At 68.2% G+C, this 461,373-nt stretch carries 389 protein-coding genes, 14 pseudogenes and 1 other annotated feature (1 of these 404 only partly in view); of the genes and pseudogenes, 153 read left to right on the top strand and 250 right to left on the bottom strand.

Annotated elements, in window-relative coordinates:
- Both ADBZ6K_RS02015 and ADBZ6K_RS02010 read right to left on the bottom strand, forming a co-directional pair.
- On the bottom strand, positions 1-971 hold the 5' portion of the coding sequence (locus ADBZ6K_RS02015) for a hypothetical protein (protein WP_526344138.1). The gene continues 172 nt to the left of window position 1, outside the view; only the first 971 of its 1,143 coding nucleotides appear in the window; the start codon lies at positions 969-971; the stop codon falls past the left edge of the window.
- Positions 968-1,306 (bottom strand): annotated as a pseudogene (locus tag ADBZ6K_RS02010) (amidohydrolase family protein); the annotation flags it as partial. The gene ADBZ6K_RS02015 and the pseudogene ADBZ6K_RS02010, both read right to left, overlap by 4 nt.
- Before the next feature lie 328 nt (positions 1,307-1,634).
- Here ADBZ6K_RS02010 and dop point away from each other — a divergent pair.
- The 8 genes from dop to ADBZ6K_RS01970 all read left to right on the top strand — a co-directional run bounded on the left by dop (position 1,635) and on the right by ADBZ6K_RS01970 (position 10,124).
- Entirely contained in the window at positions 1,635-3,131 is a 1,497-nt protein-coding gene (gene dop, locus ADBZ6K_RS02005; protein ID WP_526344137.1) for a depupylase/deamidase Dop, read from the top strand.
- A 126-nt stretch (positions 3,132-3,257) separates the two neighbouring features.
- Complete coding sequence (locus tag ADBZ6K_RS02000; protein WP_068146463.1) at positions 3,258-3,452, top strand: ubiquitin-like protein Pup; 195 nt, start codon at positions 3,258-3,260, stop codon at positions 3,450-3,452.
- Entirely contained in the window at positions 3,449-4,363 is a 915-nt protein-coding gene (prcB, locus tag ADBZ6K_RS01995; RefSeq protein ID WP_526344136.1) for a proteasome subunit beta, read from the top strand. Before ADBZ6K_RS02000 ends, prcB begins: the two co-directional genes overlap by 4 nt.
- On the top strand, positions 4,360-5,094 hold the full coding sequence (gene prcA / locus ADBZ6K_RS01990; RefSeq protein ID WP_526344135.1) for a proteasome subunit alpha: 735 nt from the start codon (positions 4,360-4,362) through the stop codon (positions 5,092-5,094). Before prcB ends, prcA begins: the two co-directional genes overlap by 4 nt.
- A gap of 74 nt (positions 5,095-5,168) precedes the next feature.
- Complete coding sequence (locus ADBZ6K_RS01985; RefSeq protein WP_526344134.1) at positions 5,169-5,936, top strand: succinate dehydrogenase cytochrome b subunit; 768 nt, start codon at positions 5,169-5,171, stop codon at positions 5,934-5,936.
- Complete coding sequence (locus ADBZ6K_RS01980; protein WP_526344133.1) at positions 5,933-7,897, top strand: fumarate reductase/succinate dehydrogenase flavoprotein subunit; 1,965 nt, start codon at positions 5,933-5,935, stop codon at positions 7,895-7,897. The genes ADBZ6K_RS01985 and ADBZ6K_RS01980 overlap by 4 nt, the downstream gene beginning before the upstream one ends.
- Before the next feature lie 10 nt (positions 7,898-7,907).
- Entirely contained in the window at positions 7,908-8,657 is a 750-nt protein-coding gene (locus ADBZ6K_RS01975) for a succinate dehydrogenase/fumarate reductase iron-sulfur subunit (RefSeq protein WP_526344132.1), read from the top strand.
- Positions 8,658-8,675: 18 nt separating this feature from the next.
- A complete protein-coding gene (locus ADBZ6K_RS01970; RefSeq protein WP_526344131.1) occupies positions 8,676-10,124 on the top strand; it encodes a DASS family sodium-coupled anion symporter in 1,449 nt (482 codons plus the stop codon).
- A gap of 12 nt (positions 10,125-10,136) precedes the next feature.
- Here the strand turns inward: ADBZ6K_RS01970 and ADBZ6K_RS01965 are convergent, their stop codons facing one another.
- From ADBZ6K_RS01965 to speB, 4 genes are all read right to left on the bottom strand, one after another.
- On the bottom strand, positions 10,137-11,261 hold the full coding sequence (locus tag ADBZ6K_RS01965; protein WP_526344130.1) for a baeRF11 domain-containing protein: 1,125 nt from the start codon (positions 11,259-11,261) through the stop codon (positions 10,137-10,139).
- Between the two features lie 140 nt (positions 11,262-11,401).
- The gene (locus tag ADBZ6K_RS01960) at positions 11,402-12,868 is read right to left on the bottom strand and encodes a sodium:solute symporter family protein (protein WP_526344129.1); all 1,467 of its coding nucleotides are present in this window, start codon (positions 12,866-12,868) and stop codon (positions 11,402-11,404) included.
- Positions 12,869-12,905: 37 nt separating this feature from the next.
- Positions 12,906-14,504: a thiamine pyrophosphate-binding protein gene (locus ADBZ6K_RS01955; RefSeq protein WP_526344128.1), complete on the bottom strand. Its 1,599-nt coding sequence runs from the start codon at positions 14,502-14,504 to the stop codon at positions 12,906-12,908.
- Positions 14,501-15,454 carry an agmatinase gene (gene speB, locus ADBZ6K_RS01950; RefSeq protein WP_526344127.1) on the bottom strand — a complete coding sequence of 318 codons (954 nt, stop codon included), beginning with the start codon at positions 15,452-15,454 and terminating at the stop codon, positions 14,501-14,503. The genes ADBZ6K_RS01955 and speB overlap by 4 nt, the downstream gene beginning before the upstream one ends.
- Before the next feature lie 105 nt (positions 15,455-15,559).
- Between speB and ADBZ6K_RS01945 the strand changes: the two genes are divergently transcribed.
- Both ADBZ6K_RS01945 and ADBZ6K_RS01940 read left to right on the top strand, forming a co-directional pair.
- On the top strand, positions 15,560-17,104 hold the full coding sequence (locus tag ADBZ6K_RS01945; RefSeq protein ID WP_526344126.1) for a PucR family transcriptional regulator: 1,545 nt from the start codon (positions 15,560-15,562) through the stop codon (positions 17,102-17,104).
- Between the two features lie 117 nt (positions 17,105-17,221).
- A complete protein-coding gene (locus tag ADBZ6K_RS01940) occupies positions 17,222-18,508 on the top strand; it encodes an adenylate/guanylate cyclase domain-containing protein (protein WP_526344125.1) in 1,287 nt (428 codons plus the stop codon).
- Here ADBZ6K_RS01940 and ADBZ6K_RS01935 read toward each other — a convergent pair whose 3' ends face one another.
- From ADBZ6K_RS01935 to ADBZ6K_RS01910, 6 genes are read right to left on the bottom strand one after another with little or no spacing between them, the layout of a single operon-like run.
- Positions 18,509-20,329 (bottom strand): DUF2339 domain-containing protein, encoded by a 1,821-nt coding sequence (locus tag ADBZ6K_RS01935; RefSeq protein WP_526344124.1) that lies wholly within the window; start codon positions 20,327-20,329, stop codon positions 18,509-18,511.
- Positions 20,330-20,386: 57 nt separating this feature from the next.
- Positions 20,387-21,043, bottom strand: coding sequence for a response regulator transcription factor (locus ADBZ6K_RS01930; RefSeq protein WP_526344123.1), 657 nt, complete (start codon positions 21,041-21,043; stop codon positions 20,387-20,389).
- Positions 21,036-22,193 (bottom strand): MacS family sensor histidine kinase, encoded by a 1,158-nt coding sequence (gene macS / locus ADBZ6K_RS01925; RefSeq protein ID WP_526344122.1) that lies wholly within the window; start codon positions 22,191-22,193, stop codon positions 21,036-21,038. Before macS ends, ADBZ6K_RS01930 begins: the two co-directional genes overlap by 8 nt.
- The gene (locus ADBZ6K_RS01920; protein ID WP_526344351.1) at positions 22,194-22,946 is read right to left on the bottom strand and encodes an amino acid ABC transporter ATP-binding protein; all 753 of its coding nucleotides are present in this window, start codon (positions 22,944-22,946) and stop codon (positions 22,194-22,196) included.
- 44 nt (positions 22,947-22,990) lie between these two features.
- Entirely contained in the window at positions 22,991-23,911 is a 921-nt protein-coding gene (locus ADBZ6K_RS01915; RefSeq protein WP_526344121.1) for an amino acid ABC transporter permease, read from the bottom strand.
- Between the two features lie 10 nt (positions 23,912-23,921).
- Positions 23,922-24,860, bottom strand: a complete 939-nt coding sequence (locus tag ADBZ6K_RS01910; RefSeq protein WP_526344120.1) for an ABC transporter substrate-binding protein — start codon at positions 24,858-24,860, stop codon at positions 23,922-23,924.
- A 150-nt stretch (positions 24,861-25,010) separates the two neighbouring features.
- Between ADBZ6K_RS01910 and ADBZ6K_RS01905 the strand changes: the two genes are divergently transcribed.
- From ADBZ6K_RS01905 to ADBZ6K_RS01880, 6 genes are all read left to right on the top strand, one after another.
- Complete coding sequence (locus ADBZ6K_RS01905) at positions 25,011-25,589, top strand: HdeD family acid-resistance protein (RefSeq protein ID WP_526344119.1); 579 nt, start codon at positions 25,011-25,013, stop codon at positions 25,587-25,589.
- A gap of 76 nt (positions 25,590-25,665) precedes the next feature.
- Entirely contained in the window at positions 25,666-27,126 is a 1,461-nt protein-coding gene (locus tag ADBZ6K_RS01900; protein ID WP_526344118.1) for a cytochrome ubiquinol oxidase subunit I, read from the top strand.
- A gap of 53 nt (positions 27,127-27,179) precedes the next feature.
- On the top strand, positions 27,180-28,220 hold the full coding sequence (cydB, locus tag ADBZ6K_RS01895; RefSeq protein WP_526344117.1) for a cytochrome d ubiquinol oxidase subunit II: 1,041 nt from the start codon (positions 27,180-27,182) through the stop codon (positions 28,218-28,220).
- 32 nt (positions 28,221-28,252) lie between these two features.
- Positions 28,253-29,818, top strand: a complete 1,566-nt coding sequence (gene cydD / locus ADBZ6K_RS01890; protein WP_526344116.1) for a thiol reductant ABC exporter subunit CydD — start codon at positions 28,253-28,255, stop codon at positions 29,816-29,818.
- Positions 29,805-31,313 carry an ATP-binding cassette domain-containing protein gene (locus ADBZ6K_RS01885; protein ID WP_526344115.1) on the top strand — a complete coding sequence of 503 codons (1,509 nt, stop codon included), beginning with the start codon at positions 29,805-29,807 and terminating at the stop codon, positions 31,311-31,313. Before cydD ends, ADBZ6K_RS01885 begins: the two co-directional genes overlap by 14 nt.
- A 19-nt stretch (positions 31,314-31,332) precedes the next feature.
- Entirely contained in the window at positions 31,333-31,860 is a 528-nt protein-coding gene (locus ADBZ6K_RS01880) for a DUF4190 domain-containing protein (RefSeq protein ID WP_526344114.1), read from the top strand.
- Here ADBZ6K_RS01880 and ADBZ6K_RS01875 read toward each other — a convergent pair.
- From ADBZ6K_RS01875 to ADBZ6K_RS01815, 13 genes and pseudogenes are all read right to left on the bottom strand, one after another.
- Positions 31,857-32,629: pseudogene (locus ADBZ6K_RS01875) on the bottom strand (acyl-CoA thioesterase domain-containing protein). The gene ADBZ6K_RS01880 and the pseudogene ADBZ6K_RS01875 overlap by 4 nt on opposite strands.
- A gap of 28 nt (positions 32,630-32,657) precedes the next feature.
- Positions 32,658-34,076 (bottom strand): pyruvate kinase, encoded by a 1,419-nt coding sequence (pyk, locus tag ADBZ6K_RS01870; protein ID WP_526344113.1) that lies wholly within the window; start codon positions 34,074-34,076, stop codon positions 32,658-32,660.
- Between the two features lie 40 nt (positions 34,077-34,116).
- Complete coding sequence (gene gltD / locus ADBZ6K_RS01865; RefSeq protein WP_526344112.1) at positions 34,117-35,619, bottom strand: glutamate synthase small subunit; 1,503 nt, start codon at positions 35,617-35,619, stop codon at positions 34,117-34,119.
- Entirely contained in the window at positions 35,612-40,195 is a 4,584-nt protein-coding gene (gene gltB, locus ADBZ6K_RS01860) for a glutamate synthase large subunit (protein WP_526344111.1), read from the bottom strand. The genes gltD and gltB overlap by 8 nt, the downstream gene beginning before the upstream one ends.
- An 83-nt stretch (positions 40,196-40,278) precedes the next feature.
- A complete protein-coding gene (locus ADBZ6K_RS01855) occupies positions 40,279-40,695 on the bottom strand; it encodes a DUF2752 domain-containing protein (protein WP_526344110.1) in 417 nt (138 codons plus the stop codon).
- Positions 40,682-41,083 (bottom strand): NINE protein, encoded by a 402-nt coding sequence (locus tag ADBZ6K_RS01850; protein ID WP_526344109.1) that lies wholly within the window; start codon positions 41,081-41,083, stop codon positions 40,682-40,684. The genes ADBZ6K_RS01855 and ADBZ6K_RS01850 overlap by 14 nt, the downstream gene beginning before the upstream one ends.
- A gap of 30 nt (positions 41,084-41,113) precedes the next feature.
- Positions 41,114-42,565 carry an HNH endonuclease signature motif containing protein gene (locus ADBZ6K_RS01845; protein ID WP_526344108.1) on the bottom strand — a complete coding sequence of 484 codons (1,452 nt, stop codon included), beginning with the start codon at positions 42,563-42,565 and terminating at the stop codon, positions 41,114-41,116.
- 72 nt (positions 42,566-42,637) lie between these two features.
- Complete coding sequence (gene lgt / locus ADBZ6K_RS01840; RefSeq protein WP_526344107.1) at positions 42,638-44,404, bottom strand: prolipoprotein diacylglyceryl transferase; 1,767 nt, start codon at positions 44,402-44,404, stop codon at positions 42,638-42,640.
- Entirely contained in the window at positions 44,401-45,189 is a 789-nt protein-coding gene (trpA, locus tag ADBZ6K_RS01835; protein WP_526344106.1) for a tryptophan synthase subunit alpha, read from the bottom strand. Before trpA ends, lgt begins: the two co-directional genes overlap by 4 nt.
- Positions 45,186-46,478, bottom strand: a complete 1,293-nt coding sequence (gene trpB, locus ADBZ6K_RS01830; protein WP_526344105.1) for a tryptophan synthase subunit beta — start codon at positions 46,476-46,478, stop codon at positions 45,186-45,188. The genes trpA and trpB overlap by 4 nt, the downstream gene beginning before the upstream one ends.
- Positions 46,479-46,512: 34 nt before the next feature.
- A complete protein-coding gene (trpC, locus tag ADBZ6K_RS01825; RefSeq protein WP_526344104.1) occupies positions 46,513-47,331 on the bottom strand; it encodes an indole-3-glycerol phosphate synthase TrpC in 819 nt (272 codons plus the stop codon).
- 83 nt (positions 47,332-47,414) lie between these two features.
- Entirely contained in the window at positions 47,415-48,068 is a 654-nt protein-coding gene (locus ADBZ6K_RS01820; RefSeq protein WP_526344103.1) for a TIGR02234 family membrane protein, read from the bottom strand.
- Positions 48,065-49,627 (bottom strand): anthranilate synthase component I, encoded by a 1,563-nt coding sequence (locus ADBZ6K_RS01815; protein WP_526344102.1) that lies wholly within the window; start codon positions 49,625-49,627, stop codon positions 48,065-48,067. The genes ADBZ6K_RS01820 and ADBZ6K_RS01815 overlap by 4 nt, the downstream gene beginning before the upstream one ends.
- A gap of 49 nt (positions 49,628-49,676) precedes the next feature.
- On the opposite strand from ADBZ6K_RS01815, the gene ADBZ6K_RS01810 reads away from it, so the two are divergent.
- The gene (locus ADBZ6K_RS01810; RefSeq protein ID WP_526344101.1) at positions 49,677-50,177 is read left to right on the top strand and encodes a peroxiredoxin; all 501 of its coding nucleotides are present in this window, start codon (positions 49,677-49,679) and stop codon (positions 50,175-50,177) included.
- 134 nt (positions 50,178-50,311) lie between these two features.
- On the top strand, positions 50,312-51,412 hold the full coding sequence (locus ADBZ6K_RS01805; protein WP_526344100.1) for a helix-turn-helix transcriptional regulator: 1,101 nt from the start codon (positions 50,312-50,314) through the stop codon (positions 51,410-51,412).
- 22 nt (positions 51,413-51,434) lie between these two features.
- Here ADBZ6K_RS01805 and hisI read toward each other — a convergent pair whose 3' ends face one another.
- The 8 genes from hisI to hisD all read right to left on the bottom strand — a co-directional run bounded on the left by hisI (position 51,435) and on the right by hisD (position 57,910).
- A complete protein-coding gene (gene hisI, locus ADBZ6K_RS01800; protein WP_526344099.1) occupies positions 51,435-51,776 on the bottom strand; it encodes a phosphoribosyl-AMP cyclohydrolase in 342 nt (113 codons plus the stop codon).
- 64 nt (positions 51,777-51,840) lie between these two features.
- Positions 51,841-52,626 carry an imidazole glycerol phosphate synthase subunit HisF gene (gene hisF, locus ADBZ6K_RS01795; RefSeq protein WP_526344098.1) on the bottom strand — a complete coding sequence of 262 codons (786 nt, stop codon included), beginning with the start codon at positions 52,624-52,626 and terminating at the stop codon, positions 51,841-51,843.
- A gap of 1 nt (position 52,627) precedes the next feature.
- Positions 52,628-53,443, bottom strand: a complete 816-nt coding sequence (locus ADBZ6K_RS01790; RefSeq protein ID WP_526344097.1) for an inositol monophosphatase family protein — start codon at positions 53,441-53,443, stop codon at positions 52,628-52,630.
- A gap of 7 nt (positions 53,444-53,450) precedes the next feature.
- On the bottom strand, positions 53,451-54,185 hold the full coding sequence (priA, locus tag ADBZ6K_RS01785) for a bifunctional 1-(5-phosphoribosyl)-5-((5-phosphoribosylamino)methylideneamino)imidazole-4-carboxamide isomerase/phosphoribosylanthranilate isomerase PriA (protein ID WP_526344350.1): 735 nt from the start codon (positions 54,183-54,185) through the stop codon (positions 53,451-53,453).
- 23 nt (positions 54,186-54,208) lie between these two features.
- Positions 54,209-54,832 carry an imidazole glycerol phosphate synthase subunit HisH gene (gene hisH / locus ADBZ6K_RS01780; protein WP_526344096.1) on the bottom strand — a complete coding sequence of 208 codons (624 nt, stop codon included), beginning with the start codon at positions 54,830-54,832 and terminating at the stop codon, positions 54,209-54,211.
- The gene (gene hisB / locus ADBZ6K_RS01775) at positions 54,829-55,437 is read right to left on the bottom strand and encodes an imidazoleglycerol-phosphate dehydratase HisB (protein WP_526344095.1); all 609 of its coding nucleotides are present in this window, start codon (positions 55,435-55,437) and stop codon (positions 54,829-54,831) included. Before hisB ends, hisH begins: the two co-directional genes overlap by 4 nt.
- Entirely contained in the window at positions 55,434-56,582 is a 1,149-nt protein-coding gene (locus ADBZ6K_RS01770) for a histidinol-phosphate transaminase (RefSeq protein WP_526344349.1), read from the bottom strand. The genes hisB and ADBZ6K_RS01770 overlap by 4 nt, the downstream gene beginning before the upstream one ends.
- 2 nt (positions 56,583-56,584) lie before the next feature.
- Positions 56,585-57,910 (bottom strand): histidinol dehydrogenase, encoded by a 1,326-nt coding sequence (gene hisD, locus ADBZ6K_RS01765; protein WP_526344348.1) that lies wholly within the window; start codon positions 57,908-57,910, stop codon positions 56,585-56,587.
- 105 nt (positions 57,911-58,015) lie between these two features.
- Here hisD and ADBZ6K_RS01760 point away from each other — a divergent pair, with 105 nt between their 5' ends.
- Both ADBZ6K_RS01760 and ADBZ6K_RS01755 read left to right on the top strand, forming a co-directional pair.
- Positions 58,016-58,888 (top strand): formate/nitrite transporter family protein, encoded by an 873-nt coding sequence (locus ADBZ6K_RS01760; protein WP_526344094.1) that lies wholly within the window; start codon positions 58,016-58,018, stop codon positions 58,886-58,888.
- A gap of 70 nt (positions 58,889-58,958) precedes the next feature.
- On the top strand, positions 58,959-59,597 hold the full coding sequence (locus ADBZ6K_RS01755; protein WP_526344093.1) for a LysE family translocator: 639 nt from the start codon (positions 58,959-58,961) through the stop codon (positions 59,595-59,597).
- A gap of 16 nt (positions 59,598-59,613) precedes the next feature.
- On the opposite strand, the gene ADBZ6K_RS01750 is transcribed toward ADBZ6K_RS01755, so the two are convergent.
- The 7 genes from ADBZ6K_RS01750 to nadA all read right to left on the bottom strand — a co-directional run bounded on the left by ADBZ6K_RS01750 (position 59,614) and on the right by nadA (position 68,006).
- A complete protein-coding gene (locus ADBZ6K_RS01750; RefSeq protein ID WP_526344092.1) occupies positions 59,614-61,134 on the bottom strand; it encodes a carotenoid oxygenase family protein in 1,521 nt (506 codons plus the stop codon).
- Positions 61,125-62,147: a fatty acid desaturase family protein gene (locus ADBZ6K_RS01745; protein ID WP_526344091.1), complete on the bottom strand. Its 1,023-nt coding sequence runs from the start codon at positions 62,145-62,147 to the stop codon at positions 61,125-61,127. The genes ADBZ6K_RS01750 and ADBZ6K_RS01745 overlap by 10 nt, the downstream gene beginning before the upstream one ends.
- Entirely contained in the window at positions 62,144-63,403 is a 1,260-nt protein-coding gene (locus ADBZ6K_RS01740; RefSeq protein WP_526344090.1) for a hypothetical protein, read from the bottom strand. Before ADBZ6K_RS01740 ends, ADBZ6K_RS01745 begins: the two co-directional genes overlap by 4 nt.
- Complete coding sequence (locus ADBZ6K_RS01735) at positions 63,400-64,416, bottom strand: polyprenyl synthetase family protein (RefSeq protein WP_526344089.1); 1,017 nt, start codon at positions 64,414-64,416, stop codon at positions 63,400-63,402. The genes ADBZ6K_RS01740 and ADBZ6K_RS01735 overlap by 4 nt, the downstream gene beginning before the upstream one ends.
- A gap of 127 nt (positions 64,417-64,543) precedes the next feature.
- A complete protein-coding gene (gene nadC, locus ADBZ6K_RS01730) occupies positions 64,544-65,410 on the bottom strand; it encodes a carboxylating nicotinate-nucleotide diphosphorylase (RefSeq protein WP_526344088.1) in 867 nt (288 codons plus the stop codon).
- Positions 65,401-66,999, bottom strand: coding sequence for an L-aspartate oxidase (locus ADBZ6K_RS01725; protein ID WP_526344087.1), 1,599 nt, complete (start codon positions 66,997-66,999; stop codon positions 65,401-65,403). The genes nadC and ADBZ6K_RS01725 overlap by 10 nt, the downstream gene beginning before the upstream one ends.
- On the bottom strand, positions 66,996-68,006 hold the full coding sequence (nadA, locus tag ADBZ6K_RS01720) for a quinolinate synthase NadA (protein ID WP_526344347.1): 1,011 nt from the start codon (positions 68,004-68,006) through the stop codon (positions 66,996-66,998). Before nadA ends, ADBZ6K_RS01725 begins: the two co-directional genes overlap by 4 nt.
- 80 nt (positions 68,007-68,086) lie before the next feature.
- Here nadA and ADBZ6K_RS01715 point away from each other — a divergent pair, with 80 nt between their 5' ends.
- Positions 68,087-68,788: an NrtR DNA-binding winged helix domain-containing protein gene (locus tag ADBZ6K_RS01715; RefSeq protein WP_526344086.1), complete on the top strand. Its 702-nt coding sequence runs from the start codon at positions 68,087-68,089 to the stop codon at positions 68,786-68,788.
- A gap of 42 nt (positions 68,789-68,830) precedes the next feature.
- The gene (locus ADBZ6K_RS01710) at positions 68,831-70,183 is read left to right on the top strand and encodes a lipase family protein (protein WP_526344085.1); all 1,353 of its coding nucleotides are present in this window, start codon (positions 68,831-68,833) and stop codon (positions 70,181-70,183) included.
- Here ADBZ6K_RS01710 and ADBZ6K_RS01705 read toward each other — a convergent pair.
- From ADBZ6K_RS01705 to bioB, 3 genes are all read right to left on the bottom strand, one after another.
- Entirely contained in the window at positions 70,131-70,805 is a 675-nt protein-coding gene (locus ADBZ6K_RS01705) for a DUF2567 domain-containing protein (protein WP_526344084.1), read from the bottom strand. The genes ADBZ6K_RS01710 and ADBZ6K_RS01705 overlap by 53 nt on opposite strands.
- 156 nt (positions 70,806-70,961) lie before the next feature.
- Positions 70,962-71,162: a biotin synthase auxiliary protein BsaP gene (bsaP, locus tag ADBZ6K_RS01700; RefSeq protein WP_526344083.1), complete on the bottom strand. Its 201-nt coding sequence runs from the start codon at positions 71,160-71,162 to the stop codon at positions 70,962-70,964.
- A gap of 2 nt (positions 71,163-71,164) precedes the next feature.
- Entirely contained in the window at positions 71,165-72,160 is a 996-nt protein-coding gene (gene bioB, locus ADBZ6K_RS01695) for a biotin synthase BioB (RefSeq protein WP_526344082.1), read from the bottom strand.
- A 98-nt stretch (positions 72,161-72,258) separates the two neighbouring features.
- On the opposite strand from bioB, the gene ADBZ6K_RS01690 reads away from it, so the two are divergent.
- Positions 72,259-72,876, top strand: a complete 618-nt coding sequence (locus ADBZ6K_RS01690; RefSeq protein ID WP_526344081.1) for a TetR/AcrR family transcriptional regulator — start codon at positions 72,259-72,261, stop codon at positions 72,874-72,876.
- Here the strand turns inward: ADBZ6K_RS01690 and ADBZ6K_RS01685 are convergent.
- From ADBZ6K_RS01685 to bioA, 5 genes are all read right to left on the bottom strand, one after another.
- Positions 72,873-73,727 carry an endonuclease domain-containing protein gene (locus ADBZ6K_RS01685; protein WP_526344080.1) on the bottom strand — a complete coding sequence of 285 codons (855 nt, stop codon included), beginning with the start codon at positions 73,725-73,727 and terminating at the stop codon, positions 72,873-72,875. The genes ADBZ6K_RS01690 and ADBZ6K_RS01685 overlap by 4 nt on opposite strands.
- 32 nt (positions 73,728-73,759) lie before the next feature.
- A complete protein-coding gene (locus ADBZ6K_RS01680) occupies positions 73,760-74,266 on the bottom strand; it encodes a 2'-5' RNA ligase family protein (RefSeq protein ID WP_526344079.1) in 507 nt (168 codons plus the stop codon).
- 1 nt (position 74,267) lies between these two features.
- A complete protein-coding gene (bioD, locus tag ADBZ6K_RS01675; protein WP_526344078.1) occupies positions 74,268-74,945 on the bottom strand; it encodes a dethiobiotin synthase in 678 nt (225 codons plus the stop codon).
- The gene (gene bioF / locus ADBZ6K_RS01670; protein ID WP_526344077.1) at positions 74,942-76,135 is read right to left on the bottom strand and encodes an 8-amino-7-oxononanoate synthase; all 1,194 of its coding nucleotides are present in this window, start codon (positions 76,133-76,135) and stop codon (positions 74,942-74,944) included. Before bioF ends, bioD begins: the two co-directional genes overlap by 4 nt.
- Before the next feature lie 81 nt (positions 76,136-76,216).
- Positions 76,217-77,506: an adenosylmethionine--8-amino-7-oxononanoate transaminase gene (gene bioA, locus ADBZ6K_RS01665; RefSeq protein ID WP_526344076.1), complete on the bottom strand. Its 1,290-nt coding sequence runs from the start codon at positions 77,504-77,506 to the stop codon at positions 76,217-76,219.
- A gap of 91 nt (positions 77,507-77,597) precedes the next feature.
- Between bioA and sucT the strand changes: the two genes are divergently transcribed.
- The 4 genes from sucT to treZ are packed head-to-tail and all read left to right on the top strand — an operon-like array spanning position 77,598 to position 85,910.
- Positions 77,598-79,757, top strand: a complete 2,160-nt coding sequence (gene sucT / locus ADBZ6K_RS01660; protein ID WP_526344075.1) for an acetyltransferase SucT — start codon at positions 77,598-77,600, stop codon at positions 79,755-79,757.
- Positions 79,757-81,910: a glycogen debranching protein GlgX gene (glgX, locus tag ADBZ6K_RS01655; RefSeq protein ID WP_526344074.1), complete on the top strand. Its 2,154-nt coding sequence runs from the start codon at positions 79,757-79,759 to the stop codon at positions 81,908-81,910. The genes sucT and glgX overlap by 1 nt, the downstream gene beginning before the upstream one ends.
- Positions 81,911-81,913: 3 nt before the next feature.
- A complete protein-coding gene (gene treY / locus ADBZ6K_RS01650) occupies positions 81,914-84,193 on the top strand; it encodes a malto-oligosyltrehalose synthase (protein ID WP_526344073.1) in 2,280 nt (759 codons plus the stop codon).
- Positions 84,186-85,910: a malto-oligosyltrehalose trehalohydrolase gene (gene treZ, locus ADBZ6K_RS01645; RefSeq protein WP_526344072.1), complete on the top strand. Its 1,725-nt coding sequence runs from the start codon at positions 84,186-84,188 to the stop codon at positions 85,908-85,910. Before treY ends, treZ begins: the two co-directional genes overlap by 8 nt.
- Here the strand turns inward: treZ and ilvA are convergent.
- A complete protein-coding gene (gene ilvA / locus ADBZ6K_RS01640; RefSeq protein WP_526344071.1) occupies positions 85,903-87,186 on the bottom strand; it encodes a threonine ammonia-lyase in 1,284 nt (427 codons plus the stop codon). The genes treZ and ilvA overlap by 8 nt on opposite strands.
- A 28-nt stretch (positions 87,187-87,214) precedes the next feature.
- Positions 87,215-87,652, bottom strand: a complete 438-nt coding sequence (locus ADBZ6K_RS01635) for a nitroreductase family deazaflavin-dependent oxidoreductase (RefSeq protein ID WP_526344070.1) — start codon at positions 87,650-87,652, stop codon at positions 87,215-87,217.
- A gap of 98 nt (positions 87,653-87,750) precedes the next feature.
- Here ADBZ6K_RS01635 and ADBZ6K_RS01630 point away from each other — a divergent pair, with 98 nt between their 5' ends.
- Positions 87,751-88,029: a hypothetical protein gene (locus ADBZ6K_RS01630; RefSeq protein ID WP_526344069.1), complete on the top strand. Its 279-nt coding sequence runs from the start codon at positions 87,751-87,753 to the stop codon at positions 88,027-88,029.
- Here the strand turns inward: ADBZ6K_RS01630 and ADBZ6K_RS01625 are convergent.
- The gene (locus tag ADBZ6K_RS01625) at positions 88,023-88,472 is read right to left on the bottom strand and encodes an SRPBCC family protein (RefSeq protein ID WP_526344068.1); all 450 of its coding nucleotides are present in this window, start codon (positions 88,470-88,472) and stop codon (positions 88,023-88,025) included. The two genes, ADBZ6K_RS01630 and ADBZ6K_RS01625, sit on opposite strands and share 7 nt — an antisense overlap.
- On the opposite strand from ADBZ6K_RS01625, the gene ADBZ6K_RS01620 reads away from it, so the two are divergent.
- Positions 88,471-89,130, top strand: a complete 660-nt coding sequence (locus ADBZ6K_RS01620; protein WP_526344067.1) for a hypothetical protein — start codon at positions 88,471-88,473, stop codon at positions 89,128-89,130. The two genes, ADBZ6K_RS01625 and ADBZ6K_RS01620, sit on opposite strands and share 2 nt — an antisense overlap.
- 55 nt (positions 89,131-89,185) lie before the next feature.
- Here ADBZ6K_RS01620 and ADBZ6K_RS01615 read toward each other — a convergent pair whose 3' ends face one another.
- Complete coding sequence (locus ADBZ6K_RS01615; protein ID WP_526344066.1) at positions 89,186-89,782, bottom strand: TetR/AcrR family transcriptional regulator; 597 nt, start codon at positions 89,780-89,782, stop codon at positions 89,186-89,188.
- A gap of 116 nt (positions 89,783-89,898) precedes the next feature.
- On the opposite strand from ADBZ6K_RS01615, the gene ADBZ6K_RS01610 reads away from it, so the two are divergent.
- The gene (locus ADBZ6K_RS01610) at positions 89,899-90,354 is read left to right on the top strand and encodes a DUF1707 domain-containing protein (protein WP_526344065.1); all 456 of its coding nucleotides are present in this window, start codon (positions 89,899-89,901) and stop codon (positions 90,352-90,354) included.
- Here ADBZ6K_RS01610 and dnaE read toward each other — a convergent pair.
- The 4 genes from dnaE to lspA form a co-directional block, all read right to left on the bottom strand.
- Entirely contained in the window at positions 90,343-93,903 is a 3,561-nt protein-coding gene (gene dnaE / locus ADBZ6K_RS01605; protein ID WP_526344064.1) for a DNA polymerase III subunit alpha, read from the bottom strand. The two genes, ADBZ6K_RS01610 and dnaE, sit on opposite strands and share 12 nt — an antisense overlap.
- 98 nt (positions 93,904-94,001) lie before the next feature.
- Positions 94,002-94,874, bottom strand: coding sequence for an EamA family transporter RarD (gene rarD, locus ADBZ6K_RS01600; protein WP_526344063.1), 873 nt, complete (start codon positions 94,872-94,874; stop codon positions 94,002-94,004).
- Positions 94,871-95,794 carry an RluA family pseudouridine synthase gene (locus ADBZ6K_RS01595; RefSeq protein WP_526344062.1) on the bottom strand — a complete coding sequence of 308 codons (924 nt, stop codon included), beginning with the start codon at positions 95,792-95,794 and terminating at the stop codon, positions 94,871-94,873. The genes rarD and ADBZ6K_RS01595 overlap by 4 nt, the downstream gene beginning before the upstream one ends.
- Positions 95,794-96,399, bottom strand: a complete 606-nt coding sequence (gene lspA / locus ADBZ6K_RS01590; protein ID WP_526344061.1) for a signal peptidase II — start codon at positions 96,397-96,399, stop codon at positions 95,794-95,796. The genes ADBZ6K_RS01595 and lspA overlap by 1 nt, the downstream gene beginning before the upstream one ends.
- 43 nt (positions 96,400-96,442) lie before the next feature.
- Here lspA and ADBZ6K_RS01585 point away from each other — a divergent pair, with 43 nt between their 5' ends.
- The gene (locus ADBZ6K_RS01585) at positions 96,443-97,387 is read left to right on the top strand and encodes an asparaginase (RefSeq protein WP_526344060.1); all 945 of its coding nucleotides are present in this window, start codon (positions 96,443-96,445) and stop codon (positions 97,385-97,387) included.
- Between the two features lie 34 nt (positions 97,388-97,421).
- On the opposite strand, the gene ADBZ6K_RS01580 is transcribed toward ADBZ6K_RS01585, so the two are convergent.
- The gene (locus ADBZ6K_RS01580; RefSeq protein ID WP_526344346.1) at positions 97,422-98,759 is read right to left on the bottom strand and encodes a DNA polymerase IV; all 1,338 of its coding nucleotides are present in this window, start codon (positions 98,757-98,759) and stop codon (positions 97,422-97,424) included.
- 112 nt (positions 98,760-98,871) lie between these two features.
- Positions 98,872-102,018 carry an isoleucine--tRNA ligase gene (gene ileS, locus ADBZ6K_RS01575; RefSeq protein ID WP_526344345.1) on the bottom strand — a complete coding sequence of 1,049 codons (3,147 nt, stop codon included), beginning with the start codon at positions 102,016-102,018 and terminating at the stop codon, positions 98,872-98,874.
- Between the two features lie 64 nt (positions 102,019-102,082).
- Between ileS and ADBZ6K_RS01570 the strand changes: the two genes are divergently transcribed.
- Both ADBZ6K_RS01570 and ADBZ6K_RS01565 read left to right on the top strand, forming a co-directional pair.
- Complete coding sequence (locus ADBZ6K_RS01570; protein ID WP_526344059.1) at positions 102,083-102,307, top strand: hypothetical protein; 225 nt, start codon at positions 102,083-102,085, stop codon at positions 102,305-102,307.
- A 111-nt stretch (positions 102,308-102,418) separates the two neighbouring features.
- Positions 102,419-103,264, top strand: a complete 846-nt coding sequence (locus tag ADBZ6K_RS01565) for a class I SAM-dependent methyltransferase (protein ID WP_526344058.1) — start codon at positions 102,419-102,421, stop codon at positions 103,262-103,264.
- Between the two features lie 17 nt (positions 103,265-103,281).
- Here ADBZ6K_RS01565 and ADBZ6K_RS01560 read toward each other — a convergent pair whose 3' ends face one another.
- The 7 genes from ADBZ6K_RS01560 to ADBZ6K_RS01530 all read right to left on the bottom strand — a co-directional run bounded on the left by ADBZ6K_RS01560 (position 103,282) and on the right by ADBZ6K_RS01530 (position 110,227).
- A complete protein-coding gene (locus ADBZ6K_RS01560) occupies positions 103,282-104,118 on the bottom strand; it encodes an SDR family oxidoreductase (RefSeq protein ID WP_526344057.1) in 837 nt (278 codons plus the stop codon).
- 8 nt (positions 104,119-104,126) lie between these two features.
- Positions 104,127-104,909 carry an alpha/beta hydrolase gene (locus tag ADBZ6K_RS01555; protein ID WP_526344344.1) on the bottom strand — a complete coding sequence of 261 codons (783 nt, stop codon included), beginning with the start codon at positions 104,907-104,909 and terminating at the stop codon, positions 104,127-104,129.
- 50 nt (positions 104,910-104,959) lie between these two features.
- Positions 104,960-106,480, bottom strand: a complete 1,521-nt coding sequence (locus ADBZ6K_RS01550; RefSeq protein ID WP_526344056.1) for a flavin-containing monooxygenase — start codon at positions 106,478-106,480, stop codon at positions 104,960-104,962.
- Between the two features lie 4 nt (positions 106,481-106,484).
- Positions 106,485-108,092, bottom strand: a complete 1,608-nt coding sequence (locus ADBZ6K_RS01545; RefSeq protein WP_526344055.1) for a hypothetical protein — start codon at positions 108,090-108,092, stop codon at positions 106,485-106,487.
- 204 nt (positions 108,093-108,296) lie between these two features.
- Positions 108,297-109,019, bottom strand: a complete 723-nt coding sequence (locus ADBZ6K_RS01540) for a nitroreductase family protein (RefSeq protein WP_526344054.1) — start codon at positions 109,017-109,019, stop codon at positions 108,297-108,299.
- The gene (locus ADBZ6K_RS01535) at positions 109,012-109,512 is read right to left on the bottom strand and encodes a DUF2505 family protein (protein WP_526344053.1); all 501 of its coding nucleotides are present in this window, start codon (positions 109,510-109,512) and stop codon (positions 109,012-109,014) included. The genes ADBZ6K_RS01540 and ADBZ6K_RS01535 overlap by 8 nt, the downstream gene beginning before the upstream one ends.
- A 7-nt stretch (positions 109,513-109,519) precedes the next feature.
- Positions 109,520-110,227 carry a flavodoxin family protein gene (locus tag ADBZ6K_RS01530; protein ID WP_526344052.1) on the bottom strand — a complete coding sequence of 236 codons (708 nt, stop codon included), beginning with the start codon at positions 110,225-110,227 and terminating at the stop codon, positions 109,520-109,522.
- Between the two features lie 104 nt (positions 110,228-110,331).
- On the opposite strand from ADBZ6K_RS01530, the gene ADBZ6K_RS01525 reads away from it, so the two are divergent.
- Positions 110,332-111,177, top strand: coding sequence for a class I SAM-dependent methyltransferase (locus ADBZ6K_RS01525; protein WP_526344051.1), 846 nt, complete (start codon positions 110,332-110,334; stop codon positions 111,175-111,177).
- Here the strand turns inward: ADBZ6K_RS01525 and ADBZ6K_RS01520 are convergent.
- The 14 genes from ADBZ6K_RS01520 to mutA form a co-directional block, all read right to left on the bottom strand.
- Entirely contained in the window at positions 111,168-112,418 is a 1,251-nt protein-coding gene (locus ADBZ6K_RS01520) for a phthiocerol/phthiodiolone dimycocerosyl transferase family protein (protein WP_526344050.1), read from the bottom strand. The genes ADBZ6K_RS01525 and ADBZ6K_RS01520 overlap by 10 nt on opposite strands.
- Before the next feature lie 28 nt (positions 112,419-112,446).
- Positions 112,447-113,325 carry an ABC transporter permease gene (locus ADBZ6K_RS01515; RefSeq protein WP_526344049.1) on the bottom strand — a complete coding sequence of 293 codons (879 nt, stop codon included), beginning with the start codon at positions 113,323-113,325 and terminating at the stop codon, positions 112,447-112,449.
- Positions 113,325-114,146, bottom strand: a complete 822-nt coding sequence (locus tag ADBZ6K_RS01510) for an ABC transporter permease (protein WP_526344048.1) — start codon at positions 114,144-114,146, stop codon at positions 113,325-113,327. Before ADBZ6K_RS01510 ends, ADBZ6K_RS01515 begins: the two co-directional genes overlap by 1 nt.
- Positions 114,143-115,138 (bottom strand): efflux ABC transporter ATPase subunit, DrrA-related, encoded by a 996-nt coding sequence (locus ADBZ6K_RS01505; RefSeq protein WP_526344047.1) that lies wholly within the window; start codon positions 115,136-115,138, stop codon positions 114,143-114,145. The genes ADBZ6K_RS01510 and ADBZ6K_RS01505 overlap by 4 nt, the downstream gene beginning before the upstream one ends.
- A gap of 5 nt (positions 115,139-115,143) precedes the next feature.
- The gene (locus ADBZ6K_RS01500) at positions 115,144-119,580 is read right to left on the bottom strand and encodes a type I polyketide synthase (protein WP_526344046.1); all 4,437 of its coding nucleotides are present in this window, start codon (positions 119,578-119,580) and stop codon (positions 115,144-115,146) included.
- Positions 119,577-124,904, bottom strand: a complete 5,328-nt coding sequence (locus ADBZ6K_RS01495) for a type I polyketide synthase (protein ID WP_526344045.1) — start codon at positions 124,902-124,904, stop codon at positions 119,577-119,579. Before ADBZ6K_RS01495 ends, ADBZ6K_RS01500 begins: the two co-directional genes overlap by 4 nt.
- Positions 124,901-129,775: an SDR family NAD(P)-dependent oxidoreductase gene (locus tag ADBZ6K_RS01490; protein WP_526344044.1), complete on the bottom strand. Its 4,875-nt coding sequence runs from the start codon at positions 129,773-129,775 to the stop codon at positions 124,901-124,903. The genes ADBZ6K_RS01495 and ADBZ6K_RS01490 overlap by 4 nt, the downstream gene beginning before the upstream one ends.
- Positions 129,776-129,978: 203 nt before the next feature.
- Entirely contained in the window at positions 129,979-135,342 is a 5,364-nt protein-coding gene (locus ADBZ6K_RS01485; protein WP_526344043.1) for a type I polyketide synthase, read from the bottom strand.
- 183 nt (positions 135,343-135,525) lie between these two features.
- Positions 135,526-137,271 carry a fatty-acid--AMP ligase gene (locus tag ADBZ6K_RS01480; protein WP_526344042.1) on the bottom strand — a complete coding sequence of 582 codons (1,746 nt, stop codon included), beginning with the start codon at positions 137,269-137,271 and terminating at the stop codon, positions 135,526-135,528.
- Between the two features lie 394 nt (positions 137,272-137,665).
- The gene (locus ADBZ6K_RS01475) at positions 137,666-138,373 is read right to left on the bottom strand and encodes a thioesterase II family protein (RefSeq protein ID WP_526344041.1); all 708 of its coding nucleotides are present in this window, start codon (positions 138,371-138,373) and stop codon (positions 137,666-137,668) included.
- 21 nt (positions 138,374-138,394) lie between these two features.
- Positions 138,395-139,660, bottom strand: a complete 1,266-nt coding sequence (gene lipL, locus ADBZ6K_RS01470; RefSeq protein WP_526344040.1) for an esterase/beta-lactamase LipL — start codon at positions 139,658-139,660, stop codon at positions 138,395-138,397.
- Positions 139,661-139,753: 93 nt separating this feature from the next.
- A complete protein-coding gene (gene meaB, locus ADBZ6K_RS01465; RefSeq protein ID WP_526344039.1) occupies positions 139,754-140,743 on the bottom strand; it encodes a methylmalonyl Co-A mutase-associated GTPase MeaB in 990 nt (329 codons plus the stop codon).
- A gap of 10 nt (positions 140,744-140,753) precedes the next feature.
- Positions 140,754-143,009 carry a methylmalonyl-CoA mutase gene (gene scpA / locus ADBZ6K_RS01460; RefSeq protein WP_526344038.1) on the bottom strand — a complete coding sequence of 752 codons (2,256 nt, stop codon included), beginning with the start codon at positions 143,007-143,009 and terminating at the stop codon, positions 140,754-140,756.
- Positions 143,010-143,011: 2 nt separating this feature from the next.
- The gene (gene mutA / locus ADBZ6K_RS01455) at positions 143,012-144,877 is read right to left on the bottom strand and encodes a methylmalonyl-CoA mutase small subunit (RefSeq protein ID WP_526344343.1); all 1,866 of its coding nucleotides are present in this window, start codon (positions 144,875-144,877) and stop codon (positions 143,012-143,014) included.
- Between the two features lie 107 nt (positions 144,878-144,984).
- On the opposite strand from mutA, the gene ADBZ6K_RS01450 reads away from it, so the two are divergent.
- Positions 144,985-145,728 (top strand): TVP38/TMEM64 family protein, encoded by a 744-nt coding sequence (locus ADBZ6K_RS01450; protein WP_526344037.1) that lies wholly within the window; start codon positions 144,985-144,987, stop codon positions 145,726-145,728.
- Between the two features lie 52 nt (positions 145,729-145,780).
- Here ADBZ6K_RS01450 and ADBZ6K_RS01445 read toward each other — a convergent pair whose 3' ends face one another.
- Both ADBZ6K_RS01445 and ADBZ6K_RS01440 read right to left on the bottom strand, forming a co-directional pair.
- Positions 145,781-147,043 carry an SPFH domain-containing protein gene (locus ADBZ6K_RS01445; RefSeq protein ID WP_526344036.1) on the bottom strand — a complete coding sequence of 421 codons (1,263 nt, stop codon included), beginning with the start codon at positions 147,041-147,043 and terminating at the stop codon, positions 145,781-145,783.
- A gap of 63 nt (positions 147,044-147,106) precedes the next feature.
- Positions 147,107-147,541: an NfeD family protein gene (locus ADBZ6K_RS01440; protein WP_526344035.1), complete on the bottom strand. Its 435-nt coding sequence runs from the start codon at positions 147,539-147,541 to the stop codon at positions 147,107-147,109.
- A gap of 59 nt (positions 147,542-147,600) precedes the next feature.
- Between ADBZ6K_RS01440 and ADBZ6K_RS01435 the strand changes: the two genes are divergently transcribed.
- A complete protein-coding gene (locus ADBZ6K_RS01435) occupies positions 147,601-148,443 on the top strand; it encodes an Rv1486c family protein (RefSeq protein ID WP_526344034.1) in 843 nt (280 codons plus the stop codon).
- Here the strand turns inward: ADBZ6K_RS01435 and ADBZ6K_RS01430 are convergent.
- From ADBZ6K_RS01430 to ADBZ6K_RS01390, 9 genes are all read right to left on the bottom strand, one after another.
- Positions 148,412-149,467 carry a ferrochelatase gene (locus ADBZ6K_RS01430; protein ID WP_526344033.1) on the bottom strand — a complete coding sequence of 352 codons (1,056 nt, stop codon included), beginning with the start codon at positions 149,465-149,467 and terminating at the stop codon, positions 148,412-148,414. The two genes, ADBZ6K_RS01435 and ADBZ6K_RS01430, sit on opposite strands and share 32 nt — an antisense overlap.
- Positions 149,468-149,488: 21 nt before the next feature.
- Positions 149,489-150,298 (bottom strand): NADH-dependent enoyl-ACP reductase InhA, encoded by an 810-nt coding sequence (gene inhA / locus ADBZ6K_RS01425; RefSeq protein WP_526344032.1) that lies wholly within the window; start codon positions 150,296-150,298, stop codon positions 149,489-149,491.
- Positions 150,299-150,324: 26 nt separating this feature from the next.
- Positions 150,325-151,092, bottom strand: coding sequence for a 3-oxoacyl-ACP reductase FabG1 (gene fabG1, locus ADBZ6K_RS01420; RefSeq protein ID WP_526344031.1), 768 nt, complete (start codon positions 151,090-151,092; stop codon positions 150,325-150,327).
- Positions 151,093-151,161: 69 nt separating this feature from the next.
- Complete coding sequence (locus ADBZ6K_RS01415) at positions 151,162-152,169, bottom strand: vWA domain-containing protein (protein ID WP_526344030.1); 1,008 nt, start codon at positions 152,167-152,169, stop codon at positions 151,162-151,164.
- Between the two features lie 54 nt (positions 152,170-152,223).
- On the bottom strand, positions 152,224-153,171 hold the full coding sequence (locus tag ADBZ6K_RS01410) for a DUF58 domain-containing protein (RefSeq protein WP_526344029.1): 948 nt from the start codon (positions 153,169-153,171) through the stop codon (positions 152,224-152,226).
- 37 nt (positions 153,172-153,208) lie between these two features.
- Entirely contained in the window at positions 153,209-154,426 is a 1,218-nt protein-coding gene (gene moxR1, locus ADBZ6K_RS01405; RefSeq protein ID WP_526344028.1) for a chaperone MoxR1, read from the bottom strand.
- 110 nt (positions 154,427-154,536) lie between these two features.
- The gene (gene ripB / locus ADBZ6K_RS01400; protein WP_526344027.1) at positions 154,537-155,229 is read right to left on the bottom strand and encodes an NlpC/P60 family peptidoglycan endopeptidase RipB; all 693 of its coding nucleotides are present in this window, start codon (positions 155,227-155,229) and stop codon (positions 154,537-154,539) included.
- A 4-nt stretch (positions 155,230-155,233) separates the two neighbouring features.
- Positions 155,234-156,688 (bottom strand): NlpC/P60 family peptidoglycan endopeptidase RipA, encoded by a 1,455-nt coding sequence (gene ripA / locus ADBZ6K_RS01395; protein WP_526344026.1) that lies wholly within the window; start codon positions 156,686-156,688, stop codon positions 155,234-155,236.
- Positions 156,689-156,896: 208 nt separating this feature from the next.
- Positions 156,897-157,415 carry an Rv1476 family membrane protein gene (locus tag ADBZ6K_RS01390; RefSeq protein WP_526344025.1) on the bottom strand — a complete coding sequence of 173 codons (519 nt, stop codon included), beginning with the start codon at positions 157,413-157,415 and terminating at the stop codon, positions 156,897-156,899.
- 226 nt (positions 157,416-157,641) lie between these two features.
- Here ADBZ6K_RS01390 and acnA point away from each other — a divergent pair, with 226 nt between their 5' ends.
- Both acnA and ADBZ6K_RS01380 read left to right on the top strand, forming a co-directional pair.
- Positions 157,642-160,461, top strand: a complete 2,820-nt coding sequence (acnA, locus tag ADBZ6K_RS01385; RefSeq protein ID WP_526344024.1) for an aconitate hydratase AcnA — start codon at positions 157,642-157,644, stop codon at positions 160,459-160,461.
- Between the two features lies 1 nt (position 160,462).
- Positions 160,463-161,026, top strand: a complete 564-nt coding sequence (locus ADBZ6K_RS01380) for a TetR/AcrR family transcriptional regulator (RefSeq protein ID WP_526344023.1) — start codon at positions 160,463-160,465, stop codon at positions 161,024-161,026.
- A gap of 16 nt (positions 161,027-161,042) precedes the next feature.
- Here ADBZ6K_RS01380 and ADBZ6K_RS01375 read toward each other — a convergent pair whose 3' ends face one another.
- The 13 genes from ADBZ6K_RS01375 to ADBZ6K_RS01315 all read right to left on the bottom strand — a co-directional run bounded on the left by ADBZ6K_RS01375 (position 161,043) and on the right by ADBZ6K_RS01315 (position 171,866).
- Positions 161,043-161,234: a helix-turn-helix domain-containing protein gene (locus ADBZ6K_RS01375; RefSeq protein ID WP_526344022.1), complete on the bottom strand. Its 192-nt coding sequence runs from the start codon at positions 161,232-161,234 to the stop codon at positions 161,043-161,045.
- A gap of 139 nt (positions 161,235-161,373) precedes the next feature.
- Positions 161,374-163,011 carry an ABC-F family ATP-binding cassette domain-containing protein gene (locus tag ADBZ6K_RS01370; RefSeq protein WP_526344021.1) on the bottom strand — a complete coding sequence of 546 codons (1,638 nt, stop codon included), beginning with the start codon at positions 163,009-163,011 and terminating at the stop codon, positions 161,374-161,376.
- A gap of 364 nt (positions 163,012-163,375) precedes the next feature.
- Positions 163,376-163,741 carry a thioredoxin gene (trxA, locus tag ADBZ6K_RS01365; RefSeq protein ID WP_526344020.1) on the bottom strand — a complete coding sequence of 122 codons (366 nt, stop codon included), beginning with the start codon at positions 163,739-163,741 and terminating at the stop codon, positions 163,376-163,378.
- A gap of 54 nt (positions 163,742-163,795) precedes the next feature.
- A complete protein-coding gene (locus ADBZ6K_RS01360; RefSeq protein WP_526344019.1) occupies positions 163,796-164,041 on the bottom strand; it encodes an anti-sigma factor family protein in 246 nt (81 codons plus the stop codon).
- Positions 164,038-164,670: an RNA polymerase sigma factor gene (locus tag ADBZ6K_RS01355; RefSeq protein WP_526344018.1), complete on the bottom strand. Its 633-nt coding sequence runs from the start codon at positions 164,668-164,670 to the stop codon at positions 164,038-164,040. The genes ADBZ6K_RS01360 and ADBZ6K_RS01355 overlap by 4 nt, the downstream gene beginning before the upstream one ends.
- A 19-nt stretch (positions 164,671-164,689) precedes the next feature.
- Complete coding sequence (locus tag ADBZ6K_RS01350; protein WP_526344017.1) at positions 164,690-165,400, bottom strand: flavodoxin family protein; 711 nt, start codon at positions 165,398-165,400, stop codon at positions 164,690-164,692.
- A 108-nt stretch (positions 165,401-165,508) separates the two neighbouring features.
- Positions 165,509-165,856, bottom strand: a complete 348-nt coding sequence (locus ADBZ6K_RS01345) for a metal-sulfur cluster assembly factor (protein ID WP_526344016.1) — start codon at positions 165,854-165,856, stop codon at positions 165,509-165,511.
- The gene (sufU, locus tag ADBZ6K_RS01340) at positions 165,853-166,338 is read right to left on the bottom strand and encodes a Fe-S cluster assembly sulfur transfer protein SufU (protein WP_526344015.1); all 486 of its coding nucleotides are present in this window, start codon (positions 166,336-166,338) and stop codon (positions 165,853-165,855) included. Before sufU ends, ADBZ6K_RS01345 begins: the two co-directional genes overlap by 4 nt.
- The gene (locus ADBZ6K_RS01335) at positions 166,335-167,636 is read right to left on the bottom strand and encodes a cysteine desulfurase (protein ID WP_526344014.1); all 1,302 of its coding nucleotides are present in this window, start codon (positions 167,634-167,636) and stop codon (positions 166,335-166,337) included. Before ADBZ6K_RS01335 ends, sufU begins: the two co-directional genes overlap by 4 nt.
- Before the next feature lie 10 nt (positions 167,637-167,646).
- The gene (gene sufC, locus ADBZ6K_RS01330) at positions 167,647-168,420 is read right to left on the bottom strand and encodes a Fe-S cluster assembly ATPase SufC (protein ID WP_526344013.1); all 774 of its coding nucleotides are present in this window, start codon (positions 168,418-168,420) and stop codon (positions 167,647-167,649) included.
- Positions 168,417-169,625: a Fe-S cluster assembly protein SufD gene (gene sufD, locus ADBZ6K_RS01325; RefSeq protein ID WP_526344342.1), complete on the bottom strand. Its 1,209-nt coding sequence runs from the start codon at positions 169,623-169,625 to the stop codon at positions 168,417-168,419. The genes sufC and sufD overlap by 4 nt, the downstream gene beginning before the upstream one ends.
- A gap of 48 nt (positions 169,626-169,673) precedes the next feature.
- The gene (sufB, locus tag ADBZ6K_RS01320) at positions 169,674-171,101 is read right to left on the bottom strand and encodes a Fe-S cluster assembly protein SufB (protein WP_526344012.1); all 1,428 of its coding nucleotides are present in this window, start codon (positions 171,099-171,101) and stop codon (positions 169,674-169,676) included.
- Between the two features lie 66 nt (positions 171,102-171,167).
- Entirely contained in the window at positions 171,168-171,866 is a 699-nt protein-coding gene (locus ADBZ6K_RS01315; protein WP_526344011.1) for a helix-turn-helix transcriptional regulator, read from the bottom strand.
- A gap of 99 nt (positions 171,867-171,965) precedes the next feature.
- On the opposite strand from ADBZ6K_RS01315, the gene mptB reads away from it, so the two are divergent.
- From mptB to ADBZ6K_RS01300, 3 genes are all read left to right on the top strand, one after another.
- A complete protein-coding gene (gene mptB, locus ADBZ6K_RS01310) occupies positions 171,966-173,660 on the top strand; it encodes a polyprenol phosphomannose-dependent alpha 1,6 mannosyltransferase MptB (protein WP_526344010.1) in 1,695 nt (564 codons plus the stop codon).
- 74 nt (positions 173,661-173,734) lie between these two features.
- On the top strand, positions 173,735-174,607 hold the full coding sequence (locus ADBZ6K_RS01305) for an ATP-binding cassette domain-containing protein (RefSeq protein ID WP_526344341.1): 873 nt from the start codon (positions 173,735-173,737) through the stop codon (positions 174,605-174,607).
- A gap of 116 nt (positions 174,608-174,723) precedes the next feature.
- Positions 174,724-175,455 (top strand): ABC transporter permease, encoded by a 732-nt coding sequence (locus ADBZ6K_RS01300; RefSeq protein ID WP_526344340.1) that lies wholly within the window; start codon positions 174,724-174,726, stop codon positions 175,453-175,455.
- Here the strand turns inward: ADBZ6K_RS01300 and ADBZ6K_RS01295 are convergent.
- Positions 175,448-176,068 carry a hypothetical protein gene (locus ADBZ6K_RS01295; protein ID WP_526344009.1) on the bottom strand — a complete coding sequence of 207 codons (621 nt, stop codon included), beginning with the start codon at positions 176,066-176,068 and terminating at the stop codon, positions 175,448-175,450. The genes ADBZ6K_RS01300 and ADBZ6K_RS01295 overlap by 8 nt on opposite strands.
- Before the next feature lie 150 nt (positions 176,069-176,218).
- On the opposite strand from ADBZ6K_RS01295, the gene ADBZ6K_RS01290 reads away from it, so the two are divergent.
- On the top strand, positions 176,219-176,740 hold the full coding sequence (locus ADBZ6K_RS01290; protein WP_526344339.1) for a TetR/AcrR family transcriptional regulator: 522 nt from the start codon (positions 176,219-176,221) through the stop codon (positions 176,738-176,740).
- Positions 176,741-176,851: 111 nt separating this feature from the next.
- The gene (locus ADBZ6K_RS01285) at positions 176,852-177,769 is read left to right on the top strand and encodes a COX15/CtaA family protein (protein WP_526344338.1); all 918 of its coding nucleotides are present in this window, start codon (positions 176,852-176,854) and stop codon (positions 177,767-177,769) included.
- On the opposite strand, the gene ADBZ6K_RS01280 is transcribed toward ADBZ6K_RS01285, so the two are convergent.
- Positions 177,713-178,657 (bottom strand): ATP-grasp domain-containing protein, encoded by a 945-nt coding sequence (locus ADBZ6K_RS01280; protein ID WP_526344337.1) that lies wholly within the window; start codon positions 178,655-178,657, stop codon positions 177,713-177,715. The genes ADBZ6K_RS01285 and ADBZ6K_RS01280 overlap by 57 nt on opposite strands.
- Positions 178,658-178,690: 33 nt before the next feature.
- Here ADBZ6K_RS01280 and ADBZ6K_RS01275 point away from each other — a divergent pair, with 33 nt between their 5' ends.
- The gene (locus ADBZ6K_RS01275; RefSeq protein WP_526344008.1) at positions 178,691-179,665 is read left to right on the top strand and encodes a quinone oxidoreductase family protein; all 975 of its coding nucleotides are present in this window, start codon (positions 178,691-178,693) and stop codon (positions 179,663-179,665) included.
- A 9-nt stretch (positions 179,666-179,674) separates the two neighbouring features.
- On the opposite strand, the gene ADBZ6K_RS01270 is transcribed toward ADBZ6K_RS01275, so the two are convergent.
- A complete protein-coding gene (locus tag ADBZ6K_RS01270; protein WP_526344336.1) occupies positions 179,675-180,580 on the bottom strand; it encodes a heme o synthase in 906 nt (301 codons plus the stop codon).
- Between the two features lie 237 nt (positions 180,581-180,817).
- On the opposite strand from ADBZ6K_RS01270, the gene tkt reads away from it, so the two are divergent.
- The 5 genes from tkt to pgl are packed head-to-tail and all read left to right on the top strand — an operon-like array spanning position 180,818 to position 187,280.
- Entirely contained in the window at positions 180,818-182,911 is a 2,094-nt protein-coding gene (gene tkt / locus ADBZ6K_RS01265; protein WP_526344007.1) for a transketolase, read from the top strand.
- 24 nt (positions 182,912-182,935) lie between these two features.
- Complete coding sequence (gene tal, locus ADBZ6K_RS01260; protein WP_526344006.1) at positions 182,936-184,051, top strand: transaldolase; 1,116 nt, start codon at positions 182,936-182,938, stop codon at positions 184,049-184,051.
- On the top strand, positions 184,048-185,601 hold the full coding sequence (gene zwf, locus ADBZ6K_RS01255) for a glucose-6-phosphate dehydrogenase (protein WP_526344005.1): 1,554 nt from the start codon (positions 184,048-184,050) through the stop codon (positions 185,599-185,601). Before tal ends, zwf begins: the two co-directional genes overlap by 4 nt.
- Positions 185,602-186,546 carry a glucose-6-phosphate dehydrogenase assembly protein OpcA gene (opcA, locus tag ADBZ6K_RS01250; RefSeq protein ID WP_526344004.1) on the top strand — a complete coding sequence of 315 codons (945 nt, stop codon included), beginning with the start codon at positions 185,602-185,604 and terminating at the stop codon, positions 186,544-186,546. It abuts the gene before it with no gap.
- Positions 186,543-187,280 carry a 6-phosphogluconolactonase gene (gene pgl / locus ADBZ6K_RS01245; RefSeq protein WP_526344003.1) on the top strand — a complete coding sequence of 246 codons (738 nt, stop codon included), beginning with the start codon at positions 186,543-186,545 and terminating at the stop codon, positions 187,278-187,280. The genes opcA and pgl overlap by 4 nt, the downstream gene beginning before the upstream one ends.
- Before the next feature lie 224 nt (positions 187,281-187,504).
- Here the strand turns inward: pgl and ADBZ6K_RS01240 are convergent, their stop codons facing one another.
- The 4 genes from ADBZ6K_RS01240 to ADBZ6K_RS01225 are packed head-to-tail and all read right to left on the bottom strand — an operon-like array spanning position 187,505 to position 192,198.
- On the bottom strand, positions 187,505-188,137 hold the full coding sequence (locus tag ADBZ6K_RS01240) for a LutC/YkgG family protein (protein ID WP_526344002.1): 633 nt from the start codon (positions 188,135-188,137) through the stop codon (positions 187,505-187,507).
- Between the two features lie 20 nt (positions 188,138-188,157).
- On the bottom strand, positions 188,158-189,681 hold the full coding sequence (locus ADBZ6K_RS01235) for a lactate utilization protein B (RefSeq protein WP_526344001.1): 1,524 nt from the start codon (positions 189,679-189,681) through the stop codon (positions 188,158-188,160).
- A gap of 28 nt (positions 189,682-189,709) precedes the next feature.
- Entirely contained in the window at positions 189,710-190,450 is a 741-nt protein-coding gene (locus tag ADBZ6K_RS01230) for a (Fe-S)-binding protein (RefSeq protein ID WP_526344335.1), read from the bottom strand.
- A 50-nt stretch (positions 190,451-190,500) separates the two neighbouring features.
- Positions 190,501-192,198: an L-lactate permease gene (locus ADBZ6K_RS01225; protein ID WP_526344000.1), complete on the bottom strand. Its 1,698-nt coding sequence runs from the start codon at positions 192,196-192,198 to the stop codon at positions 190,501-190,503.
- 170 nt (positions 192,199-192,368) lie between these two features.
- Between ADBZ6K_RS01225 and ADBZ6K_RS01220 the strand changes: the two genes are divergently transcribed.
- The 3 genes and pseudogenes from ADBZ6K_RS01220 to ADBZ6K_RS01210 all read left to right on the top strand — a co-directional run bounded on the left by ADBZ6K_RS01220 (position 192,369) and on the right by ADBZ6K_RS01210 (position 195,032).
- Positions 192,369-193,124 carry a FadR/GntR family transcriptional regulator gene (locus ADBZ6K_RS01220; RefSeq protein WP_526343999.1) on the top strand — a complete coding sequence of 252 codons (756 nt, stop codon included), beginning with the start codon at positions 192,369-192,371 and terminating at the stop codon, positions 193,122-193,124.
- A 268-nt stretch (positions 193,125-193,392) separates the two neighbouring features.
- Positions 193,393-194,327: pseudogene (locus ADBZ6K_RS01215) on the top strand (DDE-type integrase/transposase/recombinase); the annotation flags it as partial.
- Positions 193,464-193,599 (top strand) — a sequence feature (AL1L pseudoknot). It overlaps the preceding pseudogene by 136 nt.
- A 192-nt stretch (positions 194,328-194,519) precedes the next feature.
- Complete coding sequence (locus tag ADBZ6K_RS01210; RefSeq protein ID WP_526343998.1) at positions 194,520-195,032, top strand: cupin domain-containing protein; 513 nt, start codon at positions 194,520-194,522, stop codon at positions 195,030-195,032.
- A 168-nt stretch (positions 195,033-195,200) separates the two neighbouring features.
- Here the strand turns inward: ADBZ6K_RS01210 and ppc are convergent, their stop codons facing one another.
- The 8 genes and pseudogenes from ppc to ADBZ6K_RS01170 form a co-directional block, all read right to left on the bottom strand.
- Complete coding sequence (gene ppc, locus ADBZ6K_RS01205) at positions 195,201-198,008, bottom strand: phosphoenolpyruvate carboxylase (RefSeq protein WP_526343997.1); 2,808 nt, start codon at positions 198,006-198,008, stop codon at positions 195,201-195,203.
- A 53-nt stretch (positions 198,009-198,061) separates the two neighbouring features.
- Positions 198,062-198,400, bottom strand: coding sequence for a hypothetical protein (locus ADBZ6K_RS01200; protein ID WP_526343996.1), 339 nt, complete (start codon positions 198,398-198,400; stop codon positions 198,062-198,064).
- 88 nt (positions 198,401-198,488) lie between these two features.
- Positions 198,489-198,722: a preprotein translocase subunit SecG gene (gene secG, locus ADBZ6K_RS01195; protein WP_526343995.1), complete on the bottom strand. Its 234-nt coding sequence runs from the start codon at positions 198,720-198,722 to the stop codon at positions 198,489-198,491.
- A 73-nt stretch (positions 198,723-198,795) separates the two neighbouring features.
- A complete protein-coding gene (gene tpiA / locus ADBZ6K_RS01190; protein WP_526343994.1) occupies positions 198,796-199,581 on the bottom strand; it encodes a triose-phosphate isomerase in 786 nt (261 codons plus the stop codon).
- A 10-nt stretch (positions 199,582-199,591) separates the two neighbouring features.
- Positions 199,592-200,815: a phosphoglycerate kinase gene (locus tag ADBZ6K_RS01185; protein WP_526343993.1), complete on the bottom strand. Its 1,224-nt coding sequence runs from the start codon at positions 200,813-200,815 to the stop codon at positions 199,592-199,594.
- Positions 200,816-200,819: 4 nt separating this feature from the next.
- Positions 200,820-201,842, bottom strand: coding sequence for a type I glyceraldehyde-3-phosphate dehydrogenase (gene gap, locus ADBZ6K_RS01180; RefSeq protein WP_526343992.1), 1,023 nt, complete (start codon positions 201,840-201,842; stop codon positions 200,820-200,822).
- A 189-nt stretch (positions 201,843-202,031) separates the two neighbouring features.
- Complete coding sequence (locus tag ADBZ6K_RS01175; RefSeq protein ID WP_526343991.1) at positions 202,032-202,742, bottom strand: ABC transporter substrate-binding protein; 711 nt, start codon at positions 202,740-202,742, stop codon at positions 202,032-202,034.
- Between the two features lie 79 nt (positions 202,743-202,821).
- Positions 202,822-203,034, bottom strand: a pseudogene (locus tag ADBZ6K_RS01170) (catalase); the annotation flags it as partial.
- Positions 203,035-203,247: 213 nt separating this feature from the next.
- On the opposite strand from ADBZ6K_RS01170, the gene ADBZ6K_RS01165 reads away from it, so the two are divergent.
- The 3 genes from ADBZ6K_RS01165 (at position 203,248) to ADBZ6K_RS01155 (ending at position 206,392) form a co-directional block, all read left to right on the top strand.
- Positions 203,248-203,511, top strand: coding sequence for a hypothetical protein (locus ADBZ6K_RS01165; RefSeq protein ID WP_526343990.1), 264 nt, complete (start codon positions 203,248-203,250; stop codon positions 203,509-203,511).
- Positions 203,492-204,334, top strand: coding sequence for a 3-oxoacyl-ACP reductase FabG (gene fabG / locus ADBZ6K_RS01160; protein ID WP_526343989.1), 843 nt, complete (start codon positions 203,492-203,494; stop codon positions 204,332-204,334). Before ADBZ6K_RS01165 ends, fabG begins: the two co-directional genes overlap by 20 nt.
- Before the next feature lie 96 nt (positions 204,335-204,430).
- Positions 204,431-206,392: a 3-oxoacyl-[acyl-carrier-protein] synthase III C-terminal domain-containing protein gene (locus ADBZ6K_RS01155; protein ID WP_526343988.1), complete on the top strand. Its 1,962-nt coding sequence runs from the start codon at positions 204,431-204,433 to the stop codon at positions 206,390-206,392.
- 73 nt (positions 206,393-206,465) lie between these two features.
- Here the strand turns inward: ADBZ6K_RS01155 and ADBZ6K_RS01150 are convergent, their stop codons facing one another.
- From ADBZ6K_RS01150 to ADBZ6K_RS01135, 4 genes are all read right to left on the bottom strand, one after another.
- On the bottom strand, positions 206,466-207,242 hold the full coding sequence (locus ADBZ6K_RS01150) for an alpha/beta fold hydrolase (RefSeq protein ID WP_526343987.1): 777 nt from the start codon (positions 207,240-207,242) through the stop codon (positions 206,466-206,468).
- A complete protein-coding gene (locus ADBZ6K_RS01145; RefSeq protein ID WP_526343986.1) occupies positions 207,239-208,963 on the bottom strand; it encodes a PHA/PHB synthase family protein in 1,725 nt (574 codons plus the stop codon). Before ADBZ6K_RS01145 ends, ADBZ6K_RS01150 begins: the two co-directional genes overlap by 4 nt.
- 89 nt (positions 208,964-209,052) lie before the next feature.
- Entirely contained in the window at positions 209,053-209,457 is a 405-nt protein-coding gene (locus ADBZ6K_RS01140; protein WP_526343985.1) for a helix-turn-helix domain-containing protein, read from the bottom strand.
- Positions 209,458-209,473: 16 nt separating this feature from the next.
- The gene (locus ADBZ6K_RS01135; RefSeq protein ID WP_526343984.1) at positions 209,474-209,761 is read right to left on the bottom strand and encodes a hypothetical protein; all 288 of its coding nucleotides are present in this window, start codon (positions 209,759-209,761) and stop codon (positions 209,474-209,476) included.
- Positions 209,762-209,976: 215 nt separating this feature from the next.
- On the opposite strand from ADBZ6K_RS01135, the gene ADBZ6K_RS01130 reads away from it, so the two are divergent.
- Positions 209,977-215,460, top strand: coding sequence for an ATP-binding protein (locus ADBZ6K_RS01130; RefSeq protein ID WP_526344334.1), 5,484 nt, complete (start codon positions 209,977-209,979; stop codon positions 215,458-215,460).
- A gap of 77 nt (positions 215,461-215,537) precedes the next feature.
- On the opposite strand, the gene whiA is transcribed toward ADBZ6K_RS01130, so the two are convergent.
- The 5 genes from whiA to ADBZ6K_RS01105 form a co-directional block, all read right to left on the bottom strand.
- Entirely contained in the window at positions 215,538-216,524 is a 987-nt protein-coding gene (whiA, locus tag ADBZ6K_RS01125) for a DNA-binding protein WhiA (protein WP_526343983.1), read from the bottom strand.
- Entirely contained in the window at positions 216,515-217,564 is a 1,050-nt protein-coding gene (yvcK, locus tag ADBZ6K_RS01120) for a uridine diphosphate-N-acetylglucosamine-binding protein YvcK (RefSeq protein WP_526343982.1), read from the bottom strand. The genes whiA and yvcK overlap by 10 nt, the downstream gene beginning before the upstream one ends.
- Positions 217,565-217,589: 25 nt before the next feature.
- Complete coding sequence (gene rapZ, locus ADBZ6K_RS01115; RefSeq protein ID WP_526344333.1) at positions 217,590-218,483, bottom strand: RNase adapter RapZ; 894 nt, start codon at positions 218,481-218,483, stop codon at positions 217,590-217,592.
- Positions 218,484-218,551: 68 nt separating this feature from the next.
- Entirely contained in the window at positions 218,552-220,573 is a 2,022-nt protein-coding gene (gene uvrC, locus ADBZ6K_RS01110) for an excinuclease ABC subunit UvrC (RefSeq protein WP_526343981.1), read from the bottom strand.
- Positions 220,574-220,648: 75 nt separating this feature from the next.
- Positions 220,649-220,882: a hypothetical protein gene (locus ADBZ6K_RS01105; protein ID WP_526344369.1), complete on the bottom strand. Its 234-nt coding sequence runs from the start codon at positions 220,880-220,882 to the stop codon at positions 220,649-220,651.
- Between ADBZ6K_RS01105 and ADBZ6K_RS01100 the strand changes: the two are divergent.
- Positions 220,785-222,814, top strand: a pseudogene (locus tag ADBZ6K_RS01100) (gamma-glutamyltransferase family protein). The gene ADBZ6K_RS01105 and the pseudogene ADBZ6K_RS01100 sit on opposite strands and share 98 nt — an antisense overlap.
- A 4-nt stretch (positions 222,815-222,818) precedes the next feature.
- The gene (locus ADBZ6K_RS01095; RefSeq protein ID WP_526343980.1) at positions 222,819-223,295 is read left to right on the top strand and encodes a GNAT family N-acetyltransferase; all 477 of its coding nucleotides are present in this window, start codon (positions 222,819-222,821) and stop codon (positions 223,293-223,295) included.
- Here ADBZ6K_RS01095 and ADBZ6K_RS01090 read toward each other — a convergent pair.
- The 4 genes from ADBZ6K_RS01090 to ADBZ6K_RS01075 all read right to left on the bottom strand — a co-directional run bounded on the left by ADBZ6K_RS01090 (position 223,285) and on the right by ADBZ6K_RS01075 (position 226,184).
- Positions 223,285-223,740: a PH domain-containing protein gene (locus ADBZ6K_RS01090; protein ID WP_526343979.1), complete on the bottom strand. Its 456-nt coding sequence runs from the start codon at positions 223,738-223,740 to the stop codon at positions 223,285-223,287. The genes ADBZ6K_RS01095 and ADBZ6K_RS01090 overlap by 11 nt on opposite strands.
- On the bottom strand, positions 223,737-224,219 hold the full coding sequence (gene ribH / locus ADBZ6K_RS01085; RefSeq protein ID WP_526343978.1) for a 6,7-dimethyl-8-ribityllumazine synthase: 483 nt from the start codon (positions 224,217-224,219) through the stop codon (positions 223,737-223,739). The genes ADBZ6K_RS01090 and ribH overlap by 4 nt, the downstream gene beginning before the upstream one ends.
- Positions 224,216-225,490, bottom strand: a complete 1,275-nt coding sequence (locus ADBZ6K_RS01080; protein WP_526343977.1) for a bifunctional 3,4-dihydroxy-2-butanone-4-phosphate synthase/GTP cyclohydrolase II — start codon at positions 225,488-225,490, stop codon at positions 224,216-224,218. The genes ribH and ADBZ6K_RS01080 overlap by 4 nt, the downstream gene beginning before the upstream one ends.
- Positions 225,491-225,584: 94 nt before the next feature.
- Positions 225,585-226,184, bottom strand: coding sequence for a riboflavin synthase (locus tag ADBZ6K_RS01075; RefSeq protein ID WP_526343976.1), 600 nt, complete (start codon positions 226,182-226,184; stop codon positions 225,585-225,587).
- A 133-nt stretch (positions 226,185-226,317) separates the two neighbouring features.
- Here ADBZ6K_RS01075 and ADBZ6K_RS01070 point away from each other — a divergent pair, with 133 nt between their 5' ends.
- From ADBZ6K_RS01070 to ADBZ6K_RS01060, 3 genes are all read left to right on the top strand, one after another.
- Entirely contained in the window at positions 226,318-227,040 is a 723-nt protein-coding gene (locus ADBZ6K_RS01070; RefSeq protein ID WP_526343975.1) for an LppX_LprAFG lipoprotein, read from the top strand.
- On the top strand, positions 227,040-228,617 hold the full coding sequence (locus ADBZ6K_RS01065; RefSeq protein WP_526343974.1) for an MFS transporter: 1,578 nt from the start codon (positions 227,040-227,042) through the stop codon (positions 228,615-228,617). Before ADBZ6K_RS01070 ends, ADBZ6K_RS01065 begins: the two co-directional genes overlap by 1 nt.
- 316 nt (positions 228,618-228,933) lie before the next feature.
- Positions 228,934-229,503 carry a type 1 glutamine amidotransferase domain-containing protein gene (locus ADBZ6K_RS01060; protein ID WP_526343973.1) on the top strand — a complete coding sequence of 190 codons (570 nt, stop codon included), beginning with the start codon at positions 228,934-228,936 and terminating at the stop codon, positions 229,501-229,503.
- A 10-nt stretch (positions 229,504-229,513) separates the two neighbouring features.
- Here the strand turns inward: ADBZ6K_RS01060 and ribD are convergent, their stop codons facing one another.
- From ribD to ADBZ6K_RS01025, 7 genes are all read right to left on the bottom strand, one after another.
- Complete coding sequence (gene ribD, locus ADBZ6K_RS01055; RefSeq protein WP_526343972.1) at positions 229,514-230,515, bottom strand: bifunctional diaminohydroxyphosphoribosylaminopyrimidine deaminase/5-amino-6-(5-phosphoribosylamino)uracil reductase RibD; 1,002 nt, start codon at positions 230,513-230,515, stop codon at positions 229,514-229,516.
- Positions 230,512-231,177: a ribulose-phosphate 3-epimerase gene (gene rpe / locus ADBZ6K_RS01050; protein ID WP_526343971.1), complete on the bottom strand. Its 666-nt coding sequence runs from the start codon at positions 231,175-231,177 to the stop codon at positions 230,512-230,514. Before rpe ends, ribD begins: the two co-directional genes overlap by 4 nt.
- The gene (locus tag ADBZ6K_RS01045) at positions 231,174-232,610 is read right to left on the bottom strand and encodes a transcription antitermination factor NusB (protein WP_526343970.1); all 1,437 of its coding nucleotides are present in this window, start codon (positions 232,608-232,610) and stop codon (positions 231,174-231,176) included. Before ADBZ6K_RS01045 ends, rpe begins: the two co-directional genes overlap by 4 nt.
- Positions 232,607-233,545 carry a methionyl-tRNA formyltransferase gene (fmt, locus tag ADBZ6K_RS01040; RefSeq protein ID WP_526343969.1) on the bottom strand — a complete coding sequence of 313 codons (939 nt, stop codon included), beginning with the start codon at positions 233,543-233,545 and terminating at the stop codon, positions 232,607-232,609. Before fmt ends, ADBZ6K_RS01045 begins: the two co-directional genes overlap by 4 nt.
- A gap of 26 nt (positions 233,546-233,571) precedes the next feature.
- The gene (locus ADBZ6K_RS01035) at positions 233,572-234,456 is read right to left on the bottom strand and encodes a sugar phosphate isomerase/epimerase family protein (RefSeq protein ID WP_526343968.1); all 885 of its coding nucleotides are present in this window, start codon (positions 234,454-234,456) and stop codon (positions 233,572-233,574) included.
- Between the two features lie 170 nt (positions 234,457-234,626).
- Positions 234,627-235,163, bottom strand: coding sequence for a LemA family protein (locus ADBZ6K_RS01030; RefSeq protein WP_526343967.1), 537 nt, complete (start codon positions 235,161-235,163; stop codon positions 234,627-234,629).
- Positions 235,157-236,959, bottom strand: coding sequence for a DUF2207 domain-containing protein (locus ADBZ6K_RS01025; protein WP_526343966.1), 1,803 nt, complete (start codon positions 236,957-236,959; stop codon positions 235,157-235,159). The genes ADBZ6K_RS01030 and ADBZ6K_RS01025 overlap by 7 nt, the downstream gene beginning before the upstream one ends.
- Before the next feature lie 86 nt (positions 236,960-237,045).
- Here ADBZ6K_RS01025 and ADBZ6K_RS01020 point away from each other — a divergent pair, with 86 nt between their 5' ends.
- Positions 237,046-237,555 carry a hypothetical protein gene (locus ADBZ6K_RS01020; protein WP_526343965.1) on the top strand — a complete coding sequence of 170 codons (510 nt, stop codon included), beginning with the start codon at positions 237,046-237,048 and terminating at the stop codon, positions 237,553-237,555.
- Between the two features lie 316 nt (positions 237,556-237,871).
- On the opposite strand, the pseudogene ADBZ6K_RS01015 reads toward ADBZ6K_RS01020, so the two are convergent.
- Together ADBZ6K_RS01015 and ADBZ6K_RS01010 are read right to left on the bottom strand one after the other, a co-directional pair.
- A pseudogene (locus tag ADBZ6K_RS01015) lies at positions 237,872-238,059 on the bottom strand (integrase); the annotation flags it as partial.
- A gap of 311 nt (positions 238,060-238,370) precedes the next feature.
- Entirely contained in the window at positions 238,371-238,544 is a 174-nt protein-coding gene (locus ADBZ6K_RS01010) for a hypothetical protein (protein WP_526343964.1), read from the bottom strand.
- Between the two features lie 207 nt (positions 238,545-238,751).
- Here ADBZ6K_RS01010 and cphA point away from each other — a divergent pair, with 207 nt between their 5' ends.
- The 4 genes from cphA to ADBZ6K_RS00990 are packed head-to-tail and all read left to right on the top strand — an operon-like array spanning position 238,752 to position 245,236.
- Positions 238,752-241,487, top strand: a complete 2,736-nt coding sequence (gene cphA, locus ADBZ6K_RS01005) for a cyanophycin synthetase (RefSeq protein WP_526343963.1) — start codon at positions 238,752-238,754, stop codon at positions 241,485-241,487.
- The gene (locus ADBZ6K_RS01000; protein ID WP_526343962.1) at positions 241,484-243,688 is read left to right on the top strand and encodes a cyanophycinase; all 2,205 of its coding nucleotides are present in this window, start codon (positions 241,484-241,486) and stop codon (positions 243,686-243,688) included. Before cphA ends, ADBZ6K_RS01000 begins: the two co-directional genes overlap by 4 nt.
- A gap of 21 nt (positions 243,689-243,709) precedes the next feature.
- Positions 243,710-244,069, top strand: coding sequence for a hypothetical protein (locus tag ADBZ6K_RS00995; RefSeq protein WP_526343961.1), 360 nt, complete (start codon positions 243,710-243,712; stop codon positions 244,067-244,069).
- Positions 244,070-244,105: 36 nt separating this feature from the next.
- The gene (locus tag ADBZ6K_RS00990) at positions 244,106-245,236 is read left to right on the top strand and encodes a succinylglutamate desuccinylase/aspartoacylase family protein (RefSeq protein WP_526343960.1); all 1,131 of its coding nucleotides are present in this window, start codon (positions 244,106-244,108) and stop codon (positions 245,234-245,236) included.
- A 217-nt stretch (positions 245,237-245,453) separates the two neighbouring features.
- Here ADBZ6K_RS00990 and ADBZ6K_RS00985 read toward each other — a convergent pair.
- From ADBZ6K_RS00985 to ADBZ6K_RS00975, 3 genes and pseudogenes are all read right to left on the bottom strand, one after another.
- Positions 245,454-246,221 (bottom strand): annotated as a pseudogene (locus ADBZ6K_RS00985) (transposase); the annotation flags it as partial.
- Positions 246,222-246,584: 363 nt separating this feature from the next.
- Positions 246,585-246,953: a hypothetical protein gene (locus tag ADBZ6K_RS00980; RefSeq protein WP_526343959.1), complete on the bottom strand. Its 369-nt coding sequence runs from the start codon at positions 246,951-246,953 to the stop codon at positions 246,585-246,587.
- A 300-nt stretch (positions 246,954-247,253) separates the two neighbouring features.
- Positions 247,254-247,676: a TetR/AcrR family transcriptional regulator gene (locus ADBZ6K_RS00975; RefSeq protein ID WP_526343958.1), complete on the bottom strand. Its 423-nt coding sequence runs from the start codon at positions 247,674-247,676 to the stop codon at positions 247,254-247,256.
- Here ADBZ6K_RS00975 and ADBZ6K_RS00970 point away from each other — a divergent pair.
- The 3 genes from ADBZ6K_RS00970 (at position 247,563) to ADBZ6K_RS00960 (ending at position 249,351) form a co-directional block, all read left to right on the top strand.
- Complete coding sequence (locus ADBZ6K_RS00970; protein ID WP_526344332.1) at positions 247,563-248,912, top strand: NAD-dependent epimerase/dehydratase family protein; 1,350 nt, start codon at positions 247,563-247,565, stop codon at positions 248,910-248,912. The genes ADBZ6K_RS00975 and ADBZ6K_RS00970 overlap by 114 nt on opposite strands.
- 84 nt (positions 248,913-248,996) lie before the next feature.
- On the top strand, positions 248,997-249,140 hold the full coding sequence (locus ADBZ6K_RS00965; RefSeq protein ID WP_526343957.1) for a hypothetical protein: 144 nt from the start codon (positions 248,997-248,999) through the stop codon (positions 249,138-249,140).
- A gap of 40 nt (positions 249,141-249,180) precedes the next feature.
- Positions 249,181-249,351 (top strand): hypothetical protein, encoded by a 171-nt coding sequence (locus tag ADBZ6K_RS00960; protein WP_526343956.1) that lies wholly within the window; start codon positions 249,181-249,183, stop codon positions 249,349-249,351.
- 21 nt (positions 249,352-249,372) lie between these two features.
- On the opposite strand, the pseudogene ADBZ6K_RS00955 reads toward ADBZ6K_RS00960, so the two are convergent.
- The 4 genes and pseudogenes from ADBZ6K_RS00955 to ADBZ6K_RS00940 form a co-directional block, all read right to left on the bottom strand.
- A pseudogene (locus ADBZ6K_RS00955) lies at positions 249,373-249,553 on the bottom strand (IS256 family transposase); the annotation flags it as partial.
- A 387-nt stretch (positions 249,554-249,940) separates the two neighbouring features.
- Positions 249,941-251,893 (bottom strand): primosomal protein N', encoded by a 1,953-nt coding sequence (locus ADBZ6K_RS00950; RefSeq protein WP_526343955.1) that lies wholly within the window; start codon positions 251,891-251,893, stop codon positions 249,941-249,943.
- Between the two features lie 118 nt (positions 251,894-252,011).
- Complete coding sequence (locus ADBZ6K_RS00945; protein ID WP_526343954.1) at positions 252,012-253,202, bottom strand: 4-hydroxybenzoate 3-monooxygenase; 1,191 nt, start codon at positions 253,200-253,202, stop codon at positions 252,012-252,014.
- A complete protein-coding gene (locus ADBZ6K_RS00940; protein WP_526343953.1) occupies positions 253,199-254,434 on the bottom strand; it encodes an MFS transporter in 1,236 nt (411 codons plus the stop codon). The genes ADBZ6K_RS00945 and ADBZ6K_RS00940 overlap by 4 nt, the downstream gene beginning before the upstream one ends.
- A 96-nt stretch (positions 254,435-254,530) precedes the next feature.
- Here ADBZ6K_RS00940 and ADBZ6K_RS00935 point away from each other — a divergent pair, with 96 nt between their 5' ends.
- From ADBZ6K_RS00935 to ADBZ6K_RS00925, 3 genes are all read left to right on the top strand, one after another.
- Entirely contained in the window at positions 254,531-255,457 is a 927-nt protein-coding gene (locus ADBZ6K_RS00935; protein ID WP_526343952.1) for a LysR substrate-binding domain-containing protein, read from the top strand.
- Between the two features lie 33 nt (positions 255,458-255,490).
- Entirely contained in the window at positions 255,491-255,883 is a 393-nt protein-coding gene (locus ADBZ6K_RS00930) for a YdeI/OmpD-associated family protein (RefSeq protein WP_526343951.1), read from the top strand.
- 132 nt (positions 255,884-256,015) lie between these two features.
- Positions 256,016-256,999, top strand: a complete 984-nt coding sequence (locus ADBZ6K_RS00925) for an alpha/beta fold hydrolase (RefSeq protein WP_526343950.1) — start codon at positions 256,016-256,018, stop codon at positions 256,997-256,999.
- Between the two features lie 74 nt (positions 257,000-257,073).
- On the opposite strand, the gene ADBZ6K_RS00920 is transcribed toward ADBZ6K_RS00925, so the two are convergent.
- The 9 genes from ADBZ6K_RS00920 to ADBZ6K_RS00880 form a co-directional block, all read right to left on the bottom strand.
- Positions 257,074-258,726, bottom strand: a complete 1,653-nt coding sequence (locus ADBZ6K_RS00920) for an acyl-CoA carboxylase subunit beta (RefSeq protein WP_526343949.1) — start codon at positions 258,724-258,726, stop codon at positions 257,074-257,076.
- A gap of 173 nt (positions 258,727-258,899) precedes the next feature.
- Positions 258,900-259,661, bottom strand: a complete 762-nt coding sequence (locus ADBZ6K_RS00915) for an SDR family NAD(P)-dependent oxidoreductase (RefSeq protein WP_526343948.1) — start codon at positions 259,659-259,661, stop codon at positions 258,900-258,902.
- 16 nt (positions 259,662-259,677) lie between these two features.
- On the bottom strand, positions 259,678-260,691 hold the full coding sequence (locus tag ADBZ6K_RS00910) for an acetamidase/formamidase family protein (RefSeq protein WP_526343947.1): 1,014 nt from the start codon (positions 260,689-260,691) through the stop codon (positions 259,678-259,680).
- A 94-nt stretch (positions 260,692-260,785) separates the two neighbouring features.
- Positions 260,786-261,985 (bottom strand): methionine adenosyltransferase, encoded by a 1,200-nt coding sequence (gene metK, locus ADBZ6K_RS00905; protein ID WP_526343946.1) that lies wholly within the window; start codon positions 261,983-261,985, stop codon positions 260,786-260,788.
- A gap of 163 nt (positions 261,986-262,148) precedes the next feature.
- A complete protein-coding gene (coaBC, locus tag ADBZ6K_RS00900) occupies positions 262,149-263,399 on the bottom strand; it encodes a bifunctional phosphopantothenoylcysteine decarboxylase/phosphopantothenate--cysteine ligase CoaBC (protein ID WP_526343945.1) in 1,251 nt (416 codons plus the stop codon).
- A 91-nt stretch (positions 263,400-263,490) separates the two neighbouring features.
- Positions 263,491-263,775 (bottom strand): DNA-directed RNA polymerase subunit omega, encoded by a 285-nt coding sequence (gene rpoZ, locus ADBZ6K_RS00895; RefSeq protein WP_526344331.1) that lies wholly within the window; start codon positions 263,773-263,775, stop codon positions 263,491-263,493.
- A gap of 128 nt (positions 263,776-263,903) precedes the next feature.
- The gene (gene gmk / locus ADBZ6K_RS00890; protein ID WP_526343944.1) at positions 263,904-264,566 is read right to left on the bottom strand and encodes a guanylate kinase; all 663 of its coding nucleotides are present in this window, start codon (positions 264,564-264,566) and stop codon (positions 263,904-263,906) included.
- 8 nt (positions 264,567-264,574) lie between these two features.
- The gene (gene mihF / locus ADBZ6K_RS00885; RefSeq protein ID WP_003932123.1) at positions 264,575-264,892 is read right to left on the bottom strand and encodes an integration host factor, actinobacterial type; all 318 of its coding nucleotides are present in this window, start codon (positions 264,890-264,892) and stop codon (positions 264,575-264,577) included.
- Between the two features lie 528 nt (positions 264,893-265,420).
- Complete coding sequence (locus ADBZ6K_RS00880) at positions 265,421-266,623, bottom strand: serine hydrolase domain-containing protein (protein ID WP_526343943.1); 1,203 nt, start codon at positions 266,621-266,623, stop codon at positions 265,421-265,423.
- Between the two features lie 44 nt (positions 266,624-266,667).
- Between ADBZ6K_RS00880 and ADBZ6K_RS00875 the strand changes: the two genes are divergently transcribed.
- The 3 genes from ADBZ6K_RS00875 (at position 266,668) to ADBZ6K_RS00865 (ending at position 269,903) form a co-directional block, all read left to right on the top strand.
- Complete coding sequence (locus tag ADBZ6K_RS00875) at positions 266,668-267,969, top strand: serine hydrolase domain-containing protein (RefSeq protein ID WP_526343942.1); 1,302 nt, start codon at positions 266,668-266,670, stop codon at positions 267,967-267,969.
- A 109-nt stretch (positions 267,970-268,078) separates the two neighbouring features.
- Positions 268,079-269,602, top strand: coding sequence for a biotin carboxylase (locus ADBZ6K_RS00870; protein WP_526343941.1), 1,524 nt, complete (start codon positions 268,079-268,081; stop codon positions 269,600-269,602).
- Positions 269,603-269,720: 118 nt separating this feature from the next.
- Positions 269,721-269,903, top strand: coding sequence for a hypothetical protein (locus tag ADBZ6K_RS00865; RefSeq protein ID WP_526343940.1), 183 nt, complete (start codon positions 269,721-269,723; stop codon positions 269,901-269,903).
- A gap of 4 nt (positions 269,904-269,907) precedes the next feature.
- Here ADBZ6K_RS00865 and pyrF read toward each other — a convergent pair whose 3' ends face one another.
- The 8 genes from pyrF to ADBZ6K_RS00825 all read right to left on the bottom strand — a co-directional run bounded on the left by pyrF (position 269,908) and on the right by ADBZ6K_RS00825 (position 279,755).
- Positions 269,908-270,726, bottom strand: a complete 819-nt coding sequence (gene pyrF, locus ADBZ6K_RS00860) for an orotidine-5'-phosphate decarboxylase (protein WP_526343939.1) — start codon at positions 270,724-270,726, stop codon at positions 269,908-269,910.
- A gap of 50 nt (positions 270,727-270,776) precedes the next feature.
- Positions 270,777-274,166 carry a carbamoyl-phosphate synthase large subunit gene (carB, locus tag ADBZ6K_RS00855; RefSeq protein WP_526343938.1) on the bottom strand — a complete coding sequence of 1,130 codons (3,390 nt, stop codon included), beginning with the start codon at positions 274,164-274,166 and terminating at the stop codon, positions 270,777-270,779.
- Between the two features lie 95 nt (positions 274,167-274,261).
- A complete protein-coding gene (gene carA, locus ADBZ6K_RS00850; RefSeq protein WP_526343937.1) occupies positions 274,262-275,398 on the bottom strand; it encodes a glutamine-hydrolyzing carbamoyl-phosphate synthase small subunit in 1,137 nt (378 codons plus the stop codon).
- Positions 275,395-275,895 carry a PH-like domain-containing protein gene (locus tag ADBZ6K_RS00845; protein ID WP_526343936.1) on the bottom strand — a complete coding sequence of 167 codons (501 nt, stop codon included), beginning with the start codon at positions 275,893-275,895 and terminating at the stop codon, positions 275,395-275,397. Before ADBZ6K_RS00845 ends, carA begins: the two co-directional genes overlap by 4 nt.
- 31 nt (positions 275,896-275,926) lie before the next feature.
- Complete coding sequence (locus tag ADBZ6K_RS00840) at positions 275,927-277,225, bottom strand: dihydroorotase (RefSeq protein ID WP_526343935.1); 1,299 nt, start codon at positions 277,223-277,225, stop codon at positions 275,927-275,929.
- Positions 277,222-278,202 (bottom strand): aspartate carbamoyltransferase catalytic subunit, encoded by a 981-nt coding sequence (locus tag ADBZ6K_RS00835; protein WP_526343934.1) that lies wholly within the window; start codon positions 278,200-278,202, stop codon positions 277,222-277,224. Before ADBZ6K_RS00835 ends, ADBZ6K_RS00840 begins: the two co-directional genes overlap by 4 nt.
- Entirely contained in the window at positions 278,199-278,762 is a 564-nt protein-coding gene (gene pyrR, locus ADBZ6K_RS00830; protein WP_526343933.1) for a bifunctional pyr operon transcriptional regulator/uracil phosphoribosyltransferase PyrR, read from the bottom strand. Before pyrR ends, ADBZ6K_RS00835 begins: the two co-directional genes overlap by 4 nt.
- Positions 278,763-278,930: 168 nt before the next feature.
- The gene (locus tag ADBZ6K_RS00825) at positions 278,931-279,755 is read right to left on the bottom strand and encodes an MBL fold metallo-hydrolase (RefSeq protein WP_526343932.1); all 825 of its coding nucleotides are present in this window, start codon (positions 279,753-279,755) and stop codon (positions 278,931-278,933) included.
- 290 nt (positions 279,756-280,045) lie between these two features.
- Between ADBZ6K_RS00825 and ADBZ6K_RS00820 the strand changes: the two genes are divergently transcribed.
- Both ADBZ6K_RS00820 and ADBZ6K_RS00815 read left to right on the top strand, forming a co-directional pair.
- On the top strand, positions 280,046-281,260 hold the full coding sequence (locus ADBZ6K_RS00820; protein WP_526343931.1) for an FAD-dependent oxidoreductase: 1,215 nt from the start codon (positions 280,046-280,048) through the stop codon (positions 281,258-281,260).
- On the top strand, positions 281,260-282,462 hold the full coding sequence (locus tag ADBZ6K_RS00815; protein WP_526343930.1) for a serine hydrolase domain-containing protein: 1,203 nt from the start codon (positions 281,260-281,262) through the stop codon (positions 282,460-282,462). The genes ADBZ6K_RS00820 and ADBZ6K_RS00815 overlap by 1 nt, the downstream gene beginning before the upstream one ends.
- A 63-nt stretch (positions 282,463-282,525) precedes the next feature.
- Here the strand turns inward: ADBZ6K_RS00815 and ADBZ6K_RS00810 are convergent, their stop codons facing one another.
- The 5 genes from ADBZ6K_RS00810 to ADBZ6K_RS00790 form a co-directional block, all read right to left on the bottom strand.
- Positions 282,526-285,147, bottom strand: a complete 2,622-nt coding sequence (locus ADBZ6K_RS00810; RefSeq protein ID WP_526343929.1) for a helix-turn-helix transcriptional regulator — start codon at positions 285,145-285,147, stop codon at positions 282,526-282,528.
- A gap of 237 nt (positions 285,148-285,384) precedes the next feature.
- Positions 285,385-285,579 (bottom strand): hypothetical protein, encoded by a 195-nt coding sequence (locus ADBZ6K_RS00805; RefSeq protein WP_526343928.1) that lies wholly within the window; start codon positions 285,577-285,579, stop codon positions 285,385-285,387.
- Between the two features lie 80 nt (positions 285,580-285,659).
- Complete coding sequence (gene nusB / locus ADBZ6K_RS00800) at positions 285,660-286,148, bottom strand: transcription antitermination factor NusB (RefSeq protein ID WP_526343927.1); 489 nt, start codon at positions 286,146-286,148, stop codon at positions 285,660-285,662.
- On the bottom strand, positions 286,141-286,704 hold the full coding sequence (gene efp / locus ADBZ6K_RS00795; protein WP_526343926.1) for an elongation factor P: 564 nt from the start codon (positions 286,702-286,704) through the stop codon (positions 286,141-286,143). Before efp ends, nusB begins: the two co-directional genes overlap by 8 nt.
- Before the next feature lie 25 nt (positions 286,705-286,729).
- Entirely contained in the window at positions 286,730-287,845 is a 1,116-nt protein-coding gene (locus ADBZ6K_RS00790) for a M24 family metallopeptidase (RefSeq protein ID WP_526343925.1), read from the bottom strand.
- 136 nt (positions 287,846-287,981) lie between these two features.
- Here ADBZ6K_RS00790 and ADBZ6K_RS00785 point away from each other — a divergent pair, with 136 nt between their 5' ends.
- The 10 genes from ADBZ6K_RS00785 to ADBZ6K_RS00740 all read left to right on the top strand — a co-directional run bounded on the left by ADBZ6K_RS00785 (position 287,982) and on the right by ADBZ6K_RS00740 (position 298,967).
- Entirely contained in the window at positions 287,982-288,563 is a 582-nt protein-coding gene (locus ADBZ6K_RS00785) for a B-4DMT family transporter (RefSeq protein WP_526343924.1), read from the top strand.
- Positions 288,564-289,437: 874 nt separating this feature from the next.
- Positions 289,438-289,749: a heme-binding protein gene (locus ADBZ6K_RS00780; protein WP_526343923.1), complete on the top strand. Its 312-nt coding sequence runs from the start codon at positions 289,438-289,440 to the stop codon at positions 289,747-289,749.
- 59 nt (positions 289,750-289,808) lie between these two features.
- On the top strand, positions 289,809-292,037 hold the full coding sequence (locus tag ADBZ6K_RS00775) for an MMPL family transporter (protein ID WP_526343922.1): 2,229 nt from the start codon (positions 289,809-289,811) through the stop codon (positions 292,035-292,037).
- Positions 292,038-292,149: 112 nt separating this feature from the next.
- Positions 292,150-293,289, top strand: a complete 1,140-nt coding sequence (locus tag ADBZ6K_RS00770) for a polyprenyl synthetase family protein (RefSeq protein ID WP_526343921.1) — start codon at positions 292,150-292,152, stop codon at positions 293,287-293,289.
- Complete coding sequence (crtI, locus tag ADBZ6K_RS00765; protein ID WP_526343920.1) at positions 293,289-294,812, top strand: phytoene desaturase family protein; 1,524 nt, start codon at positions 293,289-293,291, stop codon at positions 294,810-294,812. The genes ADBZ6K_RS00770 and crtI overlap by 1 nt, the downstream gene beginning before the upstream one ends.
- The gene (locus tag ADBZ6K_RS00760; protein WP_526343919.1) at positions 294,793-295,740 is read left to right on the top strand and encodes a phytoene/squalene synthase family protein; all 948 of its coding nucleotides are present in this window, start codon (positions 294,793-294,795) and stop codon (positions 295,738-295,740) included. The genes crtI and ADBZ6K_RS00760 overlap by 20 nt, the downstream gene beginning before the upstream one ends.
- Positions 295,741-295,742: 2 nt before the next feature.
- Entirely contained in the window at positions 295,743-296,087 is a 345-nt protein-coding gene (locus ADBZ6K_RS00755; RefSeq protein WP_526344330.1) for a lycopene cyclase domain-containing protein, read from the top strand.
- Positions 296,084-296,422 (top strand): lycopene cyclase domain-containing protein, encoded by a 339-nt coding sequence (locus ADBZ6K_RS00750; RefSeq protein ID WP_526343918.1) that lies wholly within the window; start codon positions 296,084-296,086, stop codon positions 296,420-296,422. Before ADBZ6K_RS00755 ends, ADBZ6K_RS00750 begins: the two co-directional genes overlap by 4 nt.
- On the top strand, positions 296,419-297,951 hold the full coding sequence (locus tag ADBZ6K_RS00745) for an FAD-dependent oxidoreductase (protein WP_526343917.1): 1,533 nt from the start codon (positions 296,419-296,421) through the stop codon (positions 297,949-297,951). The genes ADBZ6K_RS00750 and ADBZ6K_RS00745 overlap by 4 nt, the downstream gene beginning before the upstream one ends.
- Positions 297,951-298,967 (top strand): DUF5914 domain-containing protein, encoded by a 1,017-nt coding sequence (locus ADBZ6K_RS00740; protein ID WP_526343916.1) that lies wholly within the window; start codon positions 297,951-297,953, stop codon positions 298,965-298,967. Before ADBZ6K_RS00745 ends, ADBZ6K_RS00740 begins: the two co-directional genes overlap by 1 nt.
- On the opposite strand, the gene idi is transcribed toward ADBZ6K_RS00740, so the two are convergent.
- Positions 298,964-299,536 carry an isopentenyl-diphosphate Delta-isomerase gene (gene idi / locus ADBZ6K_RS00735; protein ID WP_526343915.1) on the bottom strand — a complete coding sequence of 191 codons (573 nt, stop codon included), beginning with the start codon at positions 299,534-299,536 and terminating at the stop codon, positions 298,964-298,966. The genes ADBZ6K_RS00740 and idi overlap by 4 nt on opposite strands.
- A gap of 110 nt (positions 299,537-299,646) precedes the next feature.
- Between idi and ADBZ6K_RS00730 the strand changes: the two genes are divergently transcribed.
- On the top strand, positions 299,647-300,960 hold the full coding sequence (locus ADBZ6K_RS00730) for a glycosyltransferase (protein WP_526343914.1): 1,314 nt from the start codon (positions 299,647-299,649) through the stop codon (positions 300,958-300,960).
- A 57-nt stretch (positions 300,961-301,017) separates the two neighbouring features.
- Here the strand turns inward: ADBZ6K_RS00730 and aroB are convergent, their stop codons facing one another.
- The 9 genes and pseudogenes from aroB to ADBZ6K_RS00685 form a co-directional block, all read right to left on the bottom strand.
- Positions 301,018-302,103: a 3-dehydroquinate synthase gene (gene aroB / locus ADBZ6K_RS00725; RefSeq protein ID WP_526343913.1), complete on the bottom strand. Its 1,086-nt coding sequence runs from the start codon at positions 302,101-302,103 to the stop codon at positions 301,018-301,020.
- Between the two features lie 224 nt (positions 302,104-302,327).
- Positions 302,328-302,846: pseudogene (locus ADBZ6K_RS00720) on the bottom strand (shikimate kinase); the annotation flags it as partial.
- Positions 302,846-304,093, bottom strand: coding sequence for a chorismate synthase (gene aroC, locus ADBZ6K_RS00715; RefSeq protein WP_526343912.1), 1,248 nt, complete (start codon positions 304,091-304,093; stop codon positions 302,846-302,848). The gene aroC and the pseudogene ADBZ6K_RS00720, both read right to left, overlap by 1 nt.
- 77 nt (positions 304,094-304,170) lie before the next feature.
- Positions 304,171-304,590, bottom strand: a complete 420-nt coding sequence (locus tag ADBZ6K_RS00710; protein ID WP_526343911.1) for a prepilin peptidase — start codon at positions 304,588-304,590, stop codon at positions 304,171-304,173.
- Between the two features lie 57 nt (positions 304,591-304,647).
- A complete protein-coding gene (locus ADBZ6K_RS00705) occupies positions 304,648-305,505 on the bottom strand; it encodes a shikimate dehydrogenase (protein ID WP_526343910.1) in 858 nt (285 codons plus the stop codon).
- Positions 305,502-306,749, bottom strand: a complete 1,248-nt coding sequence (locus ADBZ6K_RS00700; protein WP_526343909.1) for an endolytic transglycosylase MltG — start codon at positions 306,747-306,749, stop codon at positions 305,502-305,504. Before ADBZ6K_RS00700 ends, ADBZ6K_RS00705 begins: the two co-directional genes overlap by 4 nt.
- A complete protein-coding gene (gene ruvX, locus ADBZ6K_RS00695) occupies positions 306,742-307,290 on the bottom strand; it encodes a Holliday junction resolvase RuvX (protein WP_526343908.1) in 549 nt (182 codons plus the stop codon). The genes ADBZ6K_RS00700 and ruvX overlap by 8 nt, the downstream gene beginning before the upstream one ends.
- A gap of 4 nt (positions 307,291-307,294) precedes the next feature.
- Positions 307,295-309,997, bottom strand: coding sequence for an alanine--tRNA ligase (gene alaS, locus ADBZ6K_RS00690; RefSeq protein ID WP_526344329.1), 2,703 nt, complete (start codon positions 309,995-309,997; stop codon positions 307,295-307,297).
- Positions 309,998-310,183: 186 nt separating this feature from the next.
- A complete protein-coding gene (locus ADBZ6K_RS00685) occupies positions 310,184-310,585 on the bottom strand; it encodes a secondary thiamine-phosphate synthase enzyme YjbQ (protein ID WP_526343907.1) in 402 nt (133 codons plus the stop codon).
- Between the two features lie 195 nt (positions 310,586-310,780).
- Between ADBZ6K_RS00685 and ADBZ6K_RS00680 the strand changes: the two genes are divergently transcribed.
- Positions 310,781-311,404 carry a hypothetical protein gene (locus tag ADBZ6K_RS00680; RefSeq protein ID WP_526343906.1) on the top strand — a complete coding sequence of 208 codons (624 nt, stop codon included), beginning with the start codon at positions 310,781-310,783 and terminating at the stop codon, positions 311,402-311,404.
- 110 nt (positions 311,405-311,514) lie between these two features.
- On the top strand, positions 311,515-311,823 hold the full coding sequence (locus ADBZ6K_RS00675; RefSeq protein WP_526343905.1) for a GlsB/YeaQ/YmgE family stress response membrane protein: 309 nt from the start codon (positions 311,515-311,517) through the stop codon (positions 311,821-311,823).
- Between the two features lie 134 nt (positions 311,824-311,957).
- On the opposite strand, the gene ADBZ6K_RS00670 is transcribed toward ADBZ6K_RS00675, so the two are convergent.
- A complete protein-coding gene (locus tag ADBZ6K_RS00670) occupies positions 311,958-313,301 on the bottom strand; it encodes a replication-associated recombination protein A (RefSeq protein WP_526343904.1) in 1,344 nt (447 codons plus the stop codon).
- A 58-nt stretch (positions 313,302-313,359) separates the two neighbouring features.
- Complete coding sequence (locus tag ADBZ6K_RS00665; protein WP_526343903.1) at positions 313,360-314,208, bottom strand: DUF3097 family protein; 849 nt, start codon at positions 314,206-314,208, stop codon at positions 313,360-313,362.
- A gap of 58 nt (positions 314,209-314,266) precedes the next feature.
- Here ADBZ6K_RS00665 and ADBZ6K_RS00660 point away from each other — a divergent pair, with 58 nt between their 5' ends.
- Positions 314,267-314,845, top strand: coding sequence for a hypothetical protein (locus ADBZ6K_RS00660; RefSeq protein WP_526343902.1), 579 nt, complete (start codon positions 314,267-314,269; stop codon positions 314,843-314,845).
- Between the two features lie 100 nt (positions 314,846-314,945).
- Here ADBZ6K_RS00660 and ADBZ6K_RS00655 read toward each other — a convergent pair whose 3' ends face one another.
- The 4 genes from ADBZ6K_RS00655 to ADBZ6K_RS00640 are packed head-to-tail and all read right to left on the bottom strand — an operon-like array spanning position 314,946 to position 323,044.
- On the bottom strand, positions 314,946-316,004 hold the full coding sequence (locus tag ADBZ6K_RS00655; RefSeq protein WP_526343901.1) for a zinc-binding metallopeptidase family protein: 1,059 nt from the start codon (positions 316,002-316,004) through the stop codon (positions 314,946-314,948).
- Entirely contained in the window at positions 315,997-316,902 is a 906-nt protein-coding gene (locus tag ADBZ6K_RS00650; protein WP_526344328.1) for a transglutaminase-like domain-containing protein, read from the bottom strand. The genes ADBZ6K_RS00655 and ADBZ6K_RS00650 overlap by 8 nt, the downstream gene beginning before the upstream one ends.
- Before the next feature lie 59 nt (positions 316,903-316,961).
- Positions 316,962-319,652 carry a circularly permuted type 2 ATP-grasp protein gene (locus tag ADBZ6K_RS00645; protein ID WP_526343900.1) on the bottom strand — a complete coding sequence of 897 codons (2,691 nt, stop codon included), beginning with the start codon at positions 319,650-319,652 and terminating at the stop codon, positions 316,962-316,964.
- On the bottom strand, positions 319,652-323,044 hold the full coding sequence (locus ADBZ6K_RS00640) for a transglutaminase family protein (RefSeq protein WP_526343899.1): 3,393 nt from the start codon (positions 323,042-323,044) through the stop codon (positions 319,652-319,654). The genes ADBZ6K_RS00645 and ADBZ6K_RS00640 overlap by 1 nt, the downstream gene beginning before the upstream one ends.
- Before the next feature lie 231 nt (positions 323,045-323,275).
- On the opposite strand from ADBZ6K_RS00640, the gene ADBZ6K_RS00635 reads away from it, so the two are divergent.
- Both ADBZ6K_RS00635 and ADBZ6K_RS00630 read left to right on the top strand, forming a co-directional pair.
- Positions 323,276-323,656 (top strand): MmcQ/YjbR family DNA-binding protein, encoded by a 381-nt coding sequence (locus ADBZ6K_RS00635; protein ID WP_526343898.1) that lies wholly within the window; start codon positions 323,276-323,278, stop codon positions 323,654-323,656.
- 29 nt (positions 323,657-323,685) lie between these two features.
- Positions 323,686-325,107 carry a selenium-binding protein SBP56-related protein gene (locus ADBZ6K_RS00630; protein WP_526343897.1) on the top strand — a complete coding sequence of 474 codons (1,422 nt, stop codon included), beginning with the start codon at positions 323,686-323,688 and terminating at the stop codon, positions 325,105-325,107.
- A 55-nt stretch (positions 325,108-325,162) separates the two neighbouring features.
- Here ADBZ6K_RS00630 and ADBZ6K_RS00625 read toward each other — a convergent pair whose 3' ends face one another.
- The 3 genes from ADBZ6K_RS00625 to ADBZ6K_RS00615 all read right to left on the bottom strand — a co-directional run bounded on the left by ADBZ6K_RS00625 (position 325,163) and on the right by ADBZ6K_RS00615 (position 328,977).
- Positions 325,163-325,609, bottom strand: coding sequence for a nitroreductase family deazaflavin-dependent oxidoreductase (locus ADBZ6K_RS00625; protein WP_526343896.1), 447 nt, complete (start codon positions 325,607-325,609; stop codon positions 325,163-325,165).
- The gene (gene aspS / locus ADBZ6K_RS00620; RefSeq protein ID WP_526343895.1) at positions 325,606-327,381 is read right to left on the bottom strand and encodes an aspartate--tRNA ligase; all 1,776 of its coding nucleotides are present in this window, start codon (positions 327,379-327,381) and stop codon (positions 325,606-325,608) included. Before aspS ends, ADBZ6K_RS00625 begins: the two co-directional genes overlap by 4 nt.
- Before the next feature lie 84 nt (positions 327,382-327,465).
- Positions 327,466-328,977, bottom strand: coding sequence for a carboxylesterase/lipase family protein (locus ADBZ6K_RS00615; RefSeq protein WP_526343894.1), 1,512 nt, complete (start codon positions 328,975-328,977; stop codon positions 327,466-327,468).
- 73 nt (positions 328,978-329,050) lie between these two features.
- Between ADBZ6K_RS00615 and ypfJ the strand changes: the two genes are divergently transcribed.
- Positions 329,051-329,941 carry a KPN_02809 family neutral zinc metallopeptidase gene (ypfJ, locus tag ADBZ6K_RS00610; RefSeq protein WP_526343893.1) on the top strand — a complete coding sequence of 297 codons (891 nt, stop codon included), beginning with the start codon at positions 329,051-329,053 and terminating at the stop codon, positions 329,939-329,941.
- Between the two features lie 7 nt (positions 329,942-329,948).
- Entirely contained in the window at positions 329,949-331,610 is a 1,662-nt protein-coding gene (locus ADBZ6K_RS00605) for a DUF885 domain-containing protein (protein ID WP_526343892.1), read from the top strand.
- 80 nt (positions 331,611-331,690) lie between these two features.
- Here the strand turns inward: ADBZ6K_RS00605 and ADBZ6K_RS00600 are convergent, their stop codons facing one another.
- A complete protein-coding gene (locus tag ADBZ6K_RS00600) occupies positions 331,691-332,731 on the bottom strand; it encodes an Rv2578c family radical SAM protein (RefSeq protein ID WP_526343891.1) in 1,041 nt (346 codons plus the stop codon).
- Positions 332,732-332,860: 129 nt separating this feature from the next.
- Positions 332,861-333,280 carry an Rv2576c family protein gene (locus ADBZ6K_RS00595; RefSeq protein WP_526343890.1) on the bottom strand — a complete coding sequence of 140 codons (420 nt, stop codon included), beginning with the start codon at positions 333,278-333,280 and terminating at the stop codon, positions 332,861-332,863.
- A 260-nt stretch (positions 333,281-333,540) separates the two neighbouring features.
- Between ADBZ6K_RS00595 and urtA the strand changes: the two genes are divergently transcribed.
- From urtA to ADBZ6K_RS00565, 6 genes are all read left to right on the top strand, one after another.
- The gene (gene urtA / locus ADBZ6K_RS00590) at positions 333,541-334,806 is read left to right on the top strand and encodes an urea ABC transporter substrate-binding protein (protein WP_526343889.1); all 1,266 of its coding nucleotides are present in this window, start codon (positions 333,541-333,543) and stop codon (positions 334,804-334,806) included.
- Between the two features lie 35 nt (positions 334,807-334,841).
- Entirely contained in the window at positions 334,842-335,726 is an 885-nt protein-coding gene (gene urtB / locus ADBZ6K_RS00585; protein ID WP_526343888.1) for an urea ABC transporter permease subunit UrtB, read from the top strand.
- A 160-nt stretch (positions 335,727-335,886) separates the two neighbouring features.
- Entirely contained in the window at positions 335,887-336,990 is a 1,104-nt protein-coding gene (gene urtC, locus ADBZ6K_RS00580; RefSeq protein WP_526343887.1) for an urea ABC transporter permease subunit UrtC, read from the top strand.
- Between the two features lie 41 nt (positions 336,991-337,031).
- A complete protein-coding gene (gene urtD / locus ADBZ6K_RS00575) occupies positions 337,032-337,820 on the top strand; it encodes an urea ABC transporter ATP-binding protein UrtD (RefSeq protein ID WP_526344327.1) in 789 nt (262 codons plus the stop codon).
- Positions 337,820-338,512 (top strand): urea ABC transporter ATP-binding subunit UrtE, encoded by a 693-nt coding sequence (gene urtE, locus ADBZ6K_RS00570; RefSeq protein ID WP_526343886.1) that lies wholly within the window; start codon positions 337,820-337,822, stop codon positions 338,510-338,512. The genes urtD and urtE overlap by 1 nt, the downstream gene beginning before the upstream one ends.
- 407 nt (positions 338,513-338,919) lie before the next feature.
- The gene (locus ADBZ6K_RS00565) at positions 338,920-339,858 is read left to right on the top strand and encodes a glycosyltransferase (protein WP_526343885.1); all 939 of its coding nucleotides are present in this window, start codon (positions 338,920-338,922) and stop codon (positions 339,856-339,858) included.
- Here ADBZ6K_RS00565 and hisS read toward each other — a convergent pair.
- Both hisS and ADBZ6K_RS00555 read right to left on the bottom strand, forming a co-directional pair.
- Positions 339,842-341,104: a histidine--tRNA ligase gene (hisS, locus tag ADBZ6K_RS00560; RefSeq protein ID WP_526343884.1), complete on the bottom strand. Its 1,263-nt coding sequence runs from the start codon at positions 341,102-341,104 to the stop codon at positions 339,842-339,844. The two genes, ADBZ6K_RS00565 and hisS, sit on opposite strands and share 17 nt — an antisense overlap.
- The gene (locus ADBZ6K_RS00555; protein WP_526343883.1) at positions 341,101-341,766 is read right to left on the bottom strand and encodes an MBL fold metallo-hydrolase; all 666 of its coding nucleotides are present in this window, start codon (positions 341,764-341,766) and stop codon (positions 341,101-341,103) included. The genes hisS and ADBZ6K_RS00555 overlap by 4 nt, the downstream gene beginning before the upstream one ends.
- A 118-nt stretch (positions 341,767-341,884) precedes the next feature.
- Between ADBZ6K_RS00555 and ADBZ6K_RS00550 the strand changes: the two genes are divergently transcribed.
- Both ADBZ6K_RS00550 and ADBZ6K_RS00545 read left to right on the top strand, forming a co-directional pair.
- The gene (locus tag ADBZ6K_RS00550) at positions 341,885-342,772 is read left to right on the top strand and encodes a peptidylprolyl isomerase (RefSeq protein ID WP_526343882.1); all 888 of its coding nucleotides are present in this window, start codon (positions 341,885-341,887) and stop codon (positions 342,770-342,772) included.
- A 152-nt stretch (positions 342,773-342,924) separates the two neighbouring features.
- Positions 342,925-343,566 (top strand): DUF2161 domain-containing phosphodiesterase, encoded by a 642-nt coding sequence (locus ADBZ6K_RS00545; protein WP_526343881.1) that lies wholly within the window; start codon positions 342,925-342,927, stop codon positions 343,564-343,566.
- Between the two features lie 78 nt (positions 343,567-343,644).
- On the opposite strand, the gene ADBZ6K_RS00540 is transcribed toward ADBZ6K_RS00545, so the two are convergent.
- The 6 genes from ADBZ6K_RS00540 to yajC all read right to left on the bottom strand — a co-directional run bounded on the left by ADBZ6K_RS00540 (position 343,645) and on the right by yajC (position 351,842).
- Complete coding sequence (locus ADBZ6K_RS00540) at positions 343,645-345,999, bottom strand: RelA/SpoT family protein (protein WP_526343880.1); 2,355 nt, start codon at positions 345,997-345,999, stop codon at positions 343,645-343,647.
- Between the two features lie 56 nt (positions 346,000-346,055).
- The gene (locus ADBZ6K_RS00535) at positions 346,056-346,631 is read right to left on the bottom strand and encodes an adenine phosphoribosyltransferase (RefSeq protein ID WP_526343879.1); all 576 of its coding nucleotides are present in this window, start codon (positions 346,629-346,631) and stop codon (positions 346,056-346,058) included.
- The gene (locus ADBZ6K_RS00530; protein WP_526343878.1) at positions 346,586-348,241 is read right to left on the bottom strand and encodes an ABC transporter substrate-binding protein; all 1,656 of its coding nucleotides are present in this window, start codon (positions 348,239-348,241) and stop codon (positions 346,586-346,588) included. The genes ADBZ6K_RS00535 and ADBZ6K_RS00530 overlap by 46 nt, the downstream gene beginning before the upstream one ends.
- A 7-nt stretch (positions 348,242-348,248) precedes the next feature.
- Positions 348,249-349,595: a protein translocase subunit SecF gene (gene secF / locus ADBZ6K_RS00525; protein ID WP_526343877.1), complete on the bottom strand. Its 1,347-nt coding sequence runs from the start codon at positions 349,593-349,595 to the stop codon at positions 348,249-348,251.
- 2 nt (positions 349,596-349,597) lie between these two features.
- The gene (secD, locus tag ADBZ6K_RS00520; protein ID WP_526343876.1) at positions 349,598-351,394 is read right to left on the bottom strand and encodes a protein translocase subunit SecD; all 1,797 of its coding nucleotides are present in this window, start codon (positions 351,392-351,394) and stop codon (positions 349,598-349,600) included.
- Positions 351,395-351,464: 70 nt separating this feature from the next.
- Positions 351,465-351,842, bottom strand: a complete 378-nt coding sequence (gene yajC / locus ADBZ6K_RS00515; protein ID WP_526343875.1) for a preprotein translocase subunit YajC — start codon at positions 351,840-351,842, stop codon at positions 351,465-351,467.
- Between the two features lie 365 nt (positions 351,843-352,207).
- Here yajC and gabT point away from each other — a divergent pair, with 365 nt between their 5' ends.
- Entirely contained in the window at positions 352,208-353,548 is a 1,341-nt protein-coding gene (gene gabT, locus ADBZ6K_RS00510; protein WP_526343874.1) for a 4-aminobutyrate--2-oxoglutarate transaminase, read from the top strand.
- 150 nt (positions 353,549-353,698) lie between these two features.
- On the opposite strand, the gene ADBZ6K_RS00505 is transcribed toward gabT, so the two are convergent.
- Positions 353,699-354,364, bottom strand: coding sequence for a hypothetical protein (locus tag ADBZ6K_RS00505; protein WP_526343873.1), 666 nt, complete (start codon positions 354,362-354,364; stop codon positions 353,699-353,701).
- A 202-nt stretch (positions 354,365-354,566) separates the two neighbouring features.
- On the opposite strand from ADBZ6K_RS00505, the gene car reads away from it, so the two are divergent.
- Entirely contained in the window at positions 354,567-358,085 is a 3,519-nt protein-coding gene (gene car, locus ADBZ6K_RS00500; RefSeq protein ID WP_526343872.1) for a carboxylic acid reductase, read from the top strand.
- A gap of 68 nt (positions 358,086-358,153) precedes the next feature.
- Here car and ADBZ6K_RS00495 read toward each other — a convergent pair whose 3' ends face one another.
- The 4 genes from ADBZ6K_RS00495 to ruvC are packed head-to-tail and all read right to left on the bottom strand — an operon-like array spanning position 358,154 to position 360,762.
- Positions 358,154-358,537: a DUF1304 domain-containing protein gene (locus tag ADBZ6K_RS00495; protein ID WP_526343871.1), complete on the bottom strand. Its 384-nt coding sequence runs from the start codon at positions 358,535-358,537 to the stop codon at positions 358,154-358,156.
- Between the two features lie 19 nt (positions 358,538-358,556).
- A complete protein-coding gene (gene ruvB, locus ADBZ6K_RS00490; RefSeq protein ID WP_526343870.1) occupies positions 358,557-359,618 on the bottom strand; it encodes a Holliday junction branch migration DNA helicase RuvB in 1,062 nt (353 codons plus the stop codon).
- Positions 359,615-360,208, bottom strand: coding sequence for a Holliday junction branch migration protein RuvA (gene ruvA, locus ADBZ6K_RS00485; RefSeq protein WP_526343869.1), 594 nt, complete (start codon positions 360,206-360,208; stop codon positions 359,615-359,617). The genes ruvB and ruvA overlap by 4 nt, the downstream gene beginning before the upstream one ends.
- Complete coding sequence (ruvC, locus tag ADBZ6K_RS00480) at positions 360,205-360,762, bottom strand: crossover junction endodeoxyribonuclease RuvC (protein WP_526343868.1); 558 nt, start codon at positions 360,760-360,762, stop codon at positions 360,205-360,207. Before ruvC ends, ruvA begins: the two co-directional genes overlap by 4 nt.
- On the opposite strand from ruvC, the pseudogene ADBZ6K_RS00475 reads away from it, so the two are divergent.
- Positions 360,683-361,402 (top strand): annotated as a pseudogene (locus ADBZ6K_RS00475) (AMP-binding protein). The gene ruvC and the pseudogene ADBZ6K_RS00475 sit on opposite strands and share 80 nt — an antisense overlap.
- A 217-nt stretch (positions 361,403-361,619) precedes the next feature.
- Here ADBZ6K_RS00475 and ADBZ6K_RS00470 read toward each other — a convergent pair.
- Both ADBZ6K_RS00470 and ADBZ6K_RS00465 read right to left on the bottom strand, forming a co-directional pair.
- Positions 361,620-362,105, bottom strand: coding sequence for an SRPBCC family protein (locus ADBZ6K_RS00470; RefSeq protein ID WP_526343867.1), 486 nt, complete (start codon positions 362,103-362,105; stop codon positions 361,620-361,622).
- 2 nt (positions 362,106-362,107) lie between these two features.
- A complete protein-coding gene (locus ADBZ6K_RS00465; RefSeq protein ID WP_526343866.1) occupies positions 362,108-362,452 on the bottom strand; it encodes an ArsR/SmtB family transcription factor in 345 nt (114 codons plus the stop codon).
- Positions 362,453-362,523: 71 nt separating this feature from the next.
- Between ADBZ6K_RS00465 and ADBZ6K_RS00460 the strand changes: the two are divergent.
- Positions 362,524-362,598: pseudogene (locus ADBZ6K_RS00460) on the top strand (cupin domain-containing protein); the annotation flags it as partial.
- Here ADBZ6K_RS00460 and ADBZ6K_RS00455 read toward each other — a convergent pair.
- Positions 362,570-363,199, bottom strand: a complete 630-nt coding sequence (locus ADBZ6K_RS00455; protein ID WP_526343865.1) for a TetR/AcrR family transcriptional regulator — start codon at positions 363,197-363,199, stop codon at positions 362,570-362,572. The pseudogene ADBZ6K_RS00460 and the gene ADBZ6K_RS00455 overlap by 29 nt on opposite strands.
- Before the next feature lie 196 nt (positions 363,200-363,395).
- Here ADBZ6K_RS00455 and ADBZ6K_RS00450 point away from each other — a divergent pair, with 196 nt between their 5' ends.
- A complete protein-coding gene (locus ADBZ6K_RS00450) occupies positions 363,396-364,229 on the top strand; it encodes an alpha/beta fold hydrolase (protein ID WP_526343864.1) in 834 nt (277 codons plus the stop codon).
- Positions 364,230-364,336: 107 nt separating this feature from the next.
- On the opposite strand, the gene ADBZ6K_RS00445 is transcribed toward ADBZ6K_RS00450, so the two are convergent.
- The 13 genes from ADBZ6K_RS00445 to ADBZ6K_RS00385 form a co-directional block, all read right to left on the bottom strand.
- On the bottom strand, positions 364,337-365,092 hold the full coding sequence (locus tag ADBZ6K_RS00445; RefSeq protein WP_526343863.1) for a YebC/PmpR family DNA-binding transcriptional regulator: 756 nt from the start codon (positions 365,090-365,092) through the stop codon (positions 364,337-364,339).
- Positions 365,093-365,234: 142 nt separating this feature from the next.
- On the bottom strand, positions 365,235-366,782 hold the full coding sequence (locus ADBZ6K_RS00440) for an acetolactate synthase large subunit (RefSeq protein ID WP_526343862.1): 1,548 nt from the start codon (positions 366,780-366,782) through the stop codon (positions 365,235-365,237).
- 37 nt (positions 366,783-366,819) lie between these two features.
- Positions 366,820-367,425 carry a pyridoxal 5'-phosphate synthase glutaminase subunit PdxT gene (gene pdxT / locus ADBZ6K_RS00435; protein WP_526343861.1) on the bottom strand — a complete coding sequence of 202 codons (606 nt, stop codon included), beginning with the start codon at positions 367,423-367,425 and terminating at the stop codon, positions 366,820-366,822.
- Positions 367,422-368,267 (bottom strand): acyl-CoA thioesterase II, encoded by an 846-nt coding sequence (gene tesB, locus ADBZ6K_RS00430; RefSeq protein ID WP_526343860.1) that lies wholly within the window; start codon positions 368,265-368,267, stop codon positions 367,422-367,424. The genes pdxT and tesB overlap by 4 nt, the downstream gene beginning before the upstream one ends.
- A gap of 12 nt (positions 368,268-368,279) precedes the next feature.
- Entirely contained in the window at positions 368,280-369,197 is a 918-nt protein-coding gene (gene pdxS / locus ADBZ6K_RS00425; protein WP_526343859.1) for a pyridoxal 5'-phosphate synthase lyase subunit PdxS, read from the bottom strand.
- 66 nt (positions 369,198-369,263) lie between these two features.
- Positions 369,264-370,322, bottom strand: coding sequence for an NUDIX hydrolase (locus ADBZ6K_RS00420; protein WP_526343858.1), 1,059 nt, complete (start codon positions 370,320-370,322; stop codon positions 369,264-369,266).
- A 36-nt stretch (positions 370,323-370,358) separates the two neighbouring features.
- Complete coding sequence (locus tag ADBZ6K_RS00415; RefSeq protein WP_526343857.1) at positions 370,359-371,483, bottom strand: glycosyltransferase family 4 protein; 1,125 nt, start codon at positions 371,481-371,483, stop codon at positions 370,359-370,361.
- On the bottom strand, positions 371,480-372,394 hold the full coding sequence (locus tag ADBZ6K_RS00410; protein ID WP_526344326.1) for a phosphatidylinositol mannoside acyltransferase: 915 nt from the start codon (positions 372,392-372,394) through the stop codon (positions 371,480-371,482). The genes ADBZ6K_RS00415 and ADBZ6K_RS00410 overlap by 4 nt, the downstream gene beginning before the upstream one ends.
- A 32-nt stretch (positions 372,395-372,426) precedes the next feature.
- The gene (gene pgsA, locus ADBZ6K_RS00405; RefSeq protein ID WP_526344325.1) at positions 372,427-373,131 is read right to left on the bottom strand and encodes a phosphatidylinositol phosphate synthase; all 705 of its coding nucleotides are present in this window, start codon (positions 373,129-373,131) and stop codon (positions 372,427-372,429) included.
- Positions 373,128-373,733 carry an ATP adenylyltransferase gene (locus tag ADBZ6K_RS00400; protein ID WP_526344324.1) on the bottom strand — a complete coding sequence of 202 codons (606 nt, stop codon included), beginning with the start codon at positions 373,731-373,733 and terminating at the stop codon, positions 373,128-373,130. Before ADBZ6K_RS00400 ends, pgsA begins: the two co-directional genes overlap by 4 nt.
- An 8-nt stretch (positions 373,734-373,741) precedes the next feature.
- Positions 373,742-375,796, bottom strand: a complete 2,055-nt coding sequence (gene thrS, locus ADBZ6K_RS00395) for a threonine--tRNA ligase (protein WP_526343856.1) — start codon at positions 375,794-375,796, stop codon at positions 373,742-373,744.
- A gap of 57 nt (positions 375,797-375,853) precedes the next feature.
- Positions 375,854-376,273, bottom strand: a complete 420-nt coding sequence (locus ADBZ6K_RS00390) for a TIGR02611 family protein (RefSeq protein WP_526343855.1) — start codon at positions 376,271-376,273, stop codon at positions 375,854-375,856.
- Positions 376,270-376,989, bottom strand: coding sequence for a PaaI family thioesterase (locus ADBZ6K_RS00385; protein ID WP_526343854.1), 720 nt, complete (start codon positions 376,987-376,989; stop codon positions 376,270-376,272). The genes ADBZ6K_RS00390 and ADBZ6K_RS00385 overlap by 4 nt, the downstream gene beginning before the upstream one ends.
- Before the next feature lie 131 nt (positions 376,990-377,120).
- On the opposite strand from ADBZ6K_RS00385, the gene ADBZ6K_RS00380 reads away from it, so the two are divergent.
- Positions 377,121-378,023: a hypothetical protein gene (locus tag ADBZ6K_RS00380; protein WP_526343853.1), complete on the top strand. Its 903-nt coding sequence runs from the start codon at positions 377,121-377,123 to the stop codon at positions 378,021-378,023.
- On the opposite strand, the gene ADBZ6K_RS00375 is transcribed toward ADBZ6K_RS00380, so the two are convergent.
- Entirely contained in the window at positions 378,007-379,122 is a 1,116-nt protein-coding gene (locus ADBZ6K_RS00375; protein ID WP_526343852.1) for a hypothetical protein, read from the bottom strand. The two genes, ADBZ6K_RS00380 and ADBZ6K_RS00375, sit on opposite strands and share 17 nt — an antisense overlap.
- A gap of 67 nt (positions 379,123-379,189) precedes the next feature.
- Here ADBZ6K_RS00375 and ADBZ6K_RS00370 point away from each other — a divergent pair, with 67 nt between their 5' ends.
- Positions 379,190-379,894 (top strand): ANTAR domain-containing protein, encoded by a 705-nt coding sequence (locus ADBZ6K_RS00370; protein WP_526343851.1) that lies wholly within the window; start codon positions 379,190-379,192, stop codon positions 379,892-379,894.
- 175 nt (positions 379,895-380,069) lie between these two features.
- Here the strand turns inward: ADBZ6K_RS00370 and ADBZ6K_RS00365 are convergent, their stop codons facing one another.
- The 7 genes and pseudogenes from ADBZ6K_RS00365 to ADBZ6K_RS00335 all read right to left on the bottom strand — a co-directional run bounded on the left by ADBZ6K_RS00365 (position 380,070) and on the right by ADBZ6K_RS00335 (position 384,708).
- Positions 380,070-380,411 (bottom strand): hypothetical protein, encoded by a 342-nt coding sequence (locus ADBZ6K_RS00365; protein WP_526343850.1) that lies wholly within the window; start codon positions 380,409-380,411, stop codon positions 380,070-380,072.
- Between the two features lie 164 nt (positions 380,412-380,575).
- Positions 380,576-381,337 carry an alpha/beta hydrolase gene (locus ADBZ6K_RS00360; protein WP_526343849.1) on the bottom strand — a complete coding sequence of 254 codons (762 nt, stop codon included), beginning with the start codon at positions 381,335-381,337 and terminating at the stop codon, positions 380,576-380,578.
- 36 nt (positions 381,338-381,373) lie between these two features.
- A complete protein-coding gene (locus ADBZ6K_RS00355) occupies positions 381,374-381,544 on the bottom strand; it encodes a hypothetical protein (RefSeq protein ID WP_526343848.1) in 171 nt (56 codons plus the stop codon).
- Positions 381,545-381,591: 47 nt separating this feature from the next.
- The gene (locus tag ADBZ6K_RS00350) at positions 381,592-381,996 is read right to left on the bottom strand and encodes a transposase (protein WP_526343847.1); all 405 of its coding nucleotides are present in this window, start codon (positions 381,994-381,996) and stop codon (positions 381,592-381,594) included.
- Positions 381,997-382,040: 44 nt separating this feature from the next.
- Positions 382,041-382,253, bottom strand: a pseudogene (locus ADBZ6K_RS00345) (transposase); the annotation flags it as partial.
- Positions 382,254-382,349: 96 nt separating this feature from the next.
- The gene (locus tag ADBZ6K_RS00340; protein ID WP_526343846.1) at positions 382,350-384,395 is read right to left on the bottom strand and encodes an erythromycin esterase family protein; all 2,046 of its coding nucleotides are present in this window, start codon (positions 384,393-384,395) and stop codon (positions 382,350-382,352) included.
- 28 nt (positions 384,396-384,423) lie between these two features.
- Positions 384,424-384,708: a dsRBD fold-containing protein gene (locus ADBZ6K_RS00335; protein ID WP_526343845.1), complete on the bottom strand. Its 285-nt coding sequence runs from the start codon at positions 384,706-384,708 to the stop codon at positions 384,424-384,426.
- Between the two features lie 242 nt (positions 384,709-384,950).
- Here ADBZ6K_RS00335 and ADBZ6K_RS00330 point away from each other — a divergent pair, with 242 nt between their 5' ends.
- From ADBZ6K_RS00330 to ADBZ6K_RS00285, 10 genes are all read left to right on the top strand, one after another.
- Positions 384,951-386,093, top strand: coding sequence for a 4Fe-4S dicluster domain-containing protein (locus tag ADBZ6K_RS00330; protein WP_526343844.1), 1,143 nt, complete (start codon positions 384,951-384,953; stop codon positions 386,091-386,093).
- The gene (locus tag ADBZ6K_RS00325; RefSeq protein ID WP_526343843.1) at positions 386,086-386,940 is read left to right on the top strand and encodes an FAD/NAD(P)-binding protein; all 855 of its coding nucleotides are present in this window, start codon (positions 386,086-386,088) and stop codon (positions 386,938-386,940) included. The genes ADBZ6K_RS00330 and ADBZ6K_RS00325 overlap by 8 nt, the downstream gene beginning before the upstream one ends.
- Positions 386,941-387,699 carry an NADH-quinone oxidoreductase subunit B family protein gene (locus ADBZ6K_RS00320; protein ID WP_526343842.1) on the top strand — a complete coding sequence of 253 codons (759 nt, stop codon included), beginning with the start codon at positions 386,941-386,943 and terminating at the stop codon, positions 387,697-387,699. It abuts the gene before it with no gap.
- Positions 387,696-388,988 carry a Ni/Fe hydrogenase subunit alpha gene (locus ADBZ6K_RS00315; RefSeq protein WP_526343841.1) on the top strand — a complete coding sequence of 431 codons (1,293 nt, stop codon included), beginning with the start codon at positions 387,696-387,698 and terminating at the stop codon, positions 388,986-388,988. Before ADBZ6K_RS00320 ends, ADBZ6K_RS00315 begins: the two co-directional genes overlap by 4 nt.
- Positions 388,985-389,434 carry a hydrogenase maturation protease gene (locus tag ADBZ6K_RS00310; protein WP_526343840.1) on the top strand — a complete coding sequence of 150 codons (450 nt, stop codon included), beginning with the start codon at positions 388,985-388,987 and terminating at the stop codon, positions 389,432-389,434. The genes ADBZ6K_RS00315 and ADBZ6K_RS00310 overlap by 4 nt, the downstream gene beginning before the upstream one ends.
- Positions 389,435-389,573: 139 nt before the next feature.
- Positions 389,574-391,052, top strand: a complete 1,479-nt coding sequence (gene arcD / locus ADBZ6K_RS00305; protein ID WP_526343839.1) for an arginine-ornithine antiporter — start codon at positions 389,574-389,576, stop codon at positions 391,050-391,052.
- A gap of 20 nt (positions 391,053-391,072) precedes the next feature.
- A complete protein-coding gene (locus ADBZ6K_RS00300; RefSeq protein ID WP_526343838.1) occupies positions 391,073-392,332 on the top strand; it encodes an arginine deiminase in 1,260 nt (419 codons plus the stop codon).
- Positions 392,333-392,355: 23 nt separating this feature from the next.
- Positions 392,356-393,360: an ornithine carbamoyltransferase gene (locus ADBZ6K_RS00295; RefSeq protein ID WP_526343837.1), complete on the top strand. Its 1,005-nt coding sequence runs from the start codon at positions 392,356-392,358 to the stop codon at positions 393,358-393,360.
- 2 nt (positions 393,361-393,362) lie between these two features.
- Positions 393,363-394,271 carry a carbamate kinase gene (arcC, locus tag ADBZ6K_RS00290; protein WP_526343836.1) on the top strand — a complete coding sequence of 303 codons (909 nt, stop codon included), beginning with the start codon at positions 393,363-393,365 and terminating at the stop codon, positions 394,269-394,271.
- Positions 394,272-394,393: 122 nt separating this feature from the next.
- The gene (locus ADBZ6K_RS00285) at positions 394,394-395,944 is read left to right on the top strand and encodes a serine hydrolase domain-containing protein (RefSeq protein WP_526344323.1); all 1,551 of its coding nucleotides are present in this window, start codon (positions 394,394-394,396) and stop codon (positions 395,942-395,944) included.
- Between the two features lie 140 nt (positions 395,945-396,084).
- On the opposite strand, the gene otsB is transcribed toward ADBZ6K_RS00285, so the two are convergent.
- A complete protein-coding gene (gene otsB, locus ADBZ6K_RS00280) occupies positions 396,085-400,035 on the bottom strand; it encodes a trehalose-phosphatase (protein WP_526344322.1) in 3,951 nt (1,316 codons plus the stop codon).
- A gap of 389 nt (positions 400,036-400,424) precedes the next feature.
- On the opposite strand from otsB, the gene ADBZ6K_RS00275 reads away from it, so the two are divergent.
- A complete protein-coding gene (locus ADBZ6K_RS00275) occupies positions 400,425-402,719 on the top strand; it encodes a heavy metal translocating P-type ATPase (RefSeq protein WP_526344321.1) in 2,295 nt (764 codons plus the stop codon).
- Between the two features lie 152 nt (positions 402,720-402,871).
- Positions 402,872-403,753 (top strand): universal stress protein, encoded by an 882-nt coding sequence (locus ADBZ6K_RS00270; RefSeq protein ID WP_526343835.1) that lies wholly within the window; start codon positions 402,872-402,874, stop codon positions 403,751-403,753.
- 45 nt (positions 403,754-403,798) lie between these two features.
- Here the strand turns inward: ADBZ6K_RS00270 and ADBZ6K_RS00265 are convergent, their stop codons facing one another.
- Positions 403,799-404,899: an Rv2629 family ribosome hibernation factor gene (locus tag ADBZ6K_RS00265; protein ID WP_526344320.1), complete on the bottom strand. Its 1,101-nt coding sequence runs from the start codon at positions 404,897-404,899 to the stop codon at positions 403,799-403,801.
- 33 nt (positions 404,900-404,932) lie between these two features.
- Positions 404,933-405,346, bottom strand: coding sequence for a PNPOx family protein (locus tag ADBZ6K_RS00260; RefSeq protein ID WP_526343834.1), 414 nt, complete (start codon positions 405,344-405,346; stop codon positions 404,933-404,935).
- 224 nt (positions 405,347-405,570) lie between these two features.
- Here ADBZ6K_RS00260 and ADBZ6K_RS00255 point away from each other — a divergent pair, with 224 nt between their 5' ends.
- Genes ADBZ6K_RS00255 through ADBZ6K_RS00230 form a run of 6 tightly spaced genes read left to right on the top strand, consistent with a single transcriptional unit; the run spans position 405,571 to position 411,029 of the window.
- On the top strand, positions 405,571-405,825 hold the full coding sequence (locus ADBZ6K_RS00255) for a hypothetical protein (RefSeq protein WP_526343833.1): 255 nt from the start codon (positions 405,571-405,573) through the stop codon (positions 405,823-405,825).
- A 7-nt stretch (positions 405,826-405,832) separates the two neighbouring features.
- On the top strand, positions 405,833-407,629 hold the full coding sequence (gene acsA, locus ADBZ6K_RS00250; protein ID WP_526343832.1) for an acetate--CoA ligase: 1,797 nt from the start codon (positions 405,833-405,835) through the stop codon (positions 407,627-407,629).
- 44 nt (positions 407,630-407,673) lie between these two features.
- The gene (gene pdhA, locus ADBZ6K_RS00245; RefSeq protein ID WP_526344319.1) at positions 407,674-408,612 is read left to right on the top strand and encodes a pyruvate dehydrogenase (acetyl-transferring) E1 component subunit alpha; all 939 of its coding nucleotides are present in this window, start codon (positions 407,674-407,676) and stop codon (positions 408,610-408,612) included.
- The gene (locus ADBZ6K_RS00240) at positions 408,609-409,586 is read left to right on the top strand and encodes an alpha-ketoacid dehydrogenase subunit beta (protein ID WP_526343831.1); all 978 of its coding nucleotides are present in this window, start codon (positions 408,609-408,611) and stop codon (positions 409,584-409,586) included. The genes pdhA and ADBZ6K_RS00240 overlap by 4 nt, the downstream gene beginning before the upstream one ends.
- Positions 409,583-410,713 (top strand): 2-oxo acid dehydrogenase subunit E2, encoded by a 1,131-nt coding sequence (locus ADBZ6K_RS00235; RefSeq protein ID WP_526343830.1) that lies wholly within the window; start codon positions 409,583-409,585, stop codon positions 410,711-410,713. The genes ADBZ6K_RS00240 and ADBZ6K_RS00235 overlap by 4 nt, the downstream gene beginning before the upstream one ends.
- Positions 410,714-410,720: 7 nt before the next feature.
- The gene (locus ADBZ6K_RS00230) at positions 410,721-411,029 is read left to right on the top strand and encodes an acyl carrier protein (protein ID WP_526343829.1); all 309 of its coding nucleotides are present in this window, start codon (positions 410,721-410,723) and stop codon (positions 411,027-411,029) included.
- Between the two features lie 61 nt (positions 411,030-411,090).
- On the opposite strand, the gene ADBZ6K_RS00225 is transcribed toward ADBZ6K_RS00230, so the two are convergent.
- The 4 genes from ADBZ6K_RS00225 to ADBZ6K_RS00210 form a co-directional block, all read right to left on the bottom strand.
- Positions 411,091-412,008 carry a universal stress protein gene (locus ADBZ6K_RS00225; protein ID WP_526343828.1) on the bottom strand — a complete coding sequence of 306 codons (918 nt, stop codon included), beginning with the start codon at positions 412,006-412,008 and terminating at the stop codon, positions 411,091-411,093.
- 3 nt (positions 412,009-412,011) lie between these two features.
- Positions 412,012-412,605: an Rv1733c family protein gene (locus ADBZ6K_RS00220; RefSeq protein WP_526343827.1), complete on the bottom strand. Its 594-nt coding sequence runs from the start codon at positions 412,603-412,605 to the stop codon at positions 412,012-412,014.
- Positions 412,606-412,761: 156 nt separating this feature from the next.
- On the bottom strand, positions 412,762-414,474 hold the full coding sequence (locus tag ADBZ6K_RS00215) for a GAF domain-containing sensor histidine kinase (RefSeq protein WP_526343826.1): 1,713 nt from the start codon (positions 414,472-414,474) through the stop codon (positions 412,762-412,764).
- A 142-nt stretch (positions 414,475-414,616) separates the two neighbouring features.
- A complete protein-coding gene (locus ADBZ6K_RS00210) occupies positions 414,617-415,051 on the bottom strand; it encodes an Hsp20/alpha crystallin family protein (protein ID WP_526344318.1) in 435 nt (144 codons plus the stop codon).
- Between the two features lie 162 nt (positions 415,052-415,213).
- Between ADBZ6K_RS00210 and ADBZ6K_RS00205 the strand changes: the two genes are divergently transcribed.
- The gene (locus ADBZ6K_RS00205) at positions 415,214-415,858 is read left to right on the top strand and encodes an SRPBCC family protein (protein ID WP_526343825.1); all 645 of its coding nucleotides are present in this window, start codon (positions 415,214-415,216) and stop codon (positions 415,856-415,858) included.
- Here the strand turns inward: ADBZ6K_RS00205 and ADBZ6K_RS00200 are convergent.
- A complete protein-coding gene (locus tag ADBZ6K_RS00200; protein WP_526343824.1) occupies positions 415,807-417,153 on the bottom strand; it encodes a wax ester/triacylglycerol synthase domain-containing protein in 1,347 nt (448 codons plus the stop codon). The two genes, ADBZ6K_RS00205 and ADBZ6K_RS00200, sit on opposite strands and share 52 nt — an antisense overlap.
- Before the next feature lie 193 nt (positions 417,154-417,346).
- Between ADBZ6K_RS00200 and ppsA the strand changes: the two genes are divergently transcribed.
- From ppsA to ADBZ6K_RS00180, 4 genes are all read left to right on the top strand, one after another.
- Complete coding sequence (gene ppsA, locus ADBZ6K_RS00195; RefSeq protein WP_526343823.1) at positions 417,347-419,647, top strand: phosphoenolpyruvate synthase; 2,301 nt, start codon at positions 417,347-417,349, stop codon at positions 419,645-419,647.
- On the top strand, positions 419,648-422,269 hold the full coding sequence (mgtA, locus tag ADBZ6K_RS00190) for a magnesium-translocating P-type ATPase (RefSeq protein ID WP_526343822.1): 2,622 nt from the start codon (positions 419,648-419,650) through the stop codon (positions 422,267-422,269).
- Positions 422,270-422,491: 222 nt separating this feature from the next.
- Complete coding sequence (locus ADBZ6K_RS00185) at positions 422,492-422,746, top strand: hypothetical protein (protein ID WP_526343821.1); 255 nt, start codon at positions 422,492-422,494, stop codon at positions 422,744-422,746.
- A gap of 187 nt (positions 422,747-422,933) precedes the next feature.
- Positions 422,934-423,815, top strand: coding sequence for a universal stress protein (locus ADBZ6K_RS00180; protein ID WP_526343820.1), 882 nt, complete (start codon positions 422,934-422,936; stop codon positions 423,813-423,815).
- A gap of 155 nt (positions 423,816-423,970) precedes the next feature.
- Here ADBZ6K_RS00180 and ADBZ6K_RS00175 read toward each other — a convergent pair whose 3' ends face one another.
- Positions 423,971-424,552, bottom strand: a complete 582-nt coding sequence (locus ADBZ6K_RS00175) for an Rv1733c family protein (protein WP_526343819.1) — start codon at positions 424,550-424,552, stop codon at positions 423,971-423,973.
- Positions 424,553-424,777: 225 nt separating this feature from the next.
- Here ADBZ6K_RS00175 and ADBZ6K_RS00170 point away from each other — a divergent pair, with 225 nt between their 5' ends.
- Positions 424,778-425,533 (top strand): sulfite exporter TauE/SafE family protein, encoded by a 756-nt coding sequence (locus tag ADBZ6K_RS00170; RefSeq protein WP_526343818.1) that lies wholly within the window; start codon positions 424,778-424,780, stop codon positions 425,531-425,533.
- A 7-nt stretch (positions 425,534-425,540) separates the two neighbouring features.
- On the opposite strand, the gene ADBZ6K_RS00165 is transcribed toward ADBZ6K_RS00170, so the two are convergent.
- Positions 425,541-426,971 (bottom strand): DUF2252 domain-containing protein, encoded by a 1,431-nt coding sequence (locus tag ADBZ6K_RS00165; protein ID WP_526343817.1) that lies wholly within the window; start codon positions 426,969-426,971, stop codon positions 425,541-425,543.
- A 324-nt stretch (positions 426,972-427,295) separates the two neighbouring features.
- Between ADBZ6K_RS00165 and ADBZ6K_RS00160 the strand changes: the two genes are divergently transcribed.
- On the top strand, positions 427,296-428,357 hold the full coding sequence (locus tag ADBZ6K_RS00160) for a CBS domain-containing protein (protein ID WP_526343816.1): 1,062 nt from the start codon (positions 427,296-427,298) through the stop codon (positions 428,355-428,357).
- Positions 428,358-428,372: 15 nt separating this feature from the next.
- Here ADBZ6K_RS00160 and ADBZ6K_RS00155 read toward each other — a convergent pair whose 3' ends face one another.
- The gene (locus ADBZ6K_RS00155) at positions 428,373-429,275 is read right to left on the bottom strand and encodes an alpha/beta fold hydrolase (protein ID WP_526343815.1); all 903 of its coding nucleotides are present in this window, start codon (positions 429,273-429,275) and stop codon (positions 428,373-428,375) included.
- A 124-nt stretch (positions 429,276-429,399) separates the two neighbouring features.
- On the opposite strand from ADBZ6K_RS00155, the pseudogene ADBZ6K_RS00150 reads away from it, so the two are divergent.
- Positions 429,400-429,540 (top strand): annotated as a pseudogene (locus tag ADBZ6K_RS00150) (isocitrate/isopropylmalate family dehydrogenase); the annotation flags it as partial.
- Here the strand turns inward: ADBZ6K_RS00150 and ADBZ6K_RS00145 are convergent.
- Positions 429,527-431,194, bottom strand: coding sequence for an alpha/beta hydrolase (locus ADBZ6K_RS00145; RefSeq protein WP_526344317.1), 1,668 nt, complete (start codon positions 431,192-431,194; stop codon positions 429,527-429,529). The pseudogene ADBZ6K_RS00150 and the gene ADBZ6K_RS00145 sit on opposite strands and share 14 nt — an antisense overlap.
- A gap of 124 nt (positions 431,195-431,318) precedes the next feature.
- On the opposite strand from ADBZ6K_RS00145, the gene ADBZ6K_RS00140 reads away from it, so the two are divergent.
- Together ADBZ6K_RS00140 and ADBZ6K_RS00135 are read left to right on the top strand one after the other, a co-directional pair.
- A complete protein-coding gene (locus ADBZ6K_RS00140; protein WP_526343814.1) occupies positions 431,319-432,353 on the top strand; it encodes a cyclase family protein in 1,035 nt (344 codons plus the stop codon).
- 171 nt (positions 432,354-432,524) lie between these two features.
- Complete coding sequence (locus ADBZ6K_RS00135; RefSeq protein ID WP_526343813.1) at positions 432,525-433,019, top strand: hypothetical protein; 495 nt, start codon at positions 432,525-432,527, stop codon at positions 433,017-433,019.
- Positions 433,020-433,091: 72 nt separating this feature from the next.
- Here the strand turns inward: ADBZ6K_RS00135 and ADBZ6K_RS00130 are convergent, their stop codons facing one another.
- The 6 genes from ADBZ6K_RS00130 to ADBZ6K_RS00105 form a co-directional block, all read right to left on the bottom strand.
- Positions 433,092-433,265 carry a hypothetical protein gene (locus ADBZ6K_RS00130; RefSeq protein WP_526344316.1) on the bottom strand — a complete coding sequence of 58 codons (174 nt, stop codon included), beginning with the start codon at positions 433,263-433,265 and terminating at the stop codon, positions 433,092-433,094.
- A gap of 51 nt (positions 433,266-433,316) precedes the next feature.
- Complete coding sequence (locus tag ADBZ6K_RS00125; RefSeq protein WP_526343812.1) at positions 433,317-434,444, bottom strand: aromatic ring-hydroxylating oxygenase subunit alpha; 1,128 nt, start codon at positions 434,442-434,444, stop codon at positions 433,317-433,319.
- A 47-nt stretch (positions 434,445-434,491) separates the two neighbouring features.
- Positions 434,492-435,691: an NAD(P)/FAD-dependent oxidoreductase gene (locus ADBZ6K_RS00120; protein WP_526343811.1), complete on the bottom strand. Its 1,200-nt coding sequence runs from the start codon at positions 435,689-435,691 to the stop codon at positions 434,492-434,494.
- Entirely contained in the window at positions 435,688-436,050 is a 363-nt protein-coding gene (locus ADBZ6K_RS00115; RefSeq protein ID WP_526343810.1) for a bifunctional 3-phenylpropionate/cinnamic acid dioxygenase ferredoxin subunit, read from the bottom strand. Before ADBZ6K_RS00115 ends, ADBZ6K_RS00120 begins: the two co-directional genes overlap by 4 nt.
- Positions 436,051-436,376: 326 nt before the next feature.
- Positions 436,377-437,975, bottom strand: coding sequence for a BCCT family transporter (locus tag ADBZ6K_RS00110; protein ID WP_526344315.1), 1,599 nt, complete (start codon positions 437,973-437,975; stop codon positions 436,377-436,379).
- A gap of 656 nt (positions 437,976-438,631) precedes the next feature.
- Positions 438,632-439,411: an IclR family transcriptional regulator gene (locus tag ADBZ6K_RS00105; RefSeq protein ID WP_526343809.1), complete on the bottom strand. Its 780-nt coding sequence runs from the start codon at positions 439,409-439,411 to the stop codon at positions 438,632-438,634.
- Between the two features lie 170 nt (positions 439,412-439,581).
- Between ADBZ6K_RS00105 and ADBZ6K_RS00100 the strand changes: the two genes are divergently transcribed.
- Positions 439,582-442,041, top strand: coding sequence for an FAD-dependent oxidoreductase (locus tag ADBZ6K_RS00100; RefSeq protein WP_526343808.1), 2,460 nt, complete (start codon positions 439,582-439,584; stop codon positions 442,039-442,041).
- Positions 442,042-442,097: 56 nt separating this feature from the next.
- On the top strand, positions 442,098-442,943 hold the full coding sequence (gene purU, locus ADBZ6K_RS00095) for a formyltetrahydrofolate deformylase (protein ID WP_526343807.1): 846 nt from the start codon (positions 442,098-442,100) through the stop codon (positions 442,941-442,943).
- A gap of 28 nt (positions 442,944-442,971) precedes the next feature.
- Here purU and ADBZ6K_RS00090 read toward each other — a convergent pair whose 3' ends face one another.
- The gene (locus tag ADBZ6K_RS00090; protein WP_526344314.1) at positions 442,972-443,601 is read right to left on the bottom strand and encodes a GntR family transcriptional regulator; all 630 of its coding nucleotides are present in this window, start codon (positions 443,599-443,601) and stop codon (positions 442,972-442,974) included.
- Between the two features lie 441 nt (positions 443,602-444,042).
- Between ADBZ6K_RS00090 and glyA the strand changes: the two genes are divergently transcribed.
- From glyA to ADBZ6K_RS00060, 6 genes and pseudogenes are all read left to right on the top strand, one after another.
- On the top strand, positions 444,043-445,371 hold the full coding sequence (gene glyA, locus ADBZ6K_RS00085) for a serine hydroxymethyltransferase (RefSeq protein WP_526343806.1): 1,329 nt from the start codon (positions 444,043-444,045) through the stop codon (positions 445,369-445,371).
- A complete protein-coding gene (locus tag ADBZ6K_RS00080; protein WP_526343805.1) occupies positions 445,368-446,615 on the top strand; it encodes a sarcosine oxidase subunit beta family protein in 1,248 nt (415 codons plus the stop codon). The genes glyA and ADBZ6K_RS00080 overlap by 4 nt, the downstream gene beginning before the upstream one ends.
- Before the next feature lie 28 nt (positions 446,616-446,643).
- Positions 446,644-446,919, top strand: coding sequence for a sarcosine oxidase subunit delta (locus tag ADBZ6K_RS00075; protein ID WP_526343804.1), 276 nt, complete (start codon positions 446,644-446,646; stop codon positions 446,917-446,919).
- Positions 446,919-449,801, top strand: coding sequence for a 2Fe-2S iron-sulfur cluster-binding protein (locus tag ADBZ6K_RS00070; protein WP_526343803.1), 2,883 nt, complete (start codon positions 446,919-446,921; stop codon positions 449,799-449,801). The genes ADBZ6K_RS00075 and ADBZ6K_RS00070 overlap by 1 nt, the downstream gene beginning before the upstream one ends.
- Positions 449,794-450,387, top strand: coding sequence for a sarcosine oxidase subunit gamma (locus tag ADBZ6K_RS00065; protein WP_526343802.1), 594 nt, complete (start codon positions 449,794-449,796; stop codon positions 450,385-450,387). The genes ADBZ6K_RS00070 and ADBZ6K_RS00065 overlap by 8 nt, the downstream gene beginning before the upstream one ends.
- 169 nt (positions 450,388-450,556) lie before the next feature.
- A pseudogene (locus ADBZ6K_RS00060) lies at positions 450,557-450,826 on the top strand (nitroreductase/quinone reductase family protein); the annotation flags it as partial.
- 22 nt (positions 450,827-450,848) lie between these two features.
- Here the strand turns inward: ADBZ6K_RS00060 and ADBZ6K_RS00055 are convergent.
- A complete protein-coding gene (locus tag ADBZ6K_RS00055; RefSeq protein WP_526343801.1) occupies positions 450,849-451,037 on the bottom strand; it encodes a hypothetical protein in 189 nt (62 codons plus the stop codon).
- Between ADBZ6K_RS00055 and ADBZ6K_RS00050 the strand changes: the two genes are divergently transcribed.
- Together ADBZ6K_RS00050 and ADBZ6K_RS00045 are read left to right on the top strand one after the other, a co-directional pair.
- Entirely contained in the window at positions 451,026-451,451 is a 426-nt protein-coding gene (locus ADBZ6K_RS00050) for an Ldh family oxidoreductase (RefSeq protein WP_526343800.1), read from the top strand. The genes ADBZ6K_RS00055 and ADBZ6K_RS00050 overlap by 12 nt on opposite strands.
- Positions 451,452-451,919: 468 nt before the next feature.
- Positions 451,920-453,308, top strand: a complete 1,389-nt coding sequence (locus tag ADBZ6K_RS00045) for an L-serine ammonia-lyase (protein ID WP_526343799.1) — start codon at positions 451,920-451,922, stop codon at positions 453,306-453,308.
- Between the two features lie 22 nt (positions 453,309-453,330).
- Here ADBZ6K_RS00045 and ADBZ6K_RS00040 read toward each other — a convergent pair whose 3' ends face one another.
- The 3 genes from ADBZ6K_RS00040 to ADBZ6K_RS00030 form a co-directional block, all read right to left on the bottom strand.
- Positions 453,331-453,990, bottom strand: coding sequence for a TRIC cation channel family protein (locus ADBZ6K_RS00040; RefSeq protein ID WP_526343798.1), 660 nt, complete (start codon positions 453,988-453,990; stop codon positions 453,331-453,333).
- Between the two features lie 45 nt (positions 453,991-454,035).
- Complete coding sequence (locus ADBZ6K_RS00035; RefSeq protein ID WP_526344313.1) at positions 454,036-455,541, bottom strand: adenylate/guanylate cyclase domain-containing protein; 1,506 nt, start codon at positions 455,539-455,541, stop codon at positions 454,036-454,038.
- 481 nt (positions 455,542-456,022) lie between these two features.
- Complete coding sequence (locus ADBZ6K_RS00030; RefSeq protein WP_526343797.1) at positions 456,023-456,643, bottom strand: TetR/AcrR family transcriptional regulator; 621 nt, start codon at positions 456,641-456,643, stop codon at positions 456,023-456,025.
- A 147-nt stretch (positions 456,644-456,790) separates the two neighbouring features.
- Here ADBZ6K_RS00030 and ADBZ6K_RS00025 point away from each other — a divergent pair, with 147 nt between their 5' ends.
- From ADBZ6K_RS00025 to ADBZ6K_RS00005, 5 genes are all read left to right on the top strand, one after another.
- The gene (locus ADBZ6K_RS00025) at positions 456,791-457,243 is read left to right on the top strand and encodes a nuclear transport factor 2 family protein (RefSeq protein ID WP_526343796.1); all 453 of its coding nucleotides are present in this window, start codon (positions 456,791-456,793) and stop codon (positions 457,241-457,243) included.
- A complete protein-coding gene (locus tag ADBZ6K_RS00020) occupies positions 457,240-458,082 on the top strand; it encodes an NAD(P)H-binding protein (protein ID WP_526343795.1) in 843 nt (280 codons plus the stop codon). Before ADBZ6K_RS00025 ends, ADBZ6K_RS00020 begins: the two co-directional genes overlap by 4 nt.
- A 23-nt stretch (positions 458,083-458,105) precedes the next feature.
- On the top strand, positions 458,106-459,896 hold the full coding sequence (locus ADBZ6K_RS00015) for a gamma-glutamyltransferase family protein (protein ID WP_526343794.1): 1,791 nt from the start codon (positions 458,106-458,108) through the stop codon (positions 459,894-459,896).
- 235 nt (positions 459,897-460,131) lie between these two features.
- On the top strand, positions 460,132-460,530 hold the full coding sequence (locus tag ADBZ6K_RS00010; RefSeq protein ID WP_526343793.1) for a hypothetical protein: 399 nt from the start codon (positions 460,132-460,134) through the stop codon (positions 460,528-460,530).
- 10 nt (positions 460,531-460,540) lie between these two features.
- The coding region (locus ADBZ6K_RS00005; RefSeq protein ID WP_526343792.1) for an amino acid permease at positions 460,541-461,373 on the top strand (833 nt) is incomplete at its 3' end.

Raw genomic sequence — 461,373 nt, 5'->3', positions numbered from 1 at the left:
TGCGGCACAGGGAATGTCATGCCGAGGATCTGTCCGTCGGAAGACCCGTTGCGGGTCCATTCGGCGAGCAACTCCGGGCTCAGCAGGATCAGACCGAGCACGAAGAAGATGAACGCGGTGACGGTCGCGACTGTCATCACCTGGACGATCTGCGACAAGGCCAGCACGATCGCCACGTTGACCCGTTCGCTCGCCGATAGCGGAATCCGCCGGGGCCGGTCGGGCATCGTCTCGAACGGGGTGTCGATCAGTCGCTGCGCGTCGTCGGGCTTCTTGGCGTCCGGCTGCAGGATCGGGCGCACCCGCTCGAAGGTGCCCGACACCAGGAAGACGGCGGCGATGCCGAACAGGAACAGCAGCGCCAGCCACAGCCGGCCGCGGCTCACCGTGGCCGCCATGAGCCAGACGTAGGAATTGAAGAACACCAGCACCGTCAGCAGCACCACGGGCAGCGCGCGGACGAACAGATGGCCCATCAACGCAAGGTTCGACGTGGTCTCGCGGATCGCCCAACCCACGATCGACCCGATTCCCGTTGCGGTGCAGAGCAATATGACCGCCACCGCCACCGCTTCGATGGTCAGGTTGAGGACGGGGCGGGGACTCGGGCCGCCCAGAACGCCGCCGAGGGCGATCACCACCGCCGCGGCGGTCGACACCACGGTGCGCTTGCGAACGGAGTCGACCCTCGCCGCCAGCCAGCCCGCCAGCGTGGCCGCGGGCAGTACCAACACCACCCCCGCGAGCACGAACCACTCCGTGCGGTTGGGTGGACCGTCGATGTTGATGGTGTACTTCCCCGTCGTCGTCACCAGCACCACCGAACTGGCCATCAGTACGGCGAACGCCGCGAGTGCGGGCGCCGAACGCGGCCACAGTCCGCGGACCAGGCGACCGGGGCGCAACACCGCGGGCAGCCCGCGCACCAGAAACCACCGCTCGGCGGCCGTGCGGTCAGGCGTGGACGTCATCGCGGAGCCGAGTCCGGCGACGGCATGGCGTACCCGCCGCGGTTGGACACCGGCCTGCCTTTCTTGACCACCATGGCGATATTGGCGGGGTCGCCGACGATGTCGATGTTCGAGAGCGGATTGCCCTTGACCACCACAAGATCCGCCGTCTTACCCTCGTGCACCGTACCGAGGGTGTCCGCAACGCCGCACATTTCGGCTGACGTCTTGGTGCCCGCGACGATCGCCTGCATCGGGCTCAGCCCGCCGAACTTGGCAAGCAGCCCGAGTTCCCTGAGGTTGGTGCCGTGATTCGGGGACAGCCCCGCGTCGGTGCCGACGGCGATGCTGACCCCGAAGTGCACGTGGCAGTCGAAAAACCCAGGGCAGATGGTTGCACCGCCCAGGTCGACGGAGGTCATGTCGGAGAGGGTCATCTCGGCTGGCGCATCGCGCGCCTGACCGACCCAGTCGATCACGCCGTCCTTCACGGCGACGGCGGCGTCGGCAACCGGGTCGGCGCCGGTGCCGTCGATGAGTGTCGCGTTGCGCAGCAGGTATCGGGCCATCCGGGCAACTTCACCAAGCCGGGTGCGACGCTGCAAGCTCTGACGCCCGCGTTTCGCCGCCTGGGGACTCCTCCCGCCAGACCGGTGTGTATGCAGTCCCGCTACGCTTGCGTGTATGCAACGGATCATCGGAACCGAGGTCGAGTACGGCATCTCCTCGCCGTCCGACCCGACCGCGAATCCGATTCTGACGTCGACGCAGGCGGTGCTGGCCTACGCGGCCGCCGCAGGCATTCAGCGGGCCAAGCGCACCCGGTGGGATTACGAGGTCGAATCGCCCCTGCGTGACGCCCGCGGCTTCGACCTGAGTCGCTCGGCGGGCCCACCGCCGGTGGTGGACGCCGACGAGGTCGGCGCGGCCAACATGATCCTGACCAACGGCGCTCGGCTCTACGTCGACCACGCCCACCCCGAATATTCGGCGCCCGAATGCACCGACCCGCTCGACGCGGTGATCTGGGACAAGGCGGGCGAGCGGGTGATGGAAGCCGCCGCCCGGCACGTCGCCAGCGTTCCCGGCGCGGCCAGGCTGCAGCTCTACAAGAACAACGTCGACGGCAAGGGCGCGTCCTACGGGTCGCACGAGAACTACCTGATGAGCCGCCAGACGCCGTTCTCCGCGGTGATCTCCGGGCTCACCCCGTTCATGGTGTCCCGTCAGGTGGTCACCGGGTCCGGCCGGGTGGGTATCGGCCCCTCGGGCGACGAGCCGGGGTTCCAGCTGAGTCAGCGCGCCGACTACATCGAGGTCGAGGTCGGCCTGGAGACCACGCTCAAGCGCGGCATCATCAACACCCGCGACGAGCCCCACGCCGACGCCGACAAGTACCGCAGACTGCACGTCATCATCGGAGACGCGAACCTCGCCGAGACGTCCACCTACCTCAAGCTGGGCACCACCTCGCTGGTGCTCGACCTGATCGAAGAGGGCATGGACCTGAGCGATCTGGCCCTGGCCAGGCCGGTCCACGCGGTCCACGTGATCAGCCGCGACCCCACGCTCCGGGCCACCGTGGCCATGGCCGACGGTCGCGAACTGACCGCGCTCGCCATGCAGCGCATCTACCTCGACCGTGTCGCGAAACTGGTGGACTCCCGCGACCCCGATCCGCGGGCCTCCCACGTCGTCGAGACCTGGGCGAACGTGCTGGACCTGCTCGAGCGCGACCCGATGGAATGCGCCGACCTGCTGGACTGGCCGGCCAAACTGCGGATTTTCGAAGGGTTCCGCCACCGCGAGAACCTGAACTGGTCGGCACCCCGACTGCATCTGGTCGACCTGCAGTACTCCGACGTCCGGCTGGACAAGGGCCTCTACAACCGGCTGGTGGCGCGCGGCTCGATGAAACGGCTGGTCAGCGAGCAGCAGGTGCTCGATGCGGTCGAGAACCCCCCGACCGACACCAGGGCCTACTTCCGGGGCGAATGCCTGCGCCGTTTCGGAGCGGACATCGCGGCGGCGAGCTGGGACTCGGTCATCTTCGACCTGGGCGGCGACTCTTTGGTGCGCATTCCGACGCTGGAGCCGCTGCGCGGAAGTAAAGCCCACGTCGGTGCGCTGCTGGACTCCGTGGACAGTGCCGTCGAGCTGGTGGAGCAGCTCACGACGTGAGCGCGGGCCGGCGGCCGTGGCTGGTGTTACCCCGGGCAATTCAGACGTTGACCGGTAGTGTGGAGTAACCGGCGGGCGGTTGTGAGCCCATCCGCAACGGTCACAGACATATGCAGGAGGGCAGCGATGGCTCAGGAGCAGACCAAGCGTGGCGGTGGTGGCGGTGAGGACGACGACCTCACCGGCAACGCGGCCGCTGGCCAGGAGCGTCGCGAAAAGCTCGCCGAGGAGACCGACGACCTGCTCGACGAGATCGACGACGTCCTTGAAGAGAACGCCGAGGACTTCGTGCGCGCGTACGTCCAAAAGGGCGGACAGTGAGCTGGCCGCACAACCAGCAGCCGGCCTTCCCCAACCCGATCTCAGGAACACACTATGCTCCTCGCGTGCGCGTAGAGCTGTCGTCGTTCTCTGACATGCTGCGCCGCCAGGCGCCCCACCTGCTGCCCGCAACCCGGCTCAACGCACAACAGGGTGTCGAGCCGACCAATGCGGTGCCGCACGGCACCACTATCGTCGCGCTGAAGTTTCCGGGCGGGGTGGTGATCGCGGGTGATCGCCGTTCGACACAGGGCAACATGATCGCGGGCCGCGATGTGCAGAAGGTGTACATCACCGATGACTACACCGCGACCGGCATCGCGGGCACGGCGGCCATCGCGGTCGAGTTCGCGCGCCTCTACGCGGTCGAACTGGAGCACTACGAGAAGCTCGAGGGCGTGCCGCTGACATTCGCGGGCAAGGTGAACCGGCTGGCCATCATGGTCCGGGGCAATCTGGGTGCCGCGCTGCAGGGTTTCGTGGCGCTGCCGCTGCTGGCGGGATACGACATCGACGATCCCGATCCGCGCCTGGCCGGACGGATCGTCTCGTTCGACGCCGCGGGCGGCTGGAACATCGAGGAAGAGGGCTATCAGTCGGTGGGCTCGGGTTCGATCTTTGCGAAGTCGTCCATCAAGAAGCTCTATTCCCAAGTGGTGGACGCGGATTCGGGGTTGAAGGCGGCGATCGAGGCGCTCTACGACGCCGCCGACGACGATTCCGCGACGGGTGGGCCGGATCTGGTGCGCGGCATCTATCCGACCGCGGTGGTAATCGGCGCCGAAGGCGCCGAGGAGGTTCCCGAGGAGCGGATCGCCGTGCTTGCGCGTGAGGTCATCGAAACCCGTTCGCGTGCGGATAGTTTCCGGACGCGGCCGGTGCAGCCGACGGATGTGCGGGCAGAGTCGTGAGCTTCCCGTACTTCATTTCGCCCGAGCAGGCGATGCGCGAGCGTTCGGAGCTCGCGCGTAAGGGCATCGCGCGGGGCCGCAGTGTGATCACACTGGCCTACGCCGACGGCGTGCTGTTCGTCGCTGAGAACCCCTCGCGTTCGCTGCAGAAGGTCAGCGAGCTCTACGACCGGGTCGGGTTCGCCGCGGTCGGTCGGTTCAACGAGTTCAACAACCTGCGCCGCGGGGGTATCCAGTTCGCCGACACCCAGGGCTACGCGTACGCCCGCCGTGACGTGACGGGCAGGCAGCTGGCCAACGTCTACGCCCAGACGCTCGGCACCATCTTCACCGAGCAGGCCAAGCCCTACGAGGTCGAACTGTGTGTCGCGGAGGTCGCGCACTACGGCGAATCCAAGCCGCCTGAGCTCTACCGCATTACGTACGACGGGTCCATCGCCGACGAGCCACACTTCGTGGTGATGGGCGGCACGACCGAGCCGATCATCGCCAATCTCAACGAGACGTATTCCGAGAACCTGAATCTGACCGACGCGGTGAAGGTCGCAGTCGATGCACTCTCGGCGGGCGGGAATACCGCTGAGCCGCGGACGCTGGGGCCGTCGACCCTGGAGGTGGCCGTCCTCGACGCCAATCGTCGCCGCCGGGCATTCCGCCGGATCACCAGGCAGGCGCTGGAACCGCTGCTGCCCAAGCAGGTTTCGCAGACCGAGGATCAGCCCGCCGAGTAGTCCTCGCCGGATCTGCTGCATAGCGCAGCGGCCCCAGGTAGCTTCAAGTCCGTCAGGGTTTGGGGGTGCAAACGATGACATCAGCGGTCGACACCGCCGACGCGGGCCACGAGGTACCGCGCGGACCGGCGAGCCAGCGCTTGCGTTTCGGTTGGCGCACGCAGCCGTCGTCGGTCACGCTCAAGTTGATCATGGCGCTGACGGGCGTCGTCTTCGCGCTGTTCGTGCTCGTGCACATGATCGGCAATCTCAAGGTCTACACGGGGGCAGAGCATTTCGACGCCTATGCCCACTGGTTGCGTACGCTGCTGGAGCCGCTGCTGCCCTATGAGGGTGCACTGTGGATCTTCCGCGCGGTGCTGCTGACCTGCCTGGTCGCCCACGTCGGCGCGGCCGTGATGCTGACCGGCCGCGGGCACAAGGCGCGCGGACGGTTCCGGCGAAAGGGAATGCGCGGCCTGCGCTCGTTCACCGCGCGCACCATGCTCGTCAGCGGCCTGGTGCTGCTGCTGTTCATCGTCTTCCACATCCTCGACCTCACCGTCGGGGCTCGCCCGTTCGCCAGCGCCGCGTTCACCGGCACCACCGAGACCACCAGTCATGCCTACGACAATCTGGTGGCCAGCTTCGAGCGGCCCGCGGTCGCGGTGTTCTATCTCCTGGCGATGGCGCTGCTCGGGGCGCATCTGGCGCACGGATTGTGGACGGCGGTCAACGATCTCGGTGTGACGGGACACCGTGTCAGGCAGGTTTGTGTGGCGTTGGGCGGGTTGCTTGCGCTTGCCGTGATGCTCGGCAACATGACGATCCCGATCGGTGTGTGGACCGGGGTGGTGTCGTGACACAGGATGGCGTTGCGGCGCTGCTGGATCGCCTGCGCACCGTCGGCGCACCGGTGGACGGCGACCTGCCCGCGGGTGACCCGGCCGCCGCCTGGGAGCGGCGCATGCTCGACTACCGTCTGGTCAGCCCGCTGAACCGGCGCAAGTTCACGGTCATCGTGGTGGGAACGGGCTTGGCGGGCGCCGGATGCGCGGCCGCGCTCGGCGAACTCGGTTATCACGTGGAGTGTTTCACCTTCCACGACGCCCCGAGGCGGGCGCACAGCGTCGCGGCCCAGGGCGGCATCAACGCCGCCCGCGGGCGCAGGGTCGACAACGACAGCGTCGCGCGGTTCGTCAAGGACACCGTGAAGGGCGGTGACTTCCGGGGCCGCGAGGCCGACTGCTTCCGGCTCGGCTACGAATCGTCGCGCGTCATCGACCACATGAACGCCATCGGGGCGCCGTTCGCCCGCGAGTACGGCGGCAGTCTGGCCACCCGGTCGTTCGGCGGCGTCCAGGTGTCCCGCACCTACTACACGCGCGGGCAGACCGGCCAGCAGCTGCAGATCGCGGCCAGCCAGGCGCTATGGCGACAGGTCCACGCAGGCACCGTCAACCTGCACACCCGTACCGAAATGCTCGACCTCGTCGTCGCCGATGGCCGCGCCTGCGGAATCGTCACCCGCAATCTGGTCACCGGGGAGGTCAAGGCCACCACCGGACATGCCGTCGTGCTGGCCACCGGCGGCTACGGCAACGTCTTCTACCGCTCCACACTGGCCCGCAACTCCAACGCGTCGGCCACCTGGCGGGCCCACATGCGCGGCGCGCTGTTCGCCTCGCCCGCGTTCATCCAGTTCCACCCGACCGCGCTGCCGGTGAACTCCGAATGGCAGTCCAAGACGATCCTGATGAGCGAGTCGCTGCGCAACGACGGGCGCATCTGGGTACCGGCGCGGCCGGGAGATGACCGCAGCCCCAACGACATTCCCGATGCCGAGCGCGACTACTACCTCGAGCGCATGTATCCCGCGTACGGGAATCTGTCGCCGCGCGACGTGTCGTCGCGGGCGGCCACGACTCAAATCGAGGCCGGCCGCGGGGTGGGGCCGTTGAAGAACAGCGTGTACCTGGATTTCCGGGATGCGATGGCGCGGCTGGGCAAGGCCAAGATCGCCGAACGCTACGGCAACCTGTTCTCGATGTATCACGACGCCACCGGCGAGGATCCCTACCAAGCGCCGATGCGCATCGCGCCGGGCGCCCACTTCGCGATGGGCGGCCTGTGGAGTGACTTCAACCAAATGACCTCGATCCCGGGACTTTTCGTCGGCGGCGAGGCCGGCTGGGGTTACCACGGGGCGAACCGGCTCGGCGCCAACTCGCTGCTGTCGGCGTGTGTGGACGGCTGGTTCACGCTGCCGTTCTCGATTCCCGACTACCTGGCGGGCATGCTCGGCACCACACCGCCAGCCGCCGACGACCCGGCCGTGACGGCGACGCTCACGGAGACCGCCGACCGGGTGGATGCGCTGTTGTCGATCGGCGGCACGCAGGGCCCGGACCGTTTCCACCGCAGGCTGGGCGAGATCCTGTACGCGGGCTGCGGTGTGTCACGGTCGGCCCAGGGGCTGGCCGACGCGATCTCGTCCATCGACGAACTCACCGCTGCGTTCAACACCGATCTGCGGGTCGCGGGCAGCGGTGCGCAGTTCAACCAGGAACTCGAAAAGGCAGGCAGGGTAGCCGATTTCCTCGGGCTGGCGCGGCTGATGTGCATCGACGCACTGGATCGCGACGAATCGTGCGGCGCCCATTTCCGGGTCGAGCACCAGACATCCGGTGGTGAGGCGCAACGCGACGACGACCGTTGGTGTTTCGTGTCGGCCTGGGAGTACCGCGCCGAGGGGCCGCAGGTGCGCCACGACGAGCGGCTCACGTTCACGGCGGTGCCGCTGCAGACGAGGAACTACGCATGACGGGGCCGCGATGAAGCTCACGCTCGAGATCTGGCGTCAACCGGACACGCAGACCGCGGGCCGTTACGAACAGTACGGCGTCGACGACGCCACGCCCGAGATGTCGCTGCTGGAGCTGCTGGACCGGCTCAACGATGCGCTGGTGGCCGACGGCCGCGACCCGGTGGCGTTCGACTCAGACTGCCGCGAGGGTGTCTGCGGCTCCTGCGGCATCACCGTCGACGGCCTGCCGCACGGTCCGGTGCCGAATACTCCGTCGTGCCGCCAGCACGTCCGTTCCTACGCCGACGGCGCCCGTATCCGCATCGAGCCGCTGCGCTCGGCCGCCTTCCCGGTGGTGCGTGATCTGGTGGTCGACCGGTCCGCGCTGGACCGGGTCATCGCCGCGGGGGGACACATCGCGGTCGACGCGGGCACCGCCGCCGACGCGGATGCCGAGCCGTTGCCGCACGACGACGCCGAGTACGCACTGGATTTCGCGGCGTGTATCGGGTGCGGGGCCTGCGTCGCCGCCTGCCCGAACGGCGCCGCGCATCTATTCGCCGGAGCCAAGCTGCTGCATCTGGCCACCGTAACCCGGGGTCGTCTGGAGCGGGGCCGGCGCGCCCGGTCGCTGATCGGTGAGATGGAACGGGACTTCGGACCCTGTTCGAGCTACGGCGAATGCGCAAAGGTGTGCCCCGAGAGCATTCCGCTGACCGCGGTCGCTGCCGTCAATCGTGAGGTGGTGCGTGCCCGGTTGCGGGGCAAACCGAATTGACCGCGTGGGGGAGACAGGATGACCGAAACCGCCGATACCGCAACCCGGCAGCGTTCGGCCTGGGCGCCCTATCTGTACAAGGCGGGCGTCCCGGTCGTGGTGGCGGTCGTCGTGTACCTGCTGCCGGTGCCCGACGGGGTGGAGCCGACCGGGATGCGCATGCTGGGCATTTTCCTCGGCACCATCCTCGCGCTGATCTTGCAGCCCCTGCCGACGGGCGCGGTGGCGATCATCGGGATGACCGCCGCGATGGTGACCAAGACCGAGACTGCTGCCAAGGCACTGGCCGGGTTCGCCAATACCACGGTCTGGCTCATCGTCGCGGCGTTCTTCATCGCCGAGGGGTTCCTGATCACCGGGCTGGGCAGACGGATTGCGCTGCTGTTCGTGACGCGGCTGGGGCGGTCGACGCTCGGTCTGTCGTACGGCATGGCGTTGACGGATCTCATTCTGGCGCCCGCGACGCCGTCCAATACGGCCCGATGCGGCGGTGTGGTGTTTCCGGTGGTGGCGTCGCTGAGCCGACTGGAGGATTCGAATCCCGAGCCGGAGGAGTCCCGTAAGCGGCTGGGTGCGTACCTGACGTTGACGGCATTACAGGTCAATGTCGTCACGTCGGCGATGTTCCTGACGGCGATGGCGGGCAATCCGGTGGCGCAGTCGGCCGCAGCGGATCTCGGCATCGAGATCTCCTGGGGCAAATGGGCATTGGCCGCCCTGGTGCCCGGCGTGGTGAGCCTCATCGCGGTGCCGTGGGTGATGTCGAAGATCTATCCGCCGACCGTGACGAAGACGCCGCAGGCCCCCCAGCAAGCCCGTGATGAGCTGCGTAAGGCGGGCCCGATGTCACGCGGCGAGAAGATCATGGCCGCGACGTTCGTGCTGTTGCTCGTGCTGTGGTGCCTGGGTGACACCCTGAACATCGATGCGACGACGGCCGCGTTCACCGGCATCGCGATCCTGCTCGCCACGGGTGTGCTCACGTGGAAGAACCTGGCCGAGAACACCTCGGCGTGGAGCACTTTGGTGTTCTTCGGCGTCCTGGTCGGGATGGCGGCCGAGCTGAACGAACTCGGGGTGATCGGCTGGATCGGGGATTCGGTCGCCGGGGCGGTCGGAGGGCTGCCCTGGCTGGTGGCGTTCGCGATCCTGACGTTGGTCTACTTCTATTCGCATTACCTGTTCGCCTCGAACACCGCGCACATCGTCGCGATGTACGCGGTGTTCGTCGGCGCGGCGATCGCGACCGGCGCACCTCCGTTGTTCGCCGCCCTGGTGTTCGGCTTCATCGGCAACCTGTTCGGCGGGCTGGCCCACTACTCATCCGGCCCCGCCGGTGTGATCTACGGATCCGGCTACGTCAAGACGACCGAACTGTTCAAGATCGGATTCGCGATGAGCGTGGTGAACATCGCGATCTGGACAACGGTGGGCGGCGCCTGGATGAAGCTGATCGGCATCTGGTGACCTGGTGACCGATCAGGTCAGCGGGTAGCGCAACCCGGCGATCGCCGTTCCATTCCAGATGGTGGCCTTGATCTCGCCGGGACGCACCGCGACTGCTTCGCCGCCGCGGTCGAGTACCGTCACGGCGATCCGGGACAGCAGGTCATACCCCGCGTCGCTATAGGTGATGGCGCCGGTGTTGTCGTCGATGCGGCCGAGGATGTCGATCGTGAAGTCGTACACCAGCGTCGAAACGGCACCGGCCACGGCCGCGCGGGCGATATCGCCGAGTTCGGTGGTGACCAGGCCGCGGCTGACGTCATTGCCGATCTCGTCGACGCGGGCGTTGTTGACCTCCGCGTTGAGACGTGCGAGGGATTCCCGGATCGCGTCGTCGATCTGATCGGCGCGCAGCTGGTCCGGCGCGCCCGGCACGGCGATCACCCGCCGTTTGTGGTCGATCGCGCGGTACAGATCGAGCAGCGGGTCGGTGGCGAACAGATACAGCGGCCGCCTGGCGGACGGATCGACATGGCCCAGTTCGGATTCCACTGCTTCGGCAACACGTTTGGCGTAGGCCTCCAGCAGCAGCTTCTTACCTTCGTCGCCCACGAGACGTCCGCTCTGGCCCCGCCCTCGGATGGTGGCCCGATTGGTGGCCTCGGCGGCGTCGGCCGCGTGTTCGCCGACGAGCGCCATTTCCTGTGCTCGGGTGGTGGCCGTCGCATGCCAGAGGTTCCATCCGCCGGCCGACAAGGTCAGGGCGAAGGCCTCCTGTGGGGTGGTCACCGGACGCACCAGCTGACCGATGTCGAAGTAGTTGCCAACCTGCAACTGAGATTCCAGTGCATTGGGCAGGACGAACACCTCGTGGAAGTCGTCGGCTATGAAGATCGCGACCGATCGCGACAGCCGCTGCCAGAAGTCGTCGGCCGCGATCTCGGCCCAGCGGGCGCGCAGCTGCGCTTCGGTGCCGTGGCGGGCGCCGGACTCGCGGATCGCGCGCAGCGCGCGGTCTACCGCACTCTTGGCGGTCAGCACGCTGTTCTCGAAACCATCAGGGCCGGGCGCGGTCTCGGCGTACACGGTGATCGCGTGCTCGTGAAATTCGCCGAGCCGGATCAGGTCGTCGACACTGGGCAGCTGGTAACGGGTCACTTCTCACTCCTTTGTGATCGGATCGCTGTCTCCACCCTAGCCGTCGCTCGATCGCCACGGTTCGAGAGACTCCGTGAGGTGCTTTACTCGCGCGAAATACTGTGTGCACGAATGGTTATGGTTCAAGTGATTGGCGGCGGCTAACTGGCGGGTACCGTTTCGATGTCTTCGCCGCGGCTGCGGCGGTCCCATTCGGCGAGGATTTCTGGTGGGGTGGGTGTGCTGGCGAGGCTGGCGAGCAGGTAGATGATCAGGCCGCTGGCCAGGCCGTAGTAGATGGGTTCGTTGGCGAAGATGTCGCCGAGGACGATCATGGTGACCAGGGTGACCACGGTGCCTACCGCCATCGCGGCGATGGCGCCGATGTTGGTGCCGCGCCGCCAGATCAGGCCGCCGATGATGGGCACCAGCAGGCCGCCGACGAGGATGTCGTAGGCCACGGTGAGCGCGGCGACCACGTCTTGGAGCACGCAGGCGATGATCACCATGACGATGCCGAATCCGGCGACGTAGAGCCGGTTGCCCTTGACGTGGTCGTGTTCGGCGTCGGCGCTGCCCGCGGCGAGTTCGTCGGACACGGTTTGCTTTTTGAACACCCGCCCGACGATGTCCTGGCTGAACACGGTGGCGGTGGCGATCAGCGCGCCGCTGGAGGTGGACATCACGGCGGCCAGGGCGGCGGCTAGCACCAGCCCGGCCAGGATCGGGTGCAGCTGGTGTTCCACCAGCTGGGCGAACGCGTCGTCGCGGGCGTCCAGTTCGGGCAGCAGCACTTTGGCCGCCATCCCGATCACCGCGCCGGCCACCGCGTAGAGCAGGCAGTACACCCCGGCGCCGGCGCCGGCCCATTTGGCGACCTGGGGGCTGCGGGCGGTGAACACCCGCTGCCAGATGTCCTGGCCGATGAGCAGCCCGAAGGTGTAGACCACGAAGTAGGTGACGATGGTGCCCCCGCCGATCGCGGTCAGCGAGGTGGCGTCGGCAGGCAGCTTCTCGGTCATCCCGCTCCAGCCCCCGGCGTGGATCACCGCGATGGGCAGCAGGATGAAGAAGATGCCGATGGTTTTGATGATGAACTGCACGAAGTCGGTCAGGGTGATCGCCCACATGCCGCCCAGGGTGGAGTAGACGATTACCACGCTGCCGCCCAGGATGATCGCGGGCACCTTCGAGATATCGAGCAGGGCACCGAAGATGGTGGCGTAGGCGATGGTGGAGGTGACCGAGAGCATCAGGGTGTAGGCCCACATCACGAACCCCGACAGCACGCTGGAGCCGGGTCCGTAGCGCAGCTCCAGCATCTGGCTGACGGTGTAGACCCGCAGCCGCTGGATCCGGCCGGCGAACAGCAGGCTCAGCGCCAGGATGCCCAGGCCGATGGCGATGACCAGCCACATTCCCGAGATGCCGTACTGGTAGCCCAGTCCCACTCCGCCGATGGTCGAGGCGCCGCCGAGCACGATGGCGGCCATGGTCCCCGAGTACAGCATCGGCCCTAGCCGCCGTCCCGCGACCAGAAAGTCCGATTGGGTGGTGGCCTTGCGTTTACCCCAGAACCCGAAGGCGATCATGCCCACCAGGTAGAGGGCTACGATAGCGACGTCCATCGCTACTCCCTTCAAAAGTGTTGTGAATTATCGTGATTCAGCGGATCTCGTAGTGGACAAGGGTCGGGCACTCGGCGCTGAGCGCATCCCCGACCAGATCGGGCAGATCAGCGGACGAGGTGGTGCGCACACCGCGTGCGCCCATGGCCACCGCGAGGGCGGCCAGATCGGGGACGTGCAGATCGACGCCGATCGGCGGGATGCCGCGGGCGGCTTCCTGATCCCGGATCTCGCGGTAACCGCCGTTGTCGACGACGACCACGGGGACGGGCAGGCCCTGCTCGACGAGGGTGACCAGTTCCTGCACCGCGAACATCAGCGCACCGTCGCCGATCAGCACCGCCACCGGTGTTCCCGGCCTGGCGATCGCCGCGCCGAGACCGGCGGGCAGGCCGTAGCCGAGCGTGGCGTAGCCGGGTGTGTAGCAGAACTGCCGCGGGCCGGGGACGTCGAAACAATGCACGGAACCGAAGTAGGTCACCTGCGAGCTATCCCCTGCCAGAACGGCCTCGGCGGGCAGCGCCGCCCGCATCGCCGCGTTGATCTCGGCGTACGGCCCGGCGTCGGACGCCGCCTCGGCTCGGCAGGCCGCGCGCAGCTCGGCGGCCCGGCCTTGACCGGCGCCGGGCGGCTGGGCGTCCGGCAGCACGGCGAGCAGCGCGGCGATGGTGACCGCGGCGTCGCCAAGCAGAGCCACATCCGCCGGGCAGTTCTTGGCGAGTTGAGCAGGATCGACGTCGCAGCGAATTACGTTGTGCGCGTGAATCGTTCCACCCCACAGATCGGAGTCGCCCAGCTCGCTGCCGACCACCAGCAGGGCGTCGCTGGCCGCTGCCTCCTTCTGCAGTGCGCGCAACCGGATGGCGGCACCGACCGACAGCGGGTGCGACTCGTCGACCACACCCTTGCCGTTGACGGTGGTGGCGACCGGGGCGCCGAGCGCCTCGGCCAGCGCGGTCACCTCGGGCTGAGCGTCGACCGCTCCCCCGCCCGCGATGATGAGCGGCCGCTCGGCCTCGGCCAGCAGCCGGGCGGCCCGGTCCACGGCGCCCGGGTCGGGTGCCACGGCAACGGCGGCGGGGGCCACCCGCGGCTGTCCGGTCCACGGCTGTTCGAGGACGTCGATGGGAATCTCGATGTGAACCGGCCGGGGACGCCCCCCGGTGAACGCGGCGAACGCGTCCGTGACGGCGTCGGCGGCCTCGTCGGCGCTGCGGACCCGGCGACTGCGTTCGATCAACGCGCCCATCGCCCCCGTGGCGTCACGGATTTCGTGCAACTGCCCGAGGTCGCGCCCCTCCGCCTCCAGGGGCATACCCGACGAGAGGAACAGCACCGGCTGGGATTCCGCGTAGGCCGTGGCCGCGGCGGTGAGGGCGTTGGTGATGGCGGGCCCGCTGGTGGTCACGACGACACCCGGCCTGCCGGTCACCCGGGCGAAGGCCTCGGCAGCGTAGCCTGCGCCCTGTTCGTGGCGGGTAGTGACGGGTTTGATCCCCGCGCCGGGCAGGTGCCGGAAGATCTCCAGGTTGTGGGTGCCCGGGATGCCGAAGACGGCGTCGACGCCGTGTGCGGCCAGGGTCTCGACGACGGCGGCGCCCGCGTTGCGGGGCGAGCTCACGGGTATCTGGCTCATCGCGAGACCCCCAGCCCCAGCACCGACACCAGCTCGTAGGCCACGTGCGCGGCCGCGATGCCGGTGATCTCGGCGTGGTCGTAGGCAGGCGCGACCTCGACGATGTCGGCGCCGACCACGTTGAGCCCGACCAGGCCGCGCAGGCAGTGCAACAGTTCGCGGCTGGTCATACCTCCGGCCTCCGGGGTGCCGGTGCCGGGTGCGTGCGCGGGATCGAGCACGTCGATGTCGACCGAGACGTAGACGGGCGCGTCACCGAGGCGGGCTCGCATCCGCTCGATGACGGCGGCCAGGCCGTCGAGCTGGAAGTCGTCGGATCCGATCACCTGGAAGCCCAGCACCTTGTCGTCCGACAGGTCCCGCGTCGAATACAACGGCCCGCGGATGCCCACGTGCAGGCAGTGCTCCGGATCGAGTAGGCCCTCCTCGCTGGCCCGGCGGAACGGTGTGCCGTGGGTGAACGGGGCGCCGAAGTAGGTGTCCCAGGTGTCGAGGTGGGCGTCGAAGTGCAGCACGGCGATCGGGCCGTGGTCGCGGTGCACCGACCGCAGCAGCGGCAGCGCGACGGTGTGGTCGCCGCCGAGGGTGATCAGCTTGGTGCCGCCCTCGCGCAGGTCGTTGGCCGCGTGCTCGATGGTGGTGATCGCCTCGGCGATATCGAACGGGTTGACGGCGATATCGCCGGCGTCGGCCACCTGCTGAACCGCGAACGGTTCGACGTCCAGCCGCGGGTGATACGGCCGCAGGAGTTTCGAAGACGCCCGGATGTGCCCGGGCCCGAAGCGGGCTCCGGGCCGGTAGGAGACACCCGAGTCGAACGGGATGCCGACCATCGCGACGTCGGCATGGGGCACCTCATCGGTGCGGGGCAGGCGGGCGAACGTAGCGGGCCCGGCGTAACGGGGCACCCGGGTGGCGTCGACGGGTCCTATCGGCGTGGTGTTCGTCATTCACCTACGATCCCCCGACCGGACATGCACCGATAGTGACGAAAAGTCGAATTGGGTTGATCTAAGTTCGACACTTTGTCCATACAGTGTTCGACACTGGTGTCCATGCGAGGGTCGATGCAGTCATCGGTGTTGACCGTGGCCGAGTTGGTGACAGACCCGGAACTCGGGCTGCAATTGGTCGCGGGCGAGTCCAACGCCAACCGAGAGATCGAGGCCGCGGCCGTCTCGGAACTGCCCAGGCCGGGGAGCTGGCTGCAGGGTGGCGAGTTGCTGCTGACCATCGGGCTGGTGCTGCCGGACACCGTGGCCGGCTGCCGCGCCTACCTCGCCGACCTCGACGCGGCCGGGGTGCGAGCGGTGGGCCTCGGCCTCGGCGCGGATCTGCCCCACCAGCGCGCCCCCGAACGGTTGATCACCGCGGCCGAGGAGATCGCGATGCCCCTGCTCACGGTGCCCGATCCGGTGCCGTTCATCGCCGTGACGAAGGCGGTGTTCGCACACCGGGCGCGTGCCGAGCGCCGCGAGCTGGAATGGGCGCTGCAAACACAGCGGGCGCTGACCGCAGCGGCGGTCACACCGGGCGGGCTGCACGGCATACTCGTCGCACACCGCGCGGCGACCGGGCGCACCGGCGTGGTGATCGACCTGCTGGGCCGGGTGCTGGCCGAGACGGACTCCGGCGGCGAACGGTTGGTGGCACAACTGGACGGGTTGCTGAATTCGGTTCGCCACCAAGGTCTTACGGCGGCGGGAGTCGACATCGGCGATGGCCGCCGCCGCGAGCTGCATCCGCTGGGGGCCCGCAGGCTGCGAGCCTGGCTGATGATCGACGGACCCGCAGAGCTACCGGCCGCCAACCAGATCTCCGGCGATCTGGTGTCGCTGCTGTCGCTGGAACTGGAGCGCCGCTACGGCCTGACCACCTCGCAGCTCCGCGGCCGGGCCCAGACAATGGAGCGGCTGGCCCGGGGCACCGTCGACGACGTGGTCGCTGCGCGATGGCTGGCGGCGGTGGGCCTTCCCGACGCGGACCTGCGGGCCGCCGCGATCGCCGCGCCCGGTGATGCCGACGACCTGGCGGCCGACCTGATCACCACGCTGCCCGACGCCCTGGTGCGGATCTCACTTCCGGACGCGCGGACCAAGGAGGCAGTCGTCGAGTTCGCGGTGTCACCGGACACGGACCTGCCCGGCGTGCTCGACACCCTGGCGGCGGGCCGGCCCGCGGGCATCGGCATCGCGGTGCGGCCGGGAGCACTTGTGGTGTCGCTACGGCAGGCCCGATCGGCATTGCCCGCCAGCCGGGTACGGGGCCGACACGTGCATGCAGCGGAGGTCGCGAGCAGCCGACTGCTGCTCACCGCCGTCGGAGCGCCCGCCCTGCAGACTTTCGCCGACGCCGTGCTCGGACCGCTCGACGCCTCCGAGCGCGCCGCCGAGCTGCTGCGCGGGCTGGCCGCCTTCCTCGAACACAACGGGCAGTGGGCGGCCGCCGCGGCTGCCCTCGACGTACACCGGCACACCATGCGGAATCGGATCGAGGCGATCGAACGGCTCACGGGCAGACGCATGGAGTCCGCACAGGACCGCCACGAGATGTGGCTGGCTCTGCGCGCCCGCGACGCCGCACGAATGTCGGCCGACTGAGCCGACTGCCGCCGGGCTCTGCTTAATTGCCCGGCCCGCCGGGCTCTGCTTAATTGCCCGGCCCGCCGGGCTCTGCTTAATTGCCCGGCCCGCCGGGCGCGGCGATACGCTTCTGCCGTGGCGGTCAGCCAACTCCGGCGGTCTGTGTGTATCCCCCAGGTGGCGCTCGACAGCCGGGCGGCCCAGTCGGCGTACGAAGCCGGAGGCGCCGTCAGCCGACTGAGGGTGCTGAGGATCGCTGCGTGGATCGCGACGGCCGTCCTGACGGCGTTCGGGTTGTTGCAGTTGGTGCTCGGCGGCGACCTCCGCACGCTGGGCCTGGCCAACATCGCGTGCGCCGGGATCTTCCTCTCGATTCCCCGGCTGTGCCGGTTCGGGGAGCTGGCGGCCCCGCTGACGTTCTTCGTCGTCGCCTATCTGTCCGTGTCGTTCAGCTGCTATTCGGTGGGCACGGGCGCCGGGCTGCAGTTCTACTTCCTGGTCAACGCGTCGCTGGTGGTTCTGGTGCTTGGCATCGAGCGGATCCTGCTGGCCGCGGCTCTCGCCGCGGCGGGCATCGCCGCGACCGTCGCACTCGAACTGCTCGTGCCGCACGATCGGGGCCTCGGGCCGCCGTGGGTGCTGACCGCCGGGTTCATCACGTCGGCGGTGTCGGCGTCGGTGATGATCTTCGCGACCGTGTGGTTCGCGCTGCGAGAGATCGCCCGTGCCGAGCGGGCGCGCGAAGAGGAGTACCGACGCTCCGAGACGCTGCTGGCCAACATCCTGCCCACCACGATCGCTCAGCGGCTCAAGGACCCGCAGCGCACGATCATCGCCGACAAGTACGACGACGCCTCGATCCTGTTCGCCGACATCGCCGGCTTCACCCAGCGGGCCAGCGACACCGCGCCTGCCGATCTGGTCCGATTCCTCGACACGCTGTACACCGACCTCGACGCGCTCGTCGACCGGCACGGCCTGGAGAAGATCAAAACCAGCGGCGACTCCTACATGGTGGTGGGCGGCGTACCCCAGCCCAGGCCCGACCACCTGGAAGCCCTGGCCGGCCTGGCGCTGGACATGGCCGCCGCCGTCGCCGACCTCAAGGACCCCCAGGGCAGGGCTGTCCCGCTCCGCATCGGGTTGGGGACCGGGCCCGTCGTCGCCGGCGTCGTCGGCGCCAGGAAGTTCTTCTACGACGTGTGGGGAGACGCCGTCAACGTGGCGTCGCGCATGGAGACCACGGATGTCGCGGGCCGGATCCAGGTGCCTGAGGACGTCTACGAACGGATCAAGCACGCGTTCGTGCTCGAGGAGCGTGGCGACGTCGACATCAAGGGCAAGGGCGTCATCCACACCTGGTACCTGGTCGGGCGACGCCCCGGCGACAGCCTGCTCAAACCCTACGGTTCTCGGATTTGATCAGCGAGGCTGCTGGTCCTGCTGGGCGAGCAGTCGTGCATAGCCGGCTCCCATCCCAAGGAGCACGAGGCCGACGACGATGAACACCACCACGCGGAAGATGCCGTCGAGGGTGCCGAGGTCGAAGAGGAACAGTTTGGCCGTCGCGGCGGCGACCAGCGCAAGGCCACCGGCGATCGGCAGTGACCGCTGCTCCTTGGGCCGGCGTGCGGCGTAGCCGAACAACCCCGCGGCCGTGGCGATCCAGCAGATCGTCGCGGCCATGTGACCGGCCAGGAAGCCCCCGTCCGGCCCGCCTGTCAGCACCCCCGCGGTGACGGTGAAGGTGGTCACCGCGTAGAGCATCACGGTGGCCGCGGTGGCCCACAACACCCGCGCCACGTCCGCATCGACCGGCTGGTCATCCGATTCGTGACCACCGTGTTCCCATGCCCACACGATCGCCGCCGCGCAGCACGCCACCAACACGCTGGCGATCAACGTCGACACCGCGTCCGGTGTGCTCATCGCGCCGGCCTCGACGAGCACGCGCGGCGGGGCGTAGCTGAGGTAGACCGCGCCGCCCACGGCCGCGAATCCGAGGGCCGACCATCGCGCGATGTCGTCGCGGCGGCCGGCGATGGCGACCACCACCGCCATCGCGAGCAGCACGGGCCCCGCGATCTCGCCGTCGAACGCGACGGTGACCGCGATCAGCGCGGCGATCGCCGCGATCGCCGACCAGATCTGCGCGACGATCCCCGCCACCCCGGGCAGCCTGCCACCGAGCTGGACGACGGCGAGCATGGCCGCCGACAGCGCGCCGACCATCAGGGCGGCGGGGATCCGGTCGACGGCGAGAGATACGCACAGTAGGGGCAGCACACCCGCACCCGTCAGCAGGGCCATCGCCGCCCGGTTGGCGGTGCCGGGAAGCAGCAGCAACGCGCCGACGAGGGCCAGCAGGGCGGCGATCGCGCACGCTCCGGCCAGCCACAGATCCTGCCCGGCGCCGAAGGCCGCCCCGAGCAGGGCGACGAGAAGGGGAAGCGCGGATGCCGCGGTGCGCGCGGCGTGCAGCCAGATCCAGTCCTTGCCCAGCTGCACCGGAAGCGAGGCCGCCGCCAGCGCCAGCATGAAGGCGATCAGCATCATCGTGATGCCGTCGGTGACCACAGGCGCCAAACCGATCAGCGGCACCAGCACCAGCAGCCCGAGATGTTCGGAGCCCCACCGCCGGGCCAGCGCGAGCCCGCCGCCGCCGATCAGGGCCGCGATCGCCAGGCCCGCGGGAGCGGGAACCCAGCCGTACACGGTCGTCACGGCGACGACGTCGATGTACGCGGCGGCCACCCCGGTGGCGGCCAGCGCGATGGCGCCCACCCTGCCGCCGGGCCGGGCGTGCAGCCAGGTGCCCGCACCGACCAGTGCCGCGGCGAGCACCATGCCTGCGGCGACCCGGATCTCGGGACGCAGCATCCCGGCCTGGGCCGCCAGCACGAGAAGCAGCGCGACACCGATGAGGGTGACGGTGACGCCGGCGACGGCGAGCACCTTGCCGATCCAGCCCTCCGACCGCGGCGTCGGCTGCTGGGGCGCGGGCGCGGGGACATACGGCCGCGGCACGTAGGGGAGCCCAGGCGCGGGTGCATAGTGCTGCTGCGCGTACTGCTGCTGAATGTGCGGCGGCGGAACATACGGCTGCGCCGGGACCGCCGGTGGCCGCTCGGTGAGCAGCCGGTCGAGTTCGGTCAGATCCGCGGAAACCCGGGCCAGCTGCTGGGAGATCGCGGCGAAATCCGCCGAGAGCCGGGCGATGACGGCACGATGCACATCGGTCATGTGCCCATCGTGGCGTCCGGGAGCGCACCGCGGATGAGTAGGACTACCCGAATCGGGTCACTCGTCGAGCCCGTGTTCGATTGCGTAGCGGGTGAGCTCGACCCGATTGGCGAGCTGCAGCTTACGGAAGGTCGCCTGCACGTGGTTCTCGACGGTTCGGTGACTCAGCGACAGCCGCGCTGCGATCTGCTTGGCGGACAACCCTTTTGCCACATGGCGCAGCACCTCCGTCTCGCGTTCGGTGAGCCTGGCGGTGTCCGGCCCCGCCCCGGGGGCACGTGCCATGCGCCTGTACTCGCCAAGCACCAGGCCGGCCAGGCCCGGGGTGAACACCGCCCTGCCCTCGGCAGTGGCGCGCACGGCGTCACCCAGTTCGGCCTTCGACGCACTCTTGACCAGATAACCGGTGGCGCCGGCCTTGACCGCCTCCAGCACGTCATCACGCTCATCGGAGGCCGACAGCACCAGGATCCGGGAGCCCGGTGAGACGGTGAGCACCTCCGCGGTCGCCAGGGCGCCGTCGCCGTCCCGCAGCCGCATGTCCATGACAACGACGTCGGGTTGCACGGCGGCTGCGCGGCGACGCGCCGAGGCCACGCCGTCGGCGGTGGCGACCACGTCGAAACCGTCGTCGGCGAGGTCGCGCGCCACCGCGTCGCGCCAAATGGGATGGTCGTCGACCACCATCACCGTCGGCGTTGCCCGCTCAGCCATGCCGACCGTCCCTCTCTGGCGGCCGGGGCACCGTCAGCTCCCATTCCGTGCCGCAGCCGGGCCCGGTGCTCAGCCGCGCGCTGCCGCCAAGCCAATCCAACCGTCCGACAATCGATTTGGCCACACCGAGGTGGCCGTCGCGGGCGGCTTCCTCGAGCCTGCCCGGCGCGATGCCCGCCCCGTCGTCACGAATGCTGACGGTCACCGCATCGCCGAGATCCTCGAGCAACACGTACGCGCGCGCACCGGATCCGGCGTGCGCGGCGACATTGTCCAGCGCGTTGACCACGGCCGCATCCAGCTCGCGGGCCACACCGGAGTCCAGCAGCACCGGATCGGCGGGCAGACTCACCGACACTCGATCGGACGCGCGCTTGTGCAGCATCGCTCCGATGTCGCTCATCCGATCGTCCGGGCGGGTGACATCGGTGTCCCCGGAACTGACCAGCCGCCGCAGCGCACGTTCCTGCTCACCCGCCAGCTCCGCTAATTGTGCTGTCTCACCACCGATTTCACGCCCACGCCGAGATACCAGCGCAAGCACTTGAATGGCGCCGTCGTGCACGTGGCGCGATAGCCGCTCACGTTCCTCCAGCGCCGCCGACAGCCGAGCGACGCGATCCAGTTCGGCGTGCGCACGTCTGGCCGTCTGCGCGGCCATACCGACGGCCAGCCCGACGGCCAGCTCGATGACGATCGTCGCGTTGCGCCCGAGATCCACATTGACGGCCCCACCCGCCATCGCCTTGAGCGTGGCAGCCGCCGCCATCACCACCGTTCCCGCGAGCATGCCCGCGATCGGCCCGAGCAGGATCGCGGCGGAGATGGTCGCGTTCGTCGCCCATAGAGTGGTCGGCCAGGATTGATTGTCCTGCACCCACTCGTCGGTGGCGACGACCTTGGTGGACAGCATCAGCAGCACAACGGCCACCAGCTCGCCGAGCACCCACACCCGCCGTCGGCCGAACCCCTGCAAGTAGGCCGCCGCGCAGGCGATGCTTGTCGCGGTCAGGACCGCGAGCAACATCCAGCCGACGAATGGCCGCTGCAGGTCACGATTGACCGCGATGTGAAAGCCAAGGGCGTAAACACAACTAAGCAGCCGGAACACCTGCGCGGCGCGCCATAGCGGGGTGGCCGGGTCAGGCATCTACATGACTTTGGACAGAAACGCCTTCGTGCGTTCGTGTTGCGGGTTGAGCATGACCTCGCGCGGATTGCCCCGCTCGACGACGACGCCGCCGTCCATGAAGACCACCTCGTCGGCGACCTCGCGGGCGAAGCCCATCTCGTGAGTGACGACCACCATCGTCATGCCCTCGCTGGCGAGTTTCTTCATCACACCGAGCACCTCGCCGACGAGTTCGGGGTCCAGCGCCGAGGTGGGCTCGTCGAACAGCATCAGCTTCGGATTCATCGCCAGCGCACGGGCGATCGCCACTCGCTGCTGCTGGCCACCGGACAGTTGCGCCGGGTAGGCGCCGGCCTTGTCAGCCAGGCCGACCTGGTTGAGCAGATCCCTGGCGCGTTCGGCCGCTTCCTTCTTTTTGACGCCCTTGACCTGAATCGGTGCCTCGACGATGTTGCCAAGCGCGGTGCGGTGCGGGAACAGGTTGAAGTGCTGGAACACCATCCCGACCTCGCGGCGCTGCTTGGCGACCTCGCTCGGCTTCATTTCGTGCAGTTTGCCGCCCCGCTCGCGATAGCCGACGAGGTCGCCGTCGACATAGAGCCGGCCCGCGCTGACGGACTCCAGGTGGTTGATGCAACGCAGGAACGTCGACTTGCCCGAACCCGATGGGCCGACCAGGACCAGCACCTGCCCCTTGCCGACCTCCAGCGTGATGCCCTTGAGCACCTTGAGCGCGCCGAAATCCTTGCAGACGAGTTCTGCCTTGACCATGGGTGTGGCGATCGCGTCGGTCCTGGCCGTGGTCTTGGTCATGGTCATACGCCTCCCGTATTGGACTCGGTCTGCGCCTTGGCCAGCGCCTCGAGCTGCTTGGTCGTCAGCTTCCTGGTCGCCCCGCGGGAGAAGTAGCGCTCCAGGTAGAACTGCCCCACCATCAGGATGCTCGTCACCACGAGATACCAGGTGGCCGCCACGAGCAGCAACGGAACCGGCTCGAAGATCCGGGCGGCGATCTCGCGCATGGCGATGCTGTAGACGTCGTACGCATACGGCACGGCGGTCACCAGCGACGTGGTCTTGAGCATGCTGATGATCTCGTTGCCGGTCGGCGGGATGATCACGCGCATCGCCTGCGGGAGCACCGTGCGCCGCATCGCCAGCCCCCACGACATGCCCAGCGCCGTCGAGGCTTCCAGCTGACCCTCGGGAACCGAGCTGATACCCGCCCGGATGATCTCCGCCATGTACGCGGCCTCATTGAGCGCCAGACCGAGCACGGCGAGGAGGAAGGGGATGGACAGCGCCTGCAGATTGAGGTGGAAGAACGACGGCCCGAACGGGATGCCGAGCTGAATGTTCTGGTAGATCACCGGGATCAGGCCCCAGAACACCAGCTGGACGTAAATGGGCGTGCCGCGGAAGATCCACAGGTACACCCATGACACGGACCGGAACACCGGGTTGGGTGACAGGCGCATCACCGAGAGGATCACTCCCAGCACTATCGCCAGCACCATCGAGTACACGGTCAGCTGCAGGGTGTTGAACACCCCGAGCAGGATCCGCTCGTTGAACAGGTACTCGAAGTATGTGGCCCAGCCGTACGCCGGATTGGTGGCCGCCCCGTAGAGGAACAGCCCGACCAGGACGACGATGACGACCGCCGCCACCCATCGCCAGGGATGACGTAGTGGAACGGCGTCAATGGCTTGTGGCGGCGTGTCGACATCAGTCATGTGCGCGTCCTTACGAGATCGCGCCGTTGATCACCGGCTTATCGATCATTCCGTCCTCCAGACCCCAGTTGGCTGCGATCTGCTTGTAGGCACCGGTTTCGATGAGGTGCTCGAGGGCCTGCAGCATCGACTGGGCCAGCGGCGAACCCTTGGCGACCGGCCAGCCGTACGGCGCGGAGTCGAAGACATCGCCGGCCTTCTCGAGCTTGCCGTTGCTCTGCTTGATCGCGTAGAGCGTCACGGGCGAATCCGCCGACATCGCATCGGCCTGTCCCAGCACGACGGCGTTGGTCGCGGCGTCCTGGCTGTCGAACGGGATGACCTCGATCGCCGGCTGGCCGGCGTCGGTGCACTTCTTGCTCCTGGCCGGAAGCTCGTCGGTTTCCTGCGTGGTGGTCGCCTGGACGGCGACCTTCTTGCCACAGGCGTTCTCGGGGTCGATCCCGCTGCCTGCGCGCTGCGCCCACAGGGAGCCCGCCGAGAAGTAGGTGACGAAGTCGACCGTCTGCTCACGTTCCTTGGTGTCGGTGAACGAGGACATGCCGGCATTGAAGGTGCCACCCTGGATGGACGGGATGATCCTGGCGAAGTCGGCCTCGCGGTACTCTGCCGTCAGGCCGAGGGTCGACGCGACGGCGTTCATCAGGTCGACGTCGAAGCCGACGATCTTGCCGCTGGGATCCTTGAACTCGTTCGGGGCATAAGGGATGTTGACGCCGACGATCAGCTTGCCCGTCGACTTGATGTCCTCCGGAACGGTTTCGGCGATCGCATCGACCTTGTCCGCCTGCGCCGCGGTCGTCTCGGTTGTCGGCTCGCTGGATTCGGGGCTGCTCGAGCATCCCGCGAGGACCATCGCACCACCGGCGGCGAACGCCACCGCAAAGCGCCAGAACTTTCCTCGTCGGGGTTGACATCCACCTGACACGGTTGCCTCAACTTTCTGCATCGGGCCGCGCGTCGCCTTAACCGCGACGACGTTAACGGCCGTTGGCCCAGCGCGCACTGCCGGTAACGGAACATTAACGACCCCGCACCGATGCCACAGCCGTACTGTTAAATCCGCGCTGGTTGGCCAGGTTTGTGCCACACTGCGCGCATGCAAACCACTGCTCCCCCAAGCCTCTTGCAGCATTTCTGGAAGACGACGCTGCTGTCGGGGATCCTTGCGGTGCTCCTCGGTGTCATGATCCTGGCCTGGCCCGCGAAGACGATTCTGGTCGCCGCCGTGTTCTTCGGCGCCTACCTCCTGGTGACCGGCATCACCCAGGTGGTCTTTGCGTTCAGCCTGCATGTGTCGGCGGGCGGGCGGGTGTTGCTGTTCATCAGCGGAGCGGCTTCGCTGATTCTGGCGGTGCTGAGCTTCAGGAACTTCGGCGAGGGCTACGCCATTCTGCTGCTGGCCATCTGGATCGGCGTCGGGTTCATCTTCCGCGGCGTCGCGACGGCCGTCGCGGCGATCAGCGATCCCACCATGCCCGGCCGGGGCTGGGAGATCTTCATCGGCGTGATCAGCCTACTGGCGGGTGTCGTCATGCTCGGCGCACCGTTCGACTCACTGGCCACCCTGACCATCGTCGTCGGCGCCTGGCTGATCGTGATCGGTGTGTTCGAGATCGTTTCGTCGTTCGGAATCCGCAAAGCCAGCAAGCAACTGTCGCTGACGAACCCGTCGTAAACTGCGGATGTGGCCGATCGTGAAAGTAGCTACTACACTTCGTCGTAATTTCGCTGAGTAGCCCGGAAGAGGCCCCATGGACGTTGTTGATGTGTCTCGGTGGCAGTTCGGCATCACCACCGTCTACCACTTCATCTTCGTCCCACTCACGATCGGTCTCGCACCGCTGATCGCGATCATGCAGACCGTCTGGGTCGCCACCAACAATCCGGCCTGGTACCGGTTGACCCGCTTTTTCGGCAAGCTCTTCCTTATCAACTTCGCGATGGGCGTGGCCACCGGCATCGTCCAGGAGTTCCAGTTCGGCATGAACTGGAGTGAGTACTCGCGGTTCGTCGGCGACATCTTCGGCGCGCCTTTGGCGTTCGAGGGCCTGGTGGCGTTCTTCTTCGAATCCACGTTCATCGGGCTGTGGATCTTCGGATGGAGTCGCCTGCCGCGTCTGGTGCATCTGGCGTGTATCTGGCTGGTGGCCTTCGGCGTCAACGCCTCCGCCTACTTCATCATCGCCGCGAACTCCTTCATGCAGCATCCCGTCGGTGCGACGTTCAACCCCGAAACCGGCCGCGCCGAACTGGTCGATTTTGGTGCGCTGCTGACCAACAACACGGCCATATGGGCGTTTCTGCATGCCGTCACGGCCGCGTTCCTGACCGCGGGAACGTTCGTGGCGGCGGTGTGCGCGTGGCTGATGGTCCGCTCGCACTCCCGCGGCGGCGAGGAAACCGAAGCCCGCACGATGTACCGTCCGGCGACGATACTTGGCAGTTGGGTGGCGATGGTCGCCGCTGTCGGTCTGCTCATCACCGGCGACGTCCAGGGCAAGCTGATGTTCGTGCAGCAGCCGATGAAGATGGCGTCGGCAGAATCGCTGTGCCACACCGAGACGGACCCGCTGTTCTCCGTGCTCACCGTCGGCACCCACAACAACTGCGACAGCGTGATCCGCGTCATCGAGGTGCCCTACGTCTTGCCGTTCCTGGCCGAGGGCAAGTTCACCGGTGTCACGCTGCACGGCGTCGAAGACCTTCAGGTGCAGGCCGAAGAGAAGTTCGGGCCGGGCAACTACCGGCCCAATCTGTTCGTCACGTACTGGTCGTTCCGCGCGATGATCGGGTTCATGGCCGTCCCGGGCGCGTTCGCGCTCCTGGCGCTGTGGCTGACGCGCGGCGGCCGCATACCCGACAACCGGTGGTTCGGCAGGTTCGCGGTGCTGACCATCCCGACGCCGTTCCTGGCCAGCTCGGCCGGCTGGGTATTCACCGAGATGGGCCGCCAACCGTGGGTGGTGGTACCCGCCCCGGACGGCGACCAGCTGGTGCGGCTGATGGTGCAGGACGGCGTGTCCAATCACGCTCCGGGAACGGTGCTGTTCTCACTGGCGGTGTTCACGCTGTTGTACGGAGCCCTTGCGGTGGTGTGGTTCTGGCTGATGCGCCGCTACGTCATCGAGGGCCCACTGGAGCACGATTCCGAACCGGCGCCGCCCACCCCGCCAGACAAAGACGACGTGGCACCCTTGTCGTTCGCCTACTGATGTCATTCGCGTACTGACCGCCGACCCAGCCCAACAGGAGGGTAGGACCGACCGTGGGACTGCAGGAACTGTGGTTTGTCCTGATCGCCGCACTCTTCCTCGGCTTCATCGTGCTGGAAGGATTCGACTTCGGCGTCGGAATGCTGATGGCCCCGCTGGGAGCCGTCGGCGACGGCGACGCCGACACCCGCAGGCGCACCGTGCTCAACACCATCGGCCCGGTGTGGGACGGCAACGAGGTGTGGCTGATCACCGCGGGTGCGGCGATGTTCGCCGCGTTCCCGGAACTGTATGCGACGCTGTTCTCCGCGCTGTACCTGCCGCTGCTGGCCATCCTGTTCGCGATGATCGTCCGCATCGTCGGGATCGAGTGGCGCGGCAAGATCGACGACCCGCACTGGCGCCGGTGGGCCGACATCGGCATCGCGATCGGCTCATGGCTGCCCGCTCTGCTGTGGGGCGTCGCATTCGCGATCCTGGTACGCGGGCTGCCGATCGACGCCGACGGACGGGTCGACCTGTCCATCGGGGACGTCCTCAACGCCTACACGCTGCTGGGCGGGCTGGCCACCACCGCGCTGTTCCTGTTCTACGGGTCGGTGTTCATCGCGCTGAAGGCCGCCGGGTCGGTGCGCGAGGACGCATTCCGGTTCAGCAGACCGCTGGCCATCGCGGCCGTGGTCCTGGCAGGAGGTTTCGGGTTGTGGACCCAGCTGGCCTACGGGAAGGGCTGGACATGGCTGGCGCTGGGTGTGGCCGTGGTGGCTCTGCTGGCCGCCGTCGCCCTGATGTGGTCGCGTACCCGTGAGGGCTGGGCGTTCGTGGCCATGATGACGGTGCTCGCCGCGGTCGTAGTGCTGTTGTTCGGCTCGATGTATCCCTATGTGCTGCCGTCCACCCTCGATCCGGAATGGGGCCTGACCATCTTCAACGCCTCGTCGTCGGCATACACGTTGCGGATCATGTCCTGGGCGTCGCTGACCCTGCTTCCGCTGATCATGGGCTACCAGGCCTGGTCCTATTGGGTGTTCCGCAAGCGCATCTCCGCCGACCACATCCCGCATTCCATCGGATTGTCGAGGCGCACGAACTGAACCTCCTTCGCGCGCCGGCGGCATCGCGGGCGATGCGGCGTTATCTGGTCGCATCGGTGGTCTGCGGTGTGGCCATCGCGGCGGCGACGATCGCCGCGGCCGTGGTGACGGCCGGGGTCGTGGCGGGCATCATCACCGAACCCGGCACGCGTACGGTCGCCCACTGGACCGGGCCGCTGCTGGCCCTCTGCGGACTGTGGCTCGTTCGTGCCGTCGCCCAGTGGCTTCAGGGCCGCCTGTCGCAGAGCGGGGCCACGGCAGTCATCGGCGAGTTGTCCAGCCAGGTGCTGCGGACCGTGACGGCGCTGCCGCCGCACCGGCTTGCCGAACGCCGCGACGCCGCCGCGGTGGTGGTCACCCGCGGGCTCGACGGACTTCGGCCGTACTTCGCGAACTACCTGCCCGCCGTGCTTCTCGCGGGGATCCTCACCCCCGCCGCTGTGCTGGTGATCGCCCTGTACGACATCGAGTCGGCGGTCATCGTGCTGATCGCACTGCCCCTGATCCCCATTTTCATGATCCTGATCGGGCTGGTCACCCGGGACCGCTCGGCGGCGTCGCTGGCCGCCATGACCACGCTGCAGTCCCGGCTGCTCGACCTGGTCGCGGGCCTGCCCACCCTGCGGGCGTTGGGCCGGGCCACCGGCTCCGCCCAGCGGATCGCCGAATTGAGTGCGGCCCATCGGCGTTCAGCGATGTCGACGCTGCGCATCGCGTTCCTCTCGGCGTTCGTGCTCGAACTGCTGGCCACCCTCGGTGTCGCACTGGTTGCCGTCAGCGTCGGGCTTCGGCTGGTGTTCGGCGATGTGACGCTGCAGGCCGGGCTGACGGCCCTGCTGCTGGCTCCAGAAGTGTTCTGGCCGTTGCGCCGTGTGGGCATGGAGTACCACGCGGCGCAGGACGGGAAGACCGCCGCCGAGAAGGCCGCCGACCTCCTCGATACCCTTACCCCCGCGCCCGCGGGCACGACGACGGTGGATGCGGCGCGCGCCGTCATCCGCGTGGAGGCATTCGAAGCCGACATCGTCCCGGGCCGCGTGACCGTACTGACGGGTCCGAACGGGGCCGGGAAAAGCACAGCGCTGCAGGCGATCCTCGGCCTGACCGCGCCGTCGTCGGGCCGCGTTCTGGTGGACGGTGTGGACGTGGCCGAGCTGGACCCGACGGCGTGGTGGCATCAGATCGCCTGGCTGCCCCACCGTCCGGTGTTGATCCCGGGCACGCTGCGTGAGAACCTCGAACTCTTCGGGCCCCTCGCCGACATCGACAACTGCTGCCGGACCGCGGGTTTCGATGCGGTACTGGATGCACTGCCCGACGGCCTGGACACTCTCATCGGCCGGGGCGGGGTGGGGTTGTCGCTGGGTCAGCGGCAGCGACTGGGTCTGACCAGGGCACTGGGCTCCCCCGCGCCGGTGCTGCTGCTCGACGAGCCCACGGCGCACCTGGACGAGGCGCTGGAAGACCGGGTGCTCGAGGCGATCGCGGCGCGGGCCAGGACGGGTGCGACCGTGGTCGTCGTCGGACACCGCAGGCCGGTCGTGGCGATCGGGGACGTCGTCGTGCACGTCGGGAGTGGCGCGCTTGTTCCGCGATGACCCTCTGCCGCTGACCATCGGGCTGCTGCGGCCGCGGTTGCCGAAGCTGTTGGCCGCGGTCGCGCTGGGGGTGCTGTCGCTGGGCAGCGCGCTGGCGCTCGCCGGCGTGGCCGCGTGGCTGATCACCAAGGCATGGCAGATGCCGCCGGTGCTCGATCTCACCGTTGCCGCCGTCGCGGTGCGCGCGTTCGGCATCTCCCGCGGCGTGTTCGGCTACTGCCAGCGCCTGGTTTCGCACGACGTGGCGTTGCGCGCCGCTGGGAATGCCCGCACCGGGCTGTATCTGCGCCTGGCCGAGGCGCCGACCGAAGTCGTGATGCGACTGCCCAGCGGCGAGTTGGTGGCCCGCGTCGGCGCATCGGTGGACGACCTGTCCGATGTGCTGGTGCGCGCCGTGCTGCCGATCGCCGTCGCGGTGGTGCTGTCGGCGGCCGCCGTCGGGGTGATCGCGGTGATCTCACCGGCCGCGGCCCTGGTGCTGGCACTGTGTCTGTTGATCGCGGGCGTGGTCGCACCCGCGATGTCGGCCAGGGCCGTCGCTGCCGCCGAAGCCGTTGCCGCCGAGAATCATTCGGATCGGGACGGGGCGACCATGCTCGCCCTCGAGCACGCGCCGGAGCTGCGGGTCGGTGGGCGTCTCGATGCGATCATCACCGAATCCGAACGCCGGCATCGGGATTGGGGACACGCCATCGACCGCGCGGCAGCGCCGGCCGCACTCGCCGCCGCCGTGCCCAGCGTGGCAATCGGCGCCAGCGTGATCGGTGCCGTCATCGCCGCGATGTCGCTGGCGGGCACCGTCGCCCCGACCACGCTGGCTATCCTGATGCTGTTGCCGCTGTCGGCGTTTGAGGCCACCACGGCCCTTCCCGGCGCCGCCGTCCAGCTCAGCCGCTCGCGCATCGCCGCCCGACGCCTGCTTGACCTCACCGCACGCGACGCGCGCCTGCGGCCGCGTCCGACCGCGCGCACCGTGCCGCTCGAGCCCGGTGACCGGCTAGCCGTCACCGGCCCGAGCGGATCGGGGAAGACCACCCTGCTGATGGCGATCGCTGACGAGCTGGCCGAAACACCCGGTCAGGCAGCGTTTTTCGCCGAGGACGCCCACCTGTTCGCCACCACGGTGCGGGACAACCTCTTGGTCGCCAACGGCTCCGCCGCCGACGACGACCTGCTCGCGGCTGTGCGGCGGGTCGGTCTCGGCGAGTGGCTCGACGGCCTGCCCGACGGCCTGTCCACCGTGCTCGTCGGTGGTGCGGCGGCGGTTTCGGCGGGTCAGCGCCGACGGTTACTGCTTGCCAGAGCCCTGATTTCGCCGTTTCCACTGGTCCTGCTCGATGAGCCCACCGAACACCTCGACGCCGCGGACAGCGGGCGCATCCTGACCGAACTCCTCACGCCCGGCGGCCTTTTCCCGCCCGATCGCACGGTCGTCGTCGCAACACACCACCTGCCTGGCGATCTCGGCTGCCGCCGCCTCTGCCTGGGCCCTTAAGCGAGTAACCTGGGAAATCGTGACCGAGTCGGATAAGCCGGGGCAGCCACCGCCTTGGAACCCACCGCCACCTCCGCCGTATCCTTACGGCGCCTATCCGGGCAGCTATCCGCCCCCTCCGCCGCAGCCGTATTCCGGCTATGGGCAGCCGCCGCCTCCTCCGCCCGCGCCGAAGAACGGGCTGGGCGTCGCGGCGCTGGTGCTGGCGATCCTGGCGCTGATGTCGGTGTGGTCGGTGGCCGGCGGCATTGTCCTGGGTCTGGTCGCGGTCATCCTCGGCTTCGTGGCGCGTGGCCGCGTCAAACGGCGTGAGGCCACCAACGGTGGTGTCGCCATCGCGGGAATCGTGCTGGGATTCCTGGCGATCGCCGTGTCGCTGGTCTTCATCGCGATATGGGTGGCCGTGTTCCGCGAGGTGGGCGGCAGCGACTACGTCGACTGCCTGTCCCGTGCGGGCACCGACGAGCCGGCGGTGCAGCGGTGCGCCGACCAGTTCCGCGACCGTATCGAGGACCGGTTCAGCGTGACCATCGCGCCGACGACCTAACCGGGGAAATACTTGACGATGCCCTCCTGAACGACGGTGGCGAGCAGTCGTCCAGAGCTGTCGAAGAAGTGACCCGTGCCCAGCCCCCGCGACTCGGCCGCGACCGGCGACGACGTGGAGTACAGGACCCACTCGTCGTGGTGTCCGAGGAATAGACCAGCGCCGCCGTGTGCAGGACCGGATCGTCGGGCATGTCCTTCTCGGTCTTCAGCCAGACACGGTTGTGGCTGAGCCGCTCCCCCTTGTCACGCATCACCCAGGCCGGATCGTTGGTGTAGCGCCACTCGATGGGACGCAACGCGTTGACGAACTGCGGGACGGTCTCCTCATAGCCGCGGAGCAGCTCGTCGATCCTCGGCAGCGTGACCGGGTCGGGGACGTCGGGCGGCTCAATCCCGTGCTCGAGCCCCCGCCCCCCGGACAGGTAAGCGACCAGCGCGGTGGCGATCAGCGTGCCGTCCTGCACGACGTCCACGCGCCGGTTGGCGAACCGCCGCTCGTCGCGCAGCCGCACGACGTGGAAGTCGAGGTCGGCCGCCGGATCGCCGCCGGCGATGAAGTGCACCGACAGCGTGCTCGGCGGCAGGCTCGCCCGCACGGTGCGACTGGCCGCGACGAACGCCTGCGCCATCATCTGGCCGCCGAACGTGCGCGGCGGGTTCTTGTGCGGATGACGGCCGGTGAATACGTCGCTGCCGTCGGTGTGCGTGCCGCGGTGGGCGAGGTCGAGAATCGCCAACAGTTCGTCGAAGTCCGAGCCGCCGGCCATGTCGGCCCGCCGCTTGTTCGTCGTCCTCCTAAACGTCGTCCTCCCCGATACGGTGCACGTGGATCAAATTGGTCGAGCCGACGGTCCCGGGCGGCGCGCCTGCGACGATGACGACCAGATCCCCGCGCTTGTAGCGGGCCAGCTCGAGCAGGGACCGGTCCACCTCGCGGATCATCCCGTCGGTGCTCTTCATGTGATCGACGATGAACGTCTCGGTTCCCCACGTCAGCGCCAGCTGGCTGCGCACCTCGGGCAGCGCGGTGAACGCCAGCACCGGCAGCGGGGTGTGCAGCCGTGCCAGCCGCCGCACGGTGTCACCGGACTGGGTGAACGCGACCAGCGCCTTGGCGTCGAGTCGTTCGCCGATATCACGGGCGGCGTAGGAGATCACGCCGCGCTTCGTGCGTGGCACGTGGGTCAGCGGCGGCACGGACACCGAGTTGTCCTCGACGGCCCGGATGATGCGTCCCATCGTCCGCACCGAATCGAGCGGGTACTTACCCACCGAGGTCTCACCGGAGAGCATCACCGCGTCCGCGCCGTCGAGCACCGCGTTGGCGACGTCGGAAGCCTCGGCCCGGGTGGGCCGGGAGTTCTCGATCATCGAGTCCAACATCTGGGTGGCCACGATGACGGGTTTGGCGTTCTCCCTTGCCATTTGGATGGCGCGCTTCTGAACCAGCGGGACTTCCTCCAACGGCAGCTCGACGCCGAGGTCGCCGCGGGCCACCATGATCGCGTCGAACGCCAGCACGATCGCCTCGAGATTGTCGATCGCCTCCGGCTTTTCCAGCTTCGCGATCACCGGCACGCGCCTGCCGACGCGGTCCATCACCTCGTGGACGAGCTCGATGTCGGCCGGCGACCGCACGAACGACAGGGCGACCAGGTCGACGCCGAGATTCATCGCGAACTCCAGGTCCGCGATGTCCTTCTCCGACATGGCGGGCACCGAGACGTTCATCCCCGGCAGCGAGATCCCCTTGTTGTTGCTGACGGGTCCGCCCTCGGTGACCTGGCAGACGACGTCGCTGCCGTCGACGTGCTCGACCACAAGTGCGACCTTGCCGTCGTCGACCAGCAGCCGGTCCCCGGGAGACGCGTCGGCAGCGAGGTTCTTGTACGTCGTCGACACCCGGTCGTGGGTGCCCTGGCAGTCCTCGACGGTGATCCGCACCGTCTCCCCGGTGGCCCAGACCGTCGGTCCGTCCGCGAAGCGCCCCAACCGGATCTTCGGGCCCTGCAGGTCGGCCATGATGCCGACAGCCCGCCCGGTGACGTCGGAGGCCGCCCGCACCCGCTTGTAGGAGGCTTCGTGGTCGGCGTAGTCGCCGTGGCTGAAGTTCATTCGGGCTACGTCCATACCCGCTTCGACGAGTGCCCGTACAGACTCGTCTGTCGAGGTGGCGGGGCCGAGGGTACAGACGATCTTTCCGCGTCTATTCACGTTGGCTCAGCCTAGTCCCCTTCGGGCGAGTACGACGGACTTATAGGACGGCAAGCGGCAGCGCACTCGGTTTCACCGGCTCGGGCAGGTCGGATTCACCCATCAGGTACGTGTCGACGGCATGCGCGGCGCTGCGACCCTCCGCGATCGCCCACACCACCAACGACGCGCCACGATGGGCGTCGCCGCAAACGAACACGCCTGGGGCGTCGGTCTGCCAGTCCGATCCGCACGGCAGCGCGCCGCGCCGATTGAGTTTCAGGCCGAGGCCGTCGAGCAGCGCCATATGCTCCACACCCTCGAAGCCGATCGCGAGCAGGGCCATGTCACAAGGAATTTCCAGCGAGTCCCCGACCGGCAGGATCGTGCGGCGTCCCGAGGCGTCGCGCTCGACCTTGACCTCGGCGATCTCCATGGCGCGCACGTTGCCCTTGTCGTCGCCGAGGAAACGCTGCACCGCCACCTGATACCGGCGGTCGCCACCCTCGGCGTGCGCGGGCGAGGTGCGCAACACCAGCGGCCAGGTCGGCCACGGCGAGCGGGAATCGTCGCGATACTCCGGCGGTTCGGGGTTGTAGTCCAACTGCGTCACCGACTTTGCGCCCTGCCGGTGCGCGGTGCCCAGGCAGTCCGCACCGGTATCACCGCCGCCGATGATCACCACATGGCGGTCCTTGGCGGACACCTCCGACGGGCCGTCGCCCTCGCACTCCTTGTTGGCGGGCACCAGGTGTTCCATGGCCAGGTGGACGCCATCGAGATCGCGTCCCTCGACGTCGTTGTCCCGTGCCCGCAGCGCGCCCACTGCCAGCACGACGGCGTCGTGCTGAGCGTTGAGCTGTTCGACCGTGAGATCGACGCCGACCTCGCAGTCCGTGACGAAACGTGTACCCTCGGCGCGCATCTGGCTCAGCCGTTGGTCGAGGGTGCTCTTCTCCAGCTTGTATTCCGGGATGCCGTAACGCATCAGGCCGCCCAGCCGGTCGTCGCGTTCGTACACGGTGACGTCATGGCCTGCGCGCGTGAGCTGTTGCGCCGCGGCCAATCCCGCCGGCCCGGAGCCGACCACCGCGACCCGCTTGCCGGTCGAGATCGCCGCAGGCTGCGGTTCGACGGTGCCGTCCATCCAGGCCTGGTCGACGATGGTCTGCTCGATGCGTTTGATGGTGACGCTGCCGCCCGTCTGCTCCTCTGCGATCGACAGCACACAGGCGGCCTCACACGGTGCGGGACAGAGCCTGCCGGTGAACTCCGGAAAGTTGTTGGTGGCGTGCAGCCGATCGCTCGCGGCGTCCCATCGTCCGCGTCGCACAAGGTCATTCCACTCCGGGATCAGGTTGCCGAGCGGGCAACCGGCAGTTCCGGAGTGGCAGAACGGGATTCCACAGTCCATGCAGCGGCGGGCCTGCTGGGACACCTCGCCGGAGCGTTCGTGCGGATCCTGGCTCTCGTACACCTCACGCCAGTCCCCGACGCGCTCGTCGACCGGGCGCTTGGCGGCTTCGACCTTGACAACTTTGAGAAATCCGGTGGGATCAGCCACGGCTGGCCTCCATGATCGCAGTGTCGACGTCGCGGCCCTCAGCCTTGGCCATCCGGGTGGCTTGCAGGACACGCTGGTAGTCGGTGGGCATGATCTTCGTGAATTGCGCACTGCGCCTTGGCCAATCGGAGAGCAGCGAGGTGGCCACCGTGCTGCCGGTGTACCTGGCGTGTTTGCCCACCACCTCGTGCAGCCAGGTCAGGTCCTCGGGGTCGAGCCGCTGCAGTTCGACCATCTCGGTGTTGACCTTCGCAGGGTTCAGGCCGTGGACGAACGCGATGCCGCCGGACATTCCCGCGGCGATGTTGCGGCCCGTCTTGCCGAGCACGACGACCCGGCCACCCGTCATGTACTCGCACGCATGGTCGCCGACGCCCTCGACCACGGCCAGCGCGCCGGAGTTGCGGGCGCAGAAGCGCTCACCGACCTTGCCCCGCAGGAAGACCTCTCCCGAGGTCGCGCCGTACAGCAGGGTGTTACCCGCGATGACGTTGTCCTCGGGCAGGAACAGCACGTCGTCCGGCGGTCGGACGACCACCCGTCCTCCGGAGAGTCCCTTGCCCACATAGTCATTGGCATCACCGACGAGTTCGAGGGTGACACCGGGCGGCAGGAACGCGCCGATCGACTGGCCGGCCGACCCGGTCAGCGTGACGTGAATGGTGTCATCGGGCAGCCCCTGCGCCCCGTAGCGCCTGGTGACCTCCGAACCCAGCAGCGTCCCCACCGTGCGGTTGACGTTGCGGACGGGGAGTTCCAGACGCACCGGGTGGGCGTCCTCCAGCGCGCCCTCGGCCAGCTGAATGAGGGTGCGGTCCAACGCCTGGTCCAGACCGTGGTCCTGGCCACGCACCCGCCTGCGCTGGGTGAGCTCGCCGCCATGTGAGTCGGTGGGGACGTTGAAGATCGGGGTCAGGTCCAGTCCGCGGCTCTTCCAATGCGCCACACCTTCGGCCGTGTCGAGCAATTCGGCGTGGCCGACGGCCTCGTCGATGCTGCGGAAGCCCAGCTCGGCGAGGTACTCGCGGATGTCCTCGGCGATGAACCGGAAGTAGTTCTCCACGAACTCGGGCTTGCCGTTGAACCTGGCCCGCAGTTCGGGGTTCTGGGTGGCCACACCGACCGGGCAGGTGTCCAGGTGGCAGACGCGCATCATGATGCAGCCGGACACCACCAGAGGTGCGGTGGCGAAGCCGTACTCCTCCGCGCCCAGCAACATGGCGACCACGACGTCGCGCGCCGTGCGCATGCCACCGTCGCACTGCACGGTGATGCGATCGCGAAGTCCGTTGAGCACCAGCGTCTGCTGGGCGTCTGCCAGCCCGATCTCCCACGGAGCGCCCGCGTGTTTGAGCGAGGTCAGCGGCGCCGCGCCGGTGCCGCCGTCGTATCCGGAGATGAGCACGACGTCGGCGTGCGCCTTGGAGACGCCGGCCGCGACGGTGCCGACCCCGACGCTGGCCACCAGTTTGACGTGGATGCGGGCGTCCGCGTTGGCGTTCTTCAGGTCGTGGATAAGCTGCGCCAGATCCTCGATCGAGTAGATGTCATGGTGCGGCGGGGGTGAGATCAATCCGACGCCTGGCGTGGAGTGCCGGGTCTTGGCGATGTTCGGATAGACCTTGTAACCCGGAAGCTGGCCTCCCTCACCGGGTTTGGCGCCCTGAGCCATCTTGATCTGGATGTCGGTGGCGTTGACCAGGTAGTCGCTGGTGACGCCGAACCGGCCGGATGCGACCTGTTTGACGGCGCTGCGCCGGCTCGGGTCGTACAGCCGGTCGACGTCCTCTCCGCCCTCGCCGCTGTTGGACCGGCCACCGAGCTTGTTCATCGCGATGGCCATGGTCTCGTGGGCCTCGGCAGAGATGGACCCGTAGCTCATGGCGCCGGTGTTGAATCGCGTCACGATCGAGTCGACCGATTCGACCTCTTCGAGCGGGACGGCCGGGCGAACTCCCGTCTTGATGTCGAACAGCCCGCGCAGCGTACCGCCTTCGCGGGAGAGCCTGTTGACCTCCTCGGAGTACTGCGTGAAGACGTCGTGGCGGCCCGTCCTCGTCGAATGCTGCAGCAGGAACACCACTTCGGGGGTGAACAGGTGCAACTCGCCTTCGCGCCGGAAGGCGTACTCTCCACCGACCTCCAGGCGGCGATGGACGCGCTCGGTCGGGTTCTCCGGATAGGCGCGACGGTGACGGAGCTTGACCTCCTCGGCGATGACGTCGAGCCCGACACCGCCCAGCTGAGTGGGCGTTCCGGTGAAGTACTCGTCGATCATGTCGCGGTTGAGGCCGACAGCCTCGAAGGCCTGGGCGCCGGTGTAGGACGCGACGGTGGAAATGCCCATCTTGCTCATCACCTTCATGACGCCCTTACCGAGCGCTTTGAGGTAATTGCGCACCGCCGCGGCGGGTTCGATTCCGGTGAGCTCGCCTTCGCGGATCAGATCCTCGATGGATTCGAAGGCCAGGTAGGGGTTGACCGCCGCGGCACCGAACCCGATGAGTATCGCGATGTGGTGTACCTCGCGGGCATCGCCGGATTCGACGACCAGCGCGACAGTCGTGCGTTCCTTGGTGCGAACAAGGTGATGATGGACGGCGGACACGGCCAGCAGCGACGGGATCGGCGCCCTGGTGTGGTCGGAGTCGCGGTCCGAGATGACCAGAGTTCGTGCGCCTTTGGCGATAGCCTCCGAAGCGCGATGCTGAAGATCCTCGAGGGCGTCGGCCAGCCCGTCGCCGCCGCGCTCCACTTCGTAGAGGGCGCGCAGCACGGCGGTCTTGAGCCCGGGCTGCTCACCGTCGGCGTTGATGTGGACGATCTTGTTGAGTTCGTCGTTGTCCAGCACGGGCCAGCCCAGCAGGATCTGCCTGCACGACGCGGCGGACGGCTGAAGCAGGTTGTGCTCGGGTCCCATCACGCGCGACATCGAGGTAACGATCTCTTCGCGGATCGCGTCCAGCGGCGGATTGGTCACCTGCGCGAACAGTTCGATGAAGTAGTCGTAGAGGAGGCGCGAACGCTGAGAAAGCACCGCGATGGGGGTGTCGGTGCCCATCGAGCCGAGCGGCTCACCGCCAGAGGCTGCCATAGGGGTCAGCAGGATGCGCAGCTCCTCCTCGGTGTAACCGAACGAGATCTGCCTGCGCACAACCGATTCGTGGTTGGGCTGGACACGCGCCCGGTCGGGCAGCGACTTGAGGTCGAGCAGCCCGGCGTGCAGCCATTCGCTGTAGGGTTCGGCGGCTGCGAGTTCGCCCTTGATCTCCTCGTCGGGGATGATGCGCCCGGCGGCGGTGTCGATGAGGAACATCTTGCCCGGCTCGAGCCTGCCCTTCGCGACGATCTCTTCGGCGGGCATTTCGAGCACCCCGGCCTCGCTGGCCAGGATGATGCGGTCGTCGATGGTGCGCCACCATCTGCCGGGCCGTAATCCGTTGCGGTCCAACACCGCTCCGACGACGGTGCCGTCGGTGAAGGTGACGCACGCAGGGCCGTCCCACGGTTCCATGATCGACGCGTTGAACTGACAGAACGCCCGACGCTCCGGGGTCAGGGTGGCGTTGTTCTCCCACGCCTCGGGGATCATCATCATCACCGCGTGCGGAAGGCTGCGGCCGCCGAGGTGCAGAAGCTCCAGCGTCTGGTCGAAAGAGGCGGAGTCGGACGCGTCGGGTGTGCAGATCGGCGAGAGGCGTGAGAGATCGCCGCCGATGCATTCGCTCTCGAGCATGGCCTCGCGTGCGTGCATGCGGTTGCGGTTGCCGCGAACGGTGTTGATCTCGCCGTTGTGCGCGATGAACCGGAACGGGTGAGCCAGCGGCCAGGACGGGAAGGTGTTGGTCGAGAAGCGGCTGTGCACGATCGCAATCGCGCTCTTACAGCGCTCGTCGCGCAGGTCGGGGAAGAAGTGCGACATCTGCGGCGCGGTGAGCATGCCCTTGTAGGTGATGGTCCGGCTGGACAGGGAAGCGAAATAGACTCCCGTTCCGGTGGATTCGATTTCGGGTGTGACGTGTCCCGCACGCTTGCGCACGGGGTACACCAGCCGATCCAGCTCCAGCCCCGAGGGACGGACGCCAGCGCGCTCCGGTGCGGCGACGAACAACTGCGCCATGTGAGGCATACAGCCGAGCGCGGTCATGCCGACCTCGGCGCGGTCGGGGTCGACGGGCACCGCACGCCAGCCGAGGACCTCGACGCCCTCGTCGGCAGCGATCTCCTCGACACGGGCCCGCGCGGCTTCACGCACGACCGGGTCTTGCGGCATGAAGCAGATTCCGGCGGCGAAGGTGTTGCTGCCATCCGCCGCTGACGCCGGTAGCTCGAAGTCCACGACATCACGGAGCAACTCGACCGGCAACTGAAGCAGGATGCCCGCCCCGTCACCGCTGTTCGGTTCGGCCCCGGCCGCACCCCGGTGTTCAAGGTGCTCGAGGGCGACGAGCCCGTCGACGACAAGAGCGTGGGTTCGGCGGCCTTGAATGTCGGCGACCATGGCGACGCCACATGAATCCGACTCGTTCTCCGGGTCGTACAGACCCTGAGCTTCAGGCAAGGCCGAGAACAGCATCGAAAAGTACCTCCGCAGTTCGGAATTTCGCTTTCCGGGACTGCATCGGCCCGAGTATCGAGTGTATCAGCGCAGGTCGGACGCTACCCGGTGAGCAGAGTCGGGACTAGCGGGAATCCGGGGAGATTGCGCACCACCGTCCAACCGACGGTGGCTACCACGAGCACCACGATCGCAGGCACCGGCAGCAGCGGTCGGCCGGTTCGCCAGCGGACGAGCAGCCACGCCGCGAGCAGGGGTAGTCCCACCAGCAGGAAGGCGTTGTCGACGACGGCGGCCCCGACATCCCCGTGCAGGATGTCGTGGGTCATCCGGAGACCCCCGCAGGCGGGGCAGTTCCAGCCGGTGAGCAACTTGAAGGGACAGGGCGGAAACACGAATCCCGGGCTGTGCGGATCGCCGATGCCGACATAGGCGAGGCCGCCGACCACCAGCCCCCCGGTCCCGAGGACGGCATACAGCCGCCCGCGTCCACTGGAGGTGGTACTAGGTTCCGTCACGGAGCGGGCGCCCCTGAGGATCGCGGACCTTGTCGGTCAGGATGAGAATCGCGTCGATGATGCCCCAGATCACTGCGCCGATGCCGCAGGTGAGCAACCCGACGACGAGTTGTGCGACACCCAACCCGGTGTAGCCCAGGTAGATGCGACCGATGCCGACCAGACCCATCAGTCCCAGCAGCTGGAGGAGGCCGCCGACGACCTTGGACTTATCCGAAAATGGTTCCCCGGTCAGGGGGTGACGGCCGTAGGGCGCAGCGGGATCGGCGTACATGGGCGGGTACGGGCCGGGGGGTGGCGGATACGGCGGCAGATAACCAGCACCGGGAGGCGGTGGAGGCGGCGTCGAGCCCTCCGGATGTGTACCGAACTGCGACGGATCCGTCATTCGTCCAGCATGCCAGAAATCAGAACCGCCTCAGAAGGGTGGCGCTTCGTAGTTGTCGGCGATCCGTTCTTCGTGTTCTCGCCGCTCTTCGGCGATCCGTTCCTCGTTCACCCGGCGCTCTGCGGCGATCCGCTCGGCCCGATCCTGCGCCCGGGTGCGCCTGCGTCGGGGCATCATCAAACCCCGCCCGACGCCCTCCACGGTGGTTGTCGTGTCCGTCCTGTCCGTCACAGCCACCTCGATGGTGCCCGTTGGGGTGCCCAGGCACGGGAAGAACAGGGCGCCGGCCGGCTTGGTGGTGTACGTCTGCCCGCTGGGCGACGTCAGAATCACCGTGCCGTCGGGAAGCTGCTGATCTTTCCAGCCGCCTTTGCCTGTCCAGAAGGTCTTGATGAGGTGGTGGTGAGGGCAGTAAAGCTTGGTGTTGGACGGATGAGTGGGGCCAAAGGGCCACGGGATCGTGTGGTCGACCTGGCATACCTCCGCCGGCTGATCGCAGCCCGGCCACCGGCAGGTGAGATCACGGAGCCGGATGAATTCTGCCAGCGCCGCTGACGGCCGATACCCAGGCTCTGCGATCGGCGGAGGTATCACCAACGGCTTGACCTTCGCTGTTGCCGCCAAGTCCCGGACCTGCTCGGCGGCCAGAGCACCGAATCCCGGGAGGTACCCCGGCATCTCCGATGTGCCGGCCACCGTGGCAGGGTCAGCCATCACGTGGACGACGATGTTCTTCCGCGGCGGCGCGTTTCCGGCCGCGGGGCAGTCCGCCGACCCGCACCGGCACGTCAAGCTCGTCCGGTAGTCGGCCAGGGCCCCGATAGCGTCGGCGCGGCGTTGCGCCTGAGTGCGTGGATCATCAGGGCACACCGTTGCGGCCAGGCCGTCGAGCACCTGCTCCAGCACCGCGGCGTCCGGCGCTTCGACGTTTGCAGAGATACCAGCCATCCCCGGCATCGTCGGCCCGATGTCGACGAAGCGGTCTTCAGTCGGTTTCTTGGGCTGCTTGACGCCTGCGGGATCGAACCGGGCAATCCACATGTCAATGCGCTCGATGAGCTTGGGCGCTGAGAACCGCATCCACTTCACCACATGCCGGGCCAGCGCCGCGTCGACGCTGGCCATACGTTCAGGGTCGTCGATCAGCGATGTCCGATTGACGATCGCCGCCATCATCCGAAAGTCGATGGCGCCCGAGGCGAACACCTTGGCGACCTCAGGCAGCTCTTCACGCAGGGCGATCGCGTATTGCAACTGTGCGGCACCGCGTCCCCGGCTGATCCTCATGGCGGCAGAAATCTCGGCGACAACATTGGCATAGCCGTCGATCGCCCAGCACTCACGATCAACGTCGTCCTCGGGGGCTCGTCGCGCATACAGTTCGCCGATTCCGGCCAACCGCCTCGCGCACGCCGCATTCTCGTCCCGCATCGACGACGTCACCGCATCGAGCACAGCGACATCATCGAATTCGTCGAACATATATTCGATTTTAGAGAGTGGGGCTGACAATTTCGGGCGGTCACCTTCGGAGATGACCGCGCATCCGTTTTGTCAGGAGCGGCGCTGCCGCACCCATCGACGCACCCGTCCGGCGACCTCTTCCGCCTGGGCCAACCGCTTCTGCACTGCAGGTTTGTTCACGTACTCGCGCACCTTCGACGATGCGGCTGCCACGGCATGCCCGACCGCCGGAGCAGTCTTCGGCTTGACCTCGTCAACGGAGTTCTTGGAGTCGTCCGCCGCCCCACTCTCGGGCGTCACGTCCGTCCCAGCGGAAGACTCATCGCCGATCGCCTCAGCTGCGGCCTCGACATCGGCGGGCACTTCAGTGACCGCATCGGCCTCCGCCGCCGCCTCGGCGACCGGCTCAGGCTCTAGCCCCGCGGCCTGCTCCGCTACCTCGGCAACCTCATCCGACTCAACAATCTCCTCGACCGGAGCATCAGCAACCTCGGCTGCAAGCTCGTCGGCCTCGACAACCGCCTCACTGTCGAGTTCATCACCCTCCGGCTCAACGGGGGCCTCGGCCTCCGCGGCCACCTCAAGCTCTGTGGCCCGCTCCCCCGCCTCGGCAACCTCCTGCGCCTCAATAACTTCCTCGGCCGGAGCATCAGCGACCTCGGCTGCAAGCTCCTCCGCCTCGACAGCCGCCTCGCTGTGCGGACCCTCCTGCGGCTCCACGTCGGCCTCATCCGCCTCAGGCGCTTCGGCTTCCCCGAAGAACTCCGAATCCTCGATCGCAAAGGACTCGGTCTCGCCTTCGGCGGCGTCGGGCATGAGCGATTCCGCACCAGCGTGTGCCTCGGCCCCGGGATCCTCGGGCCCGGCGCCTTCGGCCTCCTTCCGCTCCGCCTGAGCGGCCACGGTGACCGCCGCGACCGATCCGGTCGTCGATGCGACGACCGTCAACTCCTTGGCGAGCTCCTTGACCGCCGAATCTTCGTCCCTCGTCTCGCCCGCATTCCCGCGCAACGTGGCCGGATCCTCACGCCCCTTGGGCGCGACCATGATGTAGACCACCGCGCCGATGAAGACGAACGTCGAGGTGAACGAGTTGACCCTGATCCCCGCGATGAGCGTCGCCGTGTCGCTGCGCATGAGCTCGATCCAGAACCGGCCGACGCAGTAACCCGCCACATATAGGGCGAACAACCTGCCGTGCCCGAGTTTGAACCTCCGGTCCGCCCAGATAAGCACGGCGAAAGCCAGCACATTCCACAGCAATTCGTACAGGAACGTGGGATGGACCACGCTGATGGCCGGTCCGGTGGCAACCCCGTTGAGCGAATCGGGCATGCCATTGGCATTCACGCGCTCGTAGATCTCCAGACCCCACGGCATGGTGGTCGGCCTGCCGTAGAGCTCCTGGTTGAAGTAGTTACCCAGCCGCCCGATCGCTTGGGCCAGAACGATTCCCGGCGCGATCGCGTCTCCGAACGCCGGCAGCGGAATGCCTCGCCGCCTGCAGGCGATCCACGCGCCGACACCGCCGAGCGCGACAGCGCCCCAGATGCCCAGTCCGCCGTCCCACACCTTGACGGCGGCCCACAGGCCCGCACCACCGTCGCCGAAGTACGTCGGCCAGTCGGTGAGCACGTGGTAGAGCCGCCCGCCGAGCAGACCGAATGGCACCGCCCACAGGGCGATGTCGTAGATGACGCCGCGCTCGCCGCCCCGCTGCTCCCACCGGCGATCGCCGATGGTCAACGCGACGATGATGCCCGCGATGATGAACAGCGCATAGGCGCGAAGGGGAAACGGGCCGAGGTGCCAAACACCCTGTGACGGACTGGGAATGTACGCCAGTGTCGACGTCACGCGGGAACCCTCTGCCGAACACCGTCGGCAAGTTCCGCAGTAAGCTCCCGCACCGCCGGAATGCCGTCGCGAAGCGCGCTGACGAGGGCCGATCCGACGATCACCCCGTCCGCGTACGCCCCGATCTGAGCGGCCTGTTCACGCGATCGAACCCCGAGTCCGACACCCACCGGGATGTCCGACACCGCCCGCACCCGCGCGACGAGTTCGGGTGCGGCGGTGGACACCGCATCGCGTGCACCGGTGACGCCCATCGTCGACGCGGCGTAGACGAATCCCCGTGACGCGGCGGCGGTCGCCGCCAGCCGCTCCGGCGTGGACGACGGCGCCACCAGGAAAACCCGGTCGAGGTCACGGGCGTCGGAAACCTCCAGCCACTCCTCGGCCTCGTCGGGAATCAGGTCGGGGGTGATCAGGCCGAGCCCGCCCGCAGACGCGAGATCCCTTGCGAAGGCGTCGACACCCCACTTCAGCACCAGGTTCCAGTAGGTCATCACGACCGCCCGCCCACCCGCCTTGCTGATCGCTTCGACCGCGGCAAGCGAATCGCGGACGCGCACACCGCCCTGCAGCGCGGCCTCCGTCGCCGCGGCGATCGTCGGCCCATCCATCCCGGGATCCGAATACGGGATGCCGACTTCGATGATGTCGCAACCGGATTCGACCAGCGCCGTCATCGCCGAGATCGAGGTGGATACGTCGGGGAACCCGGTGGGCAGATATCCGATCAGCGCGGCGCGGCTCTCCGCTCGGCACGCCTCGAAAACACCGGCCAACCGACTCATGACTTCTCCGGTTCCTTGTCTTCTTTCTCGACGTCTTCCTTGTCGAGCAAGCCAAACCACTTGGCCGCAGTCTCCACGTCCTTGTCGCCCCGCCCGGACAGATTGACCACGATCACCGATCCCGCACCCAGCTCCCGACCGAGGTCCAGCGCACCGGCCACCGCGTGCGCCGACTCGATCGCGGGGATGATGCCCTCGGTGCGGCATAGCAGCCGGAAGGCGTCCATCGCCTCGGTGTCGGTGATCGGCCGATACTCGGCACGACCCATGTCCTTGAGGAAGGCGTGCTCGGGTCCGACACCCGGATAGTCCAGGCCCGCCGAGATCGAATGCGATTCGATGGTCTGGCCTTCCTCGTCCTGTAGCAGATAAGAGAACGAGCCCTGAAACGCGCCAGGCGAGCCGCCCGTGAAAGTGGCTGCGTGCCGCCCGGTTTCGACGCCGTCACCCGCGGCCTCGAAACCGACCAGGCGAACGCCGGGGTCGTCGATGAATGCGTGGAAGATGCCGATCGCGTTGGATCCCCCGCCGACACACGCGGTCACCGCGTCGGGCAGCCTGCCGGCCTGGGCCTGAATCTGCACCCGGGTCTCCAAGCCGATGACCCGCTGGAAATCGCGCACCATGGTCGGAAACGGATGCGGTCCGGCGGCCGTGCCGAAGCAGTAGTAGGTGTTGTCGGCGTTGGTGACCCAATCGCGGAACGCCTCGTTGATGGCGTCTTTGAGAGTCTTGGATCCGGCCTCGACCGAGACCACCTCCGCGCCGAGCAACCGCATCCGGGCGACGTTCAGCGCCTGCCGCGCGGTGTCGATCGCGCCCATGTAGACGATGCAGTCCAGGCCGAGCAGTGCGCAGGCGGTCGCGGTGGCCACGCCGTGCTGACCGGCGCCCGTCTCCGCGATGACACGGGTCTTGCCCATCTGGCGCGCCAGCAACGCCTGCCCGAGGACGTTGTTGATCTTGTGAGATCCGGTGTGGTTGAGGTCTTCTCGCTTCAAGAAGATGCGGGCGCCGCCCGCGTGCTCATTGAGCCGTTCGGCCTCGTAGAGCGGGGACGGCCGACCGCTGTAGTGCTGCTGCAGCCGGTCCAGCTCATCGAGGAAAGCCTGGTCGCCGCGGGCCTTCTCATACGCGGCAGTGACCTCCTCGATCACCGCCATCAAGGCCTCTGGGACGAATCGGCCGCCGTAGACGCCGAAATGGCCCCTGGCGTCGGGGTCGTGGGATGTGGGTTCAGCCACGGCTGCGCTGGAACGCGGCAGTTTCGGGCCGGCGAGATCGGACATCATGATCCTCTTCGCGCTAGCGGTTGGTCACCCGTCAGCGCGATGGTTTCGGGCAGGACGGATGACGGCCTGCGGTGACCAAATCGGCAACGGCGCCGCGGGGATCGCCACTGGTGACCAAGCCCTCGCCGACGAGCACGGCGTCGGCGCCCGCCCCGGCGTACGCGAGCAGGTCGGCGGTCCCCCGGACGCCGGATTCAGCGATCCGGATGACGTTGGAGGGCAGCCCCGGCGCGATCCGTGCGAAACAGTCCCGGTCCACCTGCAACGTCTTCAGGTCGCGCGCGTTCACCCCGATGACCCTGGCACCCGCCTGCAGGGCCCGGTCAGCTTCCTCCTCGGTGTGGACCTCGACCAGCGCGGTCATGCCCAGCGATTCGGTGCGCTCCAGCAGCGATTCAAGTACCGGCTGCCCCAGTGCCGCCACGATCAACAGCAGCATGTCCGCGCCGTGCGCCCGAGCCTCGTGAATCTGGTAGGGGCGAATAATAAAGTCCTTGCGCAACACGGGAATCGACACCGCCGCACGCACCACGTCCAGATCATCCAGCGAGCCGTTGAATCGGCGCTGCTCGGTCAGGACACTGACCACGCGGGCGCCGCCCTCCTCGTAGGAACGTGCGAGCTGGGCTGGATCGGCGATGGTCGCCAGCGCCCCACGCGACGGACTGGCGCGCTTCACCTCCGCGATCACCCCGATGCCGGGCTGCCGCAGCGCCGCGAGGACGTCCAGCGGCGGAGGCGCGGCCAGAGCCCGCTCCTTGATCTCCGGCAGACCGATGACGGCCTCACGGGCGGCAACGTCGGCATCGACTCCTTCGATGATGGAGTCGAGCACGCTCGCCGAACTCATCAGCCGCCACTCCCCTTCCGGCCCGCCACGGACGAGATCGATTGATCTCCATCGAAGGGTAGCCGCCACCACACGGCCAACTCTCACCGACCCTTATTGTCCGGATCGATCGGGTCCTCGATGGGACTAGAGGTGGGATCAGACGTGGGATCGGAGCCATCATCGAGCGCATCCCAGATCATCCGTTCCGACATCCTTTCCCCCGGGCCTTCCCCTGAACCCTCGCGCGAGGTATCCCGACCAACCGCCGCGCGCCGCGCCGCGGGTGCGGCGTACTTACCGGCCGATGACCGCGACCCCGCGGCCGACCTGATCAACATGACCGCACCCATCAGCGCACCGAGCGCCGCCACCAGCGTGATCACCGCGCCGGTGTAGTGGCGCTGGGTGCCGACCAGATCCGCCACCGGAACCTCGGCGAGGTGCGCGGCGCGCACCGCTACGTCGCGAATCACCCACAGGCTGATCGCGAGGTATCCCATGCCCGCGCTGGCCGCGCCGACCAGCACCGCCAGCAGCCGAAGCGGCCAGCCACGCACCGCCAGCGCAGCCACCGCGGCGGCGAGCGCCACCAGTGCCAGCGGCAGCAACGCCGTCGACCAGGCCGCGCCGGTCAGCGCGGCTGTCTTGGGCTGGCCCAACCCGTCGAACGAGCTGACCTCGACCCACGTCAGCCGGGACGCGAACCACAAGGCGACCGCGGTGAGGACGAGCAGCAACTGGGCTACACGGATCACGGCACCGGCCGGCGGGTGTCGACTGATCCCGGCGCGGGCTGGGTCAACGTTTCCGCTGCGGCGACGGCGTTGAGCACCGCGCGCGCCTTGTTCGAGGCCTCGTTGTACTCGTACGGGCCGTTGGAGTCGGCCACGACCCCCCCACCGGCCTGGACGTATGCGGTTCCCCGCCGCATGAGCGCGGTGCGGATGGCAATCGCGAAGTCGGCGTTCCCGGCGAAGTCGAGATAGCCGAGGATCCCGCCGTAGAGGCCCCGACGGGTGTTCTCGACCTCTTCGATGAGTTCCATCGCCCGCACCTTCGGCGCCCCGGACAACGTGCCAGCGGGAAAACACGCCATGACGGCGTCCAGCGCGGTCCTGCCTTCGGCGAGCTGACCGGTCACCGTGGACACCAGGTGCATGACGTGGCTGTACCGCTCGATGTGGCTGTAATCCTCCACTCGCACCGTGCCCGGCCGGCACACCCGGCCCAGGTCATTACGGCCGAGGTCGACCAGCATCAGGTGTTCGGCGCGTTCCTTGTCGTCGGCCAGCAGGTCCTTCTCGAGCAGCAGGTCCTCCTCCTCGGTCTGCCCGCGCCACCGCGTTCCCGCGATCGGGTGGGTGGTGGCGCGGCCGTCCTGGACCGTGACCAACGCCTCCGGGCTCGAACCGACGATGGAGAAGTCGAGTTCGCCGTTCTCGTCGGGGACGTTGAGCAAGTACATGTACGGGCTGGGATTCGACACCCGCAGCAGCCGGTAAACGTCGATCGGATCGGCCTCGGTGTCCATTTCGAAGCGCTGGGACGGCACCACCTGGAACGCCTCACCAGCCTCGATGTCGCAGACGAGCTTCTCGACGATCGCGGTGTACTCCTCGACCGTGCGCTGTGCGCGGTAGACCGGCGCCGGGTGGCCGAACGTGGCGACAGTCGAGGGCAGCGGCTGCCCCAGCGCCGCGGTCATCACGTCCAGCCGGGTCACGGCGTCGTCGTAGGCCCAGTCGACCCGCTCATTGGTTGCGTTCCAGTTCACGGCGTTGGCGATCAACGTGATCGTGCCCTCGTGATGGTCCACCGCGGCGACGTCGGTGGCGAGCAGCAGCAGCATGTCGGGCAGGCCCAGATCGTCGACCGCCAGTGCGGGCAGCCGTTCGAGCCGACGCACCATGTCGTAGGCGAAGAACCCGATCAGCCCGCTCGACAGCGGCGGCAGACCCGGTAGCGGGGCCGTCTCCAGCAGTTCGAGCGTTGTGCGCAGCGCCCGCAGCGGATCGCCGCCCACCGGGGCGTCCTGTGGCGTCACGCCGAGCCATACCGCCTCGCCGTCCCTGACGGTCAGCGCCGACGGCGCACCCGCACCGATGAACGACCAGCGGGACCATGACCTGCCGTTCTCCGCCGATTCGAGCAGGAACGTCCCGGGCCGGTTGGCGGCGAGCTTGCGATAAGCCGACAGGGGCGTCTCGCTGTCGGCGAGAACCTTGCGGGTCACCGGCACGACACGGTGCTCGGCGGCCAACACCCGGAAGTCCTCGCGTGTGGTCGTGACAGCGAGGTTGGCAGTGGTTTGCACGGATCAATCCTCCCAGACCGTGTTTGTGAGCCGGCGTAGCGTGACATCCATGAAACGTGGTGACCGGGTGCCCGAGTTCGACCTGCCCGATCAGACCGGCGCCACGCGCAGCCTGACAGGTTTGCTGGCCGACGGTCCGGTGGTGCTGTTCTTCTATCCCGCCGCGATGACACCCGGCTGCACGAAGGAGGCCTGCCACTTCCGCGACCTGTCGGCGGAGTTCGCCGCGCTGGGTGCGTCCCGAGTGGGCATCAGTACCGATCCGGTGGACAAACAGGCGACGTTTGCGCAGACCCAGGGGTTCGACTATCCACTGCTCTCCGACGCCGACGGCCGTGTCGCGACCCAGTTCGGCGTCAAACGCAGACTGCTGGGAAAACTCATGCCGGTCAAACGCACCACGTTCGTGATCGACACCGACCGAACCGTGCTCGCGGTGATCGCCGGCGAATTCAACTTCGAAGGCCATGCGGACAAGGCCCTGACGGTCTTGGGAGAGCGGGCGCCCGGCGGCAACGGCCACCAGGCGCCCGCCTCCCCCTCCCCCTGACAAGGGCTCCCGCCACTGACAGGCAACCAGATCGTGGCGTCAAAGTCCTCATGCAGATGGTTGAGTTCACGACCGACGCAAGGCCTGAAGGTGTGGTATACGTCTGCGAAAGGCCAGCGTACGGGGAGGAAACGATGGTTTCCGTCGATGAGTTCTCCCGGCTCGTCGACGTCGTCTATGCGGGCGTGACCGCCTCGACGCAGTGGGCGGAACCGATCGTGCACATGAATCGCGCCCTCGGCGGCAGCGGCGGCGCCATGCTGACCGCGAGCGCCGCGGTCTGGACCATCGACAACGCGGTGCTTCCCAGCGGAGCGGCCAAGGATTACGCCGAGCGCTACTGCCACCTGGACTTCACCCGTGCCGTGATACAAGCGGGTCCGATCGGCGCGGTCCGAACCGCTGCCGAACTCGTCCACCCCCATCGCGGCACGGAGTTCTATCGGGACTGGCTGCACCCGAACGGATTAGAAGACGCGCTGTATGTCCGGCTGGACGTCGGGGAGCCGATGTGCTGCATCATGCACACCGAAAATCGGGCCGAGCGATTCGACACACCCGGGCGAATGCAGCTCATGGCGGCGCTCGCCCCGCACCTGCAGCGGGCCGGCCGGATGAAGCGCCGACTCGGGATCGCCATCGACCTCAACTCCGATCTGGCGGGCGCGCTGAGCGCGGTCGGGCACGGCCTCGTGGTGATCGGGCCCGGCGGATCGGTCGTCTTCGTCAACGCCGTCGCCGAGGACATCCTCCGCGCCGAGGACGGCTTGCGCTTCCGTCTCGGCCGCATCGCCGCCGCCTCGCCGAACGCGCAGCGCGCGTGGCGCTGTGCGACGCAGCGCGCGCTCGTGGGCGACGGGGAAACGCGATCGGGGCAATCGTTCTTCTGCGACCGGCCCTCTGGGAAGCGTCCCTATGTCATTCGGGTGATCCCGCTGCTGCACCCGATCACGCGGGAGGGCGGCGCCGAACCCACTGCGCTGGTCAGCATCACCGACCCCGAGGACAGACCGAGTCCGCAGAACGAACTCTGGCGGCGGCTCTACGGCTTGACCGAGACCGAATCCCAGGTCGCCCTGCACATCATGGAGGGCGACAGCACCAGGCAGATCGCCTCTGAGCTGTCGGTGTCGTTCGCGACGGTGCGGACCCATCTGCAACACGTGTTCGAGAAGACCGGCACACATCGGCAGGGCGAACTCGTTCGGCTGCTGATGGCGATCAGTCCGCCCTAGCGGCTTACCGAACTACTCGCCACTACTCGCCCAGCAGCAGATCCGCGTCGAAGCAGCTGTGGTCGCCGGTGTGGCACGCGCCGCCGACCTGATCGACCTCGAGCAGTACCGCGTCGCCGTCGCAGTCCAGCCGCACCGAGTGCACACGCTGGGTATGGCCTGACGTCGCCCCCTTGACCCATTGCTGTCCACGTGAGCGCGAGAAGTAGGTCGCCTCACGGGTTTCCAGCGTGCGGGCCAGCGCATCGTCGTCCATCCATGCCACCATCAGCACCGCGCCGGTGCCCCGCTCCTGGGTGACCGCGGTGAACAGGCCGTCGGCGTTGCGTTTCAGCCGAGCGGCGATCGCGGGATCCAGGCTCATGGGATTTCGGCGCGCTTTCCGTCGCTGAGCGCACGAAAGCGCGCCGAAATCACGGACTGTGGGGTCATCGGACCACGATTCCGTGCGCGGCCATCTCGGCCTTCACCTCGCCGATCGTCAGCTCCCCAAAATGGAAGACACTCGCGGCCAGCACCGCGTCGGCCCCCGCCTCCACCGCGGGCGCGAAGTGCTCCACCGCACCGGCGCCACCACTGGCGATGACGGGCACCGTGGTCGCCCCGCGGACTGCGCGCAGCATCGGCAGATCGAATCCCGCCTTGGTGCCGTCGCAGTCCATCGAGTTGAGCAGGATCTCGCCCACGCCCAGTTCGGCACCGCGAACAGCCCACTCGATGGCATCGATGCCGGTGCCACGGCGACCGCCGTGTGTGGTCACCTCCCAGCCCGATGGCGTCGGCTGCGCGTCCTGCGGAACGGTCCTGGCATCGACGGACAACACGATGCATTGCGACCCGAACTGGCGGGCCAGGTCGGCCAGAAGCTCGGGCCGTTCGATCGCGGCGGTGTTGACGGACACCTTGTCCGCCCCCGCGCGCAGCAGCATGTCCACGTCGCCGACCGATCGGACTCCACCGCCGACGGTCAGCGGGATGAACACCTGCTCGGCGGTGCGCTTGACCACCTCGAGCATCGTCGCCCGGCCCGACGAGGACGCCGTGACATCAAGAAATGTCAGCTCGTCGGCGCCTTCGGCGTCGTAGGCTGCGGCGAGCTCGACGGGATCTCCCGCGTCGCGCAGATTGACGAAGTTGACACCCTTGACGACCCTGCCGTCGTCGACGTCCAGGCACGGGATGACCCGAACGGCAAGGCCATGCGCGTCGGTCATGTCAGTAATCCTCCGGCTCGCCGACGGACCGGACGGTGTCCAGGATCGCCTCGTGCACCCCGGGCAGCCCGACCAGGGCCGAGCGGGAGTCGATGGTCCAGGGCTCCCCTGCCAGGTCGGTGACGATCCCCCCTGCGGCGCGGACCAGCGCGACCCCCGCGGCGTGATCCCAGACATGGTGGCCGAAACTGATGGCGCCGCCGAGAACTCCCGCGGCGGTGTAGGCGAGATCGACCCCGGTGGCGCCGTGCATACGCACCCGCGAACACCGGCGACTGAGCTGTTCCAGGGTCGCCAGCCGGTAGCGGCCCGGGAACCGGCCACGAGAATCGACGTTGAACGTGCCGATCCCGACGATGCTGTCGCCGAGCACGGCCGGGCGCAGCGGCTGCTGGGCAATCCCGTTGGCGTACAACGGCCCGCCGACCACCGCGCTGTAGCGCTGGTCGGTGAACGGCAGCCAGGTCAGCCCGGCGATGGGTTCACCGTCGCGAAGCAGACCGAGCAGGATGGCCGCCACCGGGGATCCCGCCGCGTAGTTGAACGTCCCGTCGATCGGGTCGAGCACCCAGACCAGGGGGCCGTGGACGTCAGCGCCGCCGAATTCCTCGCCGTGGACGCCGATTCCGGTCGCCGAGTTCAGCGCCTCGACCACCTGCCGCTCGATCGCGAGGTCGACCTCGGTCGCGAAATCGTTGCCCTTCTTGCGGACCGCCTGCTCGGCCCGGTGGCCGGCGACAAAGGGTTTGGCGGCGGCATCGAGAATGACGGCCGCCTCCGCGACCAAGCCCTCGACATCGGCGTCATCGATTGCCATGGACGCCCTACTGCCCTACCGCCGCGAGCGCGTCCGACAAGGTGAACCGCCCGGCGTAGAGCGCCTTTCCGACGATGGCGCCTTCGACACCGCGGTCGGTGAGGGTGGCGATCGCCCGCAGATCATCGAGGCTCGACACCCCGCCCGACGCGATGACCGGGGCATCGGTGCGATCGGCGACCCCACCCAACAACTCGAGGTTCGGACCCGTCAACGTGCCGTCCTTGGTGACATCGGTGACGACGTAGCGCGAACAGCCTTCGCGCTCAAGCCGTTCGAGCACCTCCCACAGGTCGCCCCCGTCGGTTTCCCAACCGCGGCCGCGCAACCGGTAGCTGCCGCCCGACTGATCGATGAGCACATCCAGCCCGACGGCCACCCGCTCGCCGTGCTCGGCGATCATCTGAGCGCACCATTGCGGGTTCTCCAGTGCGGCGGTGCCGATGTTGACGCGCGCACATCCGGTGTCCAGCGCGGCGCGCAGCGAATCGTCGTCGCGGATGCCGCCGGACAGTTCCACCGCGACGTCGAGCTTGCCGATGACATCGGCAAGCAGTTCGCGGTTGGAGCCGCGTCCGAAGGCGGCGTCGAGGTCGACGAGGTGGATCCAGTCCGCGCCGTCGCGCTGCCATGTCAGCGCGGCGTCCAGCGCCGAACCGTACTCGGTTTCACTGCCCGCCTTACCCTGAACGAGGCGAACGGCGCGGCCCTCGACGACATCCACGGCGGGCAACAGGATCAGCGACGGTTGTGACGGCACGGAGCTCAACCTAGTGCCTGAACCCAGTTGGCCAGCAATGTGGCTCCGGCATCCCCGCTCTTCTCCGGGTGGAACTGGGTGGCCGACAGCGGTCCGTCCTCGACCGCGGCCAGGAAGGGCACGTGGTGGGTGGCCCAGGTCAACAGCGCCGCTGGATCGCCTTCCCACTGCTGGGCGGCGTACGAGTGCACGAAGTAGAACCGGGTGCCCGCGTCCAAACCCTTGAACAGCGTGCTGCCCGCAGGTGCGTCGACGACGTTCCAGCCCATGTGCGGAATGATGGGCGCATCCAGCCGCAGTACGGAACCCGGCCACTGGCCGCAACCCCTGGTCTCGACTCCGAACTCGACCCCCCGCGCGAAGAGGATCTGCATCCCGACGCACACCCCGAGGACGGGTCGGCCCGCTGCCAGCCGCTCCGCGATGATCCTGTCACCCTCGATCTTGCGCAGGCCGCTCATGCATGCCTCGTAGGCGCCAACCCCTGGCACCACGAGACCGTCGGCCGATGACGCCGCGCGTTCGTCGGCGGTCACCTCGACGTCCGCGCCGACGCGCTGCAGTGCCCGCTGGGCGGAGCGCAGATTGCCCGAACCGTAGTCCAGCACCACAACGGATCTGGTTGTCACAGGGCACCTTTGGTGGACGGCACGCCGGTGACCCGGGCGTCGTACTCGACCGCCTGACGCAGCGCACGCGCCACCGCCTTGTACTCCGCCTCGGTGATGTGGTGCGGATCGCGGCCGTACAGCGTGCGCACATGCAGCGCGATGCGCGCGTTGAACGCCAGCGATTCGAACACGTGCCGGTTGATGACGGTGTGGTAGGGCGCCCTGGAACCCGCGATCGTGAACTCGACCATGTAGTCGGGTTCCCCGGTGTGCACGAAGTACGGCCTGCCCGACACGTCGACGGCGGCGTGCGCCAGCGTCTCGTCCATCGGGATGAACGCGTCGCCGAATCGGCGGATACCCACCTTGTCACCCAGAGCCTGGCCGAGCGCCTGCCCAAGCACGATCGCGGTGTCCTCGACGGTGTGGTGCGCTTCGATTTCGATGTCGCCCTTGGCCACCACGGTCAGGTCGAAGCTGGCATGCGTGCCCAGTGAGGTCAGCATGTGGTCGAAGAACGGCACCCCGGTGTCGATGTCGACGACTCCGGTCCCGTCGAGGTCCAGCTCGACGGAGATGTCGGATTCCTTCGTTGTGCGTTCGACTTTCGCGCGGCGACTCACTGTGCTCCTACGGTGCTGTCGGGGACTGATGCCAGTTCGGTGGCGGCGAGTACGGCGCTGGCCTCCAGGAACGCGTCGTTCTCCTCGGCGAGGCCGGTCGTGGCCCGCAGATATCCGGGGATGCCGACGTCGCGGATGAGGACACCGGCGTCGAGGTAGCGCTGCCACGTCGCGGGCGCGTCGGCGAATTCGCCGAACAGCACGAAGTTGGCGTCGCTGGGGATCACGCGAAAACCCATGTCGGTCAACGCTTCGCTCACCCGCTCGCGCTCTGCGATCAGGGTCGCGACGCTGCCGAGGGTGTCGTCGGCGTGGCGCAGCGCGGCACGCGCGGCGGCCTGGGTCACCGACGACAGGTGATAGGGCAGGCGCACCAACAACATCGCGTCGATCACCGCGGGCGCGGCGATCAGGTATCCCAGCCGGCCGCCGGCGAAGGCGAAGGCCTTGCTCATGGTGCGGCTCACGACGAGCCTGGCCGGGTACTCGTCGATGAGCGCCACCGCGCTTGGCTGCGACGAGAACTCGCCGTAGGCCTCGTCGAGGATCAGGATTCCCCCGGTCATCACGTCGAGAAGCCGGCACAGGTCGTCGAGCGAAACACTTTGGCCCGACGGGTTGTTGGGACTGGTGACGAACACGATGTCGGGCCGGTGCTCGGCGATCGCCTCGGTAGCCACGTCGATGTCGATGCCGAAGTCCTCGGCACGGTTGGCGACCAGCCACCTGGTCTGGGTGCCGTCCGAGATGATCGGATGCATCGAGTATGACGGCACGAAGCCGATCGCGCTGCGGCCGGGGCCGCCGAAGGCCTGCAGCAGCTGCTGCAGGATCTCGTTGGATCCGTTTGCCGTCCAGAGGTTTTCGACGCTCAGCGACACACCGGTCTGACCGCTCAGGTAGGCGGCAAGATCAGCGCGCAGCGCCACCGCGTCGCGGTCGGGATAGCGGTGCAGGTCGCGGGCGGCGTCGCGGACCGACGCGGCGACATCGTCCACCAGCGCCCGGGTGGGCGGATGCGGATTCTCGTTGGTGTTCAGCCGAACCGGGACCGCGAGCTGGGGTGCGCCGTAGGGCGACTTGCCCCTCAGGTCGTCGCGCAGCGGCAGGTCGGCCAGGGTGACACCGCCGCCCACACCGGCCACACTCACGATTCGAACCTCCGGCGGACCGCCTCCCCGTGGGCGGGCAGGTTCTCCGCCTGCGCCAGGGTGATGACGTAACCGGACACGTCCTTCAACGCCGCCTCGGTGTAATCCACCACGTGGATGCCACGCAGGAAGGTCTGGACGGACAGCCCGCTGGAATGACGCGCGCAACCGGCGGTGGGCAGCACATGGTTGGACCCGGCGCAGTAATCGCCCAGGCTGACCGGGGCCCACGGACCGACGAAGACGGCGCCCGCCGCGCGGATGCGCCCCGCGACCTCGGCCGCGTCGACAGTCTGGATCTCCAGGTGTTCGGCGGCGTAGGCGTTGACGGCGCGGACCCCGGCGTCGAGGTCGTCGACAAGCACGATGGCCGACTGGCGCCCGGTCAAGGCCGCGGTCACCCGCTCCCGGTGCACGGTCGTCGTCAGCTGCTTCGCGAGTTCGCGGTCGGTCGCCGCGGCCAGCTCTTCGCTGGGTGTCACGAGGACGCTGGCCGCCATCTCGTCGTGCTCGGCCTGACTGATCAGGTCCGCCGCCACGTGCGCCGGGTCGGCGGTGTGGTCGGCCAGGATGGCGATCTCGGTCGGACCGGCCTCGGCGTCGATGCCGACCTGTGAGCGGCAGATGCGTTTGGCGGCCGTGACGTAGATGTTGCCGGGTCCGGTGATCATGTCCACCGGCGCAAGGTCAGCGCCGTCGGTGTCGGTGCCGCCATGGGCCAGCAGGGCCACCGCCTGCGCACCGCCGACCGCCCACACCTCGTCGACCCCGAGGAGTGCGGCGGCGGCCAGGATGGTCGGGTGCGGCAGCCCACGAAACAGCCCCTGCCCGCCGGCCTGGGGCGGGCTGGCGATCACCAGCGAGTCGACGCCAGCGGTCTGGGCCGGCACCACGTTCATCACCACGCTGGACGGGTAGACGGCGTTGCCGCCCGGCACGTAGAGGCCGACCCGCTCCACCGGCACCCAGCGTTCGGTGACGGTGGCCCCTGGGGCCAGGGTGGTTGTGGTGTCGGTGCGGCGCTGATCCGCGTGCACGGCGCGGGCCCGGTCGATGGCGACCCCGAGCGCGGCCTTGACGTCGGTATCAAGCTCGGCGAGCGCACGTCGAAGCGCCTCTGCGGGAACCCGGACGGTGGCGGGCCGGATGCCGTCGAAGGACTGGCCGTAGTCGAGGGCCGCCTCTGCTCCGCGCTCGGCGACGTCGTCGATGATCGGTCTGATCTTGGGTACGACGGCGTCGACGTCGACGCCACCGCGCGGCAGGGCGGCACGCAACCGGGCGGCGGACAGGTGCACGCCGCGGAGATCGATTCGGGACATCTCGAAGCTCGCCATCCATCCGATTGTCCCTGATCGGTCCAGCCGAATGAAATCAGTTGCCGGCGCCCCGGTGCGGGCTTCCCCCAAGTCTGCGACGGTTACCGCATGACCACGCCCGGCTTCGATGTCAACAAGCTTTTTCCCGGCAAGTTCTTCATCAGCACAGCGCTAGATGTGCTCGAGTCGAAGAAGAAGATGACAGGTCATCTCCGCCGCCGCTACATCCAGCGCGCCGCCATGGCCGGCATCATCATCGCGATCTTCTACGTCATCAACTACTCGATCGTCGCCGCCTTCGACGCGATGAGCGATCCGCCCGGCCAACTGCACGCGGTCGGCAAGCTGCTCGGCGCGTTGGCGTTCGGCTGGGCACTGGTGTTCATCTACTACTCCAAGTCCGAGCTGCTGACCTCGACCATGATGATCGTCTCGATCGGGGTCTACTACCGCCGGGTGACTCCGATCCTGATACTGCGCATTCTCGGGTTCTGCTATCTCGGCAACATCCTGGGCGGCTTGCTCGTGGCCGCCATGCTGCGGGGCAGCACGCTGCTGAATGCGGGCGTCCTCAGCGCGATGCAACACGGGGTTGCGGTCAAGACCGGCTATCTCGACCACGGATTCACCGGCTGGCTCGACCTGTTCGTCCGGGCGATCCTGTGCAACTTCATGATCAACCTGGCAATGCTGTTGGTTTACAACGGCTACCTGCACGACGACATCGCCAAGTGCCTCACGATGATCATGGCGGTGTTCGTGTTCGCCTACCTCGACTTCGAGCATTCGGTGGCCAACACGGTGCTGTTCATGATCGTCGGATTGCAGGACGGCGTCGACGTGGGTTCGGTGTTGGGCAACCTCGGAATAGTCTTGCTGGGCAACCTGATCGGCGGCGGCGTCCTCATCGGCTTCTACTACGCGTGGGTCAACGACGAACGAGACCGGCATCTGCCGCGACCGTGGCACCGGAACAGCTGAGGCCCGCCTGTCGCCCCTGGCCGTCGATAAGGAGGTGCCGGGCACCCGCATCGCCTGACAGACTGCTCACATGGCGTGGGAAGTGTGGCTGACGTTCCTCGGCGCGGCGATCCTGATCAGCGTGTCGCCGGGCGCGGGTGCGATCCAATCGATGGCTACGGGTGTGACGCACGGCGTGCGGCGCGGGTATTGGAGCGTCCTCGGCCTGCAGCTCGGGTTGATGCTGCAACTCACCCTCGTCGCGGTCGGGCTGGGAGCAGCGGTCGCGAACTCGATCCTGGCGTTCAACGTGATCAAGTGGATCGGCGTCGCGTACCTGGTCTACCTGGCCGTCCGGCAATGGCGCACGGCCACAATCGATCTGCGCGAACAGGTGACCCACGCTGTCAGCGGCGGACGCCTGGCGCTGTTGGCCCGCGGGTTCCTCGTCAACACCACCAATCCGAAGGGTCTGGTGTTCTTCCTTGCGGTGCTGCCTCAGTTCGTCGTACCCACCGCGCCGCTGGTGCCGCAATACCTGGCCATCGGCGCGACGCTGATCGCCGTCGACATGGTGGTGATGGGTCTCTACACGGGTATGTCGGTGCGTCTGCTGCGCTGGCTGCACACCCCACGCCAGCAGACCATCGTGAACAGGCTCTTCTCCGGCCTGTTCGCCACGGCGGCCGTCGTGCTGTCGCTGGTCCGGCGCGGCCCGTCGGTGGTGTGACGCGATGAGCGTCCCGTCAGGTCCGCGGTGCCCAGTTCCCGTGAAACCCGGGCGGCACCCGCTGGGGCAGATGCACGGTCGCCACCACCTCCAGTGTCGGCGCGTCGAGTATGAGCAGCTGCCCCTCATCGACGCGCTGATCGGTCACATACCCGATCAGCACACCGTCATCTTCTGAGTCGGCCCAAGGGTTGGGGACGAAGGACATCTCCCCGAATGTCACCGCCGGGTCCAATGTCGTCTCTTGAGCCGACCCCGTTTCGAAGTCGACCTTGACGAGCTGGTGGCACGTCTTGTCGGCAATGTCGGCAAGGGCACGGCGGCGGAAGCCCTCGAGGGTGGGCAGATAGCCGTAGCGGTACCTCCTGCCGGCGAACGTCTCGTTGATCTTCGGAAACTCCAGCCAGCGGTCATCGAGGCGCTCCATGTGCACCGTGCCACGAGTCAAGTCGATGGTCCAGCGGTCGAGCGCGGGGGATCCGTCACTTGGCGCCAACACGTCGTCGTCGAACATCCTGTCGTAACGCGTCACATCGAGAACCACAACCTCGGCACCGCCCCGGTGTTCGGAGTATCCGTTGACCGCGTGGAACACGTAGCAGGGCTCGATCTCGAACCAGCGCACATCGGAGTTGCCGCCGTCGCGGGGCATCACACCGATCCTGGCCGGGTACACCGGATCCCATGAATACGGGATTCCCGGCTTCATGCGAGTGACGCGGCCTGCTATTGCCGCCAGCGAACCGGGAACCTTGACCTTGCCGACCAACGACCGCAACACCGACTCCACCGGCTTGTGCAGCGGGCGGGGCAATTGCATCGATTGGGCGACCATGGACACGTTCAGGGTGACGGGCAGATCGTAGAACACGACGTACTTCTCGGTGAGGGTGAAGTCGTGCATCATCGTTTGGCCGTGCACGTCGATGTCGACGGTGCGGCGGACCCGGCCATCCCTGCCGACGACCGAGTACTGGACGGTGTTGCCGCGGCACAAGGAGTACGAAACGGCATGCATCTCACCGGTGTCGGGGTCGATGTGCGGGTGAGCCGTGTAGCCGCCCGGCAGAGTGCCGTCAAAGTCGCAGATCCCGATGGTGTCGAGTTCGTCGGTGAGCTCATAGGTGGCCATCCCGGCCTCGATCAGGGCCAGCGTCCGCCTGGCGTGGCTGATCACATTCGTGTTGGGACTGACGACGGTCATACCGGCGCTCGGTTTGATTGCGGCCGTGGGACTTTCGCCCAGCGCCTTGCTCATCGACGGGGTGCGCACCCAACGGTTGCGGTACCACTGCGCCTTGCCGTCGCGCAGCGATATCCCGTGCACCATCGCGTCGCCGCTATAGAGGTGATGGGTGGCGGCGTCGACCGCACCAACCGGATTGGGACCATTGCGCAGGTACCGGCCGTCCAAGAAGTCTGGAATGTTGCCGGTGACCCGCAGGTCCGCACTGGTCACCTCGCGATATACGGGTTCCCAGTCTTCCAGCGGCATCGGCCGTTCGCCTGCCGCGAGGGATGCCCCGATCAGATCCATGCGAACCAGGGCAGATACCGCGACCGGACGGTGCCCTCATCAAGCCGCTTGTCCAGGTTGGCCTTCCACCGCTGGCCGTAGCCCGCGTCGAGGAAGCCGTTGGGCGCCACCAGACGCCAGGCCGAGTTGAGCGTCATCCAGTAGGGCACGATGACGTCCGGCTCGACCTGCCGCATGAAGTCCAGTTTGTCGGGGATCTGGCTCCAGTGGATGCCGGGATAGCGGTGATGCACACTGTGGTAGCCCTGGTTGAAGATGAAGAAGTTCAGCCAGTTGCCAACGGTGTTCATCGATTTGCTCGGGTCGTCCTCGAACACCCGTGCCGGGGCGTGGGTGAGCCAGGCGAAGTAGCCGCCGCTCACCTGGGTCACGACGAACGGGATGAAGTAGAAGAGCGCGAACCGGGTGGTGTCGGTGACGTACCAGGTGGCCGCGACAAGCGCGAGTACCAGGGTGAAGTCGACGATGAACTGGCGGCGCCGCTTGCGCCGGCCCGGCGATGCATCGGCCGCGAAAACCGTTCGTATGGTGTGGCTCTTCACCACGAGGCCGTACCTGGTCCAATACCAGATCGCACGCAATCCCTTCTCGCGTCCTTCGGTGGAGGTGACGTCGCCGGGACCGTCGTTGAAACGGTGATGGCTGAGGATGTGCACCTCGCGCATTTCGGCCGCCGTCAGGGTGGCAGGCAGGCAGCACAGTACGTCGACGATTCGGTTCGCTCGCCGCGACACGAACAGGGGCCGATGGGTGTGCATGTGCAGCACGCCGATCGTGATCGAGAAGTTCGCCAGCACCAGTACGCACATCAGCGGCACCGCCAGGTACCAGTTCGTGGCGGCAGGCACGAACAGAGCGAGGGCAAGCACCCCGATCCAGCCCACGATGTGCGCCAGCGGACCGATATTCGCCGGGTGCTCGAGCTTCAGCACCCGGCGGCTGAACGGGGGCCGTTCGGATGTGGTGGGTGTGGCGGGTTTGCCGGTGCCGGTGGGGACCGATTCGGTGGTCATGGGCGGACTCCTGGATTCTCAAGGGCGGAGAGCTGAAAATGGGCCGCGAGGGTCCGCATCGCGTCGACGTCGGCGGGATCCAACCGTTCGACGGCGCCAAAGGCCAGATGGTCGGCGATCATCATCCGGCGAACCTCGCTGTCGGGCAGCTCGCCCGTCAGCGGTTCGTCGGTCATGGCCCCCACGAGGGCGAAGACGTTGCCGACGATCAGCGACTCGATCGAAGGCGGCACCGATCGTGTGTCAGTGAGACCGAACACCTGCAGGGCTGGGCCTGGCGCGGCGCCGCCCGACCCATCGATGGTTCGGTCGATCGCCACGTCGACGGACCGGCGGACCCGTTCCAGCATCGTCGTCCAGTAACTCGACGAAGTGCCGGCCAGCAGGGCCGCGCCGAGCCGCAGTCGCTGCCGATAGGGCGCAGGTGTCCCGACGCTGGCACACAGGAACGCTGTCGTCGTGATGGCCATGTAGGCGACAGCGGCTCGGGCGCCACGACTGGCGGTACGCGCGTCGATCATCGCCAGCAGCACGAAGCCGCCCAGGGCCGGGATCAGCAAGCGCAGCATGACCGCTGTGGTCAGTTCTTCGTGGTCGCCGGCTCCGTACAATGCGAGTTCGCCGTCGCGGAGGTCGTTGGCGAGTTGGGCGACGGTGCCGATGCATCCGGCCAGCTCACCCAGTTCGGTTTCGCTGCAGTCGTCGCCGGTGACCAGTGCGCAGGCGTAGAGAACGGCCCGCCCAAGTACACCCTCGCTGTAGGCGGACCGCGGCAGGGTTGAGTCGAGATTCTGTGCCATCACCCGGCCGACGTCGACCAGCATCCGCCCGGCACGTTCCCGCCCCTCCACGGGCAGGGCCGACAGCAGCGCCCGGACGTCCCGGATGCGCTCGGCGAGCACCAGGTCGACGGCTTCGCTGTCGCGGACGCCGACCCCGTCCAGCAGTGGGGGCGGCGTGTCGGTCACACCGTTGAGATAGCCGACGGCGGCCAGGACCGCGCCGCTCGCCATCGGTCGGTCCATGAGGTCCTCATAGGCGTCGAGCACCCGGCACGCCAGAATGGCGGCGGTGGCTTCGGCACGCAGCTCCGCGGGCAGGAAGGCGACCGCGATGCCCAGATTGCGGGCCGCAGGTATGAGCACCAGCCGCGCCAGCTCTTGCGGTGACCGCGCCGCATGCAACGCGGGTAAGTCGGGTACCCGGCGCAGGTGCCGCAGTCCGTAGGCCACGGCGCCGACGCGGCCGCCGCTCATCGGGACACCACCCGTAGCGAGAGCTCGCGCAGGTGATCACGCGCGGGGGACGTCGGGAACACGTCCAGGGCCCGGCACGCGGTCTCCGCGGCGCGGACGGCGACCGCACGGGCGGCCCGGGTGGCTCCGCTGCGCACCAGGTCCGCCTGCAGGTCGGCACTGGTGGTCTGCTCGCTGAACCACATCTCACGAGCGCGGTGGCTGCTGGCCAACCATTCGATGACCGGCCAAGTCGGCACCCGGCGGTCGAGGTCGCCACCGGCCTCCTTGCCCAGGGCGGGTCCGCCCTCGACGTCGCGCACGTCGTCCATGATCTGGAACGCGAGGGCCAGCTGGTCGGCGTACACCATCAGGACGCGCAGCCGGTCGTCGTCGACGCCGCCCGCCGTGCCTCCGTAGGAGCAACACAGCCGGAACAGAGTTCCCGTCTTCGCGCCTGCCACGAGTTCGTAGTGCCGGCGCAGGGCCGCATCCTCCAATGCGGGCGGCATCGTCTCCACCAGCTGGCCGAACGACAGTTCCGAGATCCGGTCGAGGTAGGTGACGCCGGGGACCTTTCCCAGCCGCGCGAATACCGGCGGATTGTCCGCCACCACCTGCGCGATCGTCTGCAGAGCGTGGCCCGCCAGGTGGAATCCGGCGCGTGCGGCGGTGCGGACGCCGAACGCGGCGGGGACCGACGGGGCATCGCGCCGCAGGTGCGAACCGTCGCAGATGTCGTCGTGGACCAGGGACGCTTCATGGAACATCTCCATCGCGCACGCCAGGGCGACCACGTCGTGCAAAGGTGCGACGTGGTCCGAGGGCACCAGGCGGGCGCAGGCCAGAAGCAAGGCCGCCCGGACCCGTTTGCCGGGGGCGGCGAGTATGTGGCGGTAGATCGCGTCGAAAGTGCCACCGGTGATGAGAATTTCGTGCAGCCGATCGTCCACCAGCATCACATGATCGGGTGTCGCCATCAACGAGGGCCGGCCCGCGGTTCCGCGGTCGGACCCCGATGAAACCACTGTCATGGCGATATTGTGCCGCTCACGCCCCTCCGTCGCACAAGATCACCAATCCGGGCTATACCCGTGCAACCCGCGGTGTCAAGTATCCCCGCCGAGGGTGCCGTGAATGTGGCGTTGCCTTTGCCAGGCGCTACAGATCCAAGCCGATGTCGAGGGCGCGCACCGAATGGGTCAGAGCGCCGACCGCCAGGTAGTCGACCCCGGTTCCGGCGTAGTCCGCCGCGGTCGCCAGCGCGAGGCCGCCAGAGGATTCGAGCAGGGTGCCGGGGGCGCGATCGTTGCGGCGCTGCACGGCGATCTGGGTCTGCCAAACCGGGAAATTGTCCAGCAGCACCAGCTCGACGTCCTCGGCGAGCACCTCGTCGAGCTGCTCGAGTGAGTCGACCTCCACCTCACACGGCAATTGCGGTGCCGCAGAACGAACTTGACGCAGTGCCGCGATCACCGAGCCCGCCGCGGCGACGTGGTTGTCCTTGATCAGCGCGGCGTCGCCCAGACCCATCCGGTGGTTGACCCCGCCGCCGACGCGCACCGCGTATTTCTGCAGTCCACGCATCCCGGGCAGGGTCTTACGGGTGTCGCGGATTTTGGCGCGCGTGCCCGCGACGGCGTCCACCCACAGCGCAGTGGCCGTCGCGATCCCGGACAGATGCGTCATCACGTTGAGCATGGTGCGCTCGGCGGTGAGCAGGCCCTGCGTCGGCGCGTCGATGGTGAGCACCGCCGCCCCGGCATCGACCCGCGCTCCGTCATCGATGCGGTGCACCACACGGTAGCCATCGGGTCCGATCACGAGATCGAGCGTCACCAGGGCGATCTCCACACCCGCGATCACCCCTGGCTCGCGGGTGACCATCGACGCGGTCGTGGTTGCGTCCGCTGACACGGTGGCCAGCGTGGTCACGTCGGGCCCGTAGCGCAGGTCCTCCTCGAGGGCCCGCTCGACGAGGCTGCGGGCTTCACCGAGTTCGGTCTGTGACAGTTGACTCAGCAGCACGCGGCGACCTTCGTCGCGACGACCACGTGTCCGTCCGCGTCGAGACGCACCGCGGTGCTGACGGCCTGCGCCGGATCGGTCGCGGGGTGGTCGCCGCGGTGGTGGCAGCCGCGCGACTCGGTGCGCTCCCGTGCCGCGGCGGCGACCACCCGCGCGGTCAGCGTCAGCGCGGCATCCTCGACGTCGGCGCGGCTGCAGGGCGGGCGGCCGGTGGCCGCGTCCAGAATGTCGCTCAGCCGGTTCAGGCCGTCCCCGTCGCGGACCACCGATGCGTAGCGGGTCATGGCGCGCTGCAGATCCCCTCGGTCGACCGCAGGAGAGTGCGGAGCCTGCAATCCAACGCGAGCAGGCGGAGCCTGCAATCCGGCCTGAGCAGGCGGAGCCTGGCGGGCCGAATGCTCGGCGGCGGCCCGGCCGGAGCGCCCGCCGACGACCAAACCCTCCAGCAGGCTGTTGGACGCCAGCCGGTTCGCACCGTGCATGCCGGTCCGCGCGACCTCACCGGCCGCGAAAAGGCCCGGCAGATCGGTACGGCCGTGCACATCGGTCACCACACCGCCGCAGCTGTAGTGCGCCCCTGGCACCACCGGGATGGGCTGACGCGTGGGATCGACACCGGCCCGCAGGCAGGCGGCCGTCACCGTCGGGAACCGTCGTGCCACGTCGTCGACAGCGCGCGCGTCGAGATATACGCACGGGTCCCCCGTCGCCCTGAGTCGGTCGTCGATCGCGGCGGCGACCACATCACGCGGCGCGAGGTCACCCATCGGGTGCATGCCGGCCATCACCGAATCACCCCGGGCGTCGATCAGGTTCGCGCCCTCGCCGCGCAGCGCCTCGGTGATCAGCGGGCGCCTGCCGCCCGTGTGGCCGTCGAACAGCATGGTTGGGTGGAATTGAACGAATTCCAGATCGCTGACCGGCACCCCGGCCCACAGCGCCAGGGCGACCCCGTCCCCGGTCGATCCGACGGGGTTGGTGGTGGCTGAGTACAGGTGGCCGAGCCCGCCGGTGGCCAGGATCACCGAGGGGGCGTGCACGACGCCGAGCCCGTCGGCGTTGACCACAAGCACTCCGGTGACGGCCGCTCCATCGTGGAGCACTCGCAGCGCCACATGGTTGCGGCGAATGTCGAGAAAGCGCGCCGCGTGATCGAGCGCGCGCTGCACCTCGGCCCCGGTGGCGTCACCGCCGGCATGGACGATGCGGCGCCGCGAGTGCCCGCCCTCCCGGGTGAGGGACCACCGCCCGGGTTCGGCCTCGTCGAACCGTGCCCCGTCACCGGCCAGACCGGCGACCGCGCGGTAGCCGTCGGCGACGATGGAGCGCACCGCATCCGGATCGCACAATCCACCTCCCGCCGCGAGGGTGTCGGCGACGTGCGCCTCGACGGCGTCGTCGGTGTGTGGCAGCACCACGGCGATACCGCCCTGGGCGTAGCACGTCGCGGTACTGCCCGAAAGGTCAGAAGCCTTGCTCAGCAACAACACCCGGGCGCCGCGACGATGTGCGGCCAGGGCGGCCGCCAGGCCGGCCACACCGGTTCCGATGACGACGACGTCGGCGTGCTGCTGCCGCGCCGGCGTCATTCACCACCCCCGGGCTGGCCGATCTCGATCATCCGCTGCACGCTGCGCCGCGCCAGCCGGGCCGTCTCGGGGTCCACGTCGACGACATCGGCGCCCTCGACGAGGCAGCGCAACACCGCAGCCGGGGTGATCATCTTCATGTATTTGCAGGACGCCCGGTCGTTGACCGCACGGAAGTCGACATCCGGTGCGGCACGGCGCAATTGGTGCAACATCCCGACCTCGGTGGCGACCAGCACCTGGCGTGCGCCGGTCTCGCGGGCCGCGTCGAGCATGCCGCCGGTGGACAGGATCTTCACCCGGTCGGCCGGGTACGCGCCCTCGCCAGCGAGATACAAAGCCGAAGTGGCACAACCGCATTCGGGGTGAACATAGAGTTCGGCATCGGGGTGCGCACGCGCCTGCGCGGCGAGCTCGTCGCCGTTGATGCCCGCGTGCACGTGGCACTCGCCCGCCCAGATATGCAGGTTCTTGCGTCCCGTCATCCGCCGGACGTGGGCACCGAGGAACTGGTCCGGGCAGAACAGCACCTCCCGGTCGGCCGGGATGGAGGCGACGACCTCGACGGCGTTGGACGACGTGCAGCAGATGTCGGTGAGGGCCTTGACCGCCGCGGTGGTGTTCACGTACGACACCACGACCGCGTCGGGATACTCGTTCTTCCAGGCCAGCAGCTCGTCGGCGGTGATCGAGTCGGCCAGTGAGCATCCGGCGCGCTGATCCGGGATGAGGACCGTCTTGTCGGGGCTGAGGATCTTGGCGGTCTCGGCCATGAAATGCACGCCGCAGAACACGATGGTGTCCTCGGGCGCATCGGCCGCGATACGCGACAGGGCCAACGAATCACCGACGTGGTCGGCCACGTCCTGAATCGCGGGCAGCTGATAGTTGTGCGCCAGCAGGGTCGCACCGCGCAGTGTCACCAGGCGGCGCACCTCGGCCGCCCACGCGGCGTCGCCGTCAACGCCCGAATAACCGCCGGGACCGTCGACGATCCGGCTTGCCACATCCTCCGCGAGAGCGTGGTCGAGAACCGTCACGGGGGCCTCCTCTATGCTGGTCAGGTTTTCGACTTATAATCGAAAACATGGTTCATACTAGCACTGACCACGAGGTGCTGGCCGTGGTGCTCCAAATTCGCGGCAACCACGGGGACACTTCCGGGAAACCCGCACTTCACGTGCTGTTATGGCAACGCGCCCTCGAACCCGAGCGCGGCAAGTGGTCCCTCCCGGGGGGACGGTTGGGCGGCGACGAGGACCTCACCAGTTCCGTCCGCCGGCAACTCGCCGAGAAGGTCGACCTCCGGGAGCTGACACATCTGGAGCAGCTCGCGGTGTTCTCCGATCCGCACCGGGTGCCCGGCACCCGCACCATCGCATCGACGTTCCTCGGCCTGGTGCCCTCCCCCGCGACGCCGGAGCTACCCGCCGACACGCGGTGGCATCCCGTCAGCGCACTGCCACCGATGGCCTTCGACCACGGCCCCATGGTGCAGCACGCCCACAACCGGCTGGTCGCCAAGCTGTCGTACACGAACATCGGATTCGCCTTGGCGCCAAAGCAATTCGCGCTGTCCACACTGCGCGACATCTACGGCGCGGCGCTGGGCCATCAGGTCGACGCCACCAACCTGCAGCGCGTACTGGAGCGCCGCAACGTCATCACCCGAACCGGAACAACCGCGCGCTCTGGCCGCAGCGGTGGCCGGCCCGCCGCACTGTACCGCTTCACCGACGCCCACTACCGCGTCACCGACGAGTTCGCGGCATTTCGCCCGCCCGGGTGAGTCGAGTGGATTCTTAATGACTTCTTAAGTAAGAATGTCTAAATGGACCTGGGCAGTGCAGCGCGCCGGGGCGGAGCCGAGTGGATCGGCCGGCCGCCACACGAGGATCTGCAGCGCAAGACGCGCCCCGTTGTCCCGTCGAAGGATCCGTTCTACGAACCACCCCAGGGCTTCGAGCTGTCGGCGCCCGGCACCGTGCTGCGCTCACGCGACGTCGAGCTGGCGTTTCTCGGGCTGATCCCGCAGCGGTTCACCGCCACGCAGCTGCTGTACCGCACCACCGACCTGAACGGCGGTCCCCAGACGGCGGTCACCACCGTGGTCGTACCCACCGAGAGGACGTCCGAGGGGCGCTGTCCGATCGTGTCCTACCAGTGCGCGATCGACGCGGTGGCGGGCCGGTGCTTCCCGTCGTACGCCCTGCGCCGCGGCGCCAAGGCCGTCGGATCGCTCGCCCAGCTCGAATTTCTCCTGGTGGTGGCGGCGCTGGCCGAGGGCTGGGCGGTGTCGGTTCCCGACCACGAGGGGCCGTCGGGCACCTGGGGCGCGCCGTACGAACCGGGCTACCACATCCTCGACGGGGTTCGCGCCGCACTCAATTGTGCGCAGCTCGACCTGTCGCCCGATGCGCCCGTCGGACTGTGGGGCTACTCCGGTGGCGGCCTGGCCACCGGCTGGGCGGCGGAGATGTGCGGCAGCTACGCGCCCGAACTCAACGTCGTCGGCGCCGTGCTGGGCTCGCCGGTGGCCGACCTCGGCAACGCGTTCCGCCGGCTCAACGGCAGTGTCTATGCCGGGCTGCCCGCGATGGTCGTCGCCTCGCTGTCCAACGTCTATCCCGGCCTGCACAAGATCATCCAGGAGCACGCCACCGACAAGGGTAAGGCGCTGCTGGAGCAGCTCTCGAAGATGACGACGGCCCACGCGGTGCTGCGTATGGCGGGCAGGGACCTGGGCAAGCTGGTCGATCAGCCCCTCGAGCAGATCCTGCAGACCCCCGAGGTCCAGTCCGTCTTCGACAGCATCCGGCTGGGCACCGCGGTGCCCAGCCCGCCGATCCTGATGGTCCAGGCCGTACACGATCGCGTCGTCTCGGTCGACGACATCGACGAGCTGACCCACATCTACTGCGACGGCGGCGCCAGCGTCACGTACCACCGCGACCTGTTCAGCGAGCACATGCTGCTGCATACGATGTCGGCGCCGATGACGCTGCGCTGGCTGCGCGACCGGTTCGCGGGTAAGCCGCTGCGCGAGCACCTCACCCGGACCAAGTGGCCGACGCTGCTCAACCCATCGACCTACCGCGGCATGCTGCGCCTCGGCGTCATCACTGCGAAGGTCATGACGGGACGACGGGTAGAACGCCGCCCCCTCTCCCAGTTTGATCGATAGGCCCAGTTTGATCGATGAGCCCGGGCTGACCGATGGCCACCGGATACTCGGGGGGCCATCCGCCGAGGTCGTCGCGGGGTGTCGACACCGCCGCCAGGGCGTACACCAGCGCCGCGATCGCCGCGGGGAACAACACCATGGTCGCGATCTGCAGCGGCGTACTGCCGAAGAACACGCCGGGAGCCTCGGTGATGTGGTGCACGCGGTGCTCCGGCGACACGGGAGCACCCTCGATGTCGATGGCACCGTAGCGCCAGCGCACCAGCGCCGTCCCCACGCCGCCTGCGAAGCCCGCGGCGATCCCGCAGCCCAGCGCCAGCGCACCGACCATGACCGGTCCGCGGTGCGCCCGCCACTGCCAGACCAGCACTGCAGCGACGACGGCCACCGTGACGAGCATGCCGAGCATCATGAACGCCGAGGTGAAGAAGTGGTCGGCCTCACCGTCCAGATAGGCCCGGACCTTGTCGCCGCCGCGGGTCAGCACGATCACCCCGCGCACGGGCGGCGCGAGCACCGACCAGAGCGCGCCGATGGCCGCGCCCGCCGCGGCAAGCCCCCCGACGACGGCAATCGCGGCCTTACCGCGTGAGATGCGGGGCGCTTCCCCCGGGGAGGTCACGGGTGTTCTCTGCTCTTCATCTCCGGCTCCTGGCGCGAGCGCTCGTCGCGGCGCGAGCGCTCATCGGTGTTCTCTGCTCTTCATCTCCGGCTCCTCGCGCGAGCGCTCGTCGCGGCGCAAGCGCTCATCGGTGTTCTCTGCTCTTCGCGCAAGCGCTCATCGCCGCTCCTCGAGGTCACCCGAATCCAACAGCCCGTGCCGCGAGCATTTGGCCCACCACCCGTCGGGGCGCACCTGTACGACCATCCGCCGCCCGCATTCCGCGCAGAACCGCGGGGGTTCCAGGCCGAGCTGGGCGGCGGCCGGGGTGGCGCCGCCAAGGGGTGCGCCGGTGTAGACGTTGAACTTCTGGCCCATTACTAGAGGCTGGCGTTGAGCGCCTTGATGGGCATCTGCAGGTCGTCGAGCAGTTCCAGATCGGCCTCGGCGGGGCGGCCGAGGGTGGTCAGGTAGTTGCCGACGATCACGGCGTTGATGCCGCCGAGGATGCCCTTCTTGGCGCCAAGGTCGCCGAGCGTGATCTCGCGGCCACCGGCGAACCGCAGCATGGTGCGCGGCAGGGCCAACCGGAACGCGGCGACCGCCTTGAGCGCCTCCACGGCTGGCAACACGTCGAGATCGCCGAACGGCGTGCCGGGACGCGGGTTGAGGAAGTTCAGCGGCACCTCGTGAGGATCGAGTTCGGCGAGGTTTGCTGCGAACTCGGCGCGCTGCTCGAGCGTCTCACCCATGCCGAGGATTCCTCCGCAGCAGACCTCCATGCCGGCCTCGCGGACCATCTCCAGCGTGCCCCAACGCTCTTCCCACGAGTGAGTGGTCACGACGTTCGGGAAGTACGACTGCGCGGTCTCCAGATTGTGGTTGTAGCGGTGTACGCCCATCTCTTTGAGGCGATCCACCTGCTGCTGCGTGAGCATGCCCAGCGAGCAGGCGATCTGGATGTCGACCTCGTTGCGGATCGCCTCGATGCCGGCGGCCACCTGGGCCAGCAGGCGCTCGTCAGGCCCGCGCACGGCGGCCACGATGCAGAACTCGGTGGCGCCGGTCTTGGCGGTCTGCTTGGCCGCCTCCACCAGGCTGGGGATGTCCAGCCACGCGCTGCGCACCGGCGAGGCGAACAGCCCCGACTGCGAGCAGAAGTGGCAATCCTCGGGGCAGCCACCGGTCTTGAGGCTAATGATGCCCTCGACCTCGACGTCGGGACCGCACCACGCCATCCGCACCTCGTGGGCCAGCGCGAGCAGCTCGTCGAGACGGTCGTCGGGCAGCCGAAGGACCCGCAGTGTCTGGTCCTGGTCGAGGCCCTCGCCACGCTCCAGCACCTGTTCGCGTGCCTCGGCCAGAATGTCCGTCACCCCGTTGCCTCCCTGGGCAGTTAAAACGTCAACACAGAAGCGCCGTTCAGCACGTCGGCTAGCCGACCATTGAACACCGTTCAGGTTAGGGTACCGGTGTGCAGCTCCACAAACGGGATGTGGTCGACGCGGCGACCGCGATCCTCGACCGCTACGGGATCGCCGATCTCACGATGCGGCGCCTGGCACGCGAGCTCGACGTGTCCCCCGGCGCGCTGTACTGGCATGTCGCCAACAAGCAGGAGCTGCTGGGCGCGGTCGCCGACCGGATTCTCGAGCCGCTGCTGGCCGACGCGCCCACGGGCCCGTGGCGTGACCGTATCGTCGGCGACTGCCGGGGGCTGCGCGATGCCCTGCTGTCGCATACCGACGGTGCCGAGCTCGTGTCCGCCAGCTTCGCGGCCGGTCAATCCGACGCAGCGGCGGCGATCGTCGCCCGCCTCACCGCCGCGGCCGCGGAGGCGGGCTTCGATGCCACCCACGCCGAGCTCGCGGCCCGCACGGTCGTCTATTACGTGCTGGGTTTCACCGCCGACGAGCAGTCGCGGCTGCAGTGGGACGCCGCCGGGGCGGACATTCCGGAGGGCCAGCAGGTCTGGACCCAGGACGCCGACAGCAGGTTCACGTTCGGGCTGCACCTGCTGGTCGCCGGGCTTCGCAGCCACACCATCGAGATCGACGCCAGCGCGGAAAAGTACGAGTGGAGGCCGCGCTAACGTCGATCTCGGCGATAGCCGCGCTGCCTCAGTGCGTCTTGCAGTCTGGCGATGATCTCTGCGGGCCGGTCCTCGGCGATCACGCGCACGATTTTCCAGCCGCCGCGCTCGATCCGGCGCTGCCGCTCGATATCCCACGCATACCGCCTGCGGTCGGTGCGGTGGTAGTCACCGTCGTACTCGGCGGCGACCATGTAGTCGCGCCAGCCCATGTCGAGAACGCCGACGATCCGCCAGTCGTCGAGGACGGGTATCTGAGTCGTCGGTCGCGGTAATCCGGCGTCGACCAGGAGCAGCCGCAGCCACGTCTCCTTCGGCGATGCGGCTCCGGCGTCGACGAGCGGCAGCGTTGTGGCAAGCGAGCGGACCCCGCGGGCACCCTTGTACCGCCCGGCCAGCGCCAGCACGTCGTCCATCGCGAAGACCTGTACCCGCAGCAGCGCGTCGAGCCGCGCCACCGCCGCATCACGATCGAGGTGGCGGGCCAGGTCAAAGGCCGTTCTGACACGCGTCGTCACCGGGATTCCGGCCACCTTGGTGATCTCATCGGCGGCGATCGACTCGTTGCGCACCACCAGCCCGGGTTGCGCCCGCGCATTCGGCGCGATCAGCTCGATCGAACTGTCCGGGTCGACCCATGAGGCGCCGTGCAAGGCGGACGCGGCGGCGCCCGCCACCACCCCGCGCCTCCCCGACCACAGCCACGCGCCATAGGTCCGGTCACGCAGCGTCGGCACTGCATCGCGCGGCAGATAGACGTCCCGGAAGATGGGCCGATACCACCGGCGAAGGGCGTGCTCTGTCAACCTGCCCGCCGCCACGGCCGCGCTGCCCCTGAACACCTCCCCCATGCGCCGATGATGTCGGCGGGCACCGACACGGGTCAGCCGATCGGGTACTCCCGCCTGGTGTTGCCGTCCCACCGCCGCAGGCCGACGATGGCGCCGTCCAGTTCGGCCGGGCGACCTGCGATCCGCAGCGCCGTGGCGAGCTGCGCCGGCGCGACCCGGCGGGCGAGGGTGACATGCGGCGTCCATTGACCCGGCTGTGTGTGTGGCACCGGCCCCGGCGAGAGGTGCGGCAGGCACAGGCGGTACACGTCGGCGTGCACATCCAGCATCGCCGGGCTGGGCACCAGGAGCCGGGCCAGCACCGCCGACCGCCCGAACACCAGGGCGGCACCGATCCGGCACGGTATCGGCAGGCGTGCGGCGACGGGCGCCAGCAGCGCATCGACGTCGGGCGCGATGTGCTGGGCCACCGTCATCGTCGCGTGCGGCCTGCTGGCCGGCGCCTGACTGGGCACGCCCGCCCCGGCGAGGCCATCCCAGATACCTCGGATGACGTCCTCTGTGCCCCGGTCGAAGACCAGCTCGACGGAGTGGACCATCTCAGGTCAGGCCCGCAACCCACGCGGCGTCGAACGCGGCGGCCGACGTCGCCTCGAACTCCGCCGGGCTGAGCGATCCAGCGCCCGCAGGCAGCACCGCGCGCACCGGGGCCAGCGCCTCCAGCGCCGTGCGGTTGGACAGCTCCGCGACACCCGGGTCGGCAGGCCAGGCCCCGATCACCAACCCCGCGCAGGCAATGCCGTGGCTCGCCAGCGATTCCAGCGTCAGCGCGGTGTGGTTGAGGGTGCCGAGGCCGGGGGCGGTCACCACCAGAACCGGAGCCGACAATGCGGCCGCCAGATCGCGCACGGTCACCCTGTCGCATCCAAGTTCGACCAGCAGCCCGCCTGCACCCTCCACCAGAGTCAACCGGCCGGGTGCGTCGGCGTCGCGCACCGACTCGAGCAGATCCGCCCGTGTCGGCAACGCCATCGCGGCCCGCTGCGCCGCCGCGACGGGTGCCAGCGGTTCGGGGTAGCGCCACCCGCCGTGCAGCGCATCGGCGCCTGCCAGCCTGCCGACCTCGGCCAGATCGTCGTCGCCGTCGTCGGTGCCGGTCTGCACCGGTTTGCACACCGCGACGTCCATCTGCAGGGTCCGGGCTCGGCAGGCCAGGGCGGCGGTGGCGACCGTCTTGCCGACCCCGGTATCGGTGCCGGTGACGAACAGGACGGTCATGGCCGCAGTGCGCCGAGCACTTCCGCGAACACCCGACGGGCCAGCGCCAGCTCATCCTCGGACAGCGACGCCCGCGCCGTCAGCCGCAGCCTCGAGGTGCCCTCCGGCACCGTCGGCGGCCGGAAGCAGCCCACCCGCACCCCAGAAGCCAGACACGATTCGGCAGCGGCCAGCGCCACCTCGGGAGCCCCGAGGATCACCGACACCACCGCGGAATCGGGACGCGCGGCGGCGCAGGCGTCGGCCAGGGTCGCGGCGTGGCCGAGCACCGCCGCGGCGCGCCACGGCTCCGCCCTGAGCACTCGCAGCGCCGCCAACGCCGCACCCACCGCGGCCGGGGCGAGCCCGGTGTCGAAGATGAACGCCCTGGCGGCGTCGATGAGATGCGCCCGCACCGCGGCGGGGCCGAGCACCACCCCGCCCTGGCTGCCCAACGCCTTGGACAGCGTCGTGGTCATGACGATGTCGGGCGCTCCGGCCAGGCCGGTCTCGTGCAGCAGACCGCGCCCGCCGCTGCCCCGAACGCCGAGGCCATGGGCCTCATCGACGATCAACAGGGCGCCGCGACGGCGGCAGACCTCGTGCAGATCGCGCAGCGGGGCGAGGACTCCGTCCGCGCTGAACACCGAGTCGGTGATGACGACGGCGCGCTCTTCGCTGCGCGCGGCCAGCGCCGCGTCGACCGCGTCGACGTCGCGGTGCGGGGTCACCACCACCCGCGCGCGCGACAACCGGCAGGCATCCACCAGCGAGGCGTGCGTCAGCGCGTCGGACACCAGCAGCGAACCCGCACCCGACAGCGCGACCACCGCGCCGAGGTTGGCGGTGTAACCCGACGAGAAGACCAGGGCCGACTCGGCGCCGACGAACTCGGCGAGCTCGGCCTCGAAGGCTTCGTGCAGTTCGGTGTTGCCCGTGACCAGGCGCGAACCCGTCGAACCGGCACCCCAGGTACGCAGCGCCTCGACGCCGCCGTCGATCACATCCGGATGCTGGGAGAGTCCCAGATAGTCGTTGGAGGCCAGGTCGAGTTCGGCCCCGACCGGGGGGCGGGTGCGCAACGAGCGCCGCAGCCCCGCGGCCCGACGCTGCCGTTCCACCTCGTCGAGCCAGGTCAGCGGAGAGATACCTGCACGGGTCACCGGACGCACCTCCTGTCTTGCAAATCTGCTCTTCGCGCAAGCGCTCATCGCCCAAATCTGCTCTTCGCGCAAGCGCTCATCGCCCAAATCTGCTCTTCGCGCAAGCGCTCATCGCGCCTTGAACACCGTTCAGGTTAGTGCACGCGCGACCGCGACCATGCCCGAGGTGATCCGTGCGATCTCGTCGGGCGAGCAGATATAGGGCGGCATCGCATACACCAGGTTGCGGAAGGGGCGCAGCCACAACCCCGACTCGAGCGCGGCGGCGGTTGCCACCCGCATGTCGACGGGCCGGTCCATCTCGATCACCCCGATGGCGCCGAGCACCCGGACGTCGCGCACGCCCGCCCGGGAGCGCGCCGGGTCAAGGCCGTCGCGCAGACCCTCCTCGATCTGGTTGACACGCGCGCGCCAGTCCCCCGCCAGCAGCAGCTCGATCGACGCCACCGACACCGCACACGCAAGCGCGTTGGCCATGAACGTGGGGCCGTGCATCAGCGCACCGGGCTCCGCCGAGCTGATCGCGTCCGCGACGTGGCGGGTGCACAGGGTCGCGGCGAGGGTGACGTAGCCGCCGGTCATCGCCTTGCCGACACACATGATGTCCGGGCGCACGCCGACGTGGTCGGCGGCGAAGAGCTCGCCGGTGCGCCCGAAGCCGGTGGCGATCTCGTCGAAGATCAGCAGCACGTCGTGACGGTCGCAGATCTCGCGCAGGTCGCACAGGTAGCGCGGATCGTGGAACCGCATCCCGCCCGCGCCCTGCACCACCGGCTCCACGATCACCGAGGCCAGCTCGTCGGCGTGCGCGGCCAGCTGCTCGGCGAACGCGGCGCTGTAGGCCGGGTCGTAGCCGGTGGGCACCGCCGGCGCGAACACCTGCGGGACGAGGATGTCGGTCCACAGTTCGTGCATGCCGCCGTCGGGGTCGCACACGCTCATCGGGGTGAAGGTGTCGCCGTGATAGCCGCCCCGCCAGGTCATCAGCCGGTGCTTGCCCGGCCGGCCAAGGCTGCGCCAGTACTGCAGCGCCATCTTGACGGCGACCTCGACCGACACCGAGCCGGAGTCGCTGAAGAACACGGTCTCCAGCCCGCCTGGGGTGATCTCGACGAGCAGCCGGGCCAGGCGGGCGGCCGGTTCGTGGGTCAGCCCGCCGAACATGACGTGGTTCATGGTGGCCAGCTGCCGGGTGAGCGCGTCGTCGAGGACGGGGTGTCCGTGGCCGTGGATGGCGGTCCACCACGAACTCATGGCGTCGATCACCTCACGGCGACCGCCTGCCGGGTCGGCGACCGTCAGCCAGGCACCGCGCGCCCCGAGCGCGACCACCGGCGGCACCGCGGTGGCGCCGACCGCACTGTAGGGATGCCAGATGTGGGCGGCGTCGATCGCGCCGATCTCGCGCTCGGACAACACGGGCTCCGAGCCTAGCGTTTGCCGCACGCGATCCGCCCCAGCATCCGTAACGTGAGGTGGGCGGCAATCTTGGGTAAATTGGCCCTCGACCATGTTCACCCTCGCCCCGCCGCGGCCGGCACCGCTCACCGAATCCGGATCCGCCCCACCTGTCACGGTGGGAACCCGGACGTCGGGTTTCTATCGGCACGATCTCGATGGCCTCCGCGGGGTCGCCATCGCACTCGTCGCGGTGTTCCATGTCTGGTTCGGCCGCGTTTCCGGTGGTGTCGATGTCTTTCTGGCGCTGTCGGGGTTCTTCTTCGGCGGCCGGCTGATCCGCGCGGCGCTGACCCCCGGGACGTCGCCGCGACCGGTGTCCGAGGTGACCCGGCTGGTGCGCCGGCTGCTGCCCGCACTGATCATCGTCCTTGCCGCATCGGCGGTCCTGACGATCCTCATCCAGCCGGAGACGCGCTGGGAAACGTTTGCTGACCAGAGCCTGGCCAGCCTGGGCTACTACCAGAACTGGCAGCTGTCCAGCACGGCGTCGGATTACCTTCGCGCCGGTGAGACGGTCAGCCCGCTCCAACACATCTGGTCGATGTCGGTGCAGGGCCAGTTCTACATCGCCGCCCTCATCCTCATCTTCGGGTTCGCCTATCTGTGCCGCCGCGTGCTCGGCAGGCATCTGCGCGTCGCGTTCGTGGTGTTGCTCGCAGCGCTGACCATCGCCTCGTTCGTGTACGCGATCATCGCGCACAACAGCGACCAGGCCACCGCCTACTACAACAGCTTCGCGCGGGCCTGGGAGCTTCTGCTCGGGGCGCTGGTGGGCGCGCTCGTCCCCTATGTCCGCTGGCCGATGTGGTTGCGCACCGTCGTGGCGCTGGTCGCGCTGGCCGCGATCCTGTCGTGCGGCGCCCTGATCGACGGCGTCAAGGAGTTCCCGGGGCCGTGGGCCCTGGTCCCGGTCGGCGCCACCGTGCTGTTCATCCTGTCGGCGGCCAACCGGGCCGGCGGAAGGCTCCCCCTGCCCAACCGCCTGTTGGCGACCAAGCCGTTCATCGGGCTCGGCGCGATGGCGTACTCGCTGTACCTGTGGCACTGGCCGCTGCTCATCTTCTGGCTGGCGCTGACGGAGCACACCCGCGCCAACTTCCTCGAAGGCGCGGGGATTCTGCTGGTGTCAGGGGTGCTGGCCTGGCTGACGACGAAGTACATCGAGGAGCCGCTGCGCTACTCCGCCACGGTCAGCCGCGTCCGGACCCCCGCGATCCCGCTGCGCGCCCGGCTGCGCAGGCCGACCATCGTGCTGGGCTCGGTGGTGGCGCTGCTGGGCGTCGCACTGACCGCGACCTCGTTCACCTGGCGCGAACATGTCATCGTGCAGCGGGCCAGCGGCAATGAACTCGCGGTCCTGTCGGCCCGCGACTACCCGGGCGCCAGTGCGCTCGTCGACCGGGCAAAGGTCGCCAAGCTGCCGATGCGCCCGACGGTGCTTGAGGCCAGCAAGGACCTGCCCGTCAGCACCCTCGACGGCTGCATCAGCGACTTCCAGAACGCCAACGTGATCAATTGCACATACGGCGACAAGGACGCCACACGCACGATCGCGCTGGCGGGCGGGTCCCACGCCGAGCACTGGCTGACCGCGCTGGACATCCTGGGCAAACTTCACCAGTTCAAGGTGGTCACCTACATGAAGATGGGCTGCCCGCTGAGCACCGAACGCAAGCCCGTGGTGTCCGGCGACAATCGCCCGTACCCGAACTGCCGGGAGTGGAATCAGCGGGTGCTGCCCCAAATCGTGGCCGATCATCCGGATTTCGTGTTCACCACCTCGACGCGGCCGTGGAACGTCAGGCCGGGCGACGTGATGCCCTCGAGCTATATCGGCATCTGGGAGACGCTGTCGGAGAACGACATTCCTGTGCTCGCCATGCGCGACACCCCGTGGTTGGTCCGCGACGGCGAACCTTTCTTCCCGGTCGACTGCCTCGCGAAGGGCGGCGACGCCATATCCTGCGGCATCGATCGGGCCAAGGTACTCTCCGACGACAACCCGACATTGGATTTCGTCAAGCAGTTCCCGATGTTGAAGCCGCTGGACATGAGCGATGCGGTGTGTCGAGAAGACGTATGCCGCGCGGTGGAGGGAAACGTGTTGATCTATCGCGACTCTCACCATTTCACTTCGACGTATATGCGCACTATGACCACTGAGCTCGGACGCCAGATCGCCGACGCCACCGGCTGGTGGGTGGACTGATGGCCATCAACCTCGGCTCGTCCATCCCCATGGTGTGGCCGGGCAGCAGCTACCCGCTCGGCGCCACCTACGACGGTGCGGGCACCAACTTCTCGTTGTTCTCCGAGTGCGCCGAACGTGTCGAGCTGTGCCTGATCGGCAAGGACGGCAAAGAGGAACGGATCAACCTCGACGAGGTCGACGGGTACGTCTGGCACTGCTACCTGCCCACGGTGACGCCGGGGCAGCGCTACGGATTCCGGGTGTACGGGCCGTGGAACCCGCAGGCGGGCCACCGCTGCGATCCCAGCAAGCTGCTTCTCGACCCGTACGGCAAGTCCTTTCACGGCGAGTTCGATTTCACCCAGGCGCTGTATTCCTACGACCTCAACGCCGCGGCAGTCGACCCGTTGAACACCGGGACGCCGCCGATGGTGGACTCACTCGGCCACACCATGACCAGCGTCGTGATCAACCCCTTTTTCCAATGGGCCTCCGACCGCGCACCGCGCACGCCTTACCACGACACCGTGATCTACGAGGCCCACGTCAAGGGCATGACCCAGTCCCATCCGAGCATCCCCGAGGAACTGCGCGGCACCTACCTGGGCCTGTGCCATCCGGCGATCATCGATCACCTCAAATCGCTGAACGTCACGGCGATCGAGCTGATGCCGGTACACCAGTTCATGCACGACCATCGCCTGCACGACCTCGGTCTTCGGAATTACTGGGGCTACAACACCTTCGGCTTCTTCGCCCCGCACTACCAGTACGCGGCCACCCGGCATGCCGGCGGAGCGGTCGCCGAGTTCAAGACGATGGTGCGGTCGTTCCACGAGGCCGGCATCGAGGTCATCCTCGATGTGGTCTACAACCACACGGCCGAAGGCAACCATCTGGGGCCCACGATCAACTTCCGCGGTATCGACAACGCCGCCTACTACCGGTTGCTCGACGGCGACCTGCGCCTCTACAAGGACTTCACCGGCACCGGCAACAGCCTCAACGCCCGCCATCCCCACACCCTGCAGCTGATCATGGATTCGCTGCGCTACTGGGTCCTCGACATGCACGTCGACGGTTTCCGGTTCGACCTGGCCTCGACGCTGGCCCGGGAGTTCTACGACGTCGACCGGCTCTCGGCGTTCTTCGACCTGGTCCAGCAGGATCCGGTGGTCAGCCAGGTCAAGCTCATCGCCGAGCCGTGGGACATCGGCGAGGGCGGCTACCAGGTCGGCAACTTCCCGGGTTTGTGGACCGAGTGGAACGGGAAATACCGCGACACTGTGCGTGACTACTGGCGGGGCGAACCCGCAACCCTCGGTGAATTCGCGTCCCGGCTGACCGGGTCGTCGGATCTGTATGAAGCGACCAGCCGGCGACCCAGCGCCAGCATCAACTTCGTAACCGCCCATGACGGTTTCACCCTCAACGACCTGGTGTCCTACAACGAGAAGCACAACGCCGCCAACGGTGAGGACAACCGCGACGGCGAGAGCCACAACCGGTCGTGGAACTGCGGTGTCGAGGGCCCGACCGACGACCCCGAGATCGTGACGTTGCGCGGGCGCCAGATGCGCAACATCCTGGCGACGCTGATGCTCTCGCAGGGCACCCCGATGATCGCGCACGGCGACGAGATCGGCCGTACCCAGTCGGGCAACAACAACGTGTATTGTCAGGACTCCGAATTGTCCTGGATGGACTGGTCGTTGGTCGACAAGAACGCCGATCTGCTGACGTTCACCCGCAAGGTGGCCGCCCTCCGTAAGGCGCATCCGGTGTTTCGCCGTCGACGGTTCTTCGAGGCCACCCCCACCCACGGTGTCGGGGCCGGGCGCGAGATCGCCTGGCTGACCAAGGCCGGAGTGGAGATGACGCCGCAGGATTGGGGCAGCGGCTTCAAGTCCGTCGGCGTGGTCCTCAACGGCGACGCCATCCCCGAACCCAACAGCCGCGGCGAGCGGGTGGTCGACGATACGTTCCTGATGTGCTTCAACGCCCACGCCTCCGCGGTCGACTTCGTCACTCCCGACGGTGATTTCGCCAAGGAATGGACCGCAATGCTGGATACCGCCGACCCGGTAGGGGCGACCGACCTGGTGGTCCAGGCGGGCGAGGCGTTCTCGCTGCGCGGCCGGTCGCTGATGGTCCTGCGTAAGACCGCCTGACACATGACCTTTCCGGTCGTGTCCACCTACCGGCTGCAGATGCGCAGTGACGGATTCACCTTCGCCGACGCCGAAGCGCTCGTCGACTACCTCGACGAACTCGGGGTGTCGCATCTGTATCTGTCGCCGATCCTGACCGCCGTCGACGGATCCACCCACGGCTACGACGTCACCGACCCGACGGCGGTGTCCGCCGAGCTGGGCGGCCCGCAGGGGCTGGCGTCGCTGGCCGCCGCCGCACGGGCGCGCGGGCTGGGACTGGTGGTCGACATCGTGCCCAACCACGTGGGCGTCTCCCATCCCCGGCAGAACTCCTGGTGGTGGGATGTCCTCGAACACGGGCGGGAATCGCCGTACGCGTCGTATTTCGACGTCGACTGGGACCTGGATCCTCAGGGCCGCATCGTGCTTCCGGTATTGGGGTCCGACGACGACGCCGCCGCACTGACTGTCGACGGTTCGACGCTGCGGCTGGGTGACCTGGAATTCCCCATCGCCGACGGCACCGGTTCGGGCAGCGGCCCCGACGTCCACGACCGCCAGCACTACCGGCTGGTCGGCTGGCGCAGCGGTGTGTGCGGCTATCGCCGGTTCTTCTCGATCACCTCGTTGGCCGGGCTGCGCCAGGAGGATCCTGAGGTGTTCGCGGCCAGTCACACCGAGGTGAAGCGCTGGTTCGACGAGGGACTGGTCGATGGCCTGCGTATCGACCACCCCGACGGATTGTCCGATCCCGCAGGGTATCTCGCCTGGCTGCGAACGCTGGTCGGCGACGGCGCCTACATCGTCGTGGAGAAGATCCTGGCGCCCGACGAGGCGCTCGAGCCATCGCTGCCTGTCGACGGGACGACCGGCTACGACGCGCTGCGCGAGATCGGCGGCCTGTTCGTCGATCCGGCGGGCCACGACGGGCTGGTGGAGCTCTCCGACAGCTTGTCGGGCCCCGGTAGGCCCGAACTGACGACCGAACTCAAGCAGGAAGTCGTGACCTCGGTCCTGTCAAGTGAGCTCCGTCGGCTCAGCCGAGCCGTCGCCACCGCGGCGGGCACTGGCGATCCGGCGCTGCCCGAGGCAATCGCGGTGCTGCTGAGTAACATTCACGTCTATCGCAGCGACTATCACTCGCTGTCGGCGGTGCTGCCCACAGCGCTTGCCGATACCGTTTCGGCCAGGCCCGACCTGGCCGCAGCCCTGGCCGTGGTGACCGCGGCGCTGCAGCATCGCGAGCCGGCGGCCCGCATTCAGCAGTTGTGCGGCGCGGCGACCGCCAAGGCCGTGGAGGATTGCCTGTTCTACCGCGACGCGCGGCTGGTGTCGCTCAACGAAGTCGGCGGCGAACCGGACCGGTTCGGGGTCTCCGCGGCCGAGTTCCACCACCGGGCGGCGGTGCGGGAGCGCGACTGGCCCACCGCGATGACCGCCCTGACCACCCACGACACCAAGCGCGGCGAGGATGTGCGCGCCCGCATCGGCGTGCTGTCGCAGGTGCCAGAACTGTGGGCAGAACTCGTCAGGTCGTGGCTCGACCTGACGCCTCCGCCAGATCCGGCAGGCGCATTGTTCCTGTGGCAGAACATCTTCGGCGTGTGGCCGGAATCCGGCGAGGTCGACGACACGCTGCGGATACGCGTACACGACTACGCCGAGAAGGTGATCCGAGAGGCGGCTGTGCACACCTCCTGGACCGACCCCGACGACGGGTACGAGTCGGCGGTGCATCAGTGGCTCGACGCCGTGATCGACGGACCGGTCGCCATGGAGCTGACCGAGCTGGTCGCACGGCTGGATCCACACGGCCGCAATGACGCACTCGGCCAGAAGCTGATCGCGCTGACCGCCCCGGGAGTCCCCGACGTCTACCAGGGCACGGAGCTCTGGGAAGACAGTCTCGTGGACCCCGACAACCGCAGGCCCGTCGACTACGCGGCGCGTAGAGACGCTCTGAAAACCTTGCAGCATCCCAAGATCCGGGTCACCTCGACGGCGCTGCGACTGCGCCGGGAGAGGCCCGCGACGTTTCTGTCGGGCATCTACCGGCCGCTTCTGGCCGCCGGGCCCGCAGCGGCGCATCTGGTGGCCTTCACCCGAGGCGACGACGTCGTCGCGGTGGCCAGCCGCTGGACGGTGCGGTTGGCCGAAATAGGTTGGGGTGACACCGTGTTGACGCTGCCTCGTGGGGGGTGGACCGACCGGCTGACGGGCGCACGGTTCGCCGGAGCTGTCCCTGCCGCGGCGCTGACCGCTGATCTGCCGGTGGCCCTGTTGGTGCGCGACGATGGCTGAGTTCGCCGTCTGGGCACCGAATCCCGAGCTGGTGCGCCTCGACGTCGACGGCGTCGTATTCCCGATGATCGACGCCGGTGAGGGGTGGTGGCGCGCCGACGTTGCCTGTGGCCCGGACGCCCGGTACGGGTTTCTGCTCGGCGACGACGAGAAAGTCTATCCCGACCCGCGCTCGCCGCGGCAGCCGGACGGCGTCCACGGCCGGTCCCAGCTGTGGCGGCCCGACCCGGCCGCGTGGTCCGACGACGGCTGGGCGGGCCGCGAGTTGGCCGGTTCGGTCGTCTACGAACTCCACATCGGAACCTTCACTCCCGCAGGGATTTTCGATTCCGCGATCGAGCGGCTGGACTACCTCGTGGACCTCGGCGTGGATTTTGTCGAGGTGATGCCGGTGAACGCCTTCAGCGGCACCCACGGCTGGGGCTATGACGGCGTGCTGTGGTACGCGGTGCACGAACCCTACGGCGGCCCCGACGGTCTGGTCCGGTTCGTCAACGCCTGCCACGAACGGGGTCTGGGGTTGCTCATCGATGCCGTGTTCAACCACCTCGGCCCGTCGGGCAACTATCTGCCGCTGTTCGGGCCGTATCTGTCGTCAGGCCGCAATCCGTGGGGCGATTCGGTCAACCTGTCCGACGCGCACGCCGACGAGGTCAGGCGCTACATCCTGGACTGCGCGCTGCGCTGGATGCGCGATTTTCATGCCGACGGGCTGCGACTGGATGCGGTGCACGCCCTGGCGGATACCACCGCGATGCACATCCTGGAGGAGTTGTCGGCCGAAACCGACGCCCTGGCAGCCGAACTGGGCCGCCCGCTGGCGCTGATCGCCGAAAGCGACCTCAACGATCCGCGTTTGATCACCCCGCGCGACAAGGGCGGCTACGGGATGACCGCGCAGTGGGACGACGACATCCACCACGCCATCCACACCGCGGTATCCGGCGAGCGACAGGGTTACTACGCCGATTTCGGGTCGCTGCGCGTGCTCGCCGACACGATGAAGAAGGGCTACTTCCATGCGGGCACGTATTCGTCGTTCCGCCACCGCAGGCACGGTCGGCCCCTCGACACCGCCACCATCCCGGCGACCCGGCTGCTGGCCTACACGCTGACCCACGATCAGGTCGGCAATCGCGCCGTCGGAGACCGGCCCTCGCAGAACCTCACCACGGGCCAGCTGGCAGTGAAGGCTGCACTTGCTCTCGGATCACCCTATACGGCAATGCTTTTCATGGGGGAAGAGTGGGGGTCGTCGTCGCCGTTCCAGTTCTTCAGCTCGCACCCCGAGCCGGACCTGGGGCGCGCGACCGCAGAAGGACGCAAGGCGGAATTCGCCGCGCACGGCTGGGACGCCGACGAAATCCCCGACCCGCAGGATCCCGAAACCTTCCTGCGATCCAAGCTGGACTGGTCGGAGATCGACGGGGGTGACCACGGCCGGCTGCGTCGGATCTACCGCGCGCTCATCGCGCTGCGCCGCGACGAACCGGATATGGCCGATCCCTGGCTGGATCACATGGCGGTCGCCTACGAGGAGAAGCGGCGCTGGATCGTGCTGCAGCGCGGAGGGCTGGCGGTGGCCTGCAATCTGGCGGACGGCCCGGTCTCCGTTCCCGTGACCGGTGAGGTGGTGCTGGCCTGGGGCGAGCCGGAGGCGGTGCCGGAGGGCACCCGGCTGGACGGGCAGTCCTTCGCTGTGCTGCGCGTCAGGTGAGGTAACGGTAGGCCGGCGAGCCGGGCTCGAGCGCCTCGACGTGGATATCGGAGGCATCCATCCTGGCGATCAGGCCGTCGAAATCGGCGGCGTTGCCCAGTTCGACGCCCACCAGCGCGGCGCCGGTCTCGCGGTTGTTGCGTTTGACGTATTCGAACAGCGTGATGTCGTCATTGGGCCCGAGCACCCCGTCGAGAAAGCGCCGCAGCGCCCCGGGCTCCTGCGGGAAATCCACGAGGAAGTAGTGCTTGAGGCCTAGATGCACCAGCGAGCGCTCCAGCACCTCGTTGTACCGGGAGACGTCGTTGTTGCCCCCGGAGATCAGGCAGACCACCGACGAGCCGGGCTCGATGTCGGCCTCCAGCAGGCCGGCCACCGAAAGCGCTCCCGCCGGTTCGGCGATGATGCCTTCGTTCTGATACAGGTCCAGCATCGCGGTGCACACCGCACCCTCGTCGACCGTGGTGATCGACACCATGTCGCCGGCGGCGGCCAGCGCCGCGTAGGTCAGCCTGCCCGCGCGGTTGACGGCCGCGCCGTCGACGAACTGGTCGACGTGCTCCAGCGTCACCGGCATCCCCGCCGCCAGCGCCGCCATCATCGACGCGGCGCCCGCGGGCTCGACGCCGAGCACCGAGGTGTTGGCGGTGCGCGCGGCCAGGTAGGTGGTGATGCCCGCGATGCAGCCACCGCCGCCCACCGGCACGATCACCAGATCGGGCTCGTCGTCGAGCTGAGCAAGCATCTCCGCGGCGATCGTGCCCTGACCGGCGATCGTGCGCGGGTCGTCGAACGGCGGCACCAGGGTGGCGCCGGTGCGCGCAACGTCCTCCAGGGCGGCCTCGGCCGCCAGATCGTAGGTGCTACCCACCGCGATCAGCTCGATGAATTCGCGGCCGTGATAGCGGATTCGGTCGCGCTTCTGCTTGGGGGTCTTGGCAGGAACGTAGACTCTGCCGCGGATGCCCATCGAGCGGCACGCCAGCGCGAAGCCCTGGGCGTGGTTTCCCGCCGACGAGCACACCACGCCGGCGGCGATCTCGTCGGCGCTGAGCTGCTTCAGCAGGTTGTAGGCGCCGCGCAGCTTGTAGGACCGGACAGTCTGCAGATCCTCGCGTTTGAGGTAGATGTCGGCGCCGGTGGCCTCCGAGAGCCGGTCGCTGTACTGCAGGGGGGTGCGGGCGACCACATCGGCGATTCGCTGAGCGGCCTCGTCAATGTCGGCCGCGGTGATCGGCGGCGTCGTTCGAAGGGGCTGGCTCAGTTCGGCACTCACCGGACAATGGTGCCATCGCCTGGGCGGATCACTGAATCGGGGTGAGCACAAACACCGGGATTTGGCGGTCTGTCTTCTTCTGGTACTCGGCGTAGTCCGGCCAGGTGGCCACCGCGCGCGTCCACCAGACGGCCTTCTCGTCGCCGAACACCTCGCGCGCCTCGTAGTCCTTGGTCACCGTGCCGTCCTGCAGTTCGACGCGCGGATGCTTCGTGATGTTGTGGTACCAGACGGGGTGCTTCGGGGCACCGCCCAGGGAAGCCACCACCGCGTACTCGCCGTCGTGCTCCACCCGCATCAGCGGGGTCTTGCGGACCTTGCCGGACTTGGCCCCGATCGTGGTGAGCAGGATGACGGGCCTGCCCTTGAGTTCGGTGCCGTCGGTACCCCCGGACTCCATGTAGAGTTCGGCGTTTTCCCGCGCCCAGTCAGATGTGCTTGGTTCGTAGTCTCCGGTGATCGGCATGGTGCCCAGTCTATGAACCTAGGAATCGGTGGAGAACCGACCCTCCTGATCCAAGGTTTCGGGTAGCCGAAACTTTAGTTACGAGCTATGGTCAAGTGATGACAACGGCGGGCGAATTTCGGTCGGGGTCCGCTTCGAGGACCATCCGGCCAGACTCGACGGTGCTGGTCGCCGGTGTGCCGTGGCCCGTCTACAAGCTGCTCTCGCTCGCGCTTGGCTTTGTCGTGCTGGTCGTCGTCGGAATGGTCACCATGAGCGCTGCGCCGGCCGTACTCGCCGCCGCCGGGGCCGCCACCCTGTCGTGGGTGATTCTCGGCGCCATCTCCTCGGAGCCCATGCGCGATCCGCCTCCGGCTTCTCGCTCGGTGCATCACTGACCTTCCAGCAGCCTGCGCAACGTCTGCAGGTCGGCGGTCACCGCAGCCACGTCGGCCGCGAATTCGTCGTCGGTAAGTCCGGGCCTGCGCCGCACCGTGAACACAGCCTCGCACCGCCCCTGACCGCCACCGGCGGGAATCACCCGGAACGGGTTGTAGCACGACTGCCCATCGGCGGTGCGCACCACGTGATCCAGGACGCCGAAGGCGTTGCGCGGGGAGAACTCGACCGTCACCTGTGAGGTGTCCAGTCCCGCCGACCAGGCGGGCAGGTTACGCGGATCCGCGATGAACTCGTAGGCGACCGGCGCCGTCACGCCGATCCACACGCTGATGTTGGTGGACTGGTTCTCGTCATCCGCCCCGATGGTCACGACACATATCGTCGCGCCGCCGGTGCGCCACCGCGCGACGAATCCGCGGTTGGGGCACTGTGTGGGCATGTCGGAATCCACCGCCATCGGCGCCCGCCCGGAGAGCCGGATCCCGGTGCTGATCGCCGTCGCGTCCGTGCTGACGCTGCAGATCGCGATTCCGCAGCGCTACACCGCCGTGCCGCGATGGCCGCTGATCGTGCTGGAACTCCTTCTGCTCGTGGTCATCCTGGTCGCCAATCCGCTGACCCGGCATGCGCGTACTGCCGTCGGCATATGGGCGATGCGGCTGCTGACAGGGGCGATCACGATGGACAACACCGCGTCGGCGGTGGTGCTGAACTACCGCATCATCTCCGGGCGCATCGCCGACAACGCAGCCGTACTGCTCGGCAGCGGCGGTGCGATCTACATGACCAACGTCATCGCCTTCGGCATCTGGTACTGGGTGCTCGACCGTGGCGGGCCGGGGCTGCGACAAGTGGGTGGGCGGCGCTATCCCGACTTCCTGTTCCCGCAGATGTCCGACAGCGACCACGCCCGGCCGGACTGGCGGCCGCTGTTCGTCGACTACCTGTACGTGAGCTTCACCAACTCGGTCGCGTTCTCCCCCACCGACACCATGCCGCTGGCCCGATGGGCCAAGGCCATGATGGCGGTGCAGGCGACGGTGGCGACGACGACCGTCGCGCTGGTCTTCACGCGGGCGGTCAGCCTGTTGAATTAGGCGTTCAGCCTGTTCAATTAGGCGGTCAGCCTGTTCAATTAGGCGGTCAGCCTGTTCAATTGGGCCGCATCGCGCGGCCGATCACCCCGATCAGCGCGAGTGGCAACGCGGTGTCGGCGGGTCGGGTGCCCGCCGCGGCCTGCAGTGCGCCATCCCTTGCCAGCACCACCAGCCCGTGCGCCAGCGCCCAGCTCGTCAGTGCCAGCAGCGGAATCCCCGAGGCCGCGGTCTCGATCGGCGCGATCTCGGCGGCCACCGACGACAGCGCGGTGAGCGCACCCGATTGCGCGCGCACCAGCTCGGGGTCGTCCCGATGCAACTCGGCGGGCCGAAACATCAGGTCGAACAGCGCGGGATGCCGAAGACCGAAATCGACGTAGGCGCGGCCGAGGGCGTTGAGCCGCTCCTCCGGGCCGCCATCGCCGATCTCGGCCGAGGCCAGCGCGGCGGTCAGCCCGTCGAATCCCTCGGCGGCGATCGCGGTCAATAGCCCGGCGCGATCGCCGAAATGATGCTTGGGAGCGGCATGGGACACGCCCGCACGCCGCGCGACGGCCCGAAGGCTGATGCCCGCCCTTCCGTGTTCGGCGAGCTCGGCACGGGCCGCGTCGAGGAGCGCCGCCCGCACATCGGGACGCGATGCAGAGGTCATCGGCCGATTCTCGGCGCACTGGTTGACAGTGTCAAGCAGCTCTGCCATGCTGGGATACACACCTTGACAGTGTCAATCTAGGTCGATCTAGGTCGATCAATCAGTGAGGAGCCGACATGTCCGTCACCGACCACCGGCCAGCGCTCGACGTCCGCGTGGGCGACCAGGAACGGGAACACACCGCACACGAACTGGGGCAGGCGCTGGCCCAGGGATATCTCACGATGGAGGAGTACGAGCGGCGCGTCGACCTGGTGTTCTCGGCGACCACCGCCGCCGGGTTGCGCGCGGTGCTGGCCGACTTGCCGATCGCCCGGATCCGTCACCAGGATCCCGGTCGGCGCGCGCGACGCCGGGCCGCCGCGCGGCGCGGGGTACAGGTGCACCTGGCCGCCTACGTCGCCATGGCCGTCATCTGCCTGACGGTGTGGCTGGCCGTCGCGCTCACCGCCGGGGCCTGGTACTTCTGGCCGGTCTGGCCGATTCTCGGTGGCGCCATCGGCGTCGCGTCGCATGCCCTACCCGTGCGACTGTGCGCCGGCCGATTCAGCGGCCTCACCTCATCCGCCTAGGCAACCGGGGCCGAGCAGCGCCTTCAGGTCACCCATCAGCGCCGGAGACGGCGTCACCCGCAAGGACTGATCGAGTTCGAGCGTGGTGATCCGCTCGCCACTCATCAAGCGCAGATGTACCTGCGAGGTGCCAGGATGGTTGGCCAGCACCTGTTTGAGCGCGCTGACCTTGTCGATCGTGCACTGGCGCGTCGGCAGGCTGACCGCGATGGGACGGTCCGCGGTAGCGCTGGTGAAGTCCGGCACCACCAGTTCCTGGACGATCAGTGCGATCCGGTCGTCGCGGGCCGCCACCTTCGCCTTGACCAGCACGACCGCATCGTCGGTGACCTCGGCCCCGTATACCGAATAGGTCTGCGGGAAGAACAGCACCTCGATTCCGCCGGTGAGGTCCTCCAATTGCGCCGAGGCCCAGGGTAATCCGTTCTTGTTCACCCGCCGGTTCACGCCCGCGAGAATCCCGCCGACCAGCACCTGGGCATCGTTGGCCACATCGCCGTCGAGGATCGCAGGGATCTGGGTGTCGACCTGGTTGGCCAGCAGGTGCGCCACGCCGTTGAGCGGATGCCCGGACACGTACAGGCCCAGCATCTCGCGCTCCAGCGCCAGCTTGTGCTTGTCCTCCCACTCCTCGTCGGGCACCTTGATGGTGAACGCGGATTGCCCCATATCGGCGTCGGAACCGCCCGCCCCGCCGAACAGGTCGAACTGCCCCATCGCCTCGGCCTTCTTGGTGCCCAGCACCGAGTCGACGGCGTCGGTGTGCACCAGGAACAGGCCCTTGCGCGGGTGACCGAGCGAGTCGAACGCCCCCGCCTTGACCAGCGATTCCGTCACCTTCTTGTTGCAGGCGGCGATGTCGATCTTGTTCAGGTAGTCCGAGAAGTCGGTGTACTTACCCTTTTCGGTGCGCGTTTTGATCAGGGAGGCAACGACGTTGGAGCCGACGTTGCGGACAGCTCCGAGGCCGAAGCGGATGTCGGCGCCAACCGAGGCGAAGTTCTGCACGGACTCGTTGACATCCGGAGGCAGCACCGTGATGCCGAGCTTGCGGCAGTCGGCCAGGTACACCGCCGCCTTGTCCTTGTCGTCACCGACCGAGGTGAGCAGCCCGGCCATGTACTCGGCCTGATAGTTGGCCTTCAGGTAGGCCGTCCAGTACGACACCAGGCCGTATCCGGCGGCGTGCGACTTGTTGAAGGCGTAGCCCGCGAACGGAAGGATGGTGTCCCACAGGGCTTTCACCGCTTTCTCGGAGAACCCGTTGGCGGTCATGCCTTCGTAGAAGCCCTTGTACTCGGCCTCGAGCACTTCGAGCTTCTTCTTGCCCATCGCCTTGCGCAGCGCGTCGGCCTTGCCCATCGTGTACGAGGCGACCTTCTGGGCGATGAACATGATCTGCTCTTGGTAGACGATCAGGCCGTAGGTCTCGGCCAAGATCTCGCGCAGCGGCTCCTCGAGTTCGGGGTGGATCGGCTTGATGGGCTGGCGGCCGTTCTTGCGGTCGGCGTAGTCGTTGTGGGCGTTCATCCCCATCGGCCCGGGCCGGTACAGCGCGAGGACGGCCACGATGTCGTTGAACTCGGTGGGCTGCATGCGGCGCAGCAGGTCGCGCATCGGCCCGCCGTCGAGCTGGAACACCCCCAGCGTGTCGCCGCGCGACAGCAGTTCGTAGGCGGCCGGGTCGTCGAGCGACAGGGACTCCAGGTCGAGGTCGATACCGCGGTTGGCCTTGATGTTCTCGATGGCGTCGCCGATGATCGTCAAGTTCCGCAGGCCGAGGAAGTCCATCTTGAGCAGGCCGATGGCCTCACACGAGGGATAGTCCCAGCCCGTGATGACGGCGCCGTCCTGGGGACGCTTCCACAGCGGGATCGCGTCGACCAGCGGCTCGGAGCTCATGATCACCGCGCAGGCGTGCACGCCGGCGTTGCGGACCAGACCCTCCAGCCCTCGCGCGGTCTCGTAGATGGTGCGCACGTCGGGATCGGTGTCGATCAGGCCGCGCACCTCGGCGGCCTCCTTGTACCGCTCGTGTGCGGGATCGGTGATGCCCGACAGCGGGATGTCCTTGGCCATGATCGGCGGTGGCAGCGCCTTGGTGATCCGGTCGGCGATCGCGAAGCCGGGCTGGCCGTAGTGCACCCGCGCCGAATCCTTCAGCGCCGCTTTGGTTTTGATGGTGCCAAAGGTGATGACCTGGGCCACCCGGTCGCTGCCCCACTTGTTGGCGGCATACCGCAGCATCTCACCGCGGCGACGGTCGTCGAAGTCGATGTCGATGTCGGGGGCCGACGGCCGCTCCGGGTTGAGGAACCGCTCGAACAGCAGCCCGTGCGGGATCGGGTCGATGTTGGTGATCCCCAGCGCGTAGGCGACCAGCGAACCGGCCGCCGACCCGCGGCCCGGCCCGACCCGGATGTCGACCGAGCGCGCGTAGCCGATCAGGTCGGCCACGATCAGGAAGTACGACGGAAAACCCTTGTCGCAGATGACCTTGATCTCGTAGTCGGCCCGGCCGGTGTACTCCTGGGCCACCCCGTCCGGGAACCGCCGGCGCAGCCCCGCGGCGACCTCGTGGCGCAGCCACGTCTCCTGGGTGTGTCCGTCGGGCACGGGGAACACCGGCATCCGGTCGCGCGGCTCCCAGACGTCGGCGTAGGACTGCACCCGCTCGGCGATCAGCAGCGTGGAGTCGCACGCGCCTGCGATCTCGCCGTCCCACATGGCCCGCATCTCGGCGGCCGACTTGAGATAGTAGCCGTCGCCGTCGAATTTGAACCGGGCCGGATCCGACAGCGTCTTGCCGGTCTGGACGCACAGTAGGGCCTCGTGGTTGTGGGCCGCGTCGCGGGTGACGTAGTGGCAGTCGTTGGTGGCCAACGGCGGGATACCGAGTTTGCGGCCGACCTCGAGCAGCCCCTCGCGGACCCGGCGCTCGATGTCCAGCCCGTGATCCATGAGCTCGAGGAAGTAGTTCTCGGCGCCGAAGATCTCCCGCCACTTGGCCGCCGCTTCCAGCGCCTCGCGGTCGTGACCCAGCCGCAGCCGGGTCTGCACCTCACCCGACGGGCATCCGGTGGTGGCGATGATGCCTTCGGCGTGCTCGGCGACCAGCTCGGCGTCCATGCGCGACCACTTACCGAGCTGCCCCTCGAACGACGCCAGCGACGACAGCTTGAACAGGTTGCGCAGCCCGGTCGCGTTCTCGGCGACCATCGTCATGTGGGTGTATGACCCGCTGCCCGACACGTCATCGCTCTTCTGGCCGGGATCGCCCCACAGCACCCGCTTGGTGTCGAACCGCGACCCGGGCGCGATGTAGGCCTCCACCCCGATGATCGGCTTGATGCCCGCACCGGTCGCCAAGTTGTAGAACTCGCTGGCGCCGAACATGTTTCCGTGGTCGGTCATCCCGATCGCGGGCATCGCCAGGCGCTGCGCCTCGGCCAGCATGGGCTTGACCTTGGCAGCCCCGTCGAGCATCGAATACTCGGTGTGGTTGTGCAGGTGCACAAAGGAGCCAGTCGAAGAGACGCCGTTACCCATAGGCCCGTCAGTCTAGGTTGCCGCACCGACACGGCCGGGCGTGTCGCGATCGCGCCGGGGGCGTGTCTCCACCGATCGCACCGCCGCGACGCGTTGGGTCACCGCGCCCGCCGCAGCGCGTCGCCCGAGAACACCGCCAGTGCTATCCAGATCAGCCCGAACCCCACCCAGCGCGCAGGCGGCATCGGCTCGCGCCCGACCACCACGCCCCAGGTCATCTGCATCGCCGGGGTGAGGTACATCAGCAGGCCCAGGGTCACCATCGGCAGACGTTGCGCGGCGGCGGCGAACAACAGCAGCGGCACCGCGGTGACCACACCGGAGAGCACCATCAGGGCGAGGTGCCAGGGTCCGTGGCTGGTGAAGGTCGCATGCCCGGTGATCTGGGCCACGACGATGAACGCCGCCGCCGCCGGCGCCGCCACCGCCGCCTCGACGCCCACGCTGACACGTGGATCCGTCGGCACCACCTTCTTGACGGCACCGTAGATGCCGAAGGACATCGCCAGCCCGAGCGCGATCCACGGCACGGTGCCGCTCTCGACGGTGAGGATCACCACGGCGCACGCCGCGATCGACAGGGCCACGATCTGGGCGCGGTTGAGCTGTTCCCGGAACACCACCACTCCCAGCGCCACGCTGAACAGCGGGTTGATGAAGTACCCGAGGGCCGCGTCGACGACATGGCCGTTGGTCACCGCGTAGATGTAAATGCCCCAGTTCAGCGAGATCAGCCCCGACGCACAGGCCAGTAGCAGCCAGACCGGCCCGGTGATGCGGCGCAGATCGCCGAGCCGGCCCACGGCGGCGACCACGGCGACCATCAGCACCAGCGTCCACACGATGCGGTGCGCCAGCACCTCGAACGCGTCGGCGGGCAGCAGCAGTGGGAAGAACGCCGGGAACAGTCCCCATGAGCCGTAGGCGCCGACGCCGTACAACAGACCCTTGCTGCGGGTGTCGGCGCTCACTGGCTGCGCAGCACCTCCAGCGCGTGCTGCAGATCCGGCGGGTAGGGGCTGGTGATCTCCATCGCGCGGCCGTCCGCGGGGTGGGTGAACGCCAGCGAACGGGCGTGCAGCCACTGGCGCTCGAGATCGAGCTTCTTGGCCAGCGTCGGGTCGGCGCCGTAGGTGAGGTCGCCGCAGCAAGGGTGGTGCAGGGCGGCGAAATGCACCCGGATCTGGTGTGTCCGGCCGGTTTCCAGTTCGATGTCGAGCAGGCTGGCCGCCTGGAACGCCTCGATCGTGTCGTAGTGGGTGACGCTGTGGCGGCCCTGTTCGGTCACCGCGAACTTCCAGTCGTGACCGCGGTGCCGGCCGATCGGCGCGTCGATCGTGCCGCTGCTCGGGTCGGGGTGGCCCTGCACCAGCGCGTGGTAGCGCTTGTGCACAGTGCGCTGTTTGAAGGCCCGTTTGAGCACCGTGTACGCGCGCTCGGACAGCGCCACCACCATCACGCCCGACGTGCCCACATCGAGGCGGTGCACGATGCCCTGACGTTCGTGGATGCCCGACGTGCTGATCCGGAATCCGGCGGCGGCCAGTCCCCCGAGAACCGTGGGGCCGTGCCATCCCACCGTCGCGTGTGCGGCGACGCCAGGGGGTTTGTCGACGGCCACCAGGTCGTCGTCGGAATAGAGGATCGTCATGCCCTCGATCTCGACGGGTGTGTTCTCCGGCGGTGCCTGCGGTTCGGGAAGTCGGACCTCCAGCCACGCGCCGGCCGTCAACCGATCCGACTTGCCCACGGCGGCGCCATCGACATCCACCCCGCCGTCTTCGGCCAGCGCCGCCGCCGCGGTGCGCGACAGCCCGAGCAGGCGGGACAGGCCGGCGTCGACCCGCATGCCCGCGAGTCCCTCGGGGACCGGCATCGATCGAGTGTTCACTAGGACTGCTCGGCCTCTCGGTTGCCGGACACCGCGACACCGTCGTCCGGCTCGCGCCGCCCGACGGTGTCATAGTCGAAGCCGAACAGCGACAGCACCACCAGCAGGATCGCACCTCCGACGACCGACGGGTCGGCCACGTTGAACACCGGCCACCAACCCACCGACAGAAAATCCACGACGTGTCCCTGGAGCGGGCCCGGCGACCGGAAGAACCGGTCGACCAGGTTACCCATGGCACCCCCCAGGATCATGCCGAGGCCGATCGCCCACCAAGGCGACACCAGGCGCCTGCCCATCCAGACGATGCCGATCACCACCCCGGTGGCGATGAGCGTCAGCACCCAGGTGTACCCGGTGGCCATCGAGAAGGCGGCACCGGAGTTGCGCACCAGGGTCCAGGTCACCGTGTCACCGATGATGGACACCGGCTGGCCGGGGGTGAGCAGCTTGACCGCGAGCACCTTGGTGACGATGTCGAGGGCCAGCACCACCGCCGCGACCCCCAGTAGCAGGCGCAGCCTGCGCCGCGGCGCGGTTGCGGCTTCGGGGGTCTCGTCGGCGTCGGTGACCGGCTCGGCACGGTCCGGTGTTTCATCCGTCACGCCCCCCATCATCCCAAAGCGCCAATGGTGAACAATTTCGCCTGTGAGCCTCGTCCTGATCTCCACCGGCGGCACCATCTCCACCAGCACCGACGGCGCAGGTGTCCGACGACCCACCCGCACCGGCGCCGACCTGGCCGCGGGGCTCGGCGGCGCAGTGTCGGTCGAGGTGGTGGACCTGATGGCCGCCGACAGCTCGCAGCTGACACCCGCCGATTGGGACCGGATCCGCGACGCGGTCGCCCGCGCCGCGGGCGCCGACGGGATGGTGGTCACGCACGGCACCGACACCATGGAGGAGACGGCGCTGTGGTTGGAACTCACCTACGACGGCGCCGCCCCGGTGGTCCTCACCGGGGCACAGCGAAGCTCCGATGCGCCCGATGCCGACGGCCCGGCCAACCTGCGCGACGCGCTCACGGTCGCCGCCAGCCCCCTCGCCCGCGACCTGGGTGTGCTGATGTGTTTCGCGGGCACGGTGTGGCAGCCGCTCGGGCTGCAGAAGGTCGCCACCGCCGATCTGCGCGGCTTCACCGGCCGGGCGGTGGGGTCGGTGGCGGACGGCAGGTTCCACGAGGGGGCGGCCAAGACCCGGCCGTATCTGGGGGAGCTGTCGGCGGCCCGCGCACCACGGGTCGATATCGTCGCCGTCTACCCCGGCAGCGACGCGGTCGCGATGGACGCTTGCGTCGCCGCGGGTGCCCGAGCCATCGTGGTGGAGGCGGTCGGTTCAGGGAACGCCGGGCACGCCGTGATCGACGGGGTCCGACGGCTCTGCCGTGCTGGTGTGGTGATCGCCGTGTCGACGCGCGTTCCAGGAGGGCGGATCAGCCCCGGCTACGGGCCCGGCCGCGACCTCGTCGACGCGGGGGCAGTGGTGGTCCCCGGGCTGCGCCCGGCGCAGGCACGCGTGCTGCTGATGGCGGCGCTCGCGGCCGGCGTGCCGGTCGAGGAGGTGATCGCCCGCTGGGGCGCAGGAGGGATGTGACGCCGGTGCTGCGGGCGTGCCGGCGCCCGGAGAACTACGGGGTGCTCTGGTAATCCGACAGCGTGCGCAGGTAGTCGGGCCAGTCCAGGCTGACCACCGGGTTGGCGCGGACGACCTCGTGGGCATCGACGGGAAACGTCCGGGCCGGGCCGGGCCCGCTCGCGCGGGTCTCGAACCTCACGGTCATGACCCCGTGCCCGGCGCCCTGCACCCAGCCGTGTCCGAAGCCGGGGTGCGCGACGTCGTCGCCGATGCGCCACGCCGGCGGGGCGGCCGCTGCGTCCGTCAGCGTCTGGGGTGGATGCTCAGTGGGTCCCTCGTCGCCGCCGAGCTGTTCGAGGTCGGGGAACAGCGACTCCTGCTGGACCTCCATCAGACCCGAAAACCCAACTCCGACAAGACGAATCGGGCCCACCTCGAACGGGTCGAGCAACAGCCGGCGCGCGGTGGCGATCAGGGTGGCCGCGTCGGTGGTGGCGTAGGGCAAGGTGGCCGACCGGGTCAGGATGCTCATATCGGCCTTCTTGACCTTGACGGTCACGGTCCGCGCGCCGCGCCCGTCGCGCTCCAGTCGCCGGTGGGCATGCTCGCCGATCGGCGTGATCGCGGCGCGCAACTGCTCCAGCGTGGTCAGGTCGTGCGCGAACGTGGATTCCGCGCTGATCTGTTTGGCGGGAGCGTTCTCGGCGACCGGGCGGTCGTCGATGCCGTGGGCGAGCCGGTGCAGCGCGGGCCCGACGGTGCCGCCGAGTACGTCGACGACCTCGGCCCCCGAGAGTGCCGCGAAGGACCCGATGGTCTCGATGCCCAGCCGGTGCAGCTTTTCCTCGGCCACCGGTCCGATGCCCCACAGCCGCCGCACCGGCAGCCCGTCGAGCAGGGGTCGCTCCTCGGCGCGGGAGACGACACGGATGCCGTCCGGTTTGGCCAGACCGGAGGCGATCTTGGCGATCTGCTTACCCGATCCGGCGCCTACCGACGCCACCAGTCCCGTCTCCTCGCGCACCCGGCGCCGTAGCGCCTGACAGAACTCCCCGACCTCCGTGGCGGGTGCGCCAGCCAGTTCGGCCGGTTCTCCGAACGCCTCGTCGTACGAAAGCTGTTCGAGAACCGGAACCCCGGCGCGCACGGTTTCGAACACCCGCCGGCTGGCCACGCCGTAGACGACGCCGCGCGGCGGAAGCACCACGGCGGGCGCCCCGACCAGCCGTCGGGCCTGGTGCATCGGCATCGCCGAGCGGGCCCCGAAGCGGCGGGCCTCGTAGCTGGCCCCGGCCACCACCCCGCGGCCGCCGAGGCCGCCGACGAGCACGGGCCTGCCCCGCAGCGTGGGCCGGGTCAGCTGCTCCACCGACGCGAAGAACGCGTCCATGTCGAGGTGCAGCACCCACCGATCCACGACCCTCCTCTCACACCGAGATCAACGTATTGCAGAGAATCACTCGGGCTTTCTCTGCAATACGTTGATCTGGGCGCACGATGGATCAGGCCTTGGCGAGGGCCACCCGGACCCCGTCTCCGATCGCGGTCCCGTCGGGGAGCGCATCGGTGCCCACCACGTGGAAGCCCGTGGCCAGCACCTCACCGGCGATCAGATCGCGGTGGGTCTTGGCCCACGCCAGTTTGTCGGCGGGTACGGCCAGGGTGACGCTGATCCGGTCGGACACCTCAAGGCCCGTCGACTTGCGCAGATCCTGGAGTTCCCTGATGCGGTCCTTGGCCCAGCCCTCCGCCTCCAACTCGGGGGTGAGGGTGGCGTCGAGCACCACCAGGCCCGCGCCCTCGGGCAGCGCCGCTGTCCACTCGGGGTCGGCGGCGACCAGCCGTGAGCTGTACTCATCGGGTTGCAGCACCGCTGGACCCGCGGTCAGGGTGCCGTCCGGATTGACCACCCCCTGCCCCGCCTTGACGGCCTTGATCGCCGCCTGCACGTCCTTGCCCAGCCGCGGGCCCGCGACCTTGGCGTTGACGGCGAGCTCGAAACGGCCATAGGCGTCGATGTCGTCGGTGAGTTCGACGGCCTTGAGGTTCAGCTCGTCGGCGATCAATTCGGTAAACGGCGCCAGGGCGGCCGGATCCACCGACTTGTCCAGTGCCACAGTCAATTTCGGTAACGGGAGCCGTACCCGCAGCTTCTTGGCCTTGCGCAGCGACGAGCCCGTCGAACACACCTCCCGAACCTGGTCCATCGCCGCCACCAACCCGGGATCGGCGGGCAGGTTCGCAACCGGCCAGTCCGTCAGGTGCACCGAACGCTCACCGGTCAGCCCGCGCCAGATCACCTCGGTGGTCAGCGGAAGCAGCGGCGCGGCGAGCCGCGAGGTCACCTCCAGCACGGTGTGCAGGGTGTCGATGGCGTCGCGGTCCTCCTCCCAGAAGCGTGAACGTGACCGTCGCACATACCAGTTGGTGAGCGCCTCGGTGAACTGCCGCAGCTGGTCGCAGGCGCCCGAGATGTCGCACACATCCAGCGATTCGGTCAGGTCGTCGCGCAGCTGCGCCAGCTTGGCCAGGATGTAGCGGTCCAGGATGTGGGCCGAGTCGGTGCGCCAGGTGCCCCGCTGAGGGGCGTAGAGCGCGAGGAAGGTGTAGGCGTTCCACAGCGGCAGCAGCACTTGGCGCACACCCTCGCGGATGCCCTGTTCGGTGACGATCAGGTTGCCGCCGCGCAGGATCGGCGACGCCATCAGGAACCACCGCATGGCGTCGGATCCGTCGCGGTCGAAGACCTCGGAGACGTCGGGATAGTTGCGCAGCGACTTGCTCATCTTCTGCCCGTCGTTGCCGAGCACGATCCCGTGCGCCACACAGGTTTTGAATGCCGGGCGGTCGAAAAGGGCGGTCGCCAGCACGTGCAGCGTGTAGAACCACCCCCGGGTCTGGCCGATGTACTCGACGATGAAATCGCCGGGGAAATGCGGCTCGCGCGCCAGCACCGGGTCGTCGCCGGCCACGCCGTCGAACCAGGCCTGATTCTCGAACGGGTAGTGCACCTGCGCATACGGCATCGAGCCGGAGTCGAACCACACGTCGAGCACGTCCTCGATGCGCCGCATCGTCGACTTACCGGTCGGATCATCGGGATTGGGGCGCGTCAGCTCATCGATGTAGGGCCGGTGCAGATTGTCCGGCCGCACGCCGAAGTCGCGCTCCAACTCGTCCACGCTGCCGTACACGTCGACTCTCGGGTACGCGGGATCGTCGGACTTCCACACCGGAATCGGGGTGCCCCAGTACCGGTTCCGCGAGATCGACCAGTCGCGGGCACCTTCCAGCCACTTGCCGAACTGGCCGTCCTTGACGTGCTCGGGATACCAGGTGATCTCCTTGTTGAGGTCGACCATCCGGTCGCGGAACTCGGTCACCCGCACGAACCACGACGACACCGCGCGGTAGATCAGCGGATTGCGGCACCGCCAGCAGTGCGGATAGGAGTGTTCATAGGTTTCGTGACGCAGCAGCACCGCGCCGTTGACCGCGGCAGATCCCGCACCGGTCTTCAGGTCGCGGATGATGTGCGGGTTCGCCTCGAACACGTGCTGGCCACTGTAATCCGGCACGGTGGAGTCGAATCGGCCTTTGGCGTCCACCGGGGTGGCCGCGGTGATACCCGCTGGCTGCGCGACCTCCATATCCAGCTCACCGTAGGCAGGCGCCATATGCACCAGCCCGGTGCCGTCGTCGGTGCTGACGTAGTCGGCGGACAGCACCTGAAACGCGTTGCGCGAGTCCATGAAATACGGGAACGGCGGCAGGTATCGGGTGCCGACCAGCTCCGCCCCGGTGTAGGTGGCCAGCACCTCGGGCTCGTCCCCGAGCTCGCGGGCGTAGGCGCCCAGCCGCTCCTTGGCCAGCACGTAGCGCAGGCCGTCGGCGCCGCGCACCTGCACATAGGTGACGTCGGCGTTGACCGCCACCGCCTGGTTGGAGGGCAGGGTCCACGGGGTGGTCGTCCAGATCAGCAGGTACGAGCCTGCCAGCGGCCCGTCGGGGCCAGTCTGCTCCTCGCGCAAGCGCTCGTCGGTCACTGGGAAGCCGACGGTGATCGCCGGATCCTGCCGGCTCTGGTACACGTCGTCGTCCATCCGCAGCTCGTGGCTGGACAGCGGCGTCTCGTCGTTCCAGCAATACGGCAGCACCCGGTTGCCCTCATAGGCCAGACCCTTGTCCCACAGCTGCTTGAACGCCCAGATAACCGATTCCATGAAGCTCGGGTCCAGGGTCTTGTAGTCGTTGTCGAAGTCCACCCAGCGGGCCTGGCGGGTGACGTAGGTCTGCCATTCGTTCGTGTACTTGAGCACCGACGCGCGGCAGGCGTCGTTGAACTTCGCGATGCCCATCGCCTCGATCTGCGCCTTGTCGGTGATGTCGAGCTGTCGCTGCACCTCGAGTTCGGCGGGCAGGCCGTGGGTGTCCCAGCCGAAGCGGCGCTCCACCTTGTAGCCGCGCATGGTGCGGTAGCGCGGCACGATGTCCTTGACGTACCCGGTGAGCAGGTGCCCGTAGTGCGGCAGGCCGTTGGCGAACGGCGGGCCGTCGTAGAACACGTACTCGGGCGCCCCGTCCCTGCGGGCCACGCTGGCCCGAAACGTGTCGTCGGCGGCCCAGTAGTCCAGGACGCCGTGTTCCATGTCGGGGAAGTTCGGCGGCCCTGCGGCCGGCTTGGGATAGGCGGTCACGGTGTGCGCGGTCACGGTGTGCGTAGTCTCCTGCGCCTCGTTCAGGCACGGGGACGACGTCGCGCGGTTGCGCGAGCGCCGCGGTACCACCCCGCTTGCCCACACCATGTGTGCGCCGCTCAACTGGGCGATGACGGGCCCACCCGTCCGGTTCTACTCGGCCGTTGCGCACGTGCGCGCCGGCGTTTCCTCCGAAGGCTCCCCGGTGATGGCCGGATCGGTGCCGTTGCTCGAATTCTAGCCCCCGAGTCCACCCGATAGGGCGCCGAGGTGGGCGCGCTCCGGCAAGGAAGCGACCGGCCGGGGTATGCGAGACTGGTGCCCTTCCGACCGAGCCAGGACAACGACCACCATGGGTATCGCGCTCCCGCCGCTCACGCCGGCACAGGAGAGTCTCTTCCTCACGCTGGGCAGCAGGGCGATCGACAGCCGGTTGCCCAGTCCGCTGCTCGGCGACACCATGGCCGACGACATCGTCACGGCGGTCGGGTACGACCTCGACAGGTTCCCCACCCTGCGCACCAGGCTCGTCGACCCGAAGGCGAAGATCTTCGATGTCACGGTGCGGGCCAAGAGGATCGACGAGGTGGTGCGCCGATTCGTCATCGCCCGTCCGGACGCCGTGGTGCTCGACCTCGGCGCCGGACTGGACGGCAGGGTGTTCCGGGTGGATCCCGCGCCCACCGTCGACTGGTACGACGTCGACTTCGCCGAGGTGGCCGCCCTGCGCAGGCAGCTGGTGCCGCCGCGTGCCAACGCCCACAACGTCGCCGCCGACCTGACCGACCCGGGCTGGCTGGCCGGAATCCCGGGCGATCGGCCCGCGATGCTGGTGGCCGACGGGCTCCTCCCGTTCGTCGCACCAGACGATCTGGTGGCGCTGCTCGGCCGGCTCACCGCGCACTTCCCGGCCGGCGAACTGGCACTCAACGCCTACACGCGCTATCTCATCTGGGGGCTCAAGCATTCCCGAGCGATGCGTGCGATCTCGGGCGGGGTGGCCAACCCCGGGTTCAGCGATCCGCGGCTGCCCGAACGCTGGGGCTGCGGCCTGACCCTGCTCGAGGAGATCTTCCTGACCCGAGCACCCGAGGTCGCCGAGATGGCGCGGCCCGGGCGGGCGGCGACGCAGCTGGCGGCCCGCAGCGCGCGGGTGTCCAGAATGATCGCGACCGTGGTGTTGCGCTACAGCTTCTGAGGCGTCTCACCCGCGGGTCAGCGGCGCGGGGTGAGCCCCCTCATCAGCAGGCCCGCCCATATCCGATCGGTGAGAAGCAGTCGCGCGAGAACGGAAGCCTTGCCCGAGGCCCCGACGATGTAGCGGGGCCTGGGATTCTTGGCCTCCACCGCACGCACGACGGCGCGCGCGACGGTGTCGGCGCTGATGGTCACGACGGGCATGCGCGACATCGCGCGGGTGGTGTCGGAGTAGCGCCTTTTGAACTCGTCGTACGGGTCGTGTTCGGCTTCCGGTGCGCGTGCTGCGCGTTGGGCCTCGTTGAAGCCGGTGCGCACGCCGGTCGGGTCGATCAACACGACGCGCACGCCGAACTGACGCACCTCGGCGCCCAGCACCTGCGACAGGGCCTCCACGCCGTACTTGCTGATGTGGTAGGCACCCGCGCCGGGGCTGGTGAACCGTCCTCCCGTGCTGCCGATGTTGACGATCGCGCCGGACCGCCGGGCACGCATGCCTGGCAGCACGAGCTGTGAAAGATGCAGCATCGCAACGACATTGGTTTCGAGGATGCTGCGCAGGTCGGTCAGCGCGACCTGCTCGAGGGGGCTGGCCAAGCCGAATCCGGCGCTGTTGACCAGGACCTCCACGCCGCCGTGCTCCGCCTCGATCTCCTCGACGAGCGAGGCGGCGGCGGCTTCGTCGGTGACGTCGAGCGATCGGACCGCGAGGCCATCCGCCCGCAGGGCGTCGAGCGCGGCCGGATTGCGGCCCGTTGCGAAGACCCGGTAGCCGCGGCGCTGCAACCGACGGGCGACGGCGGCACCGATCCCGCTCGTCGCCCCTGTCACCAGCGCGGTCGGCTTCGGTGTCATGGGCGCGGTCACAGTCCCCTGTCGCCCAGCCAGGTGTGGATGCGCCCGGCGACGGCCTCCCACCCGTGTTCGAGCATCATGTTGTGGCCCACGCCCGAAAAGAACTGCGCCTCCGTGTGATACGCGCGCGCCGTGGCGAGCACCTCCGCGGCGCTCACCGCGCCGTCCTCGCCTGCGCCCAGTACCAGCAACGTGGTGGTGACCCGCTTGGGTCTGGGCAGGATGAACATGCCGTCGACGCCGGCGCGGGCGCTCTCTTCCTGCAGGCGCGCCGAGTATTTCAGAATCAGCGACTCCGGGGTGTTCGCGGAGAAGAACCGCTCCCTGGCCAGCTGGGGTGTGCTCACGTATGGCAGCGACTTGCCCGTGACGAGGACCTTGGCGAAATGCCACGGGTGTCTGCGCAGCCAGCGCCCGCTGGAGCCCAGGTACCCGAGCGGGGGCATCGACGCCATCAGCACCCCTGCGGGCGCGGTGTTTGCCTCCAGGTACTTCTGTGCGACGAGACCACCCATCGAATGACCGACGATCACCGGTCTGGCGGGCAGGCCGTCGGCGACCGTGCGTACATCCTCGACATAGTCGGAGATCGAGCAGAGCCGCAGCGGTTTGGGACTGCGGCTGTTGCCGTGGCCGCGAAGACTCACGGCCACGGCGCGATATCCCTTGTCCGCGAAGAAGTCCAGGAAGTGCTCATCCCAGCACCACGCCGCATGCCAGGCCCCGTGCACGAAGAGCAACGGGGCGGGGTGGGCCGCGCTGACCCGCCCCTTGTCGATCACCTCGAGCATGTCACACGCGGCGCCCGCTGCCGTGGACTCGTCGCAAGGACCGGTGTGCATCAGGCGATCGAGTAATCGCTCATCGGAAATCGCTCCTGATCCCTGACGGCGTTGCGCACCGACGTCGGCCGGAACAGCGGCGCCTCTCCGCTGGGACTGAACCAATACGACCGCGAACCGGTGCAGCTGCCAAGGCGGAACACCGAATCGTCGAGCAGCTCGTCCATCCGATCCAGGAAACGGGTGTTCGCCGCTTCGGTGATCTCGAAGGTGCGAGCCTTGCGCCGCTTCAGTTCGCCGAACAACCGGTCCATGTGGCGCATCTGGTATTCCACCGTGCTGAACCACGACAGGCCCACCCAGGCGTACGGGCTGGCCGATGTCAGGAAGTTCGGGAATCCCGGTACCGACACCCCCTGGTAGGCCTGGAACCTGTTGTCCCGCCACCACTTACCGAGGTTGCGGCCGTCCCGGCCGATGACTTCGATGGCCGGCAGGTTGGACTCCCACACGTCGAAACCGGTCGCAAGGACCAGCGTGTCGACCGTGCGCTTGTTGCCGTCGGCCGTGACGATGCCGTCTGGCTCGATCCGCTCGACGCCGCTGGTCTCCAGGTGCACATGGCGTTTGGCGAACGTGCGGTAGTAGGAGTTCGACAGCGTCGGCCGTTTGCATCCGTAGTCGTAGCCCGGAGTCAGCTTGCGCCGCAGCTCCTTGTCCCGAATCGAGAGGAACTGCAGGGTCTTGGAGGCCTTCTCGGCGACCCGGTTCAGACCCTTGAAGTAGCGGAACCTCCACATCGCGATCAGCATCAGCGCGTCCATGGTGAAGTCGGTGCCGAACCGCACCAGCCGCTGGGTCACGGGCACCTTCGCGAAGAGCCGTTGCACCGCGGGCGAGAAGCCGAAATCGAGCTTGGGCAGCACCCAGATCGGCGTGCGCTGATACACGGTCAGTTCGGCCACCGTCTTGGCCAGCTCGGGAATGAGCTGCACGCCGGTGGAGCCGGTGCCGATGATCGCGGCTCGCCGTCCCTCCAGCGAATAGTCGTCGTCCCACTTGGCCGCGTGCAGGATGCGCCCCTCGAAGGTTTCGATGCCGGGAATGTCCGGAACTCGTGGCTGACAGAGGAATCCCGTTGCCGCGATGAGGAACCGGGCGACCAGGGTCTCACCGCCCTCCAGCGCGATCCGCCAGAGCTGGACGTCGTCGTCCCACCGGGCGCCCTCGACCGTGGTGTTGAACCGCATGTAGCGGCGCACGTCGTACTTGTCGGCCACATGCTCGGCGTAGCGCTTGAGCTCCCGGCCGGGTGCGTACATCCGTGACCAGTACGGGTTCGGTTCGAACCAGAACGAGTAGGTGGTCGACGGCACGTCGACGGCAAGGCCGGGATACCGGTTGACGTGCCACGTGCCGCCCACGTCGTCCTCGCGGTCGACGATCAGGATGTCGCGGTAGCCCAGCCGGTTGAGCTGGATCGCCGCACCCATCCCGCCGAATCCCGCTCCGACGATGAGCGCATCGAGTACGTGAGTTTCCTGAGTCACCTCAGTTGCCTCAGTTTCTATGGACGCCATGTGTTCAGTCGTCCCCGTCCCGGTCGGCCTTTCCTGCCGTACCGCTCTTGTCCGTCTTGCCCGTGCCGTCGGTCTTGTCGGCTTTCTTGCCCCCGTTGCCCAGCTTGTCGGCGATCTTGGACACGCGGGAAGTGATCCTGTCGCCCAACGACTTCAGCCCGTCGGCCTTGCGGCCGGACGTGCCGTTGGCGGTGGCCTTGCGCGGCTCGATCTTCTTGCCGCCGACCGCGGCCCCATCCTCGCCGGCCTTATCGGCCTTCACAGCGGTCCGCGTCGCGGTGGCGACCGCACCGCCCGTCTGGGTCCCGGTCTCCTCGGGTTGCGGTTCGGCCTCGGCTGACGGTGACCGTAGCACTCCGCCGAGGGTGGACACCGTCTTGACGAGGTCGGTCACGGGCCGGACGACGGCACGCTCGGTTTCCTCGGCCGCCACCTGCGGGGTGGCCGGGGTTTCCGGGGTCACTGGGGCTTTCTGGACGCCGCCAATCTCCTGCACGACGGTGCTGTTCTTCCGGGGCTGCAGATCCCGCAGGAAGCTGGTGACCTGCGCCAGGGCGCCGCCGTCGCGCGTGTCGCCGCCCGGCGCCAGCGCATCCGGTGTCACCGAAGGCCAGGGCTGACCGACATCCCACGCGCCCGCGGGCCGGCCGTGCGTGTTCTGCCAGGAATGGTCGGCCAGCCACGCGTTGATGTTCTCGTTGCCCGGATCGATTCTCTGCATCACCTTCAGGATGCCCTCGGGGGTGGACTCCGCCGGCCACTGGCATGACCAGCAGTAGGACATGTTCGGTGTGAAGGGGTTGAAGTCGACGACGATGCCGGCGAGCAGGGTCGAGAACGCCCGGCGGACTTCCAGGGAGGTGGGGAACGTGACGCCCTGGGGGTCGTCCATCAAGTGGTTGATGTAGCTGACGAACGGCACGGACGGATCCAAATTCGCCGTCGTTCCCGACCACGGCATCAGGTAGATGGTCTCACCGGTCTCGGGGTCGATGGCGGTCTTCGTGCCCTGGAATCCGAACGCGTCGGGGACCGGGCCGGGATACGACTCGACATCGCCGAACGTGTACGTCGGGCCGAGTCTCTGGGTGAAGAAGTGCTCGATGATCGGAAAGCTGTCCAGGCCCAGCAACACGCGCGCGATTCCCTCGGCGTCGAACGGCGCGATGGGCGGGCAGGTGACCGGACCGCAGCTCGGATGGACCGGGATCTCGGCGGCCGCGACCGCGGCCACCAGGTCGCCGAAGGGTTCGGAGAACGCGGGGAACGGGATCAACGTGTTGGCCAGGCCCTTGTACTTGGGCGGGTCGGCGGTGTCGGTACCCCAGATGTTCGACTGGTTGGACACCCACCAGCTTCCCGTGAACAGCAGGGCCCGGCCGGTGTAGTCGATTCCGTTGACGTAGTTCTGCGGGATGTTGAGAACGTCCTCGACCAGGTTGACGGGGATGTTGGTGATCGAAGACGCGGTCAGCCGTACCGCGCGCGTGACGATTTCATCGGTAACCGCCCTGGCGTCGCGATCTGCGGCGATCGCCGGCGCTGCGATGAGGCCGGCGCTCACGGCGATCGCCAGCCCGGCGGTGACATACGGACGCACGGCAGTCTGCACAGCGCCCCCCTTCCCAATGGTCGTATTGCTACGGTGCCCGACCCATCAGGAGCGTACCGGACTTTGCGGGCCGCTCGTCCGCATGGGCGGCACGCCTGGGCGTGCGCCGCACATCTGCGGGACCGGGTCGGGAACCAAACCTGTTGTCAAAGAAAACAATCCACCACGCGGCAGCGCCGTCCACGCGGCCGGGACGGCTGGTCCTCAGGGTGTCGCGGCCTCCTCGGTGTCAAGCCAGGCGCGGTTGCCGTACGCGTCCAGATGCGTCACCTGCTCGACCGGTTTGCGGGTGGTGGGACCGTACTTGCCGCGCGGCCATCCGAGCGGCACCACGCAGCACGGGGTGACGGATCGGGGCAGGCCGAGAATCCTGCGCGCGGAGGCCCTGCTCCACAGCGGCAACGTGATCAACGATGCGCCGAGCCCCATCGCGCGCGCCGCGAGCAGCAGATTCTGCACGCTGGGGTAGATCGATCCCCAGTAGCCCGACAGCGACGCGTGGGGCATCAGGGCGTACGGCACACCGCCCTCGCGAAGGCGCAGCCGCAGGCACGCCACCACGAGAACGGGAACCTCGGTGAAATGGTCCACCTGCCACTGCACCGCGCGCACGGTCTTGGCCATCGACTCGTCGCGGCGGACGGCGCGCCACAGCACCGATAAGTAGTACGCCCGCCACGCCTCGCGGTAGCGGCGCGCCAGCTTCTTCTTGACCCTGGGGTCCTTGACGACGATGAACTCCCAGTTCTGGCCGTTGGCGCCGGTCGGCGCGCGCAGCGCCAGCTCGATGCACCGCAACACCAGCGCGTCGTCGACGGGGTCCGGGTGGACTCGTCGCACCGCACGCTGCGTCATCATCGCCTCGTGCAGTGGCATGTCCAGCCCGCCGAGCGCGTCGCCGGCGGTGGGTGCGGTGACGTCAGCCATGCTCGGCGATCCAGTTGGTGGTGAAGTTCTGGATCTCGGGGATGCCCTCGGCGAACTGGCGTGCGATGTGCCGCTCGATCTTGCTGCCCACCAACGGGACCCGGAAGTCGACGGTCGCGGTGAAGTCCAGCCGCGAGCCCGTCCCCGACGGTGCGAGCACGGCCACCCCGCTACCCGACCCCAGTGCCGCGGGCGCCGCGACGCTGACCGTCCCCCGCACCTCGTCGCCGACCCGCTGCCACGTCTCGTCGTGCCGGATCCGCAGGTCGCCCGGCGCGAGGTTGGCGATCATCCCCGGCAGCAGCTGCCTGCCCAGGTGCTGGATGATACCCACCCGCACGGTGCCGTCGACGTCGACGGTCAGGGTGTCCAGTGTGCTGTCGACGCCGAACGCGGCGAACCTGGCCAGCCAGTAGTCCTGCCCGCCGAACGCCGCGTGGACCTGCTCGACGCTGGCGGGCGACGCGACGGACACGTCGAATGAGCTCGACATCCGGCGCCTACCGTCCTTCGTCCGCCGTCGGCGCAGCCCCGAACAACCGGTCGGCCAGACCGGCGGCGAAACTGCGCGCCTGTCGCAACTGCTCAGGCTGGACATTGGTGGGTGGGATGGGCACGCCCAGGTAGCGGTCCCGGTACTCACCGCTGCCCAGGTAGCTGGTCAGCGAGAGCATGGAGCGAATCTGGTCGCCGGGGTAGGTGAAGTGGATCTCGTCGACGTAGCGGCCGCCCTGCCGCTCGGCGAGTTCACGCACCTCCGCGACATTGCGCTTCCAGTCGTGACGGCTGACGACGAACACGGCGAATGGTTTGTCCGCCAGAAGCTTTCGCGCTTCGCCCGACGCCAGGAACGACCGCAGCGGCATGCTGACGGTCTGCCACCAGGTGGGTGACCCGATGCAGATCAGGTCGTACTCGTTGTCGCGCACCTGGTCAGGGGTGCGGATGTCGCCGCAGGACCGGCGCGTCTGGGCGGCAAGGATGCTGAGCATGTCGGGCCAGACGCGTCGCATCGGAAAGCGGGAGAAGCGTTCGGCGAACCGGCCGTCGGTGAACTCGATCGGTGCCTCGTGCACGTCGAAACCCCGCTCGCGGAACACCTGCCCCGCGGCCTCGAGCACCTTTTTCGATTGTCCCGAGTACGTGTAGTAGAGCAGCAGCACCCGTTTGGGCCGCTCGCCAGCCGCTGGATCGGTCGCGTCTGTCATCGCACCTCCCCTGGTCGATCCCCGCTGGATCGAACTCCCCCGGCGCGAACCCAGTCCGTCCGCCGGCGTGACACTCCATGTCCTTGCGCACTAGCCTCGACCATGTGACCGACAAGGCTTCCGTCGACCTGAGCGGTCCGGCGCAGACGATGCTGGCGACGCTGTATCTCAAGGCGATGGATGCCGATTTCGACCGGCCGGTACTCGGCGACCGCTTTGCCAAGGAAGCGCTCAGCCGCATCGATTACGACTGGGGCAAGGTCGGCATGACCGCCAGATGGGCTCCCCTGATCACCGTGCGCACGGCGCAGTACGACCTGTGGACCACCCAGTTCATGGCCGTGCACCCGCAGTGCACCGTCGTACATCTCGGCTGCGGGCTGGACAGCAGGGTGTTTCGGCTGGATCCGGGTCCCGGCGTGCAGTGGTACGACGTGGATTTCCCCGCCGTCATCGCGTTGCGCGAGAAGACCTATCCCGCTCGCGCCAACTACCACCTCCTCGCCACGTCCGCGACCGACCAGTCCTGGCTCGACCGGATTCCCGCCGACAACCCGGTGCTGCTGCTGGCCGAGGGCATCAGCATGTACCTGACCGAGGCCGAGGGGATCGCGCTGCTCCGCCGCGTCGTCGACCGCTTCGGATCCGGCGAGTTGCAGATCGACTTCTACAACTGGCTCGCCATCAAATCCCAAGGGGCGCAGACGTTGATGCGGCGCACCGGCTCGACGGTGCACTGGGCGGTCAACGGCCCGCGGGACATCCTGGACCGGTTGCCCGAAGCCCGGTTGCTCAGCGCCGTAACGTTTTTCGATGCGGCGACGTTCCGCCGGGCCCCCACGGGATACCAGGTGGCCAAACGTCTGGTCCGGATCGCTCCGCCGGTGCGCAGGACGCTGCAGTACCACCGCTACGCGTTCGGACCCGCCGGCGATCCGCGTCATCGCTGACGCTCCCCCGCAGCGGTGGCCAGGATCGACAGGACGACGTCGACCGAGCGCTGCGCCTCCGGCGCATAGGTGTGGTGTTCGATGGCCAGCCGGTCGCCGAAGATGCCGACTGTGTACATGTCGATGGTGGTCGACGCCCGGTAGATGTCGGATCGCCAGTCGTCGACGTGCAGATCCGGCGGCGTGGGCAACACGGGGGTGCGGCCGAAGTTCGTCGAGGAGACGACATCGGGAAGACCCCGCGGCCCCTGGTCGTACTGCGGCTTGAAGTGCAGCATCGATTGCTGGACGACACCGTCGGTCAGGTCGGCCTGGAAGTTCTCGGCGATGTCTCTGGCCAGCCCGACCAGCGTGGTGTCCCTGGTGATCGCGGCCAGGTAGGTGGCCATACCCAGCGGGTTGGTTGCGCTGGTCAGCGGCACCGGCGGGTCGAGCAGCATGCGCAGGTCGACCACGTACACGTACGGAATCGGTATCTCGGGGGTGTCCCGAATCTGCCACTCGGCCAGCAGGATCGCCGCCGACACCAAGGGGTTGAGGAACAGCCGGTGGGCCCGGCCGAACTCCATCACGGCCGTCGTCTCCGCCTGACTCAGGCGGCCCCTGCCGGTGGGTGCCTGCGCGGGCCTGGTGGGGTCGTCCAGCTGCGCGGGCACGCGCGGCGGCGGCAGCTGGTGGGCGAACATCGCGGGCATGAACCGCTCGAGGCCCGACCGTGGCCGCTTCCCCAGACCGCGCTGCGTCAGCACGGTCTCCAACGGTTCCGGCGCGGGCTGGGCCACGATGGGGCCCGGGTCCCCGCTGCGCACGACCTCGGTGTACCGGGTGAACAGCTCGAACAGCAGGCCCGCCGCGTGGTTGCCGTCGGCGATGCTGTGGTGGACGAAGAGCGCCACCTCGGCCCGCCCGTCGCCGGGCCTGACCATCAGGTTGATCAGCGACACACCCGGGTCGAGTTCGAACCCGCCTGCCCCCGGCATGATCTCCCCGCCCTCGGGGACCAGCCAGATTCCGGGGTGCATCAGGTCGTCGGTGACGATCTCGTGGCCGCCGTCGGCCGCCGGCTCGAGGTGACCGGACAGCATCGGGTGGGACTCCAGCAGCGCGTCGAACGCAATCGACATCGCGTCGACGTCGAACGGCCCCGACAGGTAGAGGGTGGTGGCCCCGTAGGTGATGCTCTGCGCGTACCACTCCTCGCTGGGCGCCAGCTTGCGAATGACTGCGCCTGGAAACGTCATCGGATTCCCTTCTCGCGGCTGCGCCGCATCATCCGCGCATGCTCGCCCTGCGGTAGCCGAGCGCCATCGGGACCAGGCAGACCGCGATGATCCCCGCCGACCACAGCAGCGTCTGGACGACGGGCACCAGCACCGGACCCCCCAGCGACAGCCCGCGCATCGCCTCGATGACACAGCTGACCGGCTGGTGCCGCACGATCGGCTGAACCCATTCGGGGAACTGGTCGAGCGGCACGAAGCCGGTGGAGAAGAACATCAGCAGCGCCCAGATGCCCTCGGTCAACTCGACCATGACGGTGGACGCCGTGTAGAGCGCCAGGGTGATCACGGCCGCCGAGAACGCCACGCCAAGCAGCATCGGCATGAACAGCCACGCCACCGCGGCCAGCGGTCCCTGCTCGAATCGGAATCCGAGTGCGATCCCGACGCACATGATGGCCGCGGTGAGGACCACGATCCGGACGGCATCGGCCAGCAACCGGGCCAGCAAACCGGCCGGCCGGTGCACCGGCAGCACCCACAGACGCGCCAGCAGGCCGTCCGCGCGTTCGCGCACCAGGCCGATCCCGCCGACCATCGCGCCGGTCATCGCGCCGACCATCGCCGCGAGCGGGACACTGCCGTACAGCGCGCTGTCACCGGTGACCTGGGCGATGCCGTCGCCCAGAACGATGTCCAGCCCCACCAGCAGCGCCACGGGCATGAGCAGCGATTCGGCCACGGTGGCCTGGTCGCGGCTCCACCGGCGCAGTATCCGGCCCGTGAGCACAAGCGTCTCGGAGAGCAGCCGCCGCGGTCCGCCGGCATGCGTCCGCCGCTGTCGATGCGCACCACCCGAGGTCGCCGGGCCGACGCCGGCGAACCCGTTGCGGACCTCGAATGCGGTGTCCTGCGGAATGATCGACATCAGCGCCGCCTCGAAGCGACAAAGCCGTGCAGCGGAATCACGACCAGGATCAACCCGATGGCCCAGGCCAAGGCGGGTCCGATCGTGGACAGGTTCACCGCTCCCGCCGCGGGTGTGCTGTCACTCGCCAGCACCCGAAGCCCGACGACGAACTGCGATATCGGCTGATTCCTGACGAACGGCTCGATCCAGTCGGGGAATCCTTCCACCGGTTGCAGACCCACCGAGAGAAGGCCGAACACCAGCTGCGGCACCAGCAGCAGCGGCGCCGTGGCCTCCGGATTCTTACTCACCTCGCCGATCAGGTCCCCGAGGAAGGACAGCGCGGCGCCGATCAACAGCGCCAGCAGACAGAACGCCACGGTGTGCACCGGACCGCCGTGGAACCGGAAGCCGATCACGTGGGCGCAGATCAGCGCCACCGTCAACGCGAGGGAACAGCGGTACAGGCTGGCCGACATGCGCGCGGCCAGCGGGGTCAGCCGGACGATCGGCATGGTCCGCAGCCGCCGGTTCATCCCCTGGACCGAGTCGGTCGCGGATCGGAACGCGGCCGACACCGCGGCGAATGCGATCGCCTGCAGCACGATCAGGGGCGTCAGGAACTGCGCGTAACTGCTCCAGCCCAGCGCGAAGGCGCCCATCATCTGCTTGAGCGGGATGTAGAAGCCGACCGTGAACATCACCGACGCCGCGGCCTGCGTGAACATTTCCCCGTTGCGCAGCGTGGGCTTGATTACCCGAAGGGTCAGCACCCACCACTGCGTCGGGGTGGACGTCGCGGGCCTCGCGGCGACCGGAACGGGTGAAACACCGATCACGACAGCACATCCGCGTCTATTCGGGCCTCCGGCGCGTCGGTGGCGCGCTGAGCGGTCAGCGCGAAGAACACCTCGTCGAGTGAGGGCCGGCGCAGCGCGATGTCGAGGACGTCGATGTCGGCGGCGTTCAACCGGTGCAACGCCTCCGCGAGCGTGTGCGGACCGTCGGGTGCGGGCATCGAGACGCGGTTGGACTCGATTTGCACGGCGGCCCTACCCCGTTCCGGCAGCAGCGAACCCAGCAGGTCGGCCACGGCGGGCAGGTCGGCGGGGTCGCGCGGCACGATCTCGCAGAACGTCGCTCCGGTGCGCTCCTTGAGTTCGTCGGCCGTGCCCTCCGCGATGATCTCACCGTGATTGATCACGATGATGCGGTCGCTGAGGGAGTCGGCCTCCTCGAGGTACTGCGTGGTCAGCAGGGTGGCGATGCCCGCCTCCTTGAACTCGGAGACCAGGTCCCAAATGCTCTGCCTGCTACGGGGATCCAGCCCGGTGGTGGGCTCGTCGAGAAAGACCACCTCGGGCCGCACCACCAGACCGCATGCGATGTCGATGCGCCTGCGCATGCCACCGGAGTAGGTGCTGACGTTGCGGTCTGCGGCCTTCACCAGGTCGAAGTGCTCGAGGAGTTCCTCGGCGCGGGTTTTGGCCTGCTGCTTCTTGAGCCCCTGCAGGCGGCCGAACAGCACCAGGTTCTCGCGGCCGGTGAGCATGTCGTCGAGGGCCACGTGCTGGCCCGTGAGCATGATCGACCGTCGCACCCCGGCCGGGTCCGACATGACGTCGTGCCCGGCGACGATCGCGCGGCCGCGGTCGGGACGCGTCAGCGTCGACAGAATGTCGACCGTGGTCGTCTTGCCCGCCCCGTTGGGGCCGAGGAAGCCGAGCACCTCACCCCGCCCGACCTCGAAGCTGATGTCGTGCAACGCCTGGACCGATCCGAAGGCCTTGCCGATACCGTCGACGACGACGGCCTTGTCAGTGTCAGACATTCGACTCACCCGTCGCTCGAAAGGTCAACCAGGACGAGTTCCTCACCGAGTGAGTCGATCTCGTCCTCCGTCAGGGCAGCGGTGGACAGTTCCACCACGGCGGCGGAGAACGCCCCGGCAAGCGCCTGCACCGCGGCGCGGTCGACGCGCCGGGTGTCATGCCACCAATCCATCTGCAGTTCGCCGCGCGACCGGTAGATGCGCAGCTCGATCGCGTGGCCGAGGCCGGGGATCGCCTCACGCGCGGGCATCGCGGTGTCGGTGTCGAACCGGACCGGAGCGTCGTCGGACAGCGCCGACGCCAGTTCGGGAACCGTGCCCAGGTAGGAGAAATGGATGTCGGCCGGCCGCGCCGCGCCGAGCACCCGGGCCGTCGGGGCATACAGGTAGCGCAGCAGTCCGTAGCCGATTCCGTGGTGCGGGACGGCCTTGAGCGTGTCGTGGACGTCGCCCACCAGATCCCGCACGCTCGTGTGGTCGGCCGTGCAGCGCAGGGCGACGGGATAGACGGTGGTGAACGCACCGACCGTCCTGCGAACGTCGACGTCGGGTTTGAGCACCGGCCTGCTCGACCCCACCAGGTCGACGCCGAGCGCGCCCTCCCCCACTGTGGTGGCGACGGCGCGGGCCAGCGCGGCGAGCAGGATCTCCTCGATCGGCGACCGCAGGCTGCCGCGGGCGTCGTCGAGGCCGCTGGTCTGCTCGGCGGTCAGCGCCGAGGCCACCCGCTCCAGATCGCTCGCCGCGGGCCGGTCAAGGTCCCCCGAATCGGCGATGGTTACCGTCGGCGCGGTCGCGGACTCCAGCCAGTACTCCCGGCTGTCCAGCACCGCGGGATGCGCCCCGAGTTCCGCGCAGCGTTGTGACCACTCCCGCCAGGACGTCGTGACCGGTTGCAGCGCAATGTCTGCCCCGGACAGCCGCTGGCCGAATGCGGTGAAAATGTCGGCCAGCAGGATGTCGCGCGACGCGTCGTCGCTCACCGCCCCGTGCAGGCCGAGCGCCAGATACCCCGGACCGCCCTCCGCACCGCGGATGTAGGTGGCGCTCAACGGGCCGCTCGACAGATCGTGGTCGCGGAGCCGCTCGGCGAGGATGCCGAGAACGGCGTCACGCTCCTGCTCGCTGCCGGCTGCCGCCTCGGCGGGCAGCGCTCGTTCGCCCAGCGCCGCGAACTCGTCCGCCTCGCCGAGGTGCTGCTCCCAGGTGCCCGCCCGCTCGACGAGCCGCAGCCGCAGGGCGTCGTGCACGTCGGTCACGGCGGTGAGCACCGCGCGGACGTCGTCGACCCCGACGTCGCTGCGCAGCTGCAGGATCAGCGGCGTGCACCATTGACCCCGGTCGCGCAGGCCCCGCTCCAGGAAGTACTCGATGCTCGGCGGAACCGGCGGGTGCGCAACGTCTTTCGGCGACTGGTGAGCCAGGCCGCCTTCGGCGTACCTGGCGGTGAGGATCGCCGCGAGCCCGGCAACGGTCTGGTTCTCGTAGAGGTCCTGGGGGGTCAACTCCAGCCCCTCGTTGGCCGCGGACATCGCGACGCTGATGGCGATCAGCGAATCCCCGCCCAGTTCGAAGAAGTTCGCGTTCGGGTCCACCGAACCGATGCCGAGACACTGCGACCAGATCCGCTGCAGGGTGGCTTCCAGTCCGGGCTTGCCGTTGGCGCCCGGATGTCCATCGGCCGACCCGGCCTGCGATGCCGGCCCGGCCTGCACGTTTCCGGGCGCGCCGTCCTCATCCCACACCCTGGCCCGGTGCTCCACCCAATGCCGCTGCCGCTCAAAGGGATAGCCAGGCAGCGTCACCCGGTGCGGTGCGCGGCCCGCCGCGAGCGGCGTCCAGTCGACGTCGACGTCGGCCGACCACAGCTGGCCCAGCGCCAGCAGGAATGCATCGCGGTCGTCGCGGTTCTGGGCATGGTGGCGCATCAGCCGAACGGCGCGGTGCTGCGGCGACCACCGCGAGTGCCGCGCCGCCGATGCGGTCAGCGTGCCGCCGGGGCCGACCTCGACCAGAACGCGGGACGCGGCGCCCAGCAGCACGTCGATCTCGTCGGAGAACCGCACCGTGGCCCGGATCTGGCGGGCCCACCGCGCGGGGTCGGTCGCCTCATCGCCGGTCATCCAGGTCCCGGTGATGTTGGACAGCAACGGAATCTGCGGTTCGCGCAGCGTCAGGCGGGACAGGAACGCGGTGAACTCCTCCACCACACCGTCCATCAGCTGCGAGTGGAACGCATGCGACGTGCGGACCCGGCGAGCGACGATGCCGTGTCCGGCCAGCCGGCTCTGGAACTCGCGGATACTCGCGTCGGTCCCCGCGACGACGCAGCTGCCGGGATCGTTGACCGCGGCGAGGTCGACGTCGGGCGTGAGGTACTCGGCGATGGCATCCGGCTTCTGCGCCACCGCCACCATGACACCCGCCGGTGCGGCGTGCATCAGGCGCGCGCGCACCGAGACCGCCCTGATCGCGGTCGGCAGATCGAAGACCCCCGCGATCGTCGCCGCGGCGTATTCGCCGATGCTGTGGCCCGCCATCGCGGCGGGCCTGACCCCGTAGGACTCGATCAGCTTCGCCAGGGCGTACTCGACCGCGAACAGCGCGGGCTGGGCGAGTTCGGTGCGTTCGAGGTCGCGCCCGGTGCCCTCGAAAATCGCTGCGCGAAGGTCGATCCCCATCTCGTCGGCGAACCCGGCCGCGCACCGATCGAAGTGCTCTGCGAAGACGGGCTCCGCCTCGTGCAGGCCGCGCGCCATCCCGACGTGCTGAGCGCCCTGCCCGGGGAACAGGAAGGCGACCCGGTCGTGGCCCCCCTCCGGATCGGCCGTGACGGCGTCGCCCACGAACACGTTCTCGTGGTCGGGCGCGCCGAGCACGGTCGCTGCCTGCTGCTGATCGCCGACCACCGCGGCCAGCCGGACGTTCTCCTTGCGGCGACCCGCGAGGGTGGACGCGACATCCGCCATGACGAACACGTCGGCGGGGTCGGCCAGTTCGGCGGCCAGGGCACCGCGGGCGTGCGTGAGGGCTTCCGGCGTCCGCGCCGACAGCAGCAGAACCTGCGGGCCGTCCGTGGCGGCTGCGGCCGGCGTCCCCGGCGCCTCTTCCAGCACGATGTGGACGTTGGTGCCGCCCACTCCGAACGAGCTGACCCCGGCGCGGCGCGGGCCGTCCCATTCCCAGTCGCTGTACTGCGCGCGTATCTCGAACGGGCTGCGGTCGAGGTGCAGCTCCGGGTTGGGGCTGGTGTAGTGCAGGGTGCCGGGCAGGCCGCGGTTCTCCAGGCACAGAATGGCTTTGACGAGCCCGGCGATCCCGGAGGCCACCTCCAGGTGGCCGATGTTGGACTTGACCGAACCGAGCACACACGGGCCGGACCTGACCGCCCCGGACAGCGCGAACGCCTGCCGCAGCCCTTCGATCTCGATCGGATCCCCGAGCGGGGTGCCGGTCCCGTGCGTCTCGACGTAGCTGACGCTCGACGAGTCGATATCGGCCACCGCGTGGGCCTCGGCGATGACCTCGGCCTGGCCTGCGGCGTTGGGGGCCGCGTAGTTCATCTTCGTCGATCCGTCGTTGTTGACGGCCGACCCCCTGATCACCGCGTGGATGCGGTCTCCGTCGTCGAGGGCGTCCTGCAGGGGTTTGAGCACGATGACGGCGACCCCGCTGCCGAAGATGGTGCCGTCGGACCTGACGTCGAACGGGCGGCAGTGACCGGTCGCCGACACCATCGAGCCGGGTTCGTGCCAGTATCCGACGCGGTGCGGCACCCGGACCGACGCCGCACCCGCCAGCGCCATATCGCATTCGCCGCTCAGGATGCTCTGGCACGCCAGGTGCACCGCGACCAGTGACGACGAGCACGCCGTCTGTACCGACAGCGCCGGGCCGCGCAGATTGAACTGATGCGACACCCGGGTGGCCAGATAGTCCTTGTCGTTCTGCAACGACAGGTTGATCATGTCGAAGCTGGCGCCCTGGCCGATGATTCGGTTGGGGTCGTGGTGGGACATCAGGTTGTGCAGCAGATAGCCGCTCGCCGAACTGGTTCCGAAAACCCCGATGGCGCCGTCGAATTCCGCCGGTTCGCAGCCGGCGTCCTCCAGCGCGTGCCACGCGCACTGCATGAACATGCGGTGCTGGGGATCGAGCATGCGGGCGCCCTGCGGGGTGAAGCCGAAGAACTCCGCGTCGAACGCGTCGATGTCGTCGAGCAGGGCCGCGCGCCGCACATACGCCGGTGTCGCAAGCGCCTTCTCGCCGACACCGGAGGCGAGAAGGTCGTTCTCCGACAGGGTGACGATCGATTCCTTGCCCCGGCGCAGATTCCGCCAGAACGCCGACACCGAATCGGCACCGGGGAATCGTCCCGCCATGCCGACGATCGCAATGGCGTTGGCCGGCACCGGGTTCGACCCGGATCCGAGGCTGTTCACGTGCGTTGTCCTGCCTTTCGCTGCGTCGCGGCCCGCTGCCGCGCTGCGGCACGTTGACGGGCTCGATCGCCCAGTCCGTGCGCGGGCCCGCCGGAGTCCTGTCCGGTCAGGCCGAGATGTGCAATGAGTTCCGCTGTCAGGTCCTGCAGGGAAGCGCCCTGCAGCAGCAGCGCCACCGGCGGTTCCACCCCGAAGTCCCCGCGGGCGGTGTTCCTGATCCGCACGGCCATCAGCGAGTCCATACCCAGCTCGATCAGGGGCTGGGTGTCCTGGATCGCCGCGCCGTCGGCGTAGCCCATGACCGCCGAGATCCGTTCGCGCAGCCGGTCGATGATGACCCGGCGGGCCTCCGCGGGATCCAGTTCACGCAGCGCCTCCGGGCCCGGCCAGTCACCGCCGTCGGTGACCGCGTCCAGTTCGGCGATCACGTTCGCGAAGTAGCCGAGTTCGCGGATCTCGGGGAAGGCGGCCGACGCCCGGTCCAGACGCAGCCGCGCGACGCCCGCCCTGCCCAGGTCGCCTGCCAGCAACACCTCAAGCGCCTCGGTACCTTCGGCGGGACTGATGGGATCGAGCACGTTGAACTTCAGCGCGCGGGCCACACCGACCTCGGACCACTGGCCCCAGTTGATCGACAGCCCGGGCAGACCCGCCGCCCTGCGCCAGGCGACGAGGGCGTCGAGCCACGCGTTGGCCGAGGCGTAGGCCCCCTGGCCCGGCGATCCGAGCAGGGAGGCCACCGACGAGAAGGCGACCCACCAGTCGAGCTCTCGCGTCGCGGTGGCTTCGTGCAGCCGCAGGGCGCCACCGACTTTCGGTGCCCACACACGTTCGAGGCTGTCGCGGCCCAGCGCGGCCACCAGACCGTCGTCGATCACGGCGGCCCCGTGGATCACGCCGCGCAGCGGCAGCCCGGTCCCCTCGGCCGCGGCCACCAGCTGTTCGGCCACCCCCGCCGCGGCGATATCTCCTGCCACGTAGTCGATTTGCACGCGGTCCCCGAGCGCGGCCAGGCCGGCTCGCTGCTCCTCGGTCGCATCGGATCGACCGTTGAGGATCACCCGTCCCGCGCCGCGGTCGACGAGCCATCGGGCCACCACCAGGCCGAGGCCGCCCAGACCGCCGGTGACGACGTAGGAGCCGTCGCGGCGGACCACGCGACCGGGGCCATCCGTGCCCAGCGTCGCGCGGGACAGCCGCTCGACGTAGCGCTGCCCGCCACGCCAGGCGATCACGTCATCGCTGCTCGCCGCACCCAGTTCGGTCACCAGGGTCACGACGGGCTCGTGGGCCGTGTCCAGATCGACGACGGCCGCGTGCAGGTCCGGGTGCTCGTAGGCGAGCACCCTGATCAGACCCTTGAGCGCACCCGCGGTGGGGTCGCCCGCCTGGCCGCCCTGCACGGGCAGACCGTCGCGGGTGACCACCCACAGCCTCGGCGACTTTCCGTGCCAGCCGCCCGCCAGCGCACGCACGGTCGCCGACACGGCCCAGATCATCTCGCGCGCAGGGGCGATCGGATCCCCGGTGCCGGTGCCGGTGAATGAACCCTGCCCGGCGAAGATCACCACGCCGACGGGCGGCAGGGCCGGATCCGCCGCGGCCTCGGCGAACGCGGCGAGCACCGCGGCCTCATCGGACAGGTCCTCGCTGATCACCCGCCGGTCGGGCGAGCCGAACTTCGAGACGAACTCGGTGACCAGCGCTGAGGCATCGCGATCGGCCGACAGCACCAGCCAGCTGCCCGCGGGGGCACCCGTCGACTCCGCCCCGCCCTGCAGCGCGGCGTTCACCCAGGTGGTGTCGAAGACCTTCTGCGCCAGGGGCAGCGGCACCGTCCGCCGTTCGACTCGGCGCAGATACACCCCGGTGATCTCGGCGGTCGGCGTGCCCGCCTCGTCCATCAGAACGATGCGGCCCAGCTTGCCGGCACCGTCGTCGCCGAGGCTGGTCATCTCGGCGCGGCAGCGGGCCCGCCGCCCGACCTCGCCGAACAGGCGCACCCGTTCCATCGAGACGGGCAGGTAGGTGACCTCACCGGAATCCGTCACCGATTCCGACGGCGCGGAGGCCGCCAGGGTCTGCAGCGCCGCGTCGAGCATCACCGGATGGATCAGGAAACTGCGGCTGGGCGCCGCCTCGTCGGGCAGCACGATGTCGGTCTCCGCGGAGCCGCCCGGCGCCCGGACGATCCGCGTCAACGCCGCGAACGCCTGACCGTGATAGGCACCGGTGCGGCGCAGCGCGGCGTAGAAGTCGGGGACCGCCACGGCGTCGCCCGCCTCTGCGGACCGGATGGGAGCCTCCCCGGGACCCGACTGCTGACCCGGTTCGACCCGGGCCACCGCATGGCGGGTCCAGCCGCCACCCGTTGCGCGGGAATGGATTTCGACCCGCAGCTCGTCGTCGGCGGTCCTGGTGAGCTGCGTGGTCAGCTGCGTCGACGCGTCCAGCGGAAGCATCTGCTCGACCTCGAGCCGATGCAGCACGATGGACTGGGCGGGCAGGCCGAGCGCTTCGCTGCCCGCGGCCAGAGCGATCTCCGCGAAACCGGCGGCGGGCATCACCACCTGGCCGTGCACCTTGTGGTCGGCCAGCCACGGGTGGAGGTCGGTCCCCACCTGCGCCTGCCAGATGTGGTCACGGCCCGACGGCAGTTCGACGTGGGCGCCCAGCAGGGGATGCGCGCCGGACAATCCCTGCCCGGCGGGCCGGGTCTTGACCCAGTAGCGGGTGTGCAGCCAGGTATGCGGGATGTCCACGAGGCGTCCGCACTCACCAGTGGCGTGCGTCGCACCGGCGGTATGGGTCGCACCGGGCGGCCGCACGGCGGCCAGATTCGTGCCGAACGTGAGCGCCTCGGGGTTGCTGGCGGCCGCATCGGTGACCGACTGGGCGAACCGGACGGGATTGCGCAGGTTCGCCACCCAGTAGTCGGCGTCGAATACGGGCGCCTCGCCGCCGGTGTGGCCCACGGTGCTCAGCAGCGGGATCTTCGGCACCATCGGCGCCAAATCCTGCAGCGCACTGCGCAATTCGGACAGTATCGGGTCAACCGTCGGGTGATGGGACGCCACGTCGACCTCGACGCGCCTGGCCAGCCGGTTCTGCGCGGAGACCGCCGCGATCACGGCGTCGACCTGTTCGGGCGACCCCGCGATGACCGTCTGCTCGGGCGATGCGTAGACCGCCAGCGTGACGTTGTCCGTGGCGTTTCCGCCGTCGGCGATCACTGCCTCGGTCGCGGCCGCGTCCAGCTCCAGCAGCGCCATGGCACCCTGCCCGGACAGCCGGGCCATCAGCCGCGATCGGGTGGCGATCACCTTGAGACCGTCGGCGGCGGTGAGCCCGCCGGCCACCACGGCCGCGGCGACCTCGCCCATCGAATGTCCGATCACCGCATCGGGTTCCACCCCGCGCGAGCGCCACAGCTCGGTCAGCGCCAGCTGGATGCCCACCAGCACCGGCTGGATCCGGTCGATGCCGACCACCGGCTCACCCGCTTCGAGCACGCCGCGCAGCGAAAAGCCGGTCTCTGCAACGAACAGCGGTTCCAGCTCGTCCACCGCCGCGGCGAAGGCGGGTTCCTCGGAGAGCAGTCGGCGGCCCATCCCGGCCCATTGCGAGCCCTGCCCGGAGTACAGGAAGACGGTGCCAGGGCCGGGCGTGCGGTCCCGCGGTTCGACGATGCCGGGGCCCGACCCGCCCGTGGCCAGCGTGCGCAGTCCGGCGACCGCCTGCGCGCGGTCGCCTGCGCTGACCGAGGCCGATGTGGCATACCTGGTGCGGTGGTGGTTGAGGGTGTGCGCCACCTCGGCAAGGGGCACCGTGGCCCCGTCGCCGGACAGCCAGTCCGCGAGCATCCCCGCCGTTGCGGCCAGCCGCTCGGATGTCTTGCCCGACACCACCAGCGTCGTGATCGTGGGTTGCGGCTCGGCCGGGGCGCCCGCCGGATCCGGGCCCTGTTCGAGCACCACGTGAGCGTTGGTCCCGCCGAGGCCGAACGACGACACCGCGGCGCGGCGCGGACCTGAGCTTTGCGGCCACTCGACGGGCTGCGTCGGAACGAACAGCCGCGTCGAGGACGCATCGATCGACGGATTCCATTGCGTGAAATGCAGATTCGGCGGAATCGCGGCGCGCTGCACCGACAATGCGGCCTTGATGAATCCGGCGATCCCCGCGGCGCCTTCGAGATGGCCGAAGTTCGACTTGACGGCGCCGAGGGCACACGGGCCCTCGCCCTGCCCGTAGATGGCGGCCAGCCCGTCGAACTCGATCGGATCGCCGAGACCGGTGCCGGTGCCGTGGGTCTCGACATAGTTGACCGAAGCCGCCGTCACGTCCGCGGAGCGCAGCGCCCGGGTGAGCACGTCGCGCTGCGCAGGTGCGTTCGGCGCGGTCAGGCCGTTCGAGCGGCCGTCCTGATTGACCGCGGATCCGCGCACCACCGCAAGCACCTGGTCGCCGTCGCGCACCGCGTCGGTGAGCCGTTTGAGCACCACGACGCCCGCACCCTCACCGCGCACGAAGCCGTCCGCGCCCGCATCGAAGGACCGGCACCGGCCACGGGGTGAGAGCATGCCCCACTTCGACAGTGCGAGTTGGGTTTCCGGTCGCAGGATGAGGTTGATCCCGCCCGCCAGCGCGAGGTCGGCCTCCCGCAGCCGCAGGCTCTGGCAGGCCAGGTGGATGGACACCAGCGACGATGAGCACGCGGTGTCGACCGCGACCGCGGGGCCGCGCAGGCCGAGCAGATAGGCGATCCGTCCCACCGCGACGCTGTGGGCGTTTCCGGTCGCCGAGTACGCGTCGATGCTGTCCGGGTCGATGGCCGAAATCGCTTGGTACTCGGAGTAGTACACCCCCATCATGACGGCGCCCCTGACCCCGCCGACCTTGTCGGGTGCGATGCCGGCGTGCTCGAGGGCCTCCCAGGCCACCTCGAGCAATACGCGCTGCTGGGGATCCATGGACTCCGCCTCGCGCGGCGAGATGCCGAAGAAGTCGGCGTCGAAACCCGCGACGTCGGGGATGAACCCGCCCCACTTCGACGCCATCCGCCCCGGCGCGAAGGGATCCGGGTCGTAGAGTGCGTCGGCGTCCCAGCGGTCCGGCGGCACCTCGCCGATCGCATCGCGGCCCTCGGTCAACAACTCCCAGTAGCTGTCCGGCCCGACCACGCCACCGGGGAAGCGGCAACCGATGCCCACCACCGCCACCGGTTCGGCCGAGGCGATCCGCGACGCCTTGTCGAACTGCTCGACGAGCGCGGTCCGCTGCGGTGCGCTCATGCCGGAGATCCGGCTGAATGCAGTCCTCATCCCAGCCTTTCCGAAAGTTGCTGGAGGAGTTCGACTTCGCTGAGATTGTCGTAGTCGTCGACGCTCTCCTCGCCTGCCGCCTCGATCAGATCGGGCAGCGTGGTGGCCACGTAGCCGACCAGCGCGTCGACACTCGGATAGTCGAAGACCACCGACGCGGGCAGCGATGTCCCGATGCTCGCGCTCAGCGACCGCTGAAGCGTGACACTCATCAGTGAATCCATGCCCAGTTGGAAGAATCCCACCGACGTGTCCAGCGACTGGGGCGAATCCAGTCCCATCGCCGCCGCCACCAGCGTGACGACGCGGTCGGTCAACAGATCTCGGCGGCCCTCCGGTTCGCATTCGCGCAACGCGTCGAGGAACTCGGTGCTGGCTCCCGGCGTGATCTCACCGGCGTCCGCCAGCGGCAGCAGATCCTCGACGATGCGCAGCGCGGTGCGGGTGTGGTAGGCCGTCGCCAGCCGGTTCCAGTCGGCCGCGACGATGGTGGCGCCGGCCGGTGACCCCGGGCCTGCGACGGTCCCCAGCGCCCGGATGGCGACGTCGTCGGGCATGGGCTCGAGTCCGGATTCCAGCGTCACCCGCACCTCCTCGTCGCTCTGGGTGTCCGAAAGGGATTTCCAGAGGCCCCAGTTGATGGCGGTGCAGGGCAGCCCGGCCGCCCGGCGCGCGTAGGCGAACGTGTCGAGGAAGGTGGTCGTGGCCGTGTAGTGGGCCAGCCAGCGCGAGCCGAGCAGTCCCGAGATCGACGAGAACAGCACGAAGTGCGTCAGCGGCTGCCCCAGCGACAGCGTGTGCAGCACCGACAGCACGTCCAGCTTCGGCCGGAACATCGCGGTGACGTCGTCGTCCGTCATATCGCGCAGGGTCACCGGTCCGCCGCCGAACGCCGCGAGGAAAATGCCGCCGAGCGGGGGCAGATCCGCGCCGAAGCGGTCGAACAGCGCCGTCATCGCGGCCTCGTCGGCCGCGTCGGCGGCCACGGTCACCAGCGACGAGCCTTCCGGAAGGCTGTTGGCCACCTCGTCCAGACGGCTCCCCGGGTTCCGCGACACCGCGACGATGGTCGCGGCGCCCATGTCCGCCAGCTGCCGGATCAGGTAGGGCCCGATGTTGCCGGTGGCGCCGACGACCAGATAGCAGGCGTCCTTGTCGAGCCGGGTCGCCGGTGCCGCGGGTGCGGCGGCCGGGCGCAACCGCGGGACGCGGCGCGCACCGGCGCGGTACACAACCTGGTCCTCGCCGTCGCCGCCCGCTTCGGCAAGCACGTATCGGCCCGCCACCTGCGCGGGCACCGACTCGTCCAGGTCGATCACTGCACCCCAGATCTCGGGGTGCTCCAGCGCCAGGGTGCGACCGAGGCCCCACAGCACCGCATGGCCGGGATTGGCCCGATCGCCCTCTTCCAGCGGCTGGGCGTTGCGGGTGAGCAGGAACATCCGGGCGGGCGACGGCGTCGCCGCCAGTGTCGCGGCGAGCCGCCGGCCCGCGTTGAACAGGCGGTACCCCGCCGCCGGATCGGTATCCGCTGCGGCGACATCCGGTGCGTAGAGCACCCTGTCGACACCGGCGAGCGCCTGCGCCAGCGCAGCCGGGTCGCCGTCGGCGTCCAGCAGTGCGGTGGGCACCGCGGTGACCCGAGCGTCGGCGCCCGCACCGCGGGTGATCTCGGCGGCGAGCGCGGCGGCGCCGATCACCAGCCACCGGCCACCGCTGGCCGACTCGGCCGCAGGCAACGCGCGTTCCGGCCACGCCATGGCGTGATACCAGGTGGGCGGGAACGCCTCGCCGGCTCCCGGGGCCGCATAACCGACGGTCTCGGTGCTCCGTGCCGCGCTCAGGGCACGCCGCACGTTGACCCAGTGGCGGCTCCGATGCCACGTCGTGGTCGGCAACTTCACGTGCGGTTCCGGCGGATGGGGCGTGGCCGGCGGGCGGCCGGTGTGCGTGGCATTGAGGTTGGTGTGGAACGTGCGGGTGTCGTCGGTGTCACGACGCAGCGTTGCGATGGTGTGGTGATGGCGATCGGCCAGGGTCTCCCCGATCGACTGACTCATCATCGGGTGGGGGCTGATCTCGATGAAGGTGTGGTGGTCGTCGGCCGCGAAGGTGACGGCCTGGGTGAACCGAACGGCGTTGCGCACGTTGGCCGCCCAGTAGTCGGCGTCGAACACCGGTGTCACGCTCGGGTCGTCGTAGACGGTGGTGATCATCGGGATCGCCGGGGTCCGGTGGTTCAGATCGGCAAGTGCCGCACGCAATTCCGGCAGGATCGGATCCATGATCGGGTTGTGCGACGCCACTTCCATGTTGACGCGGTTGGCGAACCGGTTCTGCTCGCGCACCGTGGCCATCACGGCGTCGACCTCGGCGGGCGGTCCCGCGATCACCGTCTGCCGCGGCGAGGAGTAGACGGCGAGGGTGACCTGCGGATGGTCGGCGATCAGCGCCGCGGTCTCGTCCGCGTCGAGGCCGAGCAGCGCCACCGCGCCCTGGCCGGCCAGCCGTGACATCAGCTGAGACCGGATCGCGATCACCCGCAGTCCCTCGTTGACGGTCAGGGCGCCTGCCACCACGGCCGCGGCGACCTCGCCCATCGAGTGGCCGATGACGGCGTCGGGTTCCACCCCGTAGGACCGCCAGAGCTTCGTCAGCGCCAGCTGCAGACCCATCAGCACCGGCTGCACCCGGGCGTCGCCACGCAGTTCGTTGTCGCGCGCGGCACGCACTCCCGCCCGCGCGGCCATCCGCGCCGCCGCGCGGCGCGACGACGGTGCGGGCCGATCGCTCCCGTTCAGGCTCACCTCACCATTCGGGCTCACCGGCTGGGTGCCCGCGATCACCTGGTGCAGCGAGAAGCCGACCTCGGCGACGAACGCCGGCTCCAGTTCGTCGATCGCCGCCGCGAAGGCCGGTTCGTCGATCAGCAGCTGCCGGGCCATCCCCGTCCACTGCGAGCCCTGACCGGAGTACACGAACACCGTGCCGGGGCCGCACGGACCGTCGTGCGGGCCGACGACGCCCTCGGCGGCGGTTCCGGAGGCGAGTGCCTGCAGACCCGCCACCGCCTGGGCGCGGTCGCGCGCACACACCGTGGCGAACGTGGGGTAGCCGTCGCGGTGGTGGTTGAGGGTGTGGGCGACCTCGGTCAACTCGACGCCTGCGCCGTTGCCTTCCATCCAGCCGGCCAGCGAGCCCGCCGCCGACGCGATGCGTTCCGCGGACTTACCCGAAACCACGATTGTGGTCACCGGCGGCTCGAACTCCGGTTCATGTTGGGCCGCAACGGGTTCGGGCGCCTGCTCGAGCACGATGTGCGCATTGGTGCCGCCAAACCCGAACGACGAAACGCCTGCCCGTCGGGGGCGGCCCGTCGACGGCCAATCCGTCTCCTCGGCAACGACTTTGAGCCGCAGCTTGTCGAAAGGGATGTGCGGATTGGGTGTTTCGAAACCCATGTTTGCGGGCACCTGGGCACGCTGCAGGGCCAGCACGGCCTTCATGAAGCCCGCGACGCCCGCTGCCGACTCGAGGTGTCCGAGGTTCGTCTTGACGGCGCCGATCAGCAGCGGAGCGCTCTGCGCGCGTCCGCGGCCGAGGACCGTGCCGAGGGCGCGCGCCTCGATGGGGTCGCCGAGCAGGGTGCCGGTCCCGTGGGTCTCCACGTAGTCGACCTCGTCCGGGCGCAGCCCCGCGTTGGTGTAGGCCAGGCGCAGCACCGCCATCTGCGCCGCGGGGTTGGGAGCCATCAGCCCGTTGGACCGGCCGTCCTGATTGACCGCCGACCCGCGAATCACCGCCAGCACCCGATCCCCGTCGCGGACGGCGTCGGAAAGCCGCTTGAGCACCGTGACGCCGCACCCCTCGCCGCGGACGAACCCGTCGGCGCTGGCGTCGAACGCGTGGCACCCACCCGACGTCGACAAGGCGCCCGCCTGGTCGAAGCCGTGGAAGATCGCGGGCGACAACAGCAGGTTCACCCCCGCGGCGATGGCGAGATTGGAATCCCCCGCGCGCAGGCTCTGGCACGCGAGGTGCACCGCGACCAGCGAGGACGAGCACGCGGTGTCCACCGTCATCGACGGGCCGCGCAGGTCGAGGAGGTAGGAAAGACGGTTCGCGATAATGCTCAGTGCGGCGCCGACGTTGTTCCACGCGTCCACCGAGGGCAGGTCGCTGGACGCCAGATACCCGTAGTCAGGGGTGCTTGCGCCGACGAACACGCCGGTCTGGGAATGACGCAGGGAACTCGGCGGTGTGCCCGCGTGTTCCAAAGCCTCCCAAGCGACTTCGAGCAACAGCCGCTGCTGGGGATCCATCTTCGCGGCTTCCCTGGGCACGATGTCGAAGAAGTCCGCGTCGAAGCCGTCGATGTCACTGAGGAACGATCCCCATCGTGTGGTGCGCGCCAGCGCCGCGGCCACCTCGGGCGAGCCGTCGTCGAATGGCGACCAGCGCTCCGGTGGCACCTCCGTCACTGCGGACCGCCCGTCGGCGAGGAACTGCCAGAACGCCTCCGGGTCGGAGATGTCACCGGGGAAGCGGCAGCCCATGCCGATGATCGCGATCGGCTCATCGCCGAAGCGCTGGTTCTGGTCCGGCACCGGGACGTCGGATTCGGGTTCGGAGCCGCTGAGGAAGCGGGCCAGCCCGTTGATCGACGGGTGCTGCCAGAACTCCACCGGGGACACCGGCCTGCCCATCAGCTCGGACAGCTCACCGGACAGCACGACGGCGTCGCGCGAGCCGACACCCAGGTCGTGCATGGAGGCGTCGGGGTTGACGTCGTCGGGGCTGCAGCCGATGTTCGTCACCAGATAGTCGACCAGCCAGTGCCGAAGCGCGGCCTCGTCAAATGAAGCCGTCATGCCGTCACCTCGTGCGGGTCTGAGCCTTGCGAATCCACCATCGGCATGGGAACAACCTTTCCTTCAACTCTCACCGTTTCCGTCGCCGGGTACACCACCCGGCGGGGCCGGCATCACATCGCGGGCACCCGACGCCGGAGCCGAGCGCGGCGGCGGCGTCCGTCAGTTTCCCAGTGGTCAACATCAGTTCCCAGCGGTCCTCATCAGATTCCGCTGTCCCAGCCACCGGAGGCCAACTCGACGCTGTCGAACAATTCGTCCAACACGCTGCCTTCGCCGTCGGCCAGGGGATCGGTCCCGTTCACCACATCCTCGGGCTCCTCGGGCGACAGCTTGGTGGCGAGATAACCCGCCAGCGACTCGACCGTCGGATGATTCCACAGCATGGTCGCCGACAGCTCGACACCCACCAGCTGTTCGGCTGCGCGTCGCACCGACATCGCCATCACCGAGTTGAGACCCAGCTCCGCGAACGGACGGTCCGATTCGAGTTCGCCCTCCGCCATCCGAAGCTCGCGGGCGAGGATGGCCTTCAGCCCGGTCTGCAGCTCGCGGCGCAGCTCCGACGGGGACATCTGCGCCCATGCCGCGGCCGAGCGGAGTTCGGCTGCGGCAGGTGCGGGCTCGCCGGCCGACGGCTTCGGGACCATCACCGCCTGCGGGACGTCGTGACGGGCCAGGTACTCCCAGGCGGCGAAGGCTTCACCGGGCGTGACCGGCCGCGAACCCACCCGTTCGAGTTCCTGCACGACGACGTCGGCTCCCGCGGCGAATCCGAGGCCATGCCAGGCCACCCAGTCCAGGCTGGCGGTGTAGCCCCCGGCCCGGTGCCGGGCTCTGGCCAGGCCGTCGAGGTAGGCGTTGCCCGCCGCGTACGCGCCCTGCCCCGGCACCCCGAACACCGCACCCGCCGAAGCGGTCAGGAACAGGAAGTCGAGGCTGTCCGGCGGGAACGCGTCGTGCAGCGCGCGGCCGCCCGCGATCTTCGGCCCCATGGTGGCGCGCAGACGGCTTTCGTCGATCTCGGTGAGCAGCTGGCTGTCGGTGACGCCCGCGGCGTGGATGACACCGCGGATCGGCGCCGCACCGTCCGCGTCGCGGCGGGCGAGCAGGGCGTTCACCGCCTCGGAGGACCCGATGTCGAGGACGGCGATCTCGACGGTTACCCCACGCGTCTCCAGCTCCCGGATGGCGGCGATCCTGCGCCGCAGCTCCGGCGCGAGCGCGTCGTCGTCCCAGTCGCGCCGGGGCGGCAGCGCGCTGCGGCCGGCCAGCACCAGGCGCCGGGCGCCCTTGTCGGCCAGCCAGTCCGCCATCAGCAGACCGAGCGCGCCCATGCCGCCGGTGACGAGGTAGGCCGCGTCGGGGCGGCAGCGCAGGGGCTCCCGCACCGGAGTGCCCGAGACCGGCGCCAGCGCGGGTGCGAAGAATTCGCCGTCGCGCAGCGAGAGGATGGATTTCGCCGGTGTGCGCAGTACCGACGCCAGCGCGGGCGCGTGACCCGCGATGTCCGTACCGGCGGGGAGGTCGACCAGACCACCCCACAGCTGGGGCTGTTCGGCGCCGACGACGCCGGCCAGACCCCACAGGCTGCTGTGCTGCAGCGCGGTGTCGGTAGCGGCGTCCCGAACGCCGCTGGTGACGATCCACAGCGTGGCAGGGTTGGCGTCGTCGCGGGCGGCGAGCCTGGCGACGAGGTCGGCCACCTCCGCCGCGAGCCGTGCCGCACCGTCGATGTCGGTGTCGCCCACGGCGGCAGGCGCGGCCACGTAGAGCACGTACCTGGCCTGATCGACGCCGACAGCGGGATAGCCGGCCGCGGCGAGCCGATCGCGCAGGCCCGCGTCGACGTCGCCGACGACGGCGCAGGGGTGTCCGGTGCCTGCGGGCGCGGCGGCATCGGCGCCCAGATCCCAGGGCTGCCATTCGATGGCGTGCACCATGGCGCCGGGATCATCGCGGCCGGTCCCCTGTTCTGGAGCCGCTTCGGCGTCCGCGTAGCGCAGCGCACGGATGTCGAAGCAGGTCCGGCCGTCGGGCGCGGTGATCGTGATGTCGACGACGAGTTCGCCCTCGGCTCCGTCGCGCCGGCGCACGTCGACCGAACCGAGTCCGGTGCCCGGTTCGGCCCCGACGGTCACGCTGTCGACGCCCGCCGGGAACATCAGCCGGTCGTTGGAGATGTCCACCAGCCGGGCGACGTGCACGGCGGCGTCGAGCAGCGCAGGCGCCAAGGTCGATGCCGAGGCCTGCGGCAGTTCGACCTCGGCGTGCAAGGCGTTCGGCGTGGACCGGCACGAGGTGATCGACCACTCGAACGGCTGGCCCTCCAACCCCCACGCCTGTTGCAGTTCGGCGATCGACGCCGCGTCGAGGTCCGAGGGTGCGGCGCCGGCGTCGCCGGACCCGCCCCCGGACCCGCCTTGGGACGCGACATCGGGCGTACCGCGGGCGATGCGCGCCCTGACGTGCCTCACCCACTGGTTCGCCGAGGCGGAACTCGACGAGACGGTGACGGATTCGTCGTCGGCGATCACCTGGATCAGCCGCGGCTGATCGACGACGATCGGATACTCGAAGCGCACCTCGGACACCGTCGACGCGCCGCTCTCCTCGGCAGCGGCCGAAAGCGTCTGCAGCAGAACCGATGCCGGAACCACGTCGACTCCGCGGATCCGATGGGAGCCGGGATAGGGCTTGACGTCGGGGGTCAGCCGCGCCTGCCACAGGTAGGCGGGCGGTGTGGTGGCCAGCTCGACGCGGTCGCCGAGCAACGTGCCGCGCCTGGGCGTGGACCCGGCGACACCGAGCCGGTCGTCGACGTCGATCCAGTGCCTCGTGTGATGCCAGGGCGTCGCGGGCAGAACCGGGTAGGACCCCTTCGGGTGCTCGGTGGCCGGTGGCCGGACGGTGTGGGTGGCGTTGAGGTTGGTGTGGAAGGTCAGCGTGTCGTGTTCGTCTCGCTGCAGGGTGCCGAGGCTGTGGTGATGCGCGTCGCCCAGCGTGTCCGCGATCGCGTACGTAAGCAGCGGGTGGGGGCTGACCTCGATGAACGTCGCATGCTCGGTGCCCGCGGCGGCCACGGCCTGGCTGAACCGCACGGGATTGCGCAGATTGGCCACCCAGTAGTCGGCGTCGACCACCGGCGCATCCCCGTCGGCTTCCCCGCTGCCGTGTCCGGTCGTGCTGATGAGTGGGATCTTCGGGGTGATGGGCGCCAGGTTCGCGAGGGCGATGCGCAGCTCGGGCAATATCGGGTCGATCGTCGGATGGTGGGATGCGACGTCCACCTCGATGCGGCGGGCCAGCCTGTCGTCGGCTTCCACCCGCGCGATCACCGCGTCCACCTGCTGAGGCGGTCCGGCGATCACGGTCTGGCGCGGCGACGCGTACACCGCCACGGTGACGTCGGGGTAGTCGGCAATCAGCGCCTCAGCCGACGGCGCATCCAGCTCCAGCAGTGCCATCGCACCCTGGCCCGCCAGTCGCGACATCAGCCGCGAGCGCGTCGAGATCACCTGCAGGCCCTCGGCGACGGTGAGCGCCCCCGCCACCACCGCGGCGGCCACCTCCCCCATCGAGTGGCCGATCACCGCATCGGGCTCCACGCCGTACGAGCGCCACAGTGCCGTCAGCGCCAGCTGAATGCCCACCAGCACCGGCTGGATGCGCTCGATGCCGACCACCGGCTCGCCGGACTCCAGCACCTGCCGGAGAGAGAACCCGGCGTGCTCGACGAAAGCCGGCTCCATCTCGTCGATCGCGGCGGCGAACACGGGCTCGTCGGTGAGCAGCTGCGCGCCCATGCCGGGCCACTGAGAACCCTGGCCGGAGTAGACGAACACCGTGCCCGGGCGGCACGGTCCGTCGTGCGGTCCGACCGCGCCGGGGGCCGATCCCCCGTCGGCCAGGGCGCGCAGTCCCGCCACCGCCCGGCCACGATCGCGCGCGGTCACACTGGCGAACTTGCCGTGTCGGGTGCGATGGTGGTTGACCGCGTGGGCCACATCGGCCAGCCGCACCCCGGCGCCTGCGCCGTCCATCCAGTCGGCCAGCATTGCGGCCATCGACGCGACCCGCGCCTGCGTCTTCCCGGAGATGACCAGCGTGGTCACCGCCGGCTCGGCTCCATCGACGACGGGACCGGTAACGGGATCGACGACGGGATCGACGAGGGGGGCCTGCTCCAGCAGCACGTGAGCGTTGGTTCCGCTGACCCCGAACGAGGACACCCCGGCCCGCCGGACGCGCCCGGACGCGGGCCACTCCATCCCCTGCGCCGGTATGGCGAACCGGGTCGCACCCTCGCTGGCGCGCGGGGTGAGCTCCTCGAAGTGCAGATGCCGCGGTATGTAGCCGTGTTGGACGCTCAGGACGGTCTTGATGAAACCCGCGATACCCGCCGCCGACTCCAGATGTCCCAGGTTGGTTTTCACCGAACCCAGCACCAGCGGTGCGGAGTCGCCACGCTCCGAGTAGACCTGGCTCAGGGCCTCCAGCTCGATCGGATCACCGAGTGCGGTGCCCGTGCCGTGCGCTTCGATGTAGTCGATGTCGGAGGCCTTCAGCCGCGCCGCGGCCAGCGTCTGGCGCATCAGGGCCTGCTGTGCCGGACCGCTCGGGACCGTCTGCCCGCTGCTGGGACCGTCCTGGTTGACCGCGGACCCCCGCACCACCGCCAGCACCGAGTCACCGTCGCGCAGGGCGTCGCTCAACCGCTTGAGCACCACCGCTCCGCACCCCTCGCTGCGGACGTAGCCGTTCGCACTGGCGTCGAAGGTCTTGCAGCGGCCGTCGGGTGCCAGCATCCCCCAGCGCGAGCAGGCGATGCTGTTCTCCGGGCTCAGGATCAGGTTCACCCCGGCCGCGATCGCGTGATCGCTCTCCCGCCTGCGCAGGCTCTGGCACGCCAGGTGCACCGCCACCAGCGACGACGAACACGCCGTGTCGATGACCACCGCCGGGCCGTGCACCCCCAGGAAATAGGACAGCCGGCCGGCGGCGAAGTTCGAGGCGTTGCCGAACGGGATGTGCGGGTCGAGTTCGTCGGGACGCAGTCGGCCGGCCAGGCTCAGCGAGTAGTCGTAGGTGGTCATGCCGACGAACACCGAGGTCTGGGTGCCGCGGATGCCCTGGCTGGTGATCCCCGCGTTTTCCAGTGCCTCCCAGGCAACTTCGAGCAACAGGCGCTGCTGCGGATCCATCGCTGCCGCCTCGCGCGGCGAGAGGCCGAAGAACTCCGCGTCGAACTCGTCGGGCTGCCACGAGGTGAGGAATCCGCCGTCGCGGGTGCAGATCGTGCCGGGCACGGTGTAATCCGGGGAGTAGAAGGCGTCGGCGTCCCAACGCTGCGCCGGCACCCGCACGACGCCGTTGCCCCCGTCGCGCAGGAACTCCCAGAAGCCCTCCGCGTCGTGCACCCCGCCGGGCAGCCGACAACCCAACCCGACCACGGCAATCGGCTCGGTGTCACCTTTCTCGGCGATCTCCAGGCGTGCGCTGAGGTCATCGATCTTGCGCAGTGCCTCGGTGATGATGCCGCGACGGTCCGCTGATGCAGTAGTCATCGTGCTCGGTTCGACCTTTCGAAAAGCTGTTGAGCGGATGGTTCTCCGCGCAACGCGGGCTGCGTGCCGCCACGGCCATCACTGGCGGTGGACGGCACGCGGGTCAGGGAGAACCCTGCCGTACCCGAGGTGCCGGACCCGTTTCCCGGCCGCCGTTGGCCAGGCGCGGGTCGGCAGACAACGTCATGCGGTGGCGACCAGCCGCGCGAAGCCCTCCTGCCGATAGATCTCGCCGCACGCCGCGCGACGGATCTTTCCGCTCGTGGTGATCGGGATGGATCCGGGGGGCACCAGCACGATATCGGCCACTCGCAGACCGTGTGTCTTCGCGACCGCCGACGTCACCTCCCGCTTCACATCCTGGAACCGGCTCATGACCTCGGCTTCGGACTTGCCGCGGTTCTTGAGTTCGACGATGGTGACCAGCCGTTCGCTCTGACCGTCCGCGATGGAGATCGCCGCGACCCGCCCGCCGCTGATCTCCTGGATGGTCGCCTCGATGTCGTCGGGGTAGTGATTGCGGCCGTCGACGATGAGCAGGTCCTTGATGCGGCCGATGATGAACAGCTCGCCGTCGGAGATGACGCCGAGATCCCCGGTCCGAAGCCAGCTGTCCTTCGGCGTGCCGGGGGATGGATCGACCAGCTCGCCGCCGAAGGTGCGCGCCGATTGCTGCGGGTTTCGCCAGTAGCCGGACGCCACGTTCTCGCCGCGCACCCAGATCTCGCCGACCTTGCCCGCAGCGTTCTCCTGCCGGGTCTCCGGGTCGACGATCCGCACCGTGCAGGTGCGTGGCGGACCGTGGCTGACCAGCTCGACACCGCCTTCGTCCGAGCAGCGCTCCGCGTAGCCCGCCGACAGCTTGTCGTAGGAGAACCGGACGGTCGGCAACGGCCGGCCCGGCAGCGCGGAGCCGACGTAGACGGTCGCCTCCGCCAGGCCGTAGGCGGAGCGTAGCGCCGTGTCGGGAAGGTTGAACGGGGCGAACCGCTCGGTGAAGCGCCGCAGCGTGGAGGCGTGAATGCGCTCCGCGCCCGTCACGAGGCTGAGAACGTGGCTAAGGTCGAGCCCGGCCATGTCCGCGTCGGAGGTCCGGCGCACGGCCAGCTCATAGGCGAAGTTCGGGGCGGGCGACACCGGTCGCGAGTTGGAGGCCACCAGCTGCATCCACCGCGCGGGCTTCTGCAGGAAGGCCATCGGGCTGGTGAGGACGGCGTGGAAGCCGTAGGAGATCGGTCCGAAGATCCCCAGCATCAAGCCCATGTCGTGGTAGAAGGGCAACCACGAGACGACGGTGGTGTCGGGTGGCGGAACCCCGCCGGTGTCCTCGAAGTAGTCGGCCTTGATCTGCTTGAGGTTCGCGACGAGGTTCTCGTGCGACACCATCACGCCCGCGGGTGAACGCGTCGATCCCGATGTGTACTGCAGGAATGCGGTCTTCGACTGTGCCCGGTAGGTCTGGAACGGCGGCGCCGGGGTGTCGAGGTCCAGCGCGTCGACCTCGATGACGACCGGTGAGCCCAGCACCGCGGATACGGTCGGCATCAGGTCGTCGACCTTCGATGAGGCGGTGATCACGGCGACCGGCGCGGAATCCTTCAGTGCCCCCGAAACGCGCTCGTCGTGCACACCGAACATCGGCACCGACAGCGGTACGGCGATGAGGCCGGCCTCCAGCGCTCCGAGCAGTCCGACGATGTAGTCCAGGCCCTGGGGTGCCATGATCGCCACCCGGTCGCCCGCGGACCCGTGCCGCGTCAGCTCACGCGCGACGACGCGCACCCGCTGGTACAGCTCCCCCCAGGTCAACGTTTCAGCAAACCCATCGGGATCTACTTCGTAATCGAGGAAGGTGAATGCGACGTCATCGGGCTGCTGCTGCGCACGCGTTTCGAGCGCAGCGGGGATAGAAGTATCGACTAAATCCACGGGTTTCACAGCACCTTTCCCCGTCCGGCCGGCGTGTTCAGGCTGAACGCCGAGTGACAGAAATTTGCCCGGTCGCAACCGGCCGGACATGACCCCTCGCGCAGAAGGCTAACACCGAACGCTCACCGACGCCTTACTGGGGCGAGCACTCCGCGCGGCGCCCGAACGAGCGCAGACCAGGGCAAATACACCACGTCAACGACATCGTTCCGGGCTGGAGAAGCGTTACAGCCGTGGTGTTGACCACCCGGATCGGGCGGGCCGGATTGGTTGCCCGCGCTGGGACAACACCATGGGCAACCATCTTGACAGGCGTCTATCTTACTCTGGAGTAAGTTCGAAATCATGTTAGCTGAGTGACAAGAGTCGACAGATACGATTCGAACGGCCCAAGTCAGCCGCCAATTCGCGCCGCGATCCGCCCCTCGATGTCCCCCACGAGTTCAGGCAAGTGATCGGTCAGGTAAAAGTGGTGGCCAGCAAACTTCCGCATGGAGAATTCCGCTGTGGTGCGCTCCGCCCAGGGCGCCACTTTCTCGTCGGTGGCGACCTCGTCGTCGTCGGCGTAGTAGGCATGGATAGGACAGGACACCGTCGCCTCCGGCGGACAGGTGTATTTCGTGATGGCCTTGAACCCGCGCAGCGTCGGCAGGATCCTGGCCTTGAACTCCTCGTTCTCGAGGAACTCGGGGTTGACGCCCGTCATCTCGGCGACCACGTCCAGCAGACCCCGATCCGACTCGGGGATGTAGTCGTAGCCGCTGCGGCCGGGTGCCGCACACGCCGAGACGAACAGCGCCGCAATCGGGTGGCCCTCGCCCTCGAAGCGCCTGGCGACCTCGAACGCCACCAGGGAGCCCATGCTGTGCCCGAAGAACGCGATGCGGCTCTCCGCATCGACGGGGGGCAGCTTCTCGCATACCGCGTCGGCGAGGTCTGCGATGCTGGTGAACGCCCCCAGGTCGTGCGTGCCGCCCTTACCCGGGTACTGCACGGCGATGCGCTTGATGTCGGTGGTGAAGGTCTTGGCGAACGGCACGTAGAACGTCGGGGACCCGCCCGCGTGCGGAAAGATGTACAGCGTTGGCGCCTGGCCTGTCACGCGGTCACCCTACCGCGTGCGCTACCCCGCGACCGGCGTCTGTTCGTCGTAGGGCGAGCCGAAGTCGGGTACGACCTGGTAACCGCGCCTGCGGGCGCGGCTCGCGTCACACCGGATCAGCATGTTCAGGCCGACGAAGGCCCCCATGTCGAAGAGCATCGGGGTGACCAGGCGGTTGTGGACGAACCCGAACGCGAGGCCGGTGGACGGATCGGCCCAGCCCAGCGAACCACCGAGGCCGACGTGGCCGAATCCGGGCATCATCGCCAGCGGCAGACCGTGGTAGCCGTGATGGAAGGCCAGCGGCACGAAGAGGTTCCAGTCCGGCGACCAGTCGATGCGGCCGGTCAGTCCGTTGGCGGTTCGCGGCGACAGGAACTGGCCGCCGTCCATCCTGCCCTCGTTGGCGATCGCGCCGTACATCTTGGCCAGCCCACGCGCGGTCGCGACCGCGTTGGCCGACGGGATCTCCGAGTCCAGAAACGGGGTGTCGCCCTGGATGACGGCCTTCATGCCGGTGAAATACATCGCACCGAAGGCGCCCGACAACTGCCAGCCCGCCACCCGGGGCGCGAAGAAATCGAAGATCGGGTTGTGGAAGGTGCTCTGCGGGGCCAGTACCTGCGCCGCCTGCGTCGGCGCGTCGACGGGCGGGCGCCCCAGGTGCAGCCCGTCGGTGTTCAACGGGCCCGCCAGCTCCGTGCGGAACAGTTCACGCATGCCCCTACCGGTGACCGCGCGGGCCAGCCCGGACAGCAACCAGCCGTAGGTCAGGGCGTGGTAGGCCGACCGTCCGACCAGCAACCGGTTGACGGGGGCGGCCGCCAGCCGCTTCTCCATCAGCTCATGGTCGAGCAGGTCACCCTTGGTGAGGCCGTTGAGCTGGGACAGCCCGGAGCGGTGGCGCATCACGTCGCGCACGGTGATGTCCGTCTTGCCGTTCGCCCCGAAGTCGGGCCAGTAGTCGGCCACCGGGACGTCGTAGTCGATCAGGCCGCGGTCGACCAGCCGGTGGATGACCGTGGAAGCCATCCCCTTGGTCGCCGAGAACACCATGGCGCCGGTGTCGGCGCCCCAGCGCACGGTGCCACGCCGGTCGGCATAGCCGGTCCAGACATCCACCACCGGCTGTCCGTGCAGGTATACCGAGAGCGCTCCGCCGCCGAACCAGCGGCCGGGAAACATCTGCGCGAACGCCAGCAGGGTCGGGGCGAAATGTGAATCCGCCGCGCCCTGGACACCGTGCGGGAGCGCACCATTGCGCCCCCGCGTGGAGACCTCCGTCACAGGTATGAATTTACCTGCAACCCCGGCTAATAATGTGCGTGTTACTGATCTGTTAAATACCCACGGGAGCACCGGGCCGACGGGTAGCGCGGGCTAATGTTTGGCCGCTCCGAGTATCCGTTCGGCCGCCAGCGCCGGCGTCAGCTCGCCCTCGCGCACCTGACGCTCCACCTCACCGCGGATGGCGCGGACCTCAGGGTTGGACATCACCCGGTCCAGCACCGTGTCGCGCACCATCGACCAGGTCCAGTCGATTTGCTGGGCGCGGCGCTTGGCGTCGAACTCCCCGGCCTCGCTGAGCACCCGCCGATGCTTCAGCACGGTGTCCCACAGCTCGGCAAGGCCCGTACCCTCCATCGCGCTCATCGTGAGAACCGGTGGGCGCCAAAGACTTTCACGAGGATGGATCAGCCGCATCGCGCCGGAGAGCTCGCGCGCGGCGACCTTTGCCTCGGCGGCGTGGGCTCCGTCGGCCTTGTTGACGACGACGATGTCCGCGAGTTCGAGGACACCCTTCTTGATGCCCTGCAGCTGATCCCCGGTGCGCGCCAGGGTCAGGAACACGAACGTATCCACCATGTTGGCGACGGTGACCTCGGACTGACCGACCCCGACCGTCTCGACCAGGATCACATCGAAGCCGGCCGCCTCGAGCAGCACGATCGTCTCGCGGGTCGCCCTGGCCACCCCGCCGAGGGTGCCCGAGGTCGGCGACGGCCGGATGTAGGCATCCGGATGCACGGCCAGGCGGGCCATCCTGGTCTTGTCGCCCAGGATCGATCCGCCCGTGCGGGTCGAGGATGGGTCGACGGCCAGCACCGCCACCCGCTGCCCGCCGTCGATCAGGTACATGCCGAGCGCCTCGATGGTGGTGGACTTCCCCACCCCCGGCACGCCGGTGATGCCGACGTGCAGGGCCCGGCCGGCGTCGGGCATCAACGCGAGCAGCAGTTCCTGGGCCTTGGCCCGGTGGTCGGACCTCGTCGATTCGACCAGCGTGATGGCACGCGCCAACGCCGACCGGTCACCATTGCGGAGCGCCCCGGCGAGCTCGTGAACAGTCGGGGCGACAGTGGGTGCCATTTGCCTCAGGTCAGCCGAGTTCGTAGCCCAGCCGCTTGGCCAGCTTCTTCAGTAGGTCGATGGCGGCGTCGGCGATCACCGTCCCCGGCGGGAAGATCGCGGTAGCGCCGGCCTGATAAAGCTCGCCGAAGTCACCGGGCGGGATCACCCCGCCGACCACGATCATGATGTCGGACCTGCCGACCTCGGCCAGCGCGTCGCGCAGCGCCGGCACCAGCGTCAGGTGACCGGCGGCCAGCGACGACACCCCGACGACGTGCACGTCGTTGTCGGCGGCTTGGCGGGCCACCTCCTCCGGCGTGGAGAACAGCGAGCCGACGTCCACGTCGAAGCCGATGTCGGCGAAGGCGGTGGCGATCACCTTCTGACCGCGGTCGTGGCCGTCCTGCCCCATCTTGGCGACCAGGATGCGCGGCCTGCGGCCGTCCGCCTCGGCGAACGCCTCCACCAGTTCGGTTGCGGCACCCACGTTGCTCGTCCTCCCCACCTCGTCGCGGTACACGCCTGCGATCGTGCGGATCTCCGCCTGGTGGCGCCCGTACACCTTCTCCAGCGCATCGGAGATCTCGCCGACGGTGGCCTTGGCCCGCGCCGCGTCGATGGCCAGCGCCAGCAGGTTGTCGTCCAGCCCGCTACCGCCCAGACCACCGGCCGCGCGGGACAGTTCCGCCAGCGCGGCGTCGACGGCGGCCTGGTCGCGCTCAGCGCGCAGCCGTTCCAGTTTGGCGATCTGCTCGGCGCGCACCCGGCTGTTCTCGACCTTGAGGACCTCGATCTCCTGATCCTCGTCGACCTGGTACCGGTTCACCCCGATCACGGTCTGCTGACCCGAATCGATGCGGGCCTGCGTGCGCGCGGCCGCCTCCTCGATGCGCAGCTTGGGGATGCCGTCGCTGATCGCCTGGGCCATCCCGCCGTGTGCGGCCACCTCGTCGATGTGTGCGCGCGCCTTCTCGACGAGCTGGTGGGTAAGCCATTCGACGTAGTACGAACCGCCCCACGGATCGATCGGGCGGGTGGTGCCCGACTCCTGCTGCAGCAGCAGCTGGGTGTTGCGGGCGATGCGGGCCGAGAAGTCCGTCGGCAGCGCGAGCGCCTCGTCGAGCGCGTTGGTGTGCAGCGACTGGGTGTGCCCCTGGGTGGCGGCCATCGCTTCGATACAGGTGCGTGCGACGTTGTTGAACACGTCCTGGGCGGTCAGCGACCAGCCCGACGTCTGCGAATGTGTGCGCAGCGACTGCGATTTGGCGCTCTTGGGGTCGAACTGTCCGACCAGCTCGCTCCACAGCAGCCTGCCCGCGCGCAGCTTGGCCACCTCCATGAAGAAGTTCATCCCGATGCCCCAGAAGAACGACAGCCGGGGTGCGAACTTGTCGATGTCCAGCCCGGCATCCAGCCCGGCCCTGATGTACTCGGCGCCGTCGGCAAGCGTGTAGGCAAGCTCCAGGTCGGCGGTCGCCCCGGCCTCCTGGATGTGATAGCCCGAGATGGAGATCGAGTTGAACCGCGGCATCTTGGCGCTGGTGTAGCCGAAGATGTCGGAGATGATCCGCATCGACGCCTTCGGCGGATAGATATAGGTGTTGCGGACCATGAACTCCTTGAGGATGTCGTTCTGGATGGTCCCGGCAAGCTTCTCCGGCGGCACCCCCTGCTCCTCGGCGGCCACCACATACAGCGCCAGCACCGGCAGCACCGCCCCGTTCATCGTCATCGACACGCTGACCGAGCCGAGGTCGATCCCGTCGAACAGCTGGCGCATGTCGAGGATCGAGTCGATGGCCACACCCGCCATGCCCACGTCGCCCTGGACGCGGGGATGATCAGAGTCGTAGCCGCGGTGGGTGGCCAGGTCGAAGGCGACCGACAGGCCCTTCTGGCCCGCCGCCAGGTTGCGGCGGTAGAACGCGTTGGATTCCGCGGCGGTGGAGAACCCGGCGTACTGGCGGATGGTCCAGGGCTGGTTGACGTACATCGTCGGGTAGGGCCCGCGGATGTAGGGCACCGCACCGGGGAAGCTGTCCAGCGGATAGCCCGCCGCGACCGCGCCGTCCCGGTCGGCGCTGGTGTAGACGGGTTTGACGTCGATGCCCTCCGGCGTGGCCCAGCCCAGCTGGTCGGGGGTGTATCCGTGGGCGGCGGCAGCGGCGGCCACGTGCTCCGCGACGTCGGCATCGGTGGGCGGCTGGGTCGCCGTTCCGCCGTCCAGAGGGACGTCCTGGAAGCTGCCGATCTCGCCGACACCCTGTGTGCTACTCGCAGTCATGATCACGCTCCCAATGTGCTGAGCAGGTTGGACAATGCCGATACTGCGTCAATCTTGGCGGTGAGGTAGTCGTCCGGCTGGTTGGCCGCCTCGGCGACCGCCTTCTGTGGACCGGCGAGGTAGATCGTGCCCGCGCCCGCGGCGCGTGCCGCGGCGACGACGTCGGATGCCTCGGTGGCGTACCGCGCGTCGGTGCCGCAGATCACGGCAACCGGGGCACCCGCATCCGACACCGCCGCACCCACGCCGGCGGCGTCGAGGGTGCCGGGGTTCACCGCCTCGATGCCGCCCGAGGCCAGCAGGTTAGCGGCGAAGGTGGTGCGGATGTTGTGTTCAGCCAGCGGGCCGAGCGGCAGCAGCAGCACCTTCGGGCGCGATCCGGTCCGTTCCAGGTGGCGGTCGGAGCGGTCCCGCAGCGCTTCGAATGCGGCCCCGTACCGGTGCACCGACGACGGGGTGTCGGCTTCGGGCACCGGCGGTTCCGCGAGATTCGGGTACTCGTTGACACCGGTGAGCGAGGTGCGCCGGTGGGCGATGTCGTCGGCCCGGCGCGCCGCGACGTCACCGATCTGGGCCGCCACGTAGTCGCGCGCGTCGGCGAAACCGCCACGCGCCTCGATCTGCTGGAAGTGCTGCCACGCCTGTTCGGCCAGCTCACGGGTGAGGTCCTCGACGAACCAGGACCCGCCCGCCGGGTCCAGCACCCGCCCGATATGTGACTCCTCGAGCAGCAGCAGCTGGGAGTTCCGGGCGATGCGCCGCGCGAACGGGGTGTAGCTGCGCGGCGCGCCACCCGGGATGGCGACGTCGAACGGGTGGACCAGCACGGTGTCGGCTCCGCCGACCCCGGCACCGAATGCGGCCAGCGTCGTGCGCAGCATGTTCACCCACGGATCGCGCTGCGCCATCATCGGCAGCGAGCTGACGACGTGCACGGTCGCCCCGCCCGCCTCCCCCGCCCCGGCGACTTCGGCCACCCTGGCCCAGAGCTGGCGCGCGGCGCGCAACTTGGCGATCGTCATGAACTGATCGTCATCGGCCGCGTACCGGAAGCTGATCTGGCGCAGTGCATCGGGGACGGCGATCCCGCCCTCGCCGAGCAGCCGCAGGTAGGCCACTGCCGCCGCGATGCTGCCCGCGATCTCCCACGACGCGCTGGCACCCGCATTGTGGAACGCGGGGCCGTCGACGGTGATCGCGCGCACCGAACCGCCGAAGCCGATCGCCTTCGCCGCGGCGGCGACCACGTCGGCGATCTCGGGGCCGCCCCGGTTCTCCAGCGGCGCGGTCAGCGGATCGGCACCCAGATCCACCGACAGGCGCGAGCGCTGATCGTCGTCGAGCCCGGTCAGCAGGGCCAACAGCGCGTCGGTCGCGGCCAGGTAGTCGGCGCCATCCCCGCGGATGTCGCGGGTGTCGAGGATCACCGGCACCAGGTCGACGAAGACCCCCTCGAGCAGCCGGTCCAGCTCGGCGGGCGCGACGCCGTCGGGACCGCCGACCCGCAGCACCAGGGCGCTGACGCCCTCGGTGAGCGCCAGCAGCACCGCCCCGTTGCCGTCCTCCACACCCGATCCCGCGACGGGGAACTCCTCGGCCACCTTCCAGCCGGACTTGACGTCGCGCAACGCGTCGGCGCCGCGGACGAAGGGCCAGTCCCCCGGCAGCGGCGGCTCCGGCACCGTGTCGAGGCTGGTGTACAGCGGCCGCACCGCGAAGCCCTCATAGGTCGGGGAGTCCAGCAGCCGTTCCGGTTCGGCGGGCAGATCGGCCGGATCGCGCCGGGTGCTCTTCGCAAGCACGGCGGCCACCGCCGCGCGCCATCGGTCGCGTTCGGATTCCACAGCACCGCTGGCACTGGACCCCAAACCGGACACCGCATCTCCTGTCGTCGCAGCGTGCGAGCGAATCGCCCGCCCATGAGGCTAAATGATCGCCGTCACACCGGTGTGTCCCGGGCCGAGACAGCACGGCGATGCGGACAAGTGTTGTTAACGAATTGCCCGTAGTCTTGGAGATCGTGAAATCCGCTGTCATTGCGCTGCGCGCTGCGGTTATCGCCGCGGCCCAGCAGCTGCCGTGGCGGCGCTTCGTCCCCGCCGTGGTGGCGGTCGTGATCCTTGCCGCAATCGCGTTGCTGGTTCCGCTGCCCACGGCGGTGCAACTTCGAGACTGGGCCACCTCGGTCGGTCCGTGGTTCCCGCTCGCCTTCCTCGCCGCGCATTCCCTGGTGACCGTGCTCCCGTTCCCCCGCACCGCCTTCACCCTGGCCGCAGGTTTGCTGTTCGGACCGGCGCTCGGCGTGGCGATTGCGGTGGTGGCCAGCACGCTCAGTGCCGTGCTGGCGATGCTGCTGATCCGCGCGGTCGGCTGGCAACTCAATCGGCTGATCAAGCATCCGCGCATCGATTCGCTCGACGACCGCCTCCGTGAGCGAGGCTGGCCGGCCGTCCTGGCGATGCGGATGATCCCCGCCGTTCCCTTCTCGGTGCTGAACTACACGGCGGGCGCGTCCGCGGTGCGCATGACCCCCTACACGGTCGCCACCGTCGCCGGGCTGCTCCCGGGCACAGCCGCCGTGGTAATCCTCGGTGACGCGCTGACCGGCAACGTCAGCCCGCTGCTGTTCCTGGTGTCGGCGTGCACCGCCGCTGTCGGCGTGGCCGGTCTGATCTACGAGATCTTCGCGCACCGCAGGCAGCATCGCGCCAAACCCTGACTCACCCAGACCCTGACGCACCCAAACCCTGACGCACCGACGATCACCGCCCTCACGGCGCCCGGTGCGCACCGCCCCCTGGCGGCGGGGCGTACTGGGGCGTCTGCGACGTCTGCGGGGTGAAGTTCGCGGTGATGGGCTGGGTCGGCAGCGAGGGTGTCGGGGGTTTCGAGGGCAGCGGGGGTGTCCGGGGCGTCACCACATCGGAAGCCGACGTGCTGCGGGCGTCGGCCTCCGCCTTGGCGACCGCCTGCACGATGGCCGGATCGGACTGGGTGGAGAACCATTCGGCGACCTCGTCGCTGTCGTCTTCGGGCCTGGACAGATCGTCCTCCACCGGTGACGGCTGGTAGCGGAACACCCCGTCGTCCCCCGGCGCGCCCAGCATCTTGGTGAAACCCTGCAGTGCGGATCCGAAGTCGCTGGGCACCACCCACACCTTGTTTGCCTCGCCCTGCGCCATCTTCGGCAGCGTCTGCAGATACTGGTACGCCAGCAGTTCCGGAGTGGGCCGTCCGGCCTTGATGGCGGCGAACGTCTTCTCGATGGCCTTCGCCTGACCCTGCGCCTGCAGATACTGCGCCGCACGCTCACCCTGGGCCCGCAGGATCCGCGACTGCCGATCGGCCTCGGCGGCCAGGATCGCGGCCTGCTTGGCGCCTTCCGCCGCCAGGATCTGGGACTGCTTCTGCCCCTCGGCCTGCTTGATCGAGGACTCCCGCACACCCTCGGCGGTCAGGATCATCGCGCGCTTCTCGCGGTCGGCCTTCATCTGCTTTTCCATCGACTCCTGGATGGACGGCGGCGGGTCGATCGCCTTCAGTTCGACGCGGGCGACCCGCAGACCCCACTTGCCCGTGGCCTCGTCGAGCACACCACGCAGCTGGGCGTTGATCTGGTCGCGTGAGGTCAGCGTCTGCTCGAGCGTCATCCCACCCACGACGTTGCGCAACGTGGTGGTGGTCAGCTGCTCGACGCCGACGATGTAGTTGCTGATCGCGTAGACCGCGGCCTGCGGGTTGGTGACCTGGAAGTACACGACGGTGTCGATGTGCAGCGTCAGGTTGTCCTCGGTGATCACCGGCTGGGGCGGGAAGGACACCACCCGCTCACGCAGGTCGACGCGCGCCCGGATGCGGTCGATGAACGGCAGCAGCAGCGTCAGCTGTCCGCTGACCGTACGGCTGTAGCGGCCGAGCCGCTCGATGACCGCGGCCTCGGCCTGCGGTATCAGCGCGACCGACTTCGCCACGACGACGACCGCGAGCACCACCAAGACTGCCAGCAACACCAGCCCGGCGATCGCACCTTCCATGCCCGATCCTTCCCTCGTCCTTTGCCCCGGCCCCTGAGCTGAGCGGTCCCAGCCCTTGACCGGCTATTCGTTCTTCCAGACCACGGCGGTGGCGCCGTCGATGTGCATGACGGTCACCTGATCGCCGACCTCGTAGACGTCGTGCGCGTTGAGTGGACGAGCCGTCCACACCTCGCCCTCGAGCTTGACCTGCCCGTGGTGCTGGGTGACCTGATCGAGCACGAGCGCCGACTTACCCTCGAGCGCCTCGATGCCGCTCTCCAAGGCCTGCGCCGACTGCAGCCTCCTGCGCAGCGCGGGCCGGACACCGGCGAGCAGCAACACCGAAACCACCAGGAACACCACGCCGTCCAACCAGATCGGCCCGTCGAACAACCAGCTCGTGCCCGCGGCGGCCAGCGCGCCGCCGCTGAGCATCAGCAGGAACATGTCGCCGGTGAGCACCTCGGCCCCCGCCAGCGCCAGCGCGGCAATCAGCCAGATCAACGGCACCAGCATGAAACCAGCCTAGCGTGAACCCGACCCCGAAAGCTGCTTACAACTACACTGCGGAAATCATGTGGTGTCCCAGTGCAACACTCGCGGTGTGGGCCAATGCCTGGCTCGCAGGGTCGGCCGCGCCCGACGACGTCCTTGACGCGCTATCACTGTGGGCGCCAAGACATTCCGTGACAGCCTATGACTCCGTTGCCGCGACCCGCACCGGGCTTCCCTGGCCGGATCTGAACCACTCGGGCGCGGTGTCGCTGTTGCAGACGCTGCGGACGTCGGCGGGCCGGACGCCGGGCGGTCCGATGATCGGGGTGGCGCTGCCCGTACCGGGTGATGTACGGGGACTGCCCGCGGGGACGCAGTTCCAGCGCGACGCACTGGCCACCGGGGAGGCGCTCGTCGTCTCCGGTGAGACGACCGTCGGCCTGGTGCCGGACTTCGAATTCGATGACGCGGGACAGGACCCCGACGACGAGCCGGAACCCTCAGCCCTGGCGTGGACGGTGTATTCGATGCCCAAAGCACCCGGCGCGGGACATCTCGACCTTGGCGAGGCGGAGTACGAGTTGCGCGCGGCGGTCCGGTCGGCCGCCGACGCATTGGGTGCGCTGCGGGCAGGGGCGGCGGGTGCCGACGTCGCCGACCCTCGCGGCCTCGTCGAACAGGTGCTGGAATCCGCAGGTGCACACCGGATCCCGGCGCATGCGCCGGAGCGGGCGCTGCGAGTGCTTGAGAACGCGGCCCATATCGATGCGATCATCACCGTGAGTTCGGGGCTGATGCCGATCGGCCTGCAGTCCTCGTCGGAGGTTCAGATCGCCAGTGACGCCTTGCGCCCGCTGACCACCGTGGTGCGCTCGGCCCGGATGGCCGCCATCAGCGCGATCCTGCAGTCGGCCTGGCGGTAGGCGCCGGGCGGCAGACCTGCGAGCAGGGCACGCCGTCGACACTGAACCCAAGACCCGGCGCCGGATCGGGCCCGCTCACCCGCGCGGGCTCGCGTCCATAGCGAAGTTCATCGATGAGATCGGCCGCCAGCCGGGCGAATCGGCGGTCGGAGTTGGGTGTGCTCGCGCGGGCGAACGCGATCCCGGCGTGCTCGGCCTGCAGTCGCAGTTCGTGGTCGAGGTCCCACACCACCTCGATGTGATCGGCCACGAACCCGATCGGGCAGACGATCACCGCCCGGGTGTCGCCGGCGGCGAGGGTGGCAAGGTGGTCGCCGACATCCGGTTCGAGCCAAGGGATCTGCGGCGGGCCGGACCGTGACTGCCACACCATGTCATAGGTTTGACAGCCGGCGGCGGCCGCGACAAGCCTTGCCGCATAGTGCACCTGGCGGCTGTAGAGGTTCGGGCCATAGCGGTCGTCGGCGGCGACCGGCACCGAATGGGCGGTGAACACCAGCCTGGCCTCAGCGCGCAGGTCTGCCGGGATGACCTCCGCCGCATCGGCGATCGCGTCGGCGAACATCTCCACGAACAGCGGATGGTCGAAGTACTGGCGCAGCTTGACCAGTTCCGGCGCGCCGGATCCGGCCGCCCGTCTGGCCCGTGCGATGTCCTCGACGTACTGCATACAGCTGGAGTAGCCACCCCACGCCGAGGTGGCGAACACCGCCGCCCGGCGAATGCCGTTGTCCCGCATGGCCGACACCGAGTCCTCGACGAACGGTTCCCAGTTGCGGTTGCCGAAGTACACCGGCAGGTCGGCGCCGCGGTCGCTCAGTTCGCGCTCCAGTTGCCCGATCAGGTCGCGGTTGATGCCGTTGATCGGTGAGACGCCGCCGAAGTGCAGATAGTGTTCGGCGACGTCGTCGAGCCGTTCGGGCGGGATACCGCGACCCCTGGTCACGTTCTCCAGGAACGGACGGACCTGATCTGGACCCTCGGGGCCGCCGAAGGAGAGCAACAGGACTGCATCGAACTTCATCAGAAATCCATCAGAAATCCATCACAGCAACTGGGTGTGCGCCCCGCCGTCGGCGTACACGACGGTGCCCGTGGTGGCGGGCAGCCAGTCGGACAGCAGCGCGCACACGGTCTTGGCCACCGGCGTCGGATCCTTCATGTTCCAGCCGACCGGCGCGCGCTGGTCCCAGCCCTCCTCGAGGAGCTTCATCTGCGCACCCGCCTCGTCACCGAGCGCCCCGCCGACGATGGCGCTCATGGCCAGCGTCCGGATGGGTCCGGCGGCAACGAGATTCGAACGCACACCGACCTTGCCCGCCTCGCGCGCGACGAACCGGTTGACCGACTCCAGCGCGCTCTTGGCCACCGTCATCCAGTTGTAGGCGGGCATGGCCCGGGTCGGGTCGAAGTCCATGCCGACGATGCTGCCGCCGACATTCATGATCGGAAGCGCCGCCTTGGCCAGCGAGGCGTACGAATACGCAGAGATGTGGATGCCCTTGGCCACGTCCTCATAAGGGGCGTCGAAGAACGGGTTGATGCCCATCCCGCTCTGCGGCATGAAACCGATCGAGTGCACCACCCCGTCGAGTTTGTTGCCCTCACCGATGACTTCGGCGATCCGGCCCGCCAGCGAGTCGAGATGGTCGGAGTTCTGCACGTCGAGTTCCAGCAGCGGCGCCTTCTCGGGCAACCGGTCGGCGATCCGCTGGATCAGCTTCATCCGGTCGAAACCGGTGAGCACCAACTCGGCTCCAGCCTCCTGGGCGACCTTGGCGATGTGGAACGCGATGGACGAGTCGGTGATGATCCCCGTGACGAGGATTCGCTTGCCTTCGAGTATGCCTGCCATTGTCTTCTTTCTCCGTCGGTGTGTACTCAGTGACCCATGCCCATGCCGCCGTCGACCGGGATCACCGCACCGGCGATGTAGCTGGCATCCTCGGAGGCCAGGAAGCTGACCGCGCCGGCGACCTCCTCGGCGGTGCCGACCCGCTTGGCGGGGATGAAGTCCAGCGCCCCCGCCTGGACCCGCTCGTCCAGCGCGCGGGTCATCTCGGTGTCGATGAAGCCGGGAGCGACCACGTTGGCGGTGACGCCGGCCTTGGACAGCTCGCGGGAGATCGAGCGTGCCATGCCGATCAAGCCGGCCTTGGAGGCCGCGTAGTTGGCCTGGTTGCCGATGCCCCAGCTGCCGGAGACCGAACCAACGAAGATGATCCGGCCGAACCGCTTGCGGTACATGGACATCGATGCGCGCTGGGCCACCCGGAACGCCCCCGTGAGGTTCGCATCGATGACCTTCTCGAACCTCTCCTCGGTCATCCGCATCAGGAACGCATCCGCGGAGATGCCTGCGTTGGACACCAGCACCTCGACGGCTCCCTGGTGCTCCTCGACCGCTTTGAAGGCGCGGTCGACGGCCTCGTTGTCCGTCACGTCGCACTCGACGCCGAACAGACCCTCCGGAGCGCCGGAGCCGCGATGGGTGACGGCGACCTTGTGCCCGTCGGCGGCCAGGCGGCGCGCGATGGCCAGTCCGATGCCCCGGTTACCACCGGTCACCAGTACCGAACGGGAGACGAACGCGGGGCGACCCGCGTCGGACTCACCTGCGGTGTCGGCAGTGTTCTCGGTGACAGTCATGCCCGTCAACTTAGTAGGTGCCCCGCGTTCCTAAGAAATCGCCTTAGCAGGGGCAGGGGCCGGTACCGGCTAGTTGGGCAGTCGGCGGTTGATCAGCAGCGCCGCGAGGGCGGCGAGTGCGAGCACCAGCGAGCCGAGCCGCAGCCAGCCGACGCTGGCGTCGCCCTTGATGGTCTCGTAGCCGATCTGCTCCTGCAGGCTGGTGAACACCTCTTTGAGCTGCTCCAGACTGGACGCCGTGTAGGCGTTGCCGCCGGACAAGTCGGCGATCTTCTTGAGCATCTCGTCATCGACGGGCACCGGCTGCCGCTGCTCGTTGATCTCGACGTAGCCGTACGGCGTGCCGAACGAGACGGTCGAGATGGGCACCCCCTGGTCCTTGGCCGTGCGGGCCGCGGTGAACGCCCCCTTGGGGTTGTCCGGGTTGGATGGCACGGTCTCTTTGCCATCTGACATCAGCACGATCCGGGCGGGTGGCGGCTCATCACCTCCACCGATCACCGCTCCCACCGTGGCGATGGCCTGCAGCGCCGTGAAGATACCCTCACCGGTGGCCGTTCGGTCGGCCAGCTGGAGTTTGTCGATCGCGTTCTTGGTCGCTTCGCGGTTGGTGGTCGGAGATACCAGCACGGTGGCGGTCCCGGCGTAGGCGATCAGCCCGAGATTGATGCCGGGGGTCAGCTGGTCCGCGAACTGTTTGGCGGCCTCCTGCGCGGCGACGAGCCTGCTGGGCGCGACGTCGGTGGCGCGCATGGACTGCGACACGTCGATCACCAGCATCACCACCGCGCGGTTGCGCGGGATCCGGACGTCGTGGGTCGGCCCCGCCATCGCGATGGTCAGCAGCACCAGCGACGAAACCAGCAGGATAGCGGGCAGGTGGCGCCATCGGGTGGGCCGCTTGGGCGCGACGCTCTCCAGCAGTTCCATGTTCGCGAAGCGCAGGATGCGTCGCTGCCGGGCCAGCTGGACCACGACGTACAGGCCGACCAACCCCAGAATCGCGAACAGGAACAGGAAGAACCACGGGTGTTCGAACCCTGACAGCGTCATCGGCCCGAGCAACGGTAAAGTCATGTGCTGCTTGTCATTTCATATGTCAAGTGGTCGTCGTATGGCACTGGCTCATCGTCATCGCGCCGCCATGGCGCCACGCCTGCGACTCGCCACGAACCGGACCACGTCGGCGATCCAGTCCCGGTCGGTGCGAAGGGTCAGCAGCGGCGCGTCGCAGCGGCGCAGGGTGCGCGCCACCTCGGCACGGTGGGCGGCGGCGGCCCTCGCGAAGTCATCCCGCAGCTGCTCGTCGATGGTGAACTCGCGGGTGACACCCGATTCGGTGTCCTGCAGGACGACGTCGCCGACCGCGGGCAGCTCGATATCGCGCGGATCGAGCACCTCGATGCCGAGCACCTCGTGGCGCCCGGCGATCGCGCGGAGCGGGCGCATCCAGTTGATCGGTCCGAGGAAGTCGCTGATGATCACCGCCATGCCGCGGCGGCGCTCCGGGCGGCGCAGCGCGTCGATGGCGGTGGCCAGGTTGCCGCGCACCCCGGCCGGCGCCTTCGGAGTGGTGGCGATGGCCCGCAGCAGCTCCTGCTCGTGCATCCGGCCGGACAGCGCCGGAACGCGGCGCATGGTGTCGCCGTTGGAGATGATCGCGCCGAGCCGGTTGCCGCCGCCGCTGTTGAGGAAGGCGATCGCGGCCGCGGCGGCGACCGCGAGGTCGCGCTTCTCGCAGCCTGCGGTGCCGAAGTCGAGGCTGGCGGACATGTCGACCACCAGCCAGGTCTCCAGCTCCCGGTCGGCGATCATCTCCCGCACATGCGGCGTGGTCGTGCGGGCCGTCACCGACCAATCCATCCTGCGCACGTCGTCGCCCGGCTGATAGATCCGCGATTCGCCCGGCTCCGAACCCGGGCCGGGCATCAGGCCGAGGTGATCGCCGTGCAGCACACCGTCGAGCTTTCGCCGTACGGTCAGCTCGAGTTTGCGCAGCGCCGCCGACAGCGCGGGGTCACGGATCTCTCCGCGCTGCAGCGACGGCAGGTCGACACTCCTGCCTTTCGAGTTGGTCATGCCTTTCGGATCGGTCACAGTGGCCCAGTAGCCCGGGTCATCGACCGCCCGCCGCGGCCGCAGCGGCGGGCATCACGGGCGGCACCGAATGCCCTTGCTGCGGAATGGCGTTCACCTGCGGCAGCGCAACGGTCTGCAGGATCCGGTTGACCACAGTCTCCGAGGAGATCTCGTCGGCGAGCGCGTCGTAGGTCAGCACCAGCCGGTGGCGCAGCACATCGGGGATGACCTCCACGACGTCCTGGGGGATCACGTAGTCACGGCCGCGGACCAGGGCCAGCGCGCGCGCCGCGGCGATGATGCCCAGCGAGGCACGCGGCGAGGCGCCGTAGGCGATCCACGCCCTGGCGTCGGGCATCCCGAACTTCTCCGGCTCGCGGGTGGCGGTGACGATGCGGACCACATAGTCCACCAGCGCGTGGTGCACGAAGGTGTTGGCGGCGACGTCCTGCAGCCGCAGCAGATCCGTCGGCGTGAGGATCTGTTTGGGCTCGGGCGGCTTGACGCCCATCCGATAGATGATCTCGCGCTCTTCCTCGGGCGACGGGTAGTCGATGTTCAGCTTGAACAGGAAGCGGTCGCGCTGGGCCTCCGGGAGGGCGTACACACCCTCCTGCTCGATGGGGTTCTGGGTCGCCATGACCAGGAATGGCTGCGGCAGTGGGAAGGTCTTGCCGCCGATGGAGATCTTGCGCTCGGCCATCACCTCGAGAAGGGCGGACTGCACCTTGGCCGGTGCGCGGTTGATCTCGTCGGCGAGCAGGAAGTTCACCACCACCGGGCCGAGCTCGATGTCGAACTCCTCTTTACCCTGCCGGTAGATGCGCGTGCCGACGATGTCGGTGGGCACCAGGTCGGGGGTGAACTGGATACGGGCGAACGAGCCGCCGACCACCTTCGCGAACGTCTCCACCGCCAGCGTCTTGGCCACGCCGGGCACACCCTCGAGCAGCACGTGCCCCTTGGCGAGCAGGCCGACCAGCATGCGCTCGACCAGCCGGTCCTGGCCCACGATGATCCGCTTGACCTCGAAGATCGCACGCTCGAGCGTGTGGACCTCCGACTGCAGCCCGCCATTATTCGGAGACGGGCTCTGAGACGGGTTCGGTGACGTGTTATGAGATGCGTTCTGGGACGTGTTCGGGGATCCGCTCGGCCCCGGGGGCGCAGCGTGGGCGCCGGGCGTGTAGCCCTGGGCCGGGCTCATGCCGGAATACCCCCCGGCGGCCTGCGGCGGCCCACTCGGTGACGTCATCTACGGACCTCCCACTGCTCGTTCCCTGAATCGCTCGTCGTCAACTATTCCAGGCGGGCCGGAATCCGTCGACGTGCACCGGCGGACGCGCCGGTTTGCTCAGCGGAAACTCAGGATTCGATGATCCGTGCGGCGTAGGGCTGAAGGCCGGCGCGCCGCACCGGGCTGACCGTGACTTGGCCGGCGCTGCCCGAGGATTCGAGCATCTGCCCGCCGCCGAGGTAGATCGCGACGTGTTGGCTGCCCCCGGGGCCCCAGAACAGCAGATCGCCCCGTTTGGCCTGGGTGACCGGCACTTTGCGGCCGGTGTTGTACTGGTCGCCGGAGTACTTCGGGATCAGCACACCCACCCCGGCGTAAGAGAACTGGGTGAACCCGGAACAGTCGTAACCGACGATGTTCGCCCCCGAGCCGACGCCGGTGCTCGGTCCACCGGGTTTGCCGCCGCCCCACGAGTAGGGCACGCCGCGCTGGGAGGCGCCACGGCGGATCACGTATTCGATGGCCTGCGGACCGCGCACCAACCCCGGTGCGACGGCGGCCGACGGCGGCGGAGCGAGCCCGATGCTGGACAGGAACTTGCGTCCGAGGTCCATCGTGACCTGGGTGGCCTGCGCCGTCGCGGCCAGCGATGCGTTCGCGATCGCGAGCGGGTCACCCGGCGCACCGGCGCTGAGCAGTTTCGGCAGCGTCGGATCCCACTGCCCGTCGTCGGGCTGAGCGGCCGCGGGCGCGGCAAGACCGAGCAGCAATGCGACGAGAACCGCGACGAGAGCGGGGAAAGCTAGTGACCGACGACGCACGCACTCACCATTCGATCAATCGCGTGACGTACGGCGTCATGCCGCTCGTGCGCACCGGAGAGACCTTCACGACCGAACCGGTATACGGCGCTTCGAGCATCTGCCCGTTGCCGAGATACATCGCCACGTGCTGGCTGGCGTTGGGACCGTAGAAGATCATGTCGCCGCGGCGCATCTGCGAGGACGGGACCTTCCTGCCCGCGTTGTACTGCGAACCGGAGTAGTGGTCGAGTTTGATGCCGACGCCGGCGAACATGTAGAGCATCAGGCCGGAGCAGTCGAAGCCCCTGGTGTTGCGCCCGCCGTCGATGCCGAAGCTGGGTCCCGCGGCGTTGCCGCCGCCCCAGGAATAGGGCACGCCGCGCTGGGCCAGACCGCGCTGGATCACGTATTCGGTGGCCTGGGGCCCGTACACGCGCGGGATGGCGCCGTTGGTGAAACCGGTCGGCGTCGGCAACAGGCCGATCTTCTGCAGGAACTTCCTGCCCATGTCCGCGGTGACCTGCGCCGAGGTCGCGGTGATGCCCAGCACCGCGTTGATGATCGCGATGGGATCGCCGCTGACGAACGCGCTGGGGATCGCGGGCAGGGTGGGATCCCACAGCGGGATGTCCCAACGGCCCGGTGCGGCCTGCGCGCCGGGTGCACGATCCCAGTCCTGGCCGGGAACGGCGGCCTGGGGGACGGCGGGCCTTGCGCCCGGCGCCGCGGCTTGGGGCGCGGCCTGGACCCGGGGAACGACCGGTGCTGCCGCCGAGCGCGCCGCCTCGAGCTTGGCCTGCGCGGCCGATCGTTCTGCGGACAGCCGGTCCAGTTCGCCCTGCTGCTCGCGGAATGTCTGCTGAGCCTGGGTGAGCGCCGAGACCGCCGTGTCCTGGCTGGCCAGCGCGTCGGCCGCGGCCTGGTCGGCCTTCTGCTTGGCCAGCCGAGCCGTGGACTCCCGGTTCACCTGCTCGGTGCGTGCCCGCTGCAGGTCGGCCATGACCTGCTGGGCGCTGACGGCGAGGGCCTGCCCGGTGGCCGCGGTGTCGAGCATGTCAGCCGGATCGGTGGCCGTCAGGTACGAACCCGACGGCCCGTTGACGTAGGTGGCCGCGGCGAACGTGTCGAAGCGACGTTGCGCGGCGGCGATCGCGGCGTCGGCGTCCTTGATTCCCTGTTGGCCGGCTTCCCACTGCTGCTGGGCGACCACCGCGGCGTCCCTGGCCGCCTGCACGTCGACGATCGCCTTGTTGACGGCTTCCTGTTGGGTCTGGATCGCGGCGCCGAGGTCCTGCAGCTGCTGGTTCGCATTTGCCACAGCGGCGACAAGTGAGGCGACACCGCCGGGATTGACCGGCTCGGCCGCGGCGGGCAGCGGACCGGACAGCGTTGCGGTGACCAAAATCCCTACGGTGAGCGGAACCGCACAGACTCGGCCGGAGGGCCGGTAGGCAGAGGCGCGAGCGGTGCGTCTCATTGGATTCAAGTCTCCTATGGCTCAACGCGAACGTGCCGACTACGGAGGGGCGCTCGTTGCACAGAAGTCACATGAAGCACTACTGCAACAATAAGTACCGAATGAACCGTACGTCACATCTGACGCTAAAGAAACTTCAGTCACAAATTACAGAATTGTAATTTGTCGGCTGTAACCGAAAAGTGATGTTCTGAATTTGCCGAATTGGCTAATGCCCGGGTTGCGTCGAGGCCGATCGGCGCGCCTGTACCTGCACAAACCGGGTTGCGGCGACGGCCCCCACGACCAGCACCACCAGCAGGATCGTGAACGCCGTCCACGGGAAATGGGATGTGGACAGCTCACCCACGAAATTCTTCGACGACTGGACCGGGTCGCCCGTCTTGGCCAGGTCCTGGCCCGCCTCCAGCGTCACGCGGTCGAATGCCGGGCTGTAGGTGCCCGCGAAGGACGGGCTGATCGCGAGGACCGTCGACCCCGGGTACGCCTGGCCCACCTCGGCGGCGATATCGCGCAACGGTGTGTCGATGGGCGGGTTGGTGCCGATCACGACGATCTTGAGGTCGATGCCTTCGTTGCGGGCATCGGCGACCACCTGACGCAACGCGGCCTCGTCCGCGCCGGGCGCGCTCACGCCGTCCTCGGCGACGTCCGCCTTGACCTGGTTGATGTCGACATCGGGCGGGATGTAGCCCGGCAGGAACGGGAGGACGTGCGGACCGGTCACAGGGGCACGGTACGCGATGTCCCGGCGGGCAGGAGCGAAGCGACACGGGGAGAGGTCCCGTCGATGCGACGCGAAAATCCCCGATTGGGGTGGCAGCGGGCGCAACCTGGCGGAAGGATGGTCCTCGGATGTCCGGGTATCAGGATTTAATGCAGGACAAGCGTACTGTTAAGATAGTGGCCGCCGCGACACAGCCCGTCACGGCGCAACCTAGCCGGGAGTTGATGTGAGCAGCAAGGATTCGTTCGGAGCCCATAGCACCCTGACCGTCGGGGACAAGAGTTACGAGATCTACCGCCTCGGTGCGGTCCCCGGCGCAGAGAAACTTCCCTACAGCCTCAAGGTGCTTGCCGAGAATCTGCTGCGCACCGAGGACGGCGCCAACATCACCAAGGACCACATCGAGGCGATCGCCAACTGGGATCCCTCGGCCGACCCGAGCATCGAAATCCAGTTCACCCCCGCCCGCGTGATCATGCAGGACTTCACCGGCGTGCCCTGCGTCGTCGACCTGGCCACCATGCGCGAGGCGGTCTCCGCCCTCGGCGGTGACCCGGAGAAGGTCAACCCGCTGGCTCCCGCCGAACTCGTCATCGACCACTCGGTGATCCTCGACGTGTTCGGCAACGCCGACGCCTTCGAGCGCAATGTCGAGCTGGAATACGAACGCAATGGCGAGCGCTACCAGTTCCTGCGCTGGGGTCAGGGCGCCTTCGACGACTTCAAGGTCGTCCCACCGGGCACCGGCATCGTGCACCAGGTCAACATCGAGTACCTGGCCCGAGTGGTCTTCGAGCGCGACGGGGTGGCCTACCCCGACACCTGCGTGGGCACCGACAGCCACACCACCATGGTCAACGGGCTGGGCGTGCTCGGCTGGGGGGTGGGCGGCATCGAGGCCGAGGCGGCCATGCTGGGCCAACCGGTGTCGATGCTCATCCCCCGGGTCGTCGGTTTCAAGCTCACCGGCGAGATCAACCCGGGCGTGACCGCTACCGACGTGGTGCTCACCGTCACCGACATGCTGCGCAAACACGGCGTCGTCGGCAAGTTCGTGGAGTTCTACGGCAAGGGTGTGGCCGAGGTGCCGCTGGCCAACCGCGCCACCCTCGGCAATATGAGCCCCGAATTCGGTTCCACCGCAGCGATGTTCCCCATCGACGAGGAAACCATCAACTACCTCAAGCTGACGGGCCGCTCCGAGGAACAACTCGCACTGGTCGAGGCGTACGCCAAGGAACAGGGCATGTGGCACAATCCCGACCACGAGCCCGCATTCTCCGAGTACCTGGAGCTCGACCTGTCCACCGTGGTGCCCTCCATCGCGGGCCCCAAGCGCCCCCAGGACCGGATCCTGTTGTCGGAGTCCAAGATTGCGTTCCGCAAAGACATCCACAACTACGTCGAGGAGAACCTGCCGACCCCGGAGACCAAGCTCGACGAGGCACTGGAGGAGTCCTTCCCGGCCAGCGATGTAGCCACACTGTCCTTCGCCGACGATGGTGCAGTCGATGCCACTCCTTCGGCCGCCAACGGTGCCGACGGTCGCCCGACCAAGCCGATCAAGGTCAGCTCCGAGGAGCGCGGCGAGTTCGTCCTCGACCACGGCGCCGTCGTCGTCGCGGGAATCACGTCGTGCACCAACACGTCCAACCCCTCGGTGATGCTGGGCGCCGCCCTGCTGGCCAAGAAGGCCGTCGAGAAGGGCCTGACGTCCAAGCCGTGGGTCAAGACCAACATGGCGCCCGGCTCTCAGGTGGTCACCGATTACTACAACAAGGCAGGCGTCTGGCCGTACCTGGAGAAGCTGGGCTTCTATCTGGGCGGCTACGGCTGCACCACCTGCATCGGCAACACCGGCCCGCTGCCCGACGAGATCTCCAAGGCCATCAACGACAACGACCTCTCGGTCACCGCGGTGCTCTCGGGCAACCGCAACTTCGAGGGCCGCATCTCCCCCGACGTGAAGATGAACTACCTGGCGTCCCCGCCGCTGGTGATCGCCTACGCGATCGCGGGCACCATGGACTTCGACTTCGAGGTCGATCCGCTCGGCACCGACCAGGCCGGCAACGACGTCTTCCTCAAGGACATCTGGCCCACGCCCGCCGAGATCGAGGAGACCATCGCGTCGTCGATCAACCGGGAGATGTTCACCGATTCGTACGCCGACGTGTTCAAGGGCGACGAACGCTGGCGGTCATTGCCCACCCCGGAGGGCAACACCTTCGAATGGGACGAGGCGTCCACCTACGTGCGCAAGGCGCCGTACTTCGACGGCATGCCCGCCGAACCGGAGCCTGTCACCGACATCAAGGGCGCCAGAGTGCTGGCCCTGCTCGGCGATTCGGTGACCACAGACCACATCAGCCCTGCGGGCGCGATCAAGCCGGGCACCCCGGCCGCCCAGTACCTGGAGGCCAACGGCGTGGCGCGCAAGGACTTCAACTCGCTGGGGTCGCGCCGCGGCAACCACGAGGTGATGATCCGCGGAACGTTCGCCAACATCCGGCTCAGTAACCAAGTGCTCGCCGGGTTGGGCGAGGTCGTCTCCGGCGGCTACACCCGCGACTTCACCCAGGAGGGCGGCCCGCAGGCGTTCATCTACGACGCCTCGATGAACTACCAGAAGGCGGGCATCCCGCTGGTGGTCCTCGGTGGCAAGGAGTACGGCTCCGGCAGCTCGCGCGACTGGGCCGCCAAGGGCACCACGCTGCTGGGCGTGCGCGCGGTGATCACCGAGTCGTTCGAGCGCATCCACCGGTCCAACCTGATCGGTATGGGCGTCATCCCGCTGCAGTTCCCCGCGGGTGAGTCGGCGGCGTCGCTGAAACTGGACGGCACCGAGACCTACGACATCGCCGGCATCGAGGAGCTCAACAGCGGCAAGACGCCCAGCACGGTGCATGTGACGGCCACCAAGGAAGAAGGTTCGACGGTGGAGTTCGACGCGGTGGTGCGCATCGACACGCCCGGTGAGGCCGACTACTACCGCAACGGCGGCATCCTGCAGTACGTGCTGCGAAACATGCTGAAGTCGAAGTAGTTTGCCCCGGGTTACCGATGACCATCTGGCGGCGCGCCGCCGCCAGATCCTGGATGGAGCCAGGCGCTGCTTCGCAGAGTTCGGCTACGACAAGGCGACCGTGCGGCGGCTCGAACATACGATCGGGCTGTCGCGCGGCGCCATCTTCCACCACTTCAAGGACAAGGACACCCTGTTCTTCGAGTTGGCGCGCGAAGACGCCGAGCGGATGGCCGACGTCGCGTCCCGCGAAGGTCTGATCCAGGTGATGCGTGACATGCTCGCCGCCCCGGACCAGTTCGACTGGCTGGCCACGCGGTTGGAGATTGCCCGCAAGCTGCGTAACGATCCGGTGTTTCACCGCGGCTGGTCGGAGCGATCGGCCGAACTGTCGGCGGCGACCACCGAACGATTGCGGCGCCAGAAGGAGGCGGGGCGCCTGCGCGACGACGTCGTCCCCGAGGTGCTGCAGACCTACCTGGATTTGGTGCTCGACGGTCTGGTGGCGCGCCTGGCCTCCGGTGACAAGCCCGAAAAGCTGAGCGCAGTACTGGATCTCGTCGAGGATTCAGTCCGCCAGCGCTGAGCGCCGTTCGGGTGGATCAGCTACTGCGGGCCCGGTGATTCGGGCCGCCGCGGCTGCGCATCGTCGTGCCCGACTCGCGCAGCATGCTGTGGATCGAACCGTACGATCGCCCGGTGGACGCCACCAGGGACCGGATACTCTCCCCCCGCTCGTAGGCGCTGCGCAGTTCGATCAGCAACTGATCCCGGGCCTTGCTGGTGTTCTTCATCGACATCTCCCGCTTCGGATGCCACGACGCATACCCAGGGTAGGAAGCGTCTACACCACAACGGGCGGAATCGGTCAATGCCATCGGACCACGGCGCAGGCCGATTCAAACGATTCAGTGCTCGGGCCGATTCAAACGCTCAGGCCAGCTCGATCAGGTCGCGGTAATCCTGCGACCAGAAGTCCTCGGTACCGTCCGGCAGCAGCACCACCCGCTGCGGATCGAGCGCCTCCGCCGCACCGGGGTCGTGCGTCACCAGCACCACCGCGCCCACATAACTGCGCAGCGCGTCGAGCACCTGCTCGCGTGACGCGGGGTCGAGGTTGTTGGTCGGCTCGTCGAGCAACAACACATTCGCCGTCGAGGCGACGAGGCCGGCCAGTGCCAGCCTGGTCTTCTCACCTCCGGACAGCGTGCCCGCGGGTTGGTCCAGTTGTGCGCCGCTGAACATGAACGCCCCCAACAGACCCCGCAAATCCTGTTCACCAGTGTCGGGTGCCGCGTGCCGGATGTTCTCCCATACCGTCGCCGAGTCGTCGAGCGTGTCGTGCTCCTGCGCGAAGTAGCCGAGCTTGAGTCCGTGACCGGGTTGCAGCTCGCCGGCGTCGGGCGCCTCGGCGCCGGCCAGCAATCTCAGCAGCGTCGTCTTACCCGCGCCGTTGAGCCCGAGCACCACCACCCGCGAGCCGCGGTCGATCGCCAGGTCGACCCCGGTGAATACCTCCAGCGAACCGTAGGTCTTGGTCAAACCCTTGACCACCAACGGGGTCCGCCCGCACGGCGCAGGCGTCGGGAATTTGATCCTGGCCACCTTGTCGGCGACGCGCTCATCGTCGAGCGCGGCCATCATGCGGTCGGCTCGCCGCAACATGTTCTGCGCGGCAACGGCTTTCGTAGCCTTGGCACCCATCTTCGCGGCCTGGGTGCGCAATGCGGACGCCTTGCGCTCGGCGTTGGCGCGCTCGCGGCGCCTGCGCTGCTCGTCGGTGGCGCGGGCGTCCAGGTACTTCTGCCAGCCCATGTTGTACACGTCGGCCTCGCCGCGCACGGCGTCGAGGAACCACACCCGGTTGACGACCTCGGCGAGCAGTTCGACATTGTGGCTGATGACGACGAGCCCCCCGGTGTGGTTCTTGAGGAAGTCCCGCAGCCAGCCGACCGAATCGGCGTCGAGGTGGTTGGTCGGCTCGTCGAGCAATAGCGTGGTGGACGAATGGGCACCCGCGGCGCCGCCCTCCGCTGCCGCGAACAAGATGCGGGCCAGCTCCACCCGTCTGCGCTGGCCGCCCGACAGTGTGCGCAGCGGCTGCGTCAGCACCCGGTCGGGCAGGCCAAGGCTCGAACAGATCCGGCCCGCGTCGCTTTCGGCCGCATATCCCCCGAGTGCGGCGAAGCGCTCCTCGAGCTGACCGTACCGGCGCACGGCGCGGTCCCGGGTGGCATCGTCGGCGACCTCGGCCATCAGCGCCTGCTGCTTCTCCAGGTCGGCGAGCAGCACGTCCAGGCCGCGCGCCGACAGCACCCGATCGCGTGCCAGGACGTCGAGGTTGCCCTCCCGCGGATCCTGCGGCAGGTAACCGATCTCACCGCTGCGCGTCACGGTTCCGGCGTAGGGCTCGCCCTCCCCTGCCAGTATCCGCATGGTGGTGGTCTTGCCTGCGCCGTTGCGGCCGACGAGCCCGATCCGGTCACCCGGCTGCACCCGCAGCCCCGAACCCTCGACGGAGAGCAGTGTGCGGGCGCCTGCGCGGACCTCTAGGTCCGTTGCGGTGATCACGCTGGCGCTCCTGATGAATACGGGGATGGCGGCTCCCACGCCCGGGCCGGCTCGGGCCTTCAACAGGCTATGCCCGCGGCCGGCCGGATGCCAATCGCATCAGCCGCGGGCCCTGTCCCCGGATCCCCCACACGCGCATCCAAACAAAGGTTTGCCTAAGATCTGCGAACGCGGCAACGACCAGTGGGAGAGACATCCGCGAGGTGCGGTCACCTCGGTTGTCGGCGCGGTCGGCGGGCGGACAGCCGCGGGGTCCGGAGTTCCGCGTCGCACAATCGGTTACTCACCGACACGTGAGCCCACTGCGCCGCTGGACTTCTACGTGTCCCAAGATCAGTCGAGCCAGCGCACCGGGGGCACGCCGTCAGGCGTTGTCGGCGTCGCCCTGTGCGGCGATCGCCGCGTCGATGTCGAACGCCTTGACCTTTTGCACCAGGTCCTCCAGGGCGCTCGGGGGCAGCGCACCCGCCTGGTTGAAGACCAGCTTGCCCTTCTTGAAGGCCATCAGAGTCGGGATGGAGCGGATGTCCGCCGCGGCCGCCAGCTGTTGCTCAGCCTCGGTGTCCACCTTGGCGTGCACGACGTCGGGGTGCTTGTCGGACGATGCGGCGAACGTCGGCGCAAATGCGCGACACGGCCCGCACCACGACGCCCAGAAATCCACCAGCACGATGTCGTTGTCGTTGATGGTGTCGTTGAACTGGTCTGCGGTTATGTCTTGCGTTGCCACGCTTCTCCTAACGCCGCGAACTGCGGTTGTGTTCCCTGGGGCCCGTCGCGGACCTCAGCGAAAATCCCTGAACGCGTCCAGCAGCCGCCTGCGAAATGCGGGGTCGAACTCATCGTCGCGGATCGTGCCGACAGTGCGCACCGTTTCACGGAACTGCTGCAGATAGCTTTCGCAGCCGTCGCACTTGAGCAGGTGCATGTCGAATCGCGCACGCGTGTCCAGGTCGAGCGAGCCGTCCAGATAGGCGGTCACCAACTCGACGAGTTCGATGCAGTCCATTTCTCTCACGTCTTCTCTCATGAGGCATCCCTCAGGTAGTCCTCCAACACCTGGCGGATCGCGGCCCTGCCCCGGTGCAGCAGTACCCGCTGGTTGGCCGCGCTGATGCCGAGCAACTCACACACCTCGCCCGAGTCGAATCCGAGCATGTCACGCATCGTCACCACCACGCGCTGCCGCTCGGGCAACCTCTCCAGTTCGCGGCGCGCGACCTCGGTGAGTTCGTTGCCCAGCAACGACCCCTCGGGCGTCTCGGGGAAGGGCGACGGCAGCTCGTCGGGCCGCCAATGGCCCGGATAGGGATCATCCGCGGTACGGAACCGGGCGGGGTCGACGGTGCCGCCGGTGAATGCGACGATCGCCGCATCGGTGTCTCGACGCTCCCGCAGACCGCGCGCCTTGGCGATGTTGATCATCACGGTGAACAACCACGTCCTCAGCGACGACCGGCCCTCGAACTTGTCGATGCCCTTCACAAGGGCGATCCACGTCTCCTGCACCACCTCTTCGGCGATCTGGTGGCTCGGCACATATCCCCGCGCCACCCGGAGCAGCGATGGGGTGTGCCGATCCACCAGCCCGGCGAAAGCCTCCTCATCACCGATGCGCAGGGCGGCGATCAGGTCCGATTCATCGACGGTCTCCGTCATCGGACCCGATGCTATCCCGTCAGCGGTACTCAGGATTGGTGAAGTCATAACGGCATCCGGCGTCCCAGCCCGAGCGGATATTGCCGTGGGCGGGCACACCACCCGCCGCCTTGAGCATGCGGGCGAGGTGCATGAGGTTCCAGGTCATGAATGTCGTGTTGCGGTTCGTGAAGTCGTTCTCGGGACCACCCGAACCAGGGTCCAGGTAAGACGGCCCAGGGCCGGCTTCGCCGATCCAGCCCGCGTCGGCCTGCGGCGGAATCGTGTAGCCGATGTGCTGCAGGGTGTACAGCACATTCTGCGCGCAATGCTTGACGCCGTCCTCGTTGCCGGTGATGAGGCATCCGCCTACGCGCCCATAGTAGAGGTACTGGCCGGCCTCGTTGAGGAGATGAGACCCACCGTACAGTCGCTCGTGGACCTTCTTCATCACCGAACTGTTGTCGCCCAACCAGATCGGTCCGGCCAGCACCAGGATGTCCGACGCCAGCACCGTCTCGAAGATCTGCGGCCAGTCGTCGGTGGCCCAGCCGTGCTCGCGCATGTCCGGCCAGACGCCGGTGGCGATGTCGTGGTCGACGGCGCGCACCACGTCAACCGCGATACCGTGTTTTCTCATGATCGACGAACTGATGTCGATCAGCCCCTGGGTGTGGCTGCGCTCGGGTGAGCGCTTGAGAGTGCAGTTGATGAACAACGCCCGCATTCCGCTGAAATCAAGGTCCGTCATGGTCCTTTGGTGCCCCCAAGGGCGTCGAACGTTACATCCAGCGGAATGTCCCGGAATGTCCCGGAATGTCCCGGAATGTCCCGGAATGTCTACGCCTGATCGGGTCGGCTAAACGGTGAAGCCCAGTGCCCGCAACTGTTCCCGGCCGTCCTCGGTGATCTTGTCCGGGCCCCATGGCGGGTTCCACACCCAGTTGATCTTGATGTCGGTGACGAGGCCGGCGCCCACCAGCGCGGTGCGAGACTGATCCTCGATCACGTCGGTCAGCGGGCAGGCCGCCGACGTCAGCGTCATGTCGATCAGCGCCACCGGTCCGGACTCCCCTGCCTCCACGTCGAGCCCGTATACCAGGCCGAGGTCGACGACGTTGATGCCCAACTCCGGGTCGACCACGTCATGCATCGCCTCTTCGACGTCAGCGAGCAGTTCGTCATTGGGCACGGCGGTGTCACTCATCTGGTGTTCTCCTCACTGGCCGGAGCCGATGACCCCGATGCGCCGGCCTGCGCCAGCGCGGCTTTGAACGCGGTCCATCCCAGCAACGCACATTTCACGCGCGCTGGATACTTGGCGACACCGGCGAAGGCGATCCCGTCGCCGATGACATCCTCGTCCCCGTCGATGGTGCCGCGCGACGACACCATCTCGGTGAACGCCGCGACCGTCTTGAGCGCATCGCCCACCGTCTGCCCGATCACCTGATCGGACAGCACCGAGGTCGACGCCTGGCTGATCGAGCAGCCCTGACCGTCATAGGACACGTCGGCCACCTGCTCACCGTCATCGCTGAGCGACACTCGCAGGGTCACCTCGTCCCCACAGGTCGGGTTGACGTGGTGCACCTCTGCGGCGAACGGCTCGCGCAGCCCACGATGATGCGGGCGCTTGTAGTGGTCCAGGATCACCTCCTGGTACATCTGCTCCAGCCGCACGCTCACGCCCCGTCTATTCCCCGAGTCGCTTCGCCCGCCGTACCGAAGAAGTCGACGGCCCGCTTCACCCCGGCCACCAGCCGGTCGACCTCGTCGAGCGTGTTGTACAGCGCGAACGACGCACGCGCCGTGGCGGCGATGCCGAACCGCCGGTGCAGTGGCCACGCGCAGTGGTGGCCCACGCGCACTGCCACGCCGTCATCGTCGAGCACCTGACCGACGTCGTGGGCGTGAATGTGGTCCAGGACGAACGACACCGGCGAACCCCGGTCGGCCATCGAGGTGGGGCCGATGATCCGAACACCGTCGATCGCGGACAATCCCTCCAGCGCCGCCGCAACCAGCTGGGCCTCGTGGGCTTCGACCTCGGTCATCCCGACAGCGGTGAGATACCGTGCGGCGGCGGCCAATCCGACCACCTGGGAGGTCATCGGCGTCCCGGCCTCGAACCGCTGCGGGGCCGGCGCGTACGTCGCGCCTTCCATCGTCACCGTCTCGATCATGGAGCCGCCGGTGATGAACGGCGGCATCTCGGCCAGCCGATCACGCCGTCCGTAGAGCACACCGACACCGTTGGGGCCCAGCATCTTGTGCCCGGAGAACGCCGCGAAGTCCACCCCGAGCGCGTGGAAGTCGACCGGCTGGTGCGGTACCGATTGGCAGGCGTCCAGCACCGTGAGCGCGCCGACCGCCGCCGCCCTCGAAACCAGCTCGGCGACCGGTGCGACTGCCCCGGTGACATTCGAATGATGGGTGAAGGCAACGACTTTCACCCGCTCGTCGAGTTCGAGCGAATCCGGGTCGATGCGGCCCGCGTCGGGCCCGTCGGCAATCACGCCATACCAGCGCAGCGTGGCGCCGGTGCGCCGGGCCAGCTCCTGCCACGGGATCAGGTTCGCGTGGTGCTCGGACTCCGTGGTGACGATCACGTCCCCGGGACCGACGGCCCGGTCGAAGCGATCGTCACCGAGGACGTGGGCCACCAGGTTGATCGCCTCGGTGGCGTTCTTGGTGAACACCAACTCGTCGGCATCGGCGCCGACGAAGGCCGCGATGTCGGCGCGGCCCTGTTCGTAGGCGTCGGTGGCCTCCTCCATCAACTGATGCGCGCCGCGGTGCACGGCGCCGTTGGAGGTGAGCAGGAAGTCACGCTCGGCGTCGAGAACCTGGAGCGGCCGCTGCGATGTCGCACCGGAATCCAGGTACGCCAAACGGTTTCCGCCGCGCATGATGCGCGCCAGGATCGGAAAATCGGCCCTGATGGTGTCGACGTCGATGCCGGACCGGCTGACCGAGATCGTCATGGATTGCTCCCTAGGAAGAAGCGGCGGCCGCCTGCGTGAACCGCACATACCCGTTCGCGTCCAGCTCCTCGGCCAGCTCGGGTCCGCCCGACTCGACGATGCGGCCGCCCATGAAGACGTGCACGAACTGCGGCTGGATGTAGCGCAGGATGCGGGTGTAGTGCGTGATCAGCAGGACGCCGCCGTGCACCTCCTCGGCGTAGCGGTTCACCCCTTCGCTGACCACCCGCAGCGCGTCCACATCCAGTCCGGAGTCGGTCTCGTCGAGGATCGCGATCTTGGGCTTGAGCAGCGCCAGCTGCAGGATCTCGTGGCGCTTCTTCTCGCCGCCCGAGAAGCCTTCGTTCACACTGCGTTCGGAGAATGCCGGGTCGATCTCCAGCGCGTCCATCGCCGACTTGACCTCTTTGATCCAGTGCCGCAGCTTGGGGGCCTCACCCCGAACCGCGGTCGCGGCGGTGCGCAGGAAGTTCGACATGGACACCCCGGACACCTCGACCGGGTACTGCATCGCCAGGAACAGTCCGGCGCGGGCGCGCTCATCGACGGTCATCTCCAGGACGTCTTCACCGTCCAGGGTGATCGAACCGGAGGTGACCACATACTTCGGATGACCGGCGATCGCGTAGGACAGCGTCGACTTGCCCGACCCGTTGGGGCCCATGATCGCGTGCGTCTCCCCGGAGCGAACGGTGAGGTTGACGCCGCGCAGGATCGGAATCTCTTCGGCGGCGTCGGTGGGTGCGACGCTGACGTGCAGGTCCTTGATTTCCAGGGTGGTCATCGGTGAGTGATTCCTTCGGTGAGTTCGAGCTCGTGTTCGATGGCTTCGGTGAGACGCTCGCGCAGCGCGGGAACGGCGATCTTGCCGATGATCTCGCCGAAGAAGCCGCGGACGATCAGGCGGCGGGCCTGGTCCTCGGGGATGCCGCGGGCTTGCAGGTAGAAGAGTTGTTCGTCGTCGAAACGACCGGTCGCACTGGCGTGGCCGGCGCCGACGATCTCGCCGGTCTCGATCTCCAGGTTGGGTACCGAGTCGGCCCTCGCCCCGTCGGTGAGCACCAGGTTGCGGTTGGTTTCGAAGGTGTCGGTTCCCGTCGCCGCGGCACGGATCAGCACGTCACCCACCCAGACGGTGTGCGCGTCGGGCTTGCGTGATTCCGGATCCCCCTGCAGCGCACCCTTGTAGGTCACATGCGAGCGGCAGTTCGGCTGGGCATGGTCGACCAGCAGACGGGATTCGAAGTGCTGACCGTCGTCGGCGAAATACAGGCCAAGCAGCTCGGCGTCGCCACCCGGCGCATCGAAGCGCACCCTGGCGGTCAGCCGCACCACGTCGCCACCGAGGGTGACCGCGACATGCCGCAGCACCGCGTCCTTGCCCAGTGCCGCGTGATGGGAGCTCACATGGACCGCGTCGTCGGCCCAGTCGGCGATCGAGACCACCGTGAGGCGGGCGGATTCGGCCACGACGAACTCGACGTTGTCGGCGTAGGTTCCGCTGCCGCGCTGATCGATCACCACGACGGCCTCGGACAATTCGGCGACCCGCACCTGCACGTGCCCGTAGGCAGTCGACCCCTCACCGGGGCCGCTGACGGTGATCTCGATCGGGTCGTCGACCTTGGTGTCACGGGCGATGCTGACGATCGTGGCGTTTCCGAACGATGAAAATGCCTGGGCTGCCACACGATCAGCGGGGACACCGGCCTGACCGAGGCGTTCGTCGCCGCGGTGGACGGTCTCGATCACCACACCGGGACGTTCGGTCACTTCGATCAGCGCGCTGCCGGTGGTCCCGGCGGAGCCGTCGTGCAGACCGTGCAGCCGCTTGAGCGGCGTGAACCGCCACACCTCGTCGCGGCCGCCGGGCACCTCGAAGGCGTTGACGTCAAAGGACGTGAACTGCTCGCCCTTGTTGGCGGTAGCCAACGTTGAGCCTTTGTTGGCGGTAGCCAACGTTGAGCCTTTGTTGGCGGTAGCCAACATCAAGCCGGGCGTCCCCTCGACAGCCGCCGTCAGGTTGTTCTGAGCCACTTAACCGACCGCACCTTCCATCTGCAGCTCGATGAGCCTGTTGAGTTCCAGGGCGTATTCCATCGGCAGTTCCTTGGCAATCGGTTCGACGAACCCACGCACCACCATCGCCATCGCCTCGTCCTCGGTCAGGCCGCGGCTCATCAGGTAGAACAGCTGATCCTCGCTGACCTTGGAGACGGTGGCCTCGTGGCCCATGGTGACGTCGTCCTCGCGGATGTCGACGTAGGGGTAGGTGTCGGAACGGCTGATCGTATCCACAAGCAGCGCATCGCATTTCACGGATGAGCGCGATCCATGTGCTCCTTTGTTGACCTGCACCAGGCCACGGTAGGACGCGCGGCCACCGCCGCGGGCCACCGACTTGGACACGATGTTGCTGCTGGTGTTCGGGGCCAGGTGCAGCATCTTCGCGCCGGTGTCCTGATGCTGCCCCTCGCCGGCGAAGGCCACCGAGAGCACCTCGCCCTTGGCGTGTTCGCCGGTCATCCACACGGCGGGGTACTTCATCGTGACCTTGGAGCCGATGTTGCCGTCGACCCACTCCATGGTGGCGCCGGCCTCGGCGCGGGCGCGCTTGGTGACCAGGTTGTAGACGTTGTTCGACCAGTTCTGGATGGTCGTATAACGGCATCGCCCGCCGGGCTTGACGATGATCTCGACGACCGCGGAGTGCAGCGAATCGCTCTTGTAGATCGGCGCGGTACAGCCCTCGACGTAGTGCACGTAGGCGCCCTCGTCGACGATGATAAGCGTCCGCTCGAACTGGCCCATGTTCTCGGTGTTGATGCGGAAGTAGGCCTGCAGCGGGATGTCGACGTGCACACCCGGCGGTACATAGATGAACGAACCGCCGCTCCACACCGCGGTGTTCAGCGCCGAGAATTTGTTGTCACCGGCCGGGATCACGGTGCCGAAGTACTGCTTGAACATCTCCGGATGCTCACGCAGCGCGGTGTCGGTATCGAGGAAGACGACGCCCTGCGCCTCAAGGTCCTCGCGGATCTGGTGGTAGACCACCTCGGACTCGTACTGCGCGGCGACGCCGGACACCAACCGCTGCTTCTCGGCCTCCGGGATGCCCAGCCGATCGTAGGTGTTGCGGATGTCCTCGGGCAGCTCTTCCCAGGACGCCGCCTGCTTCTCGGTGGAGCGTACGAAGTACTTGATGTTGTCGAAGTCGATGCCGTCGAGGTTCGACCCCCACCGCGGCATGGGCTTCTTGCCGAAGGTGCGCAGCGCGCGCAATCGGATGTCCAGCATCCAGTCCGGCTCGTCCTTCTTGGCCGAGATGTCGCGCACCACAGCCTCGGACAGGCCGCGCTGCGCCGCGCTTCCCGCGATGTCGGAGTCGGCCCAACCGTAGCCGTATCGGCCCAGCGAGGCGATAGCCTCCTCCTGGGTCAACTGTTCAGGCGTAGCGGTCATGTCGACGCTCCTTGTGGTTGTCGTGAAGGCGGTCGTGATGGTCCGGCGCGGGCTGCACGCGGGGGGTCAGTGCTTGTCTACGAGTGGGTCTGCGAGTGGTACGTGGGTGGTGCATGCGCAATCACCGTTGACCAGCGTGGCCAAGCGCTGCACATGGGTGCCGAGGATCTCGGCGAAAGCCTCCCGCTCGGTTTCACACATCTCCGGGAACTCCTCGGCGACGTGTGACACCGGGCAGTGGTGCTGACAGATCTGCACACCGTGGACCGGTCCCTGCACCCGCGTGGTCGTGGTGGCATAGCCGGCGTCGGTGAGGGCGGCGGCGACGCGCTCGGCGGTCTCCTCGACGCCGCCGGGCTCGTCGCCGACGCCCGACAGGATGGTGTCCATGCGCCGCCGGGCAAACGTCCGGATGGCGTCGTCACCGCCGATCTCGCGCAGCTGACGCATCGCGGCGACCGCGAGATCGTCGTAGGTGTGGCCAAGCTTGGCCCGCCCTGCGGCCGTGAGCCGGTAGCGCTTGGCCGGCCTGCCCCTGCCGTTGTGCTGCCACGGCGCTGCCGCGCTCGCCTGCGCCTCGCCCGCCTCGATCAATGCGTCGAGATGCCTGCGCACGCCTGCGGCCGAGATGCCGAGCCGTTCACTGATCTGCCCCGCCGTGATCGGGCCCTCCAGCAGCAGCTGGATGATGGCCCGGCGGGTATGGCCGTCGGAGACGACGCCGACTGGACTGTCGGTGCCATCGAGATCCGGACGGAATTTCACAACACCATTGTGGCGGAATTCCGGCGACGGATCTAGCAAGGGCAGCCTTACTGAGGCTTACAGATCGACTGCCGCACTCCTCCGACTACGCTGCTCAGAATGGCTCCTAGTGCCGGGCGCCTTTCGTCCCTCAGCTCCTCGATCGCCCGATGGCACGGCGATGAGCGCACGGTGGGGTTACCCCTCAACCAGGCCGAGCTCGTCGCCATGCGCCGTACGCGGCTGTTCGGCGCCACCGGCACGGTCCTGATGGCGATCGGCGCGCTCGGGGCGGGCGCTCGGCCCGTCGTGCAGGATCCGACCTTCGGCGTGCGGCTGCTCAACCTGCCCTCCCGCATCCAGACGGTGTCGCTGACGATGACCACCACCGGCGCGGTGATGATGGCGCTGGCCTGGCTGATGCTGGGCAGGTTCACGCTGGGAACCCGGCGGATGTCGCGCGGTCAGCTGGACCGCACGCTGTTGTTGTGGGCGCTGCCCCTACTGATGGCGCCGCCCATGTACAGCAAGGACGTCTACTCCTACCTGGCGCAGAGCCAGATCGCGCTGATCGGCCTTGACCCCTACCGGGTCGGGCCGGCCACCGGGCTGGGACTCGAACACGTCTTCACCCTGTCGGTCCCCAGCCTGTGGCGGGAAACGCCGGCGCCGTACGGGCCGCTGTTCCTGTGGATCGGCAAGGGCATCTCGGCGCTGACCGGTGAGAACATCGTGGCGGCGGTGCTCTTCCACCGGGTGGTCGTGCTGGTGGGTGTCGGCCTGATCGTCTGGGCCACCCCGCGCCTGGCACGCCGCTGCGGCGTCGCCGACGTCAGCGCGCTGTGGCTCGGGCCGTGCAACCCGCTGTTGTTCATGCATCTGGTGGCGGGCATCCACAACGAGGCCCTCATGCTCGGCCTGATGCTGGCGGGCACCGAGTTCGCATTGCGCGGGGTGGACAGCATCGGCACGGCGGCCCGAGCGGCCCGGGGGTATCCGCAAGTCATGCTCATCCTGGGCACCGTACTCATCACCATGTCGTCGCAGGTCAAGCTGCCGTCCCTGCTCGCGCTGGGGTTCGTCGCGATGGCGCTGGCGTGCCGGATGGGCGGCACGTTCAAAGCGTTCCTGATCGCCGGCGGCTCGCTGTCGGCGGTATCGGTGGCGGTGATGGCCCTGATCGGGTGGGCCAGCGGCCTGGGTTTCGGCTGGATGTTCACCCTGGGCACCGCCAACGTGGTGCGCAGCTGGATGTCCCCGCCGACGCTGCTCGCTTTGGGCACCGGGCAGGTCGGCATCCTGTTGGGGCTGGGTGATCACACCACGGCGGTACTGGGCCTGACCCGCGCCATCGGCGTGGTCATCATCGCGATCCTGGTGACGTGGCTGTTGCTGGCGGTGCTGCGGGGCAAGCTGCATCCGGTCGGTGGCCTCGGGGTGGCGCTGGGCGCGACGGTGCTGTTGTTCCCCGTGGTGCAGCCGTGGTATCTGCTCTGGGCGATCATCCCGCTCGCGGCCTGGGCCACCCGCCCCGGCTTCCGTGGCTCGACGATCGCGATCACGCTGATCGTGGGCATCTTCGGTCCGACCGCCAACGGTGACCGTTTCACGCTGTTCCAGATCGTCATGGCGACGCTGGCGAGCGCCCTGATCGTGCTGTTGCTGATCGCGCTGACCTATCACCGGCTGCCGTGGCGACCGCTACCCGACCCCACCGAGACCGACGATCCGGAGGCTGCGCAGCCGCCTGCGGACGGTCCGTCGCCACCAGCGGCGCAGCCGCCGAAATCCGACGCCTACGCTGAGTCTCCGTGACCTCGTCATCCGGTGCCGGCTCCCCGTCGGCCGACCCAGTGCGCCTGAACGGGGTCACCAAGCGGTACGGGTCGATGACGGCGGTTTCCGGCCTCGACCTCGTGGTCGGCCGCGCCGAGGTGTTCGCGCTGCTCGGCCCCAACGGCGCCGGCAAAACGACGACGGTGGAGATGTGCGAGGGCTTCATTCGCCCCGACGAGGGCAGCATCGAGATCCTCGGCCTGGATCCCACGGTTGACAACACCCGGGTGCGGGAGCGCATCGGGGTCATGCTGCAGGGCGGCGGCGGTTACCCGGCGGCCCGCGCAGGCGAGATGCTTCGCCTCGTCGCGTCGTATGCCGCCAACCCGCTCGACCCGGAGTGGCTGATGGAGACGCTGGGGCTCACCGAAGCGGCCCGCACCGCCTACCGGCGGCTCTCAGGCGGCCAGCAACAACGCCTGGCACTGGCCTGTGCCGTGGTGGGCAGGCCCGAGCTGGTGTTTCTCGACGAGCCGACGGCGGGGATGGACGCCCACGCCCGGATCGTGGTGTGGGAGTTGATCGACGGACTGCGCCGCGACGGCGTCACGGTGGTGCTGACGACCCACCAGCTCAGCGAGGCCGAGGAGCTGGCCGACCGGCTGATGATCATCGATCACGGCGTACCGGTGGCCACCGGAACTCCCGCCGAGTTGATGCGCACCGGCGCCGAGAACCAGTTGCGGTTCCGCGCGCCCCGGATGCTGGACCTATCGCTGCTGATCTCCGCGCTGCCGGAGAGTTACCGGACGTCGGAGACGTCGCCCGGCGAGTATCTCGTGGAGGGGCACATCGACCCGCAGGTGCTTGCCACCGTGACCGCGTGGTGCGCCCGCCTCGACGTGCTGGCCACCGATATGCGCGTCGAGCAGCGCAGCCTCGAGGATGTGTTCCTGGATCTGACGGGACGGGAGTTGCGGTCGTGACGAGCGCTGGCGCGAGCAACGAAAAAACCCAGACGAGCGCTGGCGCGAGGAACGGCGGGACGTCGGCGAACCGCTTCGCTCCCGGCACATTCACCCCCGACCCCCGCCCCGCTTCGGTGCCGAGCATGCTGGCGGCGCAGTTCGGGCTCGAGCTGAAGCTGCTGCTGCGCAACGGTGAGCAGCTGCTGCTGACGATGTTCATCCCGATCACGCTGCTGGTCGGCATGACCCTGCTGCCGCTGGGCTCGTTCGGCCCGAACCGGGTGGCGACGTTCGTCCCGGCGATCATGGCGCTGGCGGTGATATCCACGGCGTTCACCGGCCAGGCCATCGCCGTCGCCTTCGACCGTCGCTACGGCGCGCTCAAACGGCTCGGAGCGACCGCGCTACCGGTGTGGGGCATCATCGCGGGCAAATCGTTGGCGGTGGTCGCGGTCGTGTTCCTGCAGTCGCTTTTGCTGGGCGCCATCGGCGTCGCCCTGGGCTGGCGGCCACCGCTGGCAGGCCTGGCGCTCGGCGCGGTCGTCATCGCCCTAGGGACCGCCGCCTTCGCAGCGCTGGGACTGCTGCTCGGCGGATCGCTGCGCGCCGAGATCGTCCTGGCCGTGGGCAACCTGCTGTGGTTCGTGTTCGCAGGAATCGGCGCACTGACGTTGCAGGGCGGCATCGAGGGGGGTGTGGTGCCCGAGGCACTCCGCTGGATCGCCAGGCTGACGCCGTCGGGCGCGCTGACCGAGGCGCTCTCGCAAGCCATGACGCTGTCGGTGGACTGGTTCGGGATGGCGGTGCTGGCGGTGTGGGGCGTGCTCGCGGCGCTGGGTGCGCTGCGCTGGTTCCGCTTCACCTGACCCCGCCACCGGTCGGCAGGAGATCAGGCAGCAGGAATTCGAACTGGCCGACCTCCTCGATGTTGTGGCGGATCCAGGCATGCACCATGTGATCGGGGAGGCGACGGGTCAGCGCACGGTTGACCGGCGCGAAGAACGCCGAACGGGCGCCGATGTCCAGCACGCTGACGTAGTGGGCGCCGTCGGTGCCCGGCGACCATGTGTGTTCCAGCTGGAAGATCACCGCACCGGCGACCCGCTGAACCAGCCGGATGCCGGTCTCGTCGAGCTTCTCGACACGGTCCACCACATCGACCCGGTACTCCGGCCGTCCCCCGAACGCCTCCACGATCCGGAATCGGGCGCCCTCGGCGGCGCCGCCGTGCGGCGCGGGCCGCTCCAGTTCCCACCGGATGTGGTCGATCGGGTGCCATGCGAGATACCGGTCGACCATCGCGCCGCCGTAGGCGATGGTGCCGCCGAGGTTGGTGAACCAGTTCAGCAGCATCGCCGGAGTGACACCCGGCAGCGGCCGGTGGCAGATGGTCACCCTCCTGCGGTGGTGAGGGGCAGCGCGGAACGTGACCGTCGCGGTATCGACAGAGCGCAGGGGAAAGAGGATCGGGACGGACATCTCATCTCCAAGATACGAGTGCGTTTCTTATTTGTCCTCAACCTAGCCCTCAAGGTTAAGATACGCAAGCGTTTCTTGTTCGAGACTGGAGGCAGCGTGACGCGACGACGACGCGGTGAGGAACTCGACGCGGCCATTCGCGCGGCCGTCATGACACTGCTGGCCGAGCACGGCCCGGCGGCCGTCACGATGGAGGCGGTCGCCGCGGCGGCCCGAACCAGCAAGCCGGTCCTGTACCGGCGCTGGCCCGACGGCCGGGCACTGCTGCGCGACACCCTGCTGCGCTCCGCGGTGGCGGGCATCCCGCACACCGACACCGGCAGCTACCGCGGCGACATGCTCGCGGTCCTGCGCGGCTGGGCGGAGCTGTTCGCCGGTCCGCAGGCCGCGGCCATGCGTTCGGTGATCGCGGCCATGGCGCATGACGCCGATCTCGCGGAGGCATTCCGCTCCGACGTCATCGGCTGGCGCAAACGGGAGATGGCCGCGCTGCTGGCCCGGGGTGTGGCCCGCGGCGACGTCCGGGCCGATGTCCCCGTCGAGATCGCCCGCGAGCTCGGGCAGAGCGTGCTGTGGCATCGCCTGCTGGTGACGGGCGACCCGATCAGCGACGCGCTGCTCGTGCAGCTTGTCGACGAGGTGTTGGTGCCGTTCGCCGCACCGCGCACCTGACGTCCGGCCATGCACAACCCTGATCCCTACTACGTGACGTAGTTTGCAGTCATCTACGATCGGGCCGTGCCCGTCGGACGACTTTTTCAGCGGCTGGTCGACCTGCTGCCGATGCCGAGCGTGCGGATCCAGCGCATCATCGCCGCCGCGGTCATCCTGACCCAGGGCGGCATCGCGGTCACCGGGGCCATCGTCCGGGTCACCGCGTCGGGGCTGGGCTGCCCGACATGGCCGCAGTGCTTCCCCGGCAGCTTCACGCCCGTTCCGGTCGCCGAGGTGCCGGTCATTCACCAGGCGGTCGAATTCGGCAACCGGATGCTCACCTTCCTGGTGGTGCTGACCGCGGTGGCGGCGGTGCTGGCGGTCACCCGGGCGCGCCGCAGGCGCGAGGTGCTCTTCTATGCCTGGCTGATGCCCGCGTCGACGGTCGTACAGGCGGTGATCGGCGGTATCACCGTCCTGACCGGGCTGTTGTGGTGGACGGTGGCCATCCACCTCATCGCGTCGATGGCCATGGTCTGGCTGGCGGTGCTGCTGTTCGTCAAGGTCGGCGAACCCGACGACGGGGCCGCGGTGACCACGTTGCTCGTACCCCGCCAGCTGCGCCGGCTGACCGCACTCGGCGGCGTCGCGCTCGCCGGCGTGCTCGTCAGCGGCACCCTGGTCACCGGCGCCGGTCCCCATGCCGGCGACAAGAGCATCGATCAGCCGGTGCCGCGCCTGCAAGTCGAGATCACCACCCTGGTGCACCTGCATTCGTCGCTGCTGGTGGCCTACCTGTCCCTGCTGGTCGCGCTGGGATTCGCGCTGACGGCGGTGCACGCACCGCGGCCGGTGATGGTCCGGCTTGCGGTGCTCGTCGGCCTGGTCTGCGCCCAGGCGCTGGTCGGGGTCGTGCAGTTCGCCACCGGCGTTCCCGCCGCCCTGGTCGCCATCCACGTCGCGGGTGCCGCCGCATGCACAGCGGCCACCTCAGCGCTGTGGGCCTCGATGTGCGAACGGACCAAGGCCGAAGCCCTCCAGCGCTGACTGGACGGCCACCGCAAAGTCGCGCTGCCGAAGCGCGCGGGTGTGGTCGTCGAGCTGGCGCCAGCCCAGCGACGGCTCGACCAGCTCCAGCTCCAGCAGCCGCGGATCGTCCGCTCCCCCGATCACATCGACGCGCGCGTAGAGCAGCTGCGCGGGTGCGATGGCGAACCGTGCCGCCGCGGCCCGCACCGCGGCGTAGCCGAGATCCCACAGCTCATCGTCGGGCTCTGCCGGCGTCAACGACTCCTCGGCGTACGTGCCCGATTCGTCGAATGCGGGCGTGTCGCCCTGTGCGGGCAGGATCGGCCCCTTGGTGAACGCATGCGACTGCCTGCCCGCGACGAACACCAGCGCCGTCTCCCCGTTGCGGATGCGGTCGTCGTAGGGCTGCACGAGCGCCGTGCGCCCCTGGGCGTGCAGCGACTCCGCGTGTGCGCGTGCCGCGTCTGACTCGGTGAACCGCTGCGCCCCCACCGAACCCGCACCGACCGCCGGTTTGACCACGACCTCCCCCGCGGGCACCCGCACCCGCTCGCCGGGTGCGAAGAACCGGCTCGGCACGACGGGGACACCGGCATCCGCGAGGTCGGCGAGGTAGTGCTTGTCGGTGTTCCACGCGACCACGGCGGCAGGGTTGAGCAGGTTGCCGACGCGCGCCGTCCAGGACAGGAACTCGTCGAGGCGGTCGATGTAATCCCAGGTGGCCCGCAGGATCACCAGGTCGGCCTCGGCGGTGGCCGGGTCGTCCCAGGACAGCCAGCGGGCATGTAGCCCGCGTCTGCGCAGTGCGGGAATCAGCCCCGCGTCATCCCCGTCGCCGTCAGGCAGCGCCGGGCAGCCCGCGAGCACGATGCGGGGATGGAAGATATCGGGCCGGGCCAGTTTCACACCCGGGATGATAGGCACGCCATGATAGTCAGCATGTACGCCATCGAAGTCGCAGAAACAGGTGGTCCCGAAGTCCTCGCCTACCTGGAGAAACCGCAACCGACTCCGGGCCCCGGCCAGGTGCTGATCAAGGCCGAGGCGATCGGGGTGAATTTCATCGACACCTACTTCCGGTCGGGGATCTATCCGAAGCCGCTGCCGTTCGTGGTGGGCTCCGAAGTGTGCGGCACCGTCGCGGCCGTCGGCGAGGACGTCGCCGCCCTGACCGTCGGCGACCGGGTGGTCACCTCCGTCGCGGACGGTTCGTACGCCGAGTACTCGGTGGCACCCGCCGACTTCTGTGCGTACGTGCCCGAGGGGGTGGCGCCCGAGGTCGCCGCCTCGTCGCTGCTCAAGGGGATGACAGCGCACTATCTGATCAAGTCCGTCTACCCCGTCCAGCAGGGCGACTCCGTGCTGCTGCACGCCGGAGCCGGCGGCGTCGGCCTGATCCTGACGCAGTGGGCCACCAGCCTGGCCGCCCGCGTCATCACCACGGTGTCCACCCCGGAGAAGGCAGAGCTGTCCCGCCAGGCAGGCGCGGTGGAGGTGCTCGACTACCCCGCGGACCCGCAGGAGTTCGGCGCGAAGATCCGCGATCTGACCGACGGCAACGGTGTCGCCGCGGTGTACGACGGCGTCGGCGCCGCGACCTTCGACGCGAGCCTGGCCAGCCTGGCGGTGCGCGGCACGCTGGCGTTGTTCGGCGCATCCAGCGGCCCCGTCCCGCCGGTCGACCCACAGCGGCTCAACGCCGCGGGCTCGGTGTATCTGACCAGGCCCAACCTCGCCCATTTCATTCGGACGCCCGACGAATTCGGCTGGCGCGCCGGCGAGCTGCTCAACGCCATCGCGTCGGGCACCCTGCAGGTGACGGTGAGTGAGCGATACCCACTCGCCGAGGCCGAACGGGCCCATCGCGACCTGCAGGGCCGCAAGACCGTGGGCTCGGTGGTGCTTACGCCGTGACGTCAGCGGCTAGAACAGGCTGACCATGGTCGGCAGGGCCAGCGCCGAGTCGACGGCCAGCGCGCAGAACACGACCGCCAGATAGTTGTTCGACTGCAGGAACAGCCGCAGTGGCTTTACCGGCTGGCCGCGGCGCACGCCCGCGGCGAGCTGGTGCGCCATCAGCAGGAACCACGCACCCGCCAGCACCGCGACGGCCGCGTACAGCCAGCCCGCCGCCAGCGCCAGCACCAGCGTCGAGACCACGGTCAGCCAGGTGTAGACCACGATGTGGGTGGTCACCTGGCGTTCGGTGGCGACCGCGGGCAGCATCGGCACCCCGGCGGCGCGGTAGTCGTCCTTGTAGCGCATGGCCAGCGCCCAGGTGTGCGGCGGCGTCCAGAAGAAGATCACCGCGAACATCGCCAGGGCGGGCCACTGGATGGTGCCGGTGACCGCCGACCAGCCGATCATCACCGGCATGCAGCCGGCCGCCCCGCCCCACACCACGTTCTGCGAGGTGCGCCGCTTGAGCAGCAGCGTGTAGACGAAGACGTAGAAGGCGATGGTGCCGACGGCGAGCAGACCCGAAAGCAGATTGGTGGTCCACCACAGCCAGCCGAACGACACGGCGCTAAGTACCAGACCATAGATCAGCGCGTGCCTGGTCGGCACGCTGGCGCGGGCCAGCGGCCTGCGCGCCGTGCGCTTCATGACCTTGTCGATGTCGGCGTCAGCGACACAATTGAGCGTGTTGGCGCCCGCGGCGGCGAGCATGCCGCCGACCAACGTGTTGAAGATCAGCAGGGGATCGACCGTTCCGCGGTCGGCCAACAGCATGGCCGGTATCGCGGTGACGAGCAGCAGTTCGATAACCCGCGGCTTCGTCAGCGCCACATAGGCTAAGAGCCTGGAACCCAGGTGCGTGGAACCCAGCCGGCTCGGCGCCTCAGGGGTTGACCGGCGCTGGCGAATGCTCACACAAATAACTCCTACTAGGTCGCGCGGGACGGCGGCAGTCGCGCAGCTCTACTACGGACGATGGTAGACCGCGCGGGGCCCCTTGCATCACCGCAGGGTCGATTCCGCATGCGCAGTGCGCCACCGCGCCGACGCGCACTAGGGTTGGGAAAAGCGCCCTACCCGCCATGACATGCACGGAGGAGTTCGCTTGTGACCACTGTGGAAGAAATCGCCACCCTCACCGAGCCGTACCACCCCGACGACTGGTCGGAGCTGGATTCGCGGGCGGTGGACACGGTGCGGGTGTTGGCTGCCGATGCGGTGCAGAAGGTCGGCAACGGGCATCCGGGGACGGCGATGAGTTTGGCGCCGCTGGCCTACACCCTGTTTCAGCGGCAGATGCGCCACGATCCCAGCGACACCCACTGGTTGGGGCGCGACCGCTTCGTGTTGTCGTGTGGGCATTCCAGCCTGACCATCTACCTGCAGCTCTACCTGGGTGGGTTCGGGTTGGAGCTGGCCGACATCGAGGCGCTGCGCACCTGGAAGTCCAAGACCCCTGGTCATCCGGAGTTCCGCCACACCAAAGGTGTGGAGATCACCACCGGTCCGCTGGGCCAGGGGCTGGCCTCGGCGGTGGGGATGGCGATGGCCTCGCGCTACGAACGCGGCCTGTTCGATCCGGATCCGGCGTGGGGGGCCAGCCCGTTCGACCACTACATCTACGTGATCGCCTCGGACGGCGACATCGAAGAGGGAGTTACCAGCGAGGCGTCCTCGCTGGCCGCCACCCAGCAGCTGGGCAATCTGATCGTGTTCTACGACAACAACAAGATCTCCATCGAGCACGACACCGACATCGCACTGTCCGAGGATGTCGCGGCCCGCTACCGGGCCTACGGCTGGCATGTGCAGGAGGTGGACGGCGGGGAGAACGTGGTGGGCATCGAGGCGGCGATCACCGCGGCCAAGGCCGTCACCGATCAGCCGTCGTTCATCGCGTTGCGCACCATCATCGGCTATCCGGCCCCGACCAAGATGAACACCGGCGGGGTGCACGGCTCGGCGTTGGGCGCCGACGAGGTCGCGGCGACCAAACGGGTGCTGGGCTTCGACCCGGACCAGTCTTTCGAGGTCAGCGAGGACGTGATCACCCACACCCGCGGCCTGGTCGCCCGCGGTAAACAAGCCCACGAGGCCTGGCAGGCCGATTTCGAGGCGTGGGCGGCGCGTGAGCCCGACCGCAAGGCGCTGCTGGATCGGCTGCTGGCCGGCGAGTTGCCGCAGGGCTGGGACGCCGAGCTGACCCAGTGGGAGCCCGGATCCAAGGCGGTGGCCACCCGGGCGGCGTTCGGTCAGGTGCTCAACGATGTCGCCCCCAAGCTGCCCGAACTGTGGGGCGGCTCGGCGGATCTGGCCGGGTCCAACAACACCACCATCAAGGGGGTGAAGTCGTTCGGGCCACCCTCGATCTCCACCGCCGACTTCACCGCCGACTGGTACGGGCGGGTGTTGCACTTCGGCATCCGTGAACACGCGATGGGCTCGATCCTGTCCGGGATCGTGCTGCACGGTCCGACCCGGGCGTTCGGCGGCACGTTTTTGCAGTTCTCCGATTACATGCGCCCGGCGGTGCGGTTGGCGTCGCTGATGAACATCGACACCCTCTACATCTGGACCCACGACTCGATCGGGCTGGGTGAGGACGGCCCGACGCATCAGCCCATCGAGCACCTGGCCGCGCTGCGCGCCATCCCGAACCTGGCGGTGGTGCGCCCCGGTGACCCCAACGAAACCGCCTACGCCTGGCGCAGCATCATCGCCCGCGGCGCCAGCAGCGGCCCGGCCGGTTTCATCCTGACCCGCCAGGCCATCCCGGTCCTGGAGGGCACCGATCCCGAGGGGGTGGCCCGGGGTGGCTACGTCCTGGGCGGCGGTAATCCCGCCGACGATGCCGATGTGCTCATCATCGCCACCGGCTCGGAACTGCAACTCGCGGTGGAGGCTCGAAAACTCTTGGCGGACAAGGACATCAACGCCTACGTGGTGTCGATGCCGTGTATGGAGTGGTTCCAGCAACAGCCGCAGGCCTACCGGGATGCGGTGCTGCCACCGGATGTCTCCGCGCGCGTCGCGGTCGAAGCGGGCATCGCGATGCCTTGGCACAAATGGGTCGGCGACACCGGCGAGATCGTCTCCATCGAGCACTACGGCGAATCCGCCGACGACAAAACGTTGTTCCGCGAATTCGGGTTCACCCCAGAGGCTGTGGTGGCCGCCGCCGAACGCTCGTTGGACAACTAACTAAGGCAGAAAGAGGGACCTTCCATGACTCAGAACCCGAACCTGGCGGCGCTGAGCGCCGCCGGCGTGTCCGTATGGCTCGACGACCTGTCCCGGGATCGGCTGCAGACCGGCAACCTCGCCGACCTCATCGCCACCAAGAGCGTGGTCGGCGTGACTACCAATCCGTCGATCTTCCAGGCCGCATTGTCCAAGGGCCACGCCTACGACGCGCAGGTGTCCGAACTCGCCGAGCGGGGCGCCGACGTGGACGCCACCATCCGGACCGTCACCACCGACGACGTCCGTAACGCCTGCGATGTGCTGTCCAAGCAGTACGAGCTGTCCGGCGGTGTCGACGGACGGGTGTCCATCGAGGTCGACCCCCGGCTGGCCCACGACACCGACAAGACCATCCTGCAGGCCATCGAGCTGTGGAAGATCGTCGACCGGCCCAACCTGCTGATCAAGATCCCCGCGACGCTGGCCGGCCTGCCGGCGATCACCGCCGTGATCGCCGAGGGCATCTCGGTCAACGTCACCCTGATCTTCTCCGTCGAGCGCCACCGCGCGGTCATCGACGCCTACCTGACGGGTCTGGAAGCCGCCAAGGAAGCCGGCCACGATATCGCCACTATCCATTCCGTCGCTTCGTTCTTCGTGTCTCGGGTGGACACCGAGATCGACGCCCGGCTGGAGAAGATCGGGTCGGATGACGCGCTCGCCCTGCGCGGGCAGGCCGGGGTGGCCAATGCCCGGCTGGCCTACGCCGCGTACGAGGACGTGTTCGGCGGCGAACGGTTCGCGGCCCTGAAGGCCGCCGGGGCCCGGGTACAGCGCCCGCTGTGGGCGTCCACCGGGGTGAAGAACCCGGATTATTCGGACACCCTCTACGTCACCGAGCTGGTCGCCCCCGACACCGTGAACACCATGCCGGAGAAGACCCTGGATGCGGTCGCCGACCACGGCGTCATCACCGGTGACACCATCAGCGGCACCGCGGCCGCCTCCCAAGATGTGTTCGACGCGCTGACCGCCGTCGGTATCGACATGGTCGACGTCTTCAAGGTTCTCGAGGACGAGGGTGTGGACAAGTTCGAGAAATCCTGGCAAGAACTGCTCGACGCCACCCAGACACAGCTCACCGCCGCCGAGAAATGACCCCGACCAACAACACTGCCCTGCCGGCCGGCTGGCATAACCCGCTGCGCGACAAACGCGACAAGCGCATGCCGCGTATCGCGGGTCCGTGCGCGGTGGTGATCTTCGGTGTCACGGGCGACCTGGCTCGTAAGAAGCTCATGCCGGCGATCTACGACCTGGCCAACCGGGGGCTGCTGCCCGCGTCCTTCTCACTGATCGGGTTCGGCCGCAGGGACTGGGACGACGCGGCCTTCGGCAAGATCGTCTTCGACGCGGTGAAACAGCACGCGCGCACCCCGTTCCGGCAGGAGGTCTGGGACCGGCTTGCCGAGGGTTTCCGGTTCGTCCAGGGAGCATTCGACGACGAGGCCGCGTTCGCGCGGCTCGGCGAGACCCTCGACAAACTCGACGCCGAACGCGGCACCGGCGGCAATCACGCCTTCTACCTGTCGATCCCGCCGAACGCGTTCCCCGTGGTGTGCGAACAGCTGCACACCACGGGTCTGGCCAGTCAGCAGGATCACCGCTGGAGCCGGGTGGTGATCGAGAAGCCGTTCGGCCACGACCTGAAGAGCGCCTGCGAACTCAACAGGGTGGTGAACTCGGTCTTTCCCGAGGAGTGCGTGTTTCGCATCGACCACTACCTCGGTAAGGAGACGGTGCAGAACATCCTGGCCCTGCGGTTCGCCAACGAGCTGTTCGAGCCGGTGTGGAACGCGCACTACGTCGATCACGTGCAGATCACCATGGCAGAGGACATCGGGCTGGGCGGACGTGCCGGCTACTACGACGGCATCGGCGCGGCCAGGGACGTCATCCAGAACCACCTTCTGCAGCTGCTGGCGCTGACCGCGATGGAAGAGCCGGTGAGCTTCCAGCCGCACGAGTTGCAGGCCGAGAAGATCAAGGTGCTGTCCGCGGTGAAACTGCCCTACCCGCTCGAGGAGACGACGGCACGCGGGCAGTACGCGGCAGGCTGGCAGGGTGACCAGAAGGTCGTCGGGCTGCTCGACGAGGAGGGCTTCTCCAAGGACTCCACCACCGAGACCTACGCAGCGATCACCCTTGAGGTCGACAGCCGCCGCTGGGCCGGGGTGCCGTTCTACCTGCGCACGGGAAAACGCCTGGGCCGCAGGGTGACCGAGATCGCCCTGGTGTTCAACCGGGCACCGCACCTGCCGTTCGACGCCACCATGACCGAGGAGCTGGGCAAGAACGCCCTGGTGATCCGGGTTCAGCCCGACGAGGGCATCACGCTGAGGTTCGGCTCGAAGGTGCCGGGAAGCGCCATGGAAGTCCGCGACGTAAACATGGACTTCTCCTACGGTTCGGCCTTCGCCGAGGATTCACCCGAAGCCTACGAGCGGCTGATCCTCGACGTGCTGCTGGGTGAGCCGTCGCTGTTCCCGGTCAATGCCGAGGTCGAATTGTCCTGGCAGATACTGGATCCGGTGCTGGACCAGTGGGCGGCGCACGGAAAGCCCGAGCCGTACGAATCGGGCACGTGGGGTCCGGCCTCCGCCGATGAGATGCTGCTGCGTACGGGACGCGAATGGAGGCGGCCCTAGATGATCGTCGACCTGCCCGACACCACCACCAACGACGTCAACAAGAAGATCACCGGGCTGCGCGAAGAGGGTGGCGCGCTGACGCTGAGCCGGGTACTGACGCTGGTCATCGCGCCGGACACCGCCGAGCTTGTGGAGGAATCCATCGAGGCCGCCACCTTCGCCAGCCACGAGCACCCCTGCCGGGTGATCGTCGTGACACCGGGCGACCGCGACGCGGCCGAGCCGCGGCTCGACGCCCAGCTGCGGGTGGGACACGACGCGGGAGCCGGCGAGGTCGTGGTGCTCAAACTGTCCGGCGCGCTGGCCGATCACGCCAGCAGCGTGGTGCTGCCGTTCCTACTGCCGGACACCCCTGTGGTGGCGTGGTGGCCCGCGCTGGCGCCCCGTGTCCCCGCCGAGGATCCCCTCGGCAAGCTGGCGGTGCGGCGCATCACCGACGCCACCAACGGCATCGACCCGCTGGCCTGCATCAAGAGCAGGGTGGAGAGTTACACCCCCGGTGACACCGACCTGGCGTGGAGCCGGGTCACCTACTGGCGGGCGCTGCTCACGTCGGCGCTGGACCAACCGCCCTACGAGCCGGTGACGTCGGCGCTGGTGTCGGGTCTCAAGGACGAGCCAGCGCTCGACATCATGGCGGGCTGGCTGGCCGCGCGGATCGACGGTCCAGTGACGCGGGCCATCGGCCCGTTGAAGGTCGAGCTGACCCGGGCAAGCGAGACGATCACGCTGAGCCGCCCGCAGACCGGCGTGACCGCGACGCTGGCCCGCACCGCGAAGCCCGATTCGCTGCTGCCGCTGGCACGCCGGGACACCAAGGAATGCCTGGCGGAGGACTTGAGGCGACTCGACGCCGACGAGATCTATCTCACCGCCCTGCAGGGCCTCGACAAGGTGCAGTATCTGCCGGAGAGCGGCGAAGAGACCGGAGGCCGGCTGTGACGACCGTCGTCGAGCGCTATTCCGACGCCGAGGCTCTCGTCGCCGCGGCCGGTGACCGCCTGGTCGGCGCGCTCAACGCCGCGATCGGGGCGCGCGGCCGAGCGCTGGTTGTGCTCACCGGTGGCGGCACCGGCATCGCGCTGCTCAAACGGGTCGGTGAGCGGGCCGCCGAGATCGACTGGTCGAAGGTGCACCTCTTCTGGGGCGACGAGCGCTACCTACCCGCCGACGACGACGAGCGCAACGAAAAGCAGGCTCGCGAGGCGTTTCTCGATCACCTCGACATACCCGCCGGCAACGTCCACGCCATGGCCGCCAGTGACGGCGAGTTCGGTGCCGACATCGACGCCGCCGCTCTGGCCTACGTCGACGTACTGGCCGCAGCAGCCGAAAACGGTGAGCCCGCACCCGAATTCGACGTTCACCTGCTCGGGATGGGCGGCGAGGGACACGTCAACTCGCTGTTCCCCGACACCGACGCCGTGCGGGAGACCGAGCGGCTGGTGATCGCGGTGACCGACTCCCCCAAACCGCCGCCGCAGCGCATCACCCTCACCCTGCCCGCCGTCCAGCGCTCGCGCGAGGTCTGGCTGGTGGTGTCGGGCGCCGCGAAGGCCGAGGCGGTGGCCGCCGCGATCGGTGGCGCGCCACCGGTGGACATCCCCGCGGCGGGTGCCCTCGGCCGCGAGGCGACGGTCTGGCTGCTCGACGAGGCAGCCGCGGGCGACCTCTGACGATCACGCGGGCCACACCGGATCCCGGTGTGGTTCGCCACCGCGGCGGTCCGACTGCGCATCGGTGTGACCCGACACGTAGTCGGCAACGCGACGGGCCACATCGCCCGCCGTGGAGGGCCACGTCGTGGAAGGCATTGGGTTCCTGGCACATCGACTGCGCTGCACGACAGTCTGACGCCGCGTGCCGCGCGCCGGTTCCATCGGCCCGGTCAGCCGGGCGGCTACCCCACCACGATGACGTGCAGCGTACGCGGCCCGTGTACCCCCTCGACCCGGTCCAGCTCGATATCGCTGGTGGCGCTGGGGCCGCTGATCCAGGTGAGCGGCCGGGTGTGACTGCCCGACTCGATCAGGCGGGCGACGGCCTCGGGAACGTCGCTCACGATCTGATCCACCGCCACGATGCAAACGTGCATATCGGGCACCAGGCTGGTCGCCCGTCTGCCCTGCCCCGGTCCGTGGTCGAGCACGATGGTGCCGGTGTTGGCGATGCCCACCGTGGCCGTGGTGACCACGGCGTCGATCGTATCGAGCCGCGTCGCGCCGAGTTGGTCGTCGGCGACCCAGGAGACGTCGGCACCGTCGGCCCAGTTGTCGCGAACGGTCGCGTCGGCCACCACCGAGGTGGCACCCGCGCTCGCCAGCGCCGAGCCGATGGCGGCGGAGACGCCGTCGGGGGCCACCCGTTCGACCACCGCCCGATAGTCGACGGTGCGCTCGATGAACCGCCCGACCACATCCTCGTCACCGGTGCTGACCGGCTGTCCGTAGACCCACGGCACCTCGGCCGGCTGCGGCCGGTCGGCAAGGGCGCCACGGATTCTCGTCAGGATCTCCTCGCGCGCGGAAGTCATTCCTCCTCCTTGCGTGCGGGTCACTGGTCGTCCTCGTTTCGTCCGCCGTCCGTGCGTTTCCACCACGACCGGAACGACTCAGTCGGGGGCACCGGCGTATCGCGTGCACCCGACCACACGGTCGCGGGCCATGGCAGCGAGCGTAACGTCTGCTTACCACCGAAGATCTTGCTGCGCAACGCTTTACCTCCGGCCGCCGCAGCGGCCTCGGCCGCCTCGAACCGGCGGTGGTCGGTGAACATCCAACTCGCGGCCTTCATACCCAACTCTTCGGCCGACGGCACGCCGCCACGGCTCTCGTCGACGACGCGGGTGCGCAGGTGTACCAGCAGCGACGGGATGTCGATGCGCACCGGGCAGACGTCGAAGCACGCCCCGCACAGGCTCGACGCATACGGCAGCGACTTGTCCACTTCGCTTGCGGTGCCGCGCAATTGGGGCGTCAACACCGCACCGATCGGCCCCGGATAGACCGACCCGTACGAATGTCCGCCCGCGCGTTCGTAGACCGGGCACACGTTCAGGCATGCCGAGCACCGGATGCACCGCAGCGCTTGCCTGCCAACGGTGTCGGCCAGCGCACGGGTGCGGCCGTTGTCCAGCAGCACGATGTGCATGTCGGTGGGGCCGTCGCCGTCGGCGGGGCCGGTCCAGATCGAGGTGTAGGGGTTCTCCCGCTCACCGGTGCTGCTGCGCGGCAATACCTGCATGAACACCTCGAGGTCGCGCCAGGACGGCAGCACCTTCTCGATACCGACCACCGAGATGAGCGTCTCGGGCAGTGTCAGGCACATCCGGCCATTGCCCTCCGATTCGACGACCACCAGACTGCCGGTGTCGGCGATGGCGAAGTTGGCTCCGGAGATGGCGACCTTCGCCCGCAGGAACTTCTCGCGAAGGTGCAGCCGGGCGGCCTCGGCGAGGCGCCGCGGCTCGTCGGTGAGGTCGTCCGGCGCGGGCCTGCCGACCTCCTTCATCCTCCGCAGGAAGATCTCCCGCACCTCGGCGCGGTTGCGATGGATGGCAGGCACCAGGATGTGGCTGGGCCAGTCGTCGCCGAGCTGCACGATGAGTTCGGCGAGATCGGTTTCCCAGGCTGCGATTCCGGCGTCCGCCAGCGCCTCGTTGAGTTCAATCTCCTGGGTGGCCATGGATTTGACCTTGACGACCTCACGCAGGTCCTCGGGGCCGAGCTTGGCCTGCACCAGGCCGACGACGATGCGGTTGGCCTCCTCCGCGTCGCGCGCCCAGTGCACGGTGGCGCCGGCTGCGGTGGCGTTGGCCTCGAACGACAGCAGGTGCTCGTCGAGGCGAAACAGCGCGTTGTCCTTGATCGCCTCGGCCGCGAGCCGCAACTCCTCCCAGTTGTCGAGTTCCTCCACCACGGCGCCCCGCTTGGCGCGGATGATGCCGGTGGCGTGGGCGAGGTTGCGGCGCTGGACCGAGTTCTGCAGGGCCGCCCGCGCTGCGTACTGGAATTTCGGCATGCCGAGGAACGAGGCGGTGACGCCGACGTGGGGATGCCCGGGTGTGGTGGTGGTCATTTCAGCTCCTCGCGCAAGCGCTCGTAGGTCACGCGGGATCTCCCTCAGTCGATGCCAGGATCTCGGCCAGGTGCAGCACGCGCATCCCGCTGCGCTGCCGCGATAGCAATCCTCCGATGTGCATCAAGCACGAATTGTCGCTGGCGACCAGCACTTCGGCGCCGGTATCGCGAACTCTGCGGGCCTTGTCGGATCCCATCGCCACCGACGTGTCCGCGTTCTTCACCGCGAACGTCCCGCCGAACCCACAGCACTGGTCCGCACCGGGCAGCTCGATGAGGTCGATACCGCGCACCGCGCGCAGCAGCTCCAGCGGACGGTCACCGACCCGAAGCATCCGCAAGGAATGGCACGTCGGGTGGTAGGTGACCCGATGCGGGAAGTACGCGCCCACGTCGGTGACGCCCAGCACGTCGACGAGGAACTCGCTGAGCTCGTACACCTTCGGCGCCAGCGCATCCACCTCGGCAGACAGGGCGGCGTCGCCGGTACGGGCGGCGATGTCGTGATGCTGATGCCGCACCGAACCCACGCACGACCCTGACGGCGCCACGATCGCGTCGTAACCCCCGAAGGCGTCGATGAAGTTGCGCACCGTCGGCACGGCTTCGGCCGCGTAGCCGGTGTTGGTGAACATCTGTCCGCAGCAGGTCTGCTCGACTGGGAACTCGACCTCGCAGCCGAGTCTGCGCAGCAGCTTCACCACCGCCTTGGGCGTCTGGGGAAACATCACGTCGTTGAAACAGGTGGCGAACAGGGCGACCTTCACGGTCCCTTGCAACTGGCCTTGGCTGCTCACGGTTGTCCTCGTTTCGGTCATCAGGGCAGCATCCACGACAACACGGTTGACTGTAGGCCGACAAGTAGGCACAGCACCGCAAGCATGCCGATGCTCCACCAGATCACCCGCCGGAAGATGTCGGATTCGCGGCCGAGCAGACCAACGGCGGTGGCCGCGATGGTCAGGTTCTGCGGGCTGATCATCTTGCCGACGACGCCGCCGGAGGTGTTGGCCGCCACCAGCAGCGTCGGGTCGATCCCGGCCTTGGTGGCTGCGGTCTGCTGCAGCGTGGCGAACAGCGCGTTCGCACTGGTGTCCGATCCGGTGACCGCAGTGCCCAGCCAGCCGAGGATCGGTGACAGGAAGGCGAATAGTGCGCCCGTTCCGGCGATCCAGGTGCCGATCGTGATCGTCTGACCGGACTGGTTCATGACGTAGGCCAGGGCGAGCACCGAGGCGACGGTCAGGATGGAGAACTTGAGCTTGACCACTGTGCGGCCGTAGATCCGGGCGGCCTCAAGCAGTGACAGCCGGTAGACCAGCGCGACGATCACGCCTGAGATCAGCAGCAGCGAGCCTGGCGAGGACAACCAGCCCCAGGTGTAGACCGTCGAGGTGGAGACCTTGCCCGCGGCGGTCAGCACGTTACCGTCCAGCCCCGGCCAGGCGACCTTGACGTCGGTGCCTGCCAACCAACTCTTCACCGGCGCCCACAGCTTGGCGACCGCGAAGACGACGATCACGAGCAGGTACGGGAACAGCGCCATCGTCACGCGGCCGGCGCTGAGCCGGGTCTCGACGCGATCGTCGACGACGACGCCGGCCGGGCCGGCAGGCACGGGATGGCCCGCGCCGCCACCGTTACCGTCCTTCTCCTCCTCACGCTCCCGCAGCATCCGCTCGCGGGCCGCGGCGGAATTCTGGGGGCGCCACACGCGCAGCATCAGCACGGCAGCGGCGAGCCCTGCCAGCGAAGCGACGACGTCGGTCAGCTCCACCGACAGCCAGTTGGCGGAGACGAACTGCGCCACGGCGAAGGTGAAACCGACGACCAGGGCGATCGGCCACACGTCGCGCAGGCCGCGGCGCCCATCGGCGAGCAGGATCAGGATCAGCGGGACGAACAGGGCCAGCAGCGGGGTCTGGCGGCCTACGACGGCGCCGATCTCTTGATACGGGATGCCGGTCAGGTTGCCCGCGGTGATGATCGGGATGGCGATAGCCCCGAAGGCGACGGGCGCGGTGTTGGCGACGAGCACGACGACGGCGGCACGCATGGCGGTGAAGCCGATCGACATCAACATCACACCCGTGATCGCCACCGGCGCACCGAAGCCCGCCAGCGCCTCCAGCAGGCCGCCGAAACAGAACGCGATGATCACCGCCTGTACACGCGGATCATCCGAGATCGCGTCGATCACCCGCCGCAGATCCTCGAAGCGGCCGCTGGCGACGGTCAGTTCGTAGAGCCAGATCGCGTTGAGGACGATCCACATGATCGGGAAGATGCCGAACACGAAGCCCTCGCTGGCCGACAGGGCCGCCAGACCGACCGGCATGCCGTAGCCGGCCACGGCCACGATGAGCGCGACGGCCAGCGCGCTCAAACCGGCCAAGTGCGCCTTCCATTTCAGCACGCCGAGCGTGACGAACACCGTTATCAGCGGCAGCAGGGCCACCATCGACGACAGGAACAGGCTGTCGCCGATCGGTGCCAGATCGGGTTGATAAATCATGCGACTCCTCGGATCACGGCGGGACGGATGACCTTTTAGTGGTCTGACCACAATGTGGTTGGTACGCTAGAGGTGATTGGCTTCACAGTCAAGCCCGAGATGCGGCGCACGACGCACGCAGACCCGGGGCGAGGGCAGCGACATGATCGACGAGCGCGCGAGGAGCACAGATGACCGACACCGCCGAGACCGGCAACTCCACGCCGCAGTGGCGCCCCGTCCCCCGCGCCCGTTCGCACGAACTGGTGGTCGAGGCGATCGAGAACCAGATCATGAGCGGCGCGCTGCGGGTCGGTGACCCACTGCCCCCCGAGCGTGAGCTGGCGGCCCGCCTTCAGGTGAGCCGCGCAGGAGTTCGCGAAGCCATCCGTGTGCTCGAGGCGCAGGGCGTCGTCACCTCCAGCGTCGGCGCGGGCCGGGACGCGGGCACCTTCATCGCCGCGATGCCCAGCGCCGCGCTGACCCGCTTCCTGCGGCTGCATGTCGCGCTGTCGAACTTCCCGATGGACGACATCGTCGACGCCCGCGTCATGCTGGAACGCAACAGCGCGGTCCTGGCCGCCGCGCACGCCGGCAACGACGAGCTGACCGCCATCGGGCTGAAGCTGTCGCAGATGGACGAGTCCGAACATGATTGCGAGCCGTTCAACGACGCCGACACGGCCTTCCACGTGGCCATCGCCGAGGCCGGGGGTAACCGGCTGGTCGCCGACATGACCATCGCGATCCGGGCGTCGCTGCGCGAACCCATCCTCGCCGCCATGCGGCAGGTGCAGGACTGGCCGGCGCTTGCGCGTTCGCTCCAGGCTCAGCACCGCGGGATATTCGAGGCGATCGCCACCGGTGACGGCCCGCTCGCCGCAGACCGCACCGAGGAGCACATCAGGGGCGCCTACCAGTCGATGCCCGCACTGCACGACGGCTGAGCGCGGTTAGAGCGTGGCTAGAGCGAATGTCCGGTCGTTCGGTGATGCTCAGTGGCAACTGAGACCGCACGGTGCGGCTGCGGAATGCCGATACCGGTCAACCGGTCGGGGCCCCGATGGTCGGTCACGTCAATGAACCGTCCTGGTTTCTTCGGGGGCTCCCATTACCCGTGAGGATGGGAGCATGGCTGCGCAGCGGAAGTACCCGCAGGAGCCGCGGGAGCGGGCGACGCGGGTGACCGGCCGGGGGACGACCAGTGCGGACGCGGCGCGGATCGCCGAGCTCGAGCGGCAGAACCGCGAGCTGCGCAAGGTGAACGAGATATTGCGGACGGCCAGTGCGTTTTTCGCGGCGGCGGAGGTCGACCGCCGACTGCGGTGATTGTCGAGTACATCGATGCTCACCGCGACGAGTTCGGGGTCGACCCGATCTGCCGTGTGCTCTCCGAGCAAGGCCGGCGTGCAGATCGCCCCGTCCACCTATCACGGCGCCAAGGCGCACGGCGCCGTGTCGGCGGCCGCACTGGCTGACGCCTACGAGGCCAACACACCGTGCTCGACCTGTGGGTGGCGAACCGCCGGGTCTATAGCGTGCGCAAACTCTGGCACTCCGCCCGGCGCGCTGGTCACGGGTGGGGCCGTGATCGGGTGGCCCGGCTGACGGGGTTGGCCGGCATCGGCTCGCCCGGATCGGTGGTGGGTGGCGGATTTTCACCTATTGCTGGACGCTGCAGGGGTTCTGCTACACCGCGTTATGCGTGGAGGTGTTCTCGCGGCGCATCCTGGGCTGGCGGGTGATGTCAGCAAGTCGACCCCGTTGGTGACCTCGGTGCTCGAGCAGGCCCTCTTTACCCGTAGTTGTTCGGAGTTCTGTTTTACTGCAACGGGTTTGGTGCAGCATTCGGATGCGGGCAGCCAGTATACGTCGACTGTGTTCACCGCGGCGCTGCAGGACGCTGGGATCACCGGGTCGATCGGCAGCTTCGGTGCCGCGCTCGACAACGCGTTGATGGAATCAACTGTGGGACTGTATAAGTCGGAGTTGATCGACCAGCATCCGACCTTCGCCGGCCGTGGCGAGCTGGAACGCGAAACCGCTTGGTACAAAACGATTACCAGGCCGATTCCTCGATCGAGTACCTTCCCCCGGTCGAGTACGAACAGCGCTACCATCGGCCGGTCGCCTCGCACGAGGTGACGTGAACCGGGAGCCTCCGGCAGATCCAGGACGGTTTCAGTCGTCAGGCATGGTGTTGTCGGCGATATGTGTCGCCGTTCCGAACACCGCTTCCACACGGGGTTTCGCTTTCCGCTGGGGTTCAATCAATCCTTGACACCCGCCCCGCATCGGCGCATGATCCGCGCTACCAACGTGTATTGCCCGGAAGGCCGACCATGAGCGTCCTCGGAGTCCCACCACCGCTAACCATCGTCCGCCCAGGTGAGGGCAAGGCGGGCAGCCTGGGCTCGATCGGCGTGGTGTTCAAACTGTGGGGCGAGGACACCGGCGGCGCGGTGGCCATTGTGGAGCACCCGTTTCCCGTGGGCGCCCTGGTGCCGCCGCACCTGCATACTCGGGAGGACGAGTACTCGATCGTCACGGAGGGCGAAATCGGCTTCCGCTCAGGCGAACGCGAAGCCGTGCTGGGCCCGGGCGGTTACATCACGAAGCCGAGGGGCGAACTGCATACTATGTGGAACGCGGGTACGACGCCTGCCCGCATGATCGAGGTGATCAGCCCGGCGGGCTTCGAGAACTTCTTCCGCGACCTAACGGACCTGACCACCGACGGCGCCCCACCCTTCGAGGCGATCGCGACACTCGCAGAAGCCTACGGACTCCAGTTCGGCGAGGCCCCTTGGCTACCGGACATCATCGCCCGCTATAACCTCACGCCACCCGGATAATGCCCTTTAGCGGCTCTTCCGGAATCAGAGTGCGTTGATGTGTTGGGCGAGGTTGCCGCAGTGCAGGAGGGAGCGGATTCAACCCATCCCGGGACCGCCCGGTCCTTGGCGTGCAGGGTCACCATGGGCCAGCGGTTTACAGGCCAGCCGCACTCGAGGAGGAGCGCGCTACCCGCTATTGCGCAGCGCGGTGGCGAGGCCGCTCATCGTCAGCAGGATGCCCCGCTGCACCAGGTTGTCGGTGTCACCGGCGCGGAACCGCCGCAGCAACTCGACCTGCAGGTGATTCAGCGGTTCCAGATACGGGAACCGGTTGAACACCGAACGGGCCAGCGCCGGGTTGTCGGCCAGCAGATCGTCGTGGCCGGTGATCAGCTTGTACATCCGGATCGTTCGTTCGTGCTCGGCGGCGATCTTGTCGAACACCCGGTGGCGCAACTCCTCGTCGTCCACAAGTTCCGAATAATGTGCCGCCAGGCCCATATCCGATTTCGCCATCACCTGCGCCATATTGGACAGCACGGTGCGGAAGAACGGCCACCGCGCGTAGAGATCCTGGAGTAATTCCAGCCGGCTGGGGCCGTCGCCGGAGTCCTCGGCCATGAACTCCTCGAAGGCCGAACCCGTTCCGTACCAGCCGGGCAGCATCACCCGCGACTGGCTCCACGCCAGCACCCACGGAATCGCACGCAGGTCGGAGATCGACGTCGTCGGTTTGCGCGACGTGGGGCGGCTGCCGATGTTGAGCGCGCCGATCTCACTGACCGGGGTGGAGGCTTTGAAGTACTCCACGAAACCTGGTGTCTCGTGCACTAATTCGGAGTACGCGCGCTGCGCGCGGGCGGCCAGGTCGTCGAGGATCTGGTAGGCGGGTCCCGCGGCGTCACCGAGGCCCTCCATGTCGAGAAGCGTCGACTCCAGCGTCGCCGAGACGAGCGTCTCCAGGTTACGGCGCGCCCGTTGGGGCTCGGCGTATTTCGCGGCGATGATCTCACCCTGTTCGGTCAGCCGCAGCGAGCCGTTCACCGCGCCGGGCGGCTGGGCCAGGATGGCGTCGTAGCTCGGCCCACCGCCGCGGCCCACGGTGCCGCCGCGACCGTGGAAGAGCCGCAACCGGATTCCGGTCTTGCGCGCCATCTCAACCAGGTCGAGTTCGGCACGGTAGAGCGCCCAGTTGGCGGCCAGGTAGCCGCCGTCCTTATTGGAGTCGGAGTACCCCAACATGATCTCCTGGCTTTCGCCACGCGCCTGCACCAGCGCCCGGTAGAGCGGAAGGTCGAGCACGGCCTCCATGATCGACGAGCCGCGCTGCAGGTCGTCGATCGTCTCGAACAGCGGAACGATGCCGACCGGGCAATACGGATGCTCCCCCGACGAGTCGAGCAAACCCGCCTCCTTGAGCAGGATGGCCGCCTCGAGCATGTCCGAAACCGACTCGCACATCGAGATGATGTAGTTGGGCACCGCCAGCGGCCCATAGACCCGCACCGCCCGCGCAGCGGCCTCGACGATATCGAGTTCCTTGCGCGCCAGCTCCGACAGGTCGGCTTCCGGGCTGGTCAGCGGACGGCGGGTGGACAGTTCAGCCACCAGCAGCTCGACGCGTTCGGCCTCGGGCAGCGACACGTAGTCCGGATGCACACCCGCCCAGGCCAGGAGTTCGGCGATGACCTCCTCATGAACCTCGGAGTTCTGTCGCATATCCAGGCCACAAAGGTGAAACCCGAAGACCCGCAAGGCTTCCCGAAGCCGCGCCAGCCGATCGTCGGCCAGCAGCGCGCCACCGTGGCCGCGCAGCGACGCGTCGATCACATCTAGATCGGCGAGCATCTCCTCCGGTCGTTCATAGCGCTGCAGCCCGAGATCGAGCTGATACTCGGGCTGCCGGTCGAGGATCTCCGCTGCCGTCGCCGTGAGCCGCCCGTGAATCACGCGCAGTGCGCGGCGGTACGGCTCGTCGACCCTCGCCGGTGCGTCGAGCACGTCGGCGAGCGTGCTCAGGTCGGGTGTGACCCGGACCAGGCGCACCGACATGGACAGTTCCTGCTCCAGCGCGGTGAGCTCGCGGAAATAGTGCGCGAACGCGGTGTAGGCAGCGCTGCCGGTGGCCTGCCTGACCACGTCGGCGGTGACGTTCGGGTTGCCGTCGCGGTCGCCGCCGATCCACGAACCGGGACGCAGGATGGGCTCCTCGAGCAGCTGCGATCCGGGCCAGCGAGCCGAAAGCGCCTCGCGCACCTCCGCGTTGATCTGCGGGATGACCTCGAAGAAGGCCGCAGGGTAGTAGCGCAGGCCGGTCTCGATCTCGTCCTGAATCTTCAGCCGCGAGAGCCGGATCAGCGCGGTCTGCCACAGGGTGAGGATCTGGCGGCGCAGCTCGGTCTCGATTGAGGCGCCGTCGTCGGTGTGCGCGTGCCCCCTCGCCCGCAGCCGCATGAGCTGGGTGATCCGGTGCTGGGTGTCGAATACGGTGCGGCGGCGCGTTTCTGTCGGGTGCGCGGTGATCACGGGGGCGATCAGGGCACCCGACAGCGCATCGGCGACGGCGTCCGCGTCAAGGTCGGCTGCGTCGAGTTTGAGATAGGTGGCGGCCAGGCTGCTGTCCTGCGGCGGATCGCCCGCGGCGACGTGGATGGCGCGGCGGCGCTCCCGGTGGATGTCCTCGGCCACGTTGGCCAGCAGGGCGAAGTTCGTAAAGGCGCGGATGACGGGCAGGGCCTCGGTGGGCTCGATGCCGTTGAACATCGCGGCCAGCTCGGAGCGATCGATCTCCGAGCGGCGCACCCGGAACGATTCGACCCTGGCGCGCTCGATGAGGTCGAAGACGTCGTCACCGCTGTGTTCGCGCACCGTCTCGCCGAGAATGGTCCCGAGCAACCGGATGTCTTCACGCATCGGTTCGGTGGCCTCACGCCCCACCTGGGTGCGGCGCACCGATCCAATGGGTTCCAGTGCGGTGTCGGACTGCTCAGCCATGGGTCCAGTATTGACGTGAGCCATCAGCGCCGCATGGCGAGACTTACCGTGAGTCAGGCTGCGAACAAGATAATGGCCAACGCGAGCACGAAGATGAGCATCACGCCGACCGCGACACCCGCGACCGCACCCGCCCCGTTGTATCCCTGCGGCGGCGGCCCGAGCGAGCCGCGGCTGAACGACCACAGCGGGGTCCGGTACTCCAGATCGACAACGTGCCCCGGCGCGACGTCCACGACGTAGTCGGCGGGCCCGATCCGCGGCGGCAGGAAGTAGGGGGTGTACACGTGCACGTGGTAGCGACCGGGATAGAGCGGAACGTAGGTGGGACCCCAGCCCGCCGCGACCGAGTGGCCGTTGATCTGGACGCTCGGCTTCACGAATGCGAACATCCAGGCCAGCGGAAAATAGGCCGCCGTGATGACGACCCCCTGGCGGGGGGCGTGCTGCGGACCGTACGGATACAGGGGCGTGCGCGGGTCAGCCGTATTTGATCTGCAGGCCCATGCCGATGATCGACACGATCCAGATGCCGGTGACGAACAGGGTCAACCGGTCGAGGTTCTTCTCAACGACCGTCGAACCCGACAGGCTGGACTGAACGCCGCCGCCGAACAGGGTGGACAGGCCACCGCCCTTGGCGCGATGCAGCAGCACCAGCAACACCACCAACAGACTGGTGATCACCAGTACGATCTGCAGCGCCAATTCCATGGTCGCCACCCTACACGGACGTGATTTAGGCGCGACAACCGACGCTCAGCGTCGGAAAGCGCGCCGAAATCACTCAGGGCAGCGGCCCGCCCGCGGCGATCGCCGAAAGGGTCGCGAACTGCTCACCGTCCAGCGACGCGCCGCCCACCAGGGCGCCGTCGACGTCGTCCTGTCCGACGATCTCACCCACATTCTTGGCGTTCACCGAGCCGCCGTAGAGCACCCGGACCGTGGCGGCGATCTCCGGGCTGGCCAGCTGTGCCAGCTCGGCCCGGATCGCCCCGCACACCTCCTGCGCGTCGGCAGCACTGGCCACCCGGCCCGTGCCGATCGCCCACACCGGTTCGTAGGCGATGACGACGGCGCCGATCTGCTCGGCCGACAGCCCGGCCAGTGAACCTCGCAGCGACTCGACGTTGAACTCCACGTGGGTGCCGGCCTCACGGATCTCCAGCGGCTCACCGATACACACGATCGGCGTGAGGCCGTGCTTGAGCGCCGCCGCGGCCTTGGCCGCCACCAGTGCGTCGTCCTCGTTGTGGTACGTGCGCCGCTCCGAATGGCCGATGACCACGAAGGTGCACCCCAGCTTTGCCAGGAACGCCCCGCTGATCTCCCCGGTGTAGGCACCGGAGTCGTGCGTGGACAGATCCTGCGCGCCGTAGGTCAGCCGCAGCTTGTCACCGTCGACCAGCGTCTGCACACTGCGCAGGTCGGTGAACGGCGGGATCACCGTCACATCGACCTTGTCGTAGTACTTGTCGGGCAACGCGAATGCGATCTTCTGTACCAGGGCGATGGCCTCGAAGTGGTTGAGGTTCATCTTCCAGTTACCCGCGATCAGCGGTTTCCGGGACACGGCTCTCCTGTCAGGACTCGAGAACTTCGATGCCGGGCAGGGTCTTGCCCTCCAGGTATTCCAACGACGCGCCGCCGCCGGTCGAGATGTGCGAGAAGCCATCCTCGGGCAGGCCGAGTTGGCGCACCGCGGCCGCGGAGTCACCGCCGCCGACCACACTGAACGCTCCCTTGGCCGTCGCCGAGATGATCGCTTCAGCAACACCTTTCGTTCCGGCGGCGTAGGCGGGGAACTCGAACACGCCCATCGGGCCGTTCCAGAACACGGTCTTGGCGTTGGACAGCAGCGCGGTGAACCGCTTCACCGACTCCGGACCGATGTCGAGGCCCATCTGGTCCGCCGGGATCTTGTCCGCGGCAACGGTTTCCGGCGGGGAGTCGGCCGCGAACTTCTCGGTCACCACGATGTCGACCGGCAGATGGATCACGTCGCCGTACTCGTCGAGCAGTTTCTTACAGGTCTCGATCATCTCCGCCTGCAGCAGCGAGGTCCCGACCGTGAGGCCTTGGGCCGCAAGGAACGTGTAGCACATGCCGCCGCCGATGATGAGGCTGTCGGCCTTGGTCGCCAGGTTCTCGATGACCGCGAGCTTGTCGGAGACCTTCGATCCGCCGAGCACCACCGCGTAGGGCCGTTCGCTCGACCCGGTGAGCGTGCGCAGCACGTCGACCTCGGTGCCCACCAGCGTTCCCGCGTAATGCGGCAACAGCGCGGCGACGTCGTACACCGAGGCCTGCTTGCGGTGCACGACACCGAACCCGTCCGACACGAAAGCGGCACGGGCATCTGGGCCACCGACCAGTTCGGCCAGCGCCTTGGCAAGAGACTGACGTTCGGATTCGTCCTTGCTGGTCTCGCGGGGGTCGAACCGGATGTTCTCCAGCAGCAGGATGTCGCCGTCGGTCAGACCCTCGGCCCGCGCCAGCGCGTCGGTGCCGACCACATCGCCGGCCAGTTGCACATGGCGGCCCAGCCGCTCCCCCAGGTCCTTGGCCACCGGGGCCAGCGAATACTTGGGATCGGGTTCGCCCTTCGGCCTGCCGAGGTGGGCGGTGACGATGACCTTGGCGCCGGCGTCGGAAAGCGCCTTCAGCGTCGGCAGCGACGCGATGATGCGGCCGGGGTCGGTGATGTTGCGATCCTCGTCGAGCGGGACGTTGAAGTCGGAGCGCACGAGGACGCCCCGACCTTCAACACCCTCTGCCAGCAGATCGTCAAGTGTCTTGACGCTCATGGCGTTACAGCGACTTGCCAACCAGACCGACGAGGTCGACCAAGCGGTTGGAGTAACCCCACTCGTTGTCGTACCACGACACCGCCTTGGCCTGGTTGCCGATGGCCTTGGTCAGGCCCGCATCGAAGATCGAGCTGTGCGGGTCGGTGACGATGTCGCTGGACACGATCGGGGCGTCGTAGTACTTGAGGATGCCCTTGAGCGGACCCTCCGCGGCCGCCTTCATCGCGGCGTTGATCTCCGCGGCAGTGGCCTCCTTGGCCAGCTCGACGGTGAGGTCGGTGCACGAGCCGGTCGGGATCGGCACCCGCAGCGCGTACCCGTCCAGCTTGCCCTTCAGCTCGGGCAGCACCAGGCCGATGGCCTTGGCTGCGCCGGTCGAGGTGGGCACGATGTTCAGCGCGGCCGCGCGGGCGCGACGCAGATCCTTGTGCGGGCCGTCCTGCAGGTTCTGGTCCTGGGTGTAGGCGTGCACGGTGGTCATCAGACCCTTGACGATGCCGAATTCGTCGTTGAGTACCTTTGCGAACGGGCCGAGGCAGTTGGTGGTGCACGACGCGTTGGAGATGATGTTCTGGCTGCCGTCGTACTTGTCGTCGTTCACGCCGATGACGATGGTGATGTCCTCGTCGGTGGCAGGCGCGGAGATGATGACCTTCTTGGCGCCCGCGTCCAGGTGGCCCTTGGCCTTGGCGGCGTTGGTGAAGATGCCGGTCGATTCGACGACCACGTCGACGCCGAGGTCGCCCCACGGAAGGGCGGCGGGTCCCTCCTTGACCTCGAGAGCCTTGATCTTGGTGCTGCCGATGACGATGGTGTCCTCGCCCTCGAGGCTGACGTCTTCGGGCAGCCGCCCGAGGATGGAGTCGAATTTCAGCAGATGCGCGAGGCTCGCGTTGTCGGTGAGGTCGTTGACCGCCACCACCTCGATGTCGGTGCTCTTGCCCTCGGCTTTCTGCGCCGCCAGCGCTCGGTAGAAGTTGCGTCCAATGCGGCCGAAGCCGTTAACGCCTACCCGGATCGTCACGTCAGCTCTCCCTTTATCTCTTCCGCTACAGCGAGTGTTCGATTCGATTGCTGCTCGGCCGCTAGCCTAGTGCCGGTCGCATACCGGCGTGCGGCTTGGGTCGACCAATTAAATCCGCCTGTAGCCAGGTATTCACCCAAGTCCCCGACATCCACAGAACCGGACATGATCCGGGCACAAGTCCACGGTTCACAGGCCCGCCAGAGTGTGGTCCCGATACGGGTTGCCCAGCCACGTCCGCCGGATGCGCTGCAACGCGCCGTCGTCCTCGAGCCGGGCCTGCGCGTGGCCGATCCGCGTGAGCAGGTCCCGCTCCGCCGGCGCGACCGCGACGGCGATCCGCTCGACGCTCAGACCGCGCTGCACCACATCGACCCCGGGCACCGACTTGACCAGCTCGGCGAGGACCGGGGCCAGCTTGATCACCGCATCGCAGCCGCCGGTGCTCAGATCGCGCAGCGCCGTGTGGACGGCGCCGTAGTCGTAGACGCGGACCCGGGCGGCCTTCCCCTCCCCGGCCAGCCGCTCGGCGATCGGCTGGCCGGCGTCGCCCCGCTGCACACCGATCGTCAGACCGGCGAGATCGTCGACCGAGCGCACCGACGGGTGCCGGGTGCCGGCGACGGCAAGCGCCTGTCCGGAGACGAGGTACGGGGGCACGAACGCGGCGCGTTCCTCCCGCCGCGGCGTGACGGTGACGCAGGAGGCGACGCAGTCGTAGGCACCCGCGGTGAGGGCGTCGAAGATCCCGTCGAAGTCAGCACCGTCGTAAGCCACGAACTCGACGGCCATTCCCAGCGCCCGCGCAATCGCGGTCATCAGGTCGACGTCGAGCCCGCCGCCGGGCATCGCGTTGAACGGCGGATCGGAAAGTGCCGCACCGACCCTCAGCCTCTGCATCACCCGACCGTAGAAATCCTCGGGGGCCGGCGCAATATCGGGCCGGGCCACGGTCGGCCAGCGCGGCCTCGTTCGGCTTGGTGGCAAGGATCCTCTCGTAGCACCCCTGCGGCGAATTGTCGAAGAACACAGGCAGATTCATCATCGCGGTGCGCCATTGGCCCGACGGGCCGAATGCGAGGCCGAGGCCGCGGGGCGCCGCGACGGTGTCGGCCGCCATCGGCACTCCGCCCGACAGCGAGAACCGGCCGACCACCGGTGTGCGCAAGCCGCGCCCGAAGACCTCGGCCACCGACACTGCGCGCGCGAAGCTTCCGCGGAGTCAGCCCGCCCGCCCGCCCCTCGGTATGCGCCCCCGTGGCTTCAACGCCCGGCGTGACCCCGTCGTCATCCTATGAGGCACTTCACAGCAATCGACCAACCGGACGGTTGCGGCAGGCCCGGGCCGGATCCCCTCGCGGTACCGACCCGCGTGAGGATGGACGACGAATGCAAACAGCGCCACGTGAATCAATTCACAGCGGCGGGCGACCACGCTCGTGCCGGGTCGACGGCCATCGCCGATCCCGTCCCGAATGCGTTGTCCACCCACGGGATTAGCGAATACGACGCGCACCGCGCAGACGCCACCAGCGGCATCGCCGAACTGTGGCGTGCGCAACTCCGGGCCATCAGATTCCCCAATCGCCACGTCGACGCCGACCGAGCCGACCATAATGAGCGCTACCAATTGAGGAGGGAAATTCTCAGTGACCACGACTACCGTTGATCAGGTCGGCGAATCCCCGTCAGAACCAGCGTCCGGTGCGAAACTCCGCGGTCGCGTCGCCTTCGTAACAGGCGGTACTCGCGGCATCGGTGCGTCCATCAGCAAGAGCCTTGTCGGCCAGGGCGCAACCGTGGCCGCCGGTTACGGCAGGAACACCGCGCAAGCCGAGAAGTTCCTCGCCGAGTTGTCCGCCGAGAACGAGGACGCCGAGGTAAGCATCCACCAGGGCGATATCGGCAGCGCCGAAGACTGCCGACGAACCGTCGAAGAGGTGATCGAGCGCCACGGCCGCCTCGACATTCTGGTCAACAACGCGGGCATCACCGCCGACAAGACCGTCGCCAAGATGACCGACGACGATTGGAACAGGGTCATCGCCGTCAACCTTTCCGGCGCCTTCTATCTGGCCCAGGCCACCCTGGCGCACATGCTCGAGCGCGGAACCGGCCGGATCGTGATGATTTCGTCGGTCATCGGTGAAATGGGTGCCATCGGTCAGGCCAACTACGCGGCATCCAAATCCGGGCTGTTCGGCTTGACGAAGACGCTTGCCCGCGAGGCATGCTTCCAGCTGGCCCGCTCGGGCAAGCTCACCGAGGACAGCATCGGCATCACGATCAACACCATCACCCCCGGGTTCGTCGCCACCGAGATGCTCGATTCGATCCCCGAAAAGGTCCTCGACCGGATCAAGGGCACCATTCCGATGGGACGCCTGGCCCGCCCCGAGGAGATCGCACGCGTCGTGCATTTCCTCGCCGCGGACGCGTCGGGCTATATCACCGGCCAGATCTGGGGAGTCAACGGCGGTTTGGACATGTGATGTATGGGCGTTCACGCGCCGCGCTCCAGTCGTCTGCTGAAATGTCCGAGTAACCGCAAACAACCGCAACGCCCGATATCGACAAGGTGGTAGTAAGTGCCTGCGTTTGAACTCAACAAGCACGGCAAGCTCGTTTTTCCCGCGAACTGCTTTCCCGATCTGGATTTCTCCACCTTCGACAGCCTCGAGCAGCTCGACAAGGTGATTCAGCGTGACTTCGACTCGAAGTCACCGACGGGCACCGACATCCTCGACAGGATCAAGACCGGCTCGTACAAATCCAAGTTCGAGCTGATGCGCGATCTAGCGCTGAACCTGTTCTGGGCCAACCGGTACAAGATGACGATGTACGACGTTCAGCCGACCCGCTGGGCCGATGTGCCGCGCCGCCGCGACGACGTGTTCGTACCGATCCAGACGCCGTGGCAGGATCGCGAGACCAAGGTGTCGGCGGTGTTCTCCGCCTTCCCCAACCTGCCTGCGCAGTGGAACGACGAGGTCGAGGACAGCATCTTCGAGATCCTCTTCGACGTGTTCGGCCACCGCCGCAACCACGCCACCAAGCTCTCGGCGATCATTCCGACGGTCAGCGAGCTGGTCGCCGACCCGAACAATCAGACCCTGCGGCTCAACAAGTACGACCCGGACTTCCGCCGGTACAGCTACAGCGAGATCATCGACTGCGACGAGGACGTCCCCGAGCTGGAGGCGCTGCACCGCTGGTCGATGGTGCTGCACAACCAGTATCCGTGGTCGCGCAGCGACGCCGCGCTGACGCCGGTGAGCGAGCTGCGCGACGACGACTACATCGTGCTGTTCCATCCGCGTGACTCGGAGGTCGGGCAGTTCCTGACCCGGGTGAAGTCGGGTCAGGCGCCGATGAAGCCGAAGGCGGCCGGTCCGGTGAAGTTACAGCCCGTGCAACCCGTGGAGCCGTACGACCCCATCGACGTGCGCAACGACCTGAAGGTACTGCCGAAGATCATGTCGATCGCGGCCGTCCACGGCGAACAGGTGTGCAGCAACGACGACCTGATCCGCAACAGCGCCTACAACTGGTCACCGATGTCGGCCGACGAGATCAGCGCCAAGACCGGAATCGAGAAGCGCCGGTACACCTGGAACACTCTCGAGGAGATCTCGCTGCGGGCCGCCCGCGCCGCGCTGGCGCACGCCAACGTCGGGCCCGAGCAGGTCGGGGCGGTGATCGTCTGCACATGCACCAGTTCGCGGCTGATCCCGTCGATCGCGGCATGGCTGTCGGGTCAGCTGGGTATCCAGCAGACGCACTGCTCGTTCGACCTGGTCGCCGCGTGCGCCGGCCTCAGCTACGGTATGGCGGAGGCCGCCCGGGTGCTCCAGACCGTCCGCAGGCCGGTGCTGCTGGTGTGCTCGGAGAAGTTCTCCGACAAGATCGGCAACGTCCGTCCCTCCCGGATGATCTTCGGCGACGGCGCGTCGGCGATTGTCCTCGGGCCCGCGGCCGAGGGCGAGACACCCGACATCGAGTTCATGCAAACCTACGCCAGCGGCCCGGTCAGCCAGGTGAACTCGATCCTGTGGCCCAACCCCGCATTCGCCAACAACATCACCGTCTACGGCCCCGAGGTGAAATCACTGGCCGGCCGCTACCTGCAGCAGATGCTGGAGGACATCAGGGCGTTGCCGGATCCGGACGGCGCGGCCGAGTCGCTGCTGGCCAGCATCGAGCTGATCATCCCCCACCAGGCCAACAAGACCATGGTGATCGAGCTGGCCGCCGCGGCGGGCATCACCGCCGACCAGCTGTACTTCAACATCGAACAGGTCGGCAACGCGTCGTCGGCGAGCATTCCGCTGGCCATCCATGACGCCGTTCGCGACGGCGTGATCAGCAAGCCGACCCGCGTCTTCGCGCCTGGGTTCGGCGCGGGGGCGGTCGCCGGTTACTCGATTCTGCGCATTGATCCCGACGTCGTCGCCCGCGAAGAAGAGGTGGCCTCGACGAGCGAAGCGCCGATGATTCCCGACTCGGCTCCGACTCCGTCGGGCAACGACGTGACGCTGGCCTTCGGCTAGATACCCAAAAAGTCCGGCACCTGCGACGGGATTCAAACCCCGTTGCGGGTGCCGGACTCGTTAGGCGGCGGGTTCAGCTCGCCGCGAATTCGTCCTCGCCGTCGAGAAACCGCTGGACCAGGGCGGCGACGATCGGCGCGGCACCCGGCTTCTGCAGGTCGTGACCGGCGCCGACCGTGGCCAGCCTGGCGTTGGGGATGCGCGCCGCGAGCAGCCTGCTGTTAGCGGGCGGGATGGCCTTGTCGCCGTCGCCGCAGATGAGCAGCGTGGGTGCGGCGATGCTGCCGAGATACGGGATGCTGGTCCAGGTCGAGATCGCACCCAGCTGATAGAGCAGACCCATCGGATCGGGCGCGGCCCAGCGCGTCCCGTCATTGGGCCGCAGCAGGCTCCGGGTGACATCGCGACCTCGGCCTGGCACCGCCCCGATACCGCACGAAGTGGCAAGCAGCACAAGCCGTTTCACCCGCTTGGGATGGCCGATCGCGATCTGCTGGGCGAGCGCGCCGCCGAAGGAGAACCCGACGATGTCGGCGGCGTCGACGCCGAACGCGTCGAGCACACCGACCGCAATGTTCGACAGCATCGACATCGTGTACGGCACGACCGGCGCGTGGCTCTGCCCCACCCCCGGCACATCGAAGGTGATGATCGTCCTGCCGTGCAGGGCGTCACCGAACGACGCCCAGCTCTGCATCGGCCGCGACAAGCCGTTGAGCAGCAGGCAGGGCTCACCCGACCCGGTCATCCGTGCGGCAACCCGGACCCCGCCGACCGACACCACCCGGTTGGTGACGACCGCGTCACCGGAAGCCAAGGCGTAGTCGGCGGCGAGGGCCACCTGGGTCACGTGGTCGCCCGGACGTATGTCCCTGGCGCCGGCTCGATGGGGGGATACTCGTCGCTGCCGGCCTGCGCCGGCGCGGGAACCTTCTCGCCGCCGCGTTCGCTGACCCAGGTGATCCAGTCCTCCCACCAGGTGGCATCGACCAACTGCGCGTTCGCCTTCCATTCCTGCGGGTCGGCGGGCAGGCTGTCGTTCACCCAGTGCTTGGCCTTCGGGTTGGGCGGGTTGACGATACCGGCGATGTGGCCCGAGGTGCTCAGCACGAACCGGTTCTTGCCGCCCAGCAGCTGCGAGGTCTTGTAGCCCGAGGTCCACGGCACGATGTGGTCGTCGACCGCGGTAAGCACATACGCGTCGACGTCGACGAGGCCGGGATCCAGGCGGATGCCCTCGACCTCGAACTCACCGCGCGCGAACTCGTTGCGCAGATAGCAGGACCGCAGGTACTCGGAATGCATCCGGGCCGGCATCCGGGTCGAATCCTCGTTCCAGGCAAGCAGATCGAACGACGGCGGCTTCTTGCCGAGCAGCCAGTTGTTCGCCACGTACTGGAAGATCAGGTCGTTGGGTCGCAGCGCGCTGAAGGTCCGGGCCATATTCGACGAGTCGAGGAAGCCCTTCTTCTTCATCTGCTTCTCCAGGCCGTCGACCGTCGCCTCGTCGGTGAAGATGCCGAGCAGGCCGGGCTGGGTGAAGTCGGTGTGGGTGTTGAGGAACGTCGCGGAGTTGATCGACTCGTCGCCCTTCGCGGCGTTGTAGGCCAGGCCCAGTGCGGTCAGGGTGCCGCCCAGGCAGACCGACAGGGTGTTGATCGCCGGCGCTCCGGTGATCTCCTTGACGACGCGCACCGCATCCAGCGGACCCTTGAACAGGTAGTCGCGGAAGCCCAGATCGCTCATGGACTTGTCGGGGTTGCGGTAGCTGATCGCAAAGCAGGTGTGTCCGTGCTGGACGGCCCACTCGATCAGGCTCTTACCGGGGGCCAGATCCATGATGTAGTACTTGTTGATCCAGGGCGGGCAGAACAGCAGCGGAACGGAGTACGTTTCCGGCGTCTGCGGGGTGTACTGGATCAGTTCGATGAGCTCGCTGCGGTACACGACGGTGCCAGGGGTGGACGCCATGTTGACGCCGACCTCGAAGCCGGTCTTGTCGACCTGGGACGGCCAGCCACCGTTGTGGCGCACGTCCTCCAGCATGTTCTTGAGGCCCCTGGCCACGCTCTTGCCGCCGGTGTCGAACGCCGCGCGGATCGCGGCGGGGTTACCCGGCAGGGTGTTCGTCGGGGAGAGCATGTCCACGATGAAATTGGCCATGAAGCGGGCCTTGGCCGCGCGTGACCCGCTCACATCGGCGGCATCGAGGAGCTCGTTGACCAACTGGCTGAACAGCAGGTACTCCTGCGCCAGCAGGAAGTAGGCGGGGTTGTCCTGGAAGGCCGGATCGGAGAACCGGCGGTCACTGCGCGGCACCGCGATGGGGCCGGCCGTGTCACGGCCGAAAGTCCGATCGGCTGCGGCCCGCAGAGCTCCGACCGATCCCCAGACCAGCCGGGCATTCGCCGCGAGTACCGCCGCCGGGTTCTTCAGCGTCAACGCGCCGGTAGCCAGGAGTTCGCGCATCAGGGCTGCCGGGTCCGCTACGTAGGTGAAGTCCTCGGCGATCCCGACCAGGTCGTTTACCGGGCGCGAGATGGACTTTTCGAGTGCGTCTGACGGCGACATTGCCCTCCTTGGGGTGTCCGTTGTAGTAAGCGGGCCGGCGGAAATGGTACCGCTAATGTTGGTGAGAGTATGTCCTGCCCGGGGCCCGGTCACATCCCCAGCGGTCCGGACGGCCCGCTGGACGCGACATAGCTGCGGTAAACGGCGAGAAGTGCCAGCTTCTGGGGCTCCGTGAGCCGGTCATCGGTGCGGATCGCGGTCTCGGTTGCCTCTTCGTCTCGCGGCTGCGCCTCGGGCATCAGGCCGGCCTGGGCGAACAACGCCTCCGCAGACAGGTTCAGCGCTTCTGCGATCGACTTCAGGACCCGTGCCGACGGTTCGGACAGGCCCCGTTCGATCTGACTGAGATATGGATTGGAGATCTGGGTGAGCGCGGCGAGCTCGCGCAGCGACAGATTCGCCATCTGCCGCTGCGCGCGGATAAACGACCCCAGCAGGTTGCGGTCCCGCTTCGGCCGTCCCGCAGCCGCTCCGTTGACGTTAAGGCCACTCATGTGGCGACGAGTGCGCTCAGGCGGACTTGGCCGGGCTGAACGTCCCCGCCAGCGTGACAGCGAATTCCTTCTGCGCCTCCAGCAGTTCGACCGCGAGGTCGAATCCGTAGGCGGTCAGCGCCGGGATGTCGGGCAGCGCACCCGCGGCGGGGTTGTCCGTCAGGCGCGAGGGCACGGCGGGCAGCGCCTCGGCGAACGCGCGGACGACATCGAGGTACAGGCCCTGGCCCTGCTTGATGGCGGCGACGAACTGCTCGCCGACCTTCTGCGTCGCGTCGAGGACATCGATCTTGGTGTCGGACATGATTCTCCTGGATCTGTTGAGGGACTAGAGAGGGTCTCGAGAGGGTCTCGGACGAGCCGGTCGTGGCGACAGTAGCGCCCCCACCGTCGCGCTAAATATAACAGGCGAGTGCTAGATGCATCAATCAGATTTGTGTCTCATCTCTCAACCTACCGATTCAGCACGTGTCTGCCACTGTCAGACATAGACTTGGCCGCGTGCCGGACGCCGACAAGTTGACAGTCAAGTTTCCCAAACGAATTGCGGTAGTAAACCGCGGCGAGGCCGCGGTTCGCCTGATTCGAGCCGTGCGTGAGTTGAATGCCGAATATGACTGCGGCATAAAGACAATCGCTTTGCATACGGACGCAGAGCGGCGCGCGATGTTCGTCCGTCAGGCCGATGAAGCGGTAACGCTGCAGAAGACCACCGATGGCATCGTCTACCTCGATCACGCCGCGCTGGAGCGCGCGCTTCGCGAATCCGAAGCCGACGCCGTGTGGGTGGGGTGGGGTTTCGTCGCCGAGGACATCGCCTTCGCCGAATTGTGCGCGCGGATGAACCTGACGTTCATCGGGCCGTCGGCCGCTGCGATGAAGACGCTGGGCGACAAGGTGGAGGCCAAGCTGCTGGCCGAGAAGGTGGGTGTACCGCTGGCGCCGTGGAGCGGCGGCCCGGTCACCACCCGTGAGGATGCCATCCGCCATGCCGAGGCGATCGGCTATCCGCTGATCATCAAGGCCCGCAGCGGCGGCGGCGGGCGCGGTATCCGCAAGGTGTACGCCCCCGAGGAGCTCGAGGTCGCCCTGGATCGCACGCAGGGTGAGGCCGAGCGGTCCTTCGGCGACCCGGTGGTGTTCATCGAACGTCTGGTGGGCGAAGCCCGCCACGTCGAGGTGCAGATCATGGCCGACGCCTACGGCAATGTGTGGGCACCCGGGGTGCGCGACTGCTCGATCCAGCGGCGCAACCAGAAGGTCATCGAGGAGTCGAGTTCACCGCTGTTGACCAAGGAGCAGGCCGATCATCTGCGGTCGGTGTCGGCGGAGTTGGTGCGGGCGGCGGGTTACCGCGGCGCAGGCACCGTCGAATACCTCTATCAGCCCGCCTCGAAGACGTTCACGTTCCTCGAGGTCAACACCCGTCTTCAGGTGGAGCATCCGATCACCGAGGTGACGACCGGCCTCGACATGGTGAAGCTGCAGATCCTGGTCGCGGGCGGCTACGAACTGCCCGGCGACTGTCCGCCGGAGTGGGGTCATGCGGTGGAGGCGCGGCTCAACGCCGAGGACGCCGACAACGGGTTCGCCCCCGCACCCGGCAGCGTGCAGCTGTTGAAGTTCCCGCTGGGCTCGGGTCTGCGCGTGGACACCGGTATCGCGCAGGGAGACGTCATTCCGCCCGACTACGACTCGATGGTCGCCAAGGTCATCGCGTGGGGTCGTGATCGTGACGAGGCGCTGGCGCGGCTGCGTACCGGGTTGCGTGAGACCACGGTCGTCATCGACGGCGGCACCACCAACAAGTCGTTCCTGCTGGACCTGCTCGACCGCGAGGAGGTCATCACGGCCTCGGCCGACACCGGGTGGCTCGACCGCACCGGCATCGGCACGGCCACCGGCCCGACCCCCAAAGCCGACATCGCGCTGATCGCGGCGGCGGTGGAGGCCTACGAGGCCGAGGAGAGCCTGGAACGGGCCAGCTTCCTGGCCTCGGCACGCGGTGGACGCCCCCGCGCCTCGCACGCCATCGGGCGCAAGGTCGAGCTGAACTACCAGGGCCACGCCTACGGCATCACCGTCGGCCAGATCGGTCCGCACAGCTACCGCATCGCCGGTGACAGCGGCGAGCTGGTCATCGACGTCGAACGGCTCAGCGACTTCGAGCGCAGGCTCACGTTGGGCGACACGCGTTTCCACGTCGTGGCCGTCGGCGGTGCGACCGGATTCCTCGTCGAGGTGGACGGCATCAGCCACCGCATCAGCCAGGACGAAGCCGGCCTGGTGCGGGCACTGGCCCCGGCCGTGGTGGTCGCCGTGCCCGTCTCCGTCGGCGACGAGGTCGAGGCGGGCACGACCCTGGTCGTGGTCGAGAGCATGAAGATGGAGACCGCCCTGCGCGCACCGACCGCCGGGCGGGTGCGCGAGATCATGGCGACGGTCAACAGCCAGGTCGACGCGGGCGCGGCGCTGCTGCGCTTCGACCAGATCGGCGACGAGTCGGCCATCGAGAAATTGCCGCGGGTGCAGTTCCGCAGTCAGCCGGTCAGCGCTGACGCCAGCCCCTTGACCGAGGCGCGGGCCCGGCTCGACGAGCTGCGCGGGCTGATCATCGGCTATGACGTGGGCCCCGATCGTGCGCGCAGCCTGGTCAAGGAGTACGAGGCGCTGCGCGCCAGCCAGCCCCGCGACAATGCCGAGCTCGTCAGCGCCGAGATCGGACTGCTCGACACGTTCGCCGACATCTGCGAGCTGTCGCGTAACCGTCCGACCCTTGACGAGGAGGACACCGACGAGCGGGTGCACAGCCCGCGCGAGCATTTCCACTCGTTCCTGCATTCGTTGGACGCCGAGCTGGAGGGGCTGCCGGAGAGCTTCCGCACCAAGATCGCCCGCGCCCTTCGCAATTACGACGTGACGGACCTGGAGCCCAGTGAGGAGCTGCAGGAGGCGGTATACCGGCTGTTCCTGGCGCTGCAGCGGATGGAGAACCAGGTCCCGGTCATCACCGCGCTGCTCGGCCGCTGGCGCACCGCCGACGACCTCGCCGCGGCACCCACCTCCGCCGTCGGTGAGGTCCTCGAGCGGCTGATCGGCGCCACCCAGGTGCGCTACCCGGTGATCGGCGATATCGCGCGTAACCTGCGGTTCCGGTTGTTCGACGAGCCGCAGATCGCCAAGGTGCGCGAGCAGGTCTACGAGGGTGTCCGCGAAGGGGTCGCCTACCTGGAGCAGAACCCCGGCGCCGCGGACTACGCCGAGCGCATCCAGTCCCTGGTGGCCACCCCCGAGCTGCTGATCGATCTTCTGGCGCAACGGATTACGAATCCCGGTCCGCTGCTGGAGATCGTCACTCGACAGTATTACGAGATCCGCGCGCTGGAGGATGTCGAGGTCTTCGACCGGGCGGGAAGCCAGTTCGTCACCGGCAGTTACGAATTGGCCGGCGACCAGCTGCACCTGGTGTCGACGGTGACCGACCGGGAACGGCTGGCCGCGACCCTGCTCGCCGTCGACGAGGTCGCCGGCGACAAGAGCGACCTGGTCGTCGACGTCTATGTGTCCTGGCCCGACGCCCCGTCCGACAGCGAGAAGCTCTCGGAGGCGCTGTGCGAGGTGCTCGACGGCCATCCCAACGCCGCCAACTGGCGCCGGGTGACGCTGACGGTGGTGGGCCGCGACGTCCACCAGTTGACGTTCCGCCCGGGCACCGACGGACTGGCCGAGGATCTGACCATCCGCGACATGCATCCGCTGACCGGCCAGCGCCTGGACCTGTGGCGGCTGAAGAACTTCGACGGCACCCGCATGCCCGCCGCCGAGGGCACCTATCTGTTCCACGTGACCGCATCGGAGAACCCGTCCGACGAACGCCTGATCGCACTCGCCGAAGTGCGTGACGCCACACCGCAACTCAACGAGGCGGGCGAGATCGTCGGTATCCCGGCCCTGGAGCGCACGCTGGCTGCATGTATCGACGGCATTCGCCGGGTGCAGACCGGGCGTGGCAAGAAGCGGATCGACAACAACCGGGTGATGCTCTACGTCTGGCCGGTGCTGGAGATCCCGACCGAACGCGCTCCGGCGATCGTGCGCCGGATCGCGCCGCTGACCACCGGCGCCGGGCTGGAAGAGGTCACCATCCTGGCCAGCCTCAAGGGCAGCCCGGACGAGAAGCCGCGGCGGGTCGCGGTGCGGTTCACCAACACCCCGGGCGCCGGGGTGGCGGCGTCGGTCACCGAGCCCCCGACGGAGGCGCTGCGCACACTGGACGGCTATGCGCAGAAGGTGCAGCGCTCGCAGGCCCGCGGCCTGGTCTACCCGTACGAGCTGATCCCGCTGCTCACCGGCGGCGACGGCAGCTTCACCGAGTACGACTTCTCCGCATCGGGCGAGTTCGGTCCGGTCGACCGGCCGTACGGCCGCAACACCGCCGGGCTCATCGTCGGCGTGGTGAACCGGCCCACCGAGCTGTACCCGGAGGGGATGACGCGGGTGGCAATGTTCGGCGATCCGACCAAGGCGCTGGGCACCGTCGCCGAGGCCGAATGCGCACGGGTGTGCGCCGCGCTGGATCTCGCCGAAGAGCTGTCCGTGCCCGTCGAGTGGTTCGCCCTGTCCTCGGGGGCCACCATCTCGATGGAAAGCGGCACCGAGAACATGGACTGGGTGTCCAAGGCACTGCGCCGCATCATCACCTTCACCCAGGACGGCGGGGAGATCAACGTCGTCGTGGCCGGTATCAACGTCGGTGCGCAGCCCTACTGGAACGCCGAAGCCACGATGCTGATGCACACCAAGGGCATCCTCGTCATGACGCCCGACAGCGCCATGGTGCTCACCGGCAAGCAGTCCCTGGACTACTCCGGCGGTGTGTCGGCCGAGGACAACTTCGGCATCGGCGGCTACGACCGCGTGATGGGCCCCAACGGCCAGGCCCAGTACTGGGCGCCGAACCTGCAGGCCGCGATCGACATCCTGTTCACCCATTACGACCACGCGTATGTCGCTGCAGGAGAACGTTTCCCCCGCCGCGCCGAGACCACCGACCCTGTCGACCGCGATGTGCGCGACTATCCCCACCAGCACCCGTCGAGCGAATTCACCCGTGTCGGTGACATCTTCGCCGATGCCACCAATAAGGACCGCAAGAAGCCGTTCGATATCCGCACGGTCATCCGCGCGGTCGTCGACCAGGATCATCCCACCCTCGAACGGTGGGCCGACATGGCCGACGCCGATACCTCCGTGGTGGTCGACGCGCACATCAGCGGAATCCCGGTGTGCGTCATCGGCATCGAGTCGCGGATGATTTCCCGCAAGGGATGGGTGCCCGCCGACGGACCCGACCAGTGGACCTCGGGCACGCTGTTCCCGCAGTCCTCGAAGAAGACCGCACGGGCGATCAACGCGGCCAGCGGCAACCGGCCGCTGGTGGTGCTGGCCAACCTGTCCGGATTCGACGGCTCACCGGAGTCGCTGCGCAACGTGCAGCTCGAGAACGGCGCCGAAATCGGCAGGGCCATCGTGAACTTCGACGGGCCGATCGTGTTCTGCGTGGTCTCGCGCTACCACGGCGGGGCGTTCGTGGTGTTCTCCAACGCACTCAACGAGAACATGGAAGTGCTCGCCATCGAGGGTTCGTTCTCCTCGGTCATCGGCGGCGCGCCCGCCGCGGCGGTGGTGTTCACCCGCGAGGTGAACTCCCGCACCGCGGCCGACCCGGCCGTGCGTGACCTCGAAGCGCAGCTGGCGGCCAGCACCGACGACGCGGCCACCGCGAGCCTGCGGGTCAAGCTGGCCGACACCCGCATCGCCGTGCGTTCGGACAAACTGGGCGAGGTGGCCGCGGAGTTCGAAGCCGTGCACAACGTCGAACGTGCCCAGGCCGTCGGCTCCGTGCACCAGATCATCCCCGCCGCCGAACTGCGACCGCGCATCGCCGCAGCCCTCGAACGCGGCATGGCCCGCCTGGAAGGCGCCGTAGTCGGCAACAGCTGACCACGGCGCCCCGCTCCGGGTCGGCGGTGATCGATCACCGATCGCCGCCGACCAGGCGGGCGCCGGGACGTCAGGTATCAGGCGTCGTCGTCGAGTAGGTCCGGCGTGACTGCCGACTCCGTGTCGGGAACGCCGTCGTGCTTCGCCTTGCGATCGGCCATCGACAACAGACGCCGGATGCGGCCCGCCACAGCGTCTTTCGTCATGGGCGGGTCGGCGAGACGACCCAGTTCCTCGAGCGAGGCCTGGCGGTGCTCGACCCGCAGCTTGCCTGCCGAGGCCAGGTGATCCGGCACGGTGTCGCCCAGGATCTCCAGCGCCCGCTCCACCCGGGCCGCGGCGGCCACCGCCGCACGCGCCGAGCGCCGCAGGTTCGCGTCGTCGAAGTTGGCCAGCCGGTTGGCGGTGGCGCGCACCTCGCGGCGCATCCGCCGCTCCTCCCAGGTCAGCCGGGTGTCCTGGGCGCCCATCCGGGTCAGCAGGGCGCCGATCGCCTCCCCGTCGCGTACCACGACGCGGTCACTGCCGCGCACTTCGCGCGCCTTGGCGCTGACCCCGAGCCGCCGCGCCGCCCCGACGAGGGCCAGCGCCGCCTCCGGTCCTGGACAGCTGACCTCAAGCGCCGACGACCGTCCCGGTTCGGTGAGTGAGCCGTGAGCCAGAAACGCTCCTCGCCACGCCGCTTCGGCGTCGGCGACGCTCCCGCCGACCACCTGCGCGGGCAGTCCCCGTACCGGGCGGCCCCGCAGGTCCAGCAGGCCGGTCTGTCGGGCCAGCGCTTCCCCATCTTTGGCGACGCGCACGACATAGCGGGTGTTCTTGCGGATGCCGCTGGCCGACAGGACGTGAACAACGGCGTTGTACCCGTAGAGGTCGTAGATGTCCTTGCGCAGCCGCCGCGCGATGATGCCCAGATCGACCTCGGCCTCGACCACCACCCGCCCGCTCACGATGTGCAGACCGCCTGCGAACCGCAGCAAGGAGGCCACCTCCGCGCGCCGGGCGCTCACCGAATTGACGACCAGCCGGCTCAACTCGTCTTTGACCTCGGCTGTCATCGCCACTGATCGTCACCTCTCGGTCTGTGCGGTGCCGGTCGCTGACCGGTGACATCGGCCGACCGGCCGGCGGGGGTCGCAGCGGGTCGTCGCGCGGATGCGCCGCCACTGAGGCGGACCGCCTCGAGTGCCGCGGCCAGCTTCGCCGGGTCATGTAAAGGTGTACCAGGTCTGGACACGTCAGCAAACTCGACGTGGGCGCCGAGCATGCTCGCGGTACGGCTGAGTTGTTCCCGCTCCGGGTCGCTCGGCACTCTGGCCGCGTCGACGATGATGACGTCCACGGTGAAGCCGGGCGCGTGTTGCGCCAGCACATGAATGTGGCGTTCGGCGGAGAAACCCGCCGTCTCCCCTGGTTCGGCGGCGAGGTTGAGCAACAGCGCGCGGCGCGCCGGCGTCGCCTCCAGCGCCTGCGCCAGCTGCGGCACCAGGACATGCGGTATGACACTGGTGAACCACGAACCAGGGCCAAGCACCACCAGGTCGGCGCTCATGATCGCGTCGACGGCCTGGCGGGTCGCAGGCGGGTCACCGGGAAGGAGCCGGACCCGGCGCACCTTCCCGACGGTGGTGGCGATCGCCACCTGCCCACGGATCACGCGGCTCATCCGCGGATCGGTCTCGAGGCCAGCCACGTCTGCCTCGATCTGCAACGCGATCGGACACATTGGCAACACCCGGCCGTTGAGCCCGAGGATGCGGCCTAGTTCGTCGAGCGCCGAGACGGGGTCGGCCAGCACCTCGTTCAGACCGGCCAGGATCAGGTTGCCGATCGGATGTCCGGCCAGCGCACCGCTGCCGCCGAACCGGTGTTGAATGATGGTCGCCCACAGCCGGCCGTGCGGGCTGTCCGATGCCAACGCCGCCAACGCCATCCGGAGGTCGCCGGGCGGCACCACATCCAGTTCGCTGCGCAACCGGCCGGATGAGCCGCCGTCGTCGGCGACGGTGACCACGGCCGTGACGTGCGGCGTGAGCCGGCGGGCCGCCGACAGTGTGGCGTAAAGGCCGTGCCCGCCGCCCAGAGCGACGATTCGGGAGCTCATCTGTCCTCCTCGCGTGCGGGGAAGCTCATTCGCGACCCAGGTCCCGGTGCAGCACTCGCACCGTGAGGTCGTCACCGCCTTGCAGACGCGCGGCCAGCGCCTCGGCCATCGCCACGCTGCGGTGTTTGCCACCGGTGCAGCCGATCGCAACCGTCATATAGCGCTTCCCCTCCCGCCGGTAGCCGTCGATCACGACGTTCAACAGACGATGGTAGGTGTCGAGAAACTCCGGAGCGCCGGGCTGACCCAACACGTAGTCGCGGACGGCCGGACTTTGCCCGGTGTGCGGCCGAAGTTCGTCTACCCAGTGCGGATTCGGCAGAAACCGCACGTCCATCACCGTATCGGCGTCCATCGGCAACCCGTACTTGTAGCCGAACGATTCGACGGTGACGCTCGTGTGCGCCACAGTGCGCCCCGAGAACGCGCGCTCGATGCTCTCCCGAAGCGACGGCACCGACAATTTTGAAGTATCGATCACCAGGTCGGCCGCCGCGCGCAGCGGCGCGAGCATGGCGCGCTCGGCGGCGATGCCCTCGGCGAGGGTCTGATTGCCCTGAAGTGGGTGACTGCGACGATTCTGTTCGTAACGGCGCACCAGGATGTCGTCGGACGCCTCCATGAACAGCACCCTGGGCCAGATGTTGCGGGCGCCGAGATCGCTGCGCACCCAATCGAGGTCACCGGTGAATCCCCGGGAGCGCACGTCCATCACGACCGCGAGCTGGGTGATGCGCGATCCCGCGGCGAGTCCGAGGTCGACCATCTGCGCGATGAGTTCGGGGGGCAGGTTGTCGGCGACGTACCAGCCGAGATCCTCGAGGACCTTCGCCGCCGTGCCCCGGCCGGCACCCGACAGGCCCGTCACCAGTACCACGTCGATGCCGGCATCCGCGCCGGGCGAGCCGGGCAGGTTCATGCCGCCGCCGTCCGGGTCATGCTGACCGTCCCAGTCGCCCCGCATCTCCCCGCTCACGCTCGACCCCGTCATACCGATGCCTTGCGTTGATCATCATCGACGATTGCGGCCGACGCCGTCGAATCGGCGGGCCCAGCCTCGTCGACCGCCAGCGCCGCGAGCACCGCTCTGGCGGTCGCCACCCCGATGCCTGGCACCGCGGTGATCTCCTCGACGGTGGCCTTTCTCAGCCGCGCCAACGACCCGAAGTGCGTCACGAGCGCCTTGCGCCGATGCTCCCCCAACCCGCGCACCGAATCGAGGGCCGATGCGGTCATCCGCTTGGACCGCTTGCTGCGGTGATAGCTGACCGCAAACCGATGCGCTTCATCGCGAACCCGCTGCAACAGGTAGAGGCCCTCACTGTTGCGCGGCAGGATGATCGGATCCGGCCCCAGGCCCATTCCCGCGGCCACCCACACTTCCTCGAGCCTCTTGGCCAGCCCGATCACCGCGACGTCGGTGACTCCCAGCTCGTCGAGGACCGACTGCGCCGCGTTGACCTGGGGGGCGCCGCCGTCGACGACGAACAGATTGGGCGGGTAGGCGAACCTGCGGGGCTTGAGCGCCGCCCCCGTCCCATCCGGGTTGTGGCCCTGCCAATGTTGCACGTCGTGCAGGTGCCGGTGGAACCGTCGCCGCGTCACTTCGGCGATCGAACCAACGTCGTCGGAGCGGCCACCGCCCGCGGCCTCCCGGATCGCGTAGTGCCGATAATCCGATTTGCGCGGCAGCCCGTCCTCGAAGACCACCAGCGAGGCCACCACATCGGTGCCCTGTACGTGGCTGACGTCGACGCACTCGATGCGCAACGGTGCGTCGGCGAGCCCCAGTGCATCCTGAATGCTTTGCAGCGCAGCGGATCTGGCGTTGAAGTCGCCTGCCCGCTTGAGTTTGTGCTGGGTCAGCGCCTCCTGGGCGTTGCGGTGGACCGTCTCGGCGAGCGCCCGCTTGTCACCACGCAGCGGTACCCGCAACACGACCCGCGACCCGCGCAGCGCCGACAACCAGGCGGCCAGCTCGTCGGCGTTCGGGGGCAGCACCGGGACGAGGATCTGGCGCGGGACCGGGTTCAATGCCTCGTCGGCGGCCCCGCCCAGCTCAGCCTGATCCCCGTAGAACTGGGTGAGGAACTGTTCGACCAGATGCTCCTGGCCCGATTCGCCCGGCTCACCCGACTTCTCGACGATCCAGCCGCGCTGGCCGCGCACCCGGCCACCGCGGACGTGGAACACCTGCACGGCCGCCTCCAACTCGTCGTCGGCGAACGCCACCACGTCCGCGTCGGTGCCGTCGCCGAACACCACCGTCTGCCTCTCCAGCGCCCGCTTGAGCGCCGAGATGTTGTCGCGCAGGCGGGCGGCCCGCTCGAAATCGAGCCGCTCGGCGGCCTCGACCATCTGGTGCTCCATGTCGCGGGCCAGCCGGTCGGTCTTGCCCGCCAGGAAATCGCAGAAGTCCAGCACGATCTTGCGGTGTTCCTCGGCGCTGACCCGCCCGACACAGGGTGCCGAGCATTTGTCGATGTAGCCGAGCAGACACGGACGATCGATCTGGTTGTGCCGCTTCAACACACCCGCAGAGCACGTGCGGACGGGAAAGACGCGGGTGAGCAGGTCGAGCGTTTCGCGGATCGCCCAGGCGTGCGAGTACGGACCGAAGTAGCGCACCCCCTTGCGGCGCTGCCCGCGGTAGACCATCAGGCGGGGGAACTCCTCGTTGAGCGTCACCGCCAGCACCGGATACGACTTGTCGTCGCGGTAGCGGATGTTGAACCGCGGGTCGAACTCCTTGATCCAGTTGTATTCCAGCTGCAGCGCCTCGACCTCGGTACTGACCACCGTCCACTCGACGCTGCCCGCGGCCATCACCATCTGCCTTGTCCTGGGCGCGAGACCGGCGATGTCGGCGAAGTACGACGTCAGACGGCTGCGCAGGCTTTTGGCCTTGCCGACGTAGATCACCCGGCCGTGCGGATCCCGGAAGCGGTAGACACCGGGCTCGATGGGTATCGATCCGGGCGCCGGGCGGTACGTCGCTGGATCGGGCACGCCACCCAGGTTAGTGGGCGGGGACGACGAGGACTCAGGCCCGGGATGTCATCCCCGTCCGGCTGGACCGATGCTCTACCGTCGAACAATGCGGATTCCGTCCTCCGCCCGGCCGATGACCGCCCTGCTGGCCGGGTTGACGCTGGTGCTGGCCGCCTGCGCGAGTCCCGACGAATCGCCTTCGACACCGACGGCGCGGCCCTGCGAGATCGTGTCCATCGGCACGACGACGCCCAAGACACCAGCCTCTCCCGTGCAGGCCTCCCCCGCTCCCGCGTCTCCCACGCCCGCCTCTCCCACCCAGCCCACGCCTGCTTCTCCCACCCAACCCCCCCTGCCTGCCCCCACCCAACCCACGCCTGCTTCTCCCACCCAACCCACCCCTGTTTCTCCCACCCAACCCACCCCTGCTTCTCCCACCCAACCCACCCCTGCATCTCCCAACCTCGCCACCAGCCCCGAACTCGCAACCGGCTACCGCAAGGGGACATGACCGCCGTGGCGACCGCGACCTTCGCGGTCGCCACCGCCAATCCGCTGGCCACGCAGGCGGCGTGCCGGGTGCTGCGCGACGGCGGGACCGCAGCCGACGCGCTGGTCACCGCGCAGGCCGTACTCGGGCTCGTGGAGCCGCAGTCGTCGGGCCTCGGCGGTGGCGGGTTCCTGCTGTACTACAACGCCGCGGCCGACTCCGTGCAGGCATACGACGGGCGCGAGGTGGCACCGGCCGCGGCCACGGAGAACTATCTGCGCTGGATCGACGACACCGACCGAACCGAACCGAAACCCGATGCGCGGGCGTCCGGACGTTCGATCGGCGTGCCCGGTATCGTGCGAATGCTCGACGACGTCCACACCGAGCACGGCAAATCGGCCTGGCGCGATCTGTGGCAGCCCGCGGTCGACATGGCGGACGACGGCTTCGACGTCAGCCCCCGCCTGGCGACCGCGATCGCGGGTGCCGCCGCCGATCTTGCGGTGGACCCCGAGGCCGCCGCGTATTTCCTCAGGCCGGACGGCAGCCCCAAGCCGGCGGGCACCCGGATGACCAACCCCGCGTACGCCAAGACGCTGGGCGCCATCGCCACCGGCGGCGCGCAGTCCTTCTACACCGGTGAGATCGCCAACAGCATCATCGCCGCGGCCACCGACTCGACCGCAGGCCGCACCCCGAGCCTGATGACGACCGACGATCTGGCCCGCTACACGGCCAGGAAACGCGAAGCGCTGTGCACGTCGTACCGCGAACGCGAGATCTGCGGCATGCCGCCCCCCTCCTCGGGTGGCATCGCGGTGGCCGCCAGCCTGGGCATCCTCGAACACTTCCCGATGAGCGATCACAAACCCACCGACATCGACCTCAACGGAGGCCGCCCCGCGGTGATGGGCGTCCACCTGATTTCCGAGGCCGAACGGCTGGCATATGCCGACCGGGACAAGTACGTGGCCGACTCCGATTTCGTGCCACTGCCCGGCGGCAGCCCCGACACGCTGCTCAACGGTCCGTATCTGGCCGGCCGCGCCGCGCTGATCTCACCGGAACGCTCGATGGGCACCGCGAAACCCGGCGAGTTCGGCGCGCCGTCCTCACCTGCGCCCCCCACGCCCGAGCACGGGACCAGTCAGATCAGCATCGTCGACGCGGACGGCAACGCCGCCTCGCTGACCACCACGGTCGAGTCGGCCTTCGGCTCGTTCCACATGGTCGACGGCTTCATCCTCAACAATCAGCTCACCGATTTCTCCGCGGAGCCCGCCGGTCCCGACGGCGTGCCGGTGGCCAACCGGGTGCAGCCCGGCAAACGCCCGCGCAGCACGATGGCACCCACACTGGTTTTCGACCGGCCGGCATCGGGTCCGCCCGGCTCGCGCGGCGAGCTGTATGCGGTGCTCGGCTCGCCCGGCGGTTCGGTGATCATCCAGTTCGTGGTGAAAACCCTTGTCGGCATGGTTGATTGGGGGTTGGACCCGCAGCAGGCGGTGTCCATGGTTGATTTCGGCGCGGCGAACACCCCGAAGACGAACGTGGGCGGGGAACACCCGGTGATCGACACGGCGGACAACGGTGACCACGACCCCCTGGTGCAGGGGCTGCGGGCGCTCGGGCACCAGGTCGACCTCGCCGATCAGTCCAGCGGCCTGTCCGCGATCGTCCGCGATCCCGGCTCGGGCTGGGTGGGCGGAGCGGACCCGCGACGGGAAGGACTCGTGATGGGCGACCCGCGCCGGCCGGGCGCGTGACTCGGTGGACGGTGAGACGGGAGCACGGATCGCCCGGCTCGCCGAATCCGATTGGCGGACCTTCGCGGTGGTGCGGCTGCGTGCGTTGACCGACTCGCTCGGCGTCGACGACCCCCAATACCGCCAGGAGGCGGCGTTCACCGTCGCCCAGTGGCGCCGCCGGTTGCGCGAACACGCCCAGTTCGTCGCGCTGATCGGCGATCGGCCGGTCGGCCTGATCGGCGCCCAGCAGGAGAGCACCCGTCGGGTGTATCTGTATTCGCTGTGGCTCGACCCCGGCGCCCGCGGCCATGGCCTGGCCCGTGCGCTCGTCGAGGCAGCCGTGGACTGGGCGCGGCTCAGGAAAGCCGAAACCGTCACGCTGCGGGTTGCCGCGGACAACGCGGCGGCGCGCAACGTCTACGAGAGTCTCGGCTTTGCCGTCACGCTGGCCGAAAGAGGCATGCCGCCGGACGAACTGGCGATGTCACTCAGCGTGTGACGGTGCGGTACCGGGCCATCAGGCCGCGTACGCGGTCCATCGCGTCGACCGCGCGGCCCTTGTCGATGGCCTGGATCGCCAGCACCGGAACGTACTCGTCATCGGGCAGATCGACGCGTGCCCACCTCGCGCCCCGGTGAAACGACACATCCACGACGTCGGACCACGGGATCAGCCGGTAGGCGAACAGATTGCGCACCGCAATGCCCGCCGGACCCACCCGCAGCCGGGGCCGGGTCAGCAATAACGCGAACCCGGCGATGACAACACCGAGCAACGCGATCGCCACCTGATCGGCGGTCTGGAAGATCACGCCGCTGGAGCCGACCTTGAGCAGCAGACCCACCGCGACATGAATGGCCACGATGATCACCGCAGCACCGTAGGCGAAGATCGGGGTCATGCGGGGACGCAGCTCGATATCCCACCCGCATGCGTCGGTCATGAGCGCGCGCGCAGCTCGCGCAGGGTCAGGGCGGTGGACAGGGCGGCCGCTGCGGCCTGCGCACCCTTGTCCTCGGTCGAACCCGGCAGCCCGGCGCGGGCAAGCGCCTGTTGTTCGGTGTTGGTGGTGAGCACCCCGTTGGCCACCGGCGTCGACGCGTCGAGCGACACCCGCGTCAAGCCGGCGGTGACCGCGTCGCACACGTAGTCGAAGTGGGGGGTCTCGCCGCGGATCACCACGCCGAGCGCCACGACGGCATCGTGGTGGAGTGCCAATTCCTGCGCCACAACCGGGATTTCGATGGCACCGAGCACCCGTGCGATCGTCGGGTCGTCGATGCCCGCCTCGGCGGCCGCCTTGCGGGCGCCGTCGAGAAGTGCGTCGCAGATCCGTTCGTGCCACGTGCTGGCCACGATGGCCAGCCGCAGCCCAGATGCGTCCAGCGCGGGCATATCCGGAACCCCGGCGCCTCCACTCACAGGGCACCGCCGAACTCGCCGGGCAGAACCGCGTCGTCGTAGTCGTCGAGTCCGGACAGATCGTGACCCATCCGGTCGCGCTTGGTCATCAGATAGCGGATGTTCTCCGCGTTGGCCCGCACCGGCAGCGGAACCCGCTCGATGATGTGCAGGCCGTAGCCGTCCAGCCCGACCCGCTTGGCCGGATTGTTGGTGAGCAGCCGCATGGACCGCACCCCGAGGTCACCCAGGATCTGCGCGCCGATGCCGTAGTCGCGCGCATCGGCGGGCAGGCCCAGCTTGAGATTCGCGTCGACGGTGTCGTCGCCGGCGTCCTGCAGCTGATAGGCCTGCAGTTTGTGCATCAGGCCGATCCCGCGGCCCTCGTGTCCACGCATGTACAGCACCACACCGCGGCCCTCCCGGGCCACCATCGCCATCGCGGCGTCCAGCTGCGGGCCGCAGTCGCAGCGGCGCGAGCCGAAGACGTCGCCGGTGAGACATTCGGAGTGCACCCGGACGAGCACGTCGTGGCCGTCGCCGTGCGGTCCTGCGATGTCGCCGCGGACCAGCGCCACGTGTTCGACGTCTTCGTACATGCTGGTGTACCCGACGGCGCGGAACTCCCCGTGGCGGGTGGGGATACGCGCCTCGGCGATCCGCTCGATGTGCTTCTCGTGCTTCCGGCGCCACTCGATGAGGTCGGCGATGGAGATGAGGGCGAGTCCATGGTCGTCGGCGAACACCCGCAGCTCGTCCGTCTGGGCCATCGCGCCTTCGTCCTTCTGGCTGACGATCTCGCAGATCGCCCCGGCAGGCCGCAGACCCGCCAGCCTGGCCAGATCGACCGCGGCTTCGGTGTGGCCCGGCCTGCGCAGCACACCGCCATCCTTGGCCCGCAGCGGAACGACGTGGCCGGGTTTGGTGAAGTCTTCGGCCACCGCCGCCGGGTCGGCGAGCGCGCGCATGGTGGTCGCCCGGTCCGAGGCCGATATACCCGTCCCGACACCCTTTCTCGCGTCGACCGTCACGGTGTAGGCGGTACCGTGCTTGTCCTGGTTCATCGCGTACATCGGCAGCAGGCCGAGCCGGTCGCACACCGCGCCGTCCAGCGGTACACAGAGATAGCCGGAGGTGTAGCGGACCATGAACGCGACCAGTTCGGGGGTGGCCTTCTCGGCGGCGAAGATGAGATCGCCCTCGTTCTCCCGGTCCTCGTCGTCGATGACGACCACGGCCTTGCCCGCGGCGATGTCGGCCACCGCCCGTTCGACGGAGTCGAGCCTCGTCACCGTGCCACCCAAACAACCACCGTGCCACCTTTGCCGGTCTCGCCCGGGAACCCTCGTCCCTGCCTGTTCAGTATGAACCACGGCGGGTGGGCGATTATTGCCCCTTCGCCGCCATCAACCGCTCGACGTACTTCGCGATGACGTCCACCTCGAGATTGACATGCGCATCCACCTCGGCGCCGCCCAGCGTGGTCAACTGCAACGTGGTGGGGATGAGTGAGACCTCGAACCAGTCGGGACCGATGGCCGAGACGGTCAGCGATACGCCGTCGACGGTGATCGAGCCCTTCTCCACCACGTAGCGGGCCAGCGCCGTCGGCAGCGCGATCCGCACCACCTCCCAGTGCTCGGACGGTGTGCGCGAGATGACATGCCCGACGCCGTCCACGTGGCCCTGCACGATGTGCCCGCCCAGCCGGCTGTTGAGCGCGGCGGCGCGCTCCAGGTTGACGCGGCTGCCCACATCGATGCCCCGCAGGCTGGAACGCTGCAGCGTCTCACCCATCACGTCGGCGCTGAACGCCCCGTCGGGCAGCACGTCCACGACGGTCAGGCACACCCCGTTGACGGCGATCGAGTCGCCGTGCCCGGCATCGGAGGTGACGACGGGCCCGCGGATCACCAGGCGGGCCGCGTCCGGCAGATCCTCCTTGCCGACGACCTCACCCAGTTCTTCCACGATTCCGGTAAACACACCGACCAGGCTAGGGGCTGGCGCGCCGCGGCCCGCGGGCACTCGTCGAAAGTCCAGTTCACAAGCCACGATCCCGCTTCCACCCGGCGCGCGGCGAAACCGTCCACGTCCGCGCACCCTCTACGATGCAGTCATGCAGACGCGCCCCCGCCACGCTGTCCTGTCGCGCTTGGCCCCCTGGCTCGCCGCACTGCTCGCCGGTGTCGTGCTGATGACCGGGTGCTCGTCGTCGGAAACGGACAGCGCGCCCCTGCCCGACGCCGCGACGCTGTTGGAGCAGTCCAGCCAGACGACCAGCGGGCAGACAAGCGTGCACCTGAAACTCTCCGTCGCGGGTGAGATCAAGGAGCTGCCCATCGAATCACTCGACGGCGACCTGACGTCGGTGCCCGCCGTCGCGGCGCAGGGCACCGCCAACATCATCTTCCTCGGCCAGAAGCTCGAGGGCGTGAGCTTCGTCGTCGCCAACGGCACCCTGTTCGCCTCGATCACCGCGGGCGGCGGTCTGCAGGACTTCGGTCCGGCCGCCGACGTCTACGACGTGTCGGTCATCCTGAACCCCAGCACCGGGCTGGCCAACATGCTGAACAGTTTCTCCGATGCCAAGTCCGACGGGCGGGAGACCATCAACGGTGTCCAGACGGTACGGGTGACGGGAAACATCAAGCCCGACGCGGTCAACCAGATCGCCCCACAGATCGGCGCCACCGCCCCGGTGCCGGGGACGGCGTGGATCCGCGAGGACGGCAACCACGACCTCGTCCAGGCCAAGATGGAGCCCAGCCCGGGTAACAGCGTGACGATGACGATGTCGGACTGGGGTAAGCCGGTCACCGTGGCGAAGCCGGCGGTGTGATGACGACGTCCCCCACGACCACGCCCGAGGTGACGTCGGGCCGCCGGATCGCGATCACCGCGGGCGGGCTGGCGGTGCTGCTCGGCGCGCTGGACACCTACGTCGTCGTCACGATCATGACCGACATCATGCGAGACGTCGGCATCGGCATCAATCAGATCCAGCGGGTCACGCCGATCGTCACCTGGTATCTACTCGGCTACATCGCGGCTATGCCCCTGCTGGGCCGCGCGTCCGACCGGTTCGGCCGCAAGCTGGTGCTGCAACTCAGCCTCGTCGGCTTCGCGGTCGGCTCGGTGATCACCGCGCTGTCCAACGACCTGCTTCCCATGATGATCGGCCGCGCCATCCAGGGCACCGCGAGCGGCGCCCTGCTGCCGGTCACCCTGGCGCTGGCGGCCGACCTGTGGTCGCAACGCAATCGCGCCGCCGTGCTCGGCGGCATCGGCGCCGCCCAGGAGCTGGGCAGCGTGCTGGGACCGCTCTACGGCATAGGCGTGGTCTGGCTGCTCAACAGCTGGCGCGACGTGTTCTGGATCAACGTCCCTCTGGCCGCGGTCGCGGTGGTGCTGATCCATTTCAGCCTGCCGTCGCGGCAGCGAAGCGAGGCGCCGGAGAAGGTGGATGTCGTCGGCGGTGTCCTGCTCGCGCTGGCGCTGGGACTTGCGACCTGGGGCCTGTACAACCCCAGACCCGACGGTAAGACGGTGCTGCCCAGCTACGGTGTGCCGTTGCTGCTCGGCGCGCTGATGGCCGCGGTGGCGTTCTTCGCCTGGGAGCGGTTCGCCCGCACCCGGCTTATCGAACCCGCCGGGGTGCACTTCCGGCCCTTCCTCGCCGCGCTGGGTGCGTCGCTGGCGGCGGGTGCGGCGCTGATGGTGACGCTGGTCAACGTGGAGCTGTTCGGCCAGGGCGTGCTGGGCCAGGACCAGAACCAAGCGGCGTTCCTGCTGCTGCGGTTCCTGATCGCGCTGCCGATCGGCGCGCTGGTAGGCGGCTGGGTAGCCACCCGGGTCGGCGACCGGTGGGTGGCCTTCACCGGGCTGTTGATCGCCGCCGGCGGCTACTGGCTGGTATCGAAGTGGCCGGTCGACATCCTGGCGGCGCGACACGAACTTGGCCTGTTCACCCTGCCCGCGCTGGATACCGACCTGGCCATCGCCGGTCTCGGACTCGGGCTGGTGATCGGCCCGCTGACGTCGGCGACGTTGCGGGTCGTACCCCCCGCGCAGCACGGGATCGCCTCGGCCGCGGTCGTGGTGGCCCGGATGATCGGCATGCTGGTGGGCCTGGCGGCCCTCAGCGCCTGGGGGCTCTACCGGTTCAATCAGCACCTACAGACCCTGCCCGCACAGCCCGGTGGCAACACGCTGGCCGAACGGCTGGCCGCCGAGGCGGCCAGGTACCGCGAGGCCTACGTCTTGCAGTACGGGGAGATCTTCGCGATCACCGCGGTGGTGTGTGTGGTGGGCGCGCTGCTCGGGCTGCTGATCAGCGGGCGCAGCGCACCCGGTGAGAACCCAGAAGACCCGGAGTCGCCCGAACCGCAGACCGAAGTCAGTACCGCCCGGACCTAGCGGGCCGCGTCAGCAGCGCTCGAGGCCGCGACGTAACAGCGGAGTGCGGTACCGGTTGTCGTCGCGTTTGCTGGAAAGCAGATCCCGTAGCGGTCCGAAAAAAATCAACCGAACGGTCTTTGAGGTCGCAGGCGAAATGTTGAGCCAGTCCTGCAGTGCAGTCACGCTCATTTGTCCTTTGCTTGAATACACAGGGCGCGCTGCTCAGCGGTGAAAGCGCTCTGGTACGAGTGTACCGATGCGCCCACTCCGATTGCTGAAACGACACTGCGGGTAACCCGAACGGACGTGCAATCAATGGATGGGAGGGTCATCGATGACCAAAACACCGTCGAGGCTGGACGGGAAGCGGATCGCATTCCTGGTAGCGCCAGAGGGTGCCGAACAGGTAGAGCTCACCGATCCGTGGAATGCGGTGACGAAGGCGGGCGCGACAGCGCAACTGGTGTCCACGGAAGTCGGTAAGGTCCAGGCGTTCAACCACCTCACCCCGGCCGACACATTCGAGGCGGACCGATCGACCGATGACGTGTCCGCCGACGACTACGACGCGCTGGTGCTGCCCGGCGGGGTGGCCAATCCGGATTATCTGCGCACCCGCGAATCGGCGGTGGCCTTCGTCAAGGGCTTCTTCGACAGCGGCAAGCCGGTCGCGGTGATCTGCCACGCGCCGTGGACCCTCATCGAGGCCGACGTGGTACGCGGCCGAACCCTCACCTCGTGGCCCAGCCTTCGGACCGACCTGCGCAACGCGGGCGCCGAATGGGTCGACGACGAGGTGGTGGAATGCTCGCGCGGGTCCAACACCCTGATCTCCAGCCGCAAACCCGATGATCTCCCAGCGTTCTGCAACACCCTGATCGGGGCGTTCGCCGGGACCGTCTAGGCACGTGAAGTCAGCGGGGCACCAGCGACAGCAGCACGTCCGGACCGACCCGTTCGATCCCGTCGAAGCGCCAGCGCAGCGCGCGCCCGATGGTGGGCACCCCGACGTCGTCGACGAGGGTGCCGGGGCCGCCGAGCAGGATCGGCGCCACGTACGCCACGATGCGGTCGACGACACCCGCGCGCAGGAAGGCCCCCGCCAGCGTCGGTCCGCCCTCGACGAGTACATCGGTACGGTCACCCAGCGCCCTGATCACCTCGTGCGGATCGCGGGTGCGGATCACCATCGTCCGTGAGTCGTCGTTGAGGACCTTTGCCTCCGAGGAGATTTCGCGCTTGCCGACGACCACGCGCAGGGGCTGGCGGTCGGCGAGGCTGCCATCGGGCAGCCGTGCGGTCAGTGTCGGGTCATCGGCGAAGACGGTTCCCGTGCCGACCACGATGGCATCGGCGGCGGCCCGGCGCCGATGCACGTCGGCACGGGCCGCCTCGCTGGTGATCCACTGGCTGGAACCGTCGGCGGCGGCACTGCGGCCGTCGACACTGGCCGCGTACTTCCACGTGACGTGCGGGCGCCCCGTGCGCTGCTTGTGCAGCCACTCCCGCAGCGGACCGTCGCGGACCAGGTCATCGCCGACCCCGGCGACGACCTCGACACCACCTCGCGCCAGCCGGTCCGCACCGCCTGCGGCGATCGGGTTGGGATCGGCCACCGCGAAGGCGACAGCCGAAACCCCGGCCGCCAGAAGGGCATCCACGCACGGCGGCGTCCGGCCGTGATGGTTGCACGGCTCCAGGGTGACCACCGCGATGCCGCCGCGCGCCTTGCTGCCCGCGCGGCGCAAGGCGACGATCTCGGCGTGGGCACCGCCGGGAGGCTCCGTTGCGCCCGCGCCGGCGATCCGCCCGTCGGAATCGAGGATCACCGCCCCGACGGGTGGATTCGGATATGTGGTGCCCTTGACGCGCTCGGCATGCTCGACCGCCAGCCGCATCGCGGCCGCCAGGGTCATCGCCCAAGGTGTGGCGACGCGGCGAGGGCCTGACGCCGCAGGGCCCGCACCGCCGCGGCGGGATCGTCGGCGCCGTACACCGCCGATCCGGCGACGAAGCAGTCGACGCCGGCCTCCGCCGCGGCCTCGATCGTCTCGGCGTTGATGCCGCCGTCGATCTCGACCAGGATCGTCAGCTCCCCCGAATCCACGAGGCGCCGCGCCGTGCTGACCTTCGACAGCACCTCCGGGATGAAGCTCTGCCCGCCGAATCCGGGCTCCACCGACATCACCAGCAGCGTGTCGAAGTCACGCAGGATCTCCAGGTAGGGCTCCAGCGGGGTGCCCGGCTTGACCGACAGACCGGCCCGGGCGCCCGCCGCCCGGATGTCGCGCGCCACCCCGATCGGGTTGTCGGTCGCCTCGGCGTGGAACGTGACGTTGTAGGCGCCGGCCTCGGCATACGGCGGAGCCCACCGATCGGGGTTGTCGATCATCAGGTGACAGTCCATCGGGATGTCGGTCGCCGCGAGCAAACTCTCGACCACCGGAAGTCCGAGGGTCAGATTCGGGACGAAGTGGCCGTCCATCACGTCCACATGCAGCCAGTCCGCGCCCTCGACGGCGGCGGCCTCGTCGGCGAGCCTGGCGAAGTCTGCGGAGAGGATCGACGGCGCGATCATGAGTGACGGGCTGTCCGGGGAAACATCGCGTCGGCGCCCTGCCGGTGCGGCCACAGCTGCACATGCGGCCCGTCACCGAGGTCGTCGGCGGGCGCGAAGAGCGGTCGGGTGTCCAGCTGGGTCACCGGGTGGCGGCGCAGCGCGTCGGCCACGACACCGACCGTCTCGGCCAGATGCGGTGAGCACGTGGCGTACAGCACCACACCGCCGGGGCGGGTCAGCTCGATCGCCGACGACAGCAGTTCGCGTTGCAGCCGGGTCAGTGCCGGGATGTCGGCAGGCTGTCTGCGCCAGCGCGCCTCCGGCCTGCGCCGCAGCGCGCCCAGACCCGTGCACGGGGCGTCGACGAGGACGCGGTCGAATCCGGGCTCCAGCCCCGAGTCGCGGCCGTCGACGCGGACCACCTCGACCGACAGTCCCCTGGTGTTCTCCTCGACCAGATCGGCTCGACGCGGGGCGGGCTCCACCGCGGTCACCGCCGCACCGCGCTCGGACCCGATCGCGGCCAGCAGCGCCGTCTTACCTCCGGGACCCGCACACAGGTCGAGCCAGCGGCCGCTGTCGACACCCTCGACGGGCGCCTGCGTCAATGCCCGGGCAACCAGCTGACTGCCCTCGTCCTGCACGAGCGCCCGCCCCTCGCGCACCGGCAGCAGCCGACCGGGGTCGCCCGAAGGGAGATACACCGCATACGGCGAGTACCGCCCGACGCTGCCACCCACCGCGTCGGCCAGTTCCTCGGCGGTGATGGCGCCCGGACGTGCCGCCAGGTGAACCACCGGCCGCTCGTCGTCGGCAACCAGCAGGCCCTGCAGTTCGTCCGCGCGGGCGCCCAGCGCGTCGGCGAAGGACTGCGCGATCCAGCGGGGATGCGCGGACACGAAGGCCAGATGCCCGATCCGATCGGTGGTGGCCGACGGCGCCAGCTCCGCGACCCAGCCCGCCTCATCCTTGCCGGAAATGGTGCGCAGCACGGCGTTGACGAAACCGGCACGCGCTGAATCGAATTCGATTCCGGCCTGCTCGACGGTCGTGGACACGGCGGCGTGCTGCTCGACCCGGGTCCGCAGCAGTTGGTAGGTGCCGAGCCTGAGCAGGTCGAGCAGCACCGGGTCGATCTTGTCCGGTGTTCGCCCCGCCGCCGCGCCGATGACGGCGTCGAGCAGGCCGCGGGTCCGGCAGGTGCCGTAGGTGAGTTCGGTGGCGAACGCGGCATCGCGCCCGATGATCGTGCGCTCGGTCAGGAGTGCGGGCAGTGCCAGGTTGGCATAGGAGTCCCGCTCGGACACCATCCGCAGCACGTCGAACGCGGCGCGGCGGGCGGGATCGAGCGGTGTGCGGCGCGGTTTCCGTCGTGGGGCGGGCCGGCCCTTGCGGTCCGGGCGGCCCTGCCGGTCCGGGCGGCCCTGCCGATCTGGACGGGGACGGTTCACGACGCCCGCACCCCATCGTCGAGCCGCGCTCCGCGGGCCCAGTCCGCCGCATCCATCGGCCGCTTGCCCGGCGCCTGCACCGTACCCAATTGCACTGCGTGCGAAGCCGTCCCGACCAGCACCCGGCCGCGCTGCACGCAGATCTCGCCGGGTCCGAGCACCGGGTCCTCACTCGAATCCGCCACCTGGGTCACCGGGCCCAGCTTGATCCGCAGCTCGCCCAGCATCGTCCACGCACCCGGGTTGGGGGTCACGGCCCTGATCCGGCGTTCGACGGTGTGGGCGGGCAGATCCCAGCGCACCCGGGCCCCGTCGACGGTGATCTTGGGAGCCATGCTGATACCGTCCACCGGCTGCGGGACGGGTTGCAGGGTCCCGTCCTCGATCCCGTCGAGCGTGGCCTCGAGCAGGGCCGCACCCGAAACGGCAAGGCGGACAAGCAGATCGCCCGCGGTGTCGGTGGGCCGGATCGTTTCGGTGGCCATCCCGAGAATCGGCCCGGTGTCCAGGGCGGACTCGATCACGAAGGTGCTGGCGCCGGTGACGGTGTCGCCCGCCGCGATTGCGGCCTGCACCGGCGCGGCGCCACGCCAAGCGGGCAGCAGCGAGAAATGCAGATTGACCCATCCGAGCGAAGGCACCGCCAGCAGATCCCTGCCCAGGATTGCCCCGTAGGCGACCACCGGACAACACTGCGGTTCCAACTCGGCCAGTTCGGCCACGAACTCCGCGGTGTTGGGTCGCTGCGGCTTCAACACCGCGATGCCGTGTTCGGCGGCCAGCGTCGCGACGGGTGACGGGGTGGGCTTGCCCCGCCTGCCCGCGGCCGCATCGGGCCGGGTCAGCACCGCGACGACCTCGTGTCTAGGCGACGCTATGAGGCGGCCGAGAGCAGGCAACGCGGGTTCAGGGGTACCGGCGAACACCACGCGCATTCGGACAGTCTAGGGAACGCCTCCGGTCAGGCCGGCCGGGCGGGTTGAACCCAGTTCTCCCCGTCGGCGATGACCACAACCCGTCGCGCCGCCCGCTGCGCCGCACGCGCCCGCTCCAGCGGCGATGCCCGCCAGGTCACCGGCGCCTCCACGCTGATGGGCACGTCCGGCGGCAGCGCCCGCAGCATCGACACCAGATCGATGCACCCGTCTCCCGGGAACAGCCGGGCGTTGCGGCCCTGGTGCATCAACTCGGCCTCGGATTGCGGCCGCTCGGCGACGGCGTCACAGATCTGCGCATAACGAATCCACTCGGCGGGCAGGGACGACAGGTCCGCGGGCGTGTTCAGTGCCCGCTCGTAGTGGATGGCGTAGACGAGCAATCCGACGTTGGCGTGTCCGCACGCTGCCATGATCGCCGCACCCTGCTGCAGATTCTTCACCCCTGTCCACGGCATGGGTTCCAGGTTCGGCGTCAGGCCGAAGTCGCCTGCCGGTTCGGCCAGTTCGGCCAGGTTGTCGGCAACGCGGGTGTGGTCGCTGTCGTAGCCCGTGACCAATACCTCGCTGGCCGACAGGAAGGCGCCAGTGTCCAGGAAGGCGGTGAAGTCGGCGCGGACACGCGTGTCGGGTGTCAGCCGGACCACCTCGATGTCCAGCAGCCGCAGCCCCGAATCGTCCAGTCTGCATCGGACGTCGCGGATCAGCGGCGTCACGCCGATCGTCGGGCGTTGCGGTTCAGTGTCGGTGACCGGGCGCAATCGCAGACCGACGGCGTCGTAGCCGGCCGAAGCGGCGCAGCCGACCATCTCGGCGGGATCGAGTTCCAGCACCGTCAGCGGCGCAAGCGAAATGATCCGATCCGGCCCCGATGTCGATGATGCCGCCCTCAAGGAAAAACCCGTTGCCATACCCGCTCCCTGCGCGCACAAGACCTACGGCAGAACACCGCTCGCTGAGCAGATGACCGCCGTCGTGCCGCCATTGTGGGGGAAAGCCGGCGGGAATTGGGCGCTACCTTCTCCGGTGTATTGGCCGGCGTTCTGCATCGTGATTCCCGGTCGATTGCCGGGTGATCCGCTCAGCGCGGGGTCTGGTAGTACTCCCGCTCGGACACCCCCGCCATACCAGCGATGTACATCCACGGGATGCTGCCGACCAGTCGGTTCAGCGTGGCCACCGCGTCGTTGTAGTACTGGCGGGCGAACGCCAGCTTGTTCTCGGTGTCGGTGAGGTTCTGCTGCAGGTTCAGGAAGTTGTTGGAGGAGTTCAGCTGTGGATAGTTCCGCCCCAGCGCCAGCAGCGGGATGAGTGCGGAGTCGAGCTCCCGCTCGGCCGCACTGCGCTGGGCGACCGACGCACCACCGGTCGCGGTGGTCAGCGCGGCCCGCGCACCGGTCACGTGGTCGAGGATCGTCCTCTCATGGGCGGCGTACGTCTGCACGGTGTGCACCAGGCTCGGGATCAGTGCCGCGCGCCGGGTCAACTCGACGTCGATACCGCTGAGCGCCTCGGATACCCGCACATCCGCGGCGCGAAGTTTGTTGTAGCCCACCACCAGACCGATCAGCACCAGTACGGCGACGATCAGCACCAGTATCAGCAGGGAATTCACCATGATCCGCCTCCTCCACCTCCGCCGCCACCGCCCCCGCCGCCACCACCACCGCCGCCGCTGCTGCTGGACGACGACGATGACTGTGAGGCCGTATAGGCGCCGATGGACGACGACAACGCCGATTCGAAACTGTCGAAGCCGGTGCCGCCGGTGAATCCCGAGCCGTCCGACGACGACGTTGAGTGATACCAAACCGGCTGCGGTGCAACCGCACCCATCGTGGCCTCGTACTTCCTTGCCCATAACGCCGCAGCACCGGCGGCCACGGCGAACGGGATGTACGCGGTGTAGAGGTCCTTGCGCGCCGCGAAATCGAACCGGGACTCAGCCGAGTCGGTGGCCAGCAAGCGGTGGAATCCACCTGCCCGCGACCATAATTCGCGGCCGGCCGGGGTGGTGCGCCGGGTGCCGACGCCGGGCCGCCATCCCGGTGCGGACATGACGAAGAACACCGCGAACGGCAGCACCCACATCTGCGTGCCGAGCCAGCCCAGCGAGGCCACGGCGGTGAGCAGCAGGGCGCCGAAGTTGGCCACCCGCACCCACCATTCGGCGCGGCGCCTCTCCAGCAGGCCGTAATCGAAGCCCCACTTGCGCACGGCGGCATCCATATCGGACTTGGCCTGCGACAGTTTCTTTCCCGCCGACACCGAGCCGTTGGCCTTGAACTGGCCGCCGGGTGTGCCGACCTTCAGCGCCTTGGCGACCGCGAGGCTGACCGGGTCGATCGACTGCCATCCGCCGGCGAGCCCGCGGATGGTCCACTTCTTCTCGCCGGTCTGCTGCAGCGAGATCAGCCCGCGTTCGCCGAGATAGAACAGTGTGGCGGTGAGACCGTCCTTGGCCACCGATTCGGTGCGGATGTACTCGAACTGCACGGGTCCGACCCAGTCCGGCGGCGCGTACTGCAACGGGAAGCCCGGTGGGCGCTCGACGGTGAACCGGACCATCGCCGCGGCGATGACCGCACCGAGCACGGTCAAGGCGGCCACCCCGGCCACAGCCGAAACCGACTGCCCGAGAATCACATCCCATCGTTGCGACCAGGGCAGTCCAGACCTGGCCGGGGTGGGGACGTCGACACCCACCCGCACTGTCACCGGTGTGCGCGGCGGCAGCCGCGACGCCGACACCGTCATCGTGTCGCCGTCGATCGACATTTCCTGGCACGCCCGGCCGGTGCCGTATCCCACCGCGCACTGCGCGCCGCTGACACCGGCGGGCATGCGGACGGTGATGTCCGCGCGCTCGATCCTGTTGTTCCACGCCGGGGCAATGACGTTCCAGTAGAACACGGTCGGCGCGGCGGTCCGCCCTTCGGTCGATGCGAAGGTGCGGTCGGCGCCGGTGGCGCCCGGGTCGAGCACACCGGCGATGGTGTAGCGGATCTCGTATACGTGGGTGCCGTAGTCCAGGTAGCTGTCCGGGTCGCCGATCTTGGCGACCCGGAACCGGCCGCCGCTCTCGGAGAGCATCTGGAACCTCGCCGGCTCACCGTCGACGGTGATGGAGGTGATCCGGGGTGGCTGGCGGACGTGGGGATCATTGGCGTTGGCGGTGTCCCAGTAGCGGAAGAGGCCGTGGCGCTGGACCGGAAACTCCGCGGTGATGGTTTCGGTGGCGGTCACGGTGCCGTCCCGGGCCACGACGAACTCGGCGCGGTAATTGCTGAACCAGACCGGATCGTCGACCGGATCCGACCCCGAGGAGTTGGTGAACAGCAACGGCCACAACGTGGCGACGACGATCAGCAGTGGGACGATCGACCAGCGCAGCACTCGGCCGATCCACTTCATTCGCGCCTCCGTCCGACCCACCCGCCCAGGTCAGGACTCACCCTATGTGCAATGGGTCGATCGGGCACACAATGAGGGCCTCTGCGATGTTGACGGATCGCCACGAAGAATCCGTTCAGCAGCCCGATGTGGGCGCTGCGGCGTTGTGGATGGCGTTCGTGGGCCAGGTCTGCCAGCGAGCGTTCGAGCAGCTGACGATTGAGTTGCTCAATGTTTTCGATGCCAACCGCGGGGTGCAGGGTGCGGCGGCCGTCGAAGCCGAGGCGGTGCATCCGCCAGACATCGCGTGGGTATTCGGCTTGCCGACACGCCGATCACGACGCTGCTGCAACGTGTACTGCAGTTCCAGTCTCAGCTGCGTTGTGGGAATGACAGAACGGCTCCGACGCCTCCGGCCAAAACTCACAATGCCGGATGCGGCAACTCGCCCCAGTCGGCGGCGCCTTGAGCACTGGCGGATCAGCCATCCAGGTGGTGTGATCGGGCCGCCCGGCCCGTTCCCACCGCTGAGCATGCAGCTGACACAAGCCTTTACGCGCGGATCCGTATTCACAGCGGGTGACCGCGCCCCGTTGGTTGAGCCGTTGCCGTTGTAACCTCGGGTCGGTCCGGGTGATGCATTCCTCTAGGTCGGGGCGTGCCTGCTTGACCCATCGCACTCGATGATTCAGGCACAACCCGTGTCCGCGAGCATGGCGGTCGCAACCGGTCACCCGGCATGCTTCGCCGCCGAACACCTGATCAGCTGGCTCGAAAATCAATGTCTGAATGCGGAACTCGGCCCGCACGACCGCCATCAACCTGCCCAGCAGGCTCTGCGGGCATTCCGCTGCCGGGGCGGTCACCAGGCCACCCGCCGGTCGTCGAAAGGCCCGCCTTCTCTAGCACCACCCGAGCATCCTCGGCGGTGAGATACAAGCGCACCGACTCCGCGCTCACCGGGACCGTCCTCGTGGTGATCGACTTCGTGCGGGCACCGTTGTCGTTGTCGCGGCGGACCACCGTGATCTCCCGCCCGGCTGCGGCGATATCGTTGCGCCGCAACCCGAGAGCTCGCCGATCCGGATCCCGCTGTCATCGAGAACTGCCAGCAGCAGCCGAGGAACGGCTTCCACCCGCCCCGCGACCCGCCGGCCTGGCCGGCCAGGTTCTCCGCGCCTCCGGCGATCGACACCGCCACATCGCGCAGCACCGCGCCCCGGTCGTGGAGCACCTCCGGCCTCGACAGCGCCGACGACAATCCGCTGGTCAGGCCCAGGTTGTCGACCAGCATCCGGGGGATGACGTTCCCGGCGTGCCCGATCACATCGTTGCCGCGGACCTCGACCCGAAGACTGTTCGACCAATCCGTAGTAGCCTGCATCTGATAGGTGCACTCCTGGTAACGAAGATCGGACCGTCGCAACGTCGATCATCGTTGAAGCAGTGCACCTTTCGCGTGAACAACACTCGCCGTCACCGAACTACGCGAAAGATCGAGGTAAGTGTCCTGCATCTGCCACAGTGTCGCCGCAGCTTCGTGTTCCCCGGATCGCTCGAGGTCCTCGTACACATCGTCATCGTCGTTGTCCACATAGGTGGTCACGTCAGCGCAGGCGAAGCCCGCCCGACCCCGGTAGCGTCGTGCACGTCAAGGTCGTTTCGGATGAGGCGCGTAGGAACCTTCATCTTCGAGAGACCTCGCCCGCCGATGAACGACTTCCCGCATGTTGGAATACGCTCCATTGTGTTGCGCGGCAATGTCCGACCGCGTTCTCGTGTGTAGATGCCCGACGCTTGATGAGGATGCCCCATGAATATCGATTCCATTCAGGTTTATGTCGGTCCGAACGTTCATGCGCGGGAGGCGGTTATCCGGCTCAAGCTGAACGTCAAGCCGAGCTATGCGGAAACCCTCGAGGGCCTGGGGGCGGGCGTGATCGACAGATTGGCAGCGGTGCTGCCGGGGCTTGCGCTGGAACAGGCCGAGTGGCTTGCCGCATTGCACGCCGGCGAGGGGCTTTCCATCGGCGATCTGGTCGCAAGGCTCGCTTTGGCGCTTCAGCATGCCGCCGGCGTTGACGGCACACTGGCGTGGTCGGGATCGACGGGCGATCCAGATATCGTCGAGGTGTTCTACAGCTATGGCAATGAGGACATCGGTATCGAGGCCGGCGAGGTTGCCTGCGACATGCTCGCGGCCATCGCCCGCGCCGACTTCGATAATCAAGAGGCTCCCGACCTCGACAAAAACGTCGAGGATTTCCTGGCCTATGCCGACAGGCATTCTCTGGGGCCCTCGGCCATGGAATTGGTACGTGCAGCGCAGGCCCGCGACATTCCGGTCTACCGGCTGAACGACGCCAGCCTGATCCAGGTCGGCGAGGGCAAGTATCAGCAGCGGATCGAGGCGGCGCTGACGTCGAGAACCTCACATATCGCTGTCGAAATCGCCTCGGACAAGAACCTCTGCAACACGATCCTTGCCGATCTCGGTCTGCCCGTGCCGAGGCAGAAGCTGGTCTACAGCGTGGACGAGGCGATAAGGGCGGCCGAACGCATCGGTTATCCCGTGGTCGTCAAGCCGCTCGACGGCAATCATGGCCGGGGCGTCACCGCCAATATCACAGCCGAGGACGGCATCGCCGCCGCCTTCGAGACCGCCGATGCCGAAGGATCGTCCGTGTTGGTGGAGACCATGCTGCGCGGCGACGACCACCGGCTTCTGGTGGTCAACGGCCAGCTCGCCGCCGCCGCACGCCGGGTGCCGGGTCATGTGAAGGGCGACGGGCAACACACCGTTGCCGAGCTGGTGGATATCGTCAATCAGGATCCGCGCCGTGGCGTCGGGCACGAAAACGTGCTGACGCGGCTCGAACTCGACGCTCAGGCGAAGCGCCTGCTTGAGGAAAAGGGCTACACGGAAAGGACGGTCCCCGCCGAGGGCGAGGAGGTGTACCTGCGCAAGACCGCGAATATTTCGACGGGCGGCACGGCGGTGGATGTCACCGACACGATCCATCCCGACAACAAGCTGATGGCCGAGCGGGCGATCCGGGCGATCGGGCTCGATGTCGGCGCCGTGGATTTCCTGACCACCGATATCACCAGGAGTTATCGCGAGACCGGGGGCGGCATTTGCGAGATCAATGCGGGACCTGGCCTGCGCATGCATATCGCGCCTTCCGAGGGCACGCCGCGCGACGTGGGCGGAGCGATCATGGACATGCTCTTTCCGCCGGGCACCCAGATGCACGTTCCCATCGCCGCCGTGACCGGAACGAACGGCAAGACCACGTGCTCGCGCATGCTGGCGCACATCCTGAAAATGGCGGGCCATGTCGTGGGGCAGACCTCGACCGACGCGGTGGTGATCGACGGCAACGTGACCGTCAAGGGCGACATGACCGGGCCGGTCTCCGCCAAGATGGTGCTGCGCGATCCCTCGGTCGACATCGCGGTCCTGGAGACGGCGCGCGGCGGCATCGTCCGCTCCGGCCTGGGCTATAACTTTTGCGATGTGGGCGCGGTGCTGAACGTCGCGTCCGACCATCTGGGGCTCGGCGGCGTCGACACGCTGGACGGCCTTGCCCGGGTGAAACGCGTCGTCGCGGAGGTCACGCGCGGCACGGTGGTGCTGAACGCCGATGACGAGCAGACGCTGAAAATGGCGGCCTTCTCGCCCGCAAGGCAGGTCATGTATGTGACGCGCAACCCGGAGCATGAGCTGGTGCGCGAACATATCCGGCTCGGCAAGCTTGCTGTCGTTCTTGAGCAGGGGGTGAACGGCGACCAGATCGTGATCTACGACAACGGCACACAGATGCCGCTGATGTGGACCCAACTCATCCCGGCGACACTGGAGGGCAAGGCGCTGCACAACGTCGAAAACGCCATGTTCGCCGCCGGCATGGCCTATGCGCTTGGCAAGACACTGGATCAGGTCCGCACCGGACTGCGCACCTTCGACAACAGCTTCTTCCAGAGCCCCGGCCGGATGAATGTGTTTGATGAACACGGTTTCCGGGTGATCCTCGACTATGGGCACAACGAGGCGGCCGTGGGAGCCATGGTCGACGTGGTCGACAGGCTCAAGCAGCGCGGGCGCCGGATCGTCTGCGTCACCTGCCCGGGTGACCGGCGCGACGAGGACGTGGCGGCTATTGCCCGCAAGGTCGCCGGCCATTTCGACGCCTACATCTGCCACCGCGACGACGATCCGCGCGATCGCAGGCCCGACGAAATGCCGAAGCTGATGCGGGCCGCCCTGATTGCCGAGGGTGTCGCGCCCGACGCGATCACCATCATCGAGGAGGAGGAAAAGGCCCTCGATGCGGCGCTTTCGCAGGCGCAACCAGACGATTTGGTGTTGTTCTTCTGCGAGGGGATTACGCGCTGCTGGAAGCAGATCATCCACTTCACCCCGAAATTCACCGCGCCCGGACCGGAGCCCGTCGCAAAGCGTCTGGCAGCATCCACCTTCGACGTTCCCGATGGCTTCGTTCTCAAGTCCGATGATCGAGGTGTGCTGATCGTTCCGGCGAAATGACAGGGAGACCTGGCAGAGTCTCATTCGCTCATCATGGGGAGTTCCACCCGAAACTGGCGATCGTCGGCGGCCGGCTGGAAGATGACAATGCCGCCGTCTATGACGAGATGCGCCGTCTGGCGGGCGGAAGGATCGTCGTCTTCGCGACGGCGTCGTCAGTGCCTGACGAGGTCGGCCCCGAAACCGTCGGCGTGTTTTGCGCCCATGGCTTCGATGCCGTCCTCGCCGGGGTTCACGGCGTCGGGGCGGTCCAGGCCGCGCAAGACAAGGCGATCGCCGATCTCGTCGAGGACTATGGCAGCGTCTATTTCACCGGCGGCGACCAGGCCCTGATCACCGGGGCGCTGGCACCGAAGGGCAGGGAAAGCCGGGTGCTGAAGGCGATCCGCAAAGCGCAGCGCAACGGTGCGATGGTCGCCGGGTCGAGTGCTGGGGCCGCCATCATGTCCGATGTGATGATTTCCGGTGGCACGTCGCTGGAAGCTGCGACCTATGGCGTGGTCGATGACCCGGACCAGCCCGGAATGCTGCTGGAGCCGGGGCTCGGCTTCTTTCCATGGGGCATGATCGACCAGCATTTCATCAAGCGCGGCCGGTTCGGCCGGCTGGTCGTCGGCATGCAGGCGTCCGGCGCGAAGCGCGGCTTCGGCATAGACGAAAACACCGCTTTGTTCGTCGAGGGCAAGATTGCGCGGGTGATCGGCGAATATGGCGCCTTCGTGCTCCATCTCGAGGACGCGAAAGTCGATCGCCGCCGCAAGCTGATCGAAAATATCGGTTTCAGCTATGCCGACAACGGTGACAGCTATGACCTGGAAACTGGTGAGGTCCTCCCCGGTCCGGGCAAGCGGCCGGTGACCCGGCGCGACATTACCTACAAGGCCCCCGCCCGCTCGCTCCGCAACGTCTTCGGCGCATATACGCTGTACGATCTCGTGGCGCGGCTGGTGCTCGGGGACCCCGAGGCCTATCCGACGGATCGCGCCCGCGCGATAGAGCCCAAGGCGGGTTGCGCCACCAGCGTCGAGATATCCCGCCAGGGCGGCCGTGCGGCCGCCTATATTCCTGGACGCGGGCGTCATTTCCGCATGACGGCGGTGGATTTTCGAGCCAGCATGCAGACGCGCCGGCTCAATGCGGCGCAACTGGCGGAGAACCGGCGGGCGGCGCTGTCCCGCGACTATGGCGAGAAGCCGGGAAAGCAGGCGCGCGTGATGATGCTGGGCTCGGCGCCGCTCGACCGCGGCAGCCTGCTGCTTGCGGAACTGGCGTCGCAGTGCGAGGGGCCGGTGGGTGTGCTTGCCGCCGCTTCCGCCGAGCCCCGCGCGACCGCGCGGGAATATATCGGCGCCTTGCGCGGGCACGGCGTCGAGGCCACCGATCTGCGCGTCACCATCGACAATGTTGATCGCCGGATGCGCGAGGAAGCGCTGGTCGAGCAGATCGCCGCCCTGCGCACCATCATCCTGACCGGCGGTAACCAGATCAGGCTGGTGGAATCCTTGCTCTACCGTGGCGATGTCACGCCGCTGCTGACCGCCATTGCGCGGGCGCGGGCGGCCGGCGCGATGATCGTCGGGGTGAGCGGCGCGGCCTCGGCGCTGTCCGGTTGCATGATCGGCGGCGGGACGTCTTACGAAGCGCTGCGCTTCGGCATTGCCTCGGATATGGGACGGCACGGATTGGTGATCCAGGAAGGGTTGGGATTTTTTGGCGCCGCCATCGTCGACCAGAAACTGTCGTCCTCGCGCCGTCTCGGCCGCCTTGCCGTCGCCTGCGCCGAGGAGGGCGTACGCTTCGGGCTCGGTCTTCTGGAAGACAGCGGCGTCATCGCCAACCACGACAACAGCCAACTCACGGCGACCGGCGCGCGCGGCGCCGTCTTGGTCGAGATCGATCCGCTCAAGACCGAGCTTGCGGGGGACGATTTCATCGCGCCCGACACCAGGCTGTGTTTTGCCGGACCGGGGGATGTCATCGACATGGCGGCCGGGACCGTCACCCGGCTGGCGCCGGTTACCGCTTCCGCCGCCGTGCTGGATACGCTGGTGGCCGAACTGATCGAGGAATGCGTCGGCAATGCCGGCCCGGTGACCGCGCCTGGTGTCACACAAGAAGCGCATATTGCCTTGCGCTATCGCTCACATGAGGATGGCACCGGCCATCTCGATATTGAAAGCATCCGTGATCGGCACGGATGAAACTACAAAGAACGGACAGTCATGTATCTCGATGGGACCACTCTGACCACGCTGCTTTCCGATGCGGAGAAAGCGGCTGCAAACGCCCCTGCCATTGCCGCCGCAGGGCCGCGCTACACCTCGCCGCTCGCCGTCATCGAGGCCGCCATGGAGCTGCCGGAACTGGGCGAGGCCGGCGTGACGGCCTTTGTCGATGCGCAGGGTATCGAACTGCGCGACATGCCCCCCGGTCATCGTTTGATCGCAGGGGCGCTGGCGACGGAAGGCAAGCTGCAAGATCGCCTGCATGCCGCCTGCGCGGCCTATTACGAGACAGACGTGTTCGTGCTTCCGGCCGGCGCGCCGGAAGCTCCGCAGACGGATGCTCCGCAGGCGGAGTGAGACGGGCGGAGTAGAAACCGGCGGAGTGAAACCGCGATGCGCCAGACCTACGATCTGCCGGGCTCGCCACATCGCCTGACCGTGCTCAGTTTCGGTGCGGCGGGGACGGGCAGGAAGGCTTATTTGCAGGCCGGACTGCATGCCGACGAGTTCCCCGGCATGCTGGTCCTGCGCATTCTGGCCGGGCATCTGGCCGAAGCGGAAGCTCGCGGCGGGGTCCACGGTGAAATCCTGCTTGTGCCCCAGGCAAACCCGATCGGCCTGACGCAGACCGAAACGGGCTTCCTGTTCGGTCGGCTCGAAAGCGGCACGGGTGAAAATTTCAACCGGAACTATGCCGATCTGTCCGACCTTGAAAACCTCGGAAGGCTGTCGCTGGGGCCGGACGCGGCGTCGAACGTCGAAACGATCCGGGCCGCGATGGCGGCGAAACTTGCGGCGACAGCGCCGACGCCGGATGGTGCACTGGCACATCTGCGCCACAGATTGCTGACGCTCGCCCATGACGCCGACCTCGTGCTCGATCTTCACGCCGACAACGAGGCTGAGCCACACATGTATGTCGGCCCGGCGCTGTGGCCGGCGGCCGAGGATATCGCCGCGGCGATCGATGCGCGAGCGGTGCTTCTGGCAGAGGTGTCGGGCGGTTACCCCTTCGATGAGGCCTGCGCCGGTCCATGGTGGGCGCTGGCCGCGAACCACCCCGGTCTGCCCATTCCGCCGGCCTGCCTCGCCGCCACGCTGGAAATGGGCAGCAACGACGATGTCGATCCCGAACGCGCCGCCGAACAAGCCACAGCGCTGTTGCGGATGTTGCAGGGACGCGGCTTTGTCGCCCCGGCCAAGGGCCGGGAGACCAGCAAAGGGTCGGGCGGGCACCCGCGTTTGTCCTGCCGCGCCACCGCGCTGACGGCAATGGCGCAATTGCGCTCGCCGGTCGCGGGGCTCGTCGCCTATCACCGTCGGCTGGGCGATCTGGTCCGCAAGGGCGATGTCGTCGCCACGGTGATCGATCCGCTCGGCGAGGAGACGGAATTGCTTGCCGAGACCGACGGGCGGCTCTTTGCTCGCCATAGCCAGCCTTATGCCTGGCCGGGACGGGTGATCGGCAAGATCGCCGGCGAAATTCCTCTGGATTGCAGAACGGGCAATTTGCTTTCGGATTGATGGTTGTCGCGCGGAAATGTGTTACAGGCGACCCGATCCGGCGTTCGCGCAGTTTGCCTTTATGGGTTCTTCCGGAAGTCCGTGGGTCACGGTGTCGTCGGGTAGAGCTGTAGTGCGCCGAGGTGGAAATAGATTGCGGTCTTGAAGTGCTCCTGGTTGCGGCAGCCGCGCGCGGAGACCTTGATGGCCTGGATGCGGCGCCGACGTTGGTGATCGGGTGCGCGAAGTAGGACAGCAGTCCGGCTTGGTGGCGTTGGAGCGTCTTGGCCGCGTCGATGACCGGCTTCAGCCGGCAGTGGGTGGCCCAGAAGTACCAGCGCTTGAAGTGCTTGGCACCCCAGCCGCGGCGCCGGTAGGACCAGAAGTGGCGCAGACTCTCCGTGATCGCCCAGGCCCGGCCGGTCTTGAGGTCGCCGGCGCGCAGCAGCGCGAAGCGGTCCTGGTGACGTTCGGGCAGGTTCTCCGCGGAGTACAGCCACAGGTACTTGCTGCCAGCAAGGCTGTTGTCGCCGATCGCGTTGAGCGCCCGGTTCTCCTGCTTGCGGACGGTGTCCACCGCGGTGGTCAGGTACTTCATGATTTGGTAGCGGTCGAAGACGATCTTGTCGTCGGCGCCGATGCGAGCGGGTACCGTCAGCGGCTTGGCCGCCAATCCCCGGGCGACCGCGCGGTCCATCAGATGCCACTCCTGCTCCCAGCTCAGCCGCAACAGCCGGGCCGCGCCGAGCACGTCGCACTCCTTGAGCACGTCGATCGCCAGCCGCTCGAACAGCACGGTGAACCGGGAATGCGGCTCGGCCCAAGGCAGCTGGACCTGGCGCACCCCGTGCTCAGGGCAAGCCACCCGCGGCGGACTGGCGTGCAGGAACGTCAGGAACGCGCACGAGTCCAGATGCCGCCACGCCCGCTCCTCGGAGTGGTCATAGACCGACAGCCTGCGCTCGCAGTCCGGGCAGGCGAACCGGGTCCGGCCCGGATGGACCACCCACACGTCCACCCGACCGTCCTCGACCGACAGCTCTACACGTCCCACCCCCCCACGGAGCTACCAATCCCAGCAGATGGCGGTGTCGCGCATACGGCAGATTCTGCCGCCGAGCGCCCATCACGCCCAGACCGCACCCACGGAAAGGCCAGAAGCGCCAGTAATTCGAAGAGATACGGTTTTGAAGACATTGCGCCGTGCCAACATTCGCAAGGTGGCCCGACGGTTCATGTCCCTAGCTTCGTGTTTGGGTGGGTTCAGTGCTCTGGGGGGAGCTTCTGAGCGCCAGGGCTATTCGGAGGTAGCCGAACCTCATCGGAGCAAGGATCAGATCCAGGCGGCGCCTGCGGCGGGCGGGCGTGGTTACGCCTGTCCCAAACTCCGCCGGTAATCAGCCGCCTCCGCCTCGGCGGCAAGCAACGCACCCAGCTCACCCTCCTGCTGGGCAACAAACACACCGACCACCTGCTGACATACCTCCGGCACGCTTACCCCACGCATATCCGCAATACGTTTCAGCCCGACCAGCATTGATGTAGACACGTGAAACTGCACAGCGAACTGACCGCACGAACCATCCTCAGGCGGCAACCCCGGACCCACCACCACAGGTTCATCCACCCCGTACTCGCTCACCTCAGCACCCCGAGCCCGCTCAACAACTCCACCGCTCGCGGCGTCACCAATGCCGTCGGCCGGGTCCCGGAACTCCTCGTGACTGAACAAACCCATTCCGCCCACGCTAGACCCCGCAGGATTCCCAGGCGAGATCGAGACGCTTTGTTTGCACCGGCGACCTGGACAACGCGACGCTCACCAAAGGACTTGAAGCCGCCCCCAGGCCTGATGCTGGAATCCCCAGGCCTGTAGTGACCGCCAAGGTCGTCGAACACCTCGACCGCCATCCCGCGACCGGCAAGCTACGAGCCGTCATCCCCCTGTCCACAGGCGGTTCGTAGTCCTAGGTAGCTGATGAGGCGCAACAGATTAAGGCCGTTGCACTACGGGCCATTTCAGCTGCTGACGGGGCTGTCAAGTCCGCAGTCCGGTGAGCAACATCTCGATGTATCGTCGGGCGGCGGGAGGGCCGGGATGCGCTACGGCTGCATAGGCGATTCCGCACATCAGCGGGATCAGATCGTCGTCCGTGAGGTCTGCACGGACGGTGCCGGCTTCGCGAGCACGGTCCAGCAATGCGCTACCGACGGTGCGCAGCCGGGCCTTTAGTTCGGTGGTGTAGGGCAATTCGTTGACGTTTGCCGCGTTGACAGGCGAGAGGGAGGCATCGGTGACCTGGGCCTCGATGACATGACATAGGAATTCACCAAAGGCGTGCCCCGGATCAGCAGCTACGAGTGCCTGCTCCCCGTATCTGATGAGAGCCTCCAGACACGGCGCGGCAACAGCCTCCAGGAGAGCTGTGGTGGTCGGGAAGTGTCGATACACAGTCGCCACTCCAACGCCGGCCCGTCTGGCGACGTCGTTGAGCTGCAGCGGCACGCCGTCATCGACGAGCTCGCGGGCGACACCGACGATGTGCTCCCGGTTGAGTACGGCGTCTTTACGTCGAGGCGATCCGGCCACAACTCACAGTCTATATGGATGATCCATCCGCTTCGGGTTACATTGAAACGGATCATTCATCCGATTGGGAGGCGGTACGCCATGGCTGTCGAGGACGCACATCACACGGTGCTCGTGACCGGAGGATCCGGTTACCTGGCCAGTTGGACGATTGTTGAGTTGCTGCGGCGGGGTTACCGGGTCCGCACCACCGTCCGGCGCTCTACACGTGAGGCCGAGGTACGCGAGATGGTGGCGGCCCAAACCCACTCGACGGGCCAGCTGACGTTTTTCGAAGCCGATCTGATGACTGACCGCGGCTGGGCCGAGGCCACCGAAGGTAGCGACTATGTCCTGCACATGGCATCCCCGATGCCGATCGGGGAATATCGCGGCACCGACCTGATCGGACCCGCGTTGTCGGGTACCCGCCGGGTGCTGGCCGCCGCGCACGCGGCTGGCGTACGACGCGTCGTCGTCACGTCATCGGTCGAAGCGGCGCTGCCTGAATCGCCGGGGGCTGTGGCCACCGAGTCACTGTGGACAATCGCACCAGATTCTCCTGAGTACGAGTACCGGCGGGCCAAAACGTTTGCCGAACGAGAGGTCTGGGAGTTTGCGCGGACGCACGGCGCCGCAATGGAGGTCACCACGGTATTGCCGGCGTTCATGCAGGGGCCGGTGTTGGGGAGAGATTACTCAGGGTCGGTGAGTGTTGTCGCAATGCTGCTGAGCGGTAAACTGCCCGCGATCCCGCGGGTCGGGTGGGATGTTGTCGACGTCCGCGACATTGCCGATCTGCATATCCGTGCGATGACCTCGCCCCGCGCCGCGTTCGAGCGGTTCATCGGACGCGGAGAATTCTTGTGGCTTAAGGACTTCGCCGCGATCCTTCGTGACAGCCTCGGGTCGAAGGGGTCGCGGGTGCCGGAGCGCGGCCTACCAGATTTCGTTGTCCGGTTCGGCGCCAGGTTCAACGGTGATCTCAAGGAGATCGCCCCTCGACTGGGCGTCGAGCAGACGGCGACATCGGAAAAGGCCGAGCGGCTGCTCGGCTGGAAGGCGCGCTCAGCGGCCACGGCAGTACGAGATGGGGCGGTGTCACTGCTTGAGCTCAGTCTCGTGTGACGCCTCGACCATCACCACGCCGACTGATAACGCTGAACCGTCCCGGGTTTGATGCCGCTTCCTCCTGTGAGAAGGATGGCGAGTGTGGCCAAGCATTACCCGGTCGAGCAGCGTGAGCGTGCGGTGAAGATGGTGCTCGACCACCTCAGTGAGTATCGGTCGGTGTATGTAGCCTGCAAGTTGATCGGCCCGAAGGTCGGGGTGGGTGCGGAGTCGCTGCGTCAGTAGGGTGTTGCAGGCTCAGGTCGACGCCGCGGAACGGCCGGGAGTGACTACTGCTGAGCAGCAGCGCATCCGCGAGCTTGAGCGGGAGAACCGGGATCTCAAGGAGGCCAGGCCATCAAGGTCACCGCACGCGGCTACCGCAAACCAGGAGCACTTCAAGACCGCAATCTATTTCCACCTCGGCGAACCACAGCTCTACCCGACGACACCGTGACCCACGGACTTCCCGGAAGAACCCCTTATGGAAGGCCGCGCCGGCGCCGACCAGGTCGGCCAGGTGTGGGGCGTTGACGGCCCGCCAGCGGGCTCGTGCGGCGTCGATCAGCTTGTAGGCCAATGGCGATACCGGCCGCCCGCGATCCCAGGCCGTTGGTGACCTTGGCCCGCAACCGCACAGTGGCAAAAGTGCTTTCGATCGTTATCTTGAGCCCTTCTTCGATTCATCTGCCTGAACTGGGGTTTCGTGTCGTGGACGGTGTTCCTCGACGACGTGCTGACGGGTGTTGTTGGTGGTGGGTTCAGCAGGGGCCGGTTGGTATCGGATCGTGACCTGTTGGGGGTGTCTCGGAGTTGGCCGGGAGCATGGGCGAGTTGGCGGCGCAGCTGCTGGTCCTCGGTGGTCAGTTCGCGATTGCGGCGCAGCGCAAAGGCGCCGGATTTCGCCATTGAGGTCGGTTGGTGTAGAGCCAGGGCTCGGGTGAGTTCGTGTCGCTGTTCCGCGGCGGTGGTGAGGCGAATGCTGTTGTCAGAGAGCATGTTCGACTGCCCAACGGAGTCGTTTGTGATCAATAAGGGTCCGCCGATCACCCTATGTGCAGCGGGTCGATCTGGACACGCGACGGCTCGCTGTCGTGTCGGGCGCTGAGCACACCCGCCGCGCGGCGCAGCGCGCCGGCCAGCTCCAGCCCGCAGTCCCTGGGCACCCGGACGAGCATTCGCTCCACCGGGCCGTCGACCGGACTGCCCGGTGGGCGGCGCACCCCGGCGGGCAGATCCACCGGCCCGAGGGGTTCGGCGAACGGCGGCAGCCGGGCGGCATCGAGCAGCGCCGCCACCGCGGCAGGGCCGCCGTCGATCGCCGCGATGTGCACCGCAGGGGGCAGTCCGACCTCCTCGCGGGCGCCGACCTCGGCCTCGGCGTGACCCACCGGATCCCAGCGGACCAGGGCCTGCACGGTCGGTATCCCGGCCTCGGCGACCACGGCAACCACACCGCCGTCACCGCGTGCGCGCACCAACGCCGCGGCGGCCATCCAGCGCCGCAGGGCGTCCTCGGCGGCCCGCAGGTCCTGCCGGCCCAGCAGCGCCCAGCCGTCCAGCAGCACGGCCGCGCCGTACCCGCCGGCGGCGACCGGTTCGGCGCCCGGCGTCGCCACGACGAGCGCGGGCCCGTCCGGCACCGTGCGCACGATCGCATCACCGCCCGAGGTGATCACGGTGGTGCCGGGAAACGCCCGGCCGAGTTCCTCGGCGGTGCGCCGCGCACCAACGACGACCGCCCGTACCTCACCGGAACCGCAACGGGCACAACGTAACTCCGGATCCTCGCGGCCACACCACCGGCACACCGCCGCGGTGTCGCGTCCGGGCAACGACAGCGGTCCCGTGCAGTGCCGGCACCGCGCGATGGTGCGGCAACGTCCACACGCCAGCGCCGGGACGTAACCGCGCCGCGGAACTTGCGCGAGCACCGGTCGGTGCGCCTCCAGCGCCGAACGCGCTGCGCGCATCGCCATGGAGGGCAGCCGGGCGGTGCGGGCCGCGGGATCGCGTTCGTGGTCATAGCCGCTGTCATCGACCGCGATCACGCGGGGCGACCGGGCCCGCACCACCTGACGGGTCGCCACCAGGTCATGCGCCCAGCGGCTGCGCACCAGCGCCTGCGCTTCGGCGGTGCGGGCGTAGCCGCCGATCAGCGCCGCGCACCGCACCTGGTGGGCACGTAGCATCGCCACCTCGCGGGCGTGCGGGTAGGGCGCCCGAGGCTCGGCGAGCGAGTCGTCGCCGTCGTCCCACACCATCACCAGACCCAGATCGGCGACGGGTGCGAACACCGCGCTGCGGGTCCCGATGATGAAGCGCGCCGTGCCGCGCAGCACCGACAGCCAGCGTCGGTACCGCTGGGCGGGACCTAGTCCCGCCGACAGCGCGACCACCTGGGAGGCGCCGAGGTGACGGACGGCGGCGTCGTACACGACGTCGACGTCGCGCTGGTCCGGGACGACGGCCAGCGCCCCGCGCCCGGCGTAGACCGTCACCGCCGCCGCTTCGGCGATCCGGCCCGCCCAGTTCTCGCCGGGCAGGGCCTGCCACACCGCACGCGCGGCGCGGCCGTCGTGCAACGCGTCGAGGAACTGTTCGCCGCGCCCGTAGGCGTGCCAGCCGGAGGCGTCCACCGATCGCGCGGAGACGGATTCGGCCGCGGCGACCGGCTCTCGCTCGACATTGGCGTGGCGCGGAGGAACGGCCAGCCGCAGCACATCGGCCCTGGTACCGGCGTAGCGCGCGGCCACCGCGTCGACGAGCCTGCGCACGTCGGCGGTGAGCACCGGTTCGGCGGAGACCACCCGGTCCAGCCAGCCAAGCTTGCCCGCGTGGTCGGTGTCGGACCGTCGTTCCAGGATGAACGCGTCGACGAGGCGGCCGTGGAAGCGCACCCGTACGCGCACCCCGGGCTGGGCGTCGTCGGACTGCTCGGCCGAGACGAGGTAGTCGAACTCGCGGTCCAGGTGCGGGACGGAGAGGATGGGGAGCACCCGGGCAATAGGTTCGTGGACGGCGGCGAGCCGCCCAGACGATGAAGCGGCGAGCCGCCCAGACGATGAAGCGGCGAGCCGGGTGGTTGTCACTCCTACCGTCTAGCAGACGGCACCGTCACTTGAGGTGTTGCCAGCCCGTGTAGCCCTCGGCGAGGTACGCCGCGCCGTGGCGCGACCCTGTGACCATCGCCAACTCGGCGCGCTGCCGGGCGACGTCGAAACCCGCGCCGCCGTCGGGGGAATGCAACATCGTCGTCATCCAGTACGAGAAGTGCTGCGCTCGCCAGACCCGGTCCAGCGCCCGCTCGGTGTACCGGTCGAGCACGGCGTCGTCGTGCGATGGGAGGAAGTCGGCGATCGCCTCGTGCAGCACCCCCACATCGGCGAGCGCCAGATTGAGTCCCTTGGCGCCGGTCGGTGGGACCGTGTGGGCGGCGTCGCCGGCCAGCAGCATGCGCCGGTACCGCATCGGCGCCGTGACGAACGAGCGGAACTGCAACACCGCCTTGCCGCTGATCGGCCCCTCGCACACGTCGAAGCCGTTGCCGTTGACCCGTTTCCGCAGTTCCGACCACAACCGCTCGTCGGGCCAGTCGTCCACCGTATCCGTCGGTGTGCACTGCAGATACATCCGCTGCATTGTCGGGGTGCGGTGGCTGAGCAGGGCGAAGCCGTGGTCGGAGTTGGTGTAGACCAGCTCGGGATGGGAGCGCGGAGCCTCGGTGAAGAAGCCCAGCCAGGCGAACGGATACTCCCGGAACCATTCGTCGCGGGTGCCCTGCGGGTAGGCATGCCTGCACATGGACCTGGAGCCGTCGGCCCCCACCAGCAGCTCCGCGTCGACGCTGACGGGGACGCCGTCCGCACCCGTGAACGTCAGCCGGGGACGATCACCGGACACGTCGACGGCCGTATCGCTCACGCCGAAGCGGACGTCGCCGCCGTCGGCCTTGCGGCGGGCGGCCAGGTCCAGGAAGACGTCGGTCTGCGGGTACAGCCAGACGGATTCCCCGACCAACTCCTGGAAGTCGATTCGGTGGTTGTCCCCGTTGTAGCGCAGCACGACGCCGTCGTGGCGGTCGCCGTCGGTCAGCACACGGTCCGAGACGCCGGTGTCGGCGAGCATCCGGACCGACCCGGGTTCGAGTATGCCCGCCCGCACAGTGGTCGCGATCTCCTCATAGCTGCGGATGTCGACGACCACCGAGTCGATGCCGTCCCGGTGCAGCAGGTGCGACAGCATCAGGCCCGCGGGCCCTGCGCCGACAATGGCGACGCTGGTGTGGACCGCTTCTCGAGAGCTCATGCCACCGCCCCCTTCTCGTTGCTGCCCGCGGATGCGGCGACACGCGCATCGTCGCCGCGAAACCCGATCGAGGGCACTGTGGCCAGCGCCAACCCGCCGAGAACCGCCACGCCGGCGAAGAAGTAGAACCCCATCGGGTAGGCAGAGCCGGCGATGATCAGCAGACCGGTCAGGGTCGGCCCGAAGATCGCCCCGAGCCGGCCGACGGAGGCGGTGAGACCCAGTGCGGTGGCTCGAATTTCGGCCGGATAGGCCTGGGTGACATAGGCATAGATCAGGACCTGCGCCGAGAAGACGAAGATGCCGGTGACGAACACCACCAGGTCGAGCATCAGGCTGCTGGACACCCGCACGCTCAGCAGCGCCAGCAGCACCGCCGCGGCCGCGAACCAGACCAGCACGGTCGGCTTGATGCCCCGCCGGTCGGCGACGGTGCCCGCGACGAGGAGACCGACGATGGCCCCGGCGTTCAGCACCAGCAACAGGGTCAGCGATGTCGACATCGAATAGCCGGCGTCGTTCATCAACTTGGGCAGCCAGGTGTTGAGGCCGTACACGAGCAGCAGCCCCATGAACGAGCCCGCCCACACCCCGAGCGTCATCCGAAGGAACCGGCCCTGCACCAGCGCCCGCATCGGCATCCGGCTCGGCGCCGACCGGGTGCGCAGATACGCATCGGATTCGGGCAGCTTCAGCCAGATCGCAGGCAGCAGAAGGAATCCCGCCGCTCCGGCGATGTAGAACAGCGGCTGCCAGTCCGGGATCAGGACAAGGGCGATCAGGGCGGTGAGCACCGCACCCGCGTGGTACCCGGTCATGGTGAAGGTGCTGGCGAACGCCCGGCGCGACGGTGGCATGTGCTCGGCCATCAGGGTCAGAGCGGTCGGCATGCAGGCGCCCAGCCCCAGCCCGGCGACCAGACGGTAGACGTCGAACATCGCGATCGAACCCGCGGTCGGAAGGACCGCGGTGGCCGCCGAGAACAGCGTGACGGAGATCATCAACGTCTTACGGCGGCCGTAGCGGTCGGCGAGCGGTCCGGACAGCGCGGCGCCGACCGCGACGCCGATCAGCGAGACCGTGGCGGCGAACGTGGCGCTGGCGGCCGTGAAGCCGAGGTGACCCTCGTTGATGAGGGTGGGAATCACCGCCCCGAGTACGACGAGGTCATATCCGTCGAGCAGCACCGTGAACCAGCACAGCACCCCCGACCACGAGAACAGGTTTCGCACGCCATACCCCTTCACTCTTTGTGGTGCTCATCACGCTAGAAGCTGAACAATCAGAAAACCAATAGATGTTTTTGGGATGTTCCATAGAATCTGTCTATGCTCGCCCAGCTCGATCTCAACCTGGCGCGGACCTTCGTACTGATCTACGAGACGCGCAGCGTGACGGCGGCAGCCGATGTCCTCGGCGTCAGCCAGCCCACGGTGAGTTATGGGCTGGGTAAGCTGCGGCGGCAGTTGGGTGACGGCCTGTTCGTCCGCGGACCGGGTGGGCTGGTGCCCAGCTCCGAGGCCGAGCGGCTCTACCCACCCCTGCGGGCGGCGATCACCTCGATGGAGGAGGCGTTCGCGGCGACGGTCGATTTCGACCCGGCGCAGCTCACCCGGTTGTCTCTCGGTCTGTCCGATCTGGGTGAGGTGACGGTCCTGCCGCCCGTGTTGGCCGAACTGGCGGCGCGGGCACCACAGGCGGAACTCCAGGTGTCCGCGTTCGACGTGGCCACTGCCACCGATCAACTCGCCCGCGGCGAAGTCGACGCGATCGTCGCCAGCCCGATGCTGGAATCCCGACGCCTGGAGCGCACTCCGTTGTTCACCGAGGGGTACGCGGGCATGGTCGCCTCCGCACATCCTCGGCTGCGCGGGGCCACACCGTCACACGTCGAGTTCGCCCGCGAGCGCCACGTCGTGGTGGAAGGGGCGACCGGTCACCCGGGTCCCCGGCGGGCGTTGAGCCAACACGGCCTTGAGGACCGCATCGCGGTACGCGTCACCCGGTTCGCGACGCTGCCCTATGTGGTGCAGCAGAGCGAGCTGGTCGCGATCGTCCCCGAACGGGTCGCCGGTGTACTTGCCCGGACGCATCCGGTCCGGGTGATCGCGCTGCCATGGCGGATCGAACCCGTCGAGGTCGCCGCGTACACCCGCCGGGCACCGGGGCGCAGCGCGACGCAGCGCTGGTTCCTCGGCGTCATCGAGGCAGCCACCCGGCACCTGCCCACGGTCCCGCCGCCGCCCTCGAGGTAGCCCAGCCCCGGCGGGTCAGCGGTACAGTGCCCCATGACGCAGCGCGCTTCGGGTGAGTCGGGCAGCGAGCCGGAGGTGCTCGACATCCGGGATCCCCGCGAATGGGAGGACTGGCTGCAGCGCAATCACGAAACCTCACCCCAGGTGTGGCTGCGGATTCCCAACAAGAATGCACCCGAACCCGGTATCGGCTATGGGACCGCCGTCGAGATCGCCCTGTGCTTCGGCTGGATTGACAGCATGATGCGAAAGTACGACGCGGTGTCGCGGATCCAGCGGTTCAGCCCGCGCAAACCCCGCAGTCCCTGGTCGGCGTCGAACGTGGAACGCGCTAGTCGGCTTCTCGCGGAGGGGCGGATGCGTCCCGCTGGGCTGCGCGAGATCGACGCTGCCCGAGGCGATGGCCGGTGGCCCTGCGGGAACTGATTCGAGTACCGAGCTACTCGCGACACCGCGATCGCAGGTCCCCGACACTGATGCCTCGCGAACACGAAAGCCGGGTGAACGCTCCAGCTTTCGATTCCGTGTAGTACAGCAGTCGATCAGCTGGAGGCCGCCATGACGGTTCATCCGATGTTCGGGCCGGACCGCAGGTCCGGTAGCCGGACACCCATGGCGCGCGGCCGCCAGCGCGCCGCGATGTCGGGGTGTCACCGTCAGTTGCCGGCCCGAACCCACCTGCTGACCATGGACGACGGCGTCACGCTGGCCGTCAGCGAGGTGGGTATCGCCGAAGCCGCCGTCACCGTCGTGTTCTGCCATGGCCTGTGCCTGGACATGGAGTCGTGGCGCCATCAGCGCTCCCGACTCAGCCGGATCTGGGGGGCGGAGGTCCGGATGATCTTCTACGACCATCGCGGACACGGCGCTTCGGGTGACGGCGACCCCGAGGACAACACTGTCGAGCGCCTCGGGCGCGATCTTGCAGCGGTGCTCGATCTGCTCGCACCGGGCAGCCAGGTGGTTCTCGTCGGCCACTCGATGGGCGGCATGGCGGTGCTGGCGTACCTCGGTTCGCATTCACCTGTGATCGGCACGCGGGTGATCGGCGTCGGGTTGATCGCCACCGCTGCCGACAGGGTGGCCGAGACCGGCCTCGGCCGCGCGTTGAACACACCGTTGATCGATGCGCTTCGGCTGGCCAGCCGTGGTCCGGACTGGCTGTTCCAAGGTGGATGGCACGTCGGGCGGCGTCTGGCGGTCCCGCTCATCGGCGGGGACACCCGGCCTGCGCGGATCCGGCCGGGGACCGTCGTGTCCTTCCTGTCGGCGATCCGGTGTTTCGACGCCTCAGACACCCTGGCGCTGCTGAGCGCGACCCCGGCGCTGGTGCTGTGTGGGACCGAGGACACACTGACGCCGATCGCGCACTCGGAGCGGCTGGCCGACGCGCTGCCCGAGGCCGAGTTCATCGCCGTCGCCGGCGCCAAACACGAAGTCACCGTGCAGCACGCTGACACCGTCTGCTCGGCGATCGCCCGGCTGCTGACCCGGGCGCTCGACACCTGTCACCCGCACAGGCTGCTCGGCGCCGACGCCTGATTCTTCTCCGCGAGCGTGGACTCTTTCACACGCAAATCCGAGTGCGTTAGGACCACACTCGGCGTCGCGCGCGCTTACAGGGGAATGTTGCCGTGCTTGCGGATCGGCGACGACGCCCGCTTGCAGCGCAGCATGTCCAGCGCGCGGATCAGCGCGATCCGCGTCTCGCCGGGATCGATGACGTCGTCGACCAGTCCGCGCTCCGCGGCGACGTAGGGCGTCATCAGCTGCCCGGTGTAGTCGGCCACCAACTCGCGGCGCCGCTGTTCGGGATCGGGTGACGCGGCGATCTCCTTGCGGAAGATGATGCTGGCCGCGCCGTCGGCACCCATCACCGCGATCTCGTTGGACGGCCAGGCGAAAGACACGTCCGCGCCAATCGATTTGGAGTCCATCACGATGTAGGCGCCGCCGTAGGCCTTGCGCAGGATGACCTGCACCCGTGGCACCGTCGCCTCGCAGTACGCATAGAGCAACTTGGCGCCATGGCGGATGATCCCCGCGTGCTCCTGGTGCACACCGGGCAGGAACCCGGGCACATCGACGAGCGTGACCAGCGGGATGTTGAACGCGTCGCAGGTGCGCACGAACCGGGCGGCCTTCTCCGATGCGTGGATGTCCAGGGTTCCGGCGAGCACCATCGGCTGGTTCGCCACGATTCCCACCGGGTGGCCGTCCAGCCGCGCGTAGGCGCAGACGATGTTGCGGGCCCACAGCGACTGCACCTCGAAGTAGTCTCCGTCGTCGACGATCGCGGCGATCACGTCGCGAATGTCGTAGACGCGCTTGGACTCTGCGGGAACGATGTCGAGCAGTTCGTCGCAGCGCCGGGACGGCGTGTCGGTCGGGGCGCGGTACGGCGGGCTCTCCTGGTTGTTGGACGGCAGGAACGACAACAGCTCGCGGACCTCGTCGAGGCAGCTCGCCTCGTCGTCGAGGAGGAAGCTCGCCAGCCCGGTGCGGGTTGCGTGGGTCAGGGCTCCCCCGAGTTCCTCGTGGGTGGTGGCCTCACCGGTGACCGCCTCCACCACGTCGGGTCCGGTGATGAACAGGTTGGTCGTATTCGTCACGGCGAACACGAAGTCGGCCAGCGCCGGCGAGTATGCGGCACCGCCCGCACATGGCCCCAGCACGACCGCGATCTGGGGAACGACACCCGACATGCTCACGTTGCGCACGAAGATGCCACCGAAACCGGCCAGTGCGGTGATGCCCTCCTGGATGCGGGCGCCTCCGCCGTCGTTGATCCCGATGACCGGAGCCCCCGTCGCGGCGGCCAGGTCCATCACGGTGTGGATCTTCGACGCGAACACCTCGCCGAGCGATCCGCCGAAGATGCGGAAGTCGTGGGCGTAGACGAAGACCTTGCGCCCGTCCACGGTGCCCCAGCCCGTCACGACGCCGTCGGTCTCGGGCCGGTTGCGGTCGAGGCCGAAGGCCGACGAACGGTGCCGAGCCAGCATGCCGATCTCCGCGAACGACCCGTCGTCCAGCAGCGCGTCGATGCGCTCCCGCGCCGTCATCCGCCCGGCCGCGCGGCGCCCGGTGTTGCCGCCCTCCCGGGCCTGCCGCTTGCGGTCCGACAGCGCCGCCGCCGCCTCTCGCAGTGACGTCGGCCCGGTCGGCGTTTCGCGTTCCGGAGCGCCATCTTCCGCGCCGGCGATGTGCAGCCGCGGCGCGGGTGGTACTGCCTGTCGCGGGAACCTCAGTGCTCCAGGTCTGTTCATGTTGTGCTCCAACTCGACGCGCGGTGGGGGTCACGCGTGGCCGACATCGGTGACACCGATTTGGTCACCGACGTCGATACGTCTGGTCCGCCCAGTCTGGGACGCCGCACACCACCTCGGCACGAGTAGTCCCCTACCCGTAACCGCGCGCCGTCCGGCCCGGGCGCCGAGTATCAGAACTGCACGCCGCGCGTCAACGCTCCGTCGACCACGAGGTTGGTCCCGGTGATGAAGCTCGCCGCCGAACTGCTCAGGAACACAACGGCGTTCGCGACTTCCTGCGCGGTGGCCATCCGGCCCGTCGGGTTGAGCGCGAGCGCCGTCGCGAACAGTTCGGGATTGTTCTGTTCGATCGACGGCCAGATGCCGCCCTCGAAGTAGGTGTTGCCCGGGCTGACGGTGTTGGCCCGAACCCCCTTACCCGCCAGCGAGTACGCCAGTCCCTGCACGTAGTGGATGATGGCGGCCTTCATCGTCCCGTACGGCCCTGCGGCGAAGTCGATCTCGCGTCCGGAAACGCTGGAGATGGCCACGATCGACCCGCCGCCCCGTGCCAGCAGATGCGGCAGCGCGGCGTCGACCAGGCTGATCGTGCCCATCAGGTCGACGTTGAAGCTGGTGCGCCAGTTCTCCGGTGTTCCCTCGATCGCCAGCGCGCTCACATTGGCCACCACACCGTCCAGACCGCCCAGCGCGTCCGCGGTGGCGTTCACCCACTCTCCCAGCGCCGCCGCATCGGACACGTCGACGACCGAACCGATGACAGTCGCACCGCCGGCGGACAACTCGGCCTGCGCCTGACTCACCGCGTCGGGGGTCCGGGCGCAGTAGGCAACGGCCGCACCCTCGGCGAGCAACCCCTCGACCACCGCCCGGCCGATGCCGCGGGTCCCGCCGGTCACCGCGAAACGCTTCCCCGCCAATCCGAGATCCATGGTGTCCTCTTCCCTGTCAATAGGTGATGGTTCCCAACGACTGTGCCGCGCTGCGCAATTCGCGGTGGACACCGCCGTAGGGCTGTGCCGGCGGAAGCAGGCGCCTGTCGATCTTGGTGACGGCGCTGTAGTTGGTGTCCACGACGTTGGCGATGGGCACCTGCGAGATCTGGGTCAGCAGCTGGTAGGCGTCGAGCCGGTCAAGGCCGTACAGCTCGCCGAGCCAACCGATCATCTCCACCTGACCCGCGCGCCACGCCTCCTCCAGCGGGCGGCCCGAGCCGACGCACATCAGGTGGGTGTCGGTCTCGATCCGCGGCCATGCGGGTCCCCCGCCCTTGATGAGCTCGACGATCGCGGTCACGTGCATCGCGCCCTCGACCGCCGTCCCGCAGGATTCGCCTTCACCCTGCCGGTAGTGGCCGTCGCCGAGTGAGAACAGCGCGCCGTCGACGTTGACCCGCAGGTAGCACGTCGCACCCGCCGCCATCTCCGGGGTGTCCATGTTGCCGCCGAACGCGTCGGGGACCAGCGAGCTGCGGACCTCGCGGCGCGCCGGCGCGACACCGACGGTGCCCAGCATCGGATTGGCGGGCAGGCTCACGGTGAAATCGCTGGCCTTCGCGGCGAACCCCAGCGTGTGGGCCGCGGGGTCGTACTCGTAGATCCAGGTCCGCTCCGGCAGGGCGGGCTGCAGCGTCGGGCTGACCGGAATGCTGGTGAGCCCCCCGAAGAACGGGATCAGGGTCGAGGCTCCCCAACTGCGGGCCGGCGTCAGGTCGGCGAGGTGGATGGCCAGGGTGTCGCCCGGCTCGGCGCCCTCGATCCAGAACGGCCCGGTCTGAGGGTTGAGGTCCTCGGTGTCCAGCGCGATGCTGGCGACGTCGTCGGCGCTGGTGATCCGGCCGCCGTAGGCGTCTTCGGTCCACAGCGTCAGCGCCGTGCCCGGCCGGATGCGCATCACCGGCTCCGCGCCACCGAAGGTGTAGTTCAACTGGTCTACTGACGGCACGAATCTGACGTGATCCACGGATCCATCCTGCCCCGGCAGCTGCGCGAGCAGACGCAAAGTGGCCCCGAATGCGCCCAGGAAAGGGCCACTTTGCGTCTGCTCGGGCGAAGAACTAGACGGCGTTCCTCAGGTCGTCGGCCTTGTTCAGCTGCTCCCACGGCAGCTCGACGTCGGTGCGGCCGAAGTGGCCGTACGCGGCGGTCTGCGCGTAGATCGGGCGCAGCAGGTTCAGGTCGCGGATGATCGCACCCGGACGCAGGTCGAACACCTCGGTGATGGCCTTCTCGATCTTGGCCGGATCGACGGTCTCGGTGCCGAACGTCTCCACGAACAGCCCGACCGGGGCTGCCTTGCCGATGGCGTACGCCACCTGAACCTCGATCCGCTCGGCCAGGCCCGCTGCGACGGCGTTCTTTGCCACCCAGCGCATCGCGTAGGCCGCAGAGCGGTCCACCTTGGACGGATCCTTGCCGGAGAACGCGCCGCCACCGTGACGGGCCCAGCCGCCGTAGGTGTCCACGATGATCTTGCGGCCGGTCAGGCCGGCGTCGCCCATCGGGCCGCCCAGCACAAACTTGCCGGTCGGGTTCACCAGGAGCCGGTAGTCCGAGGTGTCCAGCGTCTCGTGGGACAGATCGTCCAGCACGGTGTTGACGACCTTCTCCCGGATGTCGGGGGTCAGCAGGTTGTCCAGGTCGATGTCGGCGGCGTGTTGGGTGGACAGCACCACGGTGTCCAGACGCACCGGAGTGCGGCCGTCGTACTGGATGGTGACCTGGGTCTTGCCGTCGGGGCGCAGATAGGGCAGCACACCGTTCTTGCGGACCTCGGTCAACCGGCGGGCGAGCCGGTGGGCCAGCGCGATCGGCAACGGCATCAGTTCGGGGGTGTCGCTGATCGCGTACCCGAACATCAGGCCCTGGTCACCGGCGCCCTGGGCATCCAGTGGGTCGGCGGCGCCCTCGACGCGGGTCTCGTGGGCCGTGTCCACACCCTGGGCGATATCGGGCGACTGCGCGCCGATGGCGATGTTCACCCCGCAGGACGCCCCGTCGAAGCCCTTGGTGGACGAGTCGTAGCCGATCTCGAGGATGCGGTCGCGCACGATCTTGGGGATGTCGGCGTAGGCGGAGGTGGTGACCTCGCCGGCGACGTGCACCTGCCCGGTGGTCACCATCGTCTCAACCGCGACGCGTGCGCTCGGATCCTGCTCCAGAAGCGCGTCGAGCACCGAGTCGCTGATGGCGTCACAGATCTTGTCGGGGTGGCCCTCGGTGACCGACTCACTGGTAAACAACCGTCCTGTGCTCACGGTGTGACATCCTTCCGAAACGTGTAACAAATTGTTGTGGCGCCCAGAGGCACCCAAGCGGGTATGCGTCGTACGCGCAACCCTTTCACGCAGCCTGACGCGTTTGCCGCGAGGCCAACCATGCTCCTCGCGTCCGCCTGACCATGCTCCTCGCGTCCGCCAGTCACCCTCCGGTGTGCAGGAACGCCGCGATCGCGTCCACAATACGGCTGGCCATCAAAGTTTTCGAACCGTGCTCCAGCGCGGTCTCCGTGCCCTCGGCAGAAAGCAGCCAGCCGTCGTTGTTGTCCACCTCGAATGCGCGGTTTTCACCGACCGCGTTGACCACGAGCAAATCGCAGCCCTTCCGCTTGAGCTTGGCGCGGGCGTGGAATAGCACATCGCCGTTCGCGTCGCCCGTCTCGGCGGCGAACCCGACGATCGCCCTCATGTTGGGCAGCTGGCCGTCGGCGCGGGCCCGCACGGCGCCGGCCAGCACGTCGTCGGTGCGGGTCAGCTCGATGACGGGCGCCTTCTCGTTCGGGTCGCCCGACTTCTTGATCTTGTTGGTCGCGGAGCGCACGGGCCGGAAATCGGCGACCGCCGCCGACATGACGAGGACGTGCGCGTCGGGCGCGTGTTTGGAGACGGCGTCGCGCAGCTGGCTGGCCGACCCGATGTGCACGACCTCCACCCCGGCCGGGTCGACGAGGCCCGCGGTGTTGCCTGCGATGAGGGTGACGTCGGCGCCACGCTGCGCCATGACCCGCGCCATCGCGTAGCCCTGCTTGCCGGAGCTGCGGTTGCCGATGAAGCGCACCGGATCGATCGGTTCACGCGTGCCGCCGGCGGTGACCAGCGCCCTCACCCCGGCCAGGTCGTGGGTGAGCGCGTCGCCGCGATCCAGCAGCAGCTGTGCCAGCGTGGTGATCTCCTCTGCTTCGGGCAGTCGCCCCGCGCCGCTGTCGGCGCCGGTGAGGCGGCCCGACGCAGGTTCGAGGACGACCGCGCCGCGCCCCCGCAGCGTCGCCACGTTCTCGACCGTAGCCGGATGGAACCACATCTCGGTGTGCATCGCCGGGGCGAACAGGACGGGACATCGCGCCGTGAGCAGCGTGGCGGTCAGCAGGTCATCGGCCCTGCCCAGCGCTGCGCGGGCCAACAGGTCCGCGGTGGCCGGGGCGACGATCACCAGGTCGGCCTCCTGGCCGATGCGCACGTGCGGCACCTCGTAGACGGAGTCGAACACGCCGGTGTGGACGGGCTCGCCGGACAGTGCCTCGAACGTCGCGGCACCGACGAACCGCAACGCGGACTCGGTCGGAACGACGCGTACGGAGTGGCCCGCCTCGGCAAGCTGGCGCACGACGGTGCAGGCCTTGTAGGCCGCGATACCACCGGCGACACCGACGATGACCCGCTTGCGCTCGGTCACTTCTGCTCTCCGCCCTCGCGGCTCATCTGCACACCGGCCTCGCGGCTCGTCTGCACATCGGCCTGGCGGCTCATCTGCGTCCCCGGACCCGTTACTCGCCCTCGGTGTGCTCGAGCAGGTCCTCGTGGATCTCGCGCATCGCGATCGACAGCGGCTTCTCCTGCAGACCCGGCTCGACCAGCGGGCCGACGTACTCGAGGATGCCGTCGCCGAGCTGGTTGTAGTAGTCGTTGATCTGCCGCGCGCGCTTGGCGGCGTAGATCACCAGCGCGTACTTGCTCGATGCGCGGTCCAGCAACTCGTCGATAGGCGGGTTGGTGATGCCCAACGGCGTGTCGTAGGCGCCGGCGGCGGTCGCTTTGGCGAGGTCGTCCATAGCGGCCAGCTGCGCAGCGGCGTGCGGGGTGCTCACGTAGAAAATCTCCTGGCGGTTGGCGTGAAAATCCTGGTGACTTACTGAATCCTGGTCGAATCCCAGGGGAATCCTGGTGATTCAGGGGCGCATCAGGCCGGCCCATTCGGACCGTCTGGCGGATGGCCCACCAGCAAGGATACCAATTCCGCGCACGCGGATTCCAACCGGCGATTCACGACCACCCTGTCGAAGTCGTCCTGAGCGGCCAGTTCAGCCCGAGCCGTCTCCAGCCGGCGGGCGATCACGGCCGGCGATTCGGTACCGCGACCCACCAGCCGCTGTTCCAGCGCAGCCCAATCCGGCGGGGCGAGGAACACGGAGACCACGTCGGGCATGGCCCGCTTGACCGCCCTGGCTCCGGCCAGGTCGACCTCGATCAGCACCGGCCGACCGGCCTGCGCCGCCTGGCGCACCGGCTCTGCCGGCGTCCCCGACCGGTGTAAGCCGCCGTGGATCTCCGCCCACTCCAGCAGCTCGCCGCCGTCGATCAGCTGCTGGAACCGCTCCTCGCCGACGAACGAGTAATCGACGCCATCGACCTCGCCCGGACGGGGCGCCCTGGTCGTGGCCGAGACGCTGAAGTGCAGGTCGGGGATCCGCTGCCGCAGGCACTGCACGACGGTGGACTTCCCGACGGCAGAGGGACCGGACAGCACCACGACGGGGGCCCGCCGGTGCGCCGTCCCACCCTGCGGGTCGACCGCTGCACCGGGCTCCACGCCCTGCTGTCCGGCCCCTCGGCCGGAATTCATCTACTTCCCTAGGAGAAGTCGAACTTTTCCAGAAGGGCCTTGCGCTGACGATCTCCCAGGCCGCGCAACCGGCGCGTCGGGGCGATCTCCAGCTCGGTCATGATTTCCTGCGCCTTGACCTTGCCGACCTTGGGCAAGGCCTCCAGAAGCGCGGAAACCTTCATCTTGCCCAAGACCTCATCGGTCTCGGCATCCTTGAGCACCTGCTTGAGGTTGGTGCCGCCGCGCTTGAGCCGATCTTTGAGCTCGGCACGCGCTCGACGTGCGGCGGCAGCCTTCTCCAACGCTGCCGCGCGCTGCTCGTCGGTCAACTGGGGAAGGGCCACGGGTTCCTCCGTCTCTCATTGCCATATCGATGACGTCGTATCCAGGGACGAGCCTGTCGAAACCATCGATGTGTTCTTTCTCGGCCGGGGGTACTCCAGCCAGCGTCGACGACCGTACCCACGCTGCCTGACGAAATCTAACCCCACCCCCGGGTCGCTCCGACAAAGGCCCAGGTTGTTGCACCCGCAGCGGCTCCGTTCCGGCGGCGCAGACCGCGCCGCCTACAGCGCGCAACCGAACCGTCCCGAATCGCACCACCACCGCTGAATGCCCTGCACAACAGCCGTTTTGGCGGAATTGCCCGCGGTACCCGCCCCCACGGGAGGCCGCCGGAGACGCGCAGTCGGGGTCCGCGACGCTGCCCGTCGCCGCACGCGCAGCTTCCCGACAACCCGGTGCGGCGTGTCGCGCGTGTCGTCACCGGCGCGGACGCGGCCCGCACGCGCATCGACGGGTGGCGGCGACCGATCCGGTGGTCGATCCCCGTTGTCGATCCGGGGGCCGATCGGTGACACCAGCCTCACACGTCACACCCGATCGGATCCCGACAGCGCTCGGGCCAGCGCGGCGCAACCGCGCAGGGTGTCACCCAGATGACTGGCGTGCTGCGGATCCGGCCACGATGAGAGCTTCGCGACGACGACCCCGGCGAAGCGATCGACGAACACCAGCTGACCGTGGATGCCCAGGCACAGCAGCACCGGATCACCGGCGGAGTGGAACCAGAACTGATTGCGGTACCACCCGTTGGGCAGCATCGTCACGTTGTCGGTGCTCGCGAACGCGTCGCGCACCTCCGTGCCCGGGTCATACGCGTCCGCCAGCCACCCAGCCGGGATGACCTGACGGTCGCCCACCCGCCCGCCATCGGCGAGCATCCGGCCGAAGCGCGCCAGGTCGCGCAGCGTCAGCGAGACGCCGCCGTCGTGCACCGCGGTGCCCACCGGGTCGCAGGTGATGTCGGCGTCGAACTCGGCGCCCATCGGCCGCCAGATCAGCGTCGAGATGAGGTCGGCCATCCGTACGCCCGCGGCCCGTTCGCACACCCAGCCCAGCATGTCGGTGTCCGCGGAGCGGTAGGTGAACGTGCCGCCGTGCGGGCCGGAGGTTCCGATGGTGCGCAGGAAGGCGTAGCCGCCGCGGGGATCGCCGGGCTGCAGCGGCGCCCAGCCCACCGCGCGCTCCATCGCGCGCACCTCCGAATCGGCGTCGGTGTAGGCCTCGCTGAAGGCGATGCCCGTGCGCATGTCCAGCACGTCACGCACCCTCGCCCCGCGATACCCACAGCCATCCATTTCGGGCACGTAGTCGGTCACCGGCGCGGCCGGATCGAGCCGTCCCTGCCCCGCAAGCACCCCGGCGACGCAGCCGACGAGGGACTTCGAGACCGACATGATCAGATGGCGGGAGGTGTCGGTCATACCTGCGAAGTAGCGCTCGTCGACAACGGCACCGTCGTGCAACACCATGACCGCGTCGGTGTGGGTGTCGGCGAGCACCTCCTCCCAGGTCGACTGACGTCCGTCGAGCCGCAGCACCTGCGGGTTGGGCAGCCCCGTTGCGGCCGCCCGCAACGGAGCGGGGTCGGGTCCCGCCGAAATCGGTTGGGTGGGAATGATTTCCCGCAGGTGACGAAACGCCCAGCGCAAACGCTCCGGCTCCTGCCAGTTAGACAGGTCGATGGCACCCTCAGGTGACGGTGGAAAGCCCGCCATCAGGTCGGGACGCATTGGCGCATCGTAATCGTGCCGGCGGCCGCAGTACCATCGGTGCCGTGTCTACCGGTGGCGGCCCGACGCCCCCCAGCGCGATCACCGTCGAGAACTGGCAACTGCCGCCGTTCAACCGCTGGTCGTATTGGAATGTCAACCAGATCCTGCCGATGCAGCGGATCCCGGCCTCCAGCACCGCCCGGGTGCTGCCGGAGGGCACCGCGCGCTGCGATGTCCTCGGGGTCCCGCTGACCCGGATCAGCGGGCTGATATCCAGCGTCGCCGAGGTGCTGGCCGACACCTACACCGATGCGTATGTGGTGCTGCACGACGGCGCGCTGATCACCGAGTGGTACGGCCCGGAAGGCGCCCCCGACCGGACCCACGCGCTGATGTCGATCACGAAATCGGTCGTCGGCTGCGTGGCGGCGGTGCTGATCGAGCGGGGGTTGCTCGACGCCGACCGGCCGATCACCGACTACGTCGGGGAACTGTCGGACAGCGGTTACGCCGGCGCGACGGTCCGCCACGTCCTCGACATGCGAAGCGGGGTCCGGTTCCGCGAGGACTACACCGATCCCGAGGCCGACGTGCGGGTGCTCGGGGACCGGATCGGCTGGGACAGCTCCCCCGGCGTCGAACCACAGTCGGGGCTGTACCGCTTCCTCACCGAACTGTCCGCCGAGGTGCCGCACGGGCAGCGGTTCCTGTACCGCTCCGCGGAGTCCGACGTGCTGGGCTGGGTGTGCGAGCGTGCGGCGGGCCAACCGATGGCCGAACTGATCACCGCGTTGGTCTGGCAACCGATGGGTGCCGAGTTCGACGCCGAAATCCTTTGCGACACAACAGGGACAGCGATCCATGACGGCGGGATGTGTGCCAGCGCGCGCGATATGGCGCGGTTCGGCCAGATGCTGCTCGACGGCGGAACCGTGCCCGACGCCGACACCGGCACCCGCACCGTCATCCCGCCGCAGTGGCTGCGCCAGGGCTGGGGCGTCGACGCCGACGTGCGGTCGGTATTCGCCGCCTCGCCCGCGGAGGTGTCGATGCCGGGCGGCTGGTACCGCAACCAGATGTGGTTCCGCCCGGGCGAGCACGGCGACGTGTTGCTCTGCCTGGGCATCCACGGCCAGATGGTCCACGTCAGCCGCCGCACCCGGACCGTGTGCGTGAAGTTCTCCACGTGGCCCGATCCCCAGAACCCCGGCTTCCTGCAGGACACCCTGCGGGCCTTCGACGCCATCGGCGGCGCGCTGACCGGGCGCCCGCACGGCGGCGACCGGCATCGGCTGCCCGGGATCGTCGCGGGGATCAGCAGGCACGGAACAGCCGACCGCTCCGCGACGCCGCCCGAGAGTTAGGGCATATTCGCGCCATTCGCGCGGCGACAGGTGGTGTTTCGCATACGCTCGACCTGACCTGGACCCGCCGCGGGTACAGGTGCACGTTTTCCCGGCTCAGGAGGCGAACATGTCTGAAGATCAGCAGGCACGGCCCACCCGGAAGCGGCGCACGAAGGCGGCGGCACCCGCCATCACCAAGCGGCTGCCCTTCGGCAAGGCCGGGCTGAACGGGATCTCCGAGATCCGCACGTTCTTCCGGACCAACACCCAGCCGATCTACTTCGTCGGCCCCACCGCGTTCAACCTGCTCGGGATCGACAGGTGGGTCCGGAACTTCGGCTATATCGCGTACTACGACTCCTGGGACGGCGCGCATCCGCGCGTCTTCTCACCGCAGAACAAGCCCTACGTCGAATTCGAATCCAGCGAGCACATCAACAACTACCTGCTGCGCGATCCCGAGGTCAGGCAGCATCTGGAGCGGCGCGGCGGGACGCCGATGGTGGCGATGGTGTTCTTCGACGAGGAAACCGAGGAGATCTGCAAGGAATTCGGCTACAAGCTGATCCTGCCGCCGGATTCGCTTCGGCGGCGGCTCGATTCGAAGATCGTCACCACCCAGCTGGGCAACGAGGCCGGGGCGCCGTCGGTGCCCAATGTCATCGGCACCGCCGAGAGCTACGCCGAACTGCAAGCGCTCGCGGACACCAACAAGCTGGGCAGCGACCTGGTGGTGCAGACACCGTACGGCGACTCGGGCAAGACCACCTTCTTCATCAAGTCCGAGCAGGACTGGGACGCCAATGCCGAGAACATGATCGGCCAAGAGCTCAAGGTGATGAAGCGGATCAACAACAAGGCCGCCGCGGTCGAGGCGTGCATCACCAAGCACGGCACCATCGTCGGACCGTTCATGACCGACCTCACCGGCTACCCGGAGCTGACCCCGTACAAGGGCGGCTGGTGCGGGAACGACCTGTTCCCCGAGGCGCTTTCGGACAACCACAGGGCCAGCGCCATCAGCCACGTCCGCAAGATGGGTGACCGGCTGGCGAAGGAGGGCTACCGCGGATTCCTCGAGGTCGACGTCCTGGTGGACCTCGACACCGACGAGGTGTACCTCGGCGAGATCAATCCGCGCATCTCCGGCGCCTCGTCGATGACGAACGTCACGGCGGGGGCCTACGCCGACGTGCCGCTGTTCCTGTTCCACCTGCTGGAGTTCATGGACGTCAAGTACACGGTCAACGTCGAGGAACTCAACGACCGCTGGCGTGATCTGGCGGCCGTGGACGTCTGGTCGCAGCTGATCATGAAGGAGCCGACGGACTCCGTGGAGCGGATCCTGGCCGCGCCGAGGACGGGCACCTGGCATCTCAGCGACGACGGGGCGCTGACGTTCTCGCGGGTGACCAACGACTGGCACGACCTCACCGGCGAGGACGAGGCGTTCTACCTGCGCGTCTACGGCCCGGGAGACTTCCGGTTCAAGGGCGCCGACCTGGGCATCCTCGTCACGAAGGGTCGCATGCAGACCTCCGAGGGGCTCACCCCGCGGTGCCGCAGGTACATCGACGGAATCCGCGGCAACTACCAGTCCGAGCCGTTGCCGGATCCGCCCGCGGTCACCCCGCTGGCGTATGTGAAGTAGCCGACGGGTAGGTGCCTCGGCCCTGGCCGCGGGAATCGGCCTGGCAGGCGTCCTCGGCGTTGGAATCGCCACCGCCTCAGCCGATCCGGGCCAGCCGTGCGGGGCGCCCAACACCCCCATGTGCCAGCCGGACGGCCGTGGTGGACCCGGCCCTGCGGCACCCGTCGGACAGCGCGGCGTCGACCAGGGCCGCCAGGATCACCAGCCGTTCATATACAACGGTCGCCAGGTCACGCCGATGCCGGCAGGCAACGGCGACGGCTGGGGTTTCTGGTTCCTCAACCAGCGGATCCGGCTCTGACGGGTCAGGCGGCCAGGTAGGCGACCGCGTCCCGCAGCCGCTCGGCCGCCGCACGGACCGCCGCGACGCCGGGGCCGGCGCGCAGCACCTCGCGGGACACCGCAGGTAGCAACTGGCCCGGTTTCGCCCCGCCCAGCCCGGCCAGTGCCTCGGGGCGGCCCCCCTGGGCGCCGACCCCCGGGACCAGCACCGGTCCGTTGAGCCCACTGACGTCGGGCACCTCGGTCAGCGTGGCACCGACCACCACGCCGACCGAGCCCGGCGTCCCGGCCGCCGCGTTGACGGTCGCGGCCGCGTCGACGATCGCCTGCGCGACGGTGCGGCCGCCCGCCTGAGCGCGCTGCACCGTCGCCCCCTCCGGGTTGGATGTGGCCGCCAGCACGAACACCCCGCGACCATGTGCATCGGCGACGTCCAGGACCGGCTGCAGCGAACCGAAACCCAGATAAGGCGACACGGTCACCGCGTCGACCGACAGCGGCGAATCCCCCACCCACGCCGCCGCATACGCAGCCATCGTCGACCCGATGTCGCCGCGCTTGGCGTCGGCCAGCACCAGCACGCCGGCCGTGCGCAGTCCCGCGATGGTGCGTTCCAGCACCGCGTATCCGGTCGACCCGTACGCTTCGAAGAACGCCACCTGGGGCTTGACGACCGCAAAGCCTTGGTAGGCCTTCACGCAGATATCGCAGAACTCGGCGAGGCCGTCGGGCGTCGCGGGCAGGCCCCATGCCGTCAGCAGCTCGGGGTGCGGGTCGATGCCGAGGCACAGCGGCCCGCGGGCGCGGACCGCCTCAGCCAGCCGGATCCCGAAACCTGTCACTGCTCCTCGCGTCCGCCCGTCTGTCACTGCTCCTCGCGTCCGCCCGTCTGTCACTGCTCCTCGCGTCCGCCCAGCTGACTGTGTAATTCCTGCAGCGAACGCACACCTATATCACCGCGGATGGCCGCCTCGATACCCTGCACCGCCGCCGAGGCGCCCTGCACCGTGGTCACGCACGGGATGTTCATCGACACTGCCGCCGACCGGATCTCATAGCCGTCCACGCGCGGGCCCGAGTTGCCGTAGGGCGTGTTGATCACCATGTCGACCTCACCGGCGCGGATCGCTTCCACCGCTGACATCGCGGGCCGGTCCGCGCGGGGCTCCTGGAAGTGCTTACGCACCACTTCACATGGAATACCGTTGCGGCGCAACATCTCCGCAGTACCCTCGGTGGCCAGCACCCGGAAGCCCAGGTCGGCAAGCCGCTTGACGGGGAACACCAGCGAGCGTTTGTCGCGGTTGGCCACCGACACGAAGACCGTGCCGTCGGTGGGCAGCGAACCGTAAGCCGCGGTCTGGCTCTTTGCGAAGGCGGTGCCGAAGTCGCGGTCGATGCCCATCACCTCGCCGGTCGACTTCATCTCCGGCCCGAGGAGCGAATCCACCTGCGAACCATCGGCCTTGCGGAACCGGTGGAACGGCAGCACGGCCTCCTTCACCGCGATCGGCGCTTCGGGCGAGACGGCGGCGCCGTCTCCCTCGCGGGCCAGGAGGCCCTCGTCGCGCAACTGGGAAATGCTGGCGCCGAGCATGATCCGCGCGCAGGCTTTTGCCAGTGGCACTGCCGTAGCTTTGGAGACGAACGGCACGGTCCGGCTGGCGCGCGGGTTGGCCTCCAGCACGTAGAGCACGTCGTCCTTCAGCGCGTACTGCACGTTGAGCAGGCCCACCACACCGATCCCGTGCGCGATGGCCTCGGTGGCCCGGCGCACCGCCTCGATGTCGCTGCGCCCCAGGGTCACCGGCGGCAGCGCGCACGCCGAGTCACCGGAGTGGATGCCGGCCTCCTCGATGTGTTCCATGACCCCGCCGATGTACACCTCGGTGCCGTCGCAGAGCGCGTCGACGTCGATCTCGATGGCGTCCTCGAGGAACCGGTCCACCAGCACCGGGTGCTCGGGCGACAGCTCGGTGGCCCTGGTGATGTAGCCCTGCAGCGTCTCGTCGTCGTAGACGATCTCCATGCCCCGCCCCCCGAGCACATAGGACGGGCGCACCAGCACCGGATAGCCGATGTCGGCGGCGATCCTGCGGGCCTGTTCGAAGCTGGTCGCCGTGCCGAACCGGGGCGCGGGCAGGCCCGCGTTCGTCAGGACCTCGCCGAAGGCACCACGGTCCTCGGCGAGGTCGATCGCCTTGGGGCTGGTGCCGACGATCGGGACCCCCGCCTTCTCGAGCCGTTCGGCCAGTCCCAGCGGCGTCTGACCGCCCAGCTGGACGATCACCCCGACCACGCCGGGGCCCGTTCCGTCCTCACCGCGGCCCGAGGCGTCCTCGGCGTAGTAGACCTCCAGGACGTCCTCGAACGTCAGCGGTTCGAAGTAGAGCCGGTCGGCGGTGTCGTAGTCGGTGGACACCGTCTCGGGGTTGCAGTTGACCATGACCGTCTCGAAGCCGCCTGGACCCCATTCGCTCCTCACGTCCGCAGAGCTCAGGGTGGTCGCGGCGTGCACACAGCTGTAGTCGAACTCGATGCCCTGCCCGATGCGGTTGGGCCCGGAACCCAGGATGAGCACCTTGGGCCGTTCGGTCTGCGGCGCCACCTCGGTTTCGGCGGCGGGGTCGAGCTCATAGCTGCTGTAGTGGTACGGCGTCTTGGCCTCGAACTCGGCGGCGCAGGTATCGACGGTCTTGAACACCGGATGGATGCCGAGCCGCCGCCGCAGCGCCCGCACCCCGACCTCACCCGCCAGCTCCGGGCGCAGCGCGGCGATCTGGCGGTCGGACAGCCCGCTGTACTTGGCTCGGCGCAACAGCGCGGCGTCGAGCACCGGCGCGTCGACCAGCTCCGACCGCAGCGTGACCAGCCCGGCGATCTGCTCGACGAACCACGGGTCGACGCCGGAAGCCGCGGCCACCTGCTCCACCGTGGCGCCCTCGCGCAGTGCGTACTCCATGTCGTAGAGGCGCCCGTCAGTCGGGGTCTTCAGCCGCGCCAGCACCTCGGTGACCGTGCCCTGGGGATCGCGGCCCGTCCAGAAGCCCGCGCTGCTGGTCTCCAGCGAGCGCATCACCTTGCCGAGCGCCTCGATGAAGTTGCGGCCCAACGACATCGCCTCCCCAACCGACTTCATGGTGGTGGTCAACGTCGCGTCGGCGCCGGGGAACTTCTCGAACGCGAACCGCGGCGCCTTTACCACGACGTAGTCCAGCGTGGGTTCGAAGCAGGCCGGGGTTTCCTTGGTGATGTCGTTCAGGATTTCGTCGAGGGTGTAGCCGATGGCCAGCTTGGCCGCGATCTTGGCGATCGGGAACCCGGTCGCCTTCGACGCGAGCGCCGAGGAGCGGGACACCCGCGGGTTCATCTCGATGACGATCAGCCTGCCGTCGTCCGGGTTCACCGCGAACTGGATGTTGCAGCCACCGGTGTCTACGCCGACCTCCCGCAGGATCGCGATGCCCAGGTCGCGCAGCTTCTGGTATTCGCGGTCGGTCAGCGTCATCGCGGGTGCGACGGTCACCGAGTCGCCGGTGTGCACCCCCATCGGGTCCACGTTCTCGATCGAGCAGACCACCACCACGTTGTCGTGGCCGTCGCGCATCAGCTCGAGTTCGTATTCCTTCCAGCCGTAGATGGATTCCTCGATGAGCACGTTGGCGCTCGGCGACGCGGCCAGCCCGTCGCCGGCGATCCGCTCCACATCGTCGAGGCTGGCAGCCATGCCCGAACCCAGGCCGCCCATCGTGAAACTGGGCCGCACCACCACGGGAAGGCCGAGGTCGGCGACCGTCTCGTGGACTTCGTCCATCGTGAAACACACTCGGGACTTCGCCGACTCCCCTCCCACCTTGGCCACGATGTCCTTGAAGCGCTGCCGGTCCTCGCCGCGCTGGATGGCCTCGAAGTCCGCGCCGATCAGCTCGACGCCGTAGCGCTCCAGGACGCCGTTCTCGTAGAGGGCCACCGCGGTGTTGAGCGCGGTCTGGCCGCCCAGCGTCGCCAGCAGCGCGTCGATCTTGTTGCCGCGCTGCGCCTGCTGGGCGATCACCCGCTCGACGAACGCCGGGGTGATCGGTTCGACGTAGGTGTGGTCGGCGTACTCGGGGTCGGTCATGATCGTCGCGGGGTTCGAGTTGACCAGGCTGACCTCAAGCCCCTCGGCCCGCAGCACCCGGCACGCCTGGGTGCCCGAGTAGTCGAATTCGCAGGCCTGCCCGATGACGATCGGTCCTGAGCCGATCACCAGCACGTGGTTCAGATCTGTGCGCCGCGGCATCTAGTGCTCCCCCCCGTTCGCGCGAGCGTGCGCGCTTGTACAGAAATCAGCAGCGTGTCGTGTACAGACACGCACGCTCGCGCGGTGGTGTGGTGTCACTTGTCCCCCGCCATCAGGTCGACGAACTGGTCGAACAGGTACTCCGCATCGTGCGGGCCCGCCGCGGCCTCCGGGTGGTACTGCACCGAGAACGCCCGCCCGTCAACGAGTTTGATGCCCTCGACGACACCGTCGTTCGCGCAGGTATGGCTGACGACGGCGGGCCCGAACGGGGTGTCGAAGCGCTCACCCGCCTCGCCCTCGAGAGCGAACCCGTGATTCTGCGCGGTGACCGCGACACGGCCTGTTGCATGGTCGATCACCGGGATGTTGATGCCGCGGTGCCCGAACACCATCTTGTAGGTCGAGCGGCCCAGCGCCCGGCCCAGGATCTGATTGCCGAAACAGATGCCGAACAACGGGATACCCGCACCGAGCACCTCGCGGGTCACCGCGACGATGTGGTCGGCGGTGGCGGGATCACCCGGGCCGTTGGACAGGAAGACCCCGTCGGGTTTCAGGTCGGCGATCTGCTCGAACGTCGCCGTCGAGGGCAGGACGTGACTGAGGACGCCGCGGCGAGCGAAGTTGCGCGGCGTGTTGGTCTTGATGCCCAGATCCACCGCCGCGACGGTGAACCGGTGCGCCACATCGGGCGCCACCACATACGAGGTGTCGGTGCTGACCTCGCCCGCCAGGTCGGCGCCCAGCATGGCTCGCTGATCGCGGACCCGGTTCAGCAGTTCGTCGGGCTCGGCCAGCGCCTCACCGGAGAACACTCCGGCCTTCATGGAGCCGCGGGTCCGCAGGTGGCGCACCACCGCGCGGGTGTCGATCCCCGCGATGCCCACGATGTCCTGCCTGACCAGTTCGTCGTCGAGTGTCCCGGTGGCCCGCCAGTTCGACGCCCGCGGCGAGGGATCACGCACGGCGTAGCCTGCGACCCAGATCTTGTCGCCCCGGCTTTCGCCGTCCTCACCGTTCCAGCCCGTATTACCGATCTGCGGCGCCGTCGCCACCACGATCTGGCCGTGGTAACTCGGATCGGTCAGCGTCTCCTGATAGCCCGACATCCCCGTCGAGAACACCGCCTCACCAAGCGTCTGGCCCACCGCGCCGAATGGGGTGCCGGTAAAGATGCGGCCGTCCTCGAGAACCAGCACCGCCCGGCCGCATCCGGGTTTCGCGTTCACGCCGCCTCCTGTAGCCATCGTTGATAGTCGCCGCGGTTGTCGGCGCGGAACCCGGTGTCGATCTCGGTCCCCGCCGGCAGCCGCCACCTGATCGCCAGAATCCCCTCGTGCGTGAGCGCCTTACCCGCGATCCCGCGTTCGGCGCGGATCACCACGATCGACTCGTCGGGAATCCAGATCGGGCTGGCGCCGCTGCGCTGCACCATGATTCCCTCCGCGTAGCGGGTGATCGTTGCCTTGGAGCGAAAGCCCAAGTCACCCACCGCGATCCGGTCCAGCCAGCTCGGCACCAGGGTGCTCCCGACGTACAGACCCTTCATCGGTGGGATCAGCGCGGGGCCGACGGTATCCGGCAGCGCAGGCAGCGCGCCGATTGTCGCGGCCTGTCGCCTGGCCCGGTTGAGCCAGCCGCGCATCATCTGACGGATGAGGAGTGCCACCAGAATCGCCAGGACCGCCGCCAGTACCAGCGACCCGATCAGCGTGCCGGTATTCATGCGCGATCCACTTGCGCTACTCGCTGGAAAGTCATGCGCGCTCGAGGATCCTTCCGTCCCGCGCCGTGATCGCACCCCGCAACATCGTCAGCACCACCGTCGCCGGCAGCGTCATCGCCTCGTACGGGGTGTTGTCGGACCGGCTGGCCAGATCGGCGCCGGCGACGGTCCAGCTGCTGTCGGGGTTCACGACGGTCAGGTTGGCGGGCTCACCCACCTCCAGGGGTCTGCCCTGATCGGGCAGTCCCACGATCCGCGCTGGGTTCTCGCTCATCACCTGTGCCACACCCCGCCACGACAACAGCCCGGGGCGCACCATGGTCTCGACCACCACCGACAGCGCGGTCTGTAGGCCGAGCATGCCGGGCCGGGCGGCGGAGAACTCACAGAGCTTCTCGTGTTCGGCGTGCGGGGCGTGGTCGGTGGCCACACAGTCGATGACACCGTCGGCCAGCGCCTGGCGCAGTGCGGCCGCGTCGGTGGCCTCCCGCAGCGGCGGGTTGACCCGGTTGCGGCCGTCGTAGCTGGCCAGCCTGCCGTCGTCCAGCAGCAGGTGGTGCGGCGTCACCTCGGCGGTGATCGAAATCCCTTGAGCCTTGGCCCATTTGAGGATCTCGACAGTGCCTGCGGTGGAGGCGTGGCAGATGTGCACGCTGGCGCCGGCGTCGCGCGCCAGCAGCGCATCGCGCACGACGATGGATTCCTCGGCCGCCCTGGGCCAGCCGGCCAGCCCCAGCCGGGCCGCGTTGGGTCCCTCGTGGGCGACGGCACCGACGGTCAGCCGGGGCTCCTCGGCGTGCTGGGCGATGAGCACCCCCAGCCCGGACGCGTACTCCAGCGCCCGGCGCATCACCAGCGGATCGTGGACGCAGATGCCGTCGTCGGAGAACATCCGCACCTGGCCGATGCCGGCGGCCATCAGGCCCATCTCGGTGAGCTGCGCGCCCGCCAGCCCCACCGTGACCGCGCCGACCGGATGTACGTCGACCAGACCGACCTGCTGGCCGCGGTGCCAGACATGGTCGGTGACCACCGGCGAGTCGGCCACCGGGTCGGTGTTGGCCATCGCGAACACCGCGGTGTATCCGCCCAATGCCGCTGCGGCCGAACCCGTTTCGATGTCCTCGGCGTATTCGCGGCCGGGCTCGCGCAGGTGGGTGTGCAGGTCGACGAAGCCCGGCAGCAGGATATGCCCGGCGGCGGCGACGACCTCGGCCCCGTCGGGAGTGGGCAGCGATGCGCCGATGGCCGCAATCTGGCCATCGTCGACCAGAACGTCGACGGGCACACCCTCGCCGTACAGGCGAACACCCGTGATGAGGACGCTCATGCGCTGATCGCCTGCTGCTCGGCGCCCACCAGCAGGTGGAACAGCACCGCCATCCGGACATGGACCCCGTTGGAAACCTGTTGCAGCACAGCCGACTGCGGTGAATCCGCGACCGAGGATGCGATCTCCATGCCGCGCAGCATCGGGCCGGGATGCAGGACGACGGCGCTCTCCGCCAGCATCGCCTGCCGCTTTTGGGACAGCCCGTAGCGCACCGAATACTCCCGCGGAGACGGGAAGAATCCCCCGGTCATCCGTTCGGCCTGCACCCGCAGCATCAACACCGCGTCGGCGCCGGGCAGTTCGGCGTCCAGGTCGTGCGACACCGAGACCGGCCAGTCGGTCACCCCCACCGGCAACAGGGTCGGCGGCGCCACCAGCACCACCTCGGCGCCCAGCGTGGCCAGCAACGCGACGTTGGACCGCGCCACCCTGCTATGCAGGATGTCACCCACGATGACCACCCGCCTGCCCTCGATGTCACCGAGCCGCTGGCGCAGCGTCAGCGCGTCGAGCAGCGCCTGGGTGGGATGCTCGTGGGTGCCGTCGCCCGCGTTGATCACGCTGGGACCTCCCCCAGGTCGCTGCGCTCCCGCCCCCGAGGGAAGTCCCGCCGTCCACTGCGCCAGCTGCTGGGCGGCGCCCGACGCCGGGTGCCTGATGATCAGCGCGTCGGCGCCGGCCGCGTGCAGGGTCAGCGCGGTGTCCCGCAGCGACTCTCCCTTGGCCACCGAGGACCCCGACGCGCTGACGTTGATGACGTCGGCGCTCATCCACTTGCCCGCCACCTCGAACGACACCCGGGTGCGGGTGGAGTTCTCGTAGAACATCGTGATGACGGTGCGGCCGCGCAGGGTCGGCAGCTTCTTGACCTCGCGCCCGAGGAGCGCCTGCCGGAACCGGTCCGCGTCGTCGAGGATGGCGATCGCGTCGTCACGCGACAGATCGCCGGCCGCCAAGAGGTGTCTGGGCGTCATCGCGAAATCATCACCCCGTCTCGGTCGTCGTGTTCGGAAAGCAGTACGTGCACGCTTTCGGCGCGTGAGGTCGGCACGTTCTTGCCGACGTAGTCGGCGCGCAGCGGCAGCTCGCGGTGGCCGCGGTCGACGAGCACGGCAAGCTGGACGGCGCGTGGGCGACCGATGTCGCGCAGGGCGTCCAGCGCCGCGCGCACCGAGCGGCCGGAGAACAGCACGTCGTCGACCAGGATCACCAGCGCGTCGTCGACCCCCTGCTCGGGGATGGACGTCTCCGCCAGCGGCCGCGGCGGCTTGAAGTTGAGGTCGTCGCGGTAGAGCGTGATGTCCAGCGCGCCGTGCGGGACGTTCACGCCGGCGAATTCGTCGATCTTCTCGGCGAGCCGGGTGGCCAGGATCACGCCCCGGGTGGGGATGCCCAACAGCACCACCCGGGGCGTGTCGGGACTGTCCAGCGCCGTCTTCTCGATGATCTGGTGGGCGATGCGAGACACCGTCCGGCCGACGTCAGCGGATGACATCAGCTCCCGGTCGGTACCCGGCGAGTCAGAGGAGTCCATGAAGTGACTCTGACCTCCTTCTCCGCCTCTCTGGACGGATCGTTAAAGGACGTCGAACTGCGGCGAGCTTAGCACCACGCCGCGCGGCGGTGAAAACGACGGACTCCCGGCGAGCCGCATATCGGCGCAGCGACGCCCGCGCCGGGTTGTGGCCGCGGATGCGCGCGCTCAGCCCATCACCAGGGTGTCCAGCGGGGCCCAGCTGCCGGCGGGGGCGACCCGCAACCGGTCGGCAATCCCGGCGTCGGCGAACGACTTTCGCACATCGTCGACCGATTGGCTGTACAGCGACCAGCCCTCGCAGTGGGCTGGGACCACCTGCGCGGCACCGAGGATCTGGGCGACGTCGGCGGCGCGGTCGGCGGTCAGCGTGAGCGGGCGTCCGGCGTTCTTCACCGCCACCCTGGCGGCACCCACGTGCAGCACCGCGATGTCGATGTCCGGGAACCCCCTGGCGATCGCCAGCACCGGGACGACCGAGGCGTTGTCGCCGCTGACGTAGACCACCGGCAGGCCCGCGCCCTGCAGCACGAAGCCGGTGACCTCGGTGTTGATGTTGCCGTACTCGTCACGTTCGCCGTCTGCCGGACCGTGCTGCGCCGGTACCGCGTGCACCGTCACGTCGACGGCACCGTCGACGCTGGCGGGCAGGACGAGGGATTCGAACGGGGCCAGTCCGCGCGCGTTCCCGCCCATGCGGTCGGCGCCCTGGCTGCCCGTGATGACGACGGGCGCGGCCGCGGCGAACTCGCGGCCTGCGGCGTCGAAATTGTCGTAGTGCAGGTCGTGGCTCAGCAGCACCGCATCGACGGCCCCGAGCTGCTCCGGCGCGGTCGCCGGACCGACGAGCTTCTGGTAGGGGCCGTAGTCGCGCGGCGCGTCGAAGGTCGGATCGCTGACCAGCCGGGTGCCGCCGTAGTCGATGACGACCGTCGGCCCGCCGATCACTCCGATCGCAAAACGGTTGCGGGCCATGTTGATTGCACCGGGCATCAGAAAAGCCTCCCGGCCCAGGCCACCGGCGGGACAGGGCTCACATCGGCGATGCGCATCTTGTTCACCTCCGAAACGATGGACGGTGCAGGGCGGGGCGTCATCCGCGTCACCTCAGTATCCGGTCCGGCGCGGCCGAAGGGAACACACCTGTGCGGCTCCGTCAGACCGCCGAGATCGACTCCAGCGCGGAAAAGTCCGAGTGCGCCCCGCGCCAACGTCGATCTCGATGAAATCCGGGTCGACGTGACGAACCCCAGCGCGGCGAGCGACGCCCTAGGCTGTGGCGCATGGCCCAGCCAACCGTTCTCATCAGCGGCGCCGGCATCGCAGGGCCCGCGCTCGCCTTCTGGCTGACCGCGACCGGATACCGCGTGGTGGTCGCCGAGCTGGCGCCCGGGATCCGGCCGGGCGGTCAAACCGTGGACCTGCGCGGCGCGGGCGCCGGGGTGGTCGAGCGCATGGGCCTGCTCCGCGAAATGGAGAAGCGGTCGCTGTTCCAGCGCGGCATCGCCTGGGTGCGCTCCGACGGCAGCAGGCGCTCGGAGATGGCGGTCACCGCATTCGACGGCAACGGCCCGGTGTCCAAGCTGGAGATCCTGCGCGGCGACCTCGTCGACGTGCTCTACCAGGCCACCCGGGAGCGCGCGGAGTACCGGTTCGGCACCCGCGTGAGCGACTTGGCGCAGGACGACGGCGGGGTCGACGTGACGTTCGACGACGGCACCACCCTGCGGGCGGACCTCGTCGTCGGCGCCGACGGACCGCACTCGGCGGTGCGGCGACTGGTGTTCGGCCCCGAGGAGCGGTTCGTGAAGCCACTGGGCGGCTACAACGCGTGGTTCAGCGCACCCGACCACGTCGGGCTGGACGGCTGGTATCTGATGTACCAGGCCCCCGGCGGCCTCAACGCGTCGCTGCGGCCGTCGCATGATCCTGGGATCGCCAAGGCGGGCTTGGCATTCCGCTCAGATCCGATCAGCTACGACCGCCGCGATCAGGACCAGCAGCGCCGGATTCTCGCCGACAGGTTCGCCGGTGCGGGGTGGGAGTGCGACGCCCTGCTGGCCGCGGCCCGCGACGCCGACGACTTCTACTTCGATTCGTTTGCCCAGGTGCACATGCCACAGTGGTCGTCGGGACGGGCGGTCCTCGTCGGTGACGCCGGCTACTGCGCGTCGCCGCTGTCGGGGATGGGCACCAGCCTGGCCCTGGTCGGCGGCTACGTGCTGGCCGGTGAGCTGGGACCGGCCGGTGACGGACTGTCCACGGACCGGCTCATGTCGGTCTTCGGCCGCTACATTGCGGTGATGCGGCCCTACGTCGATCGGTGCCAACACCTTGCGAACAGCATCGAGCGGTTCGCGCCGATGACCGAGAAGGACATTGCGGCGAACGCGTCGGCGATGAAGTGGATGCAGCGCTGGCCGCTGCGCCCGATCGCGGCCCGGCTGTGGTTCCAGACCGCCGAATCGATCGACCTGCCCACCTACCCGAGGCCGTGATGAACCTCGACGGAAATCAAGCCTCGATCCGCGACGCGATCGACGGTGGCCTGCTGGCTGGCGCGGTCACCCTGGTCTGGCGCTCCGGCGAGATCGTGCAGGTCAACGCCCTGGGCCAACGCGACGTAGATGCAGGACTGCCTATGCAGCGCGACACGCTGTTCCGGATCGCCTCGATGACCAAGCCCGTGACGATCGCCGCGGCGATGACCCTGGTAGACGAGGGCAGGCTCGCGCTGAGGGATCCGGTGGCCCGCTGGCTGCCGGAACTGGCCGATATGCGCGTGCTGCTGGACCCGCTCGGCCCGCTGGACAGGACCGAACCGGCGCACCGCCCGATCACCGTCGACGACCTCATGACGCACCGCAGCGGGCTGGCCTACGTGTTCTCCGCGGCGGGGCCGCTGCGCGCGGCCTATGCGCGGCTCTCGGTGCACCAGGACCAGGACCGCTGGCTGGCCGAACTGGCCGCGCTTCCGCTGGTGCATCAGCCAGGTGACCGGCTCACCTACAGCCACGCCACCGACGTCCTCGGCATCGTGCTGGCCCGCATCGAACAGAAGCCGCTCGGCGACGTGCTTGCCGAGCGGGTGCTCACCCCGCTCGGCATGACCGACACCGGGTACAGCGTCGGCCGGGCGGGCCGGGCCAGGGCGGCGACGATGTACCGGCTGGACCGCGACAGCGTGTTGCGCCACGACGTGATGGGCCCCGCGCCGATCGTCCCGCCGGTGTTCTGCCGCGGCGGCACCGACCTGTGGTCGACCGCCGACGACTACCTGACGTTTGCGCGGATGCTGATTGGCGACGGGTCGGTTGACGGGGTGCGGGTGCTCTCCGAGGAGTCGGTGCGGTTGATGCGCACCGACGGGCTCACCGATGAGCAGAAGCGGTATCCCTTCCTGGGATCGCCGTTCTGGGTGGGCCGCGGGTTCGGGCTCAACCTCTCGGTGGTGACGGATCCCGCGAAGTCGCGTCAGCTGTTCGGTCCCGGCGGCGCCGGGACGTTCGGCTGGCCGGGCGCCTACGGAACGTGGTGGCAGGCCGACCCGAGCAACGACCTGATCCTGCTGTACCTCATCCAGAACCATCCCGATACGACCGTCGACGCCGCCACGATCGCAGGCAACACCTCACGGGCCACGCTGAAGTCGGCTCAACCGAGGTTCGTCCACCGCACCTACCGGGCACTGGGGCTGTGAGAGTTGCGTCTCAGCCGGTACGCGGTCGTGGTCGTGCGTCGGATCCCGTCGGCTCACAGCCCATTACGTGACGGTCGGACGCTCGCGGCAGCCCGGCAGCAGCGCGGCGAGCTCCTCCCGGCTGCCGGTGCCGGTCTTGGCCATCGCCCGGTAGATGTGCCCCTCGACGGTCCGCACCGACAGCGTCAGGCGTTCGGCGACCGCGCGGCTGGACAATCCGCCCCCGATCAGCATCAGGATCTCGCGTTCCCTCGAGGTCAGCGGAAGGCGCTCGGCTGCGTGACGGATCGCCGGAGTGCTCACCCCGCACCGTTCGGCGAGCTCGGCGGCACGCACGGACGAGGCGTAGGCCGAGCCCCGCAGACCCCGGTGCCGATGGGCGAGGGCCGCATGGGCAGCGGCGTCGCCGGCAGCGACCAGATCCCCCATCGCCTCGAACTCTCCGGATGCCGCGTCCAGCCCGGCGCCGTCGCCGAGCTGGAGGGCATGTGCGAACCGCGTGCCGACACCCGCGCGCGGCCCGTCGACGATCCGGGCGAGTTCACCGAGGCGGGCCCCGACGGACGGGGCGCCGAACTGTGCCGCGGTCTGCAGGCACACCACCTCAGCGGCGAACTGCCCGTTGGCCCTTGTCGTTTCGGCTGCACCCAGCGACAGCCGGACGGCCTCACTCACCGCGCCCTGACAGGCCGCCGTCCACGCGCGCGCCAACTCGAATTCATGGTCGAGGAACCGCCACCCCGGGTGGCGCAGCCGGGTCAGGGTGTCCAGGGCGGCCCGCGCCGCATCGCCTGGGCCAGCCATCGCCGTCGCGATCGTCAGCGGCAACTGGTAGCGGTAGCCGAATCCGTTCGACTCACCCGAGGCGTCGAGGACGTCGACCGCCGCGTCCAGCCGGGAACGGGCAACCGCGATCGCTCCCCCCGCCAGGGCGGCCCGCCCGGCGATGGCGGAGCTGATCAGCTGCGCGATACCGGGCAGGTCGGCGGCCTGCGCGCGCAGCCGGTCTGCCACGGTTCGCGCCTCGGAGATGTCCCCGCTCTGCACGAGTGCGCCGACGTGCGCATCGGCGATGACGAACCGCAGCTGGGCTGCGTCGCAGACCCGCGCCACCTTCGCGTACGCGGCGACGGCGGTGCGCGCTGCGTCGGCGGTCCGGCCCGCGTCCGCCCATGCGACCACGGTCCCCCACGCGGTGACCGCCCCGACGAGGTCGGGCAGCTGATCCTCGGCCAGGCCGGCGCGCGCCTGCAGCGCCCGCTGTGGAACACCCATCGCCGCCCAGTACACAGTGCGGAAGGCGTCGAGGCAGCCACCCGCGGCCTGCTCCGCGACGGCGTCGACGACCTTCTTCGCGCCGTCCGGATCCGCCAGCGCGAACAGCCGGTTGACGGCCGTCAGGAAGGCGACCCGGGCCCGGTCGGCGTCGGTGACCCCGGCGTCGGGGATCGCGGTCAGCACCTGCTCGGCCTCCGCACCCCGGCTGAGCCAGGAAAGCGAGTGGGCGCGAACGAAACTCGCCTCCGGTCCAGCGCCTGCCAGGATTGCGGCCTCGGCGAGGCGGTCGGCAAGTGGGAGATCCGCGAGCCAGACCGCACCCTGCGCCGCCCGGACCAGCAGGTCGGGATCCTGGTCGAGATCCGATTCCGCGGCGAGCGCGGCCCGGCGCACCACGACGTGCATGTCGCCATGGTCGTCGCTGGACGCCAGTTCGGCGGCCACCAGTCCACGCAGCCGACGCAGCCGCGTCCCCGCAGCGCCGTTGCGGCGCACCTCTCCATACAACGGGTGCGCCACCCGCACCTGCATCCTTCCGTCGACCCGCTCTAGTGCGATCAGGCCGCGCTCGTCGGCTTCCTCGACGGCTTCGGGGCTGGCGATCCGGCGGAGGGAGGCCAGCTCGATCGGCTCGCCGACCGCGAGCGCGTCCAGCACGTCACCCACCGCAGGCGGCAGGACGCCTACCCGAGACTCGATGAGGTGAACCAGACTCGGCGGTACGACGGACTGGCCGACCCACCGCCAGATGCCGTGTTGTTCGACAAGGCGGCCCGCCCCGACCTCTTGCTCGACAATGTTGCGCAGATACAGCGTGTTGCCGCGAGTCATCTTCCACAGCCGCCGTGCCGCGTCGGGATCCAGCGGGCCGCCCAGCGCGGCACTCACCAGCGACACCGTCTCGTCATGCGAAAGTGGTTGCAGGTCAAGACGTTCGAGCTGACCGGCGGACCACACCTCCGGCAGCCCCGCGGGAACCGGTTCACCGGTTCGCACCGTGAGCACCAGTCTGGCGGCGCGCCGGAAGACGATCTGGTGCAACACGAAGATCGACAGTTCGTCGAGTAGCTGCGCGTCGTCGACGCCGATGACGACGGTGTCGTGTGCATCGTGTGAGGTCATCGCCTCGATGACGCCACGGACCAGTTGAAGGTCACCGCCCGCCGTCGCGGGCGCCGTCCACGCCTCGAACGCACCGAGCGGCAGCGTTCGTGCCGACGACGTCGCGACCGCCCACCGGACCTCGTTCCGGTCCGACGCGGCACCGAGGGCTTCGCGGGCGATGCGACTCTTCCCGATGCCACTGGGGCCGCACACCACGGTCCCGCTACCGGCGGAGCCCGTCAGCGAGCGTGCGATGAGAGCCATCTCCGGCGCGCGGCCGACCAGTGGCCAGTCAAGGGGCACAGCGCATTCCCCCAGCTGACGACTGCTTCTGCCCGCCGTTCGTCACGTCCTGCGCCCTCCGTCACGAATCCCGCTGGGAACGCACCCCCGCATCAATGTAGGAGATGTGGCGAAGCCACACGACCGAATTCGCTGTCAATGCGCTGGGCGGCTACGCGGTGGCACCGAGTATCGACCTACTCGATATCCCACGGCGGTGACCGACCGCGCTACGTAGGTGCGTTGACCGGATGCCCGTCACGGCCGGTCCAGCGCCGCGGTCAGCTTGGCCTCGGCCATCCGGTAGAAGCCGGCGAGGGACTGCTCTTCGACGTCGACGTATTCGCACACCACCTCAGGTGCGACTCCGGCATCGCGCAGCCGCAGGGCCAGCGAGTACGGGAGGGGCAACGCCCGCAGCGCCCGTTCCCGCGCGGTGATGTTGTCGGTCATCCGTGCAGCATGCACGCCCACGGACGCGACGGATCGAGTATGTCGGTACCCGAAATCCGCGGGCCGAGGTTAGGGCACGGTCAGGGCTCGCTGCCACCGGGTACGGCGCCCTTCACGGCGCGCGATGCCGCCCGGATCTGCGGTGTCACCAGCATGACCTGTCCAAGCACACCGTTGACGAAGCCGGGCGATTCGTCGGTGGACAGCTGTTTGGCCAGTTCCACCGCCTCGTCGACGGCCACCGGCTCCGGCACGTCCTGGGCGTGCAGCAGCTCCCACACCGCGACCCTCAGGATCGCCCGGTCCACGGCAGGTAGCCGGTCGAGCGTCCAGCCCTGCAAATGAGCCGAGATCAGGTCGTCGACGTGCGCGGCGTGTTCGGTCACGCCGCGCGCGACCGTCACGGTGTAGGGGTTGAGCGCGGACACATCCGGATCCTTGCGGGCCAGTTCGGTGCGCCCGTCGGCGATCTCGGCCGGCGTCAGCCCCCTGGCCTCGGATTCGAACAGTAGGTCGACGGCGCGTTTGCGGGCCTGGTGACGACCGCGGTCGGCACGACGGTCAGGCATTCACACGACCGAGGTAACTGCCGTCGCGCGAGTCCACCTTGAGCTTGTCGCCGGTGTTGATGAACAACGGCACGTTGATCTGCGCCCCGGTCTCCAGGGTGGCCGGCTTGGTGCCTGCGCTGGAGCGGTCGCCCTGCAGGCCGGGCTCGGTGAAGGTGACCTCCAGCTCGACGGTCACCGGCAGCTCGAGGTACAGCGGCTCGCCGTTGTGGAACGCCACCTGCACCGGCATACCCTCCAGCAGGAAGTTGGCGGCGTCGCCGACGAGCGACTCCGACAGCGGGTGCTGTTCGTAGTCCTGGGCGTCCATGAAGACAAAGTCGTTGCCGTCGCGGTACAGGTAGGTGGTGTCGCGCCGGTCGACGGTCGCGGTCTCGACCTTGACCCCGGCGTTGTAGGTCTTGTCGACCACCTTGCCCGACAGCACGTTCTTGAGTTTGGTACGCACGAACGCGGGGCCCTTGCCCGGTTTGACGTGCTGGAACTCGGTGATCTGCCAGAGTTGGCCGTCGATCTGGAGGACGAGCCCGTTCTTGAAGTCGGCGGTCGTTGCCACTGCGGTACTACTCCTAGGTTCAGCGTTAGAGAATGGCCAGTTCCTTGGGGAACCGGGTGAGCAAGTCGGGGGTGTCATGCCGATTGCCGAGGTTCGCACCGTGGCCACCGCCGGCAACCACCAGCGTGTCCTCGATGCGGACCCCGCCACGGTCGGGCAGGTAGACACCGGGCTCAACGGTCACCGCGGAGCCAGCAAGCAGTGTACCGGCGGCCGTCGAGTTGATACCCGGAGCTTCGTGGATCTGCAGGCCGACACCGTGGCCGAGGCCGTGACCGAAGTTGTCGGCGTACCCTGCGTCGGCGATCACCCGCCGGGCGGCGCCGTCCACGTCGGACAGGGTGACGCCGGGCGCCAGCGCCTCCCGGCCGGCCCGCTGCGCCGCCGACACCAGGTCGTAGAGGTCGAGCTGCCACTGCGCGGCGGGCGCAAGGACGAAGGTGCGGGTCATGTCGGAGTGGTAGCCGCATACCAGCGCGCCGAAATCGACCTTGACGAAGTCACCCGCGGCAAGCACCGCGCCGGTCGGCCGGTGGTGCGGGATCGCGGAGTGGGCCCCCGTCGCCACGATCGTCTCGAACGACGCGCCATCGGCCCCGTAATCGATCATCAGCGACTCCAGTTCGCGGGCCACGTCTTTCTCGGTGCGTCCCGGTGCCAGCCCGCCCCGCTCGACGAGGTCGTGCAGCGCGGCGTCGGCCGCCTCGCAGGCCAGCCGCAACAACGCGATCTCACCGGCGTCCTTGACCTCTCGCAGGGCCTCGACGGTGCCCGGCGCCCGCACCAGCTCGGCGCCGCCCGCCGCGTCGACCAGTGCGCGGTAGCCGTCGAACGTGACCACGTGGCTCTCGAACCCCAACAGCGACACCCCGTCGGCGCCCGCGCGAGCGGCCAGGTGCGGTCCACATGCGCGCTCGATGACGATCTGCGCGTCGGGCGCCTGCTGCGCTGCCTGGGTGCGGTACCGCCCGTCGGTGGCGAGGACCGGCGTCGAATCATCGGCGCGGATCAGCAGCGCCGCGTTCGAGCCGGTGAAGCCGGACAGATAACGCACGTTGACCAGGTCGGTCACCAGGATGGCGTCGAGTTCGGCCTCCACAAGCCGCTCCCGCAGTCGATCCCTGCGCTGGGAAATAGTCACGGTTGCTGACGCTACTCGCTAAGGTGTGGCCCCATGGACCAGCGAGGAGCCGAAGGCGGATCGCGCATGAGGACCAGCGAGGAGCCGAAGGCGGATCGCGCATGAGGACCAGCGAGGAGCCGAAGGCGGATCGCGCATGAGCAAGTGGCTGCTGCGCGGACTGGTGTTCGCGGCCCTCATGGTGATCGTGCGGTTGCTGCAGGGCGGGATGATCAACGCGTGGGAGACCAGGTCCGGCCTCATCAGCGTCGTGCTGGTCGCGCTCTACACCGTCGTGGTGTTCGTCTGGGGGGTGGTCGACGGACGGTCCGACGCCACGGATAACCCCGATCCGGACCGGCGCCGCGACCTGGCGATGACGTGGCTGATGGCGGGCCTGTTCGCCGGCGTGGTCAGCGGTGCCCTCGCGCGGTTCATCGGCATGTTCTACGACAGCATCTACGTCGGGGGGCTGATCAACGAGATCACCACCTTCGCCGCCTTCACCGCGCTGCTGACGTTCCTGTCCGCGGTGATCGGGGTGGCCGTCGGGCGCTGGCTGATCGACCGGAAGGCGGGCAAAGCCGCCCGCGACGCCGAGCAGGATCGCGCCGACACGGATGTGTTCGCGGCGGTCCGCGCCGACGGCTACGACACCGACCCGGGCGATGGCTCCGGGGATGGCCCCGGTGATCGCAAAGCCAACACCCCACCCGCCGAGCGGCGCGAAGACACCTGACCGGTTCGGCGGTGGGCGTCAGGCAGTCAGTCTCGCTTAGCGTGCTTGGTGGTCCGCCCCGTGAGTTCGTCGCTGTCAGGCAGCCCGAGGCCGGAAAGGGTGGTGTTCCGAGACGCAGGGCCCGAGCGTCCGGTCCGCTTCGAGCGCGACCGGTACTTCAAGGGTTTGGGCGCGGCTTCGGACGACCGATGGCACACCGTGCGGGGCGGGATCGACTCGCAAACCCTGCGGCGACGACGTAGCGGTGCGCTCGGCCGGGGACTCAACGACGACAGCCGGCGTCACTGGCGGGCGTGTGCACCGGGCAGCTGGATCCAGTGCAGCTGACAAGTCGTCGATTAGGCGCTGCATTCGAAGTGGATTGGGGACGAAGCTCGTTCGAGAGTCGCCAACCGTAGCTCGGATGTGGAAGGACGCGCGATCGGAGCCTCAGTCGGTAGAAAGTTGACAGTTGACTTGAGTTTTTCATGAGACCTTCGGCAGTAGGCGTGCCTGGTCGATGGTTTCTGTGATGTGAATATCTATGGTGTGCAATGCTTTTCGTAACTTTGGCGGAGCTGGTAGTTGGTCGGTGGACAGTCGCGAGCGTGACGGCCGGTCATGGACTTTGGTGTAGAAGATCGCAACATCGCAGCCCTGTGGCGGTGATGCGGTAGCGATTCTTGCCCGGAATACGGGTGATCAGTCCATTGCTCCCGAGCCGTTCCAGGTCGTGGCTGGCCTGGTTCATCGAGTAGGTCATGCCGCCGAGCAGACTGTTCCTCTCGGAGCCCGGACCCATCCGTGGCCCCGTCCGCTCCGAATTCCTGCCGACGCCCGCGCGACATTCAACATCCGTCGCTGGGTCAGGCGGGAGTGTGGGAAGGGGCTCGAAGTGTTACCACAGGTCAAGGGCATGGTGACCACGGTCGCGCAGTTGGCGGATTCGATCGTCTGTGTCCGGGTGGGCGTGGAGCAGCCGCGGCACAGCGCCGAACGGCTGATCGACGACGTCGAACTCCGCCGCTACGGTCCTCGCATCGTGGCCCAGACCTTCGTGGAGGGTGGAGAAGAAGCCGCGCGCAGCGAGCGTTTTCGGGGGCTGGCGGCCTACATCTTCGGCGGCAATCCACCCAGTGCGTGGTTCTACGATCCGCCGTGGACGCTGTGGTTCCGGCGTCGCAACGAAATCGCGATCCCGGTCTGAGCCGCGTAGTGCAACGTCGTCCCTGAGGGCGGTCGATCATTCTCCTGCACCGTGTTGCAATGCTGGCTCTGGCCACCCCACGCCGGGTCGTCGCCGTTGCGGCGCTGCTCATGGCAGCGGCTGCGGTTGTCGGACTGCCCGTCGCGGCTAGCCTGACCGCCGGAGGGTTTCAGGATCCGGAGTCGCAGTCCGCGCGCGCGACGCAAATCCTCAGGGACACGTTCGGCCGCGGGGACCTGCAGCTGGTGTTCACCGTCGCTGATCCGCGCGGCACCCAAAGCGCCGCCGCGCAAGCCGTCGGGCGGCAGATCGTCGACCGCGTCGCCCACGACCGGAACGTTGTCGACGTGATGTCGCCGTGGACGTCGCCGCACGCCGTCGACTCGCTAGTCAGCGCGGACGGTGCCTCGGCGTTGATCATCGCCGAACTCAGCGGCGGTGAGGAGGCGGCGCCGCGCCACGCTCAACGGCTGGCCGACGAAGTCAGCGCCGCCGTGTCACCTCGCGACGGCGTCATCGTGCTGGCCGGGGGTTCGGCCATGGTGTATGCGCAGATCAACTCTCAAACCCAGCGCGATGTCGTGCTGATGGAGGCCATCGCGCTCCCGCTGAGCTTCATGGTGCTGGTTTGGGTGTTCAAGGGATTGTTCGCCGCGGCACTGCCTGTCGCGATCGGTGCACTGGCGATCGTGGGCTCCATGGCGGTGCTCCGCATGGTGGCGTTGTGGGCCGATGTGTCGATCTTTGCGTTGAATCTGACCACTGCACTGGGGCTTGCGCTGGCCATCGATTACACGCTGCTGATCGTCAGTCGCTTCCGTGATGAGATCGCCGGTGGGGCTGACCGGGACCAGGCGTTGATCACGACGATGATGACCGCGGGACACACGGTGCTGTACTCGGCGACGACCGTTGCCCTGTGCATGGCCGCAATGGTGCTGTTCCCGATGTACTTCCTCAAGTCGTTCGCCTATGCGGGCGTAGCGACGGTGGCGTTGTGTGCGGCAGCGGCCATCGTCGTGACGCCCGCGGCGATTGTCCTGCTTGGAAAGCGGCTCGATTCCCTGGACGTCAGGCATGTGCTGGGCCACCGCAACAACCCGGGCAGATCAGTGCGGCAAGGGTTCTGGTACCGGACGACGGCGTGGGTCTCGCACCGCGCGGTCGCCGTCGCATTGAGCGGCACGGTGCTGCTCACGGGGTTGGGCTTGCCGTTTCTCGGGGTGTCGTGGGGTTTACCCGACGAGCGCGTGCTACCGCAAACGGCGTCGTCGCACCAAGTCGGCGACATAATGCGCTCGAACTTCGCCGACAATTCGCAAGCCGCGGTAACGGTAGTGGTACCCGACGCCGAGGGTGTGACGTCAACGAACTTTGACGACTACGCGCTGGCGGCGTCTCGGATCCCTGACGTGTCGGTGGTCAGCAGTCCGACCGGCACCTTCGTCGACGGCCGCAGGGTTGGTCCACCGTCAGGTGCAGCCGCAGTCGAGGGAGGAGCCGCTTATCTCACCGTGGGTAGCACCGCGGCGCTGTTCTCGGCAGCCTCCGAACAGCAGCTCGACCGCTTAGACGAGCTCGCTGGGCCGGGTGGGCGTTCGGTCGAGATGACCGGGATCGCGCCGGTGAATCGCGACAGTGTGGAGGCGATAACCACACGGTTGCCGTTGGTGTTGGGTGCAATCGCCGCGATCACCTTCGTTTTGCTGTTCCTGCTCACCGGCAGCGTCGTGGTGCCGATCAAGTCTTTGGTACTCAACCTGCTGTCGTTAACGGCGGCGTTTGGGGCGTTGGTGTGGGTTTTCCAGGACGGACACCTGGGCGCCTTCGGCACCACACCGACCGGAACGCTCGTGGCGAACATGCCGGTCCTGTTGTTCTGCATCGCGTTCGGATTGTCGATGGACTACGAGGTTTTTATCGTCGCCCGGATCCGCGAATTCTGGCTCGCCAGTGGCCGCACCCGGTCCGACAACGAGGAGAGCGTGGTCCGGGGCCTGGCCCGCACCGGCAGGGTGGTCACCGCCGCCGCCCTGATCATGTCCATTTCGTTCAGCGCACTGATCGCCGCGGAAGTGTCGTTCATGCGGATGTTCGGACTGGGGTTGACGCTTGCGGTGCTGATCGACGCGACGCTGGTCCGAATGATCCTGTTGCCGGCCTACATGCAGGTGTTGGGTCCGTGGAACTGGTGGGCCCCCTCCCCGCTGGCCCGATTGCACACGTTCCTGACGACCCGTCGAAGCAGCCCGCGGCGGTGCGCCGCCGCCGTCACGTCGAAGGAATGAACGCCTCACCGAAAATTTCGGCGAGGCGGACCCATCCGATCGCTCGACGGCTCCGAATACGTCGCGTGAGCCCACCAGGTCGGGGCGGTCGCGCGACAGAAGGAGAACGTAGGTGAGCGGTGGTGACCGAAAGGGGACGGTGGTGGCGGCGCTGGGAACGCGGCCGTATCGGCAGCGTGGTGGTGCACCGACGGTCGCGATTTCCGGGTGGCGCGCGGAGCTGCGCGCGGCAGTGCGCCGGCATCTGAGCGACTTCCTGCACGAGGAATGCGTCGGGCGGCTCGACGCGGCCCGTGTCGACATCGCCGGCGATGTGCTGCGTGACTTCCTCGACGGCGGCAAGTACGTGCGCTCGACGTTCATGTATCTCGGATGGCTATGCGGGGCGGGTGAGGACGACGCCGCGGTGCGCGCATCGGCGAGTCTGGAACTGCTGCATGCGTTTGCGCTGATGCAGGACGACGTCATGGACGCGTCGCCCCTGCGGCGGGCTCGGCCCTCGGCGCACGTCCTGTTTACCCGATGGCACCGTGACCGAGCACTCGCGGGTCCCGCGGAGCGCTTCGGCGAGTCCGCGGCGATCCTGCTCGGCGACCTGTGCTTGGTGTGGGCCGAGCAGATGCTGCGGCGCAGCGGCGTCGGCCCCGAGACGCTGGCCCGGGTGTGGCCGCGCTATGACGACATGCGCACCGAACTCGCGATCGGCCAGTTCTCGGATCTGGTCAACAGCTCGCAGGCCTTCCCGAGTCTGGACGAGGTGCTCGACGTCCTGCGGCGAAAGTCGGGCAACTACACCGTGCGCAGACCGCTGGAGATGGGTGCGGTGATGGCCGGGTGTGACGCCCATATTCTGGATGCGTTGTCCGGCTACGGGACTGCTATCGGGGAGGCGTTCCAGCTGCGCGATGACCTGCTGGGGGTGTTCGGAACCCCTTCGCTGACAGGAAAATCCGCCCGTACCGACATGGAGGCGCACAAGGCCACCAGTGTCATTGTCGCCGCGTATGAACTGGCCGGGCCCGGGCTGCGCCGTGAGCTTTCGGAACTGATGACCATGCCGCAGTTCGACATCGGCGCTGTGGAGCGCTGGCGTAACCTGATCGTGGCCAGCGGTGCGGTGCAGTGGATCGAAGAACTCATCGCCGTACGTCGTGGCTATGCGCTGAACTTTCTCGACCGGGCCGCGATCCCGGACATCCCCCGTACGGCACTGATCGACATGGCCGTCGCCTGCACCAAGCGGGCCGCCTGATGCGTACCGTCAACGGCAGAACCGACCGTGTCGTCATCGTCGGCGCCGGACTGTCTGGGCTGTCGGCCGCGTTGCAGTTGGCCGGTCGTGGCCGCTCCGTGACTGTCGTAGAACGTGGCGCGCATCCCGGCGGGCGGGTCGGTCGCGCGAACATCGCGGGGTACCGGCTGGACACCGGCCCGACCGTGTTGACCATGCCCGACGTCGTCGACGACGCTTTCGCCGCCGTCGGCGAATCGTTCTTCGATTCAGTTGTGCTAGACAGAGTTCAACCCGCTTATCAGGCACGCTTCGCCGACGGCAGCACGTTGGCAGTGCACTCCGAGCCTGCGGCGATGGCCGCCGAGATTGAGCGGTTCGCCGGCTCTCGGGAAGCCGACGGTTACCTGCGGCTGCGCAAGTGGCTGGCCAAGCTGTATGACGCTGAGTTCAACGCGTTCATCGCCGCCAACTTCGATTCACCGTTGTCGCTGCTGACCCCGCGGCTCGCACGGCTGGTCGCAATGGGCGCTTTCCGGCGGTGGGAACCGATGGTGCGCCGCTTTCTGCACGATGAGCGACTTCTGCGCGTGTTCACCTTTCAGGCGCTCTACGCCGGAGTGCCACCGCAGGGCGCGCTGGCGGTGTACGCCGTCATCGCGTACATGGACACCGTCGCAGGTGTCTACTTTCCGCGCGGTGGGATGCGCGCGCTGCCCGATGCCATGGCCGCCGCAGCATCGCGGGCGGGCGTCCAGTTCCTCTACGATTCAACGGTTTCCGACTTGGAGTTCAGCGGATCACGGGTCACGGGAGTCCGGACCAGTAGCGGCGACCGCATCGGTGCCGACGCCGTGGTGCTGACCACCGAGTTACCCGAGACCTACCGTCTGGTGGGGCGCACACCACGGCGGCTGCTGGGGCTTCGGGCCGCCCCCTCCGCTGTGGTCGCCCATATTGGATGTGCGGCAGTGGGCGACCGAGCGGGCCACCACACGATCCTTTTCGGTGAGGCATGGAGGCAGACCTTCCGCGACATCATCAAGGACGGATGCGTGATGGGCGATCCGTCCCTGCTGGTCACCCGGCCGACTGCGGGCGACCCGTCCCTGGCGCCGGCTGGGCGCGACCTCCTCTACGTGTTGGCGCCCGCGCCCAACACCGAGGTCGGCGTGGTGAATTGGGACGCCATCGAGTCCACCTATGTGGAACAGATGCTAAGCGCGGTGCGTGAGCGGATGCCCGGTGTCGGCGATGACGCCGAAGTGCTTGACGTGGTAACCCCCACCGGCTGGCGCCGTCGAGGCATGGCGGCCGGCACACCGTTCGCGTTGTCCCACACGTTCGCCCAGACCGGGCCGTTCCGGCCCGCCAACACCGTGCGCGGCGTCGACAACGTCGTGCTGGCGGGCTCGTCGACCGTCCCCGGCGTCGGAGTTCCGACCGCAATCCTGTCCGGTCGGCTGGCCGCCGATCGGATTACCGGGGTATCCGCCCCTCGCCAAACCTCGGAGGTGAACGCCCATGATCAGCTCAGAGCTTGACGCCGCCGGAGTGCGCGAACCCTCGCTACGCGAGGCGTACCGGCGCTGCCGCGCCGTGAACGCACGGCACGGCAAGACGTTCTTTCTTGCCACCCGGCTGTTGGCGCCGCGGCAGCGCCCGGCGGTGCACGCGTTGTATGCATTTGCCCGAGGCGCCGACGACATCCTCGACGATGTCGACCGGCCGCTCAGCATCGAGGAACGCGCCGAAAGCCTTGAGCGGCTGTCCATCCAGCTGTTCAGCAGTCTCGTGGAACACCGACCTGCTCAGGGGGATCCGATGCTGACCGCAGTGGTGCACACCGCGCGCAAGTACGCAATCGGTTGGGATCTGTTCGGCGACTTCCTGGCATCGATGCGGATGGACCTGACGGTGACCGACTATGCCGACCGGGTGGCGTTGGAGCGGTACATGTACGGCTCGGCTGAGGTCATCGGCTTGCAGCTGCTGCCTGTCCTGGGCACGGTCGGCCCGCGCGAGGAGGCGATGCCCTATGCGGCAGCCCTGGGGAAGGCGTTTCAGCTGACCAATTTTCTTCGCGACGTCGACGAAGACTTGATGCGCGGACGCGTGTATCTACCCGCCGACGAACTCGCCGCCCACGGCGTGGACCGCGATCTGCTCATGTGGTGTCAGAGCAATCGGCGGACCGACGGCAAAGTGCGGGCGGCGCTTGCCGAACAGCACGCCCTCACCCGCGCCGTCTACAGGCAGGCGGAGCCGGGCATTGCCATGTTGGCGCCGGCATCACGTCCCTGCGTGGCCGCGGCTAGGACGTTGTATTCCGACATTCTGTCGCGCATTGAGGCAATCGATTTCGAGATCTTCGGTCAGCGCGCGACGGTGGGCAAGACGCGGCGCCTGACAGTCGGCGTCACGGGCATCGCCAAAGCGTGGGTGAATCGATTACCGGACGGGAGTATGTGACGGTGGATCGCTGGCAGTACCTGATGGTTCTGAGCGCTTGTCTGCTTATCACGCTGCCACTGGAGTTTTTCGGCAAGGGTATCTATCGCAGGCCCCGGCGCCTGGCGAAAGCGATATTGCCGCTCCTACCGGTTTTTTTGGTGTGGGATGCCATCGCCGTCGCCAATGGAGTGTGGTGGTACAACCCCGTCTACATCACCGGGCTGATCGTACCCGGCAACCTTCCCCTCGAAGAGGTCCTGTTCTTCGTGGTGATCCCACTATGCGGACTGCTGGCGTACAACGCCGTCGACACCATTTTGACGATGGCGCGCCGCCGCAGCGAGAAGACCAGTAGCTCACGATGATCGGACTGGGCTATACCGTGCCGGCGGTGCTGGCCGTCATCGCGGTCGGCGCGCTCGAGGTGCTGGTGCTACGTACCGGGCTGTTCCGCCGTCCGGCCTACTGGATCGCGATGGTGATCGTGCTGGGTTTCCAGATACCGGTCGACGGCTGGCTGACCAAACTTAGCGCGCCGCTGGTGCTTTACGACGACGACCATTTCAGCGGTATCCGGTTTCCGTGGAATATCCCGGTGGAGGACTTCCTGTTCGGTTTCGCGTTGGTGACGGCGGTGTTGCTGCTGTGGGAGCGTGGCGGTGTCAGGGCGGGTCGGTCGGTGCAGCGGGAAGACCGATGACCTCCGACGGCTTCGACCGCCGCCGGCAGAACTTGCCGGGCCGTCCGGGTCGCCTCGCAATCGCCGCGGGGCAACGCGTTCCGCGGGTGGTCGTGGTCGGCGGTGGCATCGCTGGATTGGCCGCGGCCACGGGGCTGGCCGAACGCGGCATCGCCGTCGACGTTCTCGAACGGTGTGACTACCTCGGCGGTCGAGTCGGTGGGTGGTCGGACATTCTGGCCGACGGGTCGACGGCCGCGATGAATCGGGGTTTTCATGCCTTCTTCCGCCAGTACTACAACCTGCGGGCCCTGCTGCGCCGGAGCGACCCGGACCTGTCGGCATTGACGCCCGTCGACGATTACCCGTTGGTCGATGCCGCCGGGCGCCGTGACACGTTTCGCGGTCTGCCGACGACGCCGCCGCTGAACGCGCTGGCGTTCGCGCTGCGCAGCCCCACTTTCCGCTTGCGTGACCTGCTGCGGCTGGACGCGAAGGCGGCCGCGCCGCTCGCGACGGTTTCCGTGCCGGATACGTATCGCCTGCTCGACGATCGGGACGCGGCGACATTCCTGCGCGACATCAGATTTCCCGACGCCGCGCGCCATCTGGCCTTCGAGGTGTTCGCGCGCAGCTTCTTCGCGCGGCCCGAGGCGTTGTCTGCCGGCGAACTGGTCACCATGTTCCACATCTATTTCATGGGTTCCAGCGAGGGGTTGGTCTTCGACGTCGCGAATGCGAACTTCGATGTGGCGCTGTGGAATCCGCTGCGGCGATACCTGGAAGGCCTCGACGTGACGTTTCACACCGAAATCGAGGCGTGCGGCGTCATGGCGGACAACGGGATCACGGTCAAGACGACGAGCCGCGAGTTCCGTGCCGATGGCGCGGTGCTGGCCGCCGATGTTGGCGGGTTACGCCGCATCGTGGCCGCATCACCGGATCTCGGTGACGCGGCGTGGCGGGAGCGCGTTGCCGCAATGGGAACCGCGCCGCCGTTCGTGGTGCTGCGGTTGTGGCTGGATAGCCGGGTGGATGCCGATCGTGCCGCGTTTGTCGGGATTGGCGGGCGCAAGCCGCTGGACAACGTGAGTGTGCTGGAACGGTATGAGCACGACGCAGCGCAGTGGACCGCCCGCACGGAAGGTTCGGTTGTGGAATTGCATGCCTACTCGGTAGGCGACTCCGATGAGCAGGTACGGACCGCATTGCTTGCACGCATGCATGAGCTGTACCCGGAAACGCGCGACGCCGCGATCGTGGACGAACGGCTCCTCCGTCGTAGCGACTGTCCGCGTTTCGCACCAGGAGATTTCGCGCAGCGCCCGACGGTGAGAACCCCTGACCCGCGTGTCGTGCTCGCCGGGGACGGGATCCGCGTCGATCTGCCGGTTGCGCTGATGGAACGCGCGGCCACCACCGGCTGGTCGGCCGCCAACGAATTGCTGACCCGGTTCGGGTTGGCCGGGCATCCGCTGCAGACGGTGCCCAACCAGGGACGTTCAGCCCTGCTTCGTCGCCTCGCCCGCACCTTCGGGGGTGTCGCCTGATGGACACGGTGGCCGTATGGCGACGCAAGATCGCCAAAGCCTCACCCTTTCAAATACTTCCGAGTTCTCCGCGGTCATCGAACGTGCCGACCTATCGGGACGCCAACCCCGCCGTCATCCGGGCGGCATTGAATCGTGCGCGCCGCCGGCCCGGCGAAAACTGGTTCGCGTTCGCGGCAAGCGCGGAGATCACCGCCACAGCGTTCGGCGCCAGCGTGGCGGGCCACCAACTGGTGGCGTGGCGAGACAGTGACGGTGCGCTGCTGGTCGCCCCGCGCGCCTGCCCGCACCTGGGTGCGGACTTATCTTCAGCGGCGGTGGAATGCGGGACACTGGTATGCCCATGGCATGGGCTGCGGCTGGGCGCGCAGCGGCGCGGCCGCTGGACGCCGTACCCCGCGCACGACGACGGGGTCCTGTGCTGGGTGCGGCTCGACGCTAGATCCGAGTGCGGCGCAGACGCACTGCTCCGCACCGACGCACCGGTCGTGCCGACGCGCCCGGGAAATCCGGCACTGGCGGTGGTCACCCGCCTCGAAGGTGTCTGCGAGGCGGCGGACATTGTGGCGAACCGGCTGGATCCGTGGCATGGCGCATGGTTTCACCCATACTGCTTCAGTCGGCTAAAGGTGCTCAGCGCGCCGCCCGTCGACGACGATCTCGTCGACGCCGACGATCGCTTCCTGGTCGAGGTCACCTTCCGCATCGGCAGGCTCGGGGTACCCGTCATCGCCGAATTCAGGACTCCCGGCCCGCGCACCGTGGTCATGCGCATCGTTGACGGCGAAGGGCAGGGCAGCGTCGTCGAGACACACGCCACGCCGGTGGGGGTCGGTCGCGATGGCCTTCCCCGCACAGCGGTCATCGAGGCGGTGATCGCGCACTCCGACCGGCCGCACTTCGGCAAGGCGCTCGTCGCCGCGCCGTTGCTCCGAACCGTGACCAGGCGCGCCGCGACCCGCTTGTGGCGCGACGATCTGGCATACGCCGAACGGCTTTTCGAGTTGAGGTCTTAACCTCCGTGTCCGACGCCCGCCGCCTGCAGCAGGGGAACCTGTTCGACCGCCCAGGGACTGAGCACCCATGGAATCTCGGCCGCCGCGCGAAGCTGTTCCCACGGCACCCAGGTGTAGTCCATGATCTCCGCCGCGTCGGCGCGCACCGGCCCCACGGCTCGACCGCAGAACACCGGACATACCTCGTTCTCGGCGCGGCCGTCGACCGCCACGGCGCGGTAACGGAAATCTGGCAGCACACAACGCAGGTCGCTGATGCCCGTGCCCAGTTCCTCGCGAACCCGGCGGGTCACCGCGGCCGCCACCGATTCACCCGGGGCGGGATGACCACAGCAGGAGTTGGTCCAGACCCCCGGAAATGTCTGCTTGTGCAAAGCGCGCCGAGTAAGCAGCACCCAGCCTGCACTGTCGAACAGGTAGCAGGAGAACGCGAGATGCAGCGGTGTGGACGCGTGGTGGACCTCCGACTTGAGGGCGGACCCGATGCTTCGGCCCTCGTCGTCGAGAAGGACCACCAATTCCTGGCTTTCACACCCGCGGCACGCACCATTGGGGTTGACGGATTGCATAGACACCACCCGGAGTTCGAAGAGATACGACGGCTCGATGAAGTTGTCGGAAAGTATTCGTCGCCGAACCCCACAGGGATGGGACCGGCTGCGGCGTTCGGCGACAACCGATGGCAGTAGTCCTGGCCTACACCTCACCTGCTCTGGGGCACCTGTTCCCGTTCTGCGCACTGTCGAACGAGCTCGTCGCGCGCGGACATCGCGTGCATGTGCGCACGCTGGCCGACGGCGTCGAGCTGTGCCGCTCGCTGGAATTCCAGGCCGAGGCGGTCGATCCGCGCATCGAAGCGCTGCAGCTCGCAGACCCGACGACCCGTAGTGTGCTGCGGGCGGTCGGCAACACCGTGCGGGTGTTGTCCGCCCGAGCGGCCATCGAGGTCGACGACCTGCTGGGCGCGCTGGACAGCGCCGAACCGGACATCGTCATCGTCGACGCCAACTGCTGGGGAGCGATCTCGGCCGCCGAGGCGCAGTCCCGTCCATGGCTGGTGTTCGCGCCGTTCATCCCGTACCTGAGGGCGGCGGGATCGCCGCCTTTCGGGGCCGGCGCGGCGCCGATGCCGGGAGCGGCGGGCCGGATCCGCGATTGGGGAATCGGCACCGTCACCAGCTTCGTCTTCGACCGACCGTTCAGCCGCGGGATGTGTCAGGTGCGGAACAGCTTGGGTTTGCCGACAGTGTGCAGCGCCGACGGGCTGCTGCGCCGTGCTCCGCGGCTTCTGGTGGCCACCGGCAAACCCTTCGAATATCCGCACACCGATTGGGGTCCCACGGTGGAGCTGATTGGTCCCGCCGAGTTCAACCTGCCGACAGCGGAACACCCATCGTTGCTCGACGGCATCGACGCACCGATCGTGCTGGTGACAACCTCGTCGGTTCGACAGGCCGACGACTGCCTGGTCAGCACCGCTATCAAGGCCCTCGACGGTCAGCCGGTGCACCTGGTCGCCACGCTGCCCGCCGGGGGCGACACAGCGATCAGACGTCGCCGCGGCGTGACTCTGGCGCGATTCGTCCCGCACTCGATAGTCCTCGAGCGCGCGGTGTGCGTGATCACACACGGCGGAATGGGGGTCACCCAGAAAGCCCTCGCGCGTGGAATTCCTGTCTGTGTGGTGCCATTCGGGCGGGATCAATTCGAGGTCGCCCGCAGGGTAGAGGTCGCCCAATGCGGAACCCGGCTGCCAGCGAGCCGGCTCAACGAGGAGCGGCTACGCGCAGCCGTGCAGAAAGCGATGACGATGTCGACCGGCGCGGCGGCGGTAGCGCAAGGATTCGAGGCGACGGGCGGAGTTCGCCGCGGCGCCGAACTGGTAGAGGAGTCGCTGAAACCCGCGCGGCCCCGCCCCGCGGGATCGGCGCCGTCGGCCGCTTCCGCTCCGCCGATGCCCGGCCACGCACTCGACACAGCGTGCGACCCTTAACGCAAACTCGCCTGCCAACCACCTGGCTCTGACCCACGAACCTGCGAACCAGACCACTTAGGCAGGAGACGGGGCGAGTTCCGAGTACGCCGCGGCCAGCAGCGCCGGGTCGGGTCCCTCCAGCCGTCCGGGCTTGCCCAGCCCGTCGAGCACGACGAACCGCAGCACACCCGCGCGAGTCTTCTTGTCGCCTGCCATGTACTCCAGCAAGTGGGGCAGCGCGTCGGCGTCATAGCTGACGGGCAGCCCCAGCGAGGTGAGGACCGTGCGGTGCCGATCCGCCGTCTCGTCGTCCAGCCGGCCTGCCAGCCTGCCCAGCTCGGCCGCGAACACCAACCCCACCGACACGGCCGCGCCGTGGCGCCACCGATAACGTTCGCGGCGCTCGATCGCGTGCGCCAGAGTGTGGCCGTAGTTGAGGATCTCGCGCAGCTGCGATTCCTTCTCGTCGGCGGCGACCACGGCGGCCTTGACCGCCACCGCCCGCCGAATCAACTCAGGCAGCGTCGCACCGGTCGGATCCAGGGCGGCTTCGGGATCGGCATCGATGAGATCGAGGATCACCGGGTCGGCGATGAACCCGGCCTTGACCACCTCGGCCATGCCGGCGACGATCTCGTTGCGCGGCAACGTCTCCAGGGTTGCCAGGTCGACCAGGACGGCCCTGGGCTGATGGAAGGCACCCACCAGGTTCTTACCCGCGTCGGTGTTGATGCCGGTCTTCCCGCCGACAGCGGCATCGACCATGCCGAGCAGTGTGGTCGGCACGTGGACGACGTCCACCCCGCGCAGCCAAGTGGCAGCGGCGAACCCGGCGACATCGGTGGCCGCACCGCCGCCGAGGCTGACGACGACATCCTTGCGGCCGACCCCGATGCGCCCCAACACATCCCAGATGAAGCCGACGACCGGCAGGTCCTTACCCGCTTCCGCATCCGGTATTTCGATGCGATGTGCATCGATTCCCTTGTCCACCAAGTAGTTTCGAATAGACTCCGCGGTCTGCGCGAGCACTGGCTGATGCAGGATCGCCACCTTGTTCCTACCCTCGAGCAGCCGGCCGAGTTCGGTGAGCAACCCGGTCCCGATGATCACCGGGTACGGCGGATCGACCAGTACGTCCACCGTCACGGGTTCAGTCACTGTTGCACTCCGGGGGTCGCTTCGTGTCGTGCCAGGCCGGGCGTCTCACCCTGCTCGGGGCGGGCCGTCCCGCCTCCCGTTCGCGTCGGCTCGGCAGGCACCGGACTGCGCTCCGCATGCCTGGCGGCCACCGCCGCCGGTGTCGGGGCGACGTCGTCGGTCTGCTCGGCCACCAACTGCACCGGCGCGCGGCGCCAAGGCGGCCTGCGCCGCTTGCGCGGGCGCGCCGGGCGCTGCTCCGGATTCTCCAGCCTGCCCACGATGGTGCGTACCACCGCGCCGGGGTTGCGGCGGTTGGTGTTCACCCTCATGGTTGCGACCTGCCGGTACAACGGCACCCGCTGCGCCATCAGCTGGCGGTACTTCTCGGCGGGGTCGGCACCTGCCAGCAGCGGCCGCACGGTGCCGCCGGTGGTGCGGCGGATACCTTCGTTCGCGCTGATCTCGAGATAGACCACCGTGTGCCCGCCCAGCGCTTCGCGCACACCGGGCGATGTGATGGCACCGCCGCCCAGCGACACGATGCCGTCGTGTTCGGCCAGGGCGGCGCGCACCACCGCCTCTTCGATCCGGCGGAACTCCTGCTCGCCGGTGACGAACAGTTCGGCGATCGTGCGTCCGGTGGTTTCGACGATCTGTACGTCGGTGTCCAGCAGAGGCAGCTGCATGGCCTTGGCCAGGCGACGCCCGATGGTGGACTTGCCCGAGCCGGGCATGCCCACCAGCACCGCTTTGGGCGCCATCAGCTCGACGCCTGCACGACCTCCGCTGACGCGGAGCCCCCGGCGCCGGCCTCGTGGGAACCGGACGGTGTCCGGTCGGCGACGGCGCGCAGATAGGAATCGATGTTGGTCCGCGTTTCGGCCAGCGAGTCGCCACCGAACTTCTCCAGCGCGGCACGGGCCACCACAAGCGCGACCATGGTCTCGACGACCACTCCGGCCGCGGGTACCGCGCAGACGTCGGAACGCTGGTGGATCGCGACGGCCTCGTCGCCGGTTGCCATGTCGACGGTGGCAAGCGCGCGCGGCACGGTCGAGATCGGCTTCATCGCGGCCCGCACCCGCAACGGCTGACCGTTGGTCATGCCGCCCTCCAGACCGCCGGCGCGGTTGGTGGACCGCATGACGCCGTCGCGTCCCGGATACATTTCGTCGTGAGCCACGCTGCCCCGCCGGCGTGCGGTCTCGAATCCGTCGCCGATCTCGACGCCCTTGATGGCCTGCACGCCCATCACCGCGGCCGCGAGCTGGCTGTCGAGGCGGCTGTCGCCGCTGGTGAACGAGCCGAGCCCGACCGGGAGCCCGGAGACCACGACCTCGACGATCCCGCCGAGGGTGTCGCCGTCCCGCTTGGCGGCCTCGATCTCGGCGATCATGGACTCTTCCGCGGCAGGGTCGAAGGCGCGCACCGGGCTGTCGTCGATGCCGTCCAGATCCGACGGCTGCGGCGGCGGTCCGTCGTAGGCCTTCGAGGCGCCGATGGAGACGACGTGCGAGATCACCTCGACGCCGAGCGCCTCCCGAAGGAACGCGCGGGCGATGGTGCCCGCCGCGACCCGCGCCGCAGTTTCCCGCGCGCTGGCCCGTTCGAGCACCGGCCTGGCGTCGTCGAACCCGTATTTGAGCATGCCGGCGTAGTCGGCGTGCCCCGGCCTCGGCCGGGTCAGCGGGGCATTGCGGGCGCTGTCGGCCAGTTCCTCCGCATCGACCGGGTCGGCGGCCATCACGGTTTCCCACTTGGGCCATTCGGTGTTGCCGATCTCGATGGCGATGGGACCGCCGAGCGTGACACCGTGGCGCACCCCGGCCAGCACTGTCACGGCATCCTGTTCGAACTTCATCCGGGCACCACGCCCGTAGCCGAGGCGGCGCCGCTTCAGCTCGGCGGCGATATCGTCGGACGTCACGTGCACGCCGGCGACCATGCCTTCAACCACGGCCACCAGCGCGCGACCATGGGATTCACCAGCTGTGGTCCATCGCAACACGCAGACCATCTTTCCATGCCTCCGATGGCAGCCGTCTATGGCCGCATCCCGCACTCGACCCGCATGACCCGTCCGGGTCACCAGGACAGGGTGAGCGCCACCGCCCCCGCGCTCGCCAGGCACATCGACGGGCCGTGCGGAACACCCGATCGCGCACCCCTGACCACGCTGACCGTACCGGCCAGCCCGGTGACCAGCGGCGCCGCCAGTGCCGCCAGCGCCCACACGTCGAACCCGAACGCCCCGGTCAGCGCGCCGACACCGGCCGCGAGCTTGACGTCCCCGCCGCCCATCGCGCCGGGTGCGACCAGATACACCGCGAGGTAGAGCGCGAACAGCGCGGCCGCGCCGGTCACGGCGGGCATCCCACGCCCGGATGCCACGGCCCCGGCGAGGATCGCGGCGGCGCCGGGCACTGTCAGCCAGTTGGGCAGCCGTCGCTCGCGGATGTCGTACACACTCAACGCCGCCAGCCAGCCGAGGACCGCAGTTCCCACGCCGACTGTTCCGACCCCAACCCACCCGCTGACGATCCCCGCCCCCACCGACCGAGGCTAACCCGCGACGAGTGCGGCCCCCATCGCCTCTTTGGGGGCGGGCAACCCTGTGAACTGTTCGACCTGTGCGAACGCCTGGTGCAACAACATCTGCAGACCGCTGATCACCTTGCCGCCGGCGTGCGTCACCGCGGCGGCCAGCGGGGTCGGCCACGGGTCGTAGATGGCGTCGAGGAGGACCGGTGTCGCCGCGAGCACGGGCGCGTAGGGTGCGGCCGCGTCGGCGGGGATGGTGCTGACCGTGACGGCGGCGCCCGCGACGGCCCGCGACAGTGCGGCCGCGTCGTCGATGTCGCACCACCGGGATTCGACGCCCAGCGCGGCCGCCAGGTCGACCAGCCGGGCGGCGTTGGCGGGGTTGCGGGCCGCGATCGCCATGCGCGTGACACCGAGCTGGGCCAACGCGGCCACCGCGGCCGGTGCCGTCCCGCCCGAACCCAGGACAACCGCATCGGACTGTCCGAAGGCGCCCGGCGCCGCGTCGGGGTCCGGCCCGCCGGTCAACGCGCCGATGACACCGTCGATGTCGGTGTTGTCGGCGCGCCAGCCGGCCGCCGTGCGCACCAGGGTGTTGGCCGAACCCACCGCCTCGGCACGCGCCGTCCGCTCGTCGGCGAAGCGCAACGCGGCGAACTTACCCGGCATGGTGACCGACACACCGACCCACTCGGGGCCGAATCCACCCACCAGCGCCGGCAATTGCTCTCCGGTGCACTCGATCCGGTCATAGGTCCAGTCGGTCAGCCCCAGCGCACGATAGGCGGCCAGATGCAGTTGCGGTGACCGCGAATGGGCAATGGGCGATCCCAGCACCGCCGCCCTGCGCCCGCCGGAACTGGAGGTATCCGCGCTCATCGCGCGCTGTCGAGGACGCCGTTTTGCCTTGCCAGCTCGGTATTCGCCAGGTGCTGGTGGTAGTCGCGGGTGAAGATCGTCGTGCCCTGCAGATCGACGGTCACGAAGTAGAGCCAATCCCCCGGCTCGGGATGCTCCGCGGCGAGCAGGGCCGGCTCACCCGGTGAGCAGATCGGAGTCACGGGCAGACCTTCGCGCACGTAGGTGTTCCACGGGGTGGGCTGTGCGCGGTCGGCGTCGGTCGTGGCCACCTCCTGCCGGTCGAGGGGGTAGTTCACGGTCGAGTCGAACTCCAGCGTGCGGTGTTCGGCCAGCCGGTTGTAGATCACCCGGGCCACCTTGGCGAAGTCCTGCGGTTTGGACTCGCGCTGCACCAGCGAAGCCACCGTGAGGATCTGGTAGGGCGACATGTTCATCACCTCGGCGGTGTCCAGCAGTCCGTGCTGCGCATACCGCGTCGCGCTGGAACCGACGAGGTAGGACAGCACGTCCTGGGCGGATGCCGCCGGATCGATGTTCCATGACCCGGGTGCGATCAGGCCTTCGAGCCTGCGGTGGTCGTTGCCCATCGCGGTGACGGCATCGGTGGCCCATGCGGGAACCGACAGCGCCGCGGCCGGCGCCGAGCTGGCCGCCTGTTGCAGCTCGGGAATGGGGACGCAGTGGTCCTGGCCGTCGAGTTCGACGCAGGACGCCTTCGAGATCAGGGTGAAGATGCCGTCGGTGACGACGTTTGTCTTGACGTCCTGGGTATCGTCGAGTTGCCGCCCTTCCGGGATGACCAGCTTGCCTACCCGGTTCTGCGGATCAGCAAGCCGCCCAACGGCATTCGCAGCGGGGATCTCGGTGCGCACCTTGTAGAACCCGGGCTGGATTGCCGCGATGGCCGCATTGCCCGCGCTCGCGTCGACGAACGCCTTGACCGTGGCGACCACGTGATGTTCCTGCAAAGTCTGGCCGATCGCCGTCGTCGAGTCGCCGTCATGGACCTCGATCACCACGTCCGACACCCCGTCCCCGGCGAAATCGTTCGTCGTGCTGCCGAACAGGTTGTGCCACAGCTTCGAACCGAGGAAGACCACGCCCACCACGATCACGATCAGCACGCAGACCGAGATCGCCGCAACGATGCGCCTTCTGCGGTGGGCGCGGGCCTCACGGATCCGGTCCGAACGGGATCGCTTCTTACGCGGCGGCCCGACCGCCACCGGCTGCGCGCGTTCCGTGCGCCAGTCGTCAGCCATTGCCGCCCTCTCTGAGGCCATCTCCGAGGCCCTTTTGGGGCGCGGCGAGCGCCGCACGCCGCTGGTCCAGCCAGTTCTGCAGAATGCCGACCGCCGCGACCTGGTCGATGATCGCCCGCTGATTCCTGGCGCGGACGCCGGCCTCGCGCAGCGATCGCTGTGCGGTGACCGTCGTCAGCCGCTCGTCCGCCAACCGTACCGGTACCGGGGCGATGCGACGTGCCAATTGATCGGCGAGTCCGACGGCATCCTCCGCGGACGGCCCGGACCGGTCCGCGAGGGTGCGCGGCAGACCGACCACCACCTCAACGGCCTCGAACTCGGCCACCAGCCGCGCCAGCCGGCGCACGTGCCTGTCCCCGCGCTTGCGGTCCCGCTGCACCGTCTCCACCGGCGTGGCAAGGATCCCGTCTGGATCGCTGGCGGCCACCCCGATGCGAACGGTGCCGACGTCGATCCCGAGCCGTCGACCGCGTCCGGGGTCGGGGGGTTGGTCCGGACTTCCGGGCCGATCCGGCAGACGGTGATCGGATTCCGCCACGAGGCTAACTCCGGCCTATCTCCGCACGCACCGCGCCGAGCGCGGCGTCGATACCCGCCGCGTCCTTTCCGGAACCCTGTGCGAGATCGGCCTTGCCGCCCCCGCGGCCGTTCACCGCTGTCCCCAGTGTCTTGACCAGATCGCCCGCGTGCACCCCGGACTCCTGAGCGGCCGCGTTCACCGACACCACGTAAGGCACCGACCCGTCCTCGCCCTCGGCGATCAGAGCGACGACCGCCGGGCCGCTGCCGAGTTTCCCGCGGATGTCTCCGACGAGGTTGCGCAGATCCGACGCCGACATGCCCGCGGCCATCCGCTGGGCCACCACCCGGACCCCGCCGATGACCTCGGCACCGGCCGCGGCGTCGACAGCGGATGCCCGTGCGTTCGCCAGCCGCATCCGGTCGAGTTCCTTCTCGGCGACCCGCAGCCGCTCGACGAGGTTGGCCACCCGGTCGGGCACCTCCACGGAGGGCACCTTCAGCGACGATGCCAGGCCGGCCATCAGGGCGCGTTCCTTGGCCAGGTGCTTGAACGAGTCGAGCCCGACGTAGGCCTCCACCCGGCGCACACCGGAGCCGACCGACGACTCACCCAGCAGGGTGACCGGGCCGATCTGGGCCGAGTTGTGCACGTGGGTGCCGCCACACAGCTCCAGCGAGAACGGCCCGCCGATCTCGACGACGCGGACCTCGTCCGGATAGGCCTCACCGAACAGAGCCATGGCGCCCATCGCCTTGGCCTTGTCGAGCTGGGTGTTGAAGGTGTTGACCGCGTAGTCGGCCTCGACCGCCTCGTTGGCGACCACTTCGATCTCGCCGCGTTGTTCCTCGGTCAGCGCACCCTGCCAGTTGAAGTCGAACCGCAGGTACCCCGGCCGGTTCAGCGACCCCGCCTGTACCGCATTGGGTCCCAGCACCTGCCGCAGCGCGGCGTGCACCATGTGAGTGCCGGAGTGGCCCTGGGTGGCGCCGTGGCGCCATTTCGGATCCACCTCGGCGGTCACGCTGTCGCCCTCGACGAACTCCCCCGACTCGACGTTGACTCGGTGCACGAACAGCGTCTTGGCGATTTTCTGCACGTCGGTGACGGCTGCCCTGGCTGCCCCGCCCGCGCCGGAGATCGAGCCGACGTCGGCGATCTGACCGCCCGACTCCGCATACAACGGGGTGCGGTCCAGCACGATCTCCACCCGCTCCGGCGGCGGCGATTCGGAGTGAACGCGCGACCGGTGCGCGACCACCGGAACCCGCTTACCGTCCACGAAGATGCCGAGAATGGTTGCCTCGGAAGACAATTCGTCGAATCCGGTGAACTCCGTCGGGCCCGCGTCGACCAGTTCCCGGTAGGCGGTCAGGTCGGCGTGCGCATGCTTGCGGGCCACGGCGTCGGCTTTGGCGCGGCGACGCTGCTCGGCCATCAGTTCGCGGAAGCCGAGCTCGTCGACCGCCAGACCCGCCTCGGCGGCCATCTCGAGCGTGAGGTCGATCGGGAATCCGTAGGTGTCGTGCAGGGTGAAGGCGTCGGTGCCGCTGAGTGTGGTCTTGCCCGCGGACCTGGTGGCCTGCGCGGCCTCTTCGAACAGCTTGGAGCCCGACGCCAGCGTGCGGTTGAACGCGGTCTCCTCCGCGACGGCGATACGGTTGATCCGATCGAAGTCGGTGGCCAGTTCGGGGTAGGACGGACCCATCGCGTCGCGCACCGTGGCCATCAGATCGCCCATGATCGGCTGTTCGACGCCGAGCAGTTTCGCGGAGCGGATGATGCGGCGCAGCAGGCGCCGCAGCACATAACCGCGGCCCTCGTTGCCGGGGGAGACGCCGTCGCCGATGATGATCGCCGCGGTGCGGCTGTGGTCGGCGATGATCCGGTACCGCACGTCATCGGAGTGGTTGCCCTGGCCATACCCGCGTGGGGCGATGGCCGCGACGGTGTCGATGACGGGACGGAGCAGATCGGTCTCGTAGACGTTGTCGACGCCCTGCAGCAGGCAGGCGATGCGCTCCACGCCCATGCCGGTGTCGATGTTCTTGCGCGGCAGCGGCCCGAGGATCTCGAACTCGGTCTTGCTGGTGCCCTCGCCCCGCTCGTTCTGCATGAACACGAGATTCCAGATCTCGATGTAGCGGTCCTCGTTGGCTTCGGGGCCGCCCTCGACCCCGTACTCGGGGCCGCGGTCGTAGTAGATCTCCGAGCATGGGCCGCACGGGCCGGGAATGCCCATGGACCAGTAGTTGTCGGCCATGCCGCGGCGCTGGATCCGATCGGCAGGCAGTCCAGCGATCTCCTGCCACAGCTCGGCGGCCTCGTCGTCGTCGTAAAAGACGGTGGCCCAAAGCCTCTCGGGTTCAAACCCGTAGCCGCCGTCCGACGCCGGTGTGGTCAGCAACGACCAGGCCAGCTCGATGGCACGCCGCTTGAAATAGTCGCCGAACGAGAAGTTCCCCGCCATCTGGAAGAACGTGTTGTGGCGAGTGGTGATGCCCACCTCGTCGATGTCGGGCGTGCGGATGCACTTCTGGACGCTGGTGGCGGTGTCGTAGGGCGGCGTTCGCTGGCCGAGGAAATACGGCACGAACTGAACCATGCCCGCGTTGACGAACAGCAGGTTGGGATCATCGAGGATCACCGAGGCGCTGGGCACCTCGGTGTGGCCCGCCTTCACGAAATGATCCAGGAACCGCTTCCTGATCTCGTGTGTCTGCACGTTGCCGCTGTCCTCGTTCCTCGTCCTGGTGGCGTCCACCGTGATATCCGGTGATGTCCGTCGTCACCGTGAGTATTTCGACCGCACCACAGTACCGGTCGGTCTGGGTGTGCCCTAAAGCAAACGAACGACGGCCGCCCGCGGTGCCGATACGGCGGGAATCGATTGGGGATCGACCCGAATCGTCTAGGAATCAATGAAGCTCAACCGCACCGATCGTCGTGGGTTGTCCCTGTTCAGGTCGACCAGCACGACGCTCTGCCAGGTCCCCAACAACGGCCTGCCGTCCTGCACCGGCACCGTCACCGATGGCGATACCAGTGCGGGCAGCACGTGGTCGGCGCCGTGGCCAGGCGAGCCGTGGGCGTGGCGGTAGCGGCTGTCGCGCGGCAGCAGCCGTTCCAGGGCGTCGACGAGGTCGTCGTCGGAACCCGCGCCCGTCTCGATGATCGCGACTGCAGCGGTGGCGTGGGGCACGAACACATTGCACAGCCCGTCGCGGTGGCCTTTGCAGAACGAGCGCACCGCATCCGTCAGGTCCACCATGCGCCGCCGGGAGGTGTCGACGTCGATCGTGTCGGTGTGCACATGGACGAGCCTAGAGAAAGCGCCTCCGAGTATTACCCCGGAGTACTGCCCAGGAGCACGCATAGGAGATGACTGGATATCCTCGCCGGGCCGTTGCCAGCGGCCGATGGTGGGAGGAAGGTGGGTCAGTGGCCCGATGAGCCACCCGCAGCGGGCGACGGCCCGGAAAGCGTCACGGGCCGGAAAGGGGGGACCGTGTACGCGCACTCGATCACGATTGCGGCGCGGCCGCAGTCGATCGATGCCGGCGTCGCGCATATCCGCGACGAGGTGATGCCCGCCCTGGAGCGCAGGGACGGTTATGTCGGGCTCTCGCTGCTGGTCGGTAGGGAGACGGGGCGGTGTATTGCCACCACCGCATGGAAGACGGAGGCGGCATTGCGCGCGGGAACCGACGGACTCGAGCCGCTTCGGGAAGCTCCCCTTGCCTTCACGGCCGACGGGAACGTCACCGTCGACGAGTGGGAGATCGCCGTGCTGTACCGGGATCACCGCGCGGGTCGGGACGCCTGTGTGCGCACCACATGGCTGAAGGCCCATCCCGGCCAATTCCACCGCGCCGTCGAGTTCTACCGCGAGTCGGTGCTGCCGTTGATGGAGGATCTCGAAGGATTCTGCAGTGCCAGCCTGCTGGTCGACCGCGCGTCCGGGCGCGCGGTGTCATCGGCGTCTTTCGACAACGTCGCCGCGATGGAGCGCAACCGCGACCACGCGCGGGCGATGCGGACTGCGCGCCTACGCGGGCTGGGGGCCGAGCAGCTCGATGTCGGCGAGTTCGAGCTCGCGCTGGCCCATCTGCGGGTGCCGGAACTGGCCTGACGACGCTGATCTGACGGGCCATCTCCGGCGCCAGCGGGAGGCCGTTTATCCCGCCACGCCGCAGGGTATGTCAGGTCCAGCAAGATCACCGCCGACGAAAGCGTGGAGCAATGACAATCACGGGCATCATCAGCGCAATTCTCATCGGGATCGTCGTCGGGGTCATCGGACGTCTCGTCGTCCCGGGCAAACAGCCGATCGGCGTCCTGCTCACCATCCTGGTGGGCATCGTGGCCGCGTTCGCCGGCACCGCCATCGCGCGTGCGATGGGCATCCCCACCGCCACCGGCGGCATCGACTGGCTCGAACTGCTCGTCCAGGTCATCGTGGCGGCGCTGGGTGTCGCCCTGGTGACGGCCGTGATGGGGCGTCGCCGCACCGGCCTGTTCGGCGGTGGGCGCTCCGGGCTGCTGCGCTGATCCGCCGCGCCGTACCGCGATCCCGGCCGGGACCCGCATGCCGGCCGGGATCGCGGTCACTTCCGGCGAGATCCACCTTTTGCAGGGAAAGCCCGAGTAACTGCCCGCAAAAGGTTGATCTCGGCGTGCTGGCGTCAGCGCCGTTTGCGGATGATGGCGCGCAGCCGCTCCAACCGGGCCGAAATCTCCCGCTCACCACCCCGGCCAGTCGGCCGGTAGTAGTCGACACCCACCAGGTCATCGGGCGGATACTGTTGCGGCACAACCCCATCGGGGTGATCGTGGGAGTACACGTAGCCGACCGCGTTGCCGAGTTTGGCCGCACCGGAGTAGTGGCCGTCGCGCAGGTGCGCGGGCACCTGCCCGGCCTTACCCGATCGGACATCGCCCATCGCGGCACCCAGCGCGGTGGTCACCGCGTTGGACTTGGGCGCGGTCGCCAGATGCACGGTGGCATGCGCGAGCGTGAGCTGCGCCTCCGGCATCCCGATCAGCTGCACCGTCTGGGCGGCGGCGACCGCGGTGAGCAGCGCCGTCGGATCGGCCATCCCGATGTCCTCGCTGGCCAGGATCATCAGCCGGCGGGCCACGAACCGGGGGTCCTCCCCCGCCACCAACATCCGGGCAAGGTAGTGCAGGGCGGCGTCGACATCCGATCCCCGCACCGACTTGATGAACGCACTGACCACGTCGTAGTGCTGGTCGCCGTCGCGGTCGTAGCGCACCGCGGCCTTGTCCAGCGAGTGCTCAATGGTGGCCGCGGTGACGGGATCCCCCGGCTCGGCGGCCACCTCCAGCGCGGTGAGGGCGCGCCGGGCGTCCCCCGCCGACAGCTGTACCAGCAGATCGACGGCCTCCTCGCTGACCTCGACCGTGCCGCCCAGGCCCCGCGGATCCTCGACGGCACGCAGCACCACCGCCCGGATGGCGTCGGCGGTCAGTGGCTGCAGCTGTAGGATCAGCGACCGCGACAGCAGGGGCGCGACCACCGAGAACGACGGGTTCTCCGTGGTGGCCGCGACCAGCAGCACGATCCGGTTCTCGACGGCGGCCAGCAGGGCATCCTGCTGAGTCTTGGAGAACCGGTGCACCTCGTCGATGAACAGCACGGTCTGCTCGCCGTGGGCGGCCGCCCGGCGGGCCCCGTCGATGACGGCGCGGACCTCCTTCACCCCCGCCGACAGCGCCGACAGCGCCTCGAACCGCCGCCCGGTGGCCTGCGAGATCAGCGAGGCCAGCGTGGTCTTCCCGGTGCCGGGCGGTCCGTACAGGATGACCGACGCCGCACCCGACCCCTCGACCAGACGGCGCAGCGGTGACCCCGATTGCAGCAGGTGACCCTGCCCGACCACCTCGTCGAGGGTGGCAGGCCGCATCCGAACGGCCAGCGGCGAACCCGCGGGCACAGCCGCGTCGGGTTCACCCCGGCCACGGTCGTGCGGCAGGTCGAACAGGCTGTCGGACACGCCTACCGACACTAGTCACCGAGCCGGACACCAGGGTCGCTGCGTCGCCCGCTCAACGACCCCTGGTTTCTCACTCGGCGGATTGCGTGACGAAGTCGATCAGCTCCTCGACGCGACCGATCAGCGCGGGTTCGAGGTCGTTCCAGTCGCGCACGCGCGACCGGATGTGCTGCCACGCCCTGGCGATGTCGGCCTGCCCGGCGTGCGGCCAGCCCATCGCCTCGCAGATGCCGTGCTTCCAGTCCTGGCCGCGCGGCACCGAGGGCCACGTATCCCTGCCGAAGCGAGCGGGCTTGACGGCCTGCCAGATGTCGACGAAGGGGTGTCCGACGACCAGCGTGTGCTCACCGCCCGGGCCCCTCCGCACGGCCTGCATGACCTCCTTTGCGATGCGGGCCTCCTTGGATCCGTCGACGAGGTGATCGACGAGGACACCCAGGCGCCGGCCGGGGGCTGGGCGGAAGTCGGCCGCGATGGCGGCCAGATCGTCGACGCCGCCGAGATACTCGACGACGACGCCTTCGACCCGCAGGTCGTCGCCCCACACCTGCTCGACGAGTTCGGCGTCGTGGCGGCCCTCGACGTAGATTCGGCTTTTCAGCGCCACCCGGGCCCGCGCACCGGGCACCGCCACCGAACCCGACGCGGTCCGCGCCTGCGCTGCCGGTTGTCGGGGAGCGGTCAGCCGCACGGGGCTGCCGTCGACGAGGAAACCAGCGCCCATCGGAAAGGATCTGGTACGCCCGTTGCGGTCCTCCAGATCGACGCGGCCCTTCTCGATACGCACGACGGCGCCGACATAGCCGGTTTGGGCGTCTTCGACCACCATGCCGCGTTCGGCTGGCAGGTCGGCCGACCGGGTCAGCTTCGGGGCGTGCGGATTGCGGGCCAGTATGTCGGGTCCGTAGCGATCGTCCACCCGAGCGATCCTAGGAACACCCGCGGCGAAATCCGGGTTGCGACATACGATCGGGTGCGTGCTGATCAACCGGGCGACCGCGGAGGGGATCGCCGGCGGCAGCGTCACGCTGGTACTGCGCCGCTGGGATGCGCCGCGGGCGAAGGCCGGTGGGACGCAACGCACTCCGGCGGGCACCATTCGCATCGACCACGTCGCGCAGCACCCCGGGACCTACCGGGTGTCAGCGGCGCAGGCCCGCGCGGCGGGTTATCCCGACGCCGCCGCGGCACAGGCGGAACTGGACCGGCGCGCGGCCCGGCACACCTACCTGATCACGGTGTCCTACCTCGCCCCCGACGAACGGCCGGCGCTCGCCGCCGACGACGGCCTGTCACCCGAGGACGCCGCGGCGATCGACGCCCGGCTGGATCGTTGGGACGCCGCCAGCTCTGACGGCGCGTGGACGCGGCGCTACCTGGAGATCATCGGCGCCAACGAGGCCGTCCGCGCGCCCGACCTGGCCGCCGGCGTCGGCTTGGACGTGCCGCGTTTCAAGCGCCGAGTCCGCCAGCTCAAGGGGCTTGGCCTGACCATCAGCCTCGACGTCGGGTACCGGTTGTCCCCGCGCGGCCGGGCCTACCTATCCCGGGCCTAGCCTTTTCCTGCGCGAGCAAAGGCCCCGCAAAGCGGCACTTTTGGGGCACCTTTGCGTCTCGCGATGAGATGGCGAGGCTGCGGGAATTCTCAGCCTGACGCTAGCCGCTGGTCGTGTCCGCCAATTTCCGTGCGCCGGAGGTGATCTCATCGACGATGGTGTGGATGAAGCGCATCTTCTCCAGCACCGCGGGCGGGAGCACGAAGGGATAGAGATCTTCCTTGCCCATCGAGCGATTCACCATGTTCAGCGCCCACGACAGCGGCAGCCACATCTCGATCATCGTGTCGAAGCCGCTCGGCCCGAGCACCCGCCGTTCGAATGTCGCACCGGCAGGGGCCATTCCGAAGGCCGCCGCGGTGTCCAGGGTGTCGCGGATGTGCAGGTAGTGGGCGAACGTCTCGGCCCAGTCCTCGGCGGGGTGCATGGTCGCATACGACGACACGTACGTCTGCTCCCAGCCTTGCGGCGCGCCCTCGTTGTAGTGGCGGTCCAGCGCGGCCTGATAGTCCAGGTAGGGGTCGCCGAACAGATTGCGGAACCGCTGCAGATAATCGGCCGACGGTTCCATGAGCCGGTAGAAGTAGTAGTGGCCGATCTCGTGGCGGAAGTGCCCGAGCAGCGTGCGGTACGGCTCGTCCATCTCGACGCGCAACTGCTCGCGGTGGACGTCGTCGCCCTCCGCGAGGTCAAGTGTGATCACACCGTTGTCGTGTCCGGTCAACACCTTCTCGAACCCGCTGGACAGCAGGTCGAAGGCCAGGCCGTACTGGGGATCCTGCGCGCGCCCGACGATCGGGAGCTTGAGGTCGTTCAGTTCGGCGATCAGCCTGCGCTTGGCCCGTTCGGCATCGGCGAACGCCGCCATCGCCTTGGCGTCCCCGTCGTTGGGTCGGGTGCGGGTCAGCGCACACGACGCGCACAGGGTCTGGTACGTGTACTTCTGCACCAGCCAATTGCATTTGGCCAGATGAAGATTCGCGCACAGCTGGTATTCGTCGGAGTCGACGGAGCCGCCGTGTCCACCTTGCTCCGGCGGCGCGATCACCAGCAGCGCCATGCTGTTGAGTGAAAACCCCAGCGCGCTGCCGCAATTCAGGCACACCGAGTTCTCGAATGCCAGGTGTTGTCCGCAGTTGGGACAGTTGAAATCACGCATGGAGCACTCCCCCCTCGAACGGGGCGACGTCAACCGCGACTTCGATGACGCTGCTCTCCGAATCCGTGTAGATGATGCCACGCAAGGGCGGAACGTCGGCGTAGTCCCGGCCGTACCCGACGGTGATGTAGCGCTCGTCGAGCATCTGATCGTTGGTCGGGTCCAGGCCCAGCCACTGATTCTGCGGTGTCCACACAGACGCCCAGGCGTGCGTCGCATCGATGCCGACCATGCGTTCCTTCCCCGGTGGGGGGTCGGTGGCCAGGTACCCCGAGACATAGCTGGCCGCCAGCCCGTTGGCGCGCAGGCAGGCGATCGCGAGCCTCGCGAAGTCCTGGCATACCCCCTCCCTGGCCGCCAAAACCTCGCTCACCTTGGTCGACACCGTGGTAGAGCCCGACCGGTACGTGAAGTCGGAGTAGATCCGCGACGTCAGATCCCGCAACACGTCGATCAGCGGCCGCCCCGGCGCGAAGCTGGGTTTGGCATAGGCGCGGATCGCGTCGGTGATCTCCGGCGGCTGCAGGTCGAGCGTGAACTCGGTGGCCAGCGCACCGTCGAGACCCACCGGCCTGGCGATCTCCCACGGCGCCTTGGCCGAACCCCCGCCGTAGAGTTCGGCGGGCGGCGGGTCCACCTCGACCACCGAGCTGCTGGTGATGCTCAGCGTCTGGTGGCGTTCGGTGACGTGGAAGTACGAGCTGAGGTTGCCGTACACGTCGCGGCTGGTCGAACTGTCGCTCGGCGCGGGATCGATCGCCAGCTCGTGCGAGAGGCAGCGCTGCCTGACGGAATCCCGCGGCGTCAGAAAACCACGGCCGTAGGAGCTGGTGACCACGTCGGAGTACCGGTAAACCGTGCGGTGGGTGATCTGGTAGCAGCGGCTGCCCCCCGAAATCCCAGCGTGCGTCGGCCCGTCGGGAAAGGCGGTCCCGTAGCCGGGCCCGAATCGATCCGTCACGGCACCACCCGGCGCTGGTCGGGACCCCACAGCGGCTGCATACCGCCAGGCAGCGACAGGTGCGTCGCGGTGATGACCACGGACAGCTCGCGCAGATCCCGGTGCATGCCATCGAGCAGGTCGACGAGTTCGCCCCGCACACCCTCGTCGGTGATGTCTTCCAGATCGGCGGGGTCGAGCCTGCGCAGCCGCGTGCCCAGTTCGTCGACCAACCGTTCCGGACGCGACGAACCCGACGAGCCGGGCAGCGACTTCAGGCCGGTCCGCAGCCGCTCGAACTGGTAGACGAGCGAGCGTGGGTTCTCCGCGTCGAACAACACCAGATCGGCCACAGCGGCAACACTAACCATGCCGGGGTTACGGCGCCGATAGATCACCGAGGACTCGCACGCCACCAGCACCGACTCGATGATGGTTTGCTCCGAGCCGAGGCTCCTGACCGTCGACAGGGCCGAGCGCAGCAACGCCGTCAGGCCCAGCCCCCGCTCGATACGTTTGCCGATGTCCATCAGCATCCAGCTGACGTCGTGCACCATCGATTCGGCGGCGACCCCGGACAGCGCCAGCATGCCCGCCAGGGTCTGGCTGTTCGCCGACGCCAGGTAGGCGTCGCCCTCGGTCTGCGATTCGGGCGGCAGGTGTGGCGCGTCCGTGGCCCGCAGCACCGCACGCTCCACCGCGGCCAGCACCATCCACGTGTCGTTGGACATCTGGTCGCGCACCGAGCGGGCCGCGAGGCCGAGCCGCTCGATGGACTGGGCCAGCGATCCGGGCCGGTGGCGGTCGGACGTGACCGACCACAGGGTCGTCGGCGCGATCGCGATCATCTCGTGGTCGTCGCCTCCCGCACCGGTGTCGGTCCCGGTGATCTGGCCGATCGCGGTGAGCAGCACCGGGACGCATTCGCTGCCGTCCATCTCCTGGCGGTAGCGGAACTCGTGGTAGCGCTCGCGGGTGACGGTGAGCAGCCGGGCCATGGCTTCGGCGCGTTCGGCGTAGCGGCCCATCCAGAACATGTCGGACAGCACGCGCGGGGAGCTGATCGAGCGGGTCGGGCTCGGGGTCATCGCTGGCAGCTCCACCGACGGCGCGGTCGGTAGCCGCTCGGCCTTGGCCCTGGCCGGGGTCCGCACCCACACGTCCTTGGCGGCGACGGTGTTGAGCTTGTATGCGGCCTCACCGGGGGCGAGCAGGTAACCCAGCCCGCCGATCATCGGCGCGTAGCCGCCGCGCTGGGCGACGGTGAACAACCGCATGCCGACGCTCGCCGCCGACAGGCCCTGGGTGTAGTAGTCGGTGGGCGCCGTCGAGAACTGCGGCATCTCCTGACCGACCCACTGCCACGGGGTGGCTTCGATGCGGGCCGCCAGCGCCGCACGCTGGCTCGACGACAGTGCCGCACCCACGATCGCCTCACCGCCGTTGACCGGTTTGATCAGCAGCGACGACAGGTTGGCCAGCAGGTGGGACCGCTCAACGTTGACACCGCCCCAGAACACCGGTGTGGTCTCCAGCAGGGGCGTCTCGCCGAGCAGCCGCTCGGCCAGGGCGGGCAGGAAGCGCAACAGCCCCGGACTCTCCAGGATGCCGCTGCCCAGCGAGTTGACGACGGTAACCGCGCCACGACGGAGCGCCTCGACCAGACCGACCACGCCGAGGCGCGAGTCGGCGCGCAGGTCCAGCGGGTCGGCGTAGTCGGCGTCGACCCGGCGCAGGACCACGTCGACGCGTTTGAGCGTGCCCAGCGACCGCATCCACAGCTTGCCGTCACGCACCACCAGATCGGCGCTCTCCACCAGCGGGAAACCCAGCACGCTGGCCAGATACGCCTGGTCGAACGCCGTCTCGGAGTGGATGCCCGGGCTGAGCACCACCACGACGGGCTCCTCGGCCGATTCGGGTGCCGCGTCGATCAACGCCAGCCGCAGCGCCTGCGCCCACGGCGATGCGGGTCGCGGGCTGATCCGCTCGTACAGCTCGGGGAAGGCGTGGGCGACGACCCGCCGGTCGGCCAGTGCGTACCCGGCGCCCGACGGCGCCTGGGTCCAGTCGGCGTTCACCCGGAACGCGCCGTCGGCCGCGCGGCTGATGTCACAGCCGTGCAGGAACAGTTGGTGGCGGCCGGGCACCTCGATTCCGCGGGCGGCGCGCACGTAGCCGCGATGGGCGAACAGCAGCTGAGGCGGTAGGACCCCGCTGGTCACCGCGCGGCGTGGCCCGTACAGGTCGGTCAGCACGGCGTCCAGCAGCCGCGAGCGCTGCACCAGACCGGCTTCCAGGACGTCCCAGTCTGCGGTCGAGATCAGCAACGGCAACGCGTCCAGATGCCATGGCCCTGGGACCGCCGTGCCGTCCCCGTTGGTGACCGCCTCCCCGTTGCGGTCGATCTGGACGAAGGTGATGCCGTCGTTGTCGACCAGGCCGCGCACGACGGCGCGCAGCCGGTCCAGTCCGTCGTGGCCCCGCTGGCCGACGCATTCGGCCAACTCCCGCCAGGCGGGCCGGACATTGCCCGCGGCGTCGACGAACTCGTCGTAGGTGGTGGTGCCCGCCCCGTCTCGCACGTCGAACAGCGCCTGCTGGGCACGGTTTGCCCTGTACCCGTCCAGCAAATGGTCGACGTCGCCGGCGCTGAGGTCGCTGCCGGCCCCGACCGGCTCGGGTGAACCACTCGCGCGAAGAACCATTACCGCAGCACGGTACGCACCCGGCGCAGATCAAGGATCCCCGGCGCGCCCACGTCGGTTGATTGGCGGGCCTGTTTCTCCCTGATGTCGGACATGTCGACCTTGCCGGGAGTGAAGCCCGTTGCCTCGAACCGGCGTCCGCGCCGCGACTCCGCCTCCACCGCGTTGACCGGCGGGGTTTCGTAGGACCGACCACCCGGATGCGAGACGTGGTAGGTGCAGCCGCCGCGGGACATACCGGTAGCCATGTCCACCAGCTCGAAGCGCAGCGGCCCGTCGACCGTGATGGTCGGGTGCAGGGCGCTCGGCGGCTGCCAGGCCCGGTAGCGGACCCCGCCCACCTGTACGTCGGGGTTGTCGGTGGCCAACAGCGGGATCGGGTAACCGTTACACGTGACGACGTAGCGGTGCCGGTCGGCGCCGACCAAGCGCACCTGGATCCGCTCCACTGACGAGTCGACGTAGCGGGCAGTACCCCCGGCGGTGGACTCCTCACCCAGCACGTTCCACGGCTCGATGGCGCCGCGCAGTTCGACCTCCACGCCGTCGAACACCGCGGTGCCGATCCGCGGAAAACGGAACTCGGTGAACGGGTCGAGCCAGCTGGTCTCGAAGTCCACGCCGTGCGCCCGCAGGTCGGCGGCGACGTCGGCGATGTCATGGATGAGGAAGTGTGGCAACAGGTATCGGCCGTGCAGGTTGGTGCCGTGCCGGATCAGCGGCGCGCGCAGCGGCTCGTCCCAGAACCGCGCGACCAGCGAGCGCACCAGCAGCGACTGCACCATCGCCATCTGGTAGTGCGGGGGCATCTCGAAGCCGCGCAGTTCCAGCAGGCCGAGCCTGCCGCGCGCGCTGTCGGGGCTGTAGAGCTTGTCGATGCAGAACTCGGCGCGGTGGGTGTTGCCGGTGATGTCGGTCAGCAGATGGCGCAGCGCCCGGTCGGTGATCCACGGAGCGAAGCTTGCGGAGCGACCATGGTCCGGCTGCGGGGCGCCCGACGTCGAGGAGAGGCGGGCGATCTCGGCGAACGCGATCTCCAGTTCGTACAGCGATTCCGGCCTGCCCTCGTCCACCCGGGGCGCCTGTGAGGTCGTTCCGATGAACCGGCCCGCGAACAGGTACGACAGCGAAGGGTGCCGCTGCCAGTAGGTCAGCATTGAGACCAGCAAATCGGGACGGCGCAGCAGCGGCGAGTCGGCCGGGGTGATGCCGCCGAGCGTGATGTGGTTGCCGCCGCCGGTGCCGCCGTGGCTGCCGTCGACGTCGAACGACTCGGTGGACAGGCGAGCCTGGCGGGCCTGCTCGTAGAGGACCTCCAGCTGCGCCCGCTGTTCGGCGAAGCTCTTCGTCGGCGCGACGTTGACCTCGATCACCCCCGGGTCGGGGGTAATGGTCATCGACTCCAGGCGGGCATCCGACGGCGGCCCATAGCCCTCGACCACGACCGGGCAGGCGATCTTGGCGGCGGCCGCCTCCACCCGGGCGACCAGATCTAGGAAGTGTTCGAGCTCCTCGGTCGGCGGCAGGAACACATACAGCAGGCCGTCGCGGATCTCCGCGACCATCGCCGTCGTCGGCGCGTCCGGCGCCTCCTCCACGTCGGCTTCGGTCTCGTCCGCATCCCCGGATGAGACCGGCAGTGCGCCGCGCTGCACCAGCGGATCGGATGGATAGGTGGCCCTCGGCGGCTCCCAGTTGATCGAGTTCAGCGGAAGCCGCAGCCCGGCGGGAGAATCGCCGTCCAGCAAGACGATCCGGCCGCGTCGCAGCCGCCAGTCCGCGCTGGCCCAGGCCAGGTCGTCGTCGCGTCGGTGCAGGGGCAGCACGAACGCCGCGGGCTCGGTGATGGGCTCCTCGAGCCGTGCCAGCAGCGCCGCCCGCGCGTCGGGTGCATCGGCTTCGAGATCGTCGTCCCCGGACACCGGGTCACCCGCCGGAAGCCGCGTCGCGGTCGCCAACCGGCTCAGCGCGTCTTCGTAGGCGGGGCGGACCTGGCCGGCGGGCAGCCCGAGGCCCGCGGCGATCGCGGCGAGCAGTTGGGCGCCCGCGTCGGGTGCCAGCGCCTCGATTTCGGGACTGACCGGCCAGGGGTCGGCGAGCAACGTCGGATCCCGCCACACCGGCTGACCGTCGGCGCGCCAGAACACGCCGATCTGCCAGCGCGGCAACGGTTCACCCGGATACCACTTGCCCTGGCTGCGCTGCACCAGGCCCTGCGGCGCCCACACCGCCTTCAGCCGGGCCGCCAGCGCGGAGGCACGCACACGCTTGAGCGGCCCGTCCGCGTCGGTGGTCCACTCGGGGTCGACCTGGTTGTCGATCGAGACGAACGTCGGCTCGCCCCCGACTGTGAGCCGGACGTCACCGGCCTTCAGCCGTTCGTCGATGCGCGCTCCCAGCTCGCCGATGGCGTCCCACGCGGCATCGGTGTAGGGCAGCGTCACCCGCGGATCCTCATGGACCCGGGTGACGATGTTGGAGAAGTCCAGGGTGGTCGCGCATGGTTCGGTCGACCCGGTGATCGGCGCCGACGACGCCGGCTGCGGCGTCGCCGACAACGGGATGTGGCCCTCACCGGCAAACAGCCCCGACGTCGGGTCCAGGCCGATCCACCCGGCACCGGGGATGTACACCTCGGTCCACGCATGCAGATCGGTGAAGTCGGCCGCCGGGCCGGACGGCCCGTCGAGGGCCTCGACATCCGAGGTCAGCTGCACCAGATAGCCGGACACGAACCTCGCCGCCAGACCCATCTGACGCAGGATCGACACCAGCAGCCACGCCGAGTCGCGACAGGAGCCGATGGCGCTGCGCAGGGTGTGGTCGGGGGTTTGAACACCTGGCTCCATACGCACGCTGTAGCCGACATCGGAGTTGACGGCGTGGTTGAGCGCGACGAGGAAGTCGATGGTGCGGGTGCCCCGGCCGAATCCCGGGTCGCTGCGCTCCTGCCCTCCGAACGGCACCGAGAAGTTCTTGACCCACTCGGTGACAAGCTCACCGGGACCCGACCCCTCTTGCCCCTCGTCGACGGGCCGCAGATACGGGCGCAGATCCTCGGCGAGCGCCTTGGGATATTCGAAGCCGATCGTCTCGGCGTACTCCTCGATGAAGAAGTCGAACGGGTTGATCACCTTCAGGTCGGCGATCAGGCCGACGGTGATGGTCAGCCGGCGCATCCGGTTCGGGAAGACCAACCGGGCCACGAAGTTGCCGAAGGCGTCCTGCTGCCAGTTGATGAAATGGTCGCCGGGCTCGACTGTCAGTGAGTACGCCTCGATGGGAGTACGCGAATGCGGCGCCGGACGCAACCGCACGACATGCGGGTATACCTCTACAAGCCGGTCGAACGTGTAGCTGGTGCGGTGCTCCAGCGCCACCTTGATGCCCATTGTTTGATCCCATCACACCCGTTGGTCACTCGCATCGCGGTAGCCGCCACGATGCGATGTCGCCGCACCTTACGCGGTATCGACGCCCAGCGCCGATCCCGACGAACACCCCGTCACACGGGCCAAGACGATACCCACAAGATCGGCGCCGGGCTGGGCGGACGACGTCGTCCCGCCCCGTCGAGGCCGTCGCGCGGCGGCATCGGCGCTGCGCCGCGGCAGAATCGGCGTATGGCCACCTTCGACGATGTCGCGCGCGTCGCGAGCAGTCTGCCCGAGACCGTCGAGTCCCCGCCGCGGTCCTGGCGGGTGCGCAGCAAGCTGATCGCGTGGGAGCGCCCGCTGCGCAAGGCCGATCACGCGGCCCTCGGCGCCGCCGCGCCCGACGGGGACATCCTGGGCGCCCAGGTCCCCGACGAGGGGGTCAAACATGCGCTGATCGCCACCGACCCGGACGTGTACTTCACCACGCCGCATTTCGACGGGTATCCCATCGTGCTGGTCCGGCTCGAGGCGATCGACGTGCAGGAACTCGAGGAACTGGTCACCGAGGCGTGGCTGGCCCGTGCGCCCGCGAAACTGGTCAAGGCATTCCTGTCGAACCGCGAATAGGCGCACCGCGGCGGAGGATCATCGGGTGAATGGCTGCACCAGATCCCACGTTTTACCGTAGTCCCAACGCCGCCGTCGCCGCATCGCCCGAGCAGCTCGCCTACGTCGCCGCGTACGACCCCGCCGGCCACGTCAACGACGCGCTCGCCGTCCTGGACTGCGACCCCGATTCGGCGAGCTATGGGCGGGTGGTCGGCTGGACGGAACTGCCGACGGCCGGTAACGAATTGCACCACTTCGGATGGAATGCGTGCTCGAGCGCACTGTGCCACGAGGGTCACGAGGGTCACGAGGGTCATGAGGACCAGCTTGAGCGCCGGTTTCTGGTGGTACCCGGGCTGCGCTCGTCGACCACCTACATCCTCGACACCCGGCCCGATCCCCGAAATCCGAAGCTGGCTCACGTCATCGGCGCCGACGAGCTGGCGGCCAAGGCGGGATATTCCCGCCCGCACACCGTGCACTGCGGACCGGGCGGCATCTTCATGTCGGCACTGGGCGGCGTCAACGGTGATGACGGACCCGGCGGGATCGCGTTGATCGACCACAGCACGTTCGAGGTGATCGAACCCTGGGAGCGTGACCGCGGCGCCCAGTTCTTCGCCTACGACGTGTGGTGGCACCTGCGCTACGACACGGTGGTCACCTCGGAATGGGCCTCGCCGTCGATGATCGAGAACGGCCTCGACCCGGCGGATCTGCTCGGCCGCCGATTCGGCCACCATCTCAACTTCTGGAGCATGTCGCAGCGCAAGCTGACCCAGCGCATCGACCTGGGCGACGAACACCAGATGGTGCTGGAACTGCGGCCCGCCCACGATCCGACCAAGCCGTGGGGTTTCGCCGGCGTGGTGATCAGCGTCGAGGATCTCTCGGCGTCGATCTGGCTGTGGCAGCGCGACGGCGACCGCTGGACGGTGGACAAGGTGATCACCATCCCAGCCGAACCCGCCGCCGCCGAAGCCCTGCCGCCCGCGCTGCAACCGTTCGGTGCGGTGCCACCGCTGGTCACCGACATCGACCTGACCGTCGATGACCGATGGCTCTACGTATCCTGTTGGGGCACAGGACAACTGCACCAGTATGACGTCAGCGATCCGTCGCGTCCGAGGTTGACGGCGTCGGTCTCGCTTGGCGGGGTGACGCGCCGGGCGGCGCATCCCGCCGCGCCGGACCAACCGCTGTCCGGCGGGCCGCAAATGGTGGAGATCAGCCGGGACGGACGCCGCGTCTACCTGACCAACTCGCTCTATTCGGCCTGGGACGACGTCTTCTATCCCGACGGTGTCGGGGCGTGGATGGCCAAACTCGACGCCGACACGGTGGCGGGCGGCCTCGTCCCCGATATCGGGTTCTTCCCGCACGGTGACGAATTCCGCGGCCTGCGGGTGCACCAGACGCGGCTGCAAGGCGGGGACGCCTCCAGCGACTCGTACTGCTTCGCCGACTAGGGCGCGATTTTGGCGCGGTTATCGACGCCCAGCGTCTATAACCGCGCCCAAATCGCTACCGGGACAGCTCGAACAGCGGGATGATCCGACTGGTGTCGGCCTGGTACTCGCCGAATACCGGCGCCGCAGCGGTCACCTTCGGCCACAACACGTCGCGCTCGTCTCGCGGCAGTTCGCGCGCGACGACGTCGTATGCTTCGGTCCCGATCTCGATCTTGGCCCGTGGGTTGGCGCGCAGATTGTGCACCCACGCCGGGGCCTTCGGGGCGCCCGCATATGAACCGACGATCAGCATCTTTCCGTCGATGTTCAGATAGGCCAGGGGCGACAACCGGGGCTCACCGGACTTCGCGCCGAGGGTGTGCAGCAGCAACAGCTGGCCGCCGGCGAACGGACCGCCGACCTTTCCCTCGTTCGCGCGGAACTCCCCCACGACGTTGTCGTTGAACGACAGGGTCGCCGCGGGATCCTGCCACAGCCTGGCTTTGTCCGAATTCGTCATACTCCTTGGATGTTCTTCGGCTTGGCGTCTATTCCCGACTCCTTGCGCTGCTGCGCGGTGATCGGTGCGGGCGCGTCGGTCAGCGGGTCGACGCCGCCTCCGGTCTTGGGGAACGCGATGACCTCGCGGATGGAGTCCTCCCCGGCCAGCAGCGCGGTGATGCGATCCCAACCGAAGGCGATGCCGCCGTGCGGCGGCGCCCCGAAGGTGAAGGCGTCCAACAGAAATCCGAATTTCGCCTCGGCTTCATCCTTGTCGATGCCCATCACCGCGAACACCTTCTCCTGCACGTCGCGGCGGTGGATACGGATCGACCCGCCACCGATCTCATTGCCGTTGCACACCACGTCGTAAGCGTCGGCCAGCACGCTGCCGGGATCGATGTCGATCAAGTCCTCGAACTGCGGCTTGGGCGCGGTGAACGCGTGATGCACCGCCGTCCAGGCACCCGACCCGACGGCCACGTCACCGGCCGCGGTGGCGTCGCCTGCCGGCTCGAACAGCGGCGGGTCGACGACCCAGGTGAATGCCCACGCGTTCGGATCGATGAGATCGAGCCGCTTGGCCACCTCGATGCGAGTGGCCCCCAGCAGGGCCCGCGCCGTCTTGGCCGCACCCGCCGAGAAGAAGACACAGTCCCCGGGTGCGGCACCTACGTGCGCCGCCAGCCCGTCGCGTTCGGCGTCGGACAGGTTCTTGGCGACCGGACCGCCCAGCGTCCCGTCCTCGTTGACCAGCACATACGCGAGGCCCCGGTGGCCGCGCTGTTTGGCGAAGTCCTGCCAGCCGTCCAGCGTGCGGCGGGGTTGCGACGCCCCACCGGGCATCACCACCGCACCGACGTACGCGGCCTGGAACACCCGGAACGGCGTGTCGGCGAAGTACTTCGTGCATTCGACCAGCTCCAGGCCGAACCGCAGGTCGGGCTTGTCGGAGCCGAACCGGCTCATCGCGTCGGCGTAGGTCATGCGCGGCAGTGGGGTGGGCAGGTCATAGCCGACGAGCTTCCACAGGGCGGCCAGGACCTTCTCCGACACGGCGATGACATCCTCGGAGTCGACGAAGCTCATCTCCATGTCGAGCTGGGTGAACTCGGGCTGGCGGTCGGCGCGGAAGTCTTCGTCGCGGTAGCACCGAGCGATCTGGTAATAGCGTTCCATGCCTGCCACCATCAGCAGTTGCTTGAACAACTGCGGGCTTTGCGGCAACGCGTAGAACGAACCCGGCTGCAAGCGGGCTGGCACCAGAAAGTCGCGGGCGCCCTCCGGCGTCGAGCGGGTCAGCGTCGGGGTCTCGATCTCGACGAAATCATCGGCGGTCAGCACCCCGCGGGCGGCGGCGTTGACCTTGGAGCGCAGCCGGATGGCCCGGCCCGGGGAGTCGCGGCGCAGGTCGAGGTAGCGGTATTTGAGGCGGGCCTCCTCGCCGGGAGCCTCGTCAAGCTGGAACGGCAGCGGCGCGCTCTCCCCCAGCACCGTCAGAGACGTTGCGTTGACCTCGATCTCGCCGGTCGCGATCTCCGCGTTGGCGTTGCCCTCCGGGCGGATCTCGACGACACCGTCGACGGCGACGCAGAACTCCGCGCGCAGCCGGTGCGCCTGGGCCAGGACGTCACCCTCGCGGAAGACGACCTGGCTGACGCCCGAAGCGTCGCGCAGGTCGATGAAGATGACACCGCCGTGGTCACGGCGACGCGCCACCCAGCCCCCCAGGGTCACCTTCTGGCCGGCATCGGCGGGCCGCAACGTTCCGGCGGCATGACTGCGCAGCACGAATACTCCTTGGGAAACACCCGACAACAGGACTGCCACAGTGTAGTGGGGCCGGTTCGCCGCCAGATCCGACCGCCGGACCGGTCAGTAGATGCCGGTCCAGGCAACGCGCCTGGCCCCGTCCGGATCGTCGACGACGACATCGCGGGTGGTCCTGATGACCCGGGTGCGACGGTGTTCGACGTCGTAGCGCGGCCACTCGCTGCTCCACGCCTGCCCCGGCGGTGCCCCGGCGCCCGCGCTGGCCGCGAAGTCGACCCAGGATCGCTGCATGCGCCTGCCCACGCCGGGCTGCACCCGCCGCCCCAGCGGATGCAACTTGCGCCCCAGATAGGACGAATAGCTGTGCTGAACGTGCACGATCTCGCTGCCGTGCGTGGCGCCGAGGCCGAGCGCCCGCAGGGTGAAGGTGGTGTGGTCGAACCGGTAGGCGTAGGTCGGGGCGTGCGCGCTGTAGGCGTCGTTGAACGCCCAGGTCGGGGCCCCGAACATGACGTCGGACCCAAACGCGATCAGCGCGCGCCTGCGCGGGTGGTCCGGGTAGGCGGCAAGCAACCGGTCCATGGCCTGCGGCGCGGTGCGCTCCAGATAGGCCTCGACAGCGGCCGGGGTCGTGGGCAGCATCGGCGGCTTACCCCACGCGAACATCGACGCCTCGTGGCTGTTGGTGCCGACGATCAGCGGAACCCTGGACACCGCGCCCGCACGGGCGGCCTCGATCGGGTGACGGGGCAGCAGCTCGACCCCATAAGTCAATCCGTACGCCAATGTCGGCGTCTCCGTGGCACTCTGCACCTGCAGCATCCCCGCGGCGCGGCGCAGCCGCCGCTGGGGCAGTGACCTCACCTCCTCGGCGCCGACACCGAGCAGGTCGAGGAAGCGCCTGGACCGCTCGGCGCGGGTCGCGCGGTCCGCGATCAGCGGCAGCGCCGGGCTCTGCGCGATCGCCCCGGCAAACAGGCCGTCGGCGGCCGGGCTGGCCAGCAGGGCCAGCACCGAGGTGGCGCCCGCCGACTCCCCGAACACCGTCACCCGATCCGGGTCCCCGCCGAATGCGGCGACGTTGTCGCTCACCCAGCGCAGCGCGGCGATCTGGTCGCGCAGGGACAAGTTGTCGTCGAAACCCTCGCCGAGGTCACCGAGTTCGAAACCGCCGAACACGCCGAGCCGGTACGTGACGTTGACGACGACGACGTTGCCGTTGCGCGCCAGCCGCGAGCCGTTGTACAGCTGCAGCTGCCCGGCCCCATAGACGAACGCACCGCCCGGGATCCACACCATGACGGGAAGGGCCGCATCGGGGTTCGCCGCCGGCGACCACACCGTCAACGTCAGGCACGCCTCGTCGCGGTTCTTGGGGTCGTCCCTGCCGCCGCCCACGAACGACTTTCCCTGCGGGGGCAGCGGGCCGTGCTCGACCGCGTCACGCACCCCCGCCCACGGCTCCAGGGGCGCCGGTGCGCGGAAGCGACGCTCGCCGAGGGGTTGCTGGGCGTAGCCGACACCCCGCCACACCCCGACGCCGTGCTCCGTGGTGCCACGCAGCCGACCCAGCGACGTGTGCGCGGTCGCCGAAAAGTCGCTGACGACGGACACGCCTGAATCGTAGTGTGGGAAGCTTGAAACGGGCGGAAGACCAGCCTGGCCAGCGAACAACGGGAGTGGTGCGATGACCTTCAACGAAGGTATGCAGATCGACACGAGCACCACCTCGACCAGCGGGGGCCGCGGCGGCGGTGGCCGCATCGCCATCGGCGGCGGCATCGGTGGTCTGCTGATTCTCGTCGTCGCGCTCTTCCTCGGAGTCGATCCCGGCTCGATGCTCTCCGAGCAACAGGAGATCGGCAGCACCGAGGGTGTCGAATCACCCGGCTTCGATCTGAGCCAGTGCAAGACCGGCGAGGACGCCAACCGCATCGTGCAGTGCCGAGTGGTGGCCACCGGCAACTCCGTCGACGGTGTGTGGGAACAGCTGATGCAGGGCTACACCCGCCCCTACGTCCGGCTGTTCACCGGGCAGGTGGACACCGGCTGCGGACCTGCGACCAGCGATGTGGGGCCGTTCTACTGCCCCGTCGACAAGACCGCCTACTTCGATACCGACTTCTTCCAGGTGCTCGTCGACCAGTTCGGCTCCAGCGGAGGGCCATTGGCCCAGGAGTACGTGGTCGCCCACGAGTTCGGCCACCACGTCCAGAACCTGCAGGGGATCCTCGGCCGCGCCCAGCGTGATCCGCAGGGCGCCCAGGGCGCCGGTGTGCGCACCGAGCTTCAGGCCGACTGCTACGCGGGCGTGTGGGCGCACTACGCGTCGATCACCAAGCAGGAGAGCACCGGTGTGCCGTTCCTGGAACCGTTGAGCGACAAGGATATCGCCGATGCGCTCTCGGCCGCGTCGTCCGTAGGCGACGACCGCATCCAGGCCGCGGCAACCGGCCGGGTAAACCCCGAGTCATGGACCCACGGATCCTCCGAGCAGCGGCAGAAGTGGTTCACGATCGGCTATCAGACCGGCGATCCCAACAAGTGCGACACGTTCGCCACCAACAACCTCGGCTAGCCCGGCATTGGTCGACACCCTCAGCACCCCCAGACCTGCAAGTCCCGTCGACGACGTAGCCGACCGCTACCTGGACGCGTTCGCGGCGCTGGATCCTTGTGCGGCAACCCAGTTGGGAATCACCGGCCACGGCACGGACAGCCACGACGACGTGACCGACTACTCACCCGAGGGCGTGGCCGCCCGCGCCGAGGCGGCCAGGGCGTCGTTGCGCGAACTCGGCGCGGTGGACGCCGTCGACGACGTCGATCGGGTGACCGTCGCCGCCCTGCGGGAGCGGCTGACCACGACGCTGGACCTGCACGCGGCCGGCCTGGATGTCGGCGAGCTCAACGTGATCGCCTCTCCGCTGCAGACCATGCGCGATGTCTTCGACCTGATGGGCACCGACACCGACGAGGACTGGGCGGTGATCGGCCGTCGCCTGGCGAAGGTGCCCGCCGGGGCGGCCGGCTACGCCGAGGCGCTGCGGGCCAGAACCGCCGCGGGGCATCCACCCGCCATCCGTCAGGTCCGCAGTTGCATCGCGCAGGCCGAGCAGTACCAGCAACTGTTCATCGACATGGTCGCCGAAGCGGCACCGCACAACCCGGCGTTGCACGCCGAGGTGCGGCGGCAGGCCGAGGCGGCCGCGCTGGGCTACGCCGACCTCGCCCGAATGCTGCGCGATGAGATCGCCCCGCGGGCCGTCCACCGCGACGCCTGCGGACGCGACGCCTACCGCGTGTTGTCCGCGTCCTTCCTCGGCGCCACGATCGACATGGACGAGACCTACGAGTGGGGCATGCGACAGCTCGAATCCATTGTCGCCGAACAGGAACAACTCGCAGAACGGCTGTATCCAGGCGCGTCGGTGCGGGAGGCGATGCGCCGGCTCGACGAGGACCCCCGCTACCTCGCACACGGCACCGAAGCGCTGCAGGCCTGGATGCAGGACCTGTCGGACCGCGCGGTGGATTCGTTGGCCGACAAGCACTTCGACATCGCCGAGCCGCTGCGGCGCCTGGAATGCCGGATTGCGCCGACCCACACCGGCGGCATCTACTACACCGGCCCGTCGGAGGACCTGACCCGGCCCGGCCGGATGTGGTGGTCGGTCCCGCCGGGTGTCGACGCCTTCCACACCTGGCAGGAGACGACGACGGTCTTCCACGAGGGCGTCCCCGGTCACCACCTGCAGATCGGCAGAGCGGTGGTGCTCGCCGAACGGCTCAACCGGTGGCGACGCCTGGGCTGCTGGGTGTCCGGGCACGGCGAGGGGTGGGCGCTGTACGCCGAACGCCTGATGGCCGACCTCGGCTGGCTCGACGATCCGGGTAACCGCATGGGAATGCTTGATGCGCAACGGTTCCGGGCGGCACGGGTGGTCATCGACATCGGGGTGCACTGCGGGCTGGCAGCGCCCGACGGCGGCATCTGGGACGCCGAACGGGCCTGGGATTTCCTGCGGGCCCACTGCGCGCAGCCCGAGGAGACGCTGGAGTTCGAACTGAACCGGTACCTGGGCTGGCCTGGCCAGGCGCCGTCGTACGCGATCGGCCAGCGGATCTGGCAGCGGCTGCGTGACGAACTGCTCGATCGGGGCGTGTCGCTGAAGGAGTTCCACAGCCGCGCATTGGATCTGGGCGGACTGCCGCTCGACGTGCTCGGCAGCGCGCTGCTGGACTGACGCCTGCCGCTCCCGCGAATGTACGGTTGTTCGCGGCGTTTCTCGCGGAATGTGTACAACAACCGTACATTCCGAGCCGCTCAGAACAGCGTCGCCTGCGTGGCCGCGGGTTGTGACGCCGCGACGACGGTCTCGCGCCGCGGGGATCGTCCGGCCAAACCGTGCCGCGCCACGAGCGGGGCGACCCGGGCGTGCAGCATCGCGCGGTAGTCCGCGGGCAGATACGCGCCGCGCCGGTACAACCGGCGGTACTCCCCCTCCAATTCGGGATGCGAGCGCGCCAGCCACTCCATGAACCAGCCGCGGGTGGAGCCGCGCAGATGCAGGCCGAATACCGTCACCCCGGTGGCGCCCGCGTCGGCGATGCGACGGAGCAGATCGTCGAGGTGCTCGACGGAATCCGTCAGCCGCGGCAGCACCGGCGCGACCATGACGTGGCAGTCCAGGCCCGCGTCCCTGATCGCGGCGATCAGCGAAAGCCTGGCCTGCGGCGACGGTGTGCCCGGCTCGAGGTCGCGGTGCAGCGCCGGATCCCCCACCGCCAGTGACACGGCGACGCTGACGGAGACCCGGCCCGCGGCATCGGCGATCAGCGGCAGATCCCGGCGCAGCAGTGTGCCCTTGGTGAGGATGGAGAACGGGGTGCCCGAATCGGCAAGCGCGGCGATGATGCCGGGCATCAGCGCGTAGCGGCCCTCGGCGCGTTGGTAGGGATCGGTGTTGGTGCCCAGCGCGACGGTCTCACGGGTCCACGACGGCCTGCGCAGCTCGCGCCGCAACACCTCGGCCACATTGGTTTTCACCACGACCTGAGTGTCGAAGTCGGTGCCGCAGTCGAATTCGAGGTACTCGTGTGTGGGCCGCGCGAAGCAGTACCGACACGCGTGTGAACAGCCGCGGTAGCCGTTGACGGTGTACCGGAACGGCAGCATCGCCGGAGCCGGCCGGCCGGCGACATCGGACCGAGGATCCGGCACCTTGTTCAGCGCCGACTTGCACAGCACCTCGTGGAAGGTGATGCCGTCGAATTGCGGCGTGCGCACGCTGCGCACCAGACCGATGCGCAGCAAGCCCGGCAGTGCGCCGTCGTCAACACCCACCCGCTGATCGTCCCACCGCACACCGCTATTCGAACGTCTGTTCTATGCACTTGTCAAGGGGCCGCTCCCGGGACCCCGTTGACTCGTCCGCCCGCGGACTACCGTTGACTCGTCCGCCCGCGGACTACCGTTGACTCGTCCGCCCGCGGACTACCAGGGCTTCAGCTGACACTGCAGGTTGTACGGTGCGTCCTGCTGCACGACCACCTGATTGTCGACGGCGATCTCACAGTGCGGATTGGGAGCCGCCTGACCTCCGCGGGTCGTGCTGCTCACGGTCAGGATCGCCCACTGCGGGTCGGCCAGCGTGGTCTCGAATACCCACGGCACCCCGGGTGCGAGAGTCACCGATTCCTTCTTCAGGAAAGCGTACGGATCGGCGTCGTACGCCTCCTTGCTGGGCGGTTGCGCCGTCAGGTAGTAGAGGTCGAACGGCGCGGGGCCCGCCGACGTCAGCGTGTACCGGACCTGATGACCCTCCGGCTGCGCGCCCGCGATGCCAGGGGAGACCGCCAAACCGGCGGCCGCCACACACAGAATCGCCCCGACCCGTGCTGTCGCATTTCGCATGCCTGTCACATCGACGGACGCTACCCGATCGTTACATGACGGTCCGTCGTTCCCGCTCAGCAGAATCGGCCCAGAACGGTGAATGGCAGGGGAAGCCAATGCCAGCTACAGGTTAATTTGTTCGTCACACACAGACATTCCACAGAAACACGTGCGCTCTAACGTGCCGATTCGACACCGCAAGGCGTCTTCTTCCTTTCGCGCTTCCCACCCGCTGACCCTGCGGCAATTAGCGCTGCTGACATGACGAAAGGTTGTTCATGCGACTACCAGGACGCTCGTCCTTCACCAAGTCGGCACTGGCAGCGGGCAGCGTGCTCACCGCAACCAGCCTGATGCTCGCCGGCTGCGGCAGCAAGGCCACAGAAACCGAAGCGGCAAACACCGAGTCGTGCGTCGACACCTCCGCTGACACCATCAAGGTCGGCTCCTTGAACTCGCTGTCGGGCACCATGGCCATCTCCGAGGTGACCGTCCGCGACGCCATCAAGCTCGCGGTCGACGAGATCAACGCGGCGGGCGGCGTCCTGGACAAGCAGATTCAGCTCGTCGGCGAGGACGGCGCGTCCGATCCGGCCGTGTTCGCGCAGAAGGCCGAGAAGCTGATCAAGGACGACTGTGTGGCCGCGGTGTTCGGCGGCTGGACGTCGTCGAGCCGCAAGGCGATGCTGCCGGTGTTCGAGAGCAACAACTCGCTGCTGTACTACCCCGTGCAGTACGAGGGCCTGGAGGCCTCACCGAACATCTTCTACACCGGCGCCACCACCAACCAGCAGATCGTGCCCGCGCTGGACTACCTCAAGGAGAAGGGCGTCACGTCGCTATACCTGGTGGGCAGCGACTACGTGTTCCCCCAGACCGCCAACCGCATCATCAAGGCGTACGCGGCGGCCAACGGGATCGAGATCAAGGGTGAGGATTACACCCCGCTGGGTTCCACCGACTTCTCCACCATCGTCAACAAGGTCCGCGCCTCCAACGCGGGCGCGGTGTTCAACACCCTCAACGGCGACTCCAACGTGGCCTTCTTCAAGGAGTACACGAATGCCGGCCTGACCCCGCAGACGATGCCGGTGGTTTCGGTGTCGATCGCCGAGGAAGAAGTCACCGGTATCGGCGCGCAGAACATCGAGGGTCAGCTGACCGCCTGGAACTACTACCAGACGGTGGACAACCCGGTGAACCACGCCTTCGTCAAGGCGTACAAGGACAAGTACGGCCAGAACAAGCCCACCTCCGACCCCATGGAGGCCGCGTACGTCTCGGTCTACCTGTGGAAGAACACCGTCGAGAAGGCGAATGCGTTCGACACCAAAGCGATCCAGGACAACGCGGGTGGGGTCACCTTCGACGCCCCCGAGGGCCTCGTCACGATCGACGGCGAGAACCACCACATCACCAAGACCGCGCGCATCGGCGAGATCCATCCCGACGGGCTGATCTACACGATCTGGGAGTCGCCCGGGCCGATCGAGCCGGATCCCTATCTGAAGTCGTACCCATGGGCCGCTGGACTCTCGGGCTGACGGGAGCGAGCGAAGCGACGGGGAATTAACGCCGCATGGATGTCCTGATCGGACAGCTGGCAACGGGATTGAGCGTCGGCTCAATCCTGTTGCTGGCGGCGCTGGGGCTGGCGCTGACCTTCGGCCAGATGGGCGTCATCAACATGGCGCACGGCGAGTTCATCATGGCCGGCTGCTACACGGCATACGTGGTCCAGCAGGTCATCTCCAGCGCCGGTGCGTCCCTGCTGATCTCGCTTGCGGTCGGGTTCCTGGTGGGCGGCCTGCTCGGCGTCCTCCTCGAGACCACACTGATCCGGCGCATGTACGACCGGCCGCTGGACACCCTGCTGGTGACGTTCGGCGTCGGGCTGATTCTTCAGCAGGTGGCCCGCGACATCTTCGGCGCACCCGCGGTCAATGTGGCCGCGCCGTCGTGGTTGTCAGGCGGAGTGGAGATCCTGGGCGCCGTCGTGCCCAAGACGCGCATCTTCATCCTGCTCCTGGCCATCGTATGCGTGACGGTCCTTGCCGTCGTGCTCAAGTCGAGCCCGATGGGACGACGCATCCGCGCGGTGGTGCAGAACCGCGATCTCGCTGAGACGAGCGGTATCTCGTCCCGCAAGACGGACATCACCACGTTCTTCATCGGGTCGGGGCTGGCCAGTGTGGCCGGCGTCGCACTGACCTTGATCGGTTCAACGAGCCCCACCACCGGGCAGGCCTATCTCATCGACGCCTTCCTGGTCGTCGTGGTCGGCGGGTTGGGCCAGATAAAGGGCACGGTGATCGCCGCGTTCGCGCTCGGGCTGCTCAACTCGTTCATCGAGTACAGCACCACCGCGTCGCTGGCCAAGGTGATCGTGTTCGTGATCATCGTTGTGTTCCTCCAGGTGCGTCCGCAGGGGTTGTTCACCGTGCGGACAAGGAGTCTCGTATGACGACACCGCGGACGCGAGGAGCAATTTCAACCCCGCGGACGCGAGGAGCAAATTCAACCCCGCGGACGCGAGGAGCAATTTCAACCCCGCGGACGCGAGGAGCAATTTCAACCCCGCGGACGCGAGGAGCAAATTCAACCCGCGGACGCGAGGAGCATCGATGAAAGCGTTCGTCGGACGCTGGCAGACCTGGGCGGGATTCGCCGTCGCCGCGGTACTGCTGTTCGGGGTGGCACCGGCAGCGCTGAGCAGCTTCCGGCTCGGTCTGCTCGGCCAGTACCTGTGTTACGCGATCGTCGCCGCCGGGATCGGATTGGCTTGGGGCCGTGGCGGTATGCTCACCCTCGGCCAGGGCGTGTTCTTCGGGCTCGGGGCCTACATGATGGGCATGCACCTGAAGATCGCCGACGCCGAGATCCGCAAGCAGGCCGTGCCCGACTTCATGCAGATCGCTGGTATCCCCGATCTGCCCGGCTACTGGACGCCGTTCGCCTCGCCGGCCTTCACGCTGTTCGCGATCGTCGTCATCCCCACCGCCGTTGCCGCGATTCTCGGCCTGGGCGTCTTCAAGCGCCGGGTCAAGGGCGCCTACTTCGCCATCCTGTCCCAGGCGCTGGCCGCGGCCATGGCCATCCTGCTCGTCGGCCAGGCCACGCTCGGTGGAAGCAACGGGCTCAACGGATTCCGCACGTTCTTCGGGTTCGCCCTGTCCGATCCGGTGAACCGGCAGATGCTGTATTTCATCGCCGCGGCCACGCTGCTGGTCGTCGTCGCGATCACCCGCCAGCTCATGCAGAGCCGCTACGGTGAACTTCTGGTCGCGGTGCGCGACGGCGAGGAGCGGGTGCGCTTCCTGGGCTACGATCCGGCCAACATCAAGGTCGTCGCCTACACCGCGGCGGCGTTGTTCGCCAGCATCGCCGGCGCGCTGTTCGCCCCGATCATCGGGTTCATCACGCCCGCCCAGGTGGGCATCCTGCCGTCTATCGCATTCCTCATCGGCGTCGCGATCGGCGGCCGCACCACGCTGCTGGGACCGGTACTTGGCGCGATCGGCGTCGCATGGGCGCAAACGCTGTTCTCCGAACGATTCCCGTCGGAGTGGATCTACGCGCAGGGCCTGCTGTTCATCGTCGTCGTCGGCTTCTTCCCTGCCGGGCTTGCGGGCCTCGGCGTGCTGCTGCGCCGTCGGCGGCGACGTCCCGACCCTTCGCCGGATCCCGATCCGCAACCGGAGGAGCAGAAGGTGGGTGCGAGCGCGTGACCGACGTCGCGAAGGAGCCGGTCGCCGGCGGCAACGTCGGCATGGGCACCGAGTATCTCGAAGTGCGCGGATTGACCGTCGATTTCGACGGCTTCAAGGCCGTCAGCGACGTCGACCTGACCTTGTTTCAGGGTGACCTGAGGTTCCTGATCGGGCCCAACGGCGCGGGCAAGACCACGGTCATCGATGCGATCACCGGGCTTGTCTCGGCATCCGGATCGGTCAGCAAGTCCGGCGTCGAGTTGCTCGGCAAGAAGGTGCACCAGATCGCCCGGCACGGAGTGGGACGGACGTTCCAGACCGCGAGCGTGTTCGAGCAGCTCACCGTGCTGCAGAACCTCGATATCGCCGCAGGGGCGGGCCGGTCGTGGTGGACGCTGCTGCGCCGCCGCTCGGCTGTGCTGCCCGCCATCGAGGAGGCCCTGGACATCATCGGGCTGACCGATCTGGCCGAGAAACCGGCCGGCGTGCTTGCGCATGGCCAGAAGCAGTGGCTGGAGATCGGCATGCTGCTGGTGCAGAACGCCGACGTGCTGCTGCTCGACGAACCCGTCGCCGGCATGAGCCACGAGGAACGCGAGGAGACGGGGAACCTGCTGCGCCGCATCGGCGGTGAACGCACGGTCGTGGTCGTCGAGCACGACATGGACTTCATGCGCGCGTTCGCCACCTCGGTGACCGTCCTGGCCCGCGGGCAGGTGATCGCCGAAGGTTCGGTGGCCGAGGTCCAGGCCAACCCGAAGGTGCAGGAGGTCTATCTGGGGACGGCGGCGGCGGGCTCGGAGGGTCTGGATGCTGCGCCCTCCGAGCTCATCGAGGAGAGGTCATAGTGCTCCAGCTGGCCGACGTACACACCGGCTACGGCCGGTCCGAGGTTATCCACGGCGTCAGCATCGAGGTCCCCACCGATGGGGTGGCGGCCGTGATGGGGCACAACGGGGCGGGCAAGACGACCCTGCTCCGGGCCGCCGTCGGGCTGCTCAAATGCACCGCGGGCAAGGTGCTGCTGGACGGTGACGATGTCACCAAGCTGCGCCCCAGCGCGCGGGTGGCGCGCGGCCTGGCGTACGTGCCACAGGGTCAGCAGTCGTTCGGTCAGCTGACCACCGCCGAGAACCTCCAAGTAGTCGCCGACGGCCGCAAGAACGGCAAGCAGCTCCTCGATGAGCAGCTCGACCTGTTCCCCGCACTCAAGGAGCTGCTCACGCGCCGCGCCGGGCTTCTCTCCGGCGGGCAGCGCCAGCAGCTGGCGATCGCCCGCGCGCTGATCACCAGCCCCAAGATCCTCATCCTCGATGAGCCCACCGAGGGAATCCAGCCCTCGGTGGTGGCCGAGATCGAGGCAGCCATCACGGCACTGACCGCCCGTGGCGACCTCGGCGTGCTCCTCGTCGAGCAGCACATCGGCTTTGCCCTCGAATCCTCGCAGCAGTACTACATCCTGGAGTCCGGGCGCGTGACGTCGAGCGGCACCGGTGGGTCGTCCTCGGAGGCCGACGTGCGCGCCGCGATGGCCATTTAGCGTTGCCATCGGACACTGGCAAATCGGGAGCATCGCCGCGAAGGGATGCCGTGTGCGCGCCAGCAAAGGGGTGCGGTCGACGAACACCATATCGCGCGGACTCTGGCAAACTTCGCCAGCCTCAGCGGCGGCACCACGAAGCCCGGCAAACATACTGATCGCTGCGAATTACCCACGAAGTACTTGCTAGTTGTCGCCGCAAGCGGCCCCGCGCGGGTGAGAACATCGCCGGACGGGCGAAAAGAAATTGACGCCAACTGAAATCTCGGCAATCACTGGCCATGGCCAACGCGCAGTGCTACGTTCCGTCACAGCGATCCAAAACCAGGCCAACCCGCGTGTTCTCAGCAAATCGCAAGGTGCACGTGCAGATTTGTCGTGCCTGGGCCGGATCCTGGGGAGGCAGGATGTCGGATCTGTTGAACGACTACAGCAGCGCGGCGGGCACACAGATGTTCGCCGGGACCTCCGGACTGGGTATCAGGAGGCGGACTCCGCGATCGGTGTCGTCATGGAAATCGCTTCCCGCCGACACGCCACCCGAGTCCGCAACGCCGGTCACCTCGGCGCAGCAGAGCTACCTCGACACGATCACCGCGCATTACAGCGGGCCGCGGCCCGCCGGCCAGGTGCGGTGGATCAAGTCGGCGGAATCGGCGACCGTCACCCTCATCGTCCGGTGCTCGTGTGGCGCCTGCAACATCCAGCAGGTCCTCGACGGGATGCCTGCCGAAGTGGATGAGGTGCTCCTGGTGGGCGGTTGCTTCGGCTCCGCCCCGGTGGGCCGCAGCGGGTCCACGGACGTCCGCACGATCAACCATCTGGGCGCCGATCGCGGCGCGCGGGGTGCGCTGGCAGCCGCGACCGGTGACATCATCGTGATGGTCGACACCGACGGCGGCATCGATCCGCGGGGAATCCGGCACCTGCTGCATTACCTCGGGAACGGATACGACTTCGTCAAGGGCTCCCGATTCATCTGCGGCGGCCGGTCATCCGGTCACACCGGCCTGCGCAGGGTCGGGACCCGTTGCCTGCTCGCCGTTTTCCATCGGATGTACGGGATCAGGATCAGCGACCTGTGCTACCTGGCGTGTGCGTTCCGGCGCCGCGACCTCGAGCGCCTCGGGATTCCGCATTCGGGCTCCGACGCAGGCGCCGAACTGACTCTGCGGGCGGTGCGGTCGGGACTGCGGATCGCCGAGGTGCCGATGGTGGAACTGTCCGGCAGGACGCGTAAGCCGAACCGCCGGGCCCTTCGTGACGGGATACGCGTGCTGCGGATGATCGTGCGCGGCCGACCCTCGGAGCGTGGCAACCGGGCCGACGTCAGCGAAGCCGCGTAAGCACCTCGGCGGCCACGTCCCCGGCGGCGACGTCGATCTGTCCGCCGGTGGCGAGATCCTTGACGCCGACCGTGCCCGCCTCGATGTCACGATCGCCCGCGACGAGCGCGAGCCTGGCGCCGGAGCGGTCCGCGGCGCGCATCGCGCCCTTCACACCGCGATCGCCGTAGGCCAGGTCCACCCGCACACCCGACGCCCGCAGCTGGGCGGCCAGCACCGCGAGCCGGATCTTCGCCTGCTCACCCAGCGGCACCGCGAACACTTCGACGCGCGCGGTGTCCCCCGGGGTCTTGCCTTCGGCCTTCAGCGCCAGCACGGTGCGGTCGACGCCGAGGCCGAACCCGATGCCGGACAAGTCCTTTCCGCCGAGCTGCGCCATGAGCCCGTCGTAGCGACCGCCGCCGCCGATGCCGGACTGTGCGCCGAGCCCGTCGTGCACGAACTCGAAAGTGGTCTTGGTGTAGTAATCCAGCCCCCGCACCATACGCGGGTTGATCACGTACGGCACGCCGAGCGCATCGAGGTGGGCCAGCACGGTGTCGAAGTGCTGCTTGGCGGCATCCGACAGGTGGTCGAGCATGACCGGCGCCGACGCCGTCATCTCCCGGATGTGCGGACGCTTGTCGTCAAGCACCCGCAGCGGGTTGATCTGTGCGCGCCGCCGCGTTTCCTCGTCCAGATCCAGCGCGAACAGGAACTCCTGCAGCAGGTCGCGGTACTGGGGACGGCAGCTGTCGTCGCCCAGCGAGGTGATCTCCAGCCGGAAGCCGTCCAGGCCCAGCGAGCGGAAACCGGCGTCGGCGACGGCGATCACCTCGGCGTCGAGCGCCGGGTCGTCGACCCCGATGGCCTCCACACCGACCTGCTGCAGCTGGCGGTAGCGGCCGGCCTGGGGCCGCTCGTAGCGGAAGAAGGGTCCCGAATAGCACAGTTTCACCGGCAACGGGCCGCGGTCCAGGCCGTGCTCTATCACCGCGCGCATCACCCCGGCGGTGCCCTCGGGGCGAAGCGTCACCGAGCGCTCACCCCGGTCGGCGAATGTATACATCTCCTTGGTGACGACGTCGGTCGACTCCCCGACACCGCGCGCGAACAGCGCCGTGTCCTCGAAGATGGGCAGCTCGATGTCGGCGTAACCCGCGCGCCGGGCCGCCGCGAGCAGGCCGTCGCGAACCGCGACGAACTGCGCCGACTCCGGCGGAAGGTAGTCGGGAACGCCCTTGGGCGCCTGGAAAGCATCCGTCACAGCGTCAAACCTTCGAGAAACGGGTTGGTGCGGCGTTCGAGGCCGATGGTGGACCGTTCGCCGTGCCCCGGCAGTACCACGGTGCCGTCATCGAGCACCAACAGTTTTGTCACGATCGAGCCGAGCAGGTCGCGGCCACTGCCTCCGGGCAGGTCCGTGCGTCCGACGGAGCCGCGGAACAGCGTGTCGCCGGTCAGAGCCAGCCCCGCCTCATCGTCGGCGACCCGGAAAACGACCGACCCCTGCGTGTGACCGGGGGTGTGGTCCACCGTGACGGCCACCCCGGCCAGGTCGAGGGTGATGCCGTCGGTGTCCAGCTCGACGAGCTGTTTGGGTTCACGGAACATCGCGCCGAGCAGCACCTGGCCCAGCCGGGGCCCGATGCCGTTGATCGGGTCGGTCAGCATGAACCGGTCGGCGGGGTGGATGTACACCGGGCAGCCGTACATGTCGGCCACCTTCTGCGCCGACCAGATGTGGTCGATGTGGCCGTGGGTGAGCAGCACCGCCGCAGGGGTCAACCGATGTTCGTCGAGGATGCGCCGCAGAGGCGTGGCCGCGCGCTGGCCCGGATCGACGACGATGGCGTCGGCGCCGGGGTGCGGGGCCAGCACGTAGCAGTTGCACTGCAGCATGCCCGCAGGGAAACCCGTGATCAACACGCACCCAGTTTTCCATCCCCGCTCGCGTGGGGTCGTTGGGGCCACACTCAGCAACGCCTGGCACACTCGTTGCGGATCATCGTCAACGACGATCCTTAGACAGGGAGGGACAGCGGCGGTGCCGACCAACGAACAACGGCGTGCGACGGCCAAGCGCAAACTCGAGCGTCAGCTGGAGCGCAGAGAGGCGAAGGAGCGCAGGCGCCGTCTCTACACGATCGTCGGGTCGGCGCTGGCCGGCGTCGTCGTGATCGGAGCGGTCGTCGCCACCGTGGTGTTGACAAGGGACGATTCCAGGGACGATTCCAGCGCGTCGGCGGCTACCTCCGCCTCCTCCGCCACCGAGACCACGACACCACCGCCGCCAGGCGACGGCCAGCTGCCGCCGTTCGTCGCGCCCGCCAACCTCGGCGCCGACTGTCAGTATCCGTCCGCGGCGGCGGCCAGCAAACAGGTCAAACCGCCGCGCACCGGTACGGTTCCGACGGAGCCGGCACAGGTCAGCGCCAGCATGGCCACCGACCAGGGCAACATCGGGTTGCAGCTGGACAATGCGAAGTCGCCATGCACCGTCAACAGCTTCGCCAGCCTGGCGCAGCAGGGCTACTTCAACGACACCCCGTGCCACCGGCTCACCACCAGCGAAGGTTTGTCGGTGCTGCAGTGCGGCGATCCGACCGGCAAGGGCACCGGCGGGCCCGGATATCAGTTCGCCAACGAGTACCCCACCGACCAGTACCAGCCCGGCGACCCGGCCCTGCAGCAACCGGTGGTGTACCCGCGGGGCACGCTGGCCATGGCGAATGCCGGCCCCGGTACCAATGGCAGTCAGTTCTTCCTGGTGTACAAGGATTCGCAGCTGCCGCCGAACTACACGGTGTTCGGCACCATCGACGACACTGGCCTGGCCACACTGGACAAGATCGCAGGGGCAGGCGTGACCGGTGGCGGGCAGGACGGCGCGCCGGCCACCGCAGTGAAGATCAAGTCGATTCAGCTGGACTAGCCGAGAATCCCGGACCCAGTCCCCCGGCCAGAACCCGGCCGAACAGACGCAAACTGCCCGAAATCGCCCAATTCTTGGGCTCTTTTGCGTCTGCTCGGCGGATGGGCGTGGGTCCGCCGAACCCGCGCGTCCGGCTGCTAGCGTGCCCGGGTATGCCCCTGGAGAGCGACCTGTATCGACCGGTCAAGGTTCTCCTCGAGGCCCAGGGCTACACCGTCAAGGGTGAGGTACGAGGCTGCGATGTGGTCGGGGTGCGCGGCGCCGAACCGCCCGTGGTGGTCGAACTCAAGACGTCCTTCTCGCTGGCGCTCGTCCTGCAGGGCATCGACCGGCTGTGCCTGACCGACGCGGTCTACCTCGGCGTCGGCCGAATCCCCACCAAGATCAACGACATTCGCAAGCTGTGCCGCCGGCTCGGGCTCGGCCTGATCGTCGTTGGCGACGGCAGGGCCCATGTCGTGGTCGATCCGCTGCCTTACGCCCCGCGCAAGGACAAGCGCGAGATCGGTCGCCTGCTCGGCGAACACGCCCGTCGCGTCGGCGATCCGATCATGGGTGGGTCGACAACCCGGGTGCCGATGCTGACCGCGTATCGGCAGGAGGCGCTGCGCTGTGCGGAACTGCTGCTCGAAGGTCCTATGCGACTGGCCGATATGCGGGCCGCGGCGGATGTGCCCAATGCGGCGAAAATCCTGCAGCGCGACTACTACGGCTGGTTCGAGCGGGTGGGCCGCGGGACGTATGCGATCACCTCGAGGGGCCGCACCGGCCTCGCCCGCTTCCAAGGGCCATAGTCCGCGAGGTTGCGGCCGCGCAGCGAAGGTGCGAGAAGTGGCCTGCCAGAATGCAGTTTCGTGAGCTGTGTCTGTGATCTATGCCGCGGACGTGACGCGGTAGACGTCGTAGACGCCCTCGACGTTACGCACCACGCTGAGCAGGTGCCCGAGGTGCTTGGGGTCGCCCATCTCGAAGGTGAACCGGCTGATCGCGACACGGTCGTTGGAGGTCGTCACGGACGCGGAAAGGATGTTCACCTTCTCATCGGCGAGCACCCGCGTCACGTCGGAGAGCAGCCGGTGCCGATCCAGCGCCTCGACCTGGATGGCGACGAGGAACACCGATGACGGTGACGGCGCCCACTCGACGTCGATGATGCGCTCCGACTGTTGTTGCAGCGACGCGGCATTCGTGCAGTCCGTGCGGTGCACGCTGACCCCGCCGCCGCGGGTGACAAACCCCATGATGTTGTCGCCGGGCACCGGCGTACAGCACTTCGCCAGCTTCGTCAGGACGCCGGGTGCACCGGGCACCGCGACGCCGGTGTCGTCGGTGCTGCGCTGACGCACCGGCATGTTCGCCGGTGTGGACCGCTCGGCGAGTTCGTCCTCGGCGGCGTCGTCCCCACCCAGCTGGGCCAACAGCCGCTGCACCACGTGGCGCGCCGAGACGTGGCCCTCCCCCACCGCGGTATACAGTGCGGAGACGTCTACGTACCGCAGTTCACGCGCCAGCGCCCCCATCGAGTCGGCATTCATCAAGCGCTGCAACGGAAGTCCACCGCGGCGGACCTCGCGGGCGATCGCGTCCTTACCTGCCTCGAGCGCCTCCTCGCGGCGCTCCTTGGCGAACCACTGCCGGATCTTGGCCTTGGCGCGCGGCGACACCACGAAGCTCTGCCAGTCCCGCGACGGGCCTGCGTTGGGGGCCTTGGACGTGAAGATCTCCACGACCTCGCCGTTCTCGAGCTTGCGCTCCAGCGCCACCAGCCGGCCATTGACCCTCGCGCCGATGCAGCGGTGGCCGACCTCGGTGTGCACCGCATAGGCGAAGTCCACCGGGGTGGATCCGGCGGGCAGCGTGATCACGTCACCCTTCGGGGTGAACACGAAGATCTCCTGCACCGCGAGGTCGTAGCGCAGCGACTCGAGGAACTCACCGGGATCGGCGGCCTCCCGCTGCCAGTCGAGCAGTTGCCGCATCCAGGCCATGTCGTCGAGTTCGGCGGCGCTATGGTTGGGCGGAACTCCGTTGCGGCCCTTGGCTTCCTTGTAACGCCAGTGCGCCGCGATCCCATACTCGGCGGTGCGGTGCATATCGTAGGTGCGGATCTGCACCTCCAGCGGCTTGCCCTCAGGCCCGACGACGGTGGTGTGCAACGACTGGTAGACGCCGTAGCGCGGCTGGGCGATGTAGTCCTTGAACCGGCCCGCCATCGGCTGCCACAGCGAGTGCACCACGCCCACAGCGGCATAACAGTCGCGGATCTCGTCGCAGAGGATCCGCACACCGACCAGGTCGTGGATGTCGTCGAAATCGCGGCCCTTGACGATCATCTTCTGATAGATCGACCAGTAGTGCTTGGGCCTGCCCTCGACGGTGGCGTTGATCCGCATGCCGGACAGCGCCGCATTGATCTCGGCACGCACCTTGGCCAGATAGGTGTCGCGCGACGGTGCGCGGTCGGCGACCAGCCGCACGATCTCCTCGTACTTCTTCGGATGCAGGATCGCGAACGACAGGTCCTCGAGTTCCCACTTGACCGTGGCCATACCCAGCCGATGTGCAAGCGGCGCAATCACTTCCAGCGTTTCGCGGGCTTTGCGGGCCTGCTTCTCCGGCGGCAGGAAGCGCATTGTCCGCATGTTGTGCAGCCGGTCGGCGACCTTGATCACCAGCACGCGGGGATCGCGGGCCATGGCGATGATCATCTTGCGGATCGTCTCGCCCTCGGCCGCGGTGCCCAGCACCACCTTGTCCAGTTTGGTCACGCCGTCGACGAGGTGACCTACCTCGCTGCCGAAGTCGGCCGTCAACTCCTCCAGCGCGTAGCCGGTGTCCTCCACGGTGTCGTGCAGCAGCGCGGCCACCAGCGTGGTGGTGTCCATGCCGAGTTCGGCCAGGATGTTGGCCACCGCCAGCGGGTGGGTGATGTAGGGGTCCCCGGACCGTCGCAGCTGGGTGGCGTGGCGCTGTTCGGCGACCTCGAAGGCCCGCTGCAACAGGGTCAGGTCGGCCTTCGGATAGAACTCGCGATGCACCGCGACGAGCGGCTCGAGCACCGGGTTGATGGCGCTGCGCTGCGCGGTGATGCGACGGGCCAGCCGCGCCCGCACCCGCCTGGACGCGCTGGATGCCTTGGGGATTTCCAGCGCACCGGTGTCGGATGTCTGAGGTGGCGTCTGCACCGTGGGTCCGCCGCCTGATTCGCTGCCCTGCTCAAAGGCCATCTGCCACCTCCTCGGTTACCCGTGCCCACGCATGTCCCAGAGTTCGAGGATATCCCTCACACTGTGCGCAGGCTGTGGACCGGTAGCGGCTGGATGGCCTCGCGGCCCCCCAGCGCGGTGAGTTCGAGGACCACGGCGGCCCCCGACACCGTCGCTCCCCCGCTCGTCAGCAGTCTGCGGGTGGCAGACACCGTCCCACCGGTGGCAAGCACGTCGTCGATGATGACGATCGTCCGGCCGTCGATGTCGATGCCCTCTGCGGGGATCTCCAGCGTCGCCCTGCCGTATTCGAGCTGGTAGGACTCGGCGCGCACCGGCGGCGGCAGCTTGCCGCCCTTGCGCACCGCGAGGATGCCGGTGCCCAGCTTGGTCGCCACAGCCGCGCCGAGCAGGAATCCGCGGGCGTCGATGCCGGCGATCAGATCGGCGCCCGCCGCGATCTCGGCCAGCGCATCCGTAACCGCGGCCAGGCCGCGGGCGTCGGCGAGCAGTGGGGTCAGGTCCTTGAACCGGACGCCGGGTTCGGGAAAGTCCGGCACCTCACGGGTCATCGACGCGATCAGCGCCGCGACGTCCTGGCCGCCGGTCACTGCGCCAACATCCAACGGTCCATGTTCCACCCCGCGCCCCATCGAGTCGGATTGCTGCTCACGGCATACATCTTGTTCGATGTGAGCAGGGTTCGCTGCTGACGGTACAGCGGCAGGGTCGGCATGTCCGCCCACAGGATCGGCGCACCCTCCCCGAGCAGGCGGGCCAGCTCCTTGGGATCCGAGGTCACCGCCAGGGCGCCGATGACGCCGTCCACCCGCTCGTTCTCGTAACCGGGCAGGTTGTTGCCGTTGCCGCTGTGCAGGGCGTAGGCATCGACCGCCGACGACCCGCTCGACCCGGCACCCGTGGCTCCGCCGGTGCTGGCGAGCAGCACGTCGATCTCGTTGTTGCGCAACGAGAGCGGGCCGATGGTGTCGGTCGCGGAGTCCTGGACGGTGATTCCCGCAGGCGCACACGCCTTGGCGATCGCCCCGACGGTGGCCGCGAGGCGGGCGTTGGGGCTCTGGTAGCCGATGCGCACGGTCAGCGGCCGGTTCTCGATCGCATCCCTGGCCGCGTCGGGGTTGGCTGCGGCGAACTGCCCGGCCTCGGCGGCCCCCTCCGCGCCGGTGAATGCGTCGTCGGTCGCGGGGTTGAGCCGCGAGTTGGCGACCGGCACCTCGGCGTTGCGCGCGATGACGTCGCGCGGGGTGCACAGGGCCAGCGCCCGGCGGGCAGGTGTCGCCGCCCACGGACCGGTGGGGCCGAAGATGAGCTGCTCGATACCCGCCGACGGCGAGTCGGTGCGGACGTAGTCGTCGGGCAGGTTGAGGATGCCCGACGAACCCGCGGCGATGTCGACGACGTCGAAGTCGCCCCGGTTCACCCGTTCCTGCATATCGGCGCGACGCGGCCAGACGGTGACCCGGTTGGTCACCGGCCTGGCACCCCACCACCGGTCGTTGGCGGCCAGCACGACGGCGCCGTCGGGCGTCACCGACGCCAGTTTGTACGGGCCGGACGACGGAAACCGCTTGAGGTCGAGGTCGGGGCGCAGATCCCAGGTGGTGTTCCAGGCGTCGGCGATGCGCTGCAGGGTCGGCCCGTCGTTGTCCTTCACCGCGTTCGTGACGCCGCCGTCGCCGAGGCCGAGTTCGTCGGCGATGACGTGGGACGGCATCAGCGCCGTCGCCGTGAACAGCTGCCCGTAGTCGACGAAGGAACGGTCCTGAGCGAATGACACCCGCGCGCGCTTCTGGCCCGGCGCGCAGTCCACCGTGGCGACGTCGGCGTATCCGGCCCGGCTGGCGGCGTCGAATCCGGGGAACCTGCCCGACTGCGACGCCCAGGCCAGCACCATGTCGTCGCAGGTGATGGGCTTGCCGTCGGAGTACACCGCGGCGTCGCTGATCTGATAGTCGAGCACCAGCGGCGCCCTGCCGACCAGCGAGATCGTGCCGAAGTCGTGGTCGCCGACCGTCTGGCCGTCGGGCCCGTGATAGGTGAAGCCGATCAGTGTCCTGGCGAACGCCTGCGGCCCACCCGATGCGGCGCCGGCGACGGTGTTGGTGTTGTAGCTGATCAGCGAACCGTCGACGGCATAGGCGACCTCCTCGGCGGTGGGACTCGAACACGCCGACACACCGACGGGTGCGGCCAGCGCCAGCACCGCCGCCGCGACGGCGGCACGCCGTGTCGGGGCAGCCATTCCGCGACTACCGCCGCCGGGTGCTTCGTTTACCCGACGGACGTCCGGTCCTGGTGCCGCCCGTCGGCCGCGAGGGTCTGGCGCCCGGCGCCGGCTTCTCTGGTGCGGGCTTGGCGGCCACCACGGCCACCGCCTCCCGGTCGGCGACGACCTCCCCGCTGGGACCGTCGGTCACCTTGGCGGCGGCGGCCTTGCGGCGGTTGAGCACCCGGCGGGTGTGGGTGCGGACCAGTTCCGTGCGCTCCCGCAACGACACCAGCAGCGGGGTGGCGAAGAAGATCGACGAGTAGGTGCCCACGATGACACCGACCAGCTGGACCAGGGCGAGGTCCATCAGGGTGCCGACTCCCAGCAGCCAGACCGCGACGACCATCAGCGAGATGATCGGCAGCACCGAGATCAGGCTGGTGTTGATCGATCGCATGAACGTCTGGTTGACCGCCAGATTGGCCTGTTCGGCGAAGGTGCGCCGGGTGGTGTGTTCGAAGCCCTGGGTGTTCTCCTCCACCTTGTCGAACACGATCACTGTGTCGTACAGCGAGAAACCCAGAATGGTCAGCAGGCCGATGACAGTGGCCGGGGTGATCTCGAAACCGACAAGGGCGTACACGCCTGCGGTGACGATGATGTCGAAGAACATCGTGGCCATGGCCGACATTGCCATATACCGCTCGTAGCGGATGGTGATGTAGATGGCCGCCAGGACCAGGAACACCGCGAGCGCGATGAGCGCCTTCTGGGTGATCTGCCCGCCCCAGGTCGACGACACCGCCGAATCGCTGATCGTCTGCGGGCTTGACTGGCCATCGGCCGAGTGGGGCTGGAAGGCCTCGTACAGCGCGGTGCGCAACTGTTCGGTCTGGGCGTTGGTCAGGGTCTCGGAGCGGACCTGCACCGTGGCGGAGTCACCGCTGCCGACCACCACAACCGACTCGGGGGATCTACCTAACGTCCTGCTGAAGACGTCTTCGACCCCGTTGGTCTCGATCGCGCCGTGTGCGCCCTGGGCGGGCAGCGACACCTTGGTGCCACCCTCGAAGTCGATGCCCAGGTTCAGCCCGCCGGTGAGAAGCCGAAACGCGATCGCCGCGATCGCCACGGCGACGATGGCGCCGCTGATGAGGAACCACAGCTTGCGTTTGCCGATGACCTCGAAGGCGCCCGTACCGGTGTAGAGCCGGACGAAGAATCCGTGCTGCGGCAGGGCCGAGGACGTGGACTCGATGCTCGGGGCCTCGACGGCACCGCTGCGTTCGTCGGTCGTGACCTCGTCGGTGACACTGTCGTTGACAGTGTCGTCGGTGACTGTGACGTCGGTGTCGGTCGTGTCCGTCTTGTCGTGCCGGTCGGCCATGCCTATTCCCGTCCCGCCGCCGCGTGGGACGCGGCCCGTCGTTCACGCGCGATCTGCTGCACGGCGCCGAGGCCGTTGTATACCGGCTTGGCCAGCACCGTCGACTTGGACGCCAGGTACACCAGTGGCCAGGTCACCAGGAACACGACGACGACGTCGAGGATGGTGGTCAGGCCCAGCGTGAAGGCGAAGCCCTTGACCTGACCGACCGCCAGGAAGTAGAGCACCACCGCCGCGAGGAACGTCACCGCGTTACCCGACACGATGGTCTTGCGGGCGCGGGCCCAACCTCGCGGTACCGCCGAGCGGAACGAGCGGCCCTCCCTGATCTCGTCCTTGATGCGTTCGAAGAACACCACGAAGGAGTCGGCCGTCATACCGATACCGATGATCAGACCGGCGATGCCTGCGAGGTCGAGGGTGTAGTTGATGTAGCGGCCCAGCAGCACCAGGATGCCGTACACCATCGCGCCGGATGCGACCAGCGACAGCGCCGTGAGCAGCCCCAGCACCCGGTAGTAGAGCAGCGAGTACAGCAGCACCGCGGCGAGCCCGATGGCGCCCGCGATCAGCCCCGCCCGCAGCGACGTCAGGCCCAGCGTGGCCGACACCGTCTCGGCTTCCGACGACTCGAAGGACAGCGGCAGCGAACCGTACTTGAGGACGTTGGCCAGCTCGCGGGACGAATCGGCAGTGAACTGCCCGGTGATCTGGGTGCGCCCGCCCGGGATCGCCTCCTGGATCGTGGGGGCGCTGACCACCCGCGAATCCAGCGTGAAGGCGGTCTGCGTGCCGACGTTGGCCGCGGTGAAGTCGGCCCACGTGGTCGCGGCGTCACCCTTGAACTGCAGGTCGACGACATACTCGCCGCGCTGCTGGTCGAGTCCGGACGTGGCGTTCTGGATCTGCTCACCGCTGATGATCGACGGTGCCAGCAGGTACACCGTCTCGCCGTCGGTGGAGCAGGTGATCAGTGGCAGCGTCGGGTCGTCGTTGCCCGCCAGCACGTCCTCGTCGCCGCAGCGGGTGGCCTGGTACTGAAGCGCGATCACCTGCACCGACTGGTCGGTGCTCTGCCGGATCTGCTTCTCCTGGGCGATGCGCTGCGCCAGATCCGCACGCGGGTTCGGCGCTCCCGGCGGCGCCTGTCCCGGGGGGCCGGGCTGACCGGGCTGGCCAGGCGCCGGTGACGGACTCGGCGCGGGCGCCGGTGACGGACTCGGCGGCGGCTGCTGTGGATACGGACGCGGCTGCGGCGCCGGCTGCTGTCCGGTGGGCGGCGCCTGCGGGGCTTGCCCGGCCGGGGCCTGCTGCGCGGGGGCCTGCCCCGGCGGGGCCGCAGGCGCACCGGGGACGCCCGGCGCCCCCGGCTGGCCCTGCGGCGCGCCGGCGGGCGGCTGCTCACCGCCGGGCTGCCTGGCCGGCATCGCATATGAGACGGGGCGGATGTAAAGCCGCGCGGTCTGGCCGAGGTTGCGGGCCTCGCTGCCGTCGTTGCCCGGCACCGTGATGACCAGGTTGTCACCGTCGATGACGACCTCGGAACCCGAGACGCCGAGCCCGTCGACGCGCGCGCTGATGATCTGCTGAGCCTGGTCGAGCGCTTCGCGCGTCGGCGGCGTCCCGTCGGGGGTGCGGGCGGTCAGCGTGACCCGGGTGCCGCCCTGCAGGTCGATTCCCAGCTTGGCTTCCGGTCGCTTGTTCCCGGTGAGGAACACCAAGAGATAGACGCCGATGAGAAGCACCAGGAAGAGCGTCAGGTAGCGCGCAGGGTGCACCGGCGTCGAAGTCGATGCCACGTTTGTAGGGTCTCCTCGAAGATCAGTTCGTCAGCACCGCAAAGGGTACGTGGTCACGCTGAGTTCGCAGCTACCAGTCTTTCTTCAACCGGTTGGGATCCGACGTGTCCTCGATCACCTCGGTGGCGCTCGGCGGCGGCTCCGCGATGCTGTCGAGGCTGTCCTCGTAGCCAGCACTGTCCAGGTCGGTGCCCGGCTCGATGCGGTCGCGCACCGCCAGCTTCATCCAGGTGGTCACCACACCGGGGGCGATTTCGAGGTCGACATTGTCGTCTGTGATTCCCTTGATGGTGCCCTGCAGACCCGAGGTGGTGTGCACCCGGTCACCGACCCTCAGTGAGTTTTGCAGGTCGATGGTGGCTTGCATCGCTTTCTTCTGCCGCCGCGACGCGAAGAACATGAACGCGCCCATGATGATGAGCAGGGGCAGGAAGATGACCAGATCCATGTCAGCAACTGTCTTTCGTATCGGGACTTGTGGTCACGGCACGCGCCGACCGCGCAGGGTCGCGGCGCCTCATAGTTGACTAGTGTGCCATTGCGGCAGCGCAGAGCCGAGTCCCCCGTCGATCGGGGCGTGCCCGCCCCGGTGCCGCCGCGGTGCCGCTTCGGTGTCGCTTCGGGGCCGCTTCGGCCGCCAATGAAGCCTCGGCCGAAGGGCCGCCACCGATACCGTCGGGTTCGCCCCGATCGGGCACGCAATCCATGGCGATGGCCGCTCGACGCGGTCGTTCACAGCCGGTTCGTATACCGCGGCGACTACGCTCTGGAAGCAGCCCGAAGCCCGCGCTGCCATCCATTGCAGGAGTCGATGTGCCCATCCTCGAGCAGAGCCGCTACCTCGCCACTCCCATCCCGGGCCCGAAATCACAGGCCCTGATCGACCGCAAGGCCACCGCCGTAGCCCGGGGCGTTGGCACCACGATGCCGGTGTACGCGGCCCGCGCGGGCGGTGGCATCGTCGAGGACGTCGACGGGAACCGGCTGATCGACCTCGGGTCGGGCATCGCCGTCACCACCATCGGCAACGCCGCGCCGAAGGTGGTCGACGCGGTGCGCGCGCAGGTCGCCGACTTCACCCACACGTGTTTCATGGTCACGCCGTATGAGGAGTACGTGGCGGTGTGCGAAGCGCTCAACCGGCTCACCCCCGTCGTAGGCGAGAAACGCTCCGCACTGTTCAACTCCGGTTCGGAAGCGGTCGAGAACGCGGTGAAGATCGCCCGTTCCTACACCCACAAGTCCGCGGTGGTCGCCTTCGACCACGCCTACCACGGCCGCACCAACCTGACGATGGCGCTCACCGCGAAGGTCATGCCCTACAAGCACGGGTTCGGCCCGTTCGCCCCGGAGATCTACCGGGCGCCCCTGTCCTACCCGTTCCACGACGCCGAGTTCGGCAAGGAGATGGCGACCGACGGCGAGCTCGCGGCCCGGCGGGCGCTGAACGTGATCGACAAGCAGGTCGGCGCGGAGAACCTCGCCGCGATCATCGTCGAGCCTATCCAGGGTGAGGGCGGGTTCATCGTGCCCGCCGACGGGTTCTTGCCCGCATTGCTGGACTGGAGCCGCAAGAACGGTGTGGTTTTCATCGCCGACGAGGTCCAGACCGGCTTCGCCCGCACGGGCGCGATGTTCGCCTGCGAGCACGAGGGGGTGGATCCCGATCTGATCGTCACGGCCAAGGGCATCGCCGACGGTCTGCCGCTGTCGGCGGTGACCGGGCGCGCCGAGATCATGGACGCCCCGCACGTCAGCGGCCTCGGCGGCACCTACGGCGGCAACCCCGTCGCCTGCGCGGCCGCGCTCGCCACCATCGCGACCATCGAATCCGAGGGCCTTGTCGAGCGCGCCCGCGAGATCGAGGCGCTGATGAAGGACCGGCTGGGCCGCATGCAGGCCGAGGACGAGCGTATCGGCGACGTCCGCGGCCGCGGCGCGATGATCGCGATGGAGCTGGTCAAACCCGGCACGACCGAACCCGACGCCGAGCTGACCAAGAAGCTGGCGACGGCCGCCCACACCGCAGGCGTCATCGTCCTCACCTGCGGGACCTACGGGAACGTGCTGCGCTTCCTACCGCCGCTGTCGATCAGCGACGACCTGCTCATCGACGCCCTCGACGTGCTGGCGCTCATCCTGGCCGACCTATAGCCCAGGTATAGCCCACGTACTTCCTCGTAGCCCACGTACTTCCCCGGTCCGGCAAGGCCGCATGCCGCGACGCGAGATCCACGTTCTGCAGACAAAACCCGAGAGTGGGCCTGCAATATGTCGATCTCGGCGCGGAACGGGCGGGGTGCGTCAGCGGTGGGCGAACCGGTCGCCGCCGCGGAACATGTCACGCCAGCTGCGACGGTGCCTGCTCTGGGCGGTGGGGATGACCTCGGTGCGTTGGTCGGGCATCGGCTCCGCGGTCGGCCGGGCGACGGGATAAGTCGTCGGTGCCGGCGCGACATCCACTGGTCGCTGGGCATAGGCCACGTCGCGGGCGGTCCGGACCGACAGCCGGCCCAGCGCTGCTGCGCCCAGGAACACGATGAGCGCGCCGAGCCCGGAGAAGTAGGTCAGTTCCAGCACCACCGTCTTAGCCGGAGTGGCCGCGACCGGCACGCCGATCTCGCCCATGACGAGCATCGACGCGAACGCGCGACCCACGATGAACCAGGCACCGGCGGCCACCGCGAGCCACGAGCCGAGCATCGCCGTCGCCCGGTTGCGAGACCTCAGCAGTAGCAAGCCGCCGAGCACCGCGACCGCGCCGGGCAGCACTTCCAGCCAGCCGCGCGCGTCCGTCCACACCCACGGCGTATCGGGCGAATAGGCGAAGTCCGCGTAGGGACCGACGAACGGGATCAGCGCACCCCACAGTCCCAGGACGATGATCAGGAAACCGCTGGCCGCTCCCCTGCTGCGGGGAATCCGCATCCGGCCACCGCGCACCCCGGTCCCGGCGTCGACGTCATTCATCACTGCCTCCTCTTTCGGATCCGGGGTACCCAGTCGCGGTACGGGCCTAACGCATGCCGTCCGGACAGGGAGACGCTGGTCACAGCGGCAGCCAAACGCGTTCGCGCGGAATAATGTTAGTTTTACTAACGTAGTTTTCTTCAGACGCTGCTTCGGGCGTCTCGACTTCAATCGATTCCCAGTGATTGCGAAGGTTCCGACGATGTCCACCAATACCCGTGAAGAGCGGCTCGACCGCCGCATCGCAGATCTGTATGCCACCGACCGCCAGTTCGCCGCGGCCAGGCCCGACGACACCGTCGCCGCCGCGCTCGATGAGCCCGGACTGAGTCTGGCCGAGATCGTGCGCACCGTGATGACGAGCTACGCCGACCGGCCCGCCGTTGGTCAGCGCGCGGCGCGTTTCGCCCAGGATCTGGCCACCGGCCGCACGTCGGCCGAGCTGCTGCCCGCGTTCGACACCATCACCTACGCCGAGCTGTGGGACCGGATCACCGCGGTCGGCGGCGGCTTGCGCGAGGACCCGGTACACCCCGGCGACCGAGTCGCGATCCTCGGATTCACCAGCATCGACTACACCGTGGTGGACATCGCGCTGATCGTGCTCGGCGCGGTCTCGGTGCCACTGCAGACCAGCGCTCCGGTCGCCCAGCTCCGGCCGATCCTGGCCGAGACGGAACCAACGCTGATTGCGTCGAGTATCGACTTCCTTTCCGACGCAGTCGAATTGATTCTGACCGGACACCGGCCCGCCAAGTTGGTGGTGTTCGACTTCCGACCGGAAGTCGATGACCACCGCGACGCGCTACGGACGGCACGGGAGCGGCTGGGCGACGACGTCGCGGTGGAAACCCTCGCGGACACGATCGCGCGGGCAGCCGGCGCCGGGTTCGCACCCGCGGCACCGGCCGAGGAGAATCCGTTGACGCTGCTGATCTACACGTCCGGGAGCACGGGCACGCCGAAGGGGGCGATGTACCCGGCAGGCAACGTCGCCAACATGTGGCGCGCCAGCGCGCGGGCGGCATGGACCGCCGAACGGAATGTGCTGCCGTCGATCGTGTTGAGCTTCATGCCGATGAGCCACGTCATGGGCCGTGGCATCCTGTACGGCTCGCTGGCCTCGGGCGGCACCGCCTATTTCGCCGCGCGCAGCGATCTGTCCACCTTCCTGGAAGACCTCGCGCTGACCCGGCCCACCCAGCTGAACTTCGTTCCGCGCATCTGGGACATGCTCTTTCAGGAGTTCCAGAGCGAGGTCGACCGGCGTCTCACCCCGGGATCCGACCGGACCGCGGTGGAAGACGAGGTGTTCACCGAGCAGCGCCGCGACCTGCTGGGCGGGCGGTTCGTCACCGCCCTGACGGGATCCGCGCCGATCTCACCCGAGATGAAGGCGTGGGTGGAGACCTACCTCGACATGCACCTGCTGGAGGCCTACGGGTCAACCGAGGCCGGCGCGGTGTATGTCGACGGCCAGGTGCGGCGCCCACCGGTGATCGACTACAAGCTGATCGACGTCCCCGATCTCGGCTATTTCCATACCGACCGGCCTCATCCCCGCGGTGAGCTGGTCGTCAAGACCGAGCACCTGTTTCCCGGCTACTACCGGCGGCCGGAGGTGACCGCGGAGATGTTCGACGCCGACGGGTACTACCGCACGGGCGACATCGTCGCCGAGGTCGGCCCGGATCGGCTGGAGTACCTCGACCGGCGCAACAACGTAGTCAAGCTGTCGCAGGGTGAGTTCGTCACGGTGTCCACACTGGAGGCCGCCTTCGGGGACAGCCCGCTGGTGCGCCAGATCTACCTGTACGGCAACAGCGCCCGCGCCTATCTGCTGGCCGTCGTCGTACCGACCGAGGACGCCCTCTCGCGTCACGATCCCGCCGGGCTCAAGGCACCGATCGCGGCATCCCTGCAGGAGCGGGCGGTCGCGGCCGGCCTTCAGTCTTACGAGATACCAAGGGATTTCATCGTCGAGCCGACGCCGTTCACACTGGAGAACGGACTCCTGACCGGGATCCGCAAGCTGGCAAGGCCCAAGCTCAAGGAGCACTACGGCGATCGGCTCGAGCGGCTCTACACGGAGCTGGCCGATGCCCAGGCCGACGAGCTGAGTGCGCTGCGGCGCGACGGCGCCGGCCTGCCGGCGCTCGAGGCGGTCACCCGTGCGGCGGGCGCGCTGCTCGGGGCCACCGCCGCCGACTTGCATCCCGACGCGCACTTCACGGATCTGGGCGGGGACTCGTTGTCGGCGTTGACCTTCGCCAACCTGCTGCACGAGATCTTCGGCGTCGACGTGCCGGTCGGCGTGATCGTCAGCCCGGCCAGCGACCTCGCGGCGCTGGTCGGCTATATCGAGGGCCAGCGGGCACCGGGTGCCACCCGCCCGACGTTCGCCACCGTGCACGGCCGGGACGCCACCGAGGTACATGCCGCCGACCTCACCCTCGACACGTTCATCGACGCGGCGACGCTGGCCGCCGCACCGTCGCTGCCGGGGCCTGCCGCCGAGGTGCGGACGGTGCTGCTGACCGGGGCGACCGGATTCCTGGGCCGGTATCTGGCGCTCGAGTGGCTCGAGCGGATGGAACTGGTCGGCGGCAAGGTCATCTGCCTGGTGCGGGCCAAGTCCGACGAGGATGCGCGCCGCCGCCTTGACGTCACCTTCGACAGCGGCGACCCCGCGCTGCTGCGGCACTACCGTGAGCTGGCCGCCGCGCATCTGGAGGTCCTCGCCGGCGACAAGGGCGAGCCGAATCTCGGTCTGGACCAACAGGACTGGCAGCGTCTCGCCGACACCGTCGACCTGATCGTCGACCCGGCCGCCCTCGTCAACCATGTCCTGCCCTACAGCCAGCTGTTCGGCCCCAATGCTCTTGGCACCGCGGAGCTCATCCGCATCGCGCTGACCACCAAGCTCAAGCCGTTCGTCTACGTGTCGACGATCGGGGTGGGCGCCGGGATCGAACCGTCCCGGTTCACCGAGGACGCGGATATCCGGCTGATCAGCCCAACCCGGCGTATCGACGACAGTTACGCCAACGGGTACGGGAACAGCAAGTGGGCCGGCGAGGTGCTGCTGCGCGAGGCCCACGATCTGTGCGGACTGCCGGTCTCGGTGTTCCGCTGCGACATGATCATGGCCGACACCGGCTACTCCGGGCAGCTCAACGTGCCGGACATGTTCACCCGGCTGATGCTGAGCCTGGTCGCCACCGGGATCGCTCCGGCTTCGTTCTACGAGTTCGACGCGGACGGCATGCGCCAGCGCGCCCACTACGACGGGCTGCCCGTGGAGTTCATCGCCGAGGCGATCTCCGAGTTGGGCGCACGGGTCGTGGCCGGGTTCGAGACCTACCACGTGATGAACCCGCACGACGACGGCATCGGGCTCGACGAGTTCGTGGACTGGCTGAACGCGGCCGGGTACCCGATCGAGCGGATCGAGGACTACGGCGACTGGCTGGCGCGGTTCGAGACGGCGCTGCGGGCGCTGCCCGACAGGCAGCGGCAGGCCTCCTTGCTGCCGCTGCTGCACAACTACCGGCACCCGCAGCGTCCGCTGCGCGGATCGATGGCGCCGACGGAGCGGTTCCGGGCGGCGGTGCAGGAGGCCAAGATCGGGCCCGATTCCGAGAACCCCGACATCCCGCACCTCGCCACGCCGGTGATCGTCAAGTACGTCACCGACCTGCAGCAGCTCGGGCTGCTGTAGTCATCGCGGGTGTGAAGCCACGGCGAGGTTCCGCCCGGAATCTGGCCGTGGCTTCACATTCGGAGCGTTCAGATGAGGGCGATCACCAACAGGACGATCGCGATGACCGGGAACAGGCCCTGGACGACCGCCGAACGCGCCTTGCCCGGCGCGGATGCCAGCAGCACGATGGCCGCGGCGGCCATCGATCCCACCCCGGCGAACACCAGTGCGGCGCCGACCGCGTTGTGCCCCAATGCGATACCGACGACACCGACCGCGGTCACGATCGCCAGGAACAGGTTGTAGAAGCCCTGGTTGAAGGCGAGCAGTTTAGTGGTCTCCGCCTCCTCGCGGGTGGTGCCGAACGTCGCCCGGGTTCGCGGCGCCGTCCATTGCAGCGATTCCAGCACGAAGATGTACACGTGCAGCAACGCCGCCAGCCCGGCGAACGCCAATCCTGCGGTAATCACTGACGCATCAAGCCCTTTCCTATTCGAACAGCCCCGGCTGGCCCAGCGCGCTCACACCGCTGGGAGGGGCCAGGCCGAGGTGCGTCCACGCGAGGGCCGTTGCGACACGGCCGCGAGGGGTGCGAGCGATCATCCCGGCGCGCACGAGGAACGGCTCGCAAACCTCTTCGACAGTGGTCGGCTCCTCGCCGACGGCCACTGCCAGCGTGGACACCCCGACCGGTCCCCCGCCGAAACTGCGGGTCAGAGCCGAGATGACCGCGCGGTCGAGACGGTCAAGGCCGAGTTCGTCGACGTCGTACACCTCCAGCGCCGCCTTGGCGATGTCACGGGTGATGATCCCGTCGGCGCGGACTTCCGCGTAATCACGGACCCGGCGCAACAGCCGGTTGGCGATGCGCGGGGTGCCCCGCGACCTCATGGCGATCTCCGCGCCCGCCTCGGCGCCGAGCTCGATACCGAGGATGCCGGCCGAGCGGGCCAGGACTCGTTCCAGTTCGGCGGGCTCGTAGAAGTCCATATGGGCGGTGAAACCGAAGCGGTCGCGCAGCGGTCCCGTCAGTGCGCCGGAGCGGGTGGTCGCACCGACGAGGGTGAACGGCGCGACCTCGAGCGGTATCGACGTCGCTCCAGGGCCCTTGCCGACCACGACGTCGACGCGGAAATCCTCCATGGCCAGGTAGAGCATCTCCTCGGCAGGCCGAGCAATGCGGTGGATCTCGTCGATGAACAGCACGTCGTGCTCGACGAGGTTGGACAGCATCGCGGCGAGATCGCCTGCTCGTTCCAGCGCGGGACCGGACGTGACCCGCAGCGACGAGCCGAGTTCGGCGGCGATGATCATGGCCAGCGACGTCTTGCCCAGCCCGGGCGGACCGGACAGCAGGATGTGATCCGGTGTGCCGCCGCGGTTCTTGGCGCCCTCGATGACCAGCTGCAGCTGCTCACGCACGCGCGGCTGTCCGATGAACTCCCCGAGCGAGCGCGGTCGGAGGCTGGCGTCGATGTCGCCCTCACCGACCGTCAGCGCCGGCGAAACGTCACGCTCCTCCGGCGGATCGTCGTCCTCGAACCGGCTCATCTGTTCTTCCCCAACAGGTTCAGTGCCGCACGTAGCGCGCCCGACGTGGTCGCGTCGGCATCGGCGGCGAGCACCTTATCCGTCGCCTCCTCCGCCGCCTTGGCCGCAAAGCCTAGGCCTACAAGGGCGTCCACGACCGGACCGCGCACCGCGTGACCGTTGACCGCCGTATGCCCTGCGGTCGTGACGACGGACCCGATCTTGTCCCGCAGCTCCAGCACCAGACGTTCGGCGCCGCGCTTTCCGATGCCGGGTACCCGGGTCAGCGCGGTGACGTCGCCCTCGGCGAGGGCCTGCCGTAGCGTGGCAGCGTCGTAGACCGCCAGGGTCGCCATGGCGATTTTCGGGCCCACCCCGGAGACACCCAGCAAGGTCAGGAACAGGTCGCGGGCCTCGACGTCGGCGAACCCGTACAGCGTCATCGAGTCCTCGCGCACGATCATCGCGGTGATCAGGCGCGCCTCGGTCCCCCGCCTCAGGGTGGCCAGCGTCGACGGGGTCGCCATCACCTTGTAGCCCACGCCCGCTGCCTCGATGACGGTGTGATCGAGCGCGATGTCGAGCACTTCCCCACGCACCGACGCGATCATGGGCGCGCCGCCTTGAGCTTGGCCCGATAGGCGCGCCGCTGTTCGGCGGCCAACGCCTCGGCCTGGGCCATCCGCGCGATCATCGGCGCCCGCCAGCAGTGGCAGATCGCAAGCGCGAGCGCGTCGGCAGCATCGGCCGGTGTCGGTTTCTGTTGCAGGGCAAGGATTTTGGTCACCATCGCGGTGACCTGGGCCTTGTCGGCACGGCCGTTGCCGGTGACCGCGGCCTTGACCTCGCTCGGAGTGTGGAAGTGCACGTCGATATTGCGCCGTGCCGCGGCCAGCGCGATCACTCCACCCGCCTGCGCGGTGCCCATCGCCGTGTTCGCGTTCTGGTTCGAGAACACCCGCTCGACGGCGAGGACATCGGGTCGGTGGGTGTCCATCCAGTACTCCGCAGTGTCGCTGATGGCCAGCAGCCGCTTGGATAGCGGTTCGTCGGACGGGGTGCGGACGACGTCGACGTCGAGCGCGATGACCTGTCTGCCGCGGCCGCTCTCGATCACCGACAGCCCGCAGCGCGTCAACCCCGGGTCGACACCCATCACGCGCACGCTGCGGCCTCCCTGTCTGCGAACAACTGTTCGACACCTTAGCGGCGCGCAGCGACAAGCAGGCGCAGGACACACCCCGGCGATTCGACGATTTCGCCGTTCACAGCACGACCGGGCGCCCGAAGGCGCGGTCATCACGCACGCGGCCGTGCGCGCGAACACCGACCAGCTCATCGCGATCGTGCGGACCTCCCCGGACGACCGCTTCCAGATCGTGGCGCCGGTGTACCACGCCGCCGCCGCCATCAACGTCTTCAACACCGTCGATACCGGCGGCACGCTGGTCATCATGGAGGACTTCGACCCGCAGGCGGTTTTCCGGGCGCTCGACGAAGACCGCATCACCGCAACCATTCTGGTCCCGGCCATGATCCAAGCCTGCCTGGTCGCGGCCGCCGATGTGGAGGATCGCTCGTAGGACCGCCTCCGGTACACCGGCTACGGCGGTTCACCGATCGCGGTCGATACACTGCGCAGCGCGATCAAGGTGTTCGGCTGCGAGTTCGGGCAAGGATACGGGATGACCGAGGCCACAGCGGTTCTCACCGGCATGATGCCGAGAGACCACGACCGGGCTCCGGCCGGTGCGCCCGACCTGCTGCTGTCGTGCGGACGGCCGTTGCCCGCGGACCGCAATTGATGCGCGGCTACTGGAATCGGCCGGAAGCGACCGAACAGGCTCTGCACGGGGATTGGCTGCACCCGGGGACGCCGGACTTGTCGACGCCGACGGCTTCGTCTACGTCGAGCACCGGGTCAAGGACATGATCTCTCCGGTGGGGAGAACATCTATCCCGTGTTCGGCACATTGTTCAGCAGCGGGCGGTACTCGTCCCGCCGAGTCGACGACCTCGGTGCTAGCCGGCGAGTAGCCCGTCGATCTGGTTGATCGCCTCAGTCGCGCCCTCGATGACGCCCATGTCGAGGACCTTCTGCAGTCCCTCGGCGGTCTCGTACGTACTCACGAACACCGCCCGGGTGTGCCCCGCGACATCGGTGAACGTGTAGATATTGGTCGAAACCGGCATGGCCTCATCGGGATTGAAATCCTCGTCGGCAAAACCGTCCTTGAACGAGAACCCGTTGGGTTCGTCGACCGCGAAGATCTCCCAGTAGCCCGGATACTTCTCGCCCTGCGGGCCGGTCATGAAGTAGGTGACCCGACCGCCGGGCGTAAGACTGTGGTCGACCACCGTCGCCGGGTATTCCGGTGGCCCCCAGATCTTTTCGAGCTGACGCGGATCGGCGTAGATCTGCCAGACCCGCGCTTTCGGTGCGTCGAACTCGGCAGTGATCGTGAGGGTTCGGGTATCGACGTCGTGGGTGACATCGGTAACGGGCATGGTCAGTCCTCCTGCGGGGGTTGTTCGGTTGCCAGTAGGTCGTCGATACGCGCTACCCGGCCGCGCCAGACGAGCTCGAGCTCGGCCAGCATCGCCGACACCGCACGCACGGCTTCCACCTCGCCACTGGCGAGTTGCTCACGGCCCCTGCGCTTTTTGGCGAGGAGGCCGGCGCGTTCCAGTACGGCGACGTGTTTCTGCACCGCGGCGAAACTCATGTCGTAGTTCGCCGCCAACGTCGTGACCGAACACGCACTGCTCAGCACCCGGCGCATGATGTCGCGCCGCGTGCGGTCGGACAGCGCGTGGAACAGGGCGTCGGCCCTTTCCTCGCTGGTGTCGATCACACCGCCAACATACAACCGAATGGTTGTATGTTGCAAGCCCCGGTTCCCCGGATCACGGGCTCGCTGACCACCCCGCCGTCGTAGTCATCGCGCGCAGCACGCAGGAGGCGATCGTCGTCAACCTCGACCGGCTGTACCCGCCCTGACCCGGCCCGGGGGGCCGGCATCCTCGACCGCCAGCGCGATCCCGCGATACGGCACAGCGAGCGCGCGGCCCGCCGCCAGCAGGGGTTCGGTGCTGCGCAATGCCCTGGCCAGTACGAACGCACCTTCAAGAGCGCCCACCAGCGCGACGGTCACCTCCCGCGCCGCGTCAGGGTCCAGCCCCCGCCCGACGAAGTACGCGGTGCCGCCGTCCAACCAGGCGCCGATGACCTCCGCCGCCGTCACTCGCAGGTCTTCGACGGTGCCGGCGGTTTCGGCGGCGACGCTGGCGACCGGGCACATGTTGACGAATCCGGTGCCCGCCATGTCTTCGGCCGCCTCGGTGAAGACCGCCTCGATGGCCGCCCCGAGATCCGTGTGCGGGTCGACCAGCGCCGGAATCAGCTGACCGTAGGCCGTGCCCGCGCTGATGAGCGCCTCGCGCGCAATCTGTAGCTTGCCGCCGGGAAAGTGGTGGTAGAGCGAGCCGATCGGCGCACCCGACGCGGCGACGATGTCCTTCATGACCACCGCGCCATAACCCTTGTGGCGCATGAGCTCGGCCGCGGCAGTCAGGATCGCTTCCCGGGTTGACCGTGCCATGCCGCCTCCGATCGACGTTTAGAGCCACGATTCTAGAACCGGCGTTCTGGCCGGCGGCATCCAGTCACCGCGGCACTGCCCCGATACGCCCGGGGACTGGGACTGCCTTGTGATCACAACGCGCGGCGCGCATACTAGAGCAAACGTTCTAGAGCCGTAGTTCTAGAAGCGGTCAGAAACGACATCGGAGGCTCACGTGCCGTCCATCGAGATCACCGCCGGAACCATCGAATACCGGGAAGAGGGCGACACGGACGGCCCGCCGGTCGTCCTGCTGCACGGACTCCTGATGAACGACGCGCAATGGGACCTCGCGCTGCCACACCTACCGCCGGGGTTCCGCTACCTGCTGCCGGTGCTGCCACTGGGCGGCCACCGCGTGCCGATGCGCGAGGACGCCGACCTCACGATGCGCGGGATGGTTGGCATCGTCGCAGACATGCTCGACGCGCTCGAACTCGACGACGTCACCCTGGTGGTCACCGATTGGGGCGGGCCGCTGTTCCTCACCGACATCGGCCGCGATAAGCGCGTCGCTCGCCTGGTCATCTGCCCGGCGGAGGCGTTCGACAACTTCCCGCCCGGATTGCCGGGAAAGATCACCAAGCTGGCGACGCTGACCATCGGAACCGCCGGACTCGCCATGCGCCAACTGCGGGTCCCCTGGCTGCGCGACCGCTGGTTCATGCTCGGACTGATGGCTAAGTATCCTGTGCCACAACATATTGCGGACTCCTGGCTGGCGCCGGGCATCGATGATGCGCGGATCCGCCGCGACCTGCTGCGCTACGCACACACCCGCCTCGACAGGGCCGACTTGATCCGCGCCACCGAACGGCTGACCGGTTTCGGCGGCGACACGCTGGTGCTGTGGAGTCACAACCGCGTCATGCCCGACGAGCATGCCCGCAGGCTGACGCGGCTCACGAATGCCACACTGCGCTACGTCGACGACGCCTCGGTGCTGATCATGCTGGACCAGCCCGAGCGCACCGCCCGCGCGATCGGGGCATTCCTGCGGGCCACGTAACAGCGGCCACGGTTGTTCACGATCCTCGTCGCCGACTCGGCGATGGCGGTGCGCCTCGGCTCGTTCGCCGGGGCAGCACCGCCAGTTCCCTTGGTGCGGAGCTAATTTCAGTCCTCGTCGAGCTGTGCCGCGACATCGTCGGGGATGTCGACGTTCGTGTAGACGTCCTGTACGTCGTCGCTGTCTTCGAGCGCGTCGATGAGCTTGAGCACCTTGCGGGCGCCGTCCAGATCGACGGGCACGGTCACCGACGGCTGGAAGCTGGCCTCGGCCGAGTCGTAGTCGATGCCGGCGTCCTGCAGCGCGGTGCGAACCGCGACCAGATCGGTCGGCTCGCAGATCACCTCGAACGCATCGTCGAGATCGTTGACCTCCTCGGCGCCCGCCTCGAGCACCGCCAGCAGCACGTCGTCTTCGGACAGACCGTTCTTGTCCAGGGTGACCATGCCCTTACGGGCGAACAGGTAGGAGACCGAACCGGGGTCGGCCATGCTGCCGCCGTTGCGGGTCATCGCGACGCGCACCTCACCGGCGGCCCGGTTGCGGTTGTCGGTGAGGCACTCGATGAGCACGGCCACACCGTTGGGCCCGTAGCCCTCGTACATGATGGTCTGCCAGTCGGCGCCGCCCGCCTCCTCACCGGCGCCGCGCTTGCGGGCACGCTCGATGTTGTCGTTCGGCACCGAGGTCTTCTTGGCCTTCTGGATCGCGTCGTAGAGCGTCGGGTTTCCCCCCGGGTCACCGCCACCGGTGCGGGCCGCGACCTCGATGTTCTTGATCAGACGCGCGAACTCCTTGCCGCGCCGGGCGTCCTTGACGGCCTTCTGATGCTTGGTGGTGGCCCACTTGGAATGGCCGCTCATGCCCTACGTACCTCTTTCACTGACTTCCAGTCCAGATGACGAGTCTACGTGCCGGTACGCGTTCGACCGAACCGCGCCGACCTCCCCAGCCCAGTGATTTCGGCGCGGTTATCGACGCTCAGCGCACGAAAGCGCGCCGAAATCACGCCAGGGACGGGACCATGGCCTCCACCAGGTGAGGCCCGGGCTCGGCGAACGCGGCGGCCAGCGCGGCGGCAAACTCCTCGCACGTGGTGGCCCGGCGCGCCGGCACCCCCATGCCTTCGGCCAGCTTGACGAAGTCCAGCCGCGGCCTGGTCAGGTCGAACAGCTGTGAAGCGGCCGGGCCGACCGTGCCGGCGTTCACCCGTTTGAGTTCCAGCCGCAGGATGTCGTACGCGCCATTGTTGAAGATCACCGTTGTCACGTCGAGGCCTTCGCGGGCCTGGGTCCACAGCGCCGAGACGGTGTACATCGCCGAACCGTCGGCCTGCAGGGACAGCACCGGCCGCTGCGGGGCCGCGACGGCGGCGCCGACCGCCGCGGGCATCCCGTAGCCGATCGCGCCGCCGGTCACCGTCAACCAATCGTGTTGCGGTGCACCGGCCGTCGGTCCGGTCAGCACGACGCTGGCGGTCAGCGACTCGTCGACGACGATCGCATCCTCAGGCAGCAGCGCGCCCACCACCTCGGCGAGGACGGCCGAGTTCAGCGGTCCGCTCGGCAGCGCTGGCCGCATCAGCGGATTCGCCGGTACCGGCACCCCAGGCGCCACGGTCTCCGCCAGTGCCGCAAGGGCCGCCGCCGCACCGCGCGGCCCGGCCAGCGTGTGCACCTGACAGCCCGGCGGAACAAGGTCGCTGGGACGACCGGGGTAGCCGAAAAACGAGACCGGCGACCGGGCACCGGCCAGAATCAGGTGTTCGGTGCCCGCCAGCTGCTGCTCGGCGCCCTCGGCGAAGTAGGCCAGCTTCTCGATGCGCGGAATGCCCGCCCCGCGCGTCCACCGCGTCGGGAAGGTCTCGCACAACCAGTTCGCTGCGGTCTGCGCGCAGATGCGCCCACCGTCGCGCATCCCCTCCGCCCCGGCTGCGTCACCACCGAGCAACAGCATCGTGCGTTGCCCGCCGCGCAACACCGCGGCGGCGGCCTCAACTGCATCCGTGTCGATCGGCGCGGGCGACGCCGCGGCAGGCGGGTCGGCCGGTTGCCCGCCGTCACTCCATGACACGTCGGCGGGCAGGATGAGGGTGGCGATCCCACCCTTGGCGGTGGCGTGCCCGATCGCCGAGGCGGTGTCAGCGCCGATGTCGGCGGGCCGCCCCGTCCTGCGCACCCAACCCGACACCGTGCCTGCCAGCGCGTCGATATCGGACTCCAGCGGGGCATCGAACGGCTTGTGGAACAGTGCGTGGTCCCCGACCACGACGACCATGGGAACGCCCGCGCGGCGGGCGTTGTGCAGGTTGGCCATCCCATTGCCCAGGCCCGGCCCCAGATGCAGCAGCACCCCGGCCGGACGACCGGCGATCCGCGCGTAGCCGTCGGCGGCGCCCGTCGCCACCCCCTCGAAAAGTGCCAGCACTCCCCGCATTTCGGGCACGGCATCCAGCGCAGCCACGAAATGCATCTCCGAGGTACCCGGATTGGCGAAGCAGACGTCCACGCCACCGGCCAGCAGCGTGCGCGTCATCGCCTCGGCGCCGGTCATCGGCGATTTCGGCGCGCTTATCGACGCTGAGCGCACGTCAGCGCGCCGAATTCACGTGGTCGACGAACAGCGCGTGGATGCGGCGATCACCGGTCATCTCCGGATGGAATGCCGTCGCCAGCATCGGGCCCTGCCGCACCGCGACGATGTGGGCGCCGGCGCGTGCGAGCACCTCGACGTCGGGCCCAACCCGCTCCACCCATGGGGCGCGGATGAACACGGCGTGCACCGGGCTGTTCAGCCCCTCGAAGGCGATGTCACCCTCGAACGAATCCACCTGGCGCCCAAAGGCATTACGCCGCACCGTCATATCGATCGCGTTCAGCGGGCTGGCCTGGCGGCCCGCCGCGCCCGCATCAAGGATCTCACTGGCCAATAGGATCATGCCCGCACAGGAGCCATAGGCGGGCATACCGTCGGCGAGCCGGGCGCGCAGCGGTTCGAGCAGTTCGAACTCGCGCAGCAGGTGGCTCATGGCGGTGGACTCCCCGCCGGGGATGACCAGGGCATCAACGGATTCGAGCTCGCCGAGGCGGCGAACCGTCGACGCCTCGGCCCCCGCGGCGCGCAGCGCGGCCAGGTGTTCGCGGGTGTCCCCCTGGAGAGCCAGCACACCGACGTGCGGGGCGGAGCCCCCGCTCACGGGACCGGCGGCGTGAAATCGCGCTGGTAGCGGGTCAATCCCTCCTGCACCACCGCCGCCACCATCTCGCCGTATTGGTTGTAGATCTTGCCCTGCGTCAGCGCACGACCACCGCAGGCCGACGGCGAGGACTGGTCGTAGAGCAGCCATTCATCGGCCCGGAACGGCCGCATGAACCACATCGCATGATCCAGCGACGCCACCTGCAGATGGTCCGTCTCCTGCGGATGGACCGACCACGCGGTCCCGAGCAGCGTCAGATCGCTCATGTAGGCCAGCGCGCAGATGTGCAGCACCGGATCGTCGGGCAGGGGGTCACGGTGTCGGAACCAGACCTGCTGCTGGGCGGCCTTGCCGGGATCGCGCGTGATCTGGTGGTGGGGCACCCGGCGCAGATCCCATTCCTGGAACGCCTTGAACGCCTCCGCGTCGAACGCCTTCATGCTGGTGACACCGGGCACGTCGGCTGGCTCGGGGGTCGGCGGCATCGTGTCCTGGTGGTGGATCCCGCTCTGGTCGGTTTGGAACGAGGCCGACATGTGGAAGATCGTCTCGCCGTGCTGCACCGCGCTGACCTGCCGCGTGCAGAACGATCCGCCGTCGCGCACCCGCTCGACCAGATACACGGTGGGCGTCTTGGGGTCACCCGGGCGCAGGAAGTAGCCGTGCAGCGAATGGACCAGAAAGGGCGGGTCGACCGTGCGAACCGCCGACACCAGCGCCTGACCGGCGACGTGGCCGCCGAAGGTGCGCTGTGCCGTCTTCGATTGGAGGCTGAACACACTCCCGCGGTAGATATTGACCTCGAGCTGCTCGAGATCGAGTATCTGCTCGATAGCCACTCGAAGAAACTACTACCAGCCTCGTTCCGCCAACCGATGCGGCTGGGCGATCTCCTCCACGTTGATGCCGACCATCGCCTCGCCGAGCCCGCGGGACACCTTGGCCAGCACGTCGGGATCGTCGTAGAACGTGGTCGCCTTGACGATCGCGGCGGCCCGCGCCGCGGGATCCCCGGACTTGAAAATTCCCGAGCCGACGAATACGCCCTCGGCGCCGAGCTGCATCATCATCGCCGCGTCGGCCGGGGTGGCGATCCCACCCGCGGTGAACAGCGTCACCGGTAGCTTGCCCGCCCTGGCCACCTCGGCGACCAGCTCGTAGGGTGCCTGCAGCTCCTTGGCCGCCACATACAGCTCATCCTCGGACAGCGACGTCAACCGGCGGATCTCGCCGCCGATCTGGCGCATATGCGTGGTCGCATTGGATACGTCGCCGGTGCCGGCCTCACCCTTGGATCGGATCATCGCGGCGCCCTCGGTGATCCGCCGCAGCGCCTCGCCCAGGTTGGTCGCACCGCACACGAACGGCACGGTGAACTTCCACTTGTCGATGTGATTCTCGTAGTCGGCGGGGGTGAGCACCTCGGATTCGTCGACGTAGTCGACGCCGAGGCTCTGCAGGATCTGCGCCTCCACGAAGTGGCCGATCCGCGCCTTGGCCATCACCGGAATGGTGACCGCCGAAATGATGCCCTCGATCATGTCGGGGTCGCTCATCCGCGACACCCCGCCCTGAGCCCTGATGTCGGCGGGCACCCGCTCGAGTGCCATCACCGCAACCGCGCCAGCGGCCTCGGCGATCCGAGCCTGCTCCGGCGTGACGACGTCCATGATGACGCCGCCCTTGAGCATCTCCGCCATACCGCGTTTCACCCGCGCGGTACCGGTCTGGTTGGTGTTGGCCGACCCGTTCTGCCCGACGGTATCCACAGCTATCTCCTCCACAGTGCGACCAATCCAGTCTAGTGGGGCCGCAAAATCAAATTGATCCGCAGCTCACCGGATGGACTGCACCGGCCGCGCCCCCGTGTCTGTCAGCCCGTTGGCCAGCCTGTTGGCCTCGGCGAGCAGTTCGCCGAGCTGAAGCGGATAGACGGTTTCCCCGCCGTCGGCCAGCGCGGCAATCGTCTCGGCGTCACACCACCGGTGACCGTGAATGTACCGGCGTTCCAGGGCGGTTTGACCCGACGGCGACGGATCGAACCGCCGGGTGCGGTGGATGAAGAACATCTCCTCGCTGCGGATGACGGTCGCATTGAACTCGAAGATCGCCTCGCGCCGCCACACCGGCCCGATCATGTCGACCGCCGTCGCGTGCAGCCCGGTCTCCTCCGCGAGTTCCCGCGCAGCGGCCTGCGGGAGGCTCTCACCCTCCTGAACCGCACCGCCGACGGTGAACCACCAGCGCGGCGCCTCGCCGGGATCGGCGGCAGGATCCGATCCGCACAGCAGCAGCACCGCACCCTCGCCGTCGAGCAGCACCACGCGCGCCGACGTTCGCCAGTCCCCCGGGACGTCGTCATGCCGCGGGTCGGCGGGTGAGGAGGGCCACGCGGAAGCACGCTCGACGATCTCGAAGTAGCTGGGTAGCGGCGCGGTGCCGCCCAGCCGCAGGATCCGCACCGCCGGCCGCTCCCGCAGCGCCAGGGTGTCGCGGACGGCGTCGTTGTGGAACCGGCGGGCCAGCAGCACCCTGGCCTCCGCGTCGGCCATCTCCGCGACCAGCGGCAGCGGCAACGACCCGGGCTCGACGTGGGCCAGCGCGGCGGACAGTTCGTTCTCGGCACTCTCCCGCGCCGCCCGCGGCGCCCGTTCGGCGGCGTCGGCCAACGCGGCCAGCCGCCTGCCTTGCGGCCCGCTGCCGAAGGCATCCACGGCGACCGCGCGCGCCACGACGGCGCGCCGAGCCAGTGCGCCGTCGAGCGCCTGCCAGGACAGGTCGTAGCGGACGTGCAGCCGGTCGAGCCGGTTGGCGGTCTGGAAGGCCCACCCGCCGACCAGCACCACCAGGGCGACGAGCACCATCAGTGCGATCACGACGACCCAAGTGATCATGCGACTACTGCGATCATCATGCGTCCCAGGTAGTCACTAGCTGGCCACCTGGACCTTCGCGCCGGATCCCGCGACGGTCTCGTAGACCCGCATGATCTGACGGGCCACCACCGACCAGTCGTAGCGACGCACCTCCGCCGTCGCCGCCTCGATGTACCGTCCCCGGGCGACGTCGTTATCCAGCAGCTCGATGAGGCCTGCGGCCAGAGCGGCGGAATCGTCGACCGCGACCAGCAGACCCGCCCTGCCGTCCACCAGCACCCGCCGGAACGCGTCGAGGTCGCTGGCCACCACCGCGGTGCCTGCTGCCATCGCCTCGACCAGCACGATGCCGAAGCTCTCCCCGCCGATGTTGGGCGCGCAGTACACGTCGGCGCTGCGCATCGCCGACGCCTTCGTGGCGTCGTCGGCCTGCCCCAGGAAATGCAGGTGCTTCGCCAGGTCGCCGGCCTTCTCGCGCAGCTCGTCCTCGTCCCCGCGGCCCACGATCAACAGCTCGATGTCCGGATATCGCTCGACCAGCGACGGCAGGGCGCCGAGGAGGACGGCCATACCCTTGCGCGGTTCGTCGAACCGGCCGAGGAAGAGCACCGACCTGCCCGGCCGCGGGTAACCGTCGAGCCGGGACGCCGAGGCGAACGATGCGACGTCGACGCCGTTGGGAATCTCCACCGCGTCGGAGCCGAGGGCCTCCATCTGCCAGCGCCTGGCCAGATCCGACACCGCGATGCGGCCGACGATCTTCTCGTGATAGGGCCGCAGAATGCCCTGGAACACCGACAGCGTCAGCGATTTGGTCGTGGAGGTGTGGAAAGTCGCGACGATCGGGCCCTCGGCGGCCTGCAGCGCCAGCATCGACAGACTCGGCGCGTTGGGCTCGTGCAGATGCAGTACGTCGAAGTCACCTTCGGCCAGCCATTTCTTCACCTTGCGGTGTGTGGCCGGGCCGAAGCGCAGCCGCGCCACCGAGCCGTTGTAAGGGATGGGCACCGCCTTGCCGCCCGACACGACGTAGTCGGGCAGATCGGCTCCCTGCGAGGACGGGGCCAGCACGCTGACGTAGTGGCCGCGCGCCCGCATCACCTCTGCCAGCTGCAGGACGTGGGACTGGACACCGCCTGGCACATCGAAGGAGTAGGGGCACACCATGCCGATCCTCATGGCGCGGATCCCGCGTCGTCGAGGCGCGCGCGCCGCTCGTCGGACAGATCGGCCAGCCACTGCGGCTGCAGCATGTGCCAGTCGGCAGGATGGGCGGCGATGTTGACGGCGAATCGGTCGGCCAGTGCCTGGGTGACGGCAGCGACGTCGCCCGACCCAGTGTCCAGCTGCGGGTAGACCCGGGTGCCCCAGCCGTCGCCGTCGAACCAGCAGTGCGCGGGGAACAGCGCGGCGCCTGTCGCGATTGCCAGTTTCGCCGGGCCCGCGGGCATCCGCGTCGGCTCGCCGAAGAAATCGACCTGCACACCGGTGCGGGACAGATCGCGCTCGGCCATCAGGCAAACCACCCGGTTGTCCCGAAGCCGCTCGCACAGCACGTCATACGGTGGCCGCTCGCCTCCGGAATGCGGAAGCACCTCAAAGCCCAGACTCTCCCGGTAAGCGATGAACCGGTTGTACATCGACTCCGGTTTGAGACGTTCGGCCACCGTGGTGAACTCGCCGTAGTTCTGCGTCAGCCACACTCCGGCCATGTCCCAGTTGCCGCTGTGCGGCAGCGCGAGCACCGCGCCCCTGCCGTTCTCAAGCGCAGCCCAGACGAACTCGATGTCGAGGACCGCCAGCTCTTCACCCAGTTTCTCGTGATCCATCGTCGGCAACCGGAACGCCTCCCGCCAGTATCGGGCGTAAGAGGCCAGCGAAGCATGAATGAGGCTGTTCGGCACCTCATCGGGTGTGAGCCCGATAACCCTGGCCAGGTTCTTCCGCAGCTGGGCGGGCCCTCCGCCGCGCGACGCGTACACCGCCCCGGCGTCGAATGCGCCGCGAGCGACCACGTCCGGTACCGCGCGGACCAGTTGCCAGCCCGCGGCGTAGCCCCAGCCGGTCAGATATCCGCCCCAGTCGGTCAGGTGCTCCCCGATCCCGATACGGCTGGTCCAGTTCACGGACCGCTCGTCTCGGGCTTCTCGCGGGGGTCGGCTCCGTCGCGGCCGGGTGTCTCCGGGGTGGCAGGCGACGGCAGCGGGTCCATCGCGGCCGGTGAGGTCCGCACGCTGTGCAGCCGCTGCAGCAGGGTGACGATGCTGGCCAGCGCCAGCCCCCACATCGCGACATGCAAGGCCCATGGCATCGGGAAGAACGGCAGATCCGAGAGCCCTGCGCCGACCAGCGCGATGACGAGTCGCTCGGGCCGTTCGATGATGCCGCCGTCACCGCGCAACCCGCTGGCCTCGGCGCGGGCCTTGATGTAGGAGATCACCTGCGAGCTGACCAGGCAGATCATCGTGGCCACCACCAGCGAGGTGCTGCCAAGTCCGAATGCGGCCCACCACAGCAGCCCGCAGAAGATCGCGCCGTCGCTGATGCGGTCGCACGTGGCGTCCAGAACCGCGCCGAATCTGGTACCGCCACCGCGTTCCCGCGCCATGGCGCCGTCGAGCATGTCGGCGATCACGAAGAATCCGACCACCAGCCAGCCCACGAACAGCTGCCCGACCGGGAACAGGGTCAGTGCGGCGATGACCGATCCGGCCGTCCCGAGGATCGTGATGCTGTCGGGGGTAAACCCGGCGCGCAGCGCGGCGCGGGCAAGCGGCTTGGAGAGTTTGGTGTAGGCCGCCCGGGTCATCAGGTAGAAGTTGCTCAGCGCTCCGCCCCCCGGTGCGGGGGCCGGCCCGCCTGGTCGGCCCATCCCTCGGCGATCAGCGCGCGGGTGTCGCGCAGCAGCTGCGGGATGATCTTGGTTTCGCTGATCAGGGTGATGAAGTTCGCATCGCCGCTCCAGCGCGGTACGACGTGCATGTGCAGGTGCTCGGCCAGCGAGCCGCCCGCCGACTTGCCCAAGTTGAGCCCCACATTGAAGCCGTCGGGGCGCGAAACGGCCTTGATCACGCGGATCGAGGTCTGCGTGAAGGCCATCAGCTCCGCGCTTTCGGCCTCCGTGAGCTCTTCGAGCTCGGAGACCCGCCGGTACGGAACCACCATCAGGTGACCGGGGTTGTAGGGGTAAAGATTGAGCACCGCGTATACCAACTCTCCACGGGCCACCACCAGCCCGTCCTCGTCGGGCAGCCGCGGGATGTCGGTGAACGGTTCCTTGGATACCGGGGACCCCTCCGTCCCCGGTGTGGCTGCGATGTAGTTCATCCGGTACGGCGTCCACAGCCGCTGCAGGCGGTCCGGCTGACCGACACCGCGGTCGACGACGACGTGCTCGTCCGAGCCTGTCGGCTCGTCACCACCGGTCACGTCATCACTCACGTGCCGTTGCCCACCTTGAGAAGTTCGGCTGAGGGAGCGGCGTTCTCGCGGTTGGCGATCCAGCTCGCGATGGCCTCGACGGCGTCGGCGCGCGGCACGCCGTTGACCTGGGTGCGGTCCCCGAAGCGGAAGCTCACGGCGCCCGCCTCGACGTCCTTGTCGCCGGCGAGCAGCATGAACGGCACCTTCTGGTTGGTGTGGTTGACGATCTTCTTGGCCATCCTGTCATCGCTGACGTCGACATCGACCCGCACACCACGCGACTTGAGCTGTCGGGCAACGTCGTCCAGATACGGGATATGTCCGTCCGCGACCGGGATACCCACCACCTGCACAGGCGCCAGCCACGCCGGGAAGGCTCCGGCGTAGTGCTCGGTGAGGATGCCGAAGAATCGCTCGATCGACCCGAACAGTGCACGGTGGATCATCACCGGGCGCTGCCGGGTGCCGTCGGCCGCGGTGTACTCCAGTTGGAAACGCTCGGGGAAGTTGAAGTCCAGCTGGATGGTGGACATCTGCCAGCTGCGACCCAGCGCGTCCTTGACCTGGACCGAGATCTTGGGGCCGTAGAACGCCGCACCACCCGGATCGGGCACCAGATCCAGACCCGACGCGGCGGCCACCTCGGCGAGCACGTCGGTGGCTTCCTCCCACAGTTCGTCGGAGCCGACGGACTTCTTCGGGTCCTTGGTGGACAGTTCCAGATAGAAGTCGGTCAGGCCGTAGTCGCCGAGCAACTCGAGGATGAAGCGCAGCAGCGACGCCAACTCGTCGCGCATCTGCTCACGGGTGCAGTAGATATGCGAGTCGTCCATCGTCAGGCCGCGTACCCGGGTCAGGCCGTGCACCACGCCGGACAGCTCGTAGCGGTACACCGTGCCGAATTCGAAGAGCCGCAACGGAAGCTCGCGGTAGGACCGCCCACGTGACCGGAAGATCAAGCAGTGCATCGGGCAGTTCATCGGCTTGAGGTAGTAGTCCTGGCCGGGCTTTCGCAGGGTGCCGTCCTCGGCGTACTCGGCGTCGAGGTGCATCGGCGGGAACATGCCGTCGGCGTACCAGTCCAGGTGGCCGGAGATCTTGAACAGCTCGGCCTTGGTGATATGGGGGCTGTTGACGAACTCGTAGCCGGCCTCGCTGTGCTTACGCCGCGAGTAGTCCTCCAATTCGCGACGGATGATGCCGCCCTTGGGGTGGAAAACCGCTAGGCCCGAGCCGATTTCGTCGGGAAAACTGAACAGGTCGAGTTCGGCGCCGAGCTTGCGGTGATCACGACGCTGAGCCTCCTCGATGAGTTCCAGGTGCCGGTCGAGGGCCTCCTGCGACTCCCATGCGGTGCCGTAGATGCGCTGCAGGCTGGCGTTGGCCTGGTCGCCACGCCAGTAGGCCGCCGATGACCGGGTCAGCTTGAACGCCGGGATGTACTTGGTGGTCGGGATGTGCGGACCGCGGCACAGGTCACCCCAGATGCGTTCGCGGGTGCGAGGATTGAGGTTGTCGTAGGCGGTCAGCTCGTCGCCACCGACCTCCATCACGTTCGGGTCGCCGGACTTGTCGTCGACCAGTTCCAGCTTGTAGGGCTCGGAGGCGAGTTCCTCGCGGGCCTCGTCCTTGGACGCGTACACCCTCCTGCTGAACAGCTGCCCGTCCTTGACGATCTGGCGCATCTTCTTCTCCAGCGCCGCCAGATCCTCTGGCGTGAACGCTTCGGCCACGTCGAAGTCGTAGTAGAAGCCGTCGGTGATCGGCGGCCCGATACCCAGCTTGGCATCGGGGAACAGATCCTGCACCGCCTGCGCCAGCACGTGGGCAGCCGAGTGCCGAATAACGCTGCGGCCGTCATCGCTGTCGGCGGCCACCGGAATCACCTCGACGTCGATGTCCGGCGCCCAGGCCAGGTCGCGCAGCTTGCCGTCGGCGTCACGCACGACGACGATGGCGTCCGGCGCGCCGCGGCTCGGCAGGCCCGCGTCGCGGACCGCCGCCCCTGCGGTGGTCCCGGCAGCGACCCGGATCGGGGCTGCTGGGACGGGGCTGGCGGCGGGGCTCATTGTTGACTCTCCAGTGGTCGGCACATCAGAACGCGACCATGCTATCGGTGCCGGTGGTCAGGCCCCTAGACCGATAGGGCTCTTCAGCCACGCCCATTCGATGCCAACCAGGTCGGCTCCGAAGCTGAGCGCACCCAGCAGCCACAGCGTGGCGAAGACGACGGCTGCGGTGAACGCGGTTCCCACACCCTTGACCGCGATGTGCTGGCGGCCGAACCAGGCCATGAAGGCGTCGTATTTGGCCCGCGCGTACTTGAGCACACGCTGGGCGAACAGGAACTCGGTGGCCAGAATCGCCAGGCCGAGGAACACGATGGCCCAGCCGGGGCCAGGGTAGGGAATCGCCACGATGCCGACGGCCAGCACCATCAGCCCGACGACGCCGACAATCAGCCGGTACACCGAGTTGGCGACCCGCCGCTCGCGCAGCCGGTGACGCCACCGTGCCCAGCGGCTTTTAAGACCCGAGGCGATCACGGCTGCCCCTGCCGCAGCGTGACGAACAACGCCTCGGCCTCCGCCAGGACCGTCTCGCCGTCCAACAGACGGCCGGCGACGAAGATCTTGCGGCCCTCGATGCGTTCGAAACCCGATTCGACCTGCAGCTTCTTGTCGATCGGGACGACGTTGCGGTAGTTCACGTGCAGATAGGCGGTCCGCTGGGAACGGCTACCCGTCGACGTGAAGGCCGTGTACCCGAGCACCGAGTCGAACAGCAGCGCCACCGCGCCACCGTGGGCGGCGCCGTTGCGGCCCAGGTGGTAGCGACGGAACCGGGTCTGCCCGGTGACGCCCCCGTCCGTGCGGTGGAGCCGCATCGGCACCTGCAGGATGTTGCCTCGGTTGGGCAGGTCGAAGCGGCGGCCCGACGGAGACGACCACTCGTCGGCGTCGTACGGCGCGATCAGCTTCGACACCTCCTCGATCAGCTCGGCCGCCCTGGTGATCACGTCGTCGGGTGCGTCGGCCGCCCGGACGTGGTCCTGCAGTGTGCGCACCGCCGCCACGAACCGCCCGTAGTCCGGACCTCCGCGGGTGGTCGGGACGGGCGGGTTGAACCCGCCGCCGGGGTGGGCGTCGGTCGATGTGGTGGCCACGCGCCCCACCGTATTGCCGATGGCGGCATCCGTCAGCACCGGCGGATCGATGCCACGCGTCCGGCCGGATCGCGGCGGGTCGAGCGCGGGCGGCATGACTCGAACGTACGCCTGCGGTGGAAGCGTCGACATGATGCGCATCGATTGCCACCCACGTGCAGCGCATCGTCGCCGATCGATATCCCAAGGCCCTGTGACGGGCCAGCCAAGTCCATAAGATTCGCGCTGTGCCCGGCAGAATCTCGCTGCGTCGCGCTCGGTCGGTGTTCGACGCCGAGTTCGCCGCGATCCGTCGGCGCGACCCGGACGTCGATGCCCGCGACATCACCGCGTTCACGTTTCCGCTGCTGGCGCGTGCAGCCGGTGTGCTGGCGATCGGCCTGGTGCCGCTGCTGGTCGTACGGGCGGGCGGAACAGCCGATGCGCTGCTGGTGCCGCTGATCGGGTCGTTCGCCCTGACGATCGTGTGCACGGCCGTGGTGGCGTGGCTCGGCTCGATCGTGATCTCCGGGTTGGTGGTGATGATCCTGTACCGCACGCCCCCGACGGCGTCGTCGTCGGTAGTGGCGCGCATCCTGCGATCCTCGTTCCAGCGGATCGAGGATTCCACCTCCCGCGTTGCGCTGATAGCGCTGGTGGCCGGCCTGCTGTCGCTGGCTATCGGACTGCCGACCCGCCACGGCGACGAAGAGGCGAACTCGGTCATCGAAGATTTGCTGGCCGCCCAGGTGGGAGTGCTGCTGGTGGCACTGGGTATCGCCTTCGTCGCCGAGTCGATTCGCTCGGCCGCGGACATCGTCGACGACCAGTCGCTGATGCTGGCTTGGCCGTGGGCGCTGGTCATCGCTTGCCTGAGCTGGATGCTGGCGACGATGATCGGCCCGTTCGAGACCACCAGGATGCTCACAATCCTGTTGAACGAATGGCTGCCCGCGTCCGTCGACGGGGTCCCGCGGAGCACGTTGATCGGCGATCTGGTTCCGGGGGCCGCACAGTGGTGGGCGGCCTTCGGCCCGCTGCCCTTCATCGCGATGATCTGGGCGTTCGAGGTGTGGCGTCATGGCGGATTCGGCGCCGTGCGTGACTTTCTCGCCGACGACGGCGGGGCAGCCGTCAGCCGGCCGCCGTAGCGGTTGGGCTCCCGTCGGCTTCTTCGTCGAACGACCCGTCGGATTCCGCGCGCGCGGCGACGTCGAGTTGGTACGACAGGATCGCCAGCGTGAACAGCCCGATGGACAGGTTGATCAACGCGGCGAATCCCTCGGTGGCGAAGTCCACCAACGCATTGAGGAAGGTGAAGATCAGCGCCGCGTTACGCAACCATCGCAGCGGCCAGAGGCTCGTCGTGCGCCGCCGCGCGATCATCGCCGGCACCGCGATGCCGGTCGTCAGCGCGGCGCTGATCAGCAGGATGACCGAGGCGGGGCTGAGGCCGTCGAGCTTGAGCGTCACGTGGCGGTCCTGGTAGAAGTAGCCGCCCAGGGCGATACCGAGCAGCCCGAAGAACAAGCCGCCCACCGCGCCGACGACGATCAGCCAACCGACCACCGGCACCCAGCGCGGGCTGCGGAAGAAGCCGGGGATCAGCCGCGGCGCCCACCGCTGCAGCCGGTAGAGCCGGTCGGGGGCGTGGCCCGCCGACAGCAGCAGCGCCCGGATGTAGTTGGCCTCGGCGCCATCGGCGCCCTGGGCGCGGGCGCGCTCGACGAGGGCCAGCCCGATCTCGCGGCGCCGCTGTGCCAACCCCCTGGCGACGCCGTCGGCGGCGATGCCCGCCGCCGACGCCAGGCATTCGTGGGCGCTGAGCGGTCGAAAGTCACGCACGATGCGGCCGCCCACCAGGATGATGACCACCAGGATGTACATGATTTCGGCTGCGGGTCCATAGAAATAGTCGTTGTCCTTTGTGACGAACTTGCCGACCTCGTCAAGGAACAGCCCGAACCCGATGCCTCCCAGCACCACCGCGAGCACGCGAGCGCCCAGACCCAGCATCAGCCACCCGATGAGCAGTGCCAGCATCATCAGCGCTCCGCCGTACAGGGCATGCGCGATGTGCAGGTTGCCGCCGCCGATCTGCGGGTAGCCGGTCAGCTGCAGATAGCCCCTGGTGAGCAGGATGGTGGCGATCGCGATGAGCACGAACGCCTCGGCCGCACTTGATCCGGTGGCGCTGCGGGTGATCGCCCCCCTGCCGTTCGCCTGTGGGTGTTCGCCTGCGCCGCTCACAGTACCTCCGCTCCGTTCAGCGGTTAGCCTTGAACAACGTAGCGGAGAACGACGATCGGACGGACCGGTGAGCGATCCTGTAGGGGTGGAGTCAACCCATCTTCGAATCGCCGAGATCGTGCACGAACTGCACAGCAGGCACGACGCCGACGCCGACACCGTCATCGCCGAGTTGGTGGAGCACGCCGCGGTCGAGATCCCGGGTGCGGAGTACGCCGGTGTGACCGTGACCCGCAACGCACGGCACATCGACACGCCGGCCGCCACCCACAAGTGGCCCGTCCTGCTCGACGAGATCCAGCAGCGCCACCGCGAGGGACCCTGCCTGACCGCGGCGTGGGAGGAAATGACGATCCACGTCGCGGACCTGGAAACCGACCACCGGTTTCCCCTGTACCGCCGGGATGCGTTGGAGCAGACGCCGATTCGGACGATCATGGCGTTCCAGTTGTTCATCGCCGGCGAGACGATGGGTGCGCTCAACGTATACGCGGAGAAGGCGCATGCGTTCACCCCGCAGTCCCGCGAGATCGGTCTCATCTTCGCGAGTCATTCGTCGGTTGCCTGGAACTCGGCCCGCCGCGACGAACAGTTCCGGCAGGCGCTGTCCAGCCGCGACACGATCGGCCAGGCCAAGGGCATGATCATGGAACGCTATGGCGTGGACGCGGTACAGGCCTTCGGGCTGCTGCGAAAGCTGTCGCAGGAAGCCAATATCCCGCTCATCCGGATTGCCACCGAGTTGATCGGCAAGGCCCAGTCCGCCCGCTAGGCCCGCCAGCCCCACCGCGGCAAGCCCCTCACCCACCACCCGCGAGTGTGCGTGTTTGCACGCAACACGCCGGCGATCTGCGCACAAATGTGCACGTTCGCGCGGTGATCGAGGTGGGGAGGATGTCAGGAAAGCCGCGACGTCGGCGAATCGAACGCCTAAGCCTTGCGCGCACCTAAGGCTTTATCGTCCGCACGAGGAACTCAGTCTGATCGGCGACCGCTCGCTCCCGGTCCTCACCCACGTAGATGTCGACGTGGCCGATCGGGTAGCGCATGATCTCGGTTCGTGCCCCGCGCGCGGCGAGCTTGGCCGTGCGCTCTGCGGGCGCGACCGAGTCCCGGTCGGCGATCCAGAACAGCGCCGGGCAGGGGAGCTTCGCCGCCTTCAGACCCGGGCGGTACATCCCCATCCGCCGCCCGATCCGCGCCGCCACGCGGTTGTCCCATTGGACGTCGTCGGCCGAATGCTCGACGAGCATCGTCAAACCGGTCAGCGCATCGTCTGTGGTCAACACGCACCAATCGAAAGGCTATGAGCCAACACACAGAAGGCGGTAAGCCACCAACCAGTATGTGGACGACGGTGGGTGACGATCACCCTCACCACACACACGGGGCACGGGTGCCCCGGGCGGGCCGAGCGGGGCACCCGACCGCGCGGCAACGCAAGCGCCAGAGCTCACGCGGCGAGGCCGAGCGTGGTCCGCAGCCATTCCAACACCGGCGGCGCTACCTCGGGCACGGCCGACGCTGCGATGATCCAGTGCGGCAGCCCCGGATGTACCTGATGCTCCGCGCCGTATCGAGCAGCGATGCGACGGGAAATCCATTGTGCGACATTACGATCCGATCCAGCACTGACGCACAGCACCGGGCACTCGACGGCCCGGGGGTCGACCCGTGTCGACGGCGCGCCGAGGGACATCGCACGAAAGACCCGCCCCGAGTCGCGCACGAGCCGGGGCAGCAGCGCATCCTGTTCGGCCCGCGGCAGGGTACTCAGCGGCACCTCACGCATGGTGCGGGCGGACGGGATGAACGGCCGCCCCGCCAGGATCCGCGGCAAGAGTGGCATCAGGTGCGGCAACGCAGTCGGCTGCGGCCACAACACACCCGGAGGGATGGAGGCAAGCAGCACCGTCGCCCGTGGGCACCGGGCCGCCGCGACCTGCTGCGCCAGCAACCCGCCCATGCTGTGGCCGATCACGATCGGCGCGACCGGCAGCCCGTCGTACGCGGCGAGCGCCACGTCGAGACACTGCCGGATACCCGTACCGGCCAGCACCTCGTCGCTGGTGGGATCGCGTCCCGGCAATGCCGGTGCGTGGCATTCGAATCCGGCGTCGGCAAAGAACTCCGTCCACGGCGCCATCAGCGATGGTCTGCCGAAAACGCCGTGGAGGAACAAGATCGGTGGTTTGGCGCTCGATTCGTCCGGCACAAGGGCCAGTATGCCCCGCGCGCCAACGGCTCCAACTCAAGCGACCGCCACCCCTGGTGTCAGGGTGGAGAGCCGGTAGTCGGTGGGTTCGGGTGCGCTGGTGGGCCATTGGGCGATCAGCCAGCGTTGCGTTAGTGAGCCGTCGTCGTTGCGGGGGATGTTGCGGTTGGCCGGGCGTAGCCGCAGGACCAGAAATTGTGAGCTCATGACCGCGGTCGGATTGGCCGGGCGGGTCTTGGTCCCGTCCCGCCAGGTCACCGTGGCGGCGGCATCCGCCCCGGCGGCCAGGCAAGGTGCTTGAGACTGATCGGTGGCTGTGGATAGGCGGGTGCCGGTGGGCGGCCGCGGTAACCGGTGCGGGGTGGTTGCACCGGGACCATCGCCGGGCTGGGCGCTGGTGGCGGCCTTGACCGCCACCACGTAGGGGAGTCCCGGTCGGTCAGGGCGAGTCGCAAGGCGGTGGCATCGCCGTAGCCGGCATCGGCAACCACCGGCGGCGGTGCGCGGCCCCAGGTGATGAGTTCATCGATCATTTCCAGGGCCATCTGCCACTTGCGGCGATGATGCTCGCTCTCGGGGATCGCCGCGCGGCCGCGCCGGGTCGCGATCCGGGCACGCTCATCGGGGTCCTCGGTGCTCGCGGCAGCCGCGTGACACACGGCGAATGCGGGCCGTCCTTGGCGAAACCTGTGTCATCAAGCACCCAGGCCTGCGGCCTGATCAGATCGCAGGCCTTGCGCGACAACACCTTGCGCACCGGAACGACGTCCCACGGTGATGTGGTGACGAATTGCTGCAACCGTCGGTGATCTATCTGCAGACGGGCCGCCATGGGCTGCATCGACTTTCGGCGGCCATCGAGCATCAACCCTCGCGCGTACAGCCCCGCCTTGGTCCGTTGATCACTGCGCGCCACCGATGAGAACACCTCGCCAACAAAACAATCCAATCATTGACTGACACGAGCAAGTCCAGCATCGTCCACCCAGGGCCGAGGCCCGAAACCGTCGGGCTACAGGCCGCTCGGGTACGTCTCGGGAACCTCACCCCGGTGCCACACGCTGGTCGGCTCCAACGGTTCGAGGGCACGCGTGCGCTCGATGTGGATGATCGCGTCGAACTGATCGGCCGGCCGCACGTGGTAGTAGTGACTCTGCCGTTCGGTCGCCGGAAGATAGATCACGCCGATGGCGCGGCCGAGCCGAACCACCGACAGCGGTTCCTCGGCGGCGCGGCTGATGCTCGCCGACACCAGGAAGGCGGGCCTTCCGACCTCGTGGAAGAGTTCTTCGACGCTGCCGTTCAGAGCCGGCCGGATCAGCTTGCGCTCCGCGACTCCGCCCCATTCGCCTGCCGCGGTGACGGTGCCCGTGTACGTGCTGAATCCGATCAGGCGGCAGTCATCGCCGTAGCGTTCGCGCACGAGCTGGCCCAGGGTGAGCTGGCCGTCGGCCCCGACGTCGGTGGCACGGGCGTCACCGACGTGAGAATTGTGTGCCCACACCACGATTCGCGCAGCTGCAGTCCCGCCCTGGCCATCCAGATGGGCCAGCAACTCCTGCAGGGTCTGGGCCATGTGATTGTCCCGCAGATTCCACGAGGTGACGCGGCCGCCGAACATCGCGCGATAGTAGACCTCCGCGTTGCGCACGGTCTGCGCGTTCTGACGCGCGTAGAACGCCTCGTCCTCGGCCAGTAAGCCATCGCGGCGCGCGACGTCGACCGCATTGCGCTGCATCTCGACCAACTGATCGATCGCCTGCCGCTCGCACGACAGTCCCGCGCCGAACGCGGCGGCGAATCCATACGCCTGGCCGTCGTCGGCCGAGGTGTGGTCGAAGCAGGCGTAGCGCTCGCGGGCCCGCGCCGCCGCCTTGGGATCGACCTTGTCGAGATAGGAGATGACCTCGCGCATCGAGCTGTGCAGGCTGTAGAGATCCAATCCGTAGAACCCGGCCTGGGGTTGCCGATCGGCGCGGCGATGCTCATTGTGCCGATGCAGCCAGTCGACGAAGTCCCGGACCACGACGTTGCGCCACATCCAGGCCGGGAAGCGTTCGAACCCGCTCAGGGCCTCATCGGAGGTGGTGTCGCCACCGAGGCCGCGCACGTAGCGATTCACCCGGTAGGCGTCGGGCCAGTCCGCTTCCGCGGCAACGGCACAGAACCCCTTCTCCCGGATGAGCCATTTCGTGATGTCCGCGCGCGCTTGGTAGAACTCGTGTGTGCCATGCGACGACTCACCGATCAGCACGATGCGGGCGTCGCCGATCAGTTCCTCCAGCGCCTCCGTGGGTGGTACACCGTCCGGTGCGTCGACGGCGGCTCGCCGCAGTATGTCGGCGGCGGTCTCCTCGGTGCGCAGGGCGGTGGCGGGGGGCCCGGTGGTGGAGGCGGAAAGCAGTTCCCGTACCTCCGCGTCGCTGACCTGGCTGAAGTCCCAGAACGATTCGCCGACGGCGCGGAAGGGTGTGGGCATGGACGCACACACCAGATCGTCGGCGATCCCGGCGAACTGCCGGCAGGTCGATTCCGGCGCGGCCGGCACCGCGATGACGATCTGAGCGGGTTCGGCCTCGCGCAGGGCCTGGATCGCGGCCAGCATGCTTGCGCCGGTGGCCAGCCCGTCATCGACGAGGATGACCGTCTTGCCTGCCACGTCGACCGGCGGGCGGCCGCAGCGGTAGGCGGCCTCGCGCCGCAGCAACTCGCGTCCCTCGCGTTCGGCGACATCGCGCAACTGCTGCGGGGAGACGCGCAGCGCGCGCAGCACGTCGTCGTTGACTACGACACGACCGCCGCTGGCCAGTGCACCGACCGCGAACTCCTCATGGCCCGGCGCGCCCAGCTTGCGCACGATGAAGGTGTCCAGCGGTGCCCCCAGCGCCGCGGCGACCTCCCAGGCGACCGGCACTCCCCCGCGGGCGAGGCCGAGCACCACCACGTTCGGGTTGCCACGGTACGCGTTCAGCAGGCCGGCCAGTACCCGACCCGCCTCGCGCCGATCACGGAAGACACGCCTGGGCGAACTCCGCTTAAGACCATGCGTCGACGTCATCGTCTTCTCCCATTCGTGGTGTGCGACATCAGTGCAGCAACGTGACAGCCTCGTCCGTGGCGTCCTGGATATCGTCGGCAGTCAGGCTGAGCAGCTTGCGGGCCAGATCTGAAAGTCCACGCGCCAGCGCCAGTTCGTCGCCGATGTCCGCAACATCGCGGTCGGCTGGATTGCATCGGGCCAGGCCGACGCCGACGTATTCGGTGCCCCGCCAGAGCAACCGCACCTTGGCCCGGGTGCGCCCGTCGTCCTCGTCGATCGACACCCCGATTGTGATGTCCTTATGCGAATGGCCCGGCTGCTGCGTGCTCATCGCGCCTCCTCGATCGATGAACGTCCTCGGTGTAATGCGACACCGTCCGCCGACCGATCGGTAGGGACCGAAGTCCCCAGCTTGCGAGGATTCTGTCGGACGCACCGATCCGGGGACTACCGGCCCTAGCGCTCGGACGCCACGGGGAGCAAGGTCGGCCGAATGGGGCGGCACAGGCGGCGCACGGGCCTCCGGCGAGGCAACCGGACCGGCCGGCAGTCCGCTGCGGGGAACGGCAAGCCATGACCGGCGCGATGATCGACGTCGCGGGGCTGGGCCGGTTGGTGTCCGAACTGATCGACCGCGGGTACCGCGTGATCGGTCCGACGTTATCGGACAACGCGGTCGTGTTGGCCGAGCTCTCATCGGCCGACGATCTGCCACGCGGCTGGGGTGTCGACGTCGGCCCCGGGCACTACCGGCTGCGCCACCGCGACGACGATGCGGTGTTCGGGCACTCGTCCGGACCGCAGTCGTGGAAGCAATTCCTGCACCCCCCGCGGCAAATGCTGTTCTCGACCGCCGAGGCCAGCGACGCCGCCGCCGCGGACCGGGCAGTTGACCGCCCGCGGTACGCGTTTCTCGGGGTCCGCGCGTGCGATCTCGCGGCGATCGCCACGCTCGACGGAGTCCTCGGCCGCGGCATCCATCCGGACCGCGACTTCACCGACCGGCGGCGCCGGGTCTTCATCGTCGCGGTGAACTGCACCGAGCCCGGCGGCCTCTGCTTCTGCGCCTCCATGGGCACCGGGCCGGCCGTAGGTCCCGGCTATGACCTGGCGCTCACCGAGCGAGTCGATGCCGACGGCCGCCGATATCTCGTCGACGTCGGCAGCGACATCGGCGCCGCGGTGCTCGACTCACTCCCGCGGCGGTCCCCCACCGGGCCCGAGATCGATTCTGCACGAAGCGATGTCGCTCAGGCTGCTGAGAAGATGGGCCGGCAGATGCCGCCGGGCGACCTGCGCGACCTACTGATCCGGTCTCGCGAGTCCCCGCACTGGCAGGAGGTCGCCGACCGCTGCTTGACCTGCGGCAACTGCACGATGGCTTGCCCCACCTGCTTCTGCACCAGCGTCGAGGATGTCACCGACCTCACCGGCACGAACGCCGAGCGCTGGATGCAGTGGTCCTCATGCTTCGAACCCGACTTCACCTATATCCACGGCGGCAGCGTCCGTCAATCCGGCGCGTCGCGGTACCGCCATTGGCTCACCCACAAGCTGGGTAGCTGGCACGATCAGTTCGGCACCTCGGGATGTGTGGGCTGCGGACGCTGTATCGCGTGGTGTCCCACCGGGATCGACATTACCGAGGAAATGTGGACGTTGTCCGATCTCGCGCGCAATCTACCGGCGAAACGTGGCGGATCCGGCGATGACTGAGGCCACCGTGGCTCCGTCGGCGGCCTCGGCGATGACTCCGGTCCCCTACCTCGTGCGCGACCGCGTGGTGGAGAACCGTGATTCGGCAACGCTGCGCCTGGAACCTGTGCGCGATCGGCTGCCTGCGCCACGGCCGGGCGAGTTCATGATGCTCTACGCGTTCGGCATCGGTGAGGCGGCGATCTCGGTCAGCGGCCTGACCAGCGGCACCGACCCGATGATCAGTCACACCGTCCGCGCGGTCGGAGCCGTCAGCCGGGCGCTGCATGACGCGTTGCCCGGCACCGTGATCGGGGTGCGCGGACCGTTCGGCACCAACTGGGGGCTGGCCGAGGCGGCCGGTCACGATCTCGTCATTGTCGCGGGCGGCGTCGGCTTGGCGCCGCTGCGGCCCCTCGTGCTCGCGGCGCTCGCCGACCCGGAGAGATTCGGCCGCGTCACGCTGATCGCGGGAGCGCGGTCACGCGACGACTTCCTGTTCCGTGACCAGCTCGCCGACTGGGCGAGCGGCGGCGGCATCGAGGTGCACCGGACGGTCGACATCCCGATTCAGGGTTGGACCGCAGAGGTCGGGTTGGTTACCGACCCCCTCCGGAGGCTGCCGATCCGCCCTGATCGCACCACGGCGTTTCTCTGTGGCCCGGAACCCATGATGCGGGGCTGCGCCGAGGTGCTGATCGCAAAAGGAATGGGCGCCCGAGACATCCGGCTATCCCTGGAACGGAACATGCAATGCGGCATCGGTTGGTGCGGACACTGCCAGCTCGGCCCCCTGCTCTTGTGCCGCGACGGGCCGGTGGTCGGTTATGACGTCGCCGCGGCCTTGCTGCGAGTCGATGAGCTCTAGATGAATCCACCGAGCCTGGCTGTCTGGAAATTCACGTCCTGCGACGGATGTCAGTTGTCCCTACTCGACTGCGAAGAAGACCTGCTCCACATCGCCGAGCGGGTGAGGATCGCCGTTTTCCTCGAGGCTTCGAGTGCCACCGTCGGCGGCCCCTACGACATCTCGCTCGTCGAAGGATCGATCACTACCGCCGCTGAAGCCCGGCGCATTCGTGAGATTCGCGATCAGTCAACGGTTCTGGTGACGATCGGCGCCTGCGCGACGGCGGGGGGCATTCAGGCGCTGCGGAACCTCGCCGATGTCGGGGAGTTCGCGGAGACGGTTTACGCCACACCCCAGTACATCGACACTCTGGCGACCTCGACGCCGGCATCGGCGCACATAACCGTCGACTACCAGCTCCAGGGCTGCCCCATCGACCGGGGTCAACTCCTCGATACCCTCGCCGCGCTGCTGGTCGGCCGCAAACCACGGCTGCCCGCCAAAACGGTGTGCACGGAGTGCAAGCTGCGGGGCGTGACCTGCGTGACGATCGCCGAGGGAATCCCTTGCCTCGGCCCGGTCACCCACGCCGGGTGCGGGGCATTGTGCCCGTCGTTTCACCGCGGCTGCTATGGATGCTTCGGTCCCGCTGCGGCGCCCAACACCGGCGCACTGATCCCGGTGATGCGTCGCGACGGAATGGCCGACTCCGAGATCGAGCGGGTGTTCGCCACGTTCAACGTCACCCGGTTCGCCACGGAAAGGAACGACCGGTGACGCCTCGAACGCGCACCCTCTCCGTCGGCGCCCTGGCCCGGGTGGAAGGCGAAGGTGCCCTGCACGTCGCGCTTGCCGACGGGGCGGTGCAACACGTCGAGCTGAACATCTATGAGCCGCCCCGGTTCTTCGAGGCGTTCCTGCGCGGGCGCCACTCCCGCGAACTGCCCGACATCACAGCCCGGGTATGCGGCATCTGCCCGGTCGCCTATCAGGTCAGTGCGTGCAACGCGGTCGAAGACGCGTTCGGGGTCACACCCGATCCCGGCGTGGTGGCGTTGCGGCGGCTGCTGTACTGCGGGGAATGGATCCACAGCCATGCGCTGCACGTGTTCCTCCTGCACATGCCCGACTTTCTCGGGTACCCGGACGCGATCGCACTGGCCAGGGACCGGCCCGCGGTGGTCGAACGCGGCCTGGCACTGAAGAAGGCGGGCAACGCCGTGATGGAGCGGATCGGCGGGCGGGCCGTCCACCCTGTCAACGTGCGGCTGGGCGGCTTCTACTCGGTACCGGGCCGCACCGACCTCGAACCCGTCGCCGAGGTGTTGCGCCGAGCGCTTGACGACGCGCTTGAAGCGGTTCGGCTGGTGTCCGGCTTCGACTTTCCCGACGTGGAATACGATCACGAACTTCTCGCGCTCACCCACCCGTACCGGTACGCCATCGAGAACGGCACCCTGCGGCGAAGCGCTGGACCCGGGTTCACGGCGGCAGAGTTCGGTGACCACGTGGCCACCGCCCAGGTCGCTCATTCCACCGCCCTGCACGCGGCGCTGGACGGGGGGCGCTATCTCACCGGGCCGCTGGCCAGGTACTCGTTGAACTCCGATCGGCTCACCCCGGTGGCCCGGCAGGCCGCCGCGGCGGCGGGGCTCGGCCCGACATGCCGAAATCCCTTTCGCAGCATCGTGATACGCGCGGTCGAGATCGTGTATGCGATCGAGGAGGCACTGCGCATCATCGACGAGTACGAACCGCCATCGCGGCCATTCGCCGACGTGCCGGTGCGCGCCGGGACCGGTCACGGCGTCAGCGAGGCACCCCGCGGGGTGCTCTATCACCGTTACGATTTCGACGGCGACGGTTTCGTCCGCGCTGCCACGCTGGTGCCACCCACCGCACAGAACCAGGGGGCCATCGAGCACGAGATGGCGCAGGTGGTGGCGGACAATCAGGCGATGGACGACGCGGCGCTCACCGCCCTGTGCGAGCGGTCCATCCGCAACCACGACCCGTGCATATCCTGCGCGACGCACTTTCTCTCCCTGAATATCGAACGCCGTTGAACCGCTTGGTCATCGGGATCGGAAACGGCTGCCGGCGCGATGACGCCGTCGGGCTGGTCGTGGCCGATGCGGTGGCCGCGCTCGGACTTCCCCATGTCGACGTGCTCACCTCCACCGGCGAGCCCACGGCGTTGCTGGACGCCTGGACCGGTACACCACTGACCGTCGTGGTGGATGCGGCGGCCGGCGCGGCGGCGACACCCGGACGGCTGCGGCGCTGGACGCCGGGCGAGGCCCCCGGACCGAAGCTCGTCAGTTCGCACGGATTCGGCCTCGAACAGGCGCTGGCACTCGGGACGGTTCTGGGACGGCTACCCCGCAGGCTGGTGATCTTCGCCGTCGAGACGGCCGATGTCAGGCCCGGTGTCGGTCTGACGCCCGCGGTGGCGGCTGCTGTGCCGGATGTGACCGCGGAGATCGCCGCGGAGTTGTCGTTGCCGCGCTGAGCCAGGACCGAGTTTCGGGACCTCCGCCCGCCGATCGGGGACCAAAGCCTCTTCGTGCCACGGCGGTGATCAAGCCTACCGTCGTGACACCCACCCGGCCGCTGTGTCGGCCATCACCCACCAACTGTGGGAGACAACGATGTCACAGTCCGTCATTCCAAAGCCCGAACAGGCCGGCCGCCCGGGTGTGAAACCCGGATTGGGCCTGGCGGCGCTGACCGCGATCGTAGTCGGCTCGATGATCGGCAGCGGTATCTTCGCCCTGCCTTCGCAGATGGCCGGCAGCGCCGCGGCGGGACCGCTGCTCATCGGATGGCTGGTCACCGGCGTGGGCATGCTGATGCTGGCCTTCGTCTTTCAGACCTTGGCGACCCGCAAGCCCGACGTGGACGGCGGCGTGTACGGCTACGCCCGGGCTGGTTTCGGCAATTACATCGGCTTCACGTCGGCGTTCGGCTACTGGATGTCGGCATGGGTCGGCAATGTCGCATATCTGGTACTGCTGTTCGCCACGCTGGGTTATTTCTTCCCCGGATTCGAAGGCGGCGCAACGGTGCCCGCCATCATCGGCGCGTCGGTCGTGCTGTGGATCGTGCACACGATGACCCTGCGCGGAATTCAGACGGCCGCCTTCGTCAACGTCGTGGTCACCGTCGCCAAAGTGGTACCGATCCTGACGTTCGTCGCCATCGCCGCGGTCGGTTTCAAGGCCGGACTGTTCACCGCTGACTTCTGGGGCAAGACCACGCTGATCGACGGCGCACCGCTGGGCGACACGCTTACCCAGGTCAAGAACATGATGCTGGTGACGGTCTGGGTGTTCATCGGAATCGAGGGGGCGGCTGTGTATTCCCAGCGGGCCGCTCGGCGCGCCGATGTCGGCCGGGCCACCGTACTGGGCTTCGCGGCGGTGCTGGCATTGCTGCTACTGGTCAATGTGCTGTCCTACGGTCTTATGGCGCAGGCCGAACTGGCCGGAGTGGCTGACCCGTCGATGGCAGGCGTGCTGGAGAACGAGGTCGGCAGCTGGGGGGCGGCGTTCATCTCGATCGGCCTGGTCGTCTCACTGCTCGGCGCGCTGATCGCCTGGGTGATGCTGTGTGTCGAGATCCTGCGGTTGCCCGCGCTCGAACACGTCATGCCCAAGGCGCTGGCACGCGAAAACGCCCACGGCGCACCGGCGAACGCGCTGTGGCTGACCAACCTGTGCGTGCAGGCATTGCTGCTGTGGACGCTGGCGAACGCCAGCACCTACACCAACCTGGTCTACCTCGCGACGTCGCTGATCCTGCTGCCCTACCTGTGGTCGGCGGCCTACCAGGTGCTGCTCGCCGTCCGCGGTGAAACCTACGACTCCGGGCACGGCCGGCTCCGCGATCTGGTCGTCGGGTCGGTCGCGCTCGCCTACGCCGTGTGGCTGGTGTACGCCGGCGGTCTGCAGTATCTGCTCATCGCCGCGCTGTTCTACCTCGCGGGCACCGCGCTGTACGTCTGGGCCCGCAGGGAAAACCGCCTGCCCGTCTTCACCACATTCGAATGGGTGATCGCCGGCATCGTGGCGGCGACCTCGGTGGCGGCGGTCGCGCTGCTGGCCACCGGCAATCTCTCCGTACTGTGATCGACAGAAAGGCATGTTCCGTGGACGGCACCGATGCCCGGCTGGGCGTGTGGTCGGAAGCGGGGCGGCTGCGGCGCACCCTGGTGTGTGCGCCGGGGCTGGCCCATCAGCGTCTGACGCCCGAGAACTGCAACGAGCTGTTGTTCGATGATGTCATCTGGTTGCAGCAGGCGCGCCGCGACCATTTCGATTTCGTCGCCAAGATCGCCGACCGTGGTGTGGAGGTCCTCGACCTGCAGGATCTGCTGGCCGACGTGGTGGCGCTGCCGGAGGGCCGCACCTGGCTGCTGGACCGCAAGGTCACCGACGATCTGGTCGGATCGGGCCTGCGCCACGAGATCCGGTCCTGGCTGGGCGATCTGCCCGCAGATCGGTTGGCAGAGTTCCTCATCGGCGGGGTGTCCTATCAGGACGTGCCCGCCGACATCGGCGGCAGCTTCCTGGCCGCGCTGCAGGAACGGGATCCCGCCGGGTTCATCCTGCGGCCGCTGCCCAACACACAGTTCATGCGCGACAACAGTTCCTGGATCTTCCACGGTGTGACGCTGAATCCGATGTATTGGCCGGCCCGCCGCCAGGAGACCCTGCTCACGACGGCGGTGTACCGGTTCCATCCGGCGTTCGCCGACGAGAAGTTCGACGTGTGGCTGGGCGACCTCGAGGGAGTCGGCCGCGACCATGGCGCCGCGACGCTCGAGGGCGGTGACGTGATGCCGATCGGCAAGGACGTCGTGGTGATCGGCATGGGTGAGCGGTCATCGCACCAGGCGATCACCCAGGTGGCCCGCAACCTGTTCGCCGCGGGCGCGGCCGAGCGGGTGATCGTCGCCGGTCTGCCGAAGACGCGGGCGGCGATGCACCTCGACACCGTGTTCACGTTCTGCGACGTCGACCTGGTCACCGCGTACGCGTCGGTCGTCGACGGCATCGTGCCGTTCAGCCTGCGCCCCGACGACGGTTCACCGTCGGGCCTCGACATCCGGCGCGAGCCGAAAGGGTTGGTGGACACTATCAGTGAGGCGCTCGGCGTGCAGTTCCGGGTGGTCACCACCGCGGGCGACGTGTACGGCGTCCAGCGGGAGCAGTGGGACGACGGCAACAACGTGGTGGCGCTGGAACCCGGCGTCGTCATCGGCTACGACCGCAACATCCTGACCAACACCGCCCTGCGCAAGGCGGGGGTCGAGGTCGTCACGATCACCGCCAGCGAACTGGGCCGCGGCCGCGGCGGGGGTCGCTGCATGACATGCCCGATCCTGCGCGATCCGCTCTACACCTGACCAGCTGCGAGGACGATATCCCCATGCCGTACAACAATCGCAACCGAAGCCTGCTCAGCCTGGTCCACCACACCGAGCGGGATCTGCACTATCTGCTCGATCTGTCCCGAGACCTCAAGCGCGCCAAGTACTCCGGCACCCGCCGGGACAGCCTGGCGGGCAAGAACATCGCCCTGATCTTCGAGAAGACCTCCACCAGGACCCGGTGCGCGTTCGAGGTCGCCGCGCACGACGAGGGTGCGCACGTCACGTATATCGATCCGGCGTCGTCGCAGATCGGGCACAAGGAGTCGATGAAGGACACCGCTCGGGTGCTCGGCCGGATGTACGACGCCATCGAGTACCGCGGCGCGGGACAGGAGGTCGTCGAGGAACTGGCACAGTACGCCGGCGTCCCGGTGTTCAACGGCCTAACCGACGAGTTCCACCCCACCCAGATGCTGGCCGACGTCCTCACCATGACCGAGCACTGCCCGAAACCGTTGACCGACATCGCCTTTGCCTTCGTCGGGGACGGGCGCAACAATGTGGCCAACTCGCTGTTGCTGGTGGGCGCCAAACTCGGCATGGACGTGCGGATCGGCGCGCCTCAGGACTTGTGGCCCACCGAGGAACACACGGCCCTGTGCCGCGAGTTCGGCTCGGCGTCCGGGGCACGGATCACCGTCACCGACGACCCGGTGAAGGCGGTCAGCGGCGTCGACTTCATCTACACCGACGTGTGGGTGTCGATGGGTGAGCCCCTGGACACCTGGGGCGAACGGATCGACGAACTGCTGCCGTTCCAGGTGAATCGGGAGCTGATGGCGGCCACGGGGAATCCGCGGGTCAAGTTCATGCACTGCCTGCCGGCCTTCCACAACGCCGAAACGAAGGTGGGCGCCCAGATCGCCGCGACCTATCCTCATCTCGCGAACGGCATCGAGGTGACCGAGGACGTGTTCGAAGGTCCGGCCAACATCTCCTTCGAGCAGGCCGAGAACCGGATGCACACCATCAAGGCCGTCCTCGTGGCCGCCCTGGGCTGACCATGCGCATCGTCATCGCGTTGGGCGGCAACGCATTACTGCAGCGCGGGCAGCCGATGACCGCGGACAATCAGCGCGCGAACATCCGGCTGGCGGCCGAACGGATCGCCCGGGTGGCGCCCGGCAATGAGATCGTCGTCGCGCACGGCAACGGCCCCCAGGTCGGTTTGCTGGCGCTGCAGGCCGCGGCCTACACCGAGGTCGCGCCCTATCCCCTCGACGTGCTTGGGGCGCAGACCGAGGCGATGATCGGCTACGTCATCGAGCAGGAGCTGGGCAACGTGCTTCCGCCGGACCAACCGATCGCCACCCTGCTGACGATGATCGAAGTGGACCGCGACGATCCGGCGTTCGCTCACCCCACCAAACCGATCGGCCCGGTGTACGACCGGGCCACCGCGGAGCGGCTCGCGGCGGCCAGCGGGTGGACCATCGCACCCGACGGCGACATGTTCCGCAGGGTGGTGGCCAGCCCGAAACCCAAGCGAATCTTCGAGATCCGGCCCATCCGGACTTTGGTGGAGCGGGGCACGATCGTGATCTGCGCGGGCGGCGGCGGCATTCCGACGATGTTCGACGAGCTGGGTGCGCTGTACGGCGCCGAGGCGGTCATCGACAAGGACCTCGCCTCCGCACTGCTCGCCGAGCAACTCGGCGCCGATCTGCTGGTCATCGCCACCGATGTCGACGGCGTGTACACCGGCTGGGGCACCCGGGAACAGCGCAGACTGGGTATGGTGACTGCCGACGAGATCGCCGCTCTGGACCTTCCGGCGGGGTCGATGGGTCCCAAGGTCGAGGCCGCGTGCGGTTTCGCCCGTCACACCGGCAAGGAAGCCGTCATCGGATCGCTGGCCGAGATCGCCGACATCGTCAACGGCGCGTCGGGAACCCGCGTCCACGCGATGTAGCCCACGAGCCGACCCACACCCCCGGCCCCATCGCTTGGGTGCGAGTTTGTACGCCGCAGGCCGCGATGCCCGGAGTGCAACGGATCGCGTGACGTGCTGCCCAGGGCCCGGCTACCGTCGGCCTGGTGACGGTGTCAGGATCGCGCGTCGCCCGGGTCTGCGGCGTTGGGACCGTCGTCCTCACCCTCGTTGGAGCCCCTTCGTGCGGTGCAGCGGGGCAGCCACCGACAGCCAGCAGTCCGCCGGCAACAACCGCGCCGGACATGGCTCGTACCCTCCCGCCGGCAACCACCGCTGCGGCAACGACCGCGCCGACCGCGGTTCCCCAGGGGGATTTCGCAGCGGTCTCCCGGCTGGTGAACGATGCGATTGCGGCGCGTCGGCTGCCCGGTGCGGTGGTCCAGATCGGGCACGCCAGCCGGGTCGTCTTCCGCCGGGCTTTCGGCTTGCGCAAGCTCGCCGGCGAACCGGGATTAGATGGGTCACCCGCGCCCGCTGAGCCGATGACCGAGGACACGATCTTCGACCTGGCGTCGTTGACCAAGAGCCTCGCGACGGCCACCGCCGTGCTACAGCTCTATGAACAGGGCCGCGTCCAGATCGACGATTCGGTGCAGAGGTACCTGCCCGACTTCAACACGGCGAGCGACCCACGGCGTGCTCAGGTGACGCTACGCATGTTGCTCACCCACACATCGGGCGTCGGAGGCGACTTGAGCCACCAGGGTCCGTGGGGACTGGTGACGGCGGATAACGCCGACGGCGTTCATCGTGCACTCACCGCGCCATTGGAGTTCGGTCCCGGTGAGGCGGTCCACTACTCCGACATCAATTTCCTCATCCTCGGCGCGCTTGTTGAGAAGATCACCGGCGAACGCTTGGATAACTACGTGCAGGACAACGTCTTTGCGCCGCTGGACATGGTCGACACCCGCTATCTTCCTGCGACCAAGGCGTGTGGTCCGCACCGGATCCGCGGTACAGCGATCGCTTTCGACGAAAGCGTGCCGGAGATTGCTCAGTGCCCGCCTGAAACGTGGAGCACCGATCTGCTGGCGCGCATCGCGCCGACGGCCCATGACCACGACACCCCGGGCATCAACCCCGACTACGATCACCTGCTCCGCGGTACCGTGCATGACCCGACGGCACGGCGCATGGGTGGGGTGGCCGGCAGTGCCGGTGTGTTCTCGACAGCGCAGGACGTCGGCAGGTTCGCGCAGGCCTTACTCGATCGCCTCGCCGGGCGACCGAGCCCGTTCCCGCTGAGCCGATCAACCCTGGCATTGATGACGACACCGCAGCAGCCCGGGCACAGCGCTGCACAACTCGCGGCGGCCAACAACGCCGTCCGCGACGCAATCGAAAAGACCCCCAACACTACCGATCCCCTGCTCGTACCGAACTATCCCGCGATACGCGGACAAAACCTCCGCGGCTTCGGCTGGGATATCGACACGGCCCAGTCCAGGCCGCGCGGGATGATCTTTCCCGTCGGCAGCTTCGGCCACACCGGCTTCACCGGAGTGACGCTGTGGATCGACCCGGGGTCGGACACCTACATCATCGTCCTGGCCAACGTGATCCATCAGCGCGGCGGCCCACCCATCGCGAAGCTGAGCGGCGAAATGGCCACAATGGCGGCCCGGGCCCTCCACCTGTACGGCAGTTAGCTACGTCGGCTACAACCTGGCCGGTCGCTGACTCAGGGCGACGCGACGAGAAGGACAACGGGCAGGGCCGCACAGGGATGACATCGGCCGCCGACAACGATGACGTCGTGCCCGGCCAGTCGGCTGCTGCGAGCGGGAGCTCACCCGTCGAAGTGCACGGCCGACCCCGACACCAGCAGCTGCGTATTGCCGCGGCACTCAACGGGAATGGGTGGACCGTCGCCGTGCTCCGCGCTGACGGTCGCACCCCGACCGATGACCGACAGCCGCAGACGATGTCCGCGGTACCGGAATGTGAACTCGAGCTTTCCCAACGACTTCGGCCACATCGGGCCGACCACCAGCCGATCGCCGCGGATCTCCAGCCCGGTGAAGCAGCGCTGCAGCAGGTCGACACTGCCGGCCATGGCTGCCAGGTGAATGCCCTCGGCCGTGGTGCCGCCCTGGACGTCGACGACATCGGACGCCAGCGCCTGGCCGAAGTACTCCATCGCCTTGTGGCGGTTACCGCGAGCGAGCACCCAGGCGTGCACGACGGCGCTCAGGGTGGATCCGTGCGAGGTGCGGGACTGGTAGTAGTCGACAGTTTTCGGGATCTGGTCCGGGGTGAAGGGGCAGCCGAGGCGATCGAACAGTTCATACAGTTCGTCCGCGGACAGCAGATAGAACAGCATCAGCACGTCGGCCTGCTTCCCGGCCCGGTAGTTGTTCACGCTGTCGTTCTCGGCCTCGAGGATGCGGTCCAGCCGCGATATGTCGCCATAGCGGTTGCGATAGCTGTCCCAATTCAATTCGCGCAGATCCTCGTAGCCCTCGAACTGGCTGATGACGCCGTCGTGGAACGGCACGAACATCCGCCGGCTCACGTCCTCCCAGCGTGCCAGGTCTTCGTCGGTGACGCCCAGCGTCTCCATCAGGGCCAAGCGGTAGTACATCGGGATGTGCTCGAGTGCTTCCATGGCCCGCAGGATCACCCAGACCGCCATCACGTTGGTGTAGGCATTGTTGTCGATCCCGTCGTAGCCGTGCCCGGGATAACCGGAGTGGAATTCGTCCGGGCCGATGACCCCACGGATCACGTAACGTCCGCGGACCGAGTCGAGGCTCGCCAGACTCACCCAGAATCGGGCGATCTCGGTGAGCATTTCGGCCCCGTAGTCGATGAGGAACCCCACGTCCCCGGTCACCTGATAGTGCTGCCACACGTTGTACGCGATCGCCAGGCCGATGTGATGGGCGCGGGCGCTGGCATCCGGATTCCACCGGCCCGACCGCGGGTTGAGGTGCATCCGCTGGCTTTCCTCGCGGCCATCGCTGCCGGACTGCCACGGATACATCGCCCCGGCGTAGCCCGCGTCCGCCGCGGCGCGGCGGGCTTCGGGCAGCCGCCGATAGCGATACAGCAGCAACGACTGGGTGACCTTGGGCAGCCGCAAGTTGAGCACCGGGAACACGAACAGCTCATCCCAGAAGATGTGGCCCCGGTACGCCTCGCCGTGCAGTCCACGTGCGGGCACCCCCACATCGAGGTCGGCGGTGTGCGGGGACAATGTTTGCAACAGGTGGAGCTGATGCACACGGACGATGCGCAGCACATCGGCGTCATTGCCCATCGCGATGTCGAATCGCTCCCATAGGTGCGCCCATGCGAGGCGGTGCCCGCGCTCGATCGTTGCGAAGCGGCCGAGTCGGTTCAGTTCACGCGCGGCTTCGGCTGCGGGTTCGGATATTCCGTGGTCACGGCCGGTGTAGATGGTCGCGACCTTCTCCAGGGTGACGGCCTGGCCGCACCACATCTCGACGGCGATGTCGTGGCCGATGCACGAATCCTCTTGGACCAGATGGTAATCGGCGGATGCAGCCGCGTCACCGCGCCACGCGGTGGTCCGTGCGGCGACCGCGATCCGCACCTTCGACTGAACCGTCCGCGTGGTGAGGAGAACGGTGTGCCCGGGCAGCTCGGATGTCTGTACGTCGGCAAGGTGGCGCGATGACAGCGCACGGTAGCGCTCCACGCCGGCGTTCTCGACGTCGGCATCGATCGATGAACGGAATTCGATGGTTCCCGACCAGTTCTCGGCGACGACCGTAATCTCCAAGGCACCGACATGGGGCAGGTGCATCGCGGCGAGCCGTCGCTGCGTGACGCGGATGGTATGACCCGACTTGTCGGTGACCCGCATCTCGCGGCACAGTACGGCGCGGCGCAGGTCGATGGTCACCAGGTAGGACTCCACCGCCGCGTCGTCGATGTCGAACCACTCCGCGCCATCGATCCGGAAGGTCAATGAGAGCCAATTCGGCAGGTTGACCATGCTCTCGTTCTCGACGGTAACACCCGAGATGACGTCCGTGAGCCGGTTGAAGAGACCCGCAACATAGGTACCGGGGTAGTGGGCACCGCTCGCGCGGCACTCCGGCGCGCTGCCCCGGATCGCGAAATACCCGTTTCCCGTGGTGCACAATGCTTCCCGAAGACGTTCGTCGGCCGGCTCATATCCGCCGAAGGTCATGGTCCATGGGTTGTTCGTCGTGTCGTGTTCGGCGATGAGCTGGTCCGCCAACCGCTGCAGAAACGCGGTGACCGTATCCGGTCCATCGAGGGCGAACCGGGCGGCGGACCGCCGGTCGCCGTCCTCTCCGTGCCGAACCACGATTCCGATTCCCTTGTGGCGCAGGGCATCGAACGCATCTTCATCGGTGAGGTCGTCGCCGAGATAGATGGGCAGCAGCAGACCGGCGCCGTCGATTCGCTCGACGAGCCAGTCCAGCGTCTTGCCCTTGTCCCAGTCGATGTCCGGGCGCAACTCGACGACCTTGCGCCCGAACGTCACGCGAAGTCCATTGCGCTGGCCGATGATCCGGGCTGCAGCGGACACCTCCCCCGCCCGATCGCCGGCGACGTTACGGTAATGCACCGCCACCGAGAACGTTTTGTTCTCCACCAGGGTGCCGTCGATCCCGGCGAGGCGGTTACGCAGTTCGCCGGACGCCGTCTCCAGCGCACCGACGGCTGCGATCGCGTCCTCGTTCTGATGGTGGCTGCCGTCGGGCGCGGTGAGCTCGAAGCCGTGACTACCCGCATACCAGATGCCGGGGAGACCGACGCGGGCCGAGATGTCGGCGAGGGACCGGCCGCTGACCACCGCGACCGGGCAGTGTGCCGCCAGCAGCCCGAGCGCCTGCGCTGCCCCCGCGACCAACCTCGCGGCATCGGGAACCGGGACGATCTCCGACAGGGTCCCGTCGAAATCCAACAACACCACGGGTTGGCGCATGGCGATCAGTGCACTGATCTCGCCGTAGCCGCCGAGGACATCGGTCAGCGCCGACATCGGCTGGTAGCCGGTGCGGACCGAGACGGCGACAAGGTCGGTCACCACGGCGTCAGCGCCACACCGCAGCAGCTCATCGGCGTGTGCCGTCCGGTCCACACCCACCACCAGCGCGAACCCGCCATCTCGGCCTGCGGCGACGCCCGCCTCGTGGTCCTCGACGACGACGCACCGATCGGCGCGTACGCCAAGGCGATTCGCCGTCTCGAGCAGCATCGCGGGGTTGGGTTCGCCCGGCAGGCCCAGCTCCTCGGCCACCCGACCGTCGAGACGAACGTCGAACAGATCGCCGATTCCGCCGGCCCGAAGGATCGCCTCGCCGTCGCGGCTCGACGAGACCACGGCCGTAAGTACGTTTTCCCGACGCAACTGTGCTACCAGCTCAACCGTCGTGTCGAATACCGGCACCCCCTTGGTCAGCAACTCGACGAACATCCGCTGCTCGCGGTTGGCGAGCCCACTTATGTTGATGTCTCCGTCGCCGCCGTCCTCCCCCAAGGGCGGCGTGATCCCGCGGGACCGCAGGAAGTCGGCGATGCCGTCACGTGCTGGCTTGCCTGCGATGAAGTGTCGGTGGTCGGCGTCGCTGAACGGGGCGTGGTCCTCACCGGAGTTCGCGGGACGCCGGCGGAAAAAGTCGTTGAACAACCCGCGCCACGCCGCCACGTGAAGCGAGGCGGTGTCGGTCACGACGCCGTCGAGGTCGAAGATCACCGCGTCGTGGTAGCGCGGATCGATGGTGACCGCCACGTTCATGTTCGGGTTCCCCTTGTCAACCTTGTACGGGGCGGCGCGAACCGGCCGGGGTGCGTCGCTGTGCTCCGCCGCCAGACCATAGCCCCGCGGCATCGCCACGGGGCAGGTGTCGACCCCGATCCGGGCCGTAGTCCCCGGCGATGAAGTGACCGATGGCCCAGGGGGGCGGGCCTGAGGACCCCGGGTCAGGGTCTTAGTGCCCTTACGCCGGGCGAACCGCCGGTTGAGGATGAGGTGACCGCCACCTCGGATCTCCGCCCACATGCAGCCACGTCGACGATGAAGGAGGCCGACATGCTCACGGTCGACGTCAGGCGCGCGCTGTTGCTGGAAGCGGCCCCGGGATAGGCGCCGTGACCGGCGTTGACTCGGTGGTCCGTCAGTGGGCGATGCACTGGCGGACGCTGGCCGAGCCTGCGCTTGCGGTCGTGACGGTCGGTGCATTGGCTGGCGGCGGGATCGCCTGGCTCCTCGGGTGGCATCGCATCGCCGAGTCCTGCTGGATCGCAGGCACACTGATCGCGGTTGTGCCGGCCGTGGTGTGGATGAGTGCCACGCTGCGCCGTGGCCGGGCCGGAGTGGACCTGATCGCGGTGCTGTCTCTGCTCGGAACGCTCTGGGTCGGCGAGTACCTCGCGGGCGCCCTGATCGCGGTCATGCTGGCCGGCGGGCGCGCGCTCGAGTCGGCCGCGGAGCGGCGCGCCTCACACGATCTGCGTGCGCTTCTCGAACATGCCCCGCGATTCGCACGTCGCCGGATCGGCTCGGCAGTGACGGTGATACCGCTGGCGGACGTTGCCGTCGACGACGTGGTGGTGGTCGGACCCGGCGAGGTGGTGCCGGTGGACGGCCGCATCACCGACGCAACCGCGGTGCTGGACGAATCGGTGCTCACCGGTGAGCCGCTGCAGGTCGAACGTGCCGTCGGCGAGCCCGTCCGCAGCGGTGTGGTAAACGCGGGCAACGCCTTCGAGCTGCGCGCGACGGCAACCGCGCACGACAGCACGTACGCGGGCATCGTGCGCCTGGCCGAACAGGCGGCGGCGGAGGGTGCGCCGATCGTCCGGCTCGCCGACCGGTACGCCGCCTGGTTCCTTCCGCTGGCACTTCTGGTCGCCGGGTCGGCATGGCTGTTCAGCGGGTCGGCCGTGCGGGCGGTGGCGGTGCTGGTGGTCGCGACGCCATGCCCGCTGCTGCTCGCCGCGCCGGTGGCCATCGTCTCGGGCCTGTCCAGGGCTTCCCGCCGGGGCGTGGTGATCCGCGGCGGCGCCGCACTGGAGATCCTCGGGCAGGCGACGACTCTCGTGCTCGACAAGACCGGGACGCTGACCATGGGACGGCCTGCCGTCGTCGAGGTCCTCACCGCACCGACACACGACGCCGCCGAGATCCTGCGGCTGGCGGCCTCGGTCGACCAGATGTCGCCGCATGTACTGGCGGAGGCCATCGTCACCGAAGCCCTCTCCCGCGGCATGAAGCTCTCGCTGCCGGAGGGAATCGCCGAGGAACCCGGTCGGGGGGTCACCGCCACCGTCGACGGACATCGTGTCCAGGTCGGCAGGGTGTCGGACGACGCCACCGTCGAGGGGTGGGCCCGCGCGGCGGTCAACCGCGCCAGCCTGGACGCCGCCGCGATCGCCTGGGTGTCCGTCGACGGTGCACCTGTGGGTGCGGTGCTGTTGCGAGATCCGTTGCGCCGCCATGCACCCCGCACCATGCGACGGTTGCGCGCAGCCGGGCTGAGCCGCCTGGTGATGCTCACCGGCGATCGGCCCGAGCCGGCCCGTGAGGTTGCCACGGTACTCGGGCTCGACGAGGTTTACGCCCAGCAGAGCCCGGCGGACAAGGTCGCCGCGGTCCGTGCCGAGCGACAGCGTGCCGTGACGGTCATGGTCGGTGACGGCGTCAACGACGCCCCGGCGCTGGCCGCGGCCACCGTCGGGGTCGCGATGGGTGCACGGGGCGCGACGGCTTCATCGGAGGCCGCCGACATCGTGCTCACCACCGACCGCCTGGATCGCTTGGCCGATGCGATGGATATCGCCCGACGGTCACGCCGCATCGCGGTACAAAGCGCCGGTGTCGGCATGGCGCTGTCACTGATCGCCATGGCGATCGCCGCGGTCGGCTGGTTGCCGCCAGCTCCGGGTGCGCTGCTGCAGGAGGGTATCGACGTCGCGGTCATCCTCAACGCGCTGCGTGCCCTGCGAGGCGATGGCGCCGCCGAGGTCGAACTGAGCGCCGAGACCGAGGACATGCTGCGCCGTTTCGCGGCTGAACACGACCAGTTGCGCGATGCGATCGATGCTCTGCGCGATGCGGCCGATCGCCTGAGCGCGGGCACCGATCCCGCCGCGCTGGAGGCGGTGACTCACGCGCACCGGGTCCTGACGGAGCAGATCCTGCCCCACGAGCACGCCGAAGAGAACGAGCTCTACCCCGCGTTGGCCCGCCCGCTCGGCAGCGGCGAAGCCACCGCCACGATGAGCAGGACCCATGCCGAGATTCAGCGGCTGTCCGACCGAATCGGTACGCACGTCGCGCTGGCAGAAGCCGGCCACGCCATCCAGGAAGACCAGGTTGATGATCTGCTGGCTTCGCTGTACGGGCTCTACGCGCTGTTGCGGCTGCACTTTCTGCAGGAGGAAGAGAATTACTTCACCCTTGCCGGTGACGACGGGTAACCGGGAGACCGCCGTGATTGCACTGGCTCCAACACGGGACCAATGACCCTGACCGACCCCATGCAGTGAGGCTAGCTTGGAGGCTGAACCGGCCGGCGGCACGTGCCCGAGCCGTCGGCACCGAGCGCAATCCGAGCACAAGGGGGTGCGGAATGTCTGAGCCCAGTTCGCAATACGGGGTCCTCGTGGCCGTTGACGGATCGCGGGAATCCGACGTGGCAGCGGGCTGGGCGGCCCGCGAAGCCGCCGCCCGCCACACGCGTCTGACGCTGATGACCGTCAACCCGCCGATGATCGCGGGCTGGTCCATCGGCTCGCTCGAAGCCGGCTTGAGCGAATGGCAGGACTCGAACTCCCAGCGCGTCATCGAGCAGGCCCGGAAGGTGGTGCAGTCGGCCGTCGGTGAGGGCGCGGAACCCGAGGTGCACACCGAAGTGAAGTACTCCCCCGTGGTGCCGGCATTGGCCGAGGCGTCCAGGAACGCCGAGATGATCGTGGTCGGCAGCCGCGGCATGGGTGGGTTCAGGCGAGCCGTGCTCGGTTCGATCAGCACCGGCATGGTTCATCATGCGCACTGCCCGGTTGCGGTGATCCGTCAGGAGGGCGCCGAGGCACGAGACACCCTGCCCGTGGTGTTGGGAGTCGACGGCTCCCCGGCCTCCGAGGCGGCAACCGCCTGGGCGTTCGACGAAGCGTCGCGCCACGGGGTGGATCTCGTTGCGCTGCACGCATGGAGCGATCTGGGCGCCACACCCACCATCGGTATGGACTGGGAGCAGTTCGAGGAGGACGGCAAAGAGGTTCTCGCCGAACGCCTTGCGGGCTGGCGGGAGAAGTACCCAGACGTCAGCGTCGAGCGCCGGATCGTCTACAACCGGCCCGTCCATTGGCTGGTCGAGGAGTCCGAGAAGGCCCAGCTGGTCGTCGTGGGCAGCCACGGCCGAGGCGGCTTCACCGGCATGCTCCTCGGCTCTGTCAGCGCCGCCGTGGTGCAGGAAGCCAAATCCCCGGTCGTCGTCGTCCGTCCGCGCTGAGCGCCAACCGATGATCCGGCCCCACCCGGCGGCGGGGCCGGGTGACTACGGACGAGCCGGGGCGTACCGCAACAGGGCCGCGATTCCGTCCGCGGCGGAGACACCGTCGGCGGCGGAGACCAATGTCGCCCCGACGGCGATCGCCGCGAACGGCAGGGCCTCGTCGGCCCGCACCACCCGGCACGGCGCCTGACCGAACTCCGACAGCACGTCTGCGTCGGGTGCGACCATGGTGCGGCTCTCGCCGGTGACGACGACGGCATCGCCGAGCTCACCGATGATCAGCGTGTCGACGTCACCCTGTCGAAGCGCCCCACACACTGCGGCAAGTCCCTGCGCCGCCAGCCCCGAGTCACGAGCCGCCTCACCGCGCAACCGGTCCATCGTCTCGGCGAGCTGAGATCGCCGGCGGCCCGCGAACACCGCGTCGATCTGGTCGGTGAGCTCCTCCTCGTCGGCGCGGTGCCCGTGCGCCCCCGCCGGCAGTTCGGCTACCAACGGCACAACCCGGCTCGGCAGCGCGGATGCGACGTCGGTGCGGGACCGTACCTCACCGCACACGAACACCACCTCGGCACCGATGTCGTCGACGAGTTCGGTGATTCGGTGCGCCACGGCGCGGACGTTCATCCGGACCGCCTCTTCGGTGGAGTGCTGCAGATCGCCGTATCCGTTCCAGCCGGCCGATACCGGTTTGTGCACGGGGAAACCGCCTCCGTCGACGGTCTCGGTCCGCACGGTCTCCCCGTGGTGCACCGTGATCGTCGCACCCTCGTGGTCCACCGCGGCGAACAGGTAGGGCGGCCTGCCCACACCGATCAGCGGCAGCACGTACGGATACTCCGATACCCGCAGTACGGTCTCCCGCGGGACCGCCGGGAGGTGTTCGTCGACCAGGACACCGTCCGGCGTCGCGATGAGTCCGTGACCCTGCGGCCCCGCGCCGGGAGTGCCCCGAAGTATCGCCTCTTCCAGCGCCGCGATGGCGACTTGGCCGACGCCGTGGTCCGCCAGACTCCCGCGCAACCGGCGCCATAGCCCCTCGATACGTACATCGGCCTCGGCGGAATCGCGCGAATCGTCGAAATACACGGACACGAACGGCCCCTGCGCGTCGCGCAGCGCCTCGGTGTGCTGTGGTCTCATGATCGTCCCAATCACGCTCACCCGGAAAGGGTCTCAGCGATTATCTGCCAGGTCGAAGGTGACGAACTTGTCGACTCCGAACCTCTCGAACGTCCGCCGCCGACGCGGGGCCAGCTTCGGTGCGGCCGACACGGCGTCGATGACGTGTGGGTCCACGACGTCGAAGGTCCGACCGCCAGTGGTGATCGTGGCCTGCCCCGAGGCAAGCACGTTGCGCAGCCAGTCGGTGCCCGTGCCGTACGGCAGGGGCACAATGAAGCCGTCGCCGGACACCTTCTCCGCCACGACGGGTGTCGAGTAGATCTTTCCGGACCGCCGCCCGGCGTGCCGGATCACCGATGCATACCAGTGTCTGCGCCCGGCCAGATGAAGCATCGCCGGATTTAGCACGTATCTGTTGAACGTGCGGATCGAGTCCTTCATCGAGGCGCCGGTGTTGTTGGACATCTGCTGATGTTGCGCCCGCATTCGGGCGCCGGCCAGGGCCGATCAGTCCCCTTCGGTGAGGACCAAAGCCACCACCGCGCGCCACGGAGCCTCGCGTGCGCGTCACATATCTCCGTGCACCACGAAGTCAGCGGACAGCCGGCCATTGGTGACTTTCGTCTCTATTGTCAACCGGCCCAGTCGAAAACGATGAGAGACGCAGGCATGACCGAAGGGATCCGGCAATGACGCCAACCAACCGACGTGAGCTGACCGGAGAACCCCTCGACGCAATCGCGTGGAGATTCCTCGGTTCCGAATACGCCGGCCCGGCCCACGGGGAGTGGTCGATCGACCGGCGCATCGACGCGTATCTCCGGCACCACGGCCCGTCCGAACTCCTCAGCGACGGATCCGCCTATGACGCACTGCTGCAGCGCATCATGTCCAACATCGGTGCCGCCCAGCGGATGGGCGTACTCCAGACGTCGAACGGCTAGCACCACCGTGACCGCGATACACAAGAGCGCGGCGGACTGGCGGGTGCCGCCGAATCTCGCCGACTATCAGGGCACCCGTACCAAGTTCGACTGGGCCGACGTGCCCGACCCGTGCGCAGGTCTGGGAACCGGCCTGTGCAATATCGGCTACGCCGCGGTCGATCGTCAAGCGGAAGGCCGGCAGGCGTCACGTACGGCGCTGCGGTTCGTCGCAGCGACGGCTCCCGACGGGTCGATGGCGACCCGTGAGCTCAGCTTCGGCGAACTCGCCAGGAAATCAAGGCAATTCACCACCGTCCTGCAATCGCTCGGGATCGGCAAGGGCGACCGCGTCTTCACTCTGATGGGCCGGTCGCCGGAGCTGTACATCACCATCCTTGGCGCACTGCGCAATGGCAGTGTCGTGTGTCCGCTGTTCTCCGCCTTCGGACCGGAGCCGATCCTCACCCGGATGACGATCGGCGAAGCCGATGTGCTGGTCACCACCGCAGCGATGTACCACCGCAAGATCGCCACGATTCGCGACCGGTTGACCTCCGTCCGGCACATACTCGTCGTCGGCCACCCCGACGCCGTTGAAGCGGAGGGAACCATCGACTTCACTGCGGCGCTGACCGGCGCCGACGACACCGCGCCGGTGCATCCGACCACGGCCGACGATCCGGCGCTGCTGCACTTCACCAGCGGCACGACCGGCACCCCCAAGGGCGCCGTCCACGTCCACGGTGCTGTCGTGATGCATTACCTCACCGGGCTGTACGCGCTGGACCTGCACCCCGACGACATCTTCTGGTGTACGGCCGATCCCGGCTGGGTCACGGGAATGTCCTACGGGGTCATCACGCCGTTGCTACACGGCGTCACTTCGGTCGTCGACGAAGCGGAGTTCGACGCCGAACGCTGGTACACGATCCTGCAGGGGCAGGACGTGACGGTGTGGTACACCGCACCGACGGCATTGCGCATGCTCATCAAGTCCGGTGCGGAGCTGGCCGGGCGTTTCCGGTTCCCGCGGCTTCGCTTCATCGCCAGCGTCGGCGAGCCACTCAACCCCGAAGCCGTCTGGTGGGGTAAGCGGGTTCTGGGGCTGCCGATCCACGACAACTGGTGGCAGACCGAGACCGGCGGCATCATGATCGCCAACACGCCCGCGTTCGACATCAAACCGGGGTCGATGGGACGCCCGCTGCCCGGGGTGGAGGCCTGCATCGTCCGGCGCACGGAGGACGGCAAGGTCAGCATCATCCCCGAGCCCGATATGGAAGGCGAGCTGGCGCTGAAGGCGCGTTGGCCGTCGATGTTCCGCGGTTACCTGCACGAGGAAGCGCGCTACCGAAAGTGCTTCGCCGACGGGCTCTATCTCACGGGTGATCTGGCCAGGCGCGACGCCGACGGCTATTACTGGTTCGTCGGCCGCGCCGACGACGTGATCAAGTCGGCCGGGCATCTGATCGGCCCGTTCGAGGTCGAGAGCGCGCTGACCGAGCATCCGGCCGTCGCCGAGGCAGCGGTGATCGGCAAGCCCGACCACACGGTCGGCGAGCGGGTCAAGGCGTTCGTCTTGCTCAAAGACGGGTTCGCCCCGGGCGAGGCACTGTCCCGGGAGTTGCTCGGCCACGCCCGCAGCCGTCTGGGTGCGGCCGTCGCGCCCAAGGAGATCGAGTTCGTCAGCGCGCTGCCCCACACGCGCAGCGGGAAGATCATGCGCCGGTTGCTCAAGGCCCGTGAGTTGGGCCTGTCGGAGGGCGACCTCTCCACCGTCGAGGAACCACATTCGCATCAGGCCGAGGAGGTGCGACTGTGACCGACGAGGACCCCGGACACCGTGCCTGGATTCTGCTCTCCGGCATGGTGCGGGTGCGCAGGATGGAGGAGAAGTGCGCCGAACTGTACGGAGAAAGCAAGATTCGCGGCTTCCTGCATCTCTATGTCGGCGAGGAGGCCGTCGCCGCAGGCTCCCTGAACGCCCTCTCACCCGAGGACGCGGTGGTGGCGACGTACCGCGAGCACGCCCACGCGCTGCTGCGCGGCGTGCCGATGACGTCGATCATGGCCGAGATGTTCGGCAAGCAGGAGGGCTGCTCACGAGGGCGCGGCGGATCGATGCACCTGTTCGACGCCGGCGCCCGGTTCTACGGCGGCAACGCGATCGTCGCGGGCGGGCTGCCGTTGGCGGTCGGCCTGGCCCTGGCCGACTCGATGCAGCGCCGCCAGCGGATCACCGCCTGCTACTTCGGCGACGGCGCGGTCGCCGAGGGCGCCTTCCACGAGTCGCTGAACCTGGCGGCGGTCTGGCGCCTTCCTGTGCTGTTCTGTTGCGAGAACAACCTTTACGCCATGGGTACGGCGCTGTCGCGGTCACAGTCGCAGACCGACCTCGCCGCCAAAGCCGCGGCCTACCGGGTCCCGACGCTCGCCGTCGACGGCATGGACGTGCTGGCCTGTCAGGACGCCGCCCGCGAGGCGGCCGAGCGCATTCGCGCGGAGGGCGGGCCGTTCTTCATCGAGTTCCGCACCTACCGCTTTCGCGCCCATTCGATGTTCGACCCGGAGCTGTACCGGGACAAGGCCGAAGTGGAGCGGTGGCGTCAGCGCGATCCGATCCGGCTGTTCACCGAGAAGTGTCTGGGCGACGGCACTTTCACCCAAGCCGATGTCGCCGCAATTGAGACGTCAGCCCAGGAGGAGGTGGCGCGAGCGGTGGAGTTCGCCGACGCAGGCACCTGGGAGGATGTCGCCGACCTCGAACGCGACGTGGTGACCCCGGCTCAAGGAGCACCGCGATGAAGACGTCCTACCGCACCGCCGTGCACGACGCGGTGCGCGACGCGTTGCGCGCCGACCCGCGGGTCGTGCTCATGGGCGAGGACGTCGGCCGGTACGGCGGCACCTACGCCGCGTCCAAGGGCCTGCTCGACGAGTTCGGCCCGGACCGGGTACGCGACACTCCCCTGTCTGAACTGGGTTTCGTGGGGGTCGGCATCGGTGCCGCGCTGGGCGGCATGCGGCCAATCGTGGAGATCATGACGGTCAACTTCAGCCTGCTGGCCCTCGATCAGATCGTCAACACCGCGGCGGCGCTCAGACATATGTCAGGCGGCCAGTTCTCGGTTCCACTGGTCATCCGGATGGCCACCGGCGCCGGCCGCCAGCTGGCCGCTCAGCACTCGCACAGCCTGGAATGCTGGTACGCCCACATCCCCGGCATCAAGGTCGTCTTCCCCGCGACCGTCGAGGATGCGTACGGCATGCTGGGCAGCGCGCTGGCCGACCCGGATCCCGTGGTGATCTTCGAGCATGTCCAGCTGTACAACACCACGAGCGACGTCGACGCACTGACCTCGACCGACATCGCCCGGGCCGCGGTCCGCCGAACCGGAACCGACGTCACACTCATCGCCTACGGCGGCTGCGTTCCCAAGACGTTGGACGCAGCAAGTGAACTGGCACAGCAGGGCATCGACTGCGAGGTCATCGATCTTCGGGTGCTGCGCCCGCTCGACACCGGCACCGTGGTCGAATCGGTTCGCAAGACCCACCGCGCCGTCGTGGTCGATGAGGGCTGGCGCAGCGGAAGCCTCGCCGCCGAGATCAGCGCACGCGTCGTCGAGAACGCGTTCTTCGACCTCGACGCGCCGATCGCGCGGGTCTGCACCGCCGAGGTGCCGATCCCGTACGCCAAACACCTCGAAGAGGCCGCCCTGCCGCAACCGCACAAGGTCGTCGACGCGGTGAAATCCCTACTCGGTCAACGACCATGATCGACTTCGCGATGCCGGCACTTGGTTCGGACATGGACGAGGGCACCCTCGTCGAATGGCTTGTCAAACCCGGTGACGCCGTCGGCCGCGGTCAGGTGCTCGCGGTGGTGGAAACGCCCAAGTCGGCCATCGAGGTCGAGTGCTGGCACGACGGAACAGTGCACGAGCTGCTGGTGTCGGCCGGTGAGACCGTGCGGGTCGGAACGGCGCTGGCGTCGCTGCTCGAACCCGGTGAGCCGGCCCCGGCGGCACCTGCCGCCGGCGGCGCGACGGTGGGCGGGCCGGAATCACACCACAGACGCTGGGTGTCGCCGGCCGCCCGCCGCCTCGCCGCCACCGTGGGCGTCGACACCGACACGGTGACCGGCACCGGCCCGCAAGGTGCGGTCACCATCGAGGATGTCGAGCGCGTGGCGACGGCGGCCCCGGCTCCGGCGGCCGTCATCGCGGCGGACCGCGGATCGGCCATGAGGAAGTCCATCGCCGCCGCCATGAGCCGGTCCAACCGCGAGATCCCGCACTACTACCTCGAAAGCCGGATCCTGTTGGACAAGGCGCTGAACTGGCTCACCGACCGCAATGCCCGACGGCCGGTCACCGAGCGCCTGCTCCCAGCGGTGCTCCAGGTCAAGGCGGTCGCGGTCGCCGCTCGGCGCTTCGGTGAGTTCAGCGGGTTCTGGCGCGACGACGAATTCCGCCCCGCACCGGACGTCCATGTGGGCGTGGCGATCTCGCTGCGCGGCGGCGGTCTGGTTGCCCCCGCCCTTCGGAGCGCCGCGGACCAGGATCTCGATCAGCTGATGGGCAACATGATCGACCTGGTGTCGCGTGCCCGCGCCGGCAGACTGCGCAGCTCGGAGATCTCGGACCCGACCATCACGGTGACAAACCTGGGCGACAACGGTGTCGACTCGGTGTTCGGCGTGATCTACCCACCGCAGGTGGCACTGGTCGGGTTCGGCAAACCCAGCCCACAGGTCTGTGTGATCGACGGCGATATCCGCATCGCCACGGCAATACAGGCCACCCTCGCCGCCGACCACCGGGCCAGCGACGGCCGTCGGGGAGCGTTGTTCCTCGCCGCCGTCAACGACCTGCTCCAACAGCCCGAAGCCCTGGAGAAGTGAGACACGGATGATGGCACAGGACGATATCCGCGGCGAGGTCCTCGCGGCGCTGACCGCGATCGCGCCAGAGGTGGATGCCGCGCAGATTCGGGACGACGCGCCGTTGCGCGACCAGGTCGATCTGGATTCGGTGGATTGGCTCAGCTTCCTCATCGGTATCCACCACCGCCTGAACGTGGACATCCCCGAATCGGACTACGCGTCGCTGCGCACGCTGGCCGACCTCATTGCCTACGTCGACCGGCATGCACGGTCCGCCGTCACACGGCATGGGGCCGGAGCCGATCCCGTTCGCCGAGAACGCAATCGGCGATGAGAATCCGATGCGGACATCCAACCGGGATCCAACCGGAGTTGACCTTGATACAGCCGCCGGACTACGGCCGCCGGGCGACGATCACGGGCACATGGGCGGCGTGCACGATCGCCGTACTGACCGACCCCAACAGCATCCCCGCGAACCCTCTCCTGCCGTGACTCCCGACGACCACCAGCTGGGCCGAACGCGAGCGCTCGATAAGACGGCGCGCCGGCCGGTCGAACTCCACGATCCGGTGAACGCGCACGTCGGGATAGCGCTCCAGCCATCCGGCCAGGCGCTCCCCGAGGAGTTCGGTGGCGACTCCTTCAAGTGCGTCCCATTCCAGGCTGGGCACGTCCGACATGTCGGCATCGCTCCATACGTGCAACGCGACCAAATCCACATCGCGCCATGACGCTTCATCGAAGGCGATGGCCGTCGCCCGCTCGGACGCCGGTGACCCGTCGACGCCGACGAGCACCGGCCGCCGGTCCGAGTAAGCCGGAACGTCATCGGGGATGACCGCCACGGGACCGCGCGCATGGTGCACCAACCCGGTGCTGACCGATCCGAGCAGACCACGGAGCACCACACCGCGCCCATGGCATCCGACCACAACCAGCTGCGCCCGCTCGGACAGCGCCGCCAGGGTCGACACCGGCGCGCCGTAGAAGACCTCACCGGCAACCGTGGTGGGCCGCGCCTCGGGCGGGAACTGCTCGACGGCGGCGACAGCGGCATCAATCACCGTTCTGGCCCGCTCCCTCAGCGCTTCGTCGATGGCGTTCTGGTCAGCGATCCCGGCGCCGGGCCAAGCCACGGCGGAGGCGAAGATGAAGGACGGCGGCGCAACGTGGGCGAGCGTGAGAGGAACATTTCGCATGCGCGCCTCCCGGGCGGCCCATCCGATGGCACCCGCCGACGATGCGGATCCATCGATTCCGACCACGATCCCTGAAGCCGTTGGCTGATGGCCGAGTGAGTGGCTGTGCATCGGTCAAGCGCTCCGGAGCCCGCCGTCCCCGCCGGCCAGGGTCGTCGTGATCTCGCGCTCCCATTGCGCATACCGCCATCGGTCGAGCCTGCGCCGGGCAAGGTATCCGCTTGCGGCGGCGATGCCGGCAACCCCGATCCACACGCCTAGTCCCGCGCCCACGGCATCGGCCACCGCGCGGTCCTGGCTGGGTGGCGGCGATGTGAGATCGCCCTTGGCATCTACCCAGATGGTTTGCCGATCACCGACTTTCGCACGGTCGGGCCAATCGATGACCTCGGTGTGGTCGCGTCCACCAGCTTTCCAGGTGGTGCGTGCGACGAACGCCACACCGCTGGTCTGCGGTACGACCGTACCTCGGCCGACCGCGATGGCCGTCACCTGACCCGTGTTCTGCGCCTGTTCGAGGACGGACCGACTCCGACTGTCGTGTACCGATGTGCCGACCGCCGCGGCGAACGGCGCCGCAACGACGATCACCAGCACTGTAAGTATCCCGACGAGCGCCTCGAACCGGTCGCTGGTGCGCACGAGCGGGTTGGTTCCCCAGACCCGGACCCACCATGTGCGTCCGAATCCGATCGTGAAGGTCAGCATCGCACCTCCTGCGACTGGAATCCCCAAACGGCGAGATATCAACCATCCTCCCCCGCGGCGGCGGCAAGATTTAGGGACCAATGGCAGCATCGGGGTGGTCACAGGTCATTGGGCAACCACGACAGGGCGCCGACCGTCCGCCGATCGCCGCGGGAGTCAGGGCAGCGGCGCCGTCCATGTGAGCTTCGTCCCTCCGCCGCTGGCGTTCGCGATCACGAGGGATCCGCCCGCTTGTTCCGCGCGCCGGCGCAGGTTGATCAGCCCGCTGCCGGTGACATCCCCGTCGATGCCGCAGCCATCGTCGGTGACCTCGATGCGCAGGTCGTCCTCGACGGTCACGCTGACGCTCAGTGTGTTGGCCTTGGAATGCCGCACCGCATTGCTGACCGCCTCCCTGACGACGGCTTCGGCGTGATCTGCCAGTTCGGCGCTGACAACCGACAACGGGCCGACGAACTGGGTGGTGGTACGCAGGTTGGCGCTGGAGAACTGTGCGATGGCCTCATCGAGACGCTGCCGCAGCCGGGTCATCCCCGAGTTCGAACCGTGAAGGTCGAAGATCGTCGTCCGGATCTCCTGGATGACCTCCTGCAGGTCATCGATGCAACCCGAAAGCCGTTGCTGCACTTCGGCTGATCGCGCCCGCGGCACGGTGCCCTGCAGTGCCAGCCCAACCGCGAAGAGCCGCTGAATGACATGGTCGTGGAGGTCACGCGCAATGCGGTCGCGGTCGGTGAGGATGCCGAGTTCACGTATCCGGCGCTGGGTACTGGCCAGCTGCCAGGCCAACGCAGCCTGGTCCGCGAAGGCGGACATCATATCGAGCTGCTCGTCACTGAACGGTCTGGTGCCTTTCCTCCGCAACACCACGAGGACGCCGGCAACGGTGTCGGTGGCGCGGAGTGGCAATACCAGGGCGGGACCGTCAGCACCGAGCCCGTCGATGTCGATGCCGTCGAATCGTGCGGGTGCCCGCCGGGCGAACGCCTCTCCGATCACGGTGCTGTCGACGGGGATGATGTCGATCGCGGTTTCGGCCGACCCACCCGCCGTCGCGGCGACGACGAGTTCGGATACCTCGTTGGTCGGCACTTCCGGGTCGACAGGAATGGCCACCACCGCGGCGGCCGCGCCGCTGAGCTTCTGGGCCTCGTCCGCGATCAGCCGAAACACCCGGGTGGGGTCGGTGCCGGACAGCAGCTCGGTGCCGATGTCGCGGGTGGCCTCGATCCACGATTGCCTGCTGCGGGACTGTTCGTAGAGGCGCGCGTTATCGATCGCGATGCCGGCCGCCGCGGCCAGCGCCTGCACCAGGACCTCGTCGTCCTCGCTGAACGGCTGCCCTCCGGTCTTCTCGGTCAGATAGAGATTGCCGAAGACCGTGTCCCGGATGCGCACCGGCACGCCGAGGAATGTCCGCATCGGCGGATGATCCGGCGGAAATCCGACGGAGGCCGGGTGGCTGGCGATGTCGTCGAGCCGAATGGGTTTGGGGTCGTCGATCAGCACACCGAGCACCCCCCGACCCTCCGGCAGGTGACCGATCCGCGCGCGGGTCTGGTCGTCGATGCCCTCGTAGACGAATCCCACCAATTCGTGATCGATCCCGCGCACGCCGAGCGCCCCGTAGCGGGCGTCCACCAGGTCGATGGCCGTACGCACGATGGTGTGCAGCGTTTCGTCGAGTTCGAGTCCGGAGGTGACCACCAGCATCGCCTCGACAAGACCGTCCAGCCGATCCCGACCTTCGACGATCTGCTCGACGCGCTCCTGGACCTCTACCAGAAGTTCCCTGAGCCGCAGCTGCGACAAGGTGTCACGAAGCGGGCGCACCGTGCTGTCCGGTCCCGGATGGCGTTCGTCAGCCACGGCAACATCCTGCCACCACACCGACAGGCGGGATCGTGGGGCTGGCGTTTCTTCGCCGTTTCACAGGGAGCCGAGGGCGGGCGGCTCCCGGCCTCCCTGCCCGGGAGCCGCCACCGAGCTTCTGTTCAGTTGCTGGATATGTTCAATTGCTCGATGTGATCTCGATGTGCTTCTCCGTACTGGTGGGCGTGGCGACCGGAACCGACACCGTCAGAATGCCCTTGTCGTAGCTTGCCTTGACGGCATCTTCGTCGGCGCCGACGGGCAACGCCACCGTGCGGACGAACGAGCCGTACGCGAATTCCGAACGGCCGTTGCCTTCCTTCTTCTCGGTGCGTTCGGCCTTGATCGTCAGCTGGCCGTCGCGCACCATGATGTCGACATCCTTGGCCGGATCGACACCCGGGAGCTCCGCGCGGATCTCGTAATTGCCGTCCTTCATCTCGTCCTCGAGCCGAATGATGTTGCTGTCGAAGACCGGACGTAGACCTGCCCACGACGGGAACCCGGCGAGCAGATCCGAGAACTCCGGGAGCAGGGACCGCGAACGGTGCTGAACGGGAAGTCTGCTCATGATTGCCTCCTCATGTCGGTGAACTTCCTCATCTGCATGAGACCACCACGCCACCGCCGACACTAGGGACCGAAGTCCCCGGGCCGGCGGGCCATTTGTCGGTGCGGGCCGGGTCGGGACCACCGGCCCTAGCCGAACACCCCTGTGCCGGTGCACCGTTGGTGTATGGCTGCAATGACGGTGCGGATGGCGGTGGCGGTCACGGCGTTGTACGCTACTCGCCGCTATTACCGCAACTGGGGCACAACCAAAGAAGAATGCCGGCTCGCGCTGCCCGGTGACGAGTTCACGCATCAGCCGTCGGTTCGATCAACCGAAGGCATTTCGATCGATGCGCCGGTGCAGGCCGTCTGGCCGTGGCTGACGCGGATAGCTCGCAAACACGGTGGCCTGTTCGGCCACATCGCAGGTCGGGATGGCTTTGCCACAGATCCGCAAGGGCAGCCGCCGTCGCCGGGTGACGTCGTCGCTGTCGCTCCGGTGGGGTGGGTGGGCCGCCGCGGCGGGTTGGTGATGACGGTGGCCAGGGTCGTCAACGACGACAATATGGTCCTGCGCGGTGCCCCTCCCGGGTTTCCGTGGCAGGCCGTGTGGTCGTTTCACCTGTTTGCCCGCGGGGACGACCGCTGCCGCTTGCTGGTGCGCACACGCGCGGAGCTTCGGCATCCGGGCGAAGTGATGCTCGTCGAGATGGCCGGCCCGTTGGTGGCGCTGGCGACCCGGCGGCTACTACGAACAATCAAGTGCGCGGCCGAACATCAGGTCGCCAGCGCGAGCACCTCGTCGAAACCGGCGACCAGACAGTCGTAGAAGACATCGACGTCGGGAATGGCGCCCTGATCGACATTGATTCCGATGCCACAGGATCCCGCATACGTCAGCAACGTGACGTTCACGGCGGCCCCGAGCGTGGGCGCGAACGCATACTGCATCCGTACCGCGGCGCCCCCGAGGTAGACGGGCTCCGGGAAGCCCGGAACGTCACTGGCCAGGATGTCGACGTTGCGAAACGCCGATCCCACATACCAGCGGGGCACCAGGTTGAGCGCACCCGCGATCAGCTGGGTGAACCCCAGGGACTTCTCGCTGCGCGCCCGGCCGGTGCGCTCGTGGATCTCGGCGATCCGATGGGTGGGGTCGGCGACGCCGGCCGGCACCGCGAACCGGATCAAGGTGACCCGATTGCCTCCGACCGGGTCGGCCTCTGTCCGCAGATTGATCGGCATCGTGATGGTGAGATCACCCACCGGCGCGCCGTGTTTCTCGTGATATCGCCGCAGGCCTCCGAGGACACCCCCGATGAAGGCGTCGTTCAACGATCCGCCGGCGACATGACCCGCCCGCTGCAGCAGGCGCTGCGGGACGCTGTGCACAGCGAGTCGGCGAATGCGGCTGCGACGAAGGATGATTGGCGACCGGGGCCGGCTCAGGGGGCGGGCGGTCCGTGCGATCGAAGCCGCCGTGGAATAGGCAGCCCTGACCGTGTCCGCCGGGTTTCGCACTCCGTTGAGCAACAGCGCAGGCAGAGTGTTCAGCGACGCACCGGCACGTCCCGCCCCATACGCGATGACATCCCGGATGCCGACCGCGGAATCTGCGGCGGGCAGTTCGGGCGCGATCCGCGTGGTAGGGCCGCGCTCCCCGGGGTGATCGAACAAGAACGTCGCCAGTTGGACGGCGCCCAGACCGTCGGTGAGCGCGTGATGCACCTTGCACAGCAGCGCGGCGCCACCGTCGGCCAGCCCGTCCACCAGCGTGACCTCCCACAGGGGCCGGGCCCGGTCGAAGTCGGCCATCGCCGCGATACGCGCCATCTCCAGGAGGGCATCGAGCGTGTGCGGTTCTGGGGCGGTGACCCGGCGAACGTGGAATGCGAGGTCGAAGTCCGGGTCGGTTTCCCAATGTGGAGGCAGGGGTGTCATCGACTCGACCACCCGTTGGCGGAACATCGGCACCGCCTGGCTGAGCCGGTCGAACCTCTCGACGACGCAGCGCCAGCCCGGTGCGCGATCGAGCAGGATCACCGAGACGATCGTCGAGCGCAGCCGCGGATCCGACTCGATCGACCACGCGAAAGCGTCGCTGTTACGGAGAAACTCGGGCATGTCCAGGCGACCTCCTCGTCGAGCACCTTCGCCCGATCACACCATGCCAGGCGACGCGACCATAGGGCCGAATGCCAGCTCCCCGATGCGCTTTGGCCCAGGGACTTTGTGCCCTACCTACTCGTGACCTTCTTCGCGGGACTGTGGCCCTGAGCCGCTGGCCCGGCCGGTCAGCCCGAAGCACAGTGGATACATGAAATCCGCAGGCAATGAGGCCGATCTCCAATACGTCCGCGACATCTCGACACTGCGCATCTCTGATGCCGAGCGAGCCGGTGGCAAGGGCGCGAACATGGGCGAACTCGTCGCAGCGGGGCTCCCGGTCCCGCCCGGGTTCGTGCTCATGCGCGACTGCTACCACACCTCGATGCGATCCTGCGGCGTCGATGCGGAGCTGGGCGCACTGCACCGCGAGGCGCTGGACAATGTCGCCGACACCGCCCGGCTCGGCGAACTGTCGGAACGAATGCAGGGCCTGGTGCGCAAGGCCGGTGTCGACGACACCGTGCGGAATCTGGTCCTGCCCGCCTACCACGGCATCGGCGCGAACGCGGTGGTCGCGGTGCGCTCTTCGGCCACCGGGGAGGACGGCGCCGACGCTTCGTTCGCCGGCATGAACGCCACCATCACCAATGTCAGTGGGGACGACGCCCTCATCGACGCCGTGGTCCGCTGCTGGATGTCGCTGTTCAGCCCCCGGGTGATCACCTACCGCGCCAGCCGCGACTTCACCGGCGACCCCGCCATGGCGGTTGTCGTCCAGCAGATGGTGGACTCCGAGAAGGCCGGTGTCGCGTTCACCGCGGACCCGAGCACCGGTGCACAGGATCGAGTCGTCATCGAGGGCGCATTCGGCCTCGGTGAAGTGGTGGTGTCTGGCGAGGTCGAGCCGGACACCTACATCGTCTCGAAGGAGACACTGGCGCCGCTCGCTGTCCGGCTGGGCCACAAGGCATTCAAGATCGTGCGCGGCGCAGACGGCCACGACAGCACCGTCGACCTGGACGACGCGCAGGCCGACTCGCGCGTCCTGACCGAGGACGAGCTGCGGACCATCGCCGAGCTCGCGGTCGCAACCGAACGGCACAACGGCTGCCCTCAGGACACCGAGTGGGCCATTTCGAACGGCCGGACCTACCTGGTGCAGGCCAGGCCGATCACCACGCTGGGCCACACGACGCCACCGGCCACCGACAGGCATGTCGTCCTGGCCCGCGGGCTTGCCGCGGCTCCCGGAAAGGTATCGGGCAAGGTCAGGGTGCTGGCGACGCCCGATGCGGGTGATCGGCTGTTGGAGGGCGAAATCCTCGTCGCGCAGATGACCAACCCGGACTGGCTGCCGACCATCCGCCGCGCGGCAGCGGTGGTAACCGACACCGGCGGCATGACATGCCATGCCGCGATCGTCGCCCGCGAGTTGGGTGTTCCGTGTGTGGTCGGCACCCGTTCCGCGACCAGGGATCTGCACGACGGCACGACGGTGACCGTCGACGGGGCGCGCGGCGAAGTGCTGTCCGGACGCGTGGAGACGGCTGACGGGCCCGCTCACCGGACGTCGGCGCGGCAGCGGGCCGTGCCACCCGAGCCGCCGCCGGAGGTCACCGGGACCAAGGTGTACGTCAACCTGGCGATGCCCGACAACGCGGAAGCCGTTGCGGCGCAGGGAGCCGATGGTGTCGGCCTCCTTCGCGCCGAGTTCATGCTCACCGAGGCACTCGGCGGACGCCATCCGCGCGATCTCGTCGCCCACGGCGAGCAGGAGATGTTCATCGAAGGGCTGGTGTCCTCCGTCGGCCGGATCGCCGCCGCGTTCACGCCGCGCCCCGTGATCTACCGGACCACCGACTTCCGCAGCAACGAGTTCCGCGGCCTCACCGGGGGCGACGCCTACGAGCCCGTGGAGCACAATCCGATGATCGGGTACCGCGGTTGCTATCGCTACATCAAGGAACCGGATCTGTTCGCGCTGGAACTTCGCGCGCTGGCCCGAGTCCGCGGGCAGGCCCCGAACGTCCATGTGATGATCCCGTTCGTACGCACCAGGTGGGAACTCGACGAGTGCCTCTCCTTGATCGACGCCAGCCCGCTGGGCAGGCAGCGCGGGCTGCACCGGTGGGTCATGGCCGAGGTGCCGTCGGTCGTCCATTGGCTACCCGAATACATCGGGATGGGCATCGACGGAGTGTCCATCGGCAGCAACGACCTGACTCAACTGGTTCTCGGAGTCGATCGCGACTCCGACATCTGCGCCGAACTGTTCGACGAGTCCGATCCCGCCGTGCTCGACGCCATCGGGCAGATCATCTGCAGCGCACGAAAATTCGGCATCACGTCGTCGCTCTGCGGGCAGGCGCCGTCCACCAATCCGGCGTTCGCGGAGCATCTGGTCCGCATGGGCATCACATCGGTGTCGGTGAATCCCGACGCGCTGGGCGCCGCCCGGCGCACCATCGCCGCCGCCGAACGCCGGCTGTTGCTGGAATCGGCCCGGTAGTTGACCGGTGCCATCGCCGACGGCGAGGACGGGATCAGCCGGCAGCAGGCCGCCGGCGCACCGATCGCCGAGGTGATGCACCGGTTGCAGACGTCGATCGATGGATTGTCGAGCGCCGAGGCGGCTACGCGGTTGGCCCGGGTGGGCCCGAATTCGGTTCGTACCCACCGGGTCAGCGCCGTCGGCGTGCTGGTCCGTCAGCTCAAGAACGCCGTGCTCGGGCTGCTCGCCGCGACCGCCGTGCTGTCGTTCTTCCTCGGCGACAGCACGCAGGCCGTCATCATCGGCGTGATCTTGACGGTCAGCATCGGCCTGGGATTCGTCAACGAGTACCGGGCCGAACGCGCAACCGCCGCTTTGCATTCACGAATGCGCCATGAGGCGCTGGTACGCCGCGACGGCCGGCTGGCCAAGATCGACGTCAACGAACTGGTGCCGGGCGACGTGGTTCAGCTCGAGGCGGGTCAGGTGGTGCCCGCCGATGTGCGGCTGGCCGAGGCGAACGGCCTGGAGTGCAACGAGAGCATCCTCACAGGAGAGTCCACCCCGAGCGAGAAGTCGGCCGAACCCGCGAAGCCCGGTGTCGCGATGACCGACGCCGCCGATCTGGCGTTCATGGGCACGGTGGTCAGCGCCGGCGACGGGGTTGCGGTGATCTACGCGACGGGGGCCGATGCCGAGTTCGGCCGCATTGCCGCGGGTTTGGGTGAGCGCCAGCCCGAGACGGCCTTTCAGGCCGGCCTGCGACGGTTCTCGTACCTGCTGCTTTGGGTGGCGCTGACGCTCACGGTCGTCATCATCGCCACCAATCTGCTGTTGCGCAGGCCGTTGATCGACTCGGCCCTGTTCGGCCTCGCGATCGCCGTCGGCATCACCCCGCAGCTGCTGCCTGCCGTCGTCAGCACCAGCCTGGCGTCGGGCTCACGGCGGCTGGCGCGGGTGAAGGTCCTGGTGAAGCGGTTGGTGTGCATCGAGGATCTGGGTGATATCGACATCCTGGTCACCGACAAGACCGGCACGCTGACCGAGGGCCGCATCGAGTTCGTCGACGCCGTCGGACCCGACGGCCGCCGTGACGAATCGGTTCTGCGCAGCGGTCTGCTCGCCACCACCGTCGACCCGGCGAAGGGCGGCGCGGCCGGCAACGAACTCGACGACGCCCTGTGGCGGGACCGGCCGGCGATCGCCGGGGTCAGGTGCATCGCGACGTTACCTTTCGACCACACGCGCAGGGCCGCCTCGGCGCTCGTCGACGACGACGCGGGCCGGCACCTGCTGGTCAAGGGCGCGCCGGAACAGGTGCTGGCACGCTGCGACGGCGTGCCAGGGGCCGCACACCCGACGTTGTCCGCGTTGTTCGCCGACGGCCGCCGGGTGGTTGCGGTGGCGGCCCGGGACGCCCCCGGACTGCGGTGCATCACACCGGCCGACGAGGCCGGCCTGACCCTGCGGGGGTTCCTCGTCTTCGCCGACAACCCGAAGACGGCCGCCCGCGACTCGCTGGCACGGCTGACGGCGCTGAACATCGAGGTCAAGGTCGCCACGGGTGACAACCCGGCCGTCGCCGAGAAAGTCTGTGCCGAACTGGGTTTGACCTCGAAGGGCACCATCACCGGCGCGGAGTTGGAGCAACTGGACGACGCCGGGTTGGACGCGGCGGCCACGTCGAACACGACCTTCGCCCGCATCTCACCTCAACAGAAGGCGCGGGTCATCACCTCGCTTCGGCGCGCCGGAGGTTCGGTCGGCTTCCTGGGCGACGGGGTCAACGACGCCCTGGCGCTGCACGCCGCCGACGTCGGGATCTCCGTGGACACCGCCAGCGATGTGGCCAAGGACGCCGCCGACGTGGTGCTGCTGGAGAAGGATCTCGGCGTGCTGGCAACCGGGGTCGCCGAGGGCAGGCGCATCTTCGCCAACACGATCAAGTACGTGCTCATGGGCACGTCGAGCAATTTCGGCAACATGTTCAGCGCGGCCGCAGCCTCCGCCGTGCTCACCTTCCTGCCGATGCTGCCCAGCCAGATCCTGCTCAACAACCTGCTGTACGACAGCTCGCAACTGGCCATCCCGACCGATCGTGTCGACGAGGAACAACTGCACGCCCCGTCGCACTGGAACATCGCGTTCATCCGCCGGTTCATGCTGACGTTCGGGCCGATCAGTTCCCTGTTCGACTTCCTGACCTTCGGGCTGATGCTGGGGGTGCTGCACGCGGGCCCGATCGAGTTCCGAACCGGCTGGTTCGTGGAATCGCTTGCGACGCAAACCCTGATCATCTTCGCGATCCGGACGCGCAGGGTGCCTTTCATGCGCAGCCGGCCCGGTGCGATCCTCACCGTGGCGACCTTCTCCGTGATCGCGGTCGGCATCGTCCTCACACTGTCGCCGCTGGCCCACAGCCTCGGCTTCACCCCCCTGCCCTGGCAGTTCTTCGCCGCCCTCCTGGCGTTGGCGCTGGGGTATCTGGTGTTGGTGGAGGTAACCAAGACGGCGTTCTACGCCGAGCCGATCCGGTCGGCGGAGACGCCGCTGCGCACCCGCGGGCATCTGCACCGGATCAACCGAAGGGCCGCCCGGTTCAGCCATCCCGGAAGGCTGCCCGCCCGCTCCGCCTCATAGATGGCGGCTGATCGGCGATTTCGAGACCAACTGGATCGCGGGGATCGCGGGTCGGCCCGGCCAGCATGTGTCACACCACGTGGGGTCGTCGGCGCTGGTGGTGCGGGGCTGATCCGCACCGCCGCCTATGGTTACCCGGACGTTACAGATGACCTTTATCCCTACCGGGGGGCGCCCAGATCGGGGATCATCGAGTGATCAGTCACGGGCCGAAGGGGAGCTATGGTGCCGACCGACCGAGCAGACCTCACACCCGAAGCACTCGATACCATCGCGTGGGGATTCCTGCGGTCGGAGTTCACCGGGCAGAGTTATTCCGAGTGGCCGATCGAAAGGCGCGTTGACGCCTATCTGCTGCGCCACGGACCGACCGCCCTTCTCATGGACGGATCCGCCTACAACACGCTACTCGACCGGGTCATGGCTAATATCGGCCCCGCGTTGCGCAGCGGTGTGCTGCAGTCACCGCGCGTGTAGCCGGAAGCGACGAACCACTCGCCCGGGCGATCCGGCCCGAGGTGCCGTTCGCGGTGACCACGGCCCCGTTGGATAGGGACCAACTGCCCTGCCGGTACAGCGTGGACGTGCATAGCATCGGTAAGTGGAGTCCGGGTTGGACAGGGAGCGGACGCCAACCCCATGTCTGGACACAAAGGAGTGTGAGATGACAACCACCACAAGGGAATACGGCGTTATTGCAGCGGTCGACGGCTCCGCGCAATCTGACGCCGCCGTCCGGTGGGCAGCCAGGGAAGCCGCCCTGCGGCACAGGCCCGTCACGCTGATCACGGTCGTCTCGCCGGTGACGGTGAGTTGGCCGGTCGGCTATCTGGAGTCCGGTTTCACCGAGTGGCAGGAAGAGAATGCGCAGGAGGTTCTCGCGCAGGCCAAGAAGACTTTCGATGCCGCTGTCGGCGCCGCCGGGACATCGCAGGTGAACACCGAAGTGATGCACGGCGGCATCGTCGCCACCTTGGCCTCGGCTTCCTCCGATGCCGACATGATCGTCGTCGGCAGCCGCGGCATGGGCGCGTTCGGCCGCGCCGTATTGGGTTCCACCACCAGCGGTTTGGTGCATCACGCGCACTGTCCCGTGGTGGTGATCCATGACGGCGAGACCCCCGAGCCCGAACCGGCGGCGCCTGTGGTGCTGGGCATCGACGGATCGCCCGCTTCGGAAGCCGCGACCGCGTTCGCCTTCGAAGAAGCGTCGCGCCGCGGTGTCGAACTCGTCGCGGTACACGCATGGAGCGATTTCGTGGTGTTCCCGGCGCCGGGCATCGACTGGGGTCTCTACGAGAACGAGGGAAAGGAAGTGCTCGGCGAGCGCCTCGCGGGGTGGCACGACCAATACCCCGACGTAAAGGTACAGCGGCGCATCGTATGTGACCAGCCCGCCCGTGCTCTGATCGACGAGTCCGAGCGCGCCCAGCTGGTCGTGGTGGGAAGCCACGGTCGCGGCGGATTCACCGGAATGCTCCTGGGTTCGGTCAGTTCCGCGGTCGTACAGGGCGCGAAATGCCCGGCGATCGTGGTCCGCGCCTGATTATCCGAAAGTGGCACACGCCATCTGCAAGCACCGAGGCCCCGCACCCGCGGGGCCTCGTCGGTTGATGGAGGCGCGTCGGTTGATCGCGGTAAGTGCGTGGCCAGCCACCGCACGGGCCTGTCGCCCGCCCCGACCGTCGTGGCCTCCGGAAGTCAGCGGCCGCCGGCGGTCAACGCGGCGATGTCGCGGTCCCATTGGTCATTTCGTGTGCGGTTCAGTCTGCGGCGCACCACAATCATGGCGATCAAGACGTGGATGCCGAGCAGACACCACGACCCGAGGCCGACGGCGATCGCATCGCTGTCCGCGCGGGTCAACGGTGGTGGCGGCCCCGCCGGGTCACCCTGCCGATCGATCCAGATGGACTGTTGATCACCGGTTTTCGGCAGATGATCCCAGTCGATGACGCCGGTCCGTTCACGTTCTTCGAAGCTCCATCGAGACGGTGCGGTGAACAACACGGCGCCGGGTCCGGCACCGATTGACCTGCCCGGCGCGGTCGCGGTGGCGGCCACCTGCGTCCGCTGCTGCGCTATGTCGGTATAGATCTGGGTGCGCGAGTCATGGACCGACGTCGCAACGGCACCCAACACGGGCGCCGCGGCAAGCATGATCACGGTGGCGAGACACAGTGCGACCGCCTCAAGCCGGTCACTACGCCGTACCAGCGGATTGTGGCCCCAGAGCCGCAGAATCCGCCCGCCGGGCCCCAATCCGAACGTGAAGATCTGCATGCCGCCTCCCCGAACCGTCGACCTCACTTTCAGTCATGTGACATCTCCGATCGTCGTCCGCGCCGCGGCTCGCGGACAGGGCATAAAGCCTCTTTTTGAGACCTTCTCCTCACCACGCGCGAGATCCGGGCGGAATCGGGCCCCGGAGAGGCGGAGCCGTCGCCTCGATCCCGGGATGACAGACTGGTCAGCCGTGCCGATTCCCCGCGGGCGCGCCGATGCGCGATGAGCTGGTGGCAGGCGGCGCTGCTCGTGGCGGCGGGGATCGGCGGTGGACTGGTCGGCTCGATCGCGGGCCTGGCGTCGCTTACGACCTATCCCGCGCTGCTGGCGGTGGGTTTGCCGCCGGTCTCGGCCAACGTCACCAACACCGTCGCGCTCATCTTCAACGGGGTCGGATCCATCTCGGCGTCTCGCCCCGAGCTGACGGGCCAGGGCCCGTGGCTCAAGCGGAGCATCCCGATCATGGCCGCCGGTGGCATGGTCGGTGCGGCGCTGCTCCTGCTCACCCCGGCCGACGGGTTCGAGAAGCTCGTCCCGATCCTCATCGGCGTGGCCTCGCTGACCATCCTGGTGCCCCTGCGGCCGCTGGACGGCGACAAACCCCGCAAGCACAGGGCCGTCGTGATCGTCGAGGGCGTCGCGATCTTCCTGATCGCCGTGTACGGCGGCTACTTCGGCGCGGCCGCCGGGGTGATGCTGCTCGCCCTGCTGCTGCGTGCCGGCGGCGCGAGCTTGGCGCATGCCAACGCTTCGAAGAACGTGCTGCTCGGGGTTTCCAACACGGTGGCCGCGGTGGCGTTCGTGTTCCTCGCACCGGTCCACTGGCTCGCGGTCATTCCACTGGCCGCCGGCTGTCTGATCGGCGCGCGGCTGGGCCCGGTGGTGGTCCGCCACTCCCCCGCCAAGCCGTTGCGGCTGTTCATCGGGCTGACCGGCGTGGTGCTGGCCGTGAAGCTGGGGATCGACGCGTACCCGTAGTGCGGGTTCACACGCCGCGTTCGACGGGCATCACCCCGCGGTCGACGGCGGCCACCAGCGCCGCATGGTCGGCTTCGGTTTGGTCGGCGTACCGGCGCGCGAACGTGCACAGCGCGTCGTCGACGCGGTCGGAGCGGCCCATGTAGCCGGCGATCATCGACGCACCGCTGGTTCTGGCGTGGCCCTTGGCCAGTAGCTGGCCGACCACGCCGGCGTAGTCGCTGAGCGCGTCGGCGTCCATCGCGTCCAGGGGGACGGTGCCTTTCATATTGCGGAATTGCCGCACGTAGTACTGCAACCCGTCCATCGTCGCCCACCCGAGCAGCGGGTCACTGACCGTCTGAAGCGCCTGCTGGTACTCCACCACCCGCTGGCCCTGGTGGGCGTGCCACGCCGACTCGCCGTGCACATACCGCGCCAGCACGGATCGCCGGGCCTGCTTGAGCTGGAGGAACACGACATCTTCCGCCGTGGACCCTTCCAACAACGCCACATAGGCGCGCAGGCCGACGCTTCCCACCCCGACCACCTTGTGTGCGACGTCGAGCAGCGTGTACCCGCCGAGGACGCGGCGCCAGTGTGACGTCAGGGTCAGCAGGTAGTCGTCGAGCGCCTCGGCAAGCATCTCGGCCTCGCCATCGGGCAGCCGCGTGATCAGCGGCGGTTCCTCGATGATTCGGCGCACGCCGTTCACCTCGTGGGTGAAGCGGGGCAGGGCGCGGTCACTGGTGCGGTTGCGGGCCCGTTTGGCGGACCGCATCACCTCGGCGTTGAGCGGACCCGCCGTCTGGGCTGCGAGCCGGTCGACGTCGAGTCGCACGAACGAGCGCGAGAACAGCGGCTCCTCAGCCAGGCGGCGCAGCTCCATCCGGTAGGCCGCGACGCAGGACCGCACCGCGGCACCGCACTGGTCCTCCGACCTGCCGTTCTGCCGGCCCGCCACCCAGATGCTGGCCACCAGCCGACGCAGATCCCACTCCCATCCGCCGGGATGCGCCTCGTCGAAGTCGTTGAGATCGATGACGAGGTCGCGCTCCGGGGATGCGTAGAAACCAAAGTTGCCGAGGTGGGAGTCGCCGCACACCACGGGGGTGATGCCGGTGGCGGGCAGGCTGGCGACGTCGGCGGCCATCACCACCGCGGTCCCGCGCAGGAAGCCGTACGGCGAGGCGATCATCCGCCCGACCCGGACGGGGATCAGCCGGTCCACCCTGCCCTCGTGGCTGACCTGGATGAGACGAACCGGGTCGGGCCGGTCGGCGGCGGGTGCCCAGTCGGCCAGCGACCGGCGGGGCACACGTTCGCGCAGACTCCTGCCGAGGGCGTAACGCTCGGCCCGCGTCACCGGCCGCTGCCGCAGTGAGTGGTAGGCGCTGCTGTCGGCATCGGCCAGTACCGTGTGGCCCCTGGCGGCCGTATCTCCCGCCGTATCACTCATCGGCGCATCTCCTTTTCGCGCTTCGTTCGTTCGTGCGCGGTTCATTCTCGCGCCTTGTCCCCTGGCCGGGGCATGCTTTGCGGCTTGACCGCGGTGCGTGTCGGCATTCGGATGCTGCCGCCGACGGGTCGCTGTGCGGATGGGACACACCCGCCCTAGACCGCGGATATGACATACACGTAACATGTATACGGTATCCAGATTGCGATTCTCCCGATTGGCGGCTACATGCGACTGACCCGGACTTCGGATACTGCGATCCGCGAACTGCCCCGTCTCCCCGTATCTCGGACCGGCGCGCGCAACCAGCAGGGGTGGGACAGCATGACGATCGCCAGGCCGTCCCCTCTAGTCCATCTTCAGCTTTTCCGGCCGATCCTGGCCGGTGCCACGCTGCGCGACCGCACGCTGGCCTGCCTCGGCGCGCTGGCCGGAATCGCGGTCACCGGGCTGATCTGCGGCTTGGCCGCCGCCGACGTCACTCAGCTGCTCTGGTTGGTGCCACCGATCGGCGCGTCGGCAGTGCTGGTGTTCGCGGTGCCATCCAGCCCGATGGCGCAACCCTGGCCGGTCGTCGGCGGCAACACGATATCGGCGTTGATCGGCATCGTCGTCGCGAAGATCATGCCCGTGTCGCCGCTGGCCGCGGGTATCGCCGTGGCCGGCGCGATCGGGGCGATGTCCCTACTCCGCTGCCTGCATCCGCCCGGCGGCGCCGCGTCCCTCGTCGGCCTGTTCGCGGGGGCGTCGTCGAGCTACGTGTTCCCGTTGCTGCCGGTTGGCCTCAACGCCGTGGTGCTGGCCGCGAGCGCCTTGGTCTATCACCGTTTCTCTCACCATGCCTATCCACACAAAGCGCGCCGTGCCGAACCGAAGCGGACCGACGACGAGCTGCCGTGGACGTTCAGCAAGGCCGATGTCACGTCGGCGCTCGATGAGGTGGGCGAGGCTTTCGACATCAGCGCCGATGACCTCGCACAGCTACTCCGCAAAATCGAGCGCCAGGCCGTCAGACGGTCCTATCGGGAGTTGAGCTGTGCCGACCTGATGTCCCCCAGGGTCATCGCGGTCCACCAGTCCGCCACACCTGACGAAGCACGCGCCCTGCTCATCGAGCACGATGTACGCCGGCTGCCGGTCCTCGACGATGAAGGCAGCGTGGTGGGCGCGATCGGCCTTCGGGAACTGGTCGCGCCGGCGGGTTCGGTGGGTGAGCTGATGTCCATCCCCGCCACCGCGGCACCGGAGACGCCGGTGATCACCCTGCTGGGGCGGTTCGCACATGACCGCGTGCACGCCGTCATCGTCGTCGATCCGCAACGGCGGCCGCTCGGGGTGGTGACCGAGGCGAACTGGCTCGCCGTGCTCACCCGCGGACTGGAATAGCCCTCCCCGGCCGGATCACGTTGCCCGCCGGGGTATTTCGGGAGCCTCGGGATTCGGCTGCTGGCTGGGCACCTCCGCGCCGCCGGTGGTCGCGATGAAATCGTCGATGAGATCCACGACCTGCATCGGGGCTTCGACCTGGGCGAAATGCCCGACGCCCGGCAGCACTTCGACACGGCTGCCCTCGCGCACGGCCTGCGCGGCGTAGGCGTGCGAAACCGGGATGATGTCGTCGTTCTCCCCCCAGATCGCCATCACCGGCACACCCGACTGCAGTCGCAGCCGGTTCAGCGCGCTTACCGCCTGGCCCCGGTAGTCGACCACCGAACGCAATGTGCGCAGGAAGGACTGCCGCGTCTGGCTGTCGGAGAGCGAACAGTAGGCGCTCCAGATCTCCGCGCCGCGCGGCGACTGGATGCCCACCCCGCTCAACCATGACTTCACCTTCTCGCCGAGCCCCAGAACGGGTTTGGGCGCGACGATCGGCAGCACGAACTCGGCGCCGGGGGCCGACAGCAGCCGCAGGATCAGGCCGACATCGGGTCCCAGGCCACCGCTGCTGATGAGGACCAGCCGCTCGCAGTAGTCGGGATGCTGGTAGACGAACTGCATTGCGACGCCGCCGCCCAGTGACTGGCCGACCACCGTCACGCGGGTGATGCCGAGTTCGTCGAGGAAGTCACGCAGCCACACCGCGAACGCACCCAGCGAGTAGTCGCCACGGGGCTTGGCGGACTCGCCGTGCCCGATCAGGTCGGGCGCCACGACGCGGTACCGCTTGGCCAGCTGGGGCATGACGGCCCGCCAGGTGGTCGAACTGCCGGCCATACCGTGAATCATCAGCAGCACCTCGCCCTGCCCGGCATCGCGGTAGGCGACACGGTCGCCGTACAACTCGAGATATTTCAGCTCGCTCACCGGGCAGCTCCCCTTCTCCGGACGTCTACATACACAGTACCGGCGGTACCGCGTTTCCATGGAGCGGCGTGGCCGAGGACATACCAGCACATACGGCCCCCGAGCCGACGGCACCGGCAGGGGATCCGCCAACTTCGTCCTGCGCCACTACATGTTCGATGTGGTCGTCGCCAGCAACCTGTTCGGCGACATCCTTTCCGATCTGGGCCCGGCGTGCGCCGGCACCATCGGGATGGCGCCGAGCGCGAAGATCAACCCCGCCCGACCGCGTCGTGAATCCGCTGGGTCTTGGCCGCATCCCACTGCGGCGGGTCCAGGATGTCCACCCAGAGTTCGGCGGCATCGGGTCCGAACGCGTGACCGTAGCCGTAGGGCACGTCCGCGGAGAAGATCATGTCCAACGTCACCTGCCAGAAGGTCACGAACGGCAGCCACCGCATCCGCGGATCGACGTCGGGGCCGAGCGGTTCACGCAGCCAATCCGGGCGGCGCAACAGCAGATCGAAGGACCACCAGGTGATCGGATCGCTGGCGTGCTGCCAGAACACCACCCGCGGAAACCCCCATGCCCCAGGCAGATCGACATCGTCGGGGCGCGACGCGAACCGGATGTGCCGTCCCTCGTCGACGATCGGCAGTCTCTCGAATGACCCGGGATCCCGGTCGGCGGTGATGCGCCCCCACGGCTGGGCGAAATTCGGTGTCCCGACCAACAGTGCGCCGTCGGTGCGGCTGACGATGTCGGCCCCGGAGGCGAACGCGGACTGCCCGCCAAACGAACCCAGGCTCTCCCCGAAGACGACCAGCATCGGGGCGCGCCCCTCCGGGCGGTCCGCCCAAACCCGGTACACCGCTTCGAACAACGCCCGCCCCGCCGACTGCGGGGTCTCCCGATCGGCGATGAAGGACAGCGCGCTCGGCAGGAACGAATACTGCATCGACGCGATCGCGGTGTCACCGCCGTTGACGTACTCGAAGGCGGCGGCCACGTTGGGATTGACCCAGCCGCGTCCGGTCGTGGTGACCACAGCCAGCACCTTGCGGTCGAAGGCATGCGTCCGTTCGAGTTCTCCGACGACCCGCTCGGCGATTCCCTCGAGGCTGTCCGCGGATTCCCGCCCCGCGTAGACCCGGATCGGCGTGAGCGCGGGGTTTCCGGTCACCGCGGAGATCTGTTCCGCCGTCGGCCCACCCGCGACGAACGTACGGCCCTCACGGCCGAGCGTGTCCCATGCTTCTTGCGACGACGGCGACCCGGAGCGTTCCGGCATCTGCGGCTGTCTCACACCTTCGGCCGTGCTCCGGTCGGCGGCCTCGGCGGAGCGTTCCGCCACGCTGAGCAGCCCTCGGTGCAGTGCGCCGTCGAGTGTCACGACGACGAGCACCACGACGACAGCGACGGCGCCCAGCCGGGCGACCGGAACGGGAACCACGTTCTCGGCCTTCCCCGTCAGCCAGTTGGTCGCGCGCCGCACACCCCGCCCGATTGCCAACAGCACCAAGGCGATAGCCACCGCGACCAGAAACACCAGGACGTAGAACGAGCGCTGCTCGCGCGGCAAGCCGACGAGGTCGCGGACGATCTGCTGCCACCACGACCCCAGCACCAGGAAGGTGGGCACCACTGCCAGGGCCGTCCCCGCCAGCGCGCGCCAGCCGATCGTCCTGGTGCGCGACGACCATTGCGGGTTGACCCCGCACCGGCACACCACCCACGCGATGCCGCACCCCACCCCATATCCGATCGCGGCCGAAATGCCGGTCGCGACCCCCTGCAGGTACCAGGCCCGGGGCAGCAGCGACGGACTCATCGACCACACGAAGAACAGCAGCGCGAATGCCAACCCGACCGGGTGCAGCGTGCGCGCAACGCTGGTGATTCCGCGGGCGATTCTCGTTGGAACGGCCAACCCCCGCACGGAGTGCGCCACGACACCCACCCTTCTTTTCAGTCGGCACCGAGACTGTAGTGGAACGCGTGCTCATTACCCCGCTATCGTCAGCCGAAGTCCCCGAAGTCCCCGAAGTCGTAAGGGAGAGCCCATGTCCGACCAGGCTGCGGACCAAGATCCGCCCGGAAGCCTGTCCCGCCGACGGGTGCTGTATCTGGGCGGCGCCCTGGCGGCGGGGGCGGCCGTCGCCGGTCCTGGGGTTGCGCGCGCGGACGACGGCGCCGCGCCGATCACAGACGATGCGTCGCTGGAACGGGCGTTGCCCGCATTGTCGAACTGGATGAGATGGGGCCCCGACGACCAGCTCGGCACCCTGAACTACATCACGGCGGACAAGAGACGCGAGGCCGCCGGCGAGATCCGTTCGGGCCGTGTCGTGCCGCTGGGTCGCGAATTCGCAGTCGATACACCGGAACTGCGTGACTTCAGCTACGCGATGCGCAGCTACGACGACCCGCTGCCCGAGGAATCGGGTTGCTACGACATCGTCGGAATGACCTGCCACGGTTTCGCCGTCACACATGTCGACGCGCTTTGCCATGTATTCACACCCGAGGGTACGCACGGAATGTACAACGGCTACCCGACAAGCAATGTCACAGAGACGGGGACGCGCAAACTGGGCATCGAACACGTCGCCGCGACAGGGATTGTCGGTCGCGGGGTCCTCCTGGACGTCGCCGAAGTCCACGGAGGCGCACTGCCCCTCGGCACGGCGATCACACCGGAGGATCTCGACGCCGCAGAGCGGGCGCACGGTCTCACCGTTGGTGAGGGTGACATCGTCTTCGTACGCAACGGCGCGGGATCGGCCAATACCTTCCGGCATGCCAGTGGGCTTCACGCCGCATGTCTGCCCTGGCTGCACGATCGTCGGGTGGCGGTGTTGAGCAGCGACTCCGACAGCGACGCCCACCCCCCGATCGCCGGTTTCAGCACGTGGACCGAACCGGTTCACATGGTGGGCATTCCCTACATGGGTCTCACCCTGCTCGATCAGGCAGAGCTCGACGGACTCGCCCAGGCCTGCGCCCAGGAAGGCCGGTGGTCCTTCTTCGTCAGCGCGGCACCCTGGCGGTTCCGCGGGGCGACAGGATCTGTGGTGAATCCGCTCGCAATCTTTTGACGTGTCGCGGGCGAGGCCGCCTGCTGGAGATTGCCCAGGTAGCGACGATCTCCAAAGCCGCCATCCGGACGCCAAGAATCGTTTGAGAATCCGCCAAGGGCGGGTCTTGATGCTGTCTGTGATGCCAGGAATCACCTGGTCGGAGAGCATGACGCGAGTATGAGGAAAGTGATGACCGAATCCACCTGGCGGCAGGACTTCTACACGAACTTCTACAGGATGCGTGAAGCCCTCTTCGCCGAGGACGCCCGGTACTCCGCACGCGCGCGTGCTATCTACCTCGACATCGTCCGCGACGACGCGATCGTGCGGCTGACCGTCAAGCTGAGACTGCGCGTGACCGAAGGCGGCCGGGACTGGGAGCTGGAGGCGGCGGATCCCACCCGGACTGCCGAGTTCCTCCACGCCTACGAGACCCGCGAGCTCGATGACGACGAACGCTACTACCTGTTGGAGTTGATCATCGCGTCGTTCGACCTTCACATGCGCTCGCACCGGGATGACCGCATGACGGCGAGGGTCCGGCGTCATGTGGTCGCAGCATTCGACGAGCACCGCCATTCGGTGAGGTACTGGGCCCGCCTGGATGAGCCTGAACGCGGTTGGGCGATCACACCCTTGATGCGCGAGATTTGGACGTCCTACCAACCGGTCGCCGCGGGATAGGACCGCACCGGTCCTCCTCAGATCGCCGCGGTCGCCGGCCGCACCGGGCCGCACTCCCACATCGTTGACGGTTCACGAGGTGTGCAGGTAGCGCTGCACCTCGAAGTCGGTGACGTAGGACGAGTATGCGAGCCATTCACTTTCGGCGATGCGGGCAAAGTCCTCCACGTAGACCGGCCCGAGCAATTTGGCGAGTTCGGCGTCGTCACGGGCCGCCGCGATCGCCGCGGGCAGATCCGACGGCAGCGGCTCACGGCGAGGTATGCGTTGCCGCTCACCGGGCCCGGTGGCCGCCCGTCACTCGGCGAGCTTGCCGCGCAACCAGTCGTGGAACAACCCGATGTGATGCTCACTGGGCACCAGGACACCGCCGTCGCGGTACATGCGTGAGTTCATCGCGGGCTGGCAGCGTTCGCAGGCCGCGAAGTCCTGCTGGTTGACGCGGTGGAACAGTTCGACCGATCGGCTGACGTCCCGATCGGATTCGACCACATGCGGCATATAGAGCCAGTCGCATTCCACGACGGTGTGATCGGCGGCCAGCGGGAACATCCGGTGCACGATCACGTGGTCGGGCACCAGATTGACGAACACCTGGGGCCGGACGGTGATCGCGTAGTAGCGGCGGTCCTGGTCCTCGGTCACTCCCGGGATGTGGTCGAGACCTTCTGATCCGTCGATGGTGAAACCCTTTACCTCCTCACCGAATTCCGCACCGTGGCCGACGTAGAACTGCGCGGCGTAGCCGTCGGCGAACTCGGGCAGCACCTCGGTGAGTTCGGGATGGATGGTGGCGCAGTGGTAGCACTCCATGAAGTTCTCGATGATGAGCTTCCAGTTGGCCTTGACGTCGTAGACGATCCGCCGTCCCACCTTCAGATCGGCCACCGTGTAATGGTCGATCGATTCGACATCACCGAGGCGGTCGACGATCTCCTGCATGACGGTGTTCTCGAAGGACGGGGGTTGATCGGCAAGGCACACCCACACGTAGCCGAGCCACTCCCTGACCGCGATCTTGCGCAGGCCGTACTCGACGCGGTCGATGTCGGGCATCTTGGTGAGGTTGGGCGCCGCGATGAGCTTGCCCTCGAGGTCGTACGTCCACGCGTGGTACGGGCACTGGAACGCGCGCTTGACCTCGCCGCTGTCCTCGGTGCACAGCTGGGCGCCACGATGGCGGCAGAGGTTGAAGAACGCGTTGATGTCACCCTTGCGAGACCGGGTGAGCAGCACGCTCTCCCGGCCCACCTGCGCGGTCTTGTAGGCGCCGGGCTTGTCCAGATCCGCGGCCCGCACCACGCAGAACCACATGGTCTCGAAGATCTTCTCCTGCTCCAGCGCGAACACCGCAGGATCGGTGTAATAGTGGCCCGCCAGGGTGGGGATGAGGCTCTCGGGCAGGCTGGGGGCTTGGGTCGTCACGGGACTCCTCTGAGGCGCGCGGGGTGGAATTGGGACGAAAGTTGTTGTCAGACAGCAATACACGCGCTGGCGAGTTGGCGGCGCCAGCGGGTGAACAGGCGGGGCTGATCGACACCGAGGACCGCGACGAGGTGGCCGTCGCGCCTGTAGGTGGCCAGGAAGCAGCGGGCGTCGCAGCTGCCTTCCTCGATGGTGACCTCGTCGTCGGGATCCGCGGTGCCCGCGAACTGGATGCGTGAGCCGTACTGATCGGACCAGAAGTACGGGGCTTTGACCGTAGCGTTCCTTTCGGCTCCCCCGGCCAGCAACGTAGCCACGGCGATCGCCGGCCGTTCCAACGCACCGGTCCAGTGCTCCACTCGATGCGTGCGGCCGGTGACGGTGTCGTACCAGGCCGCGCAGTCACCGACGGCGACGACGTTGGTGATGGCGGTCTGCCCCGTCGAGCCGCAGAGCACACCGTTACCCAATCGGACGCCGCTGCCCTGCAGCCACTCGATGTTGGGGACGCCGCCGATCCCGACGACCACGACATCGGCGGGAATGTGCCTGCCGTCGACGAGGTCGACGCCGGTGACCCGGTCGGGGCCGCAGCCGGTGCGAAGGGCGCGATGGCTGCCGGTCAACCCGGCGACGCCCACCCCGCAGATCAACTCGGTGCCGTTGGCGGCGTGCGCGGCGGCGACTACGGCGCCCAGCCGCGACCCGAGTTGGACGGCGAGCGGCGTCGGCGCCGCCTCGACCACGGTGACGTCAAGGCCGAGCTTGCGGGCCGTCGACGCGACCTCCGCGCCGATGAAACCGGCCCCGATGATGACCAGCCGGGCACCTGGACGCAGCTCGGCCCGCAGCGCGACGGCGTCGTCGACGGTGCGCAGCACATGTACGCCGGCCATGTCGTGGCAACCGGGCAGGCGTCGTGCCCGTGACCCCGTCGCGATCACCACCCCATCGGCCTCCAGCCTGGTTCCGTTATCCAGTTCTATTGCACCAGAATGGTTATCGAGCTTCGTAGCCGCCGCGCCGAGCATCCAGTCCGCGTGCAGATCGTCGTCATCGGCTTCGAGCGCCAGGTCGGCCTCCGTCATGTCACCCGACAGGAATTCCTTCGACAACGGCGGGCGGTCGTAGGGCCGCCGCGTATCGTCGCCCACCACGGTTATGCGTCCGTCGAACCCCTGAGCCCGCAGCGCCCGGGCCGCCGAAAGGCCCGCCAGCGAGGCCCCGATGACCGCGACGGCTTTCACGCCCGTTCTCCACCGCCCAGGCGGGCGCGGATGTCCGGCGGCAGGTTCGGCGTCTCGGTGCTCAGGTCGACGTAAATGACACCGTCGGTGATGACCACGGCGTGCGTGCGTACCGGCAACTTGGCCGGTGGGGCGTCGACGGCGCCGGTGCGCAGGTTGAACCGCGATGCATGTAGCGGGCACTCGATCTCACAGCCCTCCAGCCAGCCGTCGGCCAGCGACGCGTCCTGGTGCGAGCAGGTGTCGTCGATGGCGAACACCTCGCCGTCGTCGGTGTGGAAGACCGCGATCGGCGGGTCGACATCGACGCGCCGCGCCTCACCGGGCGGCAACTGGGAGAGCGGACAGATTTCGAGCATGGCGGGGGCCTCTCATGTCGCAGGAGATTGTCGCGTATTGAGAAACTTGATTCATATTATGCGACAAGTGTGAGCGGGGCCCTGCGGCTTGTCAAGAAGGAGCGAGATCTTTTTCGCGGGGTCCGCGCCGCCGGCCGGGCACACGCCGACTGCAGCGGGCGGGTAGCCGACTGAGGTGTGCGGACAGTGCAAAATCGTTGATTGTCATCATATTTCCGGCGAAACGAAGCTGCCCACACTGTCGCCACGACCGACCGCAAACGACGTGGCCGTGTGGGCGGCGATGCGCCCACACGACCACGCTCATGAACGGGTTGCGACCACGATCAGGTGCGGACGTCCGGCCTGTCGCCGTTGTCGTGGACGAGGACATCGGCCTTCCCCTCGTCTCCGCGGCGCCTGTCAGGAGCCACCCGCCGCAAGTGGGCCACCATCGGATCGCGCGAAACGTCCAGATAAAGCGACACGCACATGCCAATCATCACAAAGACGAACGGCGCCGCCACGATGATGGTCATGGTCTGCAGACCGTTGAGGGCGTCGTTGCCGCCGGCCCAGAGCATCAGCACGGCCACCGCTCCGGTGCTCAAACCCCAGAAGGCGACCGCCCAGCGGGTGGGGAACATTGACCCCCGTTGCGACAGGGTGCCCATCACCATCGACGCCGCGTCGGCACCGGAGACGAAGAAGATCGCGACGAGCAGCATCACCAGCACCGACGACAACCCGGCCAACGGCAGACGGTCGAGCATCCCGAACAGCGTTGACTCCGGCTCGCCGGTGCCGTACAGGTCGATGCCGTCGCGCTGTTGCCCGATCCCGGCACCACCGAAGACGACGAACCACACCAGGCTCACGGTGGTCGGGACAAAGATCACCCCCACGACGAACTGGCGGATCGACCGGCCCCGGCTGATGCGCGCAAGAAACATCCCCACGAAGGGCGTCCACGAGATCCACCACGCCCAGTAGAAGATCGTCCACGACGACAGCCACTCCTCGGTCTCTGGCCCGGCGGCCGCCGATCGTGCCGACATGGCAGCGATGTTGGCGGCGTAGTCACCCAACGCGGTCGGCAGCAGATTAAGGATCAACACCGTCGGGCCGGCGATGAACACAAAGATCGCCAATACCAGCGCCAGCACCATGTTGATGTTGGACAGCCACTGGATCCCACGAGAGACTCCCGACACCGCGGAGGCGACGAACGCGAGGGTGAGGATGGCGACCACGGCGACGAGCAAGAGCGTGCCCGCCTTACCGACCCAGCCGAGAACCTCGATACCCGAACCGATCTGCAGTGCACCCAGACCCAGCGAGGCGGCGGTGCCGAACATGGTTGCGAAGATCGCGAGGATGTCGATCACTTTCCCGATCGGGCCCTCGACCCTCCGGAATCCGAGAAGGGGGATGAACGATGAGCTGATGAGCTGTCTGCGGCCCATCCGGTAACTGCCGTAGGCGATCGACAGGCCCACGACCGCGTACATCGACCAGGGGTGGAAACCCCAATGGAACATTGCGGTGGCAAGGGCCGTGCCCGCCTTTGAATCGGCAAGTCCGGGAGGTGCATTGACGAAGTGGGTGAGCGGTTCGGTGACGCCCCAGAAGATGAGACCAATGCCCATACCGGCGCTGAACATCATCGCGATCCAGCTGACGGTGTGAAACTCCGGCTTCTCGTCGTCGGCCCCCAGCGGGATTCGGCCGTAGCGACTTAGCGCGAGCCACACCGCGAATAGCACGAAGCACGTCGCCGAGATGATGAACAGCCAGCCGAGGTTGGCCACCACCCAATTCAGAATCGAGGACATCGTCGATCCGAAGTGGGTGGGCGCGCCGAGGCCCCAGCCCAGGATGATCAGCACGATCGCGGCGGTGACGCCGAACACGATCTTGTCGGTCACTGCACGCCGAGCGCACAGGGGAACATCAAGATCGTCGTCGTGTTGGCCTTCCGGTACTGGTATGCCGGGGCCGGGAAAAGCGTCGTGCAGCTTCTCCTTGATCTCGGCTTCAAGCGAATGGTGTTTATGCTCTGTCACTTCACACTCCTGAGGTGCGGAACACCTGGGTTTGGATCGAACGGAACCACGGCCGTGCGTCGATGGCGTGATCTATCGGGGTTCTGGCATCGCAGCTCTGCGTGCGGCTGATGGACATCATCGATGTGATGTGCGCCGTGTCCGATCACCCATATGGCATACATCACACCGGCCGAGTGGCATACGCATGCGGCGCGTCATCTGTGTGTCGTTTAGCCGTATTGCGCATACCGACGCGATGCGTCGCTGAAGACGGTGAACTCCAAGCCACGGTCGCGCCGCCCGCGTATCACTACACGGGAGTACACGTGGTGCTCGCCACCGACCGCCGATTATCGGGCGCCGGTCGCTACAGCTGATATATTAGGACGAAACTCACTGATACGCGACTGTTCGACGAAAATCCTTGTCATTGCTTGGACGATCCGCTAAGCGCAATGGTTGCCACAGCACTGTGACGCGCAGCACACTGCGATGACAACCAGTTGCTACGAACAGCTCGATGCGAATTCGAACTGATCGGGCCGCAGGCGGCGTCAGGCTTGATAACCCATCCGCCGGCCAACGACATCGGCGGCCGACACCACCGCCGGTGCGATCTCGCCCGCCCGCGCCTCGGTGAGGCGAAACGCAGGGCCCGAGACACTCAGGGCGGCTGCCACCGCACCCATATGGTCTCGAATCGGCGCGGCGACCGCGTTGAGTCCGTGCTCCAACTCCTCGGTCGAGACGACGTAGCCGTCGCGCTCGACCGGGCCGAGCTGGCGCTCCAGTTCGTCGATCGAGGTGATGGTGTGCTCGGTGTACCGCGTCAGTCCGGCACTCTTGAGGAGGTCGCGCCGAGTCTGAGACGACATGTAGGCCAGCAGGACTTTGCCGCTCGAGGTCGCGTGCAGCGGGGTGAGCTCACCCACCCAGTTGTGAGTACCTACAGCCGAGGGTCCGCGGGCCTGAACGACATTGACCGCATAGGACGACCGCAGCACCGCGATGTTGACCGTCTCGCCCACCTCTGCGGCGAGCCGCTCGCAGACCTCACGGCCCTGCTGGGTGATGTCCAGACGGCCCGACACCGCATTCGCCAATCGCAAGATCCCGAAGCCGAGCCGGTACTTGCCTCGCCCTTGAGCCTGCTCGACCAGCTCCCGCTCCTCGAGCGCGGCGAGCAGGCGGAACGCCGTCGACTTGTGCACCCCGATGTCGGCCGCGAGTTCGGCCGCACCCGCCTCCCCCCGGCGAGCCAGGATGTCCAGAAAGCAGAGGGCACGATCGACCGACTGAATGCCAGCGCCCGCCTCTGAAGTCCCGTTGCTCATGACGCGACAATACCCAGAAGCGGTCCGAAGTTGCCGAGGAAGCAATCCGTCGCACAATGTGCGTCCGGGGGTTGACCGACCGGTGGCCGTCACCGTACTTTGGTATATCAGTTGCCGATCAATCTGCCGCACGCAGCTGTTCCGCTTACCCAGCTAGGAGAACCACGATCATGGGATCACCGCGCGTTGTGATCATCGGGGCCGGCATCGTCGGCACCAATCTGGCCGACGAACTCACCGCCCGCGGCTGGGATCGCGTGACGGTCCTGGACCAGGGTCCATTGCCGCTCACCGGCGGGTCGACCTCACACGCGCCGGGCCTGGTGTTCCAGACCAGCCCGTCGAAGACGATGACCGCGTTCGCGCGCTATACCGTCGAGAAGCTCCTTTCACTCGACCTGGACGGGCAGTGGTGCTTCAACCAGGTCGGCGGCCTCGAGGTGGCCACCACCGAAGAGCGCCTCTCCGACCTGCATCGCAAGCAGGGCTGGGCGACCTCCTGGGGCATCGCGGGCAGGGTGATCGATCCGCAGGAATGCGCGAAATTGCATCCGCTGCTTGACCCCACCCGCATTTTGGGCGGCCTGCATGTGGAGACCGACGGCCTGGCCAAGGCCGCGCGGGCCGTCGTCGCGCTCACCCGCCGCGCCCAGAGCCGCGGCGCGGTCTTTCGCGGCTCGACCAAGGTGGTCGGAATCGAGCACAGCGCCGGCAAGGTGACCGGAGTCGCCACCACGACGGGTGTGGTGCCCGCCGACATCGTGGTGTCCTGCGGCGGATTCTGGGGTCCTGACCTCGGCGAATTGGTCGGTATGGACGTCCCGCTGCTGCCGTTGGCCCACCAGTACGCCAAGACCCACGAGATCCCCGAACTCGCCGGACGCAACACCGAACTGTCGGAGGCCGGTTTTCCGATCCTGCGCCATCAGGATCAGGACCTGTACTTCCGCGAGCACGTCGACCGCCTCGGCATCGGATCGTATGCCCACCGACCGATGCCGGTGGACCTGCGCGAACTGCCCGGCGGCCAGATCACCGCCGACGCGATGCCCTCGATGCTCACATTCACCGAGGAGGATTTCGCCCCGGCCTGGGAGCAGTGCAAGAAGCTGCTGCCCTGCCTGGAGACGGCCACCATCGACGTCGGATTCAACGGCATCTTCTCGTTCACCCCCGACGGCGGTCCACTGATCGGGGAATCGCCTGCGGTGGCCGGCTTCTGGATCGCCGAGGCGGTGTGGGTGACGCATTCCGCCGGGGTGGCAAGATCGGTGGCTCAACTGCTCATCGACGGTAGGTCCGAGGTCGAACTGCACGGCTGCGATGTCCACCGGTTCGAGGACGTCCAGCTCGACCGCGATTACGTCAGCGAGACGTCGCAGCGCAACTTCGTCGAGGTCTATGACATCGTGCATCCGTTGCAGCCCAAGGAGTCTCCGCGAAACCTGCGAGTCAGCCCATTCCACGTCCGCCAGCGCGAGCTGGGTGCGGTGTTCCTCGAGGCGGCCGGATGGGAACGTCCGCACTGGTTCGAGGCCAACGCCGCGCTGCTGGATCAGCTGCCGCGCGACTGGCAGCCACCTGCCCGCGACGCGTGGTCGGCGAAGTTCCACTCCCCGATCGCCGCCGCCGAGGCCTGGCGCACCCGGACCGCGGTCGCGCTCTACGACATGACCCCGCTCAAGCGACTCGAGATCTCCGGACCGGGCGCCCTGGCGCTGCTCGAGCGCACGACCACGGCAAAGATGGACAAGTCGGTCGGCGCCGTAACCTACACGCTGGCGTTGGACGCCGCGGGGGGTATCCGCAGCGACCTCACGGTGGCCCGATTGGCGCAGGACGTTTTCCAGGTCGGCGCCAACGGCAATCTGGATCTGGACTACTTCCGTCAGCAGGCTCGAGCCGACGCCGACGTGACCGTTCGAGACATCACCGGTGGCACCTGCTGCATCGGTGTGTGGGGTCCACGTGCCCGCGACGTCGTCGCCGGGCTCAGCCGCGACGACTTCTCCAACGAGGCGTTCAAGTACTTCCGCGCCAAGCCGGTCCGGATCGGCGGTGTGCCCGTGACCGCGATGCGCCTGTCCTACGTCGGCGAATTGGGGTGGGAGCTCTATACCACCGCCGACAACGGCCTGCGACTGTGGGACGCGCTGTGGGCCGAAGGGCAGCGCCACGGCATGATCGCCGCCGGTCGCGCGGCATTCAATAGCCTGCGCCTGGAGAAGGGCTACCGGTCGTGGGGCGCCGACATGACCACGGAACACAACCCGTATGAGGCCGGCCTCGGCTTTGCAATATCCAGCGGCCCAAAGGACTTCATCGGGCGCGACGCGCTCACCGGTATCTCCGCCGACACCGTGTCACGGCGGTTGACCTGTCTGACGATCGACGACCGGCGCTCGGTCGTGCTCGGCTCCGAACCGGTCTTCCTCGGCGACGAACCCGTCGGCTACGTCACCAGCGCCGCCTTCGGGCACACCATCGGTGCGCCGATCGCCTACGCGTGGCTGCCAGCGACCGCGGGTCCGGGTACGCCCGTGGAGATCCAGTACTTCGACCGCCGGATCCCGGCCACCGTGGCCGCCGAACCGCTCGTCGACCCCGAGATGAAGAAGATCCGGTCATGACCGCCGGCCTCCTGCCCTCGCCCACGCTCCCCCCGACCGGTCATCGAGGAGACACCGTGACCCCGCACTTCACGCTCACCTTGAGCTGCCCGCAACGACCCGGGATCGTCCACGCCGTCAGCACCTTCCTGTTCTCCCGCAACTGCGACATCGCCGAACATCAGCAATTCGACGACTGCGAGGCGTTCTTCCAGCGGACCAAATTCACGTGCACCGACAACTCGGTCGACGCGGTCCAGCTGACCGAGCAGTTCGCTTCGGTGGCAGCGGAATTCGGGATGACGTTCCGGTTCGACGACACCGAGCTCCCTCGCCTGATCGTGATGGTCTCGAAGATGGGCCACTGCCTCAACGACCTGATCTTCCGCTGGCGCGCAGGAACCCTCGGCGGCGAACTCGTGGCGGTGGTGTCCAACCACGAGGTTCTGCGGCCGATGGCCGAGGCGGCGGGTTTGCCATTCGTGTACATCCCGGTGAGCCCGAGCACCAAAGCGCGGGCCGAGGCCGAGCTGCTTACGCTGGTCGACGAACTCGACGCGGATCTGGTGGTTCTGGCGCGCTACATGCAGGTCCTGTCCGACGATGCCTGCCGGGCGCTGCACGGCCGCGCGATCAACATCCACCACTCGTTCCTGCCCGGCTTCAAGGGCGCCAGGCCGTATCACCAGGCTTTCGACCGCGGCGTGAAGATGGTCGGCGCGACCGCACATTACGTCACCCCCGACCTCGACGAGGGGCCGATCATCGAACAAGAGGTCATCCGCATCGACCACTCGTTCGATCCCGCCCGGCTGGCGACGGTCGGCCAGGACGCAGAGGCGCTGGCCCTGTCCCGGGCGGTTCGCTGGCATTGCGAGAACCGGGTGCTGCTGCACGGTCACCGCACGGTCGTGTTCAGCTGATTCGCACGAATTCGCTTCTCGTGCAATGTCACACGATCGCGCGGACAGACTCCTCGAAACCGATGACATGGTCGAGTGCGATCCGCGCCGCCGACTCGGCGTCGCCCGCCGCGATGGTCCGCAGCAGTTCGGTGTGCTCGCCGACGTGACGCGCAACGGTCGGCAACCGGTCCAGGAACAGGCAGAAGATCCGGGTGGCCAGGTTGTCGTACCGGACCAGGACGTCTTCGAGATGGGGGTTGCCCGCTGCGCGGTAGACCGCGCGGTGCACCCGCAGATCCCACCGCATCAGCTCGTGACGATCGATGTTGTCCACATCGAGTGCGGCGGTTTGATCCGCCAGCTCGAGAAGCTCGGCCCGCACGCCCGCCCCCGCCGCCGCTGCTGCCGTACGTGCGGCGACGGGTTCGAGGTTGACGCGAATCTGCGAGATATGCCGCAGATCTGCGACGTCGACGCCGGTGGCGAACGTTCCCCTGCGCGGATAGGAAACCACCAGACGATCGGCTTCCAGCCGCTTGAGCGCCTCCCGCACCGGGGTGCGACCCACCTGGAGTTCGGTGGCCAGCACGCTCTCGACGATGGCCTCGTTGGGCCGGATGTCGAGCATGATCAGCTTGTCGCGGATCGCCAGATATGCCCGATCCGCCAGCGACATGACCTCCTGGTCACTGCCGCTGGGCGTCTCCACACCGAGAACCGCCACGGCCCGAATCCTTCCCGACGTGGCCGGCCCCAAGCAGGAACAGATTCAGGAAGCCTGACCGCACATAGTTTGACACATGATATATCAATTGGCGGCTTCAACCGGCTGGTCCTCCATGCGCGCCCGCGCAACCCGCGGCGCTGTGCCGAGAGTGACGCCACGGCGGGAAGACTCGAAAAATCCCGCCGTGCCGTTACCGTCGGCGCCCGGGCGGCGAGAGCCCCGGGTGTCGTGCCCGCGGCGGCGTGCGGGCGCAACCATGGACTCACCCGTTCCGCGGCGAGAAACCGCGCCCTTCCGCGATATGCGTGTTGACGTGGGCGCGATTGAATTCTAGGCTATCCCGCAGTTGATATATTAGTTGAATCTCAACTGGAATGTCAGAAAGGCGACATGACCCTCGACACCGACGCCCGCGCAACCGCATCCGCAGCCAATCCGATCCTCGGCGAGGCCTTGGCCGAACTCGATCCGGAGGTGCACCGGGCGATTGCGAATGAACTGCTCCGCCAGCAAAGCACCCTGGAGATGATCGCGAGTGAGAACTTCGCGCCGCTGGCGGTAATGCAGGCGCAGGGCTCGGTGCTGACCAACAAGTACGCCGAGGGCTACCCCGGACGGCGCTACTACGGCGGCTGCGAGCATGTCGACGTGACCGAGCAACTCGCCATCGACCGCGTCACCCGGCTCTTCGGCGCCACCTACGCCAACGTGCAGCCACACTCGGGCGCCCAGGCCAACGCCGCGGTCATGGCGGCACTGCTGTCCCCCGGTGACACCATCCTTGGCCTCGCCCTCCCGCACGGCGGTCACCTCACCCATGGGATGAAGCTGAACTTCTCCGGCAAGCTCTACGATGTCGCCGCCTACCACGTGACCGAAAACGACCACCGGGTGGATATGGCCGAGGTCGAAAGTGTTGCGCGGCAACGTCGGCCGAAGCTGATCCTGGCTGGGTGGTCGGCCTATCCGCGTCATCTCGACTTCGCGGAGTTCCGACGGATCGCCGATGAGGTGGACGCCTACCTGATGGTCGATATGGCCCACTTCGCCGGGTTGGTGGCCGCCGGGCTGCACCCCTCCCCCGTCCCGCACGCGCACGTCGTCACCTCCACAACGCACAAGACCCTTGGCGGTCCGCGTGGCGGCATCATCCTGACCAACGACGAAGCGCTGGCCAAGAAGTTCAATTCCTCGGTGTTTCCCGGCCAGCAGGGCGGGCCGCTCGAGCACGTCATCGCCGCCAAGGCGGTGTCGTTCAAGCTCGCCGGTGAGCCGGAGTTCCGGGGACGCCAGCAGCGCACCATCGACGGCGCCAGGATCCTCGCCGAGCGCCTGCTGCAGGAGGATTCACGAGCTGCGGGGATCAGCGTGGTCTCCGGCGGCACGGACGTGCATCTGGTGCTGGTCGACCTGCGCGCCTCCGAACTCGACGGCAGGCAGGCCGAAGACCGGCTGCATCGGGTGGGGATCACGGTGAACCGCAACGCGGTTCCGTTCGATCCTCGGCCGCCGATGGTCAGCTCGGGCGTGCGGATCGGCACCGCCGCCCTGGCCACCCGCGGCTTCGACCTCGAAGCGTTCGCAGAGGTCGCCGACGTCATCAGCCTCGCGCTGCGGCCCGGCACCGACGACATCGCCCTCGACACCCTACGAGGCCGCGTCGACACGCTGAGCCGGCGATTCCCGCTCTACCCCACCCTCACGGAGAGCACGCTGTGACAACGCATTCCACGCCGGCGACCCCGCCCGGCGCGCACCTGCCCGACCATCCCGAGTTCCTTTGGCGCACACCCGATCCGAAGGCGTCGTACGACGTGGTCATCGTGGGCGGCGGCGGGCACGGTCTGGCCACGGCACACTATCTGGCCAAGAACCACGGCATCACCAACGTCGCGGTGCTGGAGCGTGGGTGGCTGGCGGGCGGCAACATGGCCCGCAACACCACCCTGATCCGGTCCAACTACCTGTGGGACGAGAGCGCCCTGATCTACGAGCACGCGCTCAAGCTGTGGGAGGGCCTCGAAGAGGATCTGGAGTACCCGATCCTGTTCAGCCAACGCGGCGTTCTCAATCTCGCCCACAGCCTGCAGGACGTCCGCGACAGCGTCCGTCGGGTGGAGGCCAACAAACTCAACGGCATCGACGCGCAGTGGGTGGATCCCGACGAGGTCAAGAAGCTGTGCCCGATCGTCAACATCTCCAGCGATATTCGCTACCCGGTGCTCGGTGCGACCTATCAGCCCCGCGCGGGTATCGCGAAGCACGACTATGTCGCGTGGGGGTTCGCCCGCCGCGCCGACGAAGCCGGCGTCGACATCATCCAGAACTGTGAAGTCACCGGATTCGTCACCGACGGCGACCGCGTGACGGGTGTTCGCACCACCCGCGGCGACATTTCCGCCGGGCAGGTCGCGTTGTGCGCGGCGGGCCACACCTCGACGTTGACCGACATGCTCGGCATCCGCACGCCGCTGCAGAGCCACCCGCTGCAAGCCCTGGTGTCCGAGCTGCTCGAGCCGGTGCATCCGACGGTGGTGATGTCGAATGCGGTGCACGTCTACGTTTCCCAGGCGCACAAGGGTGAGTTGGTGATGGGCGCCGGCGTCGACTCCTACAACGGCTACGGGCAACGCGGTGCGTTCCACATCATCGAGCGCCAGATGGCCGCCGCGGTGGAGTTGTTCCCCGTCTTTGCCCGGGCGCATCTGCTGCGGACCTGGGCGGGCATCGTGGACGTCTGTCCCGACGCGTCGCCGATCGTCGGACACACACCCTACGAGAATCTGTTCCTCAATGCGGGTTGGGGCACCGGCGGATTCAAGGTAACTCCCGGCCTGGGCTGGTGCCTGGCGGACACCATCGCCACCGGCACCATGCACGAGTACATCGCGCCGTTCAGCCTGGACCGCTTCGTCACCGGCGCACTGGTCGACGAACACGGCGCCGCCGGCGTCGCGCACTGACGTCCACCCCTCCAGCACAGGAAACGACATGCAACTCATCGAATGCCCGTGGTGCGGACCGCGTGAGGAGACCGAATTCCACTACGGTGGCCAGGCCCACGTCGCCTATCCGGACGATCCGCAGGCGCTGACCGACGAACAGTGGGCGCAGTACGTGTTCTTTCGCGCCAACCCGAAGGGGCTCTTCGCCGAGCGGTGGAGCCACAGCGCGGGCTGCCGGCGCTGGTTCAACGCCGTCCGCGACACCGCCACCTACCGATTCCACCGCGTATACCGCGTGGGAGAGCCGAGGCCGACGATCTGATGAACGCACCCTTCCGCACCCCGCAGGGCGGCCGTGTCGACCGCGACGCCGTGTACACCTTCACCTTCAACGACCGCGAGTACGCCGGACACCCCGGCGACACGCTGGCCTCGGCACTGCTCGCCAACGGCGTGCACCAGGTGACCACCAGCATCAAACTGGGCCGACCCCGTGGCTTCACCGCCGCCTGGGCCGAGGACACCGGCGGGCTGGTCCAGGTCGAGCACCCCTTCCCCGAGCCCATGCTGCTGGCCACCACCGTCGAACTGTTCGACGGCCTTGTGGCACGCGGCATCCCGGGCCAGGGACGGCTCGCCGAGGTACCCGACACCGCCACCTACGATGCCACCCACGTCCACACCGACGTGCTGATCGCCGGGGCGGGTCCGGCGGGCCTGGCCGCCGCGCTGACCGCAGCGCGGGCAGGGGCACGGGTGGTGCTGATCGACGAACAGAGCGAAGCGGGCGGGGCGCTGCTGGGCAGCACCGACACCATCGACGGCAGGGCTGCCCTGGACTGGGTCGCCGGCGCCGTCGCTGAACTGGCCACCTTCCCCGACGTGCTGCACCTGCAGCGCACCACGGCGTTCGGCCACTACGACGACGGCTTCATCCTCGCCGTGCAGCGCCGCACCGACCACCTCGGCGCGGAAGCTCCGGCGGCGATCAGCAGGCAGCGGGTGTGGCGGATCCGGGCCAGGCGCATCATCATCGCCGCCGGCGCCCACGAACGTCCGGTGGTGTTCACCGACAACGACCGTCCCGGCATCATGCTCGCGCACGGAGCCCGGACCTTCCTGCACCGCTACGGCGTCACGGTCGGCGCACAGGCCGTCGTATTCACCACCAACGACAGCGCTTACCTCGCCGCACTCGATCTTCACGACGCGGGCGTGCGGATCAACGCGATCGTCGATGTTCGTTCCGACGTACCCGTCGACCTGCGCGAGGCGTGCGCCACCCGCGGGATCGACATCCACACCGAATCGGTGATCAGTGGCACCCACGGCGATGACCGCGTCACCCACGCCCTGGTGTCGCACACCGGTTCGGCTGCCTCCCAACCGGTTCCGTGCGATGCGCTGCTGGTCAGCGGCGGCTGGAATCCGGCGGTACATCTGTACAGCCAGGCGCGCGGCACACTGCGCTATGACGACGGCCTCGGCGCGTTCGTCCCCGATGCAGCCCTCGACGGGGTCAGCGTCGTCGGTTCGGCCGACGGCGTGTTCGACCTGCCGGGGTGCCTGCGCTCCGGACGTGAGGCGGCCGCGGCGGCGATCGCCGATCTCGGGCTCATCGGCACGCCGGAACCGATTGTCGGCGAGTCGGATTCGGTACGCGACGCCGCCGCGGGTGCGGTGGTGTGGCGGGTGGCCGGCGTGAGCGGTGCGGCCCGCCAGTTCGTCGACGTCCAGCGCGACGCGACGGTTGCCGACCTGGTGCGCGCGGTCGGTGCCGGTATGCGTTCGATGGAGCACATCAAGCGCTACACCACCATCGGCACCGCCCACGACCAGGGCAAGACCTCCGGAGTGGTGGCGTCGGGGATCACCGCCGAACTGCTCGGCGTCCCGGTCCAGAGCCTCGGCGTGACGACGTTCCGGGCACCCTACACACCGGTGGGGTTCGCGACGCTGGCCGGCCGAAACCGCGGCAGGCGCTTCGATCCGGAACGCGTTACCGCCGTTCATGACTGGCATGTCGCCCGCGGTGCGGTGTTCGAGGATGTGGGCCAGTGGAAGCGGCCTCGCTACTACCCGGAGCCGGGGGAAGACATGGAAACCGCCGTACTGCGCGAATGCGCGGCCGTGCGCCGTGGCGTGGGGATCCTCGACGGCTCCACGCTCGGCAAGATCGACGTGCAGGGGCCCGACGCGGCGCAGTTCCTCGACCTGCTCTACACGAACATGATGAGCACTCTCAAGGTGGGCATGCTGCGCTACGGGGTGATGTGCGGCGTCGACGGGATGGTCATCGACGACGGCACGGTGATGCGGCTGGCCGACGACAGATTCCAGGCATTCACCACCACCGGCGGCGCCGCCAAGATCCTGGACTGGATGGAGGAGTGGCTGCAGACCGAGTGGCCGCACCTGCGGGTGCGGTTGACCTCGGTCACCGAGCAATGGCACACGTTCCCCGTGGCGGGCCCCAAGTCGCGCGACGTCATCGGCGCCGTCTTCCCCGATGTCGACGTGAGCAACGACGCGTTCCCGTTCATGGCGTGGCGGGACACCAGGCTAGACCGCGGACGCGAGGAGCATAAAAAGGACGGCGTACACGTCCGGATCGGCCGAGTCAGTTTCTCCGGCGAGCTCGCCTACGAGGTCAACGTCATGGGCTGGTATGCGGCGGCGGTGTGGGAGAAGCTGATCGCCGCTGGTGCTCGCTACGGGATCACGCCGTACGGCACCGAGACGATGCACGTGCTGCGCGCCGAGAAGGGTTACCCGATCATCGGGCAGGACACCGACGGCACCGTCACCCCACAGGATCTCGGCATGAGCTGGGCGGTGTCGAAGAAGAAACCGGACTTCATCGGCAAGCGGTCGTTCACCCGCAGCGAGAACCTCAATCCCCTGCGCAAGCAGTTCGTCGGGTTGCTGCCCACCGACGCCGAGACGGTGCTGCCCGAGGGCTCCCAGATCATCGAGCACACGGCGGACGGTGTGCTACCCCCGCCCCCGGTGCCGATGCTCGGCCACGTCACGTCCAGCTACCGCAGCGCCGAACTGGGTCGCCCGTTCGCGCTGGCATTGGTCAAGGGCGGTCACGCCCGCATCGGCGACACCCTGCACGTCCCCGTGGACGGAACGCTTGTGCCCGTCGAGGTCACCGGCAGCGTCCTGGTCGATCCCGAAGGAGCACGCCGCGATGGCTGACACCCTCATCCGCCGGAGTCCGTTGCAGGGCTGGGAATCCCGCTTCGCGGATCTGCCCGAGTCGGCGCGCGTCAGCGAGGAACCCTTCACCGCCATGGTCGATCTGTGGGTCGACCCGGGCGGGCCCGACGGCGCCGCCGCCGCAGGGGCTCTCGGCATCGCCGCCCTACCGGCCACCCCGTCGACCGTGATCGACGGCCCGGACGTCACGGTGCTGTGGATGGGTCCGCAGGAACGGCTGGTCACCTCGACGGCTCTGGCCGGCGAGGAACTCGAGACCCGACTTCGGGACGCCGTGGGCGATCACGGCGGCGCGGCGGTGGACGTCTCCGCGCAGCGCACCGCTATGCGGCTGCGTGGCGCACGCGCCCGTGATGTGCTGGCCAAGGGCTGCTCGCTGGATCTGCATCCCCGGGTGTTCGGCACAGGCGCCGCGGCGCAGACCATGCTAGGCCAGGCCGCCGTTGTGCTGATCCCGTTGGACCACAACGGAACCGACTACCGGATCCTGGTCCGGTCCTCCTTCGCGGGGTACCTGGCGGACTGGCTGATCGACGCCGCTGAGGAGTTCGGCGTCGACTGGTAGCTCCGTGGGGTGCATGAGACACGCTGCTCTAGGCTCAGCGGCGCCGGAATACGCTCGTGGCGTGCGGTACCCCGCACGAACGGAGCCGACCGCGGGGACGTGGTCGGTTAGCATTCCGGCATGTCGGTTGACCTTCTGAACGGTATTCCACGCGCCGACCCCGCTCGCGTACTACACCGACGGTGACGACGTCATCTTGGTCGCGTCGAACTACGGCCAGGCCAGGCACCCGAATTGGTACTACAACCTTCTGAAGAATCCGCGATGCGAACTGTTCGCACACGGCCGAAGTGGGCGCTTTGTCGCCCGCGCCACGACCGGTGCCGATCACGATCGACTGTACTCGCTGGCTGAGCGCATGTACGTCAGCTTTCGCACGGACGCGGCGAGTACCGACGGCATTCGCACCATCCCGGTGCTGCGGCTGACGCCGGCCTGATTCCCGAAATCTCCCCGACACCTCAGTTCGCTTGAACCGATTTGCGGATCACGTACGGCAGCGTGCCACCGTGGGTGAGGTAGTCGATCTCATAGGTGGTGTCGATGCACACACCGAGCGCGATCGCCTCGCACCGGCCGTCGGTGCGCCGAATCTCCAGCAGTACCGGATTCATCCCCACCTTGAGCCGGTCCAGCCCGTGCAACCGCAACGCTTCGGAACCGTCCAGCTCGGGTACGGGCTGGGTGGCGGCGAACTTGACCGGGTGCTCGACGGCGCCGACGGCATCGGCCAGATCATCACCGACCACGCCGCCGATCTGGCCGCCACCGCGGCCCAGCAGTACGGAGTCAACCCCTGGTCCATTGCCGTGCCGTCGGGGCGGCACGGCACCGTCGTCCCCGACATCGCCAACACCGGCGTCGCCCGCGGAAAGGTCTATGCCGCAAAGGAACACGGCCAGCGCCTGCCTGAGGGCTGGGCCATCGATGCGTCCGGGATCCCGACCACCGACCCCCAGGCGGCGCTCGATGGAGAAGGGCTGCCCCGCCGTCCCCGGCGCGGAGATCCTGTTTCCCGGGGGAGTTGGAGAACCGTGCCGTGCAGCGGGCGGGCGGCACGGTGACGTTGGCCGAAGCAACCGTTGCCGAACTCAACACCCTCGCCGGTCGGGCGGGTGTGGCCACGTTGTAAGGTGCGGTGAAGGATGTATAGGCTGTTCGTGACACTCGACGTCCGGCCAGACAAGATCGATGAATTCGTGGACGCGATCACGACCAATGCGGCTGCACAGCGCGATGAGCCGGGTGTCTGGCGTTCGATGTCCACCGGGACCCCGAGACCGCTGTCCGCCTCTTGACGTGTCGCTCACTTGTGGCATCGGCACGGTCTAGCGCGTTGGCACGCGGTTACCGGTCGGTCGCCTTGACGCCGCCCGAATACTGACCTACTGTTGCTACACGACTTATATATCAGGCCGTCTAGCGCGTTCCGTCCGGAGAGGGGAAGCCGTGCCCACTCAGCAGTCGCCGTCCGGCCAGGCCCGACCGCTCGGCCCTCGGCATGACGGGGCGGCGGTTTCGGCGGTGACCCCATGACGATCAGTGTCTTCGAGCTGTTCTCGGTTGGTGTCGGGCCGTCGAGTTCCCACACCGTAGGACCCATGCGCGCCGCGGCGCGGTTCGTCGACGACCTCCGCACCATGGGCGCCTTCGACGAGGTCACCGACCTGCGGGTCGATCTGTACGGCTCACTGGCGGCGACGGGCGCCGGGCACGGCACGATGACCGCCGTCCTACTCGGGCTGGAGGGTCATCGGCCCGAGGACATCGAAACCGACCACATGGAGCAGCGCGTCGACGCCATGCGCGCGACGGGGCATATCGCGTTCGGCGGTTCACGCGACCTGGCTTTCGCCGAGACGGACATCGTGTTGCGACCGTTGACGGTCTTGCCGTTCCATCCCAACGGCATGACGTTGACCGCGTTGGGCGCCGACGGAACGGAACTCCATCGCCAAACCTACTTCTCCGTCGGAGGCGGTTTCGTCGTCACCGAGGCCGAAAGTCGGCAGCGGACAGCGGATTCAGCCAGTACCAGCGGCCTGCAGTTCGGCTCCGCGAAGGACATGCTCGAGCTGTGCAGCCGAAATGGCTGCAGCATAAGCGAACTCATGCTTGAGATCGAGAAGCAGAACCGCGCCGAGGACGAGATCCACGATCGGCTACTGCATATCCGTGACGTGATGGTCGAATGCGAAGAGCGCGGTATCACCCGCGACGGCTACCTGCCCGGGTCATTGCACGTGCGACGACGGGCGAAGGACTGGTACGAACGCCTCAGCGAAGAGGACCCCGAGCGGCGACCGGAGTTCGCGGAGGATTGGGTGAACCTGATCGCGCTGTCGGTCAACGAGGAGAATGCCTCCGGAGGGCGGATTGTCACCGCTCCGACGAACGGCGCCGCCGGAATCGTGCCCGCGGTGATGCACTACGCGACGCACTACACGCCCGCAGGTCGGCGCGATCCCGACGGAACCGCAATTCGCTTCCTTCTCACCGCGGGAGCGATCGGCTCGCTCTACAAGGAACGCGCGTCGATCTCGGGAGCCGAGGTCGGCTGCCAGGGCGAAGTGGGGTCCGCGGCCTCGATGGCCGCCGGCGGTCTAGCTGAGATCCTCGGCGGCACACCGGAACAGGTGGAGAACGCCGCCGAGATCGCCATGGAGCACAGCCTCGGACTGACCTGTGACCCCATCGGGGGTCTCGTGCAGATCCCCTGCATCGAACGCAATGCGATCTCGGCGGGCAAGGCGATCAACGCCGCCCGGATGGCCCTGCGGGGTGACGGCACCCACCACGTCACCCTCGACCAAGTCATCGAGACGATGCGCACGACGGGTGCCGACATGCACTCCAAGTACAAGGAGACCTCCACCGGGGGTCTGGCGGTGAACGTGCCGGTCAACTACGTCGAGTGCTGACTCGCCATCGCCGAGGCCCGGGTTACGGGGCGTCCGACTCGGGCGGGGCCGAACCCCGGCCGCGGCCCGGCGGCCCGGGGAGGTTGAGGTCGAACCGCACGCCCAGCATGCGGATGAGGAAGCAGGCCGCCACAGCCACCAATGCGGTAGCCAAACCGTAGATGTCCAGCGCCATGGCAGCGACGGTGATCGCCGCGGCCACCAAAGCAGGGATCGCGTACAACTCGTGGCGCAACACCACGGGAACCTGCATGATCATGATGTCGCGGATCGTCCCTCCGCCGACGCCGGTGATGACACCGAGCAGCAGCGCCGGCGCGATGCCGAGGCCGTAGTCGATCGCCTTGCTCGCGCCGATGACGGCGAAGACACTCAGCCCGATCGCATCGAAGACCGTGATGGGTGTCTCGAGCCGAGAAAGCCGCTTGCTGAGGAAGAACGCCAGTAACCCGCCGGCGAACCCGAGTGCGAAGTACCGCCAGTCGCCGAACGTGGCGGGCGGTACCGCACCGATGCAGAGGTCACGAATGATCCCGCCGCCCAGGGCCGTAATCATGCCCAGAGTCACCACACCCAGGATGTCGAGACTCGCCGCGCGCACCGCTGTCAGCGCTCCGTTGAGCCCGAATGCGAAAGTACCGGCCAGATCCAGCACCAGCAGCAGCGGTGGTTGCGTCGTCACCTGACATGCCTATCACGGGCGAAGATCGAACGAGCTGGGCATTGCTCAGCCAACCGATCGATCGGCCATCGTCCCCGACATGAACTGACGCAAAGGCATCGAAGCTGCCCTTCGAACCAGCCCGGGAAACCTTCGGGCTACTGCAACGACCAATCTGTCGGCCGACCGTCGATCCTGGTGGGAGCCCCACGCCACTGTGCGCCATGTGCCGGTGGGTGGTGCAGTGTCGGTTTCGAGTCGAGCCGCCGACACAGAGAAGGGTACGCCCTTGAGCACCAACGTTTCACGCTGTCCGAACCGGTAGCCCGCGCCGGCGACCGCAGTCATCACCGATTCCGCCACCAATGCCGTGCCCGGTTGCGCCCGGTCCATCAGCCGAGCTGCGACGATCACCGGCATCCCGATCGCGTCGTCGCCGAACGGCTGGTAGTCGCCGGCATTGACCCCGCAGCGCGTAACGAAACCGAATCGTGCAGCTATCCGGGTCAACGCCTGCGCACATTCCAGAGCGGACTCGCACTGGCGGAAAATCGCCAGATAGCCGTCACCAGTGAACTTTGTACACTCACCGTGGTGGCGGTCGATCTCTTCGCGAACGGCCGCATCGTGATCCCTGAGTAGCGACAACCAAGCGGAGTCCCCGACGCGAACCACGGTGCTGGTTGAATCAACGATGTCGATCATCAACATTGCGGCGAAATGCGATCCCGCAACGGCTTTCGCAGGATGCCGATGCAGTGCTATGAATTCGTTGATCGTTGAGGCGATTTCGGGGGACGCGGTCCCAGCGAAAGGAACATGGTCTGATCCTGGAAAGACGGTCAGCCGAGCATCGGGAATCAGGCTGGCCAAATACTCCGCTGAAGTTACCGGTATGAAGTCCTCGGCGCAGTGAATGACCAACGTCGGCGCGGCGACAGACTGTAGCACTCCAGAGATGTCGATCTCGCGCGTGCTTGCGACGGCGGCTCGCGCCATCCCCGGAGTGAGCGCCGACCGTTCGAACGAGGCATAGAGTCTGCGGTATAGGCCGCCCTCATGACGACTCGGCGCGAACAAGCGCAGTGAGTGTCCCCTGCCCCAATCCTCCGTCGCCGTTTCCCATATAGCCAATGTGCCTTCTGGGAGCGCACCCGGGCGGCCGTCGGGGATGCCCCGAGCGAACGTCGACATCAGGATCAGCCCGGAGACGCGTTCCGGGTACATCGCCGCGAAGACCGCCGCCGGCGGTCCACCATGGCAATGACCGATCACGATGGGCTGAGCAGCCCCAGCAGCGTCGAGGACGGCTGCGATGTCGCTGGATCGTACTTCGACGGTAGCCACCGTATCTGCGCGATCCGATAGACCGACTCCACGCTGGTCCATCACGATCAACCGGACTCCCGTAGCAATCTCACGCAGGAAACCCGCGACCTGCGGGTCACTCCACTGCAGGTCGAGATGGGACATCAGTCCCGGCACGAAGATGACGTCGACCGGTCCCTGCCCGACGACCTGGAATGCGACAGAACAGCCTGCACTATCGGCATACTGCGTTGCGGGACTCATCGCCACCCCCGTGTCTGTACATCGCTGAGTCCGAGTACATCAAGATTGTGGGGCTTTGACACTCTGTCCTGCAAGGCAGCGGGAACACGGCTCGCCGGCGGTTGGAGGCTGCCCGGATCCGCGCGGTGTCGAGTTGCCTCAGCTGCACCGCCTATCGATCCTCCGACGCCGCCGGGTCGGCCCGGGGACACGCCCGAAGTCGGTCCGACGCCTCAAGCGCCAGGCGTAGCTGGGGCCGCGCAGCCACCCGGCTGTGGCTGCGCCGCAGCATCGCGCTGCAGGCGAGGCGCGTACGTGCTTCTTCGAACAAATCCGCACTGCGGCAGTGCATCTCGTGCAGTCGAGTGCCGCTTGAACAACGATGTTCGTTCGGTGGGCTCGGGACAGGTCAGGGCGACCGCACGAAGCGCACGGGCCAACGCATTCGACCAATGACGGCCCTAGCCTGCACCAACGCCAAAGTTGACGGCATGTGAATACATCAAACCCGGCGTGGAGTTGAGGCCGGGTCTGCCGCAAGTGCGTGAAGTATGGTGCCGACCACTCGTTCCAAGAATTCCGGCGTTGTTTGTTGTCGGCGTCCGCAAATCCGCCAGAAGATGGGTCCGGCCATGAGGTCAATGGCGTACTCGATGTCGGCGTCTGCCGCGACCTCCCCTCGCGACGCGGCGGTGTTGATCATGCGCAGGGCATGTTCGCGGCGGGTTGCGGCCAGTCGATTCAGAGCCACCGCCAGGTCGGGATTGCGTTTGGCCTCGGCGAGAAGGTCAGGCAGGATCCGGCTCATCCGTGTGCCGCCAAGCCAGTCGTTTGCGCTGGAAACGAGATCGACGAGGTCTGTGCGTAGGTCCCCGGAGGTTTCCGCGCTGAGGGTGGGTGTACTGATGGTGGTGACGGCGTCGAGCACCATCTCCTGTTTGGACTGCCAGCGCCGATAGAGGGCGGCCTTTCCGGATCCGGCGCGTCGGGCCACGCTGTCCATCGACAGTTTCCCGTAGCCGACCTCGGCGAGTTCGTCGAGCACCGATTCGATGATGCCGTCGGTGACATCAGAGCGAAGCGCTGCGTTGCCGGCTCCGCGGGACATCAGCAGCTCACTCATCAACACACCGTAATAGACAGGCCGCCATTGGCATCCCAAAAACCTTCGACGAGACGGAACCATTCCGTTCCGCTACGCTACCAATCGTCCGTCCCAGCGCCACCGCGACAGGTCTGGTGCCTGGGTTTGCGAATTCGAAGGAGTGCGATGTCCGGTCAGGACCCACGGCGCGTCAACGCCGATCGGGTGATCGACACCCTGCTCGACAGCTTGCGGCGACACGATATGCGGGCGTTCGCCGACCAGTGGGCCGTCGATGGCGTGATGGAGTTCCCGTTTGCGCCGCCGGGATATCCCCGCCTGCTCGGCCGCGACGAGGTGTGGAACTACGTCAAGGATTACACCAAGGCCATCCGGTTGGACATCATCACCGAGGACACCCGCCATCACACCCTTGATCCCGAAACGGTGATCCTCGAGTTCTCCGTCGAGGGAGTCGCCGTACAGACCGGCAGCCCGTACCGGATGCGCTACATCTCGGTGATCACCGTAGGGCACCAGGGAATTCGGCTCTACCGCGACTACTGGAACCCCTTGGCGGTCACGGATTCCCTTGGTAACGCGGCACTGACCGAAACGTTCGGAGACAGCCCCCGATGAGTAAGTGCGCCACGATCCTCGTGACTGGGGCCACCGGCAACACCGGCGCTCGGATCGTTGAGGAACTGCGCCGCAAGGGGTTAACGGTACGGGCGGCCAGCCGCAACCCCGACCCCGCCGATCCGGACGCGGTGCGTTTTGACTGGGCCGACCAGGCGACGTTCGCCGTGGCGGTTGCCGGGGTCGACGCGGTCTATCTGGTTGCACCGATTGGCGCGGCGGACCCGGTGGCATCGGTGCAGCCATTCCTCGATCAGGCCGCCGCAGCTGGGGTCCGGCGCGTGGTCATGCTGAGCTCATCGGCCGTCGAACGCGGCGAACCAGGACTGGGCAAGATCCACGACCTGGTGGTGAAAATGTTCGCCGAGCACACAGTCCTGCGACCGTCGTGGTTCATGCAGAACTTCGTCGGGGCCCATCCGTTGGCCGATGGCATCCGCGATCACGGGCAGGTGGTGACCGCGACCGGGGAGGGACGTGTTGGATTCATCGACGCGGCCGATATCGCGGCCGTGGCCGCACAGGCGCTTATCGCTATGCCTCCGTTGGCCGATGAGCTCGTCCTGACCGGCCCGGAGTCACTGTCCTATCGGCAGGCTGCGCAGATCGTTTCCGAGGTGCTCCAGCGCCCCGTGGCCTACGTGGAGCTAACCGTCGACGAATTGGCCGCACGTCTTGTTGCCGCCGGTGCCGCTGCCGACTTCGCGGCCGGCCTGGCGGCGCTCGACGGACGGATCCGGTCGGGCGAACAGGATTTCACCACCGGCGCGGTCGCCGACGTCACGGGCCGTCCGCCAACGTCGCTGCGGAGGTTTCTCACCGCCCACGTCAGCCGGTGATCAGATTGCAGACACTTCACCCGATGTTAAGTGCATCTAGCCACGTTCGGGGCTTCACCACGCGCCCCACGCTGCGCGGGCGACACGGGATGGCGGCGTCGACTCATTGGCTAGCAACTGGTACCGCCCAGAGTGTGCTGGAACGCGGTGGCAATGCCTTCGACGCAGTCGTGGCGGGTTGTCTGGTACTGCATGTCGCCGAACCTCACCTCAACGGCCCGGGCGGCGACTTGGTCGGGTTGGTCGCAGTGGAGGGACGGAATCCTCGCGTGCTGGCCGGGCAGGGTCCTGCCCCCCGCCGGGCGTCGATCGAGCATATGCGGGGTTTGGGCCTGAACTCCGTGCCTGGTGCCGGCGGGCTCGCCGCGTCGGTTCCCGGCGCCTTCCCCGCGCTGCTGCTGCTATTACGTGATTGCGGCACATGGGAATTCGCCGATGTGGCCCAGTACGCGATGCAGTACGCGCATGACGGCGTACCCGTCGATGACCGATGGGCGGCGATCCTGCAGACGGTCGAGTCTCTGTTTCGCGAGCATTGGCCGTCGTCGTATGCGTTATGGATGCCTACCGGCCGGGCGCCCCGCGCCGGTGATGTGGTGACCAACCCGGTCTGGGCCGCCACACTGGAGCGTCTGGTCGCCGGCGCACGCGGCACCACCCGGGTCGAGCGCATCGACAGTGTGCACCGGCTGTGGCGTGAAGGATTTGTCGCACAAGAGCTTTCCGCGTTTCTGGCGGCTCCACACCGGCACGCCGACGGCGGTGACTACGCGGGAGTGTTGGGCGCCGAGGACATGGCGTCCTTCCGCGCCACATGGGAGGCGCCGGTGGAGTTGTCGTTCCGGGGTGTCGAGGTAGTGAAATCGGCCGCGTGGGCGTCCGGGCCGGTGATGCTGCAGGCGCTCGCCATCCTCTCGCAGTTCAGCGATGCCGAGCTGGACCCGTCGACCGCACAGGGGGTACATCTCGTTGCGGAGGCTTTCAAACTCGCGTTCGCCGACCGGGACGCGTATTACGGCGAATCCGGCCCCACTGTGCCTCTCCCTGACCTTCTCGACTCACACTACGCGCGTACGCGCGCGGCGATGATCGGCGATCGCGCCAGCGCGCAATGGCGACCCGGCATGGTGGCCGGCCGCACTCCGTTCACTCCGCCGCTGGCCACCGGAACCGACGGCGAAGTTGCAGGCGTGGGTGAGCCTACCGTGCGCGCTTCAGGCGAAACCCGCGGTGACACCTGCCATATCGATGTGGTCGACCGCAGCGGGAATATCGCGAGCATCACGCCGTCGGGCGGCTGGCTGCAGTCCTCACCGGCGGTGCCGGGGTTGGGTTTCTGCGCCGGTACCCGATTACAAATGACATGGCTCGACGAGACCTCCCCGGCCGCGTTGAGACCCGGTGCCCGGCCACGGACCACCCTGTCCCCGACGATGCTCATGTACAACGGCGACGTCGTCGAAGCGCTGGGCACACCCGGTGGCGATCAGCAGGACCAGTGGCAGGTGCCCTACATCCTGCGCCGGGTGATCGGCGGCGCGGCCCCGCAGGAGGCCATCGATGCCCCCGCCTTCCACACCACCCATCAGCCGAGTTCCTTCTGGCCACGGGTGTGGTCACCTGCCGGACTGGTCGTCGAGGACAGGCTCGGCCGTGACGCGATCGCCGCGCTGCGCGCCCGCGGCCACGACCTGAACCTGTCGGGACCGTGGTCGCTCGGTCGGCTGTCAGCCGTTGGCCGGAATCCCAGTACCGGGGAACTGACGGCTGCGGCCAACCCGCGTGGCGGCTTGGGATACGCGGCGGGCCGATGACACCGACACACCGACGGCGATCCGCGCCCTCATCAGGTGCCGGCGACCAGGCCCAAACGGTGACCGGCGCCCATCTGGAAATCATGCGCACCCGCTCCGAGAAACTCGCATGACACGAATCTGACACGACCACACCGGATTTAGCGTTACCCGACGAAGTCGTCGGCCACCATCAATTGCTTGCAACGCAATTCAGCGTATCTGCACGCAATCAACTACCAGGGAAGGTAACTCCATGACCGACAACCCAACGATTCCGCCGACCCCGGGCGACACACTGCTGTTCGAGAACGACCGGGTACGAGTCTGGGCCATGACGCTGGAGGGAAACGGTGGAATGTTCGACTACCATCAGCACTTCCACGATCATGTGGTGATCTGGCCCCATGCCGGCCGCGCCCAGGCTCAGCAGCTCGGCGATCCCGATTGGGGCCTGACCCAAGAGGCCGACCCCGGTTTCGTGCTGTACAAGACCGTCGGCAACCAGGCCCCGCTGACGCCGCATCGCATCCGCAACATCGGCACCGAGACCGTGGTCCACTACGTGGTCGAGTTGTTGGACCCGTCGCCCTCGGCGAGCGAGCAGCCGTGGGCGTGGAACCAGCACGGCCGCATCCTTGGCTTGAGCGAGTGAGCGCACGCCCGTGACTACCGAACCCACCATCGCGGCCCCCGCGAGCGCTCTGGCCCTGCGCGCCAATAGTATCGGCGTGACGGGCATGGTTTTCATGATCGTGGCGGCCACCGCCCCGCTCACCGCACTGGCCACCAACATCGCGGTCAGCCTGGCCTTCGGGGTGGGCGTGGGCACCGTCGGTTTGTTTGCCGTGGTGGCGTTGCTCTTGGCGACGTTCGCGGCGGGCTATCTGCTGTTGGCGCGCTATGTGCGTAGCGCGGGCGGGCAGGCCGCGTTCGTCAGCTTCGGCTTGGGCCGTCCTGCCGGCGCCGCGGCGGCGTTCGTCGCCACTGTCGCCTACAACGCTGCCGCAGCGGGCATGTCGGCGGCCACCGGCTTCTACGCATCGATGGCCATCGAATCCTATGTCGGGGTGAAGATTCCGTGGTTCATCTTTGCCGCCGCGACCCTCGTGCTGCTCGCAATTCTGGGCATGCGAGGCGTACATACCGCCGAAAAGGTCACCACCGCTTCGTCCGTGCTGCAGTTCGTGTTTGTCGGTGTATTGGCGGTCGCAGTGTGGATCGGCAACCCGCACGGATGGACGCTGCAACCGTTGTCTGCGGCTGAGATGTTCAGCGGCAATCTGGCGCTGAGTCTGGTCTTCATCCTGCTGTGCTTCGGTGGATTCGAAACGTCGACCATCTATTCCGAAGAGGCCCGCGGCGGACACCGCGCCATCGCACGCGCCACCTATATCGGGCTCGGCATGCTCACCGTGGTGTTCGTGATCTCGACTTGGACACTGGTCGCCGCTCATTCGGACGTGGTCGCTACGGCTGCTGACGATCCCGGAGCGCT

The organism is Mycobacterium sp. (assembly GCF_044223235.1).
GTDB lineage: Bacteria > Actinomycetota > Actinomycetes > Mycobacteriales > Mycobacteriaceae > Mycobacterium.
This window is presented reverse-complemented; position numbering and strand designations above follow the sequence as displayed.

Coding starts and splice junctions, on each gene's coding strand:
- yvcK (WP_526343982.1), bottom strand. CDS start 217,564: ATGAGCTCCCGAATCGTCGCTCTGGGCGGCGGGCACGGCCTTTACGCC.
- ADBZ6K_RS00700 (WP_526343909.1), bottom strand. CDS start 306,749: ATGGCTGACGACTGGCGCACGGAACGCGCGCAGCCGGTGGCGGTCGGG.
- trpC (WP_526344104.1), bottom strand. CDS start 47,331: ATGAGTTCGGCGAGCGTGCTCGACTCCATCATCGAAGGAGTCGATGCC.
- ADBZ6K_RS00135 (WP_526343813.1), top strand. CDS start 432,525: ATGACCGAATCCACCTGGCGGCAGGACTTCTACACGAACTTCTACAGG.
- ADBZ6K_RS00270 (WP_526343835.1), top strand. CDS start 402,872: ATGTCTGAGCCCAGTTCGCAATACGGGGTCCTCGTGGCCGTTGACGGA.
- ADBZ6K_RS00225 (WP_526343828.1), bottom strand. CDS start 412,008: ATGCACAGCCACTCACTCGGCCATCAGCCAACGGCTTCAGGGATCGTG.
- ADBZ6K_RS00185 (WP_526343821.1), top strand. CDS start 422,492: ATGGTGCCGACCGACCGAGCAGACCTCACACCCGAAGCACTCGATACC.
- carB (WP_526343938.1), bottom strand. CDS start 274,166: ATGCCGCGGCGCACAGATCTGAACCACGTGCTGGTGATCGGCTCAGGA.
- ADBZ6K_RS00845 (WP_526343936.1), bottom strand. CDS start 275,895: ATGAATACCGGCACGCTGATCGGGTCGCTGGTACTGGCGGCGGTCCTG.
- ADBZ6K_RS00445 (WP_526343863.1), bottom strand. CDS start 365,092: ATGAGCGGCCATTCCAAGTGGGCCACCACCAAGCATCAGAAGGCCGTC.
- ADBZ6K_RS01745 (WP_526344091.1), bottom strand. CDS start 62,147: ATGACCACCGAATCGGTCCCCACCGGCACCGGCAAACCCGCCACACCC.
- arcD (WP_526343839.1), top strand. CDS start 389,574: ATGTCACAGTCCGTCATTCCAAAGCCCGAACAGGCCGGCCGCCCGGGT.
- ADBZ6K_RS01755 (WP_526344093.1), top strand. CDS start 58,959: ATGGCGTGGGAAGTGTGGCTGACGTTCCTCGGCGCGGCGATCCTGATC.
- ADBZ6K_RS00100 (WP_526343808.1), top strand. CDS start 439,582: ATGGGATCACCGCGCGTTGTGATCATCGGGGCCGGCATCGTCGGCACC.
- ADBZ6K_RS01740 (WP_526344090.1), bottom strand. CDS start 63,403: ATGAGCGGCGGCCGCGTCGGCGCCGTGGCCTACGGACTGCGGCACCTG.
- ADBZ6K_RS01970 (WP_526344131.1), top strand. CDS start 8,676: ATGACCGAAACCGCCGATACCGCAACCCGGCAGCGTTCGGCCTGGGCG.
- ADBZ6K_RS00015 (WP_526343794.1), top strand. CDS start 458,106: ATGTTAAGTGCATCTAGCCACGTTCGGGGCTTCACCACGCGCCCCACG.
- ADBZ6K_RS00025 (WP_526343796.1), top strand. CDS start 456,791: ATGTCCGGTCAGGACCCACGGCGCGTCAACGCCGATCGGGTGATCGAC.
- ADBZ6K_RS00630 (WP_526343897.1), top strand. CDS start 323,686: ATGGCTGCACCAGATCCCACGTTTTACCGTAGTCCCAACGCCGCCGTC.
- ADBZ6K_RS00115 (WP_526343810.1), bottom strand. CDS start 436,050: ATGCTCGAAATCTGTCCGCTCTCCCAGTTGCCGCCCGGTGAGGCGCGG.
- ADBZ6K_RS00330 (WP_526343844.1), top strand. CDS start 384,951: ATGACCGGCGCGATGATCGACGTCGCGGGGCTGGGCCGGTTGGTGTCC.
- ADBZ6K_RS00335 (WP_526343845.1), bottom strand. CDS start 384,708: ATGAGCACGCAGCAGCCGGGCCATTCGCATAAGGACATCACAATCGGG.
- glyA (WP_526343806.1), top strand. CDS start 444,043: ATGACCCTCGACACCGACGCCCGCGCAACCGCATCCGCAGCCAATCCG.
- ADBZ6K_RS01750 (WP_526344092.1), bottom strand. CDS start 61,134: ATGGATCTGATCGGGGCATCCCTCGCGGCAGGCGAACGGCCGATGCCG.
- ADBZ6K_RS02000 (WP_068146463.1), top strand. CDS start 3,258: ATGGCTCAGGAGCAGACCAAGCGTGGCGGTGGTGGCGGTGAGGACGAC.
- ADBZ6K_RS01210 (WP_526343998.1), top strand. CDS start 194,520: ATGAGCGTCCTCGGAGTCCCACCACCGCTAACCATCGTCCGCCCAGGT.
- ADBZ6K_RS01915 (WP_526344121.1), bottom strand. CDS start 23,911: ATGACTGATGTCGACACGCCGCCACAAGCCATTGACGCCGTTCCACTA.
- ADBZ6K_RS00240 (WP_526343831.1), top strand. CDS start 408,609: ATGAAGACGTCCTACCGCACCGCCGTGCACGACGCGGTGCGCGACGCG.
- ADBZ6K_RS00180 (WP_526343820.1), top strand. CDS start 422,934: ATGACAACCACCACAAGGGAATACGGCGTTATTGCAGCGGTCGACGGC.
- hisI (WP_526344099.1), bottom strand. CDS start 51,776: ATGAGCCTGGATCCCGCGATCGCCGCTCGGCTGAAACGCAACGCCGAC.
- sufB (WP_526344012.1), bottom strand. CDS start 171,101: ATGACCGCTACGCCTGAACAGTTGACCCAGGAGGAGGCTATCGCCTCG.
- ADBZ6K_RS01905 (WP_526344119.1), top strand. CDS start 25,011: ATGCAAACCACTGCTCCCCCAAGCCTCTTGCAGCATTTCTGGAAGACG.
- ADBZ6K_RS00165 (WP_526343817.1), bottom strand. CDS start 426,971: ATGAGTGATACGGCGGGAGATACGGCCGCCAGGGGCCACACGGTACTG.
- ADBZ6K_RS01345 (WP_526344016.1), bottom strand. CDS start 165,856: ATGAGTGACACCGCCGTGCCCAATGACGAACTGCTCGCTGACGTCGAA.
- ADBZ6K_RS01900 (WP_526344118.1), top strand. CDS start 25,666: ATGGACGTTGTTGATGTGTCTCGGTGGCAGTTCGGCATCACCACCGTC.
- ADBZ6K_RS01430 (WP_526344033.1), bottom strand. CDS start 149,467: ATGAAGTTCGATGCAGTCCTGTTGCTCTCCTTCGGCGGCCCCGAGGGT.
- zwf (WP_526344005.1), top strand. CDS start 184,048: ATGACCCCGACCAACAACACTGCCCTGCCGGCCGGCTGGCATAACCCG.
- ADBZ6K_RS01220 (WP_526343999.1), top strand. CDS start 192,369: ATGACCGACACCGCCGAGACCGGCAACTCCACGCCGCAGTGGCGCCCC.
- ADBZ6K_RS00200 (WP_526343824.1), bottom strand. CDS start 417,153: ATGCCCGAGTTTCTCCGTAACAGCGACGCTTTCGCGTGGTCGATCGAG.
- arcC (WP_526343836.1), top strand. CDS start 393,363: ATGCGCATCGTCATCGCGTTGGGCGGCAACGCATTACTGCAGCGCGGG.
- ADBZ6K_RS01445 (WP_526344036.1), bottom strand. CDS start 147,043: ATGGAAGGTGCGATCGCCGGGCTGGTGTTGCTGGCAGTCTTGGTGGTG.
- ADBZ6K_RS01850 (WP_526344109.1), bottom strand. CDS start 41,083: ATGACGGATCCGTCGCAGTTCGGTACACATCCGGAGGGCTCGACGCCG.
- ADBZ6K_RS01240 (WP_526344002.1), bottom strand. CDS start 188,137: ATGACTTCCGCGCGCGAGGAGATCCTGACGAGAATCCGTGGCGCCCTT.
- ADBZ6K_RS01360 (WP_526344019.1), bottom strand. CDS start 164,041: ATGAGAGAAGACGTGAGAGAAATGGACTGCATCGAACTCGTCGAGTTG.
- ADBZ6K_RS00540 (WP_526343880.1), bottom strand. CDS start 345,999: ATGGCCTTTGAGCAGGGCAGCGAATCAGGCGGCGGACCCACGGTGCAG.
- ADBZ6K_RS00265 (WP_526344320.1), bottom strand. CDS start 404,899: ATGAGACCACAGCACACCGAGGCGCTGCGCGACGCGCAGGGGCCGTTC.
- ADBZ6K_RS01175 (WP_526343991.1), bottom strand. CDS start 202,742: ATGCAGAGGCTGAGGGTCGGTGCGGCACTTTCCGATCCGCCGTTCAAC.
- ADBZ6K_RS01540 (WP_526344054.1), bottom strand. CDS start 109,019: ATGGCTGACGTCACCGCACCCACCGCCGGCGACGCGCTCGGCGGGCTG.
- ADBZ6K_RS01735 (WP_526344089.1), bottom strand. CDS start 64,416: ATGACAGTGGTTTCATCGGGGTCCGACCGCGGAACCGCGGGCCGGCCC.
- ADBZ6K_RS00925 (WP_526343950.1), top strand. CDS start 256,016: ATGACGGTTCATCCGATGTTCGGGCCGGACCGCAGGTCCGGTAGCCGG.
- ADBZ6K_RS00675 (WP_526343905.1), top strand. CDS start 311,515: ATGACAATCACGGGCATCATCAGCGCAATTCTCATCGGGATCGTCGTC.
- car (WP_526343872.1), top strand. CDS start 354,567: ATGTCCACCAATACCCGTGAAGAGCGGCTCGACCGCCGCATCGCAGAT.
- ADBZ6K_RS01350 (WP_526344017.1), bottom strand. CDS start 165,400: ATGACGGACCTTGATTTCAGCGGAATGCGGGCGTTGTTCATCAACTGC.
- pyrR (WP_526343933.1), bottom strand. CDS start 278,762: ATGGACTCCTCTGACTCGCCGGGTACCGACCGGGAGCTGATGTCATCC.
- ADBZ6K_RS01290 (WP_526344339.1), top strand. CDS start 176,219: ATGACACTGCTGGCCGAGCACGGCCCGGCGGCCGTCACGATGGAGGCG.
- bioD (WP_526344078.1), bottom strand. CDS start 74,945: ATGACCGTCCTGTTCGTCACCGGCACCGATACCGGGGTCGGCAAGACG.
- ADBZ6K_RS01620 (WP_526344067.1), top strand. CDS start 88,471: ATGTCGGAATCCACCGCCATCGGCGCCCGCCCGGAGAGCCGGATCCCG.
- ADBZ6K_RS00995 (WP_526343961.1), top strand. CDS start 243,710: ATGTATCTCGATGGGACCACTCTGACCACGCTGCTTTCCGATGCGGAG.
- meaB (WP_526344039.1), bottom strand. CDS start 140,743: ATGGCACCCACTGTCGCCCCGACTGTTCACGAGCTCGCCGGGGCGCTC.
- ADBZ6K_RS00170 (WP_526343818.1), top strand. CDS start 424,778: ATGAGCTGGTGGCAGGCGGCGCTGCTCGTGGCGGCGGGGATCGGCGGT.
- ADBZ6K_RS01710 (WP_526344085.1), top strand. CDS start 68,831: ATGGACCTGGGCAGTGCAGCGCGCCGGGGCGGAGCCGAGTGGATCGGC.
- ADBZ6K_RS01065 (WP_526343974.1), top strand. CDS start 227,040: ATGACGACGTCCCCCACGACCACGCCCGAGGTGACGTCGGGCCGCCGG.
- ADBZ6K_RS00705 (WP_526343910.1), bottom strand. CDS start 305,505: ATGAGCGCGGATACCTCCAGTTCCGGCGGGCGCAGGGCGGCGGTGCTG.
- speB (WP_526344127.1), bottom strand. CDS start 15,454: ATGACGAACACCACGCCGATAGGACCCGTCGACGCCACCCGGGTGCCC.
- ADBZ6K_RS00635 (WP_526343898.1), top strand. CDS start 323,276: ATGGCCACCTTCGACGATGTCGCGCGCGTCGCGAGCAGTCTGCCCGAG.
- ADBZ6K_RS00595 (WP_526343890.1), bottom strand. CDS start 333,280: ATGCGAAATGCGACAGCACGGGTCGGGGCGATTCTGTGTGTGGCGGCC.
- rapZ (WP_526344333.1), bottom strand. CDS start 218,483: ATGAACCTGCCCGGCTCGCCCGGCGCGGATGCCGGCATCGACGTGGTA.
- ADBZ6K_RS00505 (WP_526343873.1), bottom strand. CDS start 354,364: ATGAATGACGTCGACGCCGGGACCGGGGTGCGCGGTGGCCGGATGCGG.
- ADBZ6K_RS00045 (WP_526343799.1), top strand. CDS start 451,920: ATGACGATCAGTGTCTTCGAGCTGTTCTCGGTTGGTGTCGGGCCGTCG.
- treY (WP_526344073.1), top strand. CDS start 81,914: ATGACCTTTCCGGTCGTGTCCACCTACCGGCTGCAGATGCGCAGTGAC.
- ruvA (WP_526343869.1), bottom strand. CDS start 360,208: ATGATCGCGTCGGTGCGTGGGGAAGTGCTCGACATCGCGCTCGATCAC.
- ADBZ6K_RS01135 (WP_526343984.1), bottom strand. CDS start 209,761: ATGTCCGACACCAAGATCGATGTCCTCGACGCGACGCAGAAGGTCGGC.
- trpA (WP_526344106.1), bottom strand. CDS start 45,189: ATGAGTCGGTTGGCCGGTGTTTTCGAGGCGTGCCGAGCGGAGAGCCGC.
- ADBZ6K_RS00030 (WP_526343797.1), bottom strand. CDS start 456,643: ATGAGTGAGCTGCTGATGTCCCGCGGAGCCGGCAACGCAGCGCTTCGC.
- ADBZ6K_RS00740 (WP_526343916.1), top strand. CDS start 297,951: ATGGACACGGTGGCCGTATGGCGACGCAAGATCGCCAAAGCCTCACCC.
- ADBZ6K_RS01615 (WP_526344066.1), bottom strand. CDS start 89,782: ATGACCTCTGCATCGCGTCCCGATGTGCGGGCGGCGCTCCTCGACGCG.
- ADBZ6K_RS01845 (WP_526344108.1), bottom strand. CDS start 42,565: ATGTTCGACGAATTCGATGATGTCGCTGTGCTCGATGCGGTGACGTCG.
- scpA (WP_526344038.1), bottom strand. CDS start 143,009: ATGACTGCGAGTAGCACACAGGGTGTCGGCGAGATCGGCAGCTTCCAG.
- ADBZ6K_RS01145 (WP_526343986.1), bottom strand. CDS start 208,963: ATGTCGCCGTCAGACGCACTCGAAAAGTCCATCTCGCGCCCGGTAAAC.
- pdhA (WP_526344319.1), top strand. CDS start 407,674: ATGGTGCGGGTGCGCAGGATGGAGGAGAAGTGCGCCGAACTGTACGGA.
- ADBZ6K_RS01335 (WP_526344014.1), bottom strand. CDS start 167,636: ATGACGATCTCGGTCAGCCGGTCCGGCATCGACGTCGACACCATCAGG.
- ADBZ6K_RS01285 (WP_526344338.1), top strand. CDS start 176,852: ATGCCGAGCGTGCGGATCCAGCGCATCATCGCCGCCGCGGTCATCCTG.
- treZ (WP_526344072.1), top strand. CDS start 84,186: ATGGCTGAGTTCGCCGTCTGGGCACCGAATCCCGAGCTGGTGCGCCTC.
- ADBZ6K_RS01060 (WP_526343973.1), top strand. CDS start 228,934: ATGACCAAAACACCGTCGAGGCTGGACGGGAAGCGGATCGCATTCCTG.
- ADBZ6K_RS01185 (WP_526343993.1), bottom strand. CDS start 200,815: ATGAGCGTCAAGACACTTGACGATCTGCTGGCAGAGGGTGTTGAAGGT.
- ADBZ6K_RS00175 (WP_526343819.1), bottom strand. CDS start 424,552: ATGCAGATCTTCACGTTCGGATTGGGGCCCGGCGGGCGGATTCTGCGG.
- ADBZ6K_RS01960 (WP_526344129.1), bottom strand. CDS start 12,868: ATGGACGTCGCTATCGTAGCCCTCTACCTGGTGGGCATGATCGCCTTC.
- ADBZ6K_RS00455 (WP_526343865.1), bottom strand. CDS start 363,199: ATGGCACGGTCAACCCGGGAAGCGATCCTGACTGCCGCGGCCGAGCTC.
- ADBZ6K_RS01635 (WP_526344070.1), bottom strand. CDS start 87,652: ATGCCGATCACCGGAGACTACGAACCAAGCACATCTGACTGGGCGCGG.
- ADBZ6K_RS00745 (WP_526343917.1), top strand. CDS start 296,419: ATGACCTCCGACGGCTTCGACCGCCGCCGGCAGAACTTGCCGGGCCGT.
- ADBZ6K_RS01355 (WP_526344018.1), bottom strand. CDS start 164,670: ATGACGGAGACCGTCGATGAATCGGACCTGATCGCCGCCCTGCGCATC.
- secG (WP_526343995.1), bottom strand. CDS start 198,722: ATGGAATTGGCGCTGCAGATCGTACTGGTGATCACCAGTCTGTTGGTG.
- dnaE (WP_526344064.1), bottom strand. CDS start 93,903: ATGGGTAACGGCGTCTCTTCGACTGGCTCCTTTGTGCACCTGCACAAC.
- ADBZ6K_RS00105 (WP_526343809.1), bottom strand. CDS start 439,411: ATGAGCAACGGGACTTCAGAGGCGGGCGCTGGCATTCAGTCGGTCGAT.
- ADBZ6K_RS01930 (WP_526344123.1), bottom strand. CDS start 21,043: ATGGCTGAGCGGGCAACGCCGACGGTGATGGTGGTCGACGACCATCCC.
- sucT (WP_526344075.1), top strand. CDS start 77,598: ATGTTCACCCTCGCCCCGCCGCGGCCGGCACCGCTCACCGAATCCGGA.
- cphA (WP_526343963.1), top strand. CDS start 238,752: ATGAATATCGATTCCATTCAGGTTTATGTCGGTCCGAACGTTCATGCG.
- ADBZ6K_RS00340 (WP_526343846.1), bottom strand. CDS start 384,395: ATGACGTCGACGCATGGTCTTAAGCGGAGTTCGCCCAGGCGTGTCTTC.
- ileS (WP_526344345.1), bottom strand. CDS start 102,018: ATGGAACACGGCGTCCTGGACTACTGGGCCGCCGACGACACGTTTCGG.
- sufC (WP_526344013.1), bottom strand. CDS start 168,420: ATGACCACCCTGGAAATCAAGGACCTGCACGTCAGCGTCGCACCCACC.
- ADBZ6K_RS00070 (WP_526343803.1), top strand. CDS start 446,919: ATGAACGCACCCTTCCGCACCCCGCAGGGCGGCCGTGTCGACCGCGAC.
- ADBZ6K_RS00945 (WP_526343954.1), bottom strand. CDS start 253,202: ATGAGCTCTCGAGAAGCGGTCCACACCAGCGTCGCCATTGTCGGCGCA.
- urtC (WP_526343887.1), top strand. CDS start 335,887: ATGAAAGCGTTCGTCGGACGCTGGCAGACCTGGGCGGGATTCGCCGTC.
- ADBZ6K_RS00990 (WP_526343960.1), top strand. CDS start 244,106: ATGCGCCAGACCTACGATCTGCCGGGCTCGCCACATCGCCTGACCGTG.
- ADBZ6K_RS01805 (WP_526344100.1), top strand. CDS start 50,312: ATGGTTTCCGTCGATGAGTTCTCCCGGCTCGTCGACGTCGTCTATGCG.
- ADBZ6K_RS00565 (WP_526343885.1), top strand. CDS start 338,920: ATGTCGGATCTGTTGAACGACTACAGCAGCGCGGCGGGCACACAGATG.
- ADBZ6K_RS00160 (WP_526343816.1), top strand. CDS start 427,296: ATGACGATCGCCAGGCCGTCCCCTCTAGTCCATCTTCAGCTTTTCCGG.
- nusB (WP_526343927.1), bottom strand. CDS start 286,148: ATGCCTGACCGTCGTGCCGACCGCGGTCGTCACCAGGCCCGCAAACGC.
- sufD (WP_526344342.1), bottom strand. CDS start 169,625: ATGTTGGCTACCGCCAACAAAGGCTCAACGTTGGCTACCGCCAACAAA.
- ADBZ6K_RS00035 (WP_526344313.1), bottom strand. CDS start 455,541: ATGAGTCCCGCAACGCAGTATGCCGATAGTGCAGGCTGTTCTGTCGCA.
- thrS (WP_526343856.1), bottom strand. CDS start 375,796: ATGAGCCCCGCCGCCAGCCCCGTCCCAGCAGCCCCGATCCGGGTCGCT.
- ADBZ6K_RS00140 (WP_526343814.1), top strand. CDS start 431,319: ATGTCCGACCAGGCTGCGGACCAAGATCCGCCCGGAAGCCTGTCCCGC.
- ADBZ6K_RS01535 (WP_526344053.1), bottom strand. CDS start 109,512: ATGTCGAGCTCATTCGACGTGTCCGTCGCGTCGCCCGCCAGCGTCGAG.
- ADBZ6K_RS01515 (WP_526344049.1), bottom strand. CDS start 113,325: ATGTCGATCATTCCGCAGGACACCGCATTCGAGGTCCGCAACGGGTTC.
- fabG1 (WP_526344031.1), bottom strand. CDS start 151,092: ATGACTGTCACCGAGAACACTGCCGACACCGCAGGTGAGTCCGACGCG.
- ADBZ6K_RS00260 (WP_526343834.1), bottom strand. CDS start 405,346: ATGTCCAACAACACCGGCGCCTCGATGAAGGACTCGATCCGCACGTTC.
- ADBZ6K_RS01935 (WP_526344124.1), bottom strand. CDS start 20,329: ATGACCGATGTGCATCGTGCCGTCATCGCCCGGCTCTCGGCGGATTTC.
- ADBZ6K_RS01810 (WP_526344101.1), top strand. CDS start 49,677: ATGAAACGTGGTGACCGGGTGCCCGAGTTCGACCTGCCCGATCAGACC.
- ADBZ6K_RS01910 (WP_526344120.1), bottom strand. CDS start 24,860: ATGCAGAAAGTTGAGGCAACCGTGTCAGGTGGATGTCAACCCCGACGA.
- moxR1 (WP_526344028.1), bottom strand. CDS start 154,426: ATGACGTCACCGAGTGGGCCGCCGCAGGCCGCCGGGGGGTATTCCGGC.
- gmk (WP_526343944.1), bottom strand. CDS start 264,566: ATGAATTCCGGCCGAGGGGCCGGACAGCAGGGCGTGGAGCCCGGTGCA.
- mptB (WP_526344010.1), top strand. CDS start 171,966: ATGGCTCCTAGTGCCGGGCGCCTTTCGTCCCTCAGCTCCTCGATCGCC.
- ADBZ6K_RS01020 (WP_526343965.1), top strand. CDS start 237,046: ATGTTGACGGATCGCCACGAAGAATCCGTTCAGCAGCCCGATGTGGGC.
- ADBZ6K_RS01140 (WP_526343985.1), bottom strand. CDS start 209,457: ATGAGTGGCCTTAACGTCAACGGAGCGGCTGCGGGACGGCCGAAGCGG.
- ADBZ6K_RS00935 (WP_526343952.1), top strand. CDS start 254,531: ATGCTCGCCCAGCTCGATCTCAACCTGGCGCGGACCTTCGTACTGATC.
- ADBZ6K_RS00835 (WP_526343934.1), bottom strand. CDS start 278,202: ATGACGCCCAGACACCTCTTGGCGGCCGGCGATCTGTCGCGTGACGAC.
- ADBZ6K_RS01945 (WP_526344126.1), top strand. CDS start 15,560: ATGCGAGGGTCGATGCAGTCATCGGTGTTGACCGTGGCCGAGTTGGTG.
- ADBZ6K_RS00205 (WP_526343825.1), top strand. CDS start 415,214: ATGGCTGCAATGACGGTGCGGATGGCGGTGGCGGTCACGGCGTTGTAC.
- ADBZ6K_RS00275 (WP_526344321.1), top strand. CDS start 400,425: ATGCACTGGCGGACGCTGGCCGAGCCTGCGCTTGCGGTCGTGACGGTC.
- ADBZ6K_RS00325 (WP_526343843.1), top strand. CDS start 386,086: ATGACTGAGGCCACCGTGGCTCCGTCGGCGGCCTCGGCGATGACTCCG.
- ADBZ6K_RS00420 (WP_526343858.1), bottom strand. CDS start 370,322: ATGATCACTTGGGTCGTCGTGATCGCACTGATGGTGCTCGTCGCCCTG.
- ADBZ6K_RS00775 (WP_526343922.1), top strand. CDS start 289,809: ATGCTGGCTCTGGCCACCCCACGCCGGGTCGTCGCCGTTGCGGCGCTG.
- hisF (WP_526344098.1), bottom strand. CDS start 52,626: ATGACCGACGCGCATGGCCTTGCCGTTCGGGTCATCCCGTGCCTGGAC.
- crtI (WP_526343920.1), top strand. CDS start 293,289: ATGCGTACCGTCAACGGCAGAACCGACCGTGTCGTCATCGTCGGCGCC.
- ADBZ6K_RS00090 (WP_526344314.1), bottom strand. CDS start 443,601: ATGTCGCTGGCGGATCGGGCATATCTGGCGATCCGCGACAAGCTGATC.
- ADBZ6K_RS01715 (WP_526344086.1), top strand. CDS start 68,087: ATGGTTCATACTAGCACTGACCACGAGGTGCTGGCCGTGGTGCTCCAA.
- ADBZ6K_RS01030 (WP_526343967.1), bottom strand. CDS start 235,163: ATGGTGAATTCCCTGCTGATACTGGTGCTGATCGTCGCCGTACTGGTG.
- idi (WP_526343915.1), bottom strand. CDS start 299,536: ATGCAATCCGTCAACCCCAATGGTGCGTGCCGCGGGTGTGAAAGCCAG.
- ppsA (WP_526343823.1), top strand. CDS start 417,347: ATGAAATCCGCAGGCAATGAGGCCGATCTCCAATACGTCCGCGACATC.
- urtB (WP_526343888.1), top strand. CDS start 334,842: ATGGATGTCCTGATCGGACAGCTGGCAACGGGATTGAGCGTCGGCTCA.
- ypfJ (WP_526343893.1), top strand. CDS start 329,051: ATGACCTTCAACGAAGGTATGCAGATCGACACGAGCACCACCTCGACC.
- ADBZ6K_RS01955 (WP_526344128.1), bottom strand. CDS start 14,504: ATGAGCCAGATACCCGTGAGCTCGCCCCGCAACGCGGGCGCCGCCGTC.
- ADBZ6K_RS01490 (WP_526344044.1), bottom strand. CDS start 129,775: ATGACGGCTTCATTTGACGAGGCCGCGCTTCGGCACTGGCTGGTCGAC.
- ADBZ6K_RS01520 (WP_526344050.1), bottom strand. CDS start 112,418: ATGACGTTTCCAGGCGCAGTCATTCGCAAGCTGGCGCCCAGCGAGGAG.
- ADBZ6K_RS01235 (WP_526344001.1), bottom strand. CDS start 189,681: ATGACCACCACCACACCCGGGCATCCCCACGTCGGCGTCACCGCCTCG.
- ADBZ6K_RS01630 (WP_526344069.1), top strand. CDS start 87,751: ATGACAACGGCGGGCGAATTTCGGTCGGGGTCCGCTTCGAGGACCATC.
- ADBZ6K_RS01200 (WP_526343996.1), bottom strand. CDS start 198,400: ATGTTCGCATTCGTGAAGCCGAGCGTCCAGATCAACGGCCACTCGGTC.
- ADBZ6K_RS00545 (WP_526343881.1), top strand. CDS start 342,925: ATGCCCCTGGAGAGCGACCTGTATCGACCGGTCAAGGTTCTCCTCGAG.
- ADBZ6K_RS01505 (WP_526344047.1), bottom strand. CDS start 115,138: ATGTCTGACACTGACAAGGCCGTCGTCGTCGACGGTATCGGCAAGGCC.
- ADBZ6K_RS00920 (WP_526343949.1), bottom strand. CDS start 258,726: ATGAACAGACCTGGAGCACTGAGGTTCCCGCGACAGGCAGTACCACCC.
- urtA (WP_526343889.1), top strand. CDS start 333,541: ATGCGACTACCAGGACGCTCGTCCTTCACCAAGTCGGCACTGGCAGCG.
- inhA (WP_526344032.1), bottom strand. CDS start 150,298: ATGGCAGGCATACTCGAAGGCAAGCGAATCCTCGTCACGGGGATCATC.
- ADBZ6K_RS00645 (WP_526343900.1), bottom strand. CDS start 319,652: ATGGTTCTTCGCGCGAGTGGTTCACCCGAGCCGGTCGGGGCCGGCAGC.
- ppc (WP_526343997.1), bottom strand. CDS start 198,008: ATGGCTGAGCAGTCCGACACCGCACTGGAACCCATTGGATCGGTGCGC.
- cydD (WP_526344116.1), top strand. CDS start 28,253: ATGCGGCGTTATCTGGTCGCATCGGTGGTCTGCGGTGTGGCCATCGCG.
- ADBZ6K_RS01025 (WP_526343966.1), bottom strand. CDS start 236,959: ATGAAGTGGATCGGCCGAGTGCTGCGCTGGTCGATCGTCCCACTGCTG.
- ADBZ6K_RS00440 (WP_526343862.1), bottom strand. CDS start 366,782: ATGACCGGCGCCGAGGCGATGACGCGCACGCTGCTGGCCGGTGGCGTG.
- ADBZ6K_RS01275 (WP_526344008.1), top strand. CDS start 178,691: ATGTACGCCATCGAAGTCGCAGAAACAGGTGGTCCCGAAGTCCTCGCC.
- ADBZ6K_RS01000 (WP_526343962.1), top strand. CDS start 241,484: ATGACAGGGAGACCTGGCAGAGTCTCATTCGCTCATCATGGGGAGTTC.
- ADBZ6K_RS00805 (WP_526343928.1), bottom strand. CDS start 285,579: ATGACCGACAACATCACCGCGCGGGAACGGGCGCTGCGGGCGTTGCCC.
- ADBZ6K_RS01410 (WP_526344029.1), bottom strand. CDS start 153,171: ATGACCAACTCGAAAGGCAGGAGTGTCGACCTGCCGTCGCTGCAGCGC.
- ADBZ6K_RS01090 (WP_526343979.1), bottom strand. CDS start 223,740: ATGACCGACGCATGCGGGTGGGATATCGAGCTGCGTCCCCGCATGACC.
- yajC (WP_526343875.1), bottom strand. CDS start 351,842: ATGGATCTGGTCATCTTCCTGCCCCTGCTCATCATCATGGGCGCGTTC.
- ADBZ6K_RS01225 (WP_526344000.1), bottom strand. CDS start 192,198: ATGATTTATCAACCCGATCTGGCACCGATCGGCGACAGCCTGTTCCTG.
- ADBZ6K_RS00785 (WP_526343924.1), top strand. CDS start 287,982: ATGAGCAAGTGGCTGCTGCGCGGACTGGTGTTCGCGGCCCTCATGGTG.
- ADBZ6K_RS00235 (WP_526343830.1), top strand. CDS start 409,583: ATGATCGACTTCGCGATGCCGGCACTTGGTTCGGACATGGACGAGGGC.
- ADBZ6K_RS00230 (WP_526343829.1), top strand. CDS start 410,721: ATGATGGCACAGGACGATATCCGCGGCGAGGTCCTCGCGGCGCTGACC.
- secF (WP_526343877.1), bottom strand. CDS start 349,595: ATGGCCGACCGGCACGACAAGACGGACACGACCGACACCGACGTCACA.
- ADBZ6K_RS01760 (WP_526344094.1), top strand. CDS start 58,016: ATGACCACGCCCGGCTTCGATGTCAACAAGCTTTTTCCCGGCAAGTTC.
- ADBZ6K_RS00840 (WP_526343935.1), bottom strand. CDS start 277,225: ATGAGCGTCCTCATCACGGGTGTTCGCCTGTACGGCGAGGGTGTGCCC.
- ADBZ6K_RS00065 (WP_526343802.1), top strand. CDS start 449,794: ATGGCTGACACCCTCATCCGCCGGAGTCCGTTGCAGGGCTGGGAATCC.
- ADBZ6K_RS01975 (WP_526344132.1), top strand. CDS start 7,908: ATGAAGCTCACGCTCGAGATCTGGCGTCAACCGGACACGCAGACCGCG.
- ADBZ6K_RS00820 (WP_526343931.1), top strand. CDS start 280,046: ATGGCCCAGCCAACCGTTCTCATCAGCGGCGCCGGCATCGCAGGGCCC.
- fmt (WP_526343969.1), bottom strand. CDS start 233,545: ATGCGCGTGGTGTTCGCCGGTACCCCTGAACCCGCGTTGCCTGCTCTC.
- bioF (WP_526344077.1), bottom strand. CDS start 76,135: ATGAGCGCTTGCGCGAAGAGCAGATTTGCAAGACAGGAGGTGCGTCCG.
- ADBZ6K_RS00020 (WP_526343795.1), top strand. CDS start 457,240: ATGAGTAAGTGCGCCACGATCCTCGTGACTGGGGCCACCGGCAACACC.
- ADBZ6K_RS00295 (WP_526343837.1), top strand. CDS start 392,356: ATGCCGTACAACAATCGCAACCGAAGCCTGCTCAGCCTGGTCCACCAC.
- opcA (WP_526344004.1), top strand. CDS start 185,602: ATGATCGTCGACCTGCCCGACACCACCACCAACGACGTCAACAAGAAG.
- ADBZ6K_RS01580 (WP_526344346.1), bottom strand. CDS start 98,759: ATGGACGCGTTCTTCGCGTCGGTGGAGCAGCTGACCCGGCCCACGCTG.
- ADBZ6K_RS01725 (WP_526344087.1), bottom strand. CDS start 66,999: ATGACGCCGGCGCGGCAGCAGCACGCCGACGTCGTCGTCATCGGAACC.
- ADBZ6K_RS00355 (WP_526343848.1), bottom strand. CDS start 381,544: ATGAGCTCACAATTTCTGGTCCTGCGGCTACGCCCGGCCAACCGCAAC.
- ADBZ6K_RS00750 (WP_526343918.1), top strand. CDS start 296,084: ATGATCGGACTGGGCTATACCGTGCCGGCGGTGCTGGCCGTCATCGCG.
- tal (WP_526344006.1), top strand. CDS start 182,936: ATGACTCAGAACCCGAACCTGGCGGCGCTGAGCGCCGCCGGCGTGTCC.
- hisD (WP_526344348.1), bottom strand. CDS start 57,910: ATGTCCCGAATCGATCTCCGCGGCGTGCACCTGTCCGCCGCCCGGTTG.
- bsaP (WP_526344083.1), bottom strand. CDS start 71,162: ATGGGCCAGAAGTTCAACGTCTACACCGGCGCACCCCTTGGCGGCGCC.
- ADBZ6K_RS01530 (WP_526344052.1), bottom strand. CDS start 110,227: ATGACAGACGCGACCGATCCAGCGGCTGGCGAGCGGCCCAAACGGGTG.
- ADBZ6K_RS00385 (WP_526343854.1), bottom strand. CDS start 376,989: ATGCCGCCCGCGCTCGACCCGCCGCGATCCGGCCGGACGCGTGGCATC.
- ADBZ6K_RS01920 (WP_526344351.1), bottom strand. CDS start 22,946: ATGGTCAAGGCAGAACTCGTCTGCAAGGATTTCGGCGCGCTCAAGGTG.
- ADBZ6K_RS00825 (WP_526343932.1), bottom strand. CDS start 279,755: ATGCCCGGTGCAATCAACATGGCCCGCAACCGTTTTGCGATCGGAGTG.
- ADBZ6K_RS01625 (WP_526344068.1), bottom strand. CDS start 88,472: ATGCCCACACAGTGCCCCAACCGCGGATTCGTCGCGCGGTGGCGCACC.
- ADBZ6K_RS00255 (WP_526343833.1), top strand. CDS start 405,571: ATGACGCCAACCAACCGACGTGAGCTGACCGGAGAACCCCTCGACGCA.
- gltB (WP_526344111.1), bottom strand. CDS start 40,195: ATGCTGTTCTCGGCCTTGCCTGAAGCTCAGGGTCTGTACGACCCGGAG.
- ADBZ6K_RS01565 (WP_526344058.1), top strand. CDS start 102,419: ATGGGTATCGCGCTCCCGCCGCTCACGCCGGCACAGGAGAGTCTCTTC.
- ADBZ6K_RS00730 (WP_526343914.1), top strand. CDS start 299,647: ATGGCAGTAGTCCTGGCCTACACCTCACCTGCTCTGGGGCACCTGTTC.
- ADBZ6K_RS00640 (WP_526343899.1), bottom strand. CDS start 323,044: ATGGGCATCAAGGTGGCGCTGGAGCACCGCACCAGCTACACGTTCGAC.
- ADBZ6K_RS00010 (WP_526343793.1), top strand. CDS start 460,132: ATGACCGACAACCCAACGATTCCGCCGACCCCGGGCGACACACTGCTG.
- ADBZ6K_RS00470 (WP_526343867.1), bottom strand. CDS start 362,105: ATGCCCGTTACCGATGTCACCCACGACGTCGATACCCGAACCCTCACG.
- ADBZ6K_RS00320 (WP_526343842.1), top strand. CDS start 386,941: ATGAATCCACCGAGCCTGGCTGTCTGGAAATTCACGTCCTGCGACGGA.
- ADBZ6K_RS01450 (WP_526344037.1), top strand. CDS start 144,985: ATGCGGACAAGTGTTGTTAACGAATTGCCCGTAGTCTTGGAGATCGTG.
- ADBZ6K_RS00220 (WP_526343827.1), bottom strand. CDS start 412,605: ATGCTGACCTTCACGATCGGATTCGGACGCACATGGTGGGTCCGGGTC.
- ruvB (WP_526343870.1), bottom strand. CDS start 359,618: ATGAGCCGGTTCGAGGACGACGATCCGCCGGAGGAGCGTGACGTTTCG.
- ADBZ6K_RS01485 (WP_526344043.1), bottom strand. CDS start 135,342: ATGACTACTGCATCAGCGGACCGTCGCGGCATCATCACCGAGGCACTG.
- ribD (WP_526343972.1), bottom strand. CDS start 230,515: ATGACCCTGGCGGCCGCGATGCGGCTGGCGGTCGAGCATGCCGAGCGC.
- ADBZ6K_RS00760 (WP_526343919.1), top strand. CDS start 294,793: ATGATCAGCTCAGAGCTTGACGCCGCCGGAGTGCGCGAACCCTCGCTA.
- ADBZ6K_RS01555 (WP_526344344.1), bottom strand. CDS start 104,909: ATGCTCGAGGTGATCGACAAGGGGCGGGTCAGCGCGGCCCACCCCGCC.
- ADBZ6K_RS01415 (WP_526344030.1), bottom strand. CDS start 152,169: ATGACTTTACCGTTGCTCGGGCCGATGACGCTGTCAGGGTTCGAACAC.
- ADBZ6K_RS01305 (WP_526344341.1), top strand. CDS start 173,735: ATGACGGCGGTTTCCGGCCTCGACCTCGTGGTCGGCCGCGCCGAGGTG.
- macS (WP_526344122.1), bottom strand. CDS start 22,193: ATGCCTGACCCGGCCACCCCGCTATGGCGCGCCGCGCAGGTGTTCCGG.
- ADBZ6K_RS01685 (WP_526344080.1), bottom strand. CDS start 73,727: ATGGGGGAGGTGTTCAGGGGCAGCGCGGCCGTGGCGGCGGGCAGGTTG.
- ADBZ6K_RS01435 (WP_526344034.1), top strand. CDS start 147,601: ATGTGGTGTCCCAGTGCAACACTCGCGGTGTGGGCCAATGCCTGGCTC.
- ADBZ6K_RS00880 (WP_526343943.1), bottom strand. CDS start 266,623: ATGCGTCCCGACCTGATGGCGGGCTTTCCACCGTCACCTGAGGGTGCC.
- ripA (WP_526344026.1), bottom strand. CDS start 156,688: ATGAGACGCACCGCTCGCGCCTCTGCCTACCGGCCCTCCGGCCGAGTC.
- dop (WP_526344137.1), top strand. CDS start 1,635: ATGCAACGGATCATCGGAACCGAGGTCGAGTACGGCATCTCCTCGCCG.
- ADBZ6K_RS00930 (WP_526343951.1), top strand. CDS start 255,491: ATGACGCAGCGCGCTTCGGGTGAGTCGGGCAGCGAGCCGGAGGTGCTC.
- glgX (WP_526344074.1), top strand. CDS start 79,757: ATGGCCATCAACCTCGGCTCGTCCATCCCCATGGTGTGGCCGGGCAGC.
- ADBZ6K_RS01495 (WP_526344045.1), bottom strand. CDS start 124,904: ATGAGGACTGCATTCAGCCGGATCTCCGGCATGAGCGCACCGCAGCGG.
- ADBZ6K_RS01680 (WP_526344079.1), bottom strand. CDS start 74,266: ATGGTCCACTCCGTCGAGCTGGTCTTCGACCGGGGCACAGAGGACGTC.
- ADBZ6K_RS01790 (WP_526344097.1), bottom strand. CDS start 53,443: ATGGCAATCGATGACGCCGATGTCGAGGGCTTGGTCGCGGAGGCGGCC.
- trpB (WP_526344105.1), bottom strand. CDS start 46,478: ATGTCCGATCTCGCCGGCCCGAAACTGCCGCGTTCCAGCGCAGCCGTG.
- otsB (WP_526344322.1), bottom strand. CDS start 400,035: ATGAACGTGGCGGTCACCATCGATCCGCGCTACCACGACGCGGTGATC.
- ADBZ6K_RS00535 (WP_526343879.1), bottom strand. CDS start 346,631: ATGGGGCGCGGGGTGGAACATGGACCGTTGGATGTTGGCGCAGTGACC.
- rpoZ (WP_526344331.1), bottom strand. CDS start 263,775: ATGGACGACCTCGCCAAAGCGACCGCCGCCGGCGCCTACGACACGCCG.
- ADBZ6K_RS00870 (WP_526343941.1), top strand. CDS start 268,079: ATGTCTGAAGATCAGCAGGCACGGCCCACCCGGAAGCGGCGCACGAAG.
- ADBZ6K_RS01035 (WP_526343968.1), bottom strand. CDS start 234,456: ATGGCAACGGGTTTTTCCTTGAGGGCGGCATCATCGACATCGGGGCCG.
- ADBZ6K_RS00075 (WP_526343804.1), top strand. CDS start 446,644: ATGCAACTCATCGAATGCCCGTGGTGCGGACCGCGTGAGGAGACCGAA.
- ADBZ6K_RS00980 (WP_526343959.1), bottom strand. CDS start 246,953: ATGGGTTTGTTCAGTCACGAGGAGTTCCGGGACCCGGCCGACGGCATT.
- ADBZ6K_RS00530 (WP_526343878.1), bottom strand. CDS start 348,241: ATGGCTGCCCCGACACGGCGTGCCGCCGTCGCGGCGGCGGTGCTGGCG.
- ADBZ6K_RS00415 (WP_526343857.1), bottom strand. CDS start 371,483: ATGAGGATCGGCATGGTGTGCCCCTACTCCTTCGATGTGCCAGGCGGT.
- ADBZ6K_RS01070 (WP_526343975.1), top strand. CDS start 226,318: ATGCAGACGCGCCCCCGCCACGCTGTCCTGTCGCGCTTGGCCCCCTGG.
- urtD (WP_526344327.1), top strand. CDS start 337,032: ATGGGCACCGAGTATCTCGAAGTGCGCGGATTGACCGTCGATTTCGAC.
- ADBZ6K_RS00815 (WP_526343930.1), top strand. CDS start 281,260: ATGAACCTCGACGGAAATCAAGCCTCGATCCGCGACGCGATCGACGGT.
- ADBZ6K_RS01560 (WP_526344057.1), bottom strand. CDS start 104,118: ATGACACCGAAGCCGACCGCGCTGGTGACAGGGGCGACGAGCGGGATC.
- ADBZ6K_RS01550 (WP_526344056.1), bottom strand. CDS start 106,480: ATGGCGTCCATAGAAACTGAGGCAACTGAGGTGACTCAGGAAACTCAC.
- ADBZ6K_RS00655 (WP_526343901.1), bottom strand. CDS start 316,004: ATGCGTGATTTCAACTGTCCCAACTGCGGACAACACCTGGCATTCGAG.
- ADBZ6K_RS01295 (WP_526344009.1), bottom strand. CDS start 176,068: ATGTCCGTCCCGATCCTCTTTCCCCTGCGCTCTGTCGATACCGCGACG.
- ADBZ6K_RS01985 (WP_526344134.1), top strand. CDS start 5,169: ATGACATCAGCGGTCGACACCGCCGACGCGGGCCACGAGGTACCGCGC.
- ADBZ6K_RS01375 (WP_526344022.1), bottom strand. CDS start 161,234: ATGAAGAACACCAGCAAGGCCCGGGATCAGTTGCTGATCGAACTGCGC.
- ADBZ6K_RS00915 (WP_526343948.1), bottom strand. CDS start 259,661: ATGGATCTCGGATTGGCGGGGAAGCGTTTCGCGGTGACCGGCGGGACC.
- ADBZ6K_RS01610 (WP_526344065.1), top strand. CDS start 89,899: ATGTCCGTCACCGACCACCGGCCAGCGCTCGACGTCCGCGTGGGCGAC.
- ADBZ6K_RS01440 (WP_526344035.1), bottom strand. CDS start 147,541: ATGCTGGTGCCGTTGATCTGGCTGATTGCCGCGCTGGCGCTGGCGGGG.
- rpe (WP_526343971.1), bottom strand. CDS start 231,177: ATGATCGCGCCGTCGATCCTCTCCGCAGACTTCGCCAGGCTCGCCGAC.
- ADBZ6K_RS00625 (WP_526343896.1), bottom strand. CDS start 325,609: ATGACGAATTCGGACAAAGCCAGGCTGTGGCAGGATCCCGCGGCGACC.
- ADBZ6K_RS00865 (WP_526343940.1), top strand. CDS start 269,721: ATGTGCCAGCCGGACGGCCGTGGTGGACCCGGCCCTGCGGCACCCGTC.